This is a genomic window from Paenibacillus sp. FSL H8-0261, assembly GCF_045040645.1.
Taxonomy (GTDB): Bacteria; Bacillota; Bacilli; order Paenibacillales; family Paenibacillaceae; genus Paenibacillus_AQ.
In genome coordinates this window covers 922,743-1,384,115 of sequence record NZ_CP150297.1, presented here as the reverse complement: position 1 = coordinate 1,384,115, position 461,373 = coordinate 922,743, and the positions used below count along the sequence as shown (strand labels likewise).

General features: G+C 43.8%; 388 protein-coding genes, 20 tRNA genes, 3 rRNA genes, 3 riboswitches and 1 other annotated feature (2 of these 415 running past the window's edge). Of the genes, 133 read left to right on the top strand and 278 right to left on the bottom strand.

All coding sequences use genetic code 11. The features are described 5' to 3' along the window. Positions 1 to 26, top strand: partial view of a PolC-type DNA polymerase III gene (locus MHI27_RS06075; RefSeq protein ID WP_405175826.1) — the 3' end only. It extends 571 nt beyond the left edge of the window; the window shows 26 of its 597 coding nt (coding positions 572-597); its start codon lies off the left edge, out of view; its stop codon occupies positions 24 to 26. Positions 27 to 132: 106 nt separating this feature from the next. On the opposite strand, the gene MHI27_RS06070 is transcribed toward MHI27_RS06075, so the two are convergent. From MHI27_RS06070 to MHI27_RS06040, 7 genes are all read right to left on the bottom strand, one after another. Next, positions 133 to 489 carry a hypothetical protein gene (locus MHI27_RS06070; RefSeq protein WP_405175825.1) on the bottom strand — a complete coding sequence of 119 codons (357 nt, stop codon included), beginning with the start codon at positions 487 to 489 and terminating at the stop codon, positions 133 to 135. Between the two features lie 44 nt (positions 490 to 533). Next, positions 534 to 773 carry a hypothetical protein gene (locus tag MHI27_RS06065; protein WP_405175824.1) on the bottom strand — a complete coding sequence of 80 codons (240 nt, stop codon included), beginning with the start codon at positions 771 to 773 and terminating at the stop codon, positions 534 to 536. After that, positions 766 to 1,929, bottom strand: coding sequence for a hypothetical protein (locus MHI27_RS06060; RefSeq protein ID WP_405175823.1), 1,164 nt, complete (start codon positions 1,927 to 1,929; stop codon positions 766 to 768). Before MHI27_RS06060 ends, MHI27_RS06065 begins: the two co-directional genes overlap by 8 nt. A 187-nt stretch (positions 1,930 to 2,116) precedes the next feature. After that, positions 2,117 to 2,551: a DUF6526 family protein gene (locus tag MHI27_RS06055; RefSeq protein WP_405175822.1), complete on the bottom strand. Its 435-nt coding sequence runs from the start codon at positions 2,549 to 2,551 to the stop codon at positions 2,117 to 2,119. Positions 2,552 to 2,587: 36 nt separating this feature from the next. Further along, positions 2,588 to 3,496: a copper amine oxidase N-terminal domain-containing protein gene (locus MHI27_RS06050; RefSeq protein WP_405175821.1), complete on the bottom strand. Its 909-nt coding sequence runs from the start codon at positions 3,494 to 3,496 to the stop codon at positions 2,588 to 2,590. Between the two features lie 74 nt (positions 3,497 to 3,570). After that, positions 3,571 to 3,990 (bottom strand): thiol-disulfide oxidoreductase DCC family protein, encoded by a 420-nt coding sequence (locus tag MHI27_RS06045; RefSeq protein WP_042185526.1) that lies wholly within the window; start codon positions 3,988 to 3,990, stop codon positions 3,571 to 3,573. 93 nt (positions 3,991 to 4,083) lie between these two features. Then, positions 4,084 to 4,362 (bottom strand): hypothetical protein, encoded by a 279-nt coding sequence (locus MHI27_RS06040; protein WP_042124803.1) that lies wholly within the window; start codon positions 4,360 to 4,362, stop codon positions 4,084 to 4,086. 339 nt (positions 4,363 to 4,701) lie between these two features. Here MHI27_RS06040 and MHI27_RS06035 point away from each other — a divergent pair, with 339 nt between their 5' ends. Further along, entirely contained in the window at positions 4,702 to 5,181 is a 480-nt protein-coding gene (locus MHI27_RS06035) for a glutathione peroxidase (protein WP_042124801.1), read from the top strand. 174 nt (positions 5,182 to 5,355) lie between these two features. Here MHI27_RS06035 and MHI27_RS06030 read toward each other — a convergent pair. Then, positions 5,356 to 5,438: transfer RNA gene (locus MHI27_RS06030), tRNA-Leu, on the bottom strand. An 83-nt stretch (positions 5,439 to 5,521) separates the two neighbouring features. Continuing rightward, positions 5,522 to 5,887 (bottom strand): helix-turn-helix domain-containing protein, encoded by a 366-nt coding sequence (locus tag MHI27_RS06025; protein ID WP_076284054.1) that lies wholly within the window; start codon positions 5,885 to 5,887, stop codon positions 5,522 to 5,524. A 229-nt stretch (positions 5,888 to 6,116) separates the two neighbouring features. Between MHI27_RS06025 and MHI27_RS06020 the strand changes: the two genes are divergently transcribed. Beyond that, positions 6,117 to 6,740, top strand: coding sequence for a hypothetical protein (locus tag MHI27_RS06020; RefSeq protein ID WP_076284053.1), 624 nt, complete (start codon positions 6,117 to 6,119; stop codon positions 6,738 to 6,740). A 74-nt stretch (positions 6,741 to 6,814) separates the two neighbouring features. Here the strand turns inward: MHI27_RS06020 and MHI27_RS06015 are convergent. From MHI27_RS06015 to MHI27_RS05970, 10 genes are all read right to left on the bottom strand, one after another. Then, positions 6,815 to 6,897, bottom strand: a tRNA-Leu gene (locus MHI27_RS06015). A 6-nt stretch (positions 6,898 to 6,903) separates the two neighbouring features. Further along, positions 6,904 to 6,975 (bottom strand) — tRNA-Glu (locus MHI27_RS06010). 428 nt (positions 6,976 to 7,403) lie between these two features. Further along, on the bottom strand, positions 7,404 to 7,856 hold the full coding sequence (locus tag MHI27_RS06005; protein WP_341127360.1) for a DinB family protein: 453 nt from the start codon (positions 7,854 to 7,856) through the stop codon (positions 7,404 to 7,406). A gap of 339 nt (positions 7,857 to 8,195) precedes the next feature. Continuing rightward, a complete protein-coding gene (locus MHI27_RS06000) occupies positions 8,196 to 8,564 on the bottom strand; it encodes a hypothetical protein (protein ID WP_405175820.1) in 369 nt (122 codons plus the stop codon). 44 nt (positions 8,565 to 8,608) lie between these two features. After that, positions 8,609 to 9,214, bottom strand: a complete 606-nt coding sequence (locus MHI27_RS05995) for a class I SAM-dependent methyltransferase (protein WP_405175819.1) — start codon at positions 9,212 to 9,214, stop codon at positions 8,609 to 8,611. A 48-nt stretch (positions 9,215 to 9,262) separates the two neighbouring features. After that, entirely contained in the window at positions 9,263 to 9,688 is a 426-nt protein-coding gene (locus tag MHI27_RS05990; protein ID WP_405175818.1) for a GNAT family N-acetyltransferase, read from the bottom strand. Between the two features lie 23 nt (positions 9,689 to 9,711). Then, on the bottom strand, positions 9,712 to 10,161 hold the full coding sequence (locus MHI27_RS05985) for an oxidoreductase (protein WP_405175817.1): 450 nt from the start codon (positions 10,159 to 10,161) through the stop codon (positions 9,712 to 9,714). 286 nt (positions 10,162 to 10,447) lie between these two features. Beyond that, positions 10,448 to 10,536 (bottom strand) — tRNA-Ser (locus tag MHI27_RS05980). A 7-nt stretch (positions 10,537 to 10,543) separates the two neighbouring features. Next, positions 10,544 to 10,619, bottom strand: a tRNA-Asn gene (locus MHI27_RS05975). Positions 10,620 to 10,772: 153 nt separating this feature from the next. Beyond that, entirely contained in the window at positions 10,773 to 11,525 is a 753-nt protein-coding gene (locus tag MHI27_RS05970; RefSeq protein ID WP_405175816.1) for an MBL fold metallo-hydrolase, read from the bottom strand. 126 nt (positions 11,526 to 11,651) lie between these two features. Between MHI27_RS05970 and MHI27_RS05965 the strand changes: the two genes are divergently transcribed. After that, positions 11,652 to 12,083, top strand: coding sequence for an Lrp/AsnC family transcriptional regulator (locus MHI27_RS05965; RefSeq protein WP_149645207.1), 432 nt, complete (start codon positions 11,652 to 11,654; stop codon positions 12,081 to 12,083). A gap of 200 nt (positions 12,084 to 12,283) precedes the next feature. Here MHI27_RS05965 and MHI27_RS05960 read toward each other — a convergent pair whose 3' ends face one another. Then, positions 12,284 to 19,108 (bottom strand): S-layer homology domain-containing protein, encoded by a 6,825-nt coding sequence (locus tag MHI27_RS05960; protein WP_405175815.1) that lies wholly within the window; start codon positions 19,106 to 19,108, stop codon positions 12,284 to 12,286. A 203-nt stretch (positions 19,109 to 19,311) separates the two neighbouring features. Between MHI27_RS05960 and MHI27_RS05955 the strand changes: the two genes are divergently transcribed. Next, positions 19,312 to 19,950 (top strand): pentapeptide repeat-containing protein, encoded by a 639-nt coding sequence (locus MHI27_RS05955; RefSeq protein WP_405175814.1) that lies wholly within the window; start codon positions 19,312 to 19,314, stop codon positions 19,948 to 19,950. A gap of 13 nt (positions 19,951 to 19,963) precedes the next feature. Here the strand turns inward: MHI27_RS05955 and MHI27_RS05950 are convergent, their stop codons facing one another. Next, complete coding sequence (locus MHI27_RS05950; protein WP_081382729.1) at positions 19,964 to 20,434, bottom strand: SprT family protein; 471 nt, start codon at positions 20,432 to 20,434, stop codon at positions 19,964 to 19,966. Positions 20,435 to 20,554: 120 nt separating this feature from the next. On the opposite strand from MHI27_RS05950, the gene MHI27_RS05945 reads away from it, so the two are divergent. Continuing rightward, positions 20,555 to 20,917 carry a hypothetical protein gene (locus tag MHI27_RS05945; protein WP_042124766.1) on the top strand — a complete coding sequence of 121 codons (363 nt, stop codon included), beginning with the start codon at positions 20,555 to 20,557 and terminating at the stop codon, positions 20,915 to 20,917. Positions 20,918 to 20,982: 65 nt separating this feature from the next. Next, complete coding sequence (gene cmpA, locus MHI27_RS05940; protein WP_094874036.1) at positions 20,983 to 21,120, top strand: cortex morphogenetic protein CmpA; 138 nt, start codon at positions 20,983 to 20,985, stop codon at positions 21,118 to 21,120. Positions 21,121 to 21,195: 75 nt separating this feature from the next. Here the strand turns inward: cmpA and MHI27_RS05935 are convergent, their stop codons facing one another. Beyond that, positions 21,196 to 21,366, bottom strand: coding sequence for a hypothetical protein (locus MHI27_RS05935; protein WP_156113060.1), 171 nt, complete (start codon positions 21,364 to 21,366; stop codon positions 21,196 to 21,198). Positions 21,367 to 21,488: 122 nt separating this feature from the next. Continuing rightward, entirely contained in the window at positions 21,489 to 24,851 is a 3,363-nt protein-coding gene (locus MHI27_RS05930; protein ID WP_405175813.1) for a DUF5107 domain-containing protein, read from the bottom strand. Between the two features lie 174 nt (positions 24,852 to 25,025). Here MHI27_RS05930 and MHI27_RS05925 point away from each other — a divergent pair, with 174 nt between their 5' ends. After that, positions 25,026 to 25,919 (top strand): helix-turn-helix domain-containing protein, encoded by an 894-nt coding sequence (locus MHI27_RS05925; protein ID WP_405175812.1) that lies wholly within the window; start codon positions 25,026 to 25,028, stop codon positions 25,917 to 25,919. 79 nt (positions 25,920 to 25,998) lie between these two features. Here MHI27_RS05925 and MHI27_RS05920 read toward each other — a convergent pair whose 3' ends face one another. Beyond that, a complete protein-coding gene (locus MHI27_RS05920; RefSeq protein ID WP_042185502.1) occupies positions 25,999 to 26,493 on the bottom strand; it encodes a DinB family protein in 495 nt (164 codons plus the stop codon). A gap of 168 nt (positions 26,494 to 26,661) precedes the next feature. On the opposite strand from MHI27_RS05920, the gene MHI27_RS05915 reads away from it, so the two are divergent. The 5 genes from MHI27_RS05915 to MHI27_RS05895 all read left to right on the top strand — a co-directional run bounded on the left by MHI27_RS05915 (position 26,662) and on the right by MHI27_RS05895 (position 31,951). After that, on the top strand, positions 26,662 to 27,225 hold the full coding sequence (locus MHI27_RS05915; RefSeq protein WP_042185500.1) for a CGNR zinc finger domain-containing protein: 564 nt from the start codon (positions 26,662 to 26,664) through the stop codon (positions 27,223 to 27,225). Positions 27,226 to 27,357: 132 nt separating this feature from the next. Next, on the top strand, positions 27,358 to 28,443 hold the full coding sequence (locus tag MHI27_RS05910) for a stalk domain-containing protein (protein ID WP_076284041.1): 1,086 nt from the start codon (positions 27,358 to 27,360) through the stop codon (positions 28,441 to 28,443). Between the two features lie 188 nt (positions 28,444 to 28,631). After that, positions 28,632 to 30,506 carry an acyltransferase family protein gene (locus MHI27_RS05905; protein ID WP_405175811.1) on the top strand — a complete coding sequence of 625 codons (1,875 nt, stop codon included), beginning with the start codon at positions 28,632 to 28,634 and terminating at the stop codon, positions 30,504 to 30,506. Between the two features lie 58 nt (positions 30,507 to 30,564). After that, positions 30,565 to 31,071 carry an RNA polymerase sigma factor gene (locus tag MHI27_RS05900; RefSeq protein ID WP_405175810.1) on the top strand — a complete coding sequence of 169 codons (507 nt, stop codon included), beginning with the start codon at positions 30,565 to 30,567 and terminating at the stop codon, positions 31,069 to 31,071. Between the two features lies 1 nt (position 31,072). Beyond that, on the top strand, positions 31,073 to 31,951 hold the full coding sequence (locus MHI27_RS05895) for a DUF3298 and DUF4163 domain-containing protein (protein WP_042124758.1): 879 nt from the start codon (positions 31,073 to 31,075) through the stop codon (positions 31,949 to 31,951). A gap of 66 nt (positions 31,952 to 32,017) precedes the next feature. Here MHI27_RS05895 and MHI27_RS05890 read toward each other — a convergent pair whose 3' ends face one another. Further along, the gene (locus tag MHI27_RS05890) at positions 32,018 to 32,542 is read right to left on the bottom strand and encodes a GNAT family N-acetyltransferase (RefSeq protein ID WP_405175809.1); all 525 of its coding nucleotides are present in this window, start codon (positions 32,540 to 32,542) and stop codon (positions 32,018 to 32,020) included. A 6-nt stretch (positions 32,543 to 32,548) separates the two neighbouring features. Continuing rightward, positions 32,549 to 34,528, bottom strand: a complete 1,980-nt coding sequence (locus MHI27_RS05885; RefSeq protein WP_405175808.1) for a GTP-binding protein — start codon at positions 34,526 to 34,528, stop codon at positions 32,549 to 32,551. Between the two features lie 176 nt (positions 34,529 to 34,704). Here MHI27_RS05885 and MHI27_RS05880 point away from each other — a divergent pair, with 176 nt between their 5' ends. Together MHI27_RS05880 and MHI27_RS05875 are read left to right on the top strand one after the other, a co-directional pair. After that, positions 34,705 to 35,496, top strand: a complete 792-nt coding sequence (locus MHI27_RS05880) for an SDR family NAD(P)-dependent oxidoreductase (protein ID WP_042185493.1) — start codon at positions 34,705 to 34,707, stop codon at positions 35,494 to 35,496. An 86-nt stretch (positions 35,497 to 35,582) separates the two neighbouring features. Further along, the gene (locus tag MHI27_RS05875) at positions 35,583 to 36,554 is read left to right on the top strand and encodes an S-layer homology domain-containing protein (RefSeq protein ID WP_076298380.1); all 972 of its coding nucleotides are present in this window, start codon (positions 35,583 to 35,585) and stop codon (positions 36,552 to 36,554) included. Positions 36,555 to 36,694: 140 nt separating this feature from the next. Here MHI27_RS05875 and MHI27_RS05870 read toward each other — a convergent pair whose 3' ends face one another. Beyond that, positions 36,695 to 37,441 carry a hypothetical protein gene (locus tag MHI27_RS05870; protein WP_339269237.1) on the bottom strand — a complete coding sequence of 249 codons (747 nt, stop codon included), beginning with the start codon at positions 37,439 to 37,441 and terminating at the stop codon, positions 36,695 to 36,697. Between the two features lie 169 nt (positions 37,442 to 37,610). Between MHI27_RS05870 and MHI27_RS05865 the strand changes: the two genes are divergently transcribed. Then, on the top strand, positions 37,611 to 38,666 hold the full coding sequence (locus tag MHI27_RS05865) for a UvrB/UvrC motif-containing protein (RefSeq protein WP_405175807.1): 1,056 nt from the start codon (positions 37,611 to 37,613) through the stop codon (positions 38,664 to 38,666). Between the two features lie 177 nt (positions 38,667 to 38,843). On the opposite strand, the gene MHI27_RS05860 is transcribed toward MHI27_RS05865, so the two are convergent. From MHI27_RS05860 to MHI27_RS05835, 6 genes are read right to left on the bottom strand one after another with little or no spacing between them, the layout of a single operon-like run. Next, positions 38,844 to 40,199, bottom strand: coding sequence for an aspartate aminotransferase family protein (locus tag MHI27_RS05860; protein WP_405175806.1), 1,356 nt, complete (start codon positions 40,197 to 40,199; stop codon positions 38,844 to 38,846). After that, entirely contained in the window at positions 40,189 to 41,004 is an 816-nt protein-coding gene (gene phnX, locus MHI27_RS05855; RefSeq protein ID WP_405175805.1) for a phosphonoacetaldehyde hydrolase, read from the bottom strand. The genes MHI27_RS05860 and phnX overlap by 11 nt, the downstream gene beginning before the upstream one ends. Then, a complete protein-coding gene (gene phnW / locus MHI27_RS05850; RefSeq protein ID WP_405175804.1) occupies positions 41,001 to 42,095 on the bottom strand; it encodes a 2-aminoethylphosphonate--pyruvate transaminase in 1,095 nt (364 codons plus the stop codon). The genes phnX and phnW overlap by 4 nt, the downstream gene beginning before the upstream one ends. A gap of 22 nt (positions 42,096 to 42,117) precedes the next feature. Then, positions 42,118 to 43,119: an extracellular solute-binding protein gene (locus MHI27_RS05845; RefSeq protein WP_076284032.1), complete on the bottom strand. Its 1,002-nt coding sequence runs from the start codon at positions 43,117 to 43,119 to the stop codon at positions 42,118 to 42,120. Positions 43,120 to 43,166: 47 nt separating this feature from the next. Beyond that, positions 43,167 to 44,786 (bottom strand): ABC transporter permease subunit, encoded by a 1,620-nt coding sequence (locus MHI27_RS05840; protein ID WP_405175803.1) that lies wholly within the window; start codon positions 44,784 to 44,786, stop codon positions 43,167 to 43,169. Continuing rightward, complete coding sequence (locus MHI27_RS05835; RefSeq protein ID WP_339269226.1) at positions 44,779 to 45,531, bottom strand: ABC transporter ATP-binding protein; 753 nt, start codon at positions 45,529 to 45,531, stop codon at positions 44,779 to 44,781. Before MHI27_RS05835 ends, MHI27_RS05840 begins: the two co-directional genes overlap by 8 nt. 209 nt (positions 45,532 to 45,740) lie before the next feature. On the opposite strand from MHI27_RS05835, the gene MHI27_RS05830 reads away from it, so the two are divergent. Beyond that, positions 45,741 to 46,502: a DeoR/GlpR family DNA-binding transcription regulator gene (locus tag MHI27_RS05830; protein ID WP_042185482.1), complete on the top strand. Its 762-nt coding sequence runs from the start codon at positions 45,741 to 45,743 to the stop codon at positions 46,500 to 46,502. 432 nt (positions 46,503 to 46,934) lie between these two features. After that, the gene (locus MHI27_RS05825; protein ID WP_405175802.1) at positions 46,935 to 48,392 is read left to right on the top strand and encodes a methyl-accepting chemotaxis protein; all 1,458 of its coding nucleotides are present in this window, start codon (positions 46,935 to 46,937) and stop codon (positions 48,390 to 48,392) included. A 92-nt stretch (positions 48,393 to 48,484) separates the two neighbouring features. Here the strand turns inward: MHI27_RS05825 and MHI27_RS05820 are convergent, their stop codons facing one another. The 13 genes from MHI27_RS05820 to MHI27_RS05760 all read right to left on the bottom strand — a co-directional run bounded on the left by MHI27_RS05820 (position 48,485) and on the right by MHI27_RS05760 (position 61,563). Then, positions 48,485 to 50,713: a Tex family protein gene (locus MHI27_RS05820; protein ID WP_341049858.1), complete on the bottom strand. Its 2,229-nt coding sequence runs from the start codon at positions 50,711 to 50,713 to the stop codon at positions 48,485 to 48,487. Between the two features lie 118 nt (positions 50,714 to 50,831). Then, positions 50,832 to 52,031: an MFS transporter gene (locus MHI27_RS05815; RefSeq protein WP_341127340.1), complete on the bottom strand. Its 1,200-nt coding sequence runs from the start codon at positions 52,029 to 52,031 to the stop codon at positions 50,832 to 50,834. Between the two features lie 171 nt (positions 52,032 to 52,202). Next, a complete protein-coding gene (locus MHI27_RS05810) occupies positions 52,203 to 52,811 on the bottom strand; it encodes a TetR/AcrR family transcriptional regulator (RefSeq protein ID WP_339245557.1) in 609 nt (202 codons plus the stop codon). A gap of 156 nt (positions 52,812 to 52,967) precedes the next feature. Continuing rightward, on the bottom strand, positions 52,968 to 53,318 hold the full coding sequence (locus tag MHI27_RS05805) for a type II toxin-antitoxin system PemK/MazF family toxin (RefSeq protein WP_042124727.1): 351 nt from the start codon (positions 53,316 to 53,318) through the stop codon (positions 52,968 to 52,970). Between the two features lie 3 nt (positions 53,319 to 53,321). Further along, complete coding sequence (locus MHI27_RS05800) at positions 53,322 to 53,603, bottom strand: CopG family ribbon-helix-helix protein (protein ID WP_025698676.1); 282 nt, start codon at positions 53,601 to 53,603, stop codon at positions 53,322 to 53,324. A 214-nt stretch (positions 53,604 to 53,817) separates the two neighbouring features. Continuing rightward, a complete protein-coding gene (alr, locus tag MHI27_RS05795; protein ID WP_339269216.1) occupies positions 53,818 to 54,999 on the bottom strand; it encodes an alanine racemase in 1,182 nt (393 codons plus the stop codon). A gap of 216 nt (positions 55,000 to 55,215) precedes the next feature. Further along, positions 55,216 to 56,301, bottom strand: coding sequence for an outer membrane lipoprotein carrier protein LolA (locus MHI27_RS05790; protein ID WP_094872533.1), 1,086 nt, complete (start codon positions 56,299 to 56,301; stop codon positions 55,216 to 55,218). A gap of 234 nt (positions 56,302 to 56,535) precedes the next feature. Then, positions 56,536 to 56,709 carry an aspartyl-phosphate phosphatase Spo0E family protein gene (locus MHI27_RS05785; protein ID WP_076284026.1) on the bottom strand — a complete coding sequence of 58 codons (174 nt, stop codon included), beginning with the start codon at positions 56,707 to 56,709 and terminating at the stop codon, positions 56,536 to 56,538. Between the two features lie 122 nt (positions 56,710 to 56,831). Further along, positions 56,832 to 58,232 carry a helix-turn-helix domain-containing protein gene (locus MHI27_RS05780; protein ID WP_405175801.1) on the bottom strand — a complete coding sequence of 467 codons (1,401 nt, stop codon included), beginning with the start codon at positions 58,230 to 58,232 and terminating at the stop codon, positions 56,832 to 56,834. A 256-nt stretch (positions 58,233 to 58,488) separates the two neighbouring features. Beyond that, a complete protein-coding gene (locus MHI27_RS05775; RefSeq protein WP_405175800.1) occupies positions 58,489 to 59,247 on the bottom strand; it encodes a DUF3600 domain-containing protein in 759 nt (252 codons plus the stop codon). Further along, positions 59,234 to 59,821 carry a sigma-70 family RNA polymerase sigma factor gene (locus MHI27_RS05770; RefSeq protein ID WP_405175799.1) on the bottom strand — a complete coding sequence of 196 codons (588 nt, stop codon included), beginning with the start codon at positions 59,819 to 59,821 and terminating at the stop codon, positions 59,234 to 59,236. Before MHI27_RS05770 ends, MHI27_RS05775 begins: the two co-directional genes overlap by 14 nt. A 216-nt stretch (positions 59,822 to 60,037) precedes the next feature. Further along, the gene (locus MHI27_RS05765) at positions 60,038 to 61,000 is read right to left on the bottom strand and encodes a DUF4367 domain-containing protein (RefSeq protein WP_405175798.1); all 963 of its coding nucleotides are present in this window, start codon (positions 60,998 to 61,000) and stop codon (positions 60,038 to 60,040) included. Further along, entirely contained in the window at positions 60,997 to 61,563 is a 567-nt protein-coding gene (locus tag MHI27_RS05760; RefSeq protein ID WP_149645252.1) for a sigma-70 family RNA polymerase sigma factor, read from the bottom strand. The genes MHI27_RS05765 and MHI27_RS05760 overlap by 4 nt, the downstream gene beginning before the upstream one ends. Before the next feature lie 175 nt (positions 61,564 to 61,738). Here MHI27_RS05760 and MHI27_RS05755 point away from each other — a divergent pair, with 175 nt between their 5' ends. From MHI27_RS05755 to MHI27_RS05740, 4 genes are all read left to right on the top strand, one after another. Next, complete coding sequence (locus MHI27_RS05755) at positions 61,739 to 62,158, top strand: MarR family winged helix-turn-helix transcriptional regulator (protein ID WP_076284020.1); 420 nt, start codon at positions 61,739 to 61,741, stop codon at positions 62,156 to 62,158. 137 nt (positions 62,159 to 62,295) lie between these two features. Beyond that, positions 62,296 to 62,943: a hypothetical protein gene (locus MHI27_RS05750; RefSeq protein WP_076284019.1), complete on the top strand. Its 648-nt coding sequence runs from the start codon at positions 62,296 to 62,298 to the stop codon at positions 62,941 to 62,943. Between the two features lie 103 nt (positions 62,944 to 63,046). Beyond that, positions 63,047 to 64,180: a copper amine oxidase N-terminal domain-containing protein gene (locus MHI27_RS05745; protein ID WP_405175797.1), complete on the top strand. Its 1,134-nt coding sequence runs from the start codon at positions 63,047 to 63,049 to the stop codon at positions 64,178 to 64,180. Next, the gene (locus MHI27_RS05740; protein ID WP_405175796.1) at positions 64,177 to 64,959 is read left to right on the top strand and encodes a TatD family hydrolase; all 783 of its coding nucleotides are present in this window, start codon (positions 64,177 to 64,179) and stop codon (positions 64,957 to 64,959) included. Before MHI27_RS05745 ends, MHI27_RS05740 begins: the two co-directional genes overlap by 4 nt. Before the next feature lie 76 nt (positions 64,960 to 65,035). On the opposite strand, the gene MHI27_RS05735 is transcribed toward MHI27_RS05740, so the two are convergent. The 4 genes from MHI27_RS05735 to MHI27_RS05720 form a co-directional block, all read right to left on the bottom strand. Next, on the bottom strand, positions 65,036 to 65,602 hold the full coding sequence (locus MHI27_RS05735; RefSeq protein ID WP_405175795.1) for a histidine phosphatase family protein: 567 nt from the start codon (positions 65,600 to 65,602) through the stop codon (positions 65,036 to 65,038). 402 nt (positions 65,603 to 66,004) lie between these two features. Further along, on the bottom strand, positions 66,005 to 67,303 hold the full coding sequence (locus MHI27_RS05730) for an MFS transporter (RefSeq protein WP_379423167.1): 1,299 nt from the start codon (positions 67,301 to 67,303) through the stop codon (positions 66,005 to 66,007). 81 nt (positions 67,304 to 67,384) lie between these two features. Next, positions 67,385 to 68,536, bottom strand: a complete 1,152-nt coding sequence (locus MHI27_RS05725; protein WP_405175794.1) for a winged helix-turn-helix domain-containing protein — start codon at positions 68,534 to 68,536, stop codon at positions 67,385 to 67,387. 145 nt (positions 68,537 to 68,681) lie between these two features. Next, entirely contained in the window at positions 68,682 to 69,362 is a 681-nt protein-coding gene (locus MHI27_RS05720; RefSeq protein ID WP_405176695.1) for a DUF4309 domain-containing protein, read from the bottom strand. Positions 69,363 to 69,675: 313 nt separating this feature from the next. Between MHI27_RS05720 and MHI27_RS05715 the strand changes: the two genes are divergently transcribed. From MHI27_RS05715 to MHI27_RS05705, 3 genes are read left to right on the top strand one after another with little or no spacing between them, the layout of a single operon-like run. Then, on the top strand, positions 69,676 to 70,170 hold the full coding sequence (locus MHI27_RS05715; protein WP_405176694.1) for a sigma-70 family RNA polymerase sigma factor: 495 nt from the start codon (positions 69,676 to 69,678) through the stop codon (positions 70,168 to 70,170). Beyond that, positions 70,167 to 70,523, top strand: coding sequence for a hypothetical protein (locus MHI27_RS05710; protein WP_076301074.1), 357 nt, complete (start codon positions 70,167 to 70,169; stop codon positions 70,521 to 70,523). The genes MHI27_RS05715 and MHI27_RS05710 overlap by 4 nt, the downstream gene beginning before the upstream one ends. Further along, positions 70,513 to 72,825, top strand: a complete 2,313-nt coding sequence (locus tag MHI27_RS05705) for a hypothetical protein (protein ID WP_405175793.1) — start codon at positions 70,513 to 70,515, stop codon at positions 72,823 to 72,825. Before MHI27_RS05710 ends, MHI27_RS05705 begins: the two co-directional genes overlap by 11 nt. Before the next feature lie 86 nt (positions 72,826 to 72,911). On the opposite strand, the gene MHI27_RS05700 is transcribed toward MHI27_RS05705, so the two are convergent. From MHI27_RS05700 to MHI27_RS05640, 13 genes are all read right to left on the bottom strand, one after another. Further along, a complete protein-coding gene (locus tag MHI27_RS05700; RefSeq protein ID WP_042185448.1) occupies positions 72,912 to 73,721 on the bottom strand; it encodes an SDR family NAD(P)-dependent oxidoreductase in 810 nt (269 codons plus the stop codon). Positions 73,722 to 73,767: 46 nt separating this feature from the next. After that, positions 73,768 to 74,202 (bottom strand): MarR family winged helix-turn-helix transcriptional regulator, encoded by a 435-nt coding sequence (locus MHI27_RS05695; RefSeq protein WP_042185446.1) that lies wholly within the window; start codon positions 74,200 to 74,202, stop codon positions 73,768 to 73,770. Positions 74,203 to 74,346: 144 nt separating this feature from the next. Next, positions 74,347 to 74,886, bottom strand: a complete 540-nt coding sequence (locus tag MHI27_RS05690) for an RDD family protein (RefSeq protein WP_405175792.1) — start codon at positions 74,884 to 74,886, stop codon at positions 74,347 to 74,349. A gap of 27 nt (positions 74,887 to 74,913) precedes the next feature. Then, complete coding sequence (locus tag MHI27_RS05685) at positions 74,914 to 75,432, bottom strand: hypothetical protein (protein ID WP_405175791.1); 519 nt, start codon at positions 75,430 to 75,432, stop codon at positions 74,914 to 74,916. Continuing rightward, positions 75,429 to 75,806 carry a hypothetical protein gene (locus MHI27_RS05680; protein ID WP_081383091.1) on the bottom strand — a complete coding sequence of 126 codons (378 nt, stop codon included), beginning with the start codon at positions 75,804 to 75,806 and terminating at the stop codon, positions 75,429 to 75,431. The genes MHI27_RS05685 and MHI27_RS05680 overlap by 4 nt, the downstream gene beginning before the upstream one ends. Before the next feature lie 80 nt (positions 75,807 to 75,886). After that, complete coding sequence (gene abc-f / locus MHI27_RS05675) at positions 75,887 to 77,737, bottom strand: ribosomal protection-like ABC-F family protein (protein ID WP_405175790.1); 1,851 nt, start codon at positions 77,735 to 77,737, stop codon at positions 75,887 to 75,889. 380 nt (positions 77,738 to 78,117) lie between these two features. Continuing rightward, positions 78,118 to 79,032 carry a L,D-transpeptidase family protein gene (locus MHI27_RS05670; RefSeq protein ID WP_256716435.1) on the bottom strand — a complete coding sequence of 305 codons (915 nt, stop codon included), beginning with the start codon at positions 79,030 to 79,032 and terminating at the stop codon, positions 78,118 to 78,120. A gap of 204 nt (positions 79,033 to 79,236) precedes the next feature. Further along, positions 79,237 to 79,629, bottom strand: coding sequence for a VOC family protein (locus tag MHI27_RS05665; protein WP_339245508.1), 393 nt, complete (start codon positions 79,627 to 79,629; stop codon positions 79,237 to 79,239). A gap of 147 nt (positions 79,630 to 79,776) precedes the next feature. Next, complete coding sequence (locus MHI27_RS05660) at positions 79,777 to 80,475, bottom strand: copper homeostasis protein CutC (protein ID WP_042185438.1); 699 nt, start codon at positions 80,473 to 80,475, stop codon at positions 79,777 to 79,779. A 153-nt stretch (positions 80,476 to 80,628) separates the two neighbouring features. Further along, entirely contained in the window at positions 80,629 to 81,597 is a 969-nt protein-coding gene (locus tag MHI27_RS05655; protein WP_042185436.1) for a sugar phosphate isomerase/epimerase, read from the bottom strand. Beyond that, the gene (locus MHI27_RS05650; protein WP_076284004.1) at positions 81,598 to 82,329 is read right to left on the bottom strand and encodes a ThuA domain-containing protein; all 732 of its coding nucleotides are present in this window, start codon (positions 82,327 to 82,329) and stop codon (positions 81,598 to 81,600) included. A 145-nt stretch (positions 82,330 to 82,474) separates the two neighbouring features. Next, positions 82,475 to 83,554, bottom strand: coding sequence for a Gfo/Idh/MocA family protein (locus tag MHI27_RS05645; RefSeq protein ID WP_042185435.1), 1,080 nt, complete (start codon positions 83,552 to 83,554; stop codon positions 82,475 to 82,477). Positions 83,555 to 83,561: 7 nt separating this feature from the next. Continuing rightward, positions 83,562 to 84,515: an AraC family transcriptional regulator gene (locus MHI27_RS05640; RefSeq protein WP_076284002.1), complete on the bottom strand. Its 954-nt coding sequence runs from the start codon at positions 84,513 to 84,515 to the stop codon at positions 83,562 to 83,564. A gap of 391 nt (positions 84,516 to 84,906) precedes the next feature. Here MHI27_RS05640 and MHI27_RS05635 point away from each other — a divergent pair, with 391 nt between their 5' ends. The 5 genes from MHI27_RS05635 to MHI27_RS05615 all read left to right on the top strand — a co-directional run bounded on the left by MHI27_RS05635 (position 84,907) and on the right by MHI27_RS05615 (position 90,819). Next, positions 84,907 to 85,911: a LacI family DNA-binding transcriptional regulator gene (locus MHI27_RS05635; RefSeq protein ID WP_042185431.1), complete on the top strand. Its 1,005-nt coding sequence runs from the start codon at positions 84,907 to 84,909 to the stop codon at positions 85,909 to 85,911. A 155-nt stretch (positions 85,912 to 86,066) separates the two neighbouring features. Beyond that, positions 86,067 to 87,326 carry an ABC transporter substrate-binding protein gene (locus MHI27_RS05630; protein WP_405175789.1) on the top strand — a complete coding sequence of 420 codons (1,260 nt, stop codon included), beginning with the start codon at positions 86,067 to 86,069 and terminating at the stop codon, positions 87,324 to 87,326. Positions 87,327 to 87,408: 82 nt separating this feature from the next. Next, on the top strand, positions 87,409 to 88,275 hold the full coding sequence (locus MHI27_RS05625) for a carbohydrate ABC transporter permease (RefSeq protein WP_042185429.1): 867 nt from the start codon (positions 87,409 to 87,411) through the stop codon (positions 88,273 to 88,275). Beyond that, the gene (locus MHI27_RS05620) at positions 88,272 to 89,093 is read left to right on the top strand and encodes a carbohydrate ABC transporter permease (protein ID WP_405175788.1); all 822 of its coding nucleotides are present in this window, start codon (positions 88,272 to 88,274) and stop codon (positions 89,091 to 89,093) included. Before MHI27_RS05625 ends, MHI27_RS05620 begins: the two co-directional genes overlap by 4 nt. Positions 89,094 to 89,130: 37 nt before the next feature. Next, positions 89,131 to 90,819: an alpha-glucosidase gene (locus MHI27_RS05615; protein WP_076301066.1), complete on the top strand. Its 1,689-nt coding sequence runs from the start codon at positions 89,131 to 89,133 to the stop codon at positions 90,817 to 90,819. Positions 90,820 to 90,935: 116 nt separating this feature from the next. Here the strand turns inward: MHI27_RS05615 and MHI27_RS05610 are convergent, their stop codons facing one another. The 3 genes from MHI27_RS05610 to MHI27_RS05600 all read right to left on the bottom strand — a co-directional run bounded on the left by MHI27_RS05610 (position 90,936) and on the right by MHI27_RS05600 (position 93,609). Continuing rightward, positions 90,936 to 91,481: a GNAT family N-acetyltransferase gene (locus MHI27_RS05610; RefSeq protein ID WP_405175787.1), complete on the bottom strand. Its 546-nt coding sequence runs from the start codon at positions 91,479 to 91,481 to the stop codon at positions 90,936 to 90,938. A gap of 82 nt (positions 91,482 to 91,563) precedes the next feature. After that, positions 91,564 to 92,097: an NAD(+) diphosphatase gene (locus tag MHI27_RS05605; RefSeq protein WP_405175786.1), complete on the bottom strand. Its 534-nt coding sequence runs from the start codon at positions 92,095 to 92,097 to the stop codon at positions 91,564 to 91,566. Between the two features lie 36 nt (positions 92,098 to 92,133). After that, positions 92,134 to 93,609, bottom strand: coding sequence for an amidase family protein (locus tag MHI27_RS05600; protein WP_405175785.1), 1,476 nt, complete (start codon positions 93,607 to 93,609; stop codon positions 92,134 to 92,136). 269 nt (positions 93,610 to 93,878) lie between these two features. Between MHI27_RS05600 and MHI27_RS05595 the strand changes: the two genes are divergently transcribed. The 9 genes from MHI27_RS05595 (at position 93,879) to MHI27_RS05555 (ending at position 102,847) form a co-directional block, all read left to right on the top strand. Further along, a complete protein-coding gene (locus MHI27_RS05595) occupies positions 93,879 to 94,724 on the top strand; it encodes an STM4015 family protein (RefSeq protein ID WP_076301062.1) in 846 nt (281 codons plus the stop codon). After that, positions 94,684 to 96,021, top strand: coding sequence for an STM4014 family protein (locus MHI27_RS05590; RefSeq protein WP_405175784.1), 1,338 nt, complete (start codon positions 94,684 to 94,686; stop codon positions 96,019 to 96,021). The genes MHI27_RS05595 and MHI27_RS05590 overlap by 41 nt, the downstream gene beginning before the upstream one ends. Beyond that, on the top strand, positions 96,021 to 96,803 hold the full coding sequence (locus MHI27_RS05585) for an STM4013/SEN3800 family hydrolase (RefSeq protein WP_405175783.1): 783 nt from the start codon (positions 96,021 to 96,023) through the stop codon (positions 96,801 to 96,803). The genes MHI27_RS05590 and MHI27_RS05585 overlap by 1 nt, the downstream gene beginning before the upstream one ends. A 22-nt stretch (positions 96,804 to 96,825) precedes the next feature. Further along, positions 96,826 to 98,175, top strand: coding sequence for an STM4012 family radical SAM protein (locus tag MHI27_RS05580; RefSeq protein ID WP_405175782.1), 1,350 nt, complete (start codon positions 96,826 to 96,828; stop codon positions 98,173 to 98,175). Further along, a complete protein-coding gene (locus MHI27_RS05575) occupies positions 98,172 to 99,038 on the top strand; it encodes an STM4011 family radical SAM protein (protein ID WP_405175781.1) in 867 nt (288 codons plus the stop codon). Before MHI27_RS05580 ends, MHI27_RS05575 begins: the two co-directional genes overlap by 4 nt. Positions 99,039 to 99,195: 157 nt before the next feature. Further along, positions 99,196 to 99,924 carry a glycerophosphodiester phosphodiesterase gene (locus MHI27_RS05570; RefSeq protein ID WP_405175780.1) on the top strand — a complete coding sequence of 243 codons (729 nt, stop codon included), beginning with the start codon at positions 99,196 to 99,198 and terminating at the stop codon, positions 99,922 to 99,924. Between the two features lie 17 nt (positions 99,925 to 99,941). Further along, positions 99,942 to 101,159 (top strand): SLC45 family MFS transporter, encoded by a 1,218-nt coding sequence (locus MHI27_RS05565; RefSeq protein ID WP_076283990.1) that lies wholly within the window; start codon positions 99,942 to 99,944, stop codon positions 101,157 to 101,159. 132 nt (positions 101,160 to 101,291) lie between these two features. Continuing rightward, positions 101,292 to 101,969 (top strand): helix-turn-helix domain-containing protein, encoded by a 678-nt coding sequence (locus tag MHI27_RS05560; RefSeq protein ID WP_405174805.1) that lies wholly within the window; start codon positions 101,292 to 101,294, stop codon positions 101,967 to 101,969. Then, a complete protein-coding gene (locus MHI27_RS05555; protein WP_143759616.1) occupies positions 101,927 to 102,847 on the top strand; it encodes an IS3 family transposase in 921 nt (306 codons plus the stop codon). The genes MHI27_RS05560 and MHI27_RS05555 overlap by 43 nt, the downstream gene beginning before the upstream one ends. A gap of 82 nt (positions 102,848 to 102,929) precedes the next feature. Here the strand turns inward: MHI27_RS05555 and MHI27_RS05550 are convergent, their stop codons facing one another. Beyond that, entirely contained in the window at positions 102,930 to 103,748 is an 819-nt protein-coding gene (locus MHI27_RS05550; protein WP_081951045.1) for a GGDEF domain-containing protein, read from the bottom strand. A gap of 76 nt (positions 103,749 to 103,824) precedes the next feature. Further along, positions 103,825 to 104,403, bottom strand: a complete 579-nt coding sequence (locus tag MHI27_RS05545) for a histidine phosphatase family protein (RefSeq protein WP_042185403.1) — start codon at positions 104,401 to 104,403, stop codon at positions 103,825 to 103,827. Between the two features lie 175 nt (positions 104,404 to 104,578). On the opposite strand from MHI27_RS05545, the gene MHI27_RS05540 reads away from it, so the two are divergent. The 10 genes from MHI27_RS05540 to MHI27_RS05495 all read left to right on the top strand — a co-directional run bounded on the left by MHI27_RS05540 (position 104,579) and on the right by MHI27_RS05495 (position 114,973). Then, the gene (locus MHI27_RS05540; protein WP_405175779.1) at positions 104,579 to 105,736 is read left to right on the top strand and encodes a phosphodiester glycosidase family protein; all 1,158 of its coding nucleotides are present in this window, start codon (positions 104,579 to 104,581) and stop codon (positions 105,734 to 105,736) included. Positions 105,737 to 106,115: 379 nt separating this feature from the next. Further along, entirely contained in the window at positions 106,116 to 106,814 is a 699-nt protein-coding gene (locus tag MHI27_RS05535) for a response regulator transcription factor (RefSeq protein WP_076283987.1), read from the top strand. Beyond that, entirely contained in the window at positions 106,811 to 107,815 is a 1,005-nt protein-coding gene (locus tag MHI27_RS05530; protein ID WP_405175778.1) for a sensor histidine kinase, read from the top strand. The genes MHI27_RS05535 and MHI27_RS05530 overlap by 4 nt, the downstream gene beginning before the upstream one ends. 221 nt (positions 107,816 to 108,036) lie before the next feature. Beyond that, positions 108,037 to 108,807: an ABC transporter ATP-binding protein gene (locus MHI27_RS05525; RefSeq protein WP_042185395.1), complete on the top strand. Its 771-nt coding sequence runs from the start codon at positions 108,037 to 108,039 to the stop codon at positions 108,805 to 108,807. Next, on the top strand, positions 108,782 to 110,725 hold the full coding sequence (locus MHI27_RS05520; protein ID WP_405175777.1) for an FtsX-like permease family protein: 1,944 nt from the start codon (positions 108,782 to 108,784) through the stop codon (positions 110,723 to 110,725). The genes MHI27_RS05525 and MHI27_RS05520 overlap by 26 nt, the downstream gene beginning before the upstream one ends. An 87-nt stretch (positions 110,726 to 110,812) precedes the next feature. After that, positions 110,813 to 111,769 carry a helix-turn-helix transcriptional regulator gene (locus tag MHI27_RS05515; protein ID WP_405175776.1) on the top strand — a complete coding sequence of 319 codons (957 nt, stop codon included), beginning with the start codon at positions 110,813 to 110,815 and terminating at the stop codon, positions 111,767 to 111,769. 101 nt (positions 111,770 to 111,870) lie between these two features. Beyond that, positions 111,871 to 112,329: an SRPBCC domain-containing protein gene (locus MHI27_RS05510; RefSeq protein WP_060621665.1), complete on the top strand. Its 459-nt coding sequence runs from the start codon at positions 111,871 to 111,873 to the stop codon at positions 112,327 to 112,329. Between the two features lie 274 nt (positions 112,330 to 112,603). Beyond that, positions 112,604 to 112,858 (top strand): FeoA family protein, encoded by a 255-nt coding sequence (locus tag MHI27_RS05505; RefSeq protein ID WP_076283983.1) that lies wholly within the window; start codon positions 112,604 to 112,606, stop codon positions 112,856 to 112,858. Then, on the top strand, positions 112,855 to 113,586 hold the full coding sequence (locus MHI27_RS05500) for a FeoB small GTPase domain-containing protein (RefSeq protein ID WP_405175775.1): 732 nt from the start codon (positions 112,855 to 112,857) through the stop codon (positions 113,584 to 113,586). Before MHI27_RS05505 ends, MHI27_RS05500 begins: the two co-directional genes overlap by 4 nt. Then, complete coding sequence (locus tag MHI27_RS05495; RefSeq protein WP_042185383.1) at positions 113,564 to 114,973, top strand: nucleoside recognition domain-containing protein; 1,410 nt, start codon at positions 113,564 to 113,566, stop codon at positions 114,971 to 114,973. Before MHI27_RS05500 ends, MHI27_RS05495 begins: the two co-directional genes overlap by 23 nt. A gap of 531 nt (positions 114,974 to 115,504) precedes the next feature. Here MHI27_RS05495 and MHI27_RS05490 read toward each other — a convergent pair. After that, positions 115,505 to 116,188 (bottom strand): hypothetical protein, encoded by a 684-nt coding sequence (locus MHI27_RS05490; RefSeq protein WP_143759394.1) that lies wholly within the window; start codon positions 116,186 to 116,188, stop codon positions 115,505 to 115,507. Between the two features lie 133 nt (positions 116,189 to 116,321). Continuing rightward, the gene (locus MHI27_RS05485) at positions 116,322 to 117,731 is read right to left on the bottom strand and encodes a PLP-dependent aminotransferase family protein (protein ID WP_405175774.1); all 1,410 of its coding nucleotides are present in this window, start codon (positions 117,729 to 117,731) and stop codon (positions 116,322 to 116,324) included. 161 nt (positions 117,732 to 117,892) lie between these two features. Here MHI27_RS05485 and MHI27_RS05480 point away from each other — a divergent pair, with 161 nt between their 5' ends. From MHI27_RS05480 to glpX, 4 genes are all read left to right on the top strand, one after another. Further along, positions 117,893 to 118,825: an EamA family transporter gene (locus MHI27_RS05480; RefSeq protein WP_339269152.1), complete on the top strand. Its 933-nt coding sequence runs from the start codon at positions 117,893 to 117,895 to the stop codon at positions 118,823 to 118,825. 142 nt (positions 118,826 to 118,967) lie between these two features. After that, complete coding sequence (locus MHI27_RS05475) at positions 118,968 to 119,624, top strand: helix-turn-helix transcriptional regulator (RefSeq protein ID WP_042185371.1); 657 nt, start codon at positions 118,968 to 118,970, stop codon at positions 119,622 to 119,624. A gap of 12 nt (positions 119,625 to 119,636) precedes the next feature. Beyond that, the gene (locus tag MHI27_RS05470) at positions 119,637 to 120,443 is read left to right on the top strand and encodes a pyruvate, water dikinase regulatory protein (protein ID WP_076117955.1); all 807 of its coding nucleotides are present in this window, start codon (positions 119,637 to 119,639) and stop codon (positions 120,441 to 120,443) included. Between the two features lie 41 nt (positions 120,444 to 120,484). After that, positions 120,485 to 121,480, top strand: a complete 996-nt coding sequence (gene glpX, locus MHI27_RS05465) for a class II fructose-bisphosphatase (RefSeq protein ID WP_076283979.1) — start codon at positions 120,485 to 120,487, stop codon at positions 121,478 to 121,480. Between the two features lie 86 nt (positions 121,481 to 121,566). On the opposite strand, the gene MHI27_RS05460 is transcribed toward glpX, so the two are convergent. Beyond that, positions 121,567 to 122,235 carry a general stress protein gene (locus MHI27_RS05460; RefSeq protein WP_076283978.1) on the bottom strand — a complete coding sequence of 223 codons (669 nt, stop codon included), beginning with the start codon at positions 122,233 to 122,235 and terminating at the stop codon, positions 121,567 to 121,569. A gap of 202 nt (positions 122,236 to 122,437) precedes the next feature. On the opposite strand from MHI27_RS05460, the gene MHI27_RS05455 reads away from it, so the two are divergent. Further along, positions 122,438 to 123,286 (top strand): AraC family transcriptional regulator, encoded by an 849-nt coding sequence (locus MHI27_RS05455; protein WP_076299197.1) that lies wholly within the window; start codon positions 122,438 to 122,440, stop codon positions 123,284 to 123,286. Between the two features lie 94 nt (positions 123,287 to 123,380). Further along, positions 123,381 to 124,370 carry an aldo/keto reductase gene (locus MHI27_RS05450; RefSeq protein WP_060621685.1) on the top strand — a complete coding sequence of 330 codons (990 nt, stop codon included), beginning with the start codon at positions 123,381 to 123,383 and terminating at the stop codon, positions 124,368 to 124,370. Between the two features lie 330 nt (positions 124,371 to 124,700). On the opposite strand, the gene MHI27_RS05445 is transcribed toward MHI27_RS05450, so the two are convergent. The 7 genes from MHI27_RS05445 to MHI27_RS05415 all read right to left on the bottom strand — a co-directional run bounded on the left by MHI27_RS05445 (position 124,701) and on the right by MHI27_RS05415 (position 130,677). Further along, positions 124,701 to 125,603 (bottom strand): stalk domain-containing protein, encoded by a 903-nt coding sequence (locus MHI27_RS05445; RefSeq protein WP_076299195.1) that lies wholly within the window; start codon positions 125,601 to 125,603, stop codon positions 124,701 to 124,703. Positions 125,604 to 125,955: 352 nt separating this feature from the next. Beyond that, a complete protein-coding gene (locus MHI27_RS05440; protein ID WP_143759390.1) occupies positions 125,956 to 126,246 on the bottom strand; it encodes a hypothetical protein in 291 nt (96 codons plus the stop codon). 46 nt (positions 126,247 to 126,292) lie between these two features. Next, entirely contained in the window at positions 126,293 to 127,024 is a 732-nt protein-coding gene (locus MHI27_RS05435; protein WP_076299193.1) for a ZIP family metal transporter, read from the bottom strand. A gap of 170 nt (positions 127,025 to 127,194) precedes the next feature. Next, positions 127,195 to 127,998, bottom strand: coding sequence for a phosphonate ABC transporter, permease protein PhnE (phnE, locus tag MHI27_RS05430; protein WP_042185360.1), 804 nt, complete (start codon positions 127,996 to 127,998; stop codon positions 127,195 to 127,197). Further along, positions 127,995 to 128,786, bottom strand: coding sequence for a phosphonate ABC transporter, permease protein PhnE (gene phnE / locus MHI27_RS05425; RefSeq protein ID WP_042185358.1), 792 nt, complete (start codon positions 128,784 to 128,786; stop codon positions 127,995 to 127,997). The genes phnE (MHI27_RS05430) and phnE (MHI27_RS05425) overlap by 4 nt, the downstream gene beginning before the upstream one ends. Position 128,787: 1 nt before the next feature. Further along, the gene (gene phnC / locus MHI27_RS05420; protein ID WP_149646544.1) at positions 128,788 to 129,570 is read right to left on the bottom strand and encodes a phosphonate ABC transporter ATP-binding protein; all 783 of its coding nucleotides are present in this window, start codon (positions 129,568 to 129,570) and stop codon (positions 128,788 to 128,790) included. Between the two features lie 129 nt (positions 129,571 to 129,699). Then, positions 129,700 to 130,677, bottom strand: coding sequence for a phosphate/phosphite/phosphonate ABC transporter substrate-binding protein (locus tag MHI27_RS05415; RefSeq protein ID WP_076283973.1), 978 nt, complete (start codon positions 130,675 to 130,677; stop codon positions 129,700 to 129,702). A 173-nt stretch (positions 130,678 to 130,850) separates the two neighbouring features. On the opposite strand from MHI27_RS05415, the gene MHI27_RS05410 reads away from it, so the two are divergent. Next, positions 130,851 to 132,431: a bifunctional metallophosphatase/5'-nucleotidase gene (locus MHI27_RS05410; protein WP_405175773.1), complete on the top strand. Its 1,581-nt coding sequence runs from the start codon at positions 130,851 to 130,853 to the stop codon at positions 132,429 to 132,431. On the opposite strand, the gene MHI27_RS05405 is transcribed toward MHI27_RS05410, so the two are convergent. The 3 genes from MHI27_RS05405 to MHI27_RS05395 all read right to left on the bottom strand — a co-directional run bounded on the left by MHI27_RS05405 (position 132,428) and on the right by MHI27_RS05395 (position 136,260). Continuing rightward, positions 132,428 to 134,197, bottom strand: a complete 1,770-nt coding sequence (locus MHI27_RS05405) for a M3 family oligoendopeptidase (RefSeq protein WP_405175772.1) — start codon at positions 134,195 to 134,197, stop codon at positions 132,428 to 132,430. The genes MHI27_RS05410 and MHI27_RS05405 overlap by 4 nt on opposite strands. A gap of 387 nt (positions 134,198 to 134,584) precedes the next feature. Further along, complete coding sequence (locus MHI27_RS05400; RefSeq protein WP_405175771.1) at positions 134,585 to 135,796, bottom strand: MFS transporter; 1,212 nt, start codon at positions 135,794 to 135,796, stop codon at positions 134,585 to 134,587. An 11-nt stretch (positions 135,797 to 135,807) separates the two neighbouring features. Further along, a complete protein-coding gene (locus tag MHI27_RS05395) occupies positions 135,808 to 136,260 on the bottom strand; it encodes a MarR family winged helix-turn-helix transcriptional regulator (protein ID WP_042185346.1) in 453 nt (150 codons plus the stop codon). A 280-nt stretch (positions 136,261 to 136,540) separates the two neighbouring features. On the opposite strand from MHI27_RS05395, the gene MHI27_RS05390 reads away from it, so the two are divergent. Continuing rightward, positions 136,541 to 137,080 (top strand): NADPH-dependent FMN reductase, encoded by a 540-nt coding sequence (locus tag MHI27_RS05390; RefSeq protein ID WP_405175770.1) that lies wholly within the window; start codon positions 136,541 to 136,543, stop codon positions 137,078 to 137,080. A gap of 197 nt (positions 137,081 to 137,277) precedes the next feature. Here the strand turns inward: MHI27_RS05390 and MHI27_RS05385 are convergent, their stop codons facing one another. The 9 genes from MHI27_RS05385 to MHI27_RS05345 all read right to left on the bottom strand — a co-directional run bounded on the left by MHI27_RS05385 (position 137,278) and on the right by MHI27_RS05345 (position 148,613). Next, positions 137,278 to 138,246 (bottom strand): alpha/beta hydrolase, encoded by a 969-nt coding sequence (locus MHI27_RS05385; RefSeq protein WP_405175769.1) that lies wholly within the window; start codon positions 138,244 to 138,246, stop codon positions 137,278 to 137,280. 39 nt (positions 138,247 to 138,285) lie between these two features. Continuing rightward, positions 138,286 to 139,338, bottom strand: coding sequence for an LLM class flavin-dependent oxidoreductase (locus tag MHI27_RS05380; protein ID WP_076283968.1), 1,053 nt, complete (start codon positions 139,336 to 139,338; stop codon positions 138,286 to 138,288). Positions 139,339 to 139,408: 70 nt separating this feature from the next. After that, positions 139,409 to 140,278 carry an NAD(P)-dependent oxidoreductase gene (locus MHI27_RS05375; RefSeq protein WP_405175768.1) on the bottom strand — a complete coding sequence of 290 codons (870 nt, stop codon included), beginning with the start codon at positions 140,276 to 140,278 and terminating at the stop codon, positions 139,409 to 139,411. Between the two features lie 68 nt (positions 140,279 to 140,346). Continuing rightward, positions 140,347 to 140,922, bottom strand: a complete 576-nt coding sequence (locus MHI27_RS05370) for a TetR/AcrR family transcriptional regulator (RefSeq protein ID WP_339245446.1) — start codon at positions 140,920 to 140,922, stop codon at positions 140,347 to 140,349. 165 nt (positions 140,923 to 141,087) lie between these two features. Next, entirely contained in the window at positions 141,088 to 141,693 is a 606-nt protein-coding gene (locus MHI27_RS05365; protein WP_405175767.1) for a flavin reductase family protein, read from the bottom strand. Positions 141,694 to 141,710: 17 nt separating this feature from the next. After that, positions 141,711 to 142,688 carry a ring-cleaving dioxygenase gene (locus MHI27_RS05360; RefSeq protein WP_076283964.1) on the bottom strand — a complete coding sequence of 326 codons (978 nt, stop codon included), beginning with the start codon at positions 142,686 to 142,688 and terminating at the stop codon, positions 141,711 to 141,713. Between the two features lie 278 nt (positions 142,689 to 142,966). Beyond that, on the bottom strand, positions 142,967 to 144,685 hold the full coding sequence (locus MHI27_RS05355) for a methyl-accepting chemotaxis protein (protein ID WP_341061263.1): 1,719 nt from the start codon (positions 144,683 to 144,685) through the stop codon (positions 142,967 to 142,969). A gap of 12 nt (positions 144,686 to 144,697) precedes the next feature. Further along, positions 144,698 to 146,932, bottom strand: a complete 2,235-nt coding sequence (locus MHI27_RS05350) for an EAL domain-containing protein (protein WP_405175766.1) — start codon at positions 146,930 to 146,932, stop codon at positions 144,698 to 144,700. A 119-nt stretch (positions 146,933 to 147,051) separates the two neighbouring features. Next, a riboswitch (cyclic di-GMP riboswitch) is annotated at positions 147,052 to 147,138 on the bottom strand. A gap of 233 nt (positions 147,139 to 147,371) precedes the next feature. Next, entirely contained in the window at positions 147,372 to 148,613 is a 1,242-nt protein-coding gene (locus tag MHI27_RS05345; RefSeq protein WP_405175765.1) for a Zn-dependent hydrolase, read from the bottom strand. A 121-nt stretch (positions 148,614 to 148,734) separates the two neighbouring features. Here MHI27_RS05345 and MHI27_RS05340 point away from each other — a divergent pair, with 121 nt between their 5' ends. Next, positions 148,735 to 149,607 (top strand): alpha/beta hydrolase, encoded by an 873-nt coding sequence (locus tag MHI27_RS05340; protein ID WP_339269127.1) that lies wholly within the window; start codon positions 148,735 to 148,737, stop codon positions 149,605 to 149,607. A gap of 65 nt (positions 149,608 to 149,672) precedes the next feature. Here the strand turns inward: MHI27_RS05340 and MHI27_RS05335 are convergent, their stop codons facing one another. The 7 genes from MHI27_RS05335 to MHI27_RS05305 all read right to left on the bottom strand — a co-directional run bounded on the left by MHI27_RS05335 (position 149,673) and on the right by MHI27_RS05305 (position 157,706). Further along, positions 149,673 to 150,125, bottom strand: coding sequence for a nucleoside deaminase (locus MHI27_RS05335; protein WP_042124600.1), 453 nt, complete (start codon positions 150,123 to 150,125; stop codon positions 149,673 to 149,675). Between the two features lie 15 nt (positions 150,126 to 150,140). Beyond that, complete coding sequence (locus MHI27_RS05330) at positions 150,141 to 151,595, bottom strand: cytosine permease (protein ID WP_042185326.1); 1,455 nt, start codon at positions 151,593 to 151,595, stop codon at positions 150,141 to 150,143. A 23-nt stretch (positions 151,596 to 151,618) separates the two neighbouring features. Next, on the bottom strand, positions 151,619 to 152,569 hold the full coding sequence (gene arcC, locus MHI27_RS05325) for a carbamate kinase (protein ID WP_405175764.1): 951 nt from the start codon (positions 152,567 to 152,569) through the stop codon (positions 151,619 to 151,621). Between the two features lie 31 nt (positions 152,570 to 152,600). Next, positions 152,601 to 153,761 (bottom strand): ankyrin repeat domain-containing protein, encoded by a 1,161-nt coding sequence (locus MHI27_RS05320; protein ID WP_405175763.1) that lies wholly within the window; start codon positions 153,759 to 153,761, stop codon positions 152,601 to 152,603. A gap of 85 nt (positions 153,762 to 153,846) precedes the next feature. Beyond that, entirely contained in the window at positions 153,847 to 155,274 is a 1,428-nt protein-coding gene (locus MHI27_RS05315) for a DUF1116 domain-containing protein (RefSeq protein ID WP_076283957.1), read from the bottom strand. 2 nt (positions 155,275 to 155,276) lie between these two features. Then, positions 155,277 to 156,824, bottom strand: a complete 1,548-nt coding sequence (fdrA, locus tag MHI27_RS05310; protein WP_076283956.1) for an acyl-CoA synthetase FdrA — start codon at positions 156,822 to 156,824, stop codon at positions 155,277 to 155,279. A 15-nt stretch (positions 156,825 to 156,839) separates the two neighbouring features. Then, positions 156,840 to 157,706, bottom strand: a complete 867-nt coding sequence (locus MHI27_RS05305; protein WP_405175762.1) for a DUF2877 domain-containing protein — start codon at positions 157,704 to 157,706, stop codon at positions 156,840 to 156,842. Positions 157,707 to 157,970: 264 nt separating this feature from the next. On the opposite strand from MHI27_RS05305, the gene MHI27_RS05300 reads away from it, so the two are divergent. Next, positions 157,971 to 159,665 carry a PucR family transcriptional regulator gene (locus tag MHI27_RS05300; RefSeq protein WP_405175761.1) on the top strand — a complete coding sequence of 565 codons (1,695 nt, stop codon included), beginning with the start codon at positions 157,971 to 157,973 and terminating at the stop codon, positions 159,663 to 159,665. 62 nt (positions 159,666 to 159,727) lie between these two features. On the opposite strand, the gene MHI27_RS05295 is transcribed toward MHI27_RS05300, so the two are convergent. The 3 genes from MHI27_RS05295 to deoC all read right to left on the bottom strand — a co-directional run bounded on the left by MHI27_RS05295 (position 159,728) and on the right by deoC (position 162,562). After that, positions 159,728 to 160,927, bottom strand: a complete 1,200-nt coding sequence (locus MHI27_RS05295; protein WP_405175760.1) for a CynX/NimT family MFS transporter — start codon at positions 160,925 to 160,927, stop codon at positions 159,728 to 159,730. A 137-nt stretch (positions 160,928 to 161,064) separates the two neighbouring features. Beyond that, positions 161,065 to 161,841: a DeoR/GlpR family DNA-binding transcription regulator gene (locus MHI27_RS05290; protein ID WP_042185310.1), complete on the bottom strand. Its 777-nt coding sequence runs from the start codon at positions 161,839 to 161,841 to the stop codon at positions 161,065 to 161,067. A gap of 55 nt (positions 161,842 to 161,896) precedes the next feature. Next, the gene (deoC, locus tag MHI27_RS05285) at positions 161,897 to 162,562 is read right to left on the bottom strand and encodes a deoxyribose-phosphate aldolase (RefSeq protein WP_076283948.1); all 666 of its coding nucleotides are present in this window, start codon (positions 162,560 to 162,562) and stop codon (positions 161,897 to 161,899) included. 461 nt (positions 162,563 to 163,023) lie between these two features. On the opposite strand from deoC, the gene MHI27_RS05280 reads away from it, so the two are divergent. After that, a complete protein-coding gene (locus MHI27_RS05280) occupies positions 163,024 to 163,515 on the top strand; it encodes a hypothetical protein (RefSeq protein ID WP_076283947.1) in 492 nt (163 codons plus the stop codon). A gap of 123 nt (positions 163,516 to 163,638) precedes the next feature. Here MHI27_RS05280 and MHI27_RS05275 read toward each other — a convergent pair whose 3' ends face one another. The 5 genes from MHI27_RS05275 to MHI27_RS05255 all read right to left on the bottom strand — a co-directional run bounded on the left by MHI27_RS05275 (position 163,639) and on the right by MHI27_RS05255 (position 170,657). After that, positions 163,639 to 164,847, bottom strand: a complete 1,209-nt coding sequence (locus tag MHI27_RS05275; RefSeq protein ID WP_405175759.1) for an MFS transporter — start codon at positions 164,845 to 164,847, stop codon at positions 163,639 to 163,641. A gap of 188 nt (positions 164,848 to 165,035) precedes the next feature. Further along, complete coding sequence (locus MHI27_RS05270; RefSeq protein WP_340974362.1) at positions 165,036 to 166,586, bottom strand: hydantoinase/oxoprolinase family protein; 1,551 nt, start codon at positions 166,584 to 166,586, stop codon at positions 165,036 to 165,038. After that, positions 166,579 to 167,682 (bottom strand): DUF917 domain-containing protein, encoded by a 1,104-nt coding sequence (locus MHI27_RS05265; protein WP_340974360.1) that lies wholly within the window; start codon positions 167,680 to 167,682, stop codon positions 166,579 to 166,581. Before MHI27_RS05265 ends, MHI27_RS05270 begins: the two co-directional genes overlap by 8 nt. Further along, on the bottom strand, positions 167,679 to 168,947 hold the full coding sequence (locus MHI27_RS05260; protein ID WP_076283943.1) for a cytosine permease: 1,269 nt from the start codon (positions 168,945 to 168,947) through the stop codon (positions 167,679 to 167,681). The genes MHI27_RS05265 and MHI27_RS05260 overlap by 4 nt, the downstream gene beginning before the upstream one ends. Before the next feature lie 123 nt (positions 168,948 to 169,070). After that, a complete protein-coding gene (locus MHI27_RS05255) occupies positions 169,071 to 170,657 on the bottom strand; it encodes a PucR family transcriptional regulator (protein WP_405175758.1) in 1,587 nt (528 codons plus the stop codon). A gap of 222 nt (positions 170,658 to 170,879) precedes the next feature. Between MHI27_RS05255 and MHI27_RS05250 the strand changes: the two genes are divergently transcribed. Next, complete coding sequence (locus tag MHI27_RS05250) at positions 170,880 to 171,857, top strand: tRNA-dihydrouridine synthase (protein WP_042185302.1); 978 nt, start codon at positions 170,880 to 170,882, stop codon at positions 171,855 to 171,857. Between the two features lie 151 nt (positions 171,858 to 172,008). Here MHI27_RS05250 and MHI27_RS05245 read toward each other — a convergent pair whose 3' ends face one another. From MHI27_RS05245 to MHI27_RS05225, 5 genes are all read right to left on the bottom strand, one after another. Next, positions 172,009 to 172,872, bottom strand: a complete 864-nt coding sequence (locus MHI27_RS05245) for a DMT family transporter (protein ID WP_405175757.1) — start codon at positions 172,870 to 172,872, stop codon at positions 172,009 to 172,011. Positions 172,873 to 172,903: 31 nt separating this feature from the next. Then, positions 172,904 to 173,716: an MBL fold metallo-hydrolase gene (locus MHI27_RS05240; RefSeq protein WP_405175756.1), complete on the bottom strand. Its 813-nt coding sequence runs from the start codon at positions 173,714 to 173,716 to the stop codon at positions 172,904 to 172,906. An 80-nt stretch (positions 173,717 to 173,796) separates the two neighbouring features. Then, positions 173,797 to 175,398 (bottom strand): extracellular solute-binding protein, encoded by a 1,602-nt coding sequence (locus MHI27_RS05235; protein WP_405175755.1) that lies wholly within the window; start codon positions 175,396 to 175,398, stop codon positions 173,797 to 173,799. A 72-nt stretch (positions 175,399 to 175,470) separates the two neighbouring features. After that, complete coding sequence (locus MHI27_RS05230) at positions 175,471 to 176,325, bottom strand: carbohydrate ABC transporter permease (protein WP_371915721.1); 855 nt, start codon at positions 176,323 to 176,325, stop codon at positions 175,471 to 175,473. A 56-nt stretch (positions 176,326 to 176,381) separates the two neighbouring features. Further along, positions 176,382 to 177,305, bottom strand: a complete 924-nt coding sequence (locus tag MHI27_RS05225) for an ABC transporter permease (protein ID WP_405175754.1) — start codon at positions 177,303 to 177,305, stop codon at positions 176,382 to 176,384. A 249-nt stretch (positions 177,306 to 177,554) separates the two neighbouring features. Here MHI27_RS05225 and MHI27_RS05220 point away from each other — a divergent pair, with 249 nt between their 5' ends. Next, complete coding sequence (locus tag MHI27_RS05220) at positions 177,555 to 179,831, top strand: AraC family transcriptional regulator (RefSeq protein ID WP_340974351.1); 2,277 nt, start codon at positions 177,555 to 177,557, stop codon at positions 179,829 to 179,831. Positions 179,832 to 179,875: 44 nt separating this feature from the next. Beyond that, positions 179,876 to 180,859: a tRNA-dihydrouridine synthase gene (locus tag MHI27_RS05215; RefSeq protein ID WP_340974349.1), complete on the top strand. Its 984-nt coding sequence runs from the start codon at positions 179,876 to 179,878 to the stop codon at positions 180,857 to 180,859. Positions 180,860 to 180,929: 70 nt separating this feature from the next. Here MHI27_RS05215 and MHI27_RS05210 read toward each other — a convergent pair whose 3' ends face one another. The 11 genes from MHI27_RS05210 to MHI27_RS05160 all read right to left on the bottom strand — a co-directional run bounded on the left by MHI27_RS05210 (position 180,930) and on the right by MHI27_RS05160 (position 190,799). Beyond that, positions 180,930 to 182,315, bottom strand: coding sequence for an alpha-galactosidase (locus tag MHI27_RS05210; protein WP_405175753.1), 1,386 nt, complete (start codon positions 182,313 to 182,315; stop codon positions 180,930 to 180,932). Between the two features lie 5 nt (positions 182,316 to 182,320). Next, entirely contained in the window at positions 182,321 to 183,232 is a 912-nt protein-coding gene (locus MHI27_RS05205) for an ROK family protein (RefSeq protein WP_042185284.1), read from the bottom strand. Between the two features lie 14 nt (positions 183,233 to 183,246). Further along, a complete protein-coding gene (locus MHI27_RS05200; protein WP_076299168.1) occupies positions 183,247 to 183,969 on the bottom strand; it encodes a 6-phosphogluconolactonase in 723 nt (240 codons plus the stop codon). A gap of 20 nt (positions 183,970 to 183,989) precedes the next feature. Continuing rightward, entirely contained in the window at positions 183,990 to 185,120 is a 1,131-nt protein-coding gene (locus MHI27_RS05195; RefSeq protein WP_340974345.1) for an ROK family protein, read from the bottom strand. A 276-nt stretch (positions 185,121 to 185,396) separates the two neighbouring features. After that, complete coding sequence (gene groL / locus MHI27_RS05190) at positions 185,397 to 187,025, bottom strand: chaperonin GroEL (RefSeq protein ID WP_042185277.1); 1,629 nt, start codon at positions 187,023 to 187,025, stop codon at positions 185,397 to 185,399. A gap of 78 nt (positions 187,026 to 187,103) precedes the next feature. Next, positions 187,104 to 187,385, bottom strand: coding sequence for a co-chaperone GroES (gene groES, locus MHI27_RS05185; RefSeq protein ID WP_036676506.1), 282 nt, complete (start codon positions 187,383 to 187,385; stop codon positions 187,104 to 187,106). Positions 187,386 to 187,823: 438 nt separating this feature from the next. Beyond that, complete coding sequence (tatC, locus tag MHI27_RS05180) at positions 187,824 to 188,591, bottom strand: twin-arginine translocase subunit TatC (protein WP_042193366.1); 768 nt, start codon at positions 188,589 to 188,591, stop codon at positions 187,824 to 187,826. 150 nt (positions 188,592 to 188,741) lie between these two features. Next, entirely contained in the window at positions 188,742 to 188,984 is a 243-nt protein-coding gene (locus MHI27_RS05175; RefSeq protein WP_042185275.1) for a twin-arginine translocase TatA/TatE family subunit, read from the bottom strand. A 137-nt stretch (positions 188,985 to 189,121) separates the two neighbouring features. Further along, positions 189,122 to 189,607 carry a molybdenum cofactor biosynthesis protein B gene (locus tag MHI27_RS05170; RefSeq protein ID WP_020429419.1) on the bottom strand — a complete coding sequence of 162 codons (486 nt, stop codon included), beginning with the start codon at positions 189,605 to 189,607 and terminating at the stop codon, positions 189,122 to 189,124. A 79-nt stretch (positions 189,608 to 189,686) separates the two neighbouring features. Beyond that, positions 189,687 to 190,160, bottom strand: a complete 474-nt coding sequence (moaC, locus tag MHI27_RS05165) for a cyclic pyranopterin monophosphate synthase MoaC (protein WP_042185273.1) — start codon at positions 190,158 to 190,160, stop codon at positions 189,687 to 189,689. Positions 190,161 to 190,163: 3 nt separating this feature from the next. Beyond that, the gene (locus MHI27_RS05160) at positions 190,164 to 190,799 is read right to left on the bottom strand and encodes a 5-formyltetrahydrofolate cyclo-ligase (RefSeq protein ID WP_042185271.1); all 636 of its coding nucleotides are present in this window, start codon (positions 190,797 to 190,799) and stop codon (positions 190,164 to 190,166) included. A gap of 244 nt (positions 190,800 to 191,043) precedes the next feature. On the opposite strand from MHI27_RS05160, the gene abc-f (MHI27_RS05155) reads away from it, so the two are divergent. Next, positions 191,044 to 192,984 (top strand): ribosomal protection-like ABC-F family protein, encoded by a 1,941-nt coding sequence (abc-f, locus tag MHI27_RS05155; protein ID WP_405175752.1) that lies wholly within the window; start codon positions 191,044 to 191,046, stop codon positions 192,982 to 192,984. A gap of 406 nt (positions 192,985 to 193,390) precedes the next feature. Here abc-f (MHI27_RS05155) and MHI27_RS05150 read toward each other — a convergent pair whose 3' ends face one another. The 7 genes from MHI27_RS05150 to MHI27_RS05120 all read right to left on the bottom strand — a co-directional run bounded on the left by MHI27_RS05150 (position 193,391) and on the right by MHI27_RS05120 (position 199,324). Then, entirely contained in the window at positions 193,391 to 194,926 is a 1,536-nt protein-coding gene (locus MHI27_RS05150) for a 2-isopropylmalate synthase (protein ID WP_042185267.1), read from the bottom strand. Positions 194,927 to 195,164: 238 nt separating this feature from the next. Beyond that, positions 195,165 to 195,446 (bottom strand) — a binding site (T-box leader). Positions 195,447 to 195,833: 387 nt separating this feature from the next. Next, the gene (gene tsaD / locus MHI27_RS05145) at positions 195,834 to 196,883 is read right to left on the bottom strand and encodes a tRNA (adenosine(37)-N6)-threonylcarbamoyltransferase complex transferase subunit TsaD (protein ID WP_340974327.1); all 1,050 of its coding nucleotides are present in this window, start codon (positions 196,881 to 196,883) and stop codon (positions 195,834 to 195,836) included. Continuing rightward, complete coding sequence (gene rimI, locus MHI27_RS05140; RefSeq protein WP_042185263.1) at positions 196,880 to 197,404, bottom strand: ribosomal protein S18-alanine N-acetyltransferase; 525 nt, start codon at positions 197,402 to 197,404, stop codon at positions 196,880 to 196,882. Before rimI ends, tsaD begins: the two co-directional genes overlap by 4 nt. Further along, a complete protein-coding gene (tsaB, locus tag MHI27_RS05135; protein ID WP_405175751.1) occupies positions 197,401 to 198,237 on the bottom strand; it encodes a tRNA (adenosine(37)-N6)-threonylcarbamoyltransferase complex dimerization subunit type 1 TsaB in 837 nt (278 codons plus the stop codon). The genes rimI and tsaB overlap by 4 nt, the downstream gene beginning before the upstream one ends. Before the next feature lie 5 nt (positions 198,238 to 198,242). Then, positions 198,243 to 198,725 carry a tRNA (adenosine(37)-N6)-threonylcarbamoyltransferase complex ATPase subunit type 1 TsaE gene (tsaE, locus tag MHI27_RS05130; protein WP_042185258.1) on the bottom strand — a complete coding sequence of 161 codons (483 nt, stop codon included), beginning with the start codon at positions 198,723 to 198,725 and terminating at the stop codon, positions 198,243 to 198,245. Positions 198,726 to 198,936: 211 nt separating this feature from the next. Next, on the bottom strand, positions 198,937 to 199,122 hold the full coding sequence (locus tag MHI27_RS05125; protein ID WP_405175750.1) for an H-type small acid-soluble spore protein: 186 nt from the start codon (positions 199,120 to 199,122) through the stop codon (positions 198,937 to 198,939). A gap of 31 nt (positions 199,123 to 199,153) precedes the next feature. After that, the gene (locus MHI27_RS05120; RefSeq protein ID WP_405175749.1) at positions 199,154 to 199,324 is read right to left on the bottom strand and encodes a hypothetical protein; all 171 of its coding nucleotides are present in this window, start codon (positions 199,322 to 199,324) and stop codon (positions 199,154 to 199,156) included. Between the two features lie 139 nt (positions 199,325 to 199,463). Here MHI27_RS05120 and MHI27_RS05115 point away from each other — a divergent pair, with 139 nt between their 5' ends. Together MHI27_RS05115 and MHI27_RS05110 are read left to right on the top strand one after the other, a co-directional pair. Next, positions 199,464 to 200,432, top strand: a complete 969-nt coding sequence (locus MHI27_RS05115) for a Ku protein (RefSeq protein ID WP_339800844.1) — start codon at positions 199,464 to 199,466, stop codon at positions 200,430 to 200,432. Between the two features lie 12 nt (positions 200,433 to 200,444). Next, entirely contained in the window at positions 200,445 to 201,392 is a 948-nt protein-coding gene (locus MHI27_RS05110) for a DNA ligase (protein ID WP_341061244.1), read from the top strand. 47 nt (positions 201,393 to 201,439) lie between these two features. Here the strand turns inward: MHI27_RS05110 and MHI27_RS05105 are convergent, their stop codons facing one another. The 4 genes from MHI27_RS05105 to MHI27_RS05090 all read right to left on the bottom strand — a co-directional run bounded on the left by MHI27_RS05105 (position 201,440) and on the right by MHI27_RS05090 (position 205,416). Further along, the gene (locus tag MHI27_RS05105; protein ID WP_405175748.1) at positions 201,440 to 202,249 is read right to left on the bottom strand and encodes a hypothetical protein; all 810 of its coding nucleotides are present in this window, start codon (positions 202,247 to 202,249) and stop codon (positions 201,440 to 201,442) included. 25 nt (positions 202,250 to 202,274) lie between these two features. Continuing rightward, the gene (locus tag MHI27_RS05100; protein WP_405175747.1) at positions 202,275 to 203,090 is read right to left on the bottom strand and encodes a hypothetical protein; all 816 of its coding nucleotides are present in this window, start codon (positions 203,088 to 203,090) and stop codon (positions 202,275 to 202,277) included. Positions 203,091 to 203,689: 599 nt separating this feature from the next. After that, the gene (locus MHI27_RS05095; protein WP_405175746.1) at positions 203,690 to 204,874 is read right to left on the bottom strand and encodes a hypothetical protein; all 1,185 of its coding nucleotides are present in this window, start codon (positions 204,872 to 204,874) and stop codon (positions 203,690 to 203,692) included. Continuing rightward, positions 204,838 to 205,416: an RNA polymerase sigma factor gene (locus MHI27_RS05090; protein ID WP_405175745.1), complete on the bottom strand. Its 579-nt coding sequence runs from the start codon at positions 205,414 to 205,416 to the stop codon at positions 204,838 to 204,840. Before MHI27_RS05090 ends, MHI27_RS05095 begins: the two co-directional genes overlap by 37 nt. Positions 205,417 to 205,562: 146 nt before the next feature. Between MHI27_RS05090 and ligD the strand changes: the two genes are divergently transcribed. Continuing rightward, positions 205,563 to 206,447, top strand: a complete 885-nt coding sequence (ligD, locus tag MHI27_RS05085; protein WP_341061238.1) for a non-homologous end-joining DNA ligase — start codon at positions 205,563 to 205,565, stop codon at positions 206,445 to 206,447. A gap of 237 nt (positions 206,448 to 206,684) precedes the next feature. Here ligD and MHI27_RS05080 read toward each other — a convergent pair whose 3' ends face one another. Next, positions 206,685 to 207,524, bottom strand: coding sequence for a YitT family protein (locus tag MHI27_RS05080; RefSeq protein WP_231573468.1), 840 nt, complete (start codon positions 207,522 to 207,524; stop codon positions 206,685 to 206,687). A 240-nt stretch (positions 207,525 to 207,764) separates the two neighbouring features. After that, the gene (gene cls, locus MHI27_RS05075) at positions 207,765 to 209,195 is read right to left on the bottom strand and encodes a cardiolipin synthase (protein WP_339800823.1); all 1,431 of its coding nucleotides are present in this window, start codon (positions 209,193 to 209,195) and stop codon (positions 207,765 to 207,767) included. A gap of 208 nt (positions 209,196 to 209,403) precedes the next feature. Between cls and MHI27_RS05070 the strand changes: the two genes are divergently transcribed. Both MHI27_RS05070 and MHI27_RS05065 read left to right on the top strand, forming a co-directional pair. Continuing rightward, positions 209,404 to 210,522 carry a peptidoglycan DD-metalloendopeptidase family protein gene (locus MHI27_RS05070; RefSeq protein WP_256721598.1) on the top strand — a complete coding sequence of 373 codons (1,119 nt, stop codon included), beginning with the start codon at positions 209,404 to 209,406 and terminating at the stop codon, positions 210,520 to 210,522. A 40-nt stretch (positions 210,523 to 210,562) separates the two neighbouring features. Then, entirely contained in the window at positions 210,563 to 211,012 is a 450-nt protein-coding gene (locus tag MHI27_RS05065) for a polymer-forming cytoskeletal protein (RefSeq protein WP_042185241.1), read from the top strand. A gap of 8 nt (positions 211,013 to 211,020) precedes the next feature. Here the strand turns inward: MHI27_RS05065 and MHI27_RS05060 are convergent, their stop codons facing one another. From MHI27_RS05060 to MHI27_RS05040, 5 genes are all read right to left on the bottom strand, one after another. Continuing rightward, positions 211,021 to 211,809, bottom strand: coding sequence for an ABC transporter permease (locus MHI27_RS05060; protein WP_042185240.1), 789 nt, complete (start codon positions 211,807 to 211,809; stop codon positions 211,021 to 211,023). Continuing rightward, positions 211,802 to 212,713, bottom strand: coding sequence for an ABC transporter ATP-binding protein (locus MHI27_RS05055; RefSeq protein WP_339804174.1), 912 nt, complete (start codon positions 212,711 to 212,713; stop codon positions 211,802 to 211,804). Before MHI27_RS05055 ends, MHI27_RS05060 begins: the two co-directional genes overlap by 8 nt. A gap of 212 nt (positions 212,714 to 212,925) precedes the next feature. Next, the gene (gene gltB / locus MHI27_RS05050) at positions 212,926 to 217,521 is read right to left on the bottom strand and encodes a glutamate synthase large subunit (protein ID WP_405175744.1); all 4,596 of its coding nucleotides are present in this window, start codon (positions 217,519 to 217,521) and stop codon (positions 212,926 to 212,928) included. A gap of 365 nt (positions 217,522 to 217,886) precedes the next feature. After that, positions 217,887 to 220,241 carry a YhgE/Pip family protein gene (locus MHI27_RS05045; protein WP_405175743.1) on the bottom strand — a complete coding sequence of 785 codons (2,355 nt, stop codon included), beginning with the start codon at positions 220,239 to 220,241 and terminating at the stop codon, positions 217,887 to 217,889. Between the two features lie 203 nt (positions 220,242 to 220,444). Further along, positions 220,445 to 221,020: a TetR/AcrR family transcriptional regulator gene (locus MHI27_RS05040; RefSeq protein WP_179085738.1), complete on the bottom strand. Its 576-nt coding sequence runs from the start codon at positions 221,018 to 221,020 to the stop codon at positions 220,445 to 220,447. A gap of 267 nt (positions 221,021 to 221,287) precedes the next feature. Between MHI27_RS05040 and MHI27_RS05035 the strand changes: the two genes are divergently transcribed. Next, entirely contained in the window at positions 221,288 to 222,475 is a 1,188-nt protein-coding gene (locus tag MHI27_RS05035; RefSeq protein ID WP_076299152.1) for an MGDG synthase family glycosyltransferase, read from the top strand. 69 nt (positions 222,476 to 222,544) lie between these two features. Here the strand turns inward: MHI27_RS05035 and MHI27_RS05030 are convergent, their stop codons facing one another. The 3 genes from MHI27_RS05030 to thpR all read right to left on the bottom strand — a co-directional run bounded on the left by MHI27_RS05030 (position 222,545) and on the right by thpR (position 224,873). After that, a complete protein-coding gene (locus MHI27_RS05030) occupies positions 222,545 to 223,228 on the bottom strand; it encodes a metal-dependent hydrolase (protein ID WP_339245178.1) in 684 nt (227 codons plus the stop codon). A 74-nt stretch (positions 223,229 to 223,302) separates the two neighbouring features. Next, positions 223,303 to 224,193: a cell wall hydrolase gene (locus MHI27_RS05025; protein ID WP_042185228.1), complete on the bottom strand. Its 891-nt coding sequence runs from the start codon at positions 224,191 to 224,193 to the stop codon at positions 223,303 to 223,305. A 77-nt stretch (positions 224,194 to 224,270) separates the two neighbouring features. Then, complete coding sequence (gene thpR / locus MHI27_RS05020) at positions 224,271 to 224,873, bottom strand: RNA 2',3'-cyclic phosphodiesterase (protein ID WP_379423294.1); 603 nt, start codon at positions 224,871 to 224,873, stop codon at positions 224,271 to 224,273. A gap of 88 nt (positions 224,874 to 224,961) precedes the next feature. Here thpR and MHI27_RS05015 point away from each other — a divergent pair, with 88 nt between their 5' ends. After that, the gene (locus tag MHI27_RS05015; protein ID WP_405175742.1) at positions 224,962 to 225,918 is read left to right on the top strand and encodes a D-2-hydroxyacid dehydrogenase; all 957 of its coding nucleotides are present in this window, start codon (positions 224,962 to 224,964) and stop codon (positions 225,916 to 225,918) included. A 109-nt stretch (positions 225,919 to 226,027) separates the two neighbouring features. Continuing rightward, the gene (locus tag MHI27_RS05010; protein WP_405175741.1) at positions 226,028 to 226,390 is read left to right on the top strand and encodes a GrpB family protein; all 363 of its coding nucleotides are present in this window, start codon (positions 226,028 to 226,030) and stop codon (positions 226,388 to 226,390) included. A 96-nt stretch (positions 226,391 to 226,486) separates the two neighbouring features. Here MHI27_RS05010 and MHI27_RS05005 read toward each other — a convergent pair whose 3' ends face one another. Together MHI27_RS05005 and MHI27_RS05000 are read right to left on the bottom strand one after the other, a co-directional pair. Beyond that, positions 226,487 to 231,283 (bottom strand): glycosyl hydrolase, encoded by a 4,797-nt coding sequence (locus MHI27_RS05005; protein WP_405175740.1) that lies wholly within the window; start codon positions 231,281 to 231,283, stop codon positions 226,487 to 226,489. A 318-nt stretch (positions 231,284 to 231,601) separates the two neighbouring features. Continuing rightward, on the bottom strand, positions 231,602 to 233,011 hold the full coding sequence (locus MHI27_RS05000; protein ID WP_339245170.1) for a dGTP triphosphohydrolase: 1,410 nt from the start codon (positions 233,009 to 233,011) through the stop codon (positions 231,602 to 231,604). Positions 233,012 to 233,199: 188 nt separating this feature from the next. Between MHI27_RS05000 and MHI27_RS04995 the strand changes: the two genes are divergently transcribed. From MHI27_RS04995 to MHI27_RS04980, 4 genes are all read left to right on the top strand, one after another. Next, a complete protein-coding gene (locus MHI27_RS04995) occupies positions 233,200 to 233,505 on the top strand; it encodes a hypothetical protein (RefSeq protein WP_052404166.1) in 306 nt (101 codons plus the stop codon). 42 nt (positions 233,506 to 233,547) lie between these two features. After that, positions 233,548 to 234,171, top strand: coding sequence for a class F sortase (locus MHI27_RS04990; RefSeq protein WP_042185215.1), 624 nt, complete (start codon positions 233,548 to 233,550; stop codon positions 234,169 to 234,171). A gap of 166 nt (positions 234,172 to 234,337) precedes the next feature. Continuing rightward, entirely contained in the window at positions 234,338 to 234,973 is a 636-nt protein-coding gene (locus MHI27_RS04985; protein ID WP_231573388.1) for a polysaccharide deacetylase family protein, read from the top strand. A 66-nt stretch (positions 234,974 to 235,039) separates the two neighbouring features. Further along, on the top strand, positions 235,040 to 236,011 hold the full coding sequence (locus MHI27_RS04980) for a helix-turn-helix transcriptional regulator (RefSeq protein WP_339245167.1): 972 nt from the start codon (positions 235,040 to 235,042) through the stop codon (positions 236,009 to 236,011). A 174-nt stretch (positions 236,012 to 236,185) separates the two neighbouring features. Here the strand turns inward: MHI27_RS04980 and modB are convergent, their stop codons facing one another. From modB to MHI27_RS04955, 5 genes are all read right to left on the bottom strand, one after another. Further along, positions 236,186 to 236,848, bottom strand: a complete 663-nt coding sequence (gene modB, locus MHI27_RS04975; RefSeq protein WP_042185211.1) for a molybdate ABC transporter permease subunit — start codon at positions 236,846 to 236,848, stop codon at positions 236,186 to 236,188. Between the two features lie 35 nt (positions 236,849 to 236,883). Beyond that, a complete protein-coding gene (gene modA, locus MHI27_RS04970; protein ID WP_405175739.1) occupies positions 236,884 to 237,678 on the bottom strand; it encodes a molybdate ABC transporter substrate-binding protein in 795 nt (264 codons plus the stop codon). 231 nt (positions 237,679 to 237,909) lie between these two features. Further along, positions 237,910 to 238,875: a helix-turn-helix transcriptional regulator gene (locus MHI27_RS04965; RefSeq protein WP_405175738.1), complete on the bottom strand. Its 966-nt coding sequence runs from the start codon at positions 238,873 to 238,875 to the stop codon at positions 237,910 to 237,912. A 199-nt stretch (positions 238,876 to 239,074) separates the two neighbouring features. Then, positions 239,075 to 239,761: a hypothetical protein gene (locus tag MHI27_RS04960; protein WP_042185207.1), complete on the bottom strand. Its 687-nt coding sequence runs from the start codon at positions 239,759 to 239,761 to the stop codon at positions 239,075 to 239,077. Between the two features lie 191 nt (positions 239,762 to 239,952). Next, positions 239,953 to 240,639, bottom strand: a complete 687-nt coding sequence (locus tag MHI27_RS04955) for a M50 family metallopeptidase (protein ID WP_076283905.1) — start codon at positions 240,637 to 240,639, stop codon at positions 239,953 to 239,955. A gap of 226 nt (positions 240,640 to 240,865) precedes the next feature. Here MHI27_RS04955 and MHI27_RS04950 point away from each other — a divergent pair, with 226 nt between their 5' ends. Both MHI27_RS04950 and MHI27_RS04945 read left to right on the top strand, forming a co-directional pair. Continuing rightward, complete coding sequence (locus tag MHI27_RS04950; RefSeq protein WP_339245157.1) at positions 240,866 to 241,333, top strand: hypothetical protein; 468 nt, start codon at positions 240,866 to 240,868, stop codon at positions 241,331 to 241,333. A gap of 49 nt (positions 241,334 to 241,382) precedes the next feature. Further along, positions 241,383 to 242,087, top strand: a complete 705-nt coding sequence (locus tag MHI27_RS04945; protein ID WP_042185200.1) for an AIM24 family protein — start codon at positions 241,383 to 241,385, stop codon at positions 242,085 to 242,087. Positions 242,088 to 242,167: 80 nt separating this feature from the next. Here MHI27_RS04945 and MHI27_RS04940 read toward each other — a convergent pair whose 3' ends face one another. Both MHI27_RS04940 and MHI27_RS04935 read right to left on the bottom strand, forming a co-directional pair. Then, positions 242,168 to 242,623 carry a Dps family protein gene (locus MHI27_RS04940; RefSeq protein WP_042185198.1) on the bottom strand — a complete coding sequence of 152 codons (456 nt, stop codon included), beginning with the start codon at positions 242,621 to 242,623 and terminating at the stop codon, positions 242,168 to 242,170. A 185-nt stretch (positions 242,624 to 242,808) separates the two neighbouring features. Then, on the bottom strand, positions 242,809 to 244,287 hold the full coding sequence (locus MHI27_RS04935) for a potassium/proton antiporter (RefSeq protein ID WP_042185195.1): 1,479 nt from the start codon (positions 244,285 to 244,287) through the stop codon (positions 242,809 to 242,811). Positions 244,288 to 244,481: 194 nt separating this feature from the next. Here MHI27_RS04935 and MHI27_RS04930 point away from each other — a divergent pair, with 194 nt between their 5' ends. Continuing rightward, positions 244,482 to 245,528, top strand: a complete 1,047-nt coding sequence (locus MHI27_RS04930; protein WP_405175737.1) for a GNAT family N-acetyltransferase — start codon at positions 244,482 to 244,484, stop codon at positions 245,526 to 245,528. 434 nt (positions 245,529 to 245,962) lie between these two features. Here the strand turns inward: MHI27_RS04930 and MHI27_RS04925 are convergent, their stop codons facing one another. The 21 genes from MHI27_RS04925 to MHI27_RS04825 form a co-directional block, all read right to left on the bottom strand. Continuing rightward, positions 245,963 to 248,668 (bottom strand): discoidin domain-containing protein, encoded by a 2,706-nt coding sequence (locus tag MHI27_RS04925; RefSeq protein WP_405175736.1) that lies wholly within the window; start codon positions 248,666 to 248,668, stop codon positions 245,963 to 245,965. Positions 248,669 to 248,719: 51 nt separating this feature from the next. Continuing rightward, on the bottom strand, positions 248,720 to 250,240 hold the full coding sequence (locus MHI27_RS04920) for a glycosyl hydrolase (protein WP_405175735.1): 1,521 nt from the start codon (positions 250,238 to 250,240) through the stop codon (positions 248,720 to 248,722). Positions 250,241 to 250,393: 153 nt separating this feature from the next. Beyond that, positions 250,394 to 251,944: a glycosyl hydrolase gene (locus MHI27_RS04915; protein ID WP_405175734.1), complete on the bottom strand. Its 1,551-nt coding sequence runs from the start codon at positions 251,942 to 251,944 to the stop codon at positions 250,394 to 250,396. A gap of 12 nt (positions 251,945 to 251,956) precedes the next feature. Beyond that, positions 251,957 to 252,036: riboswitch (cyclic di-GMP riboswitch) on the bottom strand. A gap of 136 nt (positions 252,037 to 252,172) precedes the next feature. Beyond that, on the bottom strand, positions 252,173 to 253,546 hold the full coding sequence (locus MHI27_RS04910; RefSeq protein WP_036676586.1) for a sugar phosphate nucleotidyltransferase: 1,374 nt from the start codon (positions 253,544 to 253,546) through the stop codon (positions 252,173 to 252,175). Positions 253,547 to 254,230: 684 nt separating this feature from the next. Next, a complete protein-coding gene (locus tag MHI27_RS04905) occupies positions 254,231 to 255,571 on the bottom strand; it encodes a UDP-glucose dehydrogenase family protein (RefSeq protein ID WP_405175733.1) in 1,341 nt (446 codons plus the stop codon). Between the two features lie 4 nt (positions 255,572 to 255,575). Beyond that, positions 255,576 to 256,676: a glycosyltransferase gene (locus MHI27_RS04900; protein WP_036676592.1), complete on the bottom strand. Its 1,101-nt coding sequence runs from the start codon at positions 256,674 to 256,676 to the stop codon at positions 255,576 to 255,578. A 61-nt stretch (positions 256,677 to 256,737) separates the two neighbouring features. Next, positions 256,738 to 257,877 carry a glycosyltransferase family 4 protein gene (locus tag MHI27_RS04895; RefSeq protein ID WP_405175732.1) on the bottom strand — a complete coding sequence of 380 codons (1,140 nt, stop codon included), beginning with the start codon at positions 257,875 to 257,877 and terminating at the stop codon, positions 256,738 to 256,740. After that, on the bottom strand, positions 257,877 to 259,064 hold the full coding sequence (locus tag MHI27_RS04890; RefSeq protein WP_405175731.1) for a glycosyltransferase family 4 protein: 1,188 nt from the start codon (positions 259,062 to 259,064) through the stop codon (positions 257,877 to 257,879). Before MHI27_RS04890 ends, MHI27_RS04895 begins: the two co-directional genes overlap by 1 nt. Further along, positions 259,051 to 259,908, bottom strand: a complete 858-nt coding sequence (locus MHI27_RS04885) for a glycosyltransferase family 2 protein (RefSeq protein ID WP_405175730.1) — start codon at positions 259,906 to 259,908, stop codon at positions 259,051 to 259,053. Before MHI27_RS04885 ends, MHI27_RS04890 begins: the two co-directional genes overlap by 14 nt. Before the next feature lie 26 nt (positions 259,909 to 259,934). Beyond that, entirely contained in the window at positions 259,935 to 261,320 is a 1,386-nt protein-coding gene (locus tag MHI27_RS04880) for an oligosaccharide flippase family protein (protein ID WP_339268995.1), read from the bottom strand. Then, on the bottom strand, positions 261,286 to 262,764 hold the full coding sequence (locus MHI27_RS04875; RefSeq protein ID WP_405175729.1) for an O-antigen ligase family protein: 1,479 nt from the start codon (positions 262,762 to 262,764) through the stop codon (positions 261,286 to 261,288). The genes MHI27_RS04880 and MHI27_RS04875 overlap by 35 nt, the downstream gene beginning before the upstream one ends. Beyond that, positions 262,761 to 263,534, bottom strand: a complete 774-nt coding sequence (locus MHI27_RS04870; protein WP_036676606.1) for a WecB/TagA/CpsF family glycosyltransferase — start codon at positions 263,532 to 263,534, stop codon at positions 262,761 to 262,763. Before MHI27_RS04870 ends, MHI27_RS04875 begins: the two co-directional genes overlap by 4 nt. Continuing rightward, positions 263,531 to 264,877 (bottom strand): O-antigen ligase family protein, encoded by a 1,347-nt coding sequence (locus tag MHI27_RS04865; protein WP_405175728.1) that lies wholly within the window; start codon positions 264,875 to 264,877, stop codon positions 263,531 to 263,533. The genes MHI27_RS04870 and MHI27_RS04865 overlap by 4 nt, the downstream gene beginning before the upstream one ends. Before the next feature lie 9 nt (positions 264,878 to 264,886). Next, positions 264,887 to 265,822 carry a glycosyltransferase gene (locus MHI27_RS04860; RefSeq protein ID WP_405175727.1) on the bottom strand — a complete coding sequence of 312 codons (936 nt, stop codon included), beginning with the start codon at positions 265,820 to 265,822 and terminating at the stop codon, positions 264,887 to 264,889. 25 nt (positions 265,823 to 265,847) lie between these two features. After that, positions 265,848 to 266,540, bottom strand: coding sequence for a sugar transferase (locus tag MHI27_RS04855; RefSeq protein ID WP_042124430.1), 693 nt, complete (start codon positions 266,538 to 266,540; stop codon positions 265,848 to 265,850). 30 nt (positions 266,541 to 266,570) lie between these two features. After that, complete coding sequence (gene galU, locus MHI27_RS04850; protein ID WP_042185171.1) at positions 266,571 to 267,461, bottom strand: UTP--glucose-1-phosphate uridylyltransferase GalU; 891 nt, start codon at positions 267,459 to 267,461, stop codon at positions 266,571 to 266,573. A 149-nt stretch (positions 267,462 to 267,610) separates the two neighbouring features. Beyond that, the gene (locus MHI27_RS04845; protein WP_042185169.1) at positions 267,611 to 268,252 is read right to left on the bottom strand and encodes a CpsD/CapB family tyrosine-protein kinase; all 642 of its coding nucleotides are present in this window, start codon (positions 268,250 to 268,252) and stop codon (positions 267,611 to 267,613) included. Beyond that, a complete protein-coding gene (locus MHI27_RS04840; RefSeq protein ID WP_339245129.1) occupies positions 268,236 to 268,976 on the bottom strand; it encodes a Wzz/FepE/Etk N-terminal domain-containing protein in 741 nt (246 codons plus the stop codon). Before MHI27_RS04840 ends, MHI27_RS04845 begins: the two co-directional genes overlap by 17 nt. Before the next feature lie 265 nt (positions 268,977 to 269,241). After that, on the bottom strand, positions 269,242 to 269,877 hold the full coding sequence (locus MHI27_RS04835; protein WP_042185164.1) for a response regulator transcription factor: 636 nt from the start codon (positions 269,875 to 269,877) through the stop codon (positions 269,242 to 269,244). A gap of 25 nt (positions 269,878 to 269,902) precedes the next feature. Beyond that, positions 269,903 to 271,549, bottom strand: coding sequence for a sensor histidine kinase (locus MHI27_RS04830; RefSeq protein WP_405175726.1), 1,647 nt, complete (start codon positions 271,547 to 271,549; stop codon positions 269,903 to 269,905). A 316-nt stretch (positions 271,550 to 271,865) separates the two neighbouring features. After that, a complete protein-coding gene (locus MHI27_RS04825; protein WP_076283894.1) occupies positions 271,866 to 272,720 on the bottom strand; it encodes an AraC family transcriptional regulator in 855 nt (284 codons plus the stop codon). An 84-nt stretch (positions 272,721 to 272,804) separates the two neighbouring features. On the opposite strand from MHI27_RS04825, the gene MHI27_RS04820 reads away from it, so the two are divergent. Beyond that, positions 272,805 to 274,715 carry a family 20 glycosylhydrolase gene (locus MHI27_RS04820; protein ID WP_076299136.1) on the top strand — a complete coding sequence of 637 codons (1,911 nt, stop codon included), beginning with the start codon at positions 272,805 to 272,807 and terminating at the stop codon, positions 274,713 to 274,715. A gap of 41 nt (positions 274,716 to 274,756) precedes the next feature. Here MHI27_RS04820 and MHI27_RS04815 read toward each other — a convergent pair whose 3' ends face one another. After that, complete coding sequence (locus MHI27_RS04815; protein ID WP_405175725.1) at positions 274,757 to 275,050, bottom strand: hypothetical protein; 294 nt, start codon at positions 275,048 to 275,050, stop codon at positions 274,757 to 274,759. A 103-nt stretch (positions 275,051 to 275,153) separates the two neighbouring features. On the opposite strand from MHI27_RS04815, the gene MHI27_RS04810 reads away from it, so the two are divergent. Together MHI27_RS04810 and MHI27_RS04805 are read left to right on the top strand one after the other, a co-directional pair. Continuing rightward, the gene (locus MHI27_RS04810; protein ID WP_405175724.1) at positions 275,154 to 276,089 is read left to right on the top strand and encodes a hypothetical protein; all 936 of its coding nucleotides are present in this window, start codon (positions 275,154 to 275,156) and stop codon (positions 276,087 to 276,089) included. Positions 276,090 to 276,183: 94 nt separating this feature from the next. Further along, on the top strand, positions 276,184 to 276,423 hold the full coding sequence (locus tag MHI27_RS04805) for an NHLP leader peptide family RiPP precursor (protein ID WP_170880314.1): 240 nt from the start codon (positions 276,184 to 276,186) through the stop codon (positions 276,421 to 276,423). Between the two features lie 16 nt (positions 276,424 to 276,439). Here MHI27_RS04805 and MHI27_RS04800 read toward each other — a convergent pair whose 3' ends face one another. Both MHI27_RS04800 and MHI27_RS04795 read right to left on the bottom strand, forming a co-directional pair. Then, on the bottom strand, positions 276,440 to 278,350 hold the full coding sequence (locus MHI27_RS04800; RefSeq protein ID WP_405176693.1) for an ATP-binding protein: 1,911 nt from the start codon (positions 278,348 to 278,350) through the stop codon (positions 276,440 to 276,442). Positions 278,351 to 278,464: 114 nt separating this feature from the next. Further along, a complete protein-coding gene (locus MHI27_RS04795; RefSeq protein WP_405175723.1) occupies positions 278,465 to 280,363 on the bottom strand; it encodes an ATP-binding protein in 1,899 nt (632 codons plus the stop codon). A 224-nt stretch (positions 280,364 to 280,587) separates the two neighbouring features. Here MHI27_RS04795 and MHI27_RS04790 point away from each other — a divergent pair, with 224 nt between their 5' ends. Further along, on the top strand, positions 280,588 to 280,986 hold the full coding sequence (locus MHI27_RS04790) for a hypothetical protein (protein ID WP_341127270.1): 399 nt from the start codon (positions 280,588 to 280,590) through the stop codon (positions 280,984 to 280,986). Positions 280,987 to 281,078: 92 nt separating this feature from the next. Here the strand turns inward: MHI27_RS04790 and MHI27_RS04785 are convergent, their stop codons facing one another. Next, entirely contained in the window at positions 281,079 to 282,284 is a 1,206-nt protein-coding gene (locus MHI27_RS04785) for an MFS transporter (RefSeq protein ID WP_076283887.1), read from the bottom strand. 204 nt (positions 282,285 to 282,488) lie between these two features. Between MHI27_RS04785 and MHI27_RS04780 the strand changes: the two genes are divergently transcribed. Next, on the top strand, positions 282,489 to 283,172 hold the full coding sequence (locus tag MHI27_RS04780; protein ID WP_405176692.1) for a peptidylprolyl isomerase: 684 nt from the start codon (positions 282,489 to 282,491) through the stop codon (positions 283,170 to 283,172). Between the two features lie 82 nt (positions 283,173 to 283,254). On the opposite strand, the gene MHI27_RS04775 is transcribed toward MHI27_RS04780, so the two are convergent. The 3 genes from MHI27_RS04775 to MHI27_RS04765 form a co-directional block, all read right to left on the bottom strand. Next, positions 283,255 to 284,361, bottom strand: a complete 1,107-nt coding sequence (locus MHI27_RS04775) for a Glu/Leu/Phe/Val dehydrogenase (protein ID WP_405175722.1) — start codon at positions 284,359 to 284,361, stop codon at positions 283,255 to 283,257. Between the two features lie 183 nt (positions 284,362 to 284,544). Then, positions 284,545 to 285,477, bottom strand: coding sequence for a manganese-dependent inorganic pyrophosphatase (locus MHI27_RS04770; RefSeq protein WP_076283885.1), 933 nt, complete (start codon positions 285,475 to 285,477; stop codon positions 284,545 to 284,547). A gap of 118 nt (positions 285,478 to 285,595) precedes the next feature. After that, the gene (locus tag MHI27_RS04765; RefSeq protein WP_076299129.1) at positions 285,596 to 286,393 is read right to left on the bottom strand and encodes an AAC(3) family N-acetyltransferase; all 798 of its coding nucleotides are present in this window, start codon (positions 286,391 to 286,393) and stop codon (positions 285,596 to 285,598) included. A gap of 167 nt (positions 286,394 to 286,560) precedes the next feature. Here MHI27_RS04765 and MHI27_RS04760 point away from each other — a divergent pair, with 167 nt between their 5' ends. Next, positions 286,561 to 287,538 (top strand): ring-cleaving dioxygenase, encoded by a 978-nt coding sequence (locus tag MHI27_RS04760; RefSeq protein ID WP_405175721.1) that lies wholly within the window; start codon positions 286,561 to 286,563, stop codon positions 287,536 to 287,538. Positions 287,539 to 287,596: 58 nt separating this feature from the next. Here MHI27_RS04760 and MHI27_RS04755 read toward each other — a convergent pair whose 3' ends face one another. Beyond that, complete coding sequence (locus MHI27_RS04755) at positions 287,597 to 288,298, bottom strand: YjjG family noncanonical pyrimidine nucleotidase (RefSeq protein WP_042185133.1); 702 nt, start codon at positions 288,296 to 288,298, stop codon at positions 287,597 to 287,599. Positions 288,299 to 288,466: 168 nt separating this feature from the next. Between MHI27_RS04755 and MHI27_RS04750 the strand changes: the two genes are divergently transcribed. Further along, positions 288,467 to 289,402 (top strand): MraY family glycosyltransferase, encoded by a 936-nt coding sequence (locus MHI27_RS04750; RefSeq protein WP_042124401.1) that lies wholly within the window; start codon positions 288,467 to 288,469, stop codon positions 289,400 to 289,402. 164 nt (positions 289,403 to 289,566) lie between these two features. On the opposite strand, the gene MHI27_RS04745 is transcribed toward MHI27_RS04750, so the two are convergent. The 12 genes from MHI27_RS04745 to MHI27_RS04690 form a co-directional block, all read right to left on the bottom strand. Further along, positions 289,567 to 290,088, bottom strand: a complete 522-nt coding sequence (locus MHI27_RS04745; protein ID WP_076283881.1) for a mismatch-specific DNA-glycosylase — start codon at positions 290,086 to 290,088, stop codon at positions 289,567 to 289,569. Positions 290,089 to 290,123: 35 nt separating this feature from the next. Continuing rightward, the gene (locus tag MHI27_RS04740; RefSeq protein WP_341127266.1) at positions 290,124 to 290,681 is read right to left on the bottom strand and encodes an RNA 2'-phosphotransferase; all 558 of its coding nucleotides are present in this window, start codon (positions 290,679 to 290,681) and stop codon (positions 290,124 to 290,126) included. Between the two features lie 42 nt (positions 290,682 to 290,723). Further along, positions 290,724 to 293,345 (bottom strand): polynucleotide kinase-phosphatase, encoded by a 2,622-nt coding sequence (locus MHI27_RS04735; protein ID WP_405175720.1) that lies wholly within the window; start codon positions 293,343 to 293,345, stop codon positions 290,724 to 290,726. Then, positions 293,345 to 294,727 (bottom strand): 3' terminal RNA ribose 2'-O-methyltransferase Hen1, encoded by a 1,383-nt coding sequence (locus MHI27_RS04730; protein WP_405175719.1) that lies wholly within the window; start codon positions 294,725 to 294,727, stop codon positions 293,345 to 293,347. Before MHI27_RS04730 ends, MHI27_RS04735 begins: the two co-directional genes overlap by 1 nt. A 42-nt stretch (positions 294,728 to 294,769) precedes the next feature. Beyond that, positions 294,770 to 295,573, bottom strand: coding sequence for a nucleotidyltransferase domain-containing protein (locus tag MHI27_RS04725; RefSeq protein ID WP_405175718.1), 804 nt, complete (start codon positions 295,571 to 295,573; stop codon positions 294,770 to 294,772). A 367-nt stretch (positions 295,574 to 295,940) separates the two neighbouring features. Continuing rightward, positions 295,941 to 297,965 carry a hypothetical protein gene (locus MHI27_RS04720; RefSeq protein WP_405175717.1) on the bottom strand — a complete coding sequence of 675 codons (2,025 nt, stop codon included), beginning with the start codon at positions 297,963 to 297,965 and terminating at the stop codon, positions 295,941 to 295,943. Next, positions 297,940 to 298,842 carry an ABC transporter ATP-binding protein gene (locus MHI27_RS04715; protein WP_076299122.1) on the bottom strand — a complete coding sequence of 301 codons (903 nt, stop codon included), beginning with the start codon at positions 298,840 to 298,842 and terminating at the stop codon, positions 297,940 to 297,942. The genes MHI27_RS04720 and MHI27_RS04715 overlap by 26 nt, the downstream gene beginning before the upstream one ends. Further along, positions 298,835 to 299,224: a GntR family transcriptional regulator gene (locus MHI27_RS04710; protein WP_076283874.1), complete on the bottom strand. Its 390-nt coding sequence runs from the start codon at positions 299,222 to 299,224 to the stop codon at positions 298,835 to 298,837. Before MHI27_RS04710 ends, MHI27_RS04715 begins: the two co-directional genes overlap by 8 nt. A gap of 169 nt (positions 299,225 to 299,393) precedes the next feature. Continuing rightward, on the bottom strand, positions 299,394 to 300,146 hold the full coding sequence (locus MHI27_RS04705) for an amino acid ABC transporter ATP-binding protein (RefSeq protein ID WP_371916547.1): 753 nt from the start codon (positions 300,144 to 300,146) through the stop codon (positions 299,394 to 299,396). A 15-nt stretch (positions 300,147 to 300,161) separates the two neighbouring features. Beyond that, positions 300,162 to 300,821: an amino acid ABC transporter permease gene (locus MHI27_RS04700; RefSeq protein WP_042185116.1), complete on the bottom strand. Its 660-nt coding sequence runs from the start codon at positions 300,819 to 300,821 to the stop codon at positions 300,162 to 300,164. A 29-nt stretch (positions 300,822 to 300,850) separates the two neighbouring features. Beyond that, positions 300,851 to 301,621 (bottom strand): amino acid ABC transporter substrate-binding protein, encoded by a 771-nt coding sequence (locus MHI27_RS04695; protein ID WP_076283872.1) that lies wholly within the window; start codon positions 301,619 to 301,621, stop codon positions 300,851 to 300,853. A 211-nt stretch (positions 301,622 to 301,832) separates the two neighbouring features. Then, on the bottom strand, positions 301,833 to 302,954 hold the full coding sequence (locus MHI27_RS04690; RefSeq protein ID WP_076283871.1) for a polysaccharide deacetylase: 1,122 nt from the start codon (positions 302,952 to 302,954) through the stop codon (positions 301,833 to 301,835). 484 nt (positions 302,955 to 303,438) lie between these two features. On the opposite strand from MHI27_RS04690, the gene qoxA reads away from it, so the two are divergent. From qoxA to qoxD, 4 genes are read left to right on the top strand one after another with little or no spacing between them, the layout of a single operon-like run. Further along, positions 303,439 to 304,434, top strand: a complete 996-nt coding sequence (gene qoxA, locus MHI27_RS04685) for a cytochrome aa3 quinol oxidase subunit II (RefSeq protein ID WP_076283870.1) — start codon at positions 303,439 to 303,441, stop codon at positions 304,432 to 304,434. 38 nt (positions 304,435 to 304,472) lie between these two features. After that, positions 304,473 to 306,416, top strand: coding sequence for a cytochrome aa3 quinol oxidase subunit I (gene qoxB / locus MHI27_RS04680; protein WP_042185110.1), 1,944 nt, complete (start codon positions 304,473 to 304,475; stop codon positions 306,414 to 306,416). Beyond that, the gene (gene qoxC / locus MHI27_RS04675) at positions 306,413 to 307,009 is read left to right on the top strand and encodes a cytochrome aa3 quinol oxidase subunit III (RefSeq protein WP_076283869.1); all 597 of its coding nucleotides are present in this window, start codon (positions 306,413 to 306,415) and stop codon (positions 307,007 to 307,009) included. The genes qoxB and qoxC overlap by 4 nt, the downstream gene beginning before the upstream one ends. 1 nt (position 307,010) lies before the next feature. Further along, positions 307,011 to 307,304, top strand: a complete 294-nt coding sequence (gene qoxD / locus MHI27_RS04670; protein ID WP_179085737.1) for a cytochrome aa3 quinol oxidase subunit IV — start codon at positions 307,011 to 307,013, stop codon at positions 307,302 to 307,304. A 74-nt stretch (positions 307,305 to 307,378) separates the two neighbouring features. Here qoxD and MHI27_RS04665 read toward each other — a convergent pair whose 3' ends face one another. The 9 genes from MHI27_RS04665 to MHI27_RS04625 form a co-directional block, all read right to left on the bottom strand. Beyond that, positions 307,379 to 309,085 (bottom strand): methyl-accepting chemotaxis protein, encoded by a 1,707-nt coding sequence (locus MHI27_RS04665; protein WP_405175716.1) that lies wholly within the window; start codon positions 309,083 to 309,085, stop codon positions 307,379 to 307,381. Between the two features lie 209 nt (positions 309,086 to 309,294). Further along, positions 309,295 to 311,883 carry a DUF4430 domain-containing protein gene (locus MHI27_RS04660; RefSeq protein ID WP_405175715.1) on the bottom strand — a complete coding sequence of 863 codons (2,589 nt, stop codon included), beginning with the start codon at positions 311,881 to 311,883 and terminating at the stop codon, positions 309,295 to 309,297. Between the two features lie 208 nt (positions 311,884 to 312,091). Beyond that, a complete protein-coding gene (locus MHI27_RS04655; RefSeq protein ID WP_405175714.1) occupies positions 312,092 to 315,052 on the bottom strand; it encodes a glycosyltransferase in 2,961 nt (986 codons plus the stop codon). Beyond that, the gene (locus tag MHI27_RS04650; RefSeq protein ID WP_405175713.1) at positions 315,049 to 316,311 is read right to left on the bottom strand and encodes a hypothetical protein; all 1,263 of its coding nucleotides are present in this window, start codon (positions 316,309 to 316,311) and stop codon (positions 315,049 to 315,051) included. Before MHI27_RS04650 ends, MHI27_RS04655 begins: the two co-directional genes overlap by 4 nt. An 84-nt stretch (positions 316,312 to 316,395) precedes the next feature. After that, on the bottom strand, positions 316,396 to 317,037 hold the full coding sequence (locus tag MHI27_RS04645) for a hypothetical protein (protein ID WP_042185104.1): 642 nt from the start codon (positions 317,035 to 317,037) through the stop codon (positions 316,396 to 316,398). A 22-nt stretch (positions 317,038 to 317,059) separates the two neighbouring features. Beyond that, a complete protein-coding gene (locus MHI27_RS04640; protein WP_405175712.1) occupies positions 317,060 to 318,331 on the bottom strand; it encodes a vWA domain-containing protein in 1,272 nt (423 codons plus the stop codon). Positions 318,332 to 318,662: 331 nt separating this feature from the next. Beyond that, a complete protein-coding gene (locus MHI27_RS04635) occupies positions 318,663 to 321,065 on the bottom strand; it encodes a transcription initiation factor TFIID (protein ID WP_076283864.1) in 2,403 nt (800 codons plus the stop codon). A 4-nt stretch (positions 321,066 to 321,069) separates the two neighbouring features. Beyond that, positions 321,070 to 324,459 (bottom strand): tubulin-like doman-containing protein, encoded by a 3,390-nt coding sequence (locus MHI27_RS04630; protein ID WP_405175711.1) that lies wholly within the window; start codon positions 324,457 to 324,459, stop codon positions 321,070 to 321,072. 60 nt (positions 324,460 to 324,519) lie between these two features. Further along, positions 324,520 to 326,337, bottom strand: coding sequence for a vWA domain-containing protein (locus MHI27_RS04625; protein WP_405175710.1), 1,818 nt, complete (start codon positions 326,335 to 326,337; stop codon positions 324,520 to 324,522). Between the two features lie 187 nt (positions 326,338 to 326,524). Here MHI27_RS04625 and MHI27_RS04620 point away from each other — a divergent pair, with 187 nt between their 5' ends. The 3 genes from MHI27_RS04620 (at position 326,525) to MHI27_RS04610 (ending at position 329,525) form a co-directional block, all read left to right on the top strand. Continuing rightward, positions 326,525 to 326,695 (top strand): hypothetical protein, encoded by a 171-nt coding sequence (locus MHI27_RS04620; RefSeq protein WP_156113055.1) that lies wholly within the window; start codon positions 326,525 to 326,527, stop codon positions 326,693 to 326,695. Beyond that, positions 326,688 to 327,614, top strand: coding sequence for a hypothetical protein (locus tag MHI27_RS04615; protein ID WP_149646435.1), 927 nt, complete (start codon positions 326,688 to 326,690; stop codon positions 327,612 to 327,614). The genes MHI27_RS04620 and MHI27_RS04615 overlap by 8 nt, the downstream gene beginning before the upstream one ends. A 132-nt stretch (positions 327,615 to 327,746) precedes the next feature. Further along, positions 327,747 to 329,525, top strand: coding sequence for a hypothetical protein (locus MHI27_RS04610; RefSeq protein WP_405175709.1), 1,779 nt, complete (start codon positions 327,747 to 327,749; stop codon positions 329,523 to 329,525). A 96-nt stretch (positions 329,526 to 329,621) separates the two neighbouring features. Here the strand turns inward: MHI27_RS04610 and MHI27_RS04605 are convergent, their stop codons facing one another. After that, the gene (locus MHI27_RS04605; protein ID WP_405175708.1) at positions 329,622 to 330,176 is read right to left on the bottom strand and encodes a pyridoxamine 5'-phosphate oxidase family protein; all 555 of its coding nucleotides are present in this window, start codon (positions 330,174 to 330,176) and stop codon (positions 329,622 to 329,624) included. 889 nt (positions 330,177 to 331,065) lie between these two features. Beyond that, complete coding sequence (locus MHI27_RS04600; protein ID WP_405175707.1) at positions 331,066 to 331,548, bottom strand: GyrI-like domain-containing protein; 483 nt, start codon at positions 331,546 to 331,548, stop codon at positions 331,066 to 331,068. 153 nt (positions 331,549 to 331,701) lie between these two features. On the opposite strand from MHI27_RS04600, the gene wrbA reads away from it, so the two are divergent. Next, positions 331,702 to 332,343 (top strand): NAD(P)H:quinone oxidoreductase type IV, encoded by a 642-nt coding sequence (gene wrbA, locus MHI27_RS04595; RefSeq protein ID WP_076299112.1) that lies wholly within the window; start codon positions 331,702 to 331,704, stop codon positions 332,341 to 332,343. Between the two features lie 82 nt (positions 332,344 to 332,425). Here wrbA and MHI27_RS04590 read toward each other — a convergent pair whose 3' ends face one another. From MHI27_RS04590 to MHI27_RS04570, 5 genes are all read right to left on the bottom strand, one after another. After that, positions 332,426 to 333,424 carry a Gfo/Idh/MocA family protein gene (locus tag MHI27_RS04590; protein WP_405175706.1) on the bottom strand — a complete coding sequence of 333 codons (999 nt, stop codon included), beginning with the start codon at positions 333,422 to 333,424 and terminating at the stop codon, positions 332,426 to 332,428. Positions 333,425 to 333,469: 45 nt separating this feature from the next. Beyond that, positions 333,470 to 333,823 (bottom strand): DUF1648 domain-containing protein, encoded by a 354-nt coding sequence (locus tag MHI27_RS04585; RefSeq protein WP_076283856.1) that lies wholly within the window; start codon positions 333,821 to 333,823, stop codon positions 333,470 to 333,472. A 34-nt stretch (positions 333,824 to 333,857) separates the two neighbouring features. Then, a complete protein-coding gene (locus tag MHI27_RS04580) occupies positions 333,858 to 334,184 on the bottom strand; it encodes a phosphoribosyl-ATP pyrophosphohydrolase (RefSeq protein ID WP_405175705.1) in 327 nt (108 codons plus the stop codon). Positions 334,185 to 334,221: 37 nt separating this feature from the next. Continuing rightward, a complete protein-coding gene (gene mutT / locus MHI27_RS04575) occupies positions 334,222 to 334,617 on the bottom strand; it encodes an 8-oxo-dGTP diphosphatase MutT (RefSeq protein WP_076283854.1) in 396 nt (131 codons plus the stop codon). Between the two features lie 168 nt (positions 334,618 to 334,785). Further along, positions 334,786 to 335,499 (bottom strand): YceI family protein, encoded by a 714-nt coding sequence (locus MHI27_RS04570; protein WP_405175704.1) that lies wholly within the window; start codon positions 335,497 to 335,499, stop codon positions 334,786 to 334,788. Between the two features lie 149 nt (positions 335,500 to 335,648). On the opposite strand from MHI27_RS04570, the gene MHI27_RS04565 reads away from it, so the two are divergent. From MHI27_RS04565 to MHI27_RS04550, 4 genes are all read left to right on the top strand, one after another. Next, positions 335,649 to 336,329 carry a response regulator transcription factor gene (locus tag MHI27_RS04565; RefSeq protein ID WP_042193322.1) on the top strand — a complete coding sequence of 227 codons (681 nt, stop codon included), beginning with the start codon at positions 335,649 to 335,651 and terminating at the stop codon, positions 336,327 to 336,329. Then, a complete protein-coding gene (locus MHI27_RS04560; RefSeq protein ID WP_405175703.1) occupies positions 336,317 to 337,732 on the top strand; it encodes an ATP-binding protein in 1,416 nt (471 codons plus the stop codon). Before MHI27_RS04565 ends, MHI27_RS04560 begins: the two co-directional genes overlap by 13 nt. 69 nt (positions 337,733 to 337,801) lie before the next feature. Further along, complete coding sequence (locus MHI27_RS04555; protein ID WP_405175702.1) at positions 337,802 to 338,293, top strand: hypothetical protein; 492 nt, start codon at positions 337,802 to 337,804, stop codon at positions 338,291 to 338,293. Between the two features lie 267 nt (positions 338,294 to 338,560). Next, positions 338,561 to 340,018: an amidase family protein gene (locus tag MHI27_RS04550; protein WP_405175701.1), complete on the top strand. Its 1,458-nt coding sequence runs from the start codon at positions 338,561 to 338,563 to the stop codon at positions 340,016 to 340,018. An 85-nt stretch (positions 340,019 to 340,103) separates the two neighbouring features. On the opposite strand, the gene MHI27_RS04545 is transcribed toward MHI27_RS04550, so the two are convergent. Continuing rightward, the gene (locus MHI27_RS04545; RefSeq protein ID WP_234534519.1) at positions 340,104 to 340,661 is read right to left on the bottom strand and encodes a DUF1273 domain-containing protein; all 558 of its coding nucleotides are present in this window, start codon (positions 340,659 to 340,661) and stop codon (positions 340,104 to 340,106) included. A gap of 176 nt (positions 340,662 to 340,837) precedes the next feature. On the opposite strand from MHI27_RS04545, the gene MHI27_RS04540 reads away from it, so the two are divergent. Next, positions 340,838 to 341,503: a hypothetical protein gene (locus MHI27_RS04540; RefSeq protein ID WP_405175700.1), complete on the top strand. Its 666-nt coding sequence runs from the start codon at positions 340,838 to 340,840 to the stop codon at positions 341,501 to 341,503. Between the two features lie 75 nt (positions 341,504 to 341,578). Here the strand turns inward: MHI27_RS04540 and MHI27_RS04535 are convergent, their stop codons facing one another. Then, positions 341,579 to 343,609: a beta-galactosidase gene (locus tag MHI27_RS04535; RefSeq protein WP_405175699.1), complete on the bottom strand. Its 2,031-nt coding sequence runs from the start codon at positions 343,607 to 343,609 to the stop codon at positions 341,579 to 341,581. 119 nt (positions 343,610 to 343,728) lie between these two features. On the opposite strand from MHI27_RS04535, the gene MHI27_RS04530 reads away from it, so the two are divergent. Next, a complete protein-coding gene (locus MHI27_RS04530) occupies positions 343,729 to 344,562 on the top strand; it encodes an AraC family transcriptional regulator (RefSeq protein ID WP_076283846.1) in 834 nt (277 codons plus the stop codon). Between the two features lie 590 nt (positions 344,563 to 345,152). Here the strand turns inward: MHI27_RS04530 and MHI27_RS04525 are convergent. The 4 genes from MHI27_RS04525 to MHI27_RS04510 form a co-directional block, all read right to left on the bottom strand. Beyond that, positions 345,153 to 347,144 carry a beta-galactosidase gene (locus MHI27_RS04525; protein WP_405175698.1) on the bottom strand — a complete coding sequence of 664 codons (1,992 nt, stop codon included), beginning with the start codon at positions 347,142 to 347,144 and terminating at the stop codon, positions 345,153 to 345,155. Positions 347,145 to 347,274: 130 nt separating this feature from the next. After that, complete coding sequence (locus MHI27_RS04520) at positions 347,275 to 348,576, bottom strand: ABC transporter substrate-binding protein (RefSeq protein ID WP_042185065.1); 1,302 nt, start codon at positions 348,574 to 348,576, stop codon at positions 347,275 to 347,277. 61 nt (positions 348,577 to 348,637) lie between these two features. After that, positions 348,638 to 349,471, bottom strand: coding sequence for a carbohydrate ABC transporter permease (locus MHI27_RS04515; RefSeq protein WP_042185063.1), 834 nt, complete (start codon positions 349,469 to 349,471; stop codon positions 348,638 to 348,640). Further along, complete coding sequence (locus tag MHI27_RS04510) at positions 349,471 to 350,352, bottom strand: carbohydrate ABC transporter permease (protein WP_076283845.1); 882 nt, start codon at positions 350,350 to 350,352, stop codon at positions 349,471 to 349,473. Before MHI27_RS04510 ends, MHI27_RS04515 begins: the two co-directional genes overlap by 1 nt. Positions 350,353 to 350,488: 136 nt before the next feature. Between MHI27_RS04510 and MHI27_RS04505 the strand changes: the two genes are divergently transcribed. Both MHI27_RS04505 and MHI27_RS04500 read left to right on the top strand, forming a co-directional pair. Beyond that, the gene (locus MHI27_RS04505; RefSeq protein WP_405175697.1) at positions 350,489 to 352,309 is read left to right on the top strand and encodes a sensor histidine kinase; all 1,821 of its coding nucleotides are present in this window, start codon (positions 350,489 to 350,491) and stop codon (positions 352,307 to 352,309) included. Further along, the gene (locus MHI27_RS04500; protein WP_405175696.1) at positions 352,306 to 353,961 is read left to right on the top strand and encodes a helix-turn-helix domain-containing protein; all 1,656 of its coding nucleotides are present in this window, start codon (positions 352,306 to 352,308) and stop codon (positions 353,959 to 353,961) included. Before MHI27_RS04505 ends, MHI27_RS04500 begins: the two co-directional genes overlap by 4 nt. Positions 353,962 to 354,067: 106 nt before the next feature. On the opposite strand, the gene MHI27_RS04495 is transcribed toward MHI27_RS04500, so the two are convergent. Both MHI27_RS04495 and yicI read right to left on the bottom strand, forming a co-directional pair. Then, positions 354,068 to 355,234, bottom strand: coding sequence for an SGNH/GDSL hydrolase family protein (locus MHI27_RS04495; RefSeq protein WP_405175695.1), 1,167 nt, complete (start codon positions 355,232 to 355,234; stop codon positions 354,068 to 354,070). 124 nt (positions 355,235 to 355,358) lie between these two features. Further along, a complete protein-coding gene (yicI, locus tag MHI27_RS04490; protein WP_405175694.1) occupies positions 355,359 to 357,680 on the bottom strand; it encodes an alpha-xylosidase in 2,322 nt (773 codons plus the stop codon). 127 nt (positions 357,681 to 357,807) lie between these two features. On the opposite strand from yicI, the gene MHI27_RS04485 reads away from it, so the two are divergent. Together MHI27_RS04485 and MHI27_RS04480 are read left to right on the top strand one after the other, a co-directional pair. Next, entirely contained in the window at positions 357,808 to 358,698 is an 891-nt protein-coding gene (locus tag MHI27_RS04485) for an AraC family transcriptional regulator (RefSeq protein WP_042185052.1), read from the top strand. Positions 358,699 to 358,822: 124 nt separating this feature from the next. Continuing rightward, on the top strand, positions 358,823 to 359,581 hold the full coding sequence (locus MHI27_RS04480) for a hypothetical protein (RefSeq protein ID WP_339245047.1): 759 nt from the start codon (positions 358,823 to 358,825) through the stop codon (positions 359,579 to 359,581). A gap of 99 nt (positions 359,582 to 359,680) precedes the next feature. Here the strand turns inward: MHI27_RS04480 and MHI27_RS04475 are convergent, their stop codons facing one another. From MHI27_RS04475 to MHI27_RS04435, 9 genes are all read right to left on the bottom strand, one after another. Continuing rightward, positions 359,681 to 361,750 carry a class I SAM-dependent methyltransferase gene (locus MHI27_RS04475; RefSeq protein WP_379423401.1) on the bottom strand — a complete coding sequence of 690 codons (2,070 nt, stop codon included), beginning with the start codon at positions 361,748 to 361,750 and terminating at the stop codon, positions 359,681 to 359,683. A gap of 127 nt (positions 361,751 to 361,877) precedes the next feature. Next, on the bottom strand, positions 361,878 to 362,753 hold the full coding sequence (locus MHI27_RS04470) for a radical SAM/SPASM domain-containing protein (protein ID WP_042124302.1): 876 nt from the start codon (positions 362,751 to 362,753) through the stop codon (positions 361,878 to 361,880). A 19-nt stretch (positions 362,754 to 362,772) separates the two neighbouring features. Continuing rightward, positions 362,773 to 363,759 carry a Gfo/Idh/MocA family protein gene (locus tag MHI27_RS04465; protein ID WP_042185046.1) on the bottom strand — a complete coding sequence of 329 codons (987 nt, stop codon included), beginning with the start codon at positions 363,757 to 363,759 and terminating at the stop codon, positions 362,773 to 362,775. 345 nt (positions 363,760 to 364,104) lie between these two features. Further along, positions 364,105 to 365,493, bottom strand: coding sequence for a threonine synthase (thrC, locus tag MHI27_RS04460; RefSeq protein WP_405175693.1), 1,389 nt, complete (start codon positions 365,491 to 365,493; stop codon positions 364,105 to 364,107). Positions 365,494 to 365,595: 102 nt separating this feature from the next. Next, entirely contained in the window at positions 365,596 to 366,099 is a 504-nt protein-coding gene (locus MHI27_RS04455; RefSeq protein ID WP_076283838.1) for a CYTH domain-containing protein, read from the bottom strand. A 230-nt stretch (positions 366,100 to 366,329) separates the two neighbouring features. Continuing rightward, positions 366,330 to 367,316 carry a phosphotransferase gene (locus MHI27_RS04450; protein ID WP_405175692.1) on the bottom strand — a complete coding sequence of 329 codons (987 nt, stop codon included), beginning with the start codon at positions 367,314 to 367,316 and terminating at the stop codon, positions 366,330 to 366,332. Between the two features lie 76 nt (positions 367,317 to 367,392). Further along, a complete protein-coding gene (locus MHI27_RS04445; RefSeq protein ID WP_405175691.1) occupies positions 367,393 to 367,941 on the bottom strand; it encodes a GNAT family N-acetyltransferase in 549 nt (182 codons plus the stop codon). A gap of 90 nt (positions 367,942 to 368,031) precedes the next feature. Beyond that, positions 368,032 to 369,006 (bottom strand): phosphotransferase enzyme family protein, encoded by a 975-nt coding sequence (locus MHI27_RS04440; protein ID WP_405175690.1) that lies wholly within the window; start codon positions 369,004 to 369,006, stop codon positions 368,032 to 368,034. Between the two features lie 180 nt (positions 369,007 to 369,186). Further along, complete coding sequence (locus tag MHI27_RS04435) at positions 369,187 to 371,238, bottom strand: beta-galactosidase (RefSeq protein WP_405175689.1); 2,052 nt, start codon at positions 371,236 to 371,238, stop codon at positions 369,187 to 369,189. A 170-nt stretch (positions 371,239 to 371,408) separates the two neighbouring features. On the opposite strand from MHI27_RS04435, the gene MHI27_RS04430 reads away from it, so the two are divergent. Next, positions 371,409 to 372,242, top strand: coding sequence for an AraC family transcriptional regulator (locus MHI27_RS04430; protein WP_076299088.1), 834 nt, complete (start codon positions 371,409 to 371,411; stop codon positions 372,240 to 372,242). A 69-nt stretch (positions 372,243 to 372,311) separates the two neighbouring features. On the opposite strand, the gene MHI27_RS04425 is transcribed toward MHI27_RS04430, so the two are convergent. Both MHI27_RS04425 and MHI27_RS04420 read right to left on the bottom strand, forming a co-directional pair. Then, positions 372,312 to 373,265 (bottom strand): alpha/beta fold hydrolase, encoded by a 954-nt coding sequence (locus MHI27_RS04425; RefSeq protein WP_405176691.1) that lies wholly within the window; start codon positions 373,263 to 373,265, stop codon positions 372,312 to 372,314. A 238-nt stretch (positions 373,266 to 373,503) separates the two neighbouring features. Further along, entirely contained in the window at positions 373,504 to 376,056 is a 2,553-nt protein-coding gene (locus tag MHI27_RS04420; RefSeq protein WP_405175688.1) for a glycosyl hydrolase 2 galactose-binding domain-containing protein, read from the bottom strand. A gap of 320 nt (positions 376,057 to 376,376) precedes the next feature. On the opposite strand from MHI27_RS04420, the gene MHI27_RS04415 reads away from it, so the two are divergent. The 6 genes from MHI27_RS04415 to MHI27_RS04390 all read left to right on the top strand — a co-directional run bounded on the left by MHI27_RS04415 (position 376,377) and on the right by MHI27_RS04390 (position 383,701). After that, positions 376,377 to 377,729, top strand: a complete 1,353-nt coding sequence (locus MHI27_RS04415) for an ABC transporter substrate-binding protein (protein WP_405175687.1) — start codon at positions 376,377 to 376,379, stop codon at positions 377,727 to 377,729. A 107-nt stretch (positions 377,730 to 377,836) separates the two neighbouring features. After that, on the top strand, positions 377,837 to 378,730 hold the full coding sequence (locus tag MHI27_RS04410) for a carbohydrate ABC transporter permease (RefSeq protein ID WP_042185025.1): 894 nt from the start codon (positions 377,837 to 377,839) through the stop codon (positions 378,728 to 378,730). 2 nt (positions 378,731 to 378,732) lie between these two features. Next, positions 378,733 to 379,566 (top strand): carbohydrate ABC transporter permease, encoded by an 834-nt coding sequence (locus MHI27_RS04405; protein WP_042185023.1) that lies wholly within the window; start codon positions 378,733 to 378,735, stop codon positions 379,564 to 379,566. A gap of 30 nt (positions 379,567 to 379,596) precedes the next feature. Further along, positions 379,597 to 381,450, top strand: a complete 1,854-nt coding sequence (locus MHI27_RS04400; protein WP_076299085.1) for a sensor histidine kinase — start codon at positions 379,597 to 379,599, stop codon at positions 381,448 to 381,450. Then, complete coding sequence (locus MHI27_RS04395) at positions 381,451 to 382,950, top strand: response regulator (protein WP_341127235.1); 1,500 nt, start codon at positions 381,451 to 381,453, stop codon at positions 382,948 to 382,950. After that, on the top strand, positions 382,922 to 383,701 hold the full coding sequence (locus MHI27_RS04390; protein WP_081393042.1) for a fused MFS/spermidine synthase: 780 nt from the start codon (positions 382,922 to 382,924) through the stop codon (positions 383,699 to 383,701). Before MHI27_RS04395 ends, MHI27_RS04390 begins: the two co-directional genes overlap by 29 nt. Before the next feature lie 83 nt (positions 383,702 to 383,784). Here the strand turns inward: MHI27_RS04390 and MHI27_RS04385 are convergent, their stop codons facing one another. The 5 genes from MHI27_RS04385 to MHI27_RS04365 all read right to left on the bottom strand — a co-directional run bounded on the left by MHI27_RS04385 (position 383,785) and on the right by MHI27_RS04365 (position 389,326). Continuing rightward, entirely contained in the window at positions 383,785 to 384,672 is an 888-nt protein-coding gene (locus MHI27_RS04385) for a sugar phosphate isomerase/epimerase (RefSeq protein WP_076283826.1), read from the bottom strand. A gap of 38 nt (positions 384,673 to 384,710) precedes the next feature. Next, positions 384,711 to 385,739, bottom strand: coding sequence for a LacI family DNA-binding transcriptional regulator (locus MHI27_RS04380; protein WP_218640842.1), 1,029 nt, complete (start codon positions 385,737 to 385,739; stop codon positions 384,711 to 384,713). A 68-nt stretch (positions 385,740 to 385,807) separates the two neighbouring features. Continuing rightward, the gene (locus MHI27_RS04375; RefSeq protein ID WP_076283824.1) at positions 385,808 to 387,388 is read right to left on the bottom strand and encodes a DUF3502 domain-containing protein; all 1,581 of its coding nucleotides are present in this window, start codon (positions 387,386 to 387,388) and stop codon (positions 385,808 to 385,810) included. 77 nt (positions 387,389 to 387,465) lie between these two features. Then, positions 387,466 to 388,362 (bottom strand): carbohydrate ABC transporter permease, encoded by an 897-nt coding sequence (locus MHI27_RS04370; RefSeq protein ID WP_197069743.1) that lies wholly within the window; start codon positions 388,360 to 388,362, stop codon positions 387,466 to 387,468. 28 nt (positions 388,363 to 388,390) lie between these two features. Further along, positions 388,391 to 389,326 carry a sugar ABC transporter permease gene (locus tag MHI27_RS04365; protein ID WP_256716269.1) on the bottom strand — a complete coding sequence of 312 codons (936 nt, stop codon included), beginning with the start codon at positions 389,324 to 389,326 and terminating at the stop codon, positions 388,391 to 388,393. A gap of 591 nt (positions 389,327 to 389,917) precedes the next feature. Here MHI27_RS04365 and bglX point away from each other — a divergent pair. The 3 genes from bglX to MHI27_RS04350 all read left to right on the top strand — a co-directional run bounded on the left by bglX (position 389,918) and on the right by MHI27_RS04350 (position 394,032). Further along, a complete protein-coding gene (bglX, locus tag MHI27_RS04360) occupies positions 389,918 to 392,077 on the top strand; it encodes a beta-glucosidase BglX (RefSeq protein ID WP_076299081.1) in 2,160 nt (719 codons plus the stop codon). Between the two features lie 30 nt (positions 392,078 to 392,107). Beyond that, entirely contained in the window at positions 392,108 to 393,076 is a 969-nt protein-coding gene (locus MHI27_RS04355; RefSeq protein WP_405175686.1) for a metallophosphoesterase family protein, read from the top strand. Between the two features lie 194 nt (positions 393,077 to 393,270). After that, the gene (locus tag MHI27_RS04350) at positions 393,271 to 394,032 is read left to right on the top strand and encodes a 3'-5' exonuclease (protein WP_076299079.1); all 762 of its coding nucleotides are present in this window, start codon (positions 393,271 to 393,273) and stop codon (positions 394,030 to 394,032) included. Between the two features lie 108 nt (positions 394,033 to 394,140). Here the strand turns inward: MHI27_RS04350 and MHI27_RS04345 are convergent, their stop codons facing one another. After that, positions 394,141 to 395,460: a 6-phospho-beta-glucosidase gene (locus MHI27_RS04345; RefSeq protein ID WP_076283820.1), complete on the bottom strand. Its 1,320-nt coding sequence runs from the start codon at positions 395,458 to 395,460 to the stop codon at positions 394,141 to 394,143. 237 nt (positions 395,461 to 395,697) lie between these two features. Between MHI27_RS04345 and MHI27_RS04340 the strand changes: the two genes are divergently transcribed. After that, the gene (locus tag MHI27_RS04340; RefSeq protein ID WP_076283819.1) at positions 395,698 to 396,411 is read left to right on the top strand and encodes a GntR family transcriptional regulator; all 714 of its coding nucleotides are present in this window, start codon (positions 395,698 to 395,700) and stop codon (positions 396,409 to 396,411) included. Between the two features lie 88 nt (positions 396,412 to 396,499). On the opposite strand, the gene MHI27_RS04335 is transcribed toward MHI27_RS04340, so the two are convergent. Both MHI27_RS04335 and MHI27_RS04330 read right to left on the bottom strand, forming a co-directional pair. Further along, entirely contained in the window at positions 396,500 to 399,052 is a 2,553-nt protein-coding gene (locus tag MHI27_RS04335; RefSeq protein ID WP_405175685.1) for a hypothetical protein, read from the bottom strand. Positions 399,053 to 399,070: 18 nt separating this feature from the next. Then, the gene (locus tag MHI27_RS04330; protein ID WP_405175684.1) at positions 399,071 to 400,915 is read right to left on the bottom strand and encodes an S-layer homology domain-containing protein; all 1,845 of its coding nucleotides are present in this window, start codon (positions 400,913 to 400,915) and stop codon (positions 399,071 to 399,073) included. A gap of 548 nt (positions 400,916 to 401,463) precedes the next feature. Between MHI27_RS04330 and MHI27_RS04325 the strand changes: the two genes are divergently transcribed. The 4 genes from MHI27_RS04325 to MHI27_RS04310 all read left to right on the top strand — a co-directional run bounded on the left by MHI27_RS04325 (position 401,464) and on the right by MHI27_RS04310 (position 405,559). Next, positions 401,464 to 402,762: an ABC transporter substrate-binding protein gene (locus MHI27_RS04325; protein ID WP_179085735.1), complete on the top strand. Its 1,299-nt coding sequence runs from the start codon at positions 401,464 to 401,466 to the stop codon at positions 402,760 to 402,762. Between the two features lie 93 nt (positions 402,763 to 402,855). Continuing rightward, positions 402,856 to 403,740, top strand: coding sequence for a carbohydrate ABC transporter permease (locus tag MHI27_RS04320; RefSeq protein ID WP_076283815.1), 885 nt, complete (start codon positions 402,856 to 402,858; stop codon positions 403,738 to 403,740). Between the two features lie 16 nt (positions 403,741 to 403,756). Beyond that, complete coding sequence (locus MHI27_RS04315) at positions 403,757 to 404,644, top strand: carbohydrate ABC transporter permease (protein ID WP_081382815.1); 888 nt, start codon at positions 403,757 to 403,759, stop codon at positions 404,642 to 404,644. A 138-nt stretch (positions 404,645 to 404,782) separates the two neighbouring features. Further along, the gene (locus MHI27_RS04310) at positions 404,783 to 405,559 is read left to right on the top strand and encodes a MerR family transcriptional regulator (RefSeq protein WP_076283814.1); all 777 of its coding nucleotides are present in this window, start codon (positions 404,783 to 404,785) and stop codon (positions 405,557 to 405,559) included. Between the two features lie 70 nt (positions 405,560 to 405,629). Here MHI27_RS04310 and aroD read toward each other — a convergent pair whose 3' ends face one another. Further along, positions 405,630 to 406,394, bottom strand: coding sequence for a type I 3-dehydroquinate dehydratase (gene aroD / locus MHI27_RS04305; protein ID WP_076299076.1), 765 nt, complete (start codon positions 406,392 to 406,394; stop codon positions 405,630 to 405,632). Then, entirely contained in the window at positions 406,391 to 407,317 is a 927-nt protein-coding gene (gene rbsK / locus MHI27_RS04300) for a ribokinase (RefSeq protein ID WP_256716273.1), read from the bottom strand. Before rbsK ends, aroD begins: the two co-directional genes overlap by 4 nt. Before the next feature lie 277 nt (positions 407,318 to 407,594). On the opposite strand from rbsK, the gene glgP reads away from it, so the two are divergent. Beyond that, positions 407,595 to 409,211, top strand: coding sequence for an alpha-glucan family phosphorylase (glgP, locus tag MHI27_RS04295; RefSeq protein WP_405175683.1), 1,617 nt, complete (start codon positions 407,595 to 407,597; stop codon positions 409,209 to 409,211). Between the two features lie 249 nt (positions 409,212 to 409,460). After that, on the top strand, positions 409,461 to 410,918 hold the full coding sequence (katA, locus tag MHI27_RS04290) for a catalase KatA (protein ID WP_405175682.1): 1,458 nt from the start codon (positions 409,461 to 409,463) through the stop codon (positions 410,916 to 410,918). Between the two features lie 156 nt (positions 410,919 to 411,074). Here the strand turns inward: katA and MHI27_RS04285 are convergent, their stop codons facing one another. After that, a complete protein-coding gene (locus MHI27_RS04285; RefSeq protein ID WP_042184993.1) occupies positions 411,075 to 411,269 on the bottom strand; it encodes a sporulation protein Cse60 in 195 nt (64 codons plus the stop codon). Positions 411,270 to 411,663: 394 nt separating this feature from the next. Between MHI27_RS04285 and MHI27_RS04280 the strand changes: the two genes are divergently transcribed. Then, positions 411,664 to 412,119, top strand: coding sequence for a GreA/GreB family elongation factor (locus MHI27_RS04280; protein ID WP_060625163.1), 456 nt, complete (start codon positions 411,664 to 411,666; stop codon positions 412,117 to 412,119). Between the two features lie 101 nt (positions 412,120 to 412,220). Here MHI27_RS04280 and MHI27_RS04275 read toward each other — a convergent pair whose 3' ends face one another. From MHI27_RS04275 to MHI27_RS04180, 20 genes are all read right to left on the bottom strand, one after another. Further along, positions 412,221 to 412,685 carry a YdeI/OmpD-associated family protein gene (locus tag MHI27_RS04275; protein WP_405175681.1) on the bottom strand — a complete coding sequence of 155 codons (465 nt, stop codon included), beginning with the start codon at positions 412,683 to 412,685 and terminating at the stop codon, positions 412,221 to 412,223. A 103-nt stretch (positions 412,686 to 412,788) separates the two neighbouring features. Next, positions 412,789 to 412,859 (bottom strand) — tRNA-Gly (locus MHI27_RS04270). A gap of 12 nt (positions 412,860 to 412,871) precedes the next feature. After that, positions 412,872 to 412,945, bottom strand: a tRNA-Pro gene (locus MHI27_RS04265). A gap of 30 nt (positions 412,946 to 412,975) precedes the next feature. Continuing rightward, positions 412,976 to 413,052 (bottom strand) — tRNA-Arg (locus MHI27_RS04260). Between the two features lie 8 nt (positions 413,053 to 413,060). Next, positions 413,061 to 413,135: transfer RNA gene (locus MHI27_RS04255), tRNA-Gly, on the bottom strand. A gap of 6 nt (positions 413,136 to 413,141) precedes the next feature. Then, positions 413,142 to 413,225, bottom strand: a tRNA-Leu gene (locus MHI27_RS04250). Between the two features lie 15 nt (positions 413,226 to 413,240). Beyond that, positions 413,241 to 413,316 (bottom strand) — tRNA-Lys (locus tag MHI27_RS04245). 7 nt (positions 413,317 to 413,323) lie between these two features. Further along, positions 413,324 to 413,398, bottom strand: a tRNA-Gln gene (locus MHI27_RS04240). 16 nt (positions 413,399 to 413,414) lie between these two features. Beyond that, a tRNA-Asp gene (locus tag MHI27_RS04235) sits at positions 413,415 to 413,492 on the bottom strand. Positions 413,493 to 413,517: 25 nt separating this feature from the next. Further along, positions 413,518 to 413,594: transfer RNA gene (locus MHI27_RS04230), tRNA-Met, on the bottom strand. 72 nt (positions 413,595 to 413,666) lie between these two features. Next, a tRNA-Met gene (locus MHI27_RS04225) sits at positions 413,667 to 413,743 on the bottom strand. Between the two features lie 17 nt (positions 413,744 to 413,760). Next, positions 413,761 to 413,836: transfer RNA gene (locus MHI27_RS04220), tRNA-Val, on the bottom strand. Between the two features lie 6 nt (positions 413,837 to 413,842). After that, positions 413,843 to 413,914 (bottom strand) — tRNA-Glu (locus MHI27_RS04215). A 16-nt stretch (positions 413,915 to 413,930) separates the two neighbouring features. Then, positions 413,931 to 414,023 (bottom strand) — tRNA-Ser (locus MHI27_RS04210). A gap of 5 nt (positions 414,024 to 414,028) precedes the next feature. Continuing rightward, positions 414,029 to 414,104, bottom strand: a tRNA-Asn gene (locus MHI27_RS04205). A 3-nt stretch (positions 414,105 to 414,107) separates the two neighbouring features. Next, positions 414,108 to 414,184, bottom strand: a tRNA-Ile gene (locus tag MHI27_RS04200). 58 nt (positions 414,185 to 414,242) lie between these two features. Then, positions 414,243 to 414,359, bottom strand: a 5S ribosomal RNA gene (gene rrf, locus MHI27_RS04195). A gap of 73 nt (positions 414,360 to 414,432) precedes the next feature. Continuing rightward, a 23S ribosomal RNA gene (locus MHI27_RS04190) occupies positions 414,433 to 417,360 on the bottom strand. Between the two features lie 264 nt (positions 417,361 to 417,624). Further along, a 16S ribosomal RNA gene (locus MHI27_RS04185) occupies positions 417,625 to 419,182 on the bottom strand. Together the 16S, 23S and 5S rRNA genes with 15 tRNA genes alongside form the textbook arrangement of a ribosomal RNA operon. A gap of 472 nt (positions 419,183 to 419,654) precedes the next feature. After that, positions 419,655 to 423,989, bottom strand: coding sequence for an S-layer homology domain-containing protein (locus MHI27_RS04180; RefSeq protein WP_405175680.1), 4,335 nt, complete (start codon positions 423,987 to 423,989; stop codon positions 419,655 to 419,657). A 167-nt stretch (positions 423,990 to 424,156) separates the two neighbouring features. Here MHI27_RS04180 and MHI27_RS04175 point away from each other — a divergent pair, with 167 nt between their 5' ends. Further along, positions 424,157 to 424,282 carry a DUF4023 domain-containing protein gene (locus tag MHI27_RS04175; protein WP_052404154.1) on the top strand — a complete coding sequence of 42 codons (126 nt, stop codon included), beginning with the start codon at positions 424,157 to 424,159 and terminating at the stop codon, positions 424,280 to 424,282. 113 nt (positions 424,283 to 424,395) lie between these two features. On the opposite strand, the gene MHI27_RS04170 is transcribed toward MHI27_RS04175, so the two are convergent. Both MHI27_RS04170 and MHI27_RS04165 read right to left on the bottom strand, forming a co-directional pair. Continuing rightward, positions 424,396 to 425,100, bottom strand: a complete 705-nt coding sequence (locus tag MHI27_RS04170; RefSeq protein WP_405175679.1) for a hypothetical protein — start codon at positions 425,098 to 425,100, stop codon at positions 424,396 to 424,398. Between the two features lie 187 nt (positions 425,101 to 425,287). Beyond that, positions 425,288 to 425,809: a GNAT family N-acetyltransferase gene (locus tag MHI27_RS04165; RefSeq protein WP_076300319.1), complete on the bottom strand. Its 522-nt coding sequence runs from the start codon at positions 425,807 to 425,809 to the stop codon at positions 425,288 to 425,290. 164 nt (positions 425,810 to 425,973) lie between these two features. Between MHI27_RS04165 and mbcS the strand changes: the two genes are divergently transcribed. Further along, entirely contained in the window at positions 425,974 to 427,569 is a 1,596-nt protein-coding gene (gene mbcS / locus MHI27_RS04160) for an acyl-CoA synthetase MbcS (RefSeq protein ID WP_076300318.1), read from the top strand. Between the two features lie 80 nt (positions 427,570 to 427,649). On the opposite strand, the gene MHI27_RS04155 is transcribed toward mbcS, so the two are convergent. Further along, positions 427,650 to 428,228, bottom strand: a complete 579-nt coding sequence (locus tag MHI27_RS04155) for a hypothetical protein (protein WP_405175678.1) — start codon at positions 428,226 to 428,228, stop codon at positions 427,650 to 427,652. An 11-nt stretch (positions 428,229 to 428,239) separates the two neighbouring features. Continuing rightward, a complete protein-coding gene (locus MHI27_RS04150) occupies positions 428,240 to 428,680 on the bottom strand; it encodes a HEAT repeat domain-containing protein (RefSeq protein WP_042184977.1) in 441 nt (146 codons plus the stop codon). Between the two features lie 227 nt (positions 428,681 to 428,907). Between MHI27_RS04150 and MHI27_RS04145 the strand changes: the two genes are divergently transcribed. The 3 genes from MHI27_RS04145 to MHI27_RS04135 are packed head-to-tail and all read left to right on the top strand — an operon-like array spanning position 428,908 to position 431,941. Continuing rightward, positions 428,908 to 429,396, top strand: coding sequence for a DUF4358 domain-containing protein (locus MHI27_RS04145; protein ID WP_042184975.1), 489 nt, complete (start codon positions 428,908 to 428,910; stop codon positions 429,394 to 429,396). A 6-nt stretch (positions 429,397 to 429,402) separates the two neighbouring features. Continuing rightward, positions 429,403 to 430,788 (top strand): MBOAT family O-acyltransferase, encoded by a 1,386-nt coding sequence (locus tag MHI27_RS04140; protein ID WP_405175677.1) that lies wholly within the window; start codon positions 429,403 to 429,405, stop codon positions 430,786 to 430,788. A 13-nt stretch (positions 430,789 to 430,801) separates the two neighbouring features. Beyond that, entirely contained in the window at positions 430,802 to 431,941 is a 1,140-nt protein-coding gene (locus MHI27_RS04135; protein WP_405175676.1) for a DHHW family protein, read from the top strand. Between the two features lie 695 nt (positions 431,942 to 432,636). Here MHI27_RS04135 and MHI27_RS04130 read toward each other — a convergent pair. From MHI27_RS04130 to MHI27_RS04110, 5 genes are all read right to left on the bottom strand, one after another. Next, a complete protein-coding gene (locus MHI27_RS04130) occupies positions 432,637 to 434,046 on the bottom strand; it encodes a HAMP domain-containing protein (protein WP_405175675.1) in 1,410 nt (469 codons plus the stop codon). After that, positions 434,030 to 434,677 carry a response regulator transcription factor gene (locus MHI27_RS04125; RefSeq protein ID WP_042184967.1) on the bottom strand — a complete coding sequence of 216 codons (648 nt, stop codon included), beginning with the start codon at positions 434,675 to 434,677 and terminating at the stop codon, positions 434,030 to 434,032. The genes MHI27_RS04130 and MHI27_RS04125 overlap by 17 nt, the downstream gene beginning before the upstream one ends. 10 nt (positions 434,678 to 434,687) lie before the next feature. After that, entirely contained in the window at positions 434,688 to 435,959 is a 1,272-nt protein-coding gene (locus MHI27_RS04120) for a glycoside hydrolase family 5 protein (RefSeq protein WP_405175674.1), read from the bottom strand. Between the two features lie 125 nt (positions 435,960 to 436,084). Further along, positions 436,085 to 438,415 (bottom strand): bifunctional glutamate--cysteine ligase GshA/glutathione synthetase GshB, encoded by a 2,331-nt coding sequence (gshAB, locus tag MHI27_RS04115; RefSeq protein WP_405175673.1) that lies wholly within the window; start codon positions 438,413 to 438,415, stop codon positions 436,085 to 436,087. 19 nt (positions 438,416 to 438,434) lie between these two features. Further along, positions 438,435 to 439,787, bottom strand: a complete 1,353-nt coding sequence (locus tag MHI27_RS04110; RefSeq protein ID WP_405175672.1) for an MATE family efflux transporter — start codon at positions 439,785 to 439,787, stop codon at positions 438,435 to 438,437. 219 nt (positions 439,788 to 440,006) lie between these two features. On the opposite strand from MHI27_RS04110, the gene MHI27_RS04105 reads away from it, so the two are divergent. The 5 genes from MHI27_RS04105 (at position 440,007) to MHI27_RS04085 (ending at position 446,718) form a co-directional block, all read left to right on the top strand. Further along, the gene (locus MHI27_RS04105; RefSeq protein ID WP_405175671.1) at positions 440,007 to 440,912 is read left to right on the top strand and encodes an ArsR/SmtB family transcription factor; all 906 of its coding nucleotides are present in this window, start codon (positions 440,007 to 440,009) and stop codon (positions 440,910 to 440,912) included. A 113-nt stretch (positions 440,913 to 441,025) separates the two neighbouring features. After that, positions 441,026 to 442,300 (top strand): MFS transporter, encoded by a 1,275-nt coding sequence (locus MHI27_RS04100; RefSeq protein WP_341058770.1) that lies wholly within the window; start codon positions 441,026 to 441,028, stop codon positions 442,298 to 442,300. 286 nt (positions 442,301 to 442,586) lie between these two features. Next, positions 442,587 to 444,560 carry a serine hydrolase domain-containing protein gene (locus MHI27_RS04095; protein ID WP_405175670.1) on the top strand — a complete coding sequence of 658 codons (1,974 nt, stop codon included), beginning with the start codon at positions 442,587 to 442,589 and terminating at the stop codon, positions 444,558 to 444,560. 59 nt (positions 444,561 to 444,619) lie between these two features. Beyond that, a complete protein-coding gene (locus MHI27_RS04090; RefSeq protein WP_405175669.1) occupies positions 444,620 to 445,297 on the top strand; it encodes a response regulator transcription factor in 678 nt (225 codons plus the stop codon). Next, positions 445,294 to 446,718: an ATP-binding protein gene (locus MHI27_RS04085; protein ID WP_405175668.1), complete on the top strand. Its 1,425-nt coding sequence runs from the start codon at positions 445,294 to 445,296 to the stop codon at positions 446,716 to 446,718. Before MHI27_RS04090 ends, MHI27_RS04085 begins: the two co-directional genes overlap by 4 nt. 378 nt (positions 446,719 to 447,096) lie before the next feature. Here the strand turns inward: MHI27_RS04085 and MHI27_RS04080 are convergent, their stop codons facing one another. From MHI27_RS04080 to MHI27_RS04050, 7 genes are all read right to left on the bottom strand, one after another. After that, positions 447,097 to 447,825, bottom strand: coding sequence for an ECF transporter S component (locus tag MHI27_RS04080; RefSeq protein WP_042184957.1), 729 nt, complete (start codon positions 447,823 to 447,825; stop codon positions 447,097 to 447,099). Then, entirely contained in the window at positions 447,807 to 449,477 is a 1,671-nt protein-coding gene (locus MHI27_RS04075; protein ID WP_405175667.1) for an ABC transporter ATP-binding protein, read from the bottom strand. Before MHI27_RS04075 ends, MHI27_RS04080 begins: the two co-directional genes overlap by 19 nt. Beyond that, positions 449,450 to 450,340 carry an energy-coupling factor transporter transmembrane component T gene (locus tag MHI27_RS04070; protein WP_405175666.1) on the bottom strand — a complete coding sequence of 297 codons (891 nt, stop codon included), beginning with the start codon at positions 450,338 to 450,340 and terminating at the stop codon, positions 449,450 to 449,452. Before MHI27_RS04070 ends, MHI27_RS04075 begins: the two co-directional genes overlap by 28 nt. Further along, positions 450,340 to 451,314, bottom strand: a complete 975-nt coding sequence (locus tag MHI27_RS04065; RefSeq protein WP_405175665.1) for a DUF4430 domain-containing protein — start codon at positions 451,312 to 451,314, stop codon at positions 450,340 to 450,342. The genes MHI27_RS04070 and MHI27_RS04065 overlap by 1 nt, the downstream gene beginning before the upstream one ends. Positions 451,315 to 451,387: 73 nt before the next feature. Beyond that, the gene (locus MHI27_RS04060) at positions 451,388 to 456,310 is read right to left on the bottom strand and encodes an S-layer homology domain-containing protein (RefSeq protein WP_405175664.1); all 4,923 of its coding nucleotides are present in this window, start codon (positions 456,308 to 456,310) and stop codon (positions 451,388 to 451,390) included. Positions 456,311 to 456,474: 164 nt separating this feature from the next. Then, positions 456,475 to 456,676, bottom strand: a riboswitch (cobalamin riboswitch). A gap of 91 nt (positions 456,677 to 456,767) precedes the next feature. Continuing rightward, positions 456,768 to 456,941 carry a hypothetical protein gene (locus MHI27_RS04055; protein ID WP_405175663.1) on the bottom strand — a complete coding sequence of 58 codons (174 nt, stop codon included), beginning with the start codon at positions 456,939 to 456,941 and terminating at the stop codon, positions 456,768 to 456,770. A gap of 62 nt (positions 456,942 to 457,003) precedes the next feature. Beyond that, positions 457,004 to 457,339 (bottom strand): hypothetical protein, encoded by a 336-nt coding sequence (locus MHI27_RS04050; RefSeq protein ID WP_405175662.1) that lies wholly within the window; start codon positions 457,337 to 457,339, stop codon positions 457,004 to 457,006. A gap of 219 nt (positions 457,340 to 457,558) precedes the next feature. On the opposite strand from MHI27_RS04050, the gene MHI27_RS04045 reads away from it, so the two are divergent. Then, a complete protein-coding gene (locus MHI27_RS04045) occupies positions 457,559 to 459,280 on the top strand; it encodes a cellulase family glycosylhydrolase (RefSeq protein ID WP_405175661.1) in 1,722 nt (573 codons plus the stop codon). A gap of 62 nt (positions 459,281 to 459,342) precedes the next feature. Here MHI27_RS04045 and MHI27_RS04040 read toward each other — a convergent pair whose 3' ends face one another. The 4 genes from MHI27_RS04040 to MHI27_RS04025 all read right to left on the bottom strand — a co-directional run. Beyond that, on the bottom strand, positions 459,343 to 459,636 hold the full coding sequence (locus tag MHI27_RS04040) for a transposase (RefSeq protein ID WP_283910265.1): 294 nt from the start codon (positions 459,634 to 459,636) through the stop codon (positions 459,343 to 459,345). Between the two features lie 25 nt (positions 459,637 to 459,661). Beyond that, complete coding sequence (locus tag MHI27_RS04035) at positions 459,662 to 460,219, bottom strand: hypothetical protein (RefSeq protein ID WP_405175660.1); 558 nt, start codon at positions 460,217 to 460,219, stop codon at positions 459,662 to 459,664. Positions 460,220 to 460,390: 171 nt separating this feature from the next. Further along, positions 460,391 to 461,215 (bottom strand): carbohydrate ABC transporter permease, encoded by an 825-nt coding sequence (locus MHI27_RS04030; RefSeq protein ID WP_042193304.1) that lies wholly within the window; start codon positions 461,213 to 461,215, stop codon positions 460,391 to 460,393. Between the two features lie 18 nt (positions 461,216 to 461,233). Then, positions 461,234 to 461,373, bottom strand: the final stretch of a protein-coding gene (locus tag MHI27_RS04025; protein WP_042184949.1) for a carbohydrate ABC transporter permease. It continues 760 nt past the right edge of the window; the window shows 140 of its 900 coding nt (coding positions 761-900); its start codon lies beyond the right edge, outside the window — the gene reads right to left on this strand; its stop codon occupies positions 461,234 to 461,236.

Here is a 461,373-nt window from a genome sequence, read left to right as displayed (position 1 = left end):
ATTATGCAAACATCATCGGACTCTAAATTCTTAGCTCTTATACTAGTAATTAATACAATTTATAAAAAAATATGACATTTAATAATCTAAGGTAACATTGATTGATATAAAAAACTATATCAGCTTATTTAACTAGATAATTTTTTCTGCCAAATGATAATATGCTTGAGAGTCTAAAATAAAAGCTTTTAACTTCACTTTAATTATTTTAACAGCATCGTTGTACACTTTAACTTCAGCACCATATTCGTTTTCAATGTCATTTAATTCTATTGAGTTGAATTTCATCTCATTTTCAATTGCAGTGATGTGATAAGGAAATCTCGATTTAATTTCAAATGAAATCTCGTTCTCTAATAAATATTGTTCAAACTTATGATCATCCTCCTCTTCTAAGAAGTCGATAAGGTCACTAAAATACTGATTTATAAACGTATTATAATAATCGTTAAGAAATCTTCGATAAGTAATTGATGAGCTTAAATTCATAACAGCACCTCCTATAGAAATTAATAATCTTACGAGAACCTTATCTACACATTTCTTAATCTTTGATTCTTGTTGTATGACTGAAGCACATCCAATCCTCGGAAAGAATCAAACAATCCCTTAACTAACTCGTGCTTTTCCTTCGCTGTTAAATAACGGAGGCTTTCACTTTCTAGAATCGTTCGTTCGATAAACCCAGTAAGTTCACGGTTTCCTACTGCAGAAGTCACATCAAGCCCTGCACGAATCTCACTACGCAGCGCCCTGAACATCTCCTCATTCATGGATATTCTTCCCTGTAAAAACTAATGGGTGTGCTGGCTCTACAATCCGCTTGCACAACTGCAAGATCTCCTGCTGAAATTGTGGAGAGTTCAAAAAGAGCTCCTCACGGTGTTGCAGCGTCCATGATGGGATAAAGGGATATACACCTTCAATGATAATTCCTTCAGGAGGCACCCATTCTTCCAAACGATCCACTGCAAAATTCACTACAAATTTACTCTTCTCCTTCACATGGGGGGGCATGCCAGAGTTAGGAGCGGTGCAATGCGACAGCCATCTCATAGTCTTATACATGCTTACATCATCATTTTTCAGGACCCAAAGTAGAATCCCACTTCGCTGCAGCACAGCTTTCGCACGCTCTTCCTCGATGCTGCCGGTGTCCACAATAACAACATCAAAGTTTCTCTCCGCAACCAGCCGCTCTAACAAATCCAGCGTATCTTGCAAAGTCATCTGCAGCATTTCCTTCACATTAATAACTGGTCTGAAAGCAGCAGTTCGGAGGTGATCATATCTAATGAAGTATTGTCCTAATTCGATCGTATCCGCTTCAGCCTTGTCTCGATTGGCCTTTATTTCATACAGCAGCCGCTCTAGTCCAGGCGTATAACCTGCAGGGATTCTGAGAAACAACCCACTGCTGTCTATACTCTCAAGGTTCAGATAGAAAACCGAAAGGCCCATTTCACCAAGCTGCTTCGCCATATTCAATGCTATCGTTGTTTTGCCCATGTTGCCGCTGGCAGAGACAACCCCCAGCAACAGCGTTTCATCTAGCACAGAAGATCCTCTACCTCTCTGAACTTCACATAACTGGAGAAATGCTTCAAGGAGGGAAGGAAGCGCCTGATATTTGGCAATCATCACTCCCCCTCCCAGACTCTTAACACTCTTACCGAGATAACCTCCATCCTCACTCAAAACTGCCCATGGAACCGTGCTTTTCCCCTCTACTAGCCAAGCCTCGATAAAAGAAGAGTCCCCCACAACAGCATCCGGGATGTCCTCTCCCCTCATAAATTCGATAAAAGCATCCATTCGGCTAAAAGCCGTAATACGCAGCATTTCTCCGTACTCGCTGTGATGAAGATAGTGCAATAATGGTTCGATATATTGACTTTCACGCACTGCGAGCACAATCCTTGCCGCCATGAAACCACGCTCCTTTCGATAAGAAGAAATGCATTATTTCCTCAAAAAAAGACAGCAAAAAAAGCACCGACAATAACCGTGGATACGGTAATTGAACGGTGCTTCCGTTACTATTCCTTTAATTTACAGCTATAGTAGCATATATATAAGAAGGCAGCAATAAGTTTTTTCACACACTAGCTGGATACTATACTCTCATCTTATCTTCGCGCCAGTTTTTAATGGCAGACCGAATATCAGCAGGGTTGAGCTTCTCCTTCACCGCCCGCTGACACAGTGCTGAAAACTCATCATCACCCGCATAACGTAGCGCTATAATTTGGGCTATTTCAAGCTCTGGGCTCAAAGCTTCGCCTGTCAGACGGAAATAGCGAAACTGCTCTTCCACCCTCACCACGCGGTCCTGATTTTTTGTCGCATATATACGAATTCTTGTAATCGCAAAAAGTAAGCATAAGGACATACCGAATAACAGCATTGGCACCGTTAAAGCACCATCATCACGTATCTCTTGAACAGCATAAATCGCCGACCACACAAACAAAATTAGCGCAAGCGGCATCGTCACAAAATGAAAAGGCCAATCAAAACGCATAAATCCCTTGGGCTTCCCTTTATTCATAATTCATCTCCATATTTTATATGACTTGTATAGCGCTTAAAGCTTGGTCTCGCCGGGAATTGCCACAATAAAGGGCTTGTTGTTCTCCCAGTTCAGCGACTTCCCTGATACTTTAGTCGTTCCATCCGCATTAACGATTCCGCAAATAATCTGACTTCCCCATACACTCGTATAATAATAGGCATAGGATGGGGCTAAAACAGGGGCTTTACCATATTCCTTCGCAATGGGGTGTCCGAATATCGCGGTAAAATCTTTTTTATCAGCCTCTTTCGAATTGTCCAAAGCTGCTTCCCATACGACTGTTCTAATGTTGTCTTTAATCTCATAATACGATACAAAATGCCCATAGATTATGAAATATCCATCAGATCTGCCTTCAGGAAAATAATACGATATAGACAACGCTTCATTGTCACCCGTTAATTGGGACGGTTCTCTTTCTTCAACCGGGAATTGTAAAGCAGCAATGCGGGAAACTACCAAGTCCCTACTATTATAATTCTGCACAAGCTTCGCATTTGCACGTTCCTGAACCCAGACAGTATTCGTAGTAGCATCTACCGTTACTCTTGCTCCAAGAGCTTCCGCAATAAATCTCAGCGGCACCGTAACTCTTCCATCCATGATGCTAGCAGGTGCATCCAGTTGTACAGATTCGGAGTTCTTCCACGCCGTTCGAGAACCCACAGCAAGCTTAATCTTCATGGAGTCTCTAACGATCGTTACTTGCTTTGTACGGGCTTCCCACTGAATAGAAGTATTCTTGAAGCTCTCAAAAGCCTTCAGCGGAACCATCGTCTGTCCAGAGACGATTTGCACGCCGTAATTCACGTTCGAATTATTCACCATTACCTTGAGCTTAGCATCTGCGGATACCGTTCCCATCGTACCTAAAGAAGCTAGCATAACTATTAATAGATAAAGTCCTGCCTTTCGCAACATCCCTTCATCCCTCGCTAAACGTCCTTAACTATACCAAATTATGGTTACATTATAACATCTAGCCAAATCCAGGATTACAAAAATCTTTGTTTGATCTCCGGTGTTGGGAGCAGACATTGCTCATCGCGCCCGAACCAACGGTAACGATTCCTTGCAACATAGCGGTAAAGGATGTTCCGTATTGGGCGCGGCACTACAATAAAGAAATACGCAGCAGGCCAAGGCCATCTCAATCTACGTGCAATCCGCAGTACAGCAGCCGACTCTGTATAATACACACCGTTCTCCAGCAATACAACTGTGTTCAACTGCCCAGGTTGAAGTCCAGCCTCACTCATTAGCTTAGCGGCAATTTCACTTTGTAAAGGGGCGAATAGAAATTTAGCCTTGGGATCACGCGGGATGATGAAACGAATCAAACCTTGGCAAAGATGACACACCCCATCAATCAACACAATGGACTTATTTTGCATAATGTTCAGCTCCTCGTTCATAGCTCCCCCTCCCTATAAAGATAAGTGTATCGCATATTTTGGGTAAACAAAAACGCGGGATAGAATCCCGCGCCAACATGTACCGTTCTTTAATTATTCAGCAATTGCCTTTTCAATCCATTGATCACCGATCATTTGTCCTTCGAAATCAGCAGTGAATGCCTCCATGCATTTACAGATGAAATCTTTGCGGCAAATTGGACATGGAGTTTTAAGCAGGCGGCTGATGTTCGTCATTTTCCATTCCGGAAACCGATTATAAAACGCACGGCACTCCGTTCCATCAGCAAGCTTGATAATGAACTCGTACAATCCTTCCTTATCGTTGCTGCTGGCTTTGGTCACATTCGTAATATTCGGTCTGTAAGACATCTTCATCACCCATTATTTAAATTTTTGGTTGTAAATTGCACACGCAACATATTCTCAGATACTTAGACATATTAAAGAATTTTAAGAGTGATGTCAACCAAAGACGCCTAACACGGAGGCTATTTATTGCTCTTTTCTGATCAACGCCTTTATTCAGTCATTATTTCCATAAAATATATACAGATACATTTAATTTATGATCATTCATTTTGCTGTGATTTGATAAACCGAATGGGCGTTAATGGTTCATAGAATTTTCTTATTTGGCTCACCCTCATTAATAGTGTACAATTAAATTGCGATAAATTAAAATTAGGAATTACAAAGGAGGTGGCATCCATGAGTATTTATGATTTTGAGGTCAACACTCTTCGGGGTGCAGAAGAATCATTGTCCAAGTACAAAGGTAAAGTACTCCTTGTTGTGAATACAGCTAGCAAATGTGGGTTTACGCCTCAGTATAAAGGGCTTCAGGAAGTGTACGAGAAATTTAAGGATCGTGGATTCGAAGTACTTGGTTTCCCAAGCAATCAGTTTGCTGGCCAAGAGCCTGGCGAAAGTGATGAAATTGCAGAATACTGCGAGATTAACTATGGAGTAACTTTCCCAATGTTTGAGAAGATTGATGTAAAAGGTGATGAAGCACACCCATTATTCAAATACTTATCAAAGGAAGCACCTGGTGTTCTAGGCTCAAAAAGCGTGAAATGGAATTTCACCAAGTTCCTGGTGGATCAAGAAGGCCGTGTCCTTAAGCGTTTTGCTCCTAAAACTACTCCTCAGCAGATCGAATCCTATATCTCCAAGCTTCTGAAATAATCCATTCAATAAGAAATTTAAAAAAAGGATACTGGCCACATCACTCAGCCCACTAGGTGATATGCGGTCAGTATCCTTTTGTCATTATCCAATATACGAAAATACAGCTTTCCGATTGCTCGTTAAGCATAAAAAAGAAGCCTTGCATCGCAAGGCTTCTTTCGTCATTCTGTATGCGGTAGAGAGGACTCGAACCTCCACGGGTATACACCCACTACCCCCTCAAGATAGCGTGTCTGCCATTCCACCACTACCGCGCGGTGAGATAAAACATAAAACTTTGTTTGAGGTCAACATTCATTATTATAAATGTACTTCCCCGAAATGTAAAGGCGTTGATTTAAGAATTTTCGTCAGCCCATTTCTGCTTACGATATTCAGTGAATGCTAGGTATTCTTTAATGAATTCCTTTTCCTCTGGAAGCAGTTTATTCGTTCGATCTTCATTCAACTTTGCTTCTCCGAAATCATAGTCCTCATTGCTCTCTTTCAATATTTCAGATGTATTTCTACCTAAAATAAGCCAGTCCAGACTTACATGAAAAAAAGCGCCGATCTCAATTAATTTATGTGTTCCCGGAGTAGATTTGCCCCGCTTCCAATCTCCCATATTACCTGTGCTTATATTTAACTGCTCGCAGAATGATTTCTTGGTGAGACCTTTTTGCTTAATTAAGTACTCTATACGTTCGTATATGGTCTGCATCCGTAAACCGCCCTTCACAAAAAAAATAAAAAAGACTTATTTAAGTAATTACCTATTGCAAAATAACGTAAAAAAGTATATAATTGGTGTTACTATGTATTATCCGATTATATCATATGGTTAGAGTGACGATAAGAGGCGACTCAGGTGACAAGTGTCTGATGTAATGCCGTCTGACCCCTTAATTAACATGTCATCCCGAAGGATCTCTAGGAGGGAGCGGTGACTTTTGTCAAAATGCTTATCATCTTCCATTATCCATTCACTTGAATATCTGCCGCACAATGCAGTGGTCATCAACAGCCAAGGAGTTATCCAGTTCACCAACAGGAAGTGGAAAGCATTTAGTCATGAATATGGCCTCTCCCCTCACAAACAATGGATTGGAGCTTATTATTCGGAGCTTCTGCAAGATGTGATCATCGATTCCGATCAATGGGCCAAGCTTTATGATTCGGTGAAAATTATACTCCGCAGAGAGCAACAGATTTATACCTCTGAGTTCATCATTCAAACCGCCTATAAAGGGACGCGAATCTTTCGATTGGAAATCTATCCGCTGCTCTCTGATTATTACCTAGAAGCTGCTTTTATAATTTCTCTATATGATTTGGGTGTATTTATAGAAGGAACTAAGATGTCGGGGATCACAAGCATCTGTTCGACATGTCAGCCAACACAAGAGTTAATCCCCATCTGCGCTTCCTGCAAATCCATTCGAAATTCTAAGGATGAATGGATCAACATTGAACATTTTTTAAAACATCAGCTTTCTCTGCAATTCACCCATGATATTTGCCCAGACTGTGTCAGACAGCTCTATCCCCAATATGCAAGAGCATTCAAGAACTAATCAACTTGTTTAACCCTATAAAAAAAAGTAAGAAAACCTCTGCGAAGCAAAGGATTTCTTACTTTTTATTTGTATGCGGTAGAGAGGACTCGAACCTCCACGGGTATACACCCACTACCCCCTCAAGATAGCGTGTCTGCCATTCCACCACTACCGCATAATATGACCCGTATGGGATTCGAACCCATGTTACCTCCGTGAAAGGGAGGTGTCTTAACCCCTTGACCAACGGGCCTTAGCAAGGTTGTCTTAACGTGACAACAAAAATTATGATACCAGAAATATAAGGACATGGCAAGCACTTTTTTTCATATCACTTCAGCCTATAGCATTCTTCGATTCTTCAATCATCTCTATATCCCAATCACGTCTAATCCTTGCCTTGATCACCTCATATTGTTCCCTGGAGTCGCTGTGTATCTCATGAACATAAAGAAGCTTCCTTCTAGGACCATGATCCTCGTAACGAATAGAAAAATTCACGCCGCAAGACCGTTATAATAAGACATATCTCCTTGATGTGTAAACGAAAGTATAGCTGTCTGTGTAAGAACAAGAGATATTAAGGAGGCTGCTAGATTGGATATAACATTTGTCTCATTGGTACATACAAAAAAACTTATTCCCAACCGATAAACGGAAGGAGAATAAGCTGTAAGCTGTTCATTTTTTCCCTTTTAATTCTTTAATCTGCATCATATGATGCCGGTCATGCGATATAAAATCCTTTAAATAGGACTCAAAGGAAAACCTTCCGTCAACATATTTCCCCGAGTATTTCCCCTCTTCAAGGTTACTTATACAATCTAATAGTAAGTTACGATACTTCATAGTCAATTCTATTAATTCATCTTTGGTTTTTGTCTTACCATATGTAACAGCATCATTATTGAATTGATCGTAATCAATAAGTTGAAGTGTTATCGCTTTATCACATGCTATCGGTTCTATCGTCGATTCATAGAAGTATTTATCCCATAAAATAATATGACTAACAACATCATGAATTGTCCATTTTCCTTCAGCGATGGGTGTTTTCCAATCTAAATCAATAATTTCTAGAACAAATCCATTCCATTCCTTAAACTGATTTAGCAAATCTGATCTGTTATTCATTGGTACATCTCCTTTTTTAGTAAACATCTTTAACAGCATTTATTAATACTCTCTTGATACATTATCTCAATAGCAAACTGTTATATGGGTACTCTCACGGTTTTTTTGAAAGCTCTATTAGTGCATTTTTTGCCGTAATTGAAGAATATCTTGATTGATTTCTTTACTATGATTAAAGAGTAGATGTTTTTCAAGGAGCAAGATAATATCATCAAAGTACGGCAAATCATATCCGAAATATGGATCCAAGTACCTGTCCAAACAAAATAATAGACCTCTCTTTTCTAACTTATCCAGTTAAATATGCCCTTGCTATATAATGTAAACCAACTCCTCTGACTACAAATTATGCTTCCTTCCAATTTCCCGCTTCATAAATATATTTATATCACTTATCGCATCTAATATTATCCCTCTATGGATTTCGTTATATCTTAATTCTTTTAAAATGATTGGTTTTACTAGTCTCTTATCTAATCGACCTTTAGTTCTTGCTATATGCGCTAAACCAAAAATTGAATTAGCTCTCACTCTTGCATCCTCATGCTGAGCTAGTTTAATACATATATCCTGAGCAAACTTCCAACTATGATGATAAAGACCAACTGAAATTGGCAAGTAAATTAGTTCTTCTAATTCTTGTCTAAATAAAATCTCTCTGATTTCATGATCGGTATATTCTTCTATATGTTTATAGATACGTTTCATATCCATTAACTCCTAGAGAAACAAATTTAGGTTGAATCATATCTCTATTTTATATATATGTAATCGATAAACCCTTGCCGTATCCATTCGCCTTCAAACTTTCTTTCAAGCACTCGATCTTCTTTATATATTAATTGCATATCAGAAAACATAGAGTCCGCCTCATCATAATCATAATAAGAGTGAATTACTAATTCATCATCTTCCATTTGCTCATACTGATGTTCTCCTAAATCAACTCCGTCACCGACTCGAAAATCCTTGATAGTTAAAAAATTAACAAATAATAAGCCACCAGGTTTTAGCACCCGTTTCAATTCATTTATTGCTTCTTTCACATCTTGTTTTTTCATATAAAAAATAGAATTATACGAATACACAAAACTCATCGACTCATCGTTTAATGCCAACTGTCTCATGTCACCCTGATATATGTTTAAATTCTGCCCTCTTTCTGCTGCGAACTGATTAGCTCTGTTCATTTGTTCAACATTCATCTCTATTCCATATGTAGCGTATCCATAATTCGCAAACAAACTTAGTGGAGGAGTATCCCCTCCTGCCCCACAATCTAAAATGGTCTTTTCCATGCCACTTTCATTACATAATGCCAAAAATCTGTACAAGGGTATTTGTTTAAAAAGCTCCACAGTTGTTTCTCTCCTTTGATTTTAGGTTTATGCCTTCCTCAAGCCACCTTAATCATAGCTAAGATCCTTCTTGTAGTAAAAGTGTTTACTTCCAAGCGGAGCATCTTCGATAGTTGCAATTACTTTATATCCATACTTCTTATAAAATTCGGGCGCTTGAAAACTGAATGTATCTAATTTGATAAAAGTACATTTCTTTGCTTTGGCAACTTTCTCTGCTTCTTCCAATAATCTTTTCCCGTAACCTTGACTACGATAGTTATCATCCACCCACAAAATACCAATTTCCATCCAATTCCAACATATCGCACTGTTGATACCGGCAACAATATCTCCGTTATCATCCTTCAAGCATAAATTTATCTCCTCATAAATGCCGTTTGGTACTTGTTTAGAGTTAAATTCAATAAGTTTTTTTCTGACGTAATCTGTTTCTTCATATGTGCTATAAAATATCTTAGGATTAATCGACATAAGTTCCTCCTGATGGTTTATCTCTAACATCGAATCCCCGCAATCCCAAAAGTCTCATTTATAACTTTCTCGTACTCATCCCATTTAAAATAAAAAGGCCCAACATCAATAGCTTTATTGCTGGGTTCCAGTTTGAAATCTCTCCATATGATAAGATCCTCTTCTTTCTCAATAAATACGGATATAAAGCCACACTCTTCATCTCCACACCAAGGGCAGACTAATATTGGGTATCTGTAGTACATATATTCATGCATTTGGTTTAATAAAAAATAGTTAATCATTTTCCTTTGATGCTCTTCACTCCCCCACCCGAGGGATGGAACCATGTCATGTCTTTTCAGCATTTGATAAAGAGACCTGCCATCAATTATTATGTCAGCAAATTTGGTATTTTTATTTCCTTCTTGATCCGGATCAAAACTATCATATCTACTTGAAGGTTTAGTTTGTAATTGATTTAAAGTTTTCATGTTCCCTCCGTTAAATTTCTTTCAGTAATATGAATGTTGCGTTAGCTGATATAGCTGGATTCATGAAACTTAACAAGTAAACATTCGCCTTTTCCACTCTATTCACCTTCCAAAATATTGAATTTGATCACTGATAATTCAGATTAAAAAAGACAAATCACTACTTAGAGTGATCTGCCCCCGGTACTTCCTCTATTCTATGTATGTCGCATTTAGCCACAGCAAATAAATTCGCACAACAAAAAAAGAGCCTCCATAATGGAAGCTCTTCTTATGTAATTCAGAACGGAGAGAGTGGGATTCGAACCCACGCACCGCTTACGCAGTCTAACCCCTTAGCAGAGGGTCCCCTTATAGCCACTTGGGTATCTCTCCATAAAAATGGCTCCCCGAACAGGACTCGAACCTGTGACAACTCGATTAACAGTCGAGTGCTCTACCAACTGAGCTATCAGGGAACATTAGAAGTAAATTAGAAGTGAACATGAATTAATTTATCATGATTTCAAGATCTAGTCAAGCAGGTAAAATAATTTTTGTGATCGTTTTCAAATTCATGCATTATTTCTGCCATTAGCTAGATTTAAGAGGAGATTAATCCCCCCCTTTGTTTATACGTAACACCATTCCCCGTCTTGCGGAAGCTGTACTCGATCCTGTAGCTCCTCCTTCTCCAAGTGAGCTCTTAGCTTATCCCTGGTAACAAGGCAATGGTTGATGGCGTCCATGTGTACAGCGATCACCTTAGTAGAAGAAGCATATTCGCATAAGTCTACGACATCCTGCTCATTCATTGTGATATGACCTCCGATTAAAAACTGCGCTCCACCAGCATTAACGATCGTCACCTCAGGTTTAAAGGCATCGAGTGCAATCTTCACCTCATCACACCAAATCGTGTCTCCTGCCAAATACACAACTGGTTCGTTTTCCGCCTGAAAGACAAACCCGGATACCTTCCCCATCAGCTTGCCAATCTCTCCGGTTCCATGCTGTCCACCGGTACGTGTTATAGTTACTCCTTGGAATGTCAGCTTATCGGTGATTTCCGAGACGTTCTCAAATCCCTGCTCTACTAGGGTATCCCTGTCCCCCTCCTGACAAAATAACGGTAGATTATGCGGCAGCAAGGAAACGGCAGCGGCATCCCAATGATCCTGATGAAGATGTGTGATAAGAATTGCATTAGGACTCAGCCATTGTTCTACGGCTCCCGGCAAAGGAACGAGCGGATTGCGGCGATCATTTTCAGTATTTAAAATAGGTGGATTAGCACCTTGCTCACTCAACATAGGATCAATTAAAAATGTACTACCACCATACTCTAGCCATAGGGTCGCGTTGCGAATATGCTGTATTTTCATCGGAAGCCCTTCTTTCTTTCAGATATCTTCTGCTACAATTAATTATAGTTGGACCTTGAAACAGAATACATTGAGATTGGAAAGAGATTGGCCCGTTCTACTTTCACGCAGAAAGGATTTTAAATAATGACGAGTTCTTATTCCATAGATGATGTGGATTTTCGCATCTTACAGCTTCTAATTGATGATTCCACGATCAGTCACAGAGACATTGGGCAGCAAGTGCATATGACAGGCCAAGCTGTGGGCGCGCGAATTCGCAAAATGCAGGACACCGGAGTGATTGAAGGCTACACTGTCCGCTGGAATCCAGATAAAGTTGGTGAGGCGATCAATGCCTTTATAACGGTCTTTCTAGGTTCGAATACGGTACATCCAGCCTTTCAAACATTCGCAAAGCAGCATGACAGCGTAAAAGAAATGCATCGCGTCAGTGGAGAAGGCTGCTATTGGATACGTGTTCGTACGGGAAGCCAAGAGGATTTGAATAACTTTCTCGACGAGCTGCTAAAGTTCGGAAATTACAGAGTCAATTTATCGATGGGGAAGCTTAAATAAGGCTGTATCGCCTATGAGGCCGCTATCGGAGCCAGTTGACCTTTTACGCAGCATAATCGAATATTTGGCATACTAACGGACCCTCTAGTCGCTATTGGCATGAAAATCACCAAATATGTTCTGGCAGACAGCCTTCGTCCAAAAAACGCAGAGCAGCTATTCTCCAATTACTGGAGAATAGCTGCTCTTTTAGTAGAAATTTAATTCAATAATCCGGCAGCTTTAAGTAATCTTGCTAGGATCACAGCTGCCTCTGCACGGCTAGTATCACTGCCAGGCGCAAAGCTATCTGCCGATTGGCCTTTCATGATTCCTTTTGCTGTCAAGACATTCACAGCCTCTTTAGCCCAAGAAGAAATAGTAGACGAATCTGTGAATGCATCTATCGCAGGGTTAACTCCAGATTCTCCAGCTCCAAGGTTTAACAGCTTTAGTGCCCTAGTTGCCATAATAGCCATTTGCTCCCGTGTAATAGGGGCGTTCGGACGGAAGGTTCCATCCTCATAGCCTTGAACCAGTCCTAAGGCTGCCGCAGCTTTGGTGTCTGCAGCATACCATGATAAATCAGACACATCACTGAAGGTCTTCGTTGTGTTCGCAGCGGCTAAGCCTAAAGAGCGAATTAGCATAGCTGCGAACTCAGCACGACTAACGGAATTCTGAGGTGCAAAGTTATCTGTGGATTGTCCGGTCAAGATCAGTCGACTGGCAAGCGTTTCGATCTCGTTCTTTGCCCAGTGTGAAGAAATATCTCCAAAAGTTACAGGATGTTGTGCAACGACGAATATCCCGCTAGCACTGCTGCTCTTAACAGTAACCTTGGTCATCCCACCTACGATCTCGAATAATGCAGGTACATAACGGAAAGAACCCGTCTGCTCATCGTAAATAAGGACTACTCCCGTCTTTACAACCAGTGCTCCCTCCATCATAAATGTACGATCTACATACGTAGTGCCGAACCCATTAGCAGGTACAGTGTTTTTGCCATCTGTGACCTTTAAGGTGACACTTGCCGGAGTTCCTTGCACATTAAAACCTTGCTGCTGCTTAGCCTTGGCAAGCAGTTGTTCCAATCCTTTTCCGCTTAGCGGATTTAGTTGGAACTCTAAAGTGCCTGCCGGCATTTGTGCCGCTTTCAGCACGCTCTCCACGAGTCCTAACGGGAAGCGATAGCTCATATCGCCACTGGCAATGACAAGCACCGCATTCGGGCTAAGTGCTGCTGCATTGCGTAGAGCTTCTGCGCTAAAGCGAGCTATACCATCTCCGTTAGCTGAAATCTCGATAAGAGCTTGCCCAGCAGTCGCCTTAGCTTTTAGCTGCGCATCATGATTAGCAGCTGGTGTTGGCGTTGGTGTAGCGACAGGTGTAACAGGATTTACTGACCCCGCCGGATCAGGAGTACTCGTTGGTTCAGTCGGATCCACAGGATCCGTCCCACCATTAGGTAACACCACCTCAACTGTATACACCCTCTTATCGTTGCCAACAGTTACCGTGAAGTCTGTGCTTCCCGCTTTAACTCCATGAATACTGTTGTTTGTAAAAGTAGCAATGTCACTGCTCATAAAATTAAGTGTAGCTTGTGTAGTAATATCCGCTCCTTCTTTGTCCAACACCTGAAGAATAGCTGACTTTCCTTGTTCTAGTACAACAGGTCCGCTCTGTCCATCTGCTAGCTTGATGGAGAAAGGTTTAACAGCTGTGGCTATCCCTTGGTTCTGTTCAATGATGCTAAAGTCAGGAGATGCATTGGACAGGAGGTTCATCCGTTCACCACGAATAATCAAGTTGTCGACGAGCAGGTTACCTTTCAGATTTTTCGTTACTTCTATACCGCTCGTACCTGCACCGTCTAATACATTATTCGTCAGAACAACTCCATCAATCGTCGTGAGGGCACTTCCCTCCAGATTACCGTGGGCAATCAGGCCAGAATAGGTGCTGTCGAGCGCCATATTGTTACGGATGAGTACTTTTCCTTTTAGGTTGCTCTCACCAGCGTACAGCCATAACGCACCGAGGTTTACCCCGTAGCCCGAATCATAACTACCTGTGCGAAGCAATGTATTCCGCTCAACGATAGTCGTTCCTTGGAACGGCTCTGCGGAGAAACGGGTAGATACAGCGATCCCGGCTCCGTTAGTTACAGTATCTTTTACCACGTTATCTTGAACTTTGTTATCTTTACCACCGAAGACCACAATGTTATCGGCCAACCATGGCAGTGAGACGTTATTAAAACGTGCCGTATTGTTATAGCTAAATGTCCGTTCCGCGCCATTCACTTCATTCAATTTGGTATCTGTGAACGACCACATCGCAATACCATCATCCCCTGGATAGCGGATGTCACTTTGTTCCATCATGCTGTTGCCAGTGCCTACAGCAAAGTTAATTCCATCCGCCATCAGATTGCGGATTCGAAGACCTGCCATATACAGACCATTCGTACGAGCCTTCTCACCAATAGGTTGTGTTAACCACAAGCCTGCTTTGGTATGTTCAATCCATATGTTCTGAATGACCGAGCCTTGGCCAAAAGCACCATGGAAGGCGTTAGTGAACGCTTCATCGTCCCGTACATTAATGCCACCTTCAATCAATAGATCGTATACGCCAACCTTGCCACCGTGACCGTAAAATTTGGCGCCATTCAGAACCGTATACCACATGCCTGCTCCACGGATTTCGGCTGTATCCAGATCCAGCAGACCCTCTCCGACATTAAAGGTACCTACCGGGAACCAAACCCCTTTCCCTGTTGCCTTCGCTTCGGCAAGCGCTGCCTTAAAGGCTGCGGTATCATCTCCCTCATCATTGGCTACCGCTCCAAAATCCGTTACAGAAATAAAGCCGGCAGGGCGAGTCAACTCAGGGGCTACCTGCTCCATATCCACCAAGTCGATGACGTATGAAGTCGCTTGGTCTCCTGTTCCTTTCTCTAAACGAATGGTTGCTCCGGCAGGAGCATCGCCAATCAGAGCATGAATTTCATCAAAAAAGCGATGTCCACTACCTTGACGAGGATCATTTGACCATGGGTAGCTACCATATTCCCAAGCATATTTTGAAGTCAAATTAAGCTGTTTCTTAACTCCATTTACATATAGAGTCAGTGTTTCTTCAGCACCAGCACCATCCGAACTGTCCGGAATGGAATAGCGCAGAACAATAGAATTAGCTGCTTCTGCAAGCTTGAACTCTATATAGTCCCCAGTATTCTTCAAGGCGACGGCTTGTCGTCCAGAAGCCTCAGAAGCCATAGTGCGATATTTCCGCGAAGGACCGATTAGTGTTCCGTTAGTCACTGCATCCTCAGCTTCATAGCTAATATAAGGAACTGTTGCCCCGCGGTAAACTTTGTTCACGCTATTTTTTACTGTCAGGCTATCAATGCCTACTTTATTCCAATCGATATTGTCGTTGCTTAGAGAAACGGTGTTGATTCCTGCACGCAGCTGCAGCTTCACCTGTACAGTCTTCCAAGAGGAAGTCTTGACCACGTTAACTTTATCTGATTCCTTCAGGCCGTTCACCTCAAGCAACAGATCTGTTACATCACTGGAAGTATTCTTGTAACGAACAACGGCATCATATTCACCGGCTTGCTGGGCATTGACTGCAAACCGTATAACATGATCTCCTTGGAATGCTTCTCCTCCTGCATACATTGCATCTGTAGGGATAGGCAGGAAGCTCCAAAGAGTGCTATCGGTTCCCACAGCAGAACCAAGTTGAACAGCTGATGCGTCGTGAGTAAGATAGGCTGTATTATCCGCACTTAACAGGAGCTTGTAGCCTAACTTCTCTTCCAGCGTCCACTGGGAACGTTCTGTTTCCCCAGAAGCTAACAAGACGGCTTGGTCTACTTCATTTAAAGAAAGATAATGTTTGGTCTGAACATTCATTATGCGTTTACGTCCATTTACATCTTGGATGATCCATTGGGTGTGAGCCGCCGTGTCGGAGGCTTCTGCATATACGAGTGCCCCTTCTTGTTCAGCCAATACTTTACCAGTCAGCCCTTTCGGCACGATCGTTATAATGTTGGTATCATTCTGAACTGGAGTTGTTGTATTGTTATTGCGCAGTTCTCCAGACGGAGTAGTAAACTCCTGCTGAGCCGCTTCAAGTGTCCATTGAGCTAAGCCGTCACTCACTAGTAGGAGCGCACGTTCAGCATATCCTGTCTTATTCGCAATGTTTATTAATTCATCGTCGTATTCTCCATAGAGACTACGAATGGTGTAGTGCGTATAATCGGAAGCCAAGCTTACTTCCCAAGCAGATGCTCCGTCTATAGCCGGTTCCGCGCTACTGCTCTCCAAGTATGAATAATCTCCATTCAATGTTAAATAATGGCCTGTTGCTCGATTGATAATCGTTTGTTTGCCGTCCTGCACAGATATATTCCAATGCGAGAATCCATTCTCTGCTGACGGCTGCCCGTACAGAACAACTCCGTGTTCATTCTCGTATAAATACTCCCCGCTGCTTGCATTCTTAAATCTTACAGGGTAAGCAGGGATAGGTGGCGCAATCGCTTCAACGGCTTCAGCGGCAAAATGAGCACTGTTTCTATCCGCTGCATCGGGAGCCTTACTGATCTTTATAATCGGATTCCCATTCTCATCAGAAGCCCCATACATATAGTGGCCAGCCCATCCACTCTTGAAAGTAGTCAGACCTGAAGGCTGCATATCCACAATCCACTTAATGCTGCCCCATACATCATAGACGGTTTGCAGTGTCTGAACGGCAACATTAGGCTCAATCTCATCTACTGCACCACCTATATGCTCCAGGGAGAGGTAACGTCCAGTACCTTTATTTTTAATCTTCACAGATCCATTGCTGCCAGCTATTTCTTGCAGCTGCCAGACAAAGGTATCGTCATTCATATCAAGTGAACCATAAGTAGCCTGACCTACTGTTACATCCTCGTTCGCAGCAGCTAAAGCTACAGGATTTGGATCAGCGGTTGCAGATTCCGACTTATCCTGCGGCACCACTGCTTCAGTGTCCTGCGAATCATAGACAGCTTCGGTGACTGTCTTAGATTCTAGCAATTTCTCTAGTACATCTGGAGAAGTCAACAAAGGACCATCCTTAAGATATTGATCCTCACCATTTACAGCGTCTAGCTTGAAGCGGAACAAGTCCGGCTTTTTCTCAGTAACGGTAACAAATCGCCACTGTGGGCTGCCCCAGCCTGGATTGATCACACCATACTCGGCGTATTTAGTGAGATTTTGAAGTGAAATAAACTTCTCAGGAAATTTATTAGGTTCCTTATCGAGAACACTGCTGATTACGTATGTGTTGTCGCCAATATTTTTACCTGTCCAGATAAATTCCCGCTCCACATTATTCCTGTCTGGAAGCTCAGTGACCTGGATATGGCCATCTGGCATATTCATTGTGTTAATGTAGTGACCTGTTTTCTTGTTCTTGAATAACTTACGGCCATTATATTTCTCAATCAGCCATTGATCGGAGCCATCCTTTTGCATATTTCCATATTTCAAGAGACCATCAGCAGATTCATACCAATAAAAAGACTTCCAGCCATTTTGAATACGATAATATGGAATGGTGCCATCTGTTGGTGTGTTAGGGTCTAGAAGCTGCCACTGGGCGCTTAATGAAGTCGCATCCCCACTTGCTCCAGCACTGTCTCCACCCAAGGTAGATAGATAGATGCCTTTGCTCTCAACATTTTCTAGTGTCAGATAATCATCATAATCATCAGAATCTTTAAAATTCCATTGATCCGATGGTTGGCTTCCGCTGATCTGCTCAGCCTTGGCTGTGCCATCACTATACGAAAGGTAATGATTAGTTGCTGCATTACGGATACGTTTATTACCGTCATAATCCTCTATATACCATAGATAATCGGATGAATCAGCAGTATCTGGAGCAATTAATCCGTGCTTAAGTGCACCGTTTGCGGATTCATACAAGAAATCTGTAGCTACTTGTGCATCTGTATAAGTTGCCAAGCGTACCGGCTGCAACTCGGAAATAGGGACAACTGTCCACTGGGCATTATGACTGGTTGCTTCACCCGGCCAGCTGTTAGAGCGCACGTTGTTATCTTCCTCAAACTGAGGATTCAGCCATAAAGGCTTAACTCCGTCGGTTAATCCTTTATTACTTAAGGTAATAAAACCCGCTCCATCCGCGCCTGGTGCATCTTCTTTCACCCATTCACTTAGCATCACCTTGTCCGGATCGATTTCTTGCGAAAAAACTCCAGCCCAAGTCACTTCATTTTGCTTAATATAATGACCCGTCTCACGGTTTCGAATCATCAGTGTTCCGTCGTCCGTTCCCGGCTCAAGAAACCACTGGGCAGCCTCATTCTTCAAAGGCTGTTTACCGTAAAGTACATTTCCTTTCTCCTCATACATCACCTGACCGGGACGCATCCGGCTTTCCAACCGTACAGGTACTGTTCCTGCGTTAGGATCGATAAAAGCCCACTGCGGACTCTCAAACGTAATATTGATATCCGAGCTTACTTGCGCATAACCAAGCTGATTCTCCTCGTGGATAACCAGCTTACTCTCAGGCACGCTCGCGCTTCGGATGATCATGTATCCGTTTCTATTGGAAGTATCGATCAACCATTGATCCGTAACACTTCCAGCTCCTTGGAGATCTGCCGCCTTAAGCGTATCCTCTTTGCCGTTATTACCAGCCATTGTAATGTAGTGGCCCGTCTTCACATTCTTAATTCGTGACAGACCATTTACCGTCTCCACTGTCCAATGCGATGATGTGTCCGCTGGATTGGTCATGCCATAACGCACGATACCATCAGACGTTTCATATAAGAAATTATTTTTCCACTTATTCTTGATGAGTACTGTCCCTGATGGAATTAGCCCTGCGCCTGTTCCTCCAACCCCTTCTGCTCCTACGGAACCGCTACCGATTCCCATCACAGGCAAGCTTGAGAAAATCAGCAGCATCGCGAGCAGACCCGCCATCGCGGACCTGAATCGTTTCATAAATGTGCCCCCTCTACCTAATATGGACTTCCCTTCCATCTTAAGTTGGTAACGCTTACAAAACGATGTGTGATTTTATCCATAAAAAGGTGTATTTGTACGGATCTCCCGATAGGCCTGAGTACTACTGAAAATTGACAAATCCGCTGAACCCGATGATAGTTAATTTAATTAGAAACAAGCATTCATAAATGGAGGTACATATGAAATTCAAAATGGAATCACCTAAAATAACAGATCCAGAAGCTCTACTCCCTGAGCAAATATACTCGCTGCAAACCAAAGATGAATTCAGTCGTTGCAGCATAAGCGATACAGTTATTGATAATCAAGAAGCTAACAAGGTCAGCTTTGATCAAGTGGTTTTTAAAAATGTTACGATCATCGAGTCGTCCTTAACTGGGATTGAACTGATGGATGTAATTTTTGAGCGATGCGATCTATCCAATGTGGATTTTACGAATGCAATTGTTCATCGAACCGAATTCAGGAACTGCAAACTCATCGGTACGGACTTCACAAGAGGCAGATTCCAGAATGTTCGCGTGGTAGATTGTATCGGGGATTTCGCAACCTTTCGAATGGCTAATCTGAAGCAGGTTGCTTTTGAGAATAGTTCATTGATGAGCTCTGATTACTACCAATCGAATTTCCAGAAAGTCAGCTTCAGCGAATGTAATATTGATCAAGCCACATTGTCAGGATCAAAGCTTAACGGGATCGATCTTAGTGACTGCGAGTTTAGTGGCTTGATCGTGGATATACAAGATTTGGAGGGATGTATCATTTCGCCTCAGCAAGCTGTTTCCTTTGTTGGATTGATGGGTCTGGTTATAAAATAACGTGCTGTTCGACTTACTGGACTTCCAGCGCTAGCAGCTTCAGCTTACCCGAACATTTGCCGCAGCGGTAGCGCTTGGGGTCTACTTTTCGCTTACGCGGATACTCCATAGCACATGCTGTACAGATCAGCTTGTACCGGTAAGGGAGTGACTTTCGAGCTTTCGCACCCGGCAATGTCTGACAGTAGCGACTCCCGCCGACTTGTGCCAGCAGTCTTTTGAAATCAGTGTCACGATGCATATACCCTCGCTTCGCCAAATGCAGATGATAATGGCAGAGCTCGTGTTTTATAATCTTCTCCGTCTCTTCTCTACCGAACATAGCAAGCTGATGGGGATTAATCTCTATATTATGGCTCTTGGTAAAATATCGACCGCCTGTTGAAGATAATCGGCTGTTAAAGCTTGCCTTGTGCCTAAAGGGTACGCCAAAGCTGTCCCGTGATACCTGCTCAATCCACAGCTGCAGCTCTTCGTTGCTCATCGTTTCCATAGCGTTCTATCACAAGTCCTTTCCACGGGAATTAAGATCTCTACTTGAATTGTAACTTGTGCATAGGCTAAACTGTCAAGAAGGAAGACAAGTACGGAGGGAGAATGACCAATGCCGAAAATGCGGTATGTAATTTTGCAGCAACATCAAGAATTGCAATTCGTGGAAATGCCCGAGGAATATGCGTACCAGCTAAGTGCGCTCAATTTACGTCTAAACAAAGAAATCGACAAGCTGACAGCCGATAATGTACCGGATCTGCCCTTAGCTATTGCTGAGTGTGATTCATTGGATCTGCTACGCGAAGATTACTCCCTGGAGTCCGGTCTGGATTATATCAATAGATTGGAACAGGCCTTTGCCTCTGTTCAGGAGCAAAAGAACTATCCACTCATCTCCCTGCTGACCGAGATTCGGGCGCTGCAAGCTCAATTAGAGCAGTGGTACGAAGAGGAAGCAGAAAGCATTCTGTAAATCGTCACCTTTAGGCTCATTTCTCCATATGCTAACTTACGTAAGCAGTTAGAGGAGTGATACCCTTGCCACAGTGGCTCTGCCATCAACTGATGAAAGCCTATTACAAAAAAGACCGCCGTCAGATCAAGCTGCTGAACGAGTGCTGGTTCTTTTATCGTAATTCTGCGGAATCACCGGATTCCATCCAGAGAAATTTATAGGATTCGTTAAATTCAAAAATCCATCCCGCTACTTACAGGGGATGGATTTTTGTATAGGATTCGTTGGAATCCGAATTAGAACATAGGGAATACATATCTGACCAAGAAGAAAAGTGCTCCGAAAAAAATAATAATATAAGCAGCATATTTAATAAAGGTAGATGCGACAACACTGGAATCCGATTTCCGTTGCACCTCTGTATGCTCCACTTCAACGCTTCTATCTTTATAGCCCGGTTCCATCATCAATCTCTCCTTTCGAATATAGGCTGGTAGATAGTCTCCATTAACCCGGGGCTTTCAGAGTTGAAACAAAATTCCAAATCGAACCAGTTATTTTCCGGCATCATGAAACTGCTTTATTTCTTTTATGATTCCAAGCACATCGCCTTGTGAATTCGAGCTCCCTGATGGTTCGGCTCCAAGTGCAACGCTTCTTCAAATCGTTCTTTCGCTTCTGCCATTTTCCCTAAGCCTAATAAACCTAAACCCATCATGAACAAGCAATGAATTTGATTTCGTCTATTCAGATCATCCTCAAATACGAGGAAATCAGGTAAGGATACGGCAAAATAATCAATCTTCACCTCATCAAAGAGATGTCTTTCTGCGAAATCGATCAGCTTATTAAAACGCCGGTTCGCTTCCTTCGGATGATTCAGCTGTACCCATGCTAAGCCCTGATAGAAGATCATTTCTGGCGGCTGATCGTTGTAGTACATCGCGCTGGCTGGTTCTTTCAAGCCTTGAGACGCAATCGCCCAGTGTCGTGCAGCTTCTTGCATCTTGCCTAATCCGTTATAAGCCACACCAAGCTCGTAATACACATTATTCTCTTGCGCACCATCGAGCTTACCCTCACCTAAATTCTCTGGATAATGAAGCGCACGTGTTAATAATGAGATAGCCTCTTCATATTGGCCTACCTGATTCGCCTGCTTACTCAGTTCAACAAGCGCCAAAACATATTGCCCCGTAGCTTTCCCTTCGCCACCTTCCCATGGATGGAATTGGCGTCGTAATAGAACTGACAAAGCAACTTCATACTTGCTAAGCAAATTCAGTAAGGTCACATATTCAAGGTATAGATCATCCCGCTTCTCCACCAGCTCCATATGCAGCTGCAGTCTTGCCATCCGCTCCTGAGCAGAAACACCCATCTTCTTATACAATTGGTCCAGCTCGTAGAATACTCTCGCATCATTCGTATTGCACTGGAAAGCTTGTTCAAGTGACTGCAAGGAAGCCTCAGCATCATTACGCTTATTGTAATAAGCAAGCGCAAGGTTACGATGAACCGTCGGGAAACGATCATCAAGCGCGACGGATTGCTCCCAATGGCGAATGGCATCGTCGGTACGTTTTTTATCATAGAATAGATTTCCTAGATAATAATGAGCCTTACTATCTAGCGGATTGCAGGCAATCGCGCTTTCTAATACCTGCAGCTCAAACAAGCTGTTCGGGAAGCAATAATCAGAAGATGCTGCTTGAGCAAGCTGAAGCTGCGCTGTCGCCTCTTCCTCACGGCCCATTTTCTCGTGTACATAAGCCAATGTGTAATGCACCATCGGATAATTGGGTTCATTCGATGTCCTACGAATTTGCTCTAACACCTGTGCAGCTTCCGCGAACAATCCACTACCTGCATAATCGGAAGCTAGATTTAAATAGTTATGCACATCGTTTCGCATGAACCGTGCAAGCTTCATCTGAGCCTCAGCTGCTTCCTCTTGTCGCCCGAGCAATGTAAGCGTAAGCACTCTCTCATACGCTGCCCCGAAGTCCGCGATATCTAGTTTCAATGTCTCCTCTGCGAATGTAATCGCCTCAGAGTAACGTCCAAGCTTGCGTAAAAGTACTGTTTTTACATGTCTTGATTTATAGTTTCTTGTGTTACGTGCCAAAGCTCTAGTTGCGAGTTCCAACGCTTCTTCATACGCCCCACGTTCACAAGCAATTTGACTCAATGCATAGTATCCACTGTCTTGAAATGCTGCAGACCATACCGCCTTGTAGAAGGCAGCAAATGCTTCTTCCTTGCGATCCTGCAGTCTGAGAACTACACCAAGCTGATAGTATGCTTCACTATCATATGGATTCGGATTGCGCCAAGTCAGCGATCGTATAGCCGTACGGAAATGATTTTCCGCTTGCTTGAACAATCCTCGACGAAGCAGCAGTGTCCCATAAGCCACATTAAGCCGAATATCGGATGCATCTCTTCTTAAGCCTTCTTCATAATAATGCCCTGGCTCGAACGTAGCATGACGGTATTGTTCCAAGTGAACTCCAGCCAAATACAACTGCTCTGTGCTTTTTAATTCTTCCGGTAGTGGAAGTGGCTTGGCTGCATCTGGAACCTGTTCAATGCTAGGCTTCGCTGGACGATAAGATATGAGGCTGTTTCCGTTCACATCAAACACCGTTAGGATTAAGTGATGCGGCTGATCCACTTTATCTAACGTAATGACAGATTTATAGGTTAATTCTGGAGAGAGCGTAACGGTATCTTTCACGTACGTTCTATGCTGTCCTCTAAGTTCAATAACCGCTCCCTCGAATACCGAAGTTCCATAGGCCATCACAGTGGCAGTCCATAAAGTCTCATCCACCTCAAGATTAACGGCGGCATCAATAGAAGCATTTTTCACAACACCGATGTTCTTATATGGCATGAAATATTGTGTGAATGACTTCTCTTCATACGGCTGGAGCCAAGTGAAATCCGGTTGATTATCCGTAAATACCCCTGTCATTAATTCAATATAGGGTCCGTCCTCATCGGTTAAATTACGGTCCCACGCTTGACCAAATTCGCCGTTCCCCCAAGTCCACTGCTTTTTACCTGGGGATACATGGTGATTCGCTACGTGAAGCAGACCCGCTTCAACCCCATGATCATAACCACCCACGAAATTATAATCGGATTTGTACGCCATGTATGACGTAGGAACAGGAATATTTTTATAGCGTGAAATATCTACGCCTTCGGAATAGTCCATCTTGTAATACGTTCCTGTTGCAATAGGGAATCTGGACACATCACGCTTACCATGGTCGAATACGGCTGTGACATCCGGTGGAAATACCGATTGCGTATGGTCATTGACTGCAACCGCAGGGTTTGCCCACCATAAGAAGGTTTGTGGCTCCGAAGTTCGGTTATATAGCTGTGCTGTAACTTCGAGATAGGCTTTTCCAGGATGCAGCCTGAAGCCCGTTGTGACCTTCGTTCCATACATCCGGTCAATTTCACTCACCCATACGGTTGCACTGCCATCTTCATTCTCCGTAATTACATGCTCCACAGGGCCAAACGTGTTCGGACGATGATGCTGCGGCCAGTTAAATTCAATTCCACCTGAAATCCATGGTCCTGTCAGACCAACAAGCGCAGGTTTAATCACGCGATTATAGTAAACAAAATCATAATTGTTCGTCTTATCCAGAGCACGATAGATACGGCCGCCAATTTCAGGCATGATCTCGATGCGTACATATTCATTTTCGAGCATTACCATCTGATACGATTTCATTTCTTTCTCATCCATAATTTTATCAACCACAGGATGTGGATATACTCGCCCCGAGCTGCCTTGATAGACTCGCTTCTCGAGGAACATTGGATTTTTATCGGGTTCACCTGTTTCATAGGTAGGAATTTCAACCATTTCCTCCCATATGCGGACGCTGTTCGTTAAGATTGCAGAAGGCTCTTTCATACTCATTTCGTTCTCTCCTCCTTCGTGATATAGCTCTAATTTATCGTTGTATGCGCTTTTAAACAATTGACGATAATCTGTAACTGATGGACAATATTCTTATCCTAAAAATAATATTCTCCTTATGAATTGGTTGTTATTTCAAATAAATAAATTATGTTCTTAAAAAGGAGGGTTATCATGACAGATATCTCATTAAAGCCGGATGGCTTCGATGAGCAGAAGCTTTTTGTGCTGCCCGATTTCATGATGAATGAATTACATGAGAATCCGTTAACAAATTCCTTCTATGTAAGTGACATTGGCTGCTTCCCAAGAGCGAAGTTTCATTATCGAGAGCGTCCACAAGGATGTGACTCGCATATTCTTATATATTGCGTAGAGGGTGAAGGGTGGATGGAGAGTCATCACAATAAGCTGATCCAAATAAAAGAACGGCAATTAGCTGTCATTCCTACCGGAACACCCCATCGATATGGTGCTTCAGATGTGAATCCCTGGACGATCTACTGGATGCATCTAAAAGGAACGCATGCCGCTGCGTTGATTCAAACTTATGCCATGGACGTAGAGCCGCTAACCTTTACACTGAACCTTCATACCCAATGGATCGAAGATTTCGAGCAATGTTATGCCCTGTTATCGGATAAGCCTTATGCCATGCGTAATCATATCTATGTGTCTCAGTGCATTCGTCATCTGATCAGCCACGTGGGATTGAGTACCATGAACTCTGAGCAAGATAAAAAGAACGAACGTTATCTTGAGCAAGCCATTCGCTACATGACAGATCGAATCAACAGCTCCATTTCACTCCCGGATGTAGCGAAGCATATGGGGTTATCGAAGCAGCATCTAATTTATCTATTTAATCAAGAAACCGGGGTTCCCCCGATTGAATTCTATCTGCGCCTCAAAATGCAGCGTGCCAGTCAACTGCTAGCATTAACCGATTTACATATTAAAGAAATCTCTAGTGCTATCGGGATGCAGGACCCCTACTACTTTTCTAGATTGTTCAAAAAAATAATGGGATGCTCGCCGACTCAATATCGAAGCACCCCAAAAGGTTAAAATAAAGAAAAGCCACACGACCGCTGCACCAGGTAAACCAGTATAGTGGAGTGTGGCTTATATTTTTATTGTAGAGGTTCTAATTAAAACTACGGTTGGAAACCCAGGAGCCTTGCAGTTTACGAAGCATAATAATTTGTCCGGTGTGGTATGAATCATGCAGGATAAGACTCATTACCTCTTCCCCTGGGGCATGACCCGAACCACCCCAATCATATGCGCCTTCTTCCAACGCCTCAATGATTTCTCTAAGAGCAGCGTGCACGTCTTTCAGGTCTGCAACGGCCTTCGACCATGCTTCTTCCCCTTCCGTTGTTACAGTGAAGGTATCATCGTTGCTTTCAGCATCAGGTTGTTTGGGCAAACCTTTTAACTTTCGCAACAAACGCACCTTATAATATGTTAGATGGTTAACCGTCTCCCAGATGGAATTGACTGTACTCCCCTCTGGCTTCCAAAGTGCCTGTTTACTGTCCACACCTTCCAGTGCATCACTTAATGGCGGGGCCCAATCCTCGATATCCATGCAATAATCCCAATTTTGCAGCAGAACCTCACTGATTTTATTTTGCATGTTCAACCTCCTAATACTAACTGAATTATGTAACTACTTAAACCATCATATAGTGGTTACATTAGAAATGTAGCATATTTCCAGCGTTCGATCAAGTAACTAGCTAATCACAATTTTAACTGTTACAATCGTTTTAATCGAGAGTTGTGCGGAAAGGATGAACAGGACGTGTTGTGGGAGGATTTCATTAATAGTTACTGGCGGGATTGGCGAACAGGAGATAAGAACAAGGATCGGGATGAACTCGAAGATCCGGAGTGGATTGCGAAATGGCTGAAGAAGCATGCTCTGCTAGAAACACAGCTGCCGAATACGATAGAACTGGAACAGCTAAAGAAGCTTCGATCCCTACTATGGGACTGGGTACAGGCTATTGTACAAGGAAAATCGATGGATGGAGAAATGCTGAAGCAGCTCAATATCTATATGGACAAGGGTCCTGTTACGCGGCGAATGGTATGGAAAAGTGCCGAGCAAGCGGAGATTTCATTATTGCCACTACATAGCGGTTGGGAGCAGGTGATGGCGGAGATAGCGGCGTCTTTTGCGGAGGCTTTGCTTGAAAAAGAACCCTCAAGATTCCGTATCTGCGAGAATCCTGATTGTCTCTGGGTGTACTATGATGATACACGTAACCGTTCTAAGCGGTACTGCGATGATAAAGCTTGTGGCAACCTCATGAAGGTGCGGCGGTTCCGGGCGCGGAAGAAGGCTGAAAAGGGTTCGGAGTGACTATTAACTCTTGCGGGATGACGAATTTCGATCAACATTTATCCCCCCCAAACTTTTCAACACTCCTAATACGTCTTGCTAGTAAGTGCGCTAATAACACACTTATTACAACTAATGGAGCGTGAACAAACAATGAAAAAGAGCCCTTTTAACGTATTGAAGTTTGGTGTAGTCGGATTAACGGTTGTGGGAATAAGCGCTGGCATGTTACCAATGAATGGCACTGCTTTTGCTGATGCAGTGAACACGACTAAGCCTGCCATCAATGCCCCGATTTCAGCTGTACCGATTTCCACCATCAATAACACTGGAATCCAAATCAAAGAAGTAATTCTCACATCTTCAACGGAGCTTCTGAATACAAATATTAAAGTGCCACAGATCGTAGGTATGTTGGATACGAAGGCTCAGGAAGAGATCAACAGTATCATTCTCTCTAATGCGCAGAAAGACCTTGCTCTTTGGGAAAAGGATGCAACTGAAGCAGCTGCAGACGCTAAAAAGGCTGGTTTTGAGTATCGCCCATATGAGCTAAATATTATTTATGACTTAAAGGAAAATAAAACGGATAACCCTTCTGGAATGATATCACTTGTCGTTACTTCTCAAGGTGAAACTGGTGGAACGGGTATGCCTCGTGTAGATACATACAATGTATTTAATACGAAACAAGCGAAGCGGATTGCCTTGTCAGATTTCTTTGGAAACGACTTTAAGGAAAAGTTGAATGCCGGTATCCTTGCGAAGATCAATGAGGAGCCTGAGAACTATTTTATTGAGGATTTCAAAGGGATCGACGAAGAACAAGGTTTTTATATTGAAAATGGTGAGGTTGTCATCCTCTTCCCTAAATATAGTATTGCTCCAGGCGCCATGGGAACTCCTGAATTTCGTTTCAGTACCCATATTACGAACAACCCGAAGCTCGATTTAAGTACAATAGCTACATTTAAGAATGCTAATGGGGTTTCAATGGTGTCATTACGTGATGTGGCGAATCGTTTAGGATATGAAATCAAGTGGAATCAAACGTCGCGCTCAGCTGAGCTGAAGAAAGGTGCACAGTGGACAAATGTTACCTTAGGTAAAGATTCTTACTTTTTTGCCAAAATGGCACCTGTCACTTTAGGTACTGCTCCTATCCTAAAGAACGATACGATATACGTTCCGGTTAAAATGGTTACCGATATTTTACGTGTGGAAATTAAGAACGGCTAATTAGGCTAATGGCATTCCAGAATGATTTTTTGTTCTAGAATGCCTTTTTAAATTCATAGGCACTTGTGTACCGATTTCTGATCCATTCATGGTCACTCCTTTATTTACCAAGAGAAGTTAAGAACTTTTTTAAGTTAGTCATACGTCTTGCTGACATAAGACAACTGATGACGAAGGAATGAACTACCATGAAAGAAATCAAGGTTACACCACCGACTAACTCTTTAGAACCTGACAATTCCACGACTAGAAGGCGTTATATGCCGGGAATAGATGGACTTCGAGCACTCTCTGTGATCGCAGTTATCGCGTATCATCTCGACCTCAATTGGGCTCCAGGAGGACTTATAGGGGTCGGAATATTCTTCGTTCTGTCTGGATATCTGATCACGGATCAAATCATCCAAAGGTGGAAGCAAGACCGACGGTTCGACCTTAAAGATTTCTGGATCAGACGAGCGCGACGGCTATTGCCTGCTATGTTTGTCATGCTTTTTGTCACTGCTATGTGGCTTCTGGTGTTCGATCGTTCACGATTAGCAGCATTACAAGGGGACTTTATATCTTCAACGTTATACTTCAATAACTGGTGGCTTATTTTTCACGATGTATCTTATTTCGAGAGCTTTGGACCTCCTTCTCCTATAGGTCATTTGTGGTCGCTCGCTATTGAGGAACAGTTCTACTTCATTTGGCCATTGGTTATTATTGTAGGGTTACGCCTTGCACCTCAGCGAGGTAAACTCATTGTGATGTGTCTAACAGGGGCATTCCTCTCGGCACTTGCTATGGCGCTAATCTATCAACCTGGAGTTGACCCAAGCCGAGTCTATTATGGTACTGATACTCGAGCTTTTGCTCTACTGATTGGAGCCGCTCTCGCTCTAGCATGGCCGAGTCAAAATTTGACCGATAAGATTTCACGCAGATCTCGCTATATCCTTGACTTCAGTGGTGCAATCGGATTAATCACCCTCATTCTTATGATTTGGCGGACGAATGAGTACGGACAATTTCTTTATTATGGCGGCTTGGTTCTAGTGTCGATCCTTTCCGCAATTGTAATAGCTGTACTCGCACATCCTGCGAGCCGACTAGCTAAAATCATGGGTTGCAAGCCCTTGCGTTGGATTGGCGTACGTTCCTATAGTATTTACATATGGCATTATCCAGTCATCATTCTAACTAATCCTACAGTAGATACAGGTGGGTTCGATGGTTTCCGTGTTCTTTTTCAGCTGGGAGTTAGCCTCCTATTAGCCTCACTATCGTGGAAATATATCGAAGAACCTATTCGTCAAGGTTTATTAGGAAGATGGTGTACGAAATTAAGCATTCGTCTGCAATTCAAGATTCGACCCTTATTCATCTTTATTGTAGTCCCGTTAATCATATTGTCCATATCCTGCAGTAGCAACTTGGATACTAAGATATCCGCAGATCCGAATACAGGCACTATTACTAATCCCGATAAGAATGAACATAAGGTCACACTAGTGCCCCCTCAAAATGTACCAACACCTGTGCCTGTACCAGTACCAGTAGATCCACTGAAGAAGCCAGAACCTCAGCCTCAGGTAGAAGAAGCAGGTAAAGGTGTTACTGCGATAGGTGATTCCGTAATCCTCGATGCTGCTCCTTATCTACAAGAACTTCTGCCAGGCATTGTTATCGATGGTAAGGTAGGCAGGCAGATGTCACAGGCACAAGAAGTGGTCGATAAACTTAGGACGAAGGGGAAACTTGGCACTCGAGTGATCATTAATCTAGGTACGAACGGAGCTTTTAACTCCAATCAATTGCGGAAATTACTTATTTCACTTGAAGATGTTCAGCAAGTCGTACTAGTAAACACACGTGTACCGAAAAAATGGCAAAATACTGTGAATACTTTGCTTAAGAAAGTGGCTTTAGAATTCCCCAATGCTATGGTTGTAGACTGGCATTCCTCAAGCGAAGGAAAGGACTCTTACTTCTATGAGGATGGCGTTCATCTAAAACGAGAAGGTGCCAAATCCTATGCCGCACTTGTAGCTAAAGCCATACAAAAGGAGAATCAATGAGAATAGTAATCTAACAAACTAAAGCTACGCAATATAAAAAGAGAAGGGTTTTACGAATATGCTTAAGAGGAATAAAGAGAAATTACTCACTCTTTGTATTACAGATAACAAGGAGAACATATACCGTCTAGCTTACAGCTATGTGAAGAACAAAGAGGATGCATTAGATGTTGTTCAGGATTCGATTTATAAAGCTCTCTCCTCTATAGGGTTGCTAAAAAAACCAGAATCCGTAAAGAGTTGGTTGTTTAGAATCGTAGTAACTACCTCTCTAGATTTTCTGAGGAAACATAAAAGAGTTCAACCGGTAGATGATGAAGCACTCGACTTTTTTATGCCTGGTGCGGTAGACGTGTATCCAGATATTGATTTAGAAAGATCGCTGGATGATCTACCCCTTAAGTATCGAAATGTCATCGTCCTTAGATATATCGAAGATTTAAAGATCGAGGAAGTTGCGGAAGTATTAAATGAAAACGTCAATACAGTAAAGACTAGACTATATCAAGCACTCCAGTTATTAAGAGTCAACATGCAGGAAGAATCCTCAAAGGAGATCAATTAGAATGGATAACCAAATCAAAAAAATTATAGAAGATTATAACAAACTCCCTATTCCTGAGGAATTAGATTTCGTTGTAAGTAAAGCATTAAAGAAAAGGAAGATAAGAAGAATACGTTACCAGTGGATATCTGGAGTTTGTGCGGCAGCCCTATTTTTCGTGATTGGGATTAATGTCAATGTTAACATTGCCAATGCCTTCTCCGCTATACCTGGTGTAGACAGTATTGTTAAAGTGCTAACTTTTAGAGAATACAAAGTGGATGAGCAGACCTATAATGCAGACATAAAGGTCCCCATCATTACTAACCTAGAGAATAAAGAGCTGGAATCGACTCTGAATGAAAAATATCTCGAAGAAAACAAAAAACTATATGATGAGTTTCAAGCAGAGATGGAGTCTTTAAAGCAATCCGGAGAGGGTCATTTAGGGGTCGATACAGGCTTTGAGGTTAAAACGGACAATGCTGAGCTATTTGCTATTAGCAGATACGTGGTAAATACCGTAGGTTCATCGTCAACCACAATGCAGCACGATACGATAGACAAGAAGAATCAAATCCTGCTAAGTCTGCCTATGTTATTTAAGGATGATCGATATATCAGTATCATAAGTGAAAATATTAAGGAACAGATGCGCTCCCAAATGAAAGCAGATAAAGATATGTTCTACTGGATTTCAACAGATGAACCCAATGAAGACCTTTTTTATCAATTTGAAAATATAGCTAAAGATCAAGATTTCTATATCAACGATAAGTACCAGCTGGTTATTTCCTTTAACAAATATGATGTGGCTCCTGGCTACATGGGCGTTAGAGAATTCATCATTCCAACAGATGTTATTGCAGATGTTCTGGTCAGCCGTACGTACATTAAATAAATCATTATGAGACTCATAAGGGGTATGCGTTTTGTATCCCTTATGAGTCTTTTTTTGCGTGAAAAGTCATTCATCAATCCCTATGCCTCTAATGTCTTGCCATCCTATTTTTATTTCTTCTAATAATTCATCCCCTATCTTAACTTCTATACTTGAGATAGACTCTCCCCCAACGCTGTGGTAGAAATGAATCGCCGGATTGCCCACCAGCACCCAAGTCATGAACGAGCTATAATTTTTCTTCAATAAATTCTGTGCTACACTTCTTATGAGCTGCTTCCCTAGACCTTTTCCTTGGTGTTCCTTAAGCAAATAAAGTGCGTAAAGCTCCGCATCGTAGAGATCCGGCTCTCTTCGCGCCCCTCCATTTGCAAAGCCAATGATCATCCCAGACTCATCTTCAGCAACATACATTACCTCGTCTTTATTGGGATTTTCAAAATTCTGAATCCAGCGCTTCCTTCTAGCTTCTACTGTGAAATTATCAAGAAACTCGTCTGATATTAGTCCTTTATACGTGGTTTTCCAACTCGTAGCGTGGACGAAAGCGATCCCGTCTATATCACTAGCTGTTGCTTCTCTGATCTTCATTTTATCTCACCCCTGCAGCGCCTTTCGCACGCTTAATATATATTTCGCCTGATCTAATGGATTCACGCCCCGGCGGGTACGCTCAGCGGATACGTCTGGCGGAGATTCTTCATAGCCGGCAAAAAAAGAAGTAAACGTGCTACGCCCCTTCGTGTAGGAGCTTAAAGTAACCGGATAATCGAGCGACGTTGCCAGTGGCAGACGGCCTTCGATGATCATCCGCTCGCCTTGCAGCACAGGTGGCTCGAAGGTGCCGCGCATCTGAACCAGGTCGTTCATCACTCGGCCGCCATTCTCCTCAGGGACAACGATACGAACCTGAAGAATCGGCTCCAGTAGTTTAGTGCCTACCCGCGCGAGTCCATCCATAATCCCCATAGGAGTCGCTACGGCAAAATCTAGCGGATGGGTATGCCATACATGATGCTGTCCCTCGATTAAGGTCACTTTAAGATCGGTAACCTCCCAGCCGTACAAGCCCTGTTGCAAGGCTTCTGGTACACGGCGTGCGGTCTCGCTCTGATATTGTGGCAGCAGATCGGAACTCCGCACTACCGAATCATAAACTAAACCACTGCCAGGAGGTCCGGGCTCTATCTGAAACCGCAGAATCGCCCAGCACGGCTTCGGCATCGTATAAGCGATAAAGCCTTCCCCAGCAGAGGCTGGCGTTTCTTTATAGATAACAGAAGGCTGACCGAAGGTAACCTTCAGCGCATACCGCTCCTCCAGAACACTATTCAGAATCTCCAGCTGAATAGGTCCCATTACTTTGATATGCAGCTCTCGCTCATCCTGCAGCCACTGCGCATCCAAGAGCGGATCTTCATCCGCCAGCTCCTGCAATGCTCCGATAACCTTATGGTCATCCATATCGGTTCCCCAGAATACGCGCACCGTTAGCAGCGGTACAGCCAGCTTCGCCTCCTCCGGAATCGCCTCCGGATGACCGAGTACATCTCCGATCCGTACTCCTGAAAGACCATAGATTACAGCGATATCCCCCGCTTCAAGCGATCCGACATCCTCAGTACGACCACCCTCGACCTTGCGGATCTGGGTCACTTTTCCCTGAATATTCTGCGTGTAGTTCATTACCGTATCGCGGTTACGGATCGTTCCTTCATAAAGGCGGACAAACGCCATTCGCCCCATGCTTTTATCACGCTGAATATTGTAGACAATGCCGGACACCGGCCCCTCAACATTGCCACTAGCTCTCGGAAAATACTCAACCATCGCGTCCAGCAATGCAGTAATGCCAAGCCCCTTGGCGGCAACACCATAAACCATTGGGAAGAAGCGTCCTGAAGCGGAAGCTGTCTTCATATATTTTTTCCAAGCTGCAAGATCAATCGAACTACCTGACATATACGTCTCTAGCAGGTCTTCATCCCGCTCAGCCAATGCCTCTAATAATTCTGTCTGTGCAGCTGGATCAGTATCACTTCCCCATAAATCAATAGCTTCTATGTACTCCTGCTCTTTGCCTATCGGTTGCTGAACAGGAATGATATCACTAGATAAATAATTTCTCGCTTGGGCCAGCACAGCCTCAGGGTCTGCACCTACACGATCCATTTTGTTCATAAAAATAAGCGTCGGTATTCCCAGCTTCCTCAGCGCGTTCCAGATCATCTCACTTTGAGCCTGCACACCCTCTACCGCCGACAAAATTAGCACCGCACAATCCATCACTCGCAAAGACCGTTCAACTTCTGACAGAAAATCGACGTGTCCTGGTGTATCAACGAGGTTGATCTGCACACCTTTCCATTCAAAAGAAGCTAATGCCGCCCGAACGGATATTCCTCGTTGCCGCTCCACATCCATAGAATCCGTCAATGCTGTCCCACTGTCTACACTGCCGAGCGCTCGAATGCGACCGCTTTCATACAAAATATGCTCTGTTGTTGTTGTCTTGCCGGCATCCACATGGGCAAATATCCCCACATTAATCCGTTCTGCTCCCTGCTGTTGAATCATCTATAGTACCCCTATCATGAGCTAGATTGATCTAAATTTATATTGTACACATCCTTATGTCTCATAGTAATACATCCCTCCTTGTTGTTCCACCCTCCTACTAAATTGGTTAAATTCAGCTATGCCGGGTATGTAATTACTAAGTAAGAAGTCTAACGCCAAGGAGGAAATTCATCATGTTAGATCAACGATTGCAAAATAAAGTTGCAGTAGTCACAGGCGCAGGGTCCGGTATTGGAAAAGCTACAGCCATAAGGTTTGCTCAGCACGGAGCTAAGGTATATATGCTTGATCGCACCCCTGAGGAATCCTATGAAACTAAACGTGAAATTGAATCCATTGGAGGAACAGCTACAGTTATCGAATGCGATGTTTCCAATCCAGGTCTTGTCGAAGAAAGTATTCGTAAGGTTGCGGATGAGGCTCGGAAGATTGATATTATTTTTGCGAATGCTGGCATTAATGGTACATGGGCTCCAATAGAAACACTAGAAATCGAAGATTGGGACCAGACGCTAGATACCAACCTACGCAGTACCTTTGCAACAGTAAAATATGCTATCCCCCATATGAAAGAAAATGGCGGAAGCATCATTATCACTAGCTCTATTAACGGAAATCGAGTGTTCTCGAACATCGGCGCTGCTGCGTACTCCTCTTCCAAGGCTGGACAAGTCGCTTTTATGAAAATGGCTGCGCTAGAGCTGGCGCAATACGGTATCCGCGTAAATGCGGTCTGTCCTGGATCGATCGACACTCAAATTGGAGATAATACGGATAAGAGCGATGATCTTCAAGAAGTGAAGATTCCTGTAGAATTTCCGAAAGGCAATCATCCTCTGGAAGATGCGCCCGGTAAACCTGAACAAGTAGCCAATCTAGTATTATTTCTCGCCTCGGATGAGTCTTTCCATGTCACAGGAACTGAGATCTATGTAGATGGTGCCGAGTCACTCCTTCGCGGATAACGTTTTACTTGAATCTTTATAATATTTTAAATTACCTGCAACATTTTGGTCTAATCTACCATCTAAGAGTATGGAGGTGACGCATAATGAAGAAATCATTATTCATAAGTAATGTCAAAACAATGACGATAGCCTGCGGTATTCTAGCAGCAAGCCTGTCATTTGGAGCATCCGCTTTTGCTTTTTCGGATTTGAAAGGTGATCCTGCGGAAGCAAAAATTAACTCCCTGCATAAAGAGGGGATTATAAATGGAGTAGACAAAGATAAGTTCGCGCCTAAATCTAAAGTAAGCTTTGCCCAAGGGATTCAGTTCATCGTTGGGGGTCTGAATCTGTCTCCGAAGCCAGAGGCGGGTAACAGCTCATCCAAAGCTAGTGATTATTTTGATAAGGTGAACGACAAATCCTGGTATGCTTCAGCCTTCCTGACTGCCAAGCAAAATGGTCTTTCACTTGATCGAACAGTAGATCCTAACGGAACCATCACCCGTGCTCAGTTCGCTCACTTATTGACGCAAGCACTGCAAAGTAAAGGTAACTTCCCGGTTACACTCATGTATGTAGACATTAAGGATGGCGATAAACTTTCTACAGAGGTTATAAATAGTCTCCAGATCCTGTTGAATACACATATCGCCACACTCGATAAGAACGGTAATTTCCGGCCAAATGATGCCATTACCCGTTCGGAAGCAGCCGCGATGACCTACGATGCAGCTGCTTTTGCCAAACGCGTAATTGTGTCTAATGGCAGCCCTACTACTCCAACCTATGAGACTGAGGTTACACTAACCAAAGCGGGTGAAGGAGTAAACAAGGCTACATTGACCGTTAACAACTTACCGCATTCTGGATATGGACTAGTGATTGAGCGAATCGAATTTGGCAAAGACAAGACCGCTGTGATTTATTTTAATGTGACTGCTCCTGATCCAGGCAAAATGTACGCACAGGTGATCTCAAAAGCATCTGTTGTCACTTATCTGCCAGAGGGATATAAAGCGATCGCTAAATCGGTATCCGGATCTACATCTTATTCTTCTAGCGCTACGCAATAAAAGCTCCGGACTCGATTCTTATGGAACGAATCAAACGAAGGTGCCCCAAAAGCCGTAAAATGGCTACTGAGGCACCTTCGTTTTTTGGGTTCTCCCCCATGTTCTAAACTACCCAAGGACTAATAAGAATTTCTTACTTCTCAGGGTGTCCATTGATCGTGAATAATGCCTACTAGTGCATGATCCTCTCCAATCTTCTCGAAAACTAGACGCAGGCTGCGCCAGTCCATCCCTTCGACAGAAGGATCGATGCCAGTAATATGATATTCAACGAAATCATATTGCTCCTTGGGATACACTTCGTTCAAGTTATTGATCGTTGTACCTTGCCCAAGCCCCTTGTTCACAGCAATTTCGGCCGTCTGAATGAAGTCTGCATCGTAGACAAACCGCTTGTAGTAATCTGCGAATGTCAGCTCAATTAAATCACCCGATCCAGCAAATGTTCGCCAGACTCTTTTGGTAGAGTCATTCATTAATCCTTCCACTTCATCCTTGCTGAATACAAGATCATTCTTCGTATCTACGTATGCGTATGGAGAAAAACGTAACCCTTTATCTGAATGTACCCATGCGGCCAATTGCTTCATATCCTTATTTTTAATAGACCTTATGACTGTCGTCGCAGCTTCCTCTACAGTTGGCGGAAGTCCCTCCTGATCCAGTGGCTGATCCGTGCTTGATGGCTCCGTCTCCTGTAGTGGCTCCGTAGTAGCCGCTGGTTGTGCAGTTTGTGTCTGCTCTGGCGTTTGCTCAGGCATCTGCATTTGCGTCTGTTCTGGGGTCACCTTCGGTTCCGTTCCCGCTTCTGGCGTTCCTCTGCATGCTGTAAGCCATAACATAGCTGCTATCAGCGCCAAACCACCGATATTTCTTGCGAAGTACATAAGATCCCTCCTCGTTTTTGATCCCTCGCTCTTTAGACTGATTTGAACAAATGAAGGTTGCAGGCTTATACTAAAACTATCAGTCAAACAACTCTTATGAGAGGGCGGGGTTACTATTCATTTAACAGAAAAACTTAAAAGCCTTCCCCTGACTCCCGGCGTGTATCTCATGAAGGATGGCCTTGGCCATATTATATATGTGGGTAAGGCGAAACAGCTGAAACGGAGAGTGAAATCCTATTTTCAAAACTCGAAGTCTCATTCCCCAAAGGTAAAACAGCTCGTTCGACATATTAAAGATTTGGATATTATCCTTACAGATACCGAATTTGAAGCTTTTATGCTGGAGTGCAAATTAATTAAAGAAATAAAGCCCATGTACAATAGAAAAATGAAAAATCCGCAAGCCTATACGTATATCGTAATAGGAACGGATGATAAAATGCCTTCGTTAGAGATTACCTATGATCCTGCTGTTCAAAAAGGTAACCATATTTGGGGCCCCTACACGAGCAGAAGTACCGTGGAAAGAGCCGTGCAAGGCATCAAGGAAAGCTCAAAAATCCTTTGCAGCAATCCAAGCTTCAAAAATTCTTTATGCCTAAACCATTCGCTTGGCTTATGCATAGGGATGTGTGCTGGCGGCGATGCTGCCGTTCAATATAATACAATCATTGATAAAGTCATAGCCCTACTAAACGGAACGGATTCCAGTCTCCTTGTGGAGATGGAGCAACAGATGACTGAAGCTGCAGAGCAATTTGACTTCGAAACCGCCGCCAAATATAGGGATTACATCGGAGCCATCAGCTTCCTGAATCACAAAGAGAAGGTTATCGAATTCGCTGCAGAGAATCAGAATATCGCGATCCTTGAGGCCATGGATGAACAGACGCTTAAACTCATATTACTCAAAGGAAATCGCATCCTGGCGCATACTAAGCTCGAATACGCTCAACCCGATATTACCTACCTGCAAGCCGTTATAACATCAGCGATTATGGACACTTTCTGCGGTGAACTTAACCAGGCCCCGGCAGCAATTACTCGCCATGAAATTGACGAAGCACAAATTATATACAGCTATTTAAAAAGCAGCTCCTGCAGCTACATCATCGTGCAAGAGGATTGGCTTGCAGCTAACAATCATTCCCGTCTAGACACTGCGGTGGACGAGCTGTTGCGTATCTTTTTAAATGCTGCTCCAGCCCATTCGTATAATTAATCTACCTTGTAACTGCGGTGAATGTTTGGACTTCCGTCCCCTTCATCTCATCTATTGGCTCAACTGTTACTCTAAACTTACCCAAAAAGAGCAGGTCCTTCATTCCTTAGACGACAAAACAGGTTTCTCCCCCCATGTACGGAGCGGAAGAAACCTGTTTTGAAGCTTGCCTATCTCTCAACTATATTTACACAATCCTTCATCCAGAAGATTAACAGCAAAAGTTAATTGCTCTTCAGATACAATAAGCGGAGGATGCCAGGTGATGCAGTTCCCTCCTGCCAATTTAAAAGAAAGACCCTTCTCCAAGCAATAATACAGTACTCGCTCAGCTAATTCCTCATTCTTCTCTCTAGTCTCTCTGGACTTCACAAGTTCAATAGAAATCAGTAGTCCAGCAATACGGACATCTCCTATGCAAAGATGTTTAGCCGACAGAGTCTCAAGCTTCCCTCTTACAAATTCAGACCTGCTGATACATTGTTCCCGCAGATTTAAGTCATCGATATAATCGATGGTGGCACAGATCGCTGCACTTCCTAACGCCGGTTTTTCATGGGTATAGTGCCCCAAAGAAATATCCCCCGCACAATCATATTGCGTTCTGGTAAGCACCGCTGCTTGCGGGATCACCCCTCCACCTAACCCTTTTCCGAGCACGAGGATATCCGGTTCGATATCGAAATTCTGATGGACGTAGAACTTTCCGCTTCGCATCAGCGCTGTTGGAATCTCATCAAAAATCAGCAGAATCCCATATTCATCACATATTTTTCTTAATCTTGTGAAATAAGAGATAGGCGGGATATGCGTATCCGTCGCCCGAATAGGCTCAAGTAAGATCGCCCCGATCTCTCCCTCATGCTGAATCATATATTCCAGATAGTCGAGGCAGAAGGTAGCCACTGCTTCATGGGAATGACTTCCCAGCAGGTTACGGTATGCGTTAAAAGGAATGGCTTTCAGCATTCCTGGCATTTGCGGGCCCATGTCCTTTTTAAACACGTATTCTCCTCCGACAGCGATTGTGTCCAGCCCCGCGCCATGGAAGGACTCCCACATGGAGATGACCTTATGCTTCCCCGTCCATTTGCGAGCAACCTTAAGGGCCAGACCTACAGCTGCACTTCCGGAAGGCGTAAATAATACTTTATAGTCCTTTGAGGTCGTTTTGTTGATTAAAGCTTCTGCAGCTTTCACCGCAATATCTGCCGTAAATCTTCTTGGAATGAACGGTAGCTCGTCGAGCTGTTTTTTCACAGCTTCAGTTACGTAAGGATTCTTATAGCCAATCTGATGAATGCTATTTCCATGAAAATCAAGATATTTGTGTCCATTCACATCTGTGATATAACATCCCTCAGCATCTACGATACTGTTCAAGCATGGCGTTGACATGGATTGTCGCATATATGCACGCTCGTCCGCTTCGATCCTATCTATACTCACAGCGCTTAACTGGGTCATCCACTCTGTCCGCAAGGGGCTAAAGTTGATGTCACCTTCTCTTTTCAGCTCATGATTATCTCGCATAAGGTCTGATTCCTTGAGAAATCAGTACATTGATTCGCCCAATCAGCTGAGGCAGCTCACTCATCGATTGAATCGTAAAGTCTGCCCCGTTTTGAATAAAAGAGGTCTGTGTCGCTGAGATCACCGTTTCCTTCTCCACGTCTGAAAGTGCATTAAATTCCTCCTGGCTTAAGCCCATTTCAGAGCTTCCAATGATTACACCTACGGACCAGACGCCTGCATTAACACCTTCTTGAATGTCTGAAATCGTATCGCCTACCTTAACAACCTTCCATGCTGCCGATAGCTTTAAAGCTTCCATATTATGATAAATCATATACGGGTAAGGTCTTCCCAGTGAATGCGTTCCATCTGGCGTGATTACATAATCCGGTTGATAGCCCTTCCCAGCGGCATTCGGAATTACAACATCCATCATGGATTGGGTATATCCAGTGGTCGAACCAATCTTTAGCCCCTGGCTTCTGAGCACTTGGACGGTCTCAATAACCTGCGGAATCGGATCAGTATATTCGGATAAGGATGCCATCAGGGCCGGTTCGAATTCAGCATACAGGTTCTCTACATCCTGTTCAGTAAAAGCTCTGCCATACTTTCCTTCCCACAAGGCACCTACTCTTGGCATGGATAACATCGCACGGATATGATCTATTTTCAGCATCCCCATAGGGGCTCTAGCTTCCTGCATCGTAACTTCAATCCCAGCTTCCCGAAAAATATCAAGGAAAACATTCACCGGTGCAAAGCAGCCAAAATCTACCGCTGTTCCTGCCCAGTCCAGAATTACGCCTTCGACTTGATTCATTGTGTCATTCCTCCCATGTATGCTTCGATAATATTACATAAGTTCTGAATATCTTCTTCGTAAATCTCACCAATATTCCCAATCCGGAAGGTGTCGTGCTCCGTTAATTTGCCTGGGTAGAGGACGTAGCCTTTTTCTTTCACATATTCATAGAAATCTTCAAAGCTGAATGTCTCGTTCGGAAAAAGAAAGGTGGTTATAATAGGAGACTGCTTATCGTCTGTGATATACGCCTCTATTCCTATTCTCGCAAGTCTTTCTCTCAGTATGCGGTTATTATTCTGGTATCTTGCTGCCCTTGCAGGAATGCCGCCTTCTTCGATCAGTTCTTCAATCGCTTTCGAAAATGCAGCCACTACATGGGTCGGAGACGTATAGCGCCATTTCCCATCCGCGTCCATCGCCTTCCATTGATCGTATAGATCAAGTGATAGACTACGTGCATTCCCTTTACATGTGAGCAGCTTATCCAGCTTTGCAATGACAAACCCAAATCCCGGAACACCCTGAATACATTTATTGGCGCTGCTGATTAAATAGTCAATTTCAAGCCCAGGTACATCAATCTCTATTCCACCGAAGCTGCTCATCGCGTCGATAATTAATGTTTTATCGTAGGCTTTTGCCAGTTGTGAGATCATCTCAAGCGGGTTAAGAATCCCTGTCGTCGTCTCGCAATGCACCATCGCAATGTGCGTAATGGCTGGATCCTCTATAAGAATCCCTCTAAGCTCTGCCTCTTGGGGGAATTCATTATATAGGGTACTATACACACGATAATGGAGTCCGATATATTGCGCCATTTGCACAATACGTTCTCCGTAGGCACCGTTTGTAATAATCAAAAGCTTATCATCCGCTGAAATCGCCGTAGTCAGCACAGATTCCACTGCAAACGTACCACTACCCTGCATGAGAACTGTCGTATATTCATCGTTCGTTGCCCTTGCCAAATCCAGAAGTCTGGATCTGATTTGTTGTGTAATGTTCTTATAGTCCTGGTCCCAAGTACAACGGTCAAAGAGCATTTGCTCTTTGACCGTGTTAGTAGTTGTCAAGGGACCGGGTGTCAGCAGTTTATAGTTGTTCATGGCCCTAACACTCCTTCTAATCTTATTTATTTTCTTTAAAGAATTGTTGATGTTGCTCCAGCAGTTCCACAGTCAACGGCTTAACAAATTTCATACTGTGTGCAGGCTTATGGATATCACTAACCGTTTCATCTTTATATAGAGCCACTGGGTAATTTGTAATTAAGTCTTTTCTAGCATCTTTAATAATCGTTTCTGCCATTTTCATAGCCAGCTCTGTTGTTGCATCATCTTTTTTCACCACGGCTACGGATTCTGTAAGCGAGAAGTTACCTTCCGTTGGATCTACATAGTCAATCGGTGCGCCTTCTTCTTTAGCTAATACTGCCTGATGACGAAGTCCAAAGCCTGCAGCCACTTCTCCTGCTTTTACCTTTTTAATCGGACCGGAACCGGAGCTTTCCAGATGTGGGCCTACATTAGCAACTAAATCATGCAGAACCGTTTTACCTTCTTCTTCCCCGTATTGCGAAATAATCGCCTGAACCAACAACCAGCCTGTCGAAGAGTCCATAATGTTCGGAACAGATACCAAGCCTTTAAATTCTGGTTTTGTTAAATCCTTAATGGACGTTGGCATCGCCAAGCCCTTATCTTTAAGCACCGCTGTGTTTACAAAAATAGCACCGGTATTCGCCAAAATCGGCGTATAGTACGCTGGATAGGAATCTAGCGCGTTAGTCGTAAACGATAGATCTTTAAACATGCCATGTTTCTCTTGCGCACTTTCTACAAAATAAGAGCTCATCGTGATCAGGTTAGCCTCAATTTTGTCTCCCTCTGCCATCAGCTTTCCACCCAGCTCAGAAGTGCCCAAGGATTGAAAGAGATATTGCCCTTCGTACCCCGCACCTTTTAGCGCAGTCTCCATAGAGGCTACAGCTTCTTCATCCGCATTGGTCAAAATCACTACTTTACTCGCATCACCCGCTGCTTTATTTCCACAACCTGCTAATGTGAACACCAAACTCAAAGCCACGATAGACAACATAATTCCTTTGAATCCCTTAATTCTCTTAGACATAATTTCTCCCTCACTTTAACTGGTTTTTTTATATTTAAAATCGTTAACTAACGAGAGTTTGATTGCCGTTTCTGGAAATAGTCACCTAGGAGCTTAATGATAAGGTTGGTGCAAAAGATCAGGATGGATAGGACAAACACCTCATTAAATTTGGCGAAATGCTGCAGCTCTTTTATTTTGCTGGCAACTACCGAGGTTTGGGCAGTCACTAGAAAGATAATTCCGCTAATGGTCACCATCCCATTGATAAAATAGTAGCTGACCATCTCGATCACCGTGGATGCAGAGTTCGGTAGAATGACCCGGCGGATCGTCTGCAGCCAGCTGTCACCTAATAATTCAGCAGTGGTTTCCCACGATGGATTCATTTTCGCCAGAGAGTTCTTTGCCATCAAATAAGGAGTCGTAAAGTAATGAACAAGGGTACAGAGCACAAGAATCGTAAAGGTTCCTTTGAGACTGCTGTTATTGAACAGAAGTAGATACGACAGACCAAGGACCATACCCGGTACCGTGTTCGTCACCATCGATAGGATGTCAAAGGTCGCTTTCCCTTTTATAGGCGTTCGCACATTGATGATAGCCGCAGCATAAGCCACGATCGTACCTACGATTGCCGTCAGTCCTGCTACGAGCAAGGAATTTTTATATACATTGATTAAATCGCTTGATTGAAAAACATCCACAAAATGCTTGAATGTAAACGTAAGATCATAAGGATAGCCATTCATCAGTGGTGCAACGAACATGACTGCAAATACAGCTAGTAGACCGATTAGAATCACGGATGAGATTAGTCCAAGAACCGAATCTCTGCCTTTATTCGGGATCATCTCGATTTCAGTCACCTTGTCATAATGGAAATTGAATTTTTCAAGATACGTTAACAGCACAACCCCGAACGCCGCCGGTATTAACATCAGTACAGCAATAACTGCCCCATTGTTAAAATCCGGTATAGCCCCAAGCATGACCTGATACAGCTGAGTAGCAACCACGTTATACGTCCCCCCCACCGATGCAGGGATCCCAAAATCCGTGAAGCTTAGGATAAAAGAAAGAACAAACGCCCCTCCCAAAGTGCCCCACAAAGGCCGAACGATCGTGTTCATGAAGCTTCGCAACGTCCCATCCCCCATAAGCTTGGATACGACGATGAACTTTTTATCAATGTACTTGAACGAATTATGAATCAGCAGGAAAGCAGAAGGTAAGGTATAAATTACGTAGCCTATCAACAGCCCATTAAATCCATAAATCTCGAATAAATTCCGTCCGAAGATTTTAGTAATCAGTCCCTGGTTGCCAAAAGAGTACATTATCGCAAACCCATAAGTAATCGTAGGCAGCAGCATAGGAATCAGAATTCCAGTTCTAATGATGCTTTTTAACGGGCGATAGATTCTTGTACAGTGGATAGAATAGGCTAGGATAAAAGCTAGAACCGTCGTGATGAGTGCCGTAACACCGGAGACCTTCATACTATTTCCGATGGACTCTCGAATCTCTTGATCTGCCAGAATGGTGAGATAATTGGATACCGAATAACCTTGGCCCGTTTCAAACGAGCGGATAAATAAAACTGCCAGTGGCAAGATCAGGAAAACGATAAATAACAATACGATTGGGATAAAAATGATCCGCATTTCCGGTTTAGCTTTAGGCATAATGTTCACCGAACAGGTTATAGATATTTTCCCGTTTCACTTGCAGTTGCCCCAGAATAAATTCTTTTACAAAATCATTGCTGGGTTGTTGAATGATCTCTTGAGGTGTTCCGAATTGGGCAATATGACCTTGATTAATGATGAGAATTTTATCCGACAGGGTTAACGCTTCTTCAGGGTCATGGGTGACGATAATCGTCGTAAGCTTGTATTCTCTGGCGATGGATTTAATCCGAGCTTTAATAGATTCCTTGATGATTCCATCCAGTGCGCTTAGAGGTTCATCGAGCAGTAGTAATTTGGGCTTCATTACGAGCGTTCTTGCCAAAGCCACCCTTTGCTTCTGCCCACCCGATAGAGCGCCGATCTTCTTCGTTAAATGCGGCTTTAATTCCAGAAACTCGATATACTCCTGAACCTCATGCTCCGACGTTAATCCCTTTTTATTTTTCAGACCATAAACGATATTTTCGTAAGCATTAAGGTTGGGGAAGAGCGCATAATCCTGGAACACTATATTAAATCCGCGTTTCTTCATGGGTACATTGCTTAAATCTTGATCATTAAAAATGATTTGCCCCTGCTCCATCTTTGAAAGTCCCAAGATGATGTTTAGCAAGGTGGTTTTGCCACTCCCGCTGGGGCCGAGTAAGGAGACAATTTCCCCTGCTTGGATGTCTAGACTAATATCCTCTAGAACAACCTTGTTATCGTAATGCTTGCTTATGTTTTGTAATTTAAGCAAAGGTTCCACCTCCTCAAGTACAACCTCAGTATAAAAAGGTTTTGTTTTTGAGGATAAACAGTTACGTAAAATGTATGTAAATTATAAATAAGTTGTGAGTATATTATAAGTATATCATGACTAACTTATAAAGGAGTAGTTGCTACCCTATATTAATCCCTTTATACTTCAACTATCGAAAGCGATATAAACTTTGAATGGGTGATTACATGTTTCCACTGGAAAGACAAAAGAAAATCATAGAAATCTTAATGTTCAAAAAGGTTCAGAAGCTGCCGGAGCTAGCAGAAGAGCTTAATATTTCTATCGATACCCTTCGCAGAGATATCAACCTGCTGGACAAGCAAGGGAAGATCAAGAAGATTTATGGTGGAATTAAACTGGTGGAATCGGAGTTTGCTGAATCTCCAATGGATGCGCGGATGGTCGGTCACTTAGAGGAAAAGAAAATGATCGCCCAAAAGTGCAGCGAATATATCAACGATGGGGATTGCATCTATCTGGACAGCGGCTCTACCACCTATCAGATCGCCAAATATATCAAGAATAAAAAGAATCTCACGGTCATTACGAACTCCATTCCTGTGGTAAACGAGCTGATGAACAGTGCGGTTGAGCTTATTATCATTGGCGGAAAGGTCCGACTAAATGAGCAGTCTGTCATTGCATATGATTATCTATTTAATTTCAGTGAATTAAATATCCTTAAGGCTTTTATTTGCGCAAGCGGCATTACCCTTGAAAAAGGCATCTCCGACTATAACCTGGAGGAAGCGCAAACGCGCAAAAAAATTATCGATCTCTCCAAAGAAGTTTATGTTGCTGCTGACCATACTAAATTCGGGAAAGATGTGACCATCGGCATCGCCTCACTCGATAAAATTGGGTACATTATTACCGACCGTAATATAGATCGAAGCTTCCTCCAGAAGTTTAAAACCAAACGCACGAGCTTGATAATTGCGGAATAAAGACTTTCTTCATCCATCTAAAAACACAAAAAGGCCTCTCCTTGGATTTGAAATGGTGGTGGTAACTCCATTTTACCTAGGGGATTTTTGTGTTTTTTAGAATCATTGACACTTACCTGATGCGTTGATGATAATTAGGGAATTTCTCCCTATATATCAGAGATTTATACGCATCAGACTACTAATTAGGGAAAACCTCCCTATAATTCAGGTGATTCGTTGGTAAATGTAGATATTTGCCTAATTTTCAGGGAGGAATTCCCTAATTCCATTGATTTTATGCAAATATCAGCTTTTTTCAGGGAGTTTTTCCCTAATTACTCTCCCAAACATCATTTTTCCGAACATCCCCGAACTTAACATCATAGACAGCATTTCAGGAATCTCTTAAACTAAAAAATCAGAAGTACTAATACATTATGGAGTGTGAATATGCCCTTGAATCAGATGTCCGAGTTACACAAGAGAAACAAATTAATTATTTACTTGTTTTGGGGCTGTTTGTTGTTCGGTTCAATTTCGCTTTACAGATTTCCACAAACAATCATGGCGATTATATCAGCAGCGGTACCCCTTGGATTATTGTGTACGGTACTAATTTGGAAACGTGTGGCTACATCCTATATTATGTACATAACAGCTATTGGCTTTAATATCATTACATACTTCTACATCGATGCAGGGGCAAATATCATTAGTACGTTAATTCTATACTGGGGTCTAGGCATCGTATCCCTCTATCACAACTATCGCCCATTGCTCCTTAATGGTGTGATAGCTTGTATCTTACTCAACTATTTTCTAATGACCAAACCCGCTTTCGAATCCGTTGATGCCTTAAGTGTTAACGTTTTTCTCATCATGATGATACTGGTTCTGATCTATCAGAGTCAGATTGGTGCGAAAATGTTCAAAAATATGTCTAAGAGCAGCAACGAAGCTGAACATGCCAGAGCGGAAATGGAGACTATCCTTACAGGTGTTACTGAATCCGTAGGAGTTCTGAGTCAATCTAGTAATCTAATGCATAACAACGTACTGACAACAGATCGAATTTCCAAAGAAGTCGTAACCGCCTTCCAAGAGATAGCTAGTGGAGTAGAATCACAAGCACAGAGTGTTAGCGATATCTCAAATGCTATGCAGCAGTTAAACGAATCAGCTATGCAGGCAAATGCTGCCTCCGTCTCCATGAGCAATAGAAGCCGTGAAACGGATCAAATTACGCAAGAGGGGCAAGATGAAATCATTCGCTTAACTGGAACTATGTCTGAAGTTACGGATATCGTAACGAGTACTGCTGGCTTGATGACACAAATGAATGAAGAAAATCAGAAGATTGAATCGATTGTTTCCAGCATCGTAGGAATTGCTGAGCAGACAAATCTTTTGTCGCTAAATGCTTCCATTGAAGCCGCTCATGCGGGGGAACACGGCAAAGGTTTCGCAGTCGTATCCAATGAAATCCGAAAATTGGCACAGAGCTCCCACAATGCATCCGCGGACATTGCCCGGATTCTCAGAAGCATTCAAAATAATATTGCACAGGTTGGTGATATGGTTTCTAACGGGTTGCTAGTTGTAGAATCAGGGAAAAATTCCACTGATGATATCGCTCGATTATTCGAGGGTATCCGAAATAATACACACCAAGTGCTTGAACAAGCAGAAGACCTGAAGGATAGGAGCGATCATATCCGGCATGCATCCACCCTTGTACTGGGCGAAGTTAATTCAGTGGCTGCAATTACCGAAGAGAATACCGCAGCTATTGAACAAGTCCTCGCTAGCGCTGAGGTCCAGCAACAACATGTTTCTGAAACGGTGATTAGCATCAGCAATCTAAATGAGTTAGCTATTAAGTTAGACAATTTAACGAGATCTTCATAGATACAACTGTTTGTTTCAATACCATTCAGTCAAAAGAAAAAGCCATCTACTCCTCACGAAGTAGATGGCTTTATTTGTTCACTTAGTTCACTTTAGCTAAGACTTCCTGCCTCAACACGCGGCGGACGCATGGTCAGGCTGACCCGGCCCTTCTTCAGGTCAACACCCATCACCCAGACGGTGACATTATCTCCTACGGAGACAACATCCATCGGGTGCTTCACAAAGCTGCCGCTGAGCTGGGATATATGCACCAGCCCATCGTTCTTGATCCCGATATCGACGAATGCGCCGAAATCGATCACGTTGCGGACGGTTCCCTGCATTTCCATGCCGGGAACCAGATCCTCGATCTTCAGCACGTCGGTGCGGAAGATCGGCAACGGCAGCTCCTCGCGCGGATCGCGGCCCGGACGCTGCAAGCTCTCCAGGATGTCGCGAAGCGTTGGCACGCCGACATCCAGCTTCACAGCCAGCTCCTCGGCATTTTGTGCCTCCAGCTGTGAAGCCACTTCTTTGCTGCCAAGCTTATTTACATCGAGGCTTAGCTCGCGGAACAAGCGATCCACCACCGGATATGACTCGGGGTGAATAGGTGTGCGATCCAAGGTGTTGTCTCCACCTGGAATCCGCAGGAAGCCGATACATTGCTCATAGGACTTCGCACCCAGACGAGGGACCTTTTGCAGCTGCTTCCGAGTCGTGAACTTACCGTTCTCTTCACGATATTTAACGATATTTTTAGCAATTGTACCGTTAACGCCAGCCACATAAGAGAGCAAGGCAGGAGATGCTGTATTTACATCCACGCCCACATGGTTAACCGCCGATTCTACGACAGCCTTAAGACTCTCTTCCAGATGCTTCTGGGAGACGTCATGCTGATACTGACCCACACCGATAGCTTTCGGATCGATCTTCACCAGCTCCGCCAGCGGGTCCTGCACACGGCGGGCGATAGAAGCTGCACTACGCTCTGCTACATCCAGATCCGGGAACTCCTCCTGCGCCAGCTTGGAAGCAGAATAAACACTCGCACCAGCCTCATTAACGATCAGGTAAGCCAGCTCTGGATCGCCAATTTCGGCGATCACTTCTGCCGTAAATTGCTCGGTCTCACGAGAGCCTGTCCCATTTCCGATCACGATGAGCTGAATGCCATATTTAGCAATTAGTTCTTTAAACTTAGCAGCAGCTTCAATTTTCTTGTTGTTCGGCGGCGTAGGATAGGTCACGGCTACTTCAAGCAGCTTACCAGTATCGTCTACGACGGCCAGCTTACAGCCGGTACGATAGGCAGGGTCAACACCCAGCACACAGCGTCCCTTAACGGGCGGCTGCAGCAGTAGGCTACGTAGATTACCAGAGAAGATCGAAATCGCTTGGTTCTCACCCCGCTCGGTCATCTCCCCACGAACCTCACGCTCTACAGAAGGAGCAATCAGGCGCTTATAGGCATCCTCAGTTACAGCTTCTAGCAGTTCCTTCACTGGGGATGGCCCTTTAATAATCTTCCGCGCAATGTAGGCATGAATTTTGTCAGTGACAACCTCAATACCTACCTTCAGAATATTCTCCCGCTCACCCCGATTAATGGCGAGAATTCGGTGAGGTGGCATTTTGTGTACAGGCTCACGATAGCTATAGTAGTTCTCGTATACGGATTCCTGCTCTGCATCCTTAGCTTCAGACACAAGGATGCCCTGACTTGCCGTATATTGCCGAACCCAAGAGCGGATCGCAGGATCATCTGCAATGTTCTCGGCGATGATATCCAGTGCACCTTGAAGCGCTTGATCTGCGGTCTCCACTCCTTTTTCAGCATCTATATATTTCGTAGCCTCAGTTTGTGGGTCACCTTGTCTTTGCTGCTCCATCATCCAGTTTGCAAGCGGCTCTAAGCCTTTTTCCTTCGCAACACTAGCACGAGTCTTACGCTTCTGACGGAAAGGACGATACAAGTCCTCCACTTCCTGCAGCTTGACCGCATTGGTGATTTGTTCATGAAGTTCCTTCGTCAGCTTGCCCTGCTCTTCAATATTGCGGATAACGTCTTTCTTACGTTCGCCCAAATTGCGAAGATAAGCCAGGCGCTCTTCAATATCACGCAGCGCATTCTCGTCCAGCTCACCCGTCATTTCTTTCCGGTATCTGGCGATGAACGGAATCGTATTCCCCTCATCCAGCAGTCCAACCGTTGTACGCACCTGCTTCAGGCTAATGTTCAATTCCTTGGCAATCGCTACAGTAATCAATTCCTGCTCCCGCTGTGCGGCCGCCTCATCCGTAATGACTCCCGTATTGCTGTTATCTACCGTCATTAGTATCCCTCTTCCCGTACACAATCTGCTTATACAATTCTTGTTCTCATAACTAAAATAGTATCACAGATCGGCTCTGTTCCAAAGTCCAGCCTAGAGAGGAGGTAGATTGGGTGGTTTAAGCGCGTTGTCCCATTCCCCTTTTTCCAGAACTAAGTGACAACATAAAACATAATGCTAGAACAAACGCCGCTGCCACATATGGAAAGTTAATACTTAGATCAAAAAGATACCCTGCAACGATAGGCCCTGCGATATTTCCAAGACTCGTATAAGCAGAGTTCATTCCTGCTACGAAGCCTTGCTGCGTTTCCCCCGCCATCTTGGATAACTGGGTGCCTACCGCTGGTCGAAGAATATCCATAGCCAAGAATACGACAAAGGTAATCGCACAAATCGCCCAGAAGCCACTTACAAACAGCGTCAACAGAATAAACATTGCAGCAGTTATAAGGCAAGTGGAGATTACCTTATTCTCGCCGAATTTATTCAGAATCCAGCCAAACGCGGATACCTGCACCACAGCACCGGCGATTGAGCCAAAGGTAATCACAAAAGCAATATCTTTAGGGGTAAAGCCAAATTTATGGTCCACGAACAATCCGAATACCGTTTCATAGTTAGCCAATCCAAAAGCCATAACAAATACAATAATTAACCCGAAAAAGTAAGGTTCACGATAAGAACGCATCAATTGCGTGAAGAAGCTCTCCTGATTATTTTTAGATAGCTTCGCTTCCATCCGTTTCTCTACAGACAGAGACTCAGGCAAGATCAAAACTGTGATTAGAGCTGCGATCCCAGCCGCACCAGCCGCACAGAAAAAGGGTACCCGCATGCCAAGCTCAGCAAGATAACCGCCAATCCCTGGACCGATAATAAATCCGGTAGTAATGGCTGCATTAATAAGCCCCATGCCTTTCGCTCTCTCTTCAAAAGAGGTCGTGTCCGCTACATAAGCCATAACTGCTGGCATAATTAACGCAGCGCCTACACCACCGAGCAGTCTTGAAACGAACAAGAGCCAGGACACATTCGCCAGACCAAAGAGCAGCTCTGAAAAAGCAAACACGATCAGACCCGCAACGATCACTTTTTTTCGGCCAATTCTGTCGGATAACCTGCCCGCGAATGGCGATACTACTAATTGGGCAAGGGAGAATGAAGCCACTAACAGCCCAACGGTACTTCCTGTGATCCCAAGTTCATTCATGTAAGTAGGCATGATAGGGACTACAAGTCCGATCCCTGTAAAAGCAAGAAAAATATTAAGCATAACAAGTAGCATAGCGCCCCTGTTTCTAAGTAGTAATGACATTGTGTTAACCTCCGTAGTTTCTAAAGCCAAGTCTTCAAATAGTTTCCCTGTATAGACCGACCATCCGGTCTAAATTATAGCAAAAAAATAATCCTTCTAATCCGGTGCCTTTAAGAAGCTTCAGCCTTCTTGATTCCTGAATGTAAAGCTCCTTTCAAGCCCCATTATATCTTATCCCGTATATATCCCTTGTAATAACAATCGTACTGATTCCCGGTAATATTTTTTGATATCGTCCGGAGTCTTTTCAGGAATAGAACATTCAGCAGCTCTTCCGATCCCTTCGAGCATACCATTTACAATAATCACATAATCCTCTAAATCACCCTTAATAAAATACCCCGTGTCCATGCCTTCCTTCAGAAGATCACGACACGCATGCGAGGCAGCCTCATATAAATGAGCAAGCCGCTTAGTGATATCTTCCGGATGAACTCTGCTTCTTGAGAATTCCTCAAGCGCCTGAATCAACGGATTCTGAAAATCATTTGCATAGTGCTCGGCTAAAGCATATAAACGCTCCTGAACACCAACAATTTCATTTTTCTTATCTTCCCACGCCTGTAACCACTGCGCGGTATCCTCTTCTACCACATATAGAAAAAGTTCATCCTTGCTCGGAAAATGATGATATAAGCTGCCCTTACTAACATTCGAGGCTACGCAAACTTCATTCATTGTTACAGCTGCATACCCCTTCTGAACAAACAGCTGTGTGGCTTTAAGTACAATTCGTTTCTTTGTTTCTTCTCCGTCTGAACGTCCTCTGATTCTAAGCACCTCCTAAACCGACCGTACGGTCTAATACTATCAGATCATTTTGTAAAAGTGAACCCCTAATCCTTTTTTACCATGAGTTCGTAAAAATGCACATCAAAAGACGCCCGGATTCGTACCCGAGCGCCTATCTCATGGATTATCTATAACCCTGGGTGATTAAAAATCAATCAGTCCGAGGCTGATTTGCAGCGAATCATCCACCTTCTTCATAGTCTCATCATCAAGGTGGGTGATCTTGTCAGTTAAGCGTTGTTTGTCAATCGTCCTAACCTGCTCCAGCAGTATAACAGAGTCTCTGTCAAAGCCATGAGCTGCTGCGTCAATTTCCACATGCGTAGGTAATTTAGCCTTCTGGATTTGGGCCGTGATTGCGGCCACAATTACCGTCGGGCTAAAGCGATTGCCAATATCATTCTGGATTACCAGTACTGGCCTTACTCCGCCTTGCTCAGAACCTACAACCGGCGAAAGATCAGCAAAAAAAACATCGCCACGTTTAACGATCAATGTCTACACCCCGCTTACTAAGCGGCCAAGAGTGCTGTCTGCATCTTCCTCCGCGAGGAACGCCTCGCATGCCATGGTCAAGTTGATCTTAGCCATTTCCATGTAGCCGCGCTGCATGGACTCCCGGATAGAACGTTTCCTCCGTTCGCTCAAATACAGCTTCATGGCCTGCCTAATCAATTCACTCCGGTTGGAATTCTCCAATTGAACAATTCCGTCCACTTCCTGCAAGAGATGATCGGGCAAGCTGATCATGATTCTTTTGGTGTTCTGCAAATTGGCCACCTTCTCTTCCACCCCCACAAACCTTCTGCCCTTGTGTTCCAGTGTTGCAATATACAAGGAATTTTATACAAGGAATATATGCCGCCAGTATATCAAGTATGCTGCATCCCATTATAAACTAGAAATGGCGGTTCGTATAGGCTTTTAGTCATATCTCCTAAAACGATACAATTCCTTCTATTTTCTCCCTTGAATAACATCACTGTCAAGAACTTTAAGATTGTAACAGAGCATTTACTAATTTAGGAAGTGTGCCTTCACGGATATAAACGCGCGGCACCCGATGAGCCAGCATGCAAATTACCTCGTAGTGAATCGTTCCAAGATGGAGAGCCAACTCGTCTGCCGTGACCATCACGTCAGCTTGACGGCCGATGAGTACAACTTCTTCGCCTGCTTTAATTTGTTCCGCTTCTTCAGCGAAAGATTTGAGTGATACCATACACTGATCCATGCAGATTGTTCCGACGACAGGAACGCGGCGTCCACGTATTAACACCTCCGCTTTGCCAGTTAGCATGCGGGAATATCCATCTGCGTACCCCACAGGTAACGTTGCGATAATCTCCTCGCTGTCTGTGAAGTACCGAGTGCCGTAGCTGACGCCCCAATGAGAAGGCAGGCTCTTCACATATACAACCTGCGTCTTCAGCGTCATTACCGGATGTAGTTCTACCAGCTGACGGTTTACCTCAGTTGAGGGATAAAATCCGTACAAGCTGATGCCTACCCGCACCATGTTGCTGGATAAATAAGGTGAATCAATGGCCGTAGCGCTATTGCCCGTATGTATGATCGGGATCTGAATGTTCTGCTCCCGCAGCGTTTCCGCCACGCTCATGAACCGTCGATGCTGTTCCAGTGTATAGCTTTTGTCTAGTTCGTCTGCCTTGGCAAAATGGGTAAACATACCCTCCAGCTCCGCCTGCGCAACAGACTGCACTTCAGAGATAAATGCGGGTGCGTCATCTGGTAAAAGACCCAGTCGCCCCATCCCGCTATCAATCTTGATATGCACCTTCAGCCGATGTTCCGGATCTATAGGAAGCTGTCTAACAGCCTCTAATACTTCCGGTGTGAACAGTGTTACAGTTACATGGTTCTCCCAGGCAACGGCTATTCCTTCCGGAGAAGTGTAGCCAAGCACCAGTATAGGAATCAGTATTCCCGCCTGACGCAGCTCCAATGCTTCATCCAAAAAAGCCACACTAACATAATCTGCTCCGAGTCTTTCCAGTTCCCGTGTCACTTCCACTGCTCCATGGCCGTACGCATTTCCTTTGACGCATCCCATAAACTTTGTCTCTGCCGGCAAGTAGCGGCGAAAGGCTTCGTAATTGGCACGCAATTCATCCAGATTAATTTCGGCTACTGTCGGTCGATAGCTTGCTTGCACTTCAAAGTCACCTTCTTACGTTGTAGTAAAACGTCATAGCTGTAATGATCATTGTCTTAGTACTCATGGTAATGCTACGGAAGGTGGCTGTCAATGTGAGCTCAGTTATCTTTTCGCTTCAGTTCAAAGCGGCTGGAGCGCTGGCAAATATAGAAAGGCGGATACTACGTTGTAGAGGAAAGAATCCCACAAAACGCAGTATCCGCCTACTTTATATTATTTACCCGATTGTGCCTCCATAGAAGCGGCAATTTGCATCATTTCGTTAACAGGAAGATTAGCACTTGTAATTCGATATTCTATACCCTCAGACATCCAAGTCAAAGTCTGCTGCTCATCACCACTCAGAAGTCCTGCGGTAAAACCAAGATCTATCAGCGTTCCAGGAGCCAATGCTACTGCACGGTCCAATGGACGGGCTTCCATAATGGTGTATTGATAAACCCCATCATACCGGATGAGAACAGCATGATCCTTGTTCCCCTCCATTTTATGGGAGTCCTTCAACTCGACACCTGCCGGAACGTACCCCGGTTCGATAATACCAAAGTCACCCAGCTCAGCAGCGACAGGTTGCCCCTCTTGCTCCTGACCCTCAGGAACTACAACCGGATTTCCATTTTCGTCAACCTGAGCTACTGTACTTTCTGAAGCAGCACCTGTAGTCATATTCTTTTGCATATCAAAGGAATCCTTAGTGAAATCTGTATCGAATTTAAAGGTGTCAAACTTCACGTCTACAACTACCTTGGCTTCAGAATCAGAGACTTGAACCTGTTTAGGCTCATAAGTCTTTTTATCCAGCCAAATCTTCTGCCGCACAAGGGCATTGCTCTGATAATTCGCAGCTACCTCAAACACATAGTTATCTCCATCTTCCACAAATTGACGATTGTTATCGGAGACGATGCCCCGAACTAGTGTCTGATACAAATAAACCTGACCTTGATTGTCCGGCCAATCACTCTGGAAGCGGAAGCTCTTATTCATACTTGGTGTAAGTACGAACACTCCCTCATCATTACGAAGCACGATCTGCGTAATATCCTTCTGTACATTCGCCAAGCTGATCCGGTAATAAGAAGGGTTCTTGTACCATACCTCTACCTTATACTCCTGCGGCTGCTCGCCGGTGAATAGGGTCATAATGCCTGAAGCTTGGTACGTTCCCTGCTTACTCTCCAACTTGTCGGCCACATTGTTCAAATCCTTGACCACGGAAGCGGCATCCTTCTTCCCGCACCCCGTCATCACCAGGGCCACGCTCATAATGATCGCGAGTACCCATATTGTCCGGCGCATGACATCATCCCCTTAACCTGTTTTGAATGCATTGATTAGTACATGTCTATGAGGGACTTGGCCGCAATATGCAGACGGGCATGACAAGCTGGGAGTTAGATTTATTTTTTAGGAACATACAAACAAAAAAAGCCCACGCATAGCGCTGGCTTTATGTTTTATACAGAAATGTAATAACATTATGTAGGTCTTATCTTTTGAATAGAGAGAAAATTATACGATCAGTTTCTTGTTTCAACTCTCATTATCACTATGTATTGCTTTATTGTACTGATTGATTAATTCATCCAACCTCATCGACTGTCTGATCACATTTGGATGTAACAATCCACCGTATTCCCTTTCCATTAAATAAAGTTTGGCTCTAGCACCCTCTATTCTCTTTTGGATAATTTCTGGATTATTCATTACACTACCTCCTCAAATTAATATACTAGAGGTATATGTCAAATTCTATATTTTACAAATAAGTGCAGTACTATAAAGAAATGATTCTAATAAATACTAGAAGGAAGGTAATAATTACGTTACTATGCACTGCTAACAACAAAGCCATTTTTCTTTTCGTTGATTCGCTGCACCTTACTAATTAGGTTTCGGTATTCTTTTTGCGTTTCTAAAGATACCGTATGACGAAGCTCTTCGAACATTCCAACACATTTTATAATACATGATTCGCTATTTATTTTTACTGAATATTCTAAACTTTCCATTATATACTTTATACTAATCTCATATTTATTTCTTCTTATATAATAAAACGCTATCTCAGCCATCAAGTTGGTATATCTATCTTCGAAGATTTGTTGATTATAGGATCTAATCTCTAGCTGATGACGATCTCTACAATCTGATATTTTTCCCTCAAACTGCAGAAGAATATCATCCACGTTAAATTGGTAATAATTAGCTGCTTGAAGGATTTTGAACAGACCTGAGAGGATCTCTTCCTCTCTTTGTTCAAGATATGCCACATATTCCGGCAGCACCGTTATATCTCCTTTTAAAATTCGCAGCAAGTTAATATTAGCCCGTGCCCACTCCATACATTGATTCATAAGCTGCAAAGCTTCTTCCGTGTCTTCCCGAATCCAGTTCATATCCATATACATGTTAACATAATGTAAAGCCCTATCATAATCTCCTAGCTCTCTATAAACTACTGAACGTAACATGTAAGAGTATTGAATATATGAGAATAGTGGTATTTCAGGTTCCTTTTGAAGCCTGCTTTTTCTGGCACGATCGTATTTAGCATGATATTGAATTGTTGCTTTATTCCCCATTTCCTTAGCCATTGCCATTACCTTGTCCCAATGTCGTAAAGCACTATATGTATTCGCCAAATCTTTCAGCGCATCAAGCTGGTCCACCTCATCAAGCCGGTTAACAAATCCTTCAAATTGCACAGCTGCTCGCAAATTAGTATCCCGATCTTCACCCAAAGCGATCGTGAACAGCCTGTATTGGCAAAGAGCCAGCCGCTCTGAATGTTGATACTTCTCACTCTCAGCCACACTCTCATATAACATCGCTGCTGCTTTGTGCTTCCCTAGCGTAAAAAAATCTTCTGCAGTATCAAATAACGAAGGCGTATAAGATAAGCTATCCATCATGATCCCAACTACCCGTGCAATACATTCCAGCTTATCCAGCTCTGCACAGCGATATAGAAATGGTCGAAGACGTCTCCAATTCGGATTGGAGTGAACAAAACACTCATCCACATACAAATCATAGTAGCAGCCTTCTTCTAATCCCATACCTTCTGTAATCCGATCTAATTGTTGCATGGCTATTGGGCGATTCCCATTGATGATATTACTGATCGTGCCTGAATTTACCTTAGACACCTCTGCGAACTGATTGATCGTTATCCCCTGCTTCTTGAGATAGTCTGCCAGTTCTGCACGAATGGTCATCTGCTTCATGATCAAAGCCACCTTCCGCCAACATAATTCATAGATAAGCAAATAGCATTTTAATAAATATATGTCTAATTATTCCAGTGGTCAAATACTTTTTTTCTATTCCTTTTCATTATGCAATTATTCGGTGATCAATGTATAGACTTTAGATTAGTAAAAGATAAAAACCACCAGAATACAAGGTGTAATAAACCTTTTCTGATGGTTTTTCTTATGATATTACTATCAATAGTTATTCAATACATGCATTTAAATTCAACTAAGAGCTAGGTTTAATCATCATATCCAGCTTTTTAATATAAGGGTCTAGCATTTCAATTAACTTCTCTTGGTTTTGAATCTCTTCTTTCGAAAGCCGATCCATATGAACACTGCCATCTGCATCAAATACCTTAGCATCATAGCTTTGTAAGTCTATGATTAATCGTTCGATCTCCTCAAACTCTTTTTTAGTAAGCCTCTGTTCAGCTTTTTCAAGCAAGCCATTCCAGAAAGCATCACGATCTACGGATTGCACTGATTTCTTTGATGTTTTCGCTTCATTTATTTGTTCGAAATATGGTTCAAGCTTAGCCTGTAACTCTTTATATGCCTTCTGGTCCTTCACACCTAACTGTTCTAGGTGAAAGACGCCCTCAGCATCGGCCATTTGCAGATTATAAGATCCCAATTCCTCTAGTAAGGACATCAGCTTTGTGAATTCCTCTTCGTCAAAGCTTTGCTTCGCGTTTTGCAGTTTGGCTTCAAGCCTGTCATATTGTTGCTGGGTTACTCCTATCGTAGCAGCAGTTACTGGGGATCCATACATGTTGTCTGCCAAATAATGATATCCGGCATAAGCTCCAGTAGGAATTAATAGTGCAGCCGCCATAATACTTGCCACGAGCCATTTCTTCATACGTCTTCCCCCTTGTTTGGCCACGGCCCTATTTAATATTTGCTCCTTCAGTTCCGGTGGGGCACTTATATTTCTCGCCTCTTCCTGCAGAACTGTCCGTAACTCTTCATTGAAATTCATGCAGGTCCTCCACCTTTCCCTTAAAAAGAGTATGATTGTCTGGCTTCTGACGAAGCTTCTGCAGTGCAGCGTGAATACGGGATTTCACGGTTCCGAGCGGAATACCCAGTATCGCAGCACTTTCTTCCTGTGAATATTCGTTTAAATAATGCAGAATAATCACCTGCTTCAGCTTAAATGGAAGACGATCTACACTTGCTAGCAGGCGGCGGTTAGATAACCTGTCCACAACATCACTCGTGAAATCATGCTCCAGCATTAGATCTGTTTGTTCTACTTTTTTTACCATTCGGAGATGCGTCCATCTCTTTCTTCGATAGGTATGAATTTGCCGCATGACCACTCCCATCAGCCAAGGCTTAAAGGGGCGGTTTACGTCAAATTGTTCAAGAGAACGGTGCACCTGAATGTAAATCTCCTGAACGATATCATCCACATCGGAGGTTTCGCGAACGAGGAAATGAACGGTCTGATACACATCCCGGATCGTTGCTTCATATAGCTCACCATACGCTTCACGACTGCCGGCTAGCGTAAGCGCAATGAGCTGAGAATATTCATTTGGATGTTTCATCCCTCTCAATCCCCCCTTCGGTCTTACACTATATATTGGTAAATCAAAGAGATATCGTTCGATTTATTTTAACGAATTAAAAAAAGTATGTACTTATTAAATGCGGGAATCTATAGGGAGAGCTTCGATTCAAAAAGCCCGCACAATGCGGGCTTCCAGTATCACTGCATTCCAATCAGCAGCATAAGCCACCTGCCATTTACTTAATCTAATCGATCAGTGGATAGACTCTGCTACTTTGATCAAATCATCCTTATCCAAGTTAGCGGATGTTACACCGTATAACACACCATTGGCTTCCCAGTCTACAGCTTTGCCATTGTACAATACAGCGTCAACTCCATTTATTTTCACTTTTTCTATTGTACCGTCCGTCGACATCTCATAAGCCGTCTCTTCATCAGCGTGCCGCTGCTGCATAGTAATCCTCTCATCTGAGGCTTTATTAATAAAATATAGGTCGATATATTTACTGTTAGTTACTTCATCGTTATCGTCCTTATAAAACTCAGCGTGATCAAAGGTATAACCATCCGGCAAGTACTCCGGCAATCCCACATCAAAAATGGTATATTCATTTAGCTTGCTAGAATCCTTCACGATCAATATTTCCGGTTTCTCTTGATCCCTCTCAGATTGCGTAACCAACCTACCATCTTCAAACCCTATGATTTTTTCCCCGTCAGCATTGTAAACATCACCAGCCTTTTGAGCTGCATCGGGGGTCAAAAGTACATTTCCGTTGCTATCAAAAATCTTACCTTTCAATTCTTCCGGAATCACATTGTAATCCGCAGAGTATTCTACTTCATGGGCTACAATATGTCCTAAATTTATCGTTTGCAATACTTTAGATAACAGCTCCTGTGCGAAGGATGGTTGCACAAAAGTTACACTTAATGTACCTACTACAAGCAAAGTCGCTAGTACAACAGCAGGACGTCTTAATCTATGCTTTGTACGCAATCCTTTCCCCTCCTCTTGGCTGGCATACGTTCTCCGTGCCTTATTTAGAATGGCTGTCTTGTCTGAACCCTCGCTGAAATCTTTATGGGCCAAAGCTCTGCCAAGCTCCAGTAGCTCCTTATACTCCCCGACACCGTTTATGTCTTTCGCAGTGTCATTTATACTTTCATCTAAATCCGCAGAGAACTTCTGCTGTATTTCTTTACTATTCATAGTTGCTCCACGCTCCCTATTTCAGTCTTCAGCTTCTTCATAGTCCGGTAGAGAATCACACCAATGTTGCTCTCTGTGATCCCCGTAACCTGTGCGATCTCAATGTTCTTCAGGTTTGCCCCAAATTTAAGAGCCACAATATTTCTTTCCCTCGAGTTCAGCGTGTTCAACGCTTTAATTAGCTTGCCATTGCGTTCTCCCTGGAGGATCATGCTTTCCGGATCTTTCCTGCTAGAAACCAGTTCCTTGACGGCATCCAGCGAGAAGAAACTGCGCCGCTTCAGACTTCTGTAATGGTCATTGACCACATTCCTAGCGATGGCAAACAACCATACCTCCAAAGGAGCTTTTTCCTGGGAATAAGTCGAAAGCTTAGCTAATGTTTTCTCAAAGACCAAGCTTGTCAAATCCTCGGCCGTATGGAGTGAGCTAACCCGATAAGCCATATAGTTAAATATTCTTTTATAGAAGGTTTCAAAAATCGTTGTGAATAAAGCATCTATATCCGTTTTTTGTTGGATTTTCTCTTTAACAAAGGGGTGAAGCAATGCGCGCTCTTGCATCAATCAAACTCTCCTTTCCAGCAAAATTTTACTTAGCTAAGTAAATTCGACTGTTAATACGCAATAATTCCAATTCTATTACAAGATACTAAAAAGAAAGAGAGAACCCCTTAACTTGACAAGCTTATTATAGCTTCTATATATTTTAGGAACTAAAGTACATTGGAGCGTGGCTATGAGCACAGAGCAAGATAAACAATATGCTATCCATAAGGTTATGGAATCTATGGCAAATGTGCAGCAGAAATCCCAGTTCTTCATTGATATGATCACCAAGCAGGAGACCCTGACTCACAATCAGATCCTACTGCTGTTCCAGCTCAGGCTTATAGGTAGCTTGAACATTACTGACATCTCCGAACGATTCATTATTACACCAGGAGCCGCTTCCTCGATGTGCGATAAGTTGGAAGATGCCGGTCTTATCGAACGTGTGCGGACGAAGGAGGATCGCAGAGTCGTCAATATTGTCCTTACAGAACAAGGGCATCAGCGGATTCTCCATATCTTTGAAGCCTTTCCTACCTCGGATTTGGATAAAATCTCAGGAACCTTAGAACAAATAAATGTGCTAATGGATAAAATGATGAACTAAAAGCTTTTGGGTTATATATGCTGCCTGTCAGGAAACTGACGGCAGTTTTTTTATGTCCAAAATACTATATTGACTATATATTATAATAATTATATATTTTAATCATTAAAATATATTTCGAAAGGCGGCCCCTGTAAATGTCCAATGCTAATGATCTTTTTGAACGCCAGGAAATGATCGGTCCACCTCTGAAAGTAAGAGGTTCACTGACCCTCAAAGAAGATGTTCGTGCGGATACCATCGATGTTGTCGGCCATTTAAGTGCACAGAAGAATGTCACTACCGCTAAGTTAAAAGTATCTGGTGATTGTTCGATTGGAGGTCATTGTAGAGCCGAGCAGGTTATCAATCTGGGAGGTCTCCGTGTTCAACACATCCAGGCAGACAGACTGCAATCGTCTGGATACTTTTCTGCAGCACAAGATGCTGCACTCGAAACCTTCTATGCCGAAGGTGCTGTGAAGATCCATAGGTTAACTGCTGAATCATCCATTGAGCTACGTTTAGGAAACAGAAGCACAATCGATGTCATAAAATCTAGCGGTACCATTACTGTTAAGCCATCTTTGAAGCTAATGAATGCGCTAATCCCCTACTTCCGGAAGCTCACCTGCAAAACGATTGAAGGGACTAGCATCATGTTATATCGAACGACAGCAGATCTCGTCTGCGGTGAAGATATTGTCATCGGACCGGGTTGTTCTATTGGGGAGATCCGCTATAGCAAAAGTCTAACGGTAGACCCTAAATCACAAGTTACTCGGACCGTATTTTTAAATAAATAGCAAACGTAACAACCTTGTCTCTGCTTTGTTTACAGAAAGTGACCTACTACGCGCTGATTTAATCTATACTTAAGAGGATTGGACTTAATCCTCGGAGGTAATTATGAATAAAATCATCGTAATCGGAGCTATCACGCTCTTTTTAGCCGGATGCGGAGCATCGGCATCTATAAATATGGATACAACAATGGCAATTAACCAAACACAAACTACTGAAGCACCACTGAAGTTAATCGTTGATGGAGAAACCGTTCTTCCTTCTCTCCCACCTTTTTTCTCAGGTGATAAGGTCTATGTACCTGCAAAAGTACTCATGGAGTACTACTCATCTGAACAACAATGGGATAATGCTACGAAAACCTTAACCATCTCTGATGGAAGCAGTAAATATGTTTTGAAGCCAGGTAATGAGTATATGCAAGGTGACGGTTATCAAAATGAGCTGGGGGGACCTGCAATTCTACGAAATGGTATTTTTTATATTCCGGCAGACTCTCTAAACTCTCTCTCTGGTGCCACTGCGCAGCTGAATGCCTCGCAAAATGAAGTTTCCATTACATCAGGGGATGTTAGTACTACCGTAAGAACACCCAGTGAACCTCTCGCGATTGCTACAGAAAATAACCAAGTTAAGCTGTATACTGCCCTCAAAAATGGCGGTACCTACGAAGGATTTGTTGTAGAGGTGAACGGTAACAAGCATACGTTTAATTGGGAAGCACCAAGATTGTTAGGTTACACTCCTGAGATTCATTATGCCGATATAGATCAGGATGGGCAGGAAGAAGTTGTTGTCATACTGTGGCTAGGAACAGGTACGGGCTTGTCTATGCAGGAGCTTCACGTCATAAAGCCTGACCAGTGGAAAGAAATGAATATACCATCCGCGGATAAAGCTGTCTCAGCATTTGTTACCTCAAAAATCTCCAATGAAAAAGGCGATGCCTTAATTCAAATTCAGGTAAAAGGTTCAACTCCATCTATGGTTACTATGCGATATCCGGATCGTGGCGAGGATGGCAATCTTGGCGAAAAAGCCGGGATTGGTGCTGTGACTTACTACATGGTGGAAGAAGGCAAGCTGAAAGCTGAGACCAATGTTTATATCGGATTTCTGGAGAGTATTGGCACATTAACCTTTTCCTACAGATCAGGAAATGATGGAATGGAACCTGAGTCCATTCGTTTTGAGCCTCATGAGGAGTATGCCTCTTATGTGGTGGGTAAGCAGCTATGATTGATGCCCATATACATTTAGAGCAATATGAGCCTGAGGTTTCGGAACAAATGTTGAGTGAGATTCCTAACTTGGGGGTCGAAGCCCTGATTGCTGTCTCCATGAACTTAGACTCTTGCCTTCGCACTCAAAAGCTTGCCGCTACCTATCCCGGAGTGGTACGCCCAGCTTATGGTTTTCATCCAGAGCAACCCATACCGCAGAAAGCTGAGTTATCCACTTTGCTGGAATGGATTGAGCGTCAAGCCCGGGAGGATTTCATCGCTGTAGGTGAAATTGGACTGCCTTATTATTCGCGTGCTGAAGCACTGGAGCGCGGCGAAGCTTTTGATATGGAGCCTTACATTCAGCTTCTTGACCAGTTGATTGAGCTTGCCGCCCGAATAGATAAACCAGTGGTCCTGCACGCTGTCTATGAGGATGCGCTGATTGCCTGTGATCTACTAGAAAAGCATGATATAAAGCATGCCCACTTCCACTGGTTTAAGGGACCCGATGAAGCCATTGCCCGTATGATTAAGAATGGATACTATATCTCTTTCACCCCTGACATCCTTTATGAGACGGAGATCCAAGAGCTTGCCCGCCGCTATCCCCCAGAGCTTGTCATGGCGGAGACCGATGGTCCTTGGCCATTTGAAGGACCTTTTGCGGGTAGAGTCACGCATCCATCTATGATTCGAGATGTCGCCGCCGCTTGGGGAGCGCTACATGGCTACACTTCCAGCCAAGCAGAAGAGATACTGACTGCGAATACTAAGCGATTTTATAGCTTGTAAATAAACAAAAGGATGGTTCCTAGCGAATGCCAGGCCATCCTTATGAATAATCACAGCTTTATCCCAATTTGGGAGTTCACAACCTCTCCACACCCATTAACGTTCCGCCTGTGAATTCCATTCTATAAATATCCGGCTTTGTGGTTTGTAGTAGAAAATCCAGATTATATTTAGCGTCAAAATAATTCATCATAAGCGTCATGACTGCACCGTGAGTGCCAATCGCAACCTTTTGCCCACTGTGTTGTTTCAGTATATCTTGCAGTACGCTAACTGATCGCTTCTGACACGCATGAATGGACTCTCCACCAACCGGAACAAAATTTGGATCAGCAAACATTGTTTCCAGTAATGGATATAGCTCCTGGTCAGGCATGATCATATTTCCATCCGAAAAATGGATTTCCCGAAGATCTTCAACACTTTGAATCTCTGCCCCTAACTCCTGCGCCAAGCCAGAAACCGTATGTATAGCCCGAAGATATGGACTTGAATAAAAGACTTCAATTCCTTCGAGACGTAATTTCTCCGTTATCTTAAGGGCATCCGCCTCCCCCTTCGCTGTTAATCCACGTGTTCTCTCAGTTCCTCCGGGCAGCTTGGGTGACTCCCCATGCCTTACCATATAAATAAAAGTTGTCATTCTTTCCCCTCCTCTACCTTTACATTTCTCGTGTTCTATCCGAACTCCTTCATAAAAAAAGCCCTTACGGGCAAGAATCGATCCTAGCAAGCTAGGAAATCTCTTAATTGCACTCTATACAACTATTAAGCGTAAAAAGAGATCTGCTAAGCAAATAAGTGTAGTTTCTGCAACTAAAAACCATCATTTCTACTCCAAAAGAGAAAAAATCAAATTATAGCTGCACATAATACAACTAAAGTTCGCTTTGAACGATGGAACAGCATTTAATTGCAGATTCTGCAACTAAATGCTAGGTAAGCCCGCTAGGTAGTCTATGCTACTCAAGCCTTCTAGTCTGGCTAGTTTGCCTGACCTTCACTCCCCACTTTCGCAAGCTTATTTATGAATAAATCTGTAGCCTCAAGTTTCCACCACTTTAACCTTCCCCGGTTGCTCCGTTGAGCTATCACTTTTCTCTTTCTGCACAGGCCACAGCACGCGGCCAAATACTATCCCCAGCACACCTATCAAAGCGATTACGATACCAAAGTTTAAAAAGATTCGACTAGGCCCAGCAGCCTGAACCAGCATTCCACCGAGGAGTGGAGCGCCAATCATAACTCCACTAAGAATGGTACTCTGAATACCGAACACACGCCCTGTCATGTGCGGGGGAGTTTCTTTTTGTAAACAATAATTGAAGGTAATCATAAACATTCCGTTTCCGAGACCCAGTACGAATCCTAGCAGCAGTACAGGAAGGCTAGTCACGCCTGGCTGAAGCAGGCCAAGCCCTCCGACCGATACACCAATAAGTGCATAACCCGTACCTAGCTTCCAGCCGTAGCCTGTTCCCCGGTTCATTTTGTTCATGACCATGATCATCAATATTGCACCCACGCCAGTTGCCGCGACAAGCCAGCCCAGCATAGATTCCTCAGCAGGTGCGATAATTCTGAATAGACTTGTAAACTGAAAATCGATCATCTGAATAGCTAACGCACCAACTAAACCAAAGAGCATGCTGTTTAGCAGCAGTCTGCTGCGCAGCATAAAGCTCCAGCCTTCCTTCCACATCGTGCGGAGAGAAACATGCTCCTCTGGATCCCCCTTGCTCTCTGAGCTGACTTGTCCTGCTTCACTATTTTTAACAGTAAGTAGGAGCAAGTAAGAGCATCCTCTAAGACAAGCATTGATCAAAATACACCACTGTGGCGTCAGCACAGACAATGCAAAACCACCCAGTAATGGCCCAGCGATTTTGGAACCCTGATTTACGATTCCATTAAGTGAAGTGGCTTGAAGCAGCTGATCCTCTCTAACCATACTGCGGGTCATCGACTGCTGGGCAGGCACATTTAACGTCGAGATAGCAGCACGCAACATCAGTAACGGGAGTAGCCACACCATACTGGGAGCGAAAAGAACTAGTACTGTTAACAATGCCGTTAGTAGATCACACATCCGCATTAGCTTTAGCTTATTTAGTCGGTCAGCCGCTACCCCCGCCACGGAGCCGAGCAGAATCCCAGGTAAAGCTATGGAGACTGGAATTAAAGCCAGCATTAACGGACTAGCCTGCCAGCGGTACCCTACGAGTACCTGAATCGCCAGTGCATCGAACCAATCCCCAAAAGTGGCTGTCGCATATGCGCTGTACACACGCATATACACTTTGTTTTTTAGCAGACTCGTTCCTGCTTGTGATGAAGCATTCATCGGACATTCCTCCAAGTTACGATTAAGAACAAGAACATATGAATCATGATCTTAATGTAACGGAGAATTGTCAGAGAATTATCAGAGAGCTGTCACGATATTCATAAGCACGTTTTCCAAGGATTGCTCCAAACGATGGAATCCCCGCTCTTCCTTCTCACGTTCAAATAAATCTGCATATTTCTGATGCAAAGCTGACTGGGGAGAAAACTCGTTACAATAGTGAACAATTCGGTATAACGCATATATCCGCATCGGCACGAATCCTGACATCTCTAGCACCTGAAGCGCCTCATCCAATAACTGCTCTGCTTCACGCCAAGACTTGCGCCGTAGACACCACAAGCCTCTTGCAACTTTATAACTGCCGATCTCACGCAAAAAAGGTTTCTCCTGCAAAAGCACTTCAATGTCTTTCGCCATCCGCTCCAATTCCTGATCTTTTGTCCCCATCCACAAGTGTACGAGCATTTCGGAAATGGCCGTTACAGGAATGAAGTTCTCATACCCAGGCTCTTTAATCACTTCATGCGTTAGCTTTAATCGTTCTATTGCTTTTTCCGGTTGCCCGGCCAATGTGTACAAATCCAGAATATTAAGGATCTCCATTTCACGATGCTGGGGCGGCAAAAGAATCTTTTTCTCAAGGACTAGCTCACAGAACGCTAATTTCTTCTTCGGATCACCCAAAAATATATAACAGATCATCAAAGAATAGAAACGCTCTTCAATCTCAACTTCCTCTGTGTTCAGAAGCCATTCCAAATCTCCCTGCACAAAATGAATATAGATCGAATAGAACGGATCCATTTCATAACCCAAAACATCCTGTTGTCGCGCTAAGGTTAACATGGATCGTCCTTGGCCGTATTGATGATATTTTACGAATACCTCCCGCATCGTCTCTTGCATCTTTGCGTCATATGTAGTCGGATTGGTCATAGTTACTGAGGGTTCCCGCATCGTTAGACTATAGCCAAATCCACGAACAGTCTTAATATCCAAGCCTTGTAGCTTGCTAAGCTTTTTACGAAGGCGATAAATATGATCATCTACCGTTCGCTCTACTGGGTATTCTAGGGGCCATACCTTATCCAGCAGTTGTTCTCGACTGAACGTACGCCCTCTATTTTTGTACAAGAACTGAAAAAGCGTAAATTCTTTAGGGAATAATTCGATCGTTATCCCATCTCCGGTCACTTTATATTCACTTTCGATTAATTCCAGCTGCATGATAGAACCTCTCTTTCCCCCGAATCCGCTCATTGGTTACATTATATCAGCCCATCCAAGGCGTACTCCAGATTAAAAATAAACATACAAAAAGAGCAATCCGCAGATTTCTCTGCATGATTGCTCCTTACACTCATTGCTGGTCTTATCCAGCCATATTATTAGTGGAATCCTGTTCACTAAAAACAGAGATGTGACCTACCTTACCCGTCGAGTTTGGAATAATGAATTTCAACTGGAATTGATCATTGGCTTGATAAGTGTAGATCTTATCCTCACCATTTACTTTGGTATCATCCGGCTTGCCCAGTGTGGACTCGATCTGTTTCAGTGTTAGCTCTTGCAGCGCAGCATCACTGGAACGAACATCGAAGATTAGGCTCCCTTTATTGAATCCGAATACGACATGTTCATCAGTGTAGGTAGCATAAATACCTTTTCCCGCTGGCTCTTGTTGATCAGGTTTACCCCAATCGGCTTCTACCTCATCAATTAGTCCGGTATGAGCAGCATATTCAACACCGGGCACCTTCCCCTTTTTAGCAAGCTCAAGTAATTCTTGAAGTTGTTTGTCGCTATTCTGCGGATTCGCATTGGCTGTATCTTTATTAGTCTCCATAGGGGAAGCGGTCACTGCTGGTGCGGTTTCCGAAGGAGTGGCTGATGGGCAAACTTCTGGTTCTGCGGTTGCTGTTACCGTTTCAGTTGGCGCCGTAGTTGGGGAAGCAGAATTAGCTTGCTCATTGTTCGAGCTGCATCCAGCTAATCCAATCATTCCTGTGAGCAAAATAGAAGCTGCTAAAAATTTAATCTGTACTGACATGATGTCATCTCCTTAGTAGGTTAGCTCAAAACCAGCTTGCAAAAAAATGAAACTGAAAATATAGACGATACTGAAATGAAAAAGTTTCATCAGCCAAGGAGGGCTTGGCTTGGTCTAAATATCATTTACCCAAATCTGCTGAATATCAATAAATTACGGGACATCATCTCGGGAAATACTCCCCCTCAGTAAAAATATTCCACAATAACGCAACCTTAATCCTCCAAGCCGCATCTTATTAGTAAAGGGAGGGGAGCTTCATCTGAATATTATAGAGAGAATCAAAGCAAAGGATGAGTCAGCTCTCCGCCTATTGATGGACGATTACGGCGATATGCTGCTCCGAACCGCTTGCTTACTGCTCAAAGATCGACAGAGTGCCGAAGAGGCGGTACAAGATACTTTTATTCAAGCCTATGCCAAAATGAATCAGTTGCAGGATCCGGAACGGTTAAAGGCTTGGCTCATTCGCATCGTAGTCAACCGCTGCCGCATGAAGCAACGGACTTGGAGCTGGCGTAATATTTTCCCCTCGGGTGGGTCAGAGCTACAAGCCAGCGATGATGCGGGCTTCACTGCCGGGGCAGAAGATCTTTTCATGGTGGAATGGCATAATGTTAGACTCGCCGAGTTCATCAGGAATCTCGATTATGTTTACCGTGAATGTCTGACGTTATATTACTTTCATGAGATGAGCATCCGTGAAATTTCCGAGCAATTGAATACACCGGAGAATACGATTAAATCCCGGTTAGTTAGAGGACGGACACTCTTAAAAAAGATGTTGGAGAAGGAGGGACATTTCTTATGAATACGGGGAACACGGAGAATACGAAACGCGGAGCTATCAAGCAACAGCTAGATGAAGAACTACAACCCATACACTTCGAAGGACATGAACGCGTCCTCAAGATGACCCACCCTCCAACCTTTGGAGCTCGTCTCTTGGCTTTCTGGAATAAAGAAATCGAGATCCCTTTGAAACCTATAGGCGCCATTGGTGCCATTATTCTAGTCGTATCATTGACTCTGCATCAACCAGAGGTTAAACATCAACCACAACAAAACGTCCAGCAGCATCCGAACCGTGAACTTATTGAGGCTGGAGGTAATACGTACTGGAAGGATATCTATGATCAGGCGGTGAAGAGACATGCGAATTAAGATCAAAATCAAACATCTAGTGTCATTCGTGCTACTCCCGGCCTCCCTGCTCATTCTTCTATTTAACTTTCTGCCCTCCTCAAAGGCACAAATGGAGGAAAGCCCAGCTATTCAATCTAACCTGGCCCGTACAGAACTTCTGAAAAAGCTAGAGTCTACAACTGGCAGTAAACGTATGGAGCTTATTCAAACAAATATCATCGATAAGGAGCATGGCTACGATCCCTATAGATACGACGTAAATATTGGCCCCTCTATGAGTCAGTGGAATCATGATGAACCGAGTATTTCCGACTTGCTGTCAGAAGATAAAATCGCGTTGCTAGAGGAATACATCCTTGATGGGCCAGCGAATAATACACGTATATTTGCGGTTAAGCTGCTTGCCTACGAATATGATGCTCTTGGTCGTAGGGACGACGGAGATCAAGCGCTAAACACCGCCGCGAAACAGTTAGACAGTAATTCTATCGTGGCAAAAGAACTTGCGCTGCTTCAAGCAGAACGTGCCCTGAATCGTGGGGATACAACAGCCGCTGAATCTATTCTTGAACAAACCACATTTCCATACGAGAATCAGAAAGATTTAGAAGCGCAAAAAGCATGGCTTACCGGGCGCCTGCTCTTCACGAAAGGCAAAGCGCAGGAAGCCCTTGCCGTAGTAACCAATGGCTTGGAGAGCTACAAAAAATACTGGCAGGATATTCATAAACAAATGAGTCTTGTCATTAGTAACTCTGATAAAGACACCGCAGACAGCGAAGCAGCGGGCTCATCATCAAGTTCAGCACCAACGATTGGCACTTCAGAAGCCGAAATGCAGCTTGAAGCGCTAATATCTGCCATTCAGTCAGCTGTAGATATGGGAAGTACCTCAACAGCTGTCGTATCTGGAACCCTAACCCGAAGCGATGGGACACCAATCTCGCGCGCAGGTATTTTTCTCCGTGCTGAAAGCGAGGTTAATCACAGCATCACAGCTGCTGAACCGTACCGAATCGTCACCGACGATGAAGGGCGTTTCGAATTCCACGGTGTGATTCCGGGCTTCTATCAATTGCAGCTTGGACTTAGCTATGATCAGATCGACGGATGGACTTGGCCTGTACAGTATGACGATTGGATTGAAGTTAAACCGGATGATAGGTTGAATGAGAGCATTGTTCTACAACCTCTGCTTGAGCTTCAGTCTCCTATTAATCAGGAGACGATAACGGGTCAGTCTGTAGATTTCCACTGGAAGGCTGTTGAAGGTGCGGCTTACTATCGTTTAAGCGGTGGGGTCTCAATGGTGGGGAGCTCCTTCAGTTCGCAGATTCGGGACCATATCACGGACAATCAAGTCTCTATTCCAGTAGATGAACTCTATTACAATAGTGGTTTCTCCTACGGCAGTGGCGGAGAGGGCTTTGAATCGATTGATCCTCTATCTTTTCTCGTGTTCATGAATCCTGAAGCACGCTTTTCTTGGAATATCGAAGCATTTGACGCGGATGGACATCTGCTTACCCGCAGTAATGGCTACAGATTGAACGAAGACACCGTTGGTAATCTGCCCTTCTTCTATCTCAAGGAACGAGAATTAACCACAGCCGATAGACTATTGCTAAATAAGAAACCTGATCAAGCCATAGAAATGTACCAAAAGAATGTTGCAGATGATCCAGAGGATGCTCATGCCCTGCACATGCTTGTGAAGCTGATGCTCGCTAAATCCTCCCTGACGAAGGATGACTCATTAGAAGATCAGGCAATTCCGCTACTCCAAAAGCTCATACAGTTGCATCCTTATTCTAATTATGCCTTCACGTTGTCACAGTACTATTTTGACCATGCGGACTGGAAATCATATAACGAGTATTATTCCCGCTACATTGAGCTGAGTCAAACTAAGGGGGATGACTATGACCGCTCGATTAATGCTACAGCTCTCATGCATCAAGGCAAGCTAGAAGAAGCACGCGAACAATTCGCTATGGCTCTAGAGCATGATAACAGCCATCGTTTTATTGGTAGCTATTTGGCGGCAGAATTATACGCTGGTGAGTCGCTCTCTTCTGTAATGACACTGGCTGAACATTACCCCGAACACAGCTTCGGTCATAATGGGTATCGTTGGCCGCAAATGCTTAAACAGCTCATAGCTGAACGAACGAAACAGCCTAACAACTTTGACCAAGAGCTGAAGGAAAAACTCGGATGGTATATGAATGGTCAGACAGATGTTTTGAAGCAATGGATTGATAGCACAAAATCCTCAGCACTGAAAACCTTTATACAGGCTGTTTTAGCGGTAAGCTAACTTAGCCTAACTCACTTATACAAACAAAAATCCGGTCCCGCTCGTTGAACACGAGCTTAGGACCGGATTTTTAATTACGCATGAATTTATTTACCTTTAGCTTCCATCATGTAATTCTGGAAGTCCGTAATGCTCGGGTTGGACATATAGTGACCACCCTCTACTTCAATCGTTTGACCAGTAATGAATTTAGATTCATCCGATGCCAGGAACAACACTGTGTTTCCGATATCATCCGCTTCTCCATGGTAAGGCAGAGCGTTGAACTTCTGGAAAATATCCAGCACAGCTGGCGGCATATTTCTTGCAGCTGCAGGTGTTAAGATCAGGCCCGGAGCCACTCCGTTGCAACGAATCTTATCTTTACCATATTGTGTGGCGATGTAACGAGTTAGGTTCACAACAGCTGCCTTAGAGGAGCCATAAGCCGTGCGCAATGAGTCTCCAGCAAATGCTGACATGGAAGCTGTGTTAATGATCGAACCCCCGCCCGCTTTAATCATATGTGGAATGGCAAACCGACTGCCTAACAGAACACTTTTGGTGTTCACATTCATCAAGCGATCCCATTCTTCCAAATCTATGTTGACGACATCTAGGTCTTTTTGCAGATTAGTTAGACCTACATTGTTAAATAAGACTGTAATCGTGCCATACTGAGCGACTGTGAAATCAACAGCTTCCTTGATCGAATCCGCTTGGGATGCATCCAGGAAAAGACCTTCCGCCTCTCCACCCTCACTTTTAATCTTAGCCGCTGCTTCTTTGGCAGCCTCTACATTAAAATCGGCGATGACAACTTTGGCTCCTTCTCTAGCCATTAAAGTAGCGGCTGATAAGCCAATACCTGAAGCGCCTCCAGTTACTAATGCAACCTTACCTTGAACTCTTCCCATATTCATACCCCTTTATAATGTGATTAAGATTCTTAGATGACTTCATTTATGTTTCAGAGCTATCAAAGCTCGTTAACAACTTTTCATAGATTTTCAAGAATTGCTGCAGTTCTTCTTCATCGAGCTTCTGAAACATTTCAGCTCGGAGCTCCTGCCCTTTTAGCTGTGCTTCCTTCAGTACATCTCTGCCTTTGTCCGTGATAGACAGCAGTACATTTCGGCGATCATCCTCGTTATACTTGCGCTCGGCCATTTCCTGCTTAATTAAGCGATTGGCAATATTCGTCATCGCCCCCGGCGTATAACCTAGCTTCTTAGCCAAAGTAGTTTGCTTCTGGGGACCCTTTTTATTCAATTCTCCCAAGACGAGAACAGGAGATATCCCAATATTGTGGTCAAAAGCATTCATCCATCGAACAATAATTTCATTCGTGAATAATTCAACTGCATGTATGAGTCTAAAAATATCTGGGTTTTCCAAGACATCCTCCTTAGATATTCATAATTATTGGCTGCTTCGAGATATATTTTAACACTAAAATATTTAATAGTAAATTGTTTAATAGTAAATTGTTTAATAGTAAAATACTTAATATTAAAAAAAGAATGCTTATAAAAGCATCCTTTAGATTGCGGATTTATCAACAACATAAGTACCAGCCATCATATCGTGAAGCGCCCGTTTACGGGGAGTAAATGCGACAAATAGATAATCCACAAGCATGATGAGGCCAAGTATTTTACTGAGGTCAGTAGCTAAAGGTGCCCATAAATTAAGAGTGGTGGAAATCACAGTGAGATCGTAGAGGCTTACGCCAACAATCATTGAAAAAATCGTACTAATGATTCGGAAAATATTTCGAATTAGAGCTTCCTTCAACGTTGGGATATTCCCTTGCTGATTGACAATTTTCATCTTTAAAACCAGCTTCCCAGGCGTTCCGCCAAATCTAACGATCATAAAAACATCAAAAACGACGAAGAAAATATACTCAAGGATGATGGGAATCTCCGAATGCAAGGATATAGCTAATGAATTGAATATCCAGTATACAATAACCGCAGGTATCAGAATGATAAGGAGATCAAGAATAGTAGCGAGAACTCTATTCCAAAAGCCTATGAAATCCTCCTGTTCCAAACGTTCAACTTTATAATTATCCATTTTAGGGCCTCACTCTCTATGCTTACTTTATTCATTCATCCTGATTATCCGCTCTTCAATAGTGGTTTCCAGTTCCTTATTATTCTTTAAAATCACCCGTCTATCAGAAAAATTATTCGTTAATTCAATTATTCTATGTATCGCTTCCTGATCATATCCCCGATTCCATTCAAAAATCATCACATACAGATTCTTAAACGATTGCTTATAATTCGCTTGCTCGAATCCAAGTCTTGTCTTTATAAACCTTGTAATGACTCTCAAATCCCTGAATACTCGATTAGGTCTCAGAATAACGATTAAATCTGCTTTTCCAAAGCTCTCTTGCCCCCACTTATAATGTACGCCTTCCAGGATCCATGACGGTTTATCAAGGATCTCCTTCAATTGCGCATCCCTTTCTTCAACAGAATAACGGAGGTTTTCGCCATTTCTATCCCATACCAAATTATCTGTTTCGTAATAATCCACACCATACTTTTTGGACAACTCTCTAGCGATATAGGATTTGCCACTTCCACAGGCCCCGATGATTCTAATCCTCATAGGCTTAGCCGCACGATCGGCAGGATGATAAGTCCAAGCGATATAACAGTTGTGATTCTCGTAGTGAGGATCGTTAGCTTTTGATTTTTCTGCGATTTGTACCAACCTTTAAACTGAAAATGATTCCGATACAGCATAAAAAATATCAATAAATTCCCGAGCGCCATACTCCAGTTATACACAGGCTGACCAAATATAGATTGATATATAAATCTCTCTACCCCGCCTAAAATAAACAAGGTCAACACAAGCAATACACACATTCGAAGTAATTCCAATATAAAAGAGCCGAATTTTGTCATTTCTACAGCCTTCCCTTCAAGATTTTCTATTCGCAAAACATCCATATTCATCCAATTATACACTTTGACCATGATGACTCCTATCGGAATATTCGAAAAACAACCCAGCCCAAGATACATTCTATCCTGAGCTAGGTTGTGTCGGTTCTTCCCTATGAGTGTATAGTTTTTTCCTTACCCTCTATTTCCTGAATCTGCGCCCTCAGATTAACGATTTCCGCCATTAACGCTTCATTCTCCTCCTCTGTATCCCTAATTCCGCTCTGGATCAATTGATTCAGACGCAGCTGCAGAAGAACGAGATCGTCCTCAAGGGCCTGTTCTTTACGGGTAAGCACTCGACTCCTGTCTTTTGAGATGTATTCCTCGTAGGAGCCTTGAAAAAACTTCGGTGCCTGCGCCTGTTCTAGTATTACCAAACGATTAGCTACTTTAGAGTGAAGAAACCGGTCATGTGAGACCATCACAATTCCTCCCGGATATACCCTTAGTGCTTCTTCTACACGCTCCCTAGTGTCAATGTCCAGATAATTGGTGGGTTCATCCAGTACTAATAGGTTAGCTTTTCCAAAGTACAGTTTAAGGAAAGCTACACGACATTTCTCCCCCAGACTTAAATCACCAATTCGTTTAAAGACATCCTCCCGCGAAAATAAAAAGCAGCCCAGAATCGTTCGTGCCTCCGTTTGGGTCATACCTGGCAGTTCAAGCAAACTATCCAAAATGGTGGACGACACCGCTAGATTATCGAGCTCTTGCGCAAAATAACCAACCTTCGTACGCGGATGCAGCCGCACTTCACCTTTGCTAGGTTGATGAATACCAGCAATCAGCTTCAGCAAAGAAGACTTACCGACACCATTAGGACCCAGAATAGCGAGACGATCTCCTCGATTCAATGACAAACTGAAATTTTTCAGTACAGGCGCACTACCCTTATATGCAAAATCAATCTCACGGAGTGACAGCAAAGTGTCCGCCATAAACCCTTCACTTTCAAGCTTCATCTTCAGCTTACTTGTCTCGCGTGGTAATTCTACACGGTTCTTATTCAAGCGTTCGAGTGCCGCTTCCTTCGCATGAAGACGAGATACGTTCTTCTTTGATTTCGCACGCAGGAAATCATGCTGTCCGGCAGCACGGTGTGCCTGTTGGAACCATTCGGAATACCTTCTGATGCTCTCCAGCAGCTTCTCCTTTTCCTGTTCCTGCTTCTTATATTGTCCCTCTAGCGTTCGCGCCTCTACCTCCTTCTGCTCCCGATACTGCGTATATCCACCCGAATACCGGCGACACCCCTCTGGACTAAGCTCCAGCAACGCCGTCGCCGTTCGATCGATGAACGTACGATCATGCGAAACATAAAGCACAGTTCCGGGATAGGTATGGACCCATTGTTCCAACCACTCCATCGTTTCTCTATCTAAGTGATTCGTCGGCTCATCTAGAATCAACAGCTTCGGCTGCTGGGCTAACAATGCTGCCAATTGAACACGTGTCTTTTGCCCACCGCTTAGCGATGAGTACGGCACATTCCAAACCGAACGCTCAAGTTTGAGCTGCTTCAAGCATTTTTCCGCTTTAGCCTCCCAGTCATATCCACCAAGCTGCAAGTATTGATCGTACACTTCGGCGTATTCAGCCAATCCCGCTTCACTCTCGTCGTTCTGCTCCTGCAACCTCTGACTGAGAATTTCAAGCCTGCGCTTCAATTGGGGGAGCTCTGGCGATCCGGCGATTACGTAATCCAAGGCGGTCACTTCTTCGGATACTTCTAGCTGCTGATCCAGCACACCCCATTCCTCACGTGGCAAACCATGATAGATACTTCCCTCCTCAAAGAGGAGGCGACCGATCAGCCCCTTAAGTAATGTGGTTTTGCCGACTCCATTACGACCGAACAAGAGCACACGCTCTCCTTCTGATATCTCAAAGGACACCTTCTCGAATAACAGGGTCCCGTTCCATTCTTTACGTAAATTTTTTGTTTTTATTAGGGTCATATTCCATTCCTCCGATTATATTGCAAATAAAAAACCGCAGCCAGCGGTCTGCGGTCAAATAGCGTATGATGGGGGAATGCGCCATAACATGAATAGACTAAGGCCATGATCACCTGCTGCAGGCAGAGTAAATCAAACAATAGATAGATCTATTCATATAAAAGCAACGTAAGGTTCCCGACCGACACACGTATCCCTGACCGTTATCACCCTGAACGGGTGATCCGTGACTTGTGCATATGCACTTCACAAGCTCTATGGTCTTCTTCTAGGAAACGTGTTAGTTATTCATTAGTCGGTGGTCCTCCGTCATTGTCCGAATTGGTTTGAATGAATATAGTATATACCCATTTAAGCCAGAATTAAAAGTTCAAGAATAGTTATAAAATAATCTTTACCGACTGAGACTGTGAACTCCATTGCACCTGAATACCAAATAATTCGGGCAAGATGCTCAGCGGAATCATCAATCGACCATTTTCATTACGGGACGCTGGTATCGTAAGCGTCTTTCCATTTACAACAGCCTGATCGGATAAAGGCTGATGTGCCACCGTACGATTTCCTATCGTAATTAGCAGTGCACCTGTTCCAGCTTTGCTCTGTAAAGTTCCACCTAACAAGGCTACAGATTCTCTCAGCGGAACAAATACACGGGAGTTATCCATTAAAAAAGGATCTTTTAGCTTTGTCGTGACTCCATCCAGCTCAAAAGCTCCAGCAAACATCTTACTTCCTACGGAATACCCATTTTTAGTCGCAATACTCTCCATAGCCAGTGTGCTTGTTGTAATAATGACCCTTGTATTTTTAGCTATTTTTGGGTACAGCCAGTGGATGTCATCATTATGCATTCGAATACATCCGGCGCTGACATACTTTCCTATGGAGGACTCATTATTATTGCCGTGAATCGCATATGTGGTACCATAAGTTCCGTTCACTTCTAGCCCTAGCCAGCGGTCGCCAAGTGGATTGGCCGGATCACCCCCGGGTATTTTCTCTTTGTAATAGGGTCTGTTCTTTACTTTAACTACCATTTTGAAGCTGCCTTCAGGCGTCAGTTCCTTTGATTTTCCTGTTGCGACTGGAAAAGTCTTCACAAGCTTGCCATCACTGAAATACGCGAGTTTGTTTGTCTTTTTGTTCACGATAATCAGATCGGATCCAGCAGCAGCTTCCGCCTTTCCCACACCTGTAAAACATGCAGCGAACAGAAGTCCAAATACAAGCATCAGCTTCATGTTCCGCTGTAATAATGATTCAAACCGGCCACCCGAAACGAAAAATCCCAATTTTCTCCACCTCCATATATAAAGACGAAATCATTTCAATTTTGTTGCATACCAACCTGTACCTATTCTTTTCAACTCGTCCCCCACATTTGACGCAGAGATTGCAATACTGTAACCAAGTGAACGCACATTAAAAAAGCCGACCTTTGGATAACCAAAGATCAGCTCTATATTTTATATGCTCAGTATTTCATGATTAGACAACTAATGTTTCTTACCTGAACCAAATGCAATCACGTATCCATCCGGATCTTTAATCGCAAAATCCTTCCAGCTCCCCCAGTCTGCTTCCTGAAGATCAGGCTCTTGAACAAATTCTGCTCCTTTACCCTTTAGCTCTTCATATAGCTCGTCAAGCTCAGAATGAGTCTCCACATAAGCATAGGTGTCCCACGGAGTGATCTGACCTTGTCCGGCTATATTTGGTTGTACATCTTCCGTACGAGCTGCTTGAATTAGCTTAAATCCCAGTGCAAATTCATCGCGTACCGCCCACCAATCATTCACTTCACAGCTTAACACTGTAGCGTAAAATTCCTTGGACCGCTCCAGATTGGATACCAGCCTTACTTGAACCGAAAACTGTACCTTACTCACTGTGGATCATCCTCCGATTGTCATATTTGACTTGATCAACATTTGCAAATTTAATATTCCAATTTTATAATATCATCCAATATACGGAAATTAAATCGAAATCTGCTGACAAGTTTATCGAAGAATGGAATCAATAATGACGGTAAGCTAGTGATCTTTCCTTTTATTCAGAAGGTTTCGAACAGCCTGCAAGCGAAGAGGATCTATCGGCTTTAGCGCATCTCCATCTTCTCTAACGGCTGAACCGAAATGCACTCGTCGCACACCCGTTTGTTTTATAAAATCACTTAACCCGTCTGCCGTTAACCCACTGCCAGCAAGAATAGATATAGATTGCTCCGAGGTAAGCTGCTCCAGTGCAGCAAGACGTTCCGCACCTTTAGGGGCTGTATTCTCGGCTCCTGATGTTAGAATGTCAGTAATTTGAGGATAACGCATCAATATTTCTAACGCCTCAAATTGATCCCTCACTTCATCAAAAGCACGATGGAATGTCACCTCCAAACCTTTTGCAGTATGAAGCAGCCTTTGAAGTGACTCTTCGTCAATTGTTCCATCAGGGCGTAACATACCCATTACGACAGATAACCCGCCGATAGATACGATATGCTGAATATCCTGCTCCATGGTTTCTATGTCATCCTTATCATAAGAAAAGGATCTGGCATGGGGTCTAACCATTACCCTGACCGGGATAGAGACAGCATTGCGCACTTTTTCAATAAGTCCCAGACTGGGCGTCAATCCCCCTTCACTGATCCCAGTGATCAATTCAATTCGATCAGCTCCATAACGCTCGGCCATTACTGCATCACTTAATGTTGTAGCAATAACTTCTAGTAACATTGTTGTCTCTCCTTTATTCATCTTAGAACCTTGCTTTCTGCTATTTTCTTCATCCGCACATTATCCTAACCCACATCCACATAAACACGCAAAAAAAGATCTTGATCCTCTACAAACACTAGAGAATCAAGACCTTTCGTTCTTAAACTATTCTTACGCCCACCACATACCTTGTGGTTGATCGCGAATAAGAATGGATTGCAAATTGGTTACTGCACGTTGGAAGCCTTCGTCTACCGTCATAAGAGGGTCTTCATGCTCGATGCTGACCACATAATCATAACCGTAAGTACGCAGTGCACTCATGATATCTGACCATTCAGATATGCTGTGTCCACAGCCAACGGAGCGGAAGGTCCATGCACGGGTCTGTACATCGCCGTAAGGCTGCATATCCGTCAGACCATACATATTAATATTGTCCTGATCCAGGTACGTATCCTTGGCATGGAAGTGATGGATCGCACCAGCTTTACCAAGAATCTTGATCGCGCCTACAGGATCGATGCCTTGCCACCACAGATGGCTCGGGTCTAGATTCGCGCCGATCGCATCACAGGTTGCTTCTCTAAGCTTCAGAATCGTGTAAGGAGTATGGCAGAGGAATCCGCCATGAAGCTCGATACCGATCTTAACGCCATGCTCCTCAGCAAGCTTACCAATTTCCTTCCAGTAAGGGATCAGTTTATGCTCCCACTGCCAGGTTTTGATGTCGCTGTACACGGTAGGCCAAGGAGTAACTGGCCAGTTCGGTGCTTTTGCATCGTCGCTGTCTCCCGCGGTTCCCGAGAAAGTGTTCACTACCTTAACGCCCATTAGCGAAGCTAGCTTGATCGACTTACGCAGAATTTCGTCGCCTTCACGAGCTTCTTCTTTATCCGGCGAAATCGGGTTATTATGGCAACTGAATGCACTGATCATAATGCCACGTTTCGTGAACTTCTCCAGATATTCCTTACGTGCTGATTCGCTGGCAAGCAGCTCATCTGTTGGACAGTGGGCATTTCCGGGATTGCCTCCTGAACCGATCTCTACCGCATTCAAACCAGCAGCAGCGATTTTATCAAGCATCTCATCGAGAGTCAAACTTCCAAATACAGGATCAAATACGCCTAATTTCATTTATAATACCACCTTTTCTTTGATTGGCTCCAAAGCTTCAGAATGTCCGTAAACTGGATAATCACGCTTCGTTGGTGCACACCAGTTCACACCATTGATGATCACTCTTTGGATTTCTTTGTTGTAATAGGTTGGATAAGATTCATGACCAGGTTGGAAATAAAAGATCTTCCCGTTCCCACGGCGATAGGTCGATCCGCTTGGGAACACATTGCCGCCTTCAAACCAGCCGACAAAAATTAGACTCTCTGGTGCTGGCACATCAAAGTGTGCTCCGTACATTTCCTCTTGCTCCAAATCGATATATTCGCCAATGCCCTCAGCAATCGGGTGACTTGGGTCCATGACCCAAAGACGCTCCTTCTCCCCTGCTTCACGCCACTTTAGATCACAGCTGGTGCCCATTAACTTCATGAATATTTTGGACATATGACCCGAATGAAGAACCACTAGCCCCATGCCTTGAAGCACTCTTTGGTGAACACGATTTACAATCTCATCACTAACTTCTTGATGGGCAACATGTCCCCACCAAATCAGTACATCTGTGTTATCCAGCACATCTTGTGTCAGTCCATGCTCCGGTTCATCCAGCGTAGCTGTCTGAGCGTCCAGTCCAGCTTCCTGAAGGAAGCTTGCCAATTGTCCGTGAATCCCTTGCGGATAGACCTTGAGAATTCTCTCTTCCTGCCGTTCATGGCGGAATTCATTCCATACCGTTACTCTGGTCACTTTGGACACACTCCTAGTTCATAGTTATCTATGTCGTTAAACTTGACTGTTTATTCAAGAAGAAACGCCGTTGTCATCCTTAGAAGATGACAAACGTTTCTCGTAGAAAAGTAAGGATTAAGTATAACGTGGAACTTATACTTTCTTACTTTTCAAAAAATACAGGCATGCCAGTCTCAGAGGATTTATAAATAGCCTCCAAGATGCGGGTAACAACGAGTGCCTGCTCTGGCTTCACTACAGGCTCGGTGTCATTGACGATGCTTTCGATCCACTGAGTAGCCTCCGTTAATGCAGGATCATCTCCCGCGCCATCATAAAAGTCAACGCCACCGGCTTCCAGGCTGATATGCTTCTCGAATGTCTTGCCGTATTCTTCTCCGTTAATGCGCAGACCGTTCTCCATATCCGCTCCACCTTCAGTACCGCAAAGCACAGTTTTAGCTTCACCAACATCAAGGGTATTCAGCGCCCAGCTTGCTTCGAGAACGATGCTAGCTCCATTCTCCATAGTAATGAATCCAATTGCGGAATCCTCAACTGTAAATTTCTCTGGATCCCACGGGCCCCAAGCGTTCGCAGCGTTTTTACGACCGGACAGCTTATGATAAGCGTTACCGACAACATATTTTGGTTTGTAGTTATCCATCATCCAAAGAGTCAAATCAAGGGCATGAGTACCGATATCAATCAATGGACCTCCGCCTTGCGCTTCCTCGTCCAGAAACACGCCCCACGTTGGAACTGCACGACGACGGATCGCTTTAGCTTTAGCATAATAAATCTCTCCAAGACCATCATTCTCGCATACCGTATGCAGATAAGCTGAATCTGGTCTGAAACGGTTTTGGTAACCGATGGTCAGCTTCTTCCCAGTTCGTTTTGAAGCATCGATCATTGCTTGCGCTTCTGCTGTGGTCTTAGCCATCGGCTTTTCACACATTACATGCTTGCCTGCCTCCATTGCCGCAATGGAAATCTCTGCATGGGAAATGTTTGGTGTACATACATGAATTACATCTATACTTGCATCTTTAAGAAGCTCTTTATAATCTGTGTAAACCACGGAGCCCTCATCCCCAAACTCCGCTTTTGCCTTCTCAGCACGCTCTGGAACGATATCGCAAAAAGCAACCATTCGAGCACCTTCCACTTTTGATAGCGCTGGCATATGTTTGCCGTTTGCAATGCCTCCGCAGCCGATAATTCCTACTGTTAATGTCATTTTTATTCTAACCTCCACTTGTTCCTGTTTTGATATCTCTATCATACAAAGCCCGGGGGCGTCTTTCTTCCTGCATTCTTGCTGTATTATTCCCGAATATTGTCTTATGGTATTTTAGGGGGGATATCCCCGTGGCATCTTTGAAAAAATGATGGAATGTCTTCACGCTGCCAAACCCGGCGGCTTCCGCCACCGCAGACATCGGCAAATCTTCATTGATTAAGATCCATTTAGCTTTGTTAAGCCGATATTCGTTTAAGAAAGCTATAAAGGTCATACCAGTATTCTTCTTGAATAGCTTGGTAAAATAATACGGACTAAAGCCCATATAGCTAGCTACCTCATTCAGCGTAATGGCTTCCTGGTAATGCTGCTCTACATAGATAAAAATCCGCTCTAATCTTTCCAGTGTTTCTCTGGACTGGTTCAGCGTATCTTCCGAGAACTTAGGCTGTTTATTGAGTGCACTCTTAGGCACTTCCCGTAAAATAACGGTCAATAGTTCAAACAATCTAGCTTTGATTAAGTAAGCGTACCCATCTCTTCGCTGCACGTCTTCCTCATAAATACTCTCAATCAGCCCTTTGATCTTCACGGCGGTTGCTTCGGGCCATTTTGAACTAGAATGCTCCATAAGCGTAAAAACCTCACGAAGCGAATAATCATTTCCGCTCAAAGCTGCGACTTCCTGAAACAGGTTAAGATCGAATTGAATTACTACCCGTTCGCTTTCAGGTGAAGCGAGAAAATAATGAACATCCCCACCGTTGATAAATTGAACCTCACCCTGCTCCATGTGAATAGGGGTATCATTTATTCCCAGATTTAGACTTCCTTTAGTTACATATATAATTTCAATTTCTTTATGCCAATGCGGATAGCACAGCGTATCTCCTCCACATAGTAAACTTCTAAAAGGAAAATGCTTATCCACATCTGGAATTTCGAGATAAATATTCATAAGCGCAGCTCCTTATCCGATTAAACACTAAACCAACGATAAACAATCAATCCGATTTCACGTAAGCGTTTACTGTCTAAATGTTAGTCCTCTAATATTCTTTTGTCAATTCTGGATCTCTGTATTCTTAATATCCTGCTCCAACTACATTTCTCCCTCTTATACACCACTTTAACAGAGATTTTCTGGTAATTTAATCGGTTTCATTCTATTAAAAAATAATTACCTTTCATGGTTCCTATCATTCACATATTTTTTAAGTGGAGTTGACAAGCATACCTGCCAGGATTTATATTCAGGGTAAGCGTTTACGTAATACTTTTTAAGGAATTTGATTTTCGAAGCGTAAACGTTTAATCTAAGGCTAACCGTAATCTAAGGAGTCGTATGAATGAACCCAACAATTAAAGATGTTGCACAAAAAGCGAACGTTTCCATTGCAACAGTCTCTCGCGTGCTAAACAATTTAAGTGGGTACTCCGACAAGACGAAACAAAAGGTAAATGAAGCTATCAAAGATCTCGGCTATCAACCTAACGCGATTGCTCGTGGCCTAATCAATAAGCGTACGCAGACGATTGGTGTAATGTTTCCAAGTGTTTCTGGAGCGTTCTCCTCCGATCTGCTTAAAGGCATTGAGGAATTGGCCAATGACCGCAATTACAGTGTAATGGTCTGTAATACCGACCAGGATGGTAAACGAACGTTAAAGTACTTACAACTCTTAAGGGAGAAGCAGGTCGATGGCATTATTTACTCTAGTGAGGTCTTGAAGAAAGAGTATTACGATGTGCTAGAAACCATGAAGATCCCAGTTGTGTTGGTTTCTTCTCAAACGGAATTTGCCAGTGTACCTTACGTGAAAGTAGACGATTACCAGGCTGCTTATGATGCTACCCTCTACTTAATTTCCAAAGGTCATAGCAAAATAGCCATGATCAGCGGAAATCCAAGCGACGCTATCGCTGGTGCACCCAGAGCCGAGGGATATCGTAAAGCGCTTGAAGCGAGTGGGATTCCTTTCGACAGCCGCTATCTCACCTTTGGAGACTTTCTGTATGAAAGCGGGAGCATTGCAATGGAAGCTCTCTTGGAGCAAGCCCCTGATGTCACTGCCGTCTTTGCCGCTAGTGATGAAATGGCGATTGGTGCTCTTTCCACGGTCATCAAATATGGTTTAAGTGTTCCCGACGATATATCCATTATGGGTTATGACGATCTTGGAATGGCGAAAATGATTATTCCTCCGTTAACTACAGTGCGTCAACCACTGTACGATATTGGTAAGATCGCCGTGGAGAAGCTTATTCAGATGATTGAAACAGGCGAGACTGTGGATAGCAAAATTGTCGATCACTTAATCGTGGAAAGACAAACGGTAAGATCACTTACCTGAGTCTTTTTACCCCTTTTACGTAAACGTTTACTCTCTCTATTGGTGATGCATATCTGCCGCCTATAAGTAGCAGAATATCAATTAGTTTTCATTTACGTACATGTTTAATCTCTTACATGTTCATAATACCAACAAATTATTAGGAGGATTTAATCATGAAAAAAACAATCAAACCCGTAGTGGTTAGCGTACTGGCTATGTCCGTACTTAGTGCCTGTGGTAGCAATGCGGCTGACAACAGCGCAAATAGTGGTGGAAATGCCTCCTCCGGTGAAAAGATAAAAGTCGAGTTTTTCCAAAATAAAACCGAAGCCAAAGCCACCTTCGACAAGCTGGTTGCGAAATTCAATGAAGCCAATCCAAATATTGTTGTCACACAGGTTAACCCGCCAGATGCTGAAACCGTATTGAAAACTCGTGCAGCGAAGAAAGATATTCCTGACGTGGTAGGAATCGGAGCAACTGACACCTACAAGACGTTATCTGGCAGCGGTCTTTTTGAAGATTTCACAGGCGATCCACTCGCTGAGAATATCCAGCCAGCATATCTTCAAATGCTGAAAGACCTGACGGGTTCGGACGAACTGAATGGTCTTCCATTCTCTTCAAACGCAAGTGGTGTCATTTACAATAAAGCGATGTTCGCTGAAGCCGGTGTTACTGTTCCAACTACTTGGGATGAGTTCATGGCTGTCGCTCAAAAGTTCAAGGACAGCGGTAAAAATGCTTTTTACCTGACACTGAAGGATTCATGGACAACACTTACGCCGTTCAACTCCCTCTCCACGATCATTAAAGGGAATGATTTCTTCAAGGAGCGTGCGGCAGGCACTGTAACCTTCGCAGACAGCTTTAACGAGGTTGCTGAAAAGCTGCTTAAGCTGACGGAATACGGACAAAAAGATATTTTTGGTAAAGGTTACAATGACGGAAACACAGCATTCGCTAAAGGTGAATCCGCAATGTACCTGCAAGGCGTATGGGCGATCCCAGAAATCGTGAAAGCCAATCCATCCATTGAACTTGGCGTATTCCCATTCCCAGCAACAAATGATGCTGCCGATAACAAAGTCATTTCTGGCGTAGATACGTTGCTGACGATTTCCAAGAACACTAAACATAAAGAAGAAGCAAAGAAATTCGTAGACTTCCTGCTTCAACCTGAGAATGTTAGCCTATACATCAATGAGCAAAAAGCATTCCCAGCTGTAAAAGGTGTAACACAAGATGATCCAACGATGGATGGCTTCAAAGAAGCGTTTACCGCTGGCAACTTGGCTGACTTTGCTGACCACTACATCCCAAGTGCGATGAAAGTGGATACCATCAACCAATCCTTCTTGCAAAAGAAAGACATTAAAGCTTACCTAGAACAGCTTGATAAGGAATGGGATAAAGTAGCTAACCGGAAATAAACTGATCAGACAAACATGAACCGCGAAAGAGAACGGGGCTTCCCCTCTTCTCTTTCGCTTTTACAATGAGGAGGATTACATGATGGCCAAACGCCGAGTCGCCTTTTATCTGATGACTATACCGGCATTACTTCTTTTCTTTGCCTTCCATACCTTTCCTGCAATCCAGGGTATATATTATTCGTTCACGAACTGGGACGGCTTTAGTGACAGCTTTGATTACGTAGGATTTAAGAACTTCATTAACATTTTTCAAGATGAAAATGTGTTGAATTCATATGTGTTCACTTTTAAATATGCCATTCTAACCACTATTCTTATCAATATCATCAGCTTGTTGATTGCGCTTGGACTTAACGCCAAAATTAAAGCTAAAAACTTTTTCCGTGGCGTATATTTCTTGCCGAATATCCTCAGCGTATTGATTGTTGGTTTTATTTTTAACTACTTGTTCGCTAATGTATTCCCTATTTGGGGTGCGAAAATCGGCAGCGAATTCCTATCACAGAACATTCTCGGTAACTCCGACTGGGCTTGGATCGGTATCGTCATTGTAGCCGTTTGGCAGGGGATTGCTTATAACACGATTCTCTATCTGGCGGGTCTTCAAACCATTCCTCATGATCTTTACGAAGCTTCCAATCTGGACGGCGCTAGCCGCTGGAGAGAATTCTGGAGCATTACGTTTCCAATGCTTGCTTCCTTCTTCACCATCAATATGGTGCTCGCGATGAAGGGCGGTCTAATGGTATTCGACCAAATCGTTGCCTTGACAGGCGGGGGTCCAGGTCGTTCAACGCAATCCATTGCCCACTTAATCTACACAGGCGGCTTCCAAGGCGGAGAATTTGCCTATCAATCGGCGAACGCCGTGATTTATTTTATCGTGATTGTCGTTATCTCCGCCCTTCAGCTTAAATTTCTGCAGAAACGGGAGATGGACTTATGATCAAAAAATCAACCAACTGGCCTGTAACGATTCTTATCGCCCTAGGCTCAATACTGATCCTGTTTCCGCTGTACATGACCATTGCCATCGCACTCAAGAATCCCGAGGAAATGGCTCAATCAATCTTCTCGCTGCCAACTGGCCTGCATTTTGAGAACTTCTCCAATGCGATTAAAGCAACGAATTTCTTCAATGCATTAGGAAATAGTACCGTGATTACCATTACAACAGTCGTGTTCATATTGCTTACCAACTCCATGGTAACCTATGCTATTGCACGTAATATGAAGCGAAGATTTTTCAAAGTGCTGTACTTCTATTTTATCAGCGCAATGTTTATCCCTTTCCAGATTATCATGCTGCCTGTGGTCAAAGTGACTACGGATCTGCACATGAACAACATTGTAGGGATTATTATTCTATACGTCGTATATGGTCTGGCCTTTAACGTGTTTGTTTACACCGGTTATATCCGTTCCATTCCGTATGAACTGGAAGAAGCGGCTACAGTAGACGGTGCATCAACCTTCGGAACGTTCTGGAAGATTATTTTTCCGCTTCTTGCTCCTGTTAGTGCAACGATCGGTATCCTGTCTTGTCTATCCACTTGGAATGACTTTATGTTACCGCTGGTTCTGCTCGGCGATCAGGATTCCTACACACTTCCGCTGGTACAATATGTATTCCAGGGACAGTTCAGTACAGATTTCAACTTAGCTTTCGCTTCATATTTGCTCGCATTAACCCCGATGCTCATCGTCTATTTGTTCGCACAAAAATGGATTATCAGCGGACTTACATCAGGATCCATTAAATAAAATAGTAAGATCTATATAGAGATAGGAGATTACAACCTTGGATAAAAAATGGTGGAAAGAAAGCGTAGTGTATCAAATTTACCCCCGCAGCTTTAAAGACAGTAACGGGGATGGTATTGGTGATCTGCAAGGGATTATTTCGAAACTTGATTATTTAAATCATCTTGGTGTCGACGTGGTGTGGCTGTGCCCAGTGTACCAGTCGCCTAATGACGATAACGGTTATGATATCAGTAATTATCAAAGTATTATGGATGATTTCGGAACGCTCTCCGATTGGGAGGAACTGCTTGCTGGTCTTCACAGCCGTGGCATGAAGCTGATTATGGACCTTGTGGTCAACCATTCCTCAGATGAGCATGCTTGGTTCGTAGAGTCCCGCAAATCGCAGGACAATCCTTATCGTGATTATTATATCTGGCGTCCGGGTAAAGACGGACAGCCGCCGAACGACTGGGGCTCCTTCTTCAGTGGATCAGCTTGGGAATACGATGAGAAATCAGAGGAATATTACCTCCATCTATTCTCCCGTAAACAACCCGATCTAAATTGGGACAATCCAAAGCTCCGCAAGGAAATCTACGATATGATGACCTGGTGGCTGGATAAAGGAATTGACGGATTCCGCATGGACGTAATCAACCTGATCTCCAAAGTACCGGAATTACCTAGCGTTTCTGGGGAAAGTAACGGAGAACAGCCTACGTACCACTTCGGTGGAGACTATTTCGTTAACGGTCCACGCGTACATGAGTATATGCAGGAAATGAACCGTGAGGTGCTATCCAAGTACGATATCATGACAGTGGGTGAAGCCGTTAATGTCACTCCAGAAGAAGCTTCACTGTATGTTTCCGAGGATCGTAACGAGCTGAACATGGTATTCCATTTCGAGCTCATGGACGTCGATTCCGGTCCTGGAGGTAAATGGAATGTACAACCTTGGAAGCTGGCGGACATTAAGTCCATTATTTCCAAGTGGCAAGTCGCACTCGACGGTAAGGGTTGGAACAGCTTGTATATGAACAACCATGATCAGCCGCGTATGCTATCCCGCTTTGGTGATGATAAGCTGTTCCCGAAAGAGTCTGGCAAAATGCTAGCAACACTGCTTCATACGCTCCAAGGTACACCTTACATCTATCAAGGTGAAGAAATCGGCATGACAAATGTACAATTTGCTTCCATCGATGACTACAAGGATATTGAAATTGTAAATATGTATAAGGAATACTTGGCTGCCGGACACTCGGAAGAAAAAATCATGAATTCCATTTACATCAAAGGTCGGGACAATGGCCGTACGCCGATGCAATGGAACTCGGAACCGCAGGCAGGCTTCACTACCGGCAATCCGTGGTTGGCTGTGAACCCTAACTACAAAGATATCAACGTAGAGAAGGCACTGGCTGATCCCGATTCTATTTTCCACTACTATAAGAAGCTAATTGAACTGCGTAAGCAGCATGAGATTATCGTATACGGAAACTATACAATCTTGGCCGAGGAGAATGAGCAGGTATACGCTTATCTACGTACTCTTGGAGAAGAACAGCTACTGGTTGTATTGAATTTCTTCGGAGAGCCTACGACTTTCGAACTTCCTTCTACTGTGAAATTCCAAGCGAAGGAATTGCTTATTGCCAACTACGAAGTAAATCCAGAAGAAGAACTAAACACAATTCAGCTTCGTCCTTATGAAGCTCGTGTATATAAGCTTAAATAATAAAATCCATCCGATCTGTCAGCAAAGGTCAATGGTAGAACTATAAAAAGGAGCCCTTCGGCTCCTTTTTGTTTTCCTATATGCTTGTAAAAACTTTAAATTTCACTTTATGTAGCTTAACCTTCAGTGTTTATAATTCCATAATGAATAAGGTCATCATATTTATTTTCTTTATAGATATGTTGCATGAATATGCCTTCCTCCACCATTCCACATTTCTGCATCACCCGCCCAGAGCCGGGATTTGAAGCAAAGTGTCTTGCAAATACTTTATGATAATGCTTTTCTGAAAAAGCAAACGCAATGATCGCTTTTGTTGCTTCAGTCGCGTATCCTTTCCCCCAATATTCCTCACCGATCCAATATCCAACTTCACCATTTCTGTGTGCTTGCTTATTTGTCAGTCCTATAGCTCCATAAAGCTCGTTTGTACTTTTATCAGTAATCGCAAACTCATAATACATATTATTGATAAAATTCTCTTCATGAGCTTCAATCCATGATATTGCACATTCGATAGTGTATGGATAAGGTAGAGTCAACGTACTTTTGTAGATATTATAATTATTGCAGAGGTCAGAAACACGTTTTGCATCAGATAATTCAAAGGGTCTCAAAATCAATCTTTCGGTCGTCATTGTTCTTTTCTCTTGATTAAACATTGTTTTACCTCCGCTCCAGAATCTCCTGCACCATCGGCATCGCCAAACTCATATTCTCCGCTGAAAGCTATATACTATCATCTTACATTGTTCCTCCTACCGACACTGGATTTACCTGTACCTGATCTGCATGCAATTTTTCAATAATCGCCAACAGGAAGGTTTCGGCTAGACTATTCTTTTTAATAGCACTGGCGGCCTCTTCCAAAGTAAACCATTCTGCATGATCTACCTCAGCACTCACCTGACTTAAGTCCTCCGTATCTGCAACACCTATAAAATTCAGCATCAGCGTATTAGAAGGTGCGAAATACAAGCTGCGCATATATTCATAAGCTACAATATCCATTCCTACCTCTTCTTTTACCTCACGAATAAGTGTGGTTTCCGCATCTTCACCTTTATTCACGTACCCTGCAAGCAATATATAATCTGGTCGGTTATACTGCTGAATCAATAGAATCTTATTCATATCCCGATTTAATACTGCTGTACTGATCGCCGTGCTAAAAATAGGGAATCTGAACGTTTCGCATGCATTACAATAAGGTACCTGCCCTTCCCCATCGCTTTCTTTCATTACCAACGCTGTTCCACACTCTAGACAATATTTCAAGCTGATCTCTTCCTTCTATAATAAAGTAGTCAATACCTATTCCAGTTGCGGTGGAACACGATGCTGCGTAGCTTGTTCAAACCCATAGGCTATGGATAGGAGCGTAGGCTCACTATAGGCTTTTCCGGAAAAAACTACACCAAAGGGCCCCCGAGTAGGATCACCATCAGCATCAATAATGCCCTGTTCTACATACCCTGCCGGAACGGTAATTAACGGATACCCCAAGCGTGCCGCAATATACATACCATCTACATCACCTGGCAGTAATAATGCATCCAAACTATATTGTTCCAACACGTAATCTATTCCTTGCTCGAGCGCTAGCTTTCTGTATTCTTGTTTCTTTTGCTGATATTCTTCTTCGGTTAAAGTTACTTCCTCTGACCTAGTTAATGTGTCTTGCCCATATTGTAATGCGATTTCAGCATGGATCTCATTATACGCTATCAGTTCTTGCAAAGAGTGAATCGGAACGGAATCATCTACCCCAGATAAATACGCATTGAGCCCCTTTTTAAATTCATAACAGATCACATCATTATTCCAGTTTTGTTGTTCAACGTAAAGCGTAACCGGATCTATAATCGTAGCCCCTTCATTCTTCAAAGTCTGGATAGCTGCTTCCATAATTGAAAGTCGCTCTGCATCTAAATGGTTATAATAATGCCGCGGGATGCCTATTCTTGCTTGCCGTATAAAGCTTTTATCTAAAAAAGGAGTATAGTCCATAAAAGCATGCTTCTCGCTCGATATTGTTGCTTCATCCTTGTCATCTACTCCCGTTAATGCCCCCAAAATAATCGCCGCATCCGTAACCGTTTTAGCAATAGGTCCAGGAGTGTCTTGGCTAACTGAAATAGGAATCACTCCAGTACGACTGACTAATCCGACCGTTGGTTTGATCCCGACGAGAGCATGCTGACAGGCTGGCCCAACAATTGATCCCGCGGTTTCCGTTCCGATCGATGCTGCTGCCAAATTCGCCGCAATAGCTGCCGCAGGTCCAGAACTAGATCCGCTGACAAATACGCTCCCAGGTCCGTAAGGGTTCAGCACTAGCCCTCCCCGGGAGCTATACCCAGCTGGCATTGAACTAGACATAAAGTTAGACCACTCCGACATATTCGCCTTTCCAAGCAAAACAGCTCCTGCCGACCGAAGTTTCGCAGCTACGAAGGAATCTTTTGCCGCGAATGATCCTGCTAAAGCTATTGACCCAGCACTCGTATGCATCTCATCCGCAGTATCTATATTATCCTTCAACAATATAGGAATACCGTGTAGACTTCCCCGACTTCCTTGTTCCTTACGTTCAATATCCAGTGCTCTAGCGATGTCTTTAGCCTCTGGATTGATTTCTAAGATTGCGTTTATGTCTATATCGTACTTATGAATCCGTTCCAAATAGGCTGCTACCAAATCTTCTGAGCTGACTACGCCTGCTTCCATAGCCGCTTGCAGCTTTGCAATATCCGCTTCTATTATCCATTCCTGAATTTTGATCTTCATCAGAACAGCTCCTTCAAGTATAATCGCCTTCGGCGTCCTTATAAGAACGGTAAGCGTTTAGCGAGAAATATAAGGATAAAGTATAGTGTGAAACGTATACTTTCTTATATTTCAAAATAATGTAATTCTCCCTAGCATAAACCTACCATAAATGATTAGCTCAAGGACATGACGAATTTGACTATAATTATTTAAACCTGTGATTTGACTCCCTCGGCTACAGATGATAGGGTATTTTCGAAGTTAAATTTTTCCGGGAGGGAATGCCCATGACGGAAGTAAAGCTTAGTATCGGATACGACGAATTCGAAGAAGGCCAAAGAATTGGCACTGAAATTGAGAAACTTAGTAGCAGCCCTGAAAGTTCTTCGCTGACAAGTCTAATTATCGGTGATTGGGGGCAAGCCTACGAAAATAGTTCAGAAGAAGTTGTAGAGTCACTGGTTACGCATAGTGCTAGTTTCCCTGCTTTGCGCAAGCTTTTCATAGGCGAGATGGGCTATGAGGAATGCGAGATTTCTTGGATTACCCAAAGTGATCTATCGCCGTTGCTCCCTGCTTTTCCAGAGCTACAGTCACTCACGATTCAAGGTGGGAATGAGCTGAGCCTCTCAGGACTCAAACACGACAAGCTAGAAGAACTGATTATTATAAGTGGAGGCTTAGGTAAAGCCGTTCTTGAACAGATTGCAACTAGCCAATTGCCGAATTTGCGCAAGCTGGAGTTATATCTCGGCGTAGATAACTACGGATTTGACGGCAGCCTAGTAGATCTTCTCCCTCTTATAGAAGTAGGAAAGTTCCCTAAGCTTACTTATCTAGGTTTAAAAAATAGCCAGATCCAAGATGAGATCGCAGGTGCATTAGCAAATGCTCCTATTCTGGATCAGCTAGATACGCTCGATCTATCACTCGGTACCCTAAGCGATGAGGGGGCAGAATTGCTTCTAGCCAGCGACAGAATCAAAAAATTAAAAGCATTAAACCTAAGCCATCATTATATGTCTGACGAGATGATTACCCGCTGGAAGCAAAGTGGATTGCCTGTTGATGTTAGCGACAAGCAGGAAAGCGATGATGAGGAAGACTGGCGTTATCCTTCCATCACAGAGTGAGCCTCTCATGAGGCCGATGATCGTTATCGGTATTCCCGGTGATAAACGGACTAGCGGCATCCAGCAAGCGCGTTCCGATCTTGGAATGCCCCCTGCCATTATTTTATCGTACGCTGAGTTTCTGCAAGGAAGATCGTTAGGTGATCTTATGGAAGAGCAGAAGAAACAGATATCCCGTCAGTCCTCCGTTTATAACGGAGTAGATCTCAGTGCAGCTCCCCCGCTACTGAGACTGGAATCGCCTGGCAGCAGCTTCGAGATAGAACGAGCCATTATCGCTCTGGGTGCACCGGATTCGGATGATATGGACGATTCCCTTCATCCCTTCGCCGATAGACCTGATCCGCGACCACTCCGCGTGAAGGTAGCTCGTCAATTGAAGGAAATGCAAGGTGTCCTGCATCATCCATCACAATGGTTCCGTGGCTACTGCCGAATGCTGGCTAGACTACAGCGAGAGGCTAACACCGCGTGTCCAGGTTCGCTGTGGTTAAATGACCCTACTGACATTGCGGCCATGACCGATAAACGCCAGACACAACAGATTCTGAGCGAGGCAGGGATTCCAATCCCTCGCCCAGTAGGCGAAGATCAGCAGCCTATGGATTATGACTCTCTCCGGGAGATGATGTTATCCCGGCGCATGCACCGGGTATTCATTAAGCTGGCCTTTGGTTCTGCCGCTTCTGGAGTGATCGCCTATCAAATCCATCCTGTGACGGGTGCCGAAATTGCCTTAACAACAGTGGGGGTCGAGGAATACATCACTCGACCACCCATTTACTATAATTCCGGTAAACTGCGACGGTACACGGATACCGCCACAATCTCGGGAATTATGAACTGGATCTACCAGCACGGTGCTTATGCTGAGCAATGGATCCCTAAAGCGGGGCTTAAGGGAAAAGCATTCGATATTCGCCAGCTAGTCGTTCTCCGCGAGGCCTGCCACGCGGTTGCTCGGGTCAGCCCTACACCAATTACGAATCTGCATTTACGCAACCAGCGGATGTCTCTTTCGGAAGCCGGTCTGTCTGAATCCGTACAGGAGCAGGTGCGGAATACCGCTGTGCAAGCACTGGCTGCTTTTCCCCGTTCCGGGGTAGCCGGAATCGATGTACTCGTATCCGAGGGTTCACAGCAATGTTTTGTCGCGGATGTCAATCCATTTGGCGACTTGCTGTACGATGTGAAATACCGCGGCTGCAGCACCTACGAATGGGAAATGAAGGTATTGTCGGCTAGAGACTATATCACACCTCCCTCCACACCGCTTATAAAGGAAGGATTATCTTAATGGATATGAACACCATCGTCGGCACTCATGACATTCTTATGATCACACTCGATACTCTTCGTTATGATGCTGCTGTTATGGAAGAATCAAACTGCCCGAACTTGTGCGGAACCGGATCATGGGAGAAAAGACATTCCCCAGGCAGCTTTACCTATGCGGCTCATCACGCCTTCTTCGGTGGTTTTTTGCCTACTCCAGCCACAACGGATAAGACGGAACATATCCGAATGTTCCATTCCCGAAACACCGGAATGAAGACGCATCCCCATACCTGGCTGTTCGATACACCCGATATCGTATCCGGGCTTGCTGCCGAGGGCTACCGTACGGTTTGTATTGGGGGCGTTATTTTTTTCACCAAAAAAAATCCACTCGCTCGTGTGTTACCAAGCTATTTCCAGCAAAGCTACTGGCGGATGACGTTCGGGGTCACCAATCCGCGTTCCACAGAGCATCAGGTGAATCATGCCTTGAAGCTGCTGAAGGATACTCCGCGCGAACAAAGATTGTTCATGTTCCTCAATGTCTCAGCCATCCACGGGCCGAATCATTATTTTATACCCGGTGCTAAAAAGGACTCCGTAGACAGCCAGCGCGCCGCACTCCGATATGTGGATGGTGAACTGGGCCGATTATTCGATGCCTTCCGGGAACGCGGTAATCCTACCTTCTGTCTGGCGTTTTCTGATCATGGAACCGCTTTTGGCGAAGATGGCTATCAGGGGCATCGCTTGGCTCACGAGACCGTATGGAACGTCCCTTATCGGGAATTTATTTTATAAAAGGAAAGGATGGAGAACTGTTATGACGTTATCGTCCTTCTCTTTAGAAGAGCTTCACCAATGGAAAGACAATATTACTGCTAACCCTTACCGATCTTATCTGTATTCCTATCCACACAAAACAGCTTACAGGGATCTACAGCCTCCGATACCACTAGAATCCTTATGGCGAGATGAGCCTGCAGAATCTTTTTTTCTATATATGCATATCCCGTTTTGCGGTGCTCGCTGTGGATTCTGCAACCTGTTCACCTTGCCTGATAAACGCGCGAATGTTCACGCTACATACGTAGACGCGCTAGAACGTCAAGCCAAGCAGTGGGCCGCGTTCACCAAACATAAGCCGTATGCCCGTTTCGCGATTGGTGGGGGTACGCCTACATTACTGGCGGCAGATCAACTGCGCCGTTTGTTCCACATTGCCGTTGATACGATGGGACTGGATACGAGCTCAGCCTCCATCTCAGTGGAAACTTCACCGGAGACGATCACCGAAGAGAAGCTGAATATTCTAAAAGAATATACGGTGGATCGGGTCAGCATGGGCATTCAAAGCTTTGTCGCAGCTGAATCGGCGGCCATCTATCGCCCACAAAATCCGGATGAGGTGTATCGCGCACTGGAGCTGCTGGGAAAATATGATTTTCCCATTCTGAATTTGGATCTGATCTATGGTCTTCCAGGGCAGACCGTCGATTCTTGGCTGTATTCGCTAAATCAGACGCTTAGCTATGATCCTGAGGAAATCTTTATTTATCCGCTCTATACCCGTGAGCATACCATCGTAAAGCCTGATGATATCCAGCGTCAGGAAGATATTCGCCTAGACTGCTACAAGGCCGCTGGGCAGCTGCTTAAAGCCAGAGGTTATCGCCAATATTCCATGCGCCGTTTCGCCAAGGAAACCGCAGGAACGGATAAACGCATTCTTGACTACAGCTGCCAGGAAGAAGGAATGGTCGGGCTAGGCTGCGGGGCTAGGTCCTATACCCGCAATGTGCATTACGCTTCCCGTTATGGGGTGAGCCGTAAAGCAACCGAGAGCATTATTGCCGATTACGTCAGTGCAGATCGTTACGATACGGCAGATTACGGAATTGTGCTAAGTCTAGAAGAACAGACGCGCCGCTTTATTCTAAAGGCGATTTTACATAGTGAAGGTCTGAGGCTTGAAGATTATAGTCTGCGCTTCGGAAATTCACTCTGGAGTGATTATCCTGAACTGTCTAACCTGCTTCATACCGGCTTAGGGAAAGAAGAAGATGGAGTATTACGCCTCACTACTGAAGGCATGGGCTACTCCGATTCCATCGGTGATTGGTTTATTTCAGGAGAGATACGAGAGCAGATGGAAAGGTTCGTATTGCCATGAATGCGGTCCTCTACTACCGTGGGTCTCTCACCTCCTGCAACTATGACTGCCCCTACTGTCCTTTCGGCAAAACAAGAGACAGCGCAGCCACTCTCGCGAAGGATCGACAAGGATTGGAAACCTTTGTCGAGTGGGTCTCTCTGCAAGGTACAGCGGGCCATCGGCTGTCTATCTTTTTCAATCCTTATGGCGAAGGGCTGATTCATCGCTGGTACAAAGAAGCGATGGTCTTGCTCTCCAATATGGAGCATGTGGAGAAGGTAGCGATTCAGACGAACCTTTCAGCAAATCTTGACTTCATTCATAAGCTGAATCGAAACAAGGCTGCCTTTTGGGCTACTTACCACCCCGGACAGGTGAGCGAGGATAAGTTTCTAACGCAATGCATGACTTTGTATGAGAATAATGTGCCTTTCAGTGTAGGGAGCGTTGGGATCCGCAGCGCCTTTCCTGCTATAGCCTCGCTTCGCGCAGCATTACCGGAGAGTGTATATCTATGGGTCAATGCTTATAAAGATAAACCGGATTACTATACTGCCGAGGATCTTTCCATTCTTAGCAAAATTGATCCGCATTTTGCTGTGAATGCTATGGATTACGAGAGCCTTGGTCAAACCTGCAATGCTGGAAATGAAGTCTTTTATGTACAAGGCGCTGGACTGGTGAAACGCTGCTATAAGGACAGAGGTGTCATAGGCAATCTCTACCGCGATGGCTTGGAAGGCCTATCCGCTGTAAGAGCCTGCCGAATGAAGGTATGCGATTGTTATATCGGTTATATTCATATGCCAGAGCTGAAGCTGCAAGACATCTATGGACCAGGTCTGCTGGAACGGATTCCTTATGGTGCTATGAATCATTGAAGCGAGAATTGCTGTAAGGTTAACTGCATGTTAAATTTCAAGAAATAGAGCCCTGTCAGTATTTCTAGACAGGGTTTCTTGTCTTCGTGTGGAATATCAAAAGTAGCCCTCGTCTACAGGGCGACAGCAAACACTAAGTTGGAGGGATGAATAGCTGATGAAAAACATTATTAATTTTGCGCATCGCGGCGCATCGGCAGTGTGTCCGGAAAATACTATGGCAGCGTTCCGCAAAGGTCTTGAGTTAGGTGCAACCGGGATTGAAACCGATGTACAAATGACAAAGGATGGCGGGCTTGTTCTTATTCATGATGAAACCCTAAACCGTACGACAAGCGGAAGTGGCTATGTGAAGGATAAAACCCTTGCAGAGATTCTGGAAGTGGACGCGGGCTCTTGGTTCAGTCCCGAGTTCAAAGGCGAGAAACTCCCCTTGCTAGAAGATTTGTTAGATCTGCTGCAAGGTCGAGATACAGTACTGAACATCGAGTTTAAAAATGGTACTTTCTTTTACCCGGGTATGGAGGAAAAGGTTATCGCGGCTGTACGGGATTTCAAGATGAGCGATCGCGTGATTTTTTCGAGCTTCAACCATTATTCACTAGCTCACAGTAAAACGATCGCACCTGAGATCAAGACAGGAATTCTATACGGGGAAGGTCTGTATCGTCCTTGGGATTATGCAGCTACGCTTGGCGCAAACGCACTACATGCTTATCATCAAGCAGTACTTCCTGAATTCGTCGAAGAAGCAGCTAAACATGGCATCGCTTATCATCCTTGGACCATTAATGATCCAGAGCGGATGAAGGCTTTAATCGAAGCTGGAGTGTCAGGTATTATTACCGATCATCCAGATGTGCTGGCTGGGCTTCTAGCTAAATAATAAGGGAGTGTGACTGTGTGAAAAAAGTCTGGTTGCTCGGATTCGGCTTTTTCAGCATCAGCATTACGTGGAGTCTGTATAACGCATTTGTACCCTTTTTTCTAGAAAAATACGTACATAGTGTGGCACTTATCAGCTTCTTGATGACGATTGATAATTACTTTGCCTTATTCCTGCAGCCTTGGATTGGCAACCGTAGTGACCGCACTACCTCGCGTTTTGGACGCAGAATGCCTTATCTTATGATCGGTATGCCTTTCGCTGCCGTACTAACCATGCTGATTCCGTTTCATACCGGACTATTTACACTTCTGTTGTTTATGATGCTAATGAATCTGGCCATGAGCTTATACCGTTCACCAACCGTCGCCCTTATGCCGGACATTACGCCAGAAGAGCAGCGTACAAAGGCCAACGGGCTGATTAATTTCATGGGTGGGTTCGGTTCTATTCTCGCTTTTGGCGTAGGTTCGATCCTGTATAAATCCAATCCAGCACTTCCGTTTATCGTAGCTGGACTGATTACCTTATTATGTATGTTTATCGTATCACGCTTCATTAAAGAAAATCGGGACGGCGTAAACGTACAAATGAAGCTTCCTTCAGAAGCAGCTACTGCCACCAAGCCCTCTCGTATTTCCTTTCGAAGTCAGCTTGACCGTACCACAGTATTTTTGCTAGCGGCGATTTTCTTCTGGTTCGTAGCATATCAAGGCGTTGAGACACTGTTTACCTTATATGGCAAACATCATCTCGGCCTAAGCGAACAGGCGGCCTCCTTCTCGCTCACTTTCTTCTCTTTGGCCTTTGTGCTGTTCGCCATTCCGAGCGGTTGGCTGGGCGGAAGATTCGGGAAGAAAAAAATGATCATCATCGGCGTATGCGGACTAATGACCATTTTTGCTCTCGTCGGTTTTGCAAAGGACTTATTGCTCCTTCGAGGGTTACTGTTGCTAGGTGGAGTCTTCTGGGCTTGTATTAATATCAATTCCTATCCTTATGTTGTGGCAACAGGGACAGAAGAGAGCATTGGTACACGAACAGGGATGTATTATCTCGTCTCTTCCCTTGCGGCCATCAGTTCGCCTCCACTATTGGGACTTATGATTGATATCTTTGATTACTCGATCCTGTTCTACGTGGCGGCGATTAGTATGGCAGTTGCTCTTGTCTGCTTGTTCCTCATGAAAGGCCGCAAGGATGTGACTAACAGCATTCATTCGCCTGGCGCATAATTTCATTTCAAAGGGAATAGTTAGTCCAATAAAAATAGCGGCAGTCTAGGACCTATTGTAGAGGTCTGATATGCTCCCCATACGGTAGACAGGCGAAATAAAAAAACCTGCTACTGTGAGGGGAGCTTATTCATGTCTAGAGGGAAATATAACGCTTTGGAGAAACTCACCATCCTCGAAGAGGTATCGAATGGGGAGATTGGTTTTTTAGCAGCTGCGACGAAATATGGGATTAACAAGACGACTTTAATGAAATGGCAACGTCGATATAAGACACATGGATATAAAGGGTTGGAGCGCCGTACACATCTTCAAAGGTACAGTGCTGAACTGAAGATCCAGGCGGTGAAGGACTATCTTGAGGGGGACTTGTCTCAGTATCAGATCATCGATAAATACAAGATTGCTAGTACGAGGCAGCTCTTCAATTGGATTAACAAGTATAATGGTCATAGCAGCTTAACAGCCTACAAAGGGGAAAGAACAGCTATGACAAAAGGGCGAACTACGGCTTGGCAAGAACGGATCGAAATCGTTCAGTATTGTCTGAGCAATCAATATGATTACCAAAAGACAGCTGGACAGTTTCAGGTCTCCTATCAGCAAGTATACCAATGGGTGAAGAAGTTTGAAGGTGGCGGCCAGGATGCATTAAAGGATGGTCGAGGAAGAAAAAAAGCCCCAGAAGAGTTAACGGCGGCCGACCAACAGAAACTCAAGATGAAGCAAATGGAGTACGAAATTGAGCGACTTCGGACGGAAAATGCATTTTTAAAAAAGTTAGAGGAACTAGAAAGAAGGCGACGCTAAATCAAACACGGCAGGAAACGATCTACCTTGCCATTCAAGCACTTCAAAAGGACGTGTCAGCAAGCGTTCAACTGCTATGCGAAATTGCAGGAATTGCACGCTCAAGCTATTACAAATGGCTAAATCGCAAGCCCAGCCCTCGTGAGCAGGAGAATGAGCAGTTGATCCATGTAATGATGACCATCTATGAGAAAGTGGAGCGCACTTTTGGGTACCGTCAATTAACTCTGCATATGCGCAGACAAACCGAAAAAACCATTAACCACAAGCGCGTAAAGCGGCTAATGAAGGTCATGGGAATTCAGTCCGTTATTCGGAGAAAGAGGAAAAAGTATGCCAATGCTACTCCACAACAGGTCGCGGAGAACGTCCTAAACCGCAACTTCCATGCGGATACGCCGAATGAAAAGTGGCTCACCGATGTAACGGAATTCAAGTATGGCAACGGCCAGAAAGCGTATTTAAGCGCTATTCTCGATCTCCATGATAAATCCATCGTCTCTTATGTATTAGGGCGTTCCAATAACAATCCACTTGTATTCCAAACGTTGAAACTCGCCTTACAAGAAGCCCCAGAAAACAGCCCATTGCTTCATAGCGATAGAGGCTATCAGTACACTTCACTGAGCTTTAAGAAGCTTCTGGATGGCAACAAAATGGTTCAGAGTATGTCCCGAGTTGGGCGATGCATCGATAACGGTCCAATGGAATCCTTCTGGGGGACCTTAAAATGTGAGAAGTATTATTTGCACAAGTACCATACCTTTGAAGAGCTTAAAAGGGACATTGAGGCCTACATTCACTTTTACAATTACGAACGGTTACAAGCAAAATTAAACGGCCGTAGTCCGATGGAATTTAGGACCAAGGCCGTTTAAACGATTTTGATTATTTGTACTGTCTACTTGACGGGGTGCAGTTCAGTCCATGGCTGCCGCTTGTATTTTATACCAACTCATTCTAATTCTTATAAACGGAGTAACGCCCCGTACCAAGCTGTTTGGCAGCGTACATCGCTGTATCTGCTTCATTTAGCAGCCTAAAATGATCCACCTTACCATGACTTATGCTGATCCCTATACTCATGGATACGAACAAGTTATGTTCGCCAAGCTGGTAACTCTTAGTCGTCTTCTCCAGAATCCGCACAGCAAGCTGCTCCGCTTCCTTCTGAGTGCTACCTTTGGCGACAATCACAAATTCATCCCCGCCGACGCGGAAAATATGACGTTTTCTTTTGCTGGAGAATTGAATTAGATTTTTACCCACTTCTTGCAGCAGTAAGTCCCCCACATGATGCCCCAAGCTGTCATTGATCGATTTGAAACGATTCAGATCCAGAAACAAAACAGCAAGCTGCTCATTTACTTTGCATCGATCCCAAAAATGATCCATTCCATTCTTATTCAATAACCCCGTTAAAGCATCCTTATACGCCAGTTCTTTCAATTGCTCTCTTTCAGCCAATACTAGATTCATGCGTGTAAGTAAAAACATGCATAGGGCTATCGTAAGACTATAGACCACCAGCGGTATAATAACCCCATCATCGTCCACTTCATTTCCCAGTAAGGTTTCTACACCTAGCTGGTGCATGATCCATAGGGAGGCGACGATAATGATCACGGAAAGACCGGTATGAATCGCTCTTTTTTGAGGCGTTTTAGATGAAATATCCCGGTAAAGTCTTAGCACTAAATAACCGGCCGCTGCTGCGATGAGAATGGAGAATAACGTTTGTAAGTAAATCTGGACCTCTGCCACCTTAAATTCGCACATCCTTCTGACTACAAAAATGATTAACTATCTGAGCAATTACTATATTAAAATGCTCTGAACATTATCTGAACACTAATTATATCTTCAAATGCCGTGCACAATTGTATAGTTCGCAATTCCATGTCGAATCGGATTTAATAATCCGGGTAATAGATGTATTACTCAGCAAAACAGTTACATTCAGTTCTGGAAAAAGTCTTCTAAGGCTACTCCGTAAAATCGCACCATGGCTAACGACCAATATACGACTGCCCGGATGTTTCTCCGCGATATCTTCGATGGCCTGACTGCCTCTGATCTCACTGGCCTCCGGACTTTCCAGTCCCAAATCTAGCTTCTTCCACTCACTTCCCCATCGTTCAACGCGATCTTGTTCCGTAGTACCTTCAATCTGCCCTGCGTTCATCTCACGGATCCCTGGTACTAAACCGGCGATCTCCATACCAAGCCTTGTTGCAATTACCTCTGCTGTTTGTCTCGCTCTAAGCAGATCACTCGAATATAAATAGTCCCATTGTTCAGTGCTGAGCCGCTCAGCAAGAAGAACCGCCTGCTGCACACCCTCAGCATCCAATGGATTATCCGTATGCCCTTGCGCTCTGCCTTCTTTATTCCACGCGGTACTTCCATGGCGAATTAAACCTATTGTAGTCATAAAGATCTCCCTTTAGTTGTTGAGTTCTAGTACTATTCTTGTAATGGTATCTACATTCTATCAGAATCTTTCCATGGATATTTGAAAAATGAGGTTATCCATGTTTTAGAACTTGAGGTATAATAAACCTTACCGCTTTTTACATCAGCTACAGGATAAGGAGATTTTGGTTAATATGAAAAAGTTATTGTTTCCGTTCTTTCTCGCATTTCTACTATGTTTGGTTCCGGTTTATACAGTTTGTTCCTCCACTGTTGATGCTGCTCCGGTTCCAAAAAACACCGTGTATGTGACCAAGAATAATCACTCGTACATCCCGCTGCGTCTCTTAAATAATTTCACTGGTATACATGCTGAAATGAATGCTAGTGACAAGCGTATAACCATTACGAACGCAGACACTAAGATTACACTTACTGTAGGACAAGCAGCTGCGCTAGTCAACGACAAGCCAGTTACACTAACCGATTCCGCTTTTAGTGATAACGGTACGGTATATATCCCTTTGTCCTTTATCAGCAAAACGCTGGGCTTTCAATTAGAGTGGAATCAGGAAGCCTCTTCTGTAACCCTTACTAATAACGGAATTTCATCAACGGTACCTGTACTGACTGGCGCACTTATCAAAGCAGATTCCTCCCCCGTTGTCAGTGCTAGTAAAACTTTCAAGGTGGGCGGAAGATCCTTCAAAGCCCAAACGGTTACGGTATCCCTACTGCATCCTAAAGTGAAGCTCGACGTTGTACTAGCAGGAAATACGGTGGGAAAAGTTGAGGACCTGAGCAGTCTAGCCAAGCGCAATAATGCCGTAGTGGCTATTAATGGTACGTTCTTTGATGCCTATACTAAAGGGGCCTACAAAGCTCCTTACGGTTACATGGTCAGTGGTGGAAAAATGCTCAAAAACAGCTCTGGAGATCGCCGTACGATTTTCACCTATGACAGCAATCACCTGGCCTCGCTTATTCCCGGACTAGAGTTTACGAACCATTTCGCTTCCGGATCTATGGAAGGGGCGCTCCAAGCCGGACCACGTCTGCTTGTGAATGGTAAGGTATCTCTTAATGTTGCAGCAGAAGGCTTCAAAGATGCCAAAATCTTAACAGGCGGCGGAGCCCGCAGCGCACTCGGCCTCACTCGCGACCACAAGCTAATTCTGCTAACTACTGGTGGAGCTACTATCCCACAGCTGGCAGAAATGATGAAGCAGGCTGGAGCGTATCAAGCCATGAATCTGGATGGCGGCGCATCGAGCGGATTATACTACAATGGCAAATATCTCACGACCCCTGGGCGTCAGATTAGCAACGCAATTGTGGTTAAATATCAATAGAATGATCTAGCCAGCGGCACGAACGAGCGTTGTGCTAGGTTCGGCTTCTACTTCTAAGAATACTTTTTTTGATGCATCTATTGCAGTTTGTGCAATAGATGCATTCTTTTTTATAGGAAAATAGGATGCTGTTGTACTTTGTACATTAGAATTCGACCCATTTGTAATAATAAGACGTTTTGGTAACCAATTGGTTGCAGAATGTGCAATAGAATCAAATTCCAATGTCTTTTTGATAGAATCTATTGTACAAAGCGCAACTATTCCTCATATTATTTTTCGGCAGCTAGACATCCTTTTTGCATAATTTTCCTAGTGCGTGTTACTGTATAACCGTGTGAACCACTGCATTCTTATATTTGATCAAAGGAGCACAACTATGGAGACTATTCTAATCATAGAGGACGATGCTAAGCTCGCAAGCCTTCTAAGCACGTATCTATCTAAATATGAATTTCGTACGGTGATAGTAGAGGATTTCAACAGGGTACTGGAGATTTTTAATGACACCCATCCTGACCTTGTTCTGCTGGACGTCAACCTGCCTAAATACGATGGGTTTTATTGGTGTCGCCAGATTCGCACTACCTCACTCTGCCCTATTCTTTTCATATCCGCTCGGGATAGTGGAATGGATCAGGTGATGGCGCTAGAAAATGGCGGGGATGATTACATCACCAAGCCTTTTCATTATGAAGTCGTACTTGCCAAAATCCGCAGCCATTTACGCAGAGCTTACGGCTCTTACTCACAAATTCAAGAGGAACGGACGCTCCAAGCCGGAGAACTAATTCTTTATCCTGAGCGGTATGTGATTCAATATGGCGGACATACTAGCGAGCTGACACAGAAAGAAGCGGTTCTACTGGAAGCCTTATTGCTAAAAGAAGGACGAGTTGTTAACCGGGAGCGTCTGCTAGATCTCATGTGGAAGGATCAGCATTTTATAGACGACAATACTTTAAATGTGTACATAACCCGTGTCCGCAAAAAGCTCAAGGATCTCGGTCTTGGCGATATTGTGGAAACCGTAAGAGGCGCTGGCTATCGGCTTATTGTCACTAAGGATATGCCATGAAGCTATTTTGGAGAGACCAGATTTCGCTAATCCTTTTCTATCTGTTTCAAATGCTACTTATTCCTTTGCTATATTGGCTGTCTGGAGAGAACAGACCGATCTCTATCATGCTCTATGGAATCGCTCTGAGCACCGTAGTTCTTTTACTATTTTTAGGCTACCGATATGTTCAGCACCGGAGATTGTATGCAGCATTAAGTGATCCTATGGACACGCTCCAAAAGCATCTCGTATCCTTAGGGGACACTCCACTTGCCGAAGCGATCCATGAGTTATTACAGCTTATTGACCGCCAGTATCAGGAGCAGGTAAATGGGCATGTCCGCCAAATGGATCAGCATATCGTATTCATGAACCGCTGGGTTCATCAGATGAAAACTCCACTCTCTGTAATTCAGCTCACGCTAAAGGATCTTGAAGAGGAAGCCGCTACAAGTATTCAAGAGGAATTAGAACGTCTACGCGGTGGGCTGGAGATGGTTATTTATACGGCAAGGCTTGACCGATTTGAAGATGATTTTCAAGTTGAACCGTTACTTCTACGCAAAACAGTTAGTGAAGCGGTAGCCGAGAATCGCAGACTCTTCATACGCCGAGGCATAAAAGTAGATGTACAGGTGGATGCCAATCTCGCTGTATATAGTGATGCCAAATGGTTGATGTTTATGCTGACCCAAATCTTGACCAATGCCGTGAATTATACCTCCACCTCCGGCACCGCTAAAACCGTTACCCTCTCAGCTCAGCGTGCAGGCACCGACACGATTCTGGATATTATCGACCAAGGCATCGGTATTTCTTCTGAGGATTTGAAGCGGGTTTTTAATCCCTACTTTACGGGTGATCGTGGACGACATTATCATGAATCGACAGGTATGGGACTGTACCTCGTTCGGGAGATTTGCAGCAGGCTCGAACATAAAGTGGTTATTCAGTCCCGGCTCGGAGAAGGAACCCGCGTGCGACTTATATTCAGCAACAGTGATCATCTACAGAAATAAGCCCAGAGGGTACTTCTAGTCATACTTATGGCTATGTAGTCCCTTTTTTTTTTGCAAATACCCCACTCTTGTTAGGATACGAACATAACCTTAACCACGTTGTAAGATAACGTTAAGGTAAATCCATAGCAGCTTATCACTCGATCTTATAAATTATATACATAACCCGTCCCTGCTTCGTGACGGATAAAATCACTTTTGTAACGGAAGGAATGTATGATATGAATGTATTAGAGGTCAAAGGACTTCATAAGGTATACCCCGGCAAAATAGCGACCCAAGCCCTCACCGATATCCATCTTAATATTGAAAAAGGTGAATTTGTAGGCATCATGGGCCCCTCCGGTAGCGGCAAGACAACACTGCTTAACATGGTTTCCACGATCGACAAGCCCTCCTCTGGCGAGGTGAATATCAATGGCAGCAACCCATATCTTTTGAATAAAAAAGAGCTCGCCCATTTTCGCCGCAAACAACTAGGCTTTGTGTTTCAGGACTTTAACCTGCTTGAGACATTAACCGTTGCTGAGAATATTGTGCTGCCCCTAACTCTGGATAACCGTAGACTCTCGCAGATGGAGATCTTGCTTCAAAGCGTCGCAGAACGCTTAAACATTACCGATATTCTTAGTAAACGCACCTATGAAATTTCAGGGGGACAACGGCAGCGAACAGCGATTGCCCGTGCGATTATTACTTCGCCTTCGATTATATTGGCCGATGAGCCTACAGGTGCGCTTGACTCCAACTCTTCACGGACGGTAATGGAATCGCTGGAGAATATTAACCACATAGAGGGCACGACGCTAATGCTTGTAACGCATGATCCACTGGCAGCGAGCTACTGTAATCGAATCGTCTTTATAAAAGATGGCAAACTGGCGGCAGAAATTCACCGGGGAGATAACCGTCAGGCCTTCTTCCAAAAGATTATCGATACACTTTCATTCTGGGGAGGGAATAGTCATGAACTTTCCTCAATTCGCGTTTAACAATGTGCGGCGTAATTCACGGGCTTATTTTGCCTTTTTCTTAAGCAGTGCTTTTATGGTCATGATCTTTTTCTCTTATTCAGTCTTTATTTACCACCCTAGTATTACGAACATCGCGCTGGGTGCGAATTCAGCCTCCGGCATGCAAATTGCTTCTTATATCGTGTTTATCTTTGCGTTCTTTTTCGTTCTATACTCGATTAGTGCGTTTCTGAAAATGCGTAATCTGGAGTTCGGCATACTGATGATTTTAGGCGCACGCCCCGGCCAGATCAACAAGCTGATTCTTATAGAAAATATGCTGATCGGGATGCTCTCTATAGTAACAGGTACGTCTTTTGGCATGCTTTTATCCAAGCTGTTCTTGCTGCTAAGCACGACAATTATGGGCATGGAGCCACTGCCATTTTATTGGCCAATGAAGGCGTTAATAATTACTTCTATCTCTTTCATTTCATTATTTCTGGTCATTTCGATCTTCACATTATTGTTCATTCGCAAGCATCAAGTCCTTGAACTGCTTAAGGGAAATGTTAAGCCTAAAAAAGAGCCTCGTGTCTCCTTCTTGTTCTCGCTTTTCGGATTTCTACTGTTGACCATCGGCGCTCTCGCTATACGGAAGCAATTGTCTCCCAGTTCACTCCTAGTCGCTGCTGTTACAGGTATTGCGGGAACCTATTTTTTCTACTCTCAGCTGTCCGTACTAGGAATACGATTGCTTAAGCTAAGCAGAAAACGGCTTTGGCGTGGAACCAATCTGCTGTGGATTTCCGAGATGAGCTACAAGATCAAAGACAATGCAAGAATGTTATTTCTTGTTACGGTAGTTACCTCGATTGCTTGTATGGCTTCAGGATTTCTTTTGTCCATCAATCAAGCGAACACGGAGCACTATAAAAAAACCTCCTTCGCAATGAATTATTCAAATTATAATCCAAAGGGAGAGATACCTGATTTAGGACACATCCATAATAAATTACAGAATGCCAAAGTCGAGTATACAGAGAATAAAGTTGATCTAATCTCCGCTGCCATTCAAGGAATCGATAAAGAAGCCATACTTAACATTGATATCATTTCACAGTCAGAGTTCAATCAATTGGCTCCTCAAATGAATGTTCCCGAAGTGGGACCCTTATCTGAGAAAGAAGCTGTATTACTGCTGAGCCCTCATATCCAGACACAGAATTATGCTGCTAATCAAACGGTTCTTTTGAAAAATCAGAAAGATGAAGAGCTGCTGCTAAAAGAACTGCGAACTCCCAAGATACATCCAATGGACCCCATGGCAAGCTCACTCTTAATCGTAGATGACGGCTTCTATGAGAAGTTTTCTTCAGCAGGGAAATACACTAGGCCATATGTGAGATACCTATATAAAATCCCTGCATGGGACGGTCCTACTCCTAATGCCAGCTCACCTGAAGCTGTCATCACTAAAGAGCTCATCCAGTGGAGTAAAGCATCCAACAGTGCTAACCATCAAAACAACGCCTTACTAACAGCACGAGCAGACAGCTATTTATCAACCAAACAGGGAACAGCCATATTTAGTTTTATTGGCATTTTTATCGCTTTGATCTTCTCACTTTCATCGGCCAGCTTTCTGTTTTTTAAGCTTCATAACGAGCTGAACACAGATAAGCAAATGTACACCGCTCTATCCAAAATCGGTCTAAGCACCAAAGAAATGTCAGCTTCTGCTACCAAACAGATCTCTGTGCTCTTTTATATTCCGATTGTGATTGCCACCATTCAGACCCTTGTCGTGATTCGTCCCATACTGAAGCAAATGAATATCACCGATGTAACTCTTCCCGTGCTAATTACATCCGGTACATTCCTTGCTGTGCAGACCCTCTATTTCATTATTGCTCGATCTCGTTACATTCATAGTCTCAAAAAAATAATGGTATAAAAGACTTCTCTTCAGTTTGCGGAACAGTGACTCTCACGTTACACTTGTTATATTATTCAATAAACCTAGCAAGGAGGCTCAAGATTTATGTCCAAGGCTGATCATATGTTATCCATTCTTTGGATGCTCAAGCAGCGGGGAAGAACCGCCGGAGAACTAGCGGAAGCGTTAGAGATCAGTGTTCGGTCTGTGTACAGATACATCGATGCGTTATGCATCAGTGGTGTACCCGTTATTGCGGATAGCGGGCCTGGTGGCGGTTACAGCTTACCGGAACATTTTATTGAGGCTCCATTATTCTTTGACTCCGAAGAGCAGCGTGCCCTTCTACAAGCTTCTTCTTTTGCCAGGGGGACCGGATATCCTTATGTTGAAGCTCTGGACCGAGCCCTATCCAAGCTAAAAAGATACAGCAATGCCCAGCAATTAGAACAAATGGAGCGCCATGAGAATGGTATTGAGACGATCCATTCTCCTTCCCCGTCGCTTAGCCATCTGATTCAAGAATTGGAATTGGGGGCAGCGAACGGATACACCCTGCAAATGGAATATCGTAAGGGTAATGGAGAAACCAAATCATCCCGTGCCATTGATCCTTACGGACTTGTACTCTGGAAGGGCCAATGGTACACCGTAGCTTACTGCCACGAGCGACATGAAATTCGTAGTTTCAGGGTGGATAGAATCATTGAACTATATCGTACAGAAGCTGTGTTTGCTCGTCCTGCTGACTTCTCTGCACGTGATTTTTTGTTAAAGAGCTTACTGCCTGCACGCAATACTGAAGAGAAACTAGTTACAGTACTCATCGCATCCGATGAGGGAGTCTTGAATGATCTATGCAGTCATTGGTTGTTCGGACATACGCTGGTACAGCGCATGGAAGGACAAGCCCGCTTTCAAGTGGACGAAACTTCTTTACTGACTTATGTACCCTACTTCTTGTTGCCTTATGGAACCACATTACGCATCATGGAGCCTTCTTCCCTGAAAGAAAGACTAGCGGACATAGCCATTAATTTAGCAGCTCATTATAAGACATAAATTACTTTAGGATCACTGACCGTAGTTGTCAGTGATCCTTTTGTATAGTGTAAATGAGTCTGATGGAATAAATGAACCTATAAATCAAGGAGGAATAACGAATGAAGGAACTACATTATGAATTTTATATTGACGGAACACCTGAGCAGGTATGGGAAACCTTAATCTCTCCGGAAGGTACGAAGCAGATTTATTACGGCAGCGTTATTCGTTCGACCTTCAAAGAAGGAGAATTACTGGAATACATCGGACCCGGTGCAGATGGAGATGAAACGCTGCATGTCTATGGGACTCTGCTGGAGTTCACCCCACAAAAAGCACTGCGTTTCACGCATAAGGTCGGCCCCTCCTATCATAAAGGACATGAAAGATATGAGTCGCGTATTTCTTGGCTGCTTGAACCGGTGGGCGGAACTACTAAGCTCACGCTTATCCATGATGAATGGCATCCTGAAGATCCTTCGTATGCAGGCAGCATCAGCGCTTGGTGGCAGGTTCTAAGTAATACCAAGACTTTAGTAGAGACTGGACGCACGCTTGATTTTGGAAGCTGGACGTAACTTCACGACTAATAAAAACTTGGATTAGACTATTCCAATTAAAGACAAGCCTATAAGTAGACTCAACCTTAGCCCCTCAGCTGGAGAGCGCAAGCCTTCTTTCTGTTAGGGGCTTTTTTGCGCCTAAATTAATTTTGCCTTAGGGAAACATTCTTGTTGCAGGGACAAAGTTGTTCACATATACTAATATTGTGTCAGACCACAAGAAAAATTCCAGTGCACAAAATAATAACCATAAAAATACAAATAATAATAAATGAAAGAAGGGGATCTAATGTCTGGAGCTAGTATTCCTTTATCAGATGCGGCTAAAGGAAGCACACTGCGTATCAGCGGCATTGAAGTTCAGGGTGTGCTTAGAAGAAGATTACTGGATCTCGGGTTTGTAGTCGGTAATGCCGTTGAGGTGTTACGGCGTAGTCCCTTAGGAGATCCTATAGCTTTTCGGGTAAGCAACACGACCATTGCATTACGTAGAGAAGAAAGCTCTTTAATATTTGGAGAAGTCATCGGAGGTGTAGAAGCATGAGTCATTTCACAGTCGCTTTTGCAGGCAATCCTAACACTGGCAAAAGCACGCTTTTCAATCTGCTGACCGGCATGCGCCAGCATACAGGAAACTGGGCAGGTAAAACCGTCATTACTGCTGAAGGCGAGTTTAAGCATAAGGACCATACGTACCTCGCAGTAGATCTTCCTGGTACGTATTCGCTGTACTCGAATTCTGCTGATGAAGAAGCGGCTAGAGATTATATTATTTTTGAACAGCCAGATGTGACACTAGTTGTTCTTGACGCTACCTCACTAGAACGAAATCTCAACCTTGCCTTGCAAGTGCTGGAGATTACCGGGCGGGCTGTAGTCTGCATCAACCTCATCGATGAAGCCCGTAAACTCGGTATCGACATCAATCTGAAACGTATTTCCAATCGTCTCGGCGTGCCTGTTGTAGCGATATCAGCTCGCAATAAAATCGGTATTAAGGCGTTATTGGATCAGGTGGAGCGAGTGGCTACAGGCGCATTCACTGCACAGCCACTGCGTATTACGTACAACGAGGAGATTGAACGAGGAATTGCAGAGCTTACACCGCTGGTAGAACAAACCATTGGCAGCAAATACCCGGCCCGCTGGATTGCATTGCGCCTGTTAGATGGTGATGACAGCCTTCTTACCTCACTTAAAGAGAATATGAAGAATAAAGAATTACCTGAAGTAAAGGAGGTCATCGGTCATGGAGTCACCGCATATCACTAAGGGATTAGATCCTCTAGATTCCTTGCTGTCCACAGCGAAAAAGCTCGCTGACGGCGGAGCGATACGGGATGAGATTGTCAGTGGTATCTATGGCGTATCCGCAGGCATCTGCGGGGATGCAGTCACCTATAGGGATAAGAAGAAGCTGAACAGCACTTATAAGCTAGATAATATCGTAACTTCAAAAATATGGGGATTCCCCATTATGCTCGCCATCCTCGGTATCGTATTCTGGATTACGATTGCCGGCGCCAACTATCCTTCAAGCTGGCTTGCTTCCTTCTTCGGCTTCATCGAAGGTTATCTGACTGCCGGATTTGAGGCGATCCATGCCCCCGCTTGGCTACACGGTGTACTTGTTCTTGGATTATATCGAGGAACCTCTTGGGTCATCAGCGTCATGTTGCCGCCAATGATGATATTTTTCCCAGTGTTTGCGCTGCTTGAGAATTTCGGATATCTGCCGAGAGTTGCTTTTAACATGGATCGGTTGTTCAAAAAATCAGGTGGTCACGGCAAGCAAGCTTTGACCATGTCTATGGGTTTCGGCTGTAATGCCGCCGCGATCCTCTCCACACGAATCATCGAATCGCCGCGTGAACGGATGCTCGCGATTTTGACCAACAATTTCGTTCCATGTAACGGCCGCTGGCCGACATTGATTCTATTGTCTTCCTTATTCATGGCAGGAGCGGCTACGACAGGCGCACTCCGTACCCTCACCACCGCCTCCGTACTTATGGGTATGGTACTGATCGGCATCATCGTTACCCTGACGGTTTCCTGGGTCATGTCCAAAACTGCGCTACGCGGTGTTCCAACACATTACACACTAGAGCTCCCGCCCTATCGTCGTCCACAAATTTGGAAGACCATACTTATTTCCTCTAAAGATAAGTCCCTTAACGTACTTACTCGTGCCATCGTCGTTGCTGCCCCTGCCGGTATTATCACTTGGATTCTTGGCAACCTGTTTGTTGGTGGAGATTCTGTCCTGAATCATATGGCCGCATTCTTCGATCCTTTTGCACACATGCTCGGCATGGATGGCTTTATCATCATGGCCTTTATTCTTGGACTTCCTGCGAATGAAATCGTACTGCCCATTCTGCTTATGGGCTATATGTCCTCAGGAGCTATGGTCGATATCGACAGCTTGGGCAGCATCAAAGATGTCTTTTTATCACATGGCTGGACTTGGCTGACCGCACTTAATATGATGTTGTTCTCCCTGCTCCACTATCCTTGCGGCACTACACTCGTGAACATCTATAAGGAGACGAAAAGCATGAAGTGGGCTGTTCTCTCAGCAGTCATCCCACTCGGTATCGCCATTGGAGTAACCTTTGCTGTCGCTCAGCTTGCTCGGTTGTTTGGCTGGGTGTGACGAAGCTTGTAGCATGAATTCATCTTACAGCAGCGAACTTTAACTGATTTCAACTTACATTAGCTAAATTTACTTTGTCTCACCTTACAACATCTAATGTTCACCGTATTTCACAAAATTCTGCCCTCCTTGAACTCATAATTAGGGAAATTCTCCCCCAAATTCGAACTTTATAAGCGCAAATTAAACTTTTTGCGGAAATTCTCCCTAATAAATAGTCGATTATAGGAAAAATAGGGCATTTCCGCAGAATTTTAGGGAGGAATTCCCCAATTATCGATCATATAGAGTAAAATACGATTAAATCAGGGAGATTTTCCCTAATTATCGATAATATCGAGTAAACCACGACAATTTTAAGAAGGATTTCACTTACTTCGAGTTTTGATGACCCGAGCTATACTTAAGCACCAGTACCCACACCGCCCACCACCTACTTAAGGTCAGCTCAAACAAATAAGCGGTCGCCCGAACAACTCCCGGGCGACCGCTTATTTCATCACGACATAACGTGAACCTACAGTTATAGCGTTATTTCTTACGCGTTCCACCATCTCTACGACGGTAGAGTACAGCGCCAGCTATCGCTATCAAAACGATAATGATTCCGCTGATCCCTACATTAACAAGTGGAAAAGAGTCACTCTCCGCAGCTGGTTTCCCCTCAACTTCAGTCGCCCCATTATTCCCAGTTTCAGATTTCGGCGAATGGTTTGATGTTACCTCCGGAGAAGCTGTAGGAGTACCTGCCGATATACTAGGTCCAAGCTCCTTCAGATCCTCTGATGCCGAGGCAAGCAGCTTCGTTCGGCTGCATAAACTGGCCTCTAATTTACCAGAGTCATCTTCGTCATTAGCATACGCATAGACGATATAACTTTCCCCTTCCACGAATTCAAACCCACAGCTGGCAGACGATAAAGCAGTACTCAAGGTAACTTTATTCCCCTTAATTCCTTTCCAGCTGGAATCGACTTCAAAGGTTACTTTTACTGGATCCGCAGATGAGATTATAGTCCCCTTTGGCTCCTTTTTGTCCACTACTTTCCCAGTAAAGACGGCTGAACTTGACTCCAGCGCCTCAAGTGGCTCCGCAGGTACAACACAGGAACACGCATAAGTAACGGAGGGACGCACCGTCAGTAAGGCCATAAATATTAACGTTATACTTAGGAACATCATAAGTGGACTGCGGAACTTGGTCTTAAACATCATAATAACCTCCTTCTTTACTCTACAGACGGAACAGAAGAAGAAAGTGTTACAACAATTTCCAAACAAGTTATACAAGTCTAATCTTTTCCATCCTAAATAGTCTTCATTAGTTCCTCATGTCTACTGTACCTACTCATAACCCTCGCGCAATTGCAATCATCCGCTGAATCCCCTCACGTAGCACCCCTTCGCTTGCAAAGGAGTAACTTATTCGAATCCTCGACCTCATCTCACCAAGCGGATCAAACAACTCTCCTGGCACAAAAGCAATCGACTGCGCCATACTTGAGGCAAACAGTCGATCCGCCGAAAGATGGTCCGGCAGCTTCACCCATAAATTCAAGCCCCCTTGCGGAGGCGTCCACTCCCACCCAGTCCCGGCCAGCTCCTCCTCTACAATCTCCTTATGCACCTGAAGTGCAATGCGTAGCTTACCGAGATGCTGTTGCAAACGTGATGACGTGTAGTAATGTAGGAATATCTTCTGGTTAAGCAGCGGAGTACCATTGTCCGCGAGTGATTTGGCCGTGATCAAGCGCTCCATAAACGGATAGCGACAAGCCACCGCACAGATCCGTAAGCCTGGGGCTACATATTTACTGAAGCTGCTAATATAGATCACCCAACCTTCGGTATCGTAAGCAAAAAAGGGCGGCGGGGGCTCCTCTTCAAAATACATATCGCGGAACGGATCATCTTCGACTAACAGACAGCGATAACGCTCGGCAAGCTCGACCAACAGTTTACGTTGCTGCGCTGGCACCGTATATCCAGTTGGATTATGATGAGTCGGATTGATATAGAACATGCGCGGTCTATGCTTTTTCATCAGCGCTTCAACTTCCTCCAAGTCGTAGCCCATCGGAGTGATCTCCACCGGAACCAGCCTTGCCCCCTCCCGGCGAAAAATATCCATGGCCACACTGTAGGTTGGTCGCTCCACAAGCACCGTGTCCATAGGCCCGAGCACAATTCGTGCAATCAGATTGATCGCCTGCTGCGCACCTGAAGTAATAAGCAGCTCTTCCGAAGATAACTGTAGCCAATGCTTCTTCCGAAAATGACGACTTAGCGTCTCCCGTAACTCCTCATCTCCCTGAACCGAAGAGTACGTCCCCATGACCTTGGGATATAAATCGAACACTTTTTTGACATAGTCGGATAGAAAAAGATTTGGCAAAAGACCTGGATCAATCAGCGCCTGTGAGAACTGATACTTAGCAGGCATTCTCTGTATATCCGAAAGAGGATTAGTGAGCGCATAGGCAGTCACTGCTGCTCCTTTTTCTACAATAGGAACCAAGCTAACAGGCGATACGTAATAACCTGATTTATCTTTTACATAAACTTTTCCATCCTCTGTCAGCATTCTATACGCTTTGAATACTGTCAGTCGATGTACCTGTAATTCCTCCGCTAGCAGCCGTATAGAAGGAAGCTTATCATGTGCCCCCCACTCCCCTCGCTCCATGCGATTCACTAGAAATTCATATACCTGCCGAAACAAGGGATGATTATTCTCCACGCTCGCTGACTTTTTCACCTCACTGCAACTCCTCTCCGAACAACTCCTATTTACAGTATTGTACACGATTTTCGAAGTCATCTGTTCTACTCAACATCATCTGTTCTGTGTTCTCCCCTATATGATTAACGAACTGATTCAAGGATCGTTATATACACACACTAAAGGGGACTTTCAAAATGATCTTATTCGCTTATGCACTTGTATGTCTGATCTTCGGCACGACCTTTCTAGCTATCAAAATCGGTGTGGATGCCGGTGCGCCGCCCTTCTTTTCAGCAGGCTTGCGATTTTTTGTTGCAGGCGCTGTTCTATTTCTATGGATGGTCTGGAAACGAAAAGCTAGCTTCTCCCTGCTCCTGCGTAAAGAAATGCTCTTCACCGGATCTGCGTTAACCTTTGGCACCTTTGCAGGTCTCTACTGGGCTGAACAATATGTATCTTCCGGGTTAGCAGCTGTACTCTCTGCCACGGGTCCGATCATGATTCTGTTGCTCCAAACTTCTATTCTTCGTCAAAAAGCACCTGCCATCTCACTATATGGTTGTATCATCGGGTTGACTGGCGTACTGCTGCTCGTTCTTCCTAATCTTGTCGTTGATATTTCACCGTTATGGCTCATCGGCTGCGCAGCTGTCCTCATTGGGGAATGCTGTTACGCAGTAGGTGCGATTTATTCTAAAAAAGTAATCAATAGTATGCCCGAGGTCTCTCCAATCGCACTAAATGCAGCCCAAATGATGTATGGTGGAGTGCTGTTATTCATTCTTTCCTTAGCCACCGAAAATGTACATCCTGAGTTTCTGTTCTCTTACGAGACCGCAGGTTCACTGCTCTATCTAATCGTAATCGGCTCGATGGTCGGTCATTCGTTGTTCTACTGGCTCGTCGCTAAGACAAATCCTGTGTTTCCCTCTACCTGGCTCTATATCTCTCCACCAATTGCCGTAGGGGTTGGCTTTTTCTTTTATCATGAAGCCGTGAATTGGGTTACGATCCTCGGTGTATTCACTATCATTGCTGGGACCATCCTGGTCAATGCTGATGCCTTGAAACAATTAATGTTAAAGCGTAGGGTACGTACATCTGCGTCAAAAAAAATGAATATATGACGTACTATATATTGCATTTATGACCACTATTGCGTATTATATAACCAAGTTAAATTAAAAACATCTATATATGACTCATATATGAAAGGAGGATTCGCTTAACGGCGCTTCTTTTCTAAAGAGGAATGCCTTTTTATCTGAAGTGGAGGGAATTGCGATCGAACTGACATCACGTCAACTAGAAATCATTGATATTGTGAACAAAAGAGCTCCGATTACCGGCGAACAGATTGCCGAATGTCTGAATTTAACACGGCCAACGATTCGCTCCGATCTCTCTGTTCTGGTTATGCTCAAATATATCGATGCTAAACCTAAAGTCGGTTACTTCCCGGGACTCAAATCATCTAATCGTCTGGGAAGCAATTATTTGTTGCAGGAGACAAAGGTAAAAGAGATTCAAAGTGTACCTATCATTATCCGTGAGACTACTACGGTTCAAGATGCCGTAGTTACGCTATTTCTACAGGATGTTGGCACCCTTATTATTTGTGACGAAGAGGGCAAGCTCACCGGTGTTGCTTCACGTAAGGATTTCCTGAAAGTAACCCTTGGCAATCCGGGTGCTGTCTCCATGCCCGTAAGCATGGTCATGACACGCCAGCCCAAAGTAGTCACAACTTCACCAGATGAGACGGTGCTTGATGCCGCACATAAAATGATTTTTCACGAGGTAGATAGTTTACCGGTAGTTGTTCCCAGCGCCACAGAAGACAATGGTACGAAACTGGATGTCATAGGACGCTTGACGAAAACTGCTATCGTAAAACTTCTCCTCGAACTAGAAGCCAAAGGATAACAGGAGGAATTCATGAGCATCGAGCAATCTTCCAACCTAATAACGATCTGCTCAGATTCTATAGGAGATACGGCGGAAGCTGTCGTGCAGGCCGTCATTCATCAATTCCAGAATCAGCAGATCACCATCAAAAGATACGGGAACATTAGACATGAAGATGAGCTCCGGAAGCTTATGGAAGAAGCCGCGCAGCATAAAGGTTTTGTCGTCTATACGCTGGTGCAGCCGGAGCTAAGAGAAATGATTAAAGAAGAGGCTGTACGGCTTGACCTTCGTATCGTCGATATCATGGGCCCAATGATGCAAGCTTTCATTGATACGTTTGACGACGCTCCTCAGCAGCGACCGGGTTTATTGCACCAGCTTGATGAAAACTACTTCCGCCGTATGGAGGCTATCGAATTCACAGTTGCCTGTGATGATGGCCGCGATCTCGGCGCTATGCTGAAGGCCGATATCGTTCTACTAGGGATGTCCCGTACTTCAAAAACACCACTTAGTATCTTTTTGGCCCATCGGGGGAAAAAGGTCGTTAACTATCCGATTATTCCAGAAATTGCTCCTCCGCAAGAGCTGCTAAGCTTGCCGTCGAACCGACTGATCGGACTAACCATGAAGCCGGAGTATATGCTGAAGATTCGCTCCGAGCGGCTGAAGGTGCTTGGGTTACCGACTGGCTCCCAATATGCAAGTCTGGAGCGGATTACAGAGGAGATGGAATATGCCTCTTCTCTGTTCAATAAGCTAGGCTGTCCTGTAATCGATATTACCGACAAAGCTATAGAAGAAACCGCCGGTATTATAATGGGTTATATCTAACATTCAGTTAAAATTTATGGGATGTACTGGAGGGAATTAGAATGGATCGCGAACTGGCTCTTGAGATTGTACGGGTAACTGAACTAGGTGCATTATCCTCAGCTCGCTGGATCGGGCGGGGAGATAAAAATGCGGCAGATGATGCAGCCACGACTGCCATCCGCTCCATGTTTGATTCTGTCTCCATCGACGGAACGGTCGTCATTGGTGAAGGAGAGATGGATGATGCTCCAATGCTCTATATTGGCGAGAAAGTCGGGAATCAAAAGGGGCCGTCTGTCGATGTAGCCGTCGATCCTCTGGAAGGCACTGAAGTGGTGGCCTGTGGTCTTCACAATGCCCAATCCGTGATTGCCATAGCAGATAAGGGCAGCCTGCTGCATGCTCCAGACATTTATATGGAGAAACTCGCTTGCGGTCCTGAGCTTGCCGGGAAGCTTAGTCTTGAAGACCCTGTGGAGGTCACTCTCCAGAAAGCATGCCTCTTCAGTGGCAAGTCCCTCTCCGAGCTCACAGTAATGGTACTTGACCGCAAACGGCATGAGCAACTCATTCATAGTCTTCGAGAAGCGGGTGTACGGATTAAGCTACTCGGTCACGGCGATGTGGCTGGCGCTATTGCGGCAGCCCTGCCGGATAGCGATGTCGATTTGTACATGGGCTCGGGCGGAGCACCTGAAGGCGTCCTTGCCGCTGCCGCACTGAAATGTCTTGGTGGAGAAATGCAGGGCCGTTTGCTTCCTGATGGACCTCTTGAGCAGCAGCGCTGTGTCCGTATGGGAATTTCTAATCCTACGCGAGTGTTATACATGGAGGACATGGTTGGCACAGGCGACGTACTCTTTGCCGCCACTGGCGTAACCTCAGGTGAATTTCTGAATGGTGTCCGTTTTATCGGCAAAGAGCGCGCTGAGACGCATTCGGTCATCATGCGGGCACAGAGTCGAACAATCCGCTACATCCGTAGCATTCATTTCCTGCCTGGCAAAGAAATACCGGATGGACTAACCGTTAGACAGAATGTTGCCTCTCTATAGCATTACACAAAAAAACAGGCTATCTCACCAGCTCACCCTTGGCTAGTGAAATAGTCTGTTTTTATTACTAAATAGATAATCATCTCTTATTTATTTCTAATGCGCTCACTCGCTAAGGTATCCATGGCATCCATGGTTCCGGTAGCTTGAGCCAAATTTCTCGCCTCTTGTTGATCAGCTGCCCGGAGCGCATCACTTTCCTTTACACTGCCATCATAATTTCGATTCTCAGCTGTATTCATATTCGCAATTTCCTCAAAACGGTCTGTGTTCAGACTATTATGCTGTACGAAGATCCGCTTCACTTCTTCCTCTTTCTGCTCGCCCTCCACATCCACCATTACAAGAATATGGCCTTCATCTACATAGTTATCGTACCGCTTGGCTTCCTCTTCAGGAATGCCAAGTCCAATAAGACCGCCAACTAATCCACCGCTGCCTGCACCTATTGCCGCTCCAGCAAGTGTTGCCGCAAGCGGTCCGGCTGCAATGATCGGCCCGATGCCTGGAATAGCCAAAGCGCCTATCCCCATCAAGAGCCCAGTTAATCCACCCAGCAGACCACCCGTAGCTGCACCAGTAGCTATTCCTTCCGGCGCTTGCGTCCCTGATTCATCTCTAAGCGTATCCGCACTCTCTGAATTTCTCGCGATAATCGATATGTCCTCTGTTCTGCAGCCTTGACGTTTCAACTCTTCAATTGCCCTCGAAGCTTCGTATTCGGCAGCAAAGACACCCACTATTCTCTTATTCATCTCCATTACCTCCTAATGATCGAAGTTAGCTCATACTTTCAGCTTCATAGCTTACTTAACCAAACTGAGCTGGGATAAACTTCTATCACAGAATTCGCAAACCATTCCAAGTAATGTTCCCACTAAAATATGCTGTATAATAAAAGAAAGCGGGCATAATCACCCTTAGTTAACTCTATAAAAGAAAGAGACTGAAGCATTCATGGCGATTTTTAATTATAATTCTGAGCGTCCCTTCAGAGGTAATCCCGATCTGCATCTCCATTACTGGGGGCGGGAGCAGTGTCTACCTGGGCATTTTTTCGGACCTGGAGTTCGTGACGTTTACAAAATACATTTCATTCATGAGGGAACTGGAAAGGTATCTGTGGGTGAACAAACCCATATCCTGCAAGCGGGACAAGCTTTTCTTACCTACCCTCATATCGTTACTTCTTATGCAGCGGACCTGACCAATCCTTGGATCTATTCCTGGGTAGCCTTTACCGGAGAACAGGTATCATATATTTTATCCAAAACCTCCTTGACCCCTGAGCAGCCAATCTTCCCGATGGATAAACAGCTTATGCCTAATCTCTACGAACGCCTGACAGAAGCAGCCGACAATTCAGATTGTCTTGACCTGCCGCTAAAAGCGATCATGTATGAGTTTTTCTCCCTCTTGCTACAAGCGGTGCCAGCTGTTCCGGATGTACTTCCTTTACCGCGTCAAAAGAGTATTTACGTCGAGCAAAGTCTCCACTTTTTGCATACACATTATTGTGAGAACATTTCGGTGGAAATGCTGTCTTCTTCTCTCAAGCTGGATCGCAAATATTTATCTTCCTTGTTTAAACGGACCATTGGTATGCCACCGCAGCAGTATTTATTAAATTACCGAATCGCTAAAGCATGCGAGCTTCTGACAGAAACCCTTTGTACTATCGGTGAGATCTCGCGTTCTGTCGGCTATCAGGACCCCTTACTCTTTTCGCGAATGTTCAAGAAGGTGAAAGGTTGTTCTCCAAAAGAATACCGTATCCGTCATCTCGAAAATGACATTGTGCTATAAACTTCTTCCTTGCTGACATACGTTTGTCCGGGATCTTTCGCTACAATAAGGACGTAACGTAATCAGAAATAAGTCTTTTTAGGAGGAAATAATGATGTATAACGCAAGCGCTACCAGATATGACAATATGAAATATAACCGCACTGGAAAAAGCGGTCTACTCCTTCCGGCGATCTCGCTAGGACTTTGGCATAACTTTGGCGGAAACGACTTATTCGAGAATGGTCGCGCCATGGCAAGAAGAGCTTTCGATCTTGGAATCACTCATTTTGATCTCGCTAATAACTACGGTCCCCCAGCTGGCTCCGCAGAAGAAAGCTTTGGTCAAATCCTTAAGAAGGATCTTGCTCCTTATCGTGATGAAATGGTCATCTCTACTAAAGCTGGATATTATATGTGGGCCGGTCCATATGGCGAATGGGGCTCCAAGAAATATCTCGTCTCCAGTCTAGACCAAAGCTTGAAACGTATGGGCCTTGATTATGTAGATATTTTCTATCACCACCGTCCAGATCCGAATACACCACTGGAAGAGACTATGGCTGCGCTGGATCTTATTGTACGTCAAGGTAAAGCGCTGTATGTTGGGATTTCGAATTACAACCCTGAACAGACACGCGAAGCGGCACAAATTCTGCGTCGACTTGGAACGCCATGCCTGATTCATCAACCTAACTACTCCATGATGTCCCGCTGGATTGAAGATGGCTTGCAGGATGTATTAGCTGAGGAAGGTATCGGTTCGATTGTGTTCTCCCCACTACAAGGAGGCATTCTGACAGACCGCTATCTAAACGGAATCGCTCCTGATTCTCGCGCTGCTGGACCAAGTGTATTCCTGTCCGAAGATGCCATTACGGAAGAGAAGATCGCTAAAGTTCGCAAACTGAACGAGATTGCTGCTGCACGTGGACAAAAAATGTCTCAGCTAGCGTTGTCTTGGGTACTCCGGGGAGGTAAAGTCACTTCTGCTCTGATCGGCGCAAGTAAGGTGAGCCAGATTGAAGATGCAGTCGCTTCCTTGAATGCACCGGAGCTAAGCGCAGAAGAGCTGGAGCAAATCGAGACGATTTTGCGAGGATAATTACAGATTAAACCATAAAGACGGCCAATGAGGTCAGGCAGCTTAAGCTGCTCTGGCATTTCATTGGCCGTTTTTTTAAACATTTTAGATTAAAGCTTGGAGATCAATTGCACTCATTAGCATGACAACCATTTCCTGACGAGAAATAGCCTTCTCAGGTGCAACTTCTGAGCACAGCATTTATAACAGAGTTCAATTCATGTACTACATTATCTGGCACGTCCGTTTTCTCACCTCATTACAGTATATAAATGAAGTCAACTTTAAAGTCAAAATAAAAAGCCTACTCCGAAGAATAGGCTTGATTGAAAGATATTTATGTTCGAGTTCCTAGTCTACGTAGGCTTCTGACAGTATATAAGTGCTACTGTTATAGGTCTCTACATCATATGAAAAATAGACGTAAACAGTACTGAGAGCATTAAAGTCTTTCGGCTGAAAAGAGAAGCTGAAACGTTGGAAGTATTCATTTTTATCACTGATAAGCCCAACCTCAATATCAGAAAGTTTAGCATTCTGTAAAGCCTTTGCAAAGGAATTGAGAGTTGATGCCGAATTCGCTTTTTTTGTGCCTGTTACCAAATCAGAATAATTATTTATAAAGTAGTCATCACCCAAAGAAGTTCCCGAATTCTCACGAGAAGTGGATACATTTTTCGATAAATAAGAGGCGTAGTTGGAAGTATCTCCACTTAATAGGGAATCTCCGTACATTTTAAGAAGAATCACAGCTTGTTCCTTTAATTTGCTAGTCATTTGTGATGTAGTTCCAGAAAGCACCTTGATATCACTAGAAGTCGATGATGTGCTTGTACTTGGAGATGTGACTGGAGTCGATGATGTGCTTATACTTGGAGACGTGACTGGAGTCGATGATGTGCTTGTACTTGGAGATGTGACTGGAGTCGTCGCATCATTATAAGGAATCCCGTTTGCGGAACCACTATCCAGTGAAATCACTTGTGTTGCGCTGTTCAACGACAAGTTGACACCAAGAGCCTCTGCTGTAGAACGTAATGGTAGATAGGTAGTACCGTTGTAGACAAGCGCGGAGAGACTCTTTCCATTACTATCTTTTGGTTGCCATGAATTACCATCAACTTTAAACTTGATATTTGAATTTAAAGCGGCTTGAATCTTTGTGATACCATTTGCTGCTCCCGCTCCAACTACCCCGAACACTAAGCTGCATACTACTAATGAACTGATGAATACGGACTTCTTCACTTGCATAGACATATTACCCCCTAGATGTAATTGATGTATCCCTTAGTATGTAGAACATTAGGTTAACCGTTGGGTTACTAATGGATTATCTCAGTACGATTCTTCTGAACCAAATAACTTTTTCATACCGTTCGCTGAATACCTCCCACAACCTTCTTCAAAAAAGGAGTTCCTGTAGTAGAATGAAAACCGCAGACAATCTTCTCCTCATTAAATATGTATGCAATGGAAATACTTACCTATGGTAAGGCATAATCTAACAAATGACAATGCATTTTTTAATATACACCATGTTATTTTCGACTATCATCCACTTTCTTCAACATACCAATCATTGTGATGAACACCAACACCCCGATCACTCCGACATCCAGTCCAATCCAATCTGCAAATTATGTTGATGTACATATTTACATATACAGAAGGGAATAGAACCGCAAAACCACCACCACCAACATAAGAATAATAAGGATACTGGCAAGAGTAGAGAGACATTGATCGCTTCCAGCGCAGCCGTTACTCCATAGAGCACAGCAGACAACGCCAAAAAGGAACGGGTATAAAAATACCCCGCTCCTATAGCTCCAGCAACGATAAAAATAAGTAAGGTGTAAAAAGGTAGCTTTTCAAGTTTATGTGTTGTCATCATAACTACTCTTGTTCGACAGGATTCACTGGAATCCCTTCTATCCTATTCACCCAAATATCTGCGTGATATACACCATAATTAATAATCCAAAGATAAACGAATACGTCGAAGGCCGTTCGTAACCATGACCATGACTCTCTGGAATAAGTTCCTTGTAGACGATGAATAGCATAGCCCCGGCGGCAAAAGCAAGACCATAGCCCACTACATTCTGTAGGTAACTCGCCGTAAAATACCCAATAACCGCAGATACCATTTCCATAAGTCCGGTAAGCGTAACGATTCCCAATGCTTTTAACTTAGTTGTTCTAGAGTTCATCAGAAAGACTGCGAGAATCAATCCTTCAGGCATATTTTGTGCACCAATCGCTATGGCCACGGTGGGACCCAGACTCGCCTGCTCACTGGCATAACTGAATCCCGTACTAAGACCTTCTGGTATATTGTGAATGAACAACGCAATCAAAACGAGCAACGCCTTGGAATCCATATTGGTATATCCGGGTTTATTCTCCACGTCGATATGCGGGATGTTCTTTTCAATTAAATCAAGCAGTAGAACTCCTGTAATCAGGCCCAAGGTTAATGCGATAATCCCCGATTCTTTAATCGCTTGCGGCATAAGTCCAAATGTAGAAGCCGATACCATTATACCTGCAGTAAAAGCAACGAGAACGTCCTTCCATTTCTCAGATAACCTCTTCACAAACAGGATCGGAAACGCTCCAAGCACCGTAGCCATTGCTGATACAAAGCTGCCAATAAGCGCAGTTTCCAAGTTTTCAACTCCTTTGGTACAAGTTCGGATAGACCAACATATGTTAACACAAAAAGTATTATTACTTCTATATAGCTTTTCCGAATAGTACGCTAATCATAAAAAGACCCCCATAGGCTCGCTTCATACCCTAAGGAGGTCTTTGTCTAACATGTAATTATGCGATTCTGTTACACTAGCTTCTTCCGAATCATGCCGGAAATCAGATCAATAATCGTAATCATCGCAATGATACCTAGCAGGATAATTCCAACACGGTCCCAATTCCGTGAACTGAGGGCGAAGATTAACGGTGTGCCAATTCCGCCTGCTCCAATCACACCCAGAATCGTAGCTGAGCGAACGTTAATTTCGAATCTGTATAAAGTGTAAGATAGAAAGCCTGGCAATACCTGCGGCACAACAGCAAACCATAACACCTGCATGCGGCTGGCACCAGAAGAGATTAAGGCTTCGAGTGGACCGTTATCAATATTCTCAATCTCATCCGCGAACAATTTGCCGAGCATGCCAACGGAATGCAGTCCTAGAGCCAGTACACCCGCAAATGAACCCGGCCCAACAGCCTTGATGAACAGCAAAGCCATAATGATCTCAGGGAATGTCCGTATAAAGCTTAATATTAGCTTGCCGGAACCCGAAATCGCCTTTCCCTTGCTCATGTTGACCGCAGCCCAAAAAGCAAAGGGGATACATATGAAGGTCGAGATAAAAGTCCCTAAAATTGAAATAGCTAACGTCTCAAGTAATCCTCGAAGCAGATCCTCCCCATCTGGTAAATAAACGAAGGCCCAGTCAGGAGAGAATATCCCGGCAAAGATGGCCTTAGTAATGATCCCAGCGGTTTCTTTAAATCCATTAAACGGCACTCCCGAAAAAGCCCAGATGTACACTGCCGCTAATGCTACATAAATCAGCCATCGGAAACGATTTTTACGAGGTTTGGGTACTAGGGTATTCCATGATTTACTCATATTAATTTCTCCCGCAGCTTAGTGCTTACATAATCAATAATCAAGACTACTGCTAATGTGAACAAGATGATGGTGCAAGTCTTATCGTATTCTAAAAAGCCTAATGTCACTTCATAGTAATGGCCGATTCCACCCGCACCTACCAAACCTAAAACTGCTGCAGCACGGACATTAATCTCAAAGGCATACAACACATAAGACATGAAATGAGCCTGTACCTGCGGAATGACGCCGAACATAATTCGTTGCGTCTTATTCGCTCCGACTGAAGTCATTGCTTCCAAAGGTCCCTGTTCAATCGTCTCCAACGATTCATAGGTAAGCTTGGCGATCAGCCCTAGCGAAAATACCGTCAAAGCAAATATTCCCGGAAGCGCACCGAGGCCAAAAATGGCGACAAAAATAGAAGCCAGCAGTAGATCGGGAATTGTGCGGATCAAATTCAGCAGCATACGTACCGGATAATGAAGCCATCGGCTTTGCGTAATATTGCTTGCACACAGCAAGGCAATGGGAACCGCCAGAATGGCACCAAACGTTGTACCGACCAATGCCATCCGGATCGTCTCCAGCATCGCATCTATAATATTGTCAAAATACCCCCAGTTTGGAGGGAACATTTCCTTAAGCAGATCCAGCATATTTGGCAGACCGGAGATCAGCTCTCCAATGGATGAATCGGTCAAGACCGCACTTCTCCACAGTAATACTACTAATATAATGGCTGTAAAATAATGCTTTATCTTCCTTGGCGGTTTGGGATGTAGCTTCTCTGCATTCACACTCATATCACATGCCTCCGCTTACAGGCTCACCTAACAACTCATCCTGATGAATCGGTCTGCCGTAAATCTCAGCAAATTTCTCATCGGTTGCCTCGGATACAGGACCATCGAAGACCACTTCTCCTGCCCGGAGCCCAATAATCCGAGTGGCATATTCTCTAGCGAGGTCGATAAAATGCAAATTGACGATGGTCGTAATCCCAAGCTCCATATTAATCTTTTTCAAATCATCCATAACCTGCTTGGTCGTCAGTGGATCCAGTGAAGCGACAGGTTCATCTGCAAGGATAATTTGCGCCTCCTGCGCAAGAACACGAGCAATAGCCACGCGCTGCTGCTGACCTCCAGATAGTTGATCTGCACGTGTGTAGGCCTTCTCAGCAATATTGACCCGATCGAGAGACTCAAAGGCTAAATCAATATCCTTCTGTGGGAATTTGCCAATTATCGTCCGTATTGTGGAATGATAGCCGACCCGCCCTGCCAATACATTACGAAGCACAGTCGTACGTTTCACCAAGTTGAAGCTTTGGAAGATCATTCCGATATTTCTACGGATCATTCGGAGCTGGCTCCCCTTTGCCTTCGTGATGGATTGCCCATTTATAAGAATATCGCCTTCTGAAATATCATGAAGCCGGTTAATGGAACGTAGCAGGGTTGACTTTCCAGCACCCGAAAGACCAACAATAGCTACAAATTCTCCAGCTGGAATAGTCAGGTTAATGTTGTTTAAGCCTTTGGTTCCGTTTAGATACGTCTTGGACACATTACGAAGCTCTATCATGAAAATCATTCCTTTTTGTGTTTTCGTATATTCGTATAAAAGAGATAGCCAGTCCGGGGGGGAATCCGGAGCTGGCTATCCTTAGTTCCTGTTATACACCAACATCGTTGTATCCTTGAACGGCCTGAACTACTCTGTTTTTACTTTATTGTTGTATTCACGAACAATGTCAAAGTTGCTATCTTGTGACTTCACATAACCTTCATGCGAGTAAATATCTTTGATAATCTCATGTCCTTCTTTGTCAGCAGCGATATCAATAAACGCCTGCTGAATCTTCTCAATCCATTCCTTATTCATATCTGAACGGACCGAAATCGTGTCGTTAGGGATTTTATCAGTAAAGGCGAGAACACGAGTATCTTCAAATACTTTCGGATAATCCTTAACGACTATATTACGTGCATCCTGGAAAATAGCTGCGGCATCTACATCACCGTTCAGTACAGCAAGTACGCCTTGGTCATGTCCCTTAACCGTGATAGCTTGTACATCCTTCAACGGATCAAGTCCTGCATCCATTAGTGTTGCAGCCGGCCATACAAAACCTGCTGAGGATGTAACGTTTTGATAAGCGATTTTTTTGCCTTTCAAATCGGCAACGGATTGGATCGCAGAATCTTTCTTAACGATAATCATAGATTTATAGAAGTCAGCCAATTCATCTGTCGGAGCACCCGTTTCATCATTTACACCAAAACGTTGAGCTTGAAGAATAACTTCAGCAGCTCCTTTTTCTTTTGCCAATACGTAAGCTGTTGGAGGAAGGAAACCTAAATCTACTTTTTTGGAAGCCATAGCTTCGATAACAGTGTTGTAATCAGTAGAGACACTTACTTCTACAGGAATACCGAGTTTATCACCCAGTAATTTTTCAAGAGGTTTCGCCTTAGCTTCGAGCGTATCCGCATTTTGAGAAGGGACAAATTGTACTGTGAGCTTCTCTGGAACATAACCCTCTGCTACAGGAGCTGCCGTTTCCTTCGGTGCATTTGCTCCATCCGTCGATCCTTGGTTTGCAGTATTGGTAGTATTGTTAGCACCACAACCACTAAGCAAAGTAATAGACATCATTAGCGGCAATACGAATTTACTTATTTTTCTCAAACGAAAGACCTCCACTGTTCTCTTTTTTTTTAGTACTTCTAGACTATAAATATTTTGTATTAAATCTAAGGCCTCTAACTATTAAATATATGTAAAATTTATTTTAATCTCTTAAAATTTCCAAATTATCTGATAGAATGAGGTCTGAACTTATTATCCGTAGGAGGCTACCCATGAATAAAGACAACACCTTAACCTGCGAAATCCTCATAACAAGTGATCTACATGGGCATTTAGGGCCCATTGATTACCGCACGGGTGAGAAACGACAAAAAGGCTTAGCAACCATTGCTAGCCTTATTAAACAAGAAAGATCCCATTGTCCAGAGCTAATACTTCTCGATAACGGTGATCTTATTCAAGGTACACCGCTAACTTATTATGCAGCCACACAGTACAGTGACAAACTAAATCCAGGCATAGCTGCATTGAATGAATTGAAATATGACGCTGCAATTATTGGCAACCATGAATTTAATTTTGGTAAGCCACTGCTTAATAAAGCCATTCAGGATTCCAAATTTCCTTGGTTATCTGCTGGAATTATAGATCGCGCGACATGTAAACCTGCATTTGGTAGACCCTATATCATCAAATGGGTAGACAAAAAAATCAAAGTAGCCATTCTAGGAGTTACCACACATTACATTCCCCACTGGGAGAATCCTGTCCATATAGAAGGACTTCAATTTAAGGATTCGTTAGAGACTGTAAAGCTTTGGTGTGCCACTATTAGAGAAGAAGAACAGCCCGATTTACTCGTTGTAGCATATCATGGCGGGTTCGAGCGCGACCTCCTTAGTGGTGAACCTGTAGAGAGACTAACTGGAGAGAATCAAGCCTATGCAATGTGCACAGAGGTTGAAGGCTTAGATGTATTAATTACCGGACATCAGCATCGCTTCATAGCTAGTGAGCTAAATGGTGTGACGATCATACAGCCTGGTTGTAATGGACATTCCCTCGGTAAGATTTCAGTAGTCTTTCAAAAAGAAAACGAACGTTGGAAGATTAAGAGTAAACAAGCCGAACTCCTTGCTGTAGACGACAAGACCGCTGTAGATGATACAATTCTAGAGCTTAGCAGCACGCTTGAATCAGAAACAGAAGCCTGGTTGGATGAGAGAATAGGTACAGTTATCGGTGACCTTTCTATTTCTAGTGCAGATGAATGCCGATTGGCTGACCATCCCTTTATAGAATTCATGAATAAGGTACAAATGGAGGCTACAGGTGTAGAGATCTCGACAGCAGCTTTACTTAGCAACGATTGCAAGGGCTTCAGTAACACCATTACTCGGAGAGATATTCTTTCCAACTTCATTTATCCTAACACGCTAACTGTGCTAAGACTGACCGGACAAGATATAAAAGAGGCACTGGAACAAACCGCCAACTATTTTCAAAAGGATCTAGAGGGAAATGTAATTGTTAACCCTGCTTATGTAGAACCTAAATCGCAACATTACAATTATGATATGTGGGAAGGCATCCACTACGAGCTTCATATCAATAAACCTGTAGGCAAAAGAGTCCTCCATCTGCTGCATCGTGGGCAGCCTGTAGAGGACTCTAAGGAATATGATGTTGTTATGAACAACTATAGAGCAAGCGGCGGTGGAGATTATGAGATGTATAAGGGCAAGCCGATTGTCAAAGAAGTACTGATCGACATGTCTGAAATTGTCACGAATTACATTGAAAAACGCGGCCAAATTGAAGCTACCTGTGATCACAACTGGAGAGTTGTTTAGGTCGTACTGATGAATGCCTCAATATCGGTTTCAATCAGCATTAAAGCACCTCTCCAAAAATCAATGGAGTGTACATCAATATCCATAAACTTTGCTACATCTGCAATATTATGCTTGCTGGTAGCACTAAGGAACTGACGATACCGGGCGACGAACTCCTCGCCCTTTTTTAAATATTCTGCGTAGAGTCCTTTAGCGAATAACAGTCCGAAAGAATACGGGAAGTTCATAAATTCATAACCAGCCATAAAATATCCGGCCTTGTTCATCCACATGTAAGGATGGATCGTATCAGGATCAATGCTCTCACCGTAAGCTTCCACCATACAAGCAATCATCAGTTCGTTCAGCTCTTGAACAGGAAGCGGACCCGAGGTTCTTCTCTCATATAGTTTAAGCTCAAATAAATAACGGGCATAGAAGTCTACAAGATAATACCCCGCATCGGAAATACTTCTCTCCAATAGAAGCTGCGTTTCCTTCTTGGTCGAACTAGTGAGTAGTGCCTGATTTACGATCGTCTCGCAAAAGATCGAAGCCGTTTCGGCAATCGGTATCGGATAATCTGTGTTCAGCATCGTTTCTTTTCCCAGACAGGAGCTATGATATGCATGGCCGAGCTCATGGGCAAGAATACTAATATCTATAGCATTTCCAGTGAACTGTGTCATGATTCTGCTCTCGCCTATCGGAAAAATATCAATGCAGAGCCCATATCCACCCTTACCCGCTCTAGGTTCTGCATCAATCCATTGCTGATCAAAAGCCTTTTGAGCTAAATTGGCCAATTCCTCGCTAAAGGTTCCGAAGCTAGAGACAATTGTTTTTTGAGCATCTTCGTAAGAGATTTTTACACTTTCTTCGCCAATCGGTGCAAAAATATCGTAAAAAGGCAGCTTTGTGGAATGTCCCAGCAGTTCGGCTTTCTTTTGATAATAGGTATGAAAAGCTGGCAAACTCTCCTGAAGAGCGGCGAGCATTGCCGATAAAGTTTCACTGTCCATTCGCGATGCCACTAACACCTTTTCCAGAGAAGATTGATATCCACGCATGCCATAAATCGTTAGCGCCTCACCACTTATTCCATTCATGCAAGCTGCACAAACCCCAGCAATACGACTACAAGCTTCAGCCTCGGCTTCATAAGCCGCTTTTCTTAATGTAGCGTTATTCTCATAGGCCATACTCCTTAGTTCCGCAAGCGTTACTTTCTTAGTTTCCCCATGTACTACCACATCTGCAAGTGTACTCGATACGCTCTCCATGTAGAGCCTTCCCCACGCTTTGGAACCCGTGCTCTGCATTCTGGCAATCGCAACTTCCACTTCCTCATTTAACACATAACGGGATTGCAGAAGAAGCTCCTTTAAATAAAATTGATGTTTCAGAAGATAAGTTGAGCTAACGATAAGCTCATCTATGTGTACACAAGTGCTAATCCATCGTTTAAAACCCGCAACTACCCCAGCAATCTCTGAGCTCAAATGTTCAATATCATCAGCAAGATTCATGGCTTCCTCAGAACTGCTGTCTGCGCTAAGCGTTAACTCTGCATAGGCTAATAAACATACATATACGCTTTTATAATCGTTGTAGAGCCTTAGAAAGTCCTCGATCGCTGCGACGGAAACACCCTCAAGCTTTAGATTGCCCTCAGCCCAGGCTTTTAAATCTATAATAAGTTGACCGAGTAGCTCACGATCGCCTTTTAACTTCTCTGACTCAAAGGAAGGATATAAGCTATCCAGATTCCATGTCATATTCATTTGTGAACCTCTCCTCTACTTCTTTGGCCATCCCTGATTTCTTCATTATACCGTCCTTAGTGGATAAAATCTGTATACTACCTATGTTTTCGGGATGGCGCAAGAACATAAAAAAAAGGACCCTGCCAACGTATGGCAGGGTCAAGGTCTATATTATAAGGGGGTTATGTGATTACTATAACCCTCTTAGCTTAAAAGAATATGAATAGTAGATAAAGATTGGCTTAATCTACAGATCTCTGTCCTCTTCATCAACAAAAAAAGGACCCTGCCAACGTCCGGCAGGGTCAAGGTCTATATTTAAGGGGGTTATGTGATTACTATAACCCCCTTAGCTTAAAACGATATGAATAGTACCTAAAGATTAGCTTAATCTGAAATCATCCCTTATTGGCTTAAAGCTGAAGGGTTATTTCTGGCCTTAGTAATCTGAATCCCAATATATATCATAAGGAACAGCACCATGAACCCAGCAGAATAACGATACATCATCCCATAATCGGATGCCGCCGAGATTGCCCCAAGAATAATGGCCCCACTGGCTACCCCTAAATCTGTTGAGTTATAAAACATACTGTTCGCCATGCCATACTGTGCAGGTGTAGACGTCCGAAGCATCCATGCCTGTATAGTTGGCTGAATAGCTCCAAAGCCGAGTCCATAGAGCAATGCGGATATAATGAGCATGGGCATGGATGTTGTATACGAGAGCACTGTTAAGCTCGCGACGACACAAACCGCTGCTGGAATCAGAACAGCAGCCGGACCTCTTTTATCAAATAATCTGCCGGAGATAGGTCTAATAATAATGATTGTTATCGCGTTAAATAAAAAGAACAAACCCACTTGCTCTAAATATACCGCTTCGCCGAACAAAGCGATAAAGCTAAGCAATCCACCATAAGTGATCGCGAGTAAGACATTCAGTATTGCAGGCAATACTAACTTTGTATTAAAAGGAACCTTGAGTGGTTTGGATGGTGCAATGGATCGCTCAATAGGCTGTTTTTTCGGTACAGCTGGAAGTGAACGTGAGAACAATAAGACTGGAAAGGCAAGAAGCAAGGTGAATGTTCCGATCATCGCCAGTGTTCCGAACCCCAATTGCTTCATTACGTTCAAACCAATCATAGGACCAATGGACATTGCAAGACTGGTTGATAAGCCGAAATAGCCGATCCCTTCACCCATTCTTTTGCTAGGAATAATCTGTGAAACAATCGTGGGAATAATCGTGCTGGCAATCCCGAACCCAATCCCATAGCCTACCCGCATCAGCAATAGTGACCCGATTGAGTCTGCTACCACATAAAGACCGGTTATGGCGGCCGCGATAGCTAAACCAATATATAGTAGTACATTGCGGCTAACCCTCCGCATCAGAAAAGCAGTCATAAAACGTGAAGCAATCGCAGTTAGCGCAAATACACTTGTAACCAAGCTGACCATAATATCTCCGGCTTGAAATTCACTTTTAACATAAGACGGAAATGAAGATAGCAGCATCTGTAAATTCATAAATAAAAATAAAGCACTAAACGTTAAAGCAATAAAAGACTTGGTCCATAGTTTCGTACGTAGTTCTTGTTGTTCTGGCATAACTTACGTTCCTACTCTCCATCATTTATTTGATCAATATGATTGTTTATTCTTAGCAGCAACCCCATGAGCAGCTCATATTCATCACTGGAAATACAGTTCATAATCTCATCTGTGACTTGATCCTCAATAGGAAAGGTCTCCTTAATCAGAGCTCTTCCTTTTTCCGTAATATAAACCTTAAAAGAACGCCGATCATTCTCCCCGGTTCTTTTATAGACCAATCCTTTTCCCTCCAAGTGATCCAGAATTCGTGTCGTAGTTGGTTTATCCTTACCCGAACGCTTCGCGATATCCTTCTGAATCAGCCCTTCCGTTCTGTCGACTTGAAAAAGCACTGACCATTGCTCAGGTGTAATATCATATTCCTTTAGCCCATTTTGGAATAACGCGCTTAATTTACGATAGGTCGTTCCCATCATAAATCCTAACGTAAGTTCGGATTGGTTATGCTTTGTCGTCATGATCAGCCCTCTTCTCATTTCATCTTCTTTTTAATAGTTGCTTAAACAATTATATTCTAGACAACTAAATTTGTAAAGGTGAGACAAAATTATAAACTAACTATTATTAAGTTGCTTGACAAAGTAAACTAAACACGGTATTATTATCTCATGTTAAAGATACTTAACTTAAAGACAACTAGAGCGTAACACGCTTAATATTATTTATTTGAAGGTTGTGTAATTCATGGGATTTCTAGACAAACTATTTGGTAGAACAAAAATCGAGGAGGAACAAACAATGTCTAAATTAAACATCGGAATCATTCTGGGAAGTACTCGTCAAGGTCGTTTAAGCCCACAAGTAGGGGACTGGGTTAAAAAGGTAGCAGATGCACGTGGAGATGCTAATTATGAGATCGTAGATATCGCGGACTTCAAACTTCCACTAATGGGAGAAGTTGATGCTACTGAACAAGCAACTGCTTGGAATACAAAGCTTGCTACGTTAGACGGTTTCGTATTTATCGTTCAAGAATACAACCACAGTATTTCCGCATCACTGAAAAATGCACTCGATTACGCACGTGAAGCTTGGAACAACAAAGCAGCGGGTATCGTGAGTTATGGTTCTGTAGGTGGCGCTCGTGCAGCTGAGCATTTACGTGGAATCTTGGGAGAACTGTCTGTAGCAGATGTTCGTGTACATCCAGCCCTGTCCCTGTTCACTGATTTCGAGAACGGTTCTGTGTTCAAACCAGCGGATCTTCACCTGACCAATGTAAATGGCATGCTTGATCAAGTATTGGCTTGGAGCGGTGCGCTCAAGACGCTTCGTTAAGATCACCCGCTTTAATATTATGAAATACACCTCTTGGAATAGACATTGATAAACCTATGGTTTGTCCGGTCTATTCTAAGGGTGTATTTTTTGTGTGTGATGAAATGACCACCTTGTATAGAATCTTTTCTCGCATAATCGGCGAGGATTTCAATCTACAATAAGGAGCAATGATCATATGGTTTGTGCTTGCATTATTAACAGCTCTCGCTTGGGGATGGAGAGTGTTTGGGGTGAAGTGCCCGGGCCATCGCATCCATATAGCTCTGAACGGCGCGCTGACTCACTTCCGCTTCTGGAACGAATATTTCGAAAAGATGAAAACATCCGGGATACAGGTTAAATTCGATATCTACACCTGCTTGCGCAAGTCGTGTTACATATTCGATCGTCTCATCTCGGAATAGATCAAGCTGACCTACACAGGTATAGGTTGGTGGCAGTCCAGCTAAATTCTCCGCTCTCGTTGGTACCGCATAGGAAGATATCCTGCTGGCATCGTTCTCCTCGCCCAGGTACATGTTCCAAGCCGTTAAGTTGTCCGTCCGGTTCCAGATTGCACCTTCTCCCGTAATCTCATGGCTTGATGGCGTAATGTTACGGTTGTCGAGCATTGGGTACAACGGCATCTGAAAGATAATGGAGGGTCCACCTTTATCTCGTGCCATCAGCGCAAGTGCTGCTGTCAGCCCGCCGCCACCGCTTGCACCAGCAATCGCAACCCGATTCTCATCAATGCCAAGTGATTCCGCTTCCTCCGTCATCCATACTAAGCCAGCATAACAATCTTCGATTGCAGCTGGATAGGGGTGCTCGGGTGCCAGCCTATAATCAACCGACACGACAACACATCTAGCCGTCTGAACAAAGCGTTCACACAACTCGTCGTCCATATCAGGATGTCCTAACACGTATCCGCCCCCGTGAATCCACAGCATAGCTGGAAGCTTGTCAGCATTTCGCCCAGCAGGTTCATAAATTTTTATCAGTATCTCCCCTGCAACACCCGGAATTTTTCGACTGGTTGTGTTTACATGCTCTGACCTCTTCAGTGACGGAGCCGACACTAAACTTCTGCTCCACTCTAAATTCTCTTCCAATTGAAACCCTGGAAATTGTGAATATGCCTCTCTTAATTCTGGTAGTATACGTTTATCGATACTCATGAAAATCCTCCAATACAATAATGATTGCTTGTATAATTCCTATTCCTTCTCAGCTTCCCACTTGGCAATTTCCTCTCGTACTCGTGGAGCAACCTCCGTTCCGAGCAGTTCTATAGCCCGCAACACCTGCTCATGTGGCATCGTGCTTAGTGGAACATACATCATAAAGCGTGTAATACCTACATGCTTCCGTAGATGAATGATCTTCTGAGCAACTGTTTCTGGATCTCCAACGTACAATGCGCCATCAAAGCTTCGGGCCGCATCATAGCTGGAACGGTCATAATACGACCATCCTCGTTCTTTGCCGAGCTTGTTCATGCCGTACTGGGTAGATGGAAAAAAGATATCTGCTGCCCGTTCCGTATCTTCTGCGACGAATCCAATCGAATGAGATCCCACCTGAAGCTGCGATACATCATGTCCAGCGCGGGCCGCCGCCTTCTTGTACAGCTCTACAAGCGGAGCAAAATTCATTGGATTCCCGCCAATGATCGCCAACATCAATGGCAGACCCAAAAGTCCTGCACGAACGGCAGAGCTTTGCGTACCTCCGCTGCCAATCCATATTGGTAAAGAGCTTTGGACGGGCCGCGGGTATACGCCCAAATTATGAATTGCTGGCCGATGGCCTCCCTTCCAAGTTACTTTCTCGGAACCCCGTATTTTCATAAGCAGTTCGATATTTTCATTGAATAGCTCCTCATAGTCATGTAAGCCATAACCAAACAACGGAAAGGATTCAACGAATGAACCCCTGCCCGCTATAATCTCGGCACGTCCATTGGAGATGCCGTCAAGCATAGCAAAATCCTGAAACACACGTACAGGATCAGCAGATGAAAGGACCGTCACAGCACTAGCCAGGCGAATCCGTTTAGTCAAGGACGCAGCAGCGGACAACACGATTGCTGGTGAAGAAGCTGCATAATCTTCACGATGATGCTCACCGATACCAAAAACATCAAGTCCCACCCGATCCGCAAGGACGATTTCTTCGACTACTTCTCGTAATCGCTGTGCATGACTCATCACAATTCCAGTCTCAATATCAGGCTTTGTTTCTACGAACGAAGTAACACCTATTTCCATGATTTATCACACCTCTTTTAATTTTTCTCCTGCACTACAACCAACAGATATTTGGGGCAACCCTATTTTTTTAAGAAGAATGCTCTAGACAACGGATTAAAGCTGTCCAATCCATCTCACCATAACCATGGGCTATTCCTTCAGATAAATGATGATGGATAAGTTGGCCCAAAGGTAGAGGAGCTTGGACGGACTGCGCTGCCTCTATAGCCAGTGCAACATCCTTCAGCCCTAGCTTCATTTTAAAACCAGCTGGTTCAAACCGCTGTTCTGTCATTATCGCCCCATAGTTCTGATATAAGGGAGATTGAAAAAGAGCATTCACCACATCCATAAAACGGGCTGGCTCTATGCCATACTTTCCTACCATCAGCTGCGTTTCTGATAAAGCTTCCAGCATAGAAGCAATTAAAAAGTTTACGCCTATTTTCACAACATTTCCTTCTTCGCTATAATCCCCAATCTCGAATATTTCCTGACCTAATTGTTCTAAAACAGGAATTAACTGTTGTCTGGCTTGCTCCGGACCTGCCAAAATGATGCGCAATTTAGCTGCTTTAGCGGCATCCGGACGCCCCAGCACTGTGGCAGACACAAAGTATTGCTTTCTCTCCGCATGCGCCGCGGATAATTCCCGAGCCAGATCTACACTGATCGTACTGGCAGATATGTGAATTCCTTTTTCTGATAATCCATTCAAAATTCCATTCGGACCCTCAACAATCTCCTCCAAAGCAGCATCGTCAGAAAGCATGGTTATGACCATATCGCTCTTTTGTGCTGCCTCCAAAGGTGTCTCGGCATAATGCGCTCCCTGATCTATTAGGGGTTGCGCTTTTTCGCGAGTACGATTAAAAACGATTAATTCATTACCAGCTTTCAACAAATTTTGGGCCATTGGAAAGCCCATTTTCCCAAGCCCGATAAATGATATTTTCATAAGTCTCTTCTCCGCATTAAGGATGATTTACAATAACGGAACGATCGTTCCAGAATAACCAAAAAAATTTATATTCCTGCAATTACAAAGCTTATCATCTCTTTGGCACGTTGCTGATCTTGATCTGCTTTTGCCATAATATTTATGCTTTGATGTAAATTCAGCAATAAATAAGACCACGCTTTGACATCAGTGGTTTTATCAAGTTCGCCTGATTGTCGGCCTTTTTCCAAAAGCTCGCAAAAAGCCTGTTCTAAATTCAAAAAACTAGTCTTTATCAATTCATTTATTTTTTCATCCCGCGACTCTAGTGTTGTAGCTGCATTCGTTACAAAACACCCGCCGGGTAGGCTCGTATCGTACGCTGAAGTAATATGTTGCTCAAAAAATTGTTGAATCCCTGCTCTAACGCTTGACGCCTGTTCAAGAATGACCTGTCTATTGAAGCTTACCTTTTTGTAATGTTCCAGTGCGGCAATGTACAACGTTTGCTTGTCAGAAAAAGTATCGTAAAGACTAGATCGGCTAATGCCCATAACCTGCAGCAAGTCCGGTATGCTTGTTGCCTCATAACCCTTTTTCCAAAACAACAGCATCGCTTGATGTAGTGCTTGATCCTCGTTAAACTCTCTTGTCCTTGCCATGAGTAACACCTCCTGTAATGGCAATATAACATATCTGGAACGATCAGTCCAGATAAACTTCGAGAGAAAACCTTACGGTTTGCTTGGCATAGCTGATGAACTATAATTAGCCCACAAAAAGACCTGTTCGGTAGGCTTCATCGCTTACGAACAGGTCTTAGTTTATTATTCCGGTCTCTCAATTTCAAAAATCTCACCAATCGTAGCGTAATTAGCTCCCGCTAAACGACTTACTGCATTTAAGGCTCTAGGGTCAATCCGCCCCTCCTGATAAATCGATTCATCGATATGAAACTGAACAATTTCGCCGATGAACAAATCACTCCCAGGTTCTTCTGCTCCTAGAGGTATCGCTTGTACAAGCTTACATTCCATTCGAACCTTTGCTTCCAATACACCAGGTACAGCTATATTTTTACTTGGGACCGGTGTAAGATTGGCAAGTTCAATTTCACTTTCTGCTCTTGGCAATGAGGCAGCGGTTTGATTGATTTTTCCAACATTCTCATCATCTACAATATGCACAACAAACTGATGATTGTTATAGATATTACGGGCTGTATCTTTTAATCGTCCCGCTGATCTTTGAATAGACAGTGAAACCATCGGAGGATTAGACGAGACGATATTAAAATAGCTAAACGGCGCACCGTTCAAAATGCCATCTTCTGATTGTGTAGTGACAAAAGCAATGGGCCTAGGAATAACAGTACCAATTAATAACTTATAATTTTCCCGCTCACTATTTTGCTTCGGATCAATCGAAATCAATCTCCCCAGCTCCTTCTTCACTCTTTCACGAAATCGATCGTGCTTCTAACGGTATCAATAGGGCGTACTAACTTCTCAATTTGCTCACGTTTAGGTTCCAAGAATGGTGGCAATGAAAGCTTTTCTCCAACCGTTTCGTATTCCTCGTCTCCCATAAATCCAGGTCCATCTGTTGCAAGCTCAAACAGGATTTGTGGAGCAACACGTGTATACAGCGACTCGAAGAAATGACGATCCACATAACCTGAGGTACGGAACCCAAAGTCTTCAAAATGCTTAGTCCACTCATCCAGCATCGCACGGTCTTCTACTCGGAAAGCCGCATGGTGAACCGTACCAAAGCCTTGACGCGAATTCGGTAAGTCCTCGTTATGCTCAACAATAATTTGCGCCCCGTTTCCGCCTTCGCCGACTTCAAACAAATGATAAACCTCTTCCTGTCCGATTTCTTTAAACAGCATGACTCTTTCCAACATTTCTTTAAAATAGCTGAAGTCAGCTATACGTACAAAGATCGGTCCCAAACCAGTGATCGCAAACTCTAAAGGAATTGGTCCTTTTTGCCATGGTGTACCTGATGAGACCCCTTCATTAAATTCATCGGAGATAAGTTGATATTGCTGGTCATCAAAATCTACGAAGGATAAAGTCTTTTTGCCAAACTGCTCTTTAATTCCGGTATGCTTCACATCCAGGCGATCAAAACGCTTTATCCAGTAGTCTAATGCAGCATCCGTTGGTACTCGGAAGGATGTCTTGGCGATCTCATTGGTTCCGTGAACACCTTTAGGAATGTTAGGGAAGTCAAAGAACGTCATATCCGTTCCGGCACTGCCCTTATCATCTGCAAAAAACAAGTGATACGTTTGGATATCGTCTTGATTGACGGTTTTCTTCACTAGACGCATTCCCAATACGTAAGTAAAAAACTCGTAGTTTTTCTCTGCGCTGCTTGTGATGGCTGTTACGTGGTGAATCCCTTTTAAATTTCTCATGATTATACACTCCTAAAGTTTAGTTTGATTTTGTAATATAATTCCCTAGATCAAGAAAGATTAATTGAATTATCTTAATGTTAAGATATCCACCAAAAAAAAATATCTTTCCAACATTCGATTACATGTATCTCACAAATTATCTTTACATTAATTATCTTTAACTTAAGATAAATTTAACACACTCCTTTGTTGTTGTCAACAAAACACTATAAAAGATAACAGCCTTGTTCAGTATGTAAATAGATATCCTGAACAAGGCTGTTTTGTTTTGGTGCTTACTCGATCACAAATTTACCAACCGTCTCATTCATCATTTCCGCAATATTCGCCTGGTGCTCAGAAGAAGCAGCCACATCTTCAAACGCTTGTAATGTATCTGAAATGTGATTTCGAATGCCACTTACATTGTCCGCAGACTGTTGAGATACTGCGGCAACATTCGTCATCGCTTGATCTACCTCTGCCATTGATAGCTTCAGTCCGTGCATTGAAGATACCATTTCACCTGTGATCTCATGAAACATATCGGCATCATTTTTATATTGCATACTTACTTGCTCGAAACTCTCATAATCACTTATCACCGTCGAATCGATAAAATCCAGCAGCGCTTGTGATTGAAAGGACACATTCTCAAAAGCATCTTCCACTAGCAGTGTCATTTTCTGAATCTTCCCCACCGACTCCTCCGACTGTAGAGCAAGTTTGCGTACTTCATTAGCAACTACAGCGAATCCTCTTCCCTCATCCCCAGCTCTTGCTGCTTCAATGGAAGCATTCAAGGACAATAGATTCGTTTGGGCTGCAATCTCTGAAATGTACCCAGCTATCTCTCTTACTTCATTAACAACTTTCCCTGCCTCGATCGCGTGCATAATGGAATTCTGTTTCTCAGCATACAAACTTGTCGCATATTGAATCGATGCTACAGCCTTTTCCTTCGCGGAAGCTGCCTGTACCAGAATTTCTTCGGAGGTATTTAGTGCGACTCCCGCCTTATCACTTAGCAGATCTGCATTGGAGATAATCTCTTGTACTGTTGCATTTACTTCTTCTGTTGTAGCACTTAAAGATTCACTTCCAGAAGCAACCTCTTGCGAGGAATTATAAATTTGATCCATTGTAGCATTTACTTCCTCAACTGTTGCAGATAATTCTTCGCTAAGTGCACCTAACTCTTGTGCTGAAGAAGAAGCACTAGTTACGATGGTTTGTACTTGCTCTGCCGAATGATTAAGCGACTTCACGATTCGACCAAATTCATCTTCAGCATCAAACTTAGCTCTTTGAGTCAGATCTCCTCGACCAAACGCCTCTGAAAAGTTCAGGATAATGGTTACTGCTCGTGAGAAATATCTTCTCAAGGACAAATATGAACCGATTGAAATCAGGATAACGAGAAAAGCAACAATGATATTGACCGTAAGTCCTTTTTGAAATAGCTTCTTATTCTGAACATCTGCATATTGGGCACTTCCTAAGTTCATTTCAACTAATTTTCCAAGGTCTTCATTTCGTTTCATATTTAACGCTTCAAGATCAGAGATGATATCTTCAGCAGGATCATATGTAGGGGTATTTAGCATCTGTTCAAGCATTGGAAGCTGAATTTGCCTATACTGTTTCGTTAATGATAAAACTTCAGCATAAATCTCCTTTTCGTTTGGGAGGGAACGTGTTTCTTCATACTTATTCAAGATTTCATTGTTTTCAGCTTGAAGCTCAACAACTTTCTGATAACTCTCTTGAAGTTCGCTTGGATCATGACTAGCGATCATCTTATTCGTTAAGGTTACTATTTCATGATTATTAGATTCGAATTTCCCAAGTGCATAAACTGACGTAAGATCGTTCTTATACATACTTCTAGAGTTCGCATACATATTGCTGAAATACACACTACCAACGATCGCAATGATCAGAGCACCCAACAATAATATTGAATTTGTAACAGTAATTTTGCCTACGATAGTCCAATTTCTCATTTTCCTCATGCTTTGCACTCCCTATGTACTTTTAATTAAGCTTTCATATTCTGCTACTGGCATTGGTTTCGCGAAATAATAACCTTGAGCGATTTCACAATCTATTTGTTTCAAAAAATCAATTTGCGCCTCTGTCTCAACTCCCTCTGCCACAACTTTCATATTTAAATCCCTAGCTAGCTTGACCATACTGGCAATTACTATCTTCCCTGTCTCATCATTTGACTTACTCATCAGAAAAGCCCTGTCTAACTTAATGACATCAGCAGGGAAATATTGCAATACATTTAAGGAACTATAACCTGTCCCAAAATCATCGATAGCTATGGAAAATCCTTTACGTTTCAACTCCAACAAAATATCTCTAACAAACTCTAAATTTTGGAATACAATAGACTCGGTTAGCTCTAACTCTATCAATCTAGCAGGTACCTGGTATCTGTTAATAATATTCGTCAAATGGAGCAGGAAATCATTATGGTATAGGGTTATAAGCGATATATTCACTGAAATCGGAAGTGGCTGGATTCCTTCCTGGATCCATTTACTCAACATGATACATACTGATTTAAACACCATTAAATCTAATTTCACGATAAAGCGATTCCTCTCAAATATAGGGATAAATACTGCAGGAGATATAAGTCCCTTCTGAGGATCATTCCATCGAATCAATGCCTCAGCGCCATGAAAACTGTTCACTCGCAGATCCATTTTCGGTTGTAAATATACTTTAAATTCACCATTTGTCATGGCAGCATCCATCTTTCTTACGATGTCTTGCTCTTCGTGTATCTGCAATAGCAATTGTTCGTCAAAGAAAGTGCATGAGCTCTTGTATCCACCTTTAATGGACTTACAAGCGATTCCTGCTCGGTCAATACATGTGAGGATATCGCTCTGACGATCATCTATACAGTAAATTCCACAATTAATCACTAGCCTAAAACCTTCTTCATTTCCAAACGTATAGTCGCTCATTTGTTCAGTAAGTACTTGTATACGGATGAATAATTCCGCCTTATTGTCATACGAAGTGAAAAGAATAAAACGATCACCCCCTAAGCGTCCAATGACATCCTCGTCTAATGTGTTTGCTGTTAAGCTATTAGCCACTTGAATCAAAATGCTATTTCCTTCATGAAAACCGACAATTTCATTTATGTATTTAAATTGTTCAATATCAAATTGCAACACAGCAAACTTTGTATTCGGTTTCTCTTTAAGTAAATACTGAGCATCTATAACAAATTTATTCGTTCTAGAAAGATGTGTTAACTCATCCTCAAAGGCAATTCTCTCCATCTGTTTCCTAATTTTGCTCTTATTTAATAGAATGTTAACAAATATGATCAATAATAAGACAAACATGATTACACATAATAGAAAAGTCGCCTGACTCATTTGAGACGCTTTGGCCATGATCACATCTTTCGGTATCACGGAGAGAATATACCAGTCCTCAACCCCCTGGATGCCAGAATAACCAACCATTTTGCTATCTCCGTTAATCCAAAATATTCCTACTCCAGATTTTTTCGCGGTTATGTTCTCTTTAAAGTTTTGCAGTTGTTTCTTATTTCTAGAATCAATACTTATACTTTCGAATATGTTATCAATGGACTTATCCTCTTCGAGATTCTTCGATTTGATAATGACTTGTCCCTTTTGATCAATGATTTGAGAATAACCATGACCTTTAAAGAAGGAAACTGCAAGAGCATCATAAAGATCCTGTGTATATTTGCTGGCAGATAAAGCACCCTTCACTTCACCTTTAAACTTAAGTGGACTATTGATCGTGATAATTTCTTTATTGGAGATCTTATCTAAGAATGGATCAGAAATACTGCTAATACCCTGCAGAGCCTTTTGGAACCCTACTTCATCTGATACATCAAACATTGTCCCATCTGATGCGTAAGCTTTACCATCTGGGCTGTTGATGCTAATTCGAATAAAATTATATTTTTTATCAAAGTGATGCAGATATTTTTTGGTCTTATCCCAATCCATATAATTTATTTCCGAAATAGAATCAGCAATTCCATCTAATGAATCTAATCCACCCTGTATCATATTTCCAATCGATCTACTCGCATGTATCGTAGCTTCTGATGTAGCAGCAACCGCTTCTTGCTCATAAGAGTTAGCAGTCCATTTTATGAAATAGTAAGAGCACCCCCAAAATATCAACGTTGCCATTATGACGAGGCCTATCATTCTCCATACTCTCAGTGGTTGTGTTTGATCCATGTACTATCATCCTTTTTCCGATTTATTACGTTTTTATTAGAAAACGAATTAAAAAAAGCCGCTATCAGAATGATAACGGCTGCATATGCATCAAAAAATAAGATCAAGAAACTCCAACTGCATGCAACCGGCTGTCATATCTATATGTAGATTTAGACCCTATGGCTTTGTGTCCCTACTTTTCAATAGGTTTACCAATATTCTGTTTTCACTATTATTAGTCATAAATACTCTATTAATAATAGGTTGCTTCCAAAAGACCTATTTCCATAGTGAATTTTAATTTTTCCATGGGAAAATTTTCACAAATATCATTGTTAACTTTAATATAATATTTATTAATGTAAAGCAACAATTCTGCGAACAATTATAAAATTAGATACAAAAGCCCAATGTAACATTTATATATGTCACATTGGGACTTACTTCTCAACACGAATTATGTTTGTCTTACAAACGCATAACGAAGAACAGCTTCTTCTAAAATATCAATCCCCATAATGATATCATCCAAGTCTGTATATTCATTAGGATGATGACTAAGTCCATCTACAGAAGGAACAAAGATAAGCCCTACTGGACAGAGTTTGTTCATGTTCATGGCATCATGCCCTGCACCACTGATCATCCGTTGACTCGATATCCCCTTCTCTTCACAAATGGATTCTAGAACATGAGTGATCTCATCCGATAATAGGACAGGTTCCTCGGAGATGATTTCCGTACTCGCAATTTCAAGTTGTCTGCTCTCTTGTACTGAGGCTATCGTCTGATACAAATGGTCTAACACACGTTGCCTGGATGCCACGGAAGTAGATCTGATATCAATTTTAATTTCAACCTCTCCCGGAACCACGTTCATGGCTCCATTTAAGATTTCTATCACCCCGAGCGTCGCAACCGTTCCAAATTCTTGTTCGAGTTTGGCTGCTTTTTCAAGCTCTAACGCTATTTCAGAAGCACCCAGAAAAGCATCTCTTCTCATATTCATAGGTGTCGTTCCAGAGTGAGATGCTTTCCCTGATATTTGAATATGAAGCCTCACGGGTGCAGCAATTCCAGTCACAATTCCAATTCTTTTATTATTGTTTATTAAGACAGGACCTTGCTCAATATGTAATTCAAAAAACGCTTTTAATTCTTCATTCTCTCTACTCGCCTGATCAATACTGTTATAATCCAGTGCACATAGCGAAAATGCCTTTTCCATGGTAATACCGTCTTTGTCCTTCAAAGATCTATATTTCTCCTTCTGAAATAACCCTGACATTATTTTGCTGCCTACTGTTGAAATACCAAAACGCGAGGATTCTTCACAGGCAAATGAGATAATTTCGATCGGATGATCCGTTTCAATCCCTTTTTCGTTTAGACGTTTGATCACTTCCAAAGCAGCCGTTACACCTACTACCCCATCGTACTTCCCACCTTGATATACCGTATCCAAGTGAGAGCCCATTACAACGGGTGGGAGCCCTTCTATCTTCCCATTCCTTCTAGCAATCACATTCCCGCAATGATCCATCCGGATATCTAAATTTTCAGCCTTACACATCCGCATAAAAGCACTCGTACATGTCTGCTCTTCATTTGTATAGGCAATTCTAGTGATGCCCTTCTCACCCGAGTTATATTGATTAATATTATCAAATAAAGCCTGATATCTTCTCTTTCTATCCATGACAGTATCTCCAATCCTGGGTATTCATGATTATGGTTTCATCAAAATTCGTGAATGATATACAATAGAGGTATTGCTAGTCTTTAAAAATTACTTACTTGATGAGGTGTAATGGATAGCTATGAAGAAGACTATTATTTTTAAAGAAAATGATCAATTTACAATTAAAGCTGATTTTTATGAAACAAACCGTCCCCAAGCCCCTGCTATTGTGTACATTCACGGAGGCGGTCTACTTTGGGGTGATCGAGAAGATCTATCCGAGGAAATGATACAACTTTACACTAATAATGGCTTTGCGCTATTTTCGATTGACTATAGATTAGCCCCTAGGTCCACCCTATCTGACATCCTTGAAGATGTCCAAGATAGCCTTCTTTGGTTAGAAAAGGAAGGACCAAAACAATTCTCCATTGACCCCTCGAGGATCGCTGTAGTGGGAAGCTCAGCAGGTGGTTTCCTTGCACTAAGCACAGGAATGTTTACCCATAAGCCACGTGCGATTGTCTCCTTCTATGGATATGGCGATATTAGCGCTCCATGGGCACTCGAACCAAGTAAATTCTATTGTGAAAAGGATATCGTCTCCATGGAGATTGCAAAAGGTACAGTGTCCGATCAAATCATTACGAGCGCAAGCGTTGACGAGCGTTTTCTTCTCTATTTATATGCAAGACAATCCGGTCGTTGGATCGAAGAAGTGACGGGCTTGAATCCTTCTCTACATAAGGAAGAAATCCTCAAATTCTGTCCTATTCATCATGTAACTAAGGAATTCCCCCCTACATTGTTACTGCACGGAACGAACGATGTAGATGTGCCGTATGAACAATCGGTATTCATGAGAGCTGCGCTAGTGAAAGAAGGAGTACCAGCAAAGCTTATTACTATTCCAAACGGAGAGCATGTATTTGAAAAAGATTTCGATAACCCTGTTGTGCAAAAAGCTCTTCATCAGGTGATTGATTTCCTTCAGCTTCATCTTGCTGAGTAGATCTGTAGAAGAACAGGAAAATCCGGCACTAAAATAGTGCCGGAAAATATAGGAGACCGCATGAATTATTTCTTGTTTAATTCGTGGAAATGCGTCCATAAATGATCGCAATCTTCTCTAGCTTCCACTTTAATCATATTAACAACACTCTCATCATGACCCACAAAATATTCGCGAAGGTGAATGTCAGAGAAGCCATGCTCTTTCGCATCATCTCTTGTGCTGCAATAATGAACTTCTTTAACACCTGACCAAATAATAGCGCCCATACACATTGGACAAGGTTCACAGGTGGCATAAATTACACAATCCGATAAGTCCATCGTGTCTAGCTTTTTGCAAGCTTCTCGGATAGCTACCATTTCCGCATGTGCGGAAGGATCCGTGTCTCTCATCATTGTATTGCTAACCGCTGCAATCACCTCATCGCCTCGGACAATCGTTGCACCAAACGGGCCTCCAAATTTCTTGTTCATACCCTCGATCGTTGCATCTACGGCCAATTTCATGTAATCCATTTCAAAATTCCTCCTCTAGTTTAATTGGGATGATTTTAGTGTTTTGCTAAAGATGGTGTATAGAACAAAAGAAACAATTAAGCCACTAAAGAAAGCAAAATCATTCATCCTAACTAGGAAGGGGATACCCTTAAGAAATGCACCTGACATAGGAAGGATGAAGCTGACTGCTAGAACAGCCATCGCAACAGGATTGTAACCATTCTTATATTCACCATTGCTGCCTGCTGGGACATAGATATTATCAAGATTTAATACTCTTTTCCGATGAATAAAGAAGCTTGAAAGCATAATGCCCGCAATTGGACCAAAGATGGACCCAATAAAGCTATAGAAGTAGAATAAGGTCGTTGTACTTTCTACAAGCTTCCATGGCAAAATCAAAGTTCCAACAACGGCTGTTAAGACACCTGCAGTCTTTACAGTGAATTTTTTCGGGAAAAGAGATGACATTTGCAAGCCAGCTGGCAATAGGTTTGCAAACACTACGAAGGCGATTGCTCCTACGTTTAGCGCTAGAATCAATACAACAACAGCGAAAGTGTTTTCAATTTTATCAATGGCATGAACGATATTGAAAATCGGTTCACCAAACGCAATTTCTGTACCCGCGATTAAGGCCACACAAGTGATAGCAAAAAGAATATAAGACAAGATAAACCCTACTGGCAATCCAATCATAGCCGCTTTTGGTGATTTCGCACGATGTGTGAAGTCCGACATATTCACAACAGGACCCGCCCAGTTAGATACCAATGCACTCACGCAAGCAATAAAGACTAATGGACTTGAGCTTGGGTTCGCTGGTACATACTCTAAAATCGGACCAAACCCTCCAGCAATCTTGATCGCCCAAACAGCAGCACCAATAATAAACACATACACTACTGGGGAAGACCAGTTACCGAACTTACCTAATGTTTTCATTCCACCTAAGAACAACAGAACCGTTGCTGTCCAAAGAATCGCATAGGAGATCATTGTCGGGAATGCTAACCCGAATAGTGTGAAGCCACCGCCTAAATCCATATAATTCGGAATAAATCTAGCAAATATAACATTTAATGATTCTGCACCAACAACGGTAGTGGTTCCAAAGAATACTAATCCGGCAACAAGTCCTCGTATCAATGCCGGTATAATTGCTCCTTTTACCCCAAATGAATCACGCAGCAACATCGCGAATGGCAGCCCATATTTGGAGGCAGAATATCCGTTTAAAGCATAAAATGCGGAGACAATAATGGCCGAAAGCATAACGGCAAAGAGCACCTGTGTTGTATCCAATCCTAAGACGAAGAAGCCTGCAACTGTCATATACGACATAATATTATGAACAGCACCCATCCAAAGGGTTATATAGTTGGACATTCCCCAGTCTCTTTGCTCAGGCTTCTTGGGCAATAACTCCTCACCGTAACCGTATGATTTGTACCTATCATAATTTTGTTCCAACTTTGCTTGATCCATATCTACACTTCCCCTCGCTTAAATTACTTCACGATATGAGTGCCTGCTTGTTCATTCATCGCATCCTTCAAGCTTTCCGGATTCGTAATAATAACTCGCGTTCCGCTTTTCTCTAAGAAGCTTAAACTCGCCTCGATTTTAGGCAGCATACTTCCTGCTGGGAAGTGATTTTCTAGCACATATTGTTTAGTCTCATCAACCGTCATTTTGGAAAGCTCTTTTTGATTCGGCTTACCATAGTTGATGCATACTCTAGACACTCCCGTTGTAATAATTAAGGTCTCCGCATGAATTTGTTCTGCTAAAAGACTCGTTGCAAAATCCTTATCGATGACTGCATCAACACCTTTGTACGTGTTATCATCAGACTTCACGACTGCGATACCTCCACCGCCTGCAGCGACAACGACAAAGCCCCCGTTGATTAATGACTTAATCGCGTCTTTCTCCACAATATCTATAGGTCTTGGGGATGGAACTACTCTACGGTATCCTCTGCCAGAGTCTTCTACAAAGCTCCATTCCGGATGTTCTTTTTTCATTTCTTCCGCTTGCTCTTTGGAAAAGAAGGATCCTACTGGTTTCGTTGGATTCTTGAAATTAGGGTCTTCTGAGCTTACTTCGACTTGTGTAATCACCGTAGCCACATTCTTGTGGATCCCTCTAACTGCAAATTCATTAATTAAAGCTTGTTGAATTAAATAACCGATTCCACCTTGTGTATCGGCTCCACAATTCACTAGTGGAACAGGAGACATGCCGGCAATTTCATGTGCAATCTCAGATCTTCTTAGTCCAAACCCTACCTGTGGTCCGTTACCATGAGTAACGACGACATTGTAGCCTTCTTGCACCATATCAACAATATTGACGACAACTTCTTTTACTGCTTCAGATTGGTCATGAATCGAATCTAGCCCATTTTCCTTGACCAATGAATTCCCGCCAATAGCAACGATTACAGTCTCTTTCATCTGATGCCTCCTATGTTGCAATTCTTATGCGCTAACCGAGTAACTCAAGAGATTGCTTTTTGTGTGAGTGGTATAACGGATTCGTTGGATCATTCTTAATTGCGTTCTCGATAGCCTCAATGGCCTCTTTATGCTTACCAAGCGATCTTAGACTGTTCGCCTTATGGAAGGAGAAGTCATATCTATTCGGCTGAAGCGCTAGCAGCTTATCCATCTCGATAACTGCTTCTTGGTGTCGCCCAAGTTCTCTTAAATAATTGGATTTGTGGTAGCGATAGAACGTTTCATTAGGTGCCAGCTCACAGGCTTTATCATATTCCTGAAGAGCTTCCTCCGGTTTTTTCCATAGTCTTAAACAGTTCGCTGTGTAGAAATAAAATTCTAAATTAGCAGAATCCATAGATAAAACGCTTTCATAGCATTGAAGTGCCTCTTCGTATCTCTTTAATTCCTGCAAGAAATAACCTTTATAATAGATGAAATCCAGGTTGTCAGCATCCACTTCTAGTGCTCTATTGATGACGGATATAGCTTCTTCATATTGATCGTTGTTAGCGAGAGCCTTTGCCTGCTTCACATATTCGTTATTTTCTTGGAAGCTTTGTTCTAGAATCTTCACGACTTTATGTTGACCGTTCTCTTCGGCACGTTGTAGGGATGAGAGCCCATCTCGATCAGGCAAATGCACATCTGCTCCTGCATGAACAAGCGCTTCAATAATGTCAGAATATAGTCGTCCGCCATTCCCCAATATGACTGCTTCAAGTAGGGCTGACCAGCCTAGGTCGTTGACATGATTCACTGGAACCCCAGCATCAATACACACTTCTACTGTTTTTAAATAGCCCTTTTCGCTCGATGGTAACAGCGCTGTACCTCCAAATCGATTCACGCTCTTCAAATCAGCTCCACCAGCAATCATGAGACGCAGGATTTCATAAAAGCCATTTGCTGCTGAGCAAATAAACGGTGAGAGTTGTGTAATATCTCTAGTGTTCACGTCACTTCCTGCTTCTATTAATCTTTTAGCAATCGCGATTTGATTGTTTTGAGTTGCCGCCATTAACGCTGTTCGCCCTGCAGCATCTTTATAATCAACACTGGCACCTTCGCCTAATAGTTTCTCAACAGAAGCCAGTTCTCCCTGTTCACTCGCCTCAATAAGTTTTGTATTCAAGGATAGACTATCCAAAATTGTTCACTCCTTCACAGCCTAGCACGAAGATGTTCGTCTAGTTCGAAATAAGAATGGTGGGCTAAGCAAGTTAGCCCTCTTCTTATTTAATATTTTCACTTAATGCAAGTAATGCTTGTTCAAATGCTTCGATTGGAGGGTTAACGATACCTGCACCAATCATTCCAATCCCCGCATCTTTATGTGCAATGGCTGTATTGATAATCGGCATAATTCCTGTTTGGATGACTTTTTGAATATCAATACCTGTTGGAATCCCTATAAAGTCAAGCATTGGAATCGTCACGTTAGGATTTTCAGTGGTTGTGATTTCTGCCATTTTTGTGGTGTAACTGATTGCATCATCAACGGTACCCCCCACAAGCGAAACAATAGCCGGTGCAGTTGCCATAGCAAATCCGCCAATTCCATAGGTCTCCGTAATCGCACTGTCACCAATATCAAGACCAGAATCCTCAGGTTTGTAACCAGCGAACATAGGACCAATTACTTGTTGTGCAGGACCTGTAAACCACACGTTTCCAGCGATTCCACTCACACGGATACCGAATTCCACTCCGTTACGAGCCATTGTGGTAACAATGGTACTATTCTCAATGCCATGCGCAGCATCAAGGGCACATTTACATAGCGCCATCCATGTCGGACCCGAGAAATAATCGCTGCTGCTAACGAATTCAAACACTTCTTTTTTCTGCTCAACAGTGAAATCGGTTTGGATAATATAAGGCGTTAGTGCTTGAATGAGCAGGGTTGTTCCAGCTACATTTCGGTTATGACACTCGTCCCCCATATGAAGGGCTTGTGAGAGCATTAGGCGCAAGTCAATCCCATTTGGATTAAGTTTCATCGCATCTCTTAAAATAGGACCCAATACATCTCGCATCCAAATCAAACGCTGGATAACACTCTCGTCATTAGCACCCATACGAAGGATTTTGGACATTTGTTCACTTAAATTTGTATAGGCAATATTTCCATAAGTTTTATTCTCAACAATATGCATAAACATGGAAGCCGATGTTACACCAGCCATGGAACCAACACAGTTATGTTCATGACATGGCGAGAAAATAATCTCTCCAGACGCGGCTAGTACAGCTGCTGCTTCAATATTGGGGGCAAGTCCTTCAAATACAATAGCCCCTGTTATCGCACCTTTCATCGGACCATTCATTCGTTCCCAAGTGATTGGCGGGCCAGCATGTAAAATCGTATTTTTCGTCATACCAGGAACCACATTGATCGCTTGGTCAAAGCCAATCAGTACCGGTTGCGAGTTAATAATTCGCTCAACAGCCTCTTTGTTAGCAGCTTCAATCTTATCTGTAACACTTGGGTCTTCAAGCTTATCCAGCGCAGCAATTAATTCTGGATTCCCTCTGCCTGGCGGCGTCCACTCCAAGTGAGTTACATTCGCGTTTTGTTTTAATAAATCATCTCTAAAGTTCGCAATGCCTACATTTATGACATTTAGTTTATTCGTAAAAAGTTCATTGATTTTACTCATGACTATTCTCCTTTCACAACGAATTCTCTTGCTAGTAGACCTGCGTTCTGACTGCTGCTAGCATGTGTAGCACCAGAAGCTAACAATTTATTTATTTGACCTTCAATATTTTGACTATCTAGCTCGGTTCCAAGAATGTATCCAATAATCTCTAGATGTCTTCCTTCATCTTCAGCGGCTTGCTTCGCTTCGATAATCGCTGGAAGCATTGCGCCTACAGGATCTTCGTGTGCTCCGAAGCCTAGAACAAAGTCCATCACAATAACACCGACAGAAGGATCTTTCGCTTCTTGAATAAATCTTTCAATCCGAGTGGATGGATCTATCATTGGATGTGGCTTACCTTGTGTAAATTGGTCGTCTCCGAAGTCAATAAAGGTATGATCTTGGCTTACTCTAACATCTTTTAAGCGATATTCAGGATCTCTCTGAATGTTACTGTAGACATTATCGAATTTCTCCATAGCAATGTGCATCGCTTCATCACAGAGCGTACCGCCACTAAATAGTCCACGGATATATTTTTGCTGAGGATTTAACTTCGCTCGTACTTCTTCAATAAGCGGAAGATTTAACGCACGTTTGTTAAGCTTCGATTCGTCTGCTCCAGCTAAAAGTACCGCTTTAAGTGCCGCTTCTTTTGACATTTTTGCAAAATGACCGCCAGCTTGGGTGACCTTTTCTTCATTCCCACCCACAAACCAAACCACGACTGGTTTCTTACATTGTTTAATTTGTGCAAGTACTTTCTCTTCTACACTTGGTGCTGGTGGTTTAGATACGAGAACAATAACCTTTGTTGCATCGTCCTCTTCTAACGCTTTAATTCCGGCCAGCATCATAATGCCGCCAACCTCTTCACTTAGATCTCTACCGCCTGTACCGATCAACTGTGTGATTCCACCGCCAAATTCATGAATACGAACCGTTACCTCTTGGCTACCTGTTCCTGATGCGCCAACGATCCCGATATTGCCTTTTCTCACGGCATTCGCAAAGCACAAAGCGACATTACCAATAATCGCAGTACCACAGTCTGGCCCCATCATTAGCAAGCCTTTTTCTTGGGCTAAAGTCTTTAATTCAATTTCATCTTCAATACTTACATTGTCGCTAAACAGCATGACGTGAAGATTATTTTCAAGAGCTTTTCTTGCTTCTCTAGGAGCGTAGCTCCCATTTACGGCAATAATCGCTAAGTTAGCTTCAGGAGTACCGTTTACAGCTGAGGTAATTGTTGAGTATTTAACCTCACTCTTTCCTTTAGAGGAATCTTTCTTTTTCGTTAACAAATCATTGATGCTTTCGAAAGCACCCTCACATAGTTCTTCAGAGGCAGCCTTCACAATAATCACTAAGTCACTTGTTTTGGCACTTTCTACTTCAGGTGTCATCAAGCCCACATTTCTAATGACCTCTTTATTCATTTCAGTACCCATTGCAATAATGGCTTGTTCTACGATTTCGATCTGATTCGCTTTTGTTGAGAGTGACATCAAAGATACGGAATCGATATAAGTGTTTGGTTTTACTAAAACTTGAACAGTCATACTTGTACCTCCCATTTACTTGTTCATTTCCAGCCCTGCAACAATTCCTAGAGCTATATCAGTACCCGAAGTGGACCCTATAGCCAGTACCCTATCTAAAGCCAATAGCAATTCCTCTTCGCTACCTCTAAATAAAGCTTCCATCAAGTCACTTATAGACTCTCTTACCTGGCCAACTGCTGCTTTAGCTAATGCCATATAGCTGATATCATTGGTTAAAGCCTTCGCATGTAAGACGACTTCTTCACAAAACGATTGGTGTGAAAAGTATTGATGATTCTCGATGCCCATGACGGTAAACAATCCCACCAAGAAATCATCACCGGCTGGCGTTAAGCCTGGTCCAAGGCCTATGAGCGAAGTTGCATGTGTGATTGCAGTAGAGATTCGCTTGTTTTGCAAATCCGATACAAGTAATTGCGTCCGTTCATGAAGCATTCTAGACATTTCATCGTCAAAAGGATTCCCGCTCTTGAAAGCCCTTTCAATTCTGCTGTTATTTCCGTGAAGTTTGATATATTGCTTCATGGTGGATACATTCATTATTAAGACATCAGCTTCAGAAGGATATTTAGGCAGTTTACAATTCCATTTCTTAACACCATTCATTGTGATAGACATCTTATTAGCAATTGATAAAACGGAATGATCCGAACTTACAATGTCATTCACCCTGATATCTGCTTCTTCAAAGTGTTCTAAGTCAATAATAAGTGTATTAGGAGCATTATCGATTCCCTTACACGCAATAGTATACAAATCTCCACGATCCAAACATTGAATATTGATTGTGCGATTAAACGTGCTATGAACAAAACCATGAAACTTATGATGAATGATTCGTTGAATAAATTCTCCATCACCGGATTTCGCAAATCTCACTAGAGTCACCTCTGTTTTAATTCCTTATATTTTCAAAAAGGTGATTGACCTCCTTTTCACTTCAACAGATGGATGAATGCATTGAATAATATGATTTGGTTACATCGTACAAAGACAACGACGAGCGTAACTACCTTACGCACTTAATATATAATATACTGGTAGGGATCGTCATCGTTTAAGCGAACCAAAAAGAGTGCATCCTATTTGTGCATGTTATACAAGCGAATGTGTTAAAAGTGTGTCTGAGGAGCGTGCCAAAAATTGCTAACCGTTAAAGACTTAATGAAGATCAAGGCTATAGAGGGAATAAAAATTGTTGCTGGAGAACAAGGCATTGATAAATCCATATCCATCGTTAACATTATTGAGAATCCTGACGCCTTTGACTGGCTTTCACCTAACGAACTACTCTTATCAACAGGCTACATCTTTAAAAATAATGCAGAACTACAAAATCGAATTATTAAGGAACTTGCGGAGCTGAACTGTTCAGGATTGGTTGTAAAAATGAAACGGTACTTTGACAAGCTTCCTCAGAACATGATTGATGAAGCCAATAAGTATGGGTTGCCCCTTTTAGAACTGCCCTTTGAATACACACTCTCTAACATGATCTCGATCATTAATGAGAAGGTTTCCGGAAGATATGATTTGCTCAATAGAAAGACTTTAGATATACATAACTTGTTCTTCAAAATCACCCTCGAAGGCGGTGGTATTGCCAAAATAACTTCCATGTTATCCGAAACGATTAGTAATCCTATTATTGTCGTAGACAAGAATTGGCGATTATTGCATCACACTGAACATGCTAAGAACAACAGTCCTCTTGAGTATTATCTTGATTTTTCAAATCGACAGCCTGTTTTTAATAAAGCGTTCATCGATACTATTCCTACCAATCTAAATGAAATGAAAAAGTCTATTAAGAGGACCTATCATTCAGAAGGTGCAGAAATAAAATGTCGAGTGATTCCTGTCGCTGCTTCTAACTATATTTATGGCTATATTGTGATTTGGCAGACAGTGCAAGAGCTATCAGAATTTGATTACATTATTTTGCAGCAAGCCTCCACCATCATGGCACTCGAGCTGATCAAAGCAAAGGAAATTAGCGAACTTGAAATAAGAATTAAGCAGGACTCCATTGATGATTTACTTTCGGGGAAAATATCATCCCATGAAGCGCTGCAAACCTTATGTTATTTACATGGATTAAATCCGGGCTATATGTATTACAGTATGGTGATAAATATTGAAATGAATGAAGCAGACAAGTTTGAAGATATGATTATCGGAAAGTACAAAATGGAGTCTATTGCAAAAAAATGTGTGGACATCATTTATGACTTGTCGCATAAAGCGATTGGAGAAATAAAGTGCTTTTATAGAAATAATAGAGTCATCATTCTAGTAGGGCAAAATGAAGAAAGACCTCCTGTTGCGATTAGTGATGCCAAGTTATATGCAAATGAACTGCTTGAGGTACTTATTGAAAGAACGAAGGAAACACTCTTAATAGGCATTGGTCAGCAATACAGTACAATCAGCTCGCTGCATAATAGCTTTTCTGAGGCGAACGAAATGATTAAATTGATGCAACAAAAAAACCTTCAAAACAAGGTCTCACATTTTGAAGATTATTCGGTTTACCATCTGTTGGAAGCTAATATCAAAGTCGTTGCCTTAGAAGAATTTTTTCGGAAGTGTCTAGGTAAAGTGTATGATCATGATCAATTACATGGTACAAGCTACATGTTAACTTTAGAAAATTACTTTATTAACAATCTGAATGTCACCGAAACTTCAAAGGCTATGTTTTTACACAGAAACACACTTATCTATCGCATTGAGAAAATAAAGGAAATCCTAAATCTGGACTTAAAGCATTCAGAAGAATTACTACGAATTCAAATAGCGCTAAAGATATTTAGTATTTTAAATAAAACGATTTAAAAAAACTCCCCATACAGCAGCAGGGTTCATTATTACACCTGTCTACTACATGGGGAGTCTTTTTATACATACTTATCTCGGCCAGACAACATTCCAAACGTTGTAACTACTCCAGAGATAACGATCAGTGTGATCAGTGGAATCGTCCACACTTGGGTCATATCGTATAAATAACCGATCAATATAGGTCCTATGGCTGCAAGCATATATCCCGTGGATTGAGCCATTCCAGATAATTCTGCAGCTTGATTTCCGTTTCGGGCACGAATTCCGATATAACTTAGCGCCAATGGGAAATTCCCTCCCAAAGCGATACCAATTAAGATAATACTTAGGATCATTATGGGGTAAGATGAGCCCATCCATAGGCCACCATAACCAACAATGGAGCACATGCCTAATGCGAATGCAATCCATACTTGAGAGCGTAGTCGTCCTGCAAGAATAGGAACAAGAAAACTAACAGGTACGCCAACAATTTGTGTGAAGGATAATAACCAGCCTGCTGTCCCCCTACTTATGCCATAGTTATATAAGATTTCAGGTAACCAAGACATCGTTATATAAAATAATGAAGACTGAAATCCCATGAATAGCGCTATTTTCCAAGCGAGTGGTGAACGCCAGATTTGCTTAGCACTGATCCTTACACTTTTCACTGCATTATATTTGGCTGGATTTAATCTAATTAGAAGGATCCATACCACGATCGCTATGATTGTCGGAATTCCCCATACGATTAAGGCTCCGTCCCACCCAAGCTTCAGACCATGGGCTAGAGGAATACTAATACCTGATGCTAACGATGCGAACAATCCCATTGAAGTGGAATAGATACTTGTCATTAGACCGAACTTTTGTGGGAATTTCTCCTTCACAACTACCGGCAATAGAACATTTCCGATGGCTATCCCTACTCCAATCAATAGCGTACCAAAGAAAATAAAGAGTGTCATTGAAATGGAACGAATGCAAATTCCGACCAAAAGAATAACCAAACCTAACAATAGCGTCTTCTCGTTCGATAAACGAGCAGCGATTCTAGGAACGAGAGACGACATAACGGCGAAGGATATCAAAGGTATACTCATTAATAAACCTGCACTCCAATGTGCAAGCCCCACATCTTCTTGAATAACGCCTACTAATGGACCTACCGATGTAATCGCAGGGCGTAAATTAAAGGCTACCAGAACAATCCCCGAAATAAGTAAAATGATATATAACGAATTCTTGTTGTCTTGTGTCTGTGGTGAATGCAAAAACTAAATCTCCCCTCAACTAATCAAATGCCAAATGATCTTCAGAATGTAGCATTAGTTATAACATATAAGAAAGTAGTTTAAAAGTATAAAAACAAACAGCGCGCACCGATTGAGTATCGGCACGCGCTGTATTTCTAAGCTAGATAAAGAGAAATATTTAATTGTTTGATTTTCTCAATCCACTCTTCTGATAAACCTCTATCGGTTACAATCGCATCAAAATCATTTAACGAAGCAAAGTAAGTGGATTTAACCATATCAAACTTAGAGGAATCAATCACTAAAATTTTCTCAAGAGCACAATTAATTGCCGCATTCTTTGTGTCCACTTCACAACTGTTCGTGCAAGTAATGCCTAATTTAGCATTAACTCCAGCAGCAGAAATAAATGCTTTTGTTGTTCGTGTTCTACTTATTAAATCCAACCCTTCTCTGCTTTCAAACATTTGAAGTTCTGGACGGTAATGACCACCAATAAGAATAAAATCCTTAAATCCTTTTTTATGAATCTCAATTAATGCGTTCATAGTACAGCAAACAATTTCCACAGAATGATTTGACGGAATATGTTCGATGATTTGAGCGGTTGTTGTACCAATATCAATAAAAATAATATCGTTAGGCTCGATTAGTGAAGCTGCTAACTTACCTATATTATATTTTTCTGATGCTCGATTATTTTTTTGAGTTGTCAAATCATATTCATCTTGTTTATTCTCATTAGGGTCAGAACCATTATAAATAACCGCACCTGAAACAACTTGAACGATTTTATTTTCTTTTAGATATTTAATATCTCGGCGAACAGTCATTTCTGTGACATCAAGTTGATGTGAAAGTTCTTTGATGGATGCGCCACTTTTATTTTTTAGGATTGATACAATTGTATTTACTCTCTCTTGCTTATCCATGCCGGTTCATCCTAACTACTAATAATAAAGTATAATTATCAGAATTATACCATATCTAATACCCCAATACTTCCTGCCCTTTTACAATTTTAACTATGGCACTAGTTCCTAAACGGTCTGCGCCCAAATCGATAAATGCTTTAGCATCATCCAAAGAGCGAATGCCTCCAGCTGCTTTAATCTTCACATTCTGACCTATGTTCTGTGCAAACAGGCTGACATCCTCTTTAGTTGCTCCAGCTTTTGAAAATCCAGTGGATGTTTTGATATAATCAGCACCAGCTTTTGTAACAAGCTCACATACTTTCACTTTTTCCTCTTGGGTGAGCAAACAGGTTTCAACAATAACCTTTAATACTCTACTTCCACATGCATTTTTAATGGCACGTATTTCGTCGCAAACTTCCTCATAACGTCCACTTTTTAAGAAGCCCACATTGATCACCATATCAATTTCCGATGCTCCATTTGTAATTGCATCCGTTGCTTCAAATACTTTAACGGCTTGTGTACTATAACCATTCGGAAATCCGATAACTGTACATATTGCTATTTTGCCTTCAACATAATTTGCAGCTTCTCTAACATAAGCACTTGGGATGCAAACACTGGCCGTCTGGTATTTCATCGCATCATCACATAAATTCTTTATATCATCCCATGTAGCAGTAACATCAAGGAGGGTATGATCTACTTTTCCTAATATATCTTTAACATCCATTCTGTTCACTTCTCCCTTAATAATTAATTATAAAACGTTTAAAATGTTAATATTCTAACAATTGTTATTGCACTACATGTAACTAGTTTTTCCATAGCCATTGAAGGTGAAGAACCGAGCTCTGGGTGCGTGCAACTGCAACTAATAAGTGCTCCTAATATGTATCGGTTTAAGTTGCAATTCCTCAGTTTCCGCTACAAATCAGGTTTTCCCCCAATAACTCACAGGAACAACTACTGTTCTGAATCACACTCCTCCTTCTAATAACTCCGTGATATTTCATTTGTTACATTACCAATATATATTGTTATATTAATAACATATGTTTGAATTATAACACAATTATGAATATAGTCAATTATAGTAAAGTTGAAGCCCTTATTCGTGTCATACACCAATACATAGGCAGGAGCATAGACTTTAGGTATCTGTTAATTAGAGGTATCTAAGGAGGTTAATAAGTGGGATATTTTTACTTCAGAAATCCGTACTATGTGTGCCCAGGTCGTAGTTTCCCCCCATTCCAACCAATGACTCCAGGTGGCATGCAATCAGGCGGACCCATGCCCATATATCCTGGAAGCGGCACCCAACTACCAGGAATGCAGACGCATTCTAGTGGTGGCCCAGTATTTGCATATCTAACCATCACTGATATTCAACCTTTCCTCGGAAAATGGGGCATTTTCACCTTAAGTAGTGGTCAAAAGGTTGTAGCCTATGTCAATACAGTTAATGCTGATTCAATTAGTGTGCTATTTGCAGATGGCAAAAGTGCTGTCATTGACGTAAAAATGATATCCATGGCTGAAGGGCCGTTTCCCACAATGCCAGCTACTCCTGGTAGTGGATCTGGCGGGGGACCTGGTAGTGGTTCTGGTAGTGGTTCTGGCAGCGGCCCTGGTAACTGCACTTGGAAAGAAATCCCCGGCCTTGGTTGGATTTGCATATAATAACTCACGATCCGTCTAAGGGATTTTTCCTTCCGACGGATTTTTTTGTATTGTTTTACTAGATTACTTGTTGATATACGAAAAGGCCGCCGGATGATTTCCGACGACCTCTATAACTTCTCTTCAGGTTAAGTTATGATGCTGAGTAATAACCCCTTCTTGAGTTTGCTGATCCAACTTATAGCATATCAAAGCAATCACACATGCTGATATCGCCAGGATGGAAGCAGCTATAGGTAGGGAGATTAATCCTCCATGCTGGGCAACCACTCCACCAATTGCGGATCCTCCTGCGATTCCCAGGTTAGACGCTACTGGATTCAACGATGCAGCAAGGTCCTTCGATCTTGGTGAATACTGCTTGGCCAAATCTATCAAATAGAGCTGGGCTGGTGCGCTAACAATACTCGACATTACGGCTAGCATCATTAGTACGATCATTCCTAGAATCGAGATCGATGCGGTCAAACTAAAGACGATATAGACCACAGCTTGGATAAGAAATACGAATCTAAGCTTACTTACCGCATTTCCGGTTGCAACCTTGCCTCCAATCCAGTTGCTGACAATCGTGGCAATCCCGTATACAAACAGTACGCCACTAACCGAGCTCTTAGGAATATTCATCACTTGCTCCAGCAATGGTGTAATGTACGTGTACATCACAAACACCGCTCCCACTGCCGTAACTGGAATGAGAAACGCAAGAATAATGCGTCCATTCGTGAGCAGTTCGATCTGATCCTTAAGTGAGCTAGGCACAGGCTTCGGTAGTTTGCGTGGAATATAGGCATAATTTAGCGCGATGGCAATTCCGGCTAATACCCCATTTAGTACAAATGCTGCAGGCCAGTTGAAATACTGCCCTACAAAAGTTCCGATCGGTACACCAAATACATTCGCAACAGCGAAACCGCTCAAAATTGTAGCGATCGCTTTGCCTCTTTTCTCCGGGTCCACCGCTTCATTCGCTACCGTAATGGCTACAGAAAGAACAAAACCACATAGTACGGCAGTAACTATTCTAGTCACTAGCAGCATACTGTAGGTTCCAGTTATAGCACTCCACAAATTCAGCAGCAGAATCAATACAAGCGATACAAGAATCGTAATCCGTTTCGGGATACGGCTGAACAAAGACATCATAATGGGTGTGCCAATGGCATAAGCGATCGCGAAACCAGATACCAAGCCCCCGGCTGTCGCTAACGTTACTCCGAGGCTCGAGGATATTTCCGAGAGTAATCCAACGATAATATACTCCGTCGTACCCAGAATAAACGCCATAAAAGTAAACGAGAAAATCAATGCGTTCTGTCGTGATGTTGTCATGGTGCTCTCCATCCTATTTGTCTCTATTTTTATAAGAACATACCTACTCATAATACTCATTTAGACTATATTGAGCAATCCTATTTTTCATAAAAAAAGAAGCTTCACACAAGTTCAAAGAACTCATGAGAAGCTTCTAGTTTTACATCATGGAATTATTTTGCTTCAAAGAGCTGTTCAAAAGGTCTCTAACTCATTTTACCTACAACCTTAACTCTTAATCTGGTTGCATTTTCCGGATGATAGGCAAGTGGCGTCTCTTCAACCTCAACCAATTTAATCGTAGTAGGATCGGCTCCTGCCAATACCGCTTGTTTCACCGCTTTTTCCTCAGCATCCCTTAACGACTGCTCTCGCGGCTCTCGCGAATAAATATAAATTTGTTCATACTGTCCGCTAATTTGAGAAATCGATGCACCGATGGCATTGGCAACTCCACCGTTCTCTACTTTAATAATGCTGGCTACTCCGGGAATTCCATCTGGAATAATAACACTGCCCCCGCCTACGAGTACAATCTGTACATCTTCGGAAGAAGTTTTCATCTTATCAATCGCCTTGGCTATGATCGAAGAAATTACGGATAGGACTTGTTTGGAAAATTGCTCATCGATGTGACTTACTAAACTTTTATCTCCCACGTCAGCTAACCCAAGGCGAACCGCAATATCCGTCGTAGTCAAGGTGCTTCCACCAAATACGAGTGCTTCTTCTGTGATCTTATAGCCCACGCTATCCGGCCCAACTGTAATCTTGCCATTGTCTACGCGAACAATACTTCCGCCGCCAAGTCCTACAGAGATAATGTCTGGCATTCTAAAGTTCGTGCGAATATCTCCTACTTCCACTGCTACAGAAGACTCTCTTGGAAATCCATCCTGTAAGACACCGATATCCGATGTGGTGCCACCAACATCGAGTACCATCGTATTTTTAATGTTCGCTAAATAAGAAGCTCCCCGGATGCTATTTGTTGGTCCACAGGCAATCGTAAGGATCGGAAATTGCTTAGCATATTCAATCGACATAAGTGTACCGTCATTTTGGCATAAGTACACCTCAGCGCCTTGAATCCCTTCTGCTTCTAACGCATTTTCAAAACCTGTGCTAGTGGTCTCGATGACTTTGCATAAAGCCGCATTCAGTATGGTTGCATTCTCACGTTCAATCAGGCCAACAGACCCGATCAAGGAGGAGCAAGAAACCGGATAATTTGTCCCGTATGCTTCCCAGATTAAGTCTCGAACCTTGAACTCCTGGTCATTTTTGATGGATGAGAACACACCAATGATCGCAATAGATTCTACTTTATTTCGCCATTCTACTAGAAGCTCTTTAATCTCCTCCTCATCAAGCTCACTGAGCAACTTACCATCATATTCATACCCACCATGAACTAATGCATAGTTTCCTGATAGTTTTTCCACCATGTCTTTAGGCCAAGCCGTATATGGCAGAACAGAAGCGGTAGCAGGGAATCCTAACCGAATCACACCAACTTTGGCTAATTTCTTCCGTTCCACAATGGCATTAGTACACTGCGTTGTCCCAAGCATTGCATGTGTGATTTTCGTTTTATCAATGCTCGCTTCCTTCAATACATTACGCAGTGACGTCTCAATCCCCGTTTTTATATCCAGTGTCGTTGGGGATTTAACGCTATGAATTAATCGGCTTTGCTCGTCCAAAATAATAGCATCGGTATTCGTGCCACCTACATCTATTCCAATTCTAAACATGTTTAGCCACCGCCTTACTCACCAATTCTTCAATAGGAGCATAATCGTAATCATACCCAAAGTATCTCGGTCCTACCGTTTCGATTCCTTTTTCCGTTCTCCATTTAGGATGTGCCGGTAAGCCAATGACGCGTACGCGTTTTCCATATTTCAAGCTCTCTGTTGTAACAGGCAATAAAGTTTCATAATCGACTAAGCATATTAAATCCGGGGTCATGGCTACAACCTGGCCATTTTTCTTGGCAAGCAGATTCTCATTTTGAAAATATACCTTCATCTGCTCCTCTTTATTTCCTTCAATGCCCTCTAGGTTCATTTCCCCAAAATTGAAGCCGCCTTTGGTTTCCCGGATGACATCTGTTATTTTCCCTTGAAACAGCTCGTAACCGGATGTCAGGTTTAGAAGCTCTTCAAGCTTGTCTTTTGCATCTCTGTTGTTTGAAGAAATGATCTCTCCAATCTGCTCAGATAGCGTCACGATGTTATGGACACCGCTGTTCTTGATTTGAGCCCCAGTCGTTGGATACAGACTTACCAAAGCACTAGCTCCCATCTCCACAGTAGCTGTACGGGCTAACCGTTCGGTCCATTTATTATCGATCGTCTCAAAAATACCAATGTTCCCTTTTTCATCCGAAATTGCGAGCGGCGCAGCCGAAATGCCATCCAGGTTAAACGTCACCATCTGCAATTCAGGAAATGCCCTACCCATCCCATCGCAATCAATAAGCGGTAAATTCAGCTGTGCTGCAACGACGATCGGAATCATCGAATTGACTCCGCCTGCTTCCATCGGAAATGTGCCTGTAATTTTTTCTCGGCCCAAATATTTGGCCAGCATCTGAAATACCTTAACAAACTCATCGCCTTTCGGAAATTTCTCCACTAATACAGAAGGCGCACCCATCATGGCGGAAGGAATGAAAAAGTCTTCATCCTCGATTTCATCCACAGAATAAAGTCTTACAGGTCCGTACTTTTCAATAGCCGAAAGAGCCATGAGTTTACCGATGTAAGGATCTCCTCCTCCACCTGTGCCTAAAAATGCAGCGCCTACGGCAATATGTTCAATCGATTGTTCATCTAAATATCTCATTTATTTCCCTCCAATATGACAGTTTTTGAGGCAGTAAATCGGTAGCAGACAATATATAAGACAAATGAAATGACGATACCGAGTAATGGCTGATTTGATAATTGAGGTAAGCTTGGGAAAAAGGACAGCACAACGGGCATACAAGCAATAATGGATCCGACCAGCCAAGAAAATACCCCTAGACGATTAACGCCCTCTGTTTCCTTCCAACGGTTCTTATCGCCTTTATTCATGATCCAATAGGATGCAATCATTACCCCTGCTACCGGCGGAACCATAGCTGACAAGATCGACATCACTGGCGTGAAATAATTCAAGATACCAATCACAGCGAGTACAGTCCCGATGAGTCCAGCAATCCCTACTGCCCATTTTTCTTTTTCTTTGGAAATATGCAATACATTGGTAAGCGCAAATCCACCCGAGATTGCGTTGACCATATTCGTTTTCCAAGCAGCCAGAATCAAAACAGTACCCCCAATAAAAGGCGTTGTAATATTTATAAAGACGGCCGCAATATCGCTAGTCTGGTAAGCAATCGATAAAATAGCACCCACACTAATCATCAGTACGCCAGAAGGAACAATTCCGATTAACGCTGCTTTTAATACGTCAGAACGTTTTCTTGAGAACTGAGAGTAGTCGCCTGCAATGACAGCCCCTAAGGCAAATGAGCCTATTGTTACAGCTAAGCCATCCATGAAATTCATATGCTTCTCAGGCTGGTAGCTCCAAATGTTCTGCACGGAATCCATAGTGAACACTTGAACTAAACCATATATGCAAATCACGATTAATAAAGGTACTGCAATATAACTAAGTACTCTCAGCACTTTCATTCCGTACATTGCTGAGATCACCATAACCAAACCGCTAATTAAAGAAGCAAGGGGAACTGGGACTATCACTCCATACTCCGCCAGCAGGTTCGCCAGTGCCGCCCCGCATACATTAGCCTGAATCCCGAACCAACCGAGGCAAGCAATAGCGAGAATAATGGATAAAATCGTTCGCGAGCCTTTTTTGCCAAAGACTTGGGCTGCGACTTGAACGGTTGTTTTCCCAAGATCCGTACTCTGAATCCCCTGAAGTATCATAAGGACAACGATAATGGCGTACCCTAAAAAAGCGATCAATAATGTCATAGGTAAGCTCATACCAGATATCAACGTATTCCCAACCAGGAGGCCAGGTATACTGATCACCGCTCCGGCCCATACCATCCCCAGAGTGAACCAAGACTGAGGTGCTCCGTCCTTTCTCATGTTAGTTCTCCTCCTCGAAAAGTAATTTTTCTTATTATAGAAGGAACCATGGGATTACGTCTTTTTCTAAAATAAAAAAAAATCCGTGATTTTTGTCTTATTCGACAAAAACTACGGATTATACTAGCTATGTGTGAGTCGATAAATCATGCAAGCGATATACACATCGTAAGATTCGGAGTTGACGGTTACATCATAACCTATTAATTCACTGATCTTTCTAATACGATATTTTACTGTATTTTTATGAACAAACAGCATTTTCCCACAGTTATCAAAATTCCCCTTTGCATCTAACAAGAAGGTTATGAGTGTTTTTATCGACTCTGGATCACCTAGAATGGGATCAATCACAGACATCCATTCTTCAAGGATTTCTTCTCCCTGTTCACTTAACTCAATAGCTTGTTTCATAGAACGCATCTCGGCTGCTGTGTACAATTTACGATGCTCATACATCAGATGGACTTTCCGTCCCACACTGTTCACCAGCCGATACATGCGTCGTACGTCTTGTGTATTTCTCATTCGGGGAGCATAGACCATTTCGGATATAAGTGGAGCTGAATTCGTCGTGTCAATATACTCCGCTGCAATTTCATACTCATTGTACTTGTAAGAGCAATTTCCCATGAGGGCTATTATACAATGATCGATAGTTTGAATGACCGCCGTTTTATAATATTTGAACAAATGCTCTTCCAGCTCTTCACGAATTTGTTTCTCTTGCGATAAATCGTGAATATATACTAACCACATCATCTGAATGGAAGAGACATCAATGTGGAGAAAATGAGCCAGTCTTCGCATTTTTTCGCTTTCATCATTAATAATCGCTTTTACCAAGGCATATTCGCTAACCTCGTTATGCTTATCCCCCCACAAATTGATCGCTACTTGTACAACCTCGCTGATTTTATCGATGGTCTTCGCAGGTAATTTTGAGTTCTCTTTAATCAAAAATAAATGCAGCGCTTCTCCGTTTTTTTGATGAATACTCTTGTATTCCACATAGCAATTTGAAACAGGCTCTGCTTGTCCTTTCGTCATATTCATCAAATAGGGGGCGAAGGTCTCAATAATATACCCCACGTTTAACGATGAATTACGGGGCCACATTACTTGATTTACGATATCTAACTGGGTGTTCGTCAGGATGACGTTCGCTTTCAGCCGATCAGACAATATTTTCAGCGTAATTTCGACGCTCCGTGAGTGTTCTGGCAAAAGGGATACTTTCTCTAACGCTTCATTTACAAAATTATCATTGATCGTCTGATTGTTCAGAACAATCGCTTCCATCACTTCATAAATCACTTCGTTGTAACGAAGTGAAAAATCATTTTCCGGCATACAAATGATGATGAAATTTTTGGACTCTGCTAATTGCAGTACCTCGTCAGCTACTTCAGGAATGATAATTCCTACATAGTATAAGATCAATCCTACTTCTCCAAGCTCGTGCAAGTACTCAATCGTTTCACACTGTTTCTCTACACTGTCCTTAATGGAGTAAAAAGAGCTGATCACTATCTCTTCCGCATACCACTCTTCTTGAATGGAATGGACAATTCGAGAAGAATAATCCGCATTTGAAACCTCTAGTACGGATAAAGAAGAAATGGTGCGGTGTAGATTATTATTTCCAGTTAGCACCTTTGCTCCTCGAAAGGAAGGAAGTTGCAGCATATCTTTTACAGTTATCCCCATATCTTCACCACTTCTACTGTATTGTTATCTCATGTTGCCATTAATAAAGCTTTATACATCTTATTTTAGCACTTCAAGCTATAAGCTATGTATATTGATTTCGCTGTATGTATTCTCCTTTCTTCTGTGCAATAAACGAAAAAAAATGATACTATGTATGATGGGTAAATGACTTTGCTATAGCCTATATCGTTTTTATATATCGCAACAAGAGGAGATAATATGAGTAACGAACAAAACTTTTGGCTTGATTTACCGAAGCCGTTTTTTATATTAGCACCAATGGAAGATGTCACAGATGTTGTATTTCGTCACGTCATTAGTGAAGCTGCCAAACCCGACGTGTTTTTCACAGAATTCACTAATACAGAAAGCTATTGTCACCCTGTAGGAAAAGACAGTGTACGTGGTCGATTAACGTTCACAGAAGATGAGCAACCAATTGTCGCTCATATTTGGGGTGATAAACCTGTATTTTTTGAACAGATGAGTATTGATATGAAAAAACTTGGTTTTCGCGGTATCGATTTAAACATGGGATGCCCCGCACAAAACGTCGCGTCCAATGGAAAAGGTGCTGGATTAATACTACATCCTGAGGTTGCAGCAGAAATTATTCAAGCAACAAAAGCCGGTGGATTGCCGGTTAGTGTTAAAACAAGATTGGGTTACTCTGAGATTGATGAGTGGCGGGATTGGTTAACACATATATTGAAGCAAGATATTGCGAATCTTTCCATTCACCTTCGTACAAAAGAAGAAATGAGTAAAGTAGATGCACACTGGGAGTTAATCCCTGAAATAAAAAAATTACGCGATGAAATTGCTCCAAATACGTTATTAACTATAAATGGAGATATCCCGGACCGCGCAACAGGATTAAAGTTAGTTGAGCAATACGGCGTTGATGGTGTCATGATTGGCCGCGGCATCTTCACCAATCCATTTGCTTTTGAAAAAGAACCTAAAGAACATAGTCCAAAGGATTTTCTCAATTTACTTCTATTACAGTTGGATCTTCACGATAAATATTCAAATGAACTCGAGCCACGTTCATTTAAACCACTTCTTCGCTTTTTCAAAATCTATGTTCGTGGATTTAGAGGCGCAAGCGAATTAAGAAACCAATTAATGGATACAAGATCAACAGATGAAGTACGTCGTTTAGTAAAAACTGTTTTAGAACAAGAATTAGAATGAGGCATATTCACCTGTGAATTGCCCCGTCAATTAGACAGTATAAAACTATCTAATGCTTAACAGAATGAAAGGCCTCTCGTATTCCTACGAGAGGCCTTTCATTTTTACCCTATACGGTCAGAACGTAGTCCTCAATTCTAGTAAAATCAACTTATCCCCATATGGCAATGGAGATGATCCCACAGGTAATCACAGCCGACATGATAATTCTTCGCACTCCTTGCTTCTCTTTTAGTACAAGTATGCCAAGAATCGTACCTACAACCGTTCCAATTTCTCGTATTGGCGCAATTGAAGCTAGTGGAGCAAGCTTCATCGCCATCAGAAACATAAAATAAGAAGCTGGCGAGCAAATACAACCAATCAAGATCATTTTCCAGTTTTGTTGCCATTCCCTTGTAATTTGTGCACGACCGGCTCTTATAACCATGAAGAAAGCGACGATTACATAATTAATATTGGATAATTCAAGCGTTGATAGTGGAGATAATTGCTGGACAATTAGTTTGTCCATTAATGTATAGCCTGCAACACACATCCCTACTACAATTGCATAAAGAATGGATATAGAATGAGTCGTTTTCCCTTGATTTGCATGACGATTAACGATTCCACTAATAATAAAGAGCCCTACTATGATACAACAAAAGCCTATCCAGCCTACTAGAGTTAAGGAATCGCCGAATAACACAGCACTTAACAAGGTCACTAGCATGACACCAGTACCTCGCATGATTGGATAGGTCTGCGATAAATCACCATAGGAATACGATTTAGAGAGGAAAATGAAGTACGACCCTTGAAATAAAGCAGATATCGCCATATAGCCAAGTGTCTCCGCATGAAGCTCAACTTGGAGCAGCTCAATAATAAAATAAGGTAATAGAGCAAGTGTACCAACAATATGAATCGACCAGAGAAATACGTATTTATTCAGACTTCTCTTTGTAAATAGGTTCCATACCGCATGGGTAATACCTGAAAATAAAACTAAAAAGAATGCCATTGAAATCATAGAAATATCCTCATTTCACTTATGCGCTAACTCATATGTCCAGTTGCATCCCATCAAATGCTACTGTAATCCCATTCGGCTCAAAAATATAAACCAAATCTTCATGCAACAGATGAGCATTATGAGAGAAATGAGTGACTACGATTCGCCCTTCTGCTTTCATAACAAAATTCTCGATTAACCATTCCCGTGTTTTTAGAGTATCTTCAACATTCATGTGAACTTCACAATTTGGGGCATTCCCAGTCGTACATTCTAGAATAGCAAGATCCAGTTTTTTTCCTTTCAACCAGTCCCAAGTCTGTTTGGGAAACCAACCGCTGTCGTGACCATAGAAAATGGCTTTTTCATCCTTTTCTATGTAATACAATAAACAAGTTTCTTTAGAATCATGATTGGCAAGCAATGGCGTAATCGTAGCTGTTTGTGTTTGTACGGTTTCAAAGGGCTTCAAGTTGTGAAGTTGGAAGCGATGCCTTTCCGTGGCAAGCAATTGACTACAGTGCTTAATAGGCAAATCATGACCGTATAGATGAAGTTCTTCCTCTTCATTAAATTGAGCATAACCAAGCGCACGAATCAGTAAATCTTCAGGATACAAATGATCGGAATGTGAATGTGTAAACAATAAATCGCGAACCTTATCCATATCTACAGAATCACGAATGGAATGATGTAAGGTGTCCGCCGGAAAATCAATCTTAAGTATTTCATCAATCAAGACCGAAGTGCGTGTACGAATATTTTTCCCACCAAGTATTTTGGCTTTCTTACAAGTCTCGCAATGACAGAATAACGAGGGAATTCCTTCAAATGCAGCCGTTCCATGAAAAAGAACCTTCATAAATATTCCACCCTTGTAGTAGAGAACAACAGGGGGTTAATCCTGTTGTTCTCTCCGAGTAACACTCTAAACTGGCTCACTCACTTAATATTTGCATCATCCAAATACTGCAACCATTGCTTCGTGTATTCCGCTTGAATTTTATCGAGACCAGCTTTTTTCGCCTTTTCCATAAATAACTTCAAGCCGGCTTCAACATCCTTAACCATACCATCATTCAAAGGATATAAGTATTGCTTTTCAACTTGTAGAAGGGCCGCCTTCTCTGCTTGATAAGACGTCCAATCCTCTCCGAAACCTTGGAAAATATTCGGTTTTGCTATCTTATCCATTTCATCGAACATGTCTAGCACAGCTTGATAGCTCTTATCAAACAACATGAACTCCGGATTTCTCCATGCCCATCCATTCATACCTTCTCTTGTGAATCCATTTGATTGGGCATCACCAAGCATTTTATAATATTTTCCATCTTCAATTTCAAAATGCTTGCCTTCAATACCGTATTGCGTCAGCCAATTGTAGCGTTTATCCGTGACCAATTTCTCATAGAAAGCAAGAGCTCTCTCTGGGTTTTTGCTGCTGCGTGGAACTGCAAAGCCATTATGAATCGGGTGAACGGGTGAAGAGAATCCTTTCATGTTCGGATACGGGGAATATCCTAGCTCCCAATCCGGATGCAGTGATTTCACTTTGACAACAGCATCACCAAAGCGGTTAGGATTCTCACTTCCCAAAATTGCTGCGGCTTTACCGGCAGCAAATATATCACTACCACTATCTTTAATGTTCAGCATATTCTTCATAAAGTACCCTTTTTCTTGCCAACTCCTGAACATTTTTAAATCTTCCAAATGCTGCGGAGAGCCCCAATAGCTGGTTACGTCTCTTGGAGTGTCATACATGATGCTAAGTCCATATGGAACTTTATCGTTGGTATTCACAGTTTTAGTAGTCATTTGACGGATGGAATCTACATGACTAACCTCAGTATCCGCCAGAGGTAGCATATCCGGTTCATTTTTGCGTATGCCATCCAAATACTGCTCTAGCGTTTCGAGTGATTCCGGCTTTGGCAAATTATACTTTTTACGCAAATCTTCCCGATAGGCAATACCATCATTTACATACTCCTTCCAGATAGCTGGAACGGTGTAAATTTTCTTATCAACCTTGACTGCTTCCCAGAAATCCTGTGGTACATATGCTTGTAGCTTAGGTGCAGCCTTCGTTAGGAGATCATCTAGCGGAAGGAAAGCCCCTTTCACCGCATATGACTGGTAATTTGTCCATTCTGCCGTAAAGATCAGGTCAATCGGCTGCCCTGAGGACAACAGAAGCTTATACTTCGACTCCCAGTCTGTCCAGGTTGTGAAGTTGAATTTGACGGTTGCATTCAAATCTTCTAATGCCATTTTGTTAACTTCATCCTGAATGAGATTTAAATCCTTTGGGGCATCGCCCAGCATATAGAACTGAAGCTCTACTTTCTTGGATGTGTCGATTCCAGTCGCTTCTGATGCTTCTGGTGCTGGAGTACTGGTATTCGAATTCGAATTCGTTGTTGATTCTGACGATGCCTCCTTAGTATTCGTGCTATTACTACTGCAGCCAGCAAACAAACTTGCAGTTAAGAATAAAGAAGTGCCGATCGTTAACAATTTCTTTTTTCCTTTTCTCATACTAACCCTCCCCTTAATTAAATGATCTATGTCAGCCGATCGCATACGAGTTCCCTTCGTTTGCTTTCGGTACTAACCCTTCACTGCACCAATCGTTAATCCCTTCACAAAATATCGCTGCACAAACGGATATAAGAAAATAATGGGTCCAGTAACGACGATCGCCATTGCCATCTTGGTCGACTCTGTCGGAATGTCACGCCCTAGTGTTACACCGGTTCCAGTGGCCATTTGAGAAACGAACATCATGGTATTGATCGTGTTATACAAGTAGTATTGAAGCTGATACATGCTAACGTCATTAATGAACAAAGAAGACATGAACCAGTCGTTCCAGTACGTCAGAGCAAGGAACAGACCGACAGTCGCTATGCCAGGCATAGCAAGCTTCAGCACGATACTGTAGTAGATCCTAAAGTCGTTCGCGCCATCGATTTTGGCCGATTCGAATAATTCTTCCGGAATCGCAGATTTGATAAAGTTTTTCATTAAAATAATGAGAAAAGGTGTCATAAGACCAGGTAATATCAGTACGGCATAGGTGTCTGCCAGCCCAAAGTATGTAGTCAGCATGATGTACCATGGCACAAGCCCCCCTCCAAACAGCGTTGTGAAATAAATGAAGAAGGACAAATGATTGCGATACTTGAAATCTTTCCTCTGCAGAACGTAACCCGCCATCGTAATAAGAAACAATCCCACCAACGTTCCAATCACAGTTACAAAAATCGTTACACCATAAGCCTTGATTAGCTGAGTTGGAAAGATAAATACCATTTCATAACCTTCCAGCGAGAACACTTTAGGAATCAAGTGAAAACCGTCGCGAATAATGGATTCATTGGCTGTCAATGAGCCTGAAATGATCAGAAGGAAAGGAAAGAGACAGAGCAAAGAAAAAATCATAATAATCAGGTAAGCCATCATGCGGAAAACTCTAGAACTTAGAATGTTGTCATCCAATGTAATCCCTCCTCCCTACTTTAGAACAATGCGTAGTCATCATTAATTTTCTTGATGATATAATTCACTGTCATAATCATTACAAATCCGAAGATAGACTGATACAAACCAGCAGCAGTTGCCATACCAATATCAAAATTAACTTTCAAAGATCGATAAACGTAAGTATCTACAATATCCGTAACGTTGAAGAGCACTCCGTTGTTCCCGACAAGCTGATAGAACAGATCGAATTGACCTTTCATAATGCTTCCGAGTGCAAATAAGAGCAGAATGATAAATGTTGACTTCAACATAGGTATGGTAATATACCAGATTCGCTGAAAAATATTTGCACCATCAATTTTGGCAGCTTCGTAATACTCATCGCTAATTCCCATGATGGATGCAAGATAAATGACCATGGAATAACCCAGGTTCTTCCATAAATAAAATGCTGTAATCAGAAATGGCCAGAGCCATGGTGTATTGTATATGTCTACTGGATCCAATCCGAACGATTTGAGTAACTGATTAACAAAACCAGAATCAGCATTAAACATGTTAAACGCTAAAACACTAATCAGAACAAACGAAACGAAGTAGGGTAGAAACATAATGGATTGTGATAACTTTTTAAATAGCTTCCCTCGGACTTCACTTAATAGGATTGCTGCCCCTATAGATACCGCGTTACCTAATATGATAAAAACCACGTTGTATCCAAGCGTATTGATTGTCAACTTCAACAGAATTCCAGATTGCGTTAAAAATTTAAAATTGTCTAATCCTACAAACGGACTTCCAAATAAACCACCTGCAAAATCATAACTTGTGAATGCATAATAGATGCCGACCATTGGAGCATAAGAATTTATTAAGAAAAAAAGCAGTGTCGGTGCTATCATCAAAAACATGATTTTATTCTTATTTAATTCATAAAAAAAAACTTTCTTCTTAAACATGACTGACCTCCTCCTGAATAGAATTGCTCGTGAATCTTACTTCCAAATCATAGAAGAAGCGGATTCGATAATATACTGTACAATGACACACATTGCTGTAATCTCCGTATTTGTGAAGTATGAAATTTCTGTACTTTTGTGAATATTCACTACATTTAACCTAATTTCGGCTGCTGGATTTATAAATTTGATTGAAAGCACCAGACTGATGATTTATACTCAGACCAGCGATGAAAGGGGTTTCAAAAAATGATAAAACATTGGTCTAAAGAGCATAAAAAAGTTTACAGCCGAATACTCCTTGGCTCTATTGGATGTGTTGTTATTACCCTTTTGATAACTTCAACTATTCTTTATATGAACTTTACAAGCATCGCACTTAAACAAGTTTATCGTTCCGATTCAAATAGTCTAAATCAAATTAAAACGCAATTATCTACTATGACAGAGACTGTTACCTCACTGTCCTCCCAGATTTACTATGATTCTGCGGTATCTAAGTTGTTGTATTATGCGGACTTGAATATCTATGATGTCATTTTTGCACAGCAACAACTTGATAACTATCGCGCATCCTTACCATTCATTGAATCCATTTATGTATATAATGCGAAATCCAATCAGTTCTATATTAGTTCCAATAATTCACGAAGCGGAATTCAACCGAAGTCCGAACTGGATGATGATGGAATTCTAGACCTTTTTATGAAATTCAAAGAACATCGCCCCTTTCAACCGATTCCCAGAACCTATAACATAGGTTCGGTTCAGACCACTCCAGTATCAAGCTACACTTACTTATGTTATAGCGTCATTGATGATAATAAAGATTTAAATACAGCTGTTGTTGTCAATATCTCGGCATCATGGTTAGGCCTGCGAATGGATCAGTCGGGGAAAGAGATCTCGGAGAATAACACGTTTATCATTAATCAGGATGGAATATTATATTCCAGTAGTGATAAGCAAGAGATGCTAACTGATATATCTGATAAAACCTATATACAGAAAATTATTCAGGATACATCAGAATCTACATATTTTGTAGACACCGTGGATGGAGTTAAATCTTTAATAACGTTTACTACACCCGATTCATTAGGCTGGAAATATGTTCGGATTACCCCTTATAGCAATATCACTCAAGAAATAAATGAAATGAGGTATCGAATATTATTTATCTGTATTGGCATTCTTCTCTTAGGATTGTTGATTTCGTTAACTTTATCCCATAGCGTATATCGCCCGATTGACAAAGTCATACGCAAGTTCAAAACCCTGGAAACAGAAAGACGTAACCATCAACATATTCTCAAGCAGGATTTTCTTAGAAATACGATTTTAGGTAGAGAAACGAATAATGCTGAGGTATTACAACAGAAATTACATTACTTCAATTCAGAGCTTATGGTTAATAATAAATCACTGATTGTTTTGATAAGGATCGATCAATTCCCCACAGTCCTCGAGAAATACAAAGAAGATATAAAATTGCTCAAATATGCCATAATGAACATTTGTACAGAAATTTCCTCACCGATCTTTCAAGTCGAAGCCATTGATATGGGGGATGATAGTCTTTTACTTTTGCTAAACTTTCATGATCCGCTTTATATAACGGAACGGGATTCGCTGATTGAAATGGCAGAGCTTATGCAATTGTCAATCGCCAAACATTTAAAATTATCCATCACGATTACCTTTAGTCCTGTGAAGGAATCCATTGAGCAATGCATCTTAGTCTACAAGCAAGTACTTGAGGCTTCTTACCATCGATTATTCAAAGGATACGGCAGCATCCTCTTTTCGGTTGACATTATGAACTTAAAAACCAAAGAATATATGTTTCCAGTTCACAAAGAAAAACAGTTCATTGAATCCTTGATGTCAGGAAATGCGGAAAAGGCACGGAGCATCTATATTGATATCGTAGGAGAGATATCAGAATATTCTTTTACCGTTGTTCAACTTGTCGTATCGCATTTAGCACTTACTGTTAATAACGTCTTGCGAACATTAAAAAAGAACAATGCGATTTTAACATTACCCGAATTCGATACAACGTTCTTACTACCAAATCATGTTGAAACCATGGAAGAAATCAACACTCCATATTTCAAGATATTTGAAGAAATAAGTGAAAAACTCGAAGAGAAAAGAAGTACAAAACAAGAAGATCTCATTAGAAAAGTACATCAAATTATTGAGCGAGATTATAGCAATTCCAACCTGTGCCTAAATTCAATTGCAGACGAGCTCTCGATGTCTCCAATCTATTTGAGCCGGTTATATAAACAATTAACTACAAAAGCACTACCCGATATAATTAGTGAAATGCGGTTGAATAAAGCCAAAGAGCTGTTAAAGACCTCTGAATGTACCATTGTTGATATCGCAGAAAAAACTGGATTTACTAGTAGTTCGTATTTTTATCGTTTATTTAAGAACAGTACTGGTATAACCCCGAGCGATTATAGAAAAAAAAGAGACCCTCTACAATTTTGTGCAGCAAGCGAAAAAAAATGATACTATGTATGATGGGCAAAATGTTGTAAAAGAAGGAGAACTTAATGAGTAACGAACAGAATTTTTGGCTTGATTTACCAAAGCCGTTTTTTATATTGGCACCTATGGAAGATGTCACAGATGTTGTATTTCGTCACGTGGTTAGTGCAGCTGCAAAACCGGATGTGTTTTTCACGGAATTCGCAAATACAGAATATTACTGTCACCCTAAAGTAAAAGTAAAAGAAAGTGTACTTAGTCGATTAAAGTTCACAGAAGATGAACAACCGATGGTCGCTCATATTTGGGGTAATAAACCGGAGTATTTTGAACAGATGTGCATGGATATGAAAAAGCTTGGTTTTCGTGGTATCGATATTAACATGGGATGCCCAGTAAAAAACGTCGCAACCAATGGAAAAGGTGCTGGATTAATTCGACATCCTAAAGTAGCGGCAGAAATTATCCAGGCAGCAAAAGTTGGTGGATTGCCGGTTAGTGTGAAAACAAGATTAGGTTATAGCGAAATTGACGAGTGGCGCGATTGGTTGACACATATATTCAAACAAGATATTGCGAATCTTTCCATTCACCTTCGTACCAAAAAAGAGATGAGTAAAGTAGATGCACACTGGGAGCTTATCCCTGAAATCAAACAATTACGCGATGAAATTGCTCCAAATACGTTGTTAACGATTAACGGAGATATTCCTGACCGTGCAACAGGCTTAAAATTAGTCGAACAATACGGCGTGGATGGTGTCATGATTGGCCGAGGTATTTTCAAGAATCCATACGCTTTTGAACTAGAATCTAAAGAACATAGTGTGGAGGAACTTCTTCATTTACTACTTTTTCATTTAGATCTTCACGATAAATATTCAAAAGAACATGAACCACGTCTATTTAATCCACTTCGGAGCTTCTTCAAAATCTATATTCGTGGATTTGATGGTGCCGACGAACTAAGAAATCAATTGATGGAGACGAATTCAACCGATGAGGTGCGGCGATTGGTGCAACCTTTCTTAGATAAAGAATTAGAGTAATTCGTAATAAAAATTAATGGCCTCAGTTCTGAATTTCATCAGACAGAGGCCTTTTTTTATTAAAGATAACCTAATTCCACTCCAGTTTTGGCAGCATTTCTTTTTGCAGTTCACACATTTCATCGATCATCGCACAAGCTTGATAATAGGTTGGAGCTTGCGGATCAAGCAGAATCGCTTGCAGCAATTTTGTTCTCGACTCTTCAACAAACGCCTCAAGTAACAGCTTATGGATTGTACCTTGGATATGGATCGTTCCGATAATGGCAGTTGGCAGTTCAACCGTCATTGGCTTAAATTCGATACCATTTTTGTTAACGATCGCTTGTGTTTCAACGACCATATCATCTGGAAGTCCTTTAATAGCGCCATTGTTTTGCATATTAACAGCATTCAACTCGATTTCATCTTCGAAGAAGATCGCTTCAATAATTGGCACTGCATTTTCATTACTAATTTGAACCTTTTCTTTATCGAACGTATAAGCTTGCTCTATCCAGAGCTCTTGGTTCATTGTTTTCTCGAACAAGCCTTTATCTAAAGTACTGCCACTTGCACAGTATACAAATTCAGGTGTTCTAGAATCTTTCTTCCACAGCTGCTCACTTATTGGATCGTAACGGAACTGCAGGGGTAGTCCAGCATAGAAATCTTCTGCCCAAGAAATATACTCGCCGCAATGGTTAGTACCCGGATAAGGGAAGTAGCCATACGTTCGATACAACGTTCTGGATAATCCAACATGATCAAATTGTGCCAAACGGTTAGCTATCTTTTCTTTTTCATGGAGTCGAGGGTATAAATCCTCTCCCGTATTCTTGTTCCAGATCTTCGTGAAGAAGCCAAAGTGGTTCAATCCGCCGCCTTCAACAGCGATATCTTTACCATCCATCTCCAGAAATTCAGCTAGCTGATGAATACCGATGTCTAAACCATGGCATAAGCCTACCACTTTGATTGAAGTTAATTTGGAGATCGCTTCCACCAATTTCGCTTCCGGATTCGTGTAATTGATTAGCCAAGCATTTGGACACACCTTCTCCATTGTCTTTGCAATTTCCAACATCGGACCTAGATTTCTCAAAGTGTGGAACATTGATCCTGGACCGCCGTTCTCACCATATAGCTGCTTGCTGCCGTAACGCCGTGGGATATGGAAGTCTTGTGACCAGTAGTGATATCTCTCTACCTCAATCGCAACGATGGAGAAGTCAGCATCTCTTAATGCATCTTCCAAATTCGTCGTTTGCCAAATCTTCGCAGGATGAGAAAATGCCGTGAACATTTCGGTTGCATACTTGTATGTTCTATTCACATTTTCTTCTACAATGTCCATAAGCGCGATTTCGAGCTCTACTTGATTTTTTAAACGTTCTGACAACACCATATCTTGAAGTGCTCCTAGCCCAAAGGAAACACTTCCTGCTCCGATTAACGCAACCTTCAACTTTTTCATTGTCTTCAAGCTCCTTTTTCCTTTTTATATACGTTATAGCCAGCACCAATAATTCCGGCGTCAGGTCCAAATTCAGTCAACACGATTTTAATGTTCTCTTTTAAATGTGGAAGGACTTTCTTTTTAGCGCTTTCTATCACTCTATCAATCAGCCACTGGTTGTGATGAATGACCGCTCCTCCGATAACAAAAATATTTGGATCAATTGTTTGCATCAAAGAAACAATTGCGTTGGAAAAGTACTCAACCCACCTGTCGATCACTTCAATCGCTTGCCGATCTCCCATATGATATCTTTCAAACAACAAACTCGACGTGGCATCAATGCCATATAAAAACTTACTTTCCGCTTCAAGAGCAATGCCGCTGCATAGGGATTCCAAAGTGCCGTTATACAACGTTGAATGGTTTCTTTTGCTGTCGGAAATAATCATGCTTCCGATCTCGCCCGCATATCCATGAGCTCCTTGAATAATTTTCTTATCAAGTATGATACCGCATCCAATTCCTGAACTAACCGTTATATAAATGGATTGATTATACGGCTTGGCAGCTCCATGATCCGATTCAAGCACTGTGATCACGTTTACATCATTCTCAAAAAACACTTCATAATTCGGAAAGAACGCCCTGATAGTTTCGATACTAACATTCTCTAGGCAAGGGATATTGGTTATATCTCGAATAAACTGTGTTTGATCATTCCAAGGAATCGGCAATACAATACCTATCTTGCTTGCTAGCTGTTCATGATCGACTTTCGCTGTCATTTCCTTGACGGTTTTGAAAATTTCGTCAGCATTTTGGAAATCTCTTGTTAATGCCGACTCCTTCCGAACAAGTTCAAGGTGCTCATTCACTAATCCAACCCTTATATTTGTACCTCCAATATCAACACCAATAACGAAGTTACCCATATTACGCTCCTCAACTATGATGACTGATCCATATATTTGGCGGCTGCAGCATCTAAAAAGAAATCTATATGATCATAGCCGAGCAATTGCTGAGCAGGCAGCCGTGCGTCAGAGTTTGTGAAAATCTCCTTCACGATTTCAGCTTTGCGCTCTCCAGTTATGACGACAACCACTCTTTTACTACTTGCAATCTGTTCCAAACCTAATGTAATGCCTTGCTTTAATTCAGTCTGCTCATGAAAATATTTTTGAGCGACAGTCTTTGTTGTTTCCGACAGCTCCACAACACTGCTGTAATTTAATACTGGGCTACCAGGTTCATTTAATCCGATATGCCCATTCATACCTACGCCCATCAAGCTGAATGTAATTGGGTGTTGCTCGATAAAGTGATCAATTCGCAAGCATTCCTGCTTCATATCCGGCGATGTTCCATCAAAAAACACAATCTGTCTGCTATCCAGTGAAATCTGCGAGAACAGATCTTGATTCAACATCTGATAGCAGCTTCCTTCAGAGCTTTTGTCAATACCAACCCACTCATCCAAGCTAACGATGTTAAGCCTCTTGATTTTCAATTGGAGGTCCGCATCATTGGAAAATTTCTGATAGCTTTTTTGTGGAGTACTCCCTGAAGCCAGGCAGAACACGGGATGCTGATCAGTAAATAAATGATCTTTCATCTCTCTGGCAATTTCGTTTGCTACTTCCTCTTCATTCTCAAAGATTTTGATCATGTTGCTCACTTCCTTCTTGTTTACTCCGAAATGACATTTATCATCTCTTGCTGGAGAATAAGTATAGCTGCTCCGATTGCTGTTGATTGATGTAACTTACTCACCGAAATTTGAGGAGTCCACTCCGTATATTGCTCGACATAGCTTTTCGTGCGGTCCAATATACGTTCCGGAAACAGCGCTACCGTTTTACCGCTAATAATGACCTGGTCGATATCCAAGATGCTGATCATATTGGTAATCGTTAATGCCAGATTCTTCGAAACATAATCAATGCAAGCTTCTACGTCATTCGTTGAATTCAAATCATATGTGCTTAACAAATACTTAATAGCTAATTTGCTTTCCAGCCAACCGACTGAAGATGGAGTCCTTTTATATTCTGAATCAAAGCACATATACTCCAGCTCACCCGCACTTGCATTAACGCCGCGGTGAAGCTCTTTGTTAATAATCAAGCCGCCCCCGACCCCATCACCTGCAGCAACATGAACGAGACTCGTCAGTGCTTGATCTGAGTTTTCAAGATTCCGAAATTCCGCCACAGTCGCTGCGTTCACATCATTCTCCAGAAGAATGGGCAAGTTCACTTCGCTCTTGAGAGTTTCAATAATCGTTTCATACTTAAAGTCGTTTTCTTTATTGTGATGCGTTCTCATCCGGATCGTTTTCTTTCTTGTATTGATCGCACCATCAACGCCAATACCAATCCCCAATACAACACTATCCGTTTCCTTCGCTTTACTCTTCAAATGTTCTACAATCTCTATAAATATCGAAGTGAACTGCTGGCTATAGAAAGGAATGTCTGTTTCAATCGAATACGTTTCTAATATCTTGTTGTGCAGATTAATGAGTAATGCCGTTATCGTATTGCCAATAATCTGTATTCCGATGGTCGTATAGCTGTTTTCATTAAATCTGTAAACCGTACGTTTTCTTCCTAAGCCGCCAGATCCTTCACGACTTTCACCAGTAACAGTCAATAAACCAATCTGTTCAAAAAAGGTAACAATCTTGCTCACAGTAACAAAGCTCATTGCCGTTTTTTCTGTAATCTCGACTTTCGCTAGTTCAGGATGTTGAAGCAAAATATCAAAAACTATTTTCCTGTTCTCATCTTTAATATCATTGGGCAAAAATGATTTCATATGTCCTCCTCGTTATATTATTAATATAATTAATAAATGAAGTTAAATAATTAATCAAAAAAATCAGGTCAGCACTGACCTCTTGAATTTATTATATATTCACTGTAGTGAACGTTCAAGTGTATTTATTTAACTTCCTTAAATTTATCTGTTCTCTATCTTATTATCACCAACTAGGCGTGCATTTGGTACGCCACAAAAAGAAGCCTCTCATGAGTTCAATGAACTCACGAGAGGCTTCTAATCCAACCTATTTCAAGGCTTTATCAGCCTTAATTACATCATGCCGCCCATTCCACCCATGCCGCCCATATCAGGCATACCTGGTTTTTCTGGTTCTGGCTTGTCAGCAATTACTGCTTCAGTAGTCAAGAACATAGCAGCTACGGATGCAGCATTTTGAAGCGCGGAACGAGTTACTTTAGCAGGGTCAACGATACCCGCTTCGAACATGTTCACCCACTCGCCAGTAGCAGCGTTGTAGCCGATGCCGATAGCTTCTTTTTTCAAGCGATCCACGATAACGGAACCTTCTTGACCAGCGTTAGCTGCAATGGTACGAACTGGTTCTTCGAGCGCGCGAAGCACGATGTTAACACCTGTTTTCTCGTCGCCAGTTACATCTACAGCAGCAACAGCATTATATACGTTCACAAGAGCTGTACCACCACCAGAAACGATACCTTCTTCAACCGCAGCGCGAGTTGCGTTCAGGGCGTCTTCGATGCGAAGTTTACGCTCTTTCAATTCAGTTTCAGTTGCAGCGCCAACTTTGACAACGGCTACGCCGCCAGCCAATTTAGCCAAACGCTCTTGCAATTTTTCTTTGTCGAACTCGGAAGTTGTTTCTTCCAGTTGAGCACGAATTTGACTTACACGAGCATTGATGTCCGCTTTGTCGCCGCTTCCGTCTACGATTGTTGTGTTTTCTTTAGTTACGCGTACTTGACGTGCGTTACCCAGTTGTTCAATGGAAGTGCTCTTCAGATCAAGACCGAGCTTCTCAGTGATCACTTGACCACCAGTCAGGGCAGCGATATCTTGCAGCATAGCTTCGCGACGGTCGCCAAAGCCAGGAGCTTTAACAGCGACAGCGTTGAATGTTCCACGCAGTTTGTTCACGATCAACATTGCTTGTGCTTCGCCTTCGATATCTTCAGCGATAATAACAAGCGGTCTAGCTTGTTGAACGATTTTTTCAAGCAATGGAAGGATTTCTTGAGTGCTGCTGATTTTTTTATCAGTGATCAAGATGTATGGGTTCTCCAGAACAGCTTCCATTTTGTCCGTATCAGTAATCATGTACGGGGAAATGTAACCGCGGTCGAACTGCATACCTTCTACGACTTCAAGTTCAGTAGCGAATCCACGGGATTCTTCAACAGTGATAACACCGTCTTTACCTACTTTTTCCATAGCTTCAGCAATCAATTGGCCCACTTCTTCGTCAGCAGCAGAGATAGCAGCTACTTGAGCGATAGCTTGGGAATCTTCGATTGGCTTAGCGATTTTTTGCAATTCTTCAACTGCTGCACGAACTGCTTTGTCGATCCCTTTGCGAATAACCATTGGGTTAGCGCCTGCAGTTACGTTCTTCAGACCTTCACGGATCATAGCTTGTGCCAGAACCGTTGCAGTTGTAGTACCGTCACCGGCTACATCGTTAGTCTTAGTAGCAACTTCTTTAACCAGTTGAGCACCCATGTTCTCGAATGCATCTTCAAGTTCGATTTCTTTAGCGATAGTTACACCATCGTTAGTGATAAGCGGGCTACCAAATTTTTTCTCAAGTACCACGTTGCGACCTTTTGGTCCAAGTGTAACTTTTACCGCATTTGCCAAAGCATCTACACCGCGCAACATAGAGCGGCGTGCTTCTTCACTAAATTTAATTTCTTTAGCCATTGTGTAATTACCTCCTAGAATTTTTTGTATATCACGTTACTTTAAGTAGTTTAGATTTAGCTTATAATCGACTCTCGCTTAGTCAAGAATCGCGTGAATGTCGCTTTCTTTCATAATCAAATATTCTTTACCTTCGTATTTGATTTCTGTTCCTGCATATTTAGAGAAAAGAACACGGTCGCCTTCTTTTACTTCGAGCGCTACACGTACTCCATCTTTCAAAGCTCCGCTACCTACTGCAATAATAGTTCCTTCTTGTGGCTTTTCTTTCGAGGAGTCCGGAAGCACAATCCCGAATGAAGTGGTTTCCTCCTGCTCGCTCGGTAGCACCAATACGCGTTCACCTAAAGGTTTGATCATGAAAAAATAGCCTCCTTTAAAATTATGTTATTTTGCTTCAAAACATAGTTTAGAACTTACCTGTCTTACTTCAAAATCTCTGGTGTTTATGAAAAATATCAATTGGACGCTATGAATATCTGGTCCATCTCATATTTTCCATAAGCATTAGCACTCGACAGCTTGTAGTGCTAACAACAATTTTTATGATACTCAACTTGAGCCCGGATTTCAAGTCCTTTTACACAAATTCGCATTTGTTTTCGTAAAAAATAACGTTTCACTGGTTGTCCTAGGCACACACTCTATACATTCTATCCACAGGGTGTGAAAATATGCGTATGATATCAGTAGTCTCAACTGTACCACCTACGCCCGAACATTTCAAAAAACGGGGGTTTAAAACAAAAGAACTGTCTCTTTCGTAGAAAAATCTACTTAGTGACAGCCCTCTTATCATCATTCCTCACTCTTGGTGTACTGAGCTTCCCTTGCCGCATCCGCAGCAAGCTGTTTGCGATAGACGAAGGCGGACAGGAATACGCTGAACTCATACAACACAAGCAGTGGAATCGTCACCAGAAAGTCTGAGATGAAGTCCGGGGGAGTGATGACTACAGCAATAAAGACAAGCGTGAAATAAGCGTATCGACGCATTTTACGCAAGCGTATCGGGTTAAGAACCCTCAGTTTGGTCAGAAACATCACCAACAGCGGTAGCTCAAACAACAGCGCTAAAGGTAGCACCAGACTGAACATGAAGTTGAAATATTGCGCAATTCCGTAGGTCTCTTCCAGTCCCATACTCCGGGTGATAGAGATTGTGAATGAAAGCGCCATTGGAAATACAACATAATAAGCAAAAGAAAGTCCGATTAGAAAAAGAACAAAAACATAGGGTACATAACGTAGTGTTGCACTACGCTCTTCCGGTCGTAAGCCCGGACTAATAAACGCCCACAACTGATAAGCAATAAAAGGAACTGAAATGACTAATGAAACCGCCATTGCGATCTTCATATACATTCCGATACCATCCCAGAATGAGAACGCATGCAGAACAAACCCTTGCGCTAGATCTGTACTAATTAAATAATCGTAGATTGGCTTGGCACAGAACAGCCCCCCTACCAATCCCAAAACAAATACAATCAGCACATAAATAATCCGTTTACGCAGCTCGGTGAGATGATCCACCACCGACATTTCTTCCGATTCGAGAGACATCCTGACACCATCCCATGACAAGAATAGAAACACCACACCGACTTTATGTATAGCTGTGCCCGTTTCTGCAGAAAGCAGCAACCAAATTGAAAAAGGGACATCTCCTAAGTCTATTAGACTTGAGAGATTGCCCCATTGTTAAATCTTTTATTATTCCGGCAGGCGTTTGTCCTGAGGAATATCTGCAGCGACCGTCTGCGGGGCCGTCGGCACAGGAGCTTCGCTCTTCTTCACCGGATCACCATCACCAATGATTTCACGTGCGCCTTCTTTAAATTCACGGAAGGTTCGTCCAACTGCGCGGCCTAACTCTGGCAGTTTATTCGGTCCAAAGAGGAGCAGTGCCAGTATAACCAACAAGATAATACCCGGAGTACCAATTCCACTAAACATTATTATTCCTCCTTGTCCGTCTATCCGATCATGGTATCGATTACGATAATCTAATAATACCATAACTTATGTCACAGTTACATCCACTATCTTCTATAAATAGTTTATCCTTGTGACGTGACAAGAATATGACAATGTTATTGGCGGTATTGGCCAGTTACCATGAGTAACGCTTCAGGTAGTTGATCCATAATGGCTGCTAAATTCTCATGAACACCCTTCGGTGTGCCCGGTAAGTTGACAATCAACGTGCGTCCACGAATGCCGCATATCCCGCGGAACAGCATCACCGCACGGTTTTTTTGCATCACCGTACTTCGCATCGCCTCAGAAAGTCCAGGCACTTCCCGTTCGATTACACGCCGGGTTGCCTCTGGAGTCACATCACGTATCGCTAAATCCGTACCTCCGGTAGTCAATACCAGATCTGCTTGAAAATAATCTGTGAGTTCTATCAAAGCTGCGATAATCTCATCTTGTTCATCGGGCACGATCCGATATTCAACGATCTCGCCTCCAAGTTCCTCTTCCACCAGCTCCCGAATAACCTGGGCGCTCGTGTCTTCCCGTTCGCCCCTGGCCCCTTTATCGCTGGCCGTTAGGATTGCTGTTTTCCACGCCATAGGTTTGTCCTCCCTCTCTATGTATAATTGGCTGTACAGTGCAGCCCACTTGCTTCAGCGCATCGAACGTCAGCTCTGATCATGGTTCAAGCGCGTAATCTCCATTCTTGCCCCCACTTTTAGATACTAAGAGCGTTGGTCCGATAATCATGTCCTTCTGAAGAGCCTTGCACATGTCGTACACCGTTAGTGCTGAGGCAGAAACAGCGGTCAATGCCTCCATTTCAACTCCGGTCTTTCCGGTAGTATGGACTGTTGCTTCTATATAAAGTTCATCTTCGCTGTTATCGGAGAAGCGGATGTCAATACCGGTAAGTGGGAGCGGATGGCACATCGGAATCCAGTCAGACGTCTTCTTGGCCGCCATAATTCCAGCGATCTGCGCAACGGCAAGTACGTCTCCTTTACTGATCTTGCCTTCCTTGATGGCACTAAGCGTCTCAGTTGCCATCTTGATCTTACTCCGCGCGACAGCTGTCCGCTTCGTAATCTCCTTTTCGCTCACATCCACCATACGAGCTCTTCCCTGCTCGTTAAAATGGGTCAATTCCACGACTCACTCTCCTTTTCGGCAGTGCACTATGCCATTTTCAGTAATCAGCATGTCCATAAAGGCATCATGCTCATCCATGGGCACTTTCGGAACCAGTTGCATACCAAAGGCTAGCCCGATCCAGACAGGGGGCTTCGCAGCAGCATACTCTTCCGTCTCCCATGACGCACGCAATCGATCATAGTATCCTCGGCCGTAACCAAGCCTGCCTCCCTGAAGATCAAAAGCCAGCCCCGGAACAAACACAACATCCGGTAGTGTAACAACTTCAATCTCTTGTGAATCTTTGCCGGATACAATAGGTTCATGGATACCATACGCCCCCGGCTCAAGCTCACTCCAAGCGTTTACCATATGGACACTCATTGCACCACTTGCCGGAATGACACGCGGCAGCAGTACCCTACGCTGGTCCTTCCACGCCTGTGTAAGAAGCGCGTTGGTATCGAGTTCAGAACGGAAAGATACATAGGCCATCAGTGAGGCTATGTCTTTCGTCTTCAGCCACTCTGATGCATGCTTGCAGACCAGAAAAGACAATTCCCTTCTCTGGTCCGAGGAGAGCTCGTTTCGGGCGATGGTCTTCTCAGTTCTTAGTTGTTGCTTTGCTTTGGAGATCACCGACTCCTTGCTTGACATCGTCGGCCACCCCCATATATTTATCCCAAGCTTATCCTTGTTTGTAAATCCAGTTTACCACTCTTCTCCCCGGTTCGCCAAGGTGGATAGGACTGTGTTTCTGGGCCAGGTCGTTATTCTCTACTTCCGATATATCGAGCTCTCGCTTGGGAAACGCTTTTCATGTAAACTATAGAATAAGTTGTTCATACGGCTGAGGTATAAATGCCAAGGCGAAATATGCAAGGGTGGAGGTTTCATCGTTATGCTTCTTCAAGCGACAGGAATTACAAAATCATATGGTATACAGAACGTACTAGACGGCATAAGCCTTCAGGTAAATGAAAAGGAACGTGTCGGACTCGTGGGTGTTAATGGTGCCGGCAAATCAACTTTTCTGCAAATTCTTGCTGGTGAAATGTCCTATGACAGCGGTCAAATTCATAAATCAAAAGAAACTACTATCGGGTATTTAGCCCAAAATAGCGGACTTCAATCTGACAAAACCATTCATGAAGAAATGATGGCAGTTTTCGCACCGCTGATCGAAGCCGAGGCTGAGCTAAGAGAGATGGAAGTAAGCATTGCCGATCCTAAGCTGGCAGAGGACCCCAAACGGTACGAAGAACTGCTCGAAAGATATGCCCGCCGATCAGATTGGTTCAAGGATCACGGCGGTTATGAAATGAATACACGAATCCGCAGTGTCCTGCACGGCATGGGCTTCGGCGAGTTCCCACCGGATACACCTATCTCCACACTTAGCGGTGGCCAGAAGACTAGACTCGCATTAGCCCGCATTTTGCTTCAGGCTCCCGATCTTCTAATGCTGGATGAGCCGACGAACCATCTGGATATCGAAACATTAACATGGCTTGAGGATTATCTTCGCAGTTATGCTGGCGGAATTCTGGTCGTATCTCATGACCGTTATTTCCTTGATCGGCTTGTAACTACTATTGTAGAGATCGAGCGTCATCAATCTCGGCGTTATACAGGCAATTACAGCCGATATGTAGATTTGAAGGCTGCCGAATATGAAGCACGGATGAAGCAGTATGAGAAACAGCAAGATGAAATCTCAAGAATGGAAGATTTCGTTCAAAAAAATATTGTGCGAGCATCTACCACGAAACGTGCGCAGAGCAGACGCAAAGCGCTTGAAAAGATGGACCGTATTGATCGACCGATGGGCGATCTGAAGAAAGCCAGCTTCTCCTTCGAGCCGGACTTCATGTCTGGTAAAGAAGTGCTGCAAGTCCGTAATGTTGCGGTTGCCTTTAATGATGGTCCACCTTTGTTCAAGGACGCTTCTTTCGAACTGCGCCGGGGAGAAACTGCTGCACTCATCGGTCCCAATGGTATTGGCAAATCTACACTGCTGCAGTGTATGACCGGAACCCGCGAGCCTTCAACTGGAACTGTGAATTGGGGGACTAAGGTAAAGGTCGCTTATTATGATCAGGAACAGACCCGCCTCAATCCAAAGAACACAGTAATGGAAGAGCTATGGAGTGAATATCCAATGATTGAGGAAGCCAGAATCCGTACGATCCTTGGCAACTTCCTCTTCAGTGGTGAAGATGTTCTTAAGAAGATATCCGCGCTGAGCGGCGGCGAAAAAGCACGCGTTGCATTATCAAAGCTCATGTTGCGCGGCGCAAATATGCTCATCCTAGATGAGCCAACCAACCATTTGGATTTAGTCAGTCGTGAGGTTCTAGAATCAGCTTTAATTGATTTTGAGGGCACATTGCTCTTCATTTCTCATGACCGTTATTTTCTCAATAAAATGGCTGAACGGGTGCTTGAGCTTCATCCCGAGGGGATCGATCAATACCTTGGCAACTACGATGACTATATCGAGAAAAAACGAGAATTAGAAGAAATTGCGAAAGATGCCGCTGAATTAGCCGCCAAAAACGTCAACAAGGACGCTGCAATGCCTGAAAAAAACGCTGTTTCCTCCTTCGAAGCGGACAAGCAAGCCAAGCGTGAAGAGCGTAACCGGAAGCGGCGTATTGCTGAGCTAGAGGAAGGCATTGCCTCACTAGAAGAGTCGATCGCTTTTATAGAGAATGAAATGACTAAACCTGAAGTTTATCAGGATTATTTAGCACTTCAAGGTCATGAAGAGGATCTGAAGAACAAAAAAACTCAGCTTACCGATTTATTTAACGAATGGGAAATCCTTGCTGACGAATAATGTAAAATCCGCTTCATAAATATTTTTTCATATTTCTTATTTTGTTCATAAAGAGTTATCCACAGCTCTATGCACAGGTTTCGTGTATAACTCCCTACTAAAAAAGCCCCTTAGGGGCTTTTTTTATGCGTTAAATCGGTATTTTCGAATTACAGGAATTATTATCCACCGAATTATCCACATTATCCACAATTCCCACAAGGTTTCATTGCTAACAAAAATGGTTATAAGGCCATTTTAAAAAGGGCTGACATTGCTGATTTTACGCACTTTTTACACAATTCGTAGAGAATATGTGGATAACGTTGTCCACAACTTGACAAAAGACATAACCCCACCTAAAACCTGTCATCAAAAGCTAAAAAAGAACCCGCTATCTCTAAATCAGACAGCGGGTCGATGTATATTAAACGATTTGTGTAGAGAGCAGGGCAGCGTTACAGGCTGCAATATAGGCAATCCCTGCTGCCATGATAATATCTTGATGCGTAGCTGTGCCTCTAAATTTAAGACCTTCCCACTCTACCATAACAGCCGCTTCCGCCTGGGCGTTCTCTCCACTTCCAAGTGAATGCAGCTCAAGTCCCGCAAAATCGATATCCTCTGAGATGCCTTGCCCAATAGCAGCGATAATAGCTTCAAGCGGACCATCTCCAGTACTAGTATGAGAAGTTTCCTGTCCAGACTTCAAATGGCGAACCGTAACCGCGGCCACCCGGCGCTGGGCACTGCCTGCCAATACCTGAACCTCACCCAGTTCATAGACCTGAGCTTGCTGTCCAGTTGTACTGCTCACCATTTGCAGCAACTGGTCATCACTGACTACCTTTTGGCGGTCAGCGGTCTCTTTAAACGATTCATAAAGTGCATCCAGCTCCGCAGGCTCCAGCGTAATACCGTACTTCGCCGCCCGGTCCTTCAGCGCATGTCTGCCAGAATGCTTGCCCAGAATGATCATGCTACGCGGGATACCCAGCCGCTCTGGGTCCATAATCTCATAGGTGCTACGATCCTTCAGCAAACCATCCTGATGAATCCCTGACTCATGCTGGAAGGCATTTCTTCCGACGACTGGTTTGTTATAGGCGATTGGAAAATGCATCGCTCCGCTGATCAGCCGCGAAGTATCATACAGCTTATCAAGCACAATGCCTGTTTCTGCTCCAATCGCATCCCCGCGGGTTTCGAGCGCCATCACAAGCTCTTCCAGTGCGCAGTTCCCGGTACGCTCGCCGACTCCGTTCACAGTGACTTCGATCTGCGTCGCACCTCCATCAATTGCTGCCAGACTGTTGGCTACAGCCAGCCCCAAATCATTGTGACAGTGGGCACTGTAGCTTACCGTTTCTCCACCTCTTGCTCCTAGCCGCACACGTCGGAACATTTCCCCATATTCATGTGGCAATGCGTAACCGACCGTATCGGGCAGATTGATAATAGAAGCGCCTTCCTCAATAACAGCTTCAATCATTTCAATCAGATCATCGATTCCTGTTCGCGCAGCATCCATCGCCGTGAATTCAACGACATCAGAGAATTGACGCGCATAAGCCGTCATCTCGCGGGCTTTGGCTACGACTTCAGCTCTGCTCATACGCAATTGATGCTGCAAATGAATATCAGAAGAGGAGATGAACAGGTGGATCCGCCGGCGTTCAGCATCTTGGGTTGCCCGGACTGCCGCGTCAATATCCCCTTTAACCGCCCGTGCAAAACCGCAAATTTCCACATTTCGCACCTTACGAGAAATCGTCTGTACTGCTGCAAAATCACCAGGGCTCGATATCGGAAATCCAGGCTCCATCACATCAACACCCAGATCCGCAAGCTTATAGGCCAGCAGTATTTTTTGCTCTGGGGTTAGACTTGCACCCGGAGCCTGTTCACCATCTCGCAGAGTCGTATCGAAAATTTGTATACGTTTCTTTACTGGAATAATCATCTGAATTCCTCCTGTTTTCCTCTTATTAGATTCCTTACCCTAACCTATGCTTCAGCGCAGATCCACACGTCGACTTGTGGTCCTGCTAAATTCCCCACCCACTGCTGCCGGCAGCTGATACGAATGAATCCTCTCACAATTTGGAATGTGCAGAAGGTTCACTCTTGGCGTCTTATATAGCGCCTGAGTCCATAACCCGAGTCGCTTCAATAAGAACGCAAAAACCCGCCGTCTCTAATAAAGAGACGGCGGGTTACCCCTCCGCGGTACCACTCTTTTTGACGCATAGGCTATTCATATAATCAAGCCGTTAAGCTGCGTCCAGCTCTTCTTCCCGGTCCATCCTGAGGGAGTCAGGATATCTGGAAAGGTCCGATAACGGGGACAGCCGTAGGCAGCGTACTCTTATTTCCGCCGCTCCGCTCCCGGGCGAGATTCAAGACTTTCGGTGACTGCGTCGCACCACCCCGCAGCTCTCTGTTCACCGTCATTCCCTACTACTCCCGTTCTTAGCGTGTATTATATACATTCTCACTACTCAAAATCCATACAAAAAAGCCTGCCATCTCATTCAAGAGACGACAGGCTGTTAACCTTCGCGGTACCACTCTTGTTGATGCTCTGTACCGGTTAAGTTACTGCCGATTCCAATTGAACATCCACTTTACGGTCCAGTATTTAGATACTCGACCACCCTTTCACGGAGGTTACCCGTAGACGGTGTACGAACGTTCCGGCGACAATTGCCGGTAATGCTTCCACCGTTCCGCTCCCAGACGAGTTCAGGTCCCCTTCGACTGCGTCGCACCTACCCGCAGCTCTCTTATCCCAGAGTATCCTTACTACTTCCGCTCATCGCGTTTCCTTGTATAATTGAACTGATTATACTCGTTAGCTCCAAATGATGTCAATAGGCGGATACAGACCATTGTTCCAATGAGAATCCAGGGTCTGCTACCATATCCAGCGGAGTACCGCCATCATGCTGCCACTTCACGTATGCAGCAGCTCCAATCATAGCTGCATTATCCGTGCAGTATACCGGAGGTGGAATAATAAGCTCAATCCCCTCCGCTTCACAGCGTGAGATCAAAGCCGTGCGCAGGCCAGCATTAGCAGCAACACCTCCACACAGCAATAACTGCTTGGAGCTAGTAGCTTTAACAGCGCGTACCGCTTTTTCCACCAGCACCTCAACCACAGATTCTTGGAACCCGCGGGCAATGCCTGCGACATCTGGTGTGAGACCCTTCATCTTGCTCTGATTCACAACGTTCAGCACAGCCGACTTTAAGCCACTGAAGCTGAAATCATAAGAACCCGGCTCCAGCCATACTCTTGGTAACGGTACAACCTCAGTCGCCTCGCGGGCCAGACGATCCACATGAGGTCCACCGGGATAAGGGAATCCTAGTGCTCGTGCCACTTTATCATATGCTTCGCCTACGGCATCATCACGGGTGCGTCCGATAATTCGAAACTCACCCTCCCGCTCCATATGAACCAGTTCAGTATGTCCGCCGGACACCACTAGTGTCATGCATGGATACTGTAACTCTGCCACTAAACGGTTAGCATAAATATGCCCTGCAATATGATGTGTGCCAATTAGCGGCTTACCCCATGCGAGGGCAAGGCTCTTGGCAGCTACTACCCCGACAAGTAAAGCCCCCACCAAACCTGGGCCTTGTGTAACCGCCACCGCCGACAACTGATCTGGTGTAACCCCTGCTGTAGCGAGTGCTTCTTCTATCACCAGTGTAATTACTTCCACATGCTTACGGGAAGCTACTTCTGGTACTACGCCGCCGAAGGCGCGATGTGTCTCAATCTGACTCGAGATGATGTTGGATAACACTTCAGAGCCATCTTTGACTACAGCGACCGACGTTTCATCACAACTCGTCTCAATAGCAAGTATTAGTACAGGCTGAGCTGCGCCCGTTTCTGTCTTCATTTCAAGTCCACGCTTCCTTCCATATTCCCATGCTCCTCGTACTCTGGCAGATCCGCCCACATAATGAGCGCATCCTCACGATTATCGGAATAATATCCTTTGCGTGTGCCAGCAGATCGAAAGCCTTTTTTACGATATAAATTCTGTGCTACCTCGTTCGATACCCGTACCTCAAGCGTAATGGATTTCATCCCCACATAAGATGCCGTCTTCATAAGTTCTTCAAGCAGGCGCTCGCCCCATTTACGTCCACGATAGGCTTCAAGCAGGGCTATATTCGTCACATGCGCCTCATCCACGATGGCCCACATACCGGCATAACCGATAATATGACCTGCCAGCTCCATAACCATATATTTTGCAAAATGATTATGCGTCAGCTCGTTGCGAAAAGCTTCCTCTGTCCAAGGCATCGTGAAGGCTTCCCGTTCAATGATAAGAATGTCAGGAATATCCGTTAGCTTCATCAAACGAAAAACAAGTTCAGCCTCTTGAGCTATCATTGATTCCGCTTCCGTCATAGTTTCTTTAAGCCCCCTTCTCTGCTTAACCGCAGATTGGCCTCCGCTTCTGAGATCTGAGTATAGTTAGGGATCAAGCTATGGATGTCATCTTTCTCTACCTGAAGCCGCGCTTCTCCAAGAAATCCTGTCCAGCGACCTTCCATTTCATAAGGAACTGCAATAGAAACACCAAGATCCTTCAATGGACGAAGCGATTCCTCACTGCCATGAACTGCAGTCTCCCCAACAAACCAAAGAACAGCGGGCTTATTGCCTTCGACTGAAGCCTGTCCTAAACGTTCAGCTAAGTACTCCACCCAATCTGCCATCAGGCGGATGGCATCAGGCTCAAGACGGCTAGGAGCATTATTTCCCTCAGCTGCGAATAATCCTGTATACACCTGTCCTCGGCGCGCATCCATTAGTGGAATGATCCAATCAGGCCCGTAGCTGTTATTCTCGGTAGTTTGTTCCGACGCTTTGGTCATCACGTTATTCTTGAGGGCTGTTTGATATCCGCCCCACGCCACTGCATGTAGACTCGAAATACCGACAACTGGGACATCCCATGCCCATGCCAGCGTTTTGGCAGCGGTAACTGCGATACGTGTCCCCGTATACGATCCAGGACCCACACCAACAGAAATCCCGCCCAGCATTGCAGCAGTAGTTCCTGTTGCTTGCAGCGCCTGCTCAATGATCGGGAGTAAATGCACCGAATGATTCCGTTCTCCGGAAGCATTTATTTCATGCAGTAGTTCCCCATTCTCTGTAACTGCCACGCCTAATACTGCAGTTGATGTATCCAGCGCTAAAAGCCGCTTGCGCGGCTCTGTATTCTGATTCGTCATATTCCTTAACCCCACTTCTGGATCAGCTGCCGGCAAAGCTCACCATACGGCTCCCCGATTCCGGTCACCGTAATCATTCTTTCATCTGGCCCCACTGTTTCCATGTATATATGCATATGCCGCGGCGGCATTAAATCCGTAATAATACTGCTCCATTCCACCAAGCAGACCCCTTGCCCGTAGAAATACTCATCAAGTCCAAGCTCGTCCGCTTCCTGAAGCGAAATCCGATATACATCCATATGGTATAGGGGCAAACGGCCCTCGTACTCTTTAATAATTGTAAAAGTAGGACTGTTTACGATCCCCTTTACGCCGAGATGCCGAGCGTACCCTTGCGAGAATGCTGTTTTTCCTGCGCCCAGATCGCCGTCCAAGCCGATAATCATCCCTGGCGTTGAAGCAGTAGCTAGAGCAGCTGCAAGCAACTCCGTATCCTGGAGGCTGTAAGAACGGTAAGTGAACACCGTTTCGTCTGTATTGTCCAACTACAACTACCACCTTTTAAAATATACCTGCCAAAAACCATTACTATTAATTATATCGGTATGCTCCATCCATCGCAACAACTGTCCCAATTCAATCTCCCATGCCAGTATGCCAACAATAGAAAAAGAGACCTCTACGCAAAAATAAGCATAAAGAGTCTCTTTTATAAAAGTGTAATTTAGCTTATCTCAGCTCTTTGAACAAACCTTGTTAATGATCTTGCTCTTCTAACCGTTCAACGCCTACCGTATGCGTATTCGTTGGTCGAGAGCTCACTTGAACCGTAGCCATTCCGTTCTGTGCATCCACATGCTCAATCCATACAGGTTCTCCATCCAAATGTACACTTACCGTCTCTTTAGAAGCATAAATATCCTGTGCTCGTTTGACGTCCACCACTGTTCTCCTCCTTTATTTTACCTAAATCTCACGATTCTAATGGCGAAGTTTCTTCGAGGGTTGATTCCGCATCAAGCTTCTCCGAGTCCGAGACCTCACTTGCTTCCGGTGGAGCTATAATGCTGTCCCAATCCACCACTGTCGCTGGAATATCCTGTTCACTCAGCGCATCGATCCACTCATTTCCACGCGGTTCCATGACTTAGTATTCTCCTCCTCAGCTTTATTAGCCTGATTTTATATTTTCCCATGCTTCACAAAAAATGCACCCGGCTAGAAAAGCCTTTCCTGCCTCATACTAACCCAAAGCAAATAACTTAGATCAGGAGGCGTTTCTCATGCATACCGTTTGGAAAGGAGCCATCAGCTTCGGGCTAGTGCATGTTCCGGTTAAAATGTTCTCCGCTACGGAAGACAAGGACATTTCTCTGCGTTATATCCATAAGGAATGCGGCAGCCCACTGTCGTATGTACGTAAATGTCCGGTGTGTGACAAAGAGGTGGCTTGGGAAGAAATCGGCAAGGGTTATGAATATGAAAAAGGGAAGTTTGTTCTATTCGACAAAGAGGAACTGGATCAATTGACCGACGAAAGCAGCAAAAGCATTACCATACTCGACTTTGTTGATCTGACGGAGATCGACCCAATTTATTTTCAAAAAACCTATTACTTATCTCCGGATCAGGCTGGGACAAATGCATATCGGCTTCTTATGGAGGCCATGCGTCAAACTGGTAAAATTGGCATCGCCAAAATATCGATTCGTTCCAAAAGCAGTCTTGCTGCTATTCGTGTGCTGGAGGATTGCCTCGCCATCGAGACTATTTTTTATCCTGATGAAGTGCGACCGGTCTCGCAAGTGCCTGGCCTGCCCGAAGCAGGGACGGTGAATGATAAAGAGCTGGATATGGCCAAGCTGCTCATTTCACAGCTATCCACGCCTTTTGATCCGGCAAAATATACCGATGATTATCGCCAGCGTATGCTTGATCTAATCTCACATAAAATCGCAGGCGAGGAATTTCATATCGCTCCTGCCAAACAGGAAAGCAATGTAATTGATCTAATGGCAGCATTGCAGGCCAGTATTCAGGCTGTACAGCATATCCCTACAGATCCGGGTCCTTCATTAACAGATACTAAGAAAACAAAAACTAAAGCGGCTCCGGCTGCCAAAAGAAAAACAGCCAAGTCTAAAGCAGCAGCTGAGCCTGCCGATCAGCAAAACGAGGCTTCCGGGCCGATTCCAGTCATCGCACCAAAACCGAAACGCCGCAGCCCAAAAAGTAAAACAACCGTATCTTAGGAGGCTCTGGTGATGAAGCTTCAGCCTATTATTCCTTTTGAACCCATACTGGCTGGACAGCTTCCAGCAGGCAACCAGTGGATCGCACAGATTAAATGGGATGGCGTTCGCATGTTGTCCTATTACGACGGAAGCACTACTCAGCTTATTAACAGACGTGGAAATTACCGTACAGCGCAATATCCAGAACTTACTGATGTATCTGCTTACTGTAAAGCTGACTCCGTTATTCTTGATGGTGAGATCATTGCACTGGGGGACGGCAAGCCCTCATTTCACGAAGTTATGCGGAGGGATAGCTTAAAGAATGGCTCCACCATTTCCGTCGTTAGGTATCAGGTTCCTGTCATTTATATGATTTTTGATATTCTGTTTTATAATGGCCAATCGACGATGGATCAGCCTTTATTCTCACGGCAGCAGCTGCTAAACGATATTCTGCTGCCGCATCCCCACGTACAGGCCGTACCCAGTTATACCGATCCCACAGAATTATTCGCCGCCGCTCAGATTCAGAGCTTAGAGGGAATCGTCTGCAAGGATATCAACAGTACTTATGCTCCCGGTGGAAAAGATAAACGCTGGCAGAAACGCAAAATCATTTCTGATCTTACGGCAGTAGCCGGGGGTGTAACGTTCCGAGACGGCATCGTCAATGCGTTACTTCTTGGGCTGTATGATGATAAAGGGAATTTGCATTATATCGGACATGCCGGGCCAGGAAAATTGACTGTACAGGATAAACGCGACTTAACTGCAGAGGTACAGCATTTAAAAATAGATCAAATGCCCTTTACAGCTGATCCCCAGCGAGGGAAGGGTGCTTTTTGGATAAAACCGAAGCTTGTCTTCAAAGTTCATTTTTTGGAATGGAATACCTCAGGCACTCTTCGTCAGCCGGTTACTCAAGCTAGGGTAGATCTTCCTCCCGAATCATGTACTATGGAGCAAAAAGGATAAACTCTTTCCAAAAAAACGTCCTCCCGAATTTATCGAGAGGACGTTTCTTATTGCGCTGTAAGACTCGTTACAATGGTCTCCAGCTCTGCTTTTGTCTGCGCAGTATTTTTCGTATTCGTAAGCGTATAATCAATACTTCCATCCGCACTGGACCATACCAGCTGGACTTTAAGATCTCCGTGATGAGGACCAAACACCGTGTAAACCGCCTCAACCCCGTTGATGGTCAAATTTTCATCCTGGTCACCAGGCAGCTGCGCTAAAGTAACCCCTTCCGGAAGCGTATATGCTGGAGCTGATTTTAGATTCAATCTCTCCCCATTTCGCAGATAAGTGATAGAAGTTTCTGTATCGCTCCACTTTAAGCTTTGTGAGATCACTTTTTTACCAGCAGCTTGTGCTTTAGCTTTAACCTGATCTCTGAGGGTTTTATACTCTGTACTGAAAAACTTCGGAAGCACTGGATTTAAAACGACATCCTGCAACTTATATTCGTCTGGTAGAGCAGCGGGTATCAGGAGTGAATTCCCAGTTAATGAAGATAGCTTCTGTGCTGCTTCGTTTATAGAGCTGAATCTGTATGGCATATAGCTTACACTCAAATCTTCCTCTGGATTAGATTTTTTGTCATTAACATAGAGTGCCTTAATTTCTCCCGCTTGTAGGGGAACAGCATATTCTTTGGCAATCAAATCCTTAATCGTTGGCGATACCTGTGGTGATTTCTGCTCAACCGGAACCGTACCTTTGCTTTTATTATTGCTCCCCGCAGGCACTGCGCCTGCTGTTCCACTTACCGCACTCATTAACACTATCAGGCTCAAAGCCGTGATGGCCGCACTTTTTTTAATCATCATTATAATATCCTCCCTTAACCCTTGGTTATTTGATCATGCTTTTAGCTACAGCCAACATTTCATTTGTCGTCAGCTTACTGACCCGATTGTCTGAAAGGGTATATTGTATTGCGCCTGATTTATCCAGCCACACTAGCTTAGTGTTGAAACTTGCTTCTTTAGCCGAATCGGTTGTAAGAATTACTTTCCTACCGTTGACCGTCAGTTCTTTCTTAGTTTCCGAAGCTCGTACAAAAGGCACCGCTCCTTCGGGAAGTTTGGCGGGCGGCACTCCAGTTACAATGCTAAAATTGGCTTTTCCTTTGGCATACAGCTGCATAGACAAGTTCGTCTGGCTCCAGCTGATGATCTTGCTAAACAACTGTTTGTTGGGATCACCTGCCGCCGCTGCTGCCTTTAGTTCCTGCTCTAATTGTAAATACAGCTCTGAATCGTTTGCTACAGACGGTGGATAAATGATGGCTGTCGCCAGAGCAAAGCCCTTAGGAAGATTTCCAGGCTGTGGTGTAGCTGGACCCTTCAACGCTTTGAATTTAGCAGCAAAGGATTTGTAGTCTTTAAAAACAAATCCTTTGCCAGAGAAGCTGATCGTATCCTGAGGGTTAGAGACTTTGTCACGTACGTAGTAGGCCAAGTACGTCCCTTCCTTCAATCCCGCTACCAGGGCCTGCAGTTCCTTCTGGAGCTTCTGATCGGTTGGTACTGCAGTCTGCTGCCCAGAGGCAGCTGCGACCGAAAGAAACAAGCCAGGCGCAACCCCACTTACAACTACTCCTGTTCCTAACAAGGTTGCTGCCGAGAGCGCGATCAGTGTTTTTTTGAGTTCATTATTGAGCTTCAATTTCTAACATCCTCTCCTTCTAAAAGGGTGAATGTAAGCTCACCCTGTTTTCAACTACACTTCTATAACACTCCAGCATGAGAAAAAGGGACATTTTCTTACAAAAAAAGAGGCCGCCCCAAGCAACCATCATGGCTTTTGGGACAGCCTCTTTTTTTGTTCTTAACATTACAAGTGACGCGCCAAGTGATGCAATATGTGAAGCACCTATAGAGTAATTGGGGAATTTCTCCCTAAAATTCAGAGATTTCTGTTCATCGGACTTATAATTAGGGAAAACTTCCCTGAAATTTGGCCTATTCGGCAACGAATAAAGAAATTCCTATGAATATTAGGGAGGAATTCCCTGATTTCGTTCATTTAGAGCGAATATCGGTTATTTTTAGGGAGTTTTTCCCTAATTAGTTTAAAGCACATAAATCACACATAGCACATCGCCCACCGCCCCAACCAGAAGCATAGAACACTACGCGTGGCATATCGTCACATGGCACAGTAAAATCCATTACTTTTCCTATTCCATAAAAAAAGCTGCCTCCCAAGTAGATTTCACTACTTTTGAGACAGCTTCTCATATTGTACGGATAGAACAACAGTAGCTAGCGAATAAAACTATTGGCAATCACTTGCCATTGTTCACGGGTTAAACTGTTATTCAATCCATCATTTAGACTACGAATCGTCTGGCTGGATTCATCATACCAATACAAACGATTCTGGGAAGACCAACCTTTCGACCCTTTTTCAGTACCCGCCGCGATAAAAACCGCCTCTTTGCTGGTGTTTGTCAGTGACCATTTTTCAGCAGTCTGCCCTTCCAAGATAGACACTTGCGTTATACCACCCATATAGGCGCTCTGACTTAAGGATAGTTCAATTGTTTGATCCTCCTTATGGTAGGAAACCTCAGCGCTCTCTATGGCATTCACAGCGATCTTCTCCATAAACAGCTTTTGGCCTGTTTTATCGACCTTTGCTTTTTTTTGAAATTGTTCAAGCATTTCTTTATATTCCTTGTCTATCGGCCAGTAAGGAGGAGCGGCTTTAAAAGTGGCATACTCAAATTCATAACCATTAGCGAGTATGGAAGGCAGCTCGGGCCAGAAATCGCCAGTCCCTTTTAATTCTTTTACGAAATCTTGATATTTAGAATACACCGGAGAACTGAAAGCGAACTGCAATTGATTTCCATAGCCTAAACCTTTGGCCAACTTAGTAAACTCAGTATCATTCACATAATAAGCAGCCATTTCTCCAGCATTCAAGTGAGCAAGCACCTGCTCTTTATAAGTCGCTAATAAACTCAGATACTTCTCTATCGCAGGAGAGGTCGAAGGAATAGGGGTATTATAGTGCACCGTCTGTACAATAGCCTTCCCTCCGCTGTTCACTAGCGTAATAGCTCCATCCGAAGGCTTGGTGATATCAATTGCAGACTGGCTATCAAGTTCCGTTAAACTTCCAAGGCCAGACAGCTGAAGGGCACCAAACCCGATCATCCCCAGCAATATAGCTGCGGAGACTCCTGAGAGAAGTCTCTTTCTAAATTTAGATGGATGCGGGATTGTCTTCTCTTGCTTCTGCATAACAGGATCTCTCGGCTCTGAGAATGACTCCAGCTCGTCTCTGAGATTCGCCATTTCTCCGTCCATCGTTTTCTGTTGTTCATGAATCGCCCTTACCCGCTTCATAACTACTGCTTTTACATCTAGTTCGTCGCAGTTCCCCAATGCGTCCATTTTCTTTATCATTTTCTCTTCAACACAGCTTCGTTGCCCCACCATTCCGTCCCCCCTTTCTGAGCATTCATCATTTTGCCAAGCTTCGTAATCGTACGCCTGTATTTCTTCTTCACAGCATCAGTATTCTTATCGAGGATCTCCGCAATTTCCGGGAAGCTCTGTTCCTCAAAAATTCGCAGCACTAACAAGTTTCGCTCCTCTGTCTTCAGCTTCGCGAGGGCAAAAGTCAGATGCTCGTTAAATATGTAACGGTCCATCAACTGTTCCGGGCTTTCTGCAGGCGGATCCGGTTGAAAAAGCGCCATAATCTTCAAATGTCTTTGGCGTTTGCGGATCAGACTGAGGCAATGATGATAGGCAATTTTATATAGCCAGGAAGAAAAGCTCGCGAAAGGGCGATATGTGCCTATATGCTGATATGCCTTCACTAGAATATCCTGTACCGCATCCTCCGCTTCCGTACGGCTCCCAAGCAGCCGGCAGCAATAGCGGTAAATCGGCTTTTGAAAAGCTTCGACGATAAGGGCATAGGACTCTACCTCGCCTGCCTGTACCCGAACGACGGTGTGTTCGATCCCGTCCAAAATCAGCAAACTCCCCTTTCACATAACCGTATAACCTTATAACTCTTATGATCATCCAAAAGGGACACTTTGGAAATATTTTTTTCATGAAAAGGAACAGACTGGCACATAATACCCTCATTCCTATAACAGAGAGGAGGTTCAGGATGCCAGCAGCCATCAAAGGCACAATTACTGTAGACGGCCAAGAGATAACCATCACCAACCCAGAGAAGCTGCTATGGCCGAATTGCGGGATTACGAAGCGGATCTATCTGGAAAAGCTCGCCGCCCTCTCTCCCTACCTGCTGCGTTATTGTCGAGATCGGCTGCTAACCGTAATACGTTATCCGCATGGTATCTCTGGAATGTCCTTTTATCAGAAAAATGCACCTGATCCTCTTCCAGCCTTTGTCCAGACCGCTGTTCACGAGAATATTAACTATATCAAGCTGCAAGGTTTACCTGAGCTGATCTGGCTGGGTAATCTGGCTGCTTTGGAGTTTCATCCTTCTTTGCATTATGTAGGTAGCGAGCTGCCTTGTGAATGGATGATTGATCTAGATCCGTCGCGTGAGGTCGAGCCCCGTATCATGGAAGCAACTGCAATCGTAGGGACGGTCCTAACCTCCCTTGGTTTATCCTCTGTGCCCAAAACCTCCGGGGCTACCGGGGTGCAGATCATCGTTCCTATCGAGACTGGCGTTACTTTTGATGGATTGCGAAAAATCGGACACTTTGTGGGTCGTTATGTCACTGAAAAGCACCCCGATTTATTCACCTTGGAGCGTCTGAAGAAGAATCGGGGAGATAAAATCTATTTTGACTACCTCCAGCATTACAGTGGCAAAACATTAGCTGCACCTTACACACCACGTGCCAGGCCGCTTGCTACAGTATCCACACCATTGCTCTGGAAAGAGGTTCAGCAAAACGTATCTCCTACTGATTTTCATCTGCTCAATATTGAGGAACGCCTGCAACAGATGGGAGATCTTTTGGAAAAAGTGCCACCGCAGCCCGTCAAACAACTCATTGCTAAGCTTCCATAGGGATGGAATGCCACGAATAATGAGCCCAAAAACAGCAATAAGCCCGCAGCATCATTTCATGCTACGGGCTTATCAGGCGTCCCACTCAAGGACAGAAGGTATATTGTATAAGAATACGGCATATCGAGTCTTGTTCACCGTATTTATTGCTCCATTATTCGTAAAAATACCTTCTTTCAGTTAATAGTACTAAAGTGCCAAGCTAAAACGCCTGCGGCGTCCTTTTAGGATGGTAAGCTAATGAATTGCTTTCTTCTTGAAACGGCCACCTTTAACATCATGAATGTTACCTATTGCGATGAATGCACCAGTATCCCAATCCTCAACAATGGATTTAAGCTTAGCTTCTTCCAAACGGGTAATAACCACGAAGATCACTTTCTTATTCTCCCCGGAAAATCCGCCTTCTCCATCTAAATAAGTAACACCACGTCCAAGACGTTCCGTCAAGGCTTCACCGATATCACGGAATTTATCACTAATAATCCATACCGATTTCGACTGATCCAGACCCTCAAGTGTAATGTCAATTACCTTGAATGCAATGTAATAAGCAATTAGTGAGAACATCGCATTATTCCAACCGAACACAAATCCAGCTCCGGATAAGATGAACAGGTTGAAGAACATAACAACTTCACCTACAGAGAAGGGAAGCTTCTTGGCTACTAGAATCGCAACAATTTCTGTACCATCTAGAGATCCGCCAAAACGTACAACTAGCCCTACACCTACACCAAGAATGATCCCCCCAAAAACGGCAGCAAGCATTGGCTCAACCGTAAAAGCATTCACATGATGCAACATTGAAGTACCAATAGACATAAGCACAATTGCATATAAGGTAGATAAGGCAAAGGTCTTACCGATTTGCTTATAACCGATTAACAAGAACGGAAGGTTTAACAGCGTCAATAAAATCCCCAGAGGAATGTCGAATAGATGTGATAAAATAATGGAGATACCGGTAATCCCACCATCAATCATTTGATTCGGTACGAGGAATATCTCAAGTGCAACAGCCATCATTGCTGCCCCAATGGATAACATGATCATTCGCTGCGCGAACTTAGCCATTTTATGTGTTCCGGTCTTCTGCAGCTTGTTCTTTTCCTCTTTGGCAATCATTTGTGGACTCACATTCATAGAACTCCCCCTACAATTTAACAGTATAGTGTTGAAACATTCGGAAGTATAATTATAATCTATACTTTCTTACATTTCTTCTTATACAATTATTATATCACAAAATAAGCCCTAATAATGAATGGAACACGTTATATCCTTCGAAAAATTCAGATTTAGTCCTCTTTCCGCTCATAATAGCGGAGATAACAACTGACACAGCCCTTCACCGAGTTTGACAATTCTCCCTCTCTCCTTAAACTTTACAGGATCAATAAATTCACTGTGCTTTTGATCCTTCTCAAACCCTGTGACTAGAGGGGATATGGCATCAGGATGTAGCAGCACAGCAGTCAATTCAAAGTTAGAATAAAAGCTGCGCATATCCAGATTTGCACTCCCCACTGTAGCGAGCAGATTATCGATAATCATGATTTTGGCATGCATAAATCCTTTAGTATAGCGGTAGAATTTCACTCCAGCGTCTTGTAAATTTTCTAAATAAGACAAAGAAGCATGATAGACAAGCACATTATCAGGCTTCGCAGGAATGATAATTCTTACATCCACTCCACGAAGTACTGCACTTTTCAAGGCCCGGCAGATGGCAGGATCAGGAATAAAATACGGTGAAGTAATCCAAATCCGCTGTTTAGCTGCACATAAGGCGGCAAAATACATCTCTTGAGAGGCGTCCATTGCAGCATCCGGACCACTCCCTACAATCTGCACGGCTTCTTGTGACTCACAATTATGTTTTGGGAACAGACGCGGATGGCTTGTGCTTTCGCCAGAGGCCAATCTCCAATCCTTTAAGAAGACATACTGAATATAATATACTGAGTCTCCTTCGAGACGCAGATGGGTATCACGCCAGTATCCCATTTTGAGATCCTTCCCCAAATAATCATCCCCTATATTCATTCCACCCGTGAAGCCAACGAGGCCATCTACCACCAGGATCTTCCGATGATTACGGAAATTAAAACGACGGTCTAACAGAGAACTAATCGGAGGTAAAAAAAAGTGGAACTCCACCCCAGCATTTCTCATCGTTCGAATAAACCTACGACTTAATTTATGACTGCCCAGACCATCACAAAGCAAGCGTACCTTAACGCCCTGTCGCGCCTTCCGAATCATAACATCTTGAAATTGCTCACCGATCTCATCATCACGATAAATATAAAATTCCATATGTATATGTTCTTTCGCTTCTTCCATAGCTTCCAGCATAGCATCATACGCTTCTCTCGCAGATGATAATACCCTGCTCTTGTTATGACCAGTAATTGGTCCTTCTGCGATCTTAGAAAGCAAACCCAATAGACCCTTATTATTCTCAAACTGAGCGTTCCCACTCTCAGTAACATCCTTTACTACCTTAATATTGCCAGAGACATGCGAACGAATTTCACGAAATAGTGTAGTACATCTTTTGTTTAATTTTCGATTCTGTCTATAATCACGGCCCAGAAAATAATAGAATGCCAGACCCAGCGGCGGACAACAGAATGAAATGAACAACCACGCCAAAGCCCTTTGCGGGCGACGAAACTCCATAAATACAATTACTGCGACCTGAATAATAAAAAGACTTAGAATTATCGCAAAAATCTTCAATTCCCTACCCCCTTCATTAATAAAACAGTTACCAATAGACTCGCTGCGACGATTCTATTACTGGTTTTGCCGTAACTCTCTTTCTTTATTCAAACAAACCGTTGTCATGTTCCTGAAAGATATGGAATACATAGAGTAGTAAGACAATTCGGGATGAGCCTAATGCAAGTAAGGTCGTTAGCTTCGTGTATCGTAAGGCGGCTGCCATATGCCGCAGAAAGGAGAAGCCATGAAGAGTCAGCCAGATCATAACCGGATTACGCTGCTCGTCGTAAGGGATGCCGGACGCCCAGTCAAACAACTCCAGATCTCCAAGCCACTTGCGTTCGCCCTGCCGGCAGCAGCAGCCCTGTCCCTCTCCAGTCTGGTCACCTCTATGCATTTCCATGCCTCGCAGTCGATCTCACAACTGGAAGCTGAGGCAGCCGCACTATCACTAACCAATCTCCGCATGGAAATGAAGGTCGCTGACAAGGATAAGGATCTAATGCAGCTTCGTACTCAAGTCAGCGAGCTATCAGAAGAGGCAGATAATATTAAAGACAAGCTGAAGAGTGTAAATGCGCTGGAACAGGAGTTGCAGTCTTTGATTAACAAAAGCAAAGGCTCCGCCGCTGAAACAAAAGAATCAAAAACGGGATCAACCGCTTCAAACTCAACCTTAGGCTTATCGAGCCGTAACGCTGTGCCAATCCCAAATGAGACATCTTTTAAAGCTACAATCACATCACAGGTAGGCGGAGAATATATCGCGTCTTATCAGAACGAATCGCTGAATCTAGTGGAGGAAACAAAAGACGATTTCGAAGAGATCCACGGTATGCTCGATGAAATGGTCGAAAGTATTACTCAAACTATCACTCTGGCGGAGCATGCGAATAACGTTCAAGCAAATCAACAGGCAAAAAAAGCTCAAGCTGAAAAAGCCAGACTAAATGCAGCGGTACTCTGGCCTACCGATTCTAGGGTCATCTCCTCAAGCTTCGGCTACCGAACAGATCCTTTCAAAGGCTTATCCGCGTTCCATTCAGGTGTCGATATTGCTGGGAACTTAGGCGATCCTGTATATGCCGCCTTAGACGGGGAGGTCGTTACCTCCGAGCAGATGGGTGCGAGAGGCAAGTATGTCGTGATCAAGCATTCGAACGGGCTTGAAACCTGGTATATGCATCTGCAGGCAATGAATGTATCTGCGGGAGACAAGGTTAATAAGGGGCAGAAGATCGGCTTGCTTGGAAACACTGGTCGAAGCACAGGACCTCATCTTCATTTCCAGGTAGTGAAGCAGAATAAAACTGTGGATCCATTGGATTATGTTAAACCCTAAACGTTAATGTAAAAATATATGAAATAGGAGGAATTTATACATGTGGAATAAGCGGCAGCAGCGTGCCACTATCAAGTCTACTGACTCTCTGATTGGGCATGGGGGTACGCTCGAGGGTAAAGTACATTGCGATACGAACCTGAGGATTGAAGGTACCTTTAGCGGAGAAATTATATGCAGTGGTGTTGTCACTGTAGGTGAGGAAGGCACGGTGCGCTCCAGTATTAGAGCAGAAGAGATCGTTATCGCTGGTAAAGTATATGGAGATGTTACCGCAGACCGTAGGCTCATTATGACCGGTACTGGCGAGCTGCACGGTAATATTTCTGCAGGAGCACTCAGTATTATGGAAGGCAGCCTGCTTAATGGGTCCATCGCCATGCAAGAACAGCCCACCTCTGAACAAGCAGGTGAGCTCAAAAGTAATACGAAAAAGGACAAGACAGCAAAACGTTCCTCCAAAGCAGAAGAAACGCTTGAAGCCGGTTAATCCTATTTTTAACCAGCAACGTCCCGTTTACGGAAGACAAACCAGGAAACTGCTAAGAATATAACATAATACACTGCCAGCACAGCAATGGAGAAGCCTAGTGTAGCACCACCTGGACCAATATCAGATCCCATGTAGACCCTTAGATCCATATGAGTGAAAATTAAATATCTGGCCCATTCGAACACATCCGGATTAAGCAAAGCAGCGAAAATACCTTGGGCAAACATGATAAACATAGATAACCCTATCGCCAATCCACTTGCACGGAATACGGAAGAGATCATAAAAGCAAGCGTAACCGTCAAGAAAAGAGTGACATAGCGGCATAGGAGATCTATAAAGGAATACTCAGCAGGACTCCAAGCTGTAATCGAAGACAGTGTGTCTCCAGTTGGTGAGGCGAAAATAAACGATGAAGCTAAACCAAAAACAATCAATACTGCAGTACAAAGCAAGCTAAACAACACAATGCTAATGTATTTCGAGAGCAAGATCTGGGAACGGCTCCACGGGCGAATCAGCAGCATTTTGATGGTTCCCCAGGTAAATTCGCCCGCTACGGAGTCAGCGGCTATAACAACAACGAAGATCGTATTCAGGAAGAATACAACACTCACTATCATTTGGAAACTGTCCCAAACGCCTAAGCGTGATGCAGGGTTATCCGTTGTGAAATACATAAGAGCTGGAAGAAACGCACTAAACACTGCTAGAATAATCAGCATAATCCATGTGCGAGCACGACTATATATCTTGATATTCTCATTATGTATCAACGCTGTAAAATTACTCAATTCCTTCACCTCCTGTAACCTCTAAGAATTGATCCTCTAGCGTACGGGCAAGTGATTTGATACTGTACACTTTAATCCCACCAGCCACTAGTCTGGCATTAAACTCAGCAATTTCTTCACGTGCCGCCTCAACTACAAGCCCACCGCTCTTTAAAGTTCCTTGTCCAATGAGAGCAAGTGCAGCTTCGGCATCGTCAACCTCAAACAAGGTTTCTCCGATAGGCATTGTAACATTGCCTACCTCTTTTAGCTGTTTTACCTCAAGCAGTTGCCCATTCTGAATAATGGCTACACTGTCACACATGAGCTCCATTTCGGAAAGTAAATGGCTGGAGACAAATACGGTTGTTCCTTCTTCACGACAGAGTAGGCGCAGATAGTCACGAAGCTCACGTATGCCTTGTGGATCAAGCCCATTGGTTGGCTCATCTAGAACCAGTAGCTTTGGTCGGTTTAGTAGCGCCTGAGCTACTCCAAGTCTTTGACGCATACCTAGGGAATAAGTCTTCACTTTGTCATGAATTCTTTGACCAAGCCCAACCAGCTCCACAACCTCATCAATCCGTTGCTTACTGACTCCCGGTACCATCCGTGCAAATTGTCTAAGATTCTGATACCCGGACAGAAACTTGTACATTTCAGGATTTTCTACAATAGCCCCAACACTTGCAATAGCCTCTTTATAATTATTTTTAATACTATGACCACTAATCAGGACATCCCCACTGCTAATGGAAATTAATCCCACCATCATTCGTATTGTTGTCGTCTTCCCTGCTCCGTTTGGTCCCAAAAACCCGAATATTTGACCCGGTGGGATATCCAGCGTTAAATTGCTCACCAGCGTCTTAGAGCCTATTTTCTTGGTAACTCCCTGCAGACGGGCAACAGGTTCAGACAGCATTTCTGTATTTGACACAGTATCACTTCCTTTCATTTACAAACAAGTTTACCATACAGTTTTTTTCAGAAAATTACAAAAAAGAAACAGTCTAACGTTGTTTAGAACGAGGATTCGATTTGAACAAAAAGGGACCTGGCCTCCCGCAAACGAAAGAGTCCAAGTCCCTTATATCACTTCATTCAATATTACCTGTTTATTCAGAATGCAGTTATTTAGCCACCTACACGTGCAAGCTCGCGCATATTCGCTTCAAATGCAGCCATCAAAGCAGCCTCGCCGGTCAATCCGGTTTGCTCTACTTTGCGAATCTGCTCCATCATCCGTTTGTAATCCTTCGGAATAACACGAACAAACTTCGGCAAGCTATCTGCCCACTGATCCAATACCCGCGCTCCCGCCTTACTGCCTGTAAGCTCTACATGACGGCTAATCAGCTCGCGCAGCTCTTCGATCTCTTCTGGCTCTTCCACTCTCTCGAGAAGTACCATCTCGAGATTGCAGCGGCCGATGAAGGATCTCTCTGGATCGTAAACATAAGCGATACCACCGGACATCCCTGCCGCAAAGTTACGGCCAGTTTCACCAAGAACAACCACACGGCCTCCAGTCATGTATTCACAACCGTGGTCACCCACACCTTCTACAACAACCTTCGCTCCAGAATTACGAACGGCAAAACGTTCACCGGCGATACCGTTGATATAAGCTTCTCCAGCTGTTGCTCCGTAAAAAGCAGTATTTCCGATAATGATATTGTCCTCAGCTGCAAAGGTAGCTTTTGGAGATGGTTTGATAATAATCTTACCACCCGACAGTCCCTTACCAACGTAGTCATTGGAATCGCCTTCCACCGTAAGTGTGATCCCCTTAGGCACGAATGCACCTAAGCTTTGACCAGCAGAACCGGTGAAATGAAGACGAATCGTATCATCAGGCAAGCCGGCTGCCCCGTATTTACGTGTCAGCTCGCTACCAAGGATGGTTCCAACGGCACGATTAACGTTCGTAATCGGTAACGATGCTTCTACAGCCGTTCCTGATTCCAGTGCAGGTGCAGCCAGATCCAGCAGTTTAGAGACATCAAGCGTCTCTTCCAGACCATGATTCTGACGTTTACTGCAGAAGCGTGTGCTTCCCTCTGGCATTTCCGGTACATGCAGCAGACTACTCAAATCTACGCCCTTCTTCTTCCAATGCTGCGAAGCTTGAGCAGCGTCTAAGCAATCTGTACGGCCAACCATCTCTTCAATCGTACGGAAGCCAAGACTCGCCATAATTTCGCGTAAATCCTGTGCCACAAAGGTCATAAAGTTAACTACATGCTGTGGATCACCCGTAAAGTTCTTACGAAGATCTGGATTTTGTGTCGCTACACCAACCGGACAAGTATCCATTTGGCAGACACGCATCATGATACAACCCACAGCTACTAACGGAGCAGTAGCGAAGCCATACTCTTCAGCACCCAGTAATACAGCTACGGCTAGATCGCGTCCGCTAAGCATTTTTCCGTCTGTTTCCAGTACAACGCGGTCACGCAGATTGTTCAGCATCAACGTCTGATGCGTTTCGGCCAAGCCAAGTTCCCATGGAAGACCTGCATGACGAATGGAGTTCATCGGAGATGCACCTGTACCCCCGTCATAGCCACTTACCAGGATAATATCAGCGCGCCCTTTGGCTACGCCAGCAGCAATCGTACCTACTCCGACTTCAGAGACGAGCTTAACATTAATGTTTGCACGTGGATTAGCATTCTTCAGATCGTAGATCAGCTCTGCCAAATCCTCAATCGAATAAATATCATGATGCGGCGGAGGTGAAATCAAGCCCACACCAGCTGTTGAACCGCGCACTTCAGCCACCCATGGATAAACTTTACGCCCTGGAAGCTGTCCGCCTTCCCCTGGTTTAGCACCCTGAGCCATCTTAATCTGGATCTCATCAGCGTTAACAAGGTAGTTAGATGTAACTCCAAAACGTCCGGAAGCTACCTGTTTAATCGCACTGCGACGGGAATCGCCGTTGCTGTCCGGGATATAGCGGGCTGGATCTTCTCCGCCCTCACCAGTATTACTCTTACCACCGATCCGGTTCATTGCAATAGCGAGGGTCTCATGCGCTTCCTTACTAATGGAACCAAAGGACATCGCACCCGTCTTGAACCGTTTCATAATGGACTCCACTGGCTCTACTTCTTCTAATGGAATCGGTTCATAAGCTGACTTGAACTGTAATAAGGAACGAATCGTCAGATGCTTCTCACTTTCACCTTGAACAAGTGCAGCATATTTCTTGTACATCTTATAATCTCCACTACGCACTGAGTGCTGAAGCAGATGAATGGTCTGTGGGTTGAACAAATGATCTTCCCCATCGTTTCGCCATTGATAATCACCACCGGAATCAAGCACTTTATCATTTCCGTCTTTTTCCGTGAAAGCACGGTTATGATGGATAAGTGCCTCGGTTGCTACTTCCTCCAGACCAATACCGCCAATGCGGGAAGGTGTCCAAGTAAAGTAACGATCCACGAATTCCGAGTTCAGACCCACAGCTTCAAAGATCTGCGCGCCCCGGTAGGATTGAATAGTCGAAATCCCCATTTTGGAAAGAATCTTAACTACGCTCTTAGTCGCAGCTTTAATATAGTTCTTCACAGCCTTCTCATGCGAGATTCCCCGCAGTAAGCCTTGGCCGATCATATCATCCAAGCTTTCAAAGGCCAGATACGGATTGACTGCACTCACACCATAACCAAGCAGAAGTGCATAATGATGGACTTCACGAGGTTCACCGGATTCAAGCAAAATACTAACTTTTGTCCGTGTTCCTTGCCGGATCAGATGGTGATGCAAGCTCGATACCGCAAGTAGAGCAGGAATCGCAGCATTCTCACGGTCCACACCGCGGTCCGTCAGAATCAGAATGTTATGACCTTTAGCCATAACGCGATCAGCAGCCTCGTTCATACGCTCAAGTGCGATACGCATTCCTTCTGCTCCGAGCTCAGCTGGGAAAAGAATCGGAATAGACATCGACTTGAAGCCTGCACGACGAACATGACGAATTTTAGCAAAGTCTTCATTCGAAAGAATCGGTGTGTGCAGCGAGATTTGGCGACAGCTTTCTGGTTCTGGTTTAAGCAAGTTACGCTCTGGTCCAATTGTAGTCGTAGTAGAGGTAACCAGCTCTTCGCGAATAGCATCGATTGGTGGATTCGTTACCTGAGCAAACATTTGTTTGAAATAGTTATATAGACGCTGCGGACGGTCTGAAAGCACAGCGAGCGGCGCATCATAACCCATGGAACCTACAGCTTCAGCGCCAGTAGATGCCATTGGTTCAAGCACCTTGCGCAAGTCCTCAAAAGTATAGCCGAACGCTTGCTGCAGCTGCTGCACATTGTCATGCTTAGGATTTGGTAGCTCAGGCGCATCTGGAAGCTCTTCGAGACTGATCAAATGCTCATCCAGCCACTGGCGGTAAGGCTTCTCAGTGGCGATAGCCGATTTGACTTCCTCATCGGAGATAATACGGCCTTCCTTCGTATCCACGAGCAGCATGCGTCCAGGCTTCAGGCGGTCTTTATATAAGATGTCCTCTGCTGGAATGTCCAGTACACCCGCTTCGGAGGATAGAATAATCATGTCGTCCTTTGTTACATAATAACGAGCAGGGCGCAAGCCGTTACGATCCAGAATAGCGCCGATTTGCACACCATCTGTAAAGCCCATTGCAGCAGGTCCGTCCCATGGTTCCATCAAAGTGCTGTGGTATTCGTAAAAAGCTTTCTTGTCGGCGTCCATACTGTCATGATTGCTCCATGGTTCAGGAACCATCATCATGGCTACTTGTGTCAAGGAGCGTCCGCTCAAATAAAGAAACTCAAAGGTATTATCGAACATTGCAGTGTCCGATCCATCCGGGTTTATAACAGGTTTGATCTTACTCAGATCTTCGCCGAACACTTCACTCTTGAATAGCGACTGGCGAGCATGCATCCAGTTCACATTTCCGCGCAAGGTATTGATCTCACCATTGTGGATCATAAAGCGGTAGGGATGCGCACGTTCCCAGCTTGGGAAGGTATTCGTACTGAAACGGGAGTGAACTAACGCGATTGCTGATTCCAGCTCTTCGTTCTGCAAATCCAGGTAGAATTGTCCGACTTGTTCTGTAGTCAGCATGCCTTTGTACACGATCTTACGACATGACAAGCTTGGGATATAGAAGGCTTCAGCCTCTTCTACACCACCGTAGCGAATCGCAAGCTCTGCACGTTTGCGGATGACATAAAGCTTACGCTCAAAAGACAATTCGTTCGTAACCGAGGCCGAGCGACCGATAAACACTTGGCGCACAAAAGGCTTTGCAGCCTTCGCAGTTTTGCCAAGCATTTCATCATAGGTAGGTACATCACGATAGCCGAGTACTTCCTGACCTTCTTCAGCAATAATTTTGCTTAAGAGAGCCTCATGTTGAGCCCGAACTTTCTCGTTATGAGATAGAAAAATCATACCTACGCCATAATGGCCTTGTTCCGGCAAAGCAAAGCCAAGCTTCTGGGCTTCACTAACAAAGAAACGGTGCGGAATTTGAAGCATGATACCTGCTCCGTCACCAGAGTTGGGTTCGCTACCTTGTCCGCCACGATGCTCCATATTAAAGAGCATTGTTAAAGCGTTACTAACAATATCATGGGACGGTTTGCCTTTAATATGGGCTACAAATCCCATGCCGCAAGCATCTTTTTCGAACTGGGGATCATACAGGCCCTGTTTTCCGGGCAGTTCAGTGTGTCTCATCGAACGCAACCTTTCTATTATAAAGTATGGCGTAATCTTTGGAAAATTTTTCAGATTAAAATTTTAATAATTATTCAAGCCAGATTAGTGCTATTATTTTATCACCGGGGTGACAACAGCGCAATTTAAACTTTTTTATGATGCTGATTAACATTTCTTTTTGCGACACAGCTTTAGTGGACAAAAGTTTAAAAAAACTCATCTATGTATAATTATGCATAAATGACGCATAAGAACTTATGCAATGAAAGCGTTTCAAGAATTTTCATCACCCTTGAATGTTTGCAAGAAAAAGGGTTCTATGATTTAAACTCAAAAAAAAAGCGCCTCCCGGAGGAGACGCTTTTTAATTACTTTTTTTCAAATTATACAGTCATAGCTTGTTCACTGTTCATTCCAGCTTCATTGTCCCGACTGCGGGTCATGAAGTAAGCGAAAGTAAGAGCAAGGAACCCAAGACCGAAGATTGCAAGAACACCTACGTCACTCCACATTGCACTGAAGTCCCCTGTAGAAATTACTGATTTAAGACCACTAACTGTGTAAGTCATAGGAAGCAGTGGGTTAAAGAATTTCATCCAGTTCGGGATCAATTCAAGTGGGAATGTTCCGGCACTAGTTGTTAATTGGAAAATAAGAATAACGATAACAACAAAACGTCCCGGTTGATCCAACCAAGTAACAATGGATTGAACTACCCATGTGTAAACTAGACTAGTCAAGAATGTAAATAGGAAGAATAGCGGTACACTTTGTACTTCTAGTCCAAGTCCGTACAATACAACCACAGCAGCCAGCATAGACTGGATAAAGCTCATGATTGAGAACGTAAGCGTACGGCTGATAAAACGATTCATACGGCTTGCGCCTATTACAGCTGATTCACGCATTGGAATAACAATTGTAGAAATCAGTGCACCTACGAACAACCCAAGAGATAAGAAGTAAGGAGCAAACCCTGTTCCGTAGTTTGGTACATGATTTACAACTTGATCCTCAATCACAACCGGTTGTGCGAACATTTCCATCATTTTATCTGACTTATTCACGCTGCCTGTTTTTTCAGCAGCATCGCTAAGCTTAGTTGCCAGTTCTGTTGATCCAGATTTCAGATCATCCATACCATCTTTCAGCTCGCCTGCACCGTCAGCCAGTTTTTTCGAACCATCTGCTACAGCACTAATACCGGAACCTAGTTCGCCTACACCACTTAGCAGTTTTGAGGTACCATCGCCAAGCGCTTTACCGCCTTCAGCCAGCTTGCTGCCTCCAGCTGCAGCTTCTTTAAGCTTCGCACCAAATTGTTGCATCCCTGCATTCAGCTTATTGCCACCTGTTACAAGTGCAGATGCACCTTGTGCCAGTTTTTGCTGTCCTGTCAAAAGCTGTGTGCTACCAGCATTTAATTGCTCTGCTCCATCATGCAACTGAGTTACACCAGCAGCTACCTGCTGTGAACCTGAGTGCAGTTGAGTTGCACCTTGTGCCAGTTGCTCTTGCCCACTGTGGAGTGCAGTAGCACCCTGTGCCAGCTGCTCTTGACTTTGTTGCAGTTGCTCACTACCTTGTGCAACAGCTGCACTAGCTGCTAGGAGCTTCTGTACGGCCGGATTCTGTGCCAACTCAGGACTAGCCTGTGCCAATTGCTGCAAGCCTTGAGCGACCGCTTTAGCGCCCTCAGTAACCTTTGTGCTACCTTCTGCGGAAGCCTGCAAGCCTGCCTCCAGCTTCGCGCTGCCATCCACGGAAGAGGTTAGACCTGCTTCCAGCTTCGCGCTGCCGTCAACTAAAGATTGTGTTCCTGCTTGTAATTTAGTAGTACCATCTACAGCAGACTTCGTACCTGCTTGAAGCTGTGTGGCACCTGTTACAGCTTGCTTCAAGCCGTCACTAAGCTGTTTACTGCCGGCAGCGCTTTGTGCAACGCCATCTTGAAGCTGTGTATGAGCAGCCGACAATTGTTGCAAACCGCCTGCCAAAGTGCTAGAACCCGTTTGAATTGCAGTAGCACCTGAATTTAAATCAGACACACCTTTAGTAAGTGGTTCTACACCATTTTGAAGTTTACCTGTACCATCTGTCAGTACAAGAAGATTATCTTTCAGCTTCAAGGCTCCGTCATCTAGCTTACCAGCGCCATCTGCGATCTTGGAAGCTCCATCTCCCGCCTCGCCCAATCCATCAGAAACTTCTGTAATCTGATTGAATACAGACTCCACATAAGCCTCTGTTACCTTAGCGGATACTTTAGATTTAATTTCTGATACAGCCGTTCCACCGATCTGTCCGGCCAGGAAGTTGTAGCCTTCATTTGGCTCATAAATAATTTTTGCCGGTTGTGGTTCATCATCCAAAAGCGTTGTTGCTTTAGCAGAGAAGTCTTCTGGAACAATAATCGCCATATAATAGGTATTGTCCTTCATTCCTGCTTGCGCTTCTTCTAGTGAAACAAAGTTCCATTGAAAGCCATCGGTTACCTTAAGCTCTTCAACCAGATCATCTCCGGCCTGAAGTTGTTTTCCTTCATAATTAGCACCGACGTCTTGGTTGACAACAGCAACCGGTAACTCATTCATCTTGCCATACGGATCCCAGAATGCCTTTAGGAAGAATCCGCTATACATCACCGGAATAAATAGGATGGCAATCATCGGAATCAGCACCTTTGGATTTCTCAGTGCTGCGCCAAGATCCTTGGTAAATACGGATAATGATTTCATTCTGGTTCTCTCCTTATGAGCTTATGCTCTCTTTAAAATGCTTTGTTTGCGAAATATTACGTAACACTAGGTGACCGTTTTCCCCATCTGGTCAATTTAGGGGATAAAAAAACGCCTTTCGGCTCTTCTTCAATGCCTAAAACAGCTTGGAAATTGTTAAGGGAAAGCAATCTGATCACGCCATCCCTATCCTGAATCAACGCTTACTGTGCCAATCCTTCGGCGAGAAACAAATGAAAGTACATCTTGATCTGTTCCTTGTCCAAGGGAGTATGTGTTTTATTCAGTTCAGCAGTCAATACAATATATAGCCTGAACATGACTACAGATACGATTTTAGGATCGCAAGGTTTGATTTCTCCCTTTTCAAGGGCTTGTTGCACCTCCCGTTCTAAATATTCTAAAACTAAGTTCTCGATCTTCTCGAGCCCTTCTCCTGCCTGCGGCGTTCCGAATTCGCGACTCTCCTGGGAAAGCTTGATGAATAGCTCCTGCTCACTTCGAAATTCCAGCAGGGCATCCAGCACACGATGCAGGTTATCAAAGAAAGGTCTGTCTCGCCTGATCTCGCGATCAGCAATCATCTTCATTTCTACCATCATATCGCGCAGGATCTCATCAAACAATTGCTCTTTGTTTGTAAAAAAGGTGTAGATGGTTCCTTTCCCGACATTTGCGATCTTAGCAACCTGATCCATGGTAGTCGCCTTATAGCCGAATAATGAAAATGATTTTGCTGCGGCCTGAAGCACCTGCTGTCTTCGATCCACCACTGCCACCTGTGCCCACTTCCTTTCTCCAGAAAATATCATTACCGCTGACTATCTGACCACTTTACTAATCCGGTCAATTGGTCATTCATTACTTTAACATGTAGCTTTGCAGTTTGCAATACTTTAGAAAATCTTTTATTTTTTTATTTATTGCAGGGTTTTAACTTTCTATTTACGTCTTATTTGTATAATGTGAGTAGAGAACAGTTTTCCCTCATCTATTTAAGAAGAAATTCCGCATTTCTATTGAAAAGGAAAGTAGCAGGTGAACTTATGCGAAAGAAAAGAGTACTGCTGTTTTCGGAAGGCTTCGGTACGGGCCACACAGGAGCAGCCTATGCTCTGGCCGAAGGAATAAAGCTGCTGAATCCGGATGTCCAGTGCCGAGTCATCGAGCTAGGTAAATTTCTTAACCCGATGGTCGCCCCATGGATTCTTTCCGCTTACCGAAAAACAGTTAGCAGCCAGCCTAAGCTGGTCGGCATGATGTATAAGACACAATATCATAAATCATTGAACCCGTTGACTAAGATGGCACTTCACCGGATTTTTTATACACATGCCTCTCAAGTAATCGAGCAGCTAAAGCCTGATTTGATTATTTGCACACACCCCATTCCGGCCGCTGTCATTTCCAGACTAAAGCGTCGTGGATTGGAGGTCCCGCTGTATACGTTAATTACAGATTATGATGCACATGGTAGCTGGGTAAATTCCGAGGTCAACCGATATCTCGTCTCTACCCCACGCGTCAAATCAATTCTAACAGGCCGAGGGATTGCTCCTGAGCTTGTAACGGTCACAGGCATTCCTGTGCATCCGAAGTTCTGGGAACGATCCAACAAGACGCTGCTCCGCAAGGAACTAGGTCTAGCCGATATCCCTACTGTTCTCATCATGGGTGGAGGCTGGGGACTGATGTTCGGCAAAGAGATTATGAATTCACTCACAGCCAGAATGGATAACATCCAACTCATCTTCTGTATGGGCAGTAACGAGAAGCTTATAGCCAAAATGAAGTCCAATCCAAGGCTTAATCATCCTAACGTCAGGATTCTTGGATACACCAGTGAAATCAATAAACTTATGGATGCTTCCGACCTTCTAATCACAAAGCCTGGCGGTATGACCTGTACCGAAGGTCAGGCTAAGGGAATCCCAATGCTCTTCTATAAAGCTATTCCAGGTCAGGAAGAGAAAAACTGCCAATATTTCGTAGAGCTAGGGCTAGCAGAGGTACTTGACTGTGAGGTAGTGAATAAATGGTTCTCTATGATGCTCCGTGAGTATTCTGTTCTCGAAGAACAGCGTAAACGCCGTCTAGCCCCTGATAAACATCAACCGCAAAGTTGCGCGACTACCGTTCTGCAGATGTTAGGCAACCCCGCAGACAAAACAGCTGATATCAGAGGAGCAAGATCTCAAGCCCGAGGCGAAGAGCCTGTGTGCATTACACCATAAAGAAAAGCAGGTAGCCAGGGAAATTCCCGGCTATCTGCTTTTTTTGTATAGACATGTAATCAGGATTTATTAAATTTCTATACTTTCACCAGCTTTAAGCGGGAATCCCTCTATCCCCTCTTGTCGCAGACGATTACAGAAATCCATAGCATCCTGAGCAATATCCGGAAATGTATTGTAATGAAGTGGTATGACCTTGTCCGCTTGAAGCCAGCGCGCAGCAAGGAGCGCATCATCCGGTCCCATGGTCAGCATATCGCCAATTGGCAGAGCCGCCAAATCAATCGCAGTTCTTTCACCAATCAGACGCAGATCGCTGAATAGTGCGGTATCACCTGCATGGAATAACGTCTTCCCCTCAATCGTCAATAAAATACCTGCGGGTTGTCCAGCATAAATCCAAACGTCGCCTTCCTGAATCGATGAGGAATGAAACGCCTGAGTATATTTAACGGTAATGGCATCATAAATATGACTGCCGCCTATATTCATATGTTTTACCTTGGCACCCTTCATTCGGCAGTATTCTGCAAGCTCAAAAACAGCAAAGATCGGACAATCATTCTGTTTGGCAATTTGCACAGCATCACCTAAATGATCCGAGTGACCGTGAGTCAGCAGGACAGCATCTACAGTAATGTCATCAGGTGAAATACCGGAGTTCGGATTTCCTGACAAAAAAGGGTCAATAATAACTTTCGCTTGCTCTGTTTCTACCAGCAGCGCTGAGTGTCCGTAATAAGTGATCTTCATGACAATTCTTCCACCTCCAGGGTTATATAGTCCAGTTTACCCTATAAATAGCTGAGGTTCACAGATAAGGTCAATTATTTATAAAACGTATGATTACCAATGGTCTTCACATACTCCTGCGAATGATGTACGGTAAGATCCTGCGCAAGCTTAAGCGATAGGAAAAAATAAGTACTATCGGGAACTTCCTTCACCCCAGAGAGCGCTGCGTTCACCGCTTTAATACTATCATCATTAGGCTTGACACGTTTAAGACGCCCGTTAGCTACAGGACTGAATTGATGCTTTTGATAAATGACCTTATATATCGTGTCGGGGAAATTGGCTGACCGTAGCCTATTCAGAACAACGTTGGCAACTGCCACCTTGCCCTGGTACGGTTCACCTTCCGCCTCTGCCATTACAATTTTTTGTAGCAGAAGCAGTTCTTCTTCGGATACTGCGTAGCGCCGGGTTGCTTTACTTTGCTGCTCCTGGCTTAATAGCTCGGTCCGAGAGAAGTATAATGTTGTGAGGGGATTTTTCTGAGATGCCGAGACTGTCTTAACCACAGTCTGAGCGCTCTTTTTCGCTGTCGCTTTCTGCGCAGCTGAATTAGATTGTGCCACATCAGCCTTTACCCGAACTATGGAAGCCTGCGATGTATTTTGTGGCTTTATTTTATTCTTACTAAGCCATTCCACACTCTGCTCTGGTTTCCAAGTGGAACTGAACAGGTTAACTGTGCTGTAAAGCTTATTCATTTGTGAAACTTTTGTAGAGCCCCTCGTCTTACTAGATTTTGATTCTTCTTGCAAATAATTAATTACTGATGCTCGGCTGGTGGATTGCAGCTTATCCATCTGCAGATTATCTATTTTCCCCTCGGCAACCTGATTAGGCTGCATTAAGCTTATGGCAGAGAAACACACTAGTATAACGCCAACAAGCAACGCGATACAGCGGTTTTGTTTAAAGATTAACATGATATTCCTCCTATTTCACGGCACATTCCTATTGTATGTAACCGAAAACGGAAGCTTTGAAAACTTAAATACCGATTTTAAAATGTAATATTTTCAATCATTTCATACATAGGAATGGCATACATTCTGGTAGCATACAACACAAAACTATCAATCGTCCAGTCTCTATGAAAGATTTTTGATCTTTTTTCATCATCCAATTTCAGTAAATTTTCCAGCAATTTATCATCAAATGAAATTTTTCCAAGGTACTTTCGAGCCACTGTGAGATGTGGTTTGTACTCCCTGGATTCGGCCGAAAAACCTAAAGGAAGTGTAGCAGTGTGTACTCTCGCAGCCAGTAAATTCAGCTCTTCTAGTTCGCCAGAAACCCCTGCCCATAAAACTTTTGGAGCCTTTGGCAGACCAAATGTATTCCATTTGTCTAAGGATAGTTTGAAGGGGCGGCATTGCTCTGACATCTGCTTCAACGACATGATTAAATCCGGGATTTTCGTCTTTGGGGTGTCTCCTAAAAATTGCAGGGTAATATGATAATCCTCTGGATGAGTCCATTTTGCAAAATGAAACTTTTGAGATAGGTTAGAGCACTCTTCCGCCACAACTTGCCCAAGTTCTGCGGGTAATTTCACAGCAATAAATAATCGTTCTGAATCTTTATCCGACACGTTAGCATCCATATCAATTTCACCTTCTCCTATAGATTTGGTATCCTTATCCTATAACATTATCCATTTTCATCAAACCTTAGAGCAGGAGGAATACATCATGACTAAGTCCATAGTATGTCTACAACCACTGACAGCCGAGCAACAAGAAAGAATCAAAGCAGCAGCCCCCGGTTATACATTCATACAAGGTGACGGCAAAAATCCGGATTTACAGCTGCTAGCTGATGCTGAAATCGTAATCGGCTGGGCTAAAGGCATCGCCGATACGCTTCTTCGTCCAGATTCGCCCCTTCGCTGGGTCCAATCCTGGTCTGCTGGAATTGAGAAGCTCCCGTTAGAGCGTTTTAAGGAACGTGGAATCCTATTGACTAGTGGGAGCGGAGTGCATGCCGAGCCTATTTCTGCGGTAATCTTTGGCTTCATGCTTCTCTTCACACGTAATTTGCATACAGCCGTTCGCAATCAGATCAACCGCTACTGGAATTCTGACGGAAGTGAGAGTGAATTGTTCGGAAAGACAGCCGTTATTGTTGGAACTGGAGCCATCGGCAGCGAAACTGCCAGAATCGCTAAAGCTTTCCGGATGAAGACGATCGGAGTAAGTCGCTCAGGCAAGCCACTCGCTGATTTTGATCAAGTATATACCACTGACCATCTGCCAGAAGCTGTGAGCCAAGGCGACTTCATCATCAATATTCTCCCTATCACCGATGAAACTAAGCAATTATTTAATACTGCAATCTTCTCTGCCTTTAAACAAGGCTCCTATTACATTAACGTTGGACGTGGAGCAACTACTGATACTGAGGCTCTAATCCACGCACTGAATCGCGGTCAGCTTCGTGGTGCGGGATTGGATGTATTCGAAACCGAACCCCTCCCGCAGGATCATCCACTTTGGACTATGGAACAGGTAGTCATCACTCCTCATTCTGCTGGCATAACCGATCAATACGCTAATCGAATCGTAAATATTTTTACCGAAAATATAAATTCCTATTTATCTACTGGCACTCCATCCCTAAATCTCGTTGATTATGCCCGCCAATATTAAATTTAGTATTTGATTATTAAGAACACTTGTTCTATAATAAAAAAATCCAGGAATCAAGCATAAAGAGAGGTTAGCGAAATAGATGTTACTGTACACAATACAATGAGGAATGGAATCTTATCTTCCAAGAAGATCTCGTAAGATTAAAGAGATCTTCGCTGATGCACTTATTGATATTCACCATATGGGCAGCACTTCTGTTCCTGGGCTAAAAGCTAAACCAATCATTGATATGATGTCTGTTGTACGAAATATCGAAGTCATTGATGACTTCAACGCGCAAATGACAGAGCTCGGTTACGAATGTATGGTCGAGTTCGGTATGAGTGGCGAGGCAGCAGAACAATACGGTAATCTAAAAGAGGATCTTGCGAATCAATTTCCGAAGGACATTGAAGCTTATATGGATGGGAAAGAAGCATTTGTCACCGAACTAGAAAGAACAGCGCTTGAATACTATTCAAATCTTTAACTATAAACTGATCATACAAAATAGTCCCTGCATATCTATTAGGCAATCCTAATGGACATGCAGGGACCCTTATTTCACACCTGGATCGCAGCGCGCTTAATTAGAAGCTATGATCTCGTCAATATAAGCTGTAGCGGTTCCAGCCGTAGAAGGTGTAACAAACTGAATGCCAATGGCATCTACTTTCTTCAAATTCTCAGGCGATAGAATGGAATTGTTGCTGAGATCAATCGTGAACTCCGTGAATCCATCCTGAGCAGCTATCTTCGCACCCGAATCTACCCATACTGCATAGCCACCTAATTGAAGAAACAGCTTCGCTTGAACATCAGGCTGGTCAGAGGCGATTCTAACTTTAGCAGTAAGCTTGGAGAATGAGCTCAGATCAAGTGCAGCTACTTTTGATGCTGCTATAAAAGGATCTTTATCCTCTCCATTCCATGCGAAATCAAGCTTCAAAGATTGATTACCTTCAGCATATACATCAGAAGATACTGTGGCTGTACCAGAATTGATAGCCCAACCGTCATTCCCCGTCTCGAAGCCATAGTGAACATCCGGGACAGCTTTCTCCAGAGATACTTCCTTCAAATAAAGCTTCGCAGTTCCTCCATCATTGGAAACATCCTCAATTTTAATCCCAATCGTCTTTACAGCAGCCAAATCTACGCCCACCCCTGCTGCTGCAGTAGGCAGGGAAATAGATAAGGTCGTATAACCGTTAGAATCTACAGGCACAGGATCACCGCTGTCGCTCCATTTCCAGTCCGCACCTGTCTTGATGAATAGACGTGCTTTAGCTGCACCACTCGAGAGCTTAACCTTAGCGCTGATCGTATCCAGCCCTGTAATATTCAGCTTCTCAGGATTAATAGCAAGTTCGAAGGATTCTTTGGAGCTGCCATTTGTATCATTGCCAGTATTAATCAAATCAAATTGTACACTTGCCGCTTCTTCATTGGCATCAAATACTGGAGGTTGAGCGTTGGCAGACGAACCGTTGGTTGTAGCCCATCCTGCAATATCAGCTTCTGTAGCGAAGGCGTACAACACGCCAGGCTCATGTCCCTGGGAACCTCCATTTCCTTCTTCCGACATATCCGGAAGTGTCCCGTCATAGACCGCTTGAATATCGTCAAAGTAGAGCGAACCTTCGTGGCTCTGTCCGTCCATCGCATTCACATACAAATTAAAGCTCTGAACTTGCTTCAATCTTTCCTGTGTAAGCTGTCCGGCTTTTCCCCAGCTCATCTCCGTCAAATTCTTCAAACTTAATACTATTTTACCGTTCTTGTCTGGATTAATGACCGGATAGGCTTCGAAATATCCTCCATCAATGACAAGCTGCACCACTAGCTTAAGCGGCTCACCTTTCTCAGCATAAGCGTTGTCTCCATCGGAAGCTACCCACATACTGAGTGCATTATAGTCGGACCAGTCCAGCGAACCCAGACTTTTACCTACTCCGGTATAACCTGCATTATTAATCGTATAGTGCAGTTTCATTCCGTAATCCCCGGATGCCTTATGTTCGGAGCTTAAAGATACGCTCACATCATCTCCGCCAGCCTTAGGATATTTGGCTATCAGTGCTTCATCACTTGAGCCATAAGATTCAAAATTATCTACCAGTGCTTTGTCAGCAACAGGTGCAGTATACGTATTATAAAGACCGATATTATCTACATAGATTGGCAATTCACCTTTCACTTCCAAACCACTGCCAACCAGAGATATCGCTAGACCAGTGGCTTCGGTTGATTTAGCGGCATTATCCAGATCAATCGAAACATCAAATTTATAATACTGTGATCCACTCACGTTAACTTTCTCAAGATCGGACAAAGATTTATAGGATGAGTCCATGCCATACTTTGTATCCCAATCTGGTGGCAACTGAATGACACTGCGTACCGCAGCATTGTTAGCCTCATTCTGTGCAGCCTCCGGAATTAACACGGAGAACTTCACACGTGTAACTTGAGACAGATCCACTCCATCCAATGCAAGATCATTCAATTGCAGCTTCAATTCCTGCCAAGTATCCTCAGCAGACAGCCCTTCAGTAATGTTAATAACTAGCTTACCGTCAGCATCTAGTGACGCATGCTGCAAGACCGTCTTGATCGTCTCTGCGTTATTGGCGAGCCCTGACCAAGTACCATTGTTTTGGATTTGCTCCAAATCCTTGTCAGTATCAAAAGTAAGTACCTTTATTGGCGCTTCATTGATTTTTAAGAATACAGAATTAGTCTGTGCAAGTGTAGCATCTCCAGTTCCATATGCCCTCACTGTAATCTCTGCTGAACTGCCATTCAGACAAGCGTCTGGCTGCCATGAAGCGCTATAGTAGCCGTCTGTACCGAGCGTCATTTCCACCTCTACTCCAGAATCACCCACAGTATAAGTCACTTTGCTAGGCACTGCATTGAGTACCTTGGCCCGAATGATGGTCACGGCATCTGTTACTGTACTGATATTATTCGGAGTTACAATGTGGAGGAAAGGTTTCTTTCCTGCCACTTCAACCTCGAGATTGTACTTATTATCTTCTTTCACATCACTCGCAAAAGCCGTGAAATCATCTTTATAAAAATTCACAAAATCAGGAAGCAACTCATGATCTGCTTTATTAGGAACATTCTTATAAGGAACATACAAATTATTACCTTCACCAAAGTTCGCCCAAGTCAGCATATAAGATATTTTTGCCGCATCAGGGTCAGCCTTGATCGCATTCAATACTTTAGTGAACCATTCAAGCTCATTATTGCCTGTTGTTTTCATACCAGCAGCACTATAACCATACTCAGATAGGGTAACAATCTTACCTTTGTCTTGAGCAAGCTGAGAAATCATCTTAAGGTCTTTAACAAGACCACCCAGGAAAGCCTCCGAACCCGCATTCTCCTTGTTGTCATACTGATCCATTCCAAGAATATCAACAAATTGATCACCTGGATAAGTCGTTAAATATTCACTTTCATTTCCATTAAAAGATCCGTTTGGTGAGAATACATAAAGGAAGTTATGAACGCCTTTAACATCACGTAGGTATTCAACTGTATATCTGTACAGTTCCGCGTATTCACTCTTTGTCGTTGTAGCCGCACCCCACCAGAACCAACCTCCATTTTGTTCGTGGAAAGGACGGAACAGAACTGGAATCAGGTTGCCATCGTCATCCTTAAGATTGTTCGCAAAATCAGAGATGCGATCTAGATATTTATTAAACTCTCCATTCTTATCTCCGCCCGGCAAAATACGTGATACTACCGAGCGCGTTGCTCCTTTGGAATTCCCTGTATCGTTAAAGCTTCCACCCGTAACAAAATTGTACGGATGTGTACTTAGCGTTACAATACCACCCAAATCATGAGCCTGCTTCATGGCAGCGGATAATCCTAATCTACTCGCTTCATAATCTCCGCTAACTCCAGGAGGATTCTCATATCCATCTAAACTAAGGGTGTCCCAACCAAAAACCCCAGGATAATCACCAGTGGAGCTGTATACGTCAGAAATAACATTTCCGTTCTTATCCTTTCCGGCAAAAGAGACGGTAGTATCATGCTGATGACCGAACATAACTTGTTTGCCGCTCATGCTATCCAGATAAGCAAATAACGATTTGGTAGCAGCCGATGCATCTACGTCAACGATATGAACCCCAGCTTCTGGTGTTGCCGTTGGAGCAGCCGTTGCTGTAGGTTCCGGAGTAGCCGTCGGTACTGGCGTTGCTGTAGGCTCTACACTAGTACCACCTGAGCCCCCAGGCGCCGGTGCACTTGTTCCCTGTCCTACAAGAACTCCATCCTTCACAGTGTATGTTCCTTCTACTATAGTCACTCCATTTAAGACTACAGAGGAAGCACTTACTACAAGCTTGCTAATGGTACCCTTTGTTGTAATCAACGTTCCCGTTGCACCGTTACCAATCACAAGCTGATCGATTGTAGAACCTGAGCCTACTTCTATAATAGAAGCACTATCAATAGTCAGTTGAGTGATGACCGTACGATCCTCTATAACGACCCGAACTTTTCCTTCAGGACGATTCACTTTTACAACAGCGAATTTAGAATTTTTTAAATGAATCGAATGCTCGCCACCACCAGATATAAGTACATTACCTTTTACTGTTGCATTCTCCAAGACACCCTCACCATCACCAATACCGGAGGTAAAATAAAGGTTGCCTGATGCAGCTACATTCTTTAGTTCAACCCCACTTTGGTTAATGACAATATTCCCATGGATATCTCCCCCAGTGAATGTACCGGCTGTGTTGTAGTAGCCGCTAATCAATCTGTCAACGATAGTGACTACCTCCGCCCTTGTAATTGGGTCGTTCGGACGAAATGTACCATCTGGATATCCGGATAGAATTCCACTCAATGCTAGGGTAGCCTCTTTAGCGTAAGCGCTGATGGATGCTTGGTCTGTAAAGGCACTCGCTTTAGTGCCTGGCTCCAATGAAAAAACAGAAGCAATTAATGTTGCAGCATCTTGACGAGTTACTTCAGTATCCGCTTTCGCTTTATTATCAGGAAAACCTTTGTAATAGCCAGCTTGCTTCGCTATAGATAAAGCGCTTGCATACCAAGCTTTAGCAGGTACATCCGAGAATGACATTTCCGAAAGAGTGCTAAATCCAAATAGCTTATTAATAATACTTACAAGCTCAGCACGCGTTACTTTATGATCCGGCTTAAAAGAGCCGTCCGGATAACCTTGAATAACACCATTACCCTGCCATTTCTCTACACTTTCTCCAGCCCAGTGCGCCTTGAGGTTTTCATTTGTTTTTCCGTTAGCTAGCGCAGGCACAGCCATTGTAACGAGCATTACTGCTGTAAGAAATAGAGCAAAGCTTTTTTTGAACCTCTTCATTCGTTTTACCCTCCCGTTTTGTAAAGGTTTTCATTATTACTCAAGCAGAAGATTCGACTCCTTTATCAACCTCCCCATTTATTACCAATAACAATTTAGTTATTATATTAGCACCAAAGTAGCAAACAAACAATAACTTATTTTTATAAATAGCTATTTTGTTATAAAAAACACTGAATTTCAGGGTTAACAAACATAAATATAGTCAGATTAATAATAACAAAACACTAACAAAATATTCCCCGTTCTATAAAAAACAAACAAAAGGCCAGTCTCCAATGGATTGGAGGCTGGCCTTAACTTAATCTTCTCTTTTATCTAATCCAAGTCATAAATCGATCCGACTTTCAACCCGTATAGCTCATTGTATATCTTCTCAGCAAAGGCATCCGTCATCCCTGCGATATAATCAATCACCATATGTTCCCACGTCCAAATAGGATTCGCTTGTTTCTGATCCTTCTCAAAGCGTTGCAGCCAGTCCGATGGAATAATGGCTTTGGATGTCTGCGGATCAAGAAAAGCTCCCCATAGACGGCGCAGAATCCATTCACTACGTTTCTGAAGCCGCTGTACTCGTAAATCACGAATCATCGTGACCCAAGCGAAGCTTTTCAGCACACTTACGGTCCGTAGCATATCCTCATCTTCTTTTCCTTCCTTTATAAAGGTGACCTTCTTCCAGTCTCCATCAGGAATCACCCCAAGACTTGCGACAAAGGTGCTAACCCAATAAGCCTTAACTTCACGCCGAGTTCTGGAATAGTCGTTCTCGCAGGTTGGCATCTTTTCCATCCATACTCGAAGAAATGAACTAAGCACCTCTTCGACCTTAGCGCGGATACCTTCCTCCTCCCAGCCCTTCCAGAAGAAATCCTCTAACGTTGAAATTTTCTCTACGATCAGCCGCTGAATATAGGAATCATGCATAAAGTGTTCATGCACTTCAATCTTTCCAGCCTTAATTCCATCCTCCAAATCATGTGCAGAATAAGCGATATCGTCGCAAAGGTCCATCAGCTGAGCTTCCAACGTTTTCTTACCTGCTGGAATTCCCCACTCTTTGCGAATCTCCGAAATATATGCCCATTCGTGAAGGTACATCCCCTTCTTCAGTGAGGTGCCAGGAAACGGATATTTATTAATTCCGAGAAGCACTGCATCCGACAGATTTAATCCATCAATGTTCTCCCGCTTCTCCAGAAACATAATCAGCCGATAATTATGGGCATTGCCTTCAAAGTGCTCATAGCGCTGCTTCATCTGCTCATGAATGAGCAGCCTATCTGCACCCGTTGCTCCAGATTGCAGAGCAGCCTCATTCGTCTTCTTTTCAATAAGCTGGTCCAGAATGTTATCTAGTACCTCTTCCCCTTTATGTCCGAAAGGAGGATGACCAAAATCATGAGCAATGGCCGCGCATTCTACAACCTCTGGATCTATTACAAGTCCTGGGTTCTCAGCTTTACTTGTCTCCACCTCTGGATAAGATCTAAGCAGACTTTTCGCTGCCTCACGAGCAATCTGAGCGACTTCAAGCGAATGAGTTAGACGCGTCCGGTAATAATCACCCGTGCCAGCCCCGAACACTTGAGATTTGCCTTGCAGCCTACGAAAAGTAGGCGAATGAATCAAGCGTGAATAATCACGCTCATAAGCAGCTCTCGACGTTTCTAGGCGGGTAATTTCCGGATATTGCCGGTGTTCTCTTTTTTCAATAAGTGTCATATTCCCACCCCTAACCAAATGTCTATATATTGAACTTCATTATAAGGCATTTTCATAACAATTTTCACATCAAAATACAACGTTATCCCAATCCCAAACTGCAATGGAAGCAATCCACCAATCTAAAAGCAATTGAAATGGAGATATTAATCTTCGTAGGCAAAAAACATCTAGGAGGAATCCACTAAATGATTATGAAGAAATTGTCCGTAGCTCTTTTATCCACTTGCTTGATGCTATCCGTTGCTTCTGCGGCTTCTGCTTCTGCTGCACCAACCGAAACGAAACATGAGAAAAAAGTACATGCTGAAAAAATGAAGAAAGAAAAAGAACATAAAATGCATGAAAAGAAAATGCATATGAAGAGCCACTCCACTAAAGGAATTCATGCAAAGAGCATGAAGGCTAAAAGCATTAACACTAAGAGCATTCACATGAAAGCAACAAAAATGCCAAAAACAGGCCATGGCGGTGCTAGCGAACAAACTGAATAGGGAGGATGAAAGAGGGGGAATCCCCTCTTTCTTTTCTTACACATGAAAAAATGGATATCTTCATTTATATTAACCTTCATCACTTTAACCACTGCCAGTTGTACTGACTCACATTCGCAGGAAAGCAGACCAGACACGAAGTCACTACAAACACAGCAGCAAGAAACGATAACTCCTACTAAAGCTATTCAAAAGATCGATATTAAACCATCATTACCCAAACCTATCCTGCCTACTCAGCTTAGCATTCCAGCTATTAAAGTAAGCGCCAAAATAGAGACCGTTACATTGCTTCCAGATGGACAAATGGACGTCCCTAAGGATAGCAATATTGCAGGAATTCTGTACCCAGGAATATTACCAGGTGCTAAGGGAAATGTAATTTTAGACGGGCATGTGGATAGTTATATTGGTCCAGCTATTTTTTTCAACCTCAAAAAGCTTAAGCACGGTGATGAAATAACGGTATCCAATGCGGACGGGCGAAAACTAACTTATATTGTAGAGTCTGTAGAAATCTTCACCACTGCTGAAGCACCCTTGGAACGAATTTTTGGAAAGTCTACTGAAGCCAGAATGAATCTTATTACTTGTACAGGGAGATATAGCAGAAAGAAGAAAGAACATGAAAAAAGGCTGATTGTCTTTACAAAACTGAAACTATGAATATTTTGACCCTCCAAAGGAGCATTCTAAAATAAAAAAAACAGGTGAATTCATGAAAACTAGCAGCAAAATTATGATGACTACCCTCTCTCTCTTGTTATGCTTCACGAACTCCGCTCTAGGTAGCCCGAGCAAGAACCGCGACTACTACGAAAAAAGAGGAGACATGATTTGGGAAGTACATACTAACCAAAAAGTGATTGCATTAACGTTTGATGACGGTCCTGACCCTTCTGAAACCGATCAAATATTAAAGGTATTGAGTCAATATCATGCGAAATGCACCTTCTTTGCCATAGGAAAAAGAATTGCAGCGTATCCAGATGTGGCGAAACGAGTCATTTCCGAAGGACATGAATTAGCTAACCATACCTACAATCACGTCTATTTTAGAAAACCTATTAATAAAGCCCAGTTTGAGCGGGAGCTTAATTTAACCGAAGAAGAAATCATAAAGGTTTCTGGAAAGCATAGTGCTTTGTTCAGACCCCCGGGTGGCATGTATGACGAGACACTAGTTGATACTTCAAATAACATGGGCCTAAAGCCTATTTTATGGTCCTGGCATCAAGATACACGTGACTGGAATCGCCCTGGCGTGCAGAGTATCGCGAACAAGGTTATTCGAAACGCACATAATGGTGATATCGTCCTGTTTCATGATCATGTGCATGGACAATCTCAAACCAGAGAAGCGCTCAAAATTATTTTGCCGGAATTAGAAAAGCAAGGTTTCCGATTTGTCACCGTTTCAGAATTAATCAAATTATCCAATACACAGCAGGCAGGTAAAGCACAATAGCCTAATTGCACAGGACTTCAAAATAAGGTAGTCTTGTCCTATTATGAAGTTCTGGAGGCTTTTGTCATGTCTGATAACACATCCTATACGACTGAGGAAATTGCCCGTTTACTGAAGATCTCGAAATTAAAAGTATATGATCTGATTAAAAAAGGGGAGCTTCCCTCCTACCGTGTAGGAAAACAGATGCGTGTGGATCAATCCGATTTAGAAGCCTACAAACAGAATGCTCGAAGTGGCATGACCCTATCGACATCGCCGCTGACTTTTGCTGGAGCAAATCTAACACAAGTTGCCACACATTCTGGCCAATTTAATAGTAAAGCTACAGGACACAGCCTCGTGATTACGGGTCAGGATATGTCACTCGATATTCTAGCCACCTATTTGGAGCGTTGCCTGCCCACTGAGCGCCCTCTTCGTTCTTACGCTGGCAGTCTAGATAGTCTGATTGCCATGTATCAGGGCGAGTCGGACATCGTCAGTACGCATCTGCTCGACGGGGATACTGGAGAATATAACCTTCCCTATATTCGTAAAATCCTTGTAGGCTTCTCTTATGTTGTAGTGCGTCTGTTGACCCGAAGTGCAGGATTGTATGTTCAAAAGGGAAATCCTAGAGGTCTTCATGAATGGTCTCATCTGCAACAGGATGGACTTACACTGATTAATAGAGAACGAGGCGCTGGTGCACGTGTGTTATTGGATGAGCAACTCCGATTGCACGGCATTCCTGCCGCAAGCCTATCTGGATATGCGCAGGAGGAGAATAGTCATTTGGCAGTCGCTGGTAAAGTGTCACGAGGAGAAGCCGATGTGGCCATCGGTACTGAGAAGGCTGCTCAGATTGTCGACGGCGTTGATTTCATTCCCTTGATTCAGGAGTGTTATGATCTAGTGATGCTCAAGACACCGGGAAATGAGCACTGGATCACCACTGTGATTGATATTTTACGCTCGCCAGCCTTTCAAAGTGAGCTTGGGTCCATTCACGGATATGATCTCACGGAAACCGGGACGATTATTTACGAAACCTGATAGTCACAAGCTTGCTTCTTATTAAAGAGGTTTTGTTTTAACGGTGCGTTTCTAAAGAAAAAAAACCTAGTCCATCCCAGGTTACTCCTGGATGGGCTAGGTTTTTTTAAATTTATCAAGATTTCCAATCGACATTCCCACTGAGGTCAGCGGAGCGATCTCTGTCGAGCATAATTAAGTACGCCGGTTCACAAACATCAACATCACAGCAGACATAACAATAATGGAGCACACCCACATCCAAGCAAGGGTCATGTTGCCGCCATCCACCGCGACATAGATCGCTGTAGGTACAGTCTGCGTGCGGCCAGGAATATTTCCAGCTACCATGATCGTTGCGCCAAATTCTCCTAAACCGCGGGCAAAACCTAGAACATACCCAGCAGCGAGTGATCGACCTGCAAGGGGCAATGTGACATAACGCAGTACCTGCAGTTCGCTCGCTCCCTGCGCACGCGCCGCATCTTCAAGATCCGCTTCCACGCCTTCAAAGCCCGCCTTCACCGTACGGTAAACGAGAGGAAAAGCTACGACAACTGCAGCGATAACCGCAGCCCCCCATGTAAAAAGGATCGTATGCTCCGTCATTTGTTCATACCATCTGCCAATCCAGCTGCGACGACCTAAGACGACCAACAACACAAATCCGACAACTGTCGGCGGCAACACAAGTGGAAGCAGCATTACCGTCTCGACCAAGCTATAACCAGGGAACTTGCGACCTGCCATAGCCTTAGCCGCGGCCGTTGCAAGAATAAATACAATGATGCTGGTAATTACTGAAATTTTAACGGAAAGCCATACCGGGGCGAAGAAATCAGTCCAATTTATTTCCATCCTTATTCACCCCGCTTCTACTTATGATTTCTTATTTAAGGAAGCAAGAAGCCATAGCTTGCAAAAATATCACTAGCCTCTTTGCTTTGAAGATAATTGTAAAATTCTTTAGTTTCCTTTTGATTCTTTGAATCCTTCACGATACCCGCCGGATAATTAATAGCTTTGTGAACATGCGGGCCTACAGTAAGGGCGATCTTCGTCTTTTTTGAAGTCAATGCATCTGTCTTATATACAAAGCCTGCATCGACATTCCCCGTTTCGACGTAAGACAGAACCTGACGTACATCCTTCGCAAATACAAGTTTGTTTTGCAGCGTATCCCATACCTTCTTCGCAGTTAACGATTGCTGAGCATATTGGCCAGCGGGCACAGATTCAGGCTGCCCTACCGCTACCTTCTTAAAGGATTTATCCGTAAGTTGAGCGATTGTATTTAATGAAGCTTTTGAATTCGAAGGTACGACTAGAACCAACTGATTCTTAAGCAGAACCTTATGGTCAGAGATCAGTCCAGCATCCACTAACGCATTCATCTGTTTATCCCCTGCAGAGAAGAACAGATCCGCCGGAGCACCCTGCTCAATCTGCTTCTGTAATGTGCCAGATGCAGCATAATTAAAGACCAAATCAATATCGGGATGCTTCTTCTCATAGAGAAGCGCCATTTTATCTAAGCTATCCTGCAAGCTGGCTGCAGCGGATACTATAATCTCTGTCTTCTTGGCGGCTGCCTCTACCTCCAACCCTGCGCCCACAGATAAATTCACAACCAAAAAAATTGCTAATACACCAAAGATCCTGACTGACCATTTCTTAAACATTTCCATTCCTCCCATTTTCACATGTATATATGTAGATGCTATTCTAGCATACGTTTTTTCGATTTTCTATAGATTGAGTTGTGTTTGGATATGTTTAGTTATATATTGTTATAATTAGATAGTTAGAAATGAGTATCTTGGACTTACTCGCAAAAAAAGGATGCCACCGGCAACCATTTAAATGGTTGCTCAAGCACCCCATCTTTCGAATTGAACGAAGGTCAAATGAGCGTATCACTATTTATAGTGCGAACTCCATTTTTCCAACTGCTGCCTGATTACTTCACGATAATAGTACGGTTCAATGATTTCCGCTTCCTCTTCGAATCTCTTAATCCAGCGGACAAATCCTATATCTTGTTCCACGGCAACCTTAAAGTGAAAGCATCTAGATTGACGATCCACTTTACTTGGCTTAAAAGGCAATTCGTCCTTCTTAATTCCTTCCATTACCCGTTCCGAGAATTTCACTTTGAATTCTACCTGTAAACTATCCCTATCGAGTGACCATTTCTGCTTCATAAAGGCTTGCACATCAAACGCTTCCTTCGAAAAAAAACGATTTAATGGCTTCACATTAGAAAAATCGTTGATATGATATGTACGAATAACACCCTGACGATGACAAAATCCAATGAGATGAAAACGACTTTCCAGCGGGACCAGACAATAAGGATCAATGGTGATCCCTTTCTCTTCTAATGCATTCTCACTATAATTCGCTTGAATACTCTTTTGCTTTAATAAAGCCTCCAGGATCGGAGTAAGAAATGAGTGTTGTTCCATATGTGAACTGCTTCTTTCTGCCCACCCCACCCCTACTTCTCTTCTTGCACGTTCTATTGTTTCTTCTCTCTCCGCCTTACGTTTATATTCAGCTGCGACTACTTTTTCATACGCGCTTTCAAAATCTATGGGTAATGCTGGTTTTATATCTTTCATAATATAGCGTAATTGCGAAAATGCGTTTGCTTCTTCTTCCGACCAATCCAAGGGATAGAGTGCAAAATTCCCAATAAAAGCATAACCTTTTCCATGCCCCAGGTGGGTTATGGGAATATGCATGGCGCTAAGCGCGTCCATATCCCGGTAAATCGTTCTCTCGCTGTTGCCGCAGCGTTCCGCCAATTCGCGGGCTAATATCCCTGGCTTGGCTTGAACAAGTGTAATAATGCGCATCAGTCGGATTAATCGGTCTGTCATATTCAGTTCCCCTTGATTTATGGTTAAATAGACCCATTATTTTATGAAAAAAAGTAAAATTGTGATAGAACTTTTTTACTATGTTACCACATTTTATATTACAATTCTTCTTATAATTTTCCGCCGAATCCGCTGAAAAATCCAATTTATGTATAGGTCTTTTTTCGCTTATGTGCATCCTCGTGCAGTGAGTCCTATATTAAATTCCACCAACGGCTTTACTTCGTTGCTGATGCTCGAACCCGATCTGTTTATACAACATTTCAGCCTCTTTAAGCAGCAAAGGATCTCCAGAGCGTACTGCGAGTAGCAACATCTTATCCGCATGTCGATTGAGCATTTCGTGAGCTTCACTATGCTGGCCTTTACTTCGTAGTGCCTCTGCTGCTTCAACCGTTTCAGCCGTCTTCAACAATTCCAGATGCTTCTCAACATAAAAGCAGCAAGTATCGCTCAGAATGCGCGTATGATGCGCGTACTCCAGCTCAAGTACCTTCACGGGAAGTTCACGAACACGCTCTACGGTTGGTTTTTTATACTTCCACTGTAGGGATAATGCTTCATATTTACCTGCTACAGAACTAGAAGTAGTGAACTCCAATCCTATGAATTTGCGTTGTCCTGTTTTTATTTTTCCAAGCTTAAGCAAGAGGGAATTCCCTTCTCCAGCCTCCATTTCACATCCATAACAGCGCTTAAAAGTTACATGTGGCTCAAGCCAAACTCGTAGTTCAATATCACGTGCAACCACTTTGTGGCTGCTTGGTCGGCTATTTTCTGAAGGCAAATTTCCTTTCCATTCGACAAGTAAAACAACATCCCGATTTCCACCTGCAAAAATACGATCTTGACCCCACGTAAATATAGGAGTAATACTTTCCATCATATTTTCCACCTCTTTCTTTTTTTGGGTCTTCTATTAATGTACCAATAATGGCGGACAACTCCATGTCATGGAATGTATGTTCGGTTCTATATTATCGACAAAAAAAGAGCCATTCTACATACTAAGTAGACTGACTCTCGCAAAAACAGCCCCTTTTGTCTGTTTATGACGAAAATTTTATGTTTTTAACTTTAACGACTCTGAAGTTTAGGCTGCACTCGCTCCCGCTTAAAAAATAGTCCCAGCGCCCATTTGGCGCAAAGCAGAGAAAATATAAAAAATAGGACTGCCCAAAATATGGCCGGCACCGATGTCATCCTTGCCAGGTTACTGGCATCTCCCGCACGAGATGGGGATACAACGGCCGCATATACGAGAAATAAACTTCCCATTACAGACTCTTCCAAGGTCAAAAAAGCTAATAACAAATAATAATATTTGCTGGCCTTTTTCCACACCACCAGCATTAAAACATTCAGCGCAATAAACCCGCCTAACCACATCATTCCGAAGCTTCCCCGCACGTACATTACCAGCATAATCAATGCTACTGTAGTAGCTAAGATAAGTCCCCAATCATGCCGTCCTTTACTGTAGAGATAGAAGAGAAGCAATGCGAATAAGGAAGCAAGTACATACCCGGATAGCGACACCAGTATCGCTCTTCCTCCATCTTGAATGGCTGAATAGGTGACCCCACTATGATTCGCGTATAGTTCAATCCGCAGCACACTGCCAGACAGCAGTAAAGTCACCAGCGCATGACCAAATTCATGAATCATCGTGTCCAAATTCCGAAACAAAGATGAGAATGGAATCAACCTCGTCAAAAAAGCAGATCCGACCAAAAATAACATTGTCTTAAGCCATTTATTCATTCCGCAGCAGCCCCTTTCCGTCCAAAGTATACGATAAATAGTCCCTCTTCTCAATCATGTTGAGCACAGCCAAATCGTTCTTTACAAGGAAGTGTAACCTCACTTCAAACAGGCAAATATTACTGACCCAAGAAGCCCTATTCACGTTTAGCGTACGCTGTCAGAAGCTGTCAAGCTGTGTTAAAATAAAAGAAATATAAGCCTAAATTGGGTGGTGATTATATAGATGAAACAACGTAAATACCGTAAATATCTACAACTGTTATGTTCGCTCCTGCTTCTGCTGACTCTTTCCATATCTCTTCCGGCCCCAGTAGCACAAGCCAATATATTCAGTGATATCTATAATGGATTCAAAAGCTTTTCTGAGCTTCCAAATGAAGTCAATGAATTGAAAGAAGGATTTCAGCAGACAGCTGAAGAGCTACAACAGGCGAAGGATAAGCTTACGAATACCATGCAGGAAATGGAGGCCTACCGGACACAGAACGAAGCCCTTCAGGAGCAGAATCGCCAACTAACGCAGATGGTTGATGAGTTGCAAAATGACCGGACGGCACGCGAAGAATATTATCATAAAATCAAAGTGACTATTCTTACGGGGATTGGTCTAATTCTGGGGTATTTTATACTCATCCGTATTGTTCGTTTCAGCATGCTTCACCGTTCTAGAAAAGGAGACCGCCTGCGCTAATCTTGAACATTCAGTAAAGATCACGTCTACAGCATGAGGGAGATGAAATATGAACATCGATGTCCAAGATGAAAGCGACAGCGGGAGCGGACAAGCCGTAGCCTTCACCCTTGGGGAGAAGGAAGAGGTTCATGTGCTGCACCCACAACAAATTATCGCTTATCAAGGGCCTGCCACTGGACGGGCAGACAGATTTATGGATGTAAAGGGCATCTATCGCAAGCGAAAACTGATTCGTTCGGATATGTCTGGCCCTTGCCATTTTGTCGCCGCCCTTCCACCAGGTTATCGGGTAAAGATTCTGCAGCTTGATGGAAAGAGCGATTTATTGTACGACTTTAAACATCTCTTCTTCTACAGCAAGGGAGTTACGATGGATACACGAGTGCTAAGTATGAAGAATGTGCTCGTTACACGAGATATTGTGAAAGTGAAATTTACGGGTAACGGCATCATTGGTATATTGACTGAAGGTACGGTATGTGAAGCTGAGCTTCATCCTTACAATCCGCTCTATGTGGATGCAGGCAGCATTATTGCCTATCCTGAGAATGCGAAGCTGGAGCTTACCGTTTACGGCAACCATTTAGCTAGCCAGCATATGAGTTATCATTGGAAGATGACGGGCCACGGCCCTGTGTTGTTTCAAGCCGGACGCCAGAATCGCCGATTTGAAAGAGATAATAACGATGATGGAATTATTAAACGATTTCTGCGCGAAGCCGTGCCATTTGGTGGAGTATTTATTAAATAGAATGCTTCAAAAAAAAGAGCGCCATGCGTTAACCATACGCAGGCGCTCTTTGTGTATTCTATCCCTATAAGGATGTTGTCTTAGCCGATAAAGGCATTCAGCATCCAAGCATGTTTCTCAATGCTGCTTCTGATGCCAATCAGCAGATCCGCAGTTGGTTGATCGCTCAATTCTTCAGCAGTAGCAATTGCATCTTGCAGTTCTTTAGCAACAGTCTTAAAGTCTCTCACGAGCTCAAGTACCATACCTTTAGCATCTTCGCCGCCGCGAGCTTCTTGTAAGTCGGACAATTCAAGATATTGCTTCATTGTGGAGGCTGGTTGTCCACCAATAGAAAGCAAACGCTCAGCCAAATCATCTGCATAACCCGCAGCTTCATTGTACAGCTCTTCAAACTTCTCATGCAGTGTGAAGAATTGAGATCCGCTAACATACCAGTGATAATGATGAAGCTTTACCCCGAGCAGGAACCAGTTCGCAGTTTGGCGGTTCAAAGCAGCTTGCAGTTCAGTATGGTTCTTTAATTGTGTTGTCATTAATAAAACCTCCTATGGTTCATTTATTATAATTGTATTTAGACTCGTTCTAAATCTATATACAATTTAACACACTCTTTCGCGTTTTGCAACTATTCTGGAGATTATATGTTGTGCCGATTCTAGCACAGCTTATGTTATAAAGCCTATTATGTGTGTCACACTTTGGTAAAAGAGTCTCTTCTCTAGATTAAAGAAACATCCTCCTCCGCTGTCTTTCCTTTCCTGCTGCGGAAGAAAGCCCTCATCTCATCACGCTTACTCTTCGGACTTAGGACATACACAGTATCCCCAGGCTCAATAACAGTACTTCCATGCGGAGTGACAATCTTTTTATTGCGGATAATTGCCGTAAATAAGATATCATCTGGCAGACCTATTTCTGAAATCTTCTGTCCAGCAATGGGCATATAAGGGTTAATTCCAATATGGTTAAACTCCGAGTCTGTCTTGCCAAGAGCAACCAGCTCCATCAGGGAAGGCTGATCTGAATCTTCTTGCCCCACAAGCTTCAATCGAGATGCTAGCGGGGAAATACTAGTTCCCTGAATCACCGCCGAGGTCAGTACGACAAAGAACACAACATTAAAGAATAGTCGTCCGTGAGACAGATCAGCCAGCAGCGGATAAGTCGCTAACACAATCGGAACGGCTCCACGAAGTCCGGCCCAAGAAATCAAAGTCTTCTCGCGGATCGTAAATTTGGAAAAGTGCAGGCTTATAAATACACCGATTGGTCTAGCTACAACCATCAGAATGACGGATAACAAGATACCTTGCCATGCCACTTCCGCCAGCTCCTGTGGAAATACTAACAAACCAAGCAGTATGAACATAAATATTTGCATCATCCAAGCAAAACCATGACTAAAATTCATAATGGTACGGTGATACATTAGCTCGGAATTCCCAAGCGTAAGGCCCATAACATAAACAGCCAGCAACCCGCTGCTATGTACCCATGCTGATAAACCATAGGTCAGAACAGCAAAGCCAATCGCCATTACTGGATAAAGACCTGTGGAATCCAGGTTAATTCGATTGATACAGAAAACTGCGATCTTCCCCAGCACAAAACCCAGTACTAAGCCAATGCCCATCTCCCATATAAAAGACAACAGCAGCCCCCATATCGCCATATCCGGATGCTGTATCCATTCGATTAGCGAGACTGTCAAGAACACCGCCATTGGATCGTTGCTTCCTGATTCTGCTTCTAACGTCGAGGTCAGACGTTTATCAATGTTCTTACCGCCGAGTACCGAGAAAACTGCAGCCGCATCTGTCGATCCAACGATCGCTCCAAACAGAAAGCTTTCTGGCCATGTCACATCAAGGATCAGCTTAGCGAATACCCCTACAATGGCTGTCGTCATGATTACGCCTACCGTTGATAAGGATAATGCCGGCCGAATAACAGGTTTAATATCCTTAATATTCGTCTGCATGCCACCTTCGAATAATATGACAACCAATGCGAAGATCCCGGCCATTTGCGTTAAGGAAGCATTGTTAAAAAAAACAAATTGGCTTAGCACCATCCCCGCAGCAAGAAACAGCACTAAAGCTGGCATTCCAAATTTAGTGGAGAACTTGGTGGAAAATACGCCTACAAGCAGGAGTGCTGCCAGTAATAATATAATATTATCTGCAAGTTGGGACACCGATTATTCACTTCCCTTTCTCTTCTAGCTTTAAAATATAAGAAGCTTCCTTATTTATGTACTTTATTACCCTTTTCGATATCCTTTTGAGACATTGAATAATATAAACAAGATTGGAGATTTCATTCCCCGGGCCTTATACTTTATGTAAATGCTTTCTCCCCATCGTGTGTACATATAGGAGGTTGAATGTTATGCAATTGAGATTAATTAAACCTGCGGAGCTAGACCAAGCGGCTCTGCTCGCAGATTCTGTCTTTCGTGAACCGGGTGCCACTTCAATGAAAGAACTGTTTCCACTTATTTTCCGCCCTGGACTCAGTCATTCCTACGCGGCTATTGCCGATGACGGAACGGTTGCTGCTTTCATGGGGCTCGTACCCTCCACGATCAAGACTGGAGATGCTTTCCTGAATGTATTCTCCATAGGTGCTGTCTGCACCGATCCCGCTTTTCGGGGCCAAGGACTGGCGGGCCAACTTCTACAGCTATGCCAGAGTCATGCTGCCGAGGCCGAGGCATCGCTGATTTTTGTCTCGGGTGATCGTTCGTTATACACCCGAGCTGGGTGCGTACCGTTCGGAGGTACGCAATTTGCCGAGCTGAACGCAAGCTCAGCTCAGGCTCTAGCAGCCGCAGCAGGAGAAGAATGGACGCTGCGGCCAATGCAGCCGGGCGACTTCTTCGGAGTCTACCGGCTGCTCAATGAACGCGAAGCCGGACATGTATATAGTCCGGGTGAGCTGGCGCTGCTGCTGGGGACCGAGGCTTACGCGGGTGTGATGGGCTTAGCCCAGCGCACACTCGTAGCCGTTCGGGACGGCAGCATCGAGGGGTTCGCCGCGGTGGCTGTGCCCGCGGCGGCAGACGTGCCCGCGCCAAACGCGGCGACGGCGGTGGAATGGGCCGGCCAGCCGAGCGCGGTAGCGGCATTGCTGGCCAAGGCAGCCTTGTGCGGCGGCGTTGGCACGCTGCAAGTGCCTGTGCCGTGGCAGGAGCGCGGCTTGCTCGCGCTTCTGCGGGACGCCGGCGCCAGCTTAAGCGGCGGCGCGAACAGCGGGACGGTCTGCATCGCAGACCGGGAAGCGCTATTGCGGCAGACCGAAGGCTGCCGCAAGGGCCTCGACTTGTCGTCCGTGCAGGACGACAAGGAGCTGATCTCGCTGCTCTTTGATCCAGCGAGATCAGAGGATTCCGATGCCATTCCTTTGCCGTATATGTCTGGACTTCGTTTCATTTAATGGATTTAAACAAGAATAAACGGAAGCCGTCCTTTTAAGGACGGCTTCCGTTTATTCGAGAAAGAGAAAGATAATATATGCCGTGGAACATATACATTCTGATCTATGAGGATATCCCAAACTCCCCCACCTTCTGCACTCAGTCTAAGAAATTGTGATGGGGCGTTGGGGAAGGAGTTTTATGGGGAAAAACTCCCTCTATTTAGGATGATTTCCTCACAATTGCCCAGTTATGCGGAATTTCTCCCTATAATACGGAGGATTTTCTAAAAAACGGCGATATCCGCTGGAATACAGGGAGAAATTCCCTATATTCCACCTGTTCAACCCTAAAACACAAAATTTATAGGGAAGAATTCCCTATTCCATTGTAGATCTATCTCACAGTAATTTAGTATGCGCTATAAATGATTATATAAATTCAAATGATACCCTTATTCTCTGGAATACACCTGCAGCTCTTGAATGGACCAATAATTCCCGCCGGATCCGGTCTGTACAATTTTGATATACCTCGTCTTCACTTTAGAAAAGGATATCTTAGTAAGCTCTTTCGCACCTTTACCAGACGTGAGTTTGTTCCAGTTTTGAGCATCGTCAGAAATATAGACTACATAGTCTCTTGGATAATCAAAAGGTGAAAGCGTGCTGTCCAAATCTATTCTTTCAATTTCATGTGCTTCACCCAGATCAATTTGAAAATACTCTCCGGAGGCCTGATGTTTCCCCGTATCCCAGCGCGTGCGCCGATCCCCATCGATAGCCAGACTAGGAGCTGATGCTGCCGTATTCACATTTGAGGATACCTTCCATTTAGTACGATCCAGAGGAACCAGTCCGGTGGCTGTAATCTGAACTTTATCGGACAGTAAATTAGAGCCGGATACCCTTACCGCGTAGGTATATAACGTCCCTTCACGTAAATTATGATCCGTATATTCTGTAAGCTTCACATCGGTGGCTACCACCTTCATTTCCCCACCGCTACCTTCAGCGCGAAGCAGCTCAAAGCTTGCTCCTGGTGCCTCCAACCAATTTAATTTTACAGCTAAACCTTTTGTTGCTGCGGCTTTGAATCCTTTAGGGGCCGACGGCTTTACTTCAGTGGAAGGCTGCAAAATATACTGCACAGCCTCTCCCGGAGCAAGTGTCTCCGTAAAGGTTAACGTGGGAGTAGCCTTTTTACCTGTTACATAACTTCTTGCTTTTTCATACGTATCCCCGTTTCCAAAACGCTCCCCTTCATACACCCCGTTTTTCGGCATAGTCACATTTACACTCACGGTCTGTGGAGTAGACTCAAAGTTAACGAAATTAACCAGTACCTTATTTGAAGTCGCCCCGCTTCCAGCAAGAGGCTTCAATGTAGAAGTATCCACGGCCCGAACATATACCAGCTTGTCGGCTAACACATCTTTGTTGGCAATTTGATAAGTTAGCGGAGCTCCATGTGTAGCATAGGCAAGACTGAGCCTTCTCATGATGCTGACACGTGAATCCTCATTTTCTTTTGTATAATAAATCTCTGTGGTCGCCGGATCATGCTCTTCTAAATTAAACCCGTATTTGAATAAACTGAAATCCTTAAAAAAAGCAGCATGCTGCACAAACATATCCGCATAACCAATATGCGCACGCATGATCCGGTCGAATACAGCCGCTGTCCGCTCCGTTGCCCCGTATTGATAGGCATCCACATGACTGTCCGAGGTACCAAATTCAGTGGTCAGCATTTTTTTGCCAAGTCCATTGTCTGCGCCAGTGAAGGTCTTCAAATTCTCAGTAAAGCTTCCTCCATTACTAAAAATATAAGAGTCACCGTAGGAGTGTCCATTGGTCAAATCCGTAACCTTCTCCAGCTCCATACGTTGCTCTGGATCACGTTCCCAGCCATCCGGATCTCCACATTCCTTCCCGGTTCCCTTCTGATTACCACAGGAATCTTCACTGTAGCTCGGCCAATACGCCCAGCCCGGAGCAACAGTTTGTAAATGGGGCGCGATTTGCTTACCCTTTTTATTCAACCAGTCCGCAATCGCCAGGTTCACTGCCTTAGAACGATTAAATAACCCTGGCTCATTATCTACCTCATAATATTGAAAATAAGGGCTATATTGTTCAAAATAATCTGTCAGCTTTTTCTCCGCATCAGCAGGCAACGATCCATCTGCCTTAAGCTTAATATCACCAGTATGCAAATACAGAGCAACCGCCTGCATGTTGTAATCCTTCAATACCTTGTAATATTCCAGCATATCTGAGCAGGATCTCCCGACATCACTGGCACAGCTGGTACGCATCACATTGCCGCTATAAGCCATCCCTAGCCATTTGATAACATAAGGCAAGTGCGTAACCGCACCTTCATCAAAGTAAAACTGCTTATTATTCACTACTGTTCCGGTCAGTGTATAGCTGCCATGAATAGGCTCGGAAATTGGAGCGTTAAGAGATTCTAAACGGAGATTATCCCAAGTCCACCAGGAATATTCGTCTTCTTTGTCACTGCAATATAAACAGCGAACCGTTTGCAGCTTCAATTCGTTCGTTCCCAGCTTCAATTGCTCCTTGGGAATGTATAATTCATAGGATTTTTGAAAGCTATATTCACTTTCTGTGCCCGATACGCCCGCAATTTGAATGATCCCTGACAATTGACGATTGGAAAACACACTCATTTGCGGCACGGATTTATAAGCATCCAGAATTCCTACGCTAAATAAGACCCCATTCTCCGGGATCTTATTTAGCTGATAGGTGATCGTTAATTCCGGCTGGGTCTTTCCATTCAAGCCTGCAGGCAAGCTCTGAAGAGCCGATGATTTGAGCGCTGAAGAAGGAACATTAAATATCTTCTTACTGCCAGAAGTGCCACTCGCAGCGAACTCAGCTGCTGAGCCATCATGTTGTCCCAGATTCCAGATCACAGTACCATCCGGTATTTCTGCTGCAACATCACTTCCTGTAGCTAATCTTGGTATATTGGCACCTACCTTATAATCGTTCGTCTTATTCGTTCCGAAAACAGAGACAGACAACAGAAACAAGACGGTTAATGCGGTGAATTTCAGTAATAACAGTAATGGTTTGTTTGCAGTTATCCTATTTTTTCTATTAGATATTCTCCTCGTTATTCCCATCCATAGGTCCTCTCTTTCTTCCGGAATGTCTAACCCTATCATTTCATTAGATTAAGGAAGGAACAATGCCCCTTGTGGAATCACCTGCTGCTTCTGGCTGGAACTCTCCCACAGCAAGCGAAGATTAGCATCTCCTTCATTCTCATAATATTCAATTTGGATATCATAAAGTGTTCCGGCTGTGAGCGGGATACTTCCTTTATGAAGGGTTGCACTTTGATTCTTCCAATTATCGATGATCAGCTTTCCGTCAATCCAGACACGGACTCCATCATCAGAGGATGCCGAAATCGTATATTTTTCACTGAATTTAGGTTTGAGCTTCCCTTTCCAGCGAACAGAAAAATGATCTTCATCTATCTCCTGTGCAGGTGACCCGCCATGCCAATTAAAATCAATCTTACGATCATCGCGGATAAGTACCGCTTCTCCCTCTAAATCAGTATTGTTATAGTATTCTCCAGTTAAACCCGCTAGGGTTACCGGGATTACCGGTGCTATCGAAGGGCCTCCTGTTGTGAGAACGTAATCCTCTCTCGATACTATAAACGAGTCATTCATAAAGCTTTTAATTGACTGTAGCGTATTATTTTCTGTCAGTAATTTTCCCCAGGTCATCATATAGACCCATTTATTTTGTTTCTCGGTTAATACTTCCGGGTTCGGCAGCTGTCCACTCTCCCCGATTCCGATAGGTTTACCTTCAGCAAGTGCGAGCAGATCCTCATAGTAGGACTGCTTATAATCGTTATTGTAGATATCCGCAGCCAGAACATCGAGTTTATCCGCACCCGGATAATATGCAGCATAAGGATCTGCCCATTCATTCGGCGCATTTGGATTCCACACCCACAGTAGATTATTCAGTTGATGTGTGTTTACAAAACGATCATAGACAATATTCCAAAGCGCTGAAAAATTGTCCTTTTTCCCCCACCAAAACCAACCGCCGTTCATTTCATGGTAAGGTCGCCATAAGACTGGAACTCCGGCATCACGCAGCTGTCCCAAATAGCCAGCGATCTCGTCTAGATCAGAGATTAGACTCTTATACTGAGCCGTCCCAGGCGTAACATAAGCATTAAACTTCTCTTGACTGAGACTTCTGTTTACATTGGACCATTCCGGAGAAGTCCCCGGCAAACTCTGATGGAATGTCATGGCTACAATGCCACCCTCTTGATGCCACTCCATTGCACTGTCTATAACAGCTTGTCGCTGTTCTGCGATCGTCCCTTCGGGTTGATTATTAATTGCCCCCAATTCATAACCATGTAGAACGGCATTTTGTCCCGATGTATTCTTCAGCTTATGAACCAGTTCATCTGGACTTTCTAGATAATCATGCTGGCCAGACAGGATTCCTTTGCCACGTAGATTCACCAAATTACTCAGCAGTTGCTTGGCTTCTTCAGAAGCTGATGGATTGCTTGGTATAGCCGGAGGAAGAGAGGAAGAAACACTCATAGCCTTCGGAAGACCCTTAACCTCTCCCCAAGGCAGCAAGGAAAAAATAATAAACACCGGTAATATAGTAAACAACAATCTGTTTTGCTTATAATATTTACGCAAATAAATCCTCCTTTCGGTAGCTGTACTGCCTCCACAGGTGCTAAATAAACATACCTGTTATCGGACAATCGTCTTCTGACCTAATGAGGACTATAGCTTAGTAGCTCTGCTATAACGCAGAGCTACTAAGGATCGACCTTTAATTTTCATCAATCAGGAGACATCCGGAAGATAAAGTGCACTTGCTGGAACTGTCTCTTTAGCTTGACTAGCACTTTCCCACATCAAGCGGACTCTCGCATCGCCTTCATTTTCGTAATACTCCACCTTGATATCGTATAGCTGGCCAGCCTTCAGCGTTATATTACCCTTACGCTCAGTACCACTTTGCTTAGTCCAACTATCAATCACGGATTGCCCATTCACCCACACACGGATGCCATCATCTGAGGTAGTGTAAAATGTATATTGCTCATCATATAATGGCTTAATTTTACCGCTCCAACGTATGGAGAAACGATCAATACCGAGGGCGGCATCCGGCGATCCTTGCCGCCAATTGAAATCGATAATTGCATCAGTTCTAGTAAGAGCTGCTGTTCCCGATAGCTGCATGTTGTTGTAATACTCTCCTGCAAGCCCCTTCGCGAGAGGAATTGCTGCCTCCCCCTCTTCTTCGGAAGGTGCCGGCGCTGGTGCGGCGCTAGGTGTCGGTACCACACTAGTATTTAATTTATCTCTAGTTAGGGTATAGTTGCTATTCATAAATGTTTTGATTGTATCTGCACTGTTATTCTCGTAAAGCATTTTTCCCCAGCTCATCATATACGTCCATTTACTTTGTGATTGCTGAAGCTTCTCCAGATTAGGCATTTCACCATTCTCCCCGATCGCAATCGGTTTGCCTGCGGCTAGACTCAACAAGCTGTCATAGTATTTTTGCTGGAAATCATTTTCGTATATATCTGCTGCCAGAATATCTACTTTATCAGCACCTGGATAAGTTAGCGCATAAGGATCTGACCAAACATTGGGAGCATTCGGACTCCATACCCATAACAAGTTATTTAATTTATGAACGTTAACAAAACGGTCATACATAATATTCCAAAGTTTAGAAAAGTTATTTTTCTTCCCCCACCAGAACCAGTTCCCGTTCATTTCATGATAGGGTCTCCAAAGCACCGGAACATTGGCATCGCGCAAGCTTTTTAAAGAGACTGCCACCTTATCAAGTTCAGCGATCAGATTGTTATATTGCTTGGTACCCGGTGTAACGTAACTATCGAACTCATTCTGACTAAGTGATTTTTTCACATTATCCCAGTCATAAGAGGTGCCCGGCAGGTTAGCATGAAAAGTCATAGCTACGATCCCGCCCGCTTTATTCCAGTTGATGGCGCTGTTCACCACATTTTGACGCTGCCAGGCCATCGTTCCTTCTGACTGACCGCTGATCGCGCCCAGTTCATAACCGTGAAGAGCGGCATATTGTCCGCTGGTTCCCTTCAGCATATTGTTAATTTCATCTGGACTTTCTAAATAGTCATGTTGACCAGCAATAATACCTTTTCCTGAGATCGAGTAAAAATAGTTAAGCAGCTTTACGGCTTCAGGTGAGGCTCCTGGGGTAACTGGCGTTCCAGAATTTGAAGCAGCTATGACAACAGACGGCGAAATTCCAACAGTAAGCGGAAGTGCAGTCAGAAACAAGACGAGTGACAGAAATGCGCCAAATAATCGATACGTACGGTAAGCTTTCAAAATAATCTCCCTTTCGGTAGCCAGGCTGCCACTCTTTCGAAGGCCCTATAGCTTTGCGTCCCTACCTTTCGATAGGTTTGCCTTTTCAATTTAAGAGAAATAATCTCTCTTACCGTAAGTATCGACGACAATTAATGATATATTTAGTGTTTTTATGACTTTTTTTGATAATTGAGTCAATTTACCTGTTTCAAGAAATTTTGGATTGGTTAAATAGATAGGTTAGACCTATGAAATGAATTGTTGTAGTTCTATATCATTCCAGTCTAAAGTAATACGAATGTTATCTTCTTCTACTAATTCAGAACCCGTCTGTACCTCTATAAACTCGACATCCGTCAAAGCAAGGATCGCGTGCTTCGTTCCTTCCGGTATACGTACCACGTCCCCAGCCTTCACATTATGTTTTTTCTCATTCAGCACAATACTTGCTTCGCCGCTGACGATTGTCCAAATTTCACTACGCTTGCGATGTAATTGATAGCTGATATTATTCCCCTCGGATATAAAAATCCGTTTGGTCAGCACTTCATTGCCTTCATCATATTTCACATAATCAATAACTTTGTAATGGCCCCAGCGGCGTTCCTCGTACATCGGTCTTTGTTCAAAGGTCTTCAGCACTTCTTTAATCCGTGGGCTCTCAGCTTTATGGGTAACTAGAATCCCATCCGGGCTAGCCGCAATGATCAGATCCTTCGCACCAATTACCGTAATCGGAATATCCAGCTCATTAATCAAGCAAGTCCCCTCAGAATCCGCCGTTACAAAACCTTTTCCTACATGCTTGCTGCTCATTTCCTCTGTCAGCGTATTCCACGTTCCAAGGTCCTTCCAGAATCCATCATACGGCTGCACCACAATATGTTCTTCTTTCTCCACCACTTCATAATCAAAGCTGATGGAAGACAATAGCTTATACTGCTTCTGCAATTCTTCATATCCTAAAGGCAACCCTTTACGCTGCAAAATATCTAACAAGTACCCTAAGCGGAAGGCAAACACTCCGCAATTCCACAATGCATTTTGCTCGATGAGCTGTTCTGCTTGTATGCGGTCTGGTTTCTCTTGAAAGTGACTCACCTTCATAAAACCATTCCCCCCCGCCTCTTCTGTGGTAGGAATAATATATCCGTATTTCTCTGAGGCATGTTCAGGAACAACACCCATTAGTGCCAGATTTGCTCCACTTTCCAGCATGGTCCCCTCAAGCATAGCTATGGTATCGAAAAAGGATGCTTCTACATAAGGGTCAACAGGCAATATTGCTACCGTCTCCGCTGGAGAAACACCTGCCACTGAATAAAGATAGGTAGCTGTTAAGGCGATAGCCGGAAAAGTATCCCGACGCTCCGGTTCAACAATAATCGGCACATGACTTCCCAGTTGGCTTTGTATCATTTCTACTTGGCCGCGGCCGGTAGCCAGATAAGATGATTCTGCCATCCCCGCTTCCTCCAGCTGTCTCCAGACACGTTGTACCATGGATTCTGGTTCACCTTGAGGGCTTTCAAGTACCTTTAGAAATTGCTTTGAACGTGAGTCGTTGGACAACGGCCATAACCGTTTACCTGAACCGCCTGATAGAAGTACCATTTTCATAGAATGAACCCTCCTTAATATATGGAAATGAGCATAATTGAATTGTTATCAAAACGTATAGCTTCCGCTTAGCCTTAGTTCGAGCGGATGCATTTTTAAAAAAATTTATTAGGTATGAACCACTCCAAGGGATTTTGGACTTCCGATCGCTGTTATCCTCAGATTTCCTGATTTGAACCGCCGCCAGCGGTAGAAATCCGAGGATAAAGGCGAACACTCCGTTTCTACAGTTCCAAATTCCCTTTCCGTTCTTTACCTAACCAACTTCCTCTAAATGCTTGAACCGTACTGCACCGGGCTGTACCAGCCGGAAGGCAGCACGTTTTTCTAAAGATTTGCTTCTGCTCCTATGGAGGCAGCAGCCAACGCAAGTACTACTACAACAACAAGGTTATCTGCTACTGCGATAAACAATCAGAGTACTCTAACTTTATAAATTGCTTAAAACTTATGATAAGGGAACGGAGTGACGGAGGGGAATTTTGGAACTGTAGGAGCGATAGCGTCCGCCTAAAAGCTTTCCGTAGGAAAGCTCACTTCGTAAGCATAAGCTTTTCCGGATTTCATCCGCTATTAAGCGATATAAATCAAGAAATCTGGAAACAAGAGCGGCTGGAAGTCCAAACATTCACCGCAGTTGCGACTGACACTTAACACAAAAATCTCAAGTTCAATATATATAGATTAAACCGCTCCAGCCACACTAGCAGAATAACCGCTCAATCCACCCATCTGCGGACGGCCGACAGAATGATAAACGAGGCCGGTACCCTCGATTTGCTCCTTGGAATACACGTTGCGTCCATCGATCAATACCCCATTACGCATGCTTTTCGCCAGCTGATGCAGATCAATCTCCTTAAGTAGGCTCCAATCCGTCAGGAGGCATACGGCGTCGCTGCCCTCAGCCGCTTCCTCAGGCAGATTGCACCAGCGAAGCTGCGGATGATCATATTGCTGCCTGAAATTTGTAGCTGCAATTGGATCATATAGTTTGACTGTTGCCCCTTCAGCCACCAGTGCCTCAACAATCTCTCTGGCTGGAGCTTCGCGGACATCATCAGTATTAGGCTTAAAGGCAAGCCCCCATATCCCAATCGTCGCACCGCGCAGGCTGCCAAGTGATTCATGCAGCTTGGAGATGATCATAAACCGTTGTCCCTTGTTCACTTCGACTACAGATTTCAATAATTTGAATTCGTAATCGACGTTGCCCGCAATTTGAATGAGCGCATTAGTGTCTTTCGGGAAACAGGAGCCTCCATAACCGATGCCAGCCTGCAGGAAGGATGACCCGATTCTTTGGTCCATACCCATTCCTTGTGCTACCTCGGTTACATCAGCTCCCACTTTTTCACATATATTGGCGATCTCGTTAATAAAGGAAATCTTCGTGGCCAAAAATGCATTTGAAGCATATTTGATCATTTCAGCACTGCGTATATCTGTTACAAATACATTTTCAGTGAAACCCTTATGAAGCTCGCGCATGGTTGGTTCCAGCTCTGGATTATCAAGACCAATGACAATTCTGTCGGGATGGAGGGTATCGCGAATCGCTGACCCTTCACGTAAAAACTCGGGAGCAGACACGATATCAAAAGAATGATGGGTAAACTTAGAGAGCATTTTGGAGATTTTCTCATTTGTCCCTACGGGAACTGTAGATTTAGTCATTATAATTTTGTGCCCGTCCATCGCTTTAGCGATTTCAGCAGCTGCACCCTCAATGTAGGTTAAGTCAGCTTCACCATTAGGCAGCGATGGCGTACCTACAGCAAGAATGATAATATCTGAATGCCGCACCGAATTCTGAAGATCTGCAGAAAAAGATAACCGTTCCTCACGAAGATTCAGTTCAATCAGTTCCTCGATTCCCGGCTCATAGATGGGCGATTCCATCTGTTTCAGCTTCTTAATCTTTTCCTCGTCCTTATCCACACAGATGACATGATGTCCGCCCAGTGCAAAGCACACGCCAGATACAAGACCCACATACCCAGTACCGATTACTGTCAGCTTCATACAATCATCCTCCTTTTAGAAAATTGACGTAGGCCTGCTCAACATACTGCTTGAACTTAACCATAAACGCCTGCTCATCGAATTTACGTGCATGCTCCATAATTTGATCGATATCCCAAGCGTAGGACTCTACTTCATAAATAGCCTTAAGCAGATCCTCCACTTCTTGATGCTGAAAGAACACACCATTTACATAAGGAATAATAGTATCTAGTGCCCCACCTGCTTGATAAGCAATTACCGGTCTTCCTGCAGCGTTCGCTTCCAGCGGTGTAATTCCAAAGTCCTCTTCTCCTGGAAAAATGAACGCTCTACACTGTGCCATCATTCCAGTCACTTGCTCATCTTCAAGCCGGCCCAGAAACGATACATTATCCTTAGCCATGCCTTCGAGACGCTTGCGATCTGGTCCATCCCCTACGATATAAAGCTTAAGTCCGTTACGGTTAAAAGCCTCTACTGCCAGATCAATCCGCTTGTAGGAAACAAGCCGGGAGACAATTAAATAATAGTCACCAATGGTTGAAGAGCTTGTAAACCGAGCTGTATTAATCGGTGGAAATATGACATCTGCATCCCGGTGATAATAATTCTGAATCCTCGTCTTCACTACTGATGAATTGGCTACGAACTGATTCACATTTTTGGAAGTTCGCTGGTCCCACGTTTTGAGCTGCTGCATGTATACCTTAAGCATTTTCTTGAACAACCCGGAATTCGACTGACGTTCCATGTAGGTGTCATAATCCCATGCGAAGCGCATAGGCGTATGGCAGTAACAAAGATGAAACGTATGTTTAGGAACTTGAATACTTTTCATAAAAGCACTGCTGGAACTCAGGACGATATCGAAACCGCGAAAGTCCAAATCACGGATGGCCATTGGATAAAGTGGCAGCACCCCTTTAAAATTGGTCTTTACCCCCGGAATCTTTTGCAGCCAGGAGGCACGGATATCCGCATCTTTGAGATTGTCAGTAAGGCGGCTTCCATTAAAAACCGTTGTGTAGATTGGAGCCTCGGGATACATGTGATGAAAGACTTCCACCACTCTTTCCGCGCCGCCCATTTGGATTAAGTAATCATGCGCTATCGCAATTTTCATGTGAATCATCCTCAAAGTTTTATGGAGCATCATCTTCAGAATTACCGCGTCATATCATCTGTCAGGTGCTCGCCAACAAACCTTTATAGTAGTCAACGATGTCCTTGACCGTATTCTCGATAACAAAATGCTCTTTCACTCGTTTCATCCCATTGTCCGCCATCCGCCGTCTTTCCTCTGGGTGATCCAGCATCCATTTAATGGAGTCTGCCAGTATCGCCGCGTCACCAGGCTCTATCAGTAGTCCTGTCTCACCTTGAACTACAATTTCTACCGGCCCGCCTTCATTGGAGGCGATCACCGGTAATCCCGCTGCCATTCCTTCAACGATAACTTGGCCAAAAGGCTCAGGAGTTACCGAAGTGTGAATCAGTAAATCAGCAGTATTCATAAGGCCTTGAATATCATCCACATGCCCTAGCATGCTTACATTAGTAAGCTCGTCGTTTGTTATCTTTTGAAGCAATTCCTGCTTATAAGCCTCTTCTCCAAACAGAGCGTCTCCGGCCAGCCAGAACTTCACACGAGGTTCGTTCTTAAAGCTTTTTGCGGCTTCCAGCACAATATGCTGACCCTTCCAATGCGCCAATCGACCAACTAGCAATACGTTGAAATCCTTCTGGTCCCGCATACCGATCCCATTACCAATCGCTTTAGCGAATGCGGAGTATACGACCAGCGTTTTTTTCGATCGCGGCAGCTCCAAAGCATTCAGTGTAGAATGTGAATTCGCGATGACTCCATTGGGGAGCAGGCGTGACAGCAAACGAATGCCTTTGGCAACGATAGGCTTTAAATAAGGGGCCCCAATATGATCCCGGATGTGCCAGATCAATGGAACGCCCGCTATTTTTGCAGCGATGGCTCCGTATAATGCAGATTTTAGGGAGTTGGTGTGCACGCAATCTACCTTCTCCGCTTTTAAGAGCGGCACAAGCTTGCGGCCATAAGCCAACAGCTTGAAGGCTGCAGCAGGTGCTCCCAAGTTGACTGCATTTCTCCCACGACTTCTGATGCTCTCATCCAGTGGAATAATACGGACATCCATCCCTTTTTCACGTAGCCGTTCAGCCAGCGCACCATCCTCAGCCAGAATTACCAGTGGATCGATCTGTTCTCCAATATGGGTAAGGATGTTAAACAGGGCAACTTCTCCACCACTCCATTTAGCAGTGTGATCTATATAGGCCACTCTAAGCATTACGTGGTCACCTCCTCTCCTAAAGCTTGCAGGAACACGGATTCTACTTGATCCGTAACATGCTCCCAGGTATATCTCTCCAGTACATGCTCTCTACATTCATCCCGGCTCGGAAGCAGCTTTCGATTGCTAAGCATATGGATCATACCTTCAGCCATGTGGTCACTACTTGAACTCTTAAATAGTAATTCCGGCCGGAAGCCTTGCAATATTTCCTTATTGCCGCCAATCGGTGTAGCCATCACTGGCAATCCTGTAGATAAAGCTTCAACGGTAATCAAACCAAAGCCCTCCAATGCCTGTGAGGGAACCACGAACATATCCGCTGCCTGATAATAAGAGGCTAGTTCATGATCGGGAATGTAGCCTAGCAGTCTTACCTTATTGCTTAAGCCATAGTCGGCGATCTTTTCTTCCAGTTCTCCCCGCAACGGCCCTTTACCACCAATCAGCAGAATTGCATTCGGGAAACGCTCCGCAACTTGCTTCCAGGCTTCAAGCAGCTGTAGTAGTCCCATCCGATTGACCAACCGCCGAACAGTCAGCACGGTTGTTGCTCCCTCAGGTAAATTTAAGCTTCGTCGAATCGCCAATCGATTCGTAGCGGGAATAAAACGTTCCACATTAGCTGCACCTGGAATCACAATAATTTTGTGTAGTGGCACTCCGTGCAGCTTATGGAGAATATCGCGGAACGTCTCACTAAGCACGATGAACTTATCCGCAAGCTTATAGGCTCTATGTTCAATGGATTTGGCGATGGTTGTTTTGACCCGGTGCTTAATGCCTTGGCCTTCGATTTTCATTTCTTCATTCCATGGGCCATGAAAAGTCATCACTACAGGAATCCCGCGTTTCTTTGCTTCCAAGGCTGGACCAATACCATAAGGAGCAAAGTGAGTGTATAAAATATCTATACGGCCACTGCCCTCTCCCATCAGATCGGCCGCCTTACGTTGGAAAGCATCCTTACGTTTCCAGATCCCATCTTTTGGATCTCCGGCATTGTGAATAATCAATTCCTCAGGGGTAGCTGGCGTTTCTTGACTGCAAATCAGCGCATGCACCCTATTACGTGAGGAGAGTTGCTCGCAAACGGATTTGAAATACGTGTTAAGCCCACCCGGCTGTAGCGACGGCCAGCTAAGGCCAGTCGTCATAATGTTCAATCCGTCACTGTACGGCATAGCTTCTCTCTCCTTTATTCTCCTTCTCGGTCTGACTCGTCTTCGCATTGTGCTGAGTCAGCTTTCCCGATCTAACTAATTCGTAATGCTTGAAGCCGACCATGAATTCATACATGACCCAGAATACGGATACACCGAAACCTGACATTCCCTTCTTGAACAAACCGTGTAAGAAATACTTTTGCAGGAAACGGGCTGGCGGTCTTAACAGCAGATGACTGACCCGAAATCGTTTGCCCTTGGCATACGCACTTTCAGCTTCCAAGTCAGTATACTTATTGAAACGTGCCACATGATCGTTAATACTGCGGTAACCATAATGCCAGAGAGTTCCTGTCAAACGTATAGTTCGTTCTTCAGAAACCTCGGGCATCTCGTGCACCAAGCTGTTTCGAATTCCATACGCTTTGCGGTTGTAAAGGCGCACTAGATATTCGCCACGATCCAGCCATCTGCCCATAAAATCACCGATCCGGTAGATAGAATAGGCAACCGATTGATCCTTAAGCCCCGGTTTCAGTTCAAGAATACTTGCGGCCAACTCGTCGCTGACCACTTCGTCAGTATCAATAAGGAAGACCCAATCATGAACCGCGCGTTCTACTCCGAACTCCCTCTGTTTCGCATATCCGGGCCATGGGTTGACGTATACACGACAATTCAAGCTTTCGGAAAGCTGAACTGTCCCGTCTTTGCTGCCTCCGTCAATCACAATCACCTCGTCGGCGAATAACCTGCAGGATTGTATGGCCTTAGATATTCGAACTTCGTCATCCTGAGCGATGATGACAGCCGATATTGGATAATTGCCTTGGCCGCCTACCACGCTTTTTACTGAATCCATGAAGGTTTCCTCCTTTGTCTTTCGCATTATCCATTCATATCCATCGGTTTCTTGCGAATGTAAGAATTCATCGTCGTCTTCATCCACTGGATGTCCTCCCGGGTAATGAGCAGCCGGGGTAGTTTAACTTTTAAGGTGTACTTTATATTGAGAACAATGAAGAAGAATCGCAGGATTGCTGATGACAGCATCGCTATCCCTGCTCCGAGTAAGCCAAACTTAGGGATGAGCAGGAACAACATTGGGATAACCAAGAGTAAGCCAAAACCTTGAAGCATCGAAACAATTTTCGGCTTGCCTAGCGCCATAAAGGCCTGCGCCAGAATGATCGTCCCCCCGCTAATAGTCACTTCAAGGAGCAATAAGCGAAACACGGTTAATGCCGCATTGAAGTCTTTGCCATACATCAACGGAATTACTAAAGGGGCTAAGAGCATCAGGACTACTCCGCCAAGCATGGTGAAAGTCGTACTTATGCGAAAGGCTTTGAATGTTAACTCAACTGCCTGTTCTTTGGACAGCTCAGAGGCCTTGGGAAACAGTACGATAGTAATCGAGCTTGAGAAAAAATTAACCATTCGCGATAGACTCACAGCCACTACATACAGCCCCAGATCAGCAGGTCTTAACAAACCGGCAATTACGATCTGATCGATATAATAAGAGAAATTGCCAAGCAAGTCATTGCCGTAGGAACCAAGCCCGTAAGTAAACAATCTTTTTAAATTCTGATAGGCCCCTCTCATCTTCACCTTATAGGTACGAAGCAAGGAAATCGTCATTCCGATAAACAGCGGCGCTCCAGGAAGAAGATAGGCAACTGCAGTTGTAAATGGATTCATCCGATCCAGCGCGATCAATATCCCGATCATCGTCAGTGTAAGCAACGGCACTAGATAGCGAATCCAATTAAACCTCTTGTATTCACCTCTGAATTGAAAAGCTGCATTGTTAATTTGAGAGATCACTATAATCGGACACAGAATCATTGACCACTGGGCAAAGGTCACAACCTCCGGACTGAAGGATTTCAGCCAATAGGGTAAGACCACTATGCCTATAATCATCGCTATGACCCCAAAAATGATGCCGAGCAGCAATGCCATACGATAAAGCACTCCGGCATCCTCCGGGTTTTTCTTAGCGTTATAAATCAGAGCTGATGGAATCCCAAAGCTCATGCTAAAGGCCAGAAACTGTGACCAGTTAATCATTGCCGTTTGTTCCCCACGTCCTGTCGGTCCAAGATAACGGGCGGTCAGTACACCCGTTAACATGTTAATCAGTAGGATCATGACACTGACAAACATTGTCTTCACGGCTGCCGAGCTGTTGTCCTTACTCTTCGCGAACAATCTAAAAGATGACCAGATTGTTCTAGCGGGGAGAGATTTTGCATTCAATTGCTGCATACGGTGTTCCCTTCCTTCTACTTTGTGTAATCTCCCTTGCGCTGAGGCCAAGACCGATCAGCATCCAGATTAAGTATCCCTTGAGTCCGGGAAACCCATTATCTGATACCAAACTGACTATCGCACCGGTCCAAGTAGCAAGAGCAAGTCGGGCGTAGGGCTGCAATTGGTCCCTGCTGATTACTCTAGCGAATATCTGTTTGACAACTGCGCCTAAAGCTCCGAAGAAGAAAACAGCACCCAGAATACCAAAGGTAAGCAGTAAGGCGATAACTCCGTTATCCATAATTCCGTACTCTCCAAGCTCGCCGTCATTACCAAGCTTAGTCCCTTGGCCTACACTACCGATTCCCTTACCTACTGGATTGGCGGCGACCATCGGCAGCATGTTTTGCCATAAGCTAAGCCGTTCATTATAAGAGTGATCTTCCTGAACAGAAGAAAGTGTCTCTACCCGAGCAACCAGTCCTTCGGCGCCAGGCAATTTCGGTACAACCCAGAACAACGCAGCAGCCACAAAAACTAATTGGATCAAGGTTTTCCACTTTCCCTTAGAAGGAGAGGTTCCAATGTACATGAGCAGCATCACCAGAAGAATCAGCCATGCCGCGCGTACTAAAGTAGTCAGCAGGCAGATTACAACCAGCAGCACGCCGATCCAGCGCAATGTTCCCCGCCATTTTTTCTCCAGTATCATCGGAACTAAAGCAAACGCTAAGAAGGTTGCAGCCGGTCCCGGCGAATTCAGCGTAGAGAACACTCGAATTTCCAATGGATATGGATTTCCGATGGACATCATATCCGCATATTTCATCCAGAACACATCCCAAGGTGGCACCGTCAAATACTGAACAATCCCGTAAATGGCAACTAGGACTGCAATATTGGCAAAAGCGGTAAGCAATCGATCGATATCCTTCGGCTTGAACTTCGTAACGGCAAAGTACGGTAATAACAGCAGTGGCACAATATAATTCGCTAAGTCATAAACTGAGCCCATGCCATTCTTAGCCAAACCGATTAAAGCACCATAACCCAGCGCAACTGCGAACATTAACATGATCCGCGTGGAGGCTTTTTGAATATTATGAATCTCCTTCAGCAGCGGAATAATCAAGGTTACACCGGTTAACAAGGGAGCTAAGCTCAGCAAGGATACAGAGTGATACACTCCTTCTGACCAGTCAGCAATGCGGCGCAGCTCTGGAGCTACGGCCCAGATTAGCAAGGTATAAGCAACCAGCATTTTCGGTCTAAGTATGGCTAGCAAGAAAGCCGGGAATAGGATGGCTGAGAGAATGGCTCCCTGCAGACTGTTCGATGAACTCAGCATCGCACTGGAGAAGCCGATGATCAGCGGAAGAGAGACACCTGCAGCTGCAGTCCCCCCTATTAATCCAACTGTCTTGATGAACCTAAGTGATGGGGGCGTAAATACACTCATTCCAAGCCTCCTTCCTTCACCTTATCCCGCTTACGCAGTTCCTTAAGTAATAAAAGTAGAAATTGTGCATCATCCACAAGATATCTTTTCCAGAGCCGGCCCGGCTCCTGGCTTAGCCGCCAGAACCATTCGAACCCTGTTTTTTGCATAAAGCTAGGCGCTCGTTTCACTGAGCCTGACAGAAAATCAAAGGTCGCTCCCACTCCGATCGATATCGGAGCTTGATAAGAGGTATAGTGGCGGTAAATCCACTTTTCCTGCTTAGGTGCTCCTACACCAACAAACACGATATCTGGCTGGCACTCTGTCAGCATTTCTATAATGCGTTCATTCTCCTCCTCATTGTGCTCGAATCCATAGGATGGAGAATAACAGCCAACCACATTTATTCCGGGATGCGCTGTTTTTAGATTCATTGCTGCCCGTTCCGCCACGCCTTCAGCTGAGCCTAAGAAGAACAGCCGGTACTTCCTTTGCTCAAAGGCGTTGCCCAATCGATTAAATAGATCCGCGCCGGATACCTTCTGCTTAAGCGGCTTGCCTAGCATTTTGGATGCCCAGATCAGTGGCATTCCGTCAGCAACAACTGCGCCTGCCTTCGAATATACCGTTTGAAATTCTTTATCCTTACGAAGCTTGATCACATGATCTACATTGCAAGTGAGGATATAAGACTGATTCCTCTCCTGAATGGTTTTATCAATGTAATCAAGCAAATCCATGAAATCATAGTTATCAAAATTGACATCGAACATGTTCACTTGACTCATCGTATCACTTCTTTTTGTGGGGAATCGGTTGGCTGTGAAGATCGATACAGGCAGTTCAGGTACCAACAGAACGGAATAATAAATTGGACCGTCGACAGCGTGTTATCGGAGAATGAGTAGATTAAAAACGCTGCAATAAATAACAAATAATAAGGTTTGATCGGTGAAGCCAATGCTCTGCACACCAGAATAAACACAGCCAATAAAGAGAACATCAACAGAATAGCGCCAATATATCCCCCATCGAAGTAAAAGCGGATATACTCGTTGTGCGGAACCACAAAACCTTTGTACAATGTTCCATCATTTGCTACCGTAACTGCACCAAGCCCTCTACCAGACCAAGGAGAGTCCGCAGCCTTGTTTAAGAAATACTCCCATGCCTCTGACCTTCCTGATAAATCAACAGCCGTATCTGTCTGTCTCTCAAAGGAACGTTTCTCAAAATTATCGAGCTGCCAGAAAACGGCGACCATAATCAGGAAAAATGCACCCAACAACGGAATTAGCAGATAGGTTCTGCCCTTCAAATATTGACGAAGAATATCATAGAAGTAATAGAGAACGGTAAGTCCAAGTGCCAATATAGGCCCTCTTGTTCCTGTTCCAATCAAGATAAAGAAATTTAGAACTAACATGATATAGAAAAAGCGTGCTTGCTGCGGATTCCGCTTCACCTCTATAAATGGAATCGCTACTCCCATAAAGGCCAGCATCGCTAGATGCGCAGGAATATTAGCCCCCTGAATCCGTACAGCGCCTGTATACTCGATGTTGAGAAAATTATGAACATGCGCAAGCTGCAGCAACAAACCAACCACTACACTAACAAGGGGAAGCATACAGATAATTTTGATTTGCAGCTCGGCTACATTCTTTTTCCAGTTGATTAATAAAAATACGAATGGAATCGATAGACCGATAAAAGCTTTAACTGCAATGGATGAGGTCATTTCCGGCAGCCAGATCGAAGATCCAAAGGTAATCACCAGCAGCGCCACCATTGCCCACAAGGGGTGACTCAGACGAAACCGCAAACCATTGACCAGAATACAAGGAACAAGCAGCATCACGATAACCAATTTATAAAGGGACAGTATCTCCATTCCGAACATGCTGCCATCATATAAAAAGTTAATCGATATTGCCGTCGTGATTAGAACGAAATAACTGATCAGTTCAGGCCGTGAAATCGAGATTCCCAGCAAAATAATCAGAAGCACGGCAGCTATCGCAATCATCGGCTGGTAGATGACCGCCGTTCCAAAGAACAGGGCCGACATGAGATAGAGCATCCCGTATGGCAAAACATTTAATTTGGAGCCCCACTCAAAATTTGTCATGTTAATCCCTCACCCCGCTGCGGAATGCCTCTCCCGATTGAGAATCATATGAAGCGTTCCACGAATACTCTCCAGCCTGCATTTGTTCAAAAGCCTTCTTCCTTTACTTCTTGAGAGGATAGAATCAGCCAGGATATACACGAGCTTAGCGGCTGTCTTTCCCACTAGAATTAGCTTGCCTTTTAACCCTTCGCTTTTCATAGCGTTAGAAATACCTTGGCTATAATAGCGCCTCATAATCCAGTCTTCCGTCAAACGGGCCGCCGGAACGAAATGGTCAACTGCCATTTCCGGATGATAGAGGATGGAATGCCCTTCTTTTTGAATCTGTCCGAATAACCAGGTCTCTTCACCGGAGAGTAGAGAATCACCCTTTCTTCCGAGATCCAGGGGAAAAAGACTGATGTCGAATACGAGCTTCCGCATCGCCATATTGGCCCCACAAGGATGAAGTTGCTTGGGATATTCCTTAATCCGGCTACCTAAATCAACAATCGTGTACGGAAGCTCAAAGGGTTTAATCAACCAGTCCGGACGTTTACTTTCAAATATCGGAGCGATTTTGCCTCCCATAGCCATGACCTCCGGTTTACTCTCGAAAGTACTGACAATCGTTGTTATCCATCGCTGGCAAGGTATCGCATCATCATCGAGAAAGGCAATCAGCGGCGATTTGGAAGCCAGAATTCCTGTATTTCTAGCCGCTGAAAGCCCCTGCATCGGCTCCATCATGTAGCGGATATCCACATCAGCTCCATGCTTTCCTATAAACTTTTTGACGCAAGCTTCAGTATCATCCCTGGAACAGTTATCCACAACAATGATCTCCGCCTGCTCTAAGTGATCTAGCTTTAAAAGTGACTGAAGCGTCTTGATCAATAAAGGTGCTCTGTTGTAGGTACAGATGATAATGGAAAGCTTAGGAACGTCTCCGTATTCACGCATCGGCATTCACCTAATTTCCACATTATTAATAAGCATCTTTTGAACCGAGTAACATCAGTCCGGTTTTAGCAATGATTTTTAGATCCAGCATGGTGCTCCGAATATGGATGTAGGTTAAGTCCAGCTGTACCATTTCGTCGAAGCCGACACTATTTCGGGCATTTACTTGCCAATATCCGGTACAGCCTGGTGTAACCGTCAAACGCTGTTTGTCATATTCCGTATACTGAGCCACCTCTTCAGGCAGCGGAGGACGAGGACCGACCAGACTCATTTGACCTATCAGCACATTCCACAGCTGAGGTAGCTCATCGATGCTCGTCTTGCGCAGGAATCTCCCTATCTGTGTGATCCGCGGATCGTTCTTAATCTTGAACATGGCACCGCTCACTTCGTTATAGGCCATCAGGTTTTCTTTTAACTCCTCAGCGTTACTAACCATGGATCTGAACTTATACATCGGGAATTGCTTTTCATTCTTCCCAACCCGGTTTTGCCGAAAGAACACCTTTCCTTTCGGATCCTCCAGCTTGATCAGAATCGCCACGACAACAAATAATGGCATTAACACGAGAAGACCAAGAGCGGAAAAAAAGATATCGATCATCCGTTTCATTATCAAATAGGACTCCGCTTCTTTCCTTCTCTCATCGGTATGCAGCATGTAAAGTTTCGGCAGGACCGCCTCGTAGTCTTCCGGCAGTTTTTGCATGCTCATCCTCCTCATCTAAAATTTTGCGAACTCAACTTAACTACTCAAGCTGGTTTGTCCCATTTTATTCAGCCATTCCGCCATTGCATCCATCACCGGATAGCGCAAATCTTCGCTCTGCAGTGCAAATTCAAGTGTTGTCAAAATATATCCAAGTCGCTCGCCGACATCATATCTTGTTCCGTCAAAATTATAGGCATATACCCGTTCGCTCTGATTCAGCTTTTGAATGGCATCTGTCAACTGGATCTCTCCACCAGCGCCTTCTTCCATCAAATCGAGATACTTAAAGATCTTCGGAGTAAACACATACCGGCCCATGATTGCCAGATTGGAAGGCGCAGTACCTAGTGGCGGCTTCTCTACAAAATTGTTAACCCGATACAATTTACCGTCCTGTAAATCCGGTTCAATAATACCGTAGCGATTCGTGAATTCATCAGGAATCTCTTGAACTCCGATAACCGAGTTTTGTGTTTCTTCATATTGATCGATCAGCTGCTTTAGGCAAGGTACTGCTCCTGTGACGATATCATCGCCTAACATGACACCAAATGGCTCATCACCGATAAACCGTCTTGCACACCATACGGCATGCCCCAGACCCTTCGGTTCTTTCTGGCGGATATAGTGAATTTCTACCTTGGCTGAACGCTGAACCTCTTTAAGCAGATCCAGCTTTCCATCTTCCAGAAGCCTAGACTCCAGCTCAAACGCATTGTCAAAATGATCCTCAATGGCTCTTTTACCTTTACCGGTAACAATGATGATATCTTCAATACCGGAAGCAATAGCCTCCTCAACAATGTATTGAATGGTCGGTTTATTGATAATCGGAAGCATTTCTTTAGGCATGGCTTTCGTTGCAGGAAGAAAGCGCGTACCTAGTCCTGCCGCGGGTATGATTACTTTTTTTACCTTTTTCATCGCACTTTACCTCCTAAAAGTTTTGTGAGCATTAGCTTCAATGATTTGACTTCGTACAAAACTCACTTCGAAAGCCTAAACTTAAGTTTTGTGAGCATTAGCTTCAATGATTTGACTTCGAGCAAAACTTACTTCGAAAGCATAAACATTTACTTCGCCTGGTTCATGGCAATTCCGATTAGATTAGAGCCGGTCTGTTCAAGCAGCGTCTTCGCTTTGCGAATCGATTCCCGTTTAGACTTTCCGTATCTGGCCACCAGGATCACACCATCCGCTTGAGGCGCCAATATCCGAGCATCACTGAAGTCGACTGCCGAAGGAGAATCCAGCAGGATCAGATCGTAGTTTTCTTTTAGTTCCTCGAGCAAAGCGGTCATTTTAGGGTTACCTAGCAAATCCGGCGGACTAACATGCGTTTTACCCGCCGGGATGACCGAAAGATTGGCCAAATTTCCGAGGACAGCGATGTTATCCGCCTCCTCTTGCCCACTTAAATAAGCCGCAAGCCCGTCACTACCCTCTACTTCAAACACTGTATGAAGACCGGGATGTCGCAGATTGCAGTCCACCACCGCTACCTTCTTGCCATCCTGGACGAAAGACACCGCTAGATTTGACAAAATCGTCGTCTTGCCTGCTCCAGCTTCTGCTGACGTAAAGAGTAGCACTTTTCCTCCGCTACCCTGCGCTATTCCAAGCTGGCGTATATATGTGCGTAGCGATCGGAACGATTCCGAGATATGCGAGGATGGATTAACGTCCGTAACCAGACTCTTATTTAGCCGCAACATAAGCACCCTCCTTCACTCTTGTGTTGCCGCCTGCTGCCTTACCCAAATCGCGTTTACGAATGGTTGCGATCGAAGCAATTACCGGAAGACCAAGGTCATATTCCGCTTCCTTTTCAGACCTTAATGTGCCGTTAAGAGTTTCCATCAGCAAAATAATTCCTAGGGCAGCCATAAGCGATACAACAAAGCTGATGATGAGATTCATCGCAAACCCGCCGTTCGAGGGCCCTGGAACATCAGTCGGATCGGCCGGTGTCAGCAAGGTAACATTGTCTACCCTCATCAGCGATGGCAATTCACGAATGAATGTCTGCGATACCGCATTTACGATCCCGGCAGCTTTGGTGTAGCTTTCATCCTGAACATTGAGGTTGATCACCTGGCTCTTCTCTGAAGTTTTAATCTCAAGCTTCTGACTTAGTTCATCAGCCGTCAGACCAAACTCCGGGTGATTTTCTATTACGCTTTTCATGATGGTCGGTGATTTCATAATTTCCTTGTAACTCTCAATTAAATTCAGGCTAAAGCTCAAATCATTAAGATTGTTGCTCTCGGGAGCCTTGGCAATATTGTTGACAAGCAGCTGTCCGGAAGCGGAATAGACGGGTTCAACGAAGTTTTTACTAACGTAGTAAGTCGTAGCACAGGAGATCAAAACGAACACCATGATGAGCCAAAACCTTTTTTTAATCAGGTTAATGTAATCCAGAATCGTCTTTTCCACAGTAACCCTCCTTCCGCTAAAATTACATTCTGAAAGCATTCATGAAAGTTTCAGTTGTTGCTTTAATTCTATCAATCCACACCATTCGCCACATGGCTCATATCATCACTTTCCTCTTCACTTTGGAGTAAGACGTTGTACTCCTTAAGAGGGGGGTGAGGTATACTTTAGCGCCATATTTAGGGCTAATTTAAGTTTTGACGCACAAAAAAACACGGACATCGAGTCCGTGTTTATGTACAATGCTTATAAATTAGTTCAACTTTCACTCATAAGACATTTCATATTTGGTCAATCCGACAGCATTTGCGTAAAGCGCTGCCTGTGTACGATCTGCCACCTGTAATTTCGCTAAAATCTGACTGACATGCTTTTTCACTGTAAATTCACTAATAAAAAGACGTGAGGCAATTTCTCTGTTGCAAGCGCCCTGTCCTAGTTCGATTAAGACTTCCTTCTCTTTCGGGGTCAATTCATCTGTCGGACTGCTTTCACTCATTCGCATCTTATCTTCCATCAGACCAGGATCATAATACTTTCTTCCTTTATGGACCAACTGGATAGCAAATAGTAACTCTTCTGGCAATGCCTCTTTCAGTACATATCCGTCTACCAGCACTTCCTCAGCTTTCAGAAAATCCTCTCTGCTTGCAGATGATGTCAGCAGAATAAACTTACTAACGATTCCACGAGCACGCGCTTTCTTGATGACATCAAGTCCTGATTCATCCGCTAGCTTAAGATCAATGAGTACAAGGTCAGGCTGCGTCTCCTCAATCACAAGAAGCGCTTCTTGGCCGTTCGTCGCCTCTCCAGCAAACTTCACATTCGGTTGCATCGAAATAACGGATGCCAGCCCTCTTCTAACTAGAGGATGATCATCTACAATGACGATTTTCATTAGAAACGACCTCCCGCCCTAAAGTTTATGCATTCTTTAATTCAGCTACACCCACAGGAATGGAAATCAAGATTCTCGTTCCCATATTTTCATTACTGGACAGCTGGAAGTCGCCACCTAGCGACTGCGTCAAATATTGCATATTCTTCATGCCAAGCCCACTCGCACTATCTTCGGATTCAATCCATAACAAATCAGTATCAAAACCAACACCATTATCACAAATCAATAATCGAATCCAAGTCGGCTTCAGAGACAGTTCTACATCCACTCGACTGGCAGCACCATGCCTGATGGCATTACCAGTGGCTTCGGAGATAATCCGAAAAAGCGCCTTGTGGTAAGGATAAGGGAGACTGAAATCATCTCCCGTTATTTTTAATTCAATATCAACATCATTTAATCTAGATAAGCTCTTTAAATGTGATCTTACCATACCGAGCCATGTAGGCCCGCCACTCTTCTTGGAGCTAAGACTGTAGATCGTGATCCGCAGTTCTTTAGCAACCTTTGTAGCAGAGTCATGAATAAGCTCAATTTGTTCTTCTAGCTCATGATCTGACATCCTCTTCCACGATTCCTTCAGCGAATGCGTCGCATACACAATACCAAAAAGGCTTTGGGATACACTGTCGTGCATTTCATCCGCAATCCGGTTCTGTTCGTTCGTGATGATCAACCGGTTCTCAATCACACCAAGCTCATGCCTTTCAAGAATATTCGCACTTAGCTCAGATAAGAATATCAATTGTTGAATATACCATCTGCGGCCTTCCAGCCCCTCTGTAGACTCCAGCTTGAGTCCAATCATCCCTACAAATCGGGTGCTCATCCGTACAGGCATCAGCAGGAAATCTCCTAATCCCGGAAGATTTCTAAAAATAGGCTCTCGCTGCAATCTCCATTCATGTTCATGTTTGCCCAGTTCTGAGAATAAGAACTGTTCCTCTTCCTGCTGCCAGCCGGTCTGCCTGCTCTGCGGTGCTGGTTCTCCGCTTTTCTTGGCGAACCAAAACAAAGCCTTATCCAGCTTCGTTAGCTTAACAACATAATCGGTGATCACTTGACCGATATTCATGAAATCATGTTGGCTTGAGGTTTCCACGATATGGTACAGCGATTTGATATGCTCCATCGTCTCTTTCGTGCGAGCATTCGATTCTTCACGTTGCCGCTTCATCCGATTAACGATCTGCATTATTATAACCGTAAGTACCAGTGTTAGAAACAGATTCCCATTTACAAATACAATTTTCAAAAAAGTTTTGTTCGCAGAATTGATAAAAAAATAACAGAGCACCGCAAAAATACTGATGTAACTTAAAAGCAGCGACCATCCAAAATAAATGGACAATGAGCCTGCAGCAATCAATACAGGGTTTAGCACATAGAGCCTAAAGGAACTCTCGTACCCACCGGTAAACAAGGTCAATGCAATAATTCCCACCATCTCTATACTAACAGCCAGGACGAGGGTCTTTGGCCTGCTTCGTAACCTCCGATAAAAAAATAAGAACGTTTGTGCAAACAGAAAGAGTATGGCTATAACAAGGGATTTATAAATTACGGAAGGTCCCGTTTTATCTAGAAGATACATGAGCGATGTGAGGGACAAAGAGAAGTACCTGTAATACTCAATCAGTTTGTCTTCTGCAGTTGGTTTGATTTTCATCCCACCACCCTATTCTCCAGTTTTTTGGAAAATGCGAGATTGTACTGTGCTCGATAAAAGCATCATACATGAGAAAAATCACAATAACAAGCTGACATTTCCCATGTTTGCGCTTCCATTTGAAAAATAGTTACAAAAAATTTATTATTTTTTTAGAAGATTTTATACCTAAAATTTGTCATTTTATCCACTATAGTTATAAAGAACTAACGTATTTATGTAATATTAATCCATAATTTTTAACATATCTCATAAAACGACAACAATTATATAATTATAACAATTCACATTGGGACTCTAGTAGTATGATGTCGATTTAAATGTTACTACGACAAAGCTGTGGCGCAATCCCCATATATTTTTTAAATAAACGTGAAAAATAGAATGGATCATTATAATGAAGCATGCCCGATATTTCTTTTACTTGTAATGGGGTATTTAGAAGCAGCTTTTTGGCCTCAGCCATTTTAAGACGGTGAATATATTCATGAAGCGGATACCCGCTACTACGCCGAACAAGACGACGAAGGGTAGACATCGAGATATGATGTTTTGCCGCAATTTGCTCTAGGTCCATTTCACCATAAATGCATAAATTCAGGTCCTCCCGAATCTGACGCATATAATCTGCCTGAGCATTCCAACTTTTTTCTTCTATTATAAAAGAACACTCCAATAGCATCCTTTCAACGAGTAGTGCGGCCCGATCCGCATCTGCAGGTTCTCCACTCTCCATTCGTTGTAGTACCTCTTCAAATAAGGTCGAAAGACCCATGATCGAATTCGCTTGGAACACATTCCCGCCAGCGATTAGACCCGACTCTAGCCATTCCGATACACGTGTCCCATTAAAATTAATATAATATTCATCCCAGCTCCCTCCAGGTGGTGGACCGAAATTGTAACTGTATCCTGGGCGAAAAAAGAATAAGCTGCCTTCACGCACCTGCTGTTCTTTCCCCGAAGTCTCCATATAGGTGCCACCACCAGATACTATGTAAACAATAGCCCAGTGTTCAAAAACTACGCCTGAACGGAATAACGTTCTTCCAGGCAAATGGCCGGCTTGTCCTACTCTAATATTTTTAAGCTTCAGCTTAGAGGACTCAACCTTCGGATCAATAATTCGTATTGGATATGGACTGATCATATAATCCATGCGCTTGGACATTATAGACATTCCCCCCTCTGTTTAGTAGTGATAAGGTTATTGTGAAGTTGATCATATTCTACATGAATAAGAGGTGTCCACGCTATGCTTAATCATTCTACACTACTGCTTCTGCCTAATCCGCGTGAAATCACATTGTCACAGGACTCATACCGTTTCCCAATAAGCGGAAGCATTGTGCTTCCTAGTACGGGAGAGGAAAGTTCAATGCCTGCTGCACAAAAGCTGCAAGCTGTGATTAAACAAGCCTTAAATCTTCATTTGACCTTATCTATTGGCACACGTCCAACGGTCGTATCCGCTTGTATCTTTAGCTATGTGCCGTCATTATCTGAGCAGGCATACGAAATAGTTGTTGATCAGAGCGGTATCGTTGTCTCCTATAGCTCACCTGTCGGTGCCTTCTACGCAGTAGCCACTCTGAAACAAATCATTGAACAAAGCGGCAGATCTATTCCTCATCTGCATATTCGCGATGAACCTGATTTTGGAGCTAGAGGGATAACCGTTGATATCAGCCGCAATAAAATTCCAAAGCAAGAAACCTTGTACCGAATCATTGACCTTATGGCCGATCTAAAGATGAACCAGCTTCAGCTATATATAGAAGGTACGCCGTTCGCGTACGAATCTTTCCCTCAAGTGTGGGAGCTTGAGACTCCAATCACAGGAGAGGAAATCCTGCTTCTAGATGCCTACTGTAAGGCGCGTTATATTGAGCTTGTTCCAAACCAGAACAGCTTTGGACATATGGAAGGCTGGCTTTCCCGTCCTGAATTCAATGCTTTAGCTGAAATTCCAGAGGGATTTATGCTTCCCAAGGAATTGTACATGGGAGATGTATATCCAGAAGGACTATTTATGCATCCCGGTACGTTTGATACCGAAGATCCTGCCGTGCTCCCTCTGCTAGAAAAAATGTTCGACGATCTGCTTCCATACTTCTCCTCTAATCAATTTAATGTAGGCTGTGATGAGACGTATGAGCTTGGTCTTGGCAAAAGCAAAGCGCTGGCTGAATCACAAGGTAAAGGTCAGATCTATTTATCTTTTCTTCAGAAGATTTATGAGCTTGTTACGAAACGCGGCAAGACGATGCAATTCTGGGGTGATATTATTATCCAACATCCCGAACTGATCCCTCACCTGCCTAAAGATATTATTGCTATGGAATGGGGTTACAGTGCGGAACATCCTTTTGAGTCCGATACCCTCAAATTCCGTGAAGCAGGCATTCCTTTCTATGTCTGCCCAGGTACCAGCTCATGGAACTCCATTACAGGGCGTAGCGACAATATGTTTGCCAATCTGCGTAGTGCAGCTATTCATGGCAAAAATAATGGTTCTATCGGCTATCTCATTACCGATTGGGGTGATCATGGGCATTGGCAGCATCTCCCAATCAGCTACACTGGATATGTTTATGGTGCTGCACTTTCCTGGAATGTAGATAACAATCTAGATGTAGACACTGCAAAATATTTAAATACATTTATCTTCGCGGATCGTTCCGAGGGTATTGGTCAACTACTCCTTGATCTCGGCAATTACTATCAGCTTGAATCCGAGATTATTCGTTCAAATGATACGGAAATGTCCCTGCTTCTTCGTACTAATCTCGACAATTTGTTAATTGTAGAGAAGCTTACCGAAGAGCATTTCAACAATCTTGAAGAATACATGCTCTCTATCGAGGCACGTCTCTCGGGGCTTGATCTTCAATGTGATGATGCTGATCTTGTTCTTAAGGAACTGAGTAACGGAATCCATTTTGTGAAGCACGCTGTGCAGCTTGGAAGAATTAAACTGCAGCTGGCATCCGCGCCAGATTCGATTGACCCTAATCTGATTACGGAGCAAATCAATGATTTGAATGTTCTACTTCATCAATATCGTCTATTGTGGACCGAGCGCAACCGACTCGGTGGCTTAGATCAAAGTATTTGGAGACTTCTACGTCTTAGAGGTCAATACGAAGCATTGAAATCGAAGTAATTTCCTCATCCTAGCTGCAATTGGCGAGTCGAACGTTGAATTCAACGTTTCCGACTCGCTAAGCGCAGCTCTTCATATTGATTTCCAAGCATTTCCCGCTCCCGCTTTTCATGCTTTTCTCTGCCAATTCCCTCTTTCATGCTTTCCTCATCCTCATAGATTTGCCACAGATCAGAGAACAAATAATCTTTGATTTCTACTGTTTTTCCATTCAATATCCCATTGGTCCAAATAAGTCCCGCAGAGGTACGCATCACAATGCGGCCGTCTGGCGTTTCAGCCTTTTGCCCCATTCGAATAGTCATAAGCATTTGTCCAAAAGTATAACACTCCATTCGTCCTTAAACCTCCTAAATTTTAGTTGTAATGGAATAAAGAGAAGGATATAATCAGGGCGAAAGAACCAGTTTTTTGCAATTTTATTGTAGGAGGGATGCAATGGATTGGCTAAATGATTACGAAGAAGAACTCCGCTTAGTATTTCAAGAAAGTAGAAAGATCATCTCCGAATTTCCTGAGCCTCTAAATTCACAAGGCATGTCCTATCTTGAACATTTTAACGTATTCAATGCGGAAAGCCACAAAAATTACATATGTTATCTATTGCCCTTTTGGCTTCAGAAAAGCTGTGGGCTCTCAGCAGAAATTACCCGTCAAATGTCGATGGGCAATGTCTTCTTCATGCTATATTTTTTCATACAGGATGACCTGATGGACAGCAAAGAATCCTCTACATACGAAAGACTACCTTTAGCGAACCTACTCTATGTTGAATTTTTGAATATCTACAGACTTTTGTTTCCGAATGACTCCTCTTTCTGGACATCGTTCAATCGTTATATCGCTCAATGGGCAGACAGTGTTAGTAATGAAACCACCAGTGATTATTTTCTTAATGATCGGATCAAGATCCCATATAAAGCCAGTCCGCTCAAACTATCCAGTACCGCTGCCCTTCTGCTATCTGGTAAGGATTCTCTTGTCCCGCAGTCTGAGGAAGTGATCGACTCTGTTCTGCTTACACTGCAAATGCTTGACGACTATGAAGACTGGAACGAAGATTTATCAGAAGGCAGCTATAATTGTCTCCTCTCACTCACACGAAGCTATCTATCCACTGACAAAGCAACCACACTCACATCAAAAGAGGTCGAATTCTTCCTGTTTACAGCAAACGGACTACGTACCTATGCTGAGCTAGCGCAGGATACGCATCGCAAAGTAATGGCTTCCAGCTTAGATATACCTCATCTCCTAGCATTCCACTCCATGTTGGTGACGAACTTACAACAGATCTCAGATTCTATAGAAGCAGAAAAGCAGCTTTTACAAGGTGGAGGCTTGTTTTATTATTTGTCAAAAAATATACAATAATTCTATTATTTTGTAATAAAAAGAATAGTATTAGCACAATTGCTATGTTATATTATTAAAGGTAAATATATACATTTTGGAAAGGGTGATTATTTTGTCAGAAGCAGTTCTTAGAAATCAAGTCATTCAAAAGGCATGGGAAGATCCAAGTTTTAAGCAAAGACTACTCGCAGATCCAAAAGCAGCTCTCCAAGAAGCGCTAGGCGTAATCATTCCCGACAGCGTTACCTTGAAAGCCGTTGAAGAAGGTTCAAATGAATTCTATCTTGTAATCCCACCAAGTCCATCATCAGATGTATTGAAAGCAACCGCAGCACCACGCGGTTCTTGGTAAGACAGCAGGATTAACCTCATAGGGAGTAGGAATCATCCGGAGCTTCTGCCAATGGCAGTATGGTAATGGATTCGGTTCCTACTCCTTTTTTGCTTGTAAATCTCACTTCACCTTGCATAGCTTCAATGATGCGGAAGGTGACCATCAATCCTAAACCTGTTCCTTTATTTTTCTTGGTGAAATATGGTTCTCCGAGTCGGTGCAGAACATCAGGGTCCATTCCTTCCCCGTTATCTTTGATGTGAATAATCACTTTATTATCTTCACCGTACACCGACATATAAATGAACCCTTCTTCACTGAATGATTCAATGCTGTTCTTGATAATGTTAATGAACGCCTGCTTAAATTTCGAGGAATTTCCTTTTACCCATAATTGGCCGGATACATCCAGAATCATTTTTCCTCCATTGATGTGACACAAGGGCTGCATAATACTCTCAATATGTTTGAATTCATCATATAAATTCAGACTAGAGATTGTCTCAAATTCTGGTTTAGCAAAGGTTAAGAAATCTGTAATAATATTGGATGCACGATCTAGTTCACTTAGAGCCATTGACATATAAATTTGCTCTTCGTTAACGGATTTCTCGCTAAGCAGCTGAAGAAATCCCCGGGTGACTTGTAGTGGGTTTCTTACTTCATGAGCTACGGATGCAGCAAGCTCGCTAATGATCTCCATTTTTTCCGAACGCTCCAATTCATTGTTGAAACGCTCTAGTTCTCTAGAGTAATTAACAACCTGTTGATGGTTATAGGCTAATCTTCGTTCCAGAATTACGATCAAGGAAATAATGAAAGCAACCAGCCCCCACTTCCACAAGAACAAATCATAATTCCCTTTTTGGATGTAATACCATAATAGCTCTGCAACTACAGTAAACGCAGCGGTTCCAAATCCAATGGCAAACACAATAGCATCTTTATTTCCTTTAAGAGAGAACATAACCACACATGCGATCAGCAGGATGAATTGGAGGATAAGGATAACCCCTATAATGGTGGTAGAAATAAAATAATAGAACTCAATATAGCGATTATTTGATAGGAGATTGATTAAAAGACATAACAAACAAAAAGAAGAGTAAAGCACTTGAAATTGACGAAATTTTCGAATGATACTGAATTTACCACTACCGAATAATTTCTCAAATAAAAAGGTAAGCGCTGGGAGAAGTGAAAAAAGGGCTAAGTCTAGGCAAACGTTACTAATTGGCCCCAATTTATTGTAAAAGGTATAGATGAAGGGGGAGTAGGTTATAGAAAGGATTCCGGTAGCCGCTATAACCACTGCTAGTGAAGCAACACTGGAGAAATAATCTCTGTTTATGTATAGAGCACTTATAAATAGAACGATAGCCACCAGAAAAAAAGCGCAGCCCAAAATCACATCACTTAATCCATTCTCAATATATTCATTAATTAATTGACTATGTTCACCGATCATTACACTTTTTTTAATTCCAATTCTGTCTTGCATGGTTTCTGTCCAGATATATAGTGTTTTCCCGTTATCTTCTTTACTTAAAGGCAACAGCAAAGAATAGTTATCCTTGATATATTTACGATTTTCCTCGAAGATCAAACGATCCTCCACATACACTCTCACATGAAGAGCATATAAAGTATCGATATACACCGAAGGAGACACATAACTTAAATCGGGTAAGGAAATGCGGGTCCAAGAAGAGGATACTCCTGAAGGTAACTCTGGGAGTCCCTTCTTAGAATCTACGTTCATCCAGCTTTGCTGGCCTTCACTCCACGGAATCTCTTGTCCTGCATTTCCTGTTTCATCCCCCCATTTCATTTGCCACTTTGTAATTTCTTGGGATGGATTTGGGTTCGCTGCCGATACAATAATAGAGCCACAACCTATCAGGAGGAGTGAAAGGGTGATTGTAATGTGGAGTATTCTAACCATCAAGCGCATATAGGCACCTCAGAAGGAAGTTTCAGAAACAATATTCTGTGTGTTACTACTTCGCTCACTATGCTACCCTTTCCTTCTAAAAAACGGAATAATCATTAAATTCTCCTAATTTTTTCTAGCCGTTGGCAATTTAATGATAATCTCCGTTCCTTCCCCCTTCTCACTTTGAAACTCAGTTGTCCCTTCCATCGCCTCAATAATTCGGAAGGTTACCATAAGCCCAAGCCCTGTTCCTTTTGTTTTATTAGAGTAATAAGGCTCACCCAATCGGGCCAGCTCACTACCATTCATCCCTTCCCCATTATCACGTACACTGATCATTACATGGGCTTCGGATTTCCAGGCCGTAACTCTAATAAATCCATTATCCTGTAAAGCTTCGATGCTATTTTTTATAATATTAATAAACGCTTGTTTAAATTTAGCAGATGATCCAATCACGCAGAGTTCCGACTGCAGGTTGAGTTCAATGACTCCCCCTTGCAAATTCGCAAGCGGAGAGAGGATACCCGACACATGCCGTAACTCTTCGGATACATCTAGCCTCTCAATAGTCTCTAGCCCCGGCTTAGCAAAGGTAAGGAAGTCTGAGATAATAACCGTCGCTCTATCCAGTTCTGCGATGGCCATCTGCATATACTCCCTCTCCTTATGATCTGACCGTTCTCCTAGGATCTGAAGGAAACCACGGGTTACCTGTAAAGGATTCCGTACCTCATGCGCTACAGAAGCTGCCAATTCACTTATAATCTCCATTTTCTCGGAACGCTGTAAATCATTATTAAACGTCTCAAGCTTACGAGAATATTCAACGAGTTGTTCATGGTTTCTCGTAAACCTTCTCCCCAGAATGACGATTAAGGATAATACGAAAACCATCATCCCCCACTTCCACCAATATAATTGATAGGATTCTCTGGATATGTAGTATACGATCAATTCGACAAGAGATATAAATGCAAAGATTGTAAATCCTGTAGTAAAAACAATAGCATCCCCATTGCCGCGATAAGTATGAATAAACGCTAAGCTTACCAATAGTATAAATTGCACAATCATAATGATGCCTAGAATATCAGCAGTCATGAATCTATAAAAGTCTTCCAGCTGATACGACAGAAGGATATTAATAACCATTAGTGAAAGACTGAATATAGAATAAACCACTTGAAACTTACGGAATCGGGTGACGATTTGTTTTTTCCCTGAACCGAATATTTTCTCAAAATAAAAGGTTACTGATGGCAACAAGGTGTACAATGCTAAATCAAAGAATACAAGCACGATTTTCCCATAATCCCCAAGGATGATCGGCAAAAACGAAGAATACGTAACCACTATGACTCCAATGGATAAGAGAATTAACACCAACAAAAATCCGGCCGTAAAAAATCCTTTTCTCAAGAATAATGAACAAATAAACAGGACAATAGCTATAAAGATAAACGTCATCCCAATGATGATATCCATTAAGCCCTGCTTCACATAAATGGACAACAGCTCACTGTAGCGATCTACCCTTATTTCGCCTTCTATTCCTAAATCCTTGCTTCCTCCGTGTGTCCATATGTATAGTTCCTTCCCTCCATCTTCTGTGGATAAAGGAATTAGAATTTTGCTGCCGTTGAAATTGTATTTATTCTCAGAATCATATACTAACGCGTTATTCACATAAGCTTTGACGCTATTTCCATATACCTTATTAATGAATAACGCGGATTTCTCGCTCATTTGCGGCAAAGAAAACCGGAGCCACGCTGAGGATGTACCTTTTGGCGTCTCTGGTTTGTTATTATGAGGCGTTACGCGAATCCATTCATCATCTGAAGCTGCTACAGCTTCTTCGACAGTCTCTGCTTCTGTATTTCCAAATCTAATCTCCCAACTTGGCAGCGCAGAGTCTGATGATCCAGCACTCACTATCGCCGCACCGTAAGGCACTATTGCTGTTAGCAATAGAAATAATAGCAAAGTAGCCGCTATCTTTGGTTTTGGCAACTTCATCGTAGCACCTCAGTAATTCATTAGTTGTTTAAATGATCATATATGATTCTTAATTTCGACAACCTTCGCACTATTCCTGCCTATTCTTGTAAATTTTCTCGAAAAAAGACGTTATTTATCGGCGTTATTACCCTGATTATTTATAAAACGATTCGATCATAGGCAATCGGGTAAAGATACATATGAGAAGTCCAAATCTTAACCTACCGAGGGAGTGAACGGCTATGGAAGATACACCTAATAAAACTGAAGCCGATTTTGCATATGAACGTTATATACAAGCTGATATTGATGTAGAGGATGTTGTCAATGAAGATGCCGACCCCGTGTTGGTTGGCGATAAATATTTGGCGGCGGATATTGGTTTAAACCAACCTGAGGAAACACTCGAAAGAAATGACTTACTGGAATCCGATGCATTCCTGGCTGCTGAAACGGCAGGACTAACAAGCAGCGATAATGTTGAGGACGAGGAGCTGTTAGAGATGGAAGAGGAGGATCCTCCACTGGAAGATATTCCTGATGCAGATGAGGTGTATCCAGGATCCATCATCGACCCTGCTTCACCACCAGTTGATGGCATGCCTGGAACGGACGTCTTAAACGGATCACAGGGAGATTAGACTAAATAAAGCCGCCGGGCTAGGATCCGGCGGCTTTATTTGTTTTTCAATATGAGCACTTTCTTCATTAATGGTTACTCTTGAGCAGCCGGTTATTCTGCTGAACGCGCTGCTGCAATTTGGGAATCCAGCTTACGGGTCTTAACCAATACCGCTGCTACAAGCAGCATCACCCCATTGATCACAAACACCCAGCGGATCTGGATAAAAGCCCCAAGTAATCCGCCTATAATAGGCCCGGCCATTGTCGCGAGTTGAGATGCCGCTTGGTTGAGACCAAAAGCACGTCCGCGAAACCCGGGCTCAATCACTTGTACAATCATTGCATTTACAGATGGAAGCACACCTGCATAGAACAAGCCGTAAGCAAAACGAAGAACGGCGAATTCTACATACCCTGTAACAAAGAATTGCAGAATATTACCGATACCTCCACCGATTAATCCAATGAACAAGATCATCCCGAAGCCCTTCCGGCTTCCGATTCTCCCCCACTGAGGAGCCATTAGCACAGTAGCAATACCCACAGCGGAGAATACAATTCCTGAGCTTAGCGAGGCGCTGCTTTTGGCGATTCCCATGTCTAGCAGATGTATCGGAATAAGCGGCTCCAGAATCATAACAGAAAAGGTGCTTATCCCCGCCAGCGATAGCAAAGTCATAAATGCGCGATTGCTTCGCGCTTCCTTGATATCATCACTTACATGAGACCTCGGAGCAGATCGGTCAAAATTCTCTTCTTTAGCAAAAAAAGTAGCAATAAGTGCCGAAACGAGTACAATACCTGCTGAGAATAAAAAAGCAACCCGATTGCTTGTGTAAAAGCTCACTACACCGCCGATCAATGGACCAATGATACTGCCCGTTGCTCCGGCTGTAGACATAATACTCAGCGCATAACCGGTCTTATCCTCAGGTGTGTTCGTAGCCACCATGGCTATCGCAGCCGGAACAAATCCAGCAAGCAATCCTTGTAGTACGCGCACGATCAGAAAGACGTAAGGATCATGCACGAAGTAATTAATCAGATATAAGGCTGCCAAACTGAAGCCCGAGCGAATAAGCATCGGCTTCCGACCATATTTGTCGGCGAGGGAACCCCAGTAGGGAGAAATTAAAGCGCTGGCTAGAAAGGTTATGCCAAAGCTAACCCCAGACCAAATTTCCAAATGATTCGTAACCCCAAGCTCGTCACTCAAAAAAATAGAGAGGAACGGAATAGAGATCGAATACGCCGTACTACAAAAAAAGACACCCACCCAAAGCACGATCAAGTTACGTTTCCATGAAAAGCGCATGATCTACACATCCTTTCTTGATGTTCTCGCGGAAACATTCCTATTATTGTAAACCTCTTTTGAGAATGTGCCAATCCCACATGTCACAACTGACCTTTGCATGTAAAGGGACAAAGAGGTTATTATGAGAAGTACCTACGAGATTATTCAAGAAAAAGGAGAGATTGATTAGTGAAGTCTACACGAGCAAGATCTGCTATCCTAATGGTCATGTTATGCCTGGTGATGGTTATTGCAGCAGGTTGCGGTAATAAGCCTACCAATAACAATGCCAGCAGTAATAATGGAAGCAGCAGTGGAGCAGCAGGAAATAACGCAAGCAGCGAGACAAATGCTGGCGCTAACGAAGGACTCCCTTCAGCTACAGCAAGCCACCCCATTGTGACTATTGAGATGGATAACGGAGGCATCATCAAAGCCGAGCTTTATCCTGAAGTTGCCCCTAACACTGTGAACAACTTCATCTCACTGATTCAAAAAGGATTTTATGACGGCATCATATTCCATAGAGTGATCCCTGACTTCATGATTCAGGGCGGTGACCCTGATGGTACCGGTATGGGTGGCCCAGGATATAGCATCGCTGGAGAATTCTCTGGAAACGGGTTTACTAATAACCTGTTGCATACGGAAGGTGTTCTGTCCATGGCAAGATCGCAGGCTCCAGATTCTGCCGGTTCCCAGTTCTTTATTATGGATGCAGCTTATCCTAGTCTAGATGGAAGCTATGCCGCTTTTGGTAAAGTTACCGAAGGCATGGACGTGGTTAAATCCATTGTTAGCTTGAAAAGAGATGGTTCTAATCGTCCGGAAGAGCCACCAGTGATGAAGAAAGTAACCGTCGACACACTGGGCGTCACTTACCCAGAACCACAAAAGGTACAATAACAAGCAAAAACGCCTTCGGCGTCCTTAATGGACGCCAACGGCGTTTTTGCTTGTGAAAGACTAATGAAAGTACCTAAGCGTCTTATCCCCGGAGTGATCTTCTGCTAAGAGCATGTTGACTGTTACGCAGGAAAGTACTACGAGTATTTCTTAATAAGGAAATCCGCTCCTCTGCAAGCTGATTTGCCGCAAAAGAAGTAGGAATTCCGTTTAGACGTGAGATCTCTAGCACGCGGGTAATGTTATCGTAAATTTTTGCAACCTGTTTAAATGCACGTTCTTTATTATATCCATTCAGCTCATCTGCAATATTAATAACGCCACCAGCATTAATCACATAATCAGGAGCATACACAATGCCCATTTCGTGCAGAGTATCGCCATGATAGGCCTCTTTTAACTGATTGTTGGCTGCGCCTGCGATCACCTTCGCCTTAATTACCCTGAGGGACTCATCATTGATCGTTGCTCCGAGTGCGCATGGAGCATAGATATCACAGTCTGTACTGATAATATCTGCGGGATCGACTGTTTTGGCACCGTAAGCCTCTACTGCGCGCCCCACAGCTTCTTTATGAATATCGGTTACGATAAGCTGAGCGCCCTCTTCATGAAGATGCTTACACAGCGAAAAAGCCACATTCCCAACGCCTTGAACAGCTACAGTCTTTCCTTCGAGCGAATCACTGCCAAACGCTGCTTTGGCCGCTGCCTTCATCCCTTGGTATACGCCGTAAGCCGTAGCTGGTGATGGATTACCCGAGGAACCATAAGTAGGAGATGTACCTGTAACATAATCTGTCTCCTGATAAATAATGTTCATATCTTCTTCTGTAGTGCCAACATCCTCGGCTGTTATGTAACGTCCATTCAAGCCCTGTATGTATCTTCCAAAAGCACGGAACATCGCTTCATTCTTATCCTTCTTGGGATCCCCTATAATTACTGTTTTCCCACCGCCTAAATTTAGGCCGGATACTGCATTTTTGTACGTCATCCCTTTCGCTAATCGAAGCGCGTCAACAATCGCTTCCTCTTCTGTAGCATAGGTCCACATCCGTGTTCCACCCAGTGCGGGCCCTAATGTCGTGTCATGAATGGCGATGATTGCCTTTAATCCTGATGCTTTATCCTGACAAAATAACAGTTCCTCGTAATCGTCCCGCTCCAATGCTGCAAACAATTCCATTCTTAATATCCCCTATCTCTTTGTTATATTCCACATGTTGGTTGTTACTCTTACCTCTCAAAGTATTGTAGCAGAATGTGTCGTAAAACAAAAAGAACCACGTCACCCTTATAACTTTCAATGGATGACGTGGCTCTTATATGAATGCTACTGCACCGAATAGAGTGCAATTGTCAAAATGCGTTACAGCTTAGCAATTGTTTCTGTAAGAACAGGAACGATTTGCGATTTACGGGATACTACACCTCTGAGAAGTGCTTTATTGTCATCAAGCTTAACATTGTACGCCGTTTCTACTGCACCTGCAACACGACCCAGAGCCAGACCCACAGAATCGTTATTGAGGATATCTGTAACTACAAACAAAAACAGATCCAATTCTTTTTCAGCAATAATGGAAGTAAGTGCAGTTTCCAGTTCAGCTTGTTTGGAGAGAACATCATTAACATCAACCGCGTTCACTTGAGCGATTTCAACTTTGTATTCACCCATTTTGAATTCCTTTGCATCCAAGGAAATCAGTTGAGCGATACTCTTGTCGCTAAGATCAGCTCCAGCTTTCAGCATGTCGAGACCGTAGCTTTCTGCATCTACACCAGCGATTTCAGCAAGCTCACGTGCTGCAGCTACATCTTCCGCAGTGCAAGTTGGTGATTTAAACAGCAAGGAATCAGAAATGATCGCAGACAGCATCAATCCGGCGATTTCTTTAGGAATAGCAACTCCGTTTTCTTTATACAACTTGTTAAGAATAGTAGCTGTACAGCCTACTGGCTCAGCACGATAGTATAACGGATGTGCAGTCTCAAAGTTTGCGATCCGGTGATGGTCGATAACTTCAACCACGCGCACTTGATCAATGTCATTCGCACTTTGTTGGCGTTCGTTATGGTCAACAAGAATAACCTGATTTGCTTCACCAGCTACGTTCTCTACCAGACGAGGAGCAGCGACTCCGAAATGATCAAGCGCAAATTGCGTTTCACCACTAACCTCGCCCAGACGAACGGCCTCAGCATCCCAGCCCAATTCCTTTTTGAGTGCAGCATAAGCAATTGCAGAACAAATGGTATCCGTATCCGGATTTTTGTGTCCAAAAACCAAAGTTTTTTCCATTTCCAATCTCCTTACTATGTTTTAGTGAGATTAATATACCATACATTGATAGCGGCTTCCAGATTGTGTGGTTTGAAAAATGCTTTATCGGCATTCAATTAGCCTCTTCTAAGGTTGCTCACGCCCTAGTCTTTGGAAGTGGTACCGGCTTGTCCTCCCCATGCAGTGGCTCATTATCCGAGAAAAGGTCCGGATTCTCTGTCAGCATCTGGCTTAGAATATCCGTCGTTTCTACCGTCCCACATACCCTGACTAACGCGTCTCCAAAGTTACCCTTGCGCATGGCACCGCCCTCTTCAAGCTCACGCTCCACCTTCCAAAAATGCTCCGACCAAGAGAGGCCACAATGTCTGCGAGAAGGCACCATGATTTCATCTCCACCCGGCGTCACCGTATATAGCTCCTCATGGGTATCCGTCATTCTGCCTGGAATATCGACCCACTCTTCAATGCCATGGATGAACGTATTCCGCCGAAGATCGACTCCCAGCAGTACAATTTCCGCCTTTCGATCAAGTAGCTTGCCCCATGCTGAACCACGGGCGCACGGCGTATCCCAGCGTTCATCCCCCGTAGTGAACTCCTCAGCATCTGCACCTAAAGCCGCTACAGAATGTGTCGGATGCCAAGAGCGAATGACACCTGGACGTTTACGGAATAACTCCGGTAATATCCCTACACAAGATGGGGAATCTTGAACAGAGAACCTTGGATTGTCTGCATTAATATAAGCCCATGTATGAGTTGGCAATACGAGCAGTCCATCCTTCATATATTCACTGAGTACATCCAGTACTGTGTTCGCGCCTCCATCTACTTCCCCAATGCTTTTTAATGACGAATGGACCAGAATAGTCCCGTGTGGATCAAGCTTTAGCTCCTGCAATTGTTTCATCAAACTAGTTGTTGTGTGCATTGTACACTCTCCTTATGTATGAACTGGATTTTATGATGCATAAACATCTACTTGCAAAAATCGCATTTTACTATTAAAATTATAGTAACTTAATAATACTCACTAAATCTTTTAAAGATCACAATATAACTTACTCACATTTAGCATTTACACGGAGGTAATTACACATGACATTAACATTAAAAGGACTACACCACGTATCCGCAATTACAGGTAAAGCGCAAGAAAACTTTAGGTTCTATACCGAAGTACTTGGACTGCGTCTCATTAAAAAGACAGTAAACCAGGATGATATTTCAGTGTATCATTTATTCTATGGTGATGAGAAGGGTAATCCCGGAACCGAATTAACTTTCTTCGAACTCCCGATGGCGGGCCGCAACCGTGCAGGCAATAACAGCATCTCCGCGCTCTCCCTTCGAGTGCCAAATGATGCTGCACTTACCTATTGGGAGCAGCGTTTCACCGAGCTTAACGTAGAGCATGAAACGATTCAAACAATCGGTGGCCGCCAGGCTTTAGCCTTCCGTGATCACGAAGGGCAACGTTTCATTCTAGTATCCGACGAAAATGATAATGGTGTTGCCGGCGGCATCCCTTGGGCTAAAAGCCCGGTACCTGCTGAATATGGGATTGTTGGCCTAGGTCCTGCACATCTTACAGTAGAAAGTGCAGAGCATACGGCGGTTGTACTGGAGCAATTGCTTGGCTTCCGCCGCAAAGGCACTTATCCTTCAACAATTGCGGGCCAGCCAGATGTGATTGTATTTGAGACTGGAGAAGGCGGATCAGGTGCAGAGGTTCACCTAGAGGAACGTTATGATCTAGAGCAGGAACATCTGGGACGAGGTGGTGTGCACCATGTCGCATTCCGCGTGGATAACGAGGAGGAATTGAAGCAATGGGTCGAGCATATACGCACAGCTCAGCTTCCTAACTCCGGATTCGTGGATCGTTTCTACTTCCGCTCCCTTTACTTCCGTGAGCCTAACGGCATTCTTTTTGAGCTAGCTACAGATGGGCCAGGCTTTGCAACAGATGAGCCAATGGAAAGTTTGGGCGAATCTCTTGCGCTGCCACCATTTCTGGAATCGAAACGCCAGCAAATCGAAGCTTATCTGAAGCCGCTGGATACTCGGCAATAAGATTCTTCAGCTCACTTAATAAAAGGTGTGAGTCGCTGATGCGCTCACACCTTATTTTTTATTGAAGATCCGTTGTCTTGCCTACAATGTCTAAGAGCTCCGACAGAACTCGAATTTCATATTTCGGTTGAACACCCGACGTATTCTCTTTACCGAGCGGGTTAAACCAGCAAGTATCGATCCCATAATTGATTCCGCCTTGAATATCAGAGGTTAAGGAGTCCCCTACAATCAGTACTTTTTCCTTATCCGAAATTCCCAATTTAGCAAAAGCATAATCAAAAATCCCTGTCTCCGGCTTCTGACAACCAGCCTCCTCTGAAATAATGATCTGCTCAAATGTTTCACTAAGCGGTGATCCTTGAATTCTGGAAGTTTGCACTTCTTTAATTCCGTTCGTAATGATTGCTAATCGACAGCCGGCAAGCTCCTCGCACAGCTCGATCGCTCCCTGGATCAGAAAGGTTCCCTCGCCTAAGAAACGTAGATACGCTTCACTAAACGCCTCAGGATCTAGCTCCAGCGCATTCGCAGCGAATAACCGATTAAACCGTTCCACGCGTAATGCAGCAGAACTAATCTTCCCCTGCTCCAAATCACGCCACAGCGCATGATTAATCTCCTGATAACTGGCAGCATAATCCTCAGCACCTGTGGGCATCCCAACATGTAGAAATGCGTTAGATAACGCGTGACTTTCTGCCATTCCGTAATCAAACAGTGTATCGTCAGCATCGAATAAAATAACGTCGTATTTCATAAATATCCCCCAAAACTCTTTTCTCAAAAAGGTACTACAGTGATACAATCAAGTCAACTTATCAGTCAGACGACAAAAATTTACTTTTTTAAGGTAGTTTTAAGCGAATTGTGTTATTTTAAAAAGAAAACGGTGGTGAGCGTCATATTATACGTTTTATCGTTTCTAATGTCTTTTTCTATCGTCTACTTTCTAATTCCGCCGCTCGGCAGACTAGCTTTCCGACTCGATTTTGTGGACAAGCCTCGTCAGGACGTTGAGCGTAAAATTCATAGAGAGCCTATACCGCTTACGGCCAGTTACGCCATATTCATTGGATTCTTCATTACCTATCTGGTATTTGCCCGTGAATTCTCCATGGAAACCGTCGCGCTGTTTGCAGGGGGCGTACTACTGCTGACCATAGGTACCATAGATGATTGGTACAAAACAAAAGGTAAGGATTTCCCGGCACTGCCCAAAATGATTGTGCAGGTTAGTGCGGCTGTTCTTGTTTATCTTTCCGGCAACGCATTTACAGGCTTCTACAACCCATTCTCAGGGGATTATATCGTTCTACCCGTTGTATTACAGTTTCTATTGACGATTATCTGGATCTTCGGCGTAACCACTGTCATTAATTTCTCGGATGGTATGGATGGTTTGGCTGGCGCCTTAACTGCTATTTCGGCCATAACACTATTTATTGTCGCATTAACTAAGGGGCAATCCTCTTCTGCGATTATGGCGATTGCACTCGTCGGTGTCACCATTGCTTATCTGCGCTATAACAAACCGCCTGCCAAAATCTTTATGGGCGACGCCGGGGCTACCTTTCTAGGTTTCATCCTTGCGGTAATCGCACTCGACGGCGCGTTTAAGCAAGCTACGGCCCTGTCGCTGTTCATCCCGATTCTGGCGCTGGGCGTTCCGATCTTCGACAATATTTTTGTCGTCGTCAAACGCTTTATCCAAGGCAAGTCCATTTATCAGGCCGACGCTACCCAGGCTCATTACCGCCTGCTTCGTGCAGGTTTGAGCCAGAAGCAAGTCGTTGCCGTGTTATGCTTGATCAGCGTTTGTCTATCCTTATCCTCTATCATTCTGTTGTTGATCGAGACTTGATGTATTATTTGCGGATTAGTATCGTACAAGAACAATCGCATCGGCTAGTCCATTGAAGTAATAAAAACGAGCAAGTTTCCAATCTGGAAACTTGCTCGTTTATTGTTTGAAGTTCATACTTCTTCAAGCCCATAACTCTGCAGCCAAACACATCATCCAACAACTCACCCATTACTCTCTTGCGTAAACTCGGCTAACCTACGGTAAATTCCTATAATTTCCTCCATAGGCATCCTCACTAATCCACTGGAAGAGGGAGCTACAAATTCACGTACACCGTCTACCTTCGGAGGTACATCCCCTTGAAATCCCCAGTTTGCTTTAGTCCTACGACTAAACTCTGTATATACACCTTTTCCTACAAAACAGGCGACCTGTGGGCGATACAATTCCAGCTTGGAGCGAAGCAATTCTCGGCCCTCATTATATTCCTCACGGGTAATATCGTCGATTCCGCGTGTAGGCCTGGAAACAATATTTGTAAAACCATAACCCAGCTTAAGTAGTTCCCCATCCTCAGACGCGTCGTATAGCCGAGGAGTAAGTCCTGAATTGTGCAAGATTCTCCAGAAATTATTTCGTGGATTCGCGTAATGGTGCCCTACCTCACCTGAACGAATACTCGGGTTAAAACCAATAAATACAATCTGTAATCCGTGATCTAGGTGATCAGAAATTCCATCCATGTGAGTATGCCTCCTAACCAAACGATGTTCTAATTCTACAATGGGGTATACACTTTAAGACAGGAAGCCGGAATTGGGTCCGCCAGCCATACCTCATTACCCGCACAATAAAAAGTTACACCCATTTGACCAGCGCTAATCGTATCAACAGTCAGTAGAATCAATTTCCCTCTGCGGCTTCCGGCCAGACTGGCAAAATGTGTCCCTTCGGACAAATGAACATATTGACGTCCCATCGATTGGAGTCCCTCTTCCAAAATAACTGAAAGAACGCCAGCATGAGTTCCGTGATAAAGCGTAGATGGCGGAGTTCCCGGATCATAGGAAATTTTGGTATGACTATGCCCGTACCGAGCTTTGATTCGATCTCCATTGATTTCAAATCGTTGCTTCTCGCAGCCTGCAACCACTTGCTGAATATCTCCCACAGTCACCTCAGACCATCTAGGAGCTTTCACAAGTACGGACAACAAATCGTCCAATGTACAGGAACCATCCTCAGGATCCAAAATAAGGCCATACTGCTCTGGAGTATGCCGGAGCAATTTAGTCATAAATTTACTTAACGACACTTCTGTAGCATTGCTTAACATTATATTTCTACCTCAATTCATAACTCATTTCTATTCTATTCTCTACAGCCGTGGATCTACAGGATCAGACTCCAAAGACAGCGCAGCAAGCACACATTCATGTACGCGTTCTATCGGCTCTTTACGAATAAAACGTTCCACCGATTCCCGGCTAAGCGCACATTCCATTAAGGCATTTCGCTCTTTTTTGCTTGTTTTGCGCTGCTTGAGGCGTACAAGATTGTCCGGCTGTAAATAATCTATTCCATAGATAATATGCAGATATTTACGCCCTCTCACCTTGAGTGCAGGCTGAACCAGTTTATCTCCATTACGTGTTATAAACGTTTCCGGTTTGATAACAATCCCTTCATGCCCATCCTCCGTCATCTCTTCCCACCAACGGATTATCTGTTCCTCGTCCGCTTCATTACAAACCGTGCGGTATTCAGTCTCCATAAATAAAGGTGACAACTCCGCTAGTTCACGATTATGCTCCAGATGCCAAAGATGGCTGTGCTCAAAGAAAGTTTGTCCGCTATGCGCAAGCGTATGGAAGGGAGCAATCTTAATCCCCTCTAATCCACTTACGTCCCAGCAATACTTTTGGAAAGCTTCCTTAAAAAGATGAGCATTCTGGAGCTTCTCCTCCATTTCCTGTATCCACGAGGTAACATCTCGCCCTGATCTTTCAGCCTCACGCAGCTTCTCCAAAAGATGCTCCCGATCTAACAGTGCTGCTTCAGCCACATGTGCATATTGGGAGGAAATCAGCTCACGCGCTTTCAAGTTCCACGGTACGATCTCCGCATCTAGGAGCAGCAAATCCGTGTTATTTTTCGCAAAATAATTCGCCTGCACGAGATCCGCGTTCAGCCTACGTAACACTTCAGATTCAGTATCCCTGTCAAAAAAAGCTCTGCCAGTACGTGTATAAATCGTGCCTAACGACGGCCTGCCCACATACGGTAATGCTGCCTCTTCATCCCGGAATAACAATAGGATGGCCCGGCTGCCCATATGCTTTTTCTCCGCGATCATTGTCTTCACACCTTGTGCGCGGAAATAAGCAAAAGCTTCACGCGGATGCTCCAGATAGTTCTCATCTATAGACACTGAAGGCGGCGGACTCATGGTCGGTGGGATATATACCAGTTCCTCAAGTGGAACCGTAAAGTGGGAGACCGTGTCTATGGCCGCTTTAACGAATTCTCCGCGCACAGTTATTTCACCATAAAGGTCAGTCTGGACTGAGTAGCCTTCCACGAATTTACGCAGGTTAGGCGGTGAGAATCTCCCCCGCTCCCAACGTATTAACGGACTGTCCGGATCACCTGCATAATCGTATTTCGCTTTAACACTAACAAATTTCCCTTCAGGGTAACGGTACGCAGTTAAAGATCCACCAAATACAGCACCCTGGTCGATGTTCACTGTATTTTTTACCACGGTTGGGAAAGGTCTAGGATCATGCCCCCAGACGATGATCTCCCCAGATTCGTGTTCGACATACCATTCTTTCCTTATAGGAGCACCCTTGCCATCCATTCCATCAGTGTCCCCATATCGGCAGAAGTCCTGAATCCGTTTGGACTGCTTGCCGATAAATTCATCGCGAATTCCGGCATGGGTAACTACGACCCGCCGCACGCCATTGCGGCCAAACAACAAGTGGCTAGGCGCGGACAACAGAAACTGTTTAAGTTCCTCCCTAAGCCTTTTTGCTTCCTCATCGCCTGCTTCTAGCGCAAATGCCTCCAGCTCAGCGGCGATATTCTCGTCTCCGTGACTTAATGTAACTTTGCGACCATCCAGGTAGCGGGCGATTTTCCAGCCATGGTTGCTGTCGATCATGCGGGCGATTCCAGCATCTACATGCTTTTTCCAAAACCTCATCGTCTTCAGCGATTCCGGGCCCCGGCTCATCACATCCCCAACAGAAATTAACTGCCTACCCTCGGGGTGTTTGTACAACCCTTTCTCGTCTTCCTTATATTCCAATCTTTCGAGTAGCTCGATCATCTCTTCATAACAACCATGAATGTCGCCGATTATATCAAGTCCTTTATCGATTTCAACCCAAAGCGGGTTCTGCTTACGTTCAAAAAGTACTGACTCCGTATTTTTCAAAAAATAAGTCGAGGCAAAGCCCTCGTCCTTAACACTCCGTAGCGAACGCTTGAACTGTCCATATTGTTGCTTGACCCGCTGGCGTCCTCGTGGATGATCACGCTGTACATCCCGCTCCAGCAGCGTTTCCTCTGGAACATCGAGCACCCAAGCTATACATGGAACATTATACTTATTTGCTAAATCTAAATATTGCTTACGGTATTCCTCTTGCAGATGTGTAGCATCCACCACCGTCAGTTTTCCAAGTCGGCAGCGCATGGCAATGACTGAATTCATTGCTTCAAAGGCTAGACTTGAGAGCAACTGATAATCATTAAAAATAATATCTGCTTCTTCGCGGGGACGATTCTTCCAATCCATAAAATCAGTGTCGCCAAGCATGCTACGGAAATCATCCGATGAGACGATTTCTGTCTGCAACAACGTGCCTTCATCTACTAATCTACGCAGTAAAGTGCTTTTGCCGCTATTGGAGGGACCCACCAATACAATAATTCCTGCATGCGGAAAAAGAATGGTTCGCTGCTTTTCTTTTTGCTCTTCTGTAGTCATTACAATGCTCCCTCCTTCCTAAATACCGCCATCTGCGTCGGGTATCCAAAAGCGTCAGAACCCTCGCCAATTCCTTTAAAATCAACCGAATAATCAAAGGAGCTCGTCCAGCGCATACACCACTCGGAGAACTCTGCTCGTCCCCATTCAAAACGGTGATCACTATGCCGCATTTCTTCCGCTTCCATCTCATACACCTCGTTATACTCCTTGTTCGGTGTAGTCAGGATCAATACCTTAGGACTATATTCCGCCAGAATAGTCTCCATCACTCGAGCCAGCCTATATTCGTCGATATGCTCAATAACCTCACATAGAATCATAATATCCTTGTTCCGCAGCGATTCATCGAAGTAGAACAAAGAACCTGTAACAGGCGTCGGCACGGTAACTCCTTCTCGGTCTTCAAGCTTCGAGAAGCGGTCTATTGCACGTAGCTGTGCGTTTGCGGAAGGCTCAACGGCCCAGATCTGCTTAACGCCCGGCACACTTCCGAGCCTTGCCGAAAGTTTTCCTTCGCCGGAACCAAAGTCAACAATACTACTCTTGAAAGCAAACCCTTCTACTGTTTCTGCAATCGCCGCATAACGCAGATCATTTAATCTAATTTTAGGCTCAGCTGAAAGCTCAGCAGGAGTAACAGCCACTTTTTCAGAAGAAGGGGTGGATTCCTCACCATCAAATTGCTTAATAAGATTAGCAAATCGTAGTGACCGCTTGAGAATTAACGCACGCAACGGATGACTATCCAACCAGCCTTCGCCATAACGCCTGATTTTCTCAATCTCATCATCACTGATAAAATAATGCTTATCATCATCTAATGCCGGAATCAGAATGAACAGTTGACGAAGGGCCGTTTGCAGCGTCTGTTCTCCCCGCAGCCTAATGTATCGTGCAGAACTGCGGCTTTTTAAATCAAAAGAATACACAGCATCTCCTCTTTCAAGCTCAAGCTCGTAGCCAAGTGCATGAAACAGTTCCTCAATCGTGTGATCAGGCAGGTTCGATGCTACTGGGCCAAAGGACAGCTCCAATTGAAATTTGTGATCTACCCAAGGCAAAAATACTTCCTTAGGCTTTCCATTAAGAGCTGTACCTAGCGCTGGACGGATATAAGAGCAGAACCGGCTGCTCGTAACAAACTCCCGATCGTTAATATATTGTGTGATGTCATTATGAGCTGCATTTCCTTTAACTAGAGCTATTGGATCTGGTGTGACATAGATAACGGCCTCTGTCTCTTCGTCGGAAGCTGCAGTGAATACTATACGCACTCTAGCTTCTTTATCGCTCCTGTCATATAAATTATGCGGGTTTTTAGCCAGCAGATGGGACAACATCCCTGCTCCTGACCCCGTCGCTTTGATGATCAAATGCATAAGCTTCATCTCTCCTTAATTAACAATTATTGAATTGCGAACTTACCAGTTCCATTGCCCCGTTTCGCCCCAGACCTCTATCAGTGCTGATCGGAACAAGATATCTAACGCTTCATCCATAACACCAACACTCTGTTTAAAAGCAGAAGCAACCGCCTCGTAATGAGCAATTCGCTCCTCCAAATAAATATTGATAACATCCAAGCGCGGCTCCAGATTTAGTTCATCACCGGACATTTTACGAAATAACAGGCTCTGCACAGCTTCCTGTAATTCTGAACCTTGTGGAATCAAATCCTGTACAAGCACATTAAAATCGAGCGGCGGCACTTCGTTGTATTTTTCAATCCAAGCGCATGCTAAGAGTGGTCTTAATACGTAAAAATATTTCTTGATTTTAACCTCACTGCCTTGCAGATAATCCCGGTAATTTCCTCGCGCCATGTTCAAATAGTGGTAAATGCATGATTTTGGCGAAAAGCTTTGTGGCGAGAGTTCACGGATACTTTCGGCTACAGCGTATTTTTCTTCATAGCGAATCGGTGATTCTAACCATTCCAGCAGAGGCGGATTAGATTTCCGAAATAGATTAAGCCCCTTCTTCAAGTCCCAACCATTAATATCAAGCATGTCACTGATCGGCCGTTCTATTACATCCCTGTGCTCAAAAATAGATAAATACGCCTCAGGTCTCCGTATGTATAGGAATCTAACATCATAATCACTATCTTTGGATGGAAATCCCCAAGCCCGGCTCCCCGATTCACACGCATACAAAATGCGGACTTGTTCTTCAGATTCAATGGTCCGAAGCTGTTGAATGATCGATTGATGTATTTCCGACATATTAACCCCTCCCTTAAACCTTCTAAATATGCAAAAAAGACCATGGACTCCATCGTCCATGGCCGGGCTTCACCTAAATACAGAACTCCTTACCGGTTAATATAGCGTTGTTGATTCACCGGAAATGAATACACTGAGTCTAAGGCTGACCTGTAAGCCAAGGTAACAGATGGACGCAAATATGGATAAGCATTATACGATGGCTGATTATTCATATTGTTATTCATCTGTCCTTACCCCCAAGTCAAATTATATTTTATTCAGTACCATTTCATCCTTAACCTATCTCCAAAAGCATAATCCAACTATCCAGTTTTTGTCAACCAGTAGTCTTTTTCTGTAATCTTCTACTCTCCTTATTCTTACCTTATTTCAGTAATACCTTCAGTTCAGGCGTCATATCCGATGCTTTTAACATTACGAAATCGCTATAACCTTCCTTATACAGCAGCTTCACAATGTAGTTGCCATTCTCAACTCCATAATTGAAACGATGATCTAAAATATCCGTTAATAGTGCCTTATCCTTCGTAACAACTGTACGATTTTTTTCACGTGCAAGCACTACTCTTTGTTCAGGACTCGTAGGATTCTTAGGTGTTTGCTTATCCATAAAGTCGTCTTTTACAATCTCTGCCGATTGGATATCTTCAGCTGTTATTCGTATTTTATCGGCATAACCTTTTTCGTTCATCCACTTTTCAAGCTCGTGGAAAGAAGACTTCCACGGAAAATAATAACCATAATCTGTAGAAACTTGATTACTGTTCTCTTTCACCTTTACCTCTACTTGGATATTAGCCACATCAGGTTTTCCGTCCTTATCTATCTGTACTTCGTAGGACATATTCGAAATTTCGCGTTTGATAATCTCCTTTAGCTCTGAAATTTCCTGAGGATCAGAGATGGCTACTTTTTTATTCCTGTTAGTAACCCACATATAATCCAGGTCTTTGTCTAAGAGAGCTAAATTATACTTTTCATACTTGTAAGCTTCGGTATCCTTAACCGCCTTGAGCTCTGATTCAAACCCCTTATTAGGGATCCAGTATTCCCTCACTAGCTTGTGACCGTTCTCCAATTGATAGGCGATGGTAAAATATTCATAAGCGTATTGTTGTGAGGTATGTTCTGGACGTACCGCAATTACCGCTTGATGAAGTTTACGGACAGCTTCTATATAATCTTTATCATCGGAAAAAGGGTCCTGCCCCATATAGGGTGTAGTAGTGTACAAATCATCCGTGGGGGTATACCAACGGTAGTTAGATCCCATATACACACCACTAATCTTATCACCGGAAGGTACTCTAGCTTCATACCCGGTAACACTTGATATCGGGATATACAGAAGTAACCCCAGCATTACTGCATAAACCGCAAACTCTGCTAACACTTTACGCGTCATAATCTGCCATGTTTTCCGAATAATCATTTCCGCAGCAACATAGCCGATAATGGCTCCAATGGCATATCCACTAATTACCCAGCCCATTTGCTGTTGCTTCATTTGTGCAAAATAATTCCCGGAAATAAGCATAGTACATAACATAAACCCTGCTTTAAACAGCGGGTTGAAATATCCAAAAGCAATAGCCTGACCCGCTTTTTCCGTATTACGTTTACGGTATAATAGATAGGACAACCCAATAAATAGAAGTGCCAATACCCCATAAATCCATAATTCTGTATTGGTGAATGGTTTGCCGGTAAAATAATACACGATATGAACAAACGGAGACCACATCTGCAAACTAGAATCTCGGAAGTTTACATTTGCATTTGCATAACCATAAAGATACATGACTAAATGGCTATTGATTAATGAAATCAGTACAACAGGAAGAATAAGCAAAATATAAATGATAATTCCCTGAAGAATAGATTGGCCCGTGCATATTCCCACAAAAACACTAAAGCAGAAGAGGAACAAAGTTAGAATACTAACTGTGATGCACCATTGCCAAATATCTGCGCCCTGAAAAATATAAAAATTACCACTCCATCGCTTAACAACCGCAACCACCCCTGCAGTTAACCAAACCGGCACCAACAGTAAGGTAAGTCCACTTGTCAGATGAGCCGTAAATAAATGCTCTCTGCGTAAAGGCAGGCTATGCCATAGATCTGATGGAGATTTTGCCTGAAGATATCGGAATAAAAAGAGTCCAGCAGCAACAGGGATCGTAATAATAAACAATGCTTGCACATTACCAGAGATGCGGAATAAATGATCGATTTCCTGCGGTTTTGCATTTGGATCGATACTCATGAACAGCTGCAATGGAAGTGCGAACATTAGGCCAAGTGCATATATAATCCCTATCCAGCCATGCTGGCGGAAGTTCTGGCGAATAATACTGCTATTAAAGTAGTATCGGCTGCGCGTCATATCCGACATCCCCCATTTCATAAATAAAGATCTCTTCTAACGTTAATGGAAGCAAATCGAATACGTATGGCTCGTACACTTGAAAAGTCGCTTTAATTCGCTCACGATCCCCTTTTACTATGTACAGGTTCACGCTCCCCCGGCGTTCTTGATGTAATATTTGCAGCTTCGCTGCTAACGGAATTTCATGCCGTTCATCCCGGAAGGCCACTTGAATCTTATGTGTATCCGCCTTAAGATCATCCAGATCCTTCTCAATCAGCATCTTCCCACCATGCATAATCCCAACATGATCACACAGATCTTCGATCTCACGAAGATTATGTGAAGAAATGATTACCGTCAGCTCGCGTTCAGCAACCTCCTGAAATAGCAGGTTTTTGATCTGGCGTCGCATTACCGGATCTAACCCGTCAATCGGCTCATCCATAATAAGCACATCCGGCATACAGCTTAAACATAACCAGAATGACGCTTGCCGCTGCATCCCTTTGGAGAAACGACTAAGCTTGCGCTTCTTATCGAGCTGAAAGACGGTCCCCAAATCATCAAAACGCTTCTGATTCCAGCTCGGATAGATCGAGCGATAGAAGGCTGCCATTTGCAGCATGGTGGATTGCGGAAAAAAGTAAGGAGAATCCGGCATAAAAATAACCCTTTGCTTAGTCGTCGGATGTTCGAATACCGCTTCACCCTCCACCTTCACGGTCCCTTTATCTGGAGAGAAAATGCCCGCCAAGGTCTTCAGCAGCGTAGTTTTACCCGCGCCATTAGAGCCGAGTAGCCCATAAATCGTCCCTTTACGTACCGTTAAAGAGATATCGTCTACTGCCTTCTCCCCTTGAAATAACTTACTGACGCCTCGAATCTCAATCATCACTTTTCCCTCCTTCTCTCTGCTTCTCCACTTGCTCATACAATGAACTAATCTCAGCTGCGGTGAACCCAAGGTATACCGCTTCCGCCATCAGTCTAAGCAACTCAGCACGTACTTCGGCTTTTTTAATCTCATTCTGTTCTTTTTTCATTGGGGCTACAAAACTCCCTTTCCCCTGCAGTGAATAGATATACCCCTCACGTTCCAATTCACGGTAAGCCTTCTGAATCGTATTGGGATTCACGGTTAGCTGCTGGGATAATGTCCTTACCGAAGGCAGTTGTTCATCAGTCTGCAAAATACCATGTAAAATCATCTCCTTGACCTTATCGGTCAGCTGCTCATAAATCGGCTTGCGACTGCGAACGTCCAATTCGAACATAACCATCCTCCTTTCACTGTCTTCCCTTAGTTCATGATGATGTGTATTAACTGTACTACTATTATTAATACAGTTTAATCTTTATGTCAACGCAAAAACCCCCACAGTTATAAAAACACTGTGGGGACTTTTTCTCATGAATAGACACTTTATTAGCCTGAGGCGGTATTCATACTCTCGTCTCTTGATTCAGAAAAATTCGAGTGCGCTCCTGCTGTGGATGATCAAAAATCTGCTCTGGTGTTCCAGACTCCGTAATCTCACCGTTGTCCATGAAAATCACACGATCAGCCACATCACGAGCAAAGTTCATCTCATGAGTGACAACAATCATCGTCATATTCTCCTCAGCAAGTTGACGGATGACGCGTAGTACCTCGCCCGTGAGTTCAGGATCAAGTGCGGAAGTAGGTTCATCGAACAATAGAATATCAGGGTTGAGCATTAATGCTCTCGCAATAGCAACCCGTTGCTTTTGTCCACCCGACAGCTTTGCAGGATACACATCCGCTTTTTCAGCAAGTCCTACCTTAGAAAGTAAGTTCTCACTTCTAGCCGTAATCTCCTTCACGCTCTCCCGTTTCAACATCCTTGGAGCTAGCTCTAGATTGCCCCGCACCGTTAAATGTGGAAATAGGTTAAAGTGTTGAAACACCATTCCCATGGACGCCGTGATCTCACGAATACTTGCTCCACTAGCGTATTTTCCATTCTCCACGAGCGGCTTGCCTTGGATGAAGATGCTTCCACCCGTAATTTCCTCTAGATGTACTAGACTACGCAGCATCGTACTCTTACCTGAACCTGAAGGCCCGATAACAGCGACGGCTTCTCCTGCCTGGATATTGAAACTAACCTTCTTCAACACATCCAATTTGCCGAAGGATTTCTGTAAATCACTTACTTCTATCATGTTACTCATATTCAGACAGTCCCTCTACTCGAATTTAAAACGTTTCTCCAGTGCTTTGAAGAATAAAGTGAGCACCAGCGTCATCAGTAAGTAAATCACTCCCGCCACTACAAAGGGGGTTACAGTAAAGTCTCGATTTACTGCTGTTTTGGCATAGTTCAGTAGCTCAGGTACAGCAACGGCATACAGCAGAGCCGTATCTTTGACCAAGGAAATCGATTCATTGGCCACGGCTGGCAAAGCTACCCTAAACATTTGAGCTAGAATTACCTTGCGCAGCGTTTGCCATTTACTCAGTCCGAGTACTTTGGCTGCTTCATGCTGCCCTTTATCAATGGAGAGCATACCCCCACGGAAGATCTCCGCGAAATAAGCCCCATAGTTAAGAATAAACCCAAGACTCGCCGCAACGAAGCGGTCCATGACCAGATATTCCCCGATCACCGGAATCTGTGGTAAACCAAAGCAAAAAAATAACAATTGTAGTAAAAGTGGTGTTCCCCGCATGACATAGATATAGGTATGTGCAATCCAAGCCACGGGCTTGATCACACTCTTCGCCATCAAAGTGACTAGGAACCCGAGCGGAATCGACACCAAAATAACAATAAGAAACAATAAAATAGTTGTACGCGCGCCTTCTAACATCGGCCCGGAAATTTGTATTATATAATCCATTTTCATTTCTCCAATAAACTCTGTATATTGACCTTCTATTTTAATACCTTATTCTCACCAAACCACTTCGTGGAGATCTTCTCAGCCGTTCCGTCGTTGTTCATTTCATCCAAAGCCTTTTGAAGTTCTTCCAGTAGTGCCTCATTGCCTTTCTTAATTCCAATACCGTACTGCTCAGGAGCAAGCGATTCATCTAGTAGCTTAAAGGTATTAGGCTCTTTTGACATATAATATCTGGCTACCACTTCATCAATGACTACACCGTCCAGGCGCTTAGTCTTCAAATCTGTGAGCGCTAGCACATTATCCGGAAATTCCGACAGATTAGCAATTTGGTCTTTAATCGGATTAGCATTTAATGCATCGGCAGCGGAAGACAGACTTTGAAGTCCTACCTCTTTACCAGCCAAATCCTCAAGCTTTGAAATAGAGGAATCCGCTAATACGACTACAACCTGACTATTCTCAAGATAGGGCTTAGTGAATAACACCTTTTCCTTACGTTCATCTGTGATGGTATAACCATTCCAAATCATATCAATGCGCCCGCTATTCAGTTCTGACTCCTTAGCTGACCAGTCAATAGGCTGAAAAGTGATTTCTTTGCCCATTTTCTCAGCTGCAGCTCCGGCATAGTCGATATCAAACCCAACAATTTCATTGTTCTCATCTCTAAAGCCCATCGGAGCGAACTTATCATCAATCCCGATCACCAGCTTTCCATCCTTACTCCCAGAAGACGAACAGCCTGATAAAGCTGCAATAACCATGATCATAAATAAAACTAAAAGTGCATTTTTCTTCATCTCTTTTATCCCCCATCGTTGACACAGTGCTGTGTGCTTTAGTTCGCTAATACGTTATCAGAGTATCATGATAACATGACAAATTAACTACGTCGATAGATTAGAGAAGCCCACATGTGTCAAATCTACAAAGATTTCAGACAACAAAAAAAAGACGACAGATCAAATCTGCCGTCTCAACAATATGAATGATTTAATTTCACTATCAGATTTAGCGCTTATCGTTCCAAAAATTGTTAGGCTCCATATCTGAAGTAATAATATGAAACGCATAGCCTTCTTTCTTCAGCGCCGCTAGGATGCGTGGAAGAACTTTAAGTGTAGCCTTTTGATCATGCATTAGAATCACCGGGCTGCTCTTCTTCAGACTATGAACTTCTCTCATAACCGTATTATAGATGGAATTACTATCGTTCTTATATCTCCAATCCTCAGAGTCAACGTTCCAATCCCACAGATGGTACCCTTGAGTTAGTATCTTATCTCTATAAGCTTTTGTTAAATAAGGTTTACTACCATAAGGTGTACGAATCAGTGTTGTACTTTGACCTGTAATCTTCTTCAGAATTGCATTATCGTCATTCATCTCTTTCAACGCAGAAGCTGGAGAAGCATAAAATTTATCTTTCACATGTGTCATGCCGTGCAAAGCAGGTGCATGTCCATCTTTCACTAAGCGTTTCACTTGAGACGCGTGTGCGTTCATGTTATTTCCTAACATGAAGAAGGTTGCCTTCGCATCATACTTCGCCAAGATATCAAGTAGTTGAGAGGTTGTAGCGGATGGGCCATCATCAAAGCTAAGATATACAACTTTCCCCTTTGTGCCTGTCGTCCCTGTAGGTACATTTTGTTGCAAAGCCTTTTTATGTTGATTCACGAATGCAGCATCGTCTAATTTAGCCCCGGAATTATACACTCTTAATAAAGATTGAGCTGGCTTAAACGAAATTGAAAATCCAAGATGAGAGGTCATCTTCACAGGAACCATCGTTCTACCATTTTCCACAAATGTTTTCAGCGGAATAGTCTTTCCATTAGGGAGAAGAGCTGTTGCATGATCATTCAGCAGTTCGATGGAACCGTTGTTCCCTTGAACATGAATGCCAACACCCTGAAGGGTAAGATTCAGATTCAGTTCTAGGGACAAATCACGCAGTGAAACATAATATGTATCCTTTATCGACACTGCATCAATTTTAGTTAATTTATCGTTCACCCCTAATTTCAGGGATCCTGCTGCACCCGCTGCATTCACTGTATCTATCTCTCGTACCAAACCCGTACATACGAATAATACTACAAATAATAGCCACACTTTCTTTTTAAACATCTCAAAAAATCTCCCATCTCGTATATTTACCTATAACATTATCATAGATTAATAGATAGAAATTTGAGAGATTGTAACTTAATACAGAATAATTTGTTACCCTTTTTAAGACTTGCAGATATTTCGACAAAATTCGTCAAATACGGATTTCGGCCAAATCCTGTCACACCAACAAAAAATGGTTAAATTCCAATCCTTTTGCACAAAATAGATGTGTCCAAATTAGCAACTTTAGTAAATTATTGAACAAAGTTTGAACAGAAATAAATAACCATTAAACAGCGTGGCTACAGTGATCTTTATCATATCATTAGGAACTTGTAACAAATTGATCACACATATTTAACTTGATCGCCATTATTAAGGTCTATTATGGATTATATGGAAAAATAAGTCTTTTGCTTTCTTTCTCATTAGTTCTTACTATATATGAAGGTAATGATGAGGGTTAATTAATAGAAGTATTGAAGGAAGGAGCTTAAGCATGAACAAAAAGGGACCGTTATACGCTTTATTTCTCAGCCTAATTTTACTCTTGCCAGGATGCAGTTCAATCGCTGTTCTGAATCCGAAGGGGCCGGCTGCGAGAACTCTGTCTGACACGATCATCCTCTCCATTGTTATGATGCTCGGTGTTCTAGCAGTTGTCTACATCTTATATGTCTTTGTACTTTTGAAGTACCGCGCTAAGAAAAGTAATGAAGATTATATTCCTCCTCACGAGGAAGGAAACAAATGGTTGGAGGCCATCTGGATTACAATCCCGATTATTATCGTGGCATTCCTCTCCGTGGTCACTGTCAAAACGACAGTAGATGTAGAAAACGTTGCAGCGGATTATAAAGATCAGAAACCGCTTGTAATCTACGCTTCCTCCTCCAACTGGAAATGGCATTTCAGCTATCCTGAGGAAGGTATTGAAACCGTAAACTACGTGAACATTCCAGTTCACCGCGCTGTCGAGTTCAGATTGTACTCTTTCGGTACGATCTCAAGTCTCTGGATCCCTCAATTGGGAGGACAGAAATATGCGATGAGTGACATGCTTACCACTCTGCATCTTTCAGCGGATACTGTAGGTTCTTATACCGGAAGAAATGCGAACTTTAATGGTAAGGGTTTTGCCCACATGGAGTTCGAAGCCCTTGCGATGACTGATAAGGACTATCAAGAATGGGTAAAAGATGTTAAAGAAACAGCAGGTCCATTAACTGAAGACGAATTCAAAAATCTTTTGAAAATGGAATATGTCGGACGCAAAACATACACCAACACTCACTTATCCTTTAGCCCTCCTCCGGGAGAACATGGCGACCATATGAGTAATAATGGTAAAGAAATGGATATGGATAATGGAACTATGGAACATCAGGATAATAAAGAAATTCATCCGTCTCCTGCACCGTCTAGCGAGACAGAATTTAACAGCGAACCTAATCCAGAACTGGATGAACAGAGCACTACACATGAAGGACATTAGTCCATGTTAATTGAGCAACTTGAAAGGAGCGTTTCCTAATGGATTGGGATAAATTTAAGGTCCATGGCGAACCCCTGATTTACGGGGCTATGGCAAGTATTGTTTTAGCTACAATCGGGATTATCGTCGGCCTAACCTATTTTAAAAAATGGGGATATTTATGGCGCGAATGGTTAACTACCGTTGACCACAAACGTATCGGGGTTATGTATATCCTTGCTGCGCTACTAATGCTTTTCCGCGGCGGCGTTGACGCTATTATGATGAAGCTGCAAACCGCAGCCCCAGACATGAAATTTCTTGACGCACAGCATTACAACGAGGTATTTACAACACACGGCTTGATCATGATCCTCTTTATGGCCATGCCGTTTATTATCGGTCTGATGAACGTTATCGTACCGCTACAAATCGGTGCCAGAGACGTTGCCTTCCCACGTCTTAACGCTGTCAGCTTCTGGCTCTTCTTCTTCGGAGCAATGCTGCTTAACATTTCGTTTGTTATCGGGGGATCACCAGATGCTGGTTGGTCTGCATACTTCCCACTAGCAAGTATAGAGTTCAGCCCAACGGTGGGTAACAACTACTACTCGCTCGCGCTACAAATATCGGGTATCGGTACACTCCTCACAGGCGTTAACTTTATTGTAACGATTCTGAAGATGCGTGCTCCTGGTATGAAGCTGATGAAAATGCCAATGTTTACATGGTCCGTTCTAATCACGAACGTAATTATCGTATTCGCTTTCCCAGTGCTTACGGTTGCGCTCGCTTTGATGATGTTCGACCGGTTATTCGGCTCTCAATTCTTCACGATGGCCAACGGCGGTATGGATATGTTATGGGCCAACCTTTTCTGGGTATGGGGACATCCAGAAGTATATATCGTTGTACTACCCGCCTTCGGTATTTATAGTGAAATTATCGCCACCTTCTCCAAAAAGAACCTGTATGGATATACATCCATGGTCTTTAGTATGTTGATCATCTCCCTCTTGTCCTTCTTAGTATGGGCTCACCATTTCTATACAATGGGTCAAGGCGCTATGGTTAACAGTTTCTTCTCGATTACTACAATGGCCATTGCCGTTCCAACAGGTGTGAAAATATTCAACTGGCTATTCACCTTACGAAAAGGGCGAATATCATTTACGACGCCGATGCTATATTCGCTCGCGTTTATCCCGATCTTTACGATTGGTGGGGTAACAGGTGTCATGCTGGCCATGGCCAGCGCCGATTATCAGTACCATAATACAATGTTCCTGGTAGCGCATTTCCACTACGTTCTCATTCCAGGTGCTGTATTCGCCGTTATCGCAGGTTTCCACTACTGGTTCCCTAAAGTATTCGGCTTCCGTTTGAACGAACGCCTTGGTAAACATGCCTTCTGGTGGATTATTATTTCCTTTAACGTATCGTTCTTCCCACTGTTCCTTCTCGGACTTAAGGGAATGACACGTCGACAATACACTTATTCTGCGGATACCGGATTTGGTCCGCTCAGTATGGTCTCGTTCATAGGGGCGATAGGTCTTACAGTCGGATTTGTAATTCTGGTGTATAACATCTACTGGAGTACACGTTATGAACCAAGAGATACAAATGGAGATCCATGGGATGCACGTACACTGGAGTGGGCAACGAAAAGTCCGATTCCAGCTTACAACTTCGCAGTGGTTCCAACCGTAAAAACACGCGATGCCTACTGGTTCTCTAAACAAGACAACGTACCTCTATACGAAGACAAGATTACTAAGATTCATATGCCTAGCAATTCAGGCAAACCATTTATTCTGGGTGTTATCTTCTTCATTGCAGGATTCTCTCTGGTATTCAGTCTCTGGATTCCAGCCATTCTCTCTGGAGTAGGTATCCTCATCGTTCTAGCTGCTATGTCCTTCGATCGGGATCACGGATTCTACATCCCTGCAGAAGAAGTTATTGCTACTGAAAAGAAATTGCGGGGTGAGACAATATGAAAATAGATGCGTCTAAGCCGCTTGAATACTCAACAGAAGAGAATAGTAATAAAATCTTTGGCTTCTGGGTCTTTCTAGGAGCAGAGATTGCACTGTTCGCTACGTTGTTCACTGTTTACTTTGTAATGGTAGACCGTTTTGCCAGCGGCCCTAGCGGGCCGGACCTTTTTGAAATTGGTCCCGTGATGATCGAAACATTACTGCTGTTGACAAGCTCATTTACGATCGGTCTTGCAGTTCATGCTATGCGGCATGGTTACCAGAAAGCTATGATGGTCTTTTTCGGACTAACCCTACTCATGGGTCTCGGCTTCCTTGGTATTGAAATCATGGAGTTTGTCACTTATGTTCACGAAGGGGCTACACTTCAAACCAGCGGATTCCTATCCAGTCTCTTTGTACTGCTGGGAACACACGGAGCTCACGTATCGTTCGGGTTCCTGTGGGGTGCGGCTATCTTAATCCAGTTGAAGCGTCAAGGTATTACTCCGGCTACGGCCAATAAATCCTTTATCTTCTCGCTGTACTGGCATTTCTTGGACGTTGTCTGGATCTTTATTTTCAGCTTCGTCTATCTGAAAGGACTGATGTAGCATGATGAAGCAACTGTTTCCAATTCGCCATGTGATGGGTTTCTTAGCCTCTCTTGTCCTTTCTGTGGCTGCACTTGCTGTAATCTACCTTGATCTATCTAATAGTGCGAACATGGCTATCCTGCTTATTACAGCGCTCATTCAGGCTTCCCTGCAGCTCTTCCTGTTCATGCATATTGGAGAATCAGCTGATACCAAGAAAGAACTCTACCTCAATATCGCCTATGCCTTATTCGTTGGCTTAGTTACGATCTTTGGTACGCTCTTCATCTTCGTATGGGGCTGGTATGCTTAACTCCATTCAATAACACACAAAAGGACGTCTCCAAAGCCTAAATGGCTCTGGGACGTCCTTTTTTTCATTTCGCGTTATAATTTAAATCGCGCTAAAGTCTTCTGCAGATCTTCCGCCAGCACCGCTAAATACTGAGCTGATGCGGACATTTCCTCCATAGCAGACAGTTGCTGCTGACTAGCTGCGCTGGTGTCCTGAACACCCACTGCCCCTTTATTGGATATTGCATTGACCTGTTCCATTGCTGCCGCTACACCTTGTGACTCTAAGGAGACATGCGCAACCGCCTCTCTAATCTCTTCCGTCTGCAGCGTAGCTTCTTTAATAGAACTTTGAATCTCATGAAACGCTTGAGATACGAGCTGACTTTGAGCTACGCCGTGAGAGACTAGCTCGGAGCCGAAAGCCATTGATTCTACTGCTCTTTCAGTTTGCTTTTGAATATGCGTAATAATATCCGTTACTTTCAGTGAACTGTTTCGTGTCGCTTCTGCAAGACCCCGAATTTCTCCAGCAACTACAGCAAAGCCACGTCCATGTTCTCCAGCTCTCGCTGCTTCAATAGAAGCATTAAGCGCCAGCAGGTTCGTCTGTGTTGCAATTCCGTTAATCGTAGTAATAATTGTATTTATATCCTGAGACAGCTGCCCAAGGTTACTAATAATCTCTTGGCTCTGAGTTACGCCGGAGTCGATTTCCTTCATCTGTTCAATGATGTTATCTACGGCGATTACCCCTTGATCTGTTGAACCAGAAGCGACTCCCATAAGGTCGGACATTTCAAAACTGCTACTTTCTACGGCCGAAATATTATTGGTCATAGCTTGTATAGACTGAGAAGTACGATTAATGCTTTCCGTCTGTTCATCAAACCCCGCTGCAATCTCTCCAGAAGCTTCGGCGATCATTTGCGAAGCCAACGAGGTCTGCTCAGCACTAGCGCTCATCTCTTGCGATGAGGCTGATAACAATTCTGCACTCTCCGCAATGCCTTGCATCATCTTCCGTAAGCTCTCCAGCATATTGTTAAATGAGCTATTAATTTGGCCGATTTCATCCTTTGCGGTATACGTTGCTGTGACGGTTAAATCTCCATTTTCCGCCCGCTTCATTAAACCTTGCAGTTCCTTAAGAGGTTTCGTAATCAGTCGAATGATTGCAACACTAAGTACGATACAAATGATCCAAGAGAACGATATCAACACTATACTTTTAGTCTTCATGCTCTTAGCGGTAGCCGTAGACTCTGAATTATGATCTTCAGCTCCCTTTAGCAGCGAATCGCTTATTCCTTTAAGCATATTGATCATTTTCTCACGAGAATTACTAAACTCACCTGTGAATACTTGAAAGGCCTCTTTGCTACCTTTGCTATCTGCTACCTGAATAATATTATCTCTTTGTGCACGATAGTCTGTTAAGGAGGACTCATATTCCTTTATTTTACTCACTACCGCACTATCATTGTACTGGACGGTCTTCAACTTGTTCAAAAGATTATTATTTTCCTGAACTTTCTCCGTAATACTCTCTTTCAGTTGTTTGTTCTTGTTTACATCGACGCTAATCATGCGCTCCAAGAGAAAAGCTTCAATGGCCCGATTGTTTGTACGCATTTGTCCCACGTAAGAAACAGGCAATAAGTTTTCATTATACGTTTCTGTTGTTTTTTGGGCCATTTTGTCCATGGTGATAAAGCCAGTTACCCCCACAATGTTCAACATGACTACAGAAAATACCAATAGAATCCCAATTTTGAATTTCACTTTCATATTCTTCATCTGCATTCCGCCTTCACATGATCTTACTAACTATCTATTTTTATCGGTAAGAAAGGCGAATAGTGTGATGATTTTTAAATAAAATCATGAATAAAATGTCGAAAAAAAGTTTCTGTTGTCAAATAATGCAACGAACGAAAACAAAAACGGACACTCGACCCGCTAATACTCCGAATCTTAGTGTCCGCCTAACGAATAACTAACCCTACTTATTCACCCGATGAATAATACCAATATAATATATCACCGTTCTCTAAAATGTAGCTGTCCGCGCTGATACTTGGATCAGCATCTCTATTCGTCTTATACTTCCATCCACTGCTAGGTCCGCCATCAAATTCGGACAAACCATCTATAGATTTCACGTATTTACTTCCAGCGTTTCCGGATGACACTACCTTATCGCCCAATTGACTAATCAATAAGCTATAAGCCGTTTCACCTTCTTTTAGCGATACTGTTGTACTGTTCAGAATCGTACCCTTCTTGTTATCCCCAACGACTGAAAGGGTAGCCGTAGCTTTAACAGGAGCAATAACATCTGAAGCAATGTTTAGTGACTGAGTATAACGCGCCACACTAGGCACACTAGGCACACTATCTTTAGCATATCCGGTAACAATGATCGTATAGGTATTCGCTGGTAGACCTTGGTCAAATACAGCTACACCCTTAGCATTTGTGATCGCCTTCTGATCACCGATCAAGACCTGCACGCCAGCGGCTGGAGAAGTCACTGGATCGGAAGTAAAGGTATCCTTATTCCACACCCATTTTTTCTGAGAAACTGTTACAGTGAAAGCTTCACCCGGCTTCGGCTGTGCAGAGGATACAACCGCAGTATCAACAACCTGTGTGGTTTCTCCGGCATAATATACAAGAACACGGTCGGATTCCTGTAATTCAAAAGCGTCCATACCCACACTTGGATAGATCCATTCACCGCTACGCCATACTACGAAGCTCCACCAGCCATCATAAAGGCCTTGAGTAACTCCATGAATACCCGATACAAAATTACCATACGACGATTTCGTGATATCTACTTTAAAATCATTGGATAACCCCAATTGCTGCAAAGCTTCAAGCGCATTGGAAGCCTTTAAAGTCCCCTCACCGATCAGTCCTTGCGGACCCTCAACGGTAAGTGAAGCCGTTACATTCTTAGGAATTACCTTTAGATCTTGAGTATATTTAGCTATCGATGGCGCTTTTCCTTCACGATAGCCTGTTACAGTCAGCTTGTAATCACCTGCTGGAACATTCCCTGAGAATAGCGCCTCGCCTTTAGCATTTGTTGTTACGATGCGATTTCCAATTTGGACCTGAACGCCAGATGCTTTGGCAGCTACCGGGGAGGATGTATTCGTTACAGCGTCCCATTTCCATGTCTTACTAGTCACTACTACAGTAAAAGAACCGCCCTCTTTAAGGCTTGCTTTGGACACCGTTACCGAATCTACAAGTTTAGTATCATCTCCAGCATAATAAACCAAGACCTGATCTGAATCTTTAAGCGCAAAATCACTCATTCCAACATCAGGGTTGATCCATTGACCGTTACGGGATACGGCATACATCCATCCGTCATAGCCGCCGTAGCTTCCGGCGGGAATGTTTCCAATTCCTGTGACATATGCACCGGAAGGATTCGTGATCGGCAAGTTCGTCTGAAGAGCCAGCTTCTCTAGTGCACCAAGTACGTTGCTAGCATATCCATATCCCTGTGCTAAAGTACTCTTAGGACCCTCTACAGTAACAGGTGCATAGATTAAGGCATTCTGAACAGATGACTTAGAAAAATCGTATAACTTACTGTTACTGCCTTTATAGAGTAGATTGTAGGCTACAAGCGCCTGAAGGCCTTGCTCAGTAGCTAGAATATTACTGCTTCCGCCACGGCTATGAGCGAAGCTTCCGTCAGCTAGACGGTAGCTCAGCAGGTTACCGATCAGATTCACTTTATTCTTGGCATATTCTAATCCACTTGGATCTACACCGAAGGATGTGAGACCTAGAATAGCTTGTGCAGCGCTCTCAGCACTATCTCCGTAACCTCCATGACTATCCTGAGCATTAGAGAGCCAAGATACGGCTTGTAGCCCTGCTGTGTAAGCTTCTGGATTACGCTTATGTGCCGCTAGAGCGGTCAAAGCTATCGCTGTCATATCTGGCTCACTAGCGCCTGTCGTTAAGGCAAAGCCGCCATCTTGATTTTGCTTGGAGAGAATCTCAGCAATGAGCTTATCCGCTGTCCATTTCGCGTTATATGGAATGTTATATTTACCAGAGTCCAGTGCGAGCAAAGCATATACTGGATTATTAAGTGTCTGTCCACTGATTTTGTCATGATTATAGATCTTCTCTATTAAGTTATAGCCAGGTGTTGTTCCGCTTCCAGCAAAGTTGGTAGGATCAGCACCTACCGCTCTTACTGCGAGTACAATTCTCGCATAATCCGTTACGCTCGCGAAATTCCCCTCTGCATCCTTCACCTTTTTCTCAAGAGCTAGACGGTAACCTGCTGGCAGTTTGTATCCCGCTTGAGCCAGCCCAATCGCTTGCCAATCCGACTGCACGCCACCCTTTAGAATAAATTCTGCAGCTGTATAGGTCGCATCCGCAACATTAATTCGCTCCGCCTGAGCAGTTGCATCGCTAGATTCATCTAGTCCGGTGCTAACACCCGCCTCTGCGAAGATGGTTCCTGCCGGAGCAAGGGATGTTCCTAAAATTGAAATGACCATGAATATGGCCAGTCCAAGTACAAAAAACTTGGAGGTGACTATTTTCTTCATTGTTCAACCTCTTTCTATAAAGGAATGGATACTACATAAAATAAGAGCGCACAACATAAAGACCGCCCCTAGAAAGGGCGGTATAACCTTATTTTCATAATCATATCTATTAATACATAGCATGTCTATAGAAAAGCTTTGTATGAGTAACAAAAAAAAGAACAGCAGAACCAACCTTTCGGTATTGTTCTGCTGTTCAGAAATTCCTTTATTCAGCTGTTCCTTCCGGACTTGCAGTTGGAGAAGGTTCAGCACTTGAGTTAACACCCAGTGTATCCTTTGGAGCGGGATCTACAATCAATGTAAATCTTCCCGCCTTGATCATACTTTTCTCTACGATGGTCGCTCCCGGTTCTAAGGTAACCTCCACCTGATAGGATGGCTGTACCCCTTCTGTGACAGCTGTCGCGGATGGATCAACTATGTTATTCTCCGCATCAGATGAAGGCGTTGGAGAAGGTGTGGCATCGGCTCCTGAGTTAGTAGCGTCCGCACCTTCAGCCGTTTCAGAATTAGCGCCTGTGGCATCCGCTGACGGAACTGGACAAGTTCCATGGCTAGCAGCGACTTTAAAGCTCTTATCCACCACATTGGATGAAGTCATCAGACTAATCTCCGTCGGATTAAATTGCACACAATCATCAGCTTTGGCAAACGTGAACACCAATATGCTGCTCCCCTTATCTCCTTCGACGCTCTGATCCTTCAAGTATACTGAAGCCGGAGGCAGCTCATTGCCTGCACTCTGAACGGGTGTCGGCTCAGGGCTTGTCCCCGGCAGAGCCGTCTTTGGATCATCCGGACGCAGCATACTGAATACGATAATTGCGATAATCACCAGAATGCCCGTAATGGAACCGGAGATCAGGAGTCGAAATCGACTGCGGCTGATCCAGCGCGCCAGCGGGGAAGCGAGCTGGGAGCGAGCTTCATTGTACACATTTTGAAGAGCAGGCCGTGCTGTAGCAACATAGCTTTTACGGAACTCACGATTCTTGAAGGCTTCGCGGTCACTGCTCTGGAAATACTTCAGAATCGCCCGGCGGTAACCCGGATAAAGCTTTTTATTCGATATCGTAAATAAAGAATTTCCTTGAGACCATGCAAAGAATCGATAGATAACATCCTTATCGGTACCGGCTTTATGCTTTACTAATTCCAAGAGTGCGTCATAATCCAGTGGACCACCCTCGCGCTGACTGGTGTAGTAGAAAGCTAGAGGCAGACGTTCAAAAGGCTCTAGTACTCGGGCTTCCTTCAGTAAACGGCGACCGAGCAACTGTACATCGTCCAGTTCCTTTGGAGATAAGCCTGCAAAAATCTCTTCATTCGGCTTCTCTTCACCAAACCAGCGATAAGCAGCGCGGAGTGCATTTTCTTTCTGCTTGCTAATTCTATCTAGTGGCGGCTGCCAATCCACGACATTGCCATAACGTAAGAAAACAACCTCCAGTAAGTCCTCCTGCGTCATTTCAGTAAGGGATAGCCGGTTCAGCAAGAATCTGTCTGCAGATGCTGCAAGCTCCTGCATGAGCGAGAGTACTTTAGGAGATACCCCTGTCCCTTTACGTCGATCTTTCTCCGCTTTATCTACAGTGCCATGAATTTCCGCCACCGCAGCAACCGGATCAGTTTCCAGTTGTAGCTTTTCTAGCAAGTAATCCCTTACTGCATCCTGAGCAAAAGGTTGCTCTAACGCAGCCGGCAGAAAACGGCCCCAATGGAGTACAAAATTCAGAATGTCCACAGATTTAGATGCAGCAACTAGTCTTGATTCCATATAAGGCTCTAATAACTGCTTGCGGAAATACGCTTCAGACATTACCCGTTGAAAAAAAGTAGCGCTTAGCTCATCATTACTCTCAATGATACTGTAAGCTGCATTGAGAACATCTTTGCGTCCCGCTTCCACGCTATGAAGCATACCATTAATGAAATAATCAACAATTCTGACTTTGTAATTATGATCCCTCAGCACAAAATAATCCTTAAAGCACTCCATAATTGCAGGATCCGGGACATTCCTTTGCCGGACTAAATCAAATTCTCGGTCGAACCGCTCCAAGAAAATATCATTCAGTCGGATTCTGGAATGAATCGCCCCCTCCGCTTTAAGATAAGAGAGCAAACCACTCAGCACCGCGCTTTTGTTCTCTGTATATAAGTGCTCATTCCCCTGCTCAATCTCATAAAATACGGCTAACTCATTATAGAGAGCGAGCGATAGTTTATGCTCAGGACTTTCTCCGCGAAGGATCTGATCGGCAAAACTTACGAAATCGTCGAGATCCCCTGGATTCAGAAGTAAAAGCTTCCAAACCAGATCAGCATACGGCTGACGGGACTCGCCAAAATCTACATTCCCCATCCGACCTGAAACCAAATCGAATGTGAAGTCCTTCTCGATGCTGCGATCACCGGGACGGAGCGAACCTTTTTCTACAAAGCTAAGATGAATATATTTACGGCTTTGCGGTTCATTCGCATACGTAATCACGCCTAATCTGCGGCGGAATTCATACGGCAGCACGCTATATAAAATCTCTGTAAGCTCCACCGCACGTGCGGACAGCTCCGTGATAGGTACATTTAGAGCGATATAGATTTTTTTCTTACCTGCCACAGAGAGCATCACCGCTTGCAGCAATGCCTTAAATATCCCTTCATCAATCCCTAACAAGCGTAAACCCGCTATAGGATCAGGGCGACGATCCGTACGTATAACTGGAATAGCTGACAGCTCCGGTAAGGTTCCGCCCAGCTCTCCTTCATAACTTTTTGCGAAATCAGCATGCAGAAAGTCGCCGTAGCTCTGAATAATCTCCTCTGAACGTGAGGCCGGAACTACAAAGTTATGTGCAAAAAAGGCGCTCCGCTGGCCCGTAAAATCCGTCGCTTGATAACGACTCGTCCCAAGAACCGTGTCGCCATTCTCTGCATGGAACAGGTGCAGCGCACTAGGATATAGAGTCTCATCCTTCTCCCCACGCGCGGCCAGCTCTGCTGGAGCATCGTAGAGACAGAAGGGATGCAGTGTTTTTTTGATAAAATTATTGTCCAGACTGTCCGATTTCGCTACTGTATCAAAACCTTCAGTGGAACGAAATAATCCGCGGCGTTCGCGGGTATACATTTGTTGGGCGATCTTGGACCCTGAGAAAACATTCACGGGCCGTCGCTCCCCTCAATATACTTCAGCTTATGCAGCAGCCAAATAAACGGCTCGTCTACACGAATCGGGCTTACTACACCCTCAATCTTCTGATTCACAGGATTACTGCCCAACGCAGATACCGCAAAATAGCCCGTATTCGAGAAGTACACATCCATCGTATCTTTAAAAGGTCTGTCCACCTTACCAATAAATCTGCGGATTTCTCCGTCGATGTTATGGAATTCATCCATATTCAATGTTTTGCGATGGATATAGTTATTGAACACATTACTGTTGGACTTGATGTAATCGCCATCCTCATCCTTTAGCGAATGCAGCATATCACTTTTCGCAAGAACGACTGCTGTTGGAATGTCAGTTTTGCTCTTTTCCTGATAAGCGATAAAATCACCGAACATCGTCAGCACAACATCACGCGGCTCGTCATATTGCGAGACCCATTCGCCCGGGCGATCACCGATGTTAATATGAATCTTCTCACGGATCGAACGGATTTGCAGCGGATCGACCATAAACAGAATACCGGCAGAGTTCTTAATATGTTGACCGTGTAGTCCGAGATAATCCTGATCCACCATGCCCTCACCCGCTACATCAAAGAACACAAGTGTCAGCGGCGGCTTTTCTTCATCCTTAAAAACAAATTGAAAGATAAACGGCTCCTGCATTTTCTCCTTCTGTGTGGAAGCTAGCAGATCCCCGCGTTCAAACAGCGGTTCTTCATAGAGCGTACGGAACTTACGGCTAATCTCCGCGTTGAGCGGCATACAAGCGGCATCGAAATGACCTGCTGTCGTATGCTGCAAGGTATGAATCAGCGCGGTCATATATACCGACTTCCCGACTTGGGAAGCTCCGATAATCGAGATAATGTTACTTGGAACCTTACCTGCAGTCACAGGCAGCTCGTTATGGCAGGATGGACATAGCCGTCTGCGTGTAAGCACTCCATAACGATCCGTAAGCCCTGTTAACACATGATCGGTATAATGATGGTATTCTTCCGGAATATCCGCCGGATTAATGATTGCTTCTATGTCATCCACCGTATCGAGCCCAAAGCGCTCACGGTATTTATTCAAGGCATCATCCTCGCCCAGCGCGTAATTCTCATCGTCCTCTCGGCTATGCATAGCCCGAAAGACTACATCCTCCGGAGAGAACTTAGTGAAGCAATACGGACACACAATATCATAAAAAAGCGGCCTTGGCTCCGGCTGATTCTTTTTCATAAAACGGCTAAAAAAAGACATCTACTCATCCTCCCAAAAGTTGTATCTGCGTATCTTGCTATGGACAGGCATTGTCCAACACTCGCTTGTACGCATAGACTGATCTTACTCCGGCACCAGCTCGTAATAAAGCCCATACTTAGGACCGTCGGTGAAAAAGATGCGTACAAAATCATCCTTACCGATCTCAATCGGCGGGAGTACATTGCGTCCAGGGGCGAAATCCTGTACAAAGGGAAAGAGAATACCATCCTCTTTCCCTGCCGGATGTCCTCCCCGTTTCTTAACATAACAGAGGACATCTCGAGCCACTGGAACTTCTGCCGTAATCGCCATATGTACGGTCTTTTGTTTTCCGAATAATCCTCTTTTTTGTTGAACGGAATAATAGATTCTGGCTTTGCCTGCACTGACCACTACACGGTTCGCACCGTCACTTTGCCTCACCAGCAGTGTCTCTCCGTTCTCAGCAAGGCGAGCGTATATGGTATAGGAGACTAGGCCGATCTCATCCAATCGATCACGGTATCCATTGTTAGATTTGTATTCCTCACGAGTGTAGAGCTTCATTCCGACCGGAGGAATATCCCCGGTGCCAATAGAAGCCTCTTCTGCGGAGGTCTTATGGATGTACACCGCCTGTACGCCGTCCGGCCAGCGCCATCTCAGCGTACAGAACCGTTCATCCACTTGAGATGTCACATCCGTTATTACCAGAGCGGAAGCATTATCCTCGGCGTACCTCATCACTGTAAACCCCTTTCAACTACTAGAATCCTTTGCTATTCCGATTTCTCCGTCGATCAGGAAAGCTTTCTGACGGTGGATTAGGAGCTGCATTATTTCTTCTATTACGGTAAATACGTCCTTCACCTACCGGAATGACGCCTGTAAATAATGAGATGATTGCAGCCAATATAAGAACAGCAAGGAGGCGAATTAGGCCGTCAGTGAAATTGTGCCCGCTAAGTCCAAATTCCAGAATAAGCCCTGCGAACAACCCTGAGATAACGCCGCCAATCCCGAAGCTTTTTGCTAAATGACGGTTATCAAACATAATACCAAGACCGAGTCCAAGCGCAGCACCGATTAGCATCAGCGACAAAATACGAACTGCAGCATAGTATGGACTATCTGCCGTAGCATCACTACGCACCGTAAGCAATGTCCGATCTCCCAAACGATCATAGATTTGCTGGAATACATCACCCAAAAGAGCCGTATCTGTCACATCATAATAGTGACCGCCCGTTATTTTCGCAATATCCTGCAGCAACTGGGTACCGGCAGGATCCTGCATCCCCAGACCAATGGTATTTACGGCAATGCCACGATCTATATAGGTCTGTAATTCTCGTGAGGTGTCGAAATTACTCACTCCGTCCGACAGCAAGATAACCATAGCGCCTTGATTTTTTCTGCCGTCACTGTCTATCTCCTTAAGTGCTTCCGAGATCGCACCACTTATGTTCGTGCCACCCTCAGTTGGTTTCAAGTTATCAATGGCAGTCAACACCTTCTCACGATTCTGCGAATCTGAGAGTGGTGTTAACGGCTGGACGACTAAAGCTTCGTGGTTAAATGTCACCACCGCTACCTGATTGTCATTGTCCATTCTCGCAATTAACGCCTTAGCGGCTGAATAACGGCTGTTATCAGGATCACTCTGCGCCATACTGCCAGAGTCATCGATAGCCATTACAACATTTTTAACCGGTTTAGCACCGCCAAAATTCAGCTCATAAACAAATTCTGTTAATGCTCCAACTCCAAGTGCAAGGACAATCATCAGAGGCAGGAGCTTCCAGGATAAACCTAGGTAGCGCTGCTTCCACGAGGCTCCGTTCAGCCGTGGCGAGATCATTTCTGCAAGCAGACAACCGATGCCGATACCGAGTGCTACTATGGCAAAATAAATGCCTACGAGCAAGATGGAAGGCAGATCGTTGTACCAGCTTAGTAGCCACTCGCCAAAAAGAAAGGCGACCCCGCCGCCGATCAGACTGAAGAAGAGCAGGAGCAGATTGATTTTTCTCTGCATCGTTATACTTCCTTTCCGGGAGAAACCTGAATTGTACTCTTATGGCCTTAACATTGTTCGGGGGTTATGTAGCCCGATTAACGGGCTGCCCGGATGTGTAATCATCCCCCAGATTGCACTTTGTGCAATAGAATGGAATAAAAGAAACATCTATTTCTATTCTATTGCATAATGTGCATTGGAAATAAGGAAAAATGTCCCTATTCCAGAAATCTACTTAAATCTATTGTATCAAATACAACAGAACTCTAATTAAAGGTTATATCCGATGAATCTATTGCACAAAATGCAATAAAGAGACTCAAAGTGAGGGTACCCATCTATTACGCCATCAGCGCATCTCGGGAAGCTGCTCTTCACTCACCCCATGAAGCTGATAGCCATTCTGAGCATAGGTTTCATAATAAACCTTACCATTACGGTAGTAGAGCAGGTCTTCTAAATGGAAACCACCCATCAGATTTAACTTTTCCACTCCGCTCCTACGCTGTTCATGCACGAAGCCTAAGCGATAGATGCGGGTCGTCTCATCCACACCAAATGCATAGCGCAGGAATTCAGATGCGCTGTCTCCGAAGAAATATTTTTCCTCATGACGATGCTCTTGCGTGTATTCGAACAGACGAACATTGATCGTCGCGCTATCCTCCAGATTATGGTACAGACGCTTGAACAACTCTTCCTTGGATAGAACCTGACGGTTCTCATAAGCAGCCGCAACATTTGCACGCCGCAGCAATTCTTCTTCGAAAGATAGAGCAAACGGATCAGCCGTTAATATTTCCCGCTGACAAATGCCAATCAAACGCTCCGCTACCGCTTCTTTGCCTTGCTCTAAAAGCTTAGAAATGCTACCCATGTACTTGTCACTAAAGAATATTCCTGGCCCACGCCGGGTCTCGATCTCTTTCATTACTTCTTCTGTGACAACTCGATAGTATTCCATCACGTTCTGGCCAGTGGTTTCGTTCGTTCGCCCAATGCTGTCCATCACAGTAATACGTAACTCTTCTTCGAGCGTCTCCATAGCTTTCACACGGGCCACACATTCCACGTGAAGCTGCTCAAGCGCAGATTCCAAACGACTGCACAGCGCAAGCTCACTTTCCATACATAATAGCTCATATTTTTTGCCATATACCGCAGAGAATAAGTAATGAATGAAGTTGCGTACCGTTCGCTTGTCAAAAAGCGGCACACGCTGGAACGGTTGACGCTCCACACTTTCCGCATAAAGATCCTCGAGCTCATCCTGCGCAGAGACAAGTGCTGAACGCAATCCTGTCATATGCTGACGCAAAGCATGCAGCACACTGCCACCCTCATCACGATCAGCTGTCCACTCCGCAAGCTGATAGAATGTTACTGCTGGCGTAGCTGTTTCCTGTGCCGCCAATAGGGTGCGCCATCCACGAAGAGGATGAATACCTTCTACTCTCCGGTTAGACTCTGCGACAAAATTATTACGGAAATAAGCTTCGCCCCCATCACCGAACAGCTGCTGTTCAGCTTCACGAAGTGACAACTGCTTCAGCTCATTGTAGGACGGACGTCCATGGCTCATTAGCCCTGTCATTTCACTAAGGCCGTCTTTCTCCGGGACTAGCTGCGCCCTATGCTCCCGCAAACTATCAGGATCCAGCCCTAATAGAGATTGACGCTCGCGCATAGTCCATGGACTACCCTCACGCATATCCGCTGCAAGACGCCGGAAGGCGTGATACAGCACGGCCAAGGCAATTTGGACATTAGGTCTTCTCACGCCAGAAAAGCCTGCGGAGGCGTAGCCTTGTCTTCCTGTGCTACCTCTAATACCGCTTTTGAAGGTCATATTGTTATAACCACCGTGTCCTGTAGCTTGATCAGAAGTCGGGCGGACACGATTCTTAAGTAGGCTAATATGGGAGATGATCTCATAGTTATCATCCATGCCGTGAGCCGACATCATGCCGCGCTCATTCTTATCGGAGAGCAGATACACAAGGTCAAATAAAGCGGAAGGACCATGACTCACTGGAATCGACAGACCATCCTCGGTTACAAGCAGCGGTGCATTAAACGTATAGTCCGTAGCTTGCATTCTGTCCAATTCACGCAGAAAAGCCAGCCCTACTGAGCTGGAATATCCAAAATTATCCCCTTGCTCCCGCTCATTGATTAAAGCGTAGAGATCCGTCTGTACCGACTTGAAGGACTGGCTGAGTATTGCTCGAGCCAGCAGTGTAATTTCTGGCAACAATACATTAAGCGGGTCATCGACCCGCGTAATGATAGAGAGATGGATCACGTCAAAAGATGAATATAGGCGTCCATAATCCGCTATACTGTTGCTCAGCCGCCGAATAACTTTATTCATTTCAGCAAGATAACGTGTATCCTCATGAAACTTGCGGTAAAGTTCATGACGCACAGTGCGTGGATCTGACCCTGCCATATCCGGCAAGGCCATGGCCAGCACCCGGTCTTTTCCTCCTGCATCAGAGCCCCTCTTACTTCTGTCTGTGTCCTCACTCTTCGTGCCTGACACAGCATGCAATGCCATAACACCGCCGGCGTTATCCCATTTTCGTTCGCAGCTATCCAGCACCGGACCGATGGCCGGAGCAACCTTGTCGCCTACGAACAGAAACAGGGCAGGGTAATGGATGCTGCTGCGTCCATCCCCTTTACTGCGCTGTGCCTCTTCCTGTACCGCATATTGTTCACCATAAGATAATGCCAGTGTTTTGATCATAGGCCTATTTCAACTTTCTGCGGATGCTGCCGAGTTTGCTAGTCATACTCTTGTAGAAACTATACATCTCATCGCCGCTCTCATACTCTACCCGTTCATACTCCAAGCTGTCGCGTGCTTCAAGGAAGGATACATACAGCCCTTCCAGCTTATAGAGCAATGGGGTTACGTCTTCAGCGGCAGTCATTTCACTCGCACGACGAGCTGCCTTACGCAGCAGAACGCTGCGGCTCTTCTCATCCAGCTCCCGGAAATGACGGTACACGGCATATTCCACGTAGCTACGTTCTTTCATCAAGTTGGCAAACGGCTCCCAAGCGTCCTCTTCTTCATCACGATCATAAACGTAGAGTGCGCCTTTCTTGATAATGCTGTCCGTATACAACGCCTCGATGAATTGGTCCATCCACTTGTCTTCGTCCAGATATTGATGGAGCAGCCCTTCAAGCTCCGTTGCTTTTGCAGTCAGTTCAGCATATTTGGCTAGCTCAACACGAACACGAGAAATCAGTTGCGGTGAACGAATTAGATTCTCCTGTGCCATATCTTTGTTAATGCTGCCAAAAATATCTTTAATGCCTTCGCGTTCCAAGCCCTTCTCGCGCAGATTTTTAAGTTCATCAGCCGCCTTCTTCACTTCTCCGAGATTCGGACGTGAAGAATTTAACTGCATATCAAATCCACTCAACAGAGCATCCATATCAAATGGTTTCGTGAACACAACAGAGTATCTGTTGCTTGTGTTCTCGTCTACACCTTTTTCGATGATCACTCCGCTGGCCAACGCCTTTGCAAAGTCTGCACGTACACGTGCGTTATAATCACGCACACGAGAATTGACGTAGGTGTCACCCCATGATTTTTCCGGAATCGGAGAAGGCAGATACGTCCAGTTGTTCTTATCCGTCATCACCAGATGGCGGCCGATCCCTTCCTTATCTAGAATGGTCCGCTCATAGTTCTCTTCAAACACCCGCAGTGGCGTGTATACGAAGAGTGGCACACCGTTGCGGGTGTTAAGCCAGAAAATACGGTTTTTCACTTGGCTTTCTTTGATCGTAAATTGTGATTTGCCAAGCGCATTATTCTGATAATTACGAATCCCTTTCAGGATGCCAGGTGCTTTAACAGGTACGGAAACGAAGCCCCATGATGGGAAATGCAAGCTGCCCGAGCTGTTGCTAAGGTGGAAGGTAGGCACAGCCTCTTCGTCCAATTTACCGGCAATAATCCGCTCTACGAACTTATCCAACGGCTCTTCATGGCCGAATTTCATCACAAGGAAATCTTCCATCGAACGGGTGATCAGATCCCCGAACTTATCACTAAGGAACTCTGAAATCGAGCGAACGATATCAATCTCCTGTTCCTTAACCCAACGTCCGGAATGCTTCAGCATTTCACGGGTGAAGTCGCGAATCAAGTCGTCGCCGTCCTTCTGATCCATGATTTTGGAGATCGTCGCCGAAATATCCGGCACGTTAACAATGTTCCAATAATAAGTTTTGTTTCCTTTATAATCCGCTTGCTCTTCACCATTGATAAGGATGTCCCCATTCTTGGCAAAAATCGAGCTAAGCGCACTAAGAATCTCCGTAAACACACCATAAATCCGGCTGTTTTCATCGTTTAAGAGCTCGTATAAGTCCTCATAAAATTGAATCATTTGCTCAGTACGTTCTACATCGGCATGCAGCCAATACTCATTGATTTTAGCGTCAATATAGGCATTTTTCTTCTTCTCTTTGGATACAAAAGCACTGCGTGCATCGCTCAGCTTCTCATCCGCACTGTCCTGCGCCGTCTCAATATCGCGTGGCAGACGCAGCAAGCTTTCACGTAAAGCCTCAATATAAGACTGAATCAGCTTCAAAATACAGAAGCCCTTCTCTGTGTACAGCAGGCGGGAAACGTAGAACGGCCCTTGCTCTGGGTGCAGGAAGATGCGCTCCAGCTCTTCACTGAAACGTCCAACAATTTCGCCAGGCAGCTGCTTTTTCGTTTTAATATATTCCTCACGGGCACGAGCCAGGAAGTTCTGCTCCAGCTCTGTATCCATACTTACCACTTGATTCTTGACTACATTGGCATGACTCAGACGTTCGCTGTTCTCGTAACCTGGCAATGGCTCAGGCACACGCGATTCAAAGGTTTTAATCATACTATCGAGATCAATCCCAAGCTTACGTGCGAATTTCTCTACATCCTCTTGACCAGGCGCCTGCTGGAACATTTTTTCCATTTTATCAAACAAGCGGAAAGCCAGATAAGTCGTCATTTCCTCAATCGGAAGCACGGCAGACGAGGCACCGATAATGTTGTACTCATAGTTAGCTGGATAAGTCTTATTCATCTGCGCAATATTGGTGCGGATATTACTGATATAGTCATGGATGGCGAATTCTTCACCAGACTGTTTTTCTTCACTTGCCATAAAGTTCGTGATGTTCTCAGCCGTTACGTTCATACAGTAATCATACGCATTCTCTAACAGCTTACCTTCGGTATTCGTTGCAGAGATCAAATGGCATAAATTAAACGGAGGCAGTGGAGAGTTTACCGTCAAAATATTCCCGTATTGCTGCTGGAATCGCTCCCCACGACTATCTACATTCATCCAGTAATCCAGCTCTTTTAGCGCCGCATAACCGTTCTTGCGAATATATTCACGCGTATGCTCACTTAGACTTTTATTAGACAGGTTCACGTCCGGTGTAAAGAGATAACCCAGTGTGTTCACACGGTCAATACCGGCTGATCCATAATCACGTTCAATAATACCGCGTACGATATAGGCAATATCAAGGAACGCTCCACTACCTGTACCCCCTGACAGACCTGTCAAAAGGAAGACCATCAGCTTTTTGTTCGTGCCTACGGATAAGGTCTTGATCTTCTTATCAATCGCTCCTACAACCTGATTAATCTTGGTGAACAAGAGCAGACGTCCAGCCTGCCGCACACCAGCGGCACCGTTCATACCATCTGTGATACTTAGCTCGGGTGACAGCCAATCCGTGATGTACGAATCAAGGATACTGCGGTTCTGCAGCAATCCGCCGATTTCAGCATTCGCCAGCAATACAAATTCATTCTGTGGATCGAGTCCGATCCCTTTGTATTTCTTTCCGCGATCCTGTTCATTCGTTTCAAAAGCTAGAAACTCTACATTATCCGGCTTGTCCCGCTTCTTCTTGGATATCGGATCTTCCGGCAGCTTAAAGCGGCGGTTAATCTGATATTTAAGACGCAGCAGGGCATCAATGCCCGTGCCGCCTAGTCCAATGATCAGGATCGGATTATCAATCGTATCCACCCTGATCTTATCGCTGACAATCCCGCCACCTAGTGATACATCCAATTGCTGTATATGCTCTCTTACTACTGGTTTCATATGCTTATCCTCCTAAAAGTTTTGCGGAAGCTGTACTTCAGATTTCTTGCAAAACCACTTCTATACTAAATATTCGAGATAAATCGTCTTATCTACCGTGTGCAGGGACACTGAAACGCGGTCACCACTCTTCAGCTCAAGACCACGCGAGGCATCCGCAGCACGTCCGGATCTCTCTACAGTAATACCTTCTCCACTGCGTAACAGCAATCGGTCATTCTTAGCTGGTGTGAAAATAATGCTCTCACTTTCCTTCAGCTCAGGCGCTAATTGCAGCAGCTGATGAAGGGTGAACTTGCCTCTGAATCCAGCAAGTTTCTTATATTGTGGGTAGGTCTTCTCACCCGTATTGCCGTCTTTAACCTCAATTACCAGCTGTCCAACAAAACCACGTGCCGATTTCTTATTCAGCACATACCATGCGGCAGCGGCTGCCAACACCAGAAGAATACCACCAATAATGTAATACAAGGTATTGGATGAAGCTTCTTTCAGAGGTTCTTCTTTGCCCGTTCCTGTCGAAGGACTGGTAGTTGCAGCGCCACCTGCCTTCGCGCTGATTTTTACAGGAGCACTTTCACGATAGAAACTGCTTTCCTCTGCACGAACCTTCAGCTCATAGTCATGGCTTTCTTTTACCTCGAAGGTGCCCTTAAAAACATCCCCGGAGTTATCCAGTTCGATTTCCTGTACATCACCTGTATCGATATCTGTAGCAAGCAGTACCGCCTTCATATCTTGATACAAATTACTGAGCGTTACCTGAGTACCATTGCTGAACAGGTGAGAGGTAATATCAATTTTATCACCTTTTTTATAGGTTGCTGATGGCAACGCATCGATCTTAAGCTCCAAATCGTAGTTAAAAACTAGATTAATATCAATTTTATCCTTTGGCACACCTTTGACCTGAAGCTTCCAATCTCCTTCTTGCGGTGACAACAGCTTGATCAAGCTATAAGTAGAAGACTTCGACAGCACAACATCCTTGGACGGGATGGCGACAGCTTTTCCTGAAGGATCAGTTAGCTTCGCGGTCACAGGCTGTGACGACATAATTGAGATATTGGCTTCCAAAACACTGCCGTTAGGCACGTTGACAGTCACATCCTGATAATCCCCATTTGCAGTGATCGACTGCACAGGTACTACCTTTAACTTCAGATGACTAGCAAAAATTTCACTAAGTATTTGCGGAAGATCATCTGCGGAGTCCGTCGAAAATGCTTTACCACCTGTCTCAGTGGACAGATCAGCGAGTTTCTGTTTATTCAGCTTGCCGTCTGCGTTAAGACCAATCGTATAAATGGGATAGCCATTCTTCTTGGCAACCTCCACAGCGGCGTTCAGTTCTTTATCCGATTCGCTTTGCGTCCGGCCTGTTGTTTTGTTGAAATCGTTATTGCCGTCAGCTAGCATTACGATGATTGGCTCATGTTTCGGATCGCTACCATTCTGGAGCACCTTCACAGCTTCTTCCACACCGACAGCAATGTCGGTATAAGCTCCACGGTCCAGTCCATCAATAAAATCCTTCAAATCCTGTTTATCTGTCTCTGAGTTAATTTCCAGCAGGGCCTTCTCCCGCTGTACCTTGTCGGTATAGGCAACAATACCTACTTTATCACCTTGGGTGGATAGCATATCTATGAACATTTTCATCGCTTCGTTCGCGACTTTGTTCTTGTCACTAGTCTTCATGGAGTTGCTGACATCGATAAGAAGCACCGCATCAATGTGAGATTGCGCCGACGTTGCCGCATAGGCCTGAACCGCTGCAAAAGGTGAGGCAGCAAGACATAGCGCCAGCAGTAATGCCGGGAAGATACGTTGAAAAAGTGTCTTAGTTGTTCTGTTACTTTGATATTTACGAAGCATAAATAGGGCTCCTCTTGTGTTATATTAGGCACATATGACAGGTTCAGCACTGTCGCTAAAATCTGTAAATAGTATGCCATTATGATATAATTAAACCTTGTAAACTTCAACTTTAGGACCGCCGGACCAAAGTAGCAATGATGCATAGAGTGATCATTCTATGAGCCATCCAGACTGCGAGGCGTCTATGAGAAAGGACTGTTCCATGATTTCATACGTCATTCTTGGGATTACGTTCCTAATTGTCGTAATTCAGATTTCCATCTATGCTGCACGCCAACGTAAACCACTAACTCGAGATGATATTAACGACCGCCTACTGGCCGCTTTGAACGGAGGCGATAAAGGCCGTGAATAAGAAAAGACCTGTTACCTTTCGCCCTTTCAAGGCTCCTCGTTACGCTTATGACAAGCTTCGTATTTGTCGCCACTGCGGGCAATACACTGCTCTCGGTGAAGATCGATGCACCAAATGCGGTAAAGACTCACTTATTACGGTAGAAAAGCAAGCTGCATCCATTGCAGGAAGAAAAATGCATACGCGCCTCCTATTCATCTTACTGCTTACACTAGCCTCCGTCTATTTTGGGAATAGCATAGAGCAGATGATGTTATGTGGTGCCGGAGGGATTCTCCTCGCTGGACTATTGTACTATACGCAGCGAAAAGCACGGCAGAACGAGAATCTTCGTTCTCTTAACGAGCTGCTTGGCCGAGGGATTGGCATCATCAAAGAGGGACTGGAGATCAACCGTCAGGAGGCTGTCTCCGTACTCCGTGAGGATGATGTGCTTGCCTACGAGAAGCTGCGCGAACTCTCCATCCTGCTTCGTGGTGACCGGATCGCACGGCAGCGTATCGCCTTGCTGCATGGATTTTTGCTTCGCAAGGATATGGATTTAGAACTGGAGCAGCTTCTTCTTAAGGATTTCGAGCCGCTACTAGCCGAATATATCGGCGAGATCGCTAAGGTCCGTCCTGATCTGATCAAAGATCGTACACTACGATACGTAAAGAACTATGAAGTAGAAATTCGTCATATGAATAATGGTATGACCATCCTTACGGGAGTTGCCGGAGCTGCAGTAAGAATGAAGCGTTATGCCCTGCTCTACTCCAGTATGATCGGCCGATACGTGCAAGATCTACCTAAAGACCGCTTTATGCGGTTATCCAAACTTATTGCTGCGAATCCCCATGAACCGTGGAATGGCTTGGACCAAAGAGTAGCGGATATTCGTGAAGCCAAATACCGCTGGGACCCCGAAGTTCAATAGACATTCTTATATTTCAAGAAGAAACGGCATTGGCATCTGTTATGGATGACAATCGTTTCTCGTAGAAATATAAGGATAAAGAATGATGTGAAACTATGCTTTCTTATATTTTGAAAAAAGAGGCTACTCTATATGACGTTCAAACAATTAATAACCCTGCGAAACTTTATGATCATTTTGTGTATAAGTATGTTTGTGATGCTTGGACAGAAGGTTTTTCTCATCGCCGACAAAATACAAATAACCAAGGAAGCCAACCGTCTCTATGCTGCTGGCGATCTGATAAGTGCAGAGAATCAGTATCGCCTAGCGGCGGCAAACCATTCCATTCTTTATATGGAAGAAAAGGTTGCGAAGCGACTTGATGAGCTGTCACCAATCACGGCCATCCGCCAAGGTTTGAATGCCTTGGTATCTTCCACTAAAGCACAAGCTGCGACTAAAGATTTCACCGGATTTATGAAAAGTTATGATACTCTCCTCAGCTTAAAAGCTACATATATGAAGCCCGGTGGTCCTTATGAATCCTATTATCGCCAGTTATCGACCGATTCAGGCATTTCTGACCAGTTCACAACCTACTTCCGAGAATTTAAGGAGCAGTTTCTTACCGAACTTGCTCAGAGCCAAGATGGAAACAAGAGTGAAGAAGACACTTTTAAATGGAATCTGTTGCAGATTCCCGATGCCTATTACGGAAGCGCTGCATCCAAGGAGGAGTTGCTAGCCTCCAAGTTCAAAAGTCATGATACAGCTAAACTAAAAGCCTTAGCAGGCACAGGAAACTTTACAGGCATGCTGGAGAGCACCCTCTCCATGATGAATGCTTACAGCCAGCATAGTTACGAAGCGCCATGGGTACTTGGGCAGGCAGAAAGTAGCGGAAAGATCATCCTGAACAAAGATCTAGAGAGCGATAACATCACCGCCTTTGCTGGGCATGCTGTTGCTTATCGTAATTTTGCAGGATCGGCAGGGATTACTTCATCCAAAGTACTAACCTTAGTAGATACTAGTAAAGCTAAACTACTTAAAAATGCCAAGCGCATGACCAGTAAAGGTCAATATGCTGAAGCTATTCAGCTATACAGTGATCTTGCTCCGTTAGAGGATACTTCTTCAATCATAGCCGCTACAAGATTGGCTTGGAATATTGCCGAGCCTGTGCGCCTTCTCCCGGGCGGTGAAGAGCAAGGCAGATATGGGAACGTCATCTCCAGCAAGGGACTACACGATAAGAAGGTCATTGTGGCTGGAACGGATAGCAATGGTGTCCTCTATTATGCAGCAATGAATAGCGACGAAAGTGTCATAACTTTAACTGGAAATATTTTACCAAAATTCGAGAGTCTGCGCAGTCTAACTTTTAATGACCAGCTTGCTGCCTCTTCAGGTTCTGGTGCCCCCGTGGTTCTGGCTGAATCTGAGGTCGAAGGTGGACGTACCCTTTTTACAGCATATGAAATGAAATCGGATGGTATTTCGCAGTTGTTTTCAGTGTCTGGAGATAGCTATGAACTGCAGTCCGATGATTCCTTACTCGTATCTAACGCGGATCTCGGAGACGGTGTCGTTGGACAGACGGCACGTTATCGTAAAGTAGATGGCAGCTATCAATTTGCTGAGATTGTTCAGGAGTATGCGGTAATTTCAGCTTCCGATGTAGCGCTTCATCCTTTTGAAAAGGTATCTTTTCACTGTGAAATCGTCGCAGATAACTTCGGTAATATGCTGGCTTATTCGAATGGGGTTTATATTTTGCTTCAAGGAGACTTGGGTTCCGTTACAGGTAACGCGTTAGTTAGTGGTCAATATCAGAACGGTTATCAGCTTGTTGGAACGGAAATGGGAGAGCAATATGTGCCTGTGTTTGTGGTAGAATCCGTGGGTAGTATGAGTTTTGGACAGTAGAATATATGAGATAACTGCTTAGTCGAATTGAGAGATCGCTCATCGTGACGAATGAGAAACTTTATATATACATGAACCTAGGATCACCATGTCCGCTTAGTTTTTTTGTCCAAGGGGTGTCGGTAGCCCGTCTATACTTGTGGTGTTCTTCTCTTGTCTATATTCTTTCAGACCTGCTTCGCCCTTTTGGATAGACCAACGTTGTAACGTCTCTCGCTCACCGTCATAACTCATGAATGGGACCGAAAATCCGCAGGAAGTCTGTACCTTATGAACATCAATTAAAATGATCTGTCTAGCTCCAGGCAGAGGTGTAAAAATAGGGTACAGTGCTTCCCATTCAAATGAACCAGGCAGGATTACTGTCCCTGCTCCATACAGTCTCAGAATATTCGGCGGTCCTTCAAACGCACAAAACATAACCGTCACTCTTCCATTTTCCAGCAGATGTGCGCTCGTCTCATTGCCACTACCGGTCATATCGAGATAAGCCACCTGATTAGGAGACAAAATCCGCAAGCAATCATGACCCTTAGGTGAAAGGTTAACATGCCCCTCTTCAGATAGCGGCGCTGACCCTACGAAAAAAAGATGCTGCCGAAGAATAAACTCCTGATGTGCAGGTAATATAGCCGTGAATTGTTTTCCCATTTGGTGTTCTCCGTTTCGTTTTGGTTTGTGTGTGATTTGTTGGGTGGGACTGTCATGCTCCATCGAACATATAAACTAAACCAGCTACTTCAGCTACACTTCCTTAGTTCAACTCCATCAAAATTCATCCACTTCACTCAACAAGTTATTTCATTTACACTCCACTTGCTCCATCTCCTCCCAAACGGTTTGGAGCATCATTAGGGTAAATGTAGGGTACTTTTACCCCTCTTTCTTGCTTTTTGGGCTCTTTAGGGTAAATGTAGGGTATTTTTACCCCTCTTTCTTGCTTTTTGAGCTCTTTGGGGCAAATGTAGGGTATTTTTACTCTTCTTTCTCGCTATTTGGGCTCTTTGGGGCAAATGTAGGGTATTTTTACCCTTCTTTCTCGCTAATTTGGCTCATTAGGGTAAATGAAGGGTATTTTTACCCCTCTTTTTTGCTTTTCGGGCTCTTTGCGGCAATTGAAGGGTATTTTTACCCCTCTTTCTCGCTATTTGAGCTCTTTAGGGTAAATGTAGGGTATTTTTACCCCTCTTTCTTGCTTTTTGGGCTCTTTAGGGTAAATGTAGGGTATTTCTGCCCTTGAAGATTGCTACTTCGGATAGACGCAGCTAATGTGGGAGATTTTTACCGTTCTGTTGCACCACTTCAGCCTAACACAGCGAATGGTACGAAATTTTTACCGTTTACTGGTTAACAACACATCCGCATTTAAATATGAAGCGTATTTACTCATTCCTTCTATTGATATATATTCGTTTTAATCGTTAAGTAACCCTTCACCCTCACCCAAGGGATTCAGCTCATGCGCGAAAAAAGGAACTGCCTCTCGGCAGCCCCCAAATCCCCACTAAACATTTCTTTTAGCTAAAGTCTTTCAAACGATCTACTCAATCGCAATATAAATCTCAACCTGCGTGTTAGCAGGATCAAAATTCCTCGAATCGTAAATTTCAAAATCGCCCGTATAAGTTCTTACCTCTGTAGATGCCTTAAAATAAGCCCAAATCTCCCCCCATGCTTGCGAGACTACTTCAAATACCGGACCTTTTTTCGTCGTAAAAACCATATACTTGCTCTCCGGAACAGCCGCACTCACAATACCGCTATCCGCTAAATGTCTCTCCCCAGCCACTTCATGCCCAATCACAACGGTATAAGCTCCTGACGCATCACTCTCATAATCTGTATACAAGGCATAGATATACTCAGGCTTAACCGTATCCATCTGCCCCGCAATATTACTTTGGAAATACGTTTCCCACAGCCGCGATAAGCCCCCATCGGGACCCATTTCTACTTCATTTGTCGTACGTATGCTAACCCCAGCCAATGTCATTTTCGGTTTTTGTGCAAAATAAGTATTCATTATTCTCCCTCATTTCCTGTAATTGAGTTCAGTATACACAAGGGAAGTGGACATCTGTCTGTCCAGTTAGAGCAGAATTATCAATTTGGGTTATAAAAGCATCAATGGGGTAATTAATAGTATGGAACTACACTCGAAGGGAATGACTCCAGCATGTCAAAAATTAAATTAGCCGTCATCTACTACAGTGCCACAGGAACTAACTACCAGCTAGCACAATGGGCCGCGGAAAGCGCCGAGAAAGCGGGAGCTGAGGTAAAACTGCTGAAGGTGCAGGAGCTGGTTCCCGAGGATAAAATCGCGGCCAATCCGGCTATGAAAGCTCTGGCTGAGAAGACAAAAGATATCCCCGTTGCAACACCTGATGATATTGTGGAGGCCGATGCGATTATTTTCAGTTCTCCAACCCGTTACGGTAACATAGCTTCTCAAATGAAGCAGTTCATTGATACAACCGGAGGGATTTGGGGCAAAGGACTCACCGTAAACAAAGTCGTCAGCGCTATGAGCTCAGCACAGAATCCACACGGTGGACAGGAAGCTACGATTTTGGCACTCTACACATCGATGTATCACTGGGGAGCGATTGTCGCTGCACCTGGTTATACTGATCCCGTCACATTCGGTGCGGGAGGTAACCCTTACGGAACAAGTGTCAGTGTAGATGGAGACGGTAAAATGATCGAAGAGCAGGATCGGATCCGTGATGCTGTTTTTCATCAAGCGAAGCGTACTGTTGAAGTGGCTGGATGGGTCCAAGCAGGCAAAAGTAAAAACGCCAATAGTCAGAACTAGACGCCCACCTTCGATCGATATAGCAAACACCCCTCGGAGCTACCTAAGTAACGTGTAAACCGAGGGGTGTTGTTTATTTTATTTACTCTCCAGGATACTTAAGACCCCACTGCGCACGTATTTGATCCAGCAGTTTCAGAATCGCTAACGATTCATCCAATGACATGACTGGGCTTTCTGTTAGCCCTGCTTGTAGACAACGTCCTACTTCCTCTGCTTCAAAACAATATCCAATAGAAGCTCGATCATCCACAAAGCTCTCTACCTCCTCATCCTCAATATAGAGCGAAGCAGATTTCGGGTTCACTAACGTCCCTTCAACAATTATACGGCCCTCTGTTCCAAACACATGCGCTTCCTCCAGCGTATTAAGACGAATACCACCGTTCAACGAAGCGGTTTTTCCATTGCCATAATTCAGCAGCATGGAGAAATGCTCGTCCACTCCAGTCTCACCAATATGCACCGTACTGGAGATAGATTCAGGATGAGGTCCAAACACCATCGAGGCAAAAGAAACCGGATAAATCCCAACATCCAGTAGCGCGCCTCCACCCAGCTTCGGATTCAGCAATCTGCTTTCCGGATTCCAGTCGGTGCGAAATCCTAAGTCTGCCTTCACCAAGCGAACTTCACCGATTCTACCCTCGGCGATCCATTCTCTAACCTTCACAATTGCCGGGATGTAACGACTCCACATGGCCTCCATCAGGAACAGCTTATGATCTCTAGCATAGGCCACCACTTCTTCCAATTCTCCGCTATTCACGGTAAAAGGCTTCTCACATAGGACAGCTTTGCCTGCACGTAGCGCCAATAATGCATTTTCTTTGTGAAAAGGATGTGGCGTTCCAATATATACCGCGTCTACATTCGGGTCATTTACCAATTCCTCATAAGTAGCATAAGCATGTGGTACTCCATGATCCCTCGCGAATTTATCTGCACTTTCCTGTGAACGCGAACCCACGGCATATGCCACGCCATTGCTGGCGTGAGCTAAATCAGTAACAAACTGATGGGCAATCCAGCCTGTACTGAGAATTCCCCATCTTACCTTGTAAGCGTTATCCATTTTCATATGCATGTTCCTCCTAATCCTTCTGCTAAGTCTCTTTTAATTCTATCAGACCATTCTAATAAATGTATAGGAACTGATGCCAGCAAACACCACCGTCACCACCAAAATAGCAATATTCCAGATCCTGCTCAAAGCCGCTGAATGCTCGTTAGAACTCTGAATAAACGCTTTTTGCAAAAGGAACTGCAGGAATTTCATGATTATAAATCCCAAACATCCAAGCCCGCTTTGCAAAATAACCTCCAGACTAGACTTACTTACAAATCTATCAGCCATGTTCCCATCGTAATGAATAGGGACCCTATCAGGCATTTTGGAATATAGGAATAAATAAATAGCTACAGGAATTAAGGCTACCACACCGCTTAAGATCATCATCAGTTTGGTTTTGGACAACATTAATAACCTCCTTATACGGAACAATAATCTCTAGTTATTCTCCTTCCACTTCAATCAAAAATATCCGTTCCTTAAATCCACCACGACGTTCAGCTTTCTCCGCACGAAGCTCCTCCAGCTCTGCGCCATTACTTCCATGGATCTCCGCCAGCGCATGAATTACTTCCAGCATGTCGGCAAGCTCCTCTAGAGCTTCATCATTACTCACTGCCCGAAAATACTCCTCCGACTCTTCTATCAATTTTTTACGTAGTTCAGTTATGTATTCTTTGGACTCTAATATTCTTGTTGTAAAGTCTTTACCTTGAGAAGCTATCAGGTTAGGGATTCCGTCACGCACTAGCTTTTCATATACGGGCACTTAAGTTCTTCCCTTCTACTTGATGTTCGGACTGCCTTCACACTTGATCTGACCCCACCATTAGCCGTACTACAAAAGGAATATCTGCAGGAGCAAAAGTGAACTGACCGAGTGTAGTTGGAAACACCCACCTATATTCATCGTGATCGACAAGTTCAATTACACCTCCCAGATATCGGGCTTTCCAAGCAAACAGTCTGATCTCGACACTTCCATAGTTGTGCTCGTTCACGCCAAAGCTTTCATAGGGAAGGATTGTTATCCCCATCTCCTCCTGAAGCTCTCTTTGCAGACAATCTGCGATGCTTTCATCCTGCTCTATTTTGCCGCCAGGAAATTCCCACAAACCTGCCTGAGATTTACCTTGCCTGCGCCGAGCAATAAGAATCTGTCCTTCTTCATTATGTATAATCGCTGCCGCCACCTGGATCACAAGGAACACCTCCTTTATTGCTTTTTATTAGACAGATACTTCTATTAAAACATACATTTCATTCCAAACCAAAGAGACTCTCCCAAAAGCTATTAGGCCCGGGAAAGTCTCTTCGGTACAGTTTCTCTATAAATTCACAGCAACATCTTCCTTAAGGAAAGACTGCTGCTATTTCTTCAGCACAAGCTCTAGTCGAACCTCAAGATTGTTCTCCGTATCCAGCACAACGGTGTGTGGATTGCTTAAGCCAAAATCAGAAAAAGCCACTGTTGTTGTACCCGACAGCATCAGCTGTCCACCACTATACGCTGCTTGAGACTGGAAGGTAACATCCTTTTCTACACCCTTCACTGTAAGCGTTCCTTGCATTTCAACCGGCACAGTGGCTCCTTCGGTCCATTCCGTTGGCAGCTCCGAGAATGATTTCACAACAAACGTAGATTGTGGGAATTCCGTAACGGCTAGAAAATCTTCCCCTTTTACATGCTCATCTCTTTGACCATTGCCAGAGTCCAGAGCGCTCATATCTACTGACCCTTCTCCAACCATCGAAGTAGAATCTTCTATATTAACTTTCCAGGTACCTTGAACTTTGTTATCCACGAAGTTTACTGTTTCTTTAGAGGTGGTTACTGACCAATATACTTTAGAAGCATCCGTAACCGTCCAATCACCGTTTAATTGATCGACTGTGACCGCCATACCTACTGGTGCTCCAGTGTTAGTCGTGCTTTCTCCATTACCGGCTGTTGTGGCTTGCCCTGGAATCACGGACTCGATCTGTACATTATTGCCCAGCGATTTATCCAGCAATGTATAACCTGTGACTACTCCTACGATAATGACTCCGGCAGCGATCAAGGCTATTCTTTTTCTCTTCATCCTGTTCCCTCCAATATTCAAAATATTCTGTATATTTTCAAGCTCGTCCCTCATTCTAACAAAGCAATAAGTCGGGAAGAAGTCAGAGCAGAGCGAGCTATGATGTGTTAAACTTGTCGTAATTTTATAGATTGGAGGACCACCACATGATGAGATCCATTCTAATTGTTGAAGATGAGGAAGCTATCTCCAGGGTCCTCAGTGCCTATCTGAAAAAAGCAGGCTTCCATGTCACCCGTGTAGCCGACGGACGTGCTGCGCTGGAGTCTTTTGCTATAACACCTCCCTCATTAGTATTACTCGACATCATGCTGCCAAACATGGACGGCTTTGAACTGCTAAAGCTGATCCGTGAAAAAAGCAGCTGTCCCGTGATCATGCTCACCGCAAGGGACGGGATCAATGACCGACTAGCCGGTCTCGACGGCGGTGCGGATGATTATATGTCTAAGCCCTTTATTCCTGAGGAAGTGGTGGCACGCGTGAATGCTGTGTTACGCCGTCCTTCGCAGTGGTCCGATGGCAGCCGCAAACGGCATTATGGCAGTTTGTTTATCGACTTTACTGCACGAGCTGTCTTTTTAAACGGGGTTGAGCTGAGTCTTAGTCCACGTGATATGTCGGTCATGTTATTTCTGGCTGAAAGACCTAATCAAATATGTACTCGCGAGCAATTAATAGAACATGTCTGGGAGATGGATTACGAAGGAAGTGACCGGGCCGTGGACTTGTCTATCAAAAGACTTCGCCAAGCGCTGTCGCATTGGCCAGTAGATGAGGGGGAAATCCGTACCCTGAGAGGGACAGGATATCAATTATGGACAACCTAAAAAAAAGCAGCCCCAAACGCACTTCGATTCTCTCCTATTGGACGATTCGTTACCTGCTCATCATTAGTGTTGGCCTCCTGCTAACTGCACTAACGACGTTCTGGTGGATCCAACAAGAAGCTATGAGTAACCGGATGCAAACTACTGGATTATTAGCACAGGAGATTGCCGACCGGAGCGTAAATCGTGAGGGATCAATAGAGATCAGCCAAAATCTTGGAATGCTCATTGAAGACCGAAAACGATTCTTCAAGTTAACCGTAGAAATGTGTGTAATCATTACGGATCAGCAAGATCAGATGCTGTTCTCTATGCCACCACTAACTGAAGATGAGATGAGGCATAAACTTAATGATAGTCTTAACGACTCTCGCAGTCCGGAGTTCAAAGCTGCAGTAGCGTCCATACAATCGGATGGGGAAACGCTGGGACAGGTGATTGTCCTTCAATCCAAGAAATCGCTGAGGCATATCCCTCAGGAGGAGATCATTTTTTTCTCCATCCTGTTGCTATTTCTAATCATATTAAGTTGGCTAACCATTTACCTCTTGTCTCGTAAACTGGCAAAACCGATCCAGAAAGTAGCCAAAGCAGCCGCTCAAATCAGTCATGGCCGTTATGATATCGTTCTGGATAAGGACGCCAAAGAACGAGAAATACATGAACTGATGTTGTCTTTTGAAGAGATGGCAGGCAAGTTACAACAATTTGAGCAGTCCCGTGCGGTTATGTTAGCCGGTGTATCCCACGAACTAAAGACACCAGTGACCTCTATTAAAGGCCTAATCCATGCCGTTCGTGAAGGGGTCGTCGAAGACGATGAGGCGGTGGAATTTCTAGATATTGCTTTGCAGGAAGCTGGACGATTGCAACGGATGGTTGCCGATCTTCTGGATTACAACGCACTGACTGCAGGAATCGTCTCTGTCCGTCACGATCGACTGGATGCCGTGCCACTGTTATCTGAAATCGTGTATCAATGGAAGCTGACACAAGCGGATGAAGTTGCAGAGCCTATGCTCCATATGCCAAGAACTTCCTTATTTTTGTGTGGGGACCCGCTACGTATCCAACAAATCATCGTCAATTTACTTAATAACAGTGTACAAGCCAAAGCCCCAGACCGAATGGTGCAGCTTACAGTAGAGCTGCTTGAACAGCAAGGTCATGGCATGGCGGAGATTCGTGTTCAGGATAATGGGCTGGGCATCTCATCAAATCATAGTGAGCATGTCTTCGAGGCTTTTTTCCGAGGTAGCGACAAACAGAGCACACTACGGGGTCTGGGACTCGGTCTCACCTTCAGTCGTCTTTTGGCCGAATCTATGAACGGAAGCCTTGTGCTTGAGAAGCACTCCCAGGAAGGCTGTACCTTCGTGCTGTCTCTGCCGCTTGATCACTAAAAAATAGTCTGCGGGCCATCGTCATGGTATAATCATGTGCACAATCACACCGAAAACCGGAGGCTGTATATGCTTACTTTTGAACAAAAATTAGCGATTCTCGACTCTTACCCCCAACTGGAACGTAAAAACGTATCCCTTGGGCGCGTGAACTATCACTACGAGGAAAGCCAGCATGATAAGAAAACCGTTGCTTACCATCTGCATCCTAATGGGAATGGTTATGTGTTCGCAGGCTTATTGCGGGGCTATGAGGCAGATGATAAGGGCTTTGTGAACATTCGCGACTACTCGGAAGCCGAGCTGCGGAGTCTGTTGGATGCCTCCATCACCTCACTTTCTATTTACATTCCAGACGCCCCTGTAGCCAGCAAAAGAAAGAAAAAGACTGCGGCAGCCGCCGACTCACTCTGGACTAATGATGAGGGCCATACACTGACTCTAAAACTTGAGGATGATTTATGGTATGTCTATGCCGACCTTAATCTAGAAATGGCCTTTGAGACCCTTGAGGAAGCTAAAGAATATTTAGCAGAAGAGGGATTTACAGCACAGGAGTAAGCAGGGGTAATAATAACTCCTATCAGAAAAAAATAAAAAGAGGTGTCCTAACAGCCATTTGTTTTGGCGATTTGGACACCTTTTTTTCAGTTGCGCGCTTGCAAGCTCTACCCAAAACTTCGCTAATAAAAAACATTAATATCCCCCCTAACTGCCGAGACCATCATTCAATAATTTGTAGTATAAAAAGAATACTACCACTAAAACCCAAATTATGGTTAGATGAAGGGGAAGCTATATCCTAAAGGGAAAGAAGCGTGAACGCACATGAGTTTTGAAATCGTAGAAGCCACTATACCGGAGATCCAAGCTGCATTAGAAGCCGGAGAACTTACGTCAAAACAACTAGTTCTCATGTATTATGAACGCATAGCTGATCATGACAAAAATGGCCTGACGATTAACTCTGTGCTGGAGATCAATCCTGATGCATTATTTATCGCAGAATCTCTAGATGTTGAACGTACGATCAAAGGTTCCCGGGGCCCCCTGCACGGCATACCTGTGTTATTGAAGGATAACATCAATACAGGGGATAAAATGCATACTAGCGCAGGCTCGCTGGCATTGGCGAATTCTTTTGCCGGAGAAGATGCGTTTATAGTTACAAAACTGCGTGAAGCCGGAGCAATCATTATGGGTAAAGCCAATATGACCGAATTCGCCAATTTTATGACAACCGGCATGCCCTCCGGCTACAGCTCCCGCGGCGGGCAAGTCCTTAACCCCTACAATATATCTACACCAACAGGTGGCTCCAGTGCTGGTTCTGCGGTAGCTGTCGCTTGTAACTTTTGTACAGTCTCTGTTGGCACAGAAACCTCGGGATCGATCCTTAACCCCGGTAACTTAGGCTCCATTATTGGCATTAAGCCAACCGTTGGACTGCTCAGCCGTTCGGGAATCCTTCCGCTATCCAATACACAAGATACTGCTGGCCCTATGGCCAGAACCGTTCGTGATGCCGTTCTGCTGCTAAACGCAATGCTGGGCAACGATACTCAAGATGCAGCAATGGGAACGAATATAGGTAGAATCCACAAGGATTACACTGTATTCCTAGACGAGAATGGCTTGCAAGGCGCCCGAATAGGTATCCCGCGTGATTATTATTTCGAGGAGCTGACAGAAGAACAACTTGCACTATTCAATGCTTCTGTAGATAGAATGAGAGAGCTTGGAGCTACTATTATTGATCCTGCGGATATTAAGACCGCCCGGGAAATTAGTTATTCTTCTGTGGTATTGAATGAATTCAAAACAGCTTTGAACGCTTATTTATCTCGTTTGGGCCCTGGGGCACCGATGCGAACCTTAAAGGATATTATAGATTTTAACCATGCACATCCTGTGGAGGCTTTAAGATATGGTCAAGCTACGTTAATAGATGCAGAATATACCTCTTCCGGCACACAAACCGAACCAAAGTATTTGCTGCACCGTGCGACTGACCTAAAACTATGTAAGGAAGAAGGCATCGACGCCACCATGAAGGAGCACAATCTGGATGCCCTGCTGTTCCCCGCCGATTTCGGCGCCAGAATTACCTCCAGAGCAGGATATCCGTCCATCGTTGTGCCTTCCGGTTATACATCAGCCGGCGCCCCCTTCGGTGTAACTTTCTCAGCGAAAGCTTATCAGGAGCCTACACTCATCAAGCTCGCCTATGCTTATGAACAAAACTACAAGGTGCGAAAAGCACCATCACTAAAGAGTTTTATCTGATCACTTCTTATATCAAAAAGCCCGTAAACGGTGATGGTCTCATTCACTGTTTACGGGCCTTTACTTTTCCAAAATCTACATATACTTACTCATAGTCACGTTGATTCTCTTCATCGGCAATATTCTGAATTTCATCAGAGTGAATTAGAAACAACTCATACTCTCCTTCAGCATGCAGCTTCAGCGCCCGCTCTTTAAAAAACTTCGGACTCCCCTCCGCCGCATCCTCATCATAAAAGAGCAATATTCCGTCACTTTTGCGGAACAACAAATCGTCTCTAGCCCGAAACTGCCAGCTACCGTCATAAGGAGCATTACTGACCGCCCCGAAGAAATCCGCACCCGCAATAATACGCCGATACTCGTTCTGCTTTTCTTCTTTCCATTTCTCTTCCTGACCAGTATGCGCTGTAATGATCCCAAGCTTTAAGTCCGGATATTGTAGCTTAAGTTCGCTCACCACTTCGCATGCCCACAGATCCACACCATACTGGCCGGGCGTAATCACCCATTCCACGCCTTCTTCAATTAAAGGTTTTAATCGGTTAGCCAGTGCCTTTTTGATATAAGGAATCCCTTGATGCTTATTGTCAAAAATACCGAGCTCGTGCGCACGATACCCCGTTACTAGTAAAGTCTTCATGTGCTGCCTCTTTCCTGGTCGTTGGCTTATCCTTTAAGTCTACATATTTGTTCATTATATAACATTTGCATATTTCATTTCTTTAGGCAAACTCTCAGCGGAAATTAAGCAAACTTTCAGAACTGTTTGTTATATTTCTCCTAATCTATCTTTAACCTACTAAGGAGGAATAAAAAATGAGAAAGTTCGTCCCTATTCTAATATCTGGAGGCCTACTCGCTTCTCTATTATTGGCTGGCTGCAGCGCGAATTCAGAGGCCGAAGGAACAACTGCTGCAAATAACCAAGCAGACAGGGGTTCAGCAGCCAAACAACCACAAGCAAACGGCGATCAACAGAATGGCGGACCTAATATGTCCATGAATTTCGGTAAGATTAAGAGTGTAAGCGATACTACCCTTACCATCTATAAATCGGACATGTCTATGCCCCGACAAGGTGCTGGAGAAGGTGACGGGCAGAACAGTCAAGGCGGTACCCCACCGGAAAGACCTGATGGCGATCAAAGTACAGGAAATGGCGCTGCGCCCGAGAGTGGGATGCCACAAGGGGAAACGCCGGAAGGTGGCGGACAAGGCGGTGGGCCACAGGGAGGTAGAATGCAGCAAAGCTTCTCCGATGAAACCACAGACATCACGATTGATGCGGATACTAAAATCGTAGCGGTTACCTTCGACAATGGCACGCGTCAAGAAAATGCGATCACCTTAGCAGAACTGAAGGCTGATGATATTATCCAATACACACTTAAATCAGATTCCACCGTGGCGGAGAGCATTACATTAAGTAATGGCAATCCGGGTGGAGCTACTCCAGATGACAGCGCGAGCAGCAGCAGCTAATGAAATGCTGCACCACAAAAAAAGATCTCCGGGGACAAGTTGGTTCCCCGGAGATCTTTTTATATATACTACGAATTAGTTCTTATCCGACAAAATCAATACTCCACGGGCTGGCACAACAGCAGAACCGCTAACTTTATTGCCAGTCAGAAGATCCGTACGCTCAGTAGCACCAATATCCGCACTCAAATCACCAGTGGTGTGGTTCAGCAAGAATAGGTAGGATACGCCTTCCTTCACACGTTGCACAGATTCGATACCTTCCGGTGCAGTTACTAGCGGCTGAATGTTTTTGTCGGCACACAGATTGGCTAAGAACCCTTTCAAGAATCCCGCTTCTGGGCTGGTAGCCACGTAATACGCTTTACCTTCACCAAAGTTATTCACCGTCAAGGCTGGCATTCCTTTATAGAAATCAGATCCGTACTCTGCCAAAACCTCAGCACCTTCGGCATGAATCAGATCGCAGAGCAGATCACATTTGTAAGAACCACTCAAATTGCCCCACGCTTTGTCCATCACAATCTCATTGCTCATCCCTGGCAGCAGTGCATCAATTTCCTCTGCCCAAATCCCGAGTACGTTGCGTAGTTCCCCAGGGTAGCCACCTACGGTTACGAGGTCGTTCTCATTAACAATTCCACTGAAATAAGTCGTAATGAATGTACCGCCTGCTTTTACAAAAGCTTCAACCTTCTCAGCAAAACCCGGCTTAACCATATACATCACAGGTGCGATTACAATCTCATATTTGAACAGATTCTCTTCTACACCGATCATATCGGCTTCAATATTTTGTTGGTAGAGTGCATCATAATATTTATGAATCTCATTCACATAATCCAAAGCTACGGATGGTCCGCTTGAAAGGTTGATGGCCCAGCGGTTTTCCCAGTCATAAATAATCCCTACTTTAGCTGCACTCCGCGCATCCAATAGCTGATCTCCAAGCTGTCCCAGCTCTTTACCTAGCTCAGCGCATTCACGGAATACACGCGTATGCTCATGTCCGACATGCTCAATAACAGCTCCATGATACTTCTCACATGCACCAATTGAACGACGCAGCTGGAAGAACAGAACAGTGTCTGCACCACGCGCAACAGCCTGATAACTCCACAAGCGCATAACCCCTGGACGTTTCAAAGAGTTATATGGCTGCCAGTTCTGCTGGCTTGGCGTTTGCTCCATCAGCATGAAAGGTTGTCCATTCTTCAATCCACGCATGAGATCATGCGCCATGGCTGTAAAGCTGACCGGAGTATCGAGTGAAGGATAGTTGTCCCAAGAAATGACGTCCATATGTTTAGCCCACTCAAAATAGTCCAATTCATCATAAAAGCCCATCAAGTTAGTGGTAACAGGTACGTTAGGACTGTGCTCCTTAATCGCATCGCTCTCAATTTTGTAGCATTCCAGCAAGCTATGAGACATAAATCTACGGAAGTCTAATGAAATGCCTTGGAAGTTGGTGCGGTTGCCATCCCATTCTTCACTCAGCTCACTAGGCAGTACAATTTCTTCCCAATCATAAAACGTATGTCCCCAAAAACGTGTATTCCATGCTTTGTTTAATGCATCCAGAGAACCATAACGTTCCTTCAACCAGACACGGAACGCCGCTTCAGATAAATCAGAATAATCATAGTTACTGAACTCATTCGAAACGTGCCAAGCTACAAGCGCCGGATGATCCTTATAACGTTCAGCCAGCTTTCCTGCCAGCTTCGCTGCAAACTTGCGGTAAACCGGACTGTTTGGATTCGAGTTATGACGTCCACCGAACTTGCGTTTTCTACCCTTCACATCAACACGAGTAACTTCAGGATAACGATGAGCCATCCAAGCTGGGTGCGCTCCTGTACCTGTTGCCAGACATACGTAAGTACCATTTTTATATAGTCTATCCATTAATTCATCTAGTGATGAGAAATCATAAGTGTCTTCGGAAGGTTGGATCAGCGCCCAGGAAAACACATTAATTGTGGCAACATCAATTCCTGCCAGTTTAAACATACGCTCATCCTCTGCCCATACAGGCGCATCCCATTGCTCTGGATTGTAATCTCCACCGTACCAAATCTTAGGTAATTTATCGTTAATCACACTTCGCACATCCTTTATAGTATAATTATATATATATTGTAATCGGTTAACCTGACGCTATAAATATAAAATAATCTTCCCATCATATAAGAATATGGAACTAAGAGGAGATGGAGTCATTGAAGGGAATCGTGCATCGTAGAATTGTGTTCCCCCATGAGGGTGGACAGGATCTACCTATCACATTAGACAGTATCGGTCACAATCATCAACAGGAAAAAGTATCCCGCTTAGATGGCTACGAAACCTATCATTGGCTCCAAACGGCGTCTGGTGAAGGGGTGATTCATTTTGAGAATAAAAGCTTCTCCCTTCCCGCAGGCAGTGGTGTATTACTTCTCCCCTATACTCCACATCGCTATGAAGCTTCGGCTGCTAACTGGAGCACCTCTTATTTAACGTTCGGAGGCAGCTCTGCAGGGTCTATTTTGGAGACGCTGGGGATGAATATGAATTCTTTTTACCGCTGGGAAAAAGAGGCGCCTCTCTCCAAGCTGCTAAGAGAAATACTTGATCAGTATGATGCCTCACAGGACATGTTTGGTCTGACTGCCTCCACTGATGCTTATCGCTTTCTGCTTACTTTAAGCAAATATGGGCAACTGCATAACAACACAACGATATCCCGCAATGTGGATAAGCTGCAGCCGCTTCTGAAATGGATGGACAGCCATTATGGTGATCCTGATCTCGGACTTAACGATCTAGCCGATCAGCTCGGCGTCTCAGGGCGATATCTCAACAATCTATTCATACAAACCTTTGGGCTATCTCCTTATGCCTATTTCGTACGGCTACGTATCCGTAAAAGCAAAGAAATGCTTGTAAGCCAGCCGGATCTTACTGTAAAAATCATCTCGCAGAGAGTCGGCTTCCGTGATGTTAGCCATTATGTTGCCACCTTTCGCAAGCAGTCAGGGACTACACCGGAGCAGTTTAGACGACTTCACTAATACTCTAAGGTGTACAGCTTAATCGCCTCCTGCGTAGTGAAATGTTACATAAGGTTTCGTATGATAGAGCTCATCGCTGTGTGGATCTCATTAGTATGGCATGTGTGTCAGAGTAACTGCATTTTGTACACTTAAATCAGCCTGTTCAGCAGAAAATATCCATATAAGTGTATTCTATGCAGTTATATCCTCGGCATTTGGCTGTGAACCGCGATACTTCGCATTATAGCTGCATTAAATACAACTAAATCCATTTCATAGCCCGAGAGCACAAAATAAGTGTAGAAAGTGCAGCTATTCTGCACCGTACCAACTCACCTCCACTCCAAACGCAGCATTCTTCACTGCACAAACTGGCTTGTCTCGACAGCTCTCCCGACCCAAGGAGTACATTTAATTGCACTTCATGCAATAGAGTGTGCCTTTTCATCTCATTTCGAGCATTCTATTGCACTTCGTGCATTAGAATCTGGTGAAACCCATCAAAATCGACGTTTTCCATTAATCTGATTGCACAAAGTGCAACAGATTCAAATTCCCCCCACCCAAAAAGGAATTCTATTGCACAGAGTGCAATTACTTAGAATCTTTTACATCTCCAGAATTTCCACACCATACGGCTCAAGCTGCAGTTCTCCTGAACAAATCGATTGATTCAGCAGACTGTTATACTCCTGTGGTAACGGGATCGTCACAGACTCCCGGCTCAAATTAAGCAAGAATAAGAAGCTTCCTTGATCTCCCGAACGTACAGAGGCCTGTACTCCATCCGGCAAACCCTCAAATCTAAACAGCCCCTGCTGTTTGGAAAGGCGCTCCAATAAAACTGACCAGAATCTCTCTTCCATATGAGTCCCAAAGTAATAAACCTGACCTTTTCCAAAAGCATTGACGGTTACAGCCGGAGTTCCACTATAGAAATCATCGCCATACCACGCAATCGGCCATGCCACAACAGGTCTCAGGATGTCGCACCACTGCGTGCATTCATATTGGTTACCCTCAGCATCAACGACCTTATGGGTTTCAGCACCTATTGGATCATACTCCAGCACTTCAACCCCTGTGCAATAGCTCAGTAGCCCCGGTAGTGGTTGCATGACTGCGATGTTATTTGTAGTTTTCACGCCACTTCGATTGGTAATAAGCAAAGTTCCGCCAGCTAGTGCAAAATCCTCCAAACTACGTACGATCTCCTCATCCAGCAAATATAAATTCGGAGCAATCACTACTTTATATCCATCCAGCGATTGTCTAAGATCGATAACATCGCAACCCATACCGAGCTTCGTCACCGCACGGTGTATCTGTTTAATATTCTCATAATAATCGAATCCTTCAGCCTGAGGCTGAATATCCAGCGCTGCTTTCTCTTCATGAGAATGGAGTATAGCTACTTCATTCTTTAGCGTCGTTCCAGTCAGCTTCTCCCCTAGTGTATTAACCTCATGGCATAACTGAGTGAACTCCGCAAACCTGCGTCCTGGGACATTGCTGTGATCAATCAGTCCGTGCCAGAATTGCTCTGCTCCCGCGACTGCACTACGCCAGCGGAAATGAACGACGGTATCCGCACCTCTGGCTATCGTCTGCCACGCATAAGCACGAATCATCCCAGGATACGGCGTTCTCCACATCGGCATCCAACAACCTGGTGAACCACTTAGCTGCTCCATGATCCAGAAGTTTTGACGTTTAATACCACGGGTTACATCTAGTGATAGTGCTCCGCTATATGGTGTTGTCGCTTGCTTGGCTGGCGAAGTATTCGGATAATAGTCAAATGCAGCGACATCCAGATCAGCACCGACTGCGTACATATCCAGACGCTGCGGATAGCTATGAAAGTTATGAGTGATAAAATGCTGCGGACAAACAGACCGCAAAATTTCAATCTGCGTCTTCTGGAATGCTACCACCGAATCCCACTGAAACCGCTGATAATCTAGCAGGAATGATGGATTCTGATGTGGTGATCCGCCCAGTGGAACAGTAAGCTCATTCCAATCGCTATATTCTCCACTCCACACAACCGTTCCCCACTCTGCATTCACCCGATCAAGGCTGCCATACTTGGCTTTCACCCAAGTGCGAAAAGCTATATTACAAGCATCACAATGACAATCTAACATCCCGAATTCATTATCAGTCTGCCAACCAATAACGGCAGGGTGTTCACTATAGTGCTCCGCAAGTCGCTGCGTGATACGACTTCCGTATTCGCGCAAAGATGTACTATTATAGCAGCGGTGTCCGCGTACCCCCGGATGAAAGGTCTCTCCCTTCGCAAATAGCGGCAACACGTCCGGAAATTTCGTAGTTAACCATCTAGGAGGTGTAGCTGTGGGCGTACCAATCACAACCTGTAATCCATACTTATGAAAAAGATCCAGCGCGCGGTCCAGCCAACCGAACTGGTAATTGCCCTCCGCTATCTCTAACCGGCTCCATGCAAACTCGGCGACTCGAACTACCTTGACACCTGTTTCCTTCATTAATTTGATATCTGGTTCCCACATGGATTCTTCCCAATGCTCCGGGTAATAGTCCACACCTATCTGAATAAGATCATATCGTTTCATCGACGTCCTCTCCCCCTATCTTGTTATCATCAAAATAAAAGGCGCTCCCCGTCTCATAATGATGAGGTATACGGAGAACGCCTTTGTTAACCACTAGTCCATTTTAATCTTCTTTATGAACGAGTTTCACTTATTTCTTAAGCTTGTCCCAAGCTGCTTGCATGCCTGTCATCCAGCCATTCACATCAACCTTGCCAGCGATCATCTGTTGAATCACACTAGCAAATTCTTGAGTTACACCATCAGGGAATTTAGAGGATTGCAAACCATACACTTTGTCTTCTTTTACATAGTTCCATACGTCAGATCCAAGCTTACCGATATCTTCAGGAGTTGCTTCGATGGTGGACAACGCAGGGATGAATTTCCATTTTTTAACGATGTACTCTTTACCCATATCTGAAGTTACCAACCAGTTCAAGAATGTTTTAGCTTCTTCTTTAGATCCGGAATCTTTGTTGATAACAAGGTTTGCAGGAATACCTACAGTCATTTTGTCATTCTTTGCAGCATCTTCATTGATTGGCATAGGGAACATACCGATGTTCATGTCAGGTGTAATGTTATCAACAAGGGTTTGTGCCCAGTTACCTTCTTGCATCATTGCAGTTTCACCTTTAGCAAACATAGCCAAGTGAGTGTTAGCATCTGTAGTCAACGGATTTTTTTGTCCGTATTTCAAAGTCAAGTTGAGCAAGTTGCTCCAATCTTCAAACACTTTGTTACCTACGATTGTACCCGTACCGTCATTCAAGCTCTTAATGAAGCCATTTACATCATCTTGTTGAGCAAATGCTACGCTGATCCCTTGGTTACCAAGGAGCCACCATTCTTGATACGCATTACCAAAAGGAGTTACGCCAATCGCTTGCAATTTCTTAGCTGCATCTTCTAGTTGTGACAATGTTTTAGGAGTTTCAGTGATGCCTGCTTTTTCGAACAGGTCTTTGTTATATACAAAACCAATTCCTTCAAGGTTCATTGGCATACCGTACACTTTACCGTCTTTAGTCATTGGCTCTGCTGCCATAGGAATCAGATCTTTCACCCAAGGTTGATCGGACAGATCTTCCATCTTATCTCCCCAAAGCTCCATTTCAGCATATCCACCATTTGAGAAAATGTCAGGCGCGTCGCCGGAAGCAAACTTAGTCTTCAGTGCTGCAGCGTAATCGGCACCACCACCAACGGTTTGAATATCCAGCTTGATGTTAGGGTGTTCTTTTTCAAATTCAACCTTAAGCTCATTAAGACCTTCAACGATTTCAGTTTTGAATTGAAAGATCTTAACCGTCTTTACTTCACCTTTATCTGTGCCAGCGCTTCCATTTTGTGAGTTACTAGAAGCGTTATTGCCTCCACCGCATGCTGTTAATGCTAAACTCATAGCCATTACTGCCGAAAGTGCAACTGCCGAGCGTTTCTTATTCATTATATTTTCCCCCTTAAGATAGTGGACTACTTATGAAATATTTGGAACGGAGGGCTCGGTGTTAACCTTTCACCGAGCCAGCCGCTATTCCCTCAACAATGTAACGCTGCATGAACAGATAGAAAATGATAATTGGAGCAATCCCGATTACGAGAGCCGGAAGCGCCATATCCCATTGTTTGGTGTATTGACCAAAGAAGGAGAAGGTCGCCAGCGGAATGGTCCGAAGTTCTGGTGCCTGAAGAATCAAGGAAGGCAGCAGATAGTCATTCCATATCCCAAGTGCATTAAGCACGATCGTTGTCATTACCATTGGCTTCAGCAAAGGAAGTACTATGCGGAAGAATACGGTAATTGGATTACATCCATCAACTGTAGCCGCCTCTTCAATTTCAAGCGGAACGGACTTGATAAAGCCGTGGAATAGAAAGATTGCCATTGGAACACTGATCCCTAGATTCGTGATAATCAAACCCAGGAAGGAGTTGTTTACTCCCATTACATTTACAACTTTCAAGATTGGAATCATGATCGTTTGAAACGGAACAACCATTGCGGCTACGAACAACAGTAACAAAAACTGATTAAATTTCGTATTCGCCCGAACCATACGATAAGAAGCCATCGCACTAAACAGAGAGATTAGAATAACACTGATAACAGTTATGATAACCGAATTTCGGAAAGCTTCACCGAAACGTGCCAATTTCCAAGCACTTGTATAGTTCGACCACATAAATGTCTGTGGCCAGCTTGCAGCATCACTCAGAATTTCACCGAACGATTTCACTGAGTTTGCTAGCAAGAAATAAAATGGAGACAGGAAGAGCAGGGCCAGAAGAATCATCAACACTTCCACGCCGATATTCCATCTGCTTTTTGTCTTGGCGTTCATTAAGCTTCTACCTCCTTGCTCTTCGTAATACGGACTTGAATCAGGGTGATAATCGCCACGATAACGAAGAACAGCAGCGCTTTAGCAGTACCCAGACCGTAACGATTGTTCAGGAAGGCTTCATTGTAAATATTCATAGCAACCGATTCAGTAGATTTGAACGGTCCACCTTTCGTTAAGGAAAGGTTAAGGTCGAACATTTTGAAGGACCAAGAAATGGCCAAGAACAAACCAATAGTTACAGCAGGCATTATTAATGGAACTACAATGTTGCGTAGTACCTGCCAACGAGAGGCACCATCAATATCAGCCGCTTCCAGGACTTCTTTCGATACGTTACTGAGAGAAGCGATGTAGATAACCATCAGATAACCGGAAGACTGCCAAACAAAAACCATTACAATCGCCCAGAAGCCGGTTGTTGCATCACCCAGCCAAGGAAGATTAAAGAACGACCAGCCCGTGAGTTCTCCCATTGTTGCGAACCCTTTGATGAAGATAAATTGCCAGATGAACCCGAGCAGCAATCCCCCAATAACGTTCGGCATAAAGAAGATCGTCCGAAGCATGTTACGTGTCTTTAATGGTTTCGTTAACAGATAAGCTAGGAAAAACCCTACCACATTAGTCAAAATTACACCTAACACAGTAAACCTTACGGTAAACCAAAAGGAAGACCAGAAGTCGGGGTCATTCGTAAATATAGTGGTGAAGTTTTGAAATCCGACCCAACTTACATTACCGGATACACCGTTCCAGTCTGTGAAGGAGTAATACATCCCCATGATAAATGGGATAATCGTTATTAAGGTAAAAAACAAAACTGCAGGACCAACGAAGAATACCTGTTGACCTAACTGGGACAACTTAGTGCCGCGCATTTATTGTCCCCCCCTTTCTTTTGCTCACTTACTTGTTTATGCTTTATACACATATTATCTGTTTTTTTGAGCGCACCTCACACCTACGGAAGTGATCTTTCAGGTGTAAAATATTGATCGGATGTGACAAATTTCGATGAAATGGAACACAATTCGCACAAAAATGATCGTTTTCATCCTACTTCCAACACTAATTTGTATTATGGCCACGATGTTTATAAGCTACCACTTTAGTACTCAATCCTTAAGAACAAGAGCAGTAGATGAGAATACGAACCTTCTCTTTCAAGGTACTAGAAACATTGAAAGTCTGATTCAGGAAATCAATCGACTCTCCCTTATCGTCTATTCAGATTCAGAATTCTACAGATCTCTCGAAGCTGGATACGAGGATATGCTAGCAAATGCAAGAATTTATTCTTCTCTGAATTACATTTCATCATCTATGCCTGACATATCTCAGGTCTATTTATACGGTGTCAAGGACAACAAAGCCACTCTGCTCACCCAAAATACACCGAAACGTTGGCAGGGTGTTCCACCTTATCCTGACTCCAAGATCACTACCGATTCTGCGGTATCCTTACAGAGTACGCATTTAAGTCATAGCTACGGCCTAACGGCACCGATCCCGCAATTTATACCGGAGCCAGTGTTTACCTTACACAGAAGAATCGAAAGAGTCCCTACCACAAAAGCGCTTGGCTACCTGTCGATTGATGTCAAGCTAACGGCTCTAACCGACATCATCAGTCAGTTATATGATCAGAAGCAGGAGAAAATCTGGCTGCTGGATGGCAACGGAAACATTGTCTACGGGGACAATAGTGAAGAATTCGGCAAGAAACTGAATGCAGCTTGGTACGATACGAACATCAGGGACAAGCAAAGCTCACAAGGATACTTTGAAGAGGATAAAGCTATGTTTATTTACCAGAATATCGAAGGTCCAGGGTTAAATTGGACGCTGGTGAAGCAGATTCCCGTATCTTATCTTTTCCGAGAAGCCAATGAGGCGGCAACGATCAATATAGCACTGATGGTCCTGCTGCTGATTACAATTACAACGCTAACGATCCTAATCTCTTTTCGAATCACCGCCCCGATTAAGCAGTTGACCCGCTATATGAATCAGGTCCAGACCGGGAAGCTTGATATCGATATCCGTCCCATGGGCAAAGACGAGATCGGTGTCGTTACAGAACGGTTCCGCAGTATGATGGATACGATCAACAATCTGATCCTAAGAGAATACAAGCTGGAATTAACTAATAAAACGAATGAATTGCGGGCTTTGCAAGCGCAAATCAATCCGCATTTCCTTAACAACACCTTGCAGATCATCGGTACGCTTGCCTTGGAACTTAAAGTACCCCAAATCTACTCTCTTCTTTCTGCACTAGCGAAAATGATGCGCTACAGCATGTACAATGAGGAGAAGATTGTCACGGTTAAGGATGAACTGGATCATGTCAAAGCTTACATCGAACTACAGAAGGAACGTTTTGAAAATAAATTCAGTTTCCGTTACGATATGGAGGAAGCTCTTTTAGAGACATTTATGCCTAAGATGATTCTGCAGCCTATTGTAGAAAACTATTTCAAACACGGTTTTAACCATTCCCGCTCAGACGGATTTGTTGAGATCACCGCGGCCAAATTGGGCGACAAGCGAATGGAAATCTGTATTCAAAACAATGGAAATGCTATCCCTTCAGCGAAACTGGATCTTTTGCGGCAGAAGCTTCAACATTCCACTAGAACAGATATAGATTTATTAAGAAATACAGAGCAAGACAAGGAAGCTACAGGATCTGGTATTGGTTTGCCGAACGTTCTGGCTCGGCTCAAGCTCGTATGCGGAGATAGCGCCATCTTGACGGTGGACAACCTCCGAGTAGGTGGAGTGGTTGTAAGACTGGAAATAGACATTATAGCGGAGCGTGAGACGATATGAAGGCGTTAATTGTTGATGACGAGGCGAGAGTTAGAAAAGCTGTTAGACTTCTTGTCGACTGGGACGCACATCAAATCAATGAAATTCTGGAAGCCGGAAACGGAAATGAAGCTATTGAGATCATTCGGCAAGTGAAACCAGCCTTGGTCATTATGGACATGATGATGGAATCCGGTAATGGCGTAGAATTAATGACATGGGTTAACGAATTTGCCGGCAACATCAAATTCATTGTGGTTAGCGGACATAATGATTTCGAGTTCGTGCGCCAGACTGTTCGTCATGGTGGAATTGATTATATCCTTAAGCCCATTGAAGCGGAGGCAATCAATGTAGCAATCGCTAAGGCAGTGGCTGCTTGGCGTTCAGAGGAAGCTGACCGTAGCGAACGACAGAAGCAGAACATTCAGCTTAATGAGTTCAAGCCCATCTACGGAGAAAAACTGCTATCCGCGCTAATCGATGATCCGATCAACTCGGAATTATCTCTTCGAAGGTTGCGAAGCGATGGCATTATCCCGGAAAACGTCCTCTCTTCGCGCCTAATACTGGTGCAGACAGATACAGGAAATAATCTCCTACTTAACCGTTTTGGAGGAGACACCGGTCTCCTGAACTACGCTATCGTCAATATTTGTAATGAATTTTTGCAAGGTCAGCGTAAGGGTGTGGCTTTTCGTTACTGGGGAGGTCCTTCTGAGATTGCCATCATTCTATGGGATATCCAAACGTCTGTTGTCGAGCTTATAGGGAGAATTAATCAGGGTATCTATTCTACTTTGCAGGTCCGAATGCATTTCGGAATTAGCTGCATCGGCAGCCTGCCTAAGCAATTATCTTATCAGCGTGCAGAGGTGGCTGAGGCCTTACAGCGTAGAAATTTATTAATTCATGAGGATTACTGCCATTTTTCTACTTCCTCCGAAGAGTTTAAAGAGCGCAATGAAACCGCAAAGACAGAAATTCAAGGACATGCATCGCCGACGATCTTCGCACATGTGAAGGAAGATTGGAAAATGGCGGTCATCAGCGGAAGCTCTGATGTATTGTCCGCGGCAGCACAGCACTGGGTGGACGAGCTTAGCCGATGCGGAATTGTTACACCGGAGATTCTAAACTCGTGGAAGAATGATGCACTCTTATTTCGTTCCCAGCTGGTACGGGAAACGTTAGGCCCTGATGCCGATAGTGCACTAGCCGAGTTAGAACAGGCCGACCAGCTTCACCCAGCTCCTTATACGAATGGTTACTCGTTCTCCTTATTTGCTTGGCGTGACTGGTCATTTGATCTGATGGAGCGAATATCAAAAGTGATAGCCGCTAAACAAGCTAAAGAAAGCAATCCTATGCATGATATCGTGAAATATATCGAACTTAATTATGCCTCTGATCTATCCTTACAGGAGATTGCCGGAAAGTTCTTTGTTAGCCGTGAATATATTTCACGCCGATTCAAACAGGAATACGGCATTAATTTCTCCGATTTCATCGTTAACGTCCGGATAGATAAAGCTAAATTGCTTATGCAGAACCCTCGTCTAAAGCTGTCGCAAATTTCCGAAATGGTGGGGTTTCATGATGTGAAGTATTTTAGCAAGGTATTCAAGAAACAGGTTGGTGTATCACCCAAGGACTATCGAAACCAGTTTTAAATTTAATTAATACCACGCTACGAGAAAACGGTTGTCTCCTTTATGGAAGACAACCGTTTTCTCGCAGAAATATAAAGATAATGTATAGCGTGAAACTTATATTTTCTTATATTTTTAAAAAGGCGTCCGCGACCGTCTTACCGGCTATGCCGTTCGGATGCGGGTCGTCTGTTCCACTCATAAACTCTGGTCTGATCCGGTGATCGTCTGGTGCAGGCAATGACAATAGGCTTGCTATATCAAACACCCGGCTCACACCTATAGGCGGATTAGACAAAATCTCACGATTCACCTTGCGCCAAGTTTCTTCTCTTTCACCCTGAAAATTGAACGGTGGCACCGTACTTAGAATAATATTAGCTTCAGCATTTGCCCCCTTGATCTTAGAAATAATGGTCTGCAAGTCACCAAGAAGCTCGTCCGCCGAACGGCAGCCAATATCAATATCATTTACTCCGAGTACGATCATCACTTCATCACTTTGCTTAGTTTTGTTTAGCCATGGACCATCCGCGGCGACATCATAAGCTCTAGCCCAGCCAGAGCCGAGATTCCATACACCAATATCCGTGCCAAGGCCATCCGCAATTCTCGCGACCCAATATTCGTACTCATCCTTTAATGTCCGCACACCTTGAGTAATCGAATCCCCCAAGAATACTAGTTTCTTGGTAACAGATTTCTTATACCCAATGAAGCTTGGCAGTACCAAAAGATTATCAGACGCTGTAAAACCATCCGCTGATTGCTGTGCGGCAAGATTTCCGGGCGCGTCATAAGCTGAAACCAGCATCCCTTCAACATTGAAAGGAATCGATTTACCTGCAGTGAGTGTCTTAATCGTCCACGTAAACGCCAAGTAATGACCCTCCGGCAGAACAATGCTTGTCTCATCACTCCAGAAACATTCGCCAGCCGCAACGGATTTTGAGGCTTTGCCCTCAAAGGTAAGCGCATGCTGTGTATTCTCAGCTATTGTTCCGTCTGGTTCTGTTCCTCCGTCAGCGATATAAGCTGTCTCGATAACCCAGTCGCCTCCAGGTTCACTGCCTACAGCTTCTTGCCCTTGATCCCATGTAGAATCCACCGCATTGCTATGCCAGAACTTTAACTTCAACGTACCATTTTCCCTTAAACGAATATAAGTCCGGAAGGTATGCGTAAACGGTTCTCGCCTATTCATTATAAAATTCGCTGCAGTTGAAAGAACCGTTGCTGAGGTATATTCCGTCTGGTTCAATACTCCACTTCCCTTTGTTAAATTAGTATCCATAACGTTCCCCCGTTATTCAGTAAGATTGTAACACTAAAACCTCTCCAATAAACCAAGGGAACAGATCGTCCACCCAGTTTACAAGAGAGGTTATGGCTATATCAATATGCTTTAAGAAACAATCTTATTTCAATGTAATCGTAAACGATACGGTTTTTGCACCTGCGTTTACTTTTACTGTAGTTTCATCTACTTGCTCTGCACCTTCTACAGAAGCGATAGCTCCCAGATCTTTAAGTGAAAGCGAGAATGCTTTACCGCTACCTTCCGCAGTAACTGTTACCGTACTGCCTTTACGGTCAGCCTTCACAGTCAATTCAGGAGCACCTTTGAGATCACGAACGGTTGCAGAAGTCGTAGTGCCATCTTCAAGTGAATATAAGCCGAATTTAACGCCATTCGCATAGTCGTAATCCGGTTTGTTATCCACACTGCCGATTGCCAGCAAGGAATTCTGGCGAACGAATAGTGGCAGGCTAAAGAAATCATATTTCTCTTTGCGCCATGATCCACCTTGTACGGTTTCACCAGTAAGCAAGTGAGTCCAGCGACCAGCCGGCAAGTAGTACTTCGCTTCGCCGTTTTCTTGGAAGATTGGGGCTACAAGCAAGGATTCACCTAGCATGTATTGACGATCCAACACTTCGCAAGTAGGATCTTCCGGGAATTCCATAACCATAGCCCGCATAGAAGCCCAGCCATGTTCATGAGCCTGTCCTGCTACATCATACAGATAAGGCATCAAGCTACATTTGAGTTTGGTGAAGAAACGGGTAACATCACAAGCTTCATCATCATAAGCCCAAGGCACACGGTACGAAGTGCTACCATGCAGACGGCTGTGACTGGACAATAGTCCAAACGCCAACCAGCGTTTGAATACATGTGCCGGAGCCGTGTTCTCAAAGCCACCGATATCATGACTCCAGAAACCGAAACCAGACAATCCTAGAGATAATCCACCGCGAAGGCTCTCTGCCATGGATTCATAATCTGCGTAGCAGTCACCGCCCCAGTGAACTGGGAACTGTTGGCCACCGGCAGTTGCAGAACGTGCGAACAATGCCGCTTCATTTTTACCAAGCTTCTCTTCTAGCACTTCAAATACAACCTTGTTGTACAATTGAGTGTAGTAGTTGTGCATTTTCATCGGATCAGATCCGTCGAAGTAAACTACATCTGTAGGAATACGCTCGCCGAAGTCTGTCTTGAAGCTATCTACGCCCATATCTACCAAATCACGCAGGTAGCCGGCATACCATTCACAAGCCGCAGGGTTGGTGAAGTCCACCAGTGCCATACCTGCTTGCCACAAATCACATTGATAAATGTCACCATTAGGTTTTTTGAGCAGATAACCATTTTTCTTGCCTTCTTCAAACAAGCGGGAACGTTGCCCGATATAAGAGTTGATCCATACGCAGATCTTCAGCCCTTTATCTTTCAGGCGTTTCAGCATGCCTACTGGGTCAGGGAATACGCGCTCATCCCACTGGAAATCGGTCCATTGATATTCACGCATCCAGAAACAATCGAAGTGGAATACGCTCAGTGGTAGATCGCGCTCTGCCATACCATCTACGAAGGAGTTTACGGTTGCTTCATCGTAGTCGGTAGTGAAAGAAGTCGTCAGCCACAGGCCGAATGTCCAAGCTGGAGGAAGTGCAGGTTTGCCAGTAAGTGATGTGTAGTTGCTGATAACTTCTTTGATGGTAGGACCATCAATCACGAAGTATTCTAAGCTTTCTCCAGCTACGCTGAATTGCGCTTTTTTCACTTTTTCCGAAGCGATCTCATAAGAAACCAACTCAGGGTGGTTAACAAATACGCCATAGCCTTTGCTGCTTACATAGAAAGGAACATTCTTATAAGCTTGCTCGGAGCTAGTACCACCGTCTTTGTTCCAAAGATCTACGGTCTGTCCATTCTTTACAAAAGCGGTAAAACGCTCACCCAAACCATATACGAATTCACCTACACCGAGATCCAGCTCTTCACGCATATACGTGTTGCCGTCTTGATCCGTGATATAAGCCATGGACTTGAAACCGCTGCCTGTAATTCTCTCGTCTCCACGATAGAAATCCACAGCCCATTGTTGGCCTTTGCGAATCACTACACGCAGTCCGCCGCTGATCAGCACAGTCTCGGAATCGTTTTCTTCAATCTTAACGTGATCTCCAGTACCTTTCGTGAGTTCGAAGACTGGACCGCGTTCTTGTACGCCATCATGATGAATAATCTTAACCCCTACCACACCTGGAAGCGGGGAATGAAATTTTACAGTAAGCAGGGTTGAATTCAGCGTCGCTGAACGCCCTGTGATTGGAGTTGTTTGAGTAATTGCTGTTAATCCATCTGGAGTCTTTTCTACAACATAATTTTGAACTGCACCGTTAATCGTGATACCATCACGCACCAGCCAGAGACCATCAGTAAATTTCATTGTGTACTTGCCACCTTTCAATTTGGTGTTTATAGTTGCATTATACCGATAAAAAATAAACAAAACTAATACTATATAGCTCATTTATAACACTATTTTGATGTTTTATCCGAAAGGAGTGGCATTTATGGACCGTACAACCCAGAGTTTGCTAAAAGAAGACAGAGTGCATGGCGATAGCATGTTTCCGCTTGCAGCTTATTGGATAGAATTACCGGCTGGAACACATGTCCTCGATACCCATTGGCATGAAGAAGCAGAGTTTTTTATGCTGCTCGAAGGAGAAATTCTGTTTCAGGTGGATACCGAATATTTCCCACTTAAAGCCGGTGAGGCTGTATTTATCGAGTCTGGTGATATTCACGCTGCCTATGTACTGAACGAAGATACGCCCTGCAAATTTTGTGCGCTCGTGTTTCTTCCTGATCTTCTCGCTAGTGCCCAATATGATACGATCCAGCAGAACACCATCTTACCCCTTCAGGAGAAAAGACAAAGCTTTCCTCGCCACCTAACACCGGCTGTGAAATGGCAGCATGAACTTCTCGGGCACTTAGAACGCATGATGGACGCCTACGCTGCGCAATCTCCCGGGTTTGAAGCTTTTATTAAAGGCACGTTACTCATCATGCTCTCGCTGATTGCTCCAGAGGATCGTTTTGTAAACCGCAGCCAGCTGGATGACGCTGATACTACTAAGATCAATCGACTTAAGAAGATTATTCTCTATATTCAGGATAACTATCAGGAGCCGATTAGAACTCGGGACCTCTCCGACCTTATCCCCATGAGTGAAGGACAGTTCTGCCGTTTTTTCAAAGAAATGACCCGTAAGACTCCAGTAGATTACATTAACTCTTACCGAATTCGCCAAGCCGCCGATCTACTGCAACAAAGCAACAGAAAAATATCCGACATCGCATTCGAGGTCGGATTCGATAATGTGAGCTATTTTATTAAAGTGTTTCGCAGAGCGATGAAATGCTCGCCTTCGGAGTTTAGGAAGGGGTCCCGTTGACATCTTGTTGTTCGACTTCTATTCATCGGTCGTTCTGAAGCTAATGGCTCTCTTTATTAATTCTTCCTGTTCATCTACCGATATATTATAGATAAATCTTATCGTCGTAGGAGGAGAATAAGCTATGCATATAACGAATATGACCTCTGCTATGGGAACGAGACTTAATGTAGCTGTTAGTCACCAAACTAACGATAAAACCATAAATTCAAACAGCAAGACAAGTGGTAGCGGAGACCACTTATCGTTAAGCAAATCTGCAAAAGCAGCTTTTCAAAATCAATCTAAAATGAGCGGAATGGTTGATTCTCTACTTAAACAAAAACAGAGTATCATCGATAGCAAGAACAGCCTAATTGAAAGAACCACCAAAAACTCACATAACCTTGATTCTATTCAAGATCAACTTAAGGAATTCGATAAACAGCTCCAAACGATTGACCAACAAATTGCGAAGTACACCTTTGAAGAGCAACAAAAGAACTTAGAAAAAGCTCAAAAAGAAGATCTATCGGATGAACCTAAAACCGAGCAAGAGATACAAAACGAAAGATTGAATACGATTGTTGCTATAAGCCAAAATGTTTCACAAATGGAGGTAGTTTCTTCTACCCATTCTAAGATGCATGGCGAGGCAAGAGTTCTGACCAAGGAAATCGAATCGGATGAAGCTCGTTCTACTCATTCTGCAACAGCCAAACGTGAGCAGTTATCCAAAATCGAAGATAGAATATCGGAAATGAATGAAACGTTAGGCGATACCATAAAAGACACCGGAGATAAAATTAAAGATCAGGAACGGACTGAGAAATTAGCCACCTACCAAGAAATTCAGCGTTTAGCCGAAGATTCTGATAAGTCGCAGCTAGAAATACTAATCTAACAAAGACAAAATTCTCTATATAGAAAAAGCAATCGGACCTCTACCACATCAAAGGGGTTGCCGATTGCTTTTTTATATGCAGATGATGTTATCTTTCAACTATTCCTTCCGAATCACGATAAAGCAGGTGCTGTCTGGCAAGGCCACTTCCTGTCCGCTCTCATCCATGAACCTTACTCTATCGCGCAGCGCTTCGGTATAACCTTCTTGCAAGTAATGCCGGAAAACTTCAATCTTCGCTTGCTTTCCTAAAGTCTGTTCAATAAATGAGGCAAACTCCGTAGGGGTAAAATAACCAAACTGTTCCTGTACTTCATGAATGTAAGCCTCTTCGCCCCAGGTATACGTATATAAAAACTCCATGGCATCATTAACAGGCATGAGTACTTCTTCTTCCCCTAATCTCTGATACTGAAGCTGACGTCCGGCAAAATCCTTCGCATAACGCTCCAGCCACGCCATACCGTCCTCCTCCAGAAAACGAACTTTCCGCAGCAATGCTGTGGGTTCGGTCATTATCCCATCGCGGATAATGATAACCCCGCCCACTGACAATACATCAAAAGCACTTCGCAGGGCGGCCGAGACGGTGTCATGATTGAACTTTTTACCATTAAGCGGCACATAAGAATATAGCTCATGCAAAATCGAAGAAAAAATTACCGTACCCACCGTTCCAGCCTCTACGAAATCTTCAAGGTTCAACGCATCTCCCTGCAGGACCTCCCACTGACGACCTTCCCGTTGCTTGCGCTGCCGCAGAGCTTCCACTACATTGCTCGATATATCAATGCCGATAGGGGTAACCTCTGGCATCCGCTCTTCCAGCAAATCCAGCAGCACACCGCCGCCAGGGCCGATATCCAGCACTTTTTTCCCAATGACATGCTCCAGAATTACAGCCTTATAATCTGCGGTATTATTCATTTGACTTAAGTAGGTATCTTCATTATGAAAACGGTCGAAGGCGTCTCTGCGTAGCTCGAACAAGTCGAATAACAGCAACACAGCACGTTCATACAAGGGCGATTTTTCAGCTTCCATACAGAATTCGATCAGCTTCTCTGCCGCTGCCGAGAATTGAAACTGAAAAAACACCGTGTCTGGCAGATGTTCCTTAGCGTATGGACGAAGCATTAGATGAGGATTCTCATCAGGTAAAGTCCCTTTTTCGATATCCTCCCATGTAAGCTCCGATAAATATTTTTCTATAATCCGCTTCTTATAAACATTGATCTTCTTAACACCCTTGTAGTCATAGTAAATTCTGTTCATAACCTGCTCGAAGCTGATATGGCGTAGGGGTTCATTCTGAGCCCTTTGGGCTGCAAGCAACATCACCTTCAGAAATTGCTCCAACGAGAAGGTCTGCATTGCAGATTCCACATACCAGAAGATAGTGTTACTTAAAGACTCCAACCGTTCCGCATGGAAGCCTTCCTGTGTCAGCTTTGCCCATTCTGTAGTGAAATCCTCTCCTCTAGAGATCGGACCTAGCCGCATTCTGCGCAGTCTTTCTTTCATCGGCATTGGACTAGCAAGTTCACCGGATGCAATCAGAGTGATAAGCTGTTTCACTTCATGCTCTACATTCAGCCATAGCTCGGGAGATACAGCTCCGATGATGCAATGATTGAGTACGGTTAGCAAGCGTTCAAGTTCCTCGGCAGTCAGTAACTGTTCCTCCACAAGATCACGAAGCGGCTTATTTACTTCCGGAGGCACCTCCCCACGGATTTGCTGTCCTATCAGTCCATGGGTTTCAATAAGCCGATGAACCAGTGCGCTTTTGTCAGAGACCGTACCGCTCAAATGTTTCCCGTATAACTGTGCGGAGCCAATGTTATGTACAAAACAGTTAATGCCTTCCTCCTGCCAAAGTAACCGCTCCTTCAATGTGCCACCCTTAGCTGTTTCTGACCAGATTAATGTTTCTTCCACAAGCTCTTTGATCCAAATCGAACGGGGAAGCTGGTCTAGCAGCTGCAAACTGCGTTCCACATAATCCAGCACGGGATTCCTGCGGTCCAACTCCTCCAGAGATTCCACACGCTCCAAATTTACAATCTGCTCCTCGGCTTGGACAATAAGCTTCAGCCAGAGGTTATCCTCCAAATGATCTTGTATTCCTTCACGGTATAAGGTGATGGCTTCCAACGATTTCAGCATATACTCCTCCTTCGCTCCAAAGTGGAGACTATAAAGACTTATTATTATATATACACTCCCGTTAATTAAAAAACAGAACCAGGATTCATGAAATTGCCATGTCCCGGTTCTGTTTATATTCCAATCCTCAAGTTCCGAACCGTTGCCGATATCCGCACTTGCGGCACAGCTCTTCTACTGCCTCTCTACGAGAGAACCCGTAAAACAGATTGTTCGCTCGCTCACCCTCTACGATTTCTGAGAATGGAGTCTCATGAATGTTGCCGAGGTTAATGACTCCTTCACCATCCAGACAGCACGGTACAACGGTACCATCCACAAGGATTGCCGCTTGGCTGCGTAGTGCATGACAGAACCCTTTTCCGTCATCTTCCGGCTCGTTCAGTGCAGGCCAACGGAACTCATGGTCCTGATTGAGATATACCCGTGGGGCAACCTTGACGCCGCTGCCAGGTACAACCTTTTCTTCGATCTTGAAATCAAGGTTAAAGGCTTCCTCCAGCACAGCAAGAGTCTCACGGTTCCGATTCTTCTCCAGATTGGTCAGATTATCCTCCGTCAAATTCCACAGCCGGAAGGAAATAATGACCCCTTGCGCGGAGGCTTCCCGTACAAAAGAAATAATCTCCGACAAATACCCTTCGCGGTTCTCAGATCCTTCATGCCCATCAAAGCTATGCAGAGAGAAGTTCATCTGTCGAAGTGCAGGTTTGCCGAGAATCTTAGGGCCAGCCTTATGAATTAACGTACCATTGGTAGTAATATTGACCTTGAACCCTTTGGCATGTGCCGCATCCAGCAGCTCACCAATCTTGGGATGCAGCAATGGCTCACCTTTTACGTGAAGGTAAATATGATTACTATGTGGCTTAATTTCATCTAATATCGTATTAAAAGTATCGAGCTTCATAAAGTTCTTCGTTCGGGCGGTTGGTGGACAAAAGCTGCAGGCTAGGTTGCAGACGCTTGTTATCTCAATGTATACCTTTTTAAAAGTCTTCAAGTGCTGCTCCCCATTCTATTTATAGATCTGCGGCATAGCGGAGGCCGATCTGTGCTCTGGCTTCCTCCATAACTTCTGCTACTGCCAAGGAATTGGCATGTGTATTAACTCTGCTTTCCCGTTCACCATTCTTAATTAAGTTGATAAATTCCTCAACCTCATAATACATAGACTCGAATACCTGAGGCTGCGTAAGCTCCTCGACGGTTCCGTCGCGATAATGAATCTTTACTTGGTAAGGTTGGTTGATCTTATCGATCACCATTGTACCACTTTCCCCTTGAATCTCAGCTGGCAAATAGGAATCAGCGATCTTGGAATGCATCACAACTGCATCCATATCATCATATTGCATGACAATACTTCCTTCTCCATCCACTCCAGAAGAGAGCATTAGACCCACAGCCTTTACAGACTTCGGTTTCCCGAATAACACTACCATAGGATACAAGCAGTAAACACCAAGATCCATCAACGAGCCATTAGAGAAGGCTGGGTTAAAAGCATTTAATACCGTTCCCTGTCTATAGGCGTCATATCTCGATGAGTATTGACAATAGCTTGCAAAATAACGACGTACTTGGCCAATCTTATACAAATTGTCTCTGATCACTCCGAAATTCGGCATGAAGGTCGATTTCATCGCTTCTACCAACAACACATCATTGTTCTGAGCGGCTTCAATCATTGCTCTAAGCTCCGCACTGTTTGAGGCAGCTGGTTTCTCACAGAGTACATGTTTGCCATGATTTAAGCACATAATCGCCTGCTCAGCATGCATGGAGTTCGGGCTTGCAATGTAAATAGCATCGACATCTTTACTGGAAACCATATCTTCCAAATTCGTATAAATTGTAGCTCCAGCATATTTTGCAGCAAAGGCCTGACCTTTCTCCATTGTGCGGGAGTACACGGCTGTCAGGATAAACTCCTCATTCTCCAAGCCGGCTTGCACGAAGCGGTCTGTAATAAAGTTTGTTCCAATGACCCCGAAACGAATTGTCATGATAATCCCGTCCTTTTTAGTTCTTACTAAAGCTCTATATGCTATTTTCTCACTCTCAGGGTAGTCATGTCTACTTTTCAGGACAAATTTCCGACAAATTCCGATAGATCCACTTTGTGAAAAAAAGCACCACTCCTTCATCTTTTGTCGATATCAAACTATTCATAGTAAACAGCGACATTATTTGTCGAAAGATGCAGTTAAACATCCCCACAAAGTGGGCCTTTGCTTCGATGCATAATCAGGTACTTTGCGGGGACCCCAAATATATTTTCTGAAACGTTAAAAAAGGCTCCCATTCTTAACTTAAGAACAGGAGCCTGCTGAGCCATATGGATTTACAACTTATTTATAAAAAGCCTGCAATTGACGCACAATTTCATCCTTGTCATGATCCACTACGGTTTGGTGTTGTGGCATCTCGAACAACGCTTTAATTTGTGCCGGGAATTCCTGCTTAATGTCAATCAGAGTAATCGCCTCATCAAACTTAGCTGGATGTGCGGTCGCGAAGGTAATCCCAATCTCATCCGAGCCATTAAAAGCTTCGTAAGCTGCGATTCCACATGCAGTATGCGGATCAAGTAGGTAGCTATATTCTTTTTGATACTTAGCAATTGTATTCAAGCATTGATCATTCTTCACGCCAAGCGCTGTAAAATCCTTCTGCACCTGCTGAAGCGCCTCGCCTTCAACCGTAATCTTGCCCTCGGTTTGCAGCTTGGACATATACGCGGATAGTTTCTCGGAATCCTCGCCTACCAAATAATATAGATAACGCTCAAAATTGCTCGCCACTTGGATATCCATCGAAGGACTGTATGTGCTTGTGAAGCTGCCCGGTTTGTATTCACCCGTGTTCACGAAACGCTCCAAGATGTTATTTTCATTCGTAGCAATAATCAGTTTGTTAATTGGTAATCCCATTTGCTTCGCCAAATATCCGGAGAAAATATTACCGAAGTTGCCGGAAGGCACGCTGATGTTAATCTTCTTCTCGCTGCTGCCATCGACATGCAAATACGCATAGAAGTAATAGACAGTCTGCGCCAGAATACGTACAAAGTTAATGGAGTTGATCGCACGCAGATGATAGCGACTCTTAAAGTCGAGATCCGCGAACAGATCCTTAATCACCTTTTGGCAATCATCAAAGTTACCATGAACAGACAGGTTCAGTACATTACTGTCATCAACCGTAGTCATCTGCAGCTCCTGCACTTTACTAACCTTACCATGCGGATGAAGAATACAGATCTTAATTCCTTCTTTGCCGCGGACACCCTGAATCGCAGCCGCCCCAGTATCCCCCGAGGTTGCTCCGAGGATGTGGATGATCTTGTTCTGCTTTTTGGAAATATACGAGTACAGCTCACCCATAAACTGCAGTGCTACATCCTTGAAGGCAAAAGTAGGGCCATGGAACAATTCTAATACATACAGGGAATCATTCACTTGGTGAATAGGCGTTACTTCTGGCGTGCGGAAATTGCCATAACTGGTATTGACCATGTCCTGCAAATCTTCTAAAGGAATCTCATCATTAGTGTAATAGGCGAAAATCTTCAGGAACAATTCCTGATAGCTAAGACTTCTCCACTCTTCTAAAGTAGCTGCTGAAACGACAGGAATCTCGGAAGGAACCATCAATCCGCCGTCATCGGCAAGTCCCATCAACACCGTATCGATAAAGCCTTTAGGTTCCACATTGCCTCTTGTGCTTATATACTTCATGCTCATCCTCCTGAACCCCTCATATACTATATATAAATATAAGTTTCACTTAATCGTTGCCTGTTTTCCCTATATACTACCACGTTTACGCGCTAAAGTCCGTTAATTCTTTGTCTTATTTTGCAGCTCTTTCCAGACGGTTTTGTTGCTGTACTGCCGTTCCGTGCTGACATCCTTGCCGAACCATTCCGGCGCCTTGAAGCTTTCCGCTTCCTCCAAAGATTCAAATTCAACCTCCAGAACGGACAATTTCAACTGAGAATAGACGTCGATCTCAACCGTTGTGCCATTCCACACCGCCGTAATCCGCTCTTTGACCAAGGCTACCGCATTAACCGCCTCAATCATCTGATTATATAAACCCTCTGAGATAAAATATTCGATCTCTTCGCGCTTGATCCCTTTGCCATCCTTAAACGTGTGTGTATACGTTACCTCACCTGAGTCCAGATCCGTAATTTTACGCACACGCAGCTCTTGTCCGCCGTCTATCGCCAGATAGGTCTGATCGATATTATGCCGGGTCACAATCTTCAATTCGCCTTCTTGAATAAGCTGCTCCGGAAATTCCGGCAGCAGAAACTTGCGTTCGATCTCCAAAGCCATGATGTTTCGCTCCTCTTCGTGCCATTTATTTTATATTAATAATCATCATAGGGGTGAGACAAACCCAAGTCAATGTAGATTATGGGGAAAAAAGTCTTGTTCTTATCGAATTACCTCAATAATAGAAACAGCGGCAGTCATGGACGTGGAGACAAAGCCCTAGACTGTCGCTGTTTAGTTGAGCAATAGTTACCCGTTAGCTTAACGAATAGTGGTTAATTTTACGCTGTCTAAAGATTTCCTAACAAAGCGGACATATTTTTTTGATTTTCTGCAAGCCAAATCATTTCCTTCGCAAAGCGAGCTGGCGGTACACTATGTTGATCCATGTTAGCATTAATCCACCATGTGCTTTCCATATACCACAACAACTGTAATGAATGTGTTAAATAGCCCTCTACCACGTCGCGTTCCTCACTGTACCCTTCCATAAACGCCGAAGCCAGGGAGACATCTAAATTATCATCTAAGGCACATGATATCACAGCACGAGCTACATCAAGCTGCGGATAGTCATATTTTAGTCGATCAAAATCTAGAATTGCAGATAATCCGTTATCATTAAATAAAAGATTATCTACCCAAAGGTCACGATGTGCCCATCCTGTTTGAAGTAATTCGAGTGGTTCTATATTCATTTCTTCAGTAGCTTTAAATTGAGTTTCTATCTCAGCAAGCAGCTGAGGTTTACCAAGTCCCTTAGTCTTTTCCCAAACGGAGTTCCAATGTGCTAAGCGCTCCTCACGACTTGGAGGAATAAATTGCGGACTATTTTTAATGCCAAGTGTCCCGTCATTTAACAATCGATGCATTTTTCCTGTTGCTCGACCTAAATCATATATTTGATGGACATTGATTTTACCTGGTGAAATTAGTTTTCCCTTGCAATACTCCATCACCAGGAAGCGTTCTCCATTATCAGATTCAAGCAAAATACTTTCATTCTGTGATAACACTTTGGGGCACGCTAGATCTTGGTCATACAATCTAATCTGTTGAGAGAGTGCTAACAATATCTCCTCTGACTTATATAATTTATATCTTTCTTTATTGTATTGTTTAAGTAACAATTCCCCTGCATCCGTCGTAACTTTCCACTTTAAGTTTAACCAGCCTCGTTTTATCGAAGTAGTTTCAATTACATTCAAACCGAATAAACGATGAAATGTTTTTAGTAGGTCATCCAAGATCATTTCCTCTGTTAATATTGTCTCCATCTGGTCAACTCCTATATTTATAGTGTATAAGTTTTTATTCCTTATGGAGACCTATATAACCTCTGGGATTAAATAATCAATCTGTTATTAATTTTGAATACATATTGAGATCTATAAACTTTCCGTTTACTCTTTCATACCTTCTTAAGGTTCCCTCAAACATAAAGTTCAGCTTTTGCAAGACTTTTACTGAATTCACGTTTTCGGGTTCCACTTTTGCTTCGATTCGATTCAGCTTCAAAGTTGAGAATGCGTAATCTAACAAAGCACTTATAGCTTCTGAAGCATAGCCTCTTCCCCAAAATGCTCTAGCAATGTCATATCCAATCTCTGCTTTCTCATTTTCAAAGTCTAAGGAGTTAAAACCACAAGAACCTATGATTTCATTGGATTCCATTTCAATTATAGAGAAACGAATAGCTTTGTTATCTAGAGAAAATTCATCAAGAAGTTTTATCATATCTTTTGCCTGAATTTCATCAGTAAAACTATCAATATTCATGAACTTGGTAACCTCTGGATCAGACCAAATTTTAAACAAACTTGGCGAATCCGATACCTTCATTTTTCTTAAATGTACTCGTTCTGTGTGTAACTCTGTAGTTAACATTATTTTTACCTCCATTAAATTTTAATAGTTGGTTTAAAAATAATGATCTCTGCGCATAGTTCAGTCCCTTCATTTTTCATTCCCCATTAGAATATCACACCATCGTTAAAACGAATAATATACCTCTTTTTCCTCAAGAAAATCGAGGCATAGGGTACTGCATATTTTGGAGGCATGCTCTTTTATCCAACCGTTCCTCTCAGAGTCATGAATAAAAAATACGTAACTAATAAAAATATCCATAAATATTTGTCCTTCAATGTACCGAATCTCATCAAGCGAAAAGCTTGATTTAGAAGCATAACCCTCCAAAAGCGTTTTGCGGAGCTCACTTTTCAACATGGAAGATGCAGAGCCCAAATCAAACAAGTAGTAACCATAACCAAATAAACAATAATCTATTAAGATAGGATTTTGTTCTGACACAACGACATTGCCCAGTTGAAAATCAGCATGAATGAATCCCCATGAGTTGTCCCTAGCGTCTAGTTCTGCTAATTGTTCTTTTACTACGAGTAGAACGCTACTAATAACTTCGTAATCCTCCTGATTAAGGGCTCCATTGTCTGTTCCCTTTCCAAGTTCTATTAAAGTTTCATCAATCTTTGTGACATTGTATACAGGTCTATGTAACTCCAAGGGCATTAGCGTTCGTGAGAATTCATGTAGACTGGCAAGATTTCTACCTAATCTATAAACAATCTGTTCAATGTTATCTTCATCTTGGGTTAGCGTCGAGCCTTCGATCCATTCTAAAAGAGTGGCCAAACTAGTACCAAATTGCTCTGAACTATATTCAGTAACCAGTTCCCCTTTTTGATTTAGAACAGGTCTTTGAACTTTTAGTATGTTCTTCTGATCGATTTCTCGCAGAAAAAACATTTCTGCCTGTAATCCATCTCGGGTATGTTGTAAGCCTGAGAACCCTTCCGATATTGGTTTATGTATACGTAACAAATAATTCTTGTTATCCGTTTTGTCGGTCACTTTAAATGTAATATTCTCATTATGTCTAATGAATTCAATGATGGGATCGATGAACGAATACTGCAGCAATACTTTCTCAGCTTCAATGATCATAAGACTTCCCTCCTTCAAATCTAGAATATTCTTTATATTGTACCTGTTGCTCGTTGTATTTTGTTGGAATTAATAACTATATTTAAAAAGTATCCTTTTGAATATCTTCTATAAAAAAATAGAGTTACATATTAGTTCTCTAATACGCAACTCCATTAATATCATTATTTATTCATAGCGTTAATGTAATATCAATACACCAAAGCCTTCCATAGTAACCTCACCCGATAACGTTGTCCCGCTCAGTAAATCCATTTTGGTCTCATGAAGATGGATCGCGACAGGAGCTTCACTATAATTAAGCAAAAAAGTATAACTGGAAGAAGTCCCGTTACGAACTTGCAGCTCTACATCTTCAGGGAGCACCAGCCAATCTACTGGCGACTGCAGGCCGACTTGATCTATGATTATGGACGCTGCTTGTTCATTAAAGACTGCTCCGTAATACCAAACCTCGCCCTTGCCGCGACGATTTCTCGTAACTGCTGGCTTCCCAGCGTAATAATCCGAAGCATAGACCGCCATGACTTCGACCGAATCATCCTCAATCCGGAGAATATCATTAAAATCATCTGCTCCAGTAACCCCTTCGGCCGCACCTGACCAGCTAATCGCCGTTGGCTGACGACTACCTTTAACCATTGTGAATTCTTCGACTGTGATCCCGCATAGATCCCTAGCAGCACCTGGGAAAGGACGCATATAACATTGGCCGCGTTCATCCTTATAGCCGGTTCTGCATCCGAAGATCAGTTTTCCACCTTGCTGAACGTATTCATCCAGAAGCGACGCTGTCTCATCTGTCATAATTGCCGGGTGAGGATAGATAAGCACATCGTACCGTGCGAGCTCTTTCAGCGTCGTCTTTTTGCGTAAATAGAGTACGTCATTCGGGATATGCTTCCGCTGGAGTGCCTTGTACCACTCCTTATTGCTCTTCCACATAAATGGACCATGCCACACATCATACTCTCCATCCCACTCATTAGCATAATCACGAACAATAGCAACGTTAGCCTGATTACGGGTGCCGATAAGTGCTTGCCCTGCCCCCGCCAGCTCTTGACCAATCTGTCCCGCTTCCCGTACTCTTCGGTTCGGCTGGTTATGGTAGTCGTTAATGCCATGCCAATAAATTTCATTGCCCATCGTGGCTGTCCGCCAGCGGAAATAAAGTACCATATCTGCGCCATGAGCGATCGATTGATAGGTCCATAACCGCATCTGTCCCGGCTTCGGAGATGGCATATCCATCCGGTTCACCCAGCCACCCGGTCCCGACTGCTGCTCCATAATACAGAAATTAGGGGAAATAGAACGGACAACAGATAATGAAAGTCCCCAGCCTCTGTCATTCAGCGGATTCCGCTCATTCGGATCATAAAAAATAGTCGAGAACTGCGGATAGGAATCATAGCTGAAGAAATCCAGTAATTCATCCGTCAGTTCATGGCTGTCGAGATGCCCGAACAGACCGTTCGTTGTTACCCACTGCTTAGGGGCAAGTTTACGGATGATGTCCGCTTGGTTTTCGGCAAAAGAAATCGTATTATCCGATATAAACCGCTTTTCATCCAAAGCCTGATGGGGATTGGGCTGCTTGGGTGACGGGGTAGGACGCGGAAGATACACCTGAGACCAATCACTATAACTCTGATTCCAAAAAACAGCCCCCCAAGCCTCGTTTAGCCGCTCAAGCGTGACATATTTCTGCTGCAGCCATTCCCGGAAAGCCTTATGGTCACTCTCTGAATAAAATTCACTGATCTCGCAGTTGAGCTCATTATCAATTTGCCAACCGACCACACCTGGATGATTGCCATAATGTTCAGCCATCTGTTCCGTAATCCGAGCACACAGCTCACGGTATTTTGGGCTACTGTAATTATAATGACGGCGCATGCCATGCTGAAGGGTAACACCTTCATACGTCACGTTTAATACTTCTGGATACTTATGGGTCAGCCAAGCTGGAGGTGTTGCCGTCGGCGTACCGAGCACAACCTGAAGACCATGTTTATGAGCTAAATCAATCGCCCGATCAAAGAGCCCGAACTGAAATTCACCCTGGACTGGTTCAAAAATAGACCAAGCAAACTCCCCGATCCGAATGATTGTAAAGCCTAGTTCTCGCATCCGGCGATAATCGTCCTCCCACATACTTTCCGGCCAGTGTTCCGGATAATAACAGACGCCAAGCTCGAATTTTTCTGTTGCGACAGGTTTCTTCATGATTACCTCCAAAGTATTAAAAATATGCTTTCAGTATTTCATAATTCTATTGTAGTATCAGTATTAATAAGGCTTATATAACAAAATATTGCGATCATATAACTATCTTGCGTTAATTACCTTAATCCAACTAGCGCTCTGATGCGCGACAGAAATGAGTGCCATATAACATGAAGAAACAATGGTATTTGTCGACGCCAGCTTTTTCAAAATATGTCTGTTATCCTGAATTTTTGGGACATTACAGTCACTTTCCACAGCATACCGAGAGAAGAAGTGAAGGATTCCTGGGAAGCTATAACCTGCATTTAATCTTTGGTGGGGAGGGTTATGTATTCCATGAGGGCGAACGTATTCCGATGAGCAGAGGACGAGGGTTTCTTTACCCTAAAGGGGCCTACCAGCAGTACGGCTCTGATCCCGGAGAGCCTTGGGATGTTCGTTGGGTTCATTTTAGCACTCAAATTGTACTCCCCTTATTAGAAGAAGTGGACCAGTCTAGTGCATACCTGTTCACTTTTGATTTGGACGCTAAGCTGGACGAGCTATTCGAGGAAATGTACTTGCTGAGCGCTTCCTATGTAACACGTAGTGAGCCAAGGCTATCCGCGCTTCTGTATGAGCTTCTAGTGAAATTGCTACAGAATTCCGAACCGCTTCACGGCTCAGTACCGCACGAGGTCAGGCAGTCTATCCGCAGTGCCGCAGATATCATTCATGTCGAATGTGCCCGTCCTTGGTCACTGGAGTCGATGGCAAGACTAACCGGGTATAGCAGCTATCATTTTCTACGGCTGTTCCGAATGGTTATGGGCAAAACACCAAACCGTTATTTAACGGATTGTCGACTGGCCAGAGCCAAGCTTCTACTGGTTTCTACTGGACTCTCCATTGCTCAGGTTGCGACTCAGTCCGGTTTTGCCCAGTCCAGCTATTTCATTAAAGTGTTCAGAACGTTCGAGGGGATGTCCCCCGTAAAGTACCGTCAGGCTTTTGGATCATAATTCCTTAAACGAGAAAAAACCGAACGACAATCAGAGAAAACCCTGAAGTTCGTTCGGCTCAACAGTCATTTACTTAGCCTTTTCCATAAATACTCTGAAGTTTTCTACGATTTCTTTTGCTTTAGTACGATATAAATAATGACCTTCTTCAAATGTCAGCACTTTTCCATGTACAGAGTCTTTTACTTGCTTTTCATGCTCTGGTATCCATCTATCCGTTGCTGGATGATTCGCTTGCACAAAGAAAATTACAGGAAGATTTTTGGGGAAGGTTAAACTTTCAGCTGTTTTAAAATTAGAATACATACTTCTGGCTTCATTTAATTGGGTTGGATTGTATATGTTTTTATGATTAATCATTCTTATTTGATCTTTTGTTGTATCATCTAACGGTAGTTCAGCAATGGGGTCAGCACTTAGTTTCATTTGCAGTCTGACGAGACCTGATTTTTTGAGTAGATTTAAAGTTCTTAATGCCGAAGATTCAATCTTCCTCTCACTTAGCGATGGAACACTGCTATCGAGCCCGACAAATGCACTTACTTCATTTTCATATTTGTTAACATAATCAAGTCCGTAAATGCCTGAAATGGAGTGGCCCATTAGAATATAACGGTCAATATTAAGACCCTGTAAAGCTTCATGAATTTCACTTACAATATTTTCTGTGCTGCGCTCCTTTTTGGTCAGATCACTTAATCCATACCCAAAAGGCTCAATCATGACAACTTTATAAAACGGTGATAGCTCATCTATTAATGCTTTAAAATCAAGAGCTGGTGCTGCTGTACCATAGCCTGGTAATAGCACAACTGTTTCTTCGCCTTGTCCTTGAATCAAAATATTCATATTTTTCCCATCTACAGGTACTAACTGACCATAGGGTTCTATTTTTCTTTGTTCCGATTTGTTGCTGATCAGATTAACTGTATATACGATGGCGAGAAAAAGCATGATTGCTATGATTATTGCCCCTATTACTTTAAGTATCATGTTTAGTATTTTACTTGTTCTCGTACCCATCTTTGTTGTTATTCCCTCTTTTATTTTCACTCGTATCTTCTCCTGTCATCCTCTGTGTATTGGACTGCCCTATCCGACTGCTAAGGTAAGACTAACCAATGAAGATGTACTCCCCATGACGTTAACATGAACGGGGTATGAATAGGAAAAATATCATTTATACCAGCACACAAAAAACAAGCCAAGAGCCGAGCTCATGGCTTGTTTCCTTTTGAAATAAATTATCTCTTCTTAAGATTTACAGTAAATCTTCGCTCACAAAATCAACCATCGATTGAACCTTCAATCCCTTAGGAGCGCCTGGAATCCAGTCCCTTCCATCGTTCCCGCGTTCCGAGAACGTTATCGTCTTGGGCTGCCCTGGGAGAAGATCAAAGTAATTGTCAGAGAATATTCCTTCATCTTCTGAGGTCAGGTATACGCCTCTAGCTAATACATCGCTTGTCACAGTGAAGCTTAGACCTCCGCTATCTGGAGTTTCCATTATGTTAATTACTGAACGCTGCAACCGAATTTCTTTTTCCGGGATAAAATAGTGCACCTTACGATCTATCATCTCGCCATTAGCCTGCAAGCTGATCTCAAGCAATACATCGTTCGATCCATGACCTTCTAACAGTTCCGTCACTGGAGACGAGAATACGATAGCCGCTGAATCGGCTCCCAGCTCAACGGGATATGTCCACTCTCGCAGTACCGAACCGTTAAACTGATACAATTTAAGCCCCAAATCAGCGGTGACTACTGTTCTTAAATCAGATACGACATGAACGTCAATCCGCTCGTGGTCGGTACCGTCAATAGACAACAGAACATCTTGAAAGCTTGAGCGCACGGTATATTGCAATGCTTTCCAGCGTCCGTTGTAATCCATCCCCGCCCAAGAGGCGACCGGCCAGCAATCATTCATCTGCCAGTATAAAGTGCCCATACAGTAAGGTTTATTTCTTCTGTGACTTTCAATCGCGATTCGAATCGCTTCGGCCTGCAGGATTTGACTCATATACAGAAATGCTTTAAAATCCTTCGGCTGCGGCAGATACATATCCATGTATTCCTTGATCAGCAGATTTCCGCGTCCATTCTTCTGATGAGCCAGCATCACCTCTGAGGTAAGCGCCAAATCCTGCTCTTCAGCATAGCTCATTACGGTCTTTAGTTCCGGGAACGACTGGAATCCGTATTCACTCATAAAGCGGCCAACCTTGGTATTATAATTCTCAAAAGGCTCAATCGCGTGCCACACGCCCCAGTAATGCACATCCCCATCGCCCACAATCCGCGTCGCGTGTTGATTCATATCTCCAGTCAAATTCCGCATCGGTGAAGACGGCCAATAGTCCACACCTGGATGGAACGCGGCTACAGCCTCCGGTAGAATCCGGTGGAATATTTCCTCATAATCAGCCCACATTGTAGCTCTTTGCTCCGCGCTGAGTTTTTCTTTCCAGCCCCAGCCCATATTTTCCTCGAACTGTGACCAGGCCGAATCAATCTCGTTATTGCCACACCATAGGGCGATGCAGGGATGATTGCGCAATCTTTTGACGTTATACTCAGCTTCTTTCTTCACATTCGCAAGAAACGCATCATCTCCCGGATACATGCTGCAAGCGAACATGAAGTCCTGCCAGACCAACAGCCCGTATTCATCACAGAGCTTGTAAAATATCTCCTCTTCATAAAAACCGCCACCCCACACTCGCAGCATATTCATGTTTGATTCTGCGGCCGTGGCAATTTCATGCCGATACCGCTCTTCGGTAACTTCTGTGATGAAGCTGTCATTCGGAATATGATTGGCACCTTTGGCGAAGACCGACACACCATTCAGTACAAAAGAAAATGAAGCCCCTTTCGCATCATGCTCCCGAATCAATTGAATGCTGCGGAGACCGGTTCTTACACTTTTGCTAACTTCAACTTCCTTACCTTTCACCAAATCCGCTTGGAATGTATATAAATGAGGCTCGCCCAGCCCTCTACACCACCAGAGCTGCGGCTGATCTACCACGATATCCATCTCTATTTGTTGCTTGCCACTCTTTAAGGAAACCGCTTGCATCGACTCTAGACCATCAGCACTCATTCGCAGCATTCCCTGCCATGCCGCAGGAGCATCTACTTCAATAATTGCGGTTAATTGAGCCTCTTCCTTTGTGATCACATTTTGGCGGATATAGAGATCTATGATTTGAACTGAATCACGTCCCTTAAGGGCCGCCTTACGCCATATTCCACTGGTCAAGAAACGCGGACCCCAATCCCAGCCGTAATGATAGGGTGCTTTGCGGGCAAAAACACTAATCCGCTGTTCCTCTAGTCCCCCAAGCTCGGATTGATCATTCGGTGCAGGTAACGCATACCCCAGCTTCTCTAGCTTAGGTAGATCCTCTTTAACTACAGAGCGGAATCTCACTAGTATATGGTTTTCACCATTCTTCAACTGATCTTTAACATCCACTCTCCACGCCAAAAACATATTGTCTGCAGCGAGCACATGTACATTATTCACATACACGTCAGCATATGTATCAAGACCTTCAAAAATCAGTTCTGTGCAAGTAAGCTCCAACCACTCTTCACCAAGCTGCAAAGTGGTTTGATATTCCCAATCCTTCTTATCAATCCATTGTAGGTTATGTTCATTTGTTCCATAGAAGGGATCTTCAATCTTTCCGTTCTTCAGTAAATCCGTATGGACCGTGCCTGGCACAGTAGCCGGAAGCCACTCCTCGTCACCACAGCTTCTAAATTCCCACTTCGCAAGATTCATCTCTAGATGTTTCATAATATCCTCCTAATTGCTAAAAGTTTTGTAGAGCATATGCTTCTCCAAGTGACTTCGTACAAAACTCACTTCGAAAGCGTCTGCTTAAGTTTTGTAAGCCTATTCATCTTTCAAAATAACATACCTCTTCTAGCATTTCATTGAATCCACTTGTTATTCTTGGTATTTTGTTATCCATTCGTTAGGTATACACTAATTATAATCGTTCAAACAAAACAAATAAAGACAATAAATAATAATACAATACATTTCTAAACGCTTTATTTAAAGCTATAATGTTCATGTAAACGCTAACAAAATAATGAAAAGGGGATTAAGTTATGAGTAATAAGTTATTTTCGTTATCTTTTGTTATGGTTATGGTTTTATCATCAACGCTGGCTGGCTGCGGCTCGAACAATGGCAACAGCACCAATAACGGGGCTTCTGCAACCGATAAGCCCGCAGCAACTAACACAGAGACTACCGGCGGTGACACGACAAGCAACGCAACAGCCGAACCTGCAGCAGGAGCTGACATTAGCGGCAAAATCACCTTCCTGACTAACAGAACAGACATGATTGGCAAAGAATACGATGAATATTTAAAACGCTTTAATGAAAAATACCCGAACGTTAAAGTCGAATTCGAGGCTTCCCAGACCGACTATAATCAACAGGCTAAAGTCAGAATGGCCAGCGGCGAGCTTCCTGACGTTATGTTCATTCCTACCATTCCTAACTCCGACCTACCGAAATACTTCGCTTCACTGGATGATCTCGGCCTGAACGATCAAATCACCTTTAAAGACTTCAAATCCTTTGATGGCAAGCTGTACGGAATTACCACAGGGAACTCTACATCCGGGATTGTTTATAACAAAAAAGCATTTACGGATGCTGGCATCACAGAAACCCCTAAGACTTGGGATGAATTCCTGGCTGCCTGCGAAAAGCTGAAAGCAAAGGGTGTCATTCCGCTGTCCTCTAACTTCAAAGATAAATGGCCACTGGGTACATGGGCTTATGACACTCCGCGCCTAATTGCAGGCAACCCCGACTTCCCTAATGAGAAGCTGAACTCTGAAACACCATTTACCATGGACAACGGCTATGGCAAAGCCTTTAGCCTGCTCAAGGAGCTCAACGAAAAAGGGTATCTGGAAAAAGACATCAACTCCACCAACTGGGAGCAATCGAAAAAAGACATCGCTTCTGGTAAGTTCGCCATGTACTATCTCGGCAACTGGGTCATTAACCAAGTTATTGGAGTAGGAGCTCCTTCAGACGATGTTGGCTTCTTCCCGTTCCCTTATGACAATTCAGGTAAACCATCCGCTACTCTTAGCCCTGACTTCTTCTATGCTGTTGCTAAAAACAGCAAAAATTTAGAAGCTGCCAAAGCTTTCGTAAAATGGATGATTGAGGATTCCGGCTATGAGGACTTCGCGGGCTTTATCTCCCCACTAAAAGGAAAAGAATCTAATCTGGCTCAGCTAAAAGAATTCCAAGCTACCGGAGTAGAGTTAGTAGAAGGAACTGTTGACGATGCGAAGGTTACAGAAATCGGCAACAAGGCACAATTAGATCTCCCTGCTGTTGTACAGGAATTTGTGCTTGCCAAAGATCCGCAAACTGTATTAGACAAATGGAATAAAGCCTGGGCTAAAGCTAAGAAAGATCTCGGCTATTAATACAAACTTTTGACCAGAAGTACAACACGGTGCAAAATGGATTATCGCCCTTACGGATAGTCCATTTTGCCTTTCCATACCAAGCTTTTATGAAAGAAGGGCTAGCGATGTTCGGAACACTTTCCTATAACAAACAAAAAATGATAATCATTGTATCATTCCTTACGATCCCATTGTTGCTCCTTGCGACATTCACGTATTATCCAGCGCTTAAGCTGATCTATTACAGTTTCACCAATTGGGATGGCTATAGCCCTGAGAAACCATGGGTCGGACTTGCTAATTACCGCGAGGTCTTCTCTAATCCTGATATTTTCAAAGTATTTACACATAACTTTGCTTACTTCGCTATGGGAATTGTTCAGAACATAGTCGCCATTTATTTTGCGGTTGTTCTGAATAGTAAGCTCAAAGGGAAAAACGCATTCCGAATCTTACTTTTCCTTCCTTACATCATGAACGGAGTTGCCGTTGCTTTTATGTTTGGTTATGTCTTTGACACTACTAACGGATCTCTGAATATGTTCCTGAATAGCATCGGTCTAACCGGACTAGGACAGACCAGCTGGCTTGGAACAGAAGGACTGGTCAACTATTCTCTGGCATCCACAGGATTTTGGCGTTTCATGGGTTATAACATGGTCATCTACATCGCCTCCTTGCAGGCCATACCAAACGATATCTATGAGGCTTCAAAGATTGATGGTGCTGGACCTTTCCAAACCCTTTGGAGAATTACTTTACCGAATATGAAGCCAGTCATTCAGCTTAACTTATTTCTTACCGTCACAGGAGCACTGGAAGTCTTTGATCTCCCATTCGTATTGACCAAGGGTGGTCCTGCAGGCGCCAGCGAAACTTATGTACAGAAAGTTGTAGACACTGCATTTGCTTACAACAACTATGGTCTCGCTTCTGCCATGAGTATTATCTTGCTCTTCTTTGTCGTCATCGTACTATTAGTACAGCAACTAGTTCTTAGCCGGGGAGGAGACAAATAGACATGACAAACTCCAAATTCCGCTTTACAGATGTTATTAAATACTTCTCGCTAATCATCGGCGTATTTGTCGTGCTTTTCCCTCCTTATGTAGTTATCGTAAATGCCTTCAAATCGACTGATGAATTTAACAGTAGTAGCTCCATGGCACTGCCAAAAAGCTTTTTTAATTTCGATAATTTCATTGCGGTGTTCCAGCGTGGAGGTTTACTTAACGGATTTGGTAACGTATTAATTATTATAGCTATTACTTTAATTCTGAACATTCTATTTGGAACTATGGTAGCATTTGTACTGGGACGCTTCTCTTTTAAATTAAAACCTGTTGTCTTTGGTGCTTATCTAATAGCCACTATCATTCCTAGCATCACGACGCAAGTAGCCACTTTTGGTATCATCAAAAGCATGGGGCTTTATAATACACTCGGCGCCCCTATCGTGCTATATATCGGAGCAGATGTGATTCAAATTATTCTTTATTTGCAATTTATCCGTAACATTCCCGTGGATCTAGATGAGAACGCGATGGTAGAAGGTGCATCTCTTTTTAAAATCTATCGCTCGATTATTTTTCCATTATTGACGCCGGCTACGGCTACTTTGATTATCTTGAAGACGATTAGTATCTATAATGACATGTACATCCCTTATCTATATATGCCAAAACAAAGCCTGGGCGTAGTTACGACGATCCTGATGCGTTTTCAAGGGGTCAATTCGGGCGAATGGAATTTAATCTGTGCGGCCATTCTGCTTATCCTGCTCCCCACAATAATTCTATATTTCTTCCTACAACGTTATATCTTTGAAGGCGTAACCAGCGGCGCAGTTAAATAAGGCAGTTCACTTTAAGAAAGGATAACGCAAATGGTATCATTCATCCGGCTAGCCTTACGAAAAATGTGGTTGTTCCTTGCCAATCTTCCGATGGAGCGAAAACTGATCGTCGTATTTGTCTTTCTGATCTCGCTTCCAATCACTTATGTTAGTTATTTGTCCTCCCGCTCCATGTTCAATTCTGTTCTTATGAATGCAACGGAAGGCGCGAACCAAATGACATCGAATGCCTCTGATACCATTGACCGTTATGTTGCCGATCTAAAAAGATACACAGCGCTACCGCTGTATAACACCGATGTACAATTCTACCTAACTCAGCAAAATACCGACTGGGATAAAAGTACTGGCATGGCGATGTTCCTGAGCTACTTGAAGCATACGAAGGAAGAGATCATCGCCGTGTACATGGTGGATCAGTACGGTTCTGTTTTTTATGATAGAGTCCCCGGGATCCACGAGCTGTATCCTGAAGAACGACTAGCCGAATGGAAAACCTTAAGTGAAGAAGCTGGGGCCGCTCCTGTCATTCAAGGCAGACATACGATACGTATAAACTCCAATGTCCATAGAGAAGTTTTTAGTGTACTTCGCACCATTAATTCTGTAAGCACGCTAGATAATATAGGAATTCTCGTATTTGATGTAGACATCAACTTGTTTAAGGGGATCATTGATCCCGTAAACGCAGTTACACAAGGCAACACACTAATTGTAGATAATACCGGAGAACTGATCTATGACGGCGAAGACGCCTCAGACTCGATGCAAACCGGCGAGGGGCAAAGTCTGAACACGCAGCTTTTGCTGCAGCATGTGAATCAGCAACAGGATCATTTTCAAGTAGAAATGAATGGTCAGTCTTATCTTGCAGTGTATACTGTCTCGAAACAGACAGGTTGGACGACTATGGTTACGATTCCTTTGGCCCGTATCCTGTCACCTGTACAGAAGAATCGCAATGCTCTTATATTAACTACACTGATCATTATTGCTTTTGCACTTTGTGTTGCGACGTTCATCTCACATGCGCTGACCAAACCCCTTAAATCTTTAGTCCGTCTAATGAAACGGGTACAGCACGGTAATCTAGATGTCTGGCAGCACTCCAAATATAATGATGAGATTGGAATGCTTGGCAGTCATTTTAATCGAATGATCATAAGGGTCAAGGATCTGCTGCAGGAAGTATCCCTCACCGAGAAGCGTAAGCAGAAGGCTGATATGAGGGCACTTCAGAATCAGATCAATCCCCATTTTATTTATAATACGCTGGAGTCTATCCGTATGCTGGCAGAGAGCAATGATGACCCACGTGTAGCGAAACTCACCTATTTGCTTGGACTTCAGATGCGTTACAGTATTGTCCGAAGCGAAGAAGCCGTTACGATCAGACAAGAGCTGGATCATGTACGAAATTATTATCATCTGCTACAAATCCGGTTTCCAGATAAGTTCAATCTACACATTGATGTGCCTGAGAAATTTCTACATCTTCCTGTAATCAAGCTTGTCTTCCAACCCATTGTGGAGAACGCAGTTTTTCATGGCTTAGATCAAAAAGTAGGTCTCGGTACCTTAAGCATCACCGCATGGAGTGAGCATGGAAATGTCGTATTCTGTGTAGAAGATGATGGCATCGGTATGGATGCAGCTACCCTTCGTTCCTTAAATAATAGTCTGCAAAATGGGACTGAAAGTGAAATGTTTGGTATTGGCCTACGAAATGTGAATGAGAGGATCCGTCTGCATTACGGCAGCTCATTCGGGCTCCTTGTAGAGAGTAAGCTCGGAGTGGGTACTCGTGTTACGCTGCGTATTGAGGACATTACCTTCACTACTCATAATGAAGATGATATGAATTACAGAGAGGAGATGCTCTGATTGCTGCGTATTGCAATTGTTGACGATGAAATCCTGATCCGCGAAGGTCTGGCTCGAATGATCAGCAAAGAAAATACTGAATTTCTGGTCATCGGCACCTACTCCGATGGGAAACATCTACTTGACGAGTTACCTTCACTTCAACTTGATGTTGTGATTACTGATATTCGTATGCCGCAAATTAACGGCTTGGAATTAATTAAACAATTAAAAGGCAGTCACCCACAAATCCGCTCCATTCTAATGAGTGGATTTGTTGAATTTAATTATGCCAGAGAAGCCATACGCAGCTCTGCAGTAGACTACTTATTAAAGCCAATCGATAAGGAGCAATTATTCGAGCTGCTTTATCAATTGGAGGAAGAGCAGCAGTTCTCTCGTGACAAGGAGGTACGTCACCGTTCTGGTCTCTTACTGACCCTTCTTCAAGGCGACGAGCCCCCTTCACCTTTGCTTTTGTTGAGCCTTACTTTGCCCCAGCCTTATTTCTCAGTTTTTGTGTTCAAAGGAAGATCAAGAGAACCCGTCTGTTTTTGTGTAGACCGTCTGCGGCAAGAGATGGCATTTAGTATCGACAGCCTAGAGATTCAAAATGGACTGCATGTCTGTATCCTGTATTCTACAAAGCAACTCTCAGACAGCGATAGGAATGAAATCGGCGACAGGATCCGTATCTCTGCCAATGGTATGATACTGCATGTAGGTACTAGCAGTTCCTATAACGATACCGCCAAGCTTAGACAAGCATATCTAGATGCTAAGTTAGCCTGCAGCATCGGCATTTATAATCCTGACCGATTGCACTATGCAAATATTCAGAACATTCAGCAGTCTGAGATAAATATCCTTGAGCCTTTTAATGCGATCAAGGAACCATTAATCCATGATCTGCAGATCCTGAATATGGAGGGTGCTTTAGAGCGCGTGCATAACTTATTCTCGGTTCTGAAATCACAACAAGCTATGCCTCATCAAATTCTCCGTGTCTGTCGATGGGTTATTGAATCTGCGCAGAAAGAATTGCAAGAATTTGAGGCCCTCTACAAAGGTGCACCCTATCTTGGGCTGGATGAAAGCATCGCGTCCAGTATGAGCTTCAGTGAAATCGAGCGTAGTTTCACCAACCATTTCTCAAGCATTCTATTTGAGATCAGAGCCCATCGCCTAGAGATGTCCGGTACAGCTGTAGAAACCATAAAGCGCTGGATATCAGCCAACTATAATCAACATGCGGATCTGAACACCTTAGCGAATATGGTTTTTTTGACACCAAGCTATTTAAGTAAGCTGTTCAAACAAGAGACTGGACTTACATTAACGGACTACATCACGGAAATCCGGCTACGCAAAGCCAAGCATCTGCTCAAGAATGCCCCTGACCTAAAGATTCACGAGATTGGAGCAGAAGTTGGATATGGCGATCCTGCCTATTTCAATAAGCTTTTTAAACGTGTAGTCGGCGTTACACCCAATGAATATAAACGAATTTCTATCGTATAAGGAGTTTGATCACTTGCAATCACAGATTCACACGAGCAGCGATAATCATGAAATCACCGTCTATGACACCACAGAACTATACGGTGAACAAGGTGCGTTCCGCGTCATGCAGTTTTCCAATCAGGCCATTCAAGGTGCGCTGGATCTCAATCATCCAGAACGAATTGTGTTTGAATATCCGCGAGCCATCATTCACTTGATGGAATGCAATGCTCCCTCTTTCGAGGATGCCTTTCTTATAGGTCATGGGATTGGAACGATTGCTGGGCATTTTCTAGACAAAAGATTTAAAGTAGCTGAGCTAGACAGCGAAGTAGTCGAATTAAGCCGCCGCTATTTTGGATACATCCAAGATAACGTAGTGATCGGTGACGGACGTCAGATCCTTGAAGGTGAAGAACCACAGAAATATGATTACGTCATCTTGGATGCTTTCACCGCCGCGGGCACGCCGAGGCACTTAATCTCCAATGAATTTTTCAGCATCGTGTATTCAAAATTGAATGCCGAAGGGTATCTCCTAATGAATCTAATGGGAAAAGGTGAAAATGACCCACATATTAACGCGATTCACACCACGCTCGCGGAAGAATTCACCTATATCAAATCCTTTTCACTGCCTTCAGATGGGGCAGCGGATATCAAAAACATCATTATTATAGGTGGATTTAAGCCGATCCGCTTTCAAGCTCGCCACATGGCAGGCTTTAAAGAAATCCAGCTTGGGCAAGGATATCTTATTCAGGATTAAAGTTATGCAAATAAAAATGACCTCATCCTCCACTTCACTGTGGGTTTTGAGGTCATTTTTGGGTTGTTACTATTTGATATCCTTTACACCGGATTAGGGACAAAACTGCCACCTCGGCAATACTTCAAATAATTTAGCGCATGTACTTGTCCAGTCATTTCTAGTTCACCCTGGTAGACAGGATCATGCCAGCCTTCAATATCAATAGTTCCCTTATAGCCGGCTTGGCGCAGAATCGAGATGATATCCACCCAGTTCGTATCTCCGAAGCCAGGCGTCCGGTCCCACACATAAGGCTTAGGTCCGTGAATTCCGTATTCCTTGACGATATCCCAGGCAATAGTGGCATCCTTGCCATGTACATGGAATACCTTATTCACCCATTTGCGTAGCTGCGGAATCGGATCAATGAGACCTATCAGCTGGTGGCACGGTTCCCATTCCAGACCCAGATTGTCTGCCGGTACAGCATTGAACATTTTCTCCCAGGCTGAAGGATTGTGAGCGATGTTCCACTCTCCGGCCTGCCAGTTTCCACCCATAGAGCAATTTTCAAAAGCAATTCTTAAGCCACGATCGGCTGCCCTTTTGGACAATTCACTAAACACCTCTGCAAATCTCGGAATCGACTCGTCAATCGAAGAACCTGGAAGACGTCCAGTGAATCCGCCGATAATATCTGTGCCGAATAAATGCGCATGATCAATCAATCGCTCCCAGCTGGCGAGTGTGTCAGCGTTGTCGCCTGTTCCTGAAAGTGGATTGCCATAAATCCCAACAGAAGAGATGACAAAATCATGTTCAGCAGCCAGTTCCCTTAGTCGTGCAGCTGTTTCTACAAGATTGGTTTCACCTGTGGTCTGCCAAAAGTTCAGGTTAAAGGATTCAAAACCATGCTGAACGATTTGCGGAATCACGGTGACGGCCTCCCCGCCACGAACCAGAGTACCTATTCTCAATGTGTCTTGCATTTGGGTTACCACTCCAATGATAGCGTTTATAGTCAGTATTAAACCTTAAGTGTTTTGAGCATCTTGCAAGAGCCTCGCTTGAGCAATACCGCATCGTAGACAATATGCTGATGACCTGACCGTCCAGAAATTAGATCAAGCAGAACGCCCACACTGGATAAAGCCATTTCTGTACCCGGTTGGCTGATCGTATCAAGTGAAGGATGAAAATATTCAGCCATTTCGATCCCGTCAAAGCCAATGATTGAAATATCATCCGGAATAGACAACCCCGCGGTAAGCACCGCTTTGGCAGCACCGATAGCAATCGTGTCGGAGGCTGCAAATATTGCGGTTACTCCCTTATCCCTTTTAAGCAATCTTCGCGCTGCATCAAATCCAGAGCTAGGACTGTATTCACAATCTTCCACAAGCTGTGCATCATAAGGCAGATTATGTTCTTCCAGTGCTTTCTTGTAGCCCAAATAACGCCGGTTGCCTGTCGTTTCATCCAGTAATGGGGACTTGGCTAGAAAACCAATATTCTCATGCCCAAGTGAGACCAAGTAATTGGTGGCCTTATAAGCTTCCTTCAATTCATTAATGGTGACACTAGAAAAGATATCAGGGTCCACCTCTTGTGTAGATGTGATCGTTGTCAGAACAAATGGGACCGTCAGCTGCTTGAATTTCTCTTCAGAATGATTGTAAGTTCCGCCCATGAAGATAATCCCGCATAGATTCTTTTCTTTAGTCAGCTGAATCGCCGCATTAATTTCATCCGTTCCATCCTCTACCTGATGAATGAGGAAGGGATAACCTCGAAGATTAGCCTGCCGCTCGATTTCTTTGATCATATTGGAGAAAAACGGATTAGTAATCCCTTTAACCATGAGCGCAATATTCTTAGACTCCGTCGTTTTTAAATTTCTTGCATTGGAATTAGGAATGTAATTATATTCCTTAACAACATTCAGAACCTTTTCCCGTGTAGCCTTGCTCACCAGCCCCTTATTGTTGATGACCCTGGAAACCGTCGAGATGCCCACTCCGGAAATCCGCGCGATATCCTTGATATTTACGTCCACTATACTCCCCCACTTATAAGTAAGGGAGCTATATGCTACTATAGCTCCCTCACACCTTTTAACGTTCTTTAGTTCACTGGAACAAACTCAGCCAATTGCTTTTCTACTTCGGCAATAACCTTGTCAATTCCTGCTTTTTTCAGTTGCTCACGGTAATCCGCTACAGCAGCTTTAGGATCTTTGCTTGTTTTACCAAGCATCAATTGAACACCAAGCTGGGAATTTACGTTGGAGATCGAAGCAATCTCTGTAGTAACATTCGCTGGATCGAAAGTAAAGCCGTTGTATGGATCATTGATAGCCACTTTATCCCACTCTGCGAACAGAGAATTACGGATTGGGTTCTCTGTGTCCGTAGGAACTACGAATTTGTCATTACGAAGTGACCAAGCAGCGAAACCTCCGCCGTCTGTTTTTTCGTTGAAGCCTGCAGGCTGCTTTTTAACTCCATTTTCCATGACATATTGCTTACCTTCAATACCGTTTTGGATGAGGTTGTAGTAGCTTTCGTCAGTCATGAACTTCTCGATTACCATCAAAGAACGCTCTGGATTCTCAGAGTTGACACTAATTACGGTAGAGTTATCAACACCCATTTTACGTTTAATCTTCTTGTTAGCTTCTGCAAAAGTATAGAAATCAGTTTCTACCCCTGGTAGTGCCGTCTTATCCCCGCCATATTGACCGAGCCAGTCCTGAGTATGCGTCAAGTAACCCGCGGAGTTTGCTGCTCTGAAGTTATCCTTGCTTCCAAGTGATGAGGACAGTACATCTTTGCCCCAGTATCCCTTGTCTGCCCATTCACGCATCTTCACAGCCCAATCTTCGAATTCTTGGGTGTAGGCTGGAGAGAACACTGTTTTGTAGTCCTCTGCGCTCTTAGTCGCTAAATTGATTTCATTTGTTGAGATCCCTGGTGCATTAAGCCACTGACCAGTAGTATCTACGAGCATTCTGAACATATTTTGTGCATCTTCAGCTTTACCATTAATAGGTGGGAATGATTCATTGGCAACTACATTGTCCATGTATTTAACCATATCGTCGATAGATGCAATTTTTTCCATGCCGTATTTTTTCAGCAAGTCTACACGATAAGCATAACCGCTTGGTGTATATTCGCTATAAAGACTCGGAACACCATAGATTTTACCTTTGACCTTCGTATTTTCCCACACACTTGCTGGAATTTCTGCCTTCAGCTTAGGAGCAACTTTGTCGAGCATGTCAGTAATGTCTACCAATGCACCTTCACTTGCTAATGTATAGTAGTTTACCGGTGCTCCAGGAGAAGCATGTGACAAATCAAAATTTTCACCAGAAGCAAATAGCAATGGATATTTCGTTGCAATATCTGGCCAGTCGATATATTTAATTTCTAAAGTTGTATTGATATCTGCCTTGAGTTTTTTGTTAATCTCAGCTAGAATCGCCTTATTTTGAACACCTTCACTGCCCCACAAGTAGTACGTCAGCTTTGCTTCTTTGGAAGTATCGACTCCTCCTGTATTGTTAGCAGATGTTTCTGGTGATTTAGTAGCTGCTGCATCATTGCTAGAAGCATTGTCTTTGGATGATGAGCAAGCTGTAAGTGCCCCCGTAAGCATTAGGACAGCTAGTAAAGAAGACGCCATTTTTTTACCTTTCATTAGGTAAACCTCCCTTTTTTTCTGTTAATAATGATTGCTTGATTTATAATAAACGCCCTATGAAAAGGAAACGTCCATTAACCCTTTACTGCCCCGATTGTGAGGCCTGTTACGAAGTAACGCTGCACAAATGGATATAGAAGAATAATAGGTCCAGTAGCTAGCACAGCTGTAGCCATTTTAATGGATTGCGTCGGAAGATCAGCAGTATTGATTACCGCCCCCGAATTGACTAGCGCTCCGAGATTCGCCTGATTGACCATTCGCTGCAAGAAGTATTGAAGCGGATACTTCGTCGGATCGTCGATATACAACATTCCGTTATACCATTCATTCCAAAAGCCCAGTGCCGAGAACAATCCAATCGTAGCTAAGGATGGAACTGCTAGTGGAATGAATATCCGCCAATAGATGCGGAAGTCACCGGCGCCGTCAATTGTAGCGGATTCATATAGGGAATCCGGAATAGCTTTCATAAAGTTACGCATTAGGAAGATGGACCAAGCGCCCACTACACCCGGAAGGATCATGGCGAATAAGCTGTCCTTCATATGAAGATGTTTGACCATCAGGATATACGTTGGAATCAAACCACCGCTGAAAAGCGTTGTAAAGTAAATCATAAAGGAGAAGAAATTACGATATTTGAAATCTTTTCGGTTAAGTACGAACCCAGCCATTGACATCATGAATAGTCCAAGTACCGTACCTACTACGGTGATAAAAATCGTAACCTGATAAGCACTTACTAGTTTGCCAGAGTTATTTAACAGCAATTCATAAGCCTTTATTGAGAATTCCTTTGGCCAGAGCTTATAGCCTTCACGGACAATTTCCTGTTCATTCATGAACGAGGAAGAGATCATTAATGCAAAAGGAAATACACAAAATAGTGCAAAGATTGTAATGCAGAGATAGCTAACCGCTTTAATGAGAATACTGCCAGAATCCTGCTTGATTTTTGATTGTTCCACTGATATCACCCCTATTTCGTTTCTGAATTTAGAATAATGCGCTGTCTGGTTCGACCTTACGAACAATAAAGTTTATCACCAGTACCAGAATCAGACCGAATAAGGATTGATAGAAGCCGACTGCCGCACCCATGGAGAAGTTGAATTGCCCCACTAATGAACGGAAGACATAGGTATCAATGATATCCGTCTGCGGATACAGCACGGAGTTAGTACCAATCAGGTTGTAGAATAGGTCGAAGGAGCCTTTAAGAATGCCACCCAATCCGAACAACAGCAATAGAATAAAAGTAGGCTTCAGAATTGGAAGAGTCATGTAGCGAATCCGCTGCCAGGTCGTAGCCCCATCCATATAGGCCGCCTCATACAAATCATGATTAATTCCTGTAATGGTTGCCAAATAGACAATCATACCGTATCCAGTTCCGGCCCAAATCTTAAAGGCAACAATGATATACTTCCAAATCCCAGGGTCAGAGTAAAATTCATAACGATCTAACCCCAAGCTTACAAACATCGTATTAATAAAACCTGAGTTGAAGTTGAACAAGTTGTAGGCAAATACACCGACGATAACCATTGAGATAAAGTTTGGAAGAAGAATGACGGACTGCGTTATCTTCTTGAACCACTTACCTGCTATTTCAGATAACATAATGGCGAAAACGATTTGAATAATATTCCCCAAGGCAAGAAATACAACATTGTAGAGTAGTGTATTTTTGGTAATATTCCAGAGATCACCGTTTTGAAACAGGAACTCAAAGTTCTTAAGGCCAATGAAATTACTACCGAAAATCCCCTTGTTTAGTTTGTAGTCCACAAATGCGACGTAAGCGCCAGGCATTACGGCATAGTGAAAAATAATGAAGTATAGGATTACAGGCAGCAACATTAGAAAAAGCACTTTGTTCTTAATGACTTCCCGGACAATATTTCCACCCGCAAGCTTAATTCTTGACAATGAGCCCACCTCCAATTTGAAAGATGCATTTCATCATATGCATAACTTAGCTTCCTTTCTTGTCCCGCAACCAGCTTAAAACTGATTGCTCATCCTTTATGATAAAGCGTATCGGATGATATAGAAACGTTTCCATAATTTCTTTGAAACTCCCTGTACGAAAATCATACTCCCTAGATGTATGCGCTGTCAATTCATTTTATTTTTGTTTTTCTAGTAATAAAAATCACAATTTACAACCTAAATATAATGAATCAGCCGATTTCACGAAGATAATTGACTTTTTATGGCCTTCGGACTAAGATCGATATGTATCGTTTATGGAAACGTTTCTATCTGTTCTTTCATAAACATGTCAGCCTCTATCTATGACGTCTGACGTTGAACTCCCCGTACCGATCTATTACATGTCTCATCCAATAATATTAATCTGCGTATGCACACGGAACAGGGTATTGAAAGCTATCCTTTACTCGGAATCCTCTCCCGCTTAAAGTAGCGGCGAACAGAAATCGCAAGCGCTTTCTTATTGGTATAGCACATCTAATTTTCACAATAACTATCAATGCGCTCACGAGGAAGGTGTTAACCATGACTAAATCTTTTATCCAAGATCTTGTGAACGATATGACTCTGGAAGAAAAACTGGCCCAATTAACCCAGCTAGGCCCTCACTATTGGGGCTTGGATGATACCGTGGATTTAACCGGCCCATTTAAAGAACTGAACATTCAGCCACAAGTAATGGAGAACATCGGAAGTGTTCTGAACGGTATTGGAGCCAGAAATGTGATTGATCTGCAGACCCGGCATTTGCAAGCCAGTCGTCAGAAGATTCCTCTGCTCTTCATGGCGGATGTCATTCATGGCTACAGAACAATTCTTCCGATCCCGCTTGCGATAGGTTGTAGCTTTGATATGGAAGCTTGCGAACGATTTGCTGAAATTGCAGCCAAAGAGAGCGCAGCTGCCGGCATCCATCTCACTTTCTCACCTATGACGGATCTCGTACGCGATCCGCGCTGGGGACGGGTGATGGAGACATCCGGTGAGGATCCTTATCTAAATGCCCGTGTAACTGAGAGCATGGTACGGGGCTATCAGGGCAAAGACCTAAAAGAAAAAGGGCGGATCGCTGCCTGTGTGAAGCACTTCGCCGGTTACGGCGCTCCCGAAGGCGGTCGTGAATACAATACGGTAGATATGTCCCTCGGCGTATTACGTGAGTTCTATCTACCAGCCTATAAAGCTGCTGTAGATGCTGGTGTAGCCATGGTGATGGCCGCATTCAATACGATTGACCGCATACCAGCAAGCGGTAATTCCAAACTTCTCCGGGGAATTTTGCGTGAGGAATGGGGCTTCAACGGCGTTACCATCGCCGATTTCAATTCCGTAAATGAACTAATCCCTCATGGCGCTGCCGAAGATGGTCGTGAAGCAGCGGAGAAAAGTCTGGCTGCCGGACTAGATATTGAAATGATGTCCACCCATTATCTAAACCACGGCGCTGCTCTCGTCGAGGAAGGCAAGCTTGATATCTCCTTGATTGATGAAGCCGTTATCCGGGTGCTAGAACTCAAGGACGCTCTCGGCTTGTTTGACAATCCATTCAAGGATGCAGATCCACTAGTAGATGAGGCGCCCACGCCGAGCGCGGAGAATTTACAAGCTGCGAGAGAGCTGGGTGCCAGCTCAGTGGTGCTGCTGAAAAATGACAATAACGCTTTGCCCCTGAAACACGGTATGAAGATTGGATTGGCTGGTCCCTTCGCTACCTCTATTCATGTGCTGGGCGGCTGGTCTGGAACGGAAAAAGACCCGGCCGTATCACTCTACAACGGCATTTCTCAAAAAACATCTGCCGCGGATATTATTACGGCCATGACTGGTGAGCTGGGAAGCATGCTAGAGGGTGTTTTTGATGTGGAGGATGAAATCGAAGAAGCCTTTCAGCGCCTAAAAGATTGCGATGTAATTCTCGCTGCTGTCGGTGAGAATCAGCAGGATACGGGGGAAGGCGGAAGCAAAACCAATTTGCGCTTGTCGACCAATCAGGAGAAGCTGATCTGGCGTCTGAAAGATACCGGCAAAAAGATTGTTACCATTGTATTTAGCGGCCGACCGCTGGAACTAAAGCCTGTTCTTGAGGCCAGCGATGCTTTGCTGCAAGCCTGGTTTCTGGGTACGGAATCCGGAAATTCATTAGCTGATGTGCTGTTCGGAGATTATAATCCGTCCGCTCGTTTATCTATGAGCTTCCCTTACTCGGTTGGGCAAATTCCTGTTTATTACAATGCCTATCAGACGGGACGTCCCTATGATCCCCTATATCCCAATGTGCGTTATGTAACCCGATATCTGGATTGCCCTAATGACCCTCTTTTCTGTTTTGGCTATGGTCTGAGCTATTCCAGTTTTGATTACAGCAACTTCAAGGTTGATGCTGCCGAGCGGGTTGTTGCCTCCATTGAGGTGGAGAATACTTCAGACATCACCGGCAAGGAAACCGTTCAACTCTATATCCACGATGTCAGCGCAAGTGTCGTCCGCCCGGTCAAAGAGCTAAAAGGCTTCCGACAAATTACACTCGCAGCGCATGAGAAACAAGTAGTTTCTTTCGAGATCACTAGAGATATGCTGATGTTCTACGGAAAAGACGATCAATTGGTCTTTGAACCCGGGGAATTTGATATTATGATTGGTAGAAGCTCCGGAGACCATTTCACCCAGCGGATCTGGATCGGCTAACTATATTAGACAGTAAGGGAGATAACCCCAATGAGACACAGCTTATCATTTCAGCAAGATGGAATCTTGAAAATTGTACAGTTCACTGATCTTCACTGGATGGATGGAAGAGCCGAAGATCAGCGTACCCGGGAACTGATGGAACGTGTTCTAGAAGCAGAACAACCTGATCTTGTGGTCTTCACGGGAGATCTAATTTACACTGCCCCTGTCTCTCCTGGCGAAAAGGCGTGTGAAGACCCTGCCCAAGCATTTCGGGATGCTGTCGCTGCTGTAGAAAAAACAGGTACCCCTTGGGCCTTCGTATTTGGTAACCATGATACAGAAACCCTGATTTCCCGCAGTGAATTGATGCAGATAGCATTAGAACATCCCCACTGTCTGGCCGAAGCCGGTCCAGAGGATCTTGAAGGCTCAGGCAATTACACACTTGAAATAAAAGATCAGGATGGCCATGCGGCCGCGGTCCTTTATTTTGTTGACTCCGGCAGCTACTCCGAGATGGAGCATATCCCTGGCTACAATTGGGTTAGCCGGAATCAGATTAACTGGCTAACTGCTGAATCCGCTAGATTGAATCCTAAAACTGCTGAGAACAGGCTGCCTGCATTAGCTTTCTTCCATATCCCGATTCCCGAATATCGTGAGGTCTGGTCTACACAAGTCTGTCATGGGTATAAGTATGAGCGTGTATGCTCACCTGAGGTTAACTCGGGATTATTCTCGGCTTTGCTTGAAATGGGTGATGTGCTGGGCACCTTCTGCGGACATGACCATATCAATGATTTTACGGGCAGCCTGTATGGCATACGTCTTTCCTATGGCCGTGCTACCGGCTACAATACTTATGGAAAAGAAGGCTTTATGCGGGGCGCACGCGTCATCAGACTGACCCAAGGCACCCAAGACTTCGATACCTGGCTTCGTCTTGAAGACGGATCTGTCCTGCTGGAACAGCCAATTCATCAGCCTGAACCTGCTGCCGGTTCAGAACATTAATCGTCTTACTTTATTGTCTGCAATCTTTTTGCTCATTAATAGTTATAAAAAAGAACCCGCATAGTGCTGGTTCTTTTTTATGTTCCAATATTAGCTTGTTCCCATACTCCCCATTACATCGCTTTTTTTGTTAAAATAGAGTAGTCGACGTATTAAGCACTACAGCGTCAGTCATGGAACGGAGGCAAGTACCTGTGGATTATATTATTCTGGACATCGAATTCAACGGCCGTAAGTTTGCCAGCGAGCACCCTATGGAGGTCATTGAGATTGGAGCCGTCCGGTTAGACTCTTCATTGCAGTATAAGGATGAATTTTCTTCCTTGATCAAACCCATATATTTCTCTACCCTTAATTCTTTCATTAAGAAAAAAACCGGTATTCCACAAGAGGAAATCGATATCGCACCCCGCTTCCCAAAAGTCATCACTGCGTTTAGAGAGTGGCTCGATCTAAGTACAAACGGAGTTCTGCTGCTTACTTGGGGTGGCGAGGATATGAAGCGAATCATTCAGGATGTGCGCATGCACAAGATGGACGAATCCTATTGGATGTCTGCTACGTATTTGGATTTGTTAAAAGGTGTGCTGCGAGCACGTGGGCTTAGCAATGATATTAGTGTCGAAGGCGCTATGGCATTGTTCGAGCTTGAGCCTTCCGGCTCCGCTCACCGGGCACTGGATGATGCACGAATGACATCGGAGATTTTCCGTGCGGTGTTTAACGAGCTAGATTTCGAGCGCTCCCAGCATTATGTAGATACCTTCTCCAACGCAAAGGAACGCAAAACGGTCAAAGCTGCCATCAAAGCCATAACCGCGCAAAAAATAGTACCTACCTGGGAGCTTGTTGTTGAGCATTACTTCTCAGACCCAGCAACCCTCGCCGATCCACGTAAACTAGAGGAATTGCATAACTATTTCGCAGCACAAATGGGACTTAAAAAGGTTCAATAGTCTACTAAAACAGCATGTAGGACAACCTAAACAGCGGCAGTCTTCCCAATGAGCACTCAGAGGATGGCTGCCGCTATTTTGAGTTAATATAACAAAGTACTAAGGAACTTATCTCTGAAACTGTGGTAGAAAGTCGGCATTCTGCTCTAGAATATCAGCTAGCACCGCCTTGGCAATTCGTTCATCGCCGACCAGCGGGTGGAGCGTCAATGCCTGAAGAGCAGAAGCATAATCGCCTTTCACCGCAGCTTCAATCGTCAGCTCTTCATAGGACTTCACCACCTGAAGCAATCCTCTAATCTGTGGAGGCAGTGGCTTAACTAGTCCCAAAGCATGTGGGCCATCCGATTTAATGACACAATTGATCTCAATGGATACATCATCCGGAAGACAAGGTATTGCCCCTTGATTGCGAACATTTACAGTCTGAATATCGCCTGTATCATTATAAATAGACTTCATGAGCTGAACGGCCGCTTCAGAATAATAAGCTCCGCCACGTTTCTCCAGCTGGGCAGGCTTTTCATGTAGTTCCGGCTGTTTATACAGCTCAAACAGCTCCGCCTCTACTTCCTTCACATCATCTGCACGAGTTTTGCCTGTCGCCTGATAATATTCTAGCATCTCGCCGTACATTTCTTCCTTCATATAATAGTAACGGTGATAAGCGCAGGGAAGGGCACCTACCGAATGAATAAACTCAGCATCCCATTCCAGATCGGGAATATTGGCTGGCGAAGATTGACCGATGCTGCCAAGTCGGGTCATGAAATCCTCTGTCACATCATCACCATCAAGCACTACCCGGGTCGTCCAATTCAAATGATTAATTCCGACAATCTCAATGAACATCCGCGTTTGCTCCACCCCGTATAGCTCGGCAATCTGCATTTTTGTACCAATAGGTAGATTGCATAACCCAACGGACTTAACCTTAGAATACTTGGAGACAGCTTCTGTAATAATACCGGCAGGGTTAGTGAAGTTAATCATGAAGGCATTGGGCGCTAGCTCTTCAATATCACGGCAAATACCAAGAATGACTGGAATGGTACGGAGAGCTTTGGCGAAGCCACCTGCTCCTGTCGTCTCCTGACCGATCAGCTGATGAGACAACGGTATCTTCTCATCTCTTGAACGTGCGTCTAACATCCCTACCCGAATTTGTGTCGCTACAAAATCAGCATCTCTGATCGCTTCGCGCCGATCCAAAGTCGTATACAATGTAATCAGCTTTCCACTCGCATTAATCATCCGCTGAGCCAGTTCGCCAATAATCCGTAACTTCTCTGCCCCTTGCTCGATATCGGCTAAATACAGCTCAGTGACCGGAAACACTTCATGATAACGGATCAGCCCCTCAACCAGCTCCGGTGTATAGGAGGAACCTCCCCCAATAACTGCAATCTTTAAGTGTGACTTCTTCATTTATTGTTCTCTCCCTCTTGCACTCAATTAGTTTATAGTAACATCGTCATATCTTGTTCCTACAATTTTTTCTTTTGTCTTCTAATAAAATACTTTGAACAAGGTTAGGACCATTTACTATTCCAATATTAGTAATTTATTCGTCGTTTTCTTAGTTAAACCGCATTTATTTTATGTTTCCTCCGATTCTTCATCCGTGATATAATATAACAAATATGTAATCGGAGGATGTTTGTAATGACAAAGAGAATAAATAACTCATTATATTCCATCATAAAAGAACAACTTCTGAAACAAATTCAGTCTGGAGTATACGCAGTTGGAGACAAGCTTCCTACTGAGGCTGAGCTATGTGAGATGTTCTCCGCGAGTCGAACAACAATCCGCCTTGCCCTTAGCGAGCTTGAAAATCAAGATATTTTGGAGCGGTATCAAGGGAAGGGAACTTTCGTCAAACGTAAGGAGCTTCAGCTCAACCAGGCGCGCAGCTTCACTGAGGATGTGCTGATGAGTGGCAAAGAGCCCACCAGCAAAATTATCGAAGCCAAAGTAATACCAGCCGAAATGCCGATTAATGAATATCTTAATATCCCTTTAAAGGCACCCGTGAACCACTTGCTGCGGATACGTTATGCCGACAATGAGCCATTACTTTATGAAAATACTTATATCGCTTGGGATCTGGCACCTGGTCTTATCAATGACTACAAGGAGGGTTCGCTGTTTTCCTTTTTAGAGACAGAGCATAATCTAAAAGCCCACCGTTCCGTTGAACAGTTGAAACCCGTTCTAGCCAATAGTACCGCCAGCAAGCTGCTTGGAGTTAAGGAAGGCTCGCCCTCTCTGCAGGTAAGGACATTTACTTATTTAGCTGATAACTCCCCACTGGAGTACAGCTTTGGCGTATTCCGTGGTGATTTTCCCATCTATACAATTGAACGACAATTTTGAGGCTCATCACTGGCATCAGCTAATAATTAGCTAGAAGTAACCTGCCTTGAAGAATGCGAAGCGCCCTTGCGGGCGCTTCTTTCTGTACTCACTCTTTTATAATTTCAAAGTAGCGTCCCATCCAGTATGGCAGGGTGAATACCGACCCGGCTTCTATGCTACCCGTGCGATAGTTGTAGTTTGGATTGACGCCAGTGGATTGGCTCTCATTAGCAAACGGATTGGAATTGTGCTTAATAATCCGACGCTCATCAGGAGCGAGTGCGTAATTTGTCTGTTTGGCTTTATCGCGGTCTCCAGGTTCAATATAAAATACATCCTGGCGATCCCATTCAACAGGAAACTCAATCTGGAATTCAGGGAACCGGTAGAGGAATCGAACGGCCGACTGTAAATCTACATCTGTTTTGTCAGGATGCGCGAGCTGATACAGGAAGGTATAGAACGGATTCTCCTCCCGGACTTCGTTAGAGTACCACTGATCATAAGCCTCTACGATCTTGGCGTGTCTAAGCTCATCCTGTTCCAGTGTGACAAGTATAAATACCGGGAACCATCCAAGCTCTTCATCGGAATAGTTGATATATTGGGTCCAGTCATTGTGCAGCGTAGCATTGGCGTTGGTACTGTCGCCTGCATTGTCCATGGTTACCACCTCATTGCCGTTATCACTGTAAGCATTGGTAGCTTGGCGCACAATTCTCCGTTCAACATATTCCAACGCCATATCTATATAGCCCAGACCGTTCACATACGGATCTTCCTTACTATAGCTGCTAGCAAAAGCCTGTTCATATGCCATCTCGTATTTGAGCGAGTCCGCCGGATATCTTTTTTCAGTGACGAAGCTAGCTGTTTTCAGTACACCCATTACCTCGAGAGCATTGAGCGGTGCATCTTCATAGCCATAGGACAGTGCATCGTTCCCATCCTTATCGACACCAACACTGAATTCCCACTGTTTCTGCTTCTCCATAGTGCTAAGACTGTCGTTAAAATACTTCCCGAGCCATCTCGACCACTGTGTCGATTTGCCAGTAGCATCCTCAATATAGTAATGGTCATCCTTCAGAATCAGCTCTGTCATACGGTGCGTAGTTTCTTCAATAAAGGATTTCAGCTCTAACAATTCGGGATCATTACTGTCCCCTACCAGATATTTGAAGGCTGTATAGAACATAGCATAGTGGCCAATCACTTCATCTGATGAAGTATCCGCTTTATAGACGATCTGATTCATATCAATATGACCATCTACAATTACGCTACTAGGGAACAAATCATTGAAGAAATCAGGAATTTGCTCATACACAGGTGCTGTCAGCTGAAACAAAGGTTTATTCGTTTCGCTCGTTGTCTTATCTTCCTTTGCGGTGCTGTTGTTGGTGGCCGCCGTAATCACTGGAAGCACTTGATATACCGGACCGCTTTCCGTTGTTTCAACGATGGTTTTAATATCAATGCCTAGCTTCTGCCCCTCGGGACGTGTCAGGTTGAGCTCATCGATTGATGCTTGACTAAGACCGAGCCCATTATAATTCATTACATCAGTACCACCACTCGGGAATAACGTCGAGCCTTTTTTGTTCTCCGCATCCTTAGTCACCCTGACCATCGAATAGCCTATGGGTTCTACACCGTCATCGCGTTGCATGCTTGGAATAATCCCATTTGGATTATTCTTATCCGGACCGACGAAATTCTGGAACCAAAAACCATTCGTCGATTGATACCCATACACTGTATTTCCCACCGTAGCTGCAGTCGCCTCGCTAGTTAGCATATAGGAACGAACTGGGAAGCCATTTCCGCGGCCCGACACATAATCTAGTAGCAGCACTGCTTTGGTGGCACGGAGTGCAGCAGCCTTTGCGTCATTTATTTCCGCCACCTGCTCTGAGGTCGGATTGGTGCCGTATTGCTCCTGCAGCGCCTTATAGCGGAAGACCTCGCCCATCGCATACATTGTCGTCCATAAGCCATCATTATCACTGGTCGTAGGTGTTGAATTGAAAACACCAGTTGCCGAATTGTAGTTTACAGCATCTGTTGTGTTGTCCGTGTCAGTAAAGGTAAAGCTTGTGCCATGAACCATACCGCGTCTGTCCAGAATAGTCTGAACTAAATCCTCATAAATGAATGATTTCTCATGCAATGTTTGCTCCGGCATAGCAATATGCGTCACACCACTTGCTGTCCGCGCCCAAATACCTCCCGCTTCGTCACTAGCTAAACCAGTAACATGATTATCTCCGCCATACAAATATCTTGGACCTGCCATGTATTGAACGATATCCTTTGTATCACTTGCATTAAAATCGACCCGCTGTAGTCCATTCTGCGTACCAATCCAATAGACGCCTTCCTTATCGAGAACGACACTTGTCACATCACCGATCACTGACAGCGGCAAAAATTTCAACGCACTTGCGTCCGTAATCCAGTCAAGCGTATTCGGAATGGAAGCTGAGCCATTTTTATAGTAGGTCATTTTCTTTGACTGCACGGCCTCCAGCTGAACAGGTGAATAGCTAGCTCCAGGCAGCTTTGCTGCCCCTACAGGTATTGCCGACAGTGTGAATAACGTAACAGCAAGCAATGCGCCTGTTATTTTTCGAGCGCGTTTCTTCATCATTTGCATAAATTCATTCCCCTTCCCTTATTGATAAATATGCGATACACCTGTTTCCGTAATGGCCAAAACACCTGTGCTGCCGTCAGAGATTAGCAGAAGCACTTTATTATCCGTTAACTGCTTAGTCTCAGCTGTATAAGCTAGCATTTCATTGGTGGAAAGCTTAATTCGAGTAACCCCACTATCGGTTCCAATCCATAGGTACGTCCGATTTTTATCTAAAACTGAGCTGTTAATTCCTCGAAGGGAGGCAAAAATAGAAGGCTTAGCGTTGAATTGGTAGTTTACGAAGGTAATAGCGTTGGTGAGATCAGGCATAACTACTGCTGAGTTAGCGATTGAAGGTTTATACGAAGGATCTTGAAGAAAAGTTATATATTGCTTAGCCTTTCCTTCTGCCCCAGTAGAGCTAAAGGATTTAAGTACCTCTTCATAGCTGTACAGTATGGTAGCTTTTGGTTCGGGATCAACCGTACCAGGTTCTCCCGTTCCAGGATTTCCTGTACCCGGGTTTCCTGTACCGGGATTCTCTGTTCCCGAGCTACCGGAACCAGAACCGCCAGAACTACTCGACGTATTAGGCACCCCATTACCGCTGCCTTTATAATCGTGACCGTTTATTGTCACTTTACTAGCATTCACCGTCAGCTTGTTCGGCATCGATGCCAAGGAAACTCCCTCAGCATTCACTTCAGCTTCTGCAATTGTTCCTTCACCAGTTACTTCAGCCCCACCGTTAAAGAACAACTTCTTAATGCTCGCACCTTTCACAAGCTGAATTCTTGACTCTGCTGCTAAAGAGGCGACCTTAAAACTAGTGATTTCGCCACCATTAAAGACAAAACGTGTCTTTCCGGCAAGATTTAGCTGATTTACATTTCCATTCAATGAGACATCCGCAAGCCCATTTGTTAGTACATTAATTGTATCAATTGGGTTATTGGATTCATTAACAACCTGCGATCCCGAGAGGACATCTATAAGTGGGAGTGTCGTTGTCCCTTTAAGTACAACTCTTATTGGAGAGGACGGTTTATTGATTACAATTCTTTTTATTTTACTGTCCGTAATTGTGATACTGTTCGCACCCCCGCCGTTTATGTAAACGACGCCTCCGATTACTGCACTTTGCAGACTCAAATCTCCTTCCCCAACACCCGGAGTTATATATAAATTGCCTGTAAGGTTCAGATTGGATAGGACTGCTCCGGGCCTGTTGACAATCATACTGCTGCTAGAGATACCGGAATGTTCTCCGCCATCGGTGATCAGAATCCCCATAGCTCTATTAATCATCTTCACTGCCTCTGCACGAGTCAGCTCCTTCTTCGGCTGAAAGGTAGCCTCTGGTGTGCCTTCCACATAGCCGGCTGCCTTCATCGCATAGACCGCTTCCTTAGCCCAACTGGAGATTGCTGCATCATCAGCAAATGCGACACCACTGCTTGCCGAAGTCGCAACATTAAACACTCTGCTAAGAATAAGAGCAGCCTTCTCCCGGGTAAGTACCTCTAGCGGTTCAATGCCTCCCTCCCCATTGCCGAGAATTGCCCCAGCAGCAACCGCCTTGCTAATTTCTGGCGCATACCAAGCAGTCAAAGGTACATCCTTAAAGGTTTCACTACTCACTGCACTGAAATTAAAGATGCGATTGATCAAGGTAACGAATTCTGTCTTTCGAATTCCTTCGTTAGGCAATACCTTGCCGTCTTTATCACCTTTGAGTAGCCCCATTTCCTTCCACGAGGCAATTTCTGTTGCAGCCCATTTTGGAATAACCTCCGTCGTGTCTGCGAATGCGGCTGACGTGTACGCCATAGATGATGTAACAGCAAGTATAGCGAGTGCCTGCTTCAAGCTGAACTTCATATGCGCTCCTCCTTCATATTTTTGCTTTTAGTTTCACCATATAGAAAACTCAAATGCTAATATTATGTCACCTCCATGTAATATTCTCATAATTTGTAGTAACGTTTAATCACATTCTATTTTTAATCATAACAAATTGTCAATAGCTTATTTAGAGTGCATTCATTTTAATTTTATTCAGCATAATTCAAAACCCTTTAGAATATAAACCCTTATACATCCACTTTTGTTTGCGCTTTCATTCACTAATGTTAATTTTTAAAGCCCCCGGATTACAGTTAGCATTCCTGCATTATTTTTCTTATTAAAATCTTAAAAGTGATTGACATCACATTAAATATAATCAATAATGAGAACTAAGTTGTTACTACATTTATTTCATCCAATTTATTACTCCTCTTAGCTCATGCCAACATCGCCCTCCTGTGTTAACTTAAATCACACGAAAGCTAATGGAAGAAGAAACTTAGGCACTCTTAGCAGTATAGGAAGTAAGCACGATGTCAATTTCATTATTGTTTCTATTAAACTCAAGGAGAGATGATCGATTGAGAAAATGGATGATTGGACTAGTTGCATCAATGCTGATTACTACTTTGGCAGGCTGTTCCTCCACCTCAAACAAAGAGAGCACAGCAGTAAACACAGGCACTACTGAGGGAAAAACGCAGACACTTCGCATTGCCATGGGTTCACCAGGTGAAGGTTTAATTAAAGTCTGGGAGGACATTGGAAAGGAATTCGAAAGCCAACATGCGGGGATTAAAGTTGAGTTCAACTATCAGGATGATGATACATACCAGACCATCGGGCTACCCAATCTACTCAGCGGCAAAAATGCTCCCGACCTCTATTTCGAGTGGGCTGGACAACGGCTACAGACAAGAGTAAGCGATGGTTATGCCGCAGATATTACCGAACAACTACAAAGCTCAGGCCTGAAGGATATGTTTGCTGACGGCACCTTCAACGGTATGATTGTCGACGGCAAGACGTATATGATTCCAACAGCAGGCGATGTGACAAATGTGATCTTTTACAATAAAGAAATCTTCAGTAAGCAAGGTCTTGAACCGCCTACCACCTGGGAGGAGTTCCTTACAGTGTGCCAGAAGCTTAAGGATGCCGGCATTACGCCGCTTGTTATCGGTAACTCCGATCTATGGACAGCCGGCAACTGGATTGCCCATGTCATTTCTAGAGTAGTAGGAGAAGATGCTTACAGTGAAGCGCTGCAGTTAAAGCAACCGTTTCATTCAAAAGATTTCATTAAAGCATACACCTATGTACAGGAGCTATGGGATAAAGGCTACATCAACGACAATGTGAATGCCCTCAACGACAGTGAAGGTGACATGATGTTCCTGAACGGTAGCGCGGCCATGCACCCCATTGGTAGTTGGCTTGTCCCAACCGCTGTTGAAGAAAACCCTGATCTTCAGCTAGGTTACTTCAATACTCCAGTCATGCCGGAAGGTAAAGGCAATCAGGATAGTGTAATCGGCGTACTTAATGGTATGGTCGTCAACAAGAACTCTAAGCTGATCGACGAAGCCATTGATTTTATGAAATTATATAGTTCAGCTGAATCGTCTAAAAAGCTATCCGATGCCGGGGCTGTACCGATCACTAAAGATGGTATTAATACCGAAACGACCCACCCGCTCTCGTTAAGCTTAAATGATCTGATGGAAAATGCACCTGCTCTAGTATCGCCTCCTGATACCGGCTATTCCATCGAGGTTGCAAATGCCTTAAATATGGCTACATCTCAAATCATTGGTGGAGCCAAATCCCCGGAAGACGCATTATCCGAATTGGAAACAACCATAGCCCCACTTAAATAAACATTCCTCATCCTTTATATAAGTCTCATCAGACCGCTCATCAGCAGTATACCTTGGGCGGTCTCCCCATACTTATGAACTGGAGGTATTGTCATGTCCGGCAAGAGTAATAAGCTTTCCCCTTACTTGTTCACAGCCCCCGCTGTATTGATATTTGCCTTTGTCGTGCTTGTGCCTGTTCTCATGACCTTCGTATTCAGCTTCTATGACTGGAACGGGATCGGCGCAATGACCTTCACAGGCTTCGACAACTATATTCGGGCTTTTCATGACCGTATTTATATTAGCTCCTATGGACATACACTTATCTATATTGTTGCTACGGTATTTGTGGAAGTATTAGTCGGACTTGGACTTGCAGGTTTAATAACAATGGGTCGCAAAGGCAGCGGACTATTCCGACTCGCCTTCTTTGTTCCTGTCATGTTACCAATGATTGTTATCTCCTACCTGTGGAAATTTGTTTACAATTCCGATTTTGGGATCGTCAATATGCTGCTGGACACAATCGGCCTGGAGAGCTGGACACGCGTCTGGCTAGGCAACCCTGATACCGCACTATACGCAATTTGTATTGTCTCCGGATGGGTATATGCTGGATTCTATATGACTATCTTTTATTCTGGCATACAGCGTATTTCCAAGGAGGTCTATGAATCTGCTTATCTGGATGGTGCAGGAGAAAGACATATTTTTTTCAAAATTAAAATTCCAATGATTCGTAATTTGGTGGAAACGGGAATCCTGCTATGTGTGTTAACTGGGTTTCAAGCCTTCGACCTGTTCTATGTTATGACCAATGGTGGTCCTTATAACTCAACGGAAATTGTTACTACCTATCTCGTCAAAGTCGTGTTTACTCATATGAGCATCGGCTATGGCTCCGCGCTGGCTGTCATCATGACGATTGTTATCGCTGTGATCGGACTCGTTACCGGCAAATTAACTAAGAAGGACTCCGACGCGCTGGAGTATTGAGAAAGGAGAACTGTATATGCCCCCACTAACCACCACTGTCATTCCTATTAAAAAAAACAGCAACTCCGTCAAAGCTACGTCCAACAATAAATGGTTCTCGCATATTGGATACTATATCTTCATGATCGTGCTCTCGTGCTTCTATTTCTATCCGATTGTTTGGCTGATCCTTTCATCCTTCCGTGAAAATAATAAGATCTTCTCAACTCCGTTTGCACTACCGGAAACGATTAATCTACAGAACTGGTCAAAAGCCTGGAATATCGGCAATATGAGTACCTACGCTAAGAACAGCATCATTGTCACGATATTAACTGTCATTGGCATTCTGCTATTCGCAAGCCTCGCAGCCTTCGCCTTTAGCAAGCTTCGCTTCCGTGGAAGCAGCCTCCTAATGCTGATGTTCGTATTCGGTCTGTTTATGCCTCTGCAATCGTTTTTTATTGCACAGAGCTATATTTTTGAGCAACTGAATTTGAAGGATTCTTATTGGGCACTGATTATACCTTATATTGGAACTGGGCTGCCACTTGCGGTCATCCTGCTTAAAGCCTATTTAGACTCCGTTCCCAGAGAGCTTATGGAGGCTGCACGCATGGATGGCTGTGGTGACTGGTTGCTCTACCGAAAGATCATTTTCCCTCTGTTGATCCCTAGCATGGCTACGGTTGGCATTTTCTCGGCGTTAAATTCCTGGAATGAACTATTGCTTGCCATGCTGTACATCCAGAATGATGCCTTAAAAACCATCCCAGTCGGACTCTTGGCGTTCTCCAGCAGGTATATGACCGATTACAAGCTACTGTTCTCCGCACTCGCTATCATTACACTGCCGATGATTATTGTGTATATCTTCTTTCACCGCTATATCGTTGCGGGTCTGACCGAAGGTGCACTTAAATAGTCTCCTATCACAACATAAATAATATAATTAAGCAGCGGTAGTCTTCCCAATGATCATTCAGAGGGTAGCTGCCGCTGTTTTTGGTAACTATAAAATAATATTTGACCTTTACGCTACGTAAAGGTGTACAGTGAATTTGTGGGAGGTGATACTACGGAATACACAGTGCAGAAGCTTGCGGAGTTAGCTGGTGTTAGTACACGGACCTTGCGATATTACGATGAGTTTGGCATTCTTAAGCCGGCTAGAATCAACTCTTCCGGGTATCGTATTTACGGTCAGCGTGAAGTAGATTTGCTGCAGCAAATTCTATTTTATCGAGAGCTTGGTTTAAGTCTAGAGAACATCAGAGAGATTGTTACACAACCGTCCTTTGACGGAACGAGAGCACTACGAAAGCATCATGATAAGCTACTGGAAAAGAGACAACAGCTAGATCTATTAATTGCTAACGTCGAACAGACGCTGGCTCATAAGGAAGGACAAATTATAATGAGTGATAAAGAGAAATTCGAGGGCTTTAAGCAAAAGCTGATTGAGGATAACGAGAAGAAATATGGTCAGGAGATTCGGGAAAAATACGGAGACAGCACGGTAGATCAGTCCAACAAGAAGCTGAAGGGTATGACTGAAGAACAGTATGCGGCTATACAGCAGATCGAGTCGGAAATGTTCGAGTTCCTGTTGCAGGCGATGGAAGCTGGAGATCCTGCTAGCGTATTGGCACAAAAGAGTGCTGACTTGCATCGCCAATGGCTCTCCTTCTACTGGAATTCTTATACCAAAGAAGCACATGCGGGTGTAGCTCAAATGTACGTGGATGATGAGCGTTTCACAGCTTACTATGACAAGCACCGTCCTGGACTTGCAGCGTTCTTAAGAGATGCAGTGCATGTGTATACAGGAGCAAAATAATGAGATAAAAATAGAGCAGTGCCGGAATTCCGGTCCCTGCTCTATTTTTTCGAATCTCTGCTGATACCTCTTACAAGCTACGATGCAGCAGCGATAAAACATTCCGAAGATCAGCTACAGCGACCTGGCCTGGTGCAGACGGCTTATGCGCGGCCCCAAACGTTAATGCTGAACCGAAGATTTCACCCGACAGACGGCTGACTACTCCTGCTCCTGCCATGGACATCGTAATAATCGGGCGATCTGCATGTTTAGTTTTCATAATATGAGTGGCTTCTAGCAAGGTCAGAACGTCACCTGCATCTTGAGGCATAACTGCAATCTTAGGCAAGTCCCCACCAAGCTCCTGCATCTTACATAGACGCGAGATTAGCTCCTCTTTGGGAGGTGTTTTATGAAAATCATGATTCGATATGATAACAGCTACGTTATGAGCGTGAGCAGCCTCAACTAATCCTCGTACATCCTGTTCCTCATTAAACAATTCAACATCAATAATATCTACTAGCCCACTCTCAGCAGCAGCAACATTAAGAGCTATGTAATATTCTATACTGACCTGCTTCTCTCCACCTTCCTTCGCACTACGGAACGTAAAGATCAGCGGAAGATCCGGAATGATCGCGTGAATATCACTTAACGCTGACTTCACTGCTTCTAAATCCTCCACTTTTTCAAAAAAATCCGTACGCCACTCCACCAAATCAGGATTTAGCTCTTTTAAGGCTTCAGCTTCCTGCTTCAGTTCAGTAAGGGTAGCACCAATTAACGGGACGCATATTTTAGGTATTCCTTCACCGATCACTACATTTTTAACGATTAATGTTCTGCTCATGATTTTAGCTCCTTATCATCCGATACATGCTTTATAAAATTTTCAACCTCAGGCAAATACGGCAGTGACGGTATTGCACCTGCTTTCCCAACAGCCAAAGCACCGACAGCATTCGCGAAGCGTAACGCTTCCTCCAATGACTTACCTGAGACTAACTGCTGTGCGAGTGCACCATTAAAGGAATCTCCCGCAGCAACTGTATCTATTGCCTTTACCGGGAACCCAGGAACTAACTTGGTCCCCTCAGCATTAACTAACAATGTGCCTTTAGCACCTAAAGTTACAATAACGTTCTTAACACCCTTTTGTAGCAAAATACGGGCAGCCTGCTCAGCCGTCTCTATACTATCGACAGTCATCCCAGCTAGAATTCCTGCTTCCGTCTCATTTGGCGTCAAATAGGTTACTTGACTTAACATCTCATCCTTAAGCCTTCTGGCTGGTGCAGGATTTAAAATGATTGGAATCCCATAACCATGGGCAATAGCAACAGCCTGTTCGGTCATTGCTAAATCCATTTCAAGCTGTAGCACGATTAACTTAGCTTGTTGAATTACAGGCGCCAACATCTGAATATCTTCCGCAGAAAGCTCCATATTCGCCCCAGAAACAACTATAATACGATTCTCTCCATCTTCTTCAATAACGATTGAAGCTACACCTGTTGCCTCCGTTTCACTCACTGAGATATGTTCTATATGAATACCTTCTTGCTTAATAATCTCCAGCATTTCGCTTCCAAAGGTATCTTTTCCGACGCTGCCGATCATACTAACCTCAGCACCCAGACGTGCTGCGGCAACGGCTTGATTCGCTCCTTTTCCACCGGGAGATAGAGCAAATGCTTGTCCCATAAGCGTTTCTCCTGCATTCGGTGCCCGGTTCGTACGTACTACCATATCCATATTTAAGCTTCCAATCACAACTATACCCAACTTAAACACCACCAATAATTATTTCTTCAATCTCTTTATCTTAGGGTCTTCCCTTCACTTTATCAATCACTTCCGTTGATTTTGCCCCTAATTGGCTATTTTCACCAAATTGACGTTATGCTTTTGTAGATAAAGTGTGCTAGAATGATGGTGCAATCGCTTCCACAACGATTGTTGACTGTTTTTTGAGCAAACGTTTGCATCGTAGATAATGCCAGCAGCTTTACTGCAATTCAATCTAATCCGCGATTAGGAGGCTTATCAAGTGAACGAACAAAAATTACCATCAGTAGCTTATTTCAGTATGGAGTACGGGTTACATTCTGATTTTAAAATGTATGCCGGAGGGCTTGGAATTCTCGCCGGAGACTACATTAAGGGAGCTAAAGACATCAATGCTCCTATCATCCCTATCGGGCTGAAGTGGAAACAAGGTTATACGGATCAAAAAATTGATGCGAACGGTAATCCATACGACTCCTATCACAATTATGTTTATGATTTTCTTGAAGATACAGGGGTGAAGGTAACCGTAAAAGTCAGAAAGACCGATGTGGTGTGCAAAGTATGGAAGACTGATTATTTTGGCAACAGCATGTTGTATTTACTGGATACGGATATCCCCGAGAATAATGATGCATGGATTACTGGACAATTGTACGGCTGGTTCGGTGAGGAACGGATCGCTCAAGAGATCGTACTCGGGATCGGCGGAGTAAAAGCTATGCGTGCTCTGGGCATTCCGATTGATGTCTATCATTTCAATGAAGGCCATGCAGCCTTAGCAGCCATCGAGCTCATTCGTGAAAAGATGTCCGGAGGCAGCACCTTTGAGGAAGCTTGGAAAGCTACTCGGGAAGAGGTTGTCTTCACTACACATACGCCGATAAAAGAAGGCAACGAAACCCATCCACTCGACCGCCTAGAGTATATGAGTGCATTCAATGGCTTAACCCGCGACCAGATGGAGCGTATCGGTGGCGAGCCGTTCAACATGACGGTTGCCGGTCTGCGACTCTCCCGTATTTCTAATGCAGTGGCTCAGCTTCATGCGGATACAGCCAATAAGATGTGGAAAGAGGTTGCCGGAAGATCGGACATCATTGGCATTACTAATGCCATTCATACCCCTACCTGGGTAGATGAAAGAATGACACAAGCCTATGAACAAAATGGAGATTTATGGGCAGTGCATAAGGAAATTAAGGGTGAACTGATTGATTTCATCAAAGAACGGTCCGGCATTAGTCTAAATGCTGACAATCTACTCATTGGCTTCTCACGCAGAGCTGCTCCTTATAAACGCAGTGACCTGATCTTCTCGCAGCCGGAAATTATTGAGCCTTATCTGGAGTCCGGCAAAATACAAATCGTCTTCTCTGGCAAAGCCCATCCACTCGATGATAACGGCAAAAAAATCGTCAGCAATTTAGTGGCGATGATGAAAAAATATCCGAAGAGTGTTGTCTTCTTGGAGAATTACGATATGACTATCGGCGCACAGCTGACACGCGGTTCTGATATTTGGCTCAACAATCCGCGTAGACCACTGGAAGCAAGTGGTACCTCCGGGATGAAGGCAGCCATGAACGGCGTATTGAACTGCTCTATTCTAGATGGCTGGTGGCCGGAAGCCTGTATAGATGGCGAGAATGGCTGGCAGATCGGAGACGGCTTCGAGACTACTGACTTCGAGGTTCTGGATAAGCATGATAGTGATGCGCTATACGATACCCTATTGAATCGAGTACTCCCAACCTATTATGAGAATCGTGAACAGTGGGTACAAATGATGAAGAAGAGTATCGAAACCACTCGCACCGAATTTGCCACCAAAAGAATGCTGGATGAATACTATAACAGAATGTACATTAAAAACTAAGTACAGAAAACGGATATTCCTATATCAAAATAGAACAGCGCACCCTCCAGTGATGGTAGAGGTGCGCTGTTTCTTTTTTAACTCTGCTTAGTAATTAATCACTCTATCTATCATATATATTGAATGGGACGACGATTACCACATACTGTAATGTGTCAATTATTCAAAAAGTGTTGCATTTTCCCCAAAAAACATTAATATAGAACTTATACTAAATCTAAAATCAAATCTTACGAGGTGATTCTATTAATGAGCTCCAATAATAATAATCTTACGACCAGCTGGGGTGCTCCAGTAGGCGACAATCAAAATTCAATGACAGCCGGTGATCGTGGTCCTACTTTGCTGCAAGATGTCCATCTGCTTGAAAAATTAGCCCACTTTAACAGAGAACGTGTTCCTGAACGTGTCGTTCATGCTAAGGGTGCTGGCGCTCATGGGTTTTTTGAGGTCACTCAGGAATTAACTCAATATACAAAAGCTAATTTTTTATCTGAGGTAGGCAAGCGTACCCCACTGTTCATCCGTTTCTCAACGGTAGCTGGGGAGCTAGGTTCTGCTGATACTGTAAGAGACCCACGTGGTTTTGCTGTGAAGTTCTATACCGAAGAAGGAAACTATGATCTCGTAGGTAACAATACACCTGTATTCTTCGTTCGTGATGCAATCAAGTTCCCCGACTTTATTCATACACAGAAGCGTGATCCACAGACACACTTAAAGAACCCTAATGCAGTTTGGGACTTCTGGTCTTTATCGCCGGAATCTCTACATCAGGTTACGATTTTGATGTCAGATCGCGGAATCCCAGCTACGTTGAGACATATGCACGGGTTCGGAAGCCACACCTTCAAATGGGTAAATGCCGAAGGCAATGCCGTCTGGGTGAAATATCATTTCAAAACAGAACAAGGCATTAAGAACCTTGCTCCAGATCTTGCCGCCAAAATAGCTGGGGAGAACCCAGATTATCATACAGAAGACTTGTTCAATGCTATTGATAAAGGAGATTTCCCAGCTTGGAAGCTCTACGTGCAGATTATGCCGATCGAAGATGCGAACACTTACCGCTTTGATCCATTCGATGTAACCAAAGTATGGTCGCAAAAAGATTATCCATTAATTGAGGTTGGCCGCATGGTACTGGATCGCAATCCAGAGAACTATTTCGCGGAAGTAGAGCAAGTTACGTTCTCTCCTGGCTCGTTCGTCCCTGGTATTGAAGTTTCTCCTGATAAATTGCTACAGGGTCGACTGTTTGCTTACGGCGATGCTCACCGTCACCGTGTAGGTCCCAACCATAACAGCCTGCCTATCAACCGACCAAAAGTAGAAGTGAAGAACTATCAACGTGACGGTGGCATGGCACTCGGTAACAATGGCGGATCTGGTGCCTATTACGAACCTAACAGCTTAGGCGGACCTAAAGAAGCACCACAGTACAAAACATCACCTTTCGAAGTATCTGGAAATGCCGACAGTGTCTCCTATAATAGTGATGACCATTATACACAACCTGGTGACTTGTATCGCCTGATGAGTGAAGAAGAACGTACCCGTCTTGTTCAAAATATCGTAGGCGCTATGACACCAGTTGAAAGTAACGATATTAAACTTCGTCAAATTGTTCATTTCTATAAAGCTGATCCGGAATTGGGACAGCGTGTTGCATCCAGCTTAGGATTATCCGTTCCAGACGGAATATAAGACTGTAATTGCACTTATACAAACAAAGAGGACCTTTACCCGTAAATGGGAAAGGTCCTCTTTTTTCATAAGAAAAGCTAAAACATATAATATATAAGAACGATCACGATGCATAGCGTGGAGACAACAGATAAGCACGAAAAAAAAGTATTCCAGTTATTGCCCTTCATTTGTCTTATACACGACCAGTATACTGCTTCTTTGATGCTCTGCCCCATCACGTGAAGATTTAACTACCGAACCGTAACAGATATTCACAACCTGTTCCTCACGCAGCCCTGCCAAGAACTCATTAGCCTTATTCTCAGCATACGAATTATCAGCATCTACAAACTCTTTTACTTGAATCATCCTGATCTCTCCTTTAATAAATTATAGTTACTTTTTATGTCTAGATTCTATAGGTGAACTCAACGAAATGTACATAGCGTATCACTCCCCTGGTAACATTTAATGTAAAATTATCTTCGAAATATAGTATAGGCACTCCGCAGTTTTCTACGAAATGCCTATAACATCAGCCTATCATAGCACCCAACTATACAATAGTCAAACGTTTTAAATACAATATTTAGTAAGAATTTATTGCCTTTGCAAAATGGATTGGATTTACATATAGAAGCTGTTATACTGATCAGAAGGTTCCCTCTAGGGGACCTCTATTTGTATAGGAGGGATTTTAATATGGCAACGCGTCATAACAAATTTGCAAAGAATGTGCTACTTAGAGGGGGTGAAATCTACTATGAACCATAGTCTAATTTATGAAGGCTCAAGGACACAACTGGTCCAGCAGCTTATTTATTTTGATGAGGAAAAAATCGCATTTCTAAATCAGTATTTCCCGGAACGAAGCAAACAAAGAAGTAATGCTGAAACGCTGTTGTCCCGTTATTGCTCCGAGCTGGAACAATTACTTTCCCGTTTCAATGGTGAAGAATTGAATTCACTCGTATTGATTGGAAGTCAGCTTCAGCTACGCTACTTAGACGACAATACTACAGATACCTACACCATCGTATTTCCAAACCAGGCAGAACCCAATGATAACAAGATTTCAATGTTCTCGCCTATTGGCATGCAGCTGCTGTTAGCTCAGATCGGCAGTACATGTCAGCTAGCTATTCCTTCAGGTGAGTTATCAGTAAAAATCGAAAGTATTAAGTTTGTGAATTGTGGTGAGGTGGCCGTTCTTATTTAAGCCCACTCGCACATATCACCAACATTAACAGCGTCCCTTTCCAATCTTATGGAAGAGGACGCTGTTCATCTATTCAGCCTGCTAAGCACTTCTTCATACTTTTATTTGAGCCTCAATCCTTCAGCCAGTTTACTGACTGATTTTTCGATACGAGATGCTCTGGTTTTAGGTCTTTTCGCCGCTTCGATCCAAGATACATATTCCTTCTGATAAGAATAAGCCAGACCGTTATAATAAGCTTCTGCCTGCTCATGGATACTCAACGCATCAAGGAAATCCTCTGGGGCTTCTACCTCCCGTAATTGATGATCTTTTTCCATCGTCACATGCACAATATCACCAGGTTGAGCTTTGGCTAGATCCCGTAGTTCCTTCTTTACCACCATAAAATGCTTTCCGTTTCCATGGGGCATAAGCGTTCCTCTATAGGGGATTCCATTTACACTTCCTTTTACCTGTATTCTGGACTTTGTTTCAAATATTTGTTCGGCATCAAAAGGGACGTTAAGATAAGTCCAGCTCCCACTTGCATCAGGTCGCACTAATTTAGCTTCAAATTCAAACATTGCTACCTCCTCAACTAAAAGCTCTAAGTTCTATTGTATCCATATGAATGTAACTATACAAAAAAAACACCTGCCTATAATAGACAGATGTTTCTTAATTATAAGCGGGTGATGGGAATCGAACCCACGCTATCAGCTTGGAAGGCTGAAGTTCTACCATTGAACTACACCCGCAAAGGTATAAAATCGGGATGACACGATTTGAACATGCGACCCCCTGGTCCCAAACCAGGTGCTCTACCAAGCTGAGCTACATCCCGTCAAAACATGTAATTACTTAGTAATAAAAATGGCGCGCCCTGAGAGATTCGAACTCCCGGCCTTTTGATTCGTAGTCAAACGCTCTATCCAGCTGAGCTAAGGGCGCAAAAATTATGGAGCGGAAGACGGGAATCGAACCCGCGACCCTCGCCTTGGCAAGGCGATGCTCTACCGCTGAGCCACTTCCGCAAAATATGGTGCGCGTGAAGGGACTTGAACCCCCACGTCGTGAAACGCCAGATCCTAAGTCTGGTGCGTCTGCCATTCCGCCACACGCGCACACTTTAAAAATAATGGTGAGCCATGAAGGACTCGAACCTTCGACACCCTGATTAAAAGTCAGGTGCTCTACCAACTGAGCTAATGGCTCTCATAAATGGCTGGGGATATAGGATTTGAACCTATGCATGACGGAGTCAAAGTCCGTTGCCTTACCGCTTGGCTAATCCCCAACAATAATTAACTAAATGGCGGAACCGACGAGATTCGAACTCGCGATCTCCTGCGTGACAGGCAGGCATGTTAGGCCAACTACACCACGGTTCCATAGACATAATGCATAAGAGTAAATTGGTTGCGGGGGCAGGATTTGAACCTGCGGCCTTCGGGTTATGAGCCCGACGAGCTACCGGGCTGCTCCACCCCGCGTCATTTAATAATTATATACTATTCATTTACACTACGCCAGCTAGTCCCAAAACATCATGCTTAAGGAAAATTTGGTTGCGGGGGCAGGATTTGAACCTGCGGCCTTCGGGTTATGAGCCCGACGAGCTACCGGGCTGCTCCACCCCGCGTCGTTCTTAAATGAATATGGTGGAGGCTGAGGGGATCGAACCCCCGACCCTCTGCTTGTAAGGCAGATGCTCTCCCAGCTGAGCTAAGCCTCCATGTTATGACCCGTATGGGATTCGAACCCATGTTACCTCCGTGAAAGGGAGGTGTCTTAACCCCTTGACCAACGGGCCATGCTAATAAACTTTATGGCGGAGAGAGAGGGATTCGAACCCTCGAGACGCTTGTGGCGCCTACACGATTTCCAATCGTGCTCCTTCGGCCAAACTCGGACACCTCTCCATAAATGGCTCCCCGAACAGGACTCGAACCTGTGACAACTCGATTAACAGTCGAGTGCTCTACCAACTGAGCTATCAGGGAATATGGTGGGCCTTAGTGGACTCGAACCACCGACCTCACCCTTATCAGGGGTGCGCTCTAACCAGCTGAGCTAAAGGCCCTTTTTAAGACACATCAATATTAAGGGCAAAAAAAATACCACGGGTAATGTGGTTGTCCGCTTGGCGACGTCCTACTCTCCCAGGACCCTTCGGTCCAAGTACCATCGGCGCTGGAGGGCTTAACGGTCGTGTTCGGGATGGGTACGTGTGGAACCCCTCCGCTATCGCCACCAAACGGGCATTTACATCGTAAATGCTCAGGCTTGATGCCTGAAAACTGAATCCGAATTGAATTTGCGTCTTAAGTATAGGATAAGCCCTCGACCGATTAGTATTGGTCAGCTCCATGCATTACTGCACTTCCACCTCCAACCTATCTACCTCGTCGTCTTCAAGGGGTCTTACTAATTGGGAAATCTCATCTTGAGGGGGCTTCACGCTTAGATGCTTTCAGCGCTTATCCCGTCCGTACGTAGCTACCCAGCCATGCTTCTGGCGAAACAACTGGTGCACCAGCGGTACGTCCATCCCGGTCCTCTCGTACTAAGGACAGCTCCTCTCAAATTTCCTGCGCCCACGACAGATAGGGACCGAACTGTCTCACGACGTTCTGAACCCAGCTCGCGTACCGCTTTAATGGGCGAACAGCCCAACCCTTGGGACCTACTTCAGCCCCAGGATGCGATGAGCCGACATCGAGGTGCCAAACCTCCCCGTCGATGTGGACTCTTGGGGGAGATAAGCCTGTTATCCCCAGGGTAGCTTTTATCCGTTGAGCGATGGCCCTTCCATGCGGTACCACCGGATCACTAAGTCCGACTTTCGTCCCTGCTCGACTTGTAGGTCTCGCAGTCAAGCTCCCTTATGCCTTTGCACTCTTCGAATGATTTCCAACCATTCTGAGGGAACCTTGGAACGCCTCCGTTACTCTTTAGGAGGCGACCGCCCCAGTCAAACTGCCCGCCTGACACGGTCCCCGTACCCGATTAGGGTACTAGGTTAGAACCTAGATACGATCAGGGTGGTATCCCAACGGCGCCTCCACCGAAGCTTGCGCTCCGATTTCTACGGCTCCCACCTATCCTGTACAGATCGTACCCAAATTCAATATCAAGCTGCAGTAAAGCTCCATGGGGTCTTTCCGTCTTGTCGCGGGTAACCTGCATCTTCACAGGTATTAAAATTTCACCGGATCTCTCGTTGAGACAGCGCCCAAGTCGTTACGCCATTCGTGCGGGTCAGAATTTACCTGACAAGGAATTTCGCTACCTTAGGACCGTTATAGTTACGGCCGCCGTTTACTGGGGCTTCGGTTCATAGCTTCGGGTTACCCCTAACCACTCCCCTTAACCTTCCAGCACCGGGCAGGCGTCAGCCCGTATACTTCGCCTTGCGGCTTCGCACAGACCTGTGTTTTTGCTAAACAGTCGCTTGGGCCTTTTCACTGCGGCCCCCTCGTGCTATTCACACTACCGGGGCACCCCTTCTCCCGAAGTTACGGGGTCATTTTGCCGAGTTCCTTAACGAGAGTTCTTCCGCGCGCCTTAGAATTCTCTTCTCGCCTACCTGTGTCGGTTTGCGGTACGGGCACCTTCTCCTGGCTAGAGGCTTTTCTTGGCAGTGTGAGATCATGACCTTCGCTACTATAATTTTCGCTCCCCATCACAGCCCAGCCTTAATGATGTGCGGATTTGCCTACACATCAGCCTCACTGCTTAGACGGACATATCCATCAGTCCGCGTCACTACCCTCCTGCGTCACCCCATCGCTCATAGCGGATTACGGTGGTACAGTAATTTCAAACTGTTGTCCTTCGACTACGCCTTTCGGCCTCGCCTTAGGTCCCGACTTACCCTGAGCGGACGAGCCTTCCTCAGGAAACCTTGGGCTTTCGGCGGATCAGATTCTCACTGATCTTTTCGTTACTCATACCGGCATTCTCACTTGTATGCTGTCCAGCGCTCCTTACGGTACACCTTCAACCCACATACAACGCTCCCCTACCCCAGATACATACGTATCTAGCCATAGCTTCGGTGGTGTGTTTAGCCCCGTTACATTTTCGGCGCAGAGTCACTCGACCAGTGAGCTATTACGCACTCTTTCAATGGTGGCTGCTTCTAAGCCAACATCCTGGTTGTCTGTGCAACTCCACATCCTTTCCCACTTAACACACACTTGGGGACCTTAGCTGATGGTCTGGGCTGTTTCCCTTTTGACAATGGATCTTAGCACTCACTGTCTGACTCCCGGCAATAAGTATATGGCATTCGGAGTTTGACTGAGCTTGGTAATCCTTGCGGACCCCGCACCCAATCAGTGCTCTACCTCCACTACTCTTATACCGAGGCTAGCCCTAAAGCTATTTCGGGGAGAACCAGCTATCTCCGAGTTCGATTGGAATTTCTCCGCTACCCCCACCTCATCCCCGCATTTTTCAACATGCGTGGGTTCGGGCCTCCAGTGCGTGTTACCGCACCTTCACCCTGGACAGGGGTAGATCACACGGTTTCGGGTCTACGTCCACATACTGAGTCGCCCTATTCAGACTCGCTTTCGCTGCGGCTCCGTCTTCTCGACTTAACCTTGCATGTTAAACGTAACTCGCCGGTTCATTCTACAAAAGGCACGCCATCACCCATTAATAGGGCTCTGACTTTTTGTAAGCACACGGTTTCAGGTTCTATTTCACTCCCCTTCCGGGGTGCTTTTCACCTTTCCCTCACGGTACTGTTTCACTATCGGTCGCCAGGTAGTATTTAGCCTTAGCAGATGGTCCTGCTGGATTCATACGGGGTTTCACGTGCCCCGCACTACTCGGGATCCGTCTCGGAGAGAACACAGTTTAGGCTACAGGGCTTTTACCTCTATCGCGGGCCTTTCCAGACCTCTTCGCCTACCATATTCCTTTGTAACTCCATGTGAGACGTCCCACAACCCCTAAGAGCAAGCTCTTAGGTTTAGGCTGTTCCGCGTTCGCTCGCCGCTACTGACGGAATCACTATTGTTTTCTCTTCCTCAGGGTACTTAGATGTTTCAGTTCCCCTGGTCTGCCTCTACATCTCCTATGTGTTCAGAGATGAGTAACTGCGAATTACCACAGCTGGGTTTCCCCATTCGGACACCCCCGGATCAAAGCTTGCTTACAGCTCCCCGAGGCAGTTTCGTTGTTCGCCACGTCCTTCGTCGGCTCCTGGCGCCTAGGCATCCTCCGTGTGCTCTTATTAGCTTAACCTTCGCTCCGATGTTTCGCTTGTTCGCACAATTGAAAATCTTCGCTTCCAGCTAATAACTAACGTACTTGTTTACACAAGTTTTAGCTAAAAGATGTTCTAAAACGCAAATTCGTTTCGGTATCCAGTTTTCAAGGATCAAGTTTAAAGATGAGAGCTTAAACTCTCAAAACTGAGCAACGAGTGAGTAACAGGCCTAAACCTGAGATTGTGGAAGTTTAACTTCCGATTTGAATGTCTTCATTGCAGAAGACGATTCTCCATAGAAAGGAGGTGATCCAGCCGCACCTTCCGATACGGCTACCTTGTTACGACTTCACCCCAATCATCTACCCCACCTTCGGCGGCTGGCTCCCTTGCGGGTTACCCCACCGACTTCGGGTGTTGTAAACTCTCGTGGTGTGACGGGCGGTGTGTACAAGACCCGGGAACGTATTCACCGCGGCATGCTGATCCGCGATTACTAGCAATTCCGACTTCATGCAGGCGAGTTGCAGCCTGCAATCCGAACTGAGACCGGCTTTGATGGGATTGGCTTCACCTCGCGGTTTCGCTTCCCGTTGTACCGGCCATTGTAGTACGTGTGTAGCCCAGGTCATAAGGGGCATGATGATTTGACGTCATCCCCACCTTCCTCCGGTTTGTCACCGGCAGTCACTCTAGAGTGCCCAGCCTTACCTGCTGGCAACTAAAGTTAAGGGTTGCGCTCGTTGCGGGACTTAACCCAACATCTCACGACACGAGCTGACGACAACCATGCACCACCTGTCTCCTCTGTCCCGAAGGCCGCCACTATCTCTAGTGGATTCAGAGGGATGTCAAGACCTGGTAAGGTTCTTCGCGTTGCTTCGAATTAAACCACATACTCCACTGCTTGTGCGGGTCCCCGTCAATTCCTTTGAGTTTCAGTCTTGCGACCGTACTCCCCAGGCGGAGTGCTTACTGTGTTAACTTCGGCACCAAGGGTATCGAAACCCCTAACACCTAGCACTCATCGTTTACGGCGTGGACTACCAGGGTATCTAATCCTGTTTGCTCCCCACGCTTTCGCGCCTCAGCGTCAGTTACAGCCCAGAAAGTCGCCTTCGCCACTGGTGTTCCTCCACATATCTACGCATTTCACCGCTACACGTGGAATTCCACTTTCCTCTTCTGTACTCAAGTCACCCAGTTTCCAGTGCGACCTCAGGTTGAGCCCAAGGTTTAAACACCAGACTTAAATGACCGCCTGCGCGCGCTTTACGCCCAATAATTCCGGACAACGCTTGCCCCCTACGTATTACCGCGGCTGCTGGCACGTAGTTAGCCGGGGCTTTCTTCTCAGGTACCGTCACTCCGATAGCAGTTACTCTACCGGACGTTCTTCCCTGGCAACAGAGCTTTACGATCCGAAAACCTTCATCACTCACGCGGCGTTGCTCCGTCAGACTTTCGTCCATTGCGGAAGATTCCCTACTGCTGCCTCCCGTAGGAGTCTGGGCCGTGTCTCAGTCCCAGTGTGGCCGTTCACCCTCTCAGGTCGGCTACGCATCGTCGCCTTGGTGGGCCGTTACCCCACCAACTAGCTAATGCGCCGCAGGCCCATCCCCCAGTGACAGATTGCTCCGTCTTTCATTCTTTCTTCAGGAGAAAAAAGAAATTATCCGGTATTAGCTACCGTTTCCGGTAGTTATCCCAGTCTAAGGGGCAGGTTGCCTACGTGTTACTCACCCGTCCGCCGCTAAGTTATTTTGAAAGCAAGCTTTCAAAATAACCCCGCTCGACTTGCATGTATTAGGCACGCCGCCAGCGTTCGTCCTGAGCCAGGATCAAACTCTCCAATTAGTATTGAAAAGAGCGATATGCTCATTTTGAAACATCTGACGAGAAAATTAATTCTCTAATTTTGGATATCACTTTCGTGATTTCCTACTCACTCGTTGTTCAGTTTTCAAAGATCAAGTTCTCGTTGGCGCCGTTTAATGTCTCAGCAGCAACTCTTATACTATATCATGTTCGGCTATTTAATGTCAAGCTCTTTTTTTAACTTCTTTTTCGAGCTCGGCATGTGTATTTCTTGGCCGGAATTAGAATATATCATGTATAGAGATTCATTGCAAGCATTTTTTTAAAATTCATATTATTTTGTATTCTGTTACTTCTTCATCATAATAGTCCACTTCCTTAGTGATATTTTCCGGCAAAGTGATGGCCTCTTATACAAAAAGCATTAAACACAAAAGAGCCCCAGCAGATAAGCTGAGACCCCTTTGTTAGATACAAGCTAAGCTTGAGTTCAATTCACGCAGATAATAGATTACTTCTGCCCTTTTTCTAATAATGCAAGGATTATGGTAACCGCCTCTGCTCTTGTTGCCTTCTGGTTAGGTGCAAATTTATTCTGCCCTACACCATTCACAAGGCCTGATTTCACTGCTGCTGCAATATATGGCACTGCCCATGCTGGTACATCCTTAGCATCATTGAAGGTTAATGTCGCTTTAGGATCTACCGTAATACCAAGAGCACGAACAACCATAACTGCTAATTCTGTACGTGTTAGCTCCTGTGTAGGACGGAATGTTCCATCATCATAGCCACTGATAATTTGCAGAGATACAGCCTGTGCCACAAAAGACTTAGCCCATGCTGGAATCTTCGCAGAATCCTTAAAGCTTGAAGTGTCACCATTCTCCGGCAAATGTAATGCACGTGCCAGCATTGTGATAAATTCAACCCGATTTACTTTCTGATTCGGACGGAAAGTATCATCCGGATAACCACTAACGAAGCCAGCTGCTACTGCTTTCTCGATAACAGCAGTCGCCCAGTGATTGCTAGTATCCGTTAAAAATGGCTTACTAACTGGCGTCGCAGTTGGTGAAGGCGCCGTTGTCGGTGCTGGTGTAGCTGTTGGCGCTACTGTTGGTGTTGGTGTTGCTGTCGGTTTTGTCGTTGGTGCTGTTGTTGGCGCTGTCGTTGGTGCTGTTGTCGGCTCTGTTGTTGGTGTTGGTGTTGGTGTTGGTGTTGGTGTTGGTGTTGGTGTTGGTGTTGGTGTTGGTGTTGGTGTTGGTGTAACTCCACCATTCTCATCGCCCTTAACAATACCGAACTCTTCAAGAACATATGGTCTAGCCTCATTAACATTCTGATCAATCTCATAAGATACAGCTGTCAGCTTCCCTGCATCTACAGTGATACCAACAAAGGTCTGAACTTGACCGCGCATTGGACGCGTAGCATCACTTGGGTCCGCTCCGTATTTAGCTGCTGTATTCTCATTGGCTACTTCAAAGAGATTATAGTAAGCATCTCCCAATTCTTTCTTCATGTTCTTATAGTAAACCTTCGCTCCTGCCGTAGCTGGAATCAGATAGATTGTTCCATCTGGGTTTACTGTGTACTCTACCGTTTGACCATTGAAGCTTTCCTTGATTTTCACTGTGTCTGCTGCAGTTCCGTCGGCCTTGATTGGCTTCGTCCGTGCATAAATATGGTCGTGGCCTTGAAGAACCAAGTCAATGCCCAGTTCAGCCATCATTGGAGCGACTTTCGCTCTTTCTCCATTAGCGCCCATAATATCTTTGTCAGTAGCATGGTTAGAGGTTGTATATGGTCCTTTATGCATAGCGACGATAATCCACTTCGCTCCAGCAACCTTCGCTGCTTTTACATCGGCCTTCATCCAATCCAACTGTGCTTTGCTGAAGTTAGCATATTCATCCGAATTCTCATTCGTGTTCAAGACTACAAAGTGCGCATTGCTGTAATCATAGGAATAGTATGCTCCTGTTTCTGTTGGTGAGCCTGCGGCTTCCTTAATATTGTAGTGCTCATAGAAGGCATTCGCTTTATCCTCATGGTTCCCCGCAACTGGAACAATAGTCGTATTGAGCAAGGTTTCCTGCGAATGGCCAAGCAACCAATTCCATTGTGATTCGTTGGTTCCAGTATCTACGATATCTCCGTTAATCGCCACAAACTCAGCATTCGGGAATGTCGTAAGTGCTTTTGCCATCGTTTCTCCAGAAAGAATAGCCTCATCTTCGGTCTTAGCTTGTGTGTCCGCCAGATCGATGAAAGTAAATGCACCTGTCTTAGCAGCTGTTTCGAAAGTTCCCACTGCACTCCACAATCCTAGTGCTTTATCACCTACACGGAAGTAGTATTTCGTATCAGCCTTAAGGCCAGAAGCTTCAGCCTTATGAACTAATTCATCCTTTGAATTTCTGGAAACAGCTGAACGTCCTGTAAACTCAGCAGCTTTTGTAAAGTCTGGAGTAACGCCCGTGTTCTCTACAACCTGCAGGTCGCTTCCTGCAGATTTCAACGCTGTGTACCAAGTGAATCCTTTTGCACTCACTGGATCGCCGTTAAAGGTAACGGTAACTTTTTTGATAGAATCGGTAGAAGCAATTTTAGCTTCTGAATTGGTTCTGTCACTTACAGCTTTGATAACAAATTGATAGGCTTGGTTCGGATTAGTATTTTCTACAGTGTAATTATAAGAAGTTTGACCTTCCGTATTAGGAACACTGACCGTCCAGTTTGCAGATACCAGATCATTTTGCTCATAAATGCGATATCCTGATACCGGTGCACCGGATGCAGGCGCATCCCAAGTTAACGTGATTTTTCCGCCATCTGCTACAGTAGCTTTTGCATTTTGCACAGGTTTAACAGCTACGTCAGACTTATGAATGCTGTATTTATCATACAAGTCAGTAGATCCACCAGTTGTCGTGGTGTAGGCTTCGTATGAAAATTCATTATTCGTTACAGTCATTCCTGTGAACATTTCCTTACCAGGCTGCTCGTATTTAGCTGCAAAAGGAAACGGACCTGCGCCAACATTATATTTTTTATTGCCCGCTGCATTTGTAATCAGGTATAACGTACCCTTAGGATCAGTTACCACTCCGTTTTTGTCCGGCTTAATATCCGTCAACGGCTGATTGTTGTACATTTGATAGCTTCTAGTATAGGTGTGGTCATGTCCTCCGATAACCATGTCAATACCAAGCTCATCAAATACCTTTGTCAAATTAGCTCTGTAATAGAGTACATCTGTATCATTTGTGTGACTGGCAACAGAATAAGGTGATTTATGCAAAAGCACAACCTTCCACTTCTGATCGCTTTTCGCGGCTTCACTGCGCAGCCACTCTACTTGTTTTTTGTAAATTTCGTTATTCTCAAGACTTGAGCTAGCACCATAATATTCTGTATTAATAACCATAAAGTGTGCTGAACCGTAGTCAAAAGAATATACCGAGCCATCTGGTTTTGCGCCCGTATTCGAGACATTAGGTAAATTAAAATGAGTTGTGTAATTGCTATAACTCTTACTTTCATGATTACCTACCAGTGGAACCAATGGAATATTTGCTAGAATATCCTTTGGTTTATTGAAGAACCATCCCCATTGCTCCTCAATATCACCGTTGTCTACCAAATCACCGGAATTCAGAATGAATTCACTTGTCGGGAATTTAGCCAATCCCTCTTGAAGGGTATGATTCCAAATATCAAAATCACCTTCAGTTGTACCTTGAGAGTCCGTTGTATATAAGAACTTAAATGCCTGATTACTGGAGCTTTCTGTTGTAAACGTTCCGATGTCACTCCAATTGTCAGCTTGTCCATCCCCAGCACGGTAAGCATACTCCGTTCCCGGCTGCAAATGATCAGCAATGACCTTATGACTAGTCAGTACTACTGGTTTCTTGGCTGACTTATCCGCTTTGGTCATATACACGCTTGTTGTAACCGATGTTCCTTCGTAAGTTTGAGCACCTACCGGGAACTGACCGTCCACTAATTTAGAAGCTTCTACTACTTCAAGCTTGGTACCCGTCACACTCTCAGGTGCATACCAGTTGAATCCCATACTAGTCTGAGGGTTTCCGTTAAAAGTAAGTGCGATAGACTCAGGCTTCCCAACTCCAGGGTCTACAGGCTCTACTACCGGATAAGCAATCAGGTTCATATCCCAATAGAGGTCAGAGCTACCATCACTCGACTGATGCACCTCAGCTGAAAGCTCATTACTTCCGTCCTTTAAGTTAGCCTTTACTACTTCGGTAAGGTCTACCTTGGTATATTCGTTTGGATCACTTAAGTTAGTTGAACTTTTTGTTTGAAAATTAATTTCGCCCGCTGGCATAGCCTCACGGTAAATTTCTTTACCGTTCAAATATAGTACAGCTCCGTCATCAAATGCGAAGTTACCCAAGATTTTATCGGATTTCGCAATCTCTTCCTTATTCACCGTTACGTTTGTACGGAAGTAAGAAGTACGATATTTCATACTCTTATTAGAACCGTAGCTTATATTTGTGTTCAGAGCACCAAATTGCTTGCTGCTGACTCCGGATCCACTATCTTTATAACCAAGCGGTGCTTGGCCAGACGCCCATGTTGAATCATCGTACACGGACCGCCATACCGTCCCTTGATCTGTTCCGTGATCTAGATACTTCCACGTAGAATTCCCTGCCAATAATGTAACAGGCTCTAACGATTGTAATTGCAGTAGTCCAGCATCCCCATTGCTGTCTTCAGCATAAGCTGGTATTCCTGTGAATGTAATTCCCAGTACCATAACGAAAGCTAAGGTCATGGATACAGCTTGTTTAAATAACCTGTTCATAATCAGTCTCCCTTACTGTTCTATGAAATGCTTGCATCCATTTATAGTAACTATTAAATATTTTCGCAATGTCTTTATAAACATAGAAGTTTGTAAAGTACATCGTGTATGTATTCTTACAAAAGTGGTTACAGTAACGGCAAGGTTGCCAATCAAGGAGGATAAACATGGACGATACTCATGCTTTTGTAGAAAAAGTACACGACACCCAAAAGAAAGCTGAAAAGAATAAAGAAAATCACGGTAAAAGTACACCAAGTCAAAAGCTGCCAAATAAACAGCACAGTAAGTAAAAGCGTTTAAATCATTGGCTCCCAAACACGACAAAAAAAGCAGCAAGCCTCTTCAACTACGGGAGACTTGCTGCTTTACTTTTTAAGGCACAAAGATAAGTGCTAATGAGGGCTTACTTCGTCCATTTCACTACATTTACTGCTACTTTTTCTAATTGCGTCTTGCTCAGTGTTTTATTCGGAGAACTAATAGTAACAAAGCGATCATCCAGTTTATAGGTCAAGAACAACGAATCGGTGGATGGACTATACCATTTAGCTTCGGTTCCGTTAGAGAGCTTTACGGTCTCACCTTTATATTCGTAAGCGTAATCACGAGGAGAAATGTTCACCTTCATCTGCTTAAACTGAAAGTTCACACCGTCATCTGAACCCACTACTTTTTGAAATGCGTCTCCACTCACCATTTGAGTAGGTGCATAGGCTGTTTCAAAACCTTGGAAATTGGCGAAGGCTTTAACAATCTCTTGTTTCTGAGTGTTGCTGTATTGTACAGGAGCCAGAGAAATAGTGTCAGTCACCGAGCCTCCTGTGCCAAGAATAACCTGATTGTTCACCGCATCAAAGGTCACAGGCACCTTCATCACATCAGCAATCGCACGTACAGGAAGATAGGTTGTATTGTTATACGTAATTGGTGCCAGTGCATTTCCTTTATTATCAACTGGCGTATAAGCCGTGCCATTCACCTTAAATCCAATGCTGTGATTGAGATATGCCGTAATTTTCTGAAGTTTAGTTCCTGCGTACACACCGGCTGATCCTGTGACTACCATCCCAAACACCATTGTTGCTATAATTATTTTTTTGTTTTTCATAAGTAAGCCCTCCTCGAAAGTTCAATCTTTGTTCTTACTTTAGCTCAAACAAAATAAGATTATGTCTCTAAGTTGTTTCTTACTTGTACCCATTTTGTAATTAAAAAAATCAAAATATCATTAATTCAAAAAAAATAAAAACAGCAACCCGCTTGTCCTAAAAAGGATCGTACGGATTGCTGTTAGATTAACTTTGATACGGCGTTGTAACCTTATACACTTCTGTATATAAAATTTCTCTATAAAGATTGAATTCTTCTACATCGACAGGGTTAGGGTAAGTCATAATTTGAAGCGGTAAATCCGCATTTCCCTCACGCAGAGGGGGCTGCACATAAGCATAAGGATTCAAATGGAAGCCCAGTCGCTCATAAAAGCCAATTCTCCGTTGTTCCATTTCACCCAGTGGCGGCTCTACTTCAAGAAGCACAGGCTTGCCCGACTGACGGATATATTCTTCCATCAGCTTTTTACCAATGCCCCCACCTCTTATACTTGGGTCCACGGCAATATGTTCTACAAATCGAAATCCTGGAAACTCCCAGCAAGCTATAAAAGCAATGATTTTCCCCTCAGCATTCACTTCGGTAATCAATCGATAATGTGGAACATCCAATAACTCCTGTTGCCCCTCATAGGTTCTGATCTCGGAGGTAGGAAAAGAGGCTTCCATAATAGCGAATATTTCATCAAAAGTTGTGTGATTCATAACATAGTTCTCACTTTCTGGATTTATATTTACACAAGTTATCTTAACCTTCTGAACCCTATGATATCAAATTTAGGCATCAAGGTACTAGTACCTGGTACTAGGATAACGTGCTATACTAAGCATAACAGTTATACACATCTTGTTTTATATAGGAGAGGTTCATATTGAATAATCAGCAGTGGATCGCACCTGAGTACTACAATCTCACTTCGGAAATGGAACGTCATGCTCCGGAAAAGATTGCGCTTAAGTGGTTGAATGAACAAGGAGACTACGAGGAGATCACTTACGGAGATCTTCGCAAGCAAGCTAACCAGCTTGCCGGAGGGCTCGCAGCACTCGGCCTTCAGCAAGGGGATCGTGTTCTTGTAATGGTTCCCCGTCGAATCATCGCTTATGTCATCTATTTAGCATGTCTGAAGCTAGGACTTGCCATTATCCCTTCATCAGAAATGCTTCGCGCAAAGGATTTATCTTATCGTCTGCGGCATTCCGAAGCCAGAGCTGTTATTGCCTGGTCCGAGGTCACTGATGAAGTTAATAAAATCTCGGACGATCTGCCTGCTCTGGATTACCGTCTTTCCGTATCCGGCGACCCTGACGAGCTCGGTCATGGATGGCTAGATCTGGAAGGCCTAATGATTGATCAGCCAGATAAATTCACAGCAGTCGAAAGCCACCGGGACGATATGGCGATCTTGGCATATACCTCTGGAACAACTGGCAACCCTAAAGCAGTCGTTCACAGTCATGGCTGGGGTTATGCTCACTTACGTATCACATCGCCTCAATGGCTCGATATCAAAGAAACCGACACCGTTTGGGCAACAGCAGCACCGGGCTGGCAGAAGTGGATCTGGAGCCCCTTCCTAACCGTCCTTGGCAACGGGGCGACCGGCTTTGTATATAGTGGATCTTTTCATCCCAAAAAATATTTACAGTTGTTACAAGATCACAACATCGAGGTATTATGCTGTACGCCAACCGAATATCGCTTGATGGCCAAATTAGAAAATCTCAATCAGTATGACTTGTCCCACCTTCGCTGCGCGGTTTCCGCTGGAGAGCCTTTGAATCAAGAGGTTATCAACACCTTCCAGCGGGAATTCAATATCACGATTCGTGATGGTTACGGTCAAACAGAAAGTACGCTTATTATCGGTACTCTCAAAGATACACCTATCCGAATAGGTTCTATGGGTAAGTCTATTGCCCCTGGTCTAATTGAAGTGGTAGATGAGGACGGCATTCCGTTACCTGCTGGAGTTGTTGGAGATATCGCAGTGCACCTAAGCATGCCAGCGTTATTCCATACCTATTACAAAGACCCTGGCAGAAAAGAAAGCTCTACTCACGGCGAGTTCTTCATAACTGGTGACCGGGCACGGAAAGATGAAGAGGGTTATTTCTGGTTCGAGGGCCGTGGAGATGACATTATCATTAGTTCGGGCTACACCATAGGTCCTTTCGAAGTAGAAGAAGCCCTTATGAAACATGCTTCGGTTAAGGAATGCGCGGTCGTAGCAAGTCCGGATGAAATCCGCGGACACATCGTTAAAGCTTTTATTGTACTAAAAGATGAGACCGCCGCTTCTCCAGAGCTTGTGAAGGAGCTGCAATCCCATGTTAAAGAGTGGACCGCTCCTTATAAATATCCACGCAAAATCGAGTTCATTCAAGATCTTCCGAAGACGACCTCCGGAAAAATACGGAGAGTAGAGCTTCGCGAGCAGGAGAAACGTGCTGCGCAGGAGTAACATAACAGTAGATATTTAATAAACAAAGAGCAGCTAGTCCGTAATAGGACTGCTGCTCTTCTTTATAGGGTATCAGCTTGTTACTCGGACCAATATTTCGCATCCGGGTTTAGAGCCGCGCCTACTTCGCCCTCTTTTACTAAATCGCAATCGAGGTAACCCTCTTCATCCAGGAAATAAACCTCCTGCTTGTAGAACTCACATAAAGTCTCCATGAACTTTTCAGGTGATTCATACATAACAATCAGATCCCCAAAATCATGCAGCAGGTCACATACACGTTCCACACCATCTGCAGATTTATAGTAACAAATGAAGTCGCTACCGTAGTTCGTTAAGATCGGCAAGATAACGCCATCCGCTTGATGGCCTTTTTCCTCCAATATTCCAGCTAAAATCTTCATCTCTGCTTCATATTCATTAATATGAATTAGACGATACCCTGGAATAAATTCGATCAGACTTGGTTCTTCTTCCTCACTGCTTGTACCCGAAACTGTGTTATAAATGGCCTTCAGCAGTTCAGGGGCTTCCGGAAAAATCGCCGTAATCTTCGCTTCATTATCACCCTTACCTAAGCTGGCAATATAGTCAGGACGTAAGTCAGCGGAAAGATTAAGATATTCTTGAAATTGTTCTGTCAATTTGTTAGTTTGCATGTTGTCATCCTTTACTTGTTCGAGGAATTCCACATCTTCATCAGCCAAGCATCAAAGTCAGCGCCCTTTTCGCCTTCGTAAATATCGTACACGTCGATTCTCATCTTCTTCAGTTTCTCTTTGAAATCTTCGTACGAATGATCTCTTGGCAAGCTCTTCTTGATTCTCAGGAGTATTTTGGATACGCCTTTTACTAGCTCCGGTTTATTCTTGGAAGGTGCTTTAACATCTTCGCCGAATGCCTTCAGTTTAAGGTAAGCCGCTTCTTGAACTGTATATACAGGATCGCTCTCCATTAAACGCGTCAGGATATCGATAATTTGTTTGTGGTTAGTCTGTCCCAGTTCTTCAACAGCTTCTAGACGGGCTCTCCAATCCGCAGAGCGGTTGGCAGCTTTCTTTAATTCCTCGTAATTCTCCGGTAGTCCATTATTGTTCAGTTCTTCGATCATTCCGTTCAATCCCCTTCTATTCAAAACTATCTATCTAACATTAACAGTATAACCAACCATTGCGCAAGCTAAGAGAGGAAGATCTTTGCATGACCTTTTCCTTCAAACATATTTCCACAAAATTGGGGTAAAGTATTCGAAAGAAAGTGTCCCGCAACATTCTATAGACTCTTTACGTTAGTTAACTAGAGAAACGTAGATCAAACACACCAAGGAGAGTGACCTAATTGAAAAAACATACCTTCATTCTAGCGTTAACTATTGTATTAAGTGTAATGCTTAGCGCCTGTTCCAGTAGTAACAATGAAGCCGTTGTCGAAACCAATCTGACGCCGAAAGAAATGATCGACGAGATGCTCGCAAAAGTGGAACAGCCTTCATTAATGGAAGTTGAAGAAGATATGGTGGCTCAGCTGTACCATCTAGCTCCATCATTACTTGAAGATTATAGCATTAGAATGCCAATGATGAATGTGAAAAGTAACGAAATTGCCATTTTAAAAGTTAAAGATGCAAAAGATATCTCTACTGTCGAAACCGCCGTCAAAGAGCGTGCGACTGATATTCAAAAGCAATTCGAACAATACCTTCCGGATCAGTATGAGAACGCCCAAAATTATAAGCTGGTCACAAAAGGCAATTACATCTTATTCGTGATTTCGGAGAGTGCTGATCAGCTGGTGACTGAATTTGATACCTTGTTTACTAAAAAATAATTAGCGATGGTATTCAGCAGCCTACTGTTCCTATTCCTGTTCCTGCCGGCTGTCCTTGCACTCTACTATGTTTCGCCTTGGCGAATCAAAAACCTCATATTGTTCTTAAGCAGTCTGGTGTTTTATGCTTGGGGCGAACCCGTCTACATTGTAATTATGTTGCTGTCCACCATTACGGATTACGGCTTTGGTCTACTTCTTAGTAGACCGAAGCTAACTAAGGTACAGCGCAAGTGGATTGTGGTTAGCTCTATGGTTATTAACCTGGGCTTATTGTCGTATTTCAAATATGCAGATTTTCTCATCCAAAATGTAAATGAACTCCTCGGTACTCATATCCCATTAACTGATTTACCACTACCTATTGGGATTTCGTTCTATACCTTTCAATCCATGTCGTACATCATTGACGTATACAGAGGAACTGCTAAAGCACAGCGAAATTGGATTGATTTCGGTACGTTTGTAGCCTTGTTCCCGCAATTAGTAGCCGGTCCTATCGTTCAATACAACACCATTGCAGAGCAATTACGAGCGCGTTCGGTGGATATCCCCATGTTCGCAGAGGGTGTACGAAGATTCATTATCGGACTAGCCAAAAAAGTGCTGCTTGCCAATAACATCGGTTTGCTCTGGCACACCATCTCCAGCTCCAATCTAGATTCCATGCCTGCTTTAACCGCTTGGATTGGCATTATTACATTTGCTTTTCAGATCTATTTTGATTTCAGTGGATATTCGGATATGGCGATTGGCCTCGGACTTATGTTCGGCTTCCGCTTTAACGAGAACTTCAACAAACCTTATATTTCACAGAGCATTACCGACTTCTGGCGGAGATGGCATATTTCCCTTAGCAGTTGGTTTCGTGACTACGTATATATCCCGCTTGGAGGCAACCGCCGGGGTTTAGGCATTCAGGTGCGCAATATCCTCATCGTCTGGCTATTGACGGGAATCTGGCACGGAGCAAGCTGGAATTTTCTACTCTGGGGATTATACTTTGGGGTTATTCTTATCTTTGAAAAATGGTGGGGATTAAAGCTACTGAGCCGCCTACCGCGCTGGGTAAGGCATCTATATGCCATTGTACTTATTCTCATAGGATGGGTCTTGTTCGCCTTTGAAGAACTTCCATTGGTGCTTAGTTACTTGCAAGCGATGCTCGGCTTTAACGCTCAGCCATTGTGGGATACCACCACTTTATACTTCACTTACACAAACGCGATTCTACTTGTGGTACTAACTTTAGCATCCGTGCCTTTGAAACTCTTCAAGCGTATGGATGATAGAACGATCCCTTCTCTGATTTGGTATGGTGTGCTGTTCTTCCTATCTGTCGCTTACTTAGTGGATGCTACCTTTAACCCATTCTTATATTTCCGATTCTAGGGGGTGATTGTTTATGAAGCAGAGAACGGATCGAATACTAGTGGTAGGATTTGTCGCGACGCTGTTTCTGGTGGGTATAACCTTTTTCTTACTGCCTGTTCAACGTTTCTCCGAGTTAGAGAATCGATATTTGCAAAGTGCTCCCCATTTGACATGGGACAATTTATTATCCCACACCTACGCGGAAGAGGCGGAAAGCTTCGTAACCGATCATTTCCCTTTTCGAGCCAAATGGGTATGGGTGAAATCGGCGGTGGAGCAAATGAGGTTGCAGCAAGAGAATAACGGAATATATAAGGGGAAAGACGGCTACTTATTCGAAAAATTCGAGGCACCTGATCACAAAAAGGTTCAGCAATATACAGCGGCTGTGAAGCGTTTTGCCGATAAAAATGCTGAAGCCAAAACGACCTTTCTGCTTGCGCCGACATCGGTAGGCTTGTACAACGAGCGTCTGCCTTGGTTAGCACCCGTATATTCGCAAGCCGAGGTGAATCAAACGATTGCTGAGGATGTAGGGGATAGCCTGACTTTTATAAATGGATTTGATGTTCTTGCTCCGCATGCCGCAGAGCCCATTTATTATCGAACCGATCATCACTGGACAACCTACGGCGCTTATTTGGCTTACGTAGCTTATGCTAAAAGTATGGGATGGCAACCTCTGTCCCAGAGCGAATTCGAGATTGAGACGGTAAGCGATTCGTTCCTTGGAAGCTACCATACGCGGAGTCAATTCATTGGGGTGGCACCAGATTCCATTCAAGTGTATAAGCCTGTTCATGATGTATCCACCAAGATGCATATTGTAGATACAGGTGAGACTTTAACAAGTATGTATGATTCAAGCTATTTGGAGAAAAAAGATAAGTACTCTTATTTTCTAGGGGGCGTTCATGCCCTCATGAAAATCACAAGCCAGCTTGATCCTAAAGTGATCAAACAGGAGAAGCTACTCGTCATCAAGGACTCCTATGCACATAGTGTAATTCCTTTTCTGACTCAGCATGTACCGGAAATCCACGTGATCGACATTCGTTATTATAACGGGAGTATCAGCGAGTACATGGCTCAGAATGATATTAAGGATGTATTGATGCTGTTTAATACAGCTACCTTTGTTGATAATGCTTCGATCTTGAAGCTGAATTGATGGATTAGGTGATGGCTAAGGAGATAATACGATAAATCTGGTGACGGGACGTAACTGCGGGAATGTTTGGACTTACTGTCGCTGTTGTCTCCAGATGTTTTTGATTTCACCGCTATCAGCGGATAACATCCGGAGACAAAGCATATGCTTCCGATGCGAGCTTTCCTTCGGAAAGCTTTCAGGCGAACGCTCCGCTCCTACAGTTCCAAAATTCCCTCCGTTACTTTTCACCATATTTATGGGTTAAATCTAAAAACCATTCACGATTATGTGTAGAATCGTGTCTCTGCTGATAGCTTTAAAGCGAATGAATCCTCCTTGAAGGAGTGCTTCATTTATTATGAGCTGCAATTCAATTCCACTAGCGTTGCATTAAGCTTCACATCACACCACTTTGCGGATTAGGGAAATCCTCCCTAAAATTAGTCAATTATCGGCTCAATTTGTGACTTTTAAGGAAATCCTCCCTAATAAATACGATAATACCCTCTTTATGAATGAAACACCCTGATAATTGGGGAGATTTTCCCTAATTATCGCTTGGAGCACGATAAATCTCACATAATTAGGGAGGTTTTCCCTAATCTAAACATTTAATCATTGATAGTGCCTGATACATATTCATTATGAGGTTGATTAAGAGTGAAAGAGTTGCAACAATAACTGAAGATTTCTTAAGGGACATTTTCCTCCCACTAGCAATTATTTTCTGTGACCTCAACATCAAACCAAACACTAAAACTAATATACGAATCCTCTAATGTGGCTTCATATTTTAGATCATTCTTAGCTAGAATCTCCGCGACGATAGACAGGCCAAGTCCAGTTCCGGAGATTTCTTTATTCCGAGACTCCTCGATGACATAGAACGGGTCCCAGATATACGCTAGATGCTTCTCTTTTAGGCGCGTGGTTTTATTAGTAATGGTGAATTTCAAAGTGCCTTGGGTATCATTCGCTACTGAGATTCCAAAGACATTCTCTTCCCCATATTTAATGGCATTACTAATTAAGTTGTTGAATACAATTTCTATCTGGCTGCTATCCTCCTCAACGATGGATCGTTCAACCGAATGGAAGTCGGTCTGTAACGTCAGGTTTTTATTTTTAAGCGTAATGTTATATTGTGAGATCACTTTGAGCAGAAGCTCTTTAAGATCGAATTTTTCTTTATACACTTCGGTCTTTTGAATCTTGGACAGTTTAATTAAGTAATCCACCATATCAGACGTATACTTCACCTGTTCCAAAATGATATCCGTATACGTACCATCATCCAAATCGTCTTGAATGCCAATGGTATACGCCTGGATTAAGGATAACGGTGTTTTTACCTCGTGTGAAATGCTTGAGATCAGTGTGTTTAAGCTTTGATTTTTCTTCTCCAGCTCTGCATGGGCACTTTTCAGGCGCTGACTCATCTGGTTAATGCTCTTTGATAATTCTTCGATTTCATCCCCCGACTTAATCGTCACTTGTTTAAAATCAAGATTAGAGATATCCTTCGCTACATCCTGCAATTGCTCTAACGGAGTAATGATTTTCCTCGAAAAATAAGCCACTAACAGCAAGCTGATAATAATCCCCAAAAGAATAGAATAGAAGCTGAATTGGTTTACGATGTTTAAAGCATCTGTATTGTGCACAACCACAGTGCCGATCAGGATTAGACTGCCATCCTGCTCGTATATTTTCGTTAATAGACTGGACTTCAATTTCCCCTGATTAAATAATAGATTCACCGTTTTTCCTTCGTTTACCTTTTGCAAAACTTCTTCCGTAATCCAGAACTTATTAAGTGCCACTTTATCTTTGTACAACGCAAATTGAATGTTCTCATTGATTATTGTTGCGCTTCCGTTGTTCTCAACCCTAACTATCGTTACATTGTTATTGTTCTCGATCGCTGTTTCTTTCTCCATGAGCTGATCCAGACTGAGATCCTTTACTTCGTCATATATGTCGTTAATTTTGGTTTTCATTTTGTAAAGGTAATAATCAGACGAGAAAAAATTGTGCAATGAATAGGACGTCCCAAATACAATCAGCAGAATAATACTTACCATAATCAATAACTTCGTGCTTATTTTATTGATTTTTATCATGGAAGCTGTACCCCATTCCCCTGTGTGTAATTACGTGGTCAGCCCCAATCTTATCGCGTAATCTTTTGATATGTGTATCCACGGTTCTCTCTTCACCAAGATAATCCATCCCCCAAACGGAAGATAACAAAGAATCTCTGGACAAAATCCGCCCTTTATTCTCGTATAGGAAGGTTAGCAGTTCAAACTCTTTTTTATATAGGGACAGCTCCTCCCCATTCTTGAACACTTTTTTTCGCTCAAAATCAATTTCTAAGTCCCGTATAGCAGCTACTTTTTCGGTACCCAGCATTTTTTTGATTCTCAGCATTAAGATCCGTGGATCGAATGGTTTTCTTATATATTCATCTGCACCGATATCTAATGCGCTAAATTCATCGTCATGGGAAGATCGAGCGGTCAACATGACCACCTTAGCTAAACTAACCTGCTTGATTTCATTGCACACCTCAATCCCGCTTCGCTTAGGCATCATCCAATCCAGTACCACAAGGTCGATTTTATTCGAAAAAAAGAGCTCCAGCGCCTCCTCCCCATCCGCTGCTACCCAAACGTTATAGCCCTCTTTTTCAAAATAAGTCTTCAATATAGTGGTCATATGTTTCTCATCATCGGCAATTAGAATGTTCAAGTAGCATCATTTACTCCTTTCCTTCAAGTCCTTTCTTCAATACTTCCCATATCGGGCTATCGACTACTTTTCGAGGAGGCTGTTCGCCATTCTCTATCGCTTGCCAATATTCCCAGGTTGGGGGCTTACTTCCCAATTCATAATCCATACCGTCCCAAGTATCCTCGCGGAAAGCATAAAACGCCCAATGCCAGCCGAAATCATCAAAAATCGAAATTAAATCAGCCATGTATTGATCTGCACCTTTTACTAATCGATTCGTTCCAAACTCTTCTGCAACAATCCGATTTGCGGGGATGTTATGTTCCTTTGCCCACTGCGCAACAGGTTCCAGAAATTCCTTTAAGGCTTCCTCGTTAAAAGCTTTTTCCGTTTTATTATCCCCGACCTTTATCGTTCCAGGATACTCATAGGTAAGCCCTTTTTTCTTATTTTGACTGGTTAGCTCGTAAGGCTCGTACATATGAAAAGCATACAACACATTCTCATCATCGATCGGTTTTAAATATTTAAAAGCCCAAGGTGTAGCATACAGCCCAGAATTTACGATAATTGGTGTCTTCGTATCTACGGTACGAATAGCGGTCACTATCGTCTCATATAAAAGATTCAAATCCGCAGGGGTATTCTCTACTGAGCTATACCATTCGCTGTAGTCCTGTGTCCAGAAGTCATTAAATCCCGTGGCGGTCTCTGGATGTGGCTCATTTATCAGGTTATAACCGATTACCGCAGGATGATCTTTCAACCGGCTTGCTAGATCTCTCCAAAACACTGCCGCTTGTTCATGATAACTGAAATCTTTCCATATCCGGTCATCATTTTTGTAATTATTGAACTGCCTCCAGCGATCTCCGGGGAGACTGAGGACGGTCAGCACCACTTTGGAGCCCCGAGCCTCGGCTGCATCTAAGTCCGCTTTTAACTCGGCAAAATCCTCCTCAACAATCCCTTCATACTTATCTGCATTCCCTATTAGAAAATCTTTATCCGGGTTCGCATCCGGTTTGTCATTAAATAAATAGTCACTGTCTTTTGCCCATTTATCTGGTGCCAAACGAATGAATTCAATATTTTGCTCTTTGGCAGCATCATAGTTTTCCGGTAAAGATTTTGAATTCATGAAATTGGTTCCTTTTCTCTGGCCCTCCCAGAAGGCTAACTTCTCATTCCTTTCTGTCTTCTCTTCCTTCTTCAGTTCTGGATTGGCTTGTGATGGTACCGAACTGCATCCGACAACCAACAATAAGATCAACACGATAAAAGCTTTAGATTTCTTCATTTTCTCACCTCGTAGCATATCGTAGCGAATCTCTGTTACAAGAGTGTCACAAGGGGTGGAAATCAAGCCGAAATTGTCTCGTTTAATAACAGAAGCTCAACCAAAAGTACTGGTTGAGCTTCTGTTCATTCTCCAAACAATAGATCCAAAATTCGTTCATCCGCTTGGCGGTTCTTGCCTTTAAAAGGATAACAGTGGATATGAATCGCTGGATTAAAATTGATCTCAATAATGCTGTAATTGGTACCCTTCGCCTCTTCCCTAATATCATCAATCATCATGTCTACTCCACAAATAGTGGCCCCTGCAGCTTTAGCTGATTGAATGGCCATATCTTTATAGCTGTCAGGAATCTCATCAGTAAAGTCTAAGCTGTCTCCACCTGTACTAATATTAGAGTTTTCCCGTAGATAGATAACCTCGTTTAATGGAGGAATGTCACTCCAAGCCTGAGCATGGTTCTTCAAGAACATCTCTTCTGCTTCGCCGATCCGAATTTTTTCAAGCGGTGTTTTATACCCATGACCTCTTAGCGGATCCTTATTCTTTTCGTGGACCAGCTCTTCAATCATATGTACACCATCACCGACCACATTCGCCGGAACCCGGTGCAATACTCCGACTACTTCATCGCCCATGACTAGAAAACGATATTCTTTCCCCGTCATAAATTCCTCAAGCAGCACTGTTCGATCGTGCTCGAAGGCGATTTCGAAGGCTTTTTGATAATCTTCTTTGGAGAAATCATCTGTAAAAATAGTAATGCCGAGTCCAAAGTTGGTTGATTTGGGTTTGATCACTATTCGCTTATTACGATAAGTGCCATATGCATTCATTGCCGCTTCCAGATCTCCAAATGCCTCACCTGAGGGAACACGAATGCCTTGTTGTTTGAGAACTTCCTTCGTAACAATTTTATTCTCCATAATTAGTACCGTGCTGTAAGAATCCAGGGATGTCTTCGTAGCCTGCTTAACGTATTCTTTATGATCGCCTTTCGTAAGTACAACGAAGTTCTCTTCCCGATCAAGCAATTGGAACTTAATCCCACGTTTAACTGCTGCCTTCAGTAGAAGCTGTGTAGATAGCTCCAAATCCTCATATCCTACAAATCGGTATCCATTTGCAAGACTTTCCTTAGCATATTGTTTGGCTTTATTCAGATGATATTTAATAAAAGAGGATTGTTGAACTTCCGACTTCACAATCCCTGCAAAGCTCTGATCTGGATTTAGAATCTTATCCTTAGCTCCGTTCAGAACGTTCGAGAACTGTTTATCCTCTGGGTTCAATAGCTGAATCATATCCTGCATTTCTTGCATACAAATTAAAGCCTTCTGTTCCATTGTCCCGCAAGAATCTCCGTAATCATGCAAACAGCCTTTGATCCCCTCCATGATCAATTGATCATGATTAAGATTCGCCATCTTCTGATCCTCTACTCCGAACGGTTCATCCTCTTTTAATAGCATATACAGGATAAATAGATGAATGAAAGTCATTGATTCTTTGCTAATTCCTATTTTATAGAGTGGATTGAGATCAATAAAACGAAGCTCCAAATAGGCAATCCCATCCTGCAGCAGCTCCTCTAACGGATGTTTACCTCTTGCCGTCTTCACTCTAACCGGGCTATAGAACTCTTTTACACTTAATAATTCTTCCGATTCAATCAACGCTTGTAAATCATGTACATATTCGGTAAGCGAGTCAAAAGATACATAGAGAGGCTTTTCATTCCGATACCCACATTCGCTATTTCGCAGGGAATTCATATTCAGATAATAGAAGCTTTTATCATCATCTGATTCACCACGTGCCACACATTGCTCCATATAAGTCTTATCAAAAACAGGACTAGCACCTGTTAAATAGATTAGAAGCCAGCGGTATCGCAATAGGTTGCGGGCTATTTTTAAATAGGCAGCATCTTTGAAATCTTTAAAACTCTCTTGTGGATCAGCGATATCATGAAGCTTTTTTAGAAATTGTTCATCAAAAGAGAAATTATAATGGATCCCACTCAGCAATTGTCTTTTACGACCATACTTATCGGCTAACTGATGTCTATACTCGTCTTCTACCGGATTACCCATTTTGGCAATGGGAATTTCCTTATCGTTCGGCAGCATGGGAGGATTACTACTCGGCCACAGATATTCTTCATTAAGCTCTAGCGACACAATATCCTGCAGCGCCTCCAGAAAGTTATAAGTCTCTTCAATAGAATCAAAAGAGGGTGTCACCATCTCAACCTGACTCTCTGAGAAATCCGTTTGAATGTAGGGGTTCTCCAGCTTGTTTCCAAAGACTTTTGGATGTGGTGTCAGCGCAAGTCTTCCCTCTGGATCCACTCTGACATTTTCTTTTTCCAGTCCAAATTCTCCGTGAAAAATCTCCTTAATCAAATGGTTATCCTTTAAAAGCTGTATGAGTTTACGATTTAATAAAACCATTCCTACTCTCATCCTTTGCTTAGTAATTTGCCTGCTGTTTATTCATTCTGAACAAAGATCTTCTAAACCAGAACACAAGAATAACACCCTTAAACACACTGCTTAGCGCAATCGACATCCACACCCCATTCAAGCCAAAAGGTTCGGATAAGAGTAAGGCTAGTGGAATTCGGAGTGCAGTAAATGAAATACTAAAGATCGGTGGGATGTGGGTTTGACCCATGCCGTTAAAAGCACCTACTGTCATCAATTCCAGACACATGAATAATTGTGAGTAACCGATGATCCGCATATAATCTGCGCCCAATTCCAAACTTGTCTGGTCTGATAAAAACAATGAAAATAGCTGCTGCGGGAACGCAATAAATATAAGCGACACGATCACGCCAAAAATGGAGGTTAAAATTAAGGCCTGACGATACCCCTGCCCAATACGATCGAAGCGACGTGCTCCATAATTTTGACCAAAAAAGGCAGCAATAGCTCCCTGTAGTCCGCCAATGGTCATATAGGAAATGGATTCAATTTGGATTCCTACTTTTTGAACCGCAATAGCATCCGCTCCAAATCGTACAATGATCTTGGCAATGATGATCGATATGATCGTAAAGGTGACCCGTTGGATCGTTATTGGTAGCCCCATGCGGATGACTTCTTTCATTTGACGACTGTCCCACGCGGATGTGTTTGAAATGAGTTCTGACTTTTTTGTCTTCATGATAAAAAAAGCCGTAACCAAAATGTTAGCCATTAATGTTGCAATAGCTGCCCCCGCTACTCCCCATCCTTCAAAACTGCCCCAGCCAAAAATCAAAAATGGATCAAGGACAATATTAACCATAAGACCAATGGAGAAGATCTGAAACGGTTGTTTACTATTTCCCATAGCGTTTAAGAGAGTTGCGAATAACGTATTCACGATAGAAAATACCGATCCAAATATCGAAATCACTAGAAATTGTCTAGCCATCCGCTCTACTTCATCACTTCCAAGATCAAAAAAACCAATCAACTGATTCTTAGTTAATAGCACTAAACTCATATAGAGAAGTCCTAATAAAATAGACATCATAAATCCATTCTTTATATAAGATTTAGCCTTCTCTAACTGACCAGATCCCATACAATGCGCCACCTTAATCCCTGTACCGATCGTAACCATAGTCGATAAAGCAATCGCTAGATTAATGAAAAAACTCGCTGTACCAATCGCGGCAACCGGACCACTTCCTAATCTTCCAACCCAAATCATATCGACTAGACCATAAGTAGTAGAGATGAAATTCGTCGCAATAATCGGAAGTGTTAATTTCATTAAGGTAGGCATAATAGGACCCTGAGTCAAATCGTTTGTGTCCTTCAAGTCCTTCAAGTCTAATTACACCTTCTTCATCTAATTTCAAATCCATTACATAACCACACACTTATATAATCAATTGATTATATGTAAACAATATTTTGAGTTCGGATTTTTCGGCGAAATGGCTATTGAAAAGAACGATTAGTTCGTTTAGAATAAAACCAACGATCAGTTCTATATTTATAGAACTAATAACAAGTTCAGTATTTCACTGAAAGAATGGAGCAGCTCTTGGACTATAAAGTAGAGGTCGATTTTGCACCCATGTATGAATGTGTTAGTAGTATGACTGCTTTTCTAAGTAAGCAGAACCATACTGCCATGGATTCCGGTAAGCTCTGGGTACGCGATGTTCAAGCCAGATTCGCGCCAATGCTGCTACGTAAAATGCAAGAGGTCGTTAAGAAACTTGATGATTTCAGTTTGGCTCCTTATATTTGGTCTTGTCCGGGCGAGCGTTCGGTAGAGAGCTTTTTAGTCTGGTTCGATGCTTTAACATCTGGAGAGCTATATGAAATTTCCGGACGTTTCGGCCAATCGGTTCCCTCCAATCTTGCGGAGCTTAGGGATACTGCTTCTGATATCCTGCGCGAATGGAATGCAGGATACTTCAGTGGAATCGACCCTAATATCATCAAGGGACTTGAGCAGGAAGCCGAGTCAAGACGAAAGACGCTGAACGGGAGCAATGACATGGAAGTCTTTGAAGCAGCTACCGACGGAATGCGCCTCTATCCAACTGATCATCTGAAGCAGGTCATTATCATTCCGCAGTATCATGCTCGTCCGTTGGTTACTACCTCTATGTATGATGAATTCGTGTTTACTAGCTACTCTTGTGATGCTCTCCCTCCGGAAGCTGGACGGCCTGCTCCAGCATTACTCCGCCTTACCCGAGCGCTGTCAGATGAGACGCGGCTGTTTATCCTTCGTTTGCTCACAGGCAAACAGCTCAATTTCACAGAAATCGTACGTGAGGTCGGACTTTCCAAAAGTACAATCCACTACCATCTTATTGCACTGCGCGCAGCTGGCCTGGTCATTGTCCATAGCAATGTTAAGAGCACTTCGTACAGCCTACGTTTAGAAGCCTTAAACGGACTGCCTCAGCAGATTGGGGCGTATTTGGAGAGTTAAGCATAAACGCCTTTGGCGTCCATATAAGGACGGTAAGCGTATTTGCGAGAAATATAAGATAGTATAGGTGCAAAACTTATACTTTCTTATTTTAAGAAAGGAGCTACCAAGCAATGATAAAACGCAGCTATTATGGTCTACTCTCCACCATCACTTTAAGCGCTTTTGGAGATGCTTTTGGCTTACTGGCTATGGAATGGCTCGTCTATGAGCTAACCGGTTCTAAGCTAGCGATGGGAGCACTCGCGCTCAGCTCCGGCATACCTGAGCTGCTGTTGCGCTTGCTCGGTTCACCGTTGTCCGATCGGCTGCACCGGGTCCGTTTTATGGCCTTCTTGGCAGCCATTCGCTTGCTGGCTATAGCACTGCCACTCGGCATGGGCCTGGCTGGCCAATTGCAGCTGTGGCATCTGTTTGTCGCCGCGGGTCTCAGCGGATCTTGCGCCGCATTGTTCATGCCAACAGCGATGGCTGTTATTCCTGGCGTTGCCGACAGCCGGAAGCTGGTGCGAGCTTTTGCTATCATTGATGGCAGCAAAAGCGCAGCAGTCCTGCTGGGGCCTGCCTTAGCAGGTGCGTTGACCGCTACTAGTGGAGCGCTGCCCGCCCTTGGCATCAACATGATATGTTACGCAGCCGCCATCACTACCTTGCTGTGCTTACAAAAGCTACCGAAACCTTCTCCAGCCCCAGGTAGTTTCTCCATCACCGTTTACGTTCGCGAGATAGCCGAGGGCTTTACCTTCTATAAACAATTTCCTGCAATGCTTACGATTATGATCATGGCCTCCATCAGTAATTTAAGCTCAATTGCCGTCTGGACGATGATGGTCCCTTTTGTACGCGAAGTGCTCCACCGCGATGCGGCCACGATGGGCACGCTAAGTACAGTTTTCGCACTGGGAACCTTAGTCGGGCTAAGTGTGATTTCCATGATAGGGGAAATTAAAAAAAGACGGCTTGTCATGCTTAGCAGTCTGGGGACCATAGGTTTAGTGACTACCTTATGGGGGTTATTCCCTAGTTTTTCTTTTGCTCTCGCCGCTGTATTTGCTACTGGGACGTTAGGTCCCTTCTTCGGTTCCTTAAGCTCTTCACTCCATGGACGTCTAGTTCCGAGCCATCTGCAAGGAAGAGTCAATTCTATTCGCTTTCTGATCGGTGGCGGCTTGCAGCCTTTTGGTGCTTTTGCCGGTGGCGCGATTGCCCAGCATTACGGGGTGCCCGCACTTTTTATAATCGCCGGACTGCTTCCAATGCTCTGTGCTAGCGCAGCCTTGCTTCTCCCCGGACTCAAAGCGCTGGATGGTGACCTTTCCATCCTTGAGGCCACCCATAGGCGCCCCGTTGTGGAAGTTCCGTCACAAGGTGTTGTAGCTGAACGATAAGTGGGGATATGTAGAAGAGTTCACTGATTCTAATAGAAACAGCGATAACCTAGGACAAGGAAATCACGTCCTAAACTACCGCTGTTTATTTTAATTTATCAGGCAAAAAAGGAACCTGGAATTTCAATTTTTTCACAATAGACTACCCTCTGTCGTTGAAGGCGGTGGATGGCAGTCTGTTTTTTTATAGTCTTGTTAACGTTCCATTCACACTACTCTGATAATGTCTATAAGCGTTAGGTGGATGATCATCCAATCCCAATAAATGATGATGCGGAGGATAATAATGTTAACTTCTATAAAAAAAAGACTGATCGCTGGTCTAACCCTATTGGCTGTGATTAGTGCCGGATTAGGCGCAAGCCTGGTGTTGCCCGGGAAACAGGCATCGGCCGAGACTAAGACGGATCAAACCGCGCTAACTTTAACTCAGACTGAAGCCCCTGCCAATCTCGATGATACCGAGAGTCTGACCACCTTCGTTGATGGCATCATGGAACAAGATATGAATCGGCTGCAAATTCCGGGAGCAGTCATCTCGATCGTAAAGGACAACAAGATTATTTTGGCCAAAGGTTATGGCAGCTCCAATCTGGAAAAGGCAGCACCCGTTGACCCGACAACCAGCATGTTTCGAATTGCTTCAACGACAAAGCTGTTCACCTGGACAGCGGTGATGCAACTGGTCGAGCAAGGCAAAATTGATCTAGACACGGATATTAACACCTACCTGAAATCAGTGAAGATCCCTGCTACTTATCCTGAACCTATCACTATGCGCCATTTGATGACACATACAGCAGGGTTTGAAGAGGGTGGAGTGGGTTATCAAATCACTACAGACCCTGCCAAATTGCCGGGGTCAATCTCTGAAACACTCAATAAGCATATGTTGGCACGGGTAAGACCACCCGGACAGATAAGTTCTTATTCGAACTACGGTGCTACACTCGCAGGTCTAATTGTAGAGGAAGTTAGCGGTGTTCCTTACAATGATTATATAAAGAAATATATTTTTGATCCGCTCGACATGAAATATTCGACTGTAGTAGAACCTTTGCCGGAGTCATTTATGCCCAACAAAGTTGTGGGGTACAAGAGCGAGAATGGCAGTTTTATTCCAGGCACGCCTACCTTCGAGGGCGGGTTTCGTCCTGCCGGCTCGGGTACAGTATCAGCAGTAGATATGGCGCATTTCATGATCGCCCATCTGCAGAACGGGAAATATGGAGACCAGCAGATTCTGAGACCCGAGACGGCAGAACTAATGCATTCAACGGCGTTTCAATTTGATAAACGTCTGCCGGGGGTGGATCTTGGGTTCGCAGAGAAACAAATCAATGGGCTCACGCTGATCACTCATGGTGGTTCTGACCCCATGTTTAATACGGGATTGTATCTTGTGCCTGCCAAGCATGTAGGCATCTTTGTATCCTACAACGGCGGTGAGGGCGGTGATTCCGCAGAAGACCTCATCCAAGCCTTTTTCAACCGCTACTACACTGCTCCTGATGCGAGTCAGCCTGAATTCATCGCTTCTGATGAATCTATTCAAAAATATGCAGGAGCCTATCAATTTACACGCCGAAACATCAGTGATATTGATAAGTTTTTCAACTTTTTCGCTCAGCTGAATGTCTCGGTTGAGGATAATAAGCTATCCTTGGGAAGTGGTAGTGAACAACAATTGTATAGTGAAGTCAGTCCGAATATGTTCCAACTCGAGGGAGGTACCGAACAAATTGCCTTCCGCACGAATGAGTCCGGTAAGGTTACACATATGATCTTAGGGATGGTACCGGATATGCCGCTGGAGCGTACGCCTCTCTTGGATCAGAATAAATTTTGGCTTATCGTACTAGGGTTCTCAGGGTTGATTTTCATCACTGCATTGCTCGGACTAATCTTCTCCAGACGCAAGATTAAGGCGATGACGCCACCTGAAAAGTGGGCCATCTGCCTATCTGCGGGAACTGCTGGTTGGGCGCTGTTATCTTTCGTCACGATATTTATGGTGGTTATGTCCATGGACATGATGCAGAAGTTCAGCGGGATCAGTCTTTCGCTTTCTCTCAGTTTAGTTATGCCAATCATTTTGGTTGGTCTGACTTTAGCTTTACTAATCTCGGCTATACTGGTTTGGAAGAATAAATACTGGACAGCTTTCAAGCGTGTGCATTATACGTTAGTGACGCTTTCGGCTGTGGCGATGACTCTGTTCTTCTACTATTGGAACCTGTTAGGTTGGCAGTTCGGATAACGCCATTACTTGCCAAGAACAAATTAGATATAATGAAAGCTTAATAGAGGAGGAAAATCGTGGCTACTATACTTATCGCTGATGATGATGATAACATCCGAAAGCTAATGTCTTTATTTTTGCGAAAAGAAGGTTTTGACCTCAAAGAAGCCAGGGATGGTACCAAAGCTCTGTCCATTATACAGAACTCGCGTGTCGATCTCGTCATTCTAGATATTATGATGCCAGGATTGGATGGTTGGGATCTATGCAGAGAAATCAGGCGCTGGGATGCCAACATCCCCCTCCTCATGGTGACGGCTAAAGCGGAATCCGCACACAAAGTGAAAGGCTTTCAACTTGGTACGGATGACTATCTAACGAAACCATTTGATCCGCTTGAATTGGTAATGCGAGTAAAAGCTTTGCTTAAACGCTCGCTGGTCGTTTCTTCCCAGTCCGTGCAGTTAGGTAATGTGACGCTCAACCGGCGCACTTTTCAGGTCACGCGTGGTGAAGAACCGGTCACAATTCCTTTGAAGGAATTTGAGCTGCTGTTTCTGCTGGCCAGCCATCCTGGGCAAATCTTCACAAGAGAACAGTTGATTCTTCAAATCTGGGGATTGAATTATGAAGGAGACGGCCGGACTGTAGATGTGCATATAAGTCGGTTGAGGGAGAAATTCAGCGGCAAGGGCGAGCAATTTCAAATCGAAACGGCCCGCGGCCTGGGATATCGGCTGATCCCTATGCCATGATCAAGACATTGTATGTACGCGTCATTCTCACGTTTCTGGGCATCATTATCTTTAGTCTAGTCTGTTCCTTTTTCATTGGCTTGTATGTCTTTCAGAAACAAATAAGTTACGAGGGACAGAATGAAATGATCGTAGTGGGAAAAGAGATCATTCACCGCTATGATGACGCCAAACCTAAAGATACGGACGAGTTCCTGAATAGTATGGTTAAAGTATCCGCACACCCTATCCACCTGTACAATCATGCCGGAGAACATACCTTTTATGGGCTCAAGGGTAGTCCGGCTGTCACTGTCCCCCCCGAAGCTGTCAAACAAGTACTGCAAGGAAAGCTCTACCGTTCCTCCGCGGAAGATAAGGATATTTTTATCGGGATGCCTTTTATGTTGGACGGGGAGTGGCGCGCGATGTTCTTGCAGTATTCTGCTGAGAACGAAAATATCGTTAATCGGATGGTGCTCTTTGTGCTTTTGCTCGTGCTTTTGCTGGGTAGTGTATGCATTCTTATTGCCGCCAGATATTTGGTGGAGCCGATCAAAGCACTGACGAATGCAACAAAAAGACTGGCCAAGGGTGATTTCGAGGTGGAGCTTAAAGTGAACCGAATAGATGAAATCGGGGAATTGACACAAAGCTATGTGGAGATGGCAGGGGAGCTGAAGCAGTTGGAACAGATGAGGCAGGATTTCGTATCCAACGTTTCTCATGAAATCCAGACACCGCTAACATCTATTTCCGGCTTTGCCAAGGCGTTGCAGAACCATGATTTGATCGTGGAAGAGGAACGCAGCGAATATCTTGATATCATCATTGCGGAGAGTGAACGTCTGTCGAGGCTAAGTGATAATTTACTGAAGCTCGCTTCCCTGGATTCTGAACATCATCCCTTCAACGCAAGTCCCTTCAATCTTGACGAGCAGATTAGAACCATCGTTGTGACTTGTGAGCCCCAATGGTCAGCCAAAGGCATTGTTATCGATCTTGAATTGCCGGAAGTGGTCAAAATTAAGGGTGATGAAGATCAGCTGAAGCAAGTATGGATGAATTTGCTCAGCAATAGCATCAAATTCACACCGGAAGGCGGGAATATTCGCATCAGTATAGTTAGTAGTGCAGCAGAAGTATCTGTCACCATCATCGATAATGGAATCGGGATGTCCCCGGAAGAGTTCAACGCCGTATTCCAAAGATTTTATAAAATAGACAAGTCGCGGAACGGAAACAACAATGGCAACGGTCTCGGACTTGCGATCGTTAAAAAAATTGTCTCTCTGCATCAGGGAAGGATAGAGGTAGACAGTGCTATCGGAGAGGGAACGACGATTATCGTTAGGTTGCCCGTCTCCCCGTCTGCTCCCAGCCGAAAGAGCCTTAAGCCCTTTGAAGATACCTCAGCGCCTATGGATATCGTAAGGGAATAATCAAAAAACAGGCGATACCGGTAGACCGGAGCATCGCCTGTTTTTTAAGGTTAGATCTAGGAGCATCGCTACTAGAATTCCATACCGATTGTAATATCTTATAATGGCCAAACCTCCAGCCACTAGGTACTACCGCCCCCCTTCGGCTAAAAACCGATGGGGGGTTCTTTGAGCCTTTCGTCGATGTGGGTTTGGGTTTCGCGCTGATAGCAGCGGAGAGAACGGACTGATTGTGGAAAAGCGGAGCGTTCGCCTTTGTGTACGGATTTTACCCTAGGGGAAAAATTCAAAAAAATCTGGACACAACAGCGATTGTAACAACAGTCCGTTCTCGGAGCATCCGCCAGCGCAAAGCGCACAACACCCCGCACAAACACCCTAAGGCTCAATCAACCCATACTTCGTTTTTATCCGATCCAACTTTTCAATCATAGGGTTAGCAATGAAAAAGAGGAACACCACCGTCGAGATGGCATGCACCATATCAAACCAAAAGGCGGAAACATAAGTCGTCATCAAAGCCGATAATGAGAACTCAGAAGTGAACATCATCAGCGAGCCTATATTGATAATGCCTCCATATACCAAGAACGTTGCTAGCCCTCCAAATATACAGAGAGACAGCTTAGTCTTTTTAAGCAGACCTTTCTTGAAGAAAATGCCCGCCAGGAAGCCAATGATGCCAAAACAAAACATTTGCCAAGGCGTCCAAGGTCCCTGCCCAAAGAAGAAATTGGAGACGAAGCCCGCAACAGCACCGACCAGAAATCCTGCCTCAGCTCCCAAACTCACCCCTGCGATGATGACAATGGCAACAACCGGCTTAAACTGCGGCAACATGAAAAAGGCTGCGCGTCCAGCAACGGCAATAGCTGCTAGCACCGCTATGACGATGAGTTCCCTCGCCTGCGGCTTCCGATTCTCGAACACCAACGCAAACGGAATCATCGTGTAGAGGACGATCAATAGGCTGATAAAGTAATATTTGCGATCATCTAGGACAAAGATACCTAACAAAATTGTAGCTGGAATAACTATAAAGATTAGCAGTCCCGCTAATAAAGTTCGACGACTCAAACGACGACCCGTCACCTGCTTCGTTGACATAAATCAATCACACCCTCTATCGTTACTCCCTCGCTCCATACATGACGCGCCATACGGTTGGCGGCAGTCGTATAGAAGCTGTTTCCAGCAAAAAACTTCTGGGCTTCATTCGTAGTGATGATACTTCCATCAAAGAACATGGCGCAGACCTCCGCGTATTTGGCACAGAATTCAACATCATGCGAAACCATTACGATGGTAACACCTTCAGCATTAAGCTTCTGTAAGAATAAAGCTAATTTCTCTTTAAAAGGTCCATCCAGTCCCTTCGTCGGTTCATCCAGCAGCAGAATCTTTGGTTCTAACAAAAGCACTTTTGCCAGCGCAGTACGCTGCTGTTCTCCCCCGCTAAGATCATACGGATGCATCGAGAGAAGATGTTCCAGTTCTGCGAACTTAACCACGGCCTCAACTTTAGCCGTCTTTTCTTCCTTCGTTAAAGGGAGCTGGGATAACATTTCGTATAAATCTAACTCGACTGTTTTCTTCACAAATAAGGTTTGCGGATTTTGCGGGAGGATGCCCAGATTGTTAGTAAACAGTTCTTTGGCATTCATCTTCGCAGGGTTGTTCCCGCCAATTTGAACCTTGCCTCTATAGGGCTGAAGAATGCCGCTCATTAGTGACAGCGTCGATGTCTTGCCCGTTCCGTTTCCACCAACAATGCAATAGAACTGTCCCTGCTTCACTTCAAAGGACAAATCTTTAATAATATCCGGTCCGTGCTTATCATATTTAAACCATACATCCTTGAACTTTATGACTACTGGGCCGTCCTCTTTCGTGCTTGGCTGAGATTCCGAGATCGTTGCAGGTGTCTTATCCTCTAGAAAAGCATCCAACCATTGGCGTCCTTCCTTTACTGTAACAGGCCATGCTAAGTCATTCTCTACGCCTGCGTAAATTTGCATCGGTGAGGGCATGGACAGAAACATCGGATGGTTCAGCTTGCTTAGAGCTTCTCCCACCCTTTGCGGGGTATCATCAGCAATCACGATGCCCTCATTCAGCACAATCAGCCGATCTGTAAGCGGAAGAACATCCTCTAGACGATGCTCGGTCATGATAACGGTTGTTCCAAGCTCGCGATTAATCTTTTTAACCGTCTCCAAAAAATCGGAAGCCGCGATAGGATCTAACTGAGAGGTAGGCTCATCAAGGATTAGAACCGAGGGATGCATAGCCATAATCGCTGCTAAATTGAGTAGCTGCTTCTGGCCACCCGATAGCTCAGTCACACTTTTATGGAACCAGGTCTGAATTCCGAAAAAGCTCGCCATCTCAGCCACGCGCAAACGAATCGTAGAATTGTCATAACCTAAGCTTTCAAGGCCAAAGGCCAGCTCATGCCACACCTTGTCAGTCACAATTTGATTGTCCGGACTTTGGAGTACATAACCGATTTCCGCTGCTTGTGTCCGTTGATCGATCTCTTCTACAGGTTGACCCTTATAATAAATCGCCCCTTGGCGTTTGCCATGTGGGGTTAGGATTGTTTTCAGTTGTCTTAGTAAGGTACTTTTGCCGCAGCCTGACTTTCCACAAACAGTAATAAAGTCTCCGCTTGTAATCGTAAGATTGATATTCGAAAGAGCCATCTGCTCTTGTTCAGGAAAAGCAAAGCTTAGTTCTTCGATTCGATAGATTTCCATTTCATTGCCTCCACCATATTGATGAGCACAGGGATCATACATAGCGCAAAATAAACGATATATACAAGGATACTAAAAGGTGTAATTGCGCTCGCTTTAATCGACGGATAATATCTCATCGTGTTCTCACCCATTGCTGCGCCGATGGCTACCATCGCAATTAAGCCTGTCATGATCAAGAGGGCTACTTTGTCCCTGGCATCTAGACGGAAGATCGAAAAGCTTGTACGTCCAGGCAATCCATATCCTCTTGACTTCATGGAATCTGCCGTTTCAATCGCATTTTCCAGAGCCCAGGTGGTCATTATCGATAGGATCGTAATCCCATTCCGCGCTCTTGCGAGAAGATTTCCCTGCGTGACATCCCGGCCTATACATTTTTGAGCATTTGAAATCACCTTGATTTGCGCTAAATATCTAGGAACAAAACGAAGCACCATCGAAAAAATCAACGACAGTGCCGGCAGTATTTTTCCGAATATATAAATAAACTTATCTGAGGTCATCACGACGTTATAACAGGAGAACCATATGATTACCGTCACAAACATGCACGCCGCTGCTACACCATAAAGAATGGATTCCTTCGTAATGGGATTTCCATTGTTCAAATAGAACAAGATCGTTACCCCTTGATGATTAAAAACAGGGTTCATAATCGCCATAAATAGTAGAAAAGGAACCATGTACAGCAGATTAAATCGAACGGCTTTCTTTCCTTTTAACATAAAGGAGTAGACCACTGCACTGATAAGCGCAATCACCTGAAATATGGGATGCATGAACACCATGCTAAATAACAACACAACAACAAAATAAAGAAAATTCACAAACGGATGAAAGGTAGAAAAGCTATCCTTCATTATTTCTGTGCTCCTCCTGTGGCTACATAACCACCTACATCTCGACCTAAATCACAGGTGTATACCCATTCAACGACATCGCCATCCTTGAGAACATAACGACTGCTGCCGTAGTTAGGGAACCAGCCATTTACTTTGTACATCCATCCACTAAGCTCTCCAGCATCAAATTCATAAAGATTATTTATACCTTCAATATAATTACTGTTATAGATCGGAGTCATACTGAATTCCATATGGATTTTATTCTTCTTCATCTCTCTTAGCAAAACATCAAACACAGACTCACCTTCATAAAAGGTTACTTTCTGCGTTTTATAAATGATACCATCTGCCGGCAATACTTCAACCTTATCTTTATTGAAAATATCCATATTATCTAAAATCGTTGCTGCCGACACGGACAAAGTAGCCGTTAATTGCTTCTTCTTATCTACCGTTGCATCTTGCCATTCCACGGGCTTAGGTTTCCCGCTCGGCACTGGATCGGTAAGGAATTTATCCTTTTTCGGTTCCTGCTTTGTTTCTGTTGTCGCTACTTTTGAATCCGGTTTGGTTACTGGTTTTGCCGTCGCTTTCGTTTCCGGCACGGACGTTTTAGCCGCTTTCGGTGTTTCGGTCGGTTGTGCCTGTGTATCCGATTTAGGTGTTGCTGTCGGCTTTTCAACCTCTGTTGCCGCAGTTTCGGTTGGCGTTACCTCTTCAGTTGGTTTTACCGTTTCAACGGGCTTAGGCTTAGCTGTTTCACCAGGTGTAGCTGTAGGAGCTATCTCCGTTGTCTCGGCATCACTTGAGGTTGTAGGCTCTACATCAACATTCTGATTGGAAGCCGTATTGGCTGATTCTGCAACTTGAGACTCAACACTGTTACTCGCAACCTTGTTCGGGCTCTTTTGATAATTCCCGCCCCAAAAGAAGGCAATCGCCAATACACCAATAATTAGTATCGCTGTTAGCCATTTTTTCTTGTTCATTTCTTAAGTTCCCCACCTTAAATAATAAGCAAGGGTATACACGCTACCCTTGCTTATCTCTTTAAATAAAGTTCTATTTAACGTCTGTCATGTCATAAAGACTCGTCTGACCCTTAACGAACCGATCATAAGCAACCAGTGCATACATCGCTTGATCCGTAGCCATAAGATCTACTTCTCCTGGTTTCGCGCCTCCGTTACCTACTCCACCCTGCTTCACGTGATAAAAACCACCTTCAGGTGCAGCAAAGCCTAGCAACGCATCTACCGCTGAACGTCCATTTTTAATAAATCTGGAATCCTTATGCGGATCTATACCAAGTCCAGTTAAAGCTACGATAACCTGAGCAATGCTCTCGGAGTTCGTAGATTCCCAGCTTGCATAACCTCCGTCTGCTGTTTGTGTTTTGGATAACCAAACAATTCCTCGATCTACAGCAGCCGTTACTTTGGCATTCGTTTTGTAATAAGGGGTCAAGCCTTGAATAACCATCCCCGTAATATCCGGATCGGCCGCAGTAGCATTACTGCCTAGTGCCCATCCGCCACCACTGATCTCTCTGCCTAAAATGTAATCAATGAGCATCTCTCTTGTCGTTTGTGTCTTTACATTCTTAACCACTGGAATTTCGTAATGGTTACTGTCCAGTGCGATCAGAGCAAACACAGGACCATTAATACCTTGCTTGATTACAGTATCAAAATCCGCGAGCGGTTCCAGTAGGTTATAACCCGCCACTTTATCAATATTTTTGCCGATTGAAGTTAATGCCAAAATAACTCTATCATATTCCGTATATTTTACGCTATGCAGCTTCCCAGCTTTTTCTTTAAGGGTGGCTTCTACATTCGCATAGTACTTAGCGTAATAACTATCTGGAACCTTCACACCAGAACGTGCCAGCCCGAACACTGTCCAATCCCCGCCAACCGAGGAGATGACCGGGTTTGTTACTGTTTTTTGCAAAAAGGCTGCTGTGTTCTGAATATATGGACTAACTGCTTTGTCGCCACTCTTATAATCATGGGTTCTAGAAGCTACAACAGCAGCCATTTCTCTAGTTACAAGCTCTTTAGGCTTAAACTGATTATTATCACCTAACATAAGTCCGGTGGCAACAATGGTTTCCACATCTGCTTTTGCCCACGCAGACACAGTATTGATATCTTTAATAGCTGTCCCAGGCTTCGTAGCCGGGATTGATAATGCTCTGACAATAATGGCTGCCATTTGTTCGCGAGTAATCTTATCATTTGGCTTAAATTCATTATTAAAGCCTGTAATTAACCCTGCTTTATGAGCAGCATTCACATATGGATAGAACCAATCTCCCAGAGCGACATCCTTGTAGGTAATTCCTTTGTCACTCTTGATATCAAGTTCCAATGCTGATACTAGGATCTTAGTAAATTCTGCTCTTGTAATGTGATCTTTCGGATTTACCTGACCATTGTTACCTTGGATGTACCCTTTTACTGTAGCTGTTTCAATCGCTGAGAACGCCCAGGATGAGATCTTATCGGCGTCTTTATACACTTGCTTGATATCGTTAGGAGTCGCTGTTGGAGATGGACTCGCTGTCGGGTCACCCGGTTTAGCGATATCACCTGGAGCTGGCGTACCACTTGGTTTTGGTGTAGCAGATGGGGTTGGAGTTGGGCTCAAAGTTGGCATCGGTGCATTTAGATCCACACCCAAATTCGTAGTATAACGCCACTGAATTCTATCCCCGGCACTTAGGTTATATGAAGATGCACCATAATTAGGATATTTTCCATTCACATTATACATCCATCCACTACCGCTACCATGGTCAAATTCTCCATCACCAGCTATGGATTCAACATATACACTTCCAAATGTACTGTTCCAAGAATATCTATAGTCGATATCGCGGCTATCTAGCACTCTCTCTAGTACAGACCACACTGTGTCACCAGATTGTAGCTCTACCTGTACAGAAGGAACAACATATCCCTTCTTAATTGTAAGCTTATCCACGGATAGGGTTACATATGGTTTCGATGGAGTGGTTCCTCCACCATTGCCACTACCACCGTCGCCACCAGGTGTCTGAACTACACTGGATGTGTACGCAATGTAATCAGTGAAGTGATTGGTTTTTACGATTAAATCATTTCCATTATCGTAGGCATACTCTGACTTGCCGCTTGCCAAACCTAAGGCGTCACTTGCAAATTTTTGAATCGCATGAGGTGCACCATTTTGAATATAAGCTACATCTTTTCCTTTAAGGTCCTTAAAGGTTAATGTGATAAATTGACTGAATTCTACTCTTGCGCTGCCACCCATAGAAAAAGCTTGAATAATGCTCTCCAGCTTCTTATCCTGGGAAATAATCTGATTCAGACTATCTTTTAGTGCAGCTTCTGTGCCTGTTAAAGGTGACATTAGTTCAATCGCTGCGGCATTTCCACTTGTAACTTTTGCACCCTTAGGAATGACTACAGATACGTCACCTTTGGTAGCCTCAATCTGAGGAAGATCGCTGTTATTAGGTAAACTAACACTAACCTTCGATTGTTGACTTTTAGGAATAACTACCGTTATTTCCTTGTTGCTATCTCCTGTGCTGATCGGAACGATATAATCATGAGCATCATCATTGATTACAACTTCCGGCTTATCACCAGAAGGTAACGGAAATTCTTTCGGACCCTCTGGTTGTACAGGTGGTTGTTCAATTACCACATCATTCATATCAAAGAGACGGTTACTGTGATTAATCAGACGATCATAGGACACAAGTGCATACGTACCTTGGTCCGTAGCCATCCCATCTACTCTTCCGGTGAGAATATGCTTAAATCCACCATCCGGATCAGCAAAGGTAAGCAGTGCATCAATCAGTGAATTTCCCTTTTTAACAAACCTTAAGTCACTGTGCGGATCTATGCCTACGCCAGTTAAAGCAACAATGACCTGCGCGATGCTCTCACTGCTTGTGCTTCCCCAGCTTGTAAATCCACCTTGATCATTCTGTGTGCTTGATAACCATGCAATCGCGCGATCCACAGCAGCTTTTACATTAGAATCCTTTGCATAGTAAGGCGCAAGTGCTTGCATCGTCATTCCAGTGATATCGGTATCGGCTTTAGTACCAAATAACGCCCATCCACCAGTTGGTGCTTCTTTTTCTAAAATATACTGAACCAGTTTTTCTCTTGTGGTTTGATCTGTAACGCCTTCTACTACAGGAATATCATAGTTATGACTATCTAAGGCAATCAGCGCAAATATGGGACCATTAAGCCCTTGCTTCTGAACATATTGAAAATCTGCAAGTGCATTTCTTAGATCATACCCTGCAACATTCGTGATATCTTTTCCAATCGAGGTAAGTCCTAGAATCGCTCTTGAATGCTCTGTGCTTTTAGAAGCGTCCAGTTTTCCATCCTTCATTAGCTTAGCTACTTCAGCAGCTACATTATTATAATAAAGATTGTAATAGCCACTTGGAACCTCGAAGTTGGCCCGTGCTAGAGAAAGAATCGACCATTCCCCGCTACCTGTTCCAAAAGACGGATTTTTTACAGTGTTTAGGATATAGGCAAGGTTTTTATTTAATTGTTGTTTGGCTACAACGGTAGTAGGTTGTTCAAATGGAACATCATTCATGTCATAGAGACGGTTGCTATTATTGATCAGACGATCATAGGATACGAGTGCATATGTACCTTGATCCGTAGCCATAGCGTCTACTTTTCCGGTGAGAATATGCTTGAATCCACCATCCGGCCCAGAGAAGCTAAGTAAAGCATCTATAAGTGAATTTCCTTCTTTAATAAACCTAGGGTCACTGTGCGGATCTACGCCTACGCCAGTTAAGGCAACAACAACCTGTGCAATGCTCTCACTGCTTGTGCTTCCCCAGCTTGTAAATCCGCCTTGAGCATTTTGTACACTCGATAACCATGCAATCGCCCGATCCACGGCAGCTTTTACATTAGGATCCTTTGCGTAATAAGGCGCAAGTGCTTGCATCGCCATCCCGGTCATATCGACGTCGGCTTTGGTTACACCTAAAGCCCAGCCCCCGGCATCTGCTGCACCTTTTTTAACTTCTCTATCTAAGATGTACTGAACCAGGTTTTCTCTTGTGCTTTGATATATAACTCCCTTCTCATCAGGATCAGGGAATAATACTGGAATCTCATAGTTATGACTATCTAGTGCAATCAGAGCAAATATGGGACCGTTGTTCCCTTGCTTCTGAATATATTGATAATCAGCGAGTGCATTTCTTAGATCATGACCTGCAACATTCGTGATATCTTTTCCGATAGAGGTAAGTCCTAGAATGGCTCTGGAATTCTCTGTGCTTTTACTAGCGTCGAGTTTTCCATCCTTAATTATCGTTGCTATTCGCGTAGCTACATTGTTGTAATAGAGATTGTAATAACCGTTAGGTACTTTGTAGTTCGCACGTGCTAGAGAAAGAATCGACCATTCTCCGCTACCTGTTCCAAATGAAGGATTCTTTACGGTGTTAACGATGTAGGCCAAGCTTTTATCTAACTGTTCTTTAGCAGTGATTTTATAAGTAACCTGATAGGTTACATTATCTGCTTTGTTTCCTGCGCCATCTATAGCTGTTACTGCGATTACGTTACTACCTGGGTTTAGAGATGCTTTGTACTCACCATTAGTAGCTGACAGAACGACTTGGTTCAGCTTTACTACTGGAATAATGTCTTTATAGACATTGTCTGTAACCACTACTTTGAAGCTTACATCTTTACTGGATACTTCCTGTTTATCTTGTATACCTTCTATTGAAATCGTAGGCTTCTCTGTATCTGGCTCTTGTACTAGCGCATTAATCTGCTCTACTAGAGCTTGATCAACCTCTGTTGTTACAACTGCACTATCGGCAATTGCTTCATTCGCATGAGCCGGGATTACGCTTGTAGAGAACGTTGTAATAAATACTGCTACAATAAGTAACCAAGCTAAAAACTTATTTTTCTTCATGTTTCCATAACCCTTCCCTTCTCTTCCTATGTTAAAAAACAGAATAAACTTTCATAGCACTACAAAAAAACCACTCAACATAACGTCAAGAGGTTTAAGATAGTGAACCGCAACAATAGCAGGCATATACTATATCAAACACCTCTCTATCGCTCGTAGAGTTTAACGGTGTATCAGAAACAGGCAGATATTCTGGCTCAAGTATCATCACCCTTGCTACCTTCCCAGTTTCCCAGTGGTACCTTGCAAGGACTCCTCTTTCACAGCGGCGGGACCGCGCGGGATTCACACCCGCTTTCCATTTAACCAATCTATGATTGTATTTCCGAAACATTCATAATTGGCACCTATTGCTAATATTAATTTTTCCATGCTTCATCATATCTAATATATATGCTTTTGTCATGCAATATTTGTTTTTTGTATAACGAGTAGTTAGCGATAATCCTATTGAATATCAAATCATTTTAACCACAATATACTCTTTTTCTCTCAGCTCAAAACCATCCTCCAGTGACAAAGAGACCAAATCAAAGATTCGATCATACTTTTTATTACGTGGGAGCCCTTCTTCCTCAGCCCAGCATGTATAAAGCTCAAACTCGGCACCAGATACCCCATAATCTGTCATAAGCTTAAATAACTCCTTACAACACTTGAGTGAGGCGTTATACGATCCCGGTAGAGTATCTTTTAGCTTAGAGAGAAGCCACCCCAATTCGGTGAAATCCGGTACACATACGGACTCCGAAAATGCTTGCGAATCTCATCGTTCCAATACCCAAGTTCCTCTATAAAAATTCCCGCTGCATCTTCTTCCGAGTCATATACAAGACAGTCCTCATCTCTTAAATGAGATAGATCTGCGATGTCATCCAAAGGAATTATGCCTTGCAGGCGCAGAGCCTCTCTTTGTTTCTTATACTCCAGGGAATTTTTCACTTCATTATATGTCTTTGCTGACAGTACACTGCCTCTTTCTCCTAACGGAAGCTCTGTAGCCGAGCCTATGTAATGAAATCTGCTCACTGGATTGCCCTCCATAACTTTGGAATCACTTCAAATCACTAATTCATATATGAATTTACCACAAATTAGTAAGGTACTCACAGCAAATGTTCTATGTTAGGGTATTTGGTAAGCGTTTACAACAAAATATTGGAGGTGTACGTGTTCATCTAAGCACCAAAGTACTAAGGAAGGTCAGGTTTAAGCATCCTCAAAAATGATCTTACAAAGGAGAATTCAATGACTACTCGAATCCAGAAATCCTTCTTATCATTGACCCTTGTCACCGCTCTTCTGCTCTCTTTGTTCTCATCCATTGCCGCCGCTGCTACTAAGGACGAGCAACAAGCTAAGGCAGCACCAAAGAGTAAGATCCAATCCTATGTAGACGATATGCAGCCCGGATGGAACCTTGGCAATACTCTAGATGCTACAGGTGAGGATGAAACCTCCTGGGGCAATCCGCGTGTGACCCAAGAACTGATTAAGAAAATCGCCGCACAAGGCTACAAAAGTATCCGTATTCCTATCACTTGGGATTCACACATAGGCGAAGCACCGAACTACACTATTGAAAAAGCTTACCTCGACCGTGTCGAAGAAGTTGTAGGCTGGGCGCTGGACGCCAAGTTATATGTAATGATTAACGTCCATCACGACTCCTGGTTATGGGTAAGTCATATGGAAGAGAAGCATGATGAGACACTGGCGCGTTATAATGCAGCATGGACTCAAATTGCGGACCGCTTCAAGGATAAATCCGATAAGCTGATGTTCGAAAGCATCAATGAACCCCGCTTCACAGATGGCGGAAGCACCGATGAAGCGAAGATGGAGCAAATGCTTACAGAGCTCAACACTTCCTTCCATCAGATCGTTCGGAACTCCGGTGGAAAGAATGATGTCCGTCCGCTAGTTCTACCTTCATTAGAGACTTCTCCTACGCAACCTAGAATGGATCAGCTTTACAAGACGATTACAGCTCTTAAAGATCCGAACATAATCGCGACCGTTCACTACTATGGCTTCTGGCCGTTCAGTGTGAATATCGCTGGTTACACCACGTTTGAAAAAGATACAAAAAACGATATCATCCAAACTTTTGATAACGTTTACAATACATTTGTAGCTAAAGGTATTCCTGTCATCGTCGGTGAGTTCGGACTACTGGGCTTCGATAAAGACACAGGTGTGATTGAACAAGGCGAGAAACTGAAATTCTTCGAGTATCTTACCTATTATTTAAAAGAAAAGAAAATGACTTCCATGCTCTGGGATAACGGGCAACATTTCAACCGCAAAACGTATAAGTGGTCCGATTCCGAGTTCCACAACGTATTAATGTCTGGTCTGAAGGAACGTTCCTCCAGCACCGAGAGCGATCTGGTCTATCTAAAAAAAGGTGCAACGATCAAAGACACCAAGGTGAAGCTGAACCTAAACGGCAATAAGCTAACAACGATTAGTGTAAATGGGAAATATTTAACCAAGGGCAAAGATTACACCTTGAATGGCGAGGAGCTCACACTCAAGGCCAGCCAACTCAAAAAACTCACAGCTTCGCAAAAATACGGTGAAAATGCCGTGCTAACGCTGAAATTCAACAAAGGTGTTGCGTGGAGACTAAAGATCATCGTGAATGACACTGCCAAATTAAGCGATGCCAAAGGGACGACTGAATCGTTTGCGATTCCAACTACCTTTAACGGTAACCAGCTTGCCACGATGGAGGCTGTCTATACCGCTGGTGGCAATGCAGGCCCGCAGGACTGGACTCCATTCAAGGAGTTCGGCAATACCTTCTCTCCCTCTTATAACACGAAAGAAATCAAGCTGCTACCAGCGTTCTTTAAAGATGTTAAAGACGGAGAGGTCATCTTGAAATTCCACTTCTGGAATGGTGATATCCTTACGTACAAGATCACGAAGAGTGGAACAAACGTTGTAGGAAAGTCTTCTTAGCTTTCGCTGCATAACAAAAATAGGAGTGTCCCTTCACGGGGACACTCCTACTTTTAAGTACATCATACGTATACTTCTTCATACGTCATCAACATCAAGCGATAGACCAGATATACTCCAAGATAGGCTCCTGTCAAAAGGAACATCGGATTCAGAAAAATCGCATGGATCGAGGTCATAAATACTGTGTTATCTCTTAATATTTCATATATGGCTAGGGCAGAAATATTACCTAAAATAAGCGTAGATAACACAGAAGCGACATTAAAAACAATACGCCACTTTATCCATTTATGTTGTATCATTAGCATCACGATGGGAACCACTATACTGCCAAATACGATTAGAAATTTCATCTAGCCAGCCACCTCAGTATCTCTTTTAATCCTCCAGTTCAACACTTTCGATTTGCCCCTCGGCATTCACTGTCCACTCGATATCAACACCTGGCATCAATCCAAGCTTGTCCTCATCTTCGATCACTACATGATCGGGAATGGTTATGCTTTGCTCTCCCCCACCTTCGACTTTAACGGTAACCTGTTTACCTTTAGACGTAGTAATCCTCCCATCATATTCAATCTGCTGCAAAACAATCTTTTGAGTCGCATCCGTTATGGTAACCCGCTTGCCGCCGTCTGTCAGCAGCTCAATCTTTTTATGATAGCCATCCTTTAAAGCAACTTCCTTAATCACCCTCTTAACACTAACACCCGCCGGAAGTCCCTCTGTATTTGTACCGGACGAGGTATTGGGTTGTTCAGTGGCACTGTTCGTAGCTGCAGGTGCAGTGGCTTCTGTTGTAGGCGTTGGAGTTACTTGTGTGGTTTCATTGGCAGCTTTAGAGCAGCCACTTAATAGGACGGTGCAGGCACAGATCAAACAAAGAATTGAAGTTCGAATCTGACGTTGTGAATTTCCTTTATTCTGTGTCATCATTTACCTCCGCATTTAAATTTCTTCCAGTTCTATTTTGTGAACATAGTTTTACCTCTTCCCTTCCTTTTATACCCCAACTTCCCCATATAAGATCAATAGAATGGTAACAATTCATGAACATATCAAAAAACCGCCCTGATTTAAGATCAGTGGCGGTCCTTGTAAATTAAATTATTTGCTGCCGGTAAACGTAATTCCCTTTATAAAGAAGCGGTTGAAGAATGCATAAATAAGTAGTGCAGGTAGGGTAAACACCATTGATGCAGCCATAATATAATTCCAGTGGCTAATATACTGGCCCTTAAAAGTATTGAGACCAAGTGTAAGTGTGAACATCGACTTGTCTGACATGAACATCAGTGGCTTTAGAAATTCATTCCATGCACCCATGAATACAAAGATCGTCTGAGCCGCCAATGCGGGGATAGCTAGTGGCAGAGCAATGCGGAAAAATGTGCCGAACTTATTTAGACCATCCATCTCGGCAGCCTCCTCCAGCTCTTTCGGAAAGCTCAGGAAGAATTGCCGCATCATAAAGATGAACGTCGCATTTACCATCATCGGCAACGTCAGTGCGGCATAAGTATTCAATAAATCAAGCTGTTTCATGATCAGATATGCAGGCACGATAGTCAATTGGCCGGGAATCATCTGTACGGCCAAGATAAGAAAAAACACAACCTTGCTGCCTGTAAAATCAATACGTGCAAGCGCATAACCCGCCATAGAGTTGAACAAGGTATTGCATAGCGTTGAAACTACAGCGATGAGTGCACTGTTGAACATCCATCTGAGGAACAGCGGCTCCTTCACGAAGATGTCGTAATAGTTCTGGAAAGTGAACTGTTTTGGAATAAAGTTGATACTCCCTGACACAATCTCGCTTAACGGTTTAAACGATGAGGATAGTGCCCATAGGAAAGGTATGACCGTCACGCACCCATATGCGAATAACAGGAAATACAGAACCACCTTAACCCCTTTGGAATAGTTAATTACCACCTGATCGTCCTCCTAGTTCAGCTTCTCTTCGGAGAATAGCTTCCGCTGGATCAGCGTTACGATCATAATGACCGCAGCCAGCATGACAGCGAGCGCAGAAGCGTAACCGAAGTCGAGATTTTTAAACGCATACTGATAGATAAGCAAAGCCA

What these genes read in the sequence shown, in the direction of transcription:
- MHI27_RS06070 (WP_405175825.1), bottom strand. Translation starts at nt 489, where the DNA reads ATGAATTTAAGCTCATCAATTACTTATCGAAGATTTCTTAACGATTAT.
- MHI27_RS06065 (WP_405175824.1), bottom strand. Translation starts at nt 773, where the DNA reads ATGAATGAGGAGATGTTCAGGGCGCTGCGTAGTGAGATTCGTGCAGGG.
- MHI27_RS06060 (WP_405175823.1), bottom strand. Translation starts at nt 1,929, where the DNA reads ATGGCGGCAAGGATTGTGCTCGCAGTGCGTGAAAGTCAATATATCGAA.
- MHI27_RS06055 (WP_405175822.1), bottom strand. Translation starts at nt 2,551, where the DNA reads ATGAATAAAGGGAAGCCCAAGGGATTTATGCGTTTTGATTGGCCTTTT.
- MHI27_RS06050 (WP_405175821.1), bottom strand. Translation starts at nt 3,496, where the DNA reads ATGTTGCGAAAGGCAGGACTTTATCTATTAATAGTTATGCTAGCTTCT.
- MHI27_RS06045 (WP_042185526.1), bottom strand. Translation starts at nt 3,990, where the DNA reads ATGAACGAGGAGCTGAACATTATGCAAAATAAGTCCATTGTGTTGATT.
- MHI27_RS06040 (WP_042124803.1), bottom strand. Translation starts at nt 4,362, where the DNA reads ATGTCTTACAGACCGAATATTACGAATGTGACCAAAGCCAGCAGCAAC.
- MHI27_RS06035 (WP_042124801.1), top strand. Translation starts at nt 4,702, where the DNA reads ATGAGTATTTATGATTTTGAGGTCAACACTCTTCGGGGTGCAGAAGAA.
- MHI27_RS06025 (WP_076284054.1), bottom strand. Translation starts at nt 5,887, where the DNA reads ATGCAGACCATATACGAACGTATAGAGTACTTAATTAAGCAAAAAGGT.
- MHI27_RS06005 (WP_341127360.1), bottom strand. Translation starts at nt 7,856, where the DNA reads ATGAATAACAGATCAGATTTGCTAAATCAGTTTAAGGAATGGAATGGA.
- MHI27_RS06000 (WP_405175820.1), bottom strand. Translation starts at nt 8,564, where the DNA reads ATGAAACGTATCTATAAACATATAGAAGAATATACCGATCATGAAATC.
- MHI27_RS05990 (WP_405175818.1), bottom strand. Translation starts at nt 9,688, where the DNA reads ATGTCGATTAATCCTAAGATATTTTATAGCACATATGAAGAAACAGAT.
- MHI27_RS05985 (WP_405175817.1), bottom strand. Translation starts at nt 10,161, where the DNA reads ATGAAAACTTTAAATCAATTACAAACTAAACCTTCAAGTAGATATGAT.
- MHI27_RS05970 (WP_405175816.1), bottom strand. Translation starts at nt 11,525, where the DNA reads ATGAAAATACAGCATATTCGCAACGCGACCCTATGGCTAGAGTATGGT.
- MHI27_RS05965 (WP_149645207.1), top strand. Translation starts at nt 11,652, where the DNA reads ATGACGAGTTCTTATTCCATAGATGATGTGGATTTTCGCATCTTACAG.
- MHI27_RS05960 (WP_405175815.1), bottom strand. Translation starts at nt 19,108, where the DNA reads ATGAAACGATTCAGGTCCGCGATGGCGGGTCTGCTCGCGATGCTGCTG.
- MHI27_RS05955 (WP_405175814.1), top strand. Translation starts at nt 19,312, where the DNA reads ATGAAATTCAAAATGGAATCACCTAAAATAACAGATCCAGAAGCTCTA.
- MHI27_RS05950 (WP_081382729.1), bottom strand. Translation starts at nt 20,434, where the DNA reads ATGAGCAACGAAGAGCTGCAGCTGTGGATTGAGCAGGTATCACGGGAC.
- MHI27_RS05945 (WP_042124766.1), top strand. Translation starts at nt 20,555, where the DNA reads ATGCCGAAAATGCGGTATGTAATTTTGCAGCAACATCAAGAATTGCAA.
- MHI27_RS05935 (WP_156113060.1), bottom strand. Translation starts at nt 21,366, where the DNA reads ATGATGGAACCGGGCTATAAAGATAGAAGCGTTGAAGTGGAGCATACA.
- MHI27_RS05930 (WP_405175813.1), bottom strand. Translation starts at nt 24,851, where the DNA reads ATGAGTATGAAAGAGCCTTCTGCAATCTTAACGAACAGCGTCCGCATA.
- MHI27_RS05925 (WP_405175812.1), top strand. Translation starts at nt 25,026, where the DNA reads ATGACAGATATCTCATTAAAGCCGGATGGCTTCGATGAGCAGAAGCTT.
- MHI27_RS05920 (WP_042185502.1), bottom strand. Translation starts at nt 26,493, where the DNA reads ATGCAAAATAAAATCAGTGAGGTTCTGCTGCAAAATTGGGATTATTGC.
- MHI27_RS05910 (WP_076284041.1), top strand. Translation starts at nt 27,358, where the DNA reads ATGAAAAAGAGCCCTTTTAACGTATTGAAGTTTGGTGTAGTCGGATTA.
- MHI27_RS05905 (WP_405175811.1), top strand. Translation starts at nt 28,632, where the DNA reads ATGAAAGAAATCAAGGTTACACCACCGACTAACTCTTTAGAACCTGAC.
- MHI27_RS05900 (WP_405175810.1), top strand. Translation starts at nt 30,565, where the DNA reads ATGCTTAAGAGGAATAAAGAGAAATTACTCACTCTTTGTATTACAGAT.
- MHI27_RS05895 (WP_042124758.1), top strand. Translation starts at nt 31,073, where the DNA reads ATGGATAACCAAATCAAAAAAATTATAGAAGATTATAACAAACTCCCT.
- MHI27_RS05890 (WP_405175809.1), bottom strand. Translation starts at nt 32,542, where the DNA reads ATGAAGATCAGAGAAGCAACAGCTAGTGATATAGACGGGATCGCTTTC.
- MHI27_RS05885 (WP_405175808.1), bottom strand. Translation starts at nt 34,528, where the DNA reads ATGATTCAACAGCAGGGAGCAGAACGGATTAATGTGGGGATATTTGCC.
- MHI27_RS05880 (WP_042185493.1), top strand. Translation starts at nt 34,705, where the DNA reads ATGTTAGATCAACGATTGCAAAATAAAGTTGCAGTAGTCACAGGCGCA.
- MHI27_RS05875 (WP_076298380.1), top strand. Translation starts at nt 35,583, where the DNA reads ATGAAGAAATCATTATTCATAAGTAATGTCAAAACAATGACGATAGCC.
- MHI27_RS05870 (WP_339269237.1), bottom strand. Translation starts at nt 37,441, where the DNA reads ATGTACTTCGCAAGAAATATCGGTGGTTTGGCGCTGATAGCAGCTATG.
- MHI27_RS05865 (WP_405175807.1), top strand. Translation starts at nt 37,611, where the DNA reads ATGAAGGATGGCCTTGGCCATATTATATATGTGGGTAAGGCGAAACAG.
- MHI27_RS05860 (WP_405175806.1), bottom strand. Translation starts at nt 40,199, where the DNA reads ATGCGAGATAATCATGAGCTGAAAAGAGAAGGTGACATCAACTTTAGC.
- phnX (WP_405175805.1), bottom strand. Translation starts at nt 41,004, where the DNA reads ATGAATCAAGTCGAAGGCGTAATTCTGGACTGGGCAGGAACAGCGGTA.
- phnW (WP_405175804.1), bottom strand. Translation starts at nt 42,095, where the DNA reads ATGAACAACTATAAACTGCTGACACCCGGTCCCTTGACAACTACTAAC.
- MHI27_RS05845 (WP_076284032.1), bottom strand. Translation starts at nt 43,119, where the DNA reads ATGTCTAAGAGAATTAAGGGATTCAAAGGAATTATGTTGTCTATCGTG.
- MHI27_RS05840 (WP_405175803.1), bottom strand. Translation starts at nt 44,786, where the DNA reads ATGCCTAAAGCTAAACCGGAAATGCGGATCATTTTTATCCCAATCGTA.
- MHI27_RS05830 (WP_042185482.1), top strand. Translation starts at nt 45,741, where the DNA reads ATGTTTCCACTGGAAAGACAAAAGAAAATCATAGAAATCTTAATGTTC.
- MHI27_RS05825 (WP_405175802.1), top strand. Translation starts at nt 46,935, where the DNA reads ATGCCCTTGAATCAGATGTCCGAGTTACACAAGAGAAACAAATTAATT.
- MHI27_RS05820 (WP_341049858.1), bottom strand. Translation starts at nt 50,713, where the DNA reads ATGACGGTAGATAACAGCAATACGGGAGTCATTACGGATGAGGCGGCC.
- MHI27_RS05815 (WP_341127340.1), bottom strand. Translation starts at nt 52,031, where the DNA reads ATGTCATTACTACTTAGAAACAGGGGCGCTATGCTACTTGTTATGCTT.
- MHI27_RS05790 (WP_094872533.1), bottom strand. Translation starts at nt 56,301, where the DNA reads ATGCGCCGGACAATATGGGTACTCGCGATCATTATGAGCGTGGCCCTG.
- MHI27_RS05785 (WP_076284026.1), bottom strand. Translation starts at nt 56,709, where the DNA reads ATGAATAATCCAGAAATTATCCAAAAGAGAATAGAGGGTGCTAGAGCC.
- MHI27_RS05780 (WP_405175801.1), bottom strand. Translation starts at nt 58,232, where the DNA reads ATGAAGCAGATGACCATTCGTGCAGAACTGGCAGACTATCTCAAGAAG.
- MHI27_RS05775 (WP_405175800.1), bottom strand. Translation starts at nt 59,247, where the DNA reads ATGAATTTCAATGAAGAGTTACGGACAGTTCTGCAGGAAGAGGCGAGA.
- MHI27_RS05770 (WP_405175799.1), bottom strand. Translation starts at nt 59,821, where the DNA reads ATGAAACATCCAAATGAATATTCTCAGCTCATTGCGCTTACGCTAGCC.
- MHI27_RS05765 (WP_405175798.1), bottom strand. Translation starts at nt 61,000, where the DNA reads ATGAATAGTAAAGAAATACAGCAGAAGTTCTCTGCGGATTTAGATGAA.
- MHI27_RS05760 (WP_149645252.1), bottom strand. Translation starts at nt 61,563, where the DNA reads ATGCAAGAGCGCGCATTGCTTCACCCCTTTGTTAAAGAGAAAATCCAA.
- MHI27_RS05755 (WP_076284020.1), top strand. Translation starts at nt 61,739, where the DNA reads ATGAGCACAGAGCAAGATAAACAATATGCTATCCATAAGGTTATGGAA.
- MHI27_RS05750 (WP_076284019.1), top strand. Translation starts at nt 62,296, where the DNA reads ATGTCCAATGCTAATGATCTTTTTGAACGCCAGGAAATGATCGGTCCA.
- MHI27_RS05745 (WP_405175797.1), top strand. Translation starts at nt 63,047, where the DNA reads ATGAATAAAATCATCGTAATCGGAGCTATCACGCTCTTTTTAGCCGGA.
- MHI27_RS05740 (WP_405175796.1), top strand. Translation starts at nt 64,177, where the DNA reads ATGATTGATGCCCATATACATTTAGAGCAATATGAGCCTGAGGTTTCG.
- MHI27_RS05735 (WP_405175795.1), bottom strand. Translation starts at nt 65,602, where the DNA reads ATGACAACTTTTATTTATATGGTAAGGCATGGGGAGTCACCCAAGCTG.
- MHI27_RS05730 (WP_379423167.1), bottom strand. Translation starts at nt 67,303, where the DNA reads ATGAATGCTTCATCACAAGCAGGAACGAGTCTGCTAAAAAACAAAGTG.
- MHI27_RS05725 (WP_405175794.1), bottom strand. Translation starts at nt 68,536, where the DNA reads ATGCAGCTGGAATTAATCGAAAGTGAATATAAAGTGACCGGAGATGGG.
- MHI27_RS05715 (WP_405176694.1), top strand. Translation starts at nt 69,676, where the DNA reads ATGGACGATTACGGCGATATGCTGCTCCGAACCGCTTGCTTACTGCTC.
- MHI27_RS05710 (WP_076301074.1), top strand. Translation starts at nt 70,167, where the DNA reads ATGAATACGGGGAACACGGAGAATACGAAACGCGGAGCTATCAAGCAA.
- MHI27_RS05705 (WP_405175793.1), top strand. Translation starts at nt 70,513, where the DNA reads ATGCGAATTAAGATCAAAATCAAACATCTAGTGTCATTCGTGCTACTC.
- MHI27_RS05700 (WP_042185448.1), bottom strand. Translation starts at nt 73,721, where the DNA reads ATGGGAAGAGTTCAAGGTAAGGTTGCATTAGTAACTGGAGGCGCTTCA.
- MHI27_RS05690 (WP_405175792.1), bottom strand. Translation starts at nt 74,886, where the DNA reads ATGGATAATTATAAAGTTGAACGTTTGGAACAGGAGGATTTCATAGGC.
- MHI27_RS05685 (WP_405175791.1), bottom strand. Translation starts at nt 75,432, where the DNA reads ATGAGGATTAGAATCATCGGGGCCTGTGGAAGTGGCAAATCCTATATC.
- MHI27_RS05680 (WP_081383091.1), bottom strand. Translation starts at nt 75,806, where the DNA reads ATGGTCAAAGTGTATAATTGGATGAATATGGATGTTTTGCGAATAGAA.
- abc-f (WP_405175790.1), bottom strand. Translation starts at nt 77,737, where the DNA reads ATGACCCTAATAAAAACAAAAAATTTACGTAAAGAATGGAACGGGACC.
- MHI27_RS05660 (WP_042185438.1), bottom strand. Translation starts at nt 80,475, where the DNA reads ATGTTACTAGAAGTTATTGCTACAACATTAAGTGATGCAGTAATGGCC.
- MHI27_RS05655 (WP_042185436.1), bottom strand. Translation starts at nt 81,597, where the DNA reads ATGAAATTAGGCGTATTTGATCCTGTATTTGGAAGTTTGACTCTCGAT.
- MHI27_RS05645 (WP_042185435.1), bottom strand. Translation starts at nt 83,554, where the DNA reads ATGACATTAACAGTAGGAATTATCGGCTGCGGAGGCATTGCAAACGGC.
- MHI27_RS05640 (WP_076284002.1), bottom strand. Translation starts at nt 84,515, where the DNA reads ATGAATATTTATCTCGAAATTCCAGATGTGGATAAGCATTTTCCTTTT.
- MHI27_RS05635 (WP_042185431.1), top strand. Translation starts at nt 84,907, where the DNA reads ATGAACCCAACAATTAAAGATGTTGCACAAAAAGCGAACGTTTCCATT.
- MHI27_RS05630 (WP_405175789.1), top strand. Translation starts at nt 86,067, where the DNA reads ATGAAAAAAACAATCAAACCCGTAGTGGTTAGCGTACTGGCTATGTCC.
- MHI27_RS05625 (WP_042185429.1), top strand. Translation starts at nt 87,409, where the DNA reads ATGGCCAAACGCCGAGTCGCCTTTTATCTGATGACTATACCGGCATTA.
- MHI27_RS05620 (WP_405175788.1), top strand. Translation starts at nt 88,272, where the DNA reads ATGATCAAAAAATCAACCAACTGGCCTGTAACGATTCTTATCGCCCTA.
- MHI27_RS05610 (WP_405175787.1), bottom strand. Translation starts at nt 91,481, where the DNA reads ATGTTTAATCAAGAGAAAAGAACAATGACGACCGAAAGATTGATTTTG.
- MHI27_RS05600 (WP_405175785.1), bottom strand. Translation starts at nt 93,609, where the DNA reads ATGAAGATCAAAATTCAGGAATGGATAATAGAAGCGGATATTGCAAAG.
- MHI27_RS05595 (WP_076301062.1), top strand. Translation starts at nt 93,879, where the DNA reads ATGACGGAAGTAAAGCTTAGTATCGGATACGACGAATTCGAAGAAGGC.
- MHI27_RS05590 (WP_405175784.1), top strand. Translation starts at nt 94,684, where the DNA reads ATGATGAGGAAGACTGGCGTTATCCTTCCATCACAGAGTGAGCCTCTC.
- MHI27_RS05585 (WP_405175783.1), top strand. Translation starts at nt 96,021, where the DNA reads ATGGATATGAACACCATCGTCGGCACTCATGACATTCTTATGATCACA.
- MHI27_RS05580 (WP_405175782.1), top strand. Translation starts at nt 96,826, where the DNA reads ATGACGTTATCGTCCTTCTCTTTAGAAGAGCTTCACCAATGGAAAGAC.
- MHI27_RS05575 (WP_405175781.1), top strand. Translation starts at nt 98,172, where the DNA reads ATGAATGCGGTCCTCTACTACCGTGGGTCTCTCACCTCCTGCAACTAT.
- MHI27_RS05570 (WP_405175780.1), top strand. Translation starts at nt 99,196, where the DNA reads ATGAAAAACATTATTAATTTTGCGCATCGCGGCGCATCGGCAGTGTGT.
- MHI27_RS05560 (WP_405174805.1), top strand. Translation starts at nt 101,292, where the DNA reads ATGTCTAGAGGGAAATATAACGCTTTGGAGAAACTCACCATCCTCGAA.
- MHI27_RS05550 (WP_081951045.1), bottom strand. Translation starts at nt 103,748, where the DNA reads ATGTGCGAATTTAAGGTGGCAGAGGTCCAGATTTACTTACAAACGTTA.
- MHI27_RS05545 (WP_042185403.1), bottom strand. Translation starts at nt 104,403, where the DNA reads ATGACTACAATAGGTTTAATTCGCCATGGAAGTACCGCGTGGAATAAA.
- MHI27_RS05540 (WP_405175779.1), top strand. Translation starts at nt 104,579, where the DNA reads ATGAAAAAGTTATTGTTTCCGTTCTTTCTCGCATTTCTACTATGTTTG.
- MHI27_RS05535 (WP_076283987.1), top strand. Translation starts at nt 106,116, where the DNA reads ATGGAGACTATTCTAATCATAGAGGACGATGCTAAGCTCGCAAGCCTT.
- MHI27_RS05530 (WP_405175778.1), top strand. Translation starts at nt 106,811, where the DNA reads ATGAAGCTATTTTGGAGAGACCAGATTTCGCTAATCCTTTTCTATCTG.
- MHI27_RS05525 (WP_042185395.1), top strand. Translation starts at nt 108,037, where the DNA reads ATGAATGTATTAGAGGTCAAAGGACTTCATAAGGTATACCCCGGCAAA.
- MHI27_RS05520 (WP_405175777.1), top strand. Translation starts at nt 108,782, where the DNA reads ATGAACTTTCCTCAATTCGCGTTTAACAATGTGCGGCGTAATTCACGG.
- MHI27_RS05515 (WP_405175776.1), top strand. Translation starts at nt 110,813, where the DNA reads ATGTCCAAGGCTGATCATATGTTATCCATTCTTTGGATGCTCAAGCAG.
- MHI27_RS05510 (WP_060621665.1), top strand. Translation starts at nt 111,871, where the DNA reads ATGAAGGAACTACATTATGAATTTTATATTGACGGAACACCTGAGCAG.
- MHI27_RS05505 (WP_076283983.1), top strand. Translation starts at nt 112,604, where the DNA reads ATGTCTGGAGCTAGTATTCCTTTATCAGATGCGGCTAAAGGAAGCACA.
- MHI27_RS05500 (WP_405175775.1), top strand. Translation starts at nt 112,855, where the DNA reads ATGAGTCATTTCACAGTCGCTTTTGCAGGCAATCCTAACACTGGCAAA.
- MHI27_RS05495 (WP_042185383.1), top strand. Translation starts at nt 113,564, where the DNA reads ATGGAGTCACCGCATATCACTAAGGGATTAGATCCTCTAGATTCCTTG.
- MHI27_RS05490 (WP_143759394.1), bottom strand. Translation starts at nt 116,188, where the DNA reads ATGATGTTTAAGACCAAGTTCCGCAGTCCACTTATGATGTTCCTAAGT.
- MHI27_RS05480 (WP_339269152.1), top strand. Translation starts at nt 117,893, where the DNA reads ATGATCTTATTCGCTTATGCACTTGTATGTCTGATCTTCGGCACGACC.
- MHI27_RS05470 (WP_076117955.1), top strand. Translation starts at nt 119,637, where the DNA reads ATGAGCATCGAGCAATCTTCCAACCTAATAACGATCTGCTCAGATTCT.
- glpX (WP_076283979.1), top strand. Translation starts at nt 120,485, where the DNA reads ATGGATCGCGAACTGGCTCTTGAGATTGTACGGGTAACTGAACTAGGT.
- MHI27_RS05460 (WP_076283978.1), bottom strand. Translation starts at nt 122,235, where the DNA reads ATGAATAAGAGAATAGTGGGTGTCTTTGCTGCCGAATACGAAGCTTCG.
- MHI27_RS05455 (WP_076299197.1), top strand. Translation starts at nt 122,438, where the DNA reads ATGGCGATTTTTAATTATAATTCTGAGCGTCCCTTCAGAGGTAATCCC.
- MHI27_RS05450 (WP_060621685.1), top strand. Translation starts at nt 123,381, where the DNA reads ATGTATAACGCAAGCGCTACCAGATATGACAATATGAAATATAACCGC.
- MHI27_RS05445 (WP_076299195.1), bottom strand. Translation starts at nt 125,603, where the DNA reads ATGCAAGTGAAGAAGTCCGTATTCATCAGTTCATTAGTAGTATGCAGC.
- MHI27_RS05440 (WP_143759390.1), bottom strand. Translation starts at nt 126,246, where the DNA reads ATGATGACAACACATAAACTTGAAAAGCTACCTTTTTACACCTTACTT.
- phnE (WP_042185360.1), bottom strand. Translation starts at nt 127,998, where the DNA reads ATGAGTAAATCATGGAATACCCTAGTACCCAAACCTCGTAAAAATCGT.
- phnE (WP_042185358.1), bottom strand. Translation starts at nt 128,786, where the DNA reads ATGAGTGTGAATGCAGAGAAGCTACATCCCAAACCGCCAAGGAAGATA.
- phnC (WP_149646544.1), bottom strand. Translation starts at nt 129,570, where the DNA reads ATGATAGAGCTTCGTAATGTGTCCAAGACGTATCTAAACGGAACCAAA.
- MHI27_RS05410 (WP_405175773.1), top strand. Translation starts at nt 130,851, where the DNA reads ATGAATAAAGACAACACCTTAACCTGCGAAATCCTCATAACAAGTGAT.
- MHI27_RS05405 (WP_405175772.1), bottom strand. Translation starts at nt 134,197, where the DNA reads ATGAATATGACATGGAATCTGGATAGCTTATATCCTTCCTTTGAGTCA.
- MHI27_RS05400 (WP_405175771.1), bottom strand. Translation starts at nt 135,796, where the DNA reads ATGCCAGAACAACAAGAACTACGTACGAAACTATGGACCAAGTCTTTT.
- MHI27_RS05395 (WP_042185346.1), bottom strand. Translation starts at nt 136,260, where the DNA reads ATGACGACAAAGCATAACCAATCCGAACTTACGTTAGGATTTATGATG.
- MHI27_RS05390 (WP_405175770.1), top strand. Translation starts at nt 136,541, where the DNA reads ATGTCTAAATTAAACATCGGAATCATTCTGGGAAGTACTCGTCAAGGT.
- MHI27_RS05385 (WP_405175769.1), bottom strand. Translation starts at nt 138,246, where the DNA reads ATGAGTATCGATAAACGTATACTACCAGAATTAAGAGAGGCATATTCA.
- MHI27_RS05380 (WP_076283968.1), bottom strand. Translation starts at nt 139,338, where the DNA reads ATGGAAATAGGTGTTACTTCGTTCGTAGAAACAAAGCCTGATATTGAG.
- MHI27_RS05375 (WP_405175768.1), bottom strand. Translation starts at nt 140,278, where the DNA reads ATGAAAATATCATTTATCGGGCTTGGGAAAATGGGCTTTCCAATGGCC.
- MHI27_RS05370 (WP_339245446.1), bottom strand. Translation starts at nt 140,922, where the DNA reads ATGGCAAGGACAAGAGAGTTTAACGAGGATCAAGCACTACATCAAGCG.
- MHI27_RS05360 (WP_076283964.1), bottom strand. Translation starts at nt 142,688, where the DNA reads ATGAGAAATTTAAAAGGGATTCACCACGTAACAGCCATCACAAGCAGC.
- MHI27_RS05355 (WP_341061263.1), bottom strand. Translation starts at nt 144,685, where the DNA reads ATGAGGAAAATGAGAAATTGGACTATCGTAGGCAAAATTACTGTTACA.
- MHI27_RS05350 (WP_405175766.1), bottom strand. Translation starts at nt 146,932, where the DNA reads ATGGATCAAACACAACCACTGAGAGTATGGAGAATGATAGGCCTCGTC.
- MHI27_RS05345 (WP_405175765.1), bottom strand. Translation starts at nt 148,613, where the DNA reads ATGGATAGAAAGAGAAGATATCAGGCTTTATTTGATAATATTAATCAA.
- MHI27_RS05340 (WP_339269127.1), top strand. Translation starts at nt 148,735, where the DNA reads ATGAAGAAGACTATTATTTTTAAAGAAAATGATCAATTTACAATTAAA.
- MHI27_RS05335 (WP_042124600.1), bottom strand. Translation starts at nt 150,125, where the DNA reads ATGGATTACATGAAATTGGCCGTAGATGCAACGATCGAGGGTATGAAC.
- MHI27_RS05330 (WP_042185326.1), bottom strand. Translation starts at nt 151,595, where the DNA reads ATGGATCAAGCAAAGTTGGAACAAAATTATGATAGGTACAAATCATAC.
- arcC (WP_405175764.1), bottom strand. Translation starts at nt 152,569, where the DNA reads ATGAAAGAGACTGTAATCGTTGCTATTGGCGGGAATTCATTGGTCAAG.
- MHI27_RS05315 (WP_076283957.1), bottom strand. Translation starts at nt 155,274, where the DNA reads ATGAGTAAAATCAATGAACTTTTTACGAATAAACTAAATGTCATAAAT.
- fdrA (WP_076283956.1), bottom strand. Translation starts at nt 156,824, where the DNA reads ATGACTGTTCAAGTTTTAGTAAAACCAAACACTTATATCGATTCCGTA.
- MHI27_RS05290 (WP_042185310.1), bottom strand. Translation starts at nt 161,841, where the DNA reads ATGGATAAGCAAGAGAGAGTAAATACAATTGTATCAATCCTAAAAAAT.
- deoC (WP_076283948.1), bottom strand. Translation starts at nt 162,562, where the DNA reads ATGGATGTTAAAGATATATTAGGAAAAGTAGATCATACCCTCCTTGAT.
- MHI27_RS05275 (WP_405175759.1), bottom strand. Translation starts at nt 164,847, where the DNA reads ATGACAACATCACGACAGAACGCATTGATTTTCTCGTTTACTTTTATG.
- MHI27_RS05270 (WP_340974362.1), bottom strand. Translation starts at nt 166,586, where the DNA reads ATGTTTAGAATTGGAATAGATGTAGGTGGCACGAATACCGATGCTATT.
- MHI27_RS05265 (WP_340974360.1), bottom strand. Translation starts at nt 167,682, where the DNA reads ATGAGATATTTAGATGAACAATCGATTGAACATATTGCCGTAGGCGCT.
- MHI27_RS05260 (WP_076283943.1), bottom strand. Translation starts at nt 168,947, where the DNA reads ATGAGAAAGGACGGAGCACCTCAGTCTTGGTTCACTCTGGGGATGGTA.
- MHI27_RS05255 (WP_405175758.1), bottom strand. Translation starts at nt 170,657, where the DNA reads ATGGGGATAACTGTAAAAGATATGCTGCAACTTCCTTCCTTTCGAGGA.
- MHI27_RS05250 (WP_042185302.1), top strand. Translation starts at nt 170,880, where the DNA reads ATGAGTAACGAACAAAACTTTTGGCTTGATTTACCGAAGCCGTTTTTT.
- MHI27_RS05245 (WP_405175757.1), bottom strand. Translation starts at nt 172,872, where the DNA reads ATGATTTCAATGGCATTCTTTTTAGTTTTATTTTCAGGTATTACCCAT.
- MHI27_RS05240 (WP_405175756.1), bottom strand. Translation starts at nt 173,716, where the DNA reads ATGAAGGTTCTTTTTCATGGAACGGCTGCATTTGAAGGAATTCCCTCG.
- MHI27_RS05235 (WP_405175755.1), bottom strand. Translation starts at nt 175,398, where the DNA reads ATGAGAAAAGGAAAAAAGAAATTGTTAACGATCGGCACTTCTTTATTC.
- MHI27_RS05230 (WP_371915721.1), bottom strand. Translation starts at nt 176,325, where the DNA reads ATGATGGCTTACCTGATTATTATGATTTTTTCTTTGCTCTGTCTCTTT.
- MHI27_RS05225 (WP_405175754.1), bottom strand. Translation starts at nt 177,305, where the DNA reads ATGTTTAAGAAGAAAGTTTTTTTTTATGAATTAAATAAGAATAAAATC.
- MHI27_RS05220 (WP_340974351.1), top strand. Translation starts at nt 177,555, where the DNA reads ATGATAAAACATTGGTCTAAAGAGCATAAAAAAGTTTACAGCCGAATA.
- MHI27_RS05215 (WP_340974349.1), top strand. Translation starts at nt 179,876, where the DNA reads ATGAGTAACGAACAGAATTTTTGGCTTGATTTACCAAAGCCGTTTTTT.
- MHI27_RS05210 (WP_405175753.1), bottom strand. Translation starts at nt 182,315, where the DNA reads ATGAAAAAGTTGAAGGTTGCGTTAATCGGAGCAGGAAGTGTTTCCTTT.
- MHI27_RS05205 (WP_042185284.1), bottom strand. Translation starts at nt 183,232, where the DNA reads ATGGGTAACTTCGTTATTGGTGTTGATATTGGAGGTACAAATATAAGG.
- MHI27_RS05200 (WP_076299168.1), bottom strand. Translation starts at nt 183,969, where the DNA reads ATGATCAAAATCTTTGAGAATGAAGAGGAAGTAGCAAACGAAATTGCC.
- MHI27_RS05195 (WP_340974345.1), bottom strand. Translation starts at nt 185,120, where the DNA reads ATGAAATCATTTTTGCCCAATGATATTAAAGATGAGAACAGGAAAATA.
- groL (WP_042185277.1), bottom strand. Translation starts at nt 187,025, where the DNA reads ATGGCTAAAGAAATTAAATTTAGTGAAGAAGCACGCCGCTCTATGTTG.
- groES (WP_036676506.1), bottom strand. Translation starts at nt 187,385, where the DNA reads ATGATCAAACCTTTAGGTGAACGCGTATTGGTGCTACCGAGCGAGCAG.
- tatC (WP_042193366.1), bottom strand. Translation starts at nt 188,591, where the DNA reads ATGTCTCTCGAATCGGAAGAAATGTCGGTGGTGGATCATCTCACCGAG.
- MHI27_RS05175 (WP_042185275.1), bottom strand. Translation starts at nt 188,984, where the DNA reads ATGTTTAGTGGAATTGGTACTCCGGGTATTATCTTGTTGGTTATACTG.
- MHI27_RS05170 (WP_020429419.1), bottom strand. Translation starts at nt 189,607, where the DNA reads ATGGCGTGGAAAACAGCAATCCTAACGGCCAGCGATAAAGGGGCCAGG.
- MHI27_RS05160 (WP_042185271.1), bottom strand. Translation starts at nt 190,799, where the DNA reads ATGTCAAGCAAGGAGTCGGTGATCTCCAAAGCAAAGCAACAACTAAGA.
- abc-f (WP_405175752.1), top strand. Translation starts at nt 191,044, where the DNA reads ATGCTTCTTCAAGCGACAGGAATTACAAAATCATATGGTATACAGAAC.
- MHI27_RS05150 (WP_042185267.1), bottom strand. Translation starts at nt 194,926, where the DNA reads ATGATTATTCCAGTAAAGAAACGTATACAAATTTTCGATACGACTCTG.
- tsaD (WP_340974327.1), bottom strand. Translation starts at nt 196,883, where the DNA reads ATGAAGACAGAAACGGGCGCAGCTCAGCCTGTACTAATACTTGCTATT.
- rimI (WP_042185263.1), bottom strand. Translation starts at nt 197,404, where the DNA reads ATGACGGAAGCGGAATCAATGATAGCTCAAGAGGCTGAACTTGTTTTT.
- tsaB (WP_405175751.1), bottom strand. Translation starts at nt 198,237, where the DNA reads ATGACGAATCAGAATACAGAGCCGCGCAAGCGGCTTTTAGCGCTGGAT.
- MHI27_RS05120 (WP_405175749.1), bottom strand. Translation starts at nt 199,324, where the DNA reads ATGGAACCGCGTGGAAATGAGTGGATCGATGCGCTGAGTGAACAGGAT.
- MHI27_RS05115 (WP_339800844.1), top strand. Translation starts at nt 199,464, where the DNA reads ATGCATACCGTTTGGAAAGGAGCCATCAGCTTCGGGCTAGTGCATGTT.
- MHI27_RS05110 (WP_341061244.1), top strand. Translation starts at nt 200,445, where the DNA reads ATGAAGCTTCAGCCTATTATTCCTTTTGAACCCATACTGGCTGGACAG.
- MHI27_RS05105 (WP_405175748.1), bottom strand. Translation starts at nt 202,249, where the DNA reads ATGATGATTAAAAAAAGTGCGGCCATCACGGCTTTGAGCCTGATAGTG.
- MHI27_RS05095 (WP_405175746.1), bottom strand. Translation starts at nt 204,874, where the DNA reads ATGGTGGGGCAACGAAGCTGTGTTGAAGAGAAAATGATAAAGAAAATG.
- ligD (WP_341061238.1), top strand. Translation starts at nt 205,563, where the DNA reads ATGCCAGCAGCCATCAAAGGCACAATTACTGTAGACGGCCAAGAGATA.
- MHI27_RS05080 (WP_231573468.1), bottom strand. Translation starts at nt 207,524, where the DNA reads ATGGCTAAGTTCGCGCAGCGAATGATCATGTTATCCATTGGGGCAGCA.
- MHI27_RS05070 (WP_256721598.1), top strand. Translation starts at nt 209,404, where the DNA reads ATGCCGCAGAAAGGAGAAGCCATGAAGAGTCAGCCAGATCATAACCGG.
- MHI27_RS05065 (WP_042185241.1), top strand. Translation starts at nt 210,563, where the DNA reads ATGTGGAATAAGCGGCAGCAGCGTGCCACTATCAAGTCTACTGACTCT.
- MHI27_RS05055 (WP_339804174.1), bottom strand. Translation starts at nt 212,713, where the DNA reads ATGCTGTCTGAACCTGTTGCCCGTCTGCAGGGAGTTACCAAGAAAATA.
- gltB (WP_405175744.1), bottom strand. Translation starts at nt 217,521, where the DNA reads ATGAGACACACTGAACTGCCCGGAAAACAGGGCCTGTATGATCCCCAG.
- MHI27_RS05045 (WP_405175743.1), bottom strand. Translation starts at nt 220,241, where the DNA reads ATGAAATCATTATCCGTATTTACCAAGGATCTTGGCGCAGCACTGAGA.
- MHI27_RS05035 (WP_076299152.1), top strand. Translation starts at nt 221,288, where the DNA reads ATGCGAAAGAAAAGAGTACTGCTGTTTTCGGAAGGCTTCGGTACGGGC.
- MHI27_RS05030 (WP_339245178.1), bottom strand. Translation starts at nt 223,228, where the DNA reads ATGAAGATCACTTATTACGGACACTCAGCGCTGCTGGTAGAAACAGAG.
- MHI27_RS05025 (WP_042185228.1), bottom strand. Translation starts at nt 224,193, where the DNA reads ATGTTAATCTTTAAACAAAACCGCTGTATCGCGTTGCTTGTTGGCGTT.
- thpR (WP_379423294.1), bottom strand. Translation starts at nt 224,873, where the DNA reads ATGGATGCTAACGTGTCGGATAAAGATTCAGAACGATTATTTATTGCT.
- MHI27_RS05015 (WP_405175742.1), top strand. Translation starts at nt 224,962, where the DNA reads ATGACTAAGTCCATAGTATGTCTACAACCACTGACAGCCGAGCAACAA.
- MHI27_RS05010 (WP_405175741.1), top strand. Translation starts at nt 226,028, where the DNA reads ATGGAATCTTATCTTCCAAGAAGATCTCGTAAGATTAAAGAGATCTTC.
- MHI27_RS05005 (WP_405175740.1), bottom strand. Translation starts at nt 231,283, where the DNA reads ATGAAGAGGTTCAAAAAAAGCTTTGCTCTATTTCTTACAGCAGTAATG.
- MHI27_RS05000 (WP_339245170.1), bottom strand. Translation starts at nt 233,011, where the DNA reads ATGACACTTATTGAAAAAAGAGAACACCGGCAATATCCGGAAATTACC.
- MHI27_RS04995 (WP_052404166.1), top strand. Translation starts at nt 233,200, where the DNA reads ATGATTATGAAGAAATTGTCCGTAGCTCTTTTATCCACTTGCTTGATG.
- MHI27_RS04990 (WP_042185215.1), top strand. Translation starts at nt 233,548, where the DNA reads ATGAAAAAATGGATATCTTCATTTATATTAACCTTCATCACTTTAACC.
- MHI27_RS04985 (WP_231573388.1), top strand. Translation starts at nt 234,338, where the DNA reads ATGATTTGGGAAGTACATACTAACCAAAAAGTGATTGCATTAACGTTT.
- MHI27_RS04980 (WP_339245167.1), top strand. Translation starts at nt 235,040, where the DNA reads ATGTCTGATAACACATCCTATACGACTGAGGAAATTGCCCGTTTACTG.
- modB (WP_042185211.1), bottom strand. Translation starts at nt 236,848, where the DNA reads ATGGAAATAAATTGGACTGATTTCTTCGCCCCGGTATGGCTTTCCGTT.
- modA (WP_405175739.1), bottom strand. Translation starts at nt 237,678, where the DNA reads ATGGAAATGTTTAAGAAATGGTCAGTCAGGATCTTTGGTGTATTAGCA.
- MHI27_RS04965 (WP_405175738.1), bottom strand. Translation starts at nt 238,875, where the DNA reads ATGACAGACCGATTAATCCGACTGATGCGCATTATTACACTTGTTCAA.
- MHI27_RS04960 (WP_042185207.1), bottom strand. Translation starts at nt 239,761, where the DNA reads ATGATGGAAAGTATTACTCCTATATTTACGTGGGGTCAAGATCGTATT.
- MHI27_RS04955 (WP_076283905.1), bottom strand. Translation starts at nt 240,639, where the DNA reads ATGAATAAATGGCTTAAGACAATGTTATTTTTGGTCGGATCTGCTTTT.
- MHI27_RS04950 (WP_339245157.1), top strand. Translation starts at nt 240,866, where the DNA reads ATGAAACAACGTAAATACCGTAAATATCTACAACTGTTATGTTCGCTC.
- MHI27_RS04945 (WP_042185200.1), top strand. Translation starts at nt 241,383, where the DNA reads ATGAACATCGATGTCCAAGATGAAAGCGACAGCGGGAGCGGACAAGCC.
- MHI27_RS04940 (WP_042185198.1), bottom strand. Translation starts at nt 242,623, where the DNA reads ATGACAACACAATTAAAGAACCATACTGAACTGCAAGCTGCTTTGAAC.
- MHI27_RS04930 (WP_405175737.1), top strand. Translation starts at nt 244,482, where the DNA reads ATGCAATTGAGATTAATTAAACCTGCGGAGCTAGACCAAGCGGCTCTG.
- MHI27_RS04925 (WP_405175736.1), bottom strand. Translation starts at nt 248,668, where the DNA reads ATGGGAATAACGAGGAGAATATCTAATAGAAAAAATAGGATAACTGCA.
- MHI27_RS04910 (WP_036676586.1), bottom strand. Translation starts at nt 253,546, where the DNA reads ATGAAAATGGTACTTCTATCAGGCGGTTCAGGTAAACGGTTATGGCCG.
- MHI27_RS04905 (WP_405175733.1), bottom strand. Translation starts at nt 255,571, where the DNA reads ATGAAGCTGACAGTAATCGGTACTGGGTATGTGGGTCTTGTATCTGGC.
- MHI27_RS04900 (WP_036676592.1), bottom strand. Translation starts at nt 256,676, where the DNA reads ATGAAAATTGCGATAGCGCATGATTACTTAATCCAAATGGGCGGCGCG.
- MHI27_RS04895 (WP_405175732.1), bottom strand. Translation starts at nt 257,877, where the DNA reads ATGCTTAGAGTGGCCTATATAGATCACACTGCTAAATGGAGTGGTGGA.
- MHI27_RS04890 (WP_405175731.1), bottom strand. Translation starts at nt 259,064, where the DNA reads ATGCCGTACAGTGACGGATTGAACATTATGACGACTGGCCTTAGCTGG.
- MHI27_RS04885 (WP_405175730.1), bottom strand. Translation starts at nt 259,908, where the DNA reads ATGGATTCAGTAAAAAGCGTGGTAGGCGGCCAAGGCAATTATCCAATA.
- MHI27_RS04880 (WP_339268995.1), bottom strand. Translation starts at nt 261,320, where the DNA reads ATGCAGCAATTGAATGCAAAATCTCTCCCCGCTAGAACAATCTGGTCA.
- MHI27_RS04875 (WP_405175729.1), bottom strand. Translation starts at nt 262,764, where the DNA reads ATGAGTGTATTTACGCCCCCATCACTTAGGTTCATCAAGACAGTTGGA.
- MHI27_RS04870 (WP_036676606.1), bottom strand. Translation starts at nt 263,534, where the DNA reads ATGAGTCAAGTGAACATGTTCGATGTCAATTTTGATAACTATGATTTC.
- MHI27_RS04865 (WP_405175728.1), bottom strand. Translation starts at nt 264,877, where the DNA reads ATGACAAATTTTGAGTGGGGCTCCAAATTAAATGTTTTGCCATACGGG.
- MHI27_RS04860 (WP_405175727.1), bottom strand. Translation starts at nt 265,822, where the DNA reads ATGCGTGAATACGGAGACGTTCCTAAGCTTTCCATTATCATCTGTACC.
- MHI27_RS04855 (WP_042124430.1), bottom strand. Translation starts at nt 266,540, where the DNA reads ATGAGCATGCAAAAACTGCCGGAAGACTACGAGGCGGTCCTGCCGAAA.
- galU (WP_042185171.1), bottom strand. Translation starts at nt 267,461, where the DNA reads ATGAAAAAGGTAAAAAAAGTAATCATACCCGCGGCAGGACTAGGTACG.
- MHI27_RS04845 (WP_042185169.1), bottom strand. Translation starts at nt 268,252, where the DNA reads ATGTTGCGGCTAAATAAGAGTCTGGTTACGGACGTTAATCCATCCTCG.
- MHI27_RS04835 (WP_042185164.1), bottom strand. Translation starts at nt 269,877, where the DNA reads ATGAAAATCGTCATTGTAGATGATCATCCTCTAGTTAGAAGAGGGCTG.
- MHI27_RS04830 (WP_405175726.1), bottom strand. Translation starts at nt 271,549, where the DNA reads ATGAAAATCAAACCAACTGCAGAAGACAAACTGATTGAGTATTACAGG.
- MHI27_RS04825 (WP_076283894.1), bottom strand. Translation starts at nt 272,720, where the DNA reads ATGTCCAAGCGCATGGATTATATGATCAGTCCATATCCAATACGAATT.
- MHI27_RS04820 (WP_076299136.1), top strand. Translation starts at nt 272,805, where the DNA reads ATGCTTAATCATTCTACACTACTGCTTCTGCCTAATCCGCGTGAAATC.
- MHI27_RS04815 (WP_405175725.1), bottom strand. Translation starts at nt 275,050, where the DNA reads ATGGAGTGTTATACTTTTGGACAAATGCTTATGACTATTCGAATGGGG.
- MHI27_RS04810 (WP_405175724.1), top strand. Translation starts at nt 275,154, where the DNA reads ATGGATTGGCTAAATGATTACGAAGAAGAACTCCGCTTAGTATTTCAA.
- MHI27_RS04800 (WP_405176693.1), bottom strand. Translation starts at nt 278,350, where the DNA reads ATGGTTAGAATACTCCACATTACAATCACCCTTTCACTCCTCCTGATA.
- MHI27_RS04795 (WP_405175723.1), bottom strand. Translation starts at nt 280,363, where the DNA reads ATGAAGTTGCCAAAACCAAAGATAGCGGCTACTTTGCTATTATTTCTA.
- MHI27_RS04790 (WP_341127270.1), top strand. Translation starts at nt 280,588, where the DNA reads ATGGAAGATACACCTAATAAAACTGAAGCCGATTTTGCATATGAACGT.
- MHI27_RS04785 (WP_076283887.1), bottom strand. Translation starts at nt 282,284, where the DNA reads ATGCGCTTTTCATGGAAACGTAACTTGATCGTGCTTTGGGTGGGTGTC.
- MHI27_RS04780 (WP_405176692.1), top strand. Translation starts at nt 282,489, where the DNA reads ATGGTCATGTTATGCCTGGTGATGGTTATTGCAGCAGGTTGCGGTAAT.
- MHI27_RS04775 (WP_405175722.1), bottom strand. Translation starts at nt 284,361, where the DNA reads ATGGAATTGTTTGCAGCATTGGAGCGGGACGATTACGAGGAACTGTTA.
- MHI27_RS04770 (WP_076283885.1), bottom strand. Translation starts at nt 285,477, where the DNA reads ATGGAAAAAACTTTGGTTTTTGGACACAAAAATCCGGATACGGATACC.
- MHI27_RS04765 (WP_076299129.1), bottom strand. Translation starts at nt 286,393, where the DNA reads ATGCACACAACAACTAGTTTGATGAAACAATTGCAGGAGCTAAAGCTT.
- MHI27_RS04760 (WP_405175721.1), top strand. Translation starts at nt 286,561, where the DNA reads ATGACATTAACATTAAAAGGACTACACCACGTATCCGCAATTACAGGT.
- MHI27_RS04755 (WP_042185133.1), bottom strand. Translation starts at nt 288,298, where the DNA reads ATGAAATACGACGTTATTTTATTCGATGCTGACGATACACTGTTTGAT.
- MHI27_RS04750 (WP_042124401.1), top strand. Translation starts at nt 288,467, where the DNA reads ATGTCTTTTTCTATCGTCTACTTTCTAATTCCGCCGCTCGGCAGACTA.
- MHI27_RS04745 (WP_076283881.1), bottom strand. Translation starts at nt 290,088, where the DNA reads ATGGATGGAATTTCTGATCACCTAGATCACGGATTACAGATTGTATTT.
- MHI27_RS04740 (WP_341127266.1), bottom strand. Translation starts at nt 290,681, where the DNA reads ATGTTAAGCAATGCTACAGAAGTGTCGTTAAGTAAATTTATGACTAAA.
- MHI27_RS04735 (WP_405175720.1), bottom strand. Translation starts at nt 293,345, where the DNA reads ATGACTACAGAAGAGCAAAAAGAAAAGCAGCGAACCATTCTTTTTCCG.
- MHI27_RS04730 (WP_405175719.1), bottom strand. Translation starts at nt 294,727, where the DNA reads ATGCATTTGATCATCAAAGCGACGGGGTCAGGAGCAGGGATGTTGTCC.
- MHI27_RS04725 (WP_405175718.1), bottom strand. Translation starts at nt 295,573, where the DNA reads ATGTCGGAAATACATCAATCGATCATTCAACAGCTTCGGACCATTGAA.
- MHI27_RS04720 (WP_405175717.1), bottom strand. Translation starts at nt 297,965, where the DNA reads ATGACGCGCAGCCGATACTACTTTAATAGCAGTATTATTCGCCAGAAC.
- MHI27_RS04715 (WP_076299122.1), bottom strand. Translation starts at nt 298,842, where the DNA reads ATGATTGAGATTCGAGGCGTCAGTAAGTTATTTCAAGGGGAGAAGGCA.
- MHI27_RS04710 (WP_076283874.1), bottom strand. Translation starts at nt 299,224, where the DNA reads ATGTTCGAATTGGACGTTCGCAGTCGCAAGCCGATTTATGAGCAGCTG.
- MHI27_RS04705 (WP_371916547.1), bottom strand. Translation starts at nt 300,146, where the DNA reads ATGAGTAACATGATAGAAGTAAGTGATTTACAGAAATCCTTCGGCAAA.
- MHI27_RS04700 (WP_042185116.1), bottom strand. Translation starts at nt 300,821, where the DNA reads ATGAAAATGGATTATATAATACAAATTTCCGGGCCGATGTTAGAAGGC.
- MHI27_RS04695 (WP_076283872.1), bottom strand. Translation starts at nt 301,621, where the DNA reads ATGAAGAAAAATGCACTTTTAGTTTTATTTATGATCATGGTTATTGCA.
- MHI27_RS04690 (WP_076283871.1), bottom strand. Translation starts at nt 302,954, where the DNA reads ATGTTTAAAAAGAAAGTGTGGCTATTATTTGTAGTATTATTCGTATGT.
- qoxA (WP_076283870.1), top strand. Translation starts at nt 303,439, where the DNA reads ATGAACAAAAAGGGACCGTTATACGCTTTATTTCTCAGCCTAATTTTA.
- qoxB (WP_042185110.1), top strand. Translation starts at nt 304,473, where the DNA reads ATGGATTGGGATAAATTTAAGGTCCATGGCGAACCCCTGATTTACGGG.
- qoxC (WP_076283869.1), top strand. Translation starts at nt 306,413, where the DNA reads ATGAAAATAGATGCGTCTAAGCCGCTTGAATACTCAACAGAAGAGAAT.
- qoxD (WP_179085737.1), top strand. Translation starts at nt 307,011, where the DNA reads ATGATGAAGCAACTGTTTCCAATTCGCCATGTGATGGGTTTCTTAGCC.
- MHI27_RS04665 (WP_405175716.1), bottom strand. Translation starts at nt 309,085, where the DNA reads ATGAAGAATATGAAAGTGAAATTCAAAATTGGGATTCTATTGGTATTT.
- MHI27_RS04660 (WP_405175715.1), bottom strand. Translation starts at nt 311,883, where the DNA reads ATGAAGAAAATAGTCACCTCCAAGTTTTTTGTACTTGGACTGGCCATA.
- MHI27_RS04650 (WP_405175713.1), bottom strand. Translation starts at nt 316,311, where the DNA reads ATGTCTTTTTTTAGCCGTTTTATGAAAAAGAATCAGCCGGAGCCAAGG.
- MHI27_RS04645 (WP_042185104.1), bottom strand. Translation starts at nt 317,037, where the DNA reads ATGAGGTACGCCGAGGATAATGCTTCCGCTCTGGTAATAACGGATGTG.
- MHI27_RS04640 (WP_405175712.1), bottom strand. Translation starts at nt 318,331, where the DNA reads ATGCAGAGAAAAATCAATCTGCTCCTGCTCTTCTTCAGTCTGATCGGC.
- MHI27_RS04635 (WP_076283864.1), bottom strand. Translation starts at nt 321,065, where the DNA reads ATGATCAAAACACTGGCATTATCTTATGGTGAACAATATGCGGTACAG.
- MHI27_RS04630 (WP_405175711.1), bottom strand. Translation starts at nt 324,459, where the DNA reads ATGAAACCAGTAGTAAGAGAGCATATACAGCAATTGGATGTATCACTA.
- MHI27_RS04625 (WP_405175710.1), bottom strand. Translation starts at nt 326,337, where the DNA reads ATGCTTCGTAAATATCAAAGTAACAGAACAACTAAGACACTTTTTCAA.
- MHI27_RS04620 (WP_156113055.1), top strand. Translation starts at nt 326,525, where the DNA reads ATGAGAAAGGACTGTTCCATGATTTCATACGTCATTCTTGGGATTACG.
- MHI27_RS04610 (WP_405175709.1), top strand. Translation starts at nt 327,747, where the DNA reads ATGACGTTCAAACAATTAATAACCCTGCGAAACTTTATGATCATTTTG.
- MHI27_RS04605 (WP_405175708.1), bottom strand. Translation starts at nt 330,176, where the DNA reads ATGGGAAAACAATTCACGGCTATATTACCTGCACATCAGGAGTTTATT.
- MHI27_RS04600 (WP_405175707.1), bottom strand. Translation starts at nt 331,548, where the DNA reads ATGAATACTTATTTTGCACAAAAACCGAAAATGACATTGGCTGGGGTT.
- wrbA (WP_076299112.1), top strand. Translation starts at nt 331,702, where the DNA reads ATGTCAAAAATTAAATTAGCCGTCATCTACTACAGTGCCACAGGAACT.
- MHI27_RS04590 (WP_405175706.1), bottom strand. Translation starts at nt 333,424, where the DNA reads ATGAAAATGGATAACGCTTACAAGGTAAGATGGGGAATTCTCAGTACA.
- MHI27_RS04585 (WP_076283856.1), bottom strand. Translation starts at nt 333,823, where the DNA reads ATGTTGTCCAAAACCAAACTGATGATGATCTTAAGCGGTGTGGTAGCC.
- MHI27_RS04570 (WP_405175704.1), bottom strand. Translation starts at nt 335,499, where the DNA reads ATGAAGAGAAAAAGAATAGCCTTGATCGCTGCCGGAGTCATTATCGTA.
- MHI27_RS04565 (WP_042193322.1), top strand. Translation starts at nt 335,649, where the DNA reads ATGAGATCCATTCTAATTGTTGAAGATGAGGAAGCTATCTCCAGGGTC.
- MHI27_RS04560 (WP_405175703.1), top strand. Translation starts at nt 336,317, where the DNA reads ATGGACAACCTAAAAAAAAGCAGCCCCAAACGCACTTCGATTCTCTCC.
- MHI27_RS04555 (WP_405175702.1), top strand. Translation starts at nt 337,802, where the DNA reads ATGCTTACTTTTGAACAAAAATTAGCGATTCTCGACTCTTACCCCCAA.
- MHI27_RS04550 (WP_405175701.1), top strand. Translation starts at nt 338,561, where the DNA reads ATGAGTTTTGAAATCGTAGAAGCCACTATACCGGAGATCCAAGCTGCA.
- MHI27_RS04545 (WP_234534519.1), bottom strand. Translation starts at nt 340,661, where the DNA reads ATGAAGACTTTACTAGTAACGGGGTATCGTGCGCACGAGCTCGGTATT.
- MHI27_RS04540 (WP_405175700.1), top strand. Translation starts at nt 340,838, where the DNA reads ATGAGAAAGTTCGTCCCTATTCTAATATCTGGAGGCCTACTCGCTTCT.
- MHI27_RS04525 (WP_405175698.1), bottom strand. Translation starts at nt 347,144, where the DNA reads ATGAAACGATATGATCTTATTCAGATAGGTGTGGACTATTACCCGGAG.
- MHI27_RS04520 (WP_042185065.1), bottom strand. Translation starts at nt 348,576, where the DNA reads ATGAATAAGAAACGCTCGGCAGTTGCACTTTCGGCAGTAATGGCTATG.
- MHI27_RS04515 (WP_042185063.1), bottom strand. Translation starts at nt 349,471, where the DNA reads ATGAACGCCAAGACAAAAAGCAGATGGAATATCGGCGTGGAAGTGTTG.
- MHI27_RS04510 (WP_076283845.1), bottom strand. Translation starts at nt 350,352, where the DNA reads ATGCGCGGCACTAAGTTGTCCCAGTTAGGTCAACAGGTATTCTTCGTT.
- MHI27_RS04505 (WP_405175697.1), top strand. Translation starts at nt 350,489, where the DNA reads ATGAAATGGAACACAATTCGCACAAAAATGATCGTTTTCATCCTACTT.
- MHI27_RS04500 (WP_405175696.1), top strand. Translation starts at nt 352,306, where the DNA reads ATGAAGGCGTTAATTGTTGATGACGAGGCGAGAGTTAGAAAAGCTGTT.
- MHI27_RS04495 (WP_405175695.1), bottom strand. Translation starts at nt 355,234, where the DNA reads ATGGATACTAATTTAACAAAGGGAAGTGGAGTATTGAACCAGACGGAA.
- yicI (WP_405175694.1), bottom strand. Translation starts at nt 357,680, where the DNA reads ATGAAATTTACTGATGGTCTCTGGCTGGTGCGTGATGGTATCACGATT.
- MHI27_RS04485 (WP_042185052.1), top strand. Translation starts at nt 357,808, where the DNA reads ATGGACCGTACAACCCAGAGTTTGCTAAAAGAAGACAGAGTGCATGGC.
- MHI27_RS04480 (WP_339245047.1), top strand. Translation starts at nt 358,823, where the DNA reads ATGCATATAACGAATATGACCTCTGCTATGGGAACGAGACTTAATGTA.
- MHI27_RS04475 (WP_379423401.1), bottom strand. Translation starts at nt 361,750, where the DNA reads ATGCTGAAATCGTTGGAAGCCATCACCTTATACCGTGAAGGAATACAA.
- MHI27_RS04465 (WP_042185046.1), bottom strand. Translation starts at nt 363,759, where the DNA reads ATGACAATTCGTTTCGGGGTCATTGGAACAAACTTTATTACAGACCGC.
- thrC (WP_405175693.1), bottom strand. Translation starts at nt 365,493, where the DNA reads ATGAAGTATATAAGCACAAGAGGCAATGTGGAACCTAAAGGCTTTATC.
- MHI27_RS04455 (WP_076283838.1), bottom strand. Translation starts at nt 366,099, where the DNA reads ATGGCTTTGGAGATCGAACGCAAGTTTCTGCTGCCGGAATTTCCGGAG.
- MHI27_RS04450 (WP_405175692.1), bottom strand. Translation starts at nt 367,316, where the DNA reads ATGGAGACAATATTAACAGAGGAAATGATCTTGGATGACCTACTAAAA.
- MHI27_RS04445 (WP_405175691.1), bottom strand. Translation starts at nt 367,941, where the DNA reads ATGGAGGTAAAAATAATGTTAACTACAGAGTTACACACAGAACGAGTA.
- MHI27_RS04440 (WP_405175690.1), bottom strand. Translation starts at nt 369,006, where the DNA reads ATGATCATTGAAGCTGAGAAAGTATTGCTGCAGTATTCGTTCATCGAT.
- MHI27_RS04435 (WP_405175689.1), bottom strand. Translation starts at nt 371,238, where the DNA reads ATGAAGAAACCTGTCGCAACAGAAAAATTCGAGCTTGGCGTCTGTTAT.
- MHI27_RS04430 (WP_076299088.1), top strand. Translation starts at nt 371,409, where the DNA reads ATGAAGAAACAATGGTATTTGTCGACGCCAGCTTTTTCAAAATATGTC.
- MHI27_RS04425 (WP_405176691.1), bottom strand. Translation starts at nt 373,265, where the DNA reads ATGGGTACGAGAACAAGTAAAATACTAAACATGATACTTAAAGTAATA.
- MHI27_RS04420 (WP_405175688.1), bottom strand. Translation starts at nt 376,056, where the DNA reads ATGAAACATCTAGAGATGAATCTTGCGAAGTGGGAATTTAGAAGCTGT.
- MHI27_RS04415 (WP_405175687.1), top strand. Translation starts at nt 376,377, where the DNA reads ATGAGTAATAAGTTATTTTCGTTATCTTTTGTTATGGTTATGGTTTTA.
- MHI27_RS04410 (WP_042185025.1), top strand. Translation starts at nt 377,837, where the DNA reads ATGTTCGGAACACTTTCCTATAACAAACAAAAAATGATAATCATTGTA.
- MHI27_RS04405 (WP_042185023.1), top strand. Translation starts at nt 378,733, where the DNA reads ATGACAAACTCCAAATTCCGCTTTACAGATGTTATTAAATACTTCTCG.
- MHI27_RS04400 (WP_076299085.1), top strand. Translation starts at nt 379,597, where the DNA reads ATGGTATCATTCATCCGGCTAGCCTTACGAAAAATGTGGTTGTTCCTT.
- MHI27_RS04390 (WP_081393042.1), top strand. Translation starts at nt 382,922, where the DNA reads ATGAATATAAACGAATTTCTATCGTATAAGGAGTTTGATCACTTGCAA.
- MHI27_RS04385 (WP_076283826.1), bottom strand. Translation starts at nt 384,672, where the DNA reads ATGCAAGACACATTGAGAATAGGTACTCTGGTTCGTGGCGGGGAGGCC.
- MHI27_RS04375 (WP_076283824.1), bottom strand. Translation starts at nt 387,388, where the DNA reads ATGAAAGGTAAAAAAATGGCGTCTTCTTTACTAGCTGTCCTAATGCTT.
- bglX (WP_076299081.1), top strand. Translation starts at nt 389,918, where the DNA reads ATGACTAAATCTTTTATCCAAGATCTTGTGAACGATATGACTCTGGAA.
- MHI27_RS04355 (WP_405175686.1), top strand. Translation starts at nt 392,108, where the DNA reads ATGAGACACAGCTTATCATTTCAGCAAGATGGAATCTTGAAAATTGTA.
- MHI27_RS04345 (WP_076283820.1), bottom strand. Translation starts at nt 395,460, where the DNA reads ATGAAGAAGTCACACTTAAAGATTGCAGTTATTGGGGGAGGTTCCTCC.
- MHI27_RS04340 (WP_076283819.1), top strand. Translation starts at nt 395,698, where the DNA reads ATGACAAAGAGAATAAATAACTCATTATATTCCATCATAAAAGAACAA.
- MHI27_RS04335 (WP_405175685.1), bottom strand. Translation starts at nt 399,052, where the DNA reads ATGCAAATGATGAAGAAACGCGCTCGAAAAATAACAGGCGCATTGCTT.
- MHI27_RS04330 (WP_405175684.1), bottom strand. Translation starts at nt 400,915, where the DNA reads ATGAAGTTCAGCTTGAAGCAGGCACTCGCTATACTTGCTGTTACATCA.
- MHI27_RS04320 (WP_076283815.1), top strand. Translation starts at nt 402,856, where the DNA reads ATGTCCGGCAAGAGTAATAAGCTTTCCCCTTACTTGTTCACAGCCCCC.
- MHI27_RS04315 (WP_081382815.1), top strand. Translation starts at nt 403,757, where the DNA reads ATGCCCCCACTAACCACCACTGTCATTCCTATTAAAAAAAACAGCAAC.
- aroD (WP_076299076.1), bottom strand. Translation starts at nt 406,394, where the DNA reads ATGAGCAGAACATTAATCGTTAAAAATGTAGTGATCGGTGAAGGAATA.
- katA (WP_405175682.1), top strand. Translation starts at nt 409,461, where the DNA reads ATGAGCTCCAATAATAATAATCTTACGACCAGCTGGGGTGCTCCAGTA.
- MHI27_RS04285 (WP_042184993.1), bottom strand. Translation starts at nt 411,269, where the DNA reads ATGATTCAAGTAAAAGAGTTTGTAGATGCTGATAATTCGTATGCTGAG.
- MHI27_RS04280 (WP_060625163.1), top strand. Translation starts at nt 411,664, where the DNA reads ATGAACCATAGTCTAATTTATGAAGGCTCAAGGACACAACTGGTCCAG.
- MHI27_RS04275 (WP_405175681.1), bottom strand. Translation starts at nt 412,685, where the DNA reads ATGTTTGAATTTGAAGCTAAATTAGTGCGACCTGATGCAAGTGGGAGC.
- MHI27_RS04180 (WP_405175680.1), bottom strand. Translation starts at nt 423,989, where the DNA reads ATGAACAGGTTATTTAAACAAGCTGTATCCATGACCTTAGCTTTCGTT.
- MHI27_RS04175 (WP_052404154.1), top strand. Translation starts at nt 424,157, where the DNA reads ATGGACGATACTCATGCTTTTGTAGAAAAAGTACACGACACCCAAAAG.
- MHI27_RS04170 (WP_405175679.1), bottom strand. Translation starts at nt 425,100, where the DNA reads ATGAAAAACAAAAAAATAATTATAGCAACAATGGTGTTTGGGATGGTA.
- MHI27_RS04165 (WP_076300319.1), bottom strand. Translation starts at nt 425,809, where the DNA reads ATGAATCACACAACTTTTGATGAAATATTCGCTATTATGGAAGCCTCT.
- MHI27_RS04155 (WP_405175678.1), bottom strand. Translation starts at nt 428,228, where the DNA reads ATGCAAACTAACAAATTGACAGAACAATTTCAAGAATATCTTAATCTT.
- MHI27_RS04150 (WP_042184977.1), bottom strand. Translation starts at nt 428,680, where the DNA reads ATGATCGAAGAACTGAACAATAATGGACTACCGGAGAATTACGAGGAA.
- MHI27_RS04140 (WP_405175677.1), top strand. Translation starts at nt 429,403, where the DNA reads ATGGTATTCAGCAGCCTACTGTTCCTATTCCTGTTCCTGCCGGCTGTC.
- MHI27_RS04135 (WP_405175676.1), top strand. Translation starts at nt 430,802, where the DNA reads ATGAAGCAGAGAACGGATCGAATACTAGTGGTAGGATTTGTCGCGACG.
- MHI27_RS04130 (WP_405175675.1), bottom strand. Translation starts at nt 434,046, where the DNA reads ATGATAAAAATCAATAAAATAAGCACGAAGTTATTGATTATGGTAAGT.
- MHI27_RS04120 (WP_405175674.1), bottom strand. Translation starts at nt 435,959, where the DNA reads ATGAAGAAATCTAAAGCTTTTATCGTGTTGATCTTATTGTTGGTTGTC.
- gshAB (WP_405175673.1), bottom strand. Translation starts at nt 438,415, where the DNA reads ATGGTTTTATTAAATCGTAAACTCATACAGCTTTTAAAGGATAACCAT.
- MHI27_RS04100 (WP_341058770.1), top strand. Translation starts at nt 441,026, where the DNA reads ATGATAAAACGCAGCTATTATGGTCTACTCTCCACCATCACTTTAAGC.
- MHI27_RS04095 (WP_405175670.1), top strand. Translation starts at nt 442,587, where the DNA reads ATGTTAACTTCTATAAAAAAAAGACTGATCGCTGGTCTAACCCTATTG.
- MHI27_RS04085 (WP_405175668.1), top strand. Translation starts at nt 445,294, where the DNA reads ATGATCAAGACATTGTATGTACGCGTCATTCTCACGTTTCTGGGCATC.
- MHI27_RS04080 (WP_042184957.1), bottom strand. Translation starts at nt 447,825, where the DNA reads ATGTCAACGAAGCAGGTGACGGGTCGTCGTTTGAGTCGTCGAACTTTA.
- MHI27_RS04075 (WP_405175667.1), bottom strand. Translation starts at nt 449,477, where the DNA reads ATGGAAATCTATCGAATCGAAGAACTAAGCTTTGCTTTTCCTGAACAA.
- MHI27_RS04070 (WP_405175666.1), bottom strand. Translation starts at nt 450,340, where the DNA reads ATGAAGGATAGCTTTTCTACCTTTCATCCGTTTGTGAATTTTCTTTAT.
- MHI27_RS04065 (WP_405175665.1), bottom strand. Translation starts at nt 451,314, where the DNA reads ATGAACAAGAAAAAATGGCTAACAGCGATACTAATTATTGGTGTATTG.
- MHI27_RS04060 (WP_405175664.1), bottom strand. Translation starts at nt 456,310, where the DNA reads ATGAAGAAAAATAAGTTTTTAGCTTGGTTACTTATTGTAGCAGTATTT.
- MHI27_RS04055 (WP_405175663.1), bottom strand. Translation starts at nt 456,941, where the DNA reads ATGACAGATTATGGGGTATCTGGTGCCGAGTTTGAGCTTTATACATGC.
- MHI27_RS04045 (WP_405175661.1), top strand. Translation starts at nt 457,559, where the DNA reads ATGACTACTCGAATCCAGAAATCCTTCTTATCATTGACCCTTGTCACC.
- MHI27_RS04040 (WP_283910265.1), bottom strand. Translation starts at nt 459,636, where the DNA reads ATGAAATTTCTAATCGTATTTGGCAGTATAGTGGTTCCCATCGTGATG.
- MHI27_RS04035 (WP_405175660.1), bottom strand. Translation starts at nt 460,219, where the DNA reads ATGATGACACAGAATAAAGGAAATTCACAACGTCAGATTCGAACTTCA.